Here is a 461,373-nt window from a genome sequence, read left to right as displayed (position 1 = left end):
TGGCGCTGCCGGTCGCGGCGGATAGCCATGGCGGGCCGGCGGAAAATGCGCCGGGTGAGGGGCGACCGTCACCGGCGCCCGCTCCGGCACCCGCCGAGGGCCGACCCGCTCCGGCACCTGCACCCGCTCCAGCACCGGCACCCGCAATATCCGCTGAGGCCGTAGCAGCGCCTGTGGCGGCGGCGGGCGACAGTCTTGCGGCGCGGGCGGCGCGGATCGAGTCCCTGCTGGCCGAGGGCCGTGCGGACGAGGCGATTGCGGCGGCGCGGGGCTTTATGAACAGCGTCACCGCGCAGACCGGTTTCGGCGTGACCAACGCGCAGTTGATCACCGGACCGGCGACCGGTTTCGGCGTCTATGAGCCGCGGCGCAGCAATCTCTATATGCCCGGCGAATCGGTCTATGCCTATGTCGAGGTTTACGGGTTTAGCCTGAGTTCCCAGCCCGAGGGGATCAACCGGCTGCAATTCGACGTCGCGTTTACGCTGGATTCGCTGGACGGGCAGCAGATGACCGAGGCGATGATCCCGATGGGCGGCATTCAACTGGACAGCTATAGCCGCCCGATCGACGGATTTTTCCACCTGACCTACCGTGTCAGCGGCGCGCGCGGGGCGTTTAATCTGCGCACCACGGTGACCGACCGCGAAAGCGGCGAGACCGCGCAATTCGTGCTGCCGGTGGAGTTCGGCAGCTATGAAGAGCGGCGGCGACGGGCGGGGAAAACGCCGTAACGGCGGGCGGAATGGGGTGGCGTCGGGCCTGAATCTGCAACGAAAACTGTGCTTATGGCGGTAGCGTGAGGCTGTAGCCCTGCCGTTGATGCGAAGGGTGTGCCTGCGGATCAACGGTGAGTGCGGCGGAAGTCCGGCGGCTGAGCGCGTTTACCAGCGGGTGAGCGCGGCTTCATCCTCGTCTTTTGCGGCGACCCAATCGGCGCCATCGGCGCTATGCTCTTTCTTCCAGAAGGGCGCGCGGGATTTGAGGTAATCCATCAGGAATTCGGCGGCGGCAAAAGCGTCGGCGCGGTGGCGCGCGGCGGTGGCGACCATCATGATCATATCATTCGGCACCAGCGGCCCGAAACGGTGGATGATCAGCGCGTCGCTGAGCGGCCAGCGGTTGCGCGCCTCGGCCTCGATCCCGGCCAATGCGCGTTCGGTCATGCCGGGATAATGCTCGATATCCATGCCGCGCAGCGTGCCGTCATTGTCGCGCACGATGCCGCAGAAGGTGACCACGGCGCCCGCGCCCTCGGTGCCGGCAGCAAAAGCACTGCATTCGGCCCCGTAGTCAAACGGCGCCTCCTGAACCCTGATTGCCATCGCGTCAGCCTCCGGTCATCGGCGGAAAGAATGCCACCTCGCGGACCCCCGCCAGCGGCGCGTCGAATTCGGAAAGCTCCTGATCCAGCGCCACGCGGATGGAGCCCAGATCCGAGAAGGCCAGCGCATAGCGCTCTTCACGGGTGCGCAGTTCCGCGACAAGATCGGCGACGGTTGCGGCCTCGGTGGTGATGGTGTCGCGTGGCTCGCCGATACGTTCGCGAAGCCATGCGAAATATAGAACGGTCAGTGTCATTCGCGTGCCTCCTTGAGATAAGGTAGGCTCTTTTTCAGATAATCCCAGCCGGTGATCGCGGTGAGCAGCGCGGCGATCCAGATCAGCGCGAGGCCCAAGAGCCAAACCGCCTCTCCGCTGTTGTTGGACAGCCATAACATGTTGAATTCGGCGTCAAATCCGGTGTTGGTCATCTCATGGATCACCTCACGGTTGCGCATCAGGGCCTGCTCGCGGACGTATTCCAGCCCGAGGGCGGCAAACAGCACCGAGATCGCGGTCATCTGCGCGGTGGTCTTCCATTTCGCCAGTTTGGTGACCGCCAGCAGTTTCGAGGTGTTGCCGAGGTATTCGCGCAGGCCCGAGACAAACACCTCGCGGAACAGGATCACCGTCGCGGGCAGGATCAGCCACGGGTCCATGCCGGAATAGCCGGTGATCACCAATAGCGCGATCACCACCATCGCCTTATCGGCAATCGGGTCGAGCATCGCGCCGATGCGGCTTTCCTGTCGCCAGAGCCGCGCCAGATAGCCGTCAAAGAAATCGGTGATCGCCGCGCTTAGAAACAGGATCAGCGCCAGCCAATCCGCCCAAGGACGGGCGAAATAGAGGAACATCACAGCAATGCCGGGGGCTGCTATGAGGCGCAAAATGGTGAGTGTGTTGGGTATCGTGGCGCGCATATCGCCTTGTAGCGGCAAAGAGGTGTCGGGGGGAAGGGGAGATTATCGCCGCGCTCGCCTCTGCCGCGGTTTGCCGCAGGGGCGGGCGGTCAGGGGCAGGGCGGATCGGGGTTAATTAACCATCTCCGGCGTTGAAAAACTCGTAGATCGTGCGCGCCATCCCGTCGGAGATGCCGTTCACCAGTTGCAGATCGGCGAGACCGGCGCGGGTGACCGCTTTGGCCGAGCCGAAATGCGCCAAGAGCGCGCGTTTGCGGGCGGCGCCGACGCCGGGGATCTCGTCCAGCGGCGTGCGGGTGCTGGCCTTGGCGCGGGCGGCGCGGTGGGTGCCGATGGCGAAACGGTGGGCCTCGTCGCGCAGGCGCTGGATGAAATAGAGCACCGGATCATTGTGGCGCAGGGCAAAGGGGCGCTGGCCGGGGCGGTGGAACTCCTCGCGGCCCAGATCGCGGTCCACACCCTTGGCGACGCCGACAAAGGGCACATCGTCGATGCCCAGTTCGGCCAGCGCCTCGGCCACGCTCGAGACCTGACCGACGCCGCCGTCGATCAGCAAGAGGTCGGGCCAGGCCTCGGTCTCGCGGGTCGGGTCGTCCTTGAGCAGGCGCTCGAACCTGCGGGTGATCACCTCGCGCATCATGCCGAAATCATCGCCCTGCGCGCCGGCTTCGCCTTTGATGGTGAACTTGCGGTATTGGTTTTTGATGAACCCGTCAGGGCCGGCGACGATCATCGCGCCGATGGCGTGGGCGCCCTGAATATGGCTGTTGTCATAGACCTCGACGCGGCGCGGCGAGTCCTCAAGATCGAAGGCTTCGGCCAGCCCGGCAAGGAGGCGCGACTGGGCGGCGCTTTCGGACATCTTGCGGCCCAGCGATTCGCGGGCGTTGCGCAGGGCGTTTTCCACCAGTTCGGCCTTTTCGCCCCGCTGCGGCACATGCAGGGTCACATTGCGACCGGCGCGGGCCGAGAGGAGTTCGCGCAGCAGATCCTCGTTCTCCACCGGATGCGAGAGCAGGATCTGTTTCGGCGGCGGTTTGCCATCATAGAATTGCGCCAGAAACGCCTCGAGGATTTCGGGCTCGTCGGCGCCAGCGCCGGTCCGCGGGTAGAAATCGCGGTTGCCCCAGCTTTGATGGCCGCGGATGAAGAACACCTGCACACAGGCCTGACCCTTTTCCAGATGCAGGGCGATGACATCGCCCTCATCGACGCTGCGCGGGTTGATCCCCTGCTGCTGCTGCACGGTGGTCAGCGCGCGGATACGGTCGCGCAGGGCGGCGGCGCGCTCGAATTCCAGCGCGTCCGAGGCCTCTTGCATCTGGTCGGCAAGCTGCGCCTGCACATGGCTGGTTTTGCCCGAAAGAAAGCGTTCGGCATCGGCGACGAGACCGGCGTAATCCTCAGGGCTGATCAGCCCGACGCAGGGCGCGGCGCAGCGTTTGATCTGATACAGCAGGCAGGGCCGCGTGCGATTGGCATAGGCGGTATCGGTGCAAGATCGCAAAAGGAACACTTTTTGCAACTGGTTGAGCGTGCGATTCACCGCACCTGTGCTGGCGAAGGGCCCGAAATAGCTGCCTTTTGTGCTGCGTTTACCACGATGCTTGCGGATCTGTGGAAAGGCATGATTTTTGGCAATCAGGATATTGGGGAAACTTTTGTCGTCGCGCAGCAGCACGTTGTAGACCGGCTTGAGCTGTTTGATCAGATTTTGCTCGAGCAGCAGTGCTTCGGTCTCGGTGCGGGTGGTCAGAAACATCATCGACCGCGTTTCCGAGATCATCCGTGCGATGCGCGCGGTATGGCCGGTCATCCGCGCGTAATTCGACACCCGTGCGCGCAGATCCCGCGCCTTGCCGACATAGAGCACCCGCGCCTCGTCATCGAGCATACGGTAGACCCCGGGCGAGCCGTCGAGCTGGCGCACATAGGAGGCAATCAGCTTTTCACCGGTCAACCGCTCGGGCTGATCGGCTTTGACGCCGGATGCGGCATCGGTTGGGGCGCCGGTTGCGTCATCGGTTGCGGCATCGGGCAGGGGCGCCTCTGGGGTCTGGTCACTGGGGTTTTCGGTCACGGGGCGTCTTTGGGGCTGCTTATTCTGGAGGACTGGCGGGGTTGGAGGACAGGCGAGAGCCGGAAGAGTGGCAGGGGCGCGCGACAACCGCGGCGGGAATCACCTGATTTACAGGCGGGGCGGTGATTCTTAACTGGGGCTGCACCCTAGCGGGAACAAGATCAAGGGCAAAGCTTTCCACGGAACTTGTGGATAACCCTGTGGAGAGGGGATGGGTAAGATCGAAAATCCCATGTAATCGGCCTGTTTCGCTGTTCTGCTCAAAATTTAGGCAGTTTTGTAACGTGTTGATATTGTTGAAGTAAAAAACAGGCGTGACGCAACACATTGATAATCAATGGGATTTTGTAACAGGAATGTGACGCTTTTGCCGCCGGTGGACAAACCCATGTCTGTTGGCAAGGCTGGCTTATTCGACACCCAAGATGTCGGGGGTCTGCCAGGCCAGATGTTGCCCGCCATCGACGCAGAGCAATTGCCCGGTGACCGCGGGCGCATCGAGGAAATAGCCCAGTGCGGCGGTGATATCCTCGGGGTTCGAGCCGCGTCCCAGCACCGTGTGCTGGCGTTGGCGCGCGAAATGATTGTCGCTCTGGCGCGCGCCCTGCAGGGTCGGGCCGGGGCCGATGGCATTGACCCTGATCTGCGGTGCCAGCGCCTGTGCGGTGGTCTGGGTCATCGCCCAGAGTCCCATTTTGGCGATCGTATAGGTCATGAATTCGGGTGTCAGCTTGCGCACCCTCTGGTCGATCATATTGATCACCAGCGATGTGGCGATGGGCTCGCCTGCGGCGTCGGTGCCTGCCTCGGGGGCCTGCGCGGCGAACCCTTGGGTCAGCACGAAGGGCGCGCGCAGGTTCGAGCCGATATGACGGTTCCAACTGTCCAATGTGGCGCTGTGGATCGTGTCATAGTCAAAGATCGAGGCGTTGTTGACCAGCACCGTCAGCGGTCCCAGCGCCTGCGTGGCGGCGGGGATCAGCGCCGCGGTCGCGGCCTCGTCCAGCAGGTCGGCCTGTAGGGTGACGGCGCGCACGCCCAGCGCGCGGGCCTCTTGCGCGGTCTCCTCGGCCTCATCGGCGCTGGCGGCGTAATGCAGCGCCACATCATAGCCGCGCCCGGCCAGATAGAGCGCCATCGCGCGGCCCAAACGCCGCCCCGCGCCGGTGATCAGGGCGGCTTTGTTTGGCACCGCGCCTTGGCTGAGTTCAGAGCCGCTCATCATCCCCTCCGTGGTCAGTTCAATAGAACAACTGGATCACATAGAGCGCATAGAGGAGCAAGAGGCCGAGCCCCGCCCGCCATGTGATGCTGCGGCCGGTATAGACGAAAAAGCCCAAGAGCGCCGAGGCGGCGGCCATCACCCAGAGGTCAAGCTGCAACATCTCGAGCGGCACCGGAATCGGGCCGATCAGCGTGGCGACACCGATGATGCCCAGAAGGTTGAACAGGTTCGAGCCGATGACATTGCCCATCGCCACGCCAGCCTCACGGCGCAGCGCGGCGGCCACGGTGGTGGCGAGTTCCGGCAGCGAGGTGCCGACCGCGACCAGCGTCAACCCGATCACCGCATCGCTGACCCCCCAATAGGTGGCGATATCGACCGAGCCATTGACCAAAAGCCGCGCGCCCACCGGCAGGCCGATAATCCCCGCCAGCAAGAAGAGCGCGATTTTCCAGCCCGAGATATCGGGTTCGACGCCCTCAAGTTCCAGCCCCTCGTCATCGCAGAGCGGGTCACTGGTGGTGCCGTTACCGTTGCAAATCTCGTTCCGATGCGCCCGCGCGCGGCTGTAGCTGTTCCATAGCATCAGCGCGAGACCGGCCAAAAGCGCCAGCCCGTGCATCCAGGTCAGCGGGCCAAGGAAGGCGAGACCGATAAACAGCGCCGTTGCCGCCATCATCATCCAGAAATCCCGCGCCAGCGAGCGCGCCACCGGCACCGCGGTGATCAGCGCCGGAATGCCCAGCACCAGCAGGATATTGGCGGTGTTCGAACCGACCACATTGCCCAGAGCCAGCGCCGGAGCATTGCCCAGAATCGCCTCGATCGAGACCAGAAGTTCCGGCGCCGAGGTGCCAAAGGCGACCACGGTCAGACCGACGATCAGCGCCGGTATCCCCAGCCGTAGGCTCAGGTTGACGGCGCCTTTGACCAGCGCGTCACCGGCAAAGACCAAAAGCACCAATCCGGCGATGATCATCGCAAAGTCGAGTAGCATCAGCGATACCTGCAGTCAGCCCGGTCGCAGCGCGCGGGTGTGTTGGAAAAATTCACCCGTTTGCACGTCGGGCATCGCAGCCGGTCCAGCGCTTTGGGCTTGGCTTTGCCTTTCGGGCGAAAGGCTTTTTGCAGCATGGCCATCACCAGCATGAACAGCAAAAACAGGATAACGGCGCGTAAAATCATATATTTAGACGCCGAGCCGCGCCCAGAGCGCAGCCTCCTCAATGCCGCCGAGCGCCGAATCCGCCAGCGACAGTCCCAGCCGCGAGATCAACCGGCGGCGCGGGCCGAAGACGCGAAACCGCACCTCTTTGCCATATAGGTCCTTGAGCACCGGCACCGGATGGCCGAGCCCGTCCGCCAGCCCCAGCCGCACCGCCTCGGCGCCGAGCCAGAAGCTGCCGTCAAAGAGCTCATCCTCGCTGCTGAGCCTGTCGCCGCGGCGGGTTTTCACATGGTCGATAAACACGCCGTGCATCTGCTCTAACAGCGCATCAAGCCGCGCGACATCCTCGGGGCGCTCAGGCTGGAACGGGTCCATCTGACTTTTCGAGCGTCCGGCGGTATGCACGCGGCGCTCGATGCCGAGTTTGCCGATTGCGTCCTGCAGACCGAACCCCGCCGAGATCACCCCGATCGAGCCGACAATCGACGCCGCATCGACGCGGATATCATCGGCCGCGCTGGCGATCCAATAGCCGCCCGAGGCCGCCGCATCCTCGACAAACGCATGCACCGGCAGCTCGGTCTCGGCGGCCAAGCGGCGGATGCGGGCGCCGATCAGCGCGCTTTGCACCGGCGAGCCGCCCGGCGAATTGATGATCAGCGCCACCGCTTTCGGCTTGCCGGATTTGAACGCGCGTTCCAGCAGCGGGGCGACTGCGGCATCCGAGAGCCGCCCGCGCCCGTCGGCAGCGATCATCCCTTGCAGGCGCACGATATTCACGCGCGGCACACGGCGCAGCAGGCGTTTGACGATAGAGGGCTGTTTTTCCATCCCCCCGATGTATGTGAGCCGAGTGCCGCCAACAAGAGCGCGACCCGAGTTGCGGGCGAAAAATCCCGCGTTTTGAAGCCTGCGCGGTTTTGCCGTTCTGGCTAAGGGGTGGCGGCTATAGCGGCGGCTATGGTGTGGGCGCGCTCGCGCTGGTGGATTGGTCGCGGTGGTCGCGCAGCAATCTATAGACCGCGCGCGCGTCACCGATCCGGCGAAACCCGATCGGTATGCGCGCGGTGCGAGTGCGGCCGCGGCCGGATTTCGAATGGCTGCGGTAGCTGCGCAATTCCTCGGCGAACCAAATCGTGCCCGGCTGCCCGTCATCGAGGCTGAGCTGGGACATCTCGCTATAGGCATAGCGTTTGAGCCGCCGTTTGCCGAGTGGCGCGGTAGCGATATAGGCGGCCTCGGTGGTCAGCGTATACCAGGTGTGGCGGCGCAGATAGACATCCCAGAACAGCCGCCCGCCCAGCATATAGAGGCCGGTGCCGAAAAAGATCACCCCGACAATCGGGAACAGCAGGAACATCAGGCCGAGGGCGCCGGCTTGGTCCATACTCCCGAGGATCGCCCAGACGCCGGTCAGCCAGAAGGCCGAGAAGCCGCAGAAGAACAGGCCCATAAAGGTTTGCGGGCTGATCAGATCGGTCCAGATGATGGCGTCGTCGGGCTGGCCTTGCCAGAGGATCTCTTCGCCCTGATCCAGGATGCCCTCCCAGCCGCTGGGGGATGTGCTCATGCTGCGCTCCGTGATGTCCCTGCCGCATGTTTGCAAGCCGAGCGGTTCGGGACAAGGAAAAACGGTAGGGGCGGGGGGCGGTGGCGTTAAGGGCAACCCTTGAGCCCCCCTTTCCCCAAAGCCCTCCGCAACGCACAAAGGGCCGCGCCCGATCCTGGGTGGGCGCCCCAGCCTCGCCACAAGGCGGTGCACTCGAAAGCACGAATACCGCGCGAGCCTCTCCCGCCATCGCCAATGCGCCCTCCCATGGGGAGGGGCGGGCGCGGCCCGTGGTTCCCACGGGCGTGGCGGGTGGGGAAGTGGCTCTGTTCGGGCAGCGGTAAATGCCCTGCCGGTGGGGAAGGTCGGGCGCGGCTCGGGGTTCCCACGAGCCTGACGGTGGGGATGTGGCTCTGCTAAAGGCTGCGCTTAATGCGCTGCCGTTACGCGGCGGGCGCCTTAGCCCTCACCCGCGCGCGACGCTTTGAGGTTGCGCGCCAGCAGGTCCATCGCCGCCATCCGCACGGCGACACCCATCTCCACCTGCTCTTGGATCACCGAACGGTTGATGTCATCGGCAATCGTGCCGTCAATCTCGACCCCCCGGTTCATCGGCCCGGGATGCATGACAATCGCGTCCGGCTTGGCATGGGCGAGTTTCTCGGCATCAAGCCCGTAGCGGTGGTAATATTCGCGCTCGGAGGGGATGAAGCCGCCGTCCATCCGCTCTTTTTGCAGGCGCAGCATCATCACCACATCGGCGTCCTGCAGCCCCGCCTTCATATCGTCATAGACCTCGCAGCCGAATTCGGCGACACCGGCGGGCATCAGCGTCGGCGGGCCAATCAGCCGCACGCGGTTTTCCATCTTGCCCAAGAGGATCAGGTTCGACCGCGCCACGCGGGAATGGGCGATATCGCCGCAGATCGCCACGATCAACCGGTGCAGACGGCCCTTCTTGCGGCGGATGGTTAAGGCGTCCAAGAGCGCCTGCGTCGGATGCTCATGGCGCCCGTCACCGGCATTCAACACCGCGCAATTTACCTTTTCTGCCAAGAGGTTAACCGCGCCCGAATTCGGGTGCCGCACGACCAGCAGATCGGGGTGCATGGCGTTCAGGGTCAGCGCGGTGTCGATCAGCGTCTCGCCCTTTTTCAGGCTCGAGGATTGCATCGACATATTCATCACATCAGCGCCCAGCCGCTTGCCCGCCAGTTCAAAACTGGCCTGCGTGCGGGTCGAGTTCTCGAAGAACATATTGATCTGGGTCAGCCCCTTGAGCGCGTCGGACTGTTTATGCGCCGAGCGGTTGAGGGCGGCGTATTCCTCGGCCTTGTCGAGAATCGCGGTGATCTCGACGGGGTGAAGCGGCTCGATCCCCAGAAGATGGCGCTGCGTGAAAGTCATCCTTGCCCCCTTTGGCCTGTCGGTGGCGGTATAGAAAGGGGCGCGCGCGGGGGCAAGCATTAAGCCCTGTTGGCGGTGGCCGTCCGGCGGGCGGAATGCATCGCCGCTGCACGCGACTCATTGGCCCCGCCCGCGGCTTGCGCTAGGGTCGGCGCCATGACGATGGTGGTGGATTGGCATCTGGCCCGCGCCTTGCTGGAATGGCAGGTGGAACTGGGCGTGACGGACACGGTTCTGGCAGAACCCGTGGACCGTTTCGCACGCGTGGAGCCGCCCGCCGCCGCTGCTGCTGTCCCGCAGCCGGGGCAGGTGGCAGCGCCGCCGCCGATGCCGCAACCGCAAGAGATCGACACGGTTGCCGAGGCCAGAGCCGCCGCTGCTGCCGCTCAGGATCTGCCGGCGTTGAAACTGGCGCTACAGGGGTTTGCCCATTGCGAATTGCGCCGCGGGGCGCGCAATTGCGTGTTCGCCGATGGCAACCCGCAGGCGCATGTGATGGTGATCGGCGAGGGGCCGGGGGCCGAGGAAGACCGCAAGGGCCGCCCCTTTGTCGGCGCCTCGGGGCAGCTGTTGGACCAGATGTTCGCCGCCATCGGTCTGTCGCGGCGCAGCGAGGATCCGGCGAGCGCGCTCTATATCACCAATACCGTGCCCTGGCGGCCGCCCGCCAACCGTGAGCCGAGCAAACACGAGCTGGCGATGCTGCGGCCGTTTTTGTTGCGCCATATCGAGTTGGTTAAGCCGCGGCTCTTGGTGCTGGTCGGCAATACCGCCTGTGAGGCGCTGCTGAATGCGCGCGGGATCACCAAACTGCGCGGCACTTGGGCCGAGGCGCAGGCATTGCCCGCCATGCCGATCACCCATCCGGCATTCTTGCTGCGCTTTCCCGAGGCCAAACGCGAGGCTTGGGCCGATTTGCTCGAGATCAAGGCACGGCTTAAGTCCTTGGGCTAGGCGGGGCCCGTCGCAGGGTTAACGCAGCGAATTCATGATTAATAACGGGGGCAAATATGTCTCGACTGGATGAAACGAAACCCTTTGTGCCGGTGCGGATTGCCGTGTTGACGGTCTCGGACACGCGGACATTGGCCGAGGACCGCTCGGGCGGGACTTTGGTCGCACGGATCGAGGGCGCGGGGCATATGCTGGCGGCGCGCAAGATCATCCGGGATGAACGCGCCGAGATCGCCGCGCAGCTCCGCGCTTGGGCGCAAGACCCTGAAATTGATGTGATTATTTCCACCGGCGGCACCGGATTGACTGGCCGCGATGTCACCGTCGAGGCGCATCGCGATGTCTATGAGAAGGAGATCGACGCCTTCGGCACGGTCTTCACCATGGTGTCGATGCAGAAAATTGGCACTTCAGCGGTGCAAAGCCGCGCCACCGGCGGGGTTGCGCATGGCACCTATATGTTCGCGCTGCCCGGCTCGACCGGCGCCTGTAAGGATGCCTGGGACGAGATCTTGGTGAAACAGCTCGATTACCGGCATTTGCCGTGTAATTTCGTCGAAATCATGCCGCGTTTGGAGGAGCATATGCGGAGGAAGTAACCCTTTGGTAAGGGGCATGGGCTATCCTTGGTCGAACCGGTTGGCTGCGGTAGTTGAGGGCATTGTAAGCGCTGTTTGATGCGAAGGGACGCGGCTGACCCTGGGTGGGCGCCCGCCGTTTTCACGACGTGCTGTGCTTGAAAGCGGTGATGTCGGTTGCCTTGTGAATGTCATCGCCAATGCCCCCCCCATGGGGAGGGGCGGGCGCGGCCCGTGGTGCCCACGGGCGTGACGGTGGGGATGTTGCTCTGATGAGGGCAGCGGTGGGCTGGGGTGTTGCTCGGGCTTGCCTTTGGGGCGTCAGCATTTGCGGGGTGCGGCTAGCTTCTGGGCGCTGTGGTCTTTGAAGCGCTTTGTTCCGAAGTCTCTGTAAAGCGAGAAGGGACGCGCCTGACCCTGGGTGGGCGCCCCATCCTCGCCACAAGGCGGTGCACTCAAAAGCACGAATGCCGCGCGAGCCTCTCCCGTCATCGCCATGGCGCCCTCCCGGGGGGGAGGGTCGGGCGCGGCCCGGGGTGCCCCCGGGCCAGTAGGTTGAATTGTTGGGAGGAGGGCAGACCCCGTGACGAGGCTGCCGGTTCTTTGTTCGTCCGCCCCAACAGGTTAACCCGCGGTGCAGCCTTGGGCTTCGATCATCTGGCTGCCCGACAGGATGGTGAAGCTGACCGCCGAGCGGTTGATTCCGACGGCGCCGCGTTCGGGGTCGCGGATGCGGGCTTCGGCGACCAGATCCCCGCCCTCGCGCCATGTTCGGCTGTTGGAAATCCAATAGCCCGAGCCGGGCAATTCCATGATGATTTGCTCTTGCGCGCCGACCGGCGGCAGGGTCGCGCGCAGGGTCAGACGGGCGCCGCGCCGGGTTGGCTCCAAACGGCAAGTGGCGCGTTGCAAACCGTGGCGTTCGGCGGGCTGCGCGCCCTGACCCAGCGCACCCGCGATCCGCCCGTCCTCGGCACCGCCCCCGCGCAGGGCGCCGCTGACCTGTAGATCCGCCGGCACGCAGGTGTCGCGGCACACACCGATGTTCAATTCGCCGATGATCGCCATCGGGCGGGCGGCATCACGCGGGGTGATGCGCAGCGGCAGGATCAGTTCTTCGGTAAAGCCGAAACTGCGCAACCCGTTCTGGTCGATGATCTCAGGGCGCGGCCAGATCGCCTCGATGCTCTGGATATTTTGCGATTGCGACCAGTTCAGCCGCGGCGCGATCCCGGCATCCCCCGGCACCCGCCAATAGGTGTGCCAGCCCGGCGCCATGCGCAGCCGCAGCGCCGCCATCCGCGTGCCCTGCGCGGTCTGCCAGCCGGGCAGGATATCGGCCTGCACCACCGCGCCAAGCCCGCCGGATTGCTGCGCCACCACCGGCGCCGCCAATCCCAGCCCCAGCCCCAATCCCAAACCAGAGGCGAGAATAACGGCGGGCAGGGGCGGAGAGGTGCGGCGCTGGCCCATAGGCAGATGGGCCAAAGCGCGGTGGGCCGCAGTGGCCAGATGCTTAACGATGTTCTTCATACCGCCAGCAATACCACCAAGCCTGCCGGGGGAAAGTAAAAACAGCGTTAGCAGCCCCGCCTGCTCTTGGCTTTCGCGCGGCGGCGGGCCAGAGTTGGGGCCAAGGTTAAGAGCAGGGCATAAGAACCGGTTATGGATTTTGATCTGACAGGCGACATCCTGATTTCGACGCCGGCGATGGCCGATCCGCGTTTCGAACATAGTGTGATTTTCCTCTGCGCGCATAGTTCCGAAGGCGCCTTCGGGCTGGTGCTGAACCGGCCGATGACGCAGCCGACGATGGCCAGCGTGCTCGATCAGGTGGGGGTTGAGGATCATGGTAAACTCGCCTCGACGCCGGTGATGCTGGGCGGGCCGGTGGAGACCCAGCGCGGCTTTGTGCTGCATGCGGGCAGCGCCGATGACGACCCCAGCGGGCAAGAGATTGGCGAGGGGCTGGTGCTGAGCGCCTCGACCGAGATCCTGAAGGTGATTGCCGAGGGCAAGGGGCCGAAGGACTGGCTGTTGATGCTGGGCTATTCGGGCTGGGGTCCGGGGCAGTTGGAGGCAGAGATCGCGCAGAACGCCTGGCTCACCTGCAAGGCCCCGCAATCGCTGATTTTCGACCCGAAACCCGGTGAGCATCAATGGCTGGATGCGCTGAAATCTATGGGCGTGGATCCGGTCAGCCTGTCGTCGATCTCGGGCCGCGCCTGAGGCGGGTATGGGGTGCAGGCAGGGTCTTCGGGCAGGGGGCGGCGTGGTTAACGCGCGCCGGAGCGGTCATTCGGGATCGGGCAGATCCTCGGTGATCTCGCGCAACTCATTGAGCAGATCGAGCAAAAGCTGCATCTTTTCCGTGCCGAACGCCTGATCAATCTCGCGGCGGGTTTCCTCGGATTGCACCACCAGATCGTCAAACAGCGCCTTGCCCTTGGGGGTCAGCGTGACCATATGGCGGCGCGCATCCGAACAGGCGACCTGCAGGATCAGCCCGCGTTCGGCCAGCGCGCGCAGGATACGGGTCAGCGAGGGCGGCAGGATCACGCAGCGCTGGCATAGGGTGCCGGCATCCAGAGGCTCGCCATCGGCCAGCGCCCGCAAAACGCGCCATTGCGGCAGGGTCATATCCTCGGCATCGGCATAGCGTTTGAACCGCCGCATCGTCGACTCGCGCGCCCTGAGCAGCGCCACGGTCAGAGAGCGCTCGTAATATTCGCGCCCCGAAGGAATGCCTGCGCTGCCAGCGGTTGGGGTGGCGGCGGTGGGGTGAGTCGGATCGGCGTTTGGCTGTGCTTTCATACGGTAATAATCGCATTGCGCCGGATGATTGCAACATGAAACTGTGAAAACAGGGTTAATTGCGCCGATTTGCCCCCCGGTTTGCCCGCCGTTTAGCCAAGTACGTGGCAATCCGGGCCTGCAACGGCTGCATTTCCTCGCCAGCCGGGCCGCTGGCCCCGTTGCCCCCCGCCGGATCGCGGCGTATAGAACCCTCATGACGTATCGCCATCTGCCGCTTGGCCCGATCATCATACGAATTAGCAGCCCGGCGCTCTGATCCAGAGTGGCCGGGAAAAGGCGTATGGAGCTATACGCCGCGCTTTGCTAATTCACATTCAAATCCCCAGATGACCGGAGCCCACGATATGTGTGCCGATATGCCCGACTATAAAGACACCCTGTTTCTGCCCCAAACCGATTTTCCGATGCGCGCAGGTCTGCCGCAGCGCGAGCCTGACTGGCTGGCGCATTGGGAGAGCATCGGCATCTATGACCGACTGCGCGACAAGGCCAAAGCCGGAGGCCGCACGCCCTTTACCCTGCATGACGGCCCGCCCTATGCGAACGGCCATCTGCACATCGGCCATGCGCTGAACAAAGTGCTGAAAGATATGGTGGTGCGCAGCCACCAGATGATGGGGCATGACGCGCGTTATGTGCCGGGTTGGGATTGCCACGGGCTGCCCATTGAGTGGAAGATCGAAGAGCAATACCGCGCCAAGGGGCTGGATAAGGACGACGTCGATATCGTCGCCTTCCGTCAGGAATGCCGCAAATTCGCCGAGGGCTGGATCGACGTGCAACGCGCCGAGTTCAAGCGGCTGGGCGTCACCGGCAATTGGGACGATCCGTATCTGACGATGAATTACCACGCCGAGGCGGTGATTGCCGAGGAATTCCAGAAGTTCCTGATGAACGGCTCGCTCTATCAAGGCTCGAAGCCCGTCATGTGGTCGCCGGTCGAGAAAACCGCGCTGGCCGAGGCCGAAGTCGAATATCACGACAAGGAAAGCTTTACGATCTGGGTGAAATTCACCGTCGATCAGACCGATGATCCGGCGCTTGAGGGCGCGCAACTGGTGATCTGGACGACGACGCCCTGGACGATCCCGTCGAACAAGGGCGTGGTTTTCGGCAAGGATATTGCCTACGGCATCTATGAGATCACCGATTGCCCCGAGGAGTCGTGGGTGAATGTCGGTGACCGGTATTTGCTGGCCGACAAGCTGGCCGAGGATGTGCTGACCCGCGCGCGACTTGAGGACGGGATGTATCGCCGTGTGGGCGATGTGGATGCGAGCCAGATCAAGGGCTTGCGCCATCCGCTGCACGGTGTTGAGGGCGCGGGCGGCGAATGGGATGATATCCGCGATTTCCGCGCCGCCGACTTCGTCACTGATGACGAGGGCACCGGCTTTGTCCATTGCGCGCCGAGCCACGGGATGGAGGAGTTCGAGCTTTACCGCGATCTCGGCATGCTGGAACAGGTGATCACCTATAACGTGATGGAGGACGGGCGTTTCCGCGACGATCTGCCGTTCTTTGGTGGCAAGGCGATCCTGCGCGAGAGCCTGAACAAAAAGAACAAGGCGAACCCGTGGGAGGGTGACGCGAATTCGGCTGTGATCACAAAACTCGCCGAGGTCGGCGGTTTGTTGGCGCGTGGCAAGATCAAACACTCCTATCCGCATTCGTGGCGCTCGAAAGCGCCGGTGATCTTTCGCAACACGCCGCAGTGGTTTGTCGCCATCGACCGGCCGCTGGGCGACGGGATGGATGAGCACGGCACCACGATCCGTGAGCGGGCGCTGACCTCGATCGACGCGCTGGTGACATGGACGCCGAAGACCGGCCGCAACCGGCTCTATTCGATGATCGAGAACCGCCCTGACTGGGTGCTCTCGCGTCAACGCGCATGGGGCGTGCCGCTGACCTGCTTTGTCAAAAAGGGCGCGAAACCCACCGATGCGGAGTATTTGCTGCGTGACCCGCAGGTGAATGCGCGGATTTGTCAGGCATTCGAGGCCGAAGGCGCGGATGTCTGGTATGTGCAAGGATTCAAAGAGCGGGTGTTGAAAGACCTGCATAATCCCGAAGCCTATGAGCAGGTTTTTGACATTCTCGATGTCTGGTTCGACTCGGGCTCGACCCATGCATTCGTGCTGCGCGACCGTGAAGACGGCACCGCCGACGGGATCGCCGATGTCTACCTTGAGGGCACCGACCAGCACCGCGGCTGGTTTCATTCCTCGATGCTACAAGCCTGTGGCACCAAGGGGCGTGCGCCTTACCGGCAGGTGGTGACGCATGGGTTTACGCTGGATGAGAAGGGCATGAAAATGTCCAAATCCATCGGCAACACCATCGTCCCGGAAGAGATCGTCAAGCAATATGGCGCCGATATCCTGCGGCTCTGGGTGGCGCAGGTCGATTTCACCGCCGACCAGCGGATCGGGCCGGAAATCCTGAAAGGTGTGGCCGATAGCTACCGGCGTTTGCGTAACACCCTGCGGTTCATGCTGGGCGCGCTGAACGGTTATGACGCGGCGCAGCCCGTGGCGCGGGCGGATATGCCCGAGCTTGAGCAGTTGATCCTGCACAAGCTGGCGGAACTGGACGTGGTGGTGCGCAAAGGCTACGCCAGCCATGATTTTCAGGGCGTGTTTCAGGCGCTGTTCAGCTTTGCCACCACGGATCTCTCGGCGTTCTATTTCGACATCCGCAAGGACGCGCTTTATTGCGATCCGATGGGCAGCACTCTGCGGCAATCGGCGCTAACGGTGATCGACGCGGTATTCCACCGGTTGACCACTTGGCTGGCCCCGATCCTGCCCTTCACCACCGAGGATGTCTGGCTGTCGCGTTTCCCCGAAGAGGGCGGCTCGGTGCATCTGCATGACTTTATGGAGACGCCTGCGGACTGGCTCGACCCCGAGCTGGCGGCGCGGTCACTGAAGCTGCGGGCGGTGCGCCGTGTGGTCACCGGCGCGCTGGAAGTCGAGCGCCGCGCCAAGACCATCGGCGCCAGCCTTGAAGCCGCGCCGACGGTCTATCTGTCGCCGGAACTGGCGCAGATCATCACCGACAAGGACCGTTTCGCGACGCTCTGCATCACCTCGGACCTGACGCTCAGCACCGATCCGGCGCCCGAGGAGTCGTTCACCATGGAGGACGTGGAGGGTGTCGCGGTGAGCTTTGCCCATGCCGAGGGCGAGAAATGCCAGCGCTGCTGGAAAATCCTGCCCGATGTTGGCACCCATAAGCACCCCGCGACCTGCAAACGCTGCAGCGACGCGCTGGGTTAACCACGAACTGGGTTAATCAAGAGATGGGTTAACGGTAGATCGGGCGGTCCTAAACGGGCCGCCCTTTTTGCATCGCGCCTGTTTCTGTCCGGCGGCCCTTGGCCGCCGCCGCATTCTATGATCTGTCACATGTGAAGGATTTACTGCAGGGGTGAGCGGTGACGATAGGCGTATTTCTGGCCGTCATGCTGGCCGCAGTGATGCACGCGGGCTGGAACGCGATCATCAAGACCGGCCTCAGCAAACAGACCTCGATGTTCATCCTGACCGTCGGGCAGGCGCTGTTCGGCTTGGCGGTGGCGCTGTTTTTCCCCTTTCCCGCGCCCGAGGTCTGGCCCTGGCTTTTTGCCTCGGGGCTGATCCATATGGCCTATCAATTGTTTCTGGCCTACGCCTATGAGCAGGGCGACCTGAGCCGCGTTTACCCGATTGCGCGCGGCACGGCGCCGATGATTGTGTTGGTGATCAGCTTGTTATTCCTCAGCGACTCGCCCGAGGGGGCCGAGGTCTGGGGGATCTTGGTGCTGGGCGGCGGCATTGCCTTGATGGCGCATGGGGTGCTGCGCAACGGCGAGCCGCGCCGGCTCTTGCCCTTTGCTTTGGGCGCGGCTGTGGCGACGGCGGGCTATACGCTGGCCGATGGGTTGGGCGCCCGGGTCTCGGGTGAGCCGCTGGCCTATGTCGGATGGTTAATGCTGCTGGCGGCGCTGTTCTATACGCCCGCGATCATCGCGCTGAAGGGCAGCGTGGTGCTGCGCGCCGACGCGCGGGCCTGGGGCTTTGGGCTGGTCGCGGCGGCGGCATCCTTTGGCGCCTATGCGATTGCGGTCTGGGCGATGACGCTGGCGCCGATTGCCTTGGTCGGCGCGCTGCGCGAGACCTCGATCCTGTTTGCGGTGCTGATCGGCTGGTGGTTTTTCGGCGAGCGGATGGACCGCGGCAAGGCGGCGGCGGCCCTGTTGATCGTCGCAGGGGTGATCTTAACGCGGTTTTAACCCGAGGCGCGTTAGGCTGCGTTTACAGCTTTTCGCGGAAAATCACTTGTTGCAGCGCGCCTGCGACCATCAGGTAAAACGAGGTCACGATCAGCCCGATGGTGACCAGTTGCGGCTCTTGGAAGTCTAGCCAAGCGGCCCAGATGGCAAAGCCGGTCCAGCCCAGTGCCATTGGCAGGGTGATCACCTGCCAGCGTCTGGTGCGCATCGGATGGACGAATTTGATCGGCAGGAACATCGCCACCGACAGCACGATAGTCAGCGCCAGAATGATCCAGAAATCGGGTTGAACGGCGAAAACCACCACCGCGAACATATTCCAACAGCCGGGAAAGCCGGAAAACGACGCGTCGCTGGTCTTCATCCGCGTGTCCGAGAAATAGAGCACGCTGGCAAAGGTGATCACCACGATTGCCGCCCAGCCGGTCCAGCCGGGCAAGAGCCCCGAGTTGAACAGCGCGAAGGCGGGGATGAAGACATAGGTCAGATAGTCGATGATCAGGTCCAACAGCACGCCGTCGATGATCGGGGCTTTGGATTTGACGTCGTATTTGCGCGCCATCGGGCCATCCACGCCGTCGACGATCAGCGCGACGACCAGCCAGAGGAACATCAGGCTCCATTCGGCATCGGCGGCGGCCAGCATCGCGAGCATCGCGAAAACGGCGCCGGTGGCGGTGAACATATGGACGAAATAGGCGCGAAAGGTCTTTGACATAGGGTCTTGTGTCGAAAAACCGACCAAGGAGCAACCTTCGTTTTGGGAAATCGGGGTCAATTTGATCGGCAGCGCGCCGGTGACGGGCGGTGCGGCTGGGAGCCTGTCGCGTTGAAGTGAGTTTACCTGCCGGTGTGCGTGTATTTGCGCGGCCGAAGTTGCCTGAGGGCTGCGGGCAAAATACGGATCTCACGACGCGCGAGATGTTTTATTCAGTGGATGTGCCTAGTCGGTGGATTTGGCGCGGGGATGGGCCTTGGCATAGACCTCCATCAGCCGTGCGGCATCGACGCTGGTGTAGATCTGCGTGGTGGCGAGTTTGGCGTGGCCCAGAAGCTCCTGAATCACCCGCAGATCACCACCCGCCGCCAGCAGATGCGTGGCGAAGGAATGGCGCAGCGCATGGGGCGTGGCGCTGGCGGGGAGGCCGAGGCGCAGACGGGCGGCTTCCATCGCGCGGGTGATCATCCGCGGATTGAGCGGCCCGCCGCGGACCCCGCGGAAGAGGGCCGTGTCGGGCTCGACCGGATAGGGGCAGAGCTGCAAATAGCGCGCGGTGGCTTCGGCGGCGGCGGGGATCACCGGCACCAGACGTTCCTTGCCGCCCTTGCCGAGAATGCGCAGGCTGGCACCGGCTTTGCAGGCGGTGGCGGCGTCGCGACCGGTCAGGCCCAGAGCCTCGGATATCCGCAGACCGGCACCATAAAGCAGCGTCGCCACCGCCACATCGCGGGCCTGCACCCAAGGTTCGGATTTATCGTCGCTGATCACCGCCATGACCTCGCGCGCGGCGTCTTCATCCAAGGGGCGGGGCAGCGGGCGTTGATGGCGGGGCGCGCGGGTGGATAGGATCGCGGTGGGGTCGAAATCATCCTCGCGGTCGGCAAGCCAGCGACAAAACCCCTTGAGCGCGGAGAGCGCGCGGGCCAGTGAGCGCGAATTGCGCCCCTCGGCGCGGGCCGCAGCCATCCATGCGCGCATGTCGCGGGTCTCGACAGCGCGCAATTGGTCCAGCCCCGCAGCACCACCGTGATGCAGCGCCAGAAACCCCAAAAACCCCGCCACATCGGCGCGGTAGGCGTTGATTGTGTGGTCAGAGGCTTCGTTCAGCGCGCCCAGATGCGCCAGCCATGTGGCCAAAGCGTCGCGCAGGGCAGGGCTGATCGCCAGTCTGCCCGCCGACGCTCCGCCCGTCGCGGTCATGCCAGCCAGCGACGCAGAACCCGTTCAAAAGCACCGGCGAAAAAGCCAATCAAATCGGTGCCTTGACCGGGTTTGAAGTGATGCGGGTCTTCGGCGCCCATCGCCAGCATACCGGGCAGGCGGCCCTTGCCCAGATCAAGGCTGATCAACGCCTCGGAGCGTAGATCATGGGCCTTGTTGCCGTAAGGGTTCTGCGCCGGAGGCTCGCCTTGACGCAGCACAATCGGGCGCGGCGGCGTCGGGCGTCCGGCGCTCATATAGCTGGCGACAAAACCGGCGGGGCGCACCACCAAGACGCGGCTGAGCGGCCCCAGATTGCCACCCGTATCGGCGCTTTCCAGCACCAGCCGCAGATTGTCGACGCGCAGTATCTGGGCGACATCGCCGCCCAGTGCCAGCACGAAATCATCGAATTTCTCGGCGTCCAGCAAGCGCAGAAAGGCGCGGTGCACCTGATTGGTCGCCGAGAGGTTTTCATAGGCCGCGGCAATCACCGCGCGGTGGGTCTCATCGAGCCGTTCCAGCCGCGTTTCCAGACGTTCCATCGCCATCGCGCGCAGATCGACGACATTGCCGCCCATCGCCCGCTCGGAGGTCAGCACCAAGGCGCGCATCAGCTCGGGATCATCGAGGATCAACCCCGGATCCGCGAGCACGCGCCTGCGCCATTCGTCCTGCGTTCCGGGTTCCTGTGCCGGTCCGGTCACTGCCATCTTCGCCCCGATCTTGCTGTCTTTGCGTCGACCCTACACCAGATCAGATGATTTTCTGACCGGTTTTTTCCCAGTCTTTCATAAACTGTGCCAGACCTGCATCGGTCAGCGGATGCGCGGCCAGCTTGCGGATCACCTCGGGCGGGGCGGTGATCACATCCGATCCGGCCAGCGCGCATTGGGTGACATGGTTCACCGAGCGGATCGAGGCGGCGAGGATTTCGGTTTTGAAATCGTAATTGTCATAAATCGCGCGGATATCGTGGATCAGCTCCATCCCGTCGAGGTGGATATCATCAAGACGCCCGATGAAGGGGCTGATGAAGGTCGCACCGGCCTTGGCTGCGAGCAGCGCCTGATTGGGGCTGAAGCAGAGCGTGACATTGACCATTTTGCCTTCGCCCGACAGCACCTTACAGGCTTTCAGCCCGTCCCAAGTCAGCGGCAGTTTGACCGCGATATTGGAGGCGATCTCGGCCAGATGGCGGCCCTCTTTGATCATCGCGTCAGCCTCGAGCGCCACCACTTCGGCGGAGACCGGACCTTCGACAAACGAGCAAATCTCGCGCGTCACTTCGATAATATCGCGTCCCGATTTCATGATCAGCGAGGGGTTGGTGGTGACCCCGTCAACCATGCCAAGGTCATGCAGGTCGCGGATCGCCGGAACATCGGCGGTGTCGATAAAGAATTTCATGGCGCTCTCTTGTGGTTGCGGAAGCCTATGGGTCGCGTCATACCCTATGTCGTTCCCGTCTGGAAGGCCATTACCCGCATGGATGCGCTGTTCGATCAACCGTTCAAATCCGGTCAACCGCTCAGTGTTCTGACCACCCAGCCCCTGGACCGGATGCTGGATTACCGCGCGCCGGAGGGGGGCGCGGTGATCGGTGATTTCGTCGAGGTGCCCTTGGGGCCGCGCAAGGTTCTGGGTGTGGTCTGGGGGCCTGCGACGGGGGATTATCCGGTCAACAAGCTGCGCGCGGTGCTGCGGGTGCTGGATGTGCCGCCGATGCGCGAGGAATTGCGCGTGTTTCTGGGCCGCGCGGCGGATTACACGCTGACGCCGCTGTCGCTGATGCTGTTTCTGGCCACCCGCGCGCCGGGGCTGTTCAAGGGGCCGGCGATGATGCGCGTCTACCGCCCCGGCCCGCCGCCCAAACGGATGACCGAGGCGCGGCAGCGGGTCTATGATGTGTTCGAAGGCTATGCGGGCGCGGCGCTGACCGTGGGCGAGATCACCCGCGCCGCGGGCGTCTCGGGGCCGGTGGTGCATACGATGGCCGCACAGGGCGCGCTGATCGAAGGCGAGGCGCCAAAAGACCAGCCTTATCCGCGACTTGATCCTGCGCGGCCGAGTAAGGAATTATCCGAGGATCAGGCGAAAGCCTCGGCGGAATTGCGCGAGAAAGCGGGTGATTTCAGCGTGACGATGCTGAAGGGCGTGACCGGCTCGGGGAAAACGGAAGTCTATCTTGAGGCGGTGGCGGAATGTCTACGGCAGGGGCGCCAAGCGCTGGTGCTGCTGCCCGAGATTGGCCTCACTGAGGGGTTTCTCGAGCGGGTCGAAGCGCGGTTTGGCGCGCGGCCCGGCGAGTGGCATTCGGGCGTGACGGTGACCGAACGGCGGCGGCTCTGGCGGATGGCGGGCGAGGGGGGCATCGATCTGGTGGTCGGCGCGCGTTCGGCGCTGTTCCTGCCCTACCGCGATCTGGGGTTGATCGTGGTCGATGAGGAACACGACGCGAGCTATAAGCAAGAGGACGGGGTTCTGTATAACGCCCGCGATATGGCGGTGCTGCGCGCCTCGATTGCCGGATCGCAGGTGGTCTTGGCCTCGGCGACGCCCTGTCTGGAAACATGGGTCAACGCGAAGACCGGAAAATACGACCGATTGGATCTATTGGCGCGGTTTGGCGTGGCGGAACTGCCCGAAATGGCCGCGATTGACATGCGCGAGCAGCAGGTGCCGCATGGCCGCTGGATCTCGCCCGCGCTGAAAGAGGCGGTGGATGCGCGGATTGCGGCTGGCGAACAGAGCCTGCTGTTTCTCAACCGCCGTGGCTATGCGCCGATGACGATTTGTCGGGGCTGCGGGCACCAGATGCAGTGCAAGGATTGCGACGCGCGGCTGGTCGAGCATAGGTTTCTCAAGCGGCTGATGTGCCATCAATGCGGGGCGACGGCGCCGGTGCCCGAGAGTTGCCCATCCTGCGAGAAACCCGGCACGATGCATCCCGTCGGGCCGGGGGTCGAGCGGATGGAGGAAGAGGCGCGCGCGCTTTGGCCCGAGGCGCGCGTGGCGGTGCTATCCTCGGATCTGTTCGGCTCGGCGCGGGCGCTGAAAGAGCAGATTTCCGAGATCGCCGACGGGGGCGCCGACATTGTGATTGGCACGCAATTGGTCGCCAAGGGGCATAATTTCCCGTATTTGACTCTTGTTGGCGTGATTGACGCGGATCTCGGGCTGCACGGCGGTGATCTACGCGCCGCCGAACGCACATTTCAACTGATCCGGCAGGTGGCCGGGCGCGCGGGGCGGGCCGAGCGTAAGGGCGTGGCCTTGATGCAGACCCATCAGCCCGAACATCCGGTGATCAAGGCGATATTGTCGGGCGATGACGAGGGGTTTTGGCAGGCTGAAGCGCAGGAACGCCGCGCGCTGGGGATGCCGCCTTTCGGGCGGCTGGCGGGGGTGATCCTGTCCTCGCCGCATCTGGAACACGCCTTCGAGATGGGCAATGCGCTGGCCGATCGTGCCGAGCCCCTGCACCGGATTGGCGCGCAGGTCTTTGGCCCCGCACCGGCGCCGATTGCAAGGGTGCGCGGGCGCCATAGGGTGCGGCTGTTGATCAAATCCGACAAGGGTGCGCCGTTGCAGCAGGCGATACGGGCCTGGTTGAATGGGGTGAAACTGCCCAATGATCTGCGGCTGGCGGTGGATATTGATCCGCAAAGCTTTTGGTAACTTTTCTATGGGAGACTGGCGATGTGGGAAGACCGTTACGGCGCCTCTGAGGCGTATCTTTTCGGCACCGAACCGGCGCAGATGCTGGTGGAAAACCCTTGGCTGACGGCAGATGTCGGTGGGGGCACGGTGCTCTGTGTTGCCGATGGCGAGGGGCGCAATGGCGTTTATCTGGCTGGATGCGGGCTGCAGGTGTGCAGTTTCGAGCAATCGCCCACCGCCGTGGCCCGCGCGCGGGCATTGGCCGAGGCACGCGGTGTGGCACTGGAGGCACATGAGATTGCTTGGGCGGACTGGGACTGGGATCGTCAGTTCGACATGGTGGTGGGGATTTTCATCCAATACGCCACGCCTGCGGAACGCCCCGCGCAATTCGCCGATCTGAGCCGGGCGCTGCGCCCGGGCGGGCGGTTGGTGCTGCACGGCTATACGCCCGAGCAAGTGGGGTTGGGTACCGGCGGGCCGCCCTGCGCCGATCATATGTATACCGAGGACATGTTGCGCGACGCCTTTGACGGCTGGCAGATCGAGCGGCTGGCCGCCTATGAGCGCGACGTGCAAGAGGGGCGCGGCCATGCGGGGCATTCGGCGCTGATTGATGTGGTGGCGCGGAAGGTTTGAGAGGGCGTCTGACGCAGACGTTCAACATCAAGCGATAAGGGACGCGCCCGACCCTGGGTGGGCGCTTGAATGTTTGGAACAAAGCGGCGCATCTGAAAGCATCAACGTCGGATGAGCCGCTAGTGACATCGCCGATGCGCCCTCCCGGGGGGAGGGTCGGGCGCGGCCCGTGGTGCCCACGGGCCAAGGACTAGGGGGCTTTGCCCCCTCTTTGCTGCGCAAATTCACCCCCAGAGTATTTTTCGCAAGATGAAGCGGGGGAGGGCAATTTTAGCTAAATTGTCGGGGTCTTGGGGCGCAGAATGATGCAGGTGGTGGAGCCGGTGGCGTAGATTTTGCCATCTTCAACGCCGGTGATCACCGCCTCGGCCACGGCGGTGGAACGGCCGGAATGCTGCACATGGGCGGTGCAATCGACCCATTGCCCGGCCTTGATCGCGCGGGTGAGATTTACCTTATATTCTAACGTGGTATAAGTGCTGCCCTTGGACAATGTCGTGGCCACGGCGCAGCCCAGAGCGCTGTCGAGAATGGTGCCATACCAGCCGCCATGGGTGCCGCCCATCGGGTTGAAATGGGTGAATTGAGGCGCGCCGCGGAAGGTGACTTTGCCCTTCTCGACATGGTGGAGTTTGAAATTCATCAGCTCCGCAATCGGCGGGCCGGAGACCTCGCCATTAAAGATCGCCTCGATGAATTCCAGCCCGCTCATCGCCAGCAGGGTCTCGGCGCTGGGCAGGTCTTCGGGGGTTTTGGCGGCGAATTGTTTGGACATATTCTTTCTCAAATCTTGGCGCTTGCGGCTTTGAGTGCCCGGGGTAGGGCGGCGGCGAAGGCGTCCAATTCGGCCTCGGGGCCCAGGCTGACGCGGATGCAGCGGTCTTGTGGGGCGCAAAACGGCATGCGGATGAACACACCCTGCGCGATGATCTCGGCGAGGACGCTACGGGCGAAATCCCCGTCGCCGCCGCAATCCACGGCGACGAAATTGGTCGCCGAGGGCATGGCATTGAGGCCGTTGTCGCGGGCGATCTGGGTGATTCGCGCGCGCGCCGTGGTGCAAGCCGCCCGAATTCTCGCCAGATGTGCGCGGTCATTGAACGCCGCCAAGGCGCCGATCTGCGCGGCGCGGTTCATGCCGAAATGGTTGCGCACTTTGTCAAAAGCGGTGATCAGTGTGGGCGCGCCGATCGCATAGCCGACGCGGGCGCCGGCCAGCGCGTAGCCTTTGGAAAAGGTGCGCATGCGGATCACCCGTGGGTCGTCGGCGGCGATCTGTGGCGCGGTGCCATCGGGGGCGAATTCGATATAGGCCTCATCAAGGATCAGGAGCGTGCCCTCGGGGACCTCGTTAACCATGCGTTCGATCACCGCGGCCTCGTGCCAAGTGCCCATCGGATTGTCGGGATTGGCCAGATAGATCAGTTTCGCGCCACTCTCGCGGGCCTTGGCGATCAGCGCAGCGGGGTCTTCGTGGTCGTCTTTATAGGGCACTTTGTGCAAGGTGCCGCCGAAGCCCGCGACATGGTAGTTGAAGGTCGGATAGGCGCCCTCCGAAGTGACCACCGCGTCTCCGGGCGCGACGAGCAAGCGCACGAGGTAGCCCAAGAGCCCGTCGATCCCCTCACCGACCACCAGATGCGCGGGCGTGATGCCCAGCCGTTCGGCAATCGCGGCGCGCAGATCATGGCTTTGGGCGTCGCCGTATTTCCACTGCTCGGCATTGGCGGCATTCATCGCCGCGATGGCCTTGGGCGAGGGGCCGAAACCGTTTTCATTGGCGCCCAGCCGCGCGGTAAAGGGCGCGCCGCGGGCACGTTCGGCGGTTTCAGGCCCGACAAATGGCACGGTTGCGGGCAGCGCGTTAACCAGATCGGTAAAGCGGGGTCCGGTCATTTTTGGGCCTCCTTGAGCCAGGTCCAGATGCGGTGCGGGGTGAAGGGCATGTCGATATGGCGCACGCCGCGATCCCAGAGCGCGTCGAGCACGGCATTGCCAACCGCGGCCAGCGCGCCGACGGTCCCGGCCTCGCCGCAGCCCTTCATGCCGATCGGGTTATTTTTCGACGGTGTCGGCTCGCTGACAAAACCGATCATCGGCAGATCCGCGGCGCGGGGCAGGGCGTAATCCATAAAGCTGCCGGTTAACAACTGCCCGTCACCATCGTAAACCGTGTTTTCAATTACCGCTTGACCGAAGCCCTGTGCGACGCCGCCATGGACCTGTCCCTCGGCCAGCATCGGATGCATCAGCGTGCCCAGATCATCGACGGCGACATAGCGATCCATCACCAGCGCGCCGGTTTCGGGGTCGATTTCAACCTCGCAGATATGCGCGCCATTGGGGAAAGAGCGGGCGGGAAGCTGCGCGCGGTTGTGGTGGCGCAGGAGGTCTTTGCGGTCCCGCTGGCGGGCGAGATCGGCGGCTTCCAGCAGGGTCGGGCGCTGGTTGGAACCGGGGGCGGAGAAGATGCCATCGGCGAATGTATAGGGCGCAGCATCATATTCGGATTCAAGAAATGCGCAGAAGGCGTTAACCATTTTCTCGCTGGTCGCATGGGTGGCGAAACTCTGCACGGTGACCGAACGCGAGCCGCCGGTGCCGCCGCCGCGTTCGATACGGTCGCTGTCGCCTTGTACGACGTCGATGGCCTCATAGGGCACGCCGGTCAGGTCGCTAAGATATTGGGCGTAAACGGTTTCATGGCCTTGGCCGTTGGATTGGGTGCCAACATAGAGGGTTACGCGGCCCTCATCGGTGAATTCTACCGTGGCGTCCTCACGGTCGTCGCCAAGGATCGATTCGATGTAGTAGCACAGGCCCATACCGCGCAGTTTTCCGGCCGCTTCGCTGGCGGCTTTGCGGGCGGGGAAACCGGCCAGATCGCCCTCGATTTTGGCGCGTTCGAGCACGCGGGTGAACTCGCCGACGTCATAGGTGACCTCGGCGGGCGTGGTATAGGGGAAGGCCTCGGGCGCGATGAAATTGCGGGCGCGTAGATCGAAGGGCGAGAGGTCCAATTCGCGCGCGGCCATATCCATAGTGCGCTCAAGCAGGGTGATCGCCTCGGGGCGTCCGGCGCCGCGGTAGGCATCGACCGGGGTGGTGTTGGTGAACAGGCCTTTGACGTTCAACAGCGCGCAGGGAATATGGTAAGTGCCTGTCAGGACTTTGGAAAACAGCATCGACTGGATGTTCTGACCAAAGCCCGAGTTATAGGCGCCGAGGTTCGAGACGGTGTTCACGCGGTAGGCGAGAATGCGGTGGTCGGCATCAAAGGCGAGCTCGGCGGTGCTGGTCAGATCGCGGGCGCCATTGTCGCTTTGCATCGCTTCCGAGCGGTCGGAAATCCACACCACCGGGCGGCCCAATTGCCGCGCGGCTTGCACAATGGCGAAATATTCCGGGTGGTTCATCGCCTTCATCCCGAAGCCGCCGCCGACATCGGGGGTGGTGACGCGCACGCGCTCGGGGTCGAGGTCGAAACAGCGGGCGAGGTCGCGTTTGATGCCCCAGACGCCTTGGCCGCCGTAGGCCAGATGCACGCGCTCGCCTTCCCATTCGGCATAGGCGGCGCGGGGTTCCATGCTGGCGACGGTGACGCGGTTCTGGACGACCGAGAGCGTGGTGACATGGGCGGCGTTTTTGAAGGCCGCGTTAACCGCGTTTTCATCGCCCAATTGCCAGTCATAGGCGAGGTTTTCGGGCGCTTCGGCGTGCAATTGCGCGCCGCCTTCGGCTAGCGCAACATGGGCGGGGTGTTCGCCGTAATCGACGATGATCGCCTCGGCGGCATCTAGGGCGGCGTCGCGTGTCTCGGCGACGATCAGGGCGACGGGTTCGCCGACATGGCGCACGCGGTCCTCGGCCAGAAATGGGCGGCGCGGGGTGGCGCCGGTCTGGTCACGCTGGTCCTTGGCCGGGGTTGTCGCCATGCCGGCGGTGAGACCGGCGGCGTGAAGGTCTTTGGCGGTGAGGATCGCGGCGACGCCGGGCATCTGCGCGGCCTCGCTGGTGTCGATCGCCAGCACATCGGCATGGGCGGTGGGCGCCCGCAGGAAGACCGCGGTCAGCGCAGTTTTTGGTGCGATATCAGATATATAGCGGCCTTCGCCGGTGAGGAAACGAATATCCTCGCGCCGTTTGACGCTTTGCGATTGTCCGAATGCGCGCATGATGCCCCCCTTGCCGGTGAGCGCGCAGGATAGCTGCGGATCAAGCGAGGGCAAGGGGGAAGCGCCGTGCCGCCCTCGGGTCAGGCGGCGCAGCGGGGATTTGGGCGGTTTGGTTAATTGCCGCGGGCAGATTGGTTAATCGCCGAGCTCGATCACCAGTTGCACGGCCAAGGCGCCGAAGCCGTTGAACCGCGTGTTGGTCGGAACCGAATAGGCGCCCATACCCTGGATCAAGAGGAAATCACCCTCTTCGATATCGCCGGGCAGGGGGGTGTCGCCGGGCAGGCGGTCGACGCTGTCGCAGGTCGGGCCAAAGACGGTGCGGCCTCGGATTTCGCCGCGCCGCTGCGCGCCTTCGGGTGACCAAGCGGTGATCCGATCCATCGCGCCCATCAGCGGCAGCTCGGAAAACGCCCCGTAAACCCCGTCATTGAGGAACACATGGGCGTCGTCGCGCAGGGCTTTGATCCGCGCCAACAGTGCGAAACTATCGGCGACCATGGCGCGGCCCGGTTCGCAGACCAATGCGGGTGCGGCATCGCCGAACACCTCATCGGTGACGCGGGCGATGAGGGCGAAAATCGCCTCCAGCTCGGGCGTCTGCGCCTGCACGCGGTGCGAGGGGAAACCGCCGCCGACATTGAGCCGCTCGATGCTCACACCCGCGGCTTGGGCGATGCGTCCGGCGGCGTGGATATAGGCGTCCCAGGCCATCGGATCGGTGCATTGCGTGCCGGGATGAAAGGTCAGCGAGGGCACATATCCACGCTCGGCGACACGCGCGAGGATCTCGGTGGCGACGGCTTCGGTGGCGCCGAATTTGGCCCCGAAATCATAGGCCGCACCGGCCACCGGCAGCTTGAAGCGCGCAGTGACTTCAACGGGTTCGCCATTGGATCGGGTGGTCGGGACCAGCGCGAACAGCTTGTCGAGCTCGGAGAGCGAATCCACCGAATAAGAGGCGACATCGCGGCCCACGGCAAAGATGATCTCATGGCGCGCGCGCACTGGATTGTTGTAATGCAGCGCGGCGTCGGGGACCAAGCGGCTGATCATCGCGATTTCATCGGGCGAGGCGACGTCGAAACCGCGCAGACCGGCGGCGGCGAGGTTTGTGATCACAGCCTCTTCGGGGTTCGATTTGACCGCATAGGTCACCAGCCCCGGAAAGCCACGGGTGAAGCGCTGCGCCTGCGCTTGCAGCGCGGCGGGCGAGAGAAACATAACCGGATCATTGGGCCCGACGGCGCGCAGATAATCGACCGGATCGGACCAGATGGTGTCGGCAAAACCCATGAGTGTGACCTTTCGCCTTGCTGTTCATCGTGTCCGGACCCTCTCCGGCACTATAGAACAGGATGGCGCAACTAGGCGACATTTCCACCAATAGAAAGATATGAAATGACGCAAATTCGCGTTATTATGACGAAAAATATGGCGAAGTGACATGGATGATCTCGATAAGGCTCTGATCGGGCATTTGCGCACCGACGCGCGGCAATCGGTGGCGACTTTGGCGCGCAAATTGCGGGTGGCGCGGACCACGGTGCAATCGCGGCTCGACCGGCTGGAAACCAGCGGTGCGATCGCCGGATACACTGTAAAACTTGGCGCCGAGGCGCTGCGACCCCTGATCCGCGCCTCGGTGCTGGTGGGGATCGAGCCGCGCTCGCAGGCGGCGATTCTGTCGCGGCTGCGGGCGATGCCGGAAATCGAGCGCGCCTTTACCACCTCGGGGCGATTCGATCTGCTGTTGCAGGTCGCCGCCGAGAGCACCACGGCATTGGATGCGGTGCTCGATGCGGTCGGTGGCTTGCCCGGTGTGCGGCTGTCGGAGAGCCTGATCCATCTGACCACGCGGATTGATCGCGCGCAGTAACGGCGGGTTAAGGTTAATGGATAAGGGTTAATGCGAGGGTTAACCCCATCCGCGCCGGTTAACCCTGTGCGATGGCGCTGGTTGCGGCCTCCAGCGCGCCGGAACCATGGGCGATTCCCAGCGCCTTCATCCCCGCATCCATCACCGCCAGCGCGCCCAGCGTCATATGCGCGTTGACATGGCCCATATGGGCGAGGCGGAAGAACGCATCGGCCTGCGGCGATCCCGGCGGTGCCATGCCGAGACCGACGCCAAGGGTGAGCCCGCCGTGATCCTCGCACCAGCGCCGCAGCCGCGTGCCATCGGGGGCGGCGAGGCGCATCGCGGTGACCGCATGGCTGCGCGCCGCAGGGTCCTGGATATTGAGCGCGAAGGCGCCCTCTTGCGACCAAGCTGCGCCCGCTGCCCAGACCGCCTGCGCCAAGATGCGGTGGCGGTGAAAGACCGCCTCCAGCCCTTCCTCCGTGATCATGGTTAAAGCCTCGCGCAGGCCGAACAGGTGGTGGGTGGGGGCGGTGCCGTAGAAATGCATGTAGAAATGCTCGGCATCGGCGCGGTTGTCCCAGTTCCAATAGGGGCTGCGCCGGTCGCTGGTTTTTGCCACCGCGCGGGCCTTCTCGGAGAAGAACACAAAGCCCAATCCCGGCGGCGTCATCACGCCTTTCTGGCTGGCCGCGACCATCACATCGACGCCCCAGTCGTCCATGCGGAATTCGTCGCAGCCCAAGGAGGCGATGCAATCGACCATGAGCAGCGCAGGATGGTTAAGATCATCCATTAACCTTCGTAACATCTTGATATTATTGCGCACTGTTGTTGCGGTATCGACATGGGTGACCAGCACCGCGCGAGCGTTTGGCTGGGCGCGCAGCGCCGCCTCGCAGCGTTCCAGATCAATCGGTGCGGCGGTGCCAAAGTCGGTGAGCGCGATCTCGACGCCCAATTGCTGCGCGTTCTCGGCCCAGCCGTGGCCAAAGCGGCCGGTGGCCAGCACAATCGCCGTATCGCCGCGGCGCAGCGCGTTGGAATTTGCCGCCTCCCATGCCGCGTGGCCGTTGCCGATATAGATCGTCGCATGTTGCCGCGTTCCGGCCAGCGCCTTGAGGTCGGGCCAGAGGCTTTCGGTGAGCTGCAACATCTCGCCCTCATAGATATTGGGCGCCGCGCGGTGCATCGCGTTGAGCACCCGGTCGGGCATCACCGAGGGGCCGGGCGTGGCCAGATAGCGGCGGCCATTGGCGAGTGACATGGGCGGCTCCTTAACATGTGAGGTGATGGAAACTTTAGGAGCGGTCTCGGTGGCCGTCAATTCGCCTTGAGCGCTGGGGTTGGGTTTGTGGGGCGGGGAGTGCGCGGTTTCTTGTGCGGGGGCTGTGCAAGCGGTTCGCGCGGTCCTATATCGGCAGGGAATGGAGGCCAGAATGACCCAAGCCAAGCTATCCCCCACCCTGTCACCCGACGCCCGCTGCGCGCCCGCCAGTGGCCGCGCGATCCTGCAAGTGAGCGGCGAGGACCGTGTGAAATTGCTGCAAGGACTGGTGACGCAGGATCTGGAGCGTGTGGCGCGTGACGGCATCGGCTATTCGGCCTTGCTGACGCCGCAAGGCAAGCTGATTGCCGATTTTATGCTGGTGCATCAAGAGGATGCGCTGTTGATCGACATGGATGAGGCGTTGGCCGAGGATCTGGCGCGGCGGTTAACCATGTTTAAGTTGCGCTCAAAGGCCGAGATTGCGCGTCTGGAGATGCCGGTGACCCGCGGGATCGGGCCGATGCCCGAGGGCGCGCTGGAGGATCCGCGGCATCCCTCCTTGGGTTGGCGGCTCTATGGCGCGGCGTTGGAGCAAGGGGAGCCGGTGGATTGGGACGCGCTGCGGATTGCCGCGCGGGTGCCGAAAATCGGGCTGGAATTGCAATCGGGCGATAGTTTCATTCTGGAACTGGGGTTCGAGCGGCTGCACGGGGTGGATTTCCGCAAAGGGTGTTTTGTCGGGCAGGAGGTGACCGCGCGGATGCATCACCGGACCTCGCTGCGGCGGCGCTTGATGGTGGTCTCGCTGTCGCAGCCGGTGCCCGCGGGGAGCGTAGTGGTCAATGAGAACGACCGCGAGGTCGGGGTGGTTTACACGCAGGCCGAGGGCAGGGGGCTGGCGCATCTGCGCGTGGACCGTGCCGAGGGGGTGCTGCGCGCGGGCGAGGCCGAGGTTCGGGTGTTGGATAGCGGGGAGTGAGGGCTGTAAGGGCAGCGCGGTCACGAAGGGCAAAGCGAAGCGCCGCCCCGTGGGGGCGTGACGGCGCTGCCCGGCATAGTTGCCGGGCGGGGCGGTTGGTTGAAGTGCCGCGTTTAACTGTCTGTTGAAATCCGCTTGTTGCTAACATGTGCTGTCGCTTGGATAGGGCGGCGCCGGACCGAGGGGCAAGCGGAGCGCCGACCCCCCAGTTGACGAAATACGGGGTCGGTTCGGCGCTGCCCGGCGCTGCTGCCGGGCGGGGCATTTGGTTGACGTGCCGCGTTTTATTGTCGGGTGAAAGGCACTAGTTGCCAACCTGTGTTGCCGCCTGAATAGGGTAGCGCGGTCACGCGGGGCAGAGCGGAGCGCCGCCCCGGGGGGGCGTGGCGGCGCTGCCCGGTGGTTCCCACCGGGCGGGAGATTGGAATGAGGCGCGGCGAGAGGCTGGGCGACCATTCCCCTCAATATTGGTGCCGCTACACGTTCATCAGCAGATGCTGGCGCTCCCAGGGGCTGATCACCGCCTGAAACTCGGTGTATTCATGCCGTTTCACCGCTGCATAGAGGGCGGCGAAATCCGCGCCGAGGATCTCGCCCAAAGCGGTATCCTCGGCGAAAATATCCACCGCTTCGCCCAGCGTCATCGGCAGCCCGTCATCGCCCATATAGGCGTTCACCGTGCATTCCGCGCGCGGCTGTTTTTGCTCGCGCAGGCCCAAAAGCCCGCAGGCCAAAGAGGCGGCGAAGCCGAGATAGGGGTTGCAATCCATCCCCGCCAGACGGTTCTCGACACGCCGCGCCTCGGGCGCCGAGATCGGCACCCGCAGCCCGGTGGTGCGGTTGTCGCGGCCCCATTCCAGATTGATAGGGGCAGCAAAATCAGGGACATAGCGCCGGTAGCTATTGACATAGGGCGCCAGCAGAACGGTCGCGGCGGGCAGATGGGTCTGCATCCCGGCAATGAAATGCATGAAGGCGGGGGTCTCTTGCCCCTCGGCATCCGAGAACAGGTTGCGGCCCGTCGCGCGGTCGATCACCGAATGGTGGATATGCATCGCCGAACCCGGCTCGCCCTCGATCGGTTTCGCCATGAAGGTGGCGTAGCAATCATGGCGCAGCGCCGCCTCGCGGATCATCCGCTTGAAGAAAAAGATCTGGTCGGCCAGCGCCACCGGATCGCCATGCGCGAGGTTGATCTCGACCTGTCCGGCGCCGCCCTCTTGCAGGATGCCGTCGATTTCCAGACCCATCGCCTCGGCGAAATCATAGATGTCGTCGATCACCTTGCCGTATTCATCGACCGCCGACATCGAATAGGCCTGTTTCGCCGCCGCCACTCGGCCCGAGCGGCCCATCGGCGGCATAATCGGCATATTCGGATCGGTGTTGCGGGCGACGAAATAGAACTCCATCTCGGGGGCGACCACCGGCGTTAACCCTTGTTCGGCGTAAAGCTCGACCACCCGTTTGAGCACATTGCGCGGCGCCATCGGATAGGGCTCGCCCTTTTGGGTCATCGCATCATGGATCACCTGCAGGGTGATATCCGCGGTCCAGGGCGCGGCGGTGGCGGTGGCGAGATCCGGCACCAGCGTCATATCGGGCTCTTTGTACTCATCCTCACCGGCGGGGGCGTCGGCCCATTCGCCGGTGATGGTCTGCAAAAAGATCGAGGTCGGCAGATAGAAATGCGATTGCGTGTCGAATTTGAACGCGGGCATGGCTTTACCGCGCGCCACACCGGCAATATCGGGCAGGATGCATTCGACCTCATCAAGCCGCCGACCGGCGATGTAATCGCGCGCCGGATCGGGAATTTTGCTTTGCCAATTGCTCATCGGAAACCCCGTTAGGAAGAGGAGGCCGCGACTCGCGCGGCTTTGAAAAATGCGGCGATCTGGTTGGCGATCTGCGCGTTGTCCACCGGTAGATCAAGCCGCGAGGAGGCGCGCGCCAGTAAATCATCAGGCACCACGCCGCGCCCGCGGTGGGTGATCAGCCCCGAGATGAACGCAGCGTCAAATTCAGGATGCGGTTGCACCGAATAGCCCTTGGCGCCGTAAGACAGCGCGGCATGGCGGCAGAAATCCGAATGCCCCACGGTTTGCGCGCCTTCGGGCGGGCGGATCACCTGATCCTGATGCCAGGCATTGAGCCGCACGGTCTGGTCGCCGAAATGATAATCGGTGGCGCCAATCGCCCAGCCCTCCGAGAATTTCTCGACCTGCCCACCGAGGGCCTGCGCCATGATCTGATGGCCAAAACAGACCCCCGCCACCGGCACCTCGGCCTTGAAAGCGTCGCGGATGAAATCCTCGAGCGGGGGGATGAAGGCGTGATCCTCATAGACCCCGTGTTTGGAGCCGGTGATCAGCCAGCCGTCGCAGGCGGTGACCGCAGCGGGGAACTCCATATCGACGACTTTAAAGGTCTCGAACTCGAACCCCTGACCCGCCAAAAGCCGCTCGAACAGTTGCGGGTAATCGCCGGTTTCCAACAGGATATCAGGCGCATAGCCGGTTTGCAGAATGCCGATTTTCATCATTGCCTCACACGGTATCCAGATAAAGCTCAATTGCCTCTTCGGTGGAGAGCTCGGCCATATAGCGGATTTCCTGACGCTTGGTGCGCAACAGATTCTCGATCAATTCCTTGGAGAATATCCGCGCCATATCGGGGCAGTTTTCAAACGCTGCCACCGCGTCGGGCCAGGTGGTCGGCAGTTGCGGCAGGTCCATCGCATAGGCGTTGCCCTTGACCGCGGGCGGCGGGGTCAGCGCGTCCTCGATGCCCAAGAGCGCCGAGCCCAACACACCGGCGATCATCAGATAGGGGTTGATATCGCCGCCCGCCACACGGTGCTCGATGCGCCGCGCCTTATGGCTGCCGGAGGGGATGCGCAGCGCGGCGGTGCGGTTTTCATAGGCCCAAGCGATGCCGCTGGGCGCGTGGTTGCCGGGCACAAACCGCTGGTAGCTATTGGCATGGGGCGCGAGCAGAAGCATCGAGCCGGGCATCGCGCGCAGACAGCCGCCGACAGCGTTGAGAAACACCTCCGAGCCCTTGGCGGTGCCATCGTCAAAGACGTTATTGCCGTCCTTGTCGTTCATCGAGAAATGCATATGCATGCCGCTGCCCGGCCAGTCGTCATAGGGTTTGGCCATGAAACTGGCGGCAAACCCGTGGCGCCGTGCAATCCCGCGCACCAGCAGTTTGAACAGCCAAGTGTCATCGGCGATTTTCAGCACATCGTCGGAATGCAGCAGATTGATCTCGAACTGGCCAATCCCGGCCTCGGAAATCGCGGTTTCGACCTCGATATCCATCGCCTCGCAGGCGTCATAGAGATCGGTGAAGAAGTTATCAAAAGCATCGAGCGCGCGCAGGGCCAGGGTATCGGCACCGGGGCGGCGTTTGCCCGAGCGCGGCGAGGGCGGCACGCGCAACTCGCGCCCCGAATCGTCGATCAGATAGAACTCCAGCTCGGTCGCGCAGACCGGATAGAGCCCGCGGTCATGGAAGCGTTTGACCACATTGGCCAGCGCATGGCGGGGGTCGCCCTCAAACGGGGTGCCGTCTTCGTGGAACATCCACAAGGGCAAGAGTGCGGTCGGCGCATCAAGCCATGGCATCGGCAGAAATCCGCGGTCGGTGGGTTTGAGCACCCCGTCGGCATCGCCCGAGGCAAAGACCAGCGGGCTGTCCTCGATATCCTCGCCCCAGATATCGAGGTTCATCACCGAATAGGGAAACCGCGTGCCCTCTTTGAGCACTTTATCGGCGAAACGCACCGGAACCCGCTTGCCGCGCGCCTGACCGTTGAGGTCGGAGGCGGCAACGCGGATGGTTCTGACAGAGGGGTGATGGCGCAGCCAGTCACGCATGGGTCACCTTAAATATTGCGGCCTGAACCGGAATTTCGCGCGCCTTTCCTGCGGCAGATGACGGTTCAGACGGCGGTTGATGCGACCAAAGATTGCCACGATCGCCAAGGTTAACGCGACAAAGAACGCGGCAACCAGAGGGTAGGCGACGAAGGGGTTGAAGGTTTGGTCGACGAAATAACGCGCGTAGTAGAAAGCCTCGCCAGACTGTTGCCGCGCCGGAAAGGCCGAGAGGAAGACCAGCGTGGTCGAATGGGTCAGAAAGATCGCCTCATTTGTATAGCTGGGCCACGCCAGCCGCAACATATTGGGCCAGACCACGCGGCGGAACTTGGTGAAACCGGACATCCCGTAGGCCTCGGCGGCTTCGAGATCGCCCTTGGGCACCGATTTCAGCGCGCCGTAAAACAGCTCGGCGGAATAGGCGGTGGTGTTGAGGATCAGCACGAACAGCCCGCCGACCTGCGCCGTGGTCAATGCCGAGGTCTGTAGGGTCAGCGTGGTAAAGCCGAGCGGGATCTCGATGCCCGCGCGCGGCAAAAGCACAAAAGCCGAGTAGAAAAAGAAGAACTGGATGAACAGCGGCGAGCCGCGGAAGGTAAAGATAAACGCTGCCGCCGGACGCCAGAGCCACGGGCTGGCAGAGTTGCGCGCCAAGGCGACGGCGGTGGCCATAAAGAACCCCAGCGCGATCGCCACGGCGGCGAAATAGATGTTCCAGATCAAGCCGCTGCCGATCAGCGCGACCTGATCGCAAAAGCTGATGTCGGTGCCGCGGGGCAACAGGCGTTCACCGTAACCGCGGCCCAAGGCGCGCAGGGCGTAGCCGCTGAAACTTTCCCAACAGGTTCTCATGCTGTGGCCCTGCGCAGGCGTTCACCCTCGGCAGTGGCCTGCCCATGCGACAACCGCCGCGTCAGCCATGAAAACCCGCGCTCGGAGGCCCATGTCAGCAGCAGGTAGAACACCAGAAGGATGGAGAAATACCACATCCGCCAATCGGGATGGGGATAGCTGTAGAGCGAGGTTTTCTGCGCCCCCAACTCCCGCGCCCAATAGACAACATCCTGAATTCCCAGCAAAAACAGCAAGGGCGTGGCTTTGATCAGGATTTGCCAGATATTCGACAGGCCGGGCAGGGCGACCAGCCACATCTGCGGCAGGACAATCCGGCGGAAGGCTTGTTTGCGGGTCATGCCATAGCTTTCGGCGGTCTCGATCTGGGCATGGGGCACCGCCTGCATCGCGCCGTGCAGCGTGTTGGCAACAAAGGCGCCAAAGACCAGCGCAAAGGCCAGTATCGCCATCGCAAAGGCGTAGAGATTGCGCACCCAAGCCGGCGCATCCACGGGCGGCATTTTGGCGTCGCGGCAGACCAGAAAATCATTGCCTTGCCGCACCGGCTGGTCCCAATCGGGGCAGTTGACCAGATGCAGCAGGTATTCGATGCCTTGCCCCAAAGCGATGGGCACAAACAGGAAAAACACGATATCAGGGACGCCGCGCACGATATTGACATAGAAGCGCCCGAGCATGGACAGCGGCCGGATTTGCGAGCGCAGCATCATCGCGCCCGCCATCCCCATTGCCAGCGCCGCCGGAGCCGTGACCAGCAATAACGCAATCACCGCGCCAAAGGCACGGTAGAAATCGAGATGCGTGGCGCTGGTGAGGAAACACGAGAACCACCACCAGCCGTCAAGCACGGAAGGATCGGCGCAATAGGAAAACATAATGTCTCGGGGTCGCGAAAAACGGGGGCAGGTCTCCGCCCCCGTCTGGGATTATTCGTAGAGTGCGCCGTCTTCGCCGAACCACTCGGTGATCAGCGCATTGAGCGAACCATCGGCCTTCATCTCGGCAATCGCGGCGTCAAAGATCGCGCGCAATTCGTCGTCGGACTGGCGGATGCCGACACCGATACCGCCACCAAGGCCCAGATCGGAGCCGACAAATTCCAGCTCGCCGTTGGAATCGGTGACATAGGGCACCAAGAACGCTTTGTCGGCGATCACCAGATCGGCCTCTTCGTTGCGCAGCGCCGCGATGGTCTCATCGGGGGTCGGGAATTCCAGCAGATCGGCGCCGGTTTCCGCGACATGGGCCGCCTGAATGGTGCCGGTTTGCGCAGCGACCACACCGCCTTCGATCAGGTCTTCCGAGGCGCCTGCGAGGCCGATATAGGCGGTCGGCTCGGGCAGGAGGTAGTTTTCGGTGAAGGAGATGACCTCCATCCGCGCTTCGGTGATGCTCATCCCGGCCATGATCGCATCATAGTTGCCGGCCACCAGATTGGGGATGATCGTGTCCCAATCATTGATCACCCATTCGCAGGTCAGACCGGCGCGTTCGCAGAGCGCATCGCCCAGATCGCGCTCATAGCCGTCCAACTCGCCGGTGGCGTCATTGATGAAGTTATAGGGCGCATAGGCGCCTTCGGACCCGATGCGGACCACGTCTTGCGCCATCGCGCCAGAGGCGGCAAGGGCCAAAGCGGCGACGGCACTGGTCAGTTTCAGTGAATACATAATCATCTCCTGTTGATGGTGGTTTTTTGGTTGAACCCCAGCCGGTATACCCTAGCCCGATTGGCTGGCGCTGAGGAATTGCTGCAGGCGCTCGGATTTCGGCGCGCCAAAGACAGCCTCGGGCGGGCCTTCTTCTTCGATCAGCCCTTGGTGCAGAAAAATCACATGATCGGATACGTCTGCCGCCAGCCGCATGTCATGGGTGACGATCAGCATCGTGCGCCCCTCATCGGCCAGCGCCTTGATCACCCGCACGACCTCTTGCTCGAGTTCAGGGTCCAGCGCCGAGGTCGGCTCGTCAAACAGCAGCGCGCGCGGCTCCATGCAAAGCGCGCGGGCGATGGCGGCGCGTTGTTGCTGGCCGCCGGACATCTGCGCGGGGTAGACATCGGCCTTATCGCCAATGCCGACCTTATCCAGCAGCGCGCGGGCGCGGGTCTCGACCTCGGCGCGGGGCTGTTTGAGCACCGTCAGCGGGGCTTCCATCACGTTTTGCAGCACCGTCATATGCGACCAGAGATTGAAGTTCTGGAACACCATTGCCAGATTGGTGCGGATACGCGCCACCTGTCCGCGATCGGCGGGCTGGCGTGAGAGGCCGGTGCCTTTCCAGCGCACCGATTCGCCCTCGAAGACGATCTCGCCCTGCTGGCTGTCTTCCAAAAGGTTGCAGCAGCGCAGTAGCGTCGATTTGCCCGAGCCCGAAGAGCCGATCAGCGAGATCACCTCGCCGGGGTGGGCGGTGACATCGACGCCCTTGAGCACTTCGAGCGCGGCATAGGCTTTGTGCAGCCCGCGGATGGCGATGACCGGCACGGTGTCGGCGGCCGTGTCAGAGGTCGGCTGCGTGTCTGAGGTCTGGATTTGGTCGTCGGACAGGGCTGTCACAGAAGGGCCGCCAGTTTTTTGATCAAATTATGGGTTGCAGTAGGGCGTAGTATGACGCGAAATGCAACGGTGTAATAGCAGGTTTGTCAACGCTTCCTTTGCGGCGCCCCCTGTGGCTTCTATTGCGGGATTGCGCAAGGTTTGCCGTGCCAGCGGGCCGGGGCGGGGCTATCGCGGTGGCGCCTTACGCCGGTGGTCATGGGCCAGCGTCGGGGTGGCGATCCGCGCGACCAGCGCGCCGGCCAGATAGCCGCCCAGATGCGCCTGCCACGCCAGCATCCCGCCGACCAGAAAATACAGCAGGACATTCATCACCACCAGCCCCAAGAGCATCCGCAAGACCGGCTGCAGCGGCGCGCGAAAGGCACGGCGGCGCTGGAAATCCCAATACATCGTCGCCCCGAACAGCCCGAAGACCGCGCCCGAGGCCCCCAGCATCGGGGTCTCGCCACTGGCCAGAAGTCCGTAAGCCGCGCCGCCACCAATCGCGGTTAACAGATACATCAGCAGAAACCCGCGCGGGCCCAGCCGGATCACCGTCTCGCGGCCCAGATGCAAAAGGATCAGCATATTGAACAGCATATGCATGAACCCGCCGTGCAGGAACGCATAGCTGACAAACATGGTCACGCGCTGGCCGGGGAACAGCGGGTTCCAGTCGCGCAGCAGCTCGGGCCAGAAGGCGCCGTAGATCATCGCCGTGCCGCGCAACGAGATACTCTCGGGCAGCATCGGGTCGATCAGGGTAAAGAGGGCCTCGAGAATGGCGCAGATCCCGACGATGAGTATCAACACGGGGGCGTGGCGCTGGACAGGGGCGTTGGGCTCGGAAGTCATGGGCAGTGAATGTCAGGCCGGGGGTAGCGGTGCAAGCCCCTTAGCGCATCTGACGTAGCGCGCAGACTGGCTTTGGACGACGGTTTAGGAAGGCTGCGACCTTGAGGGCGGGGCGTTCTTCGGGTGCATCGTCCCGCAGACACCGGCGAGGCGGCGACGGCCTTGTTGGCGCGGCGGGTTGATCCGTTAGGGGGCAACGGCAAGCCCTGCCGCGGCAAATTCTGCAACCCCCTCGGCAGTCCCGTCGGTGAAAGAGGCCACGGTGACCGGATCACAGGCATCGGGAAAATGGTAAACCGCATTCACGCTAAACGGCCCGCCGCCGGAATGCCCCACCGCTGTGCCCGCCTGTTGCACCGCGCCGGACATCAGCCCCAGCGCATACCCACAGGCCACCCAAGGCCGCCCCTCAAGCGCCCCGCCAAGGGGGATCGCCGCCAGCATCTGGCGCAGGGTCGCGGGCTGCAACAGATCCCCCGTCATCAGGCCATGCAAAAGCCGCGCCGCATCCTGTGCCGTGCCGGTCAGGCAGCGGTGATAGACCCAGTTCGGATCATAGCCACGCGCGGCCTCCCAATGCAGGTGATGAAAATCCTCGGGGGTTCGGGCGAGCCTGATACTGTGCAAATCCAAGGGCTTGCAGATCATCGCATTGATGACCTGATGCAGCGGTTGCCGCGTGGTGGCTTCGATCAGATCGACGACAAACATATAGCCGATGTTGGAATAGGACCAACCTTGCGCCGGCTCGAATAGCATCCCCTCGGCCAGCGTCACAGACAGCAGTTTTTCACGTGTCCAAGGGCGTTCCCCTGCCGCAACCGCGCGGTGATACGCGCGGCGCTGCGTATAGTCGGGCAGGCCCGAGCTATGGTTAAGCAGTTGGCGCAGCGTATAGGGCTTGCCACTGAGGTTTTCGTCCAGATCAAGCGCACCGCGTTCAACCAGTTTCAGCGCACAGATCGCAATCACCGTCTTGGTAAAGCTCCAATAGGGGAAACGCGCATCGGGTGAGCCGATGGCGCCTTCGCGGCCAGAATTGGTGATCCAGTAGGAGTGGACGGGGTGAGCGGTCATCTGGCGACTGTCCGGCATCGCCTGTCAGCTGTCAATTTGGGTGCGACGCTGGCGGCGGCCATCATGAGCCCCGATCTGCAGGCGGGGCGCTCCGTAAACACAGCATCGGGGCGCGGGTTGCATTTGCGCGGCGGGGGGTGATTTGGTAGATTTCCGTCGATGAATGACGCGCAACGCGACTATGATATTGCCCGGTTACGGACATTTGTTGCCATCGTCAAAACCGGCGATCTGCAGGCGGCTGCCGAACAGTTGAAAACCTCGCATGCGCAGGTGAGCGTGCGGCTGCGCAGTCTTGAGGACCATTGGGGCGTCGAGTTGTTCAAAAGAACGCCCAGCGGGATGATCCTGACCGCGGCGGGCGCGGCGCTGCTGCCCAAGGCGCGGGCGATATTGGCCGAGAGCAACCCCAACCCGATCCGCAAGCGACATGATCCGGGGGGTTAGGGGGAACAGCGGGTTTGCGCTGCCGAGCCCATCCAGCGGACATGGGAGCAGAGCGACCGGCAGAACAGCGCGCATCGGGCAAAGGTTCTCGCGGATATCGGCGGGGTGATCCGCGCTGAACAGGCCGCGAATCCGTCTTGACGGGCAGGCGAAACTGGTGATGCTCGGCCTTGGTTTCGTGCTACCAGCCGTGCGCATCCTTCGGGAATGGTGAAAGACACTTTGAACAGACCCTCGTTTTCCGGCCAGCGTTCGGTCGGTAGTGCGCACGCCGCTGATGATACGCTGGCATGGAGACAGATATGTTCAGTCCAGATCAGGCCAAATCCATGGCCAAGAGATTGCGCGTCGCCCTCGCCGCCGATGCGGTCGAGGTTTCCCATGCGAGAGCCCTCGAATTGATCGCCGCGAGCTTTGGCTTTGTCGATTGGAACACCGCAGTGGCGTCGCTGACACGGGGCGGACCCGAGACTATCGCCTTCACCGGTTGCAGCCCGATATTGCGCATCTTTGACGAGGCCAAGGCCCGCGAATTCTACTGCGGGTTTCTGGGGTTTACCGTGGCTTTCGAGCATCGGCACACGGCGGATTTGCCGCTTTATATGGCGGTGGAGCGCGCGGGATTACAGCTGCATCTCTCCGAGCATCATAATGATGCCAGCCCCGGTGCGAATGCCTTTATCCCGACCACGAACCTGCGCGCCCTGCATGCTGAGGTCATGGCGCGGAACTACCCGTTCAACCGGCCGGGGCTGGAAAAGCTGCCTTGGGGATTGCAAATGCAGGTCCATGATCCGTTTGGCAATCGCCTGCGGTTTTGCGAACAGGGATCATAGGCCGGATCTGGTCACACGGCCCGATGCGGGTGAAGCTGCGGGCGCCGGGCCTTGCGAGACCCGGCGCTTTGACCAGTCGGGTTAACCACTGACGTGCGAGGATTGGGGCAGGGCGGCTAGGGGCGGAGCGCAGCCAGCGTCCGCGTCAATAACCAGTGGCGTGCCAGATGGCGCCGAAGGTCGCGGCCATGATCCGCACGTCGCGCCAGAAGCCGAGGCGCTGGGCATAGCGCAGATCCAGCACCGCGCGCAGATCGAAGGATTCGGCGTTGCGGGCGGTGACCTGCCAGAGGCCGGTGATCCCCGGACGCACGCCCAGATAGGCCTGCGGATAGCGGTATAGCGGCATCTGGTCGGGCAGCATCGGGCGCGGGCCGACAAGGCTCATATCGCCAGCCAGCACGTTTAAAATCTGCGGCAGCTCATCCATCGAGGTCTTGCGCAGCAAACGGCCCACCGGCGTGATCCGCGGGTCGGATTTGAGTTTCTGGGTCAATTCCCATTCGGCCCGCAGATCGGGGTCGGCGTCGAGATATTCGTCCAGCCGGTCCTCGGCGTCGGGCACCATGGTGCGCAGTTTCCACATCCGGAAACGCTTGCCATGCAGCCCGAGACGCTCTTGGGCGTAGAACGGATTACCGCCCTCGATCCAGAGCGCCGCCGCCAGCATCACCAGCACCGGCAGGGTCAGAAACAGCGCGATCAGCGCCAGCGTGATATCGAACAACCGCTTGCCCAAACGCGCATAGCGGCTCTGGAGTTGCGGCAGTTCATCGGGCGCGAGCGGCACCGGCACCACCACCTCATGCGGCGCGGGCGCGTCAAAATGCGTGTCATAAAGCGTGGGCTGGGGGAGGGCATAGGGCTCACCGGCGGAATAGCTCCACGGCGATTGATCGCCCATCGCGGGCAGCGGCCCAAGATGAACGCCCGAGTAATCGGGATAATTGCGGTAATGCAGGGTCATGGCAGCCCTCTGATGTGTCAAACACCGGCCGCCACTCCCCCAAGCGGATTGCCGATTAACTTATGACATGTTTTAGCCGCTTTTCAGTCAAAAGGAAAACAAATTAGAGCCAAATTGGCGCAAGCCTGTGGTAAACTCTTCGTTGTCAGGTGGTTAGCACAGATGCGCATTGCGGAATGCGTTGCAAAATGCGAAGAATGCCGGATTATAGGCTTATTGTTTCGACGCAAGAAACAATCACCGGCCAATTGCCGCGATGCGCCGAACCCGGTGCATTATGGTTAACGCGATTTCCGGGGAGAATACACCGCAGGCAGGCCGGACTCGAATCACTTTTGCGGCGGCCACGGGGCAACGGGGCGCAGCACGGGGCGCGGATTTTGCCCCGCTGCCGCGAAACCGCCGCAGGTTTTTGGTAATGTCGCCCAAGTTGCCCTATATCACCTGGTGCATTACAGCCGCGCTTGCGCCGTCCGGTTTTCGGCGGGCGCGGGTGTCATCGCGCAATCATCGAAGCAAAGGCAGTCGGAACAGGGCATGTCGCAGGCGTTAAGCTATTATCTGGAACATTTCGGCCTGCGCGAGCGGCCCTTTGCGCTGGCGCCGGATCCTGAATATCTGTTCTGGTCGCCCGCCCATCGCGGCGCCTATGCGATGCTGGATTACGGGTTGAGCACCCGCGCGCCGATCACCCTGCTGACCGGCGAGATCGGGGCGGGCAAAACCACCCTGCTGCATCATTTCATCGACACGCTGGACGAAGAGGTGACGATCGGGATGATCTCGAACGCGCGGATGGGGGTGAATGACATCCTGCGCCGCGTTTGTGCTGCGCTCGGGCTCGAGGTGGCAACGGGGGTGGATAGTTCGGATAAATTCGCGCTGATCCAGAGTTTCCTGCAGGGCCAGCACCGCGAGGGCAAACGCGTGCTTTTGGTCATTGACGAGGCGCAGAACCTGAACCGCGATGCGCTCGAGGATCTGCGGATGCTGACCAATATCAACGCCGGACGTGACGAGGTGCTGCAACTTCTGCTGGTTGGCCAGCCCGAGTTGCGGGCGATGGTGCGCCGCCCCGATCTGGTGCAATTCGCCCAACGTGTCGCCGCCTCTTACCATCTGCCGCGGCTCGATGTAGTGGCGACCGGCGGCTATATCGCCTCGCGCATCCGGCAGGCGGGGGGCAATCCGGGGATTTTCAGCCGTCAGGCCGCGCAATTGATCCATGAGGCGACCGAGGGTGTGCCGCGGTTGATCAACCAGCTGTGCGATCTGTCGCTGACCTACGCCTATGCCAATGAAGCGCAGATGGTGAAGCGTGACACCGTGGCACAGGTGCTCGCTGACGGGGTGTTTTTCGCCGCCGGCGGTGCGGCGGACGCCTGAACCGGCATTTTCCCCATTCCTTGCGGGATGTTTGACGCCGAAGCCGGGCCGCGGGCTTGACTTCGCCGCCTTCAACCTGTGTATCCGGTCAATCCTTAGTCCTACGCACGGAGCCCGTGATGCACGCCTTTCGCAGCCATACCTGCGCCGACCTGACCGCTGAAAATGTGGGCCAGACCATTCGCCTTTCGGGCTGGGTGCACCGTGTGCGCGACCACGGCGGCATTCTGTTCATCGACCTGCGCGACCATTACGGGATGACGCAGGTGCTCTGTGATCCAGACAGCGCCGCCTTCGCGCAGATGGAAAAGGTGCGCGCCGAATATTGCATCCGCATCGACGGCGAGGTGAAGGCCCGCGCGCCGGAACTGGTTAACCCGAAGCTGCCGACCGGCGAGATCGAGGTCTTCGTGCGCGAACTCGAAGTGCTGGGCGCGGCCGATGAACTGCCGCTAATGGTCTTTGGCGAGCAGGAATACCCCGAGGAAACCCGCCTCAAATACCGCTTTCTCGACCTGCGCCGCGAGGCGATGCAGGACAATATGAAACTGCGCGCCGATGTGGTGATGTCGATGCGCAAGCGGATGTGGGACAAGGGCTTTCGCGAGTATCAGACGCCGATCATCACCGCCTCCAGCCCGGAAGGTGCGCGCGATTTTCTGGTGCCCTCGCGCCTGCATCCGGGCAAATTCTATGCCCTGCCGCAAGCGCCGCAGCAGTTCAAACAGCTGATGATGGTCGCCGGTTTCGACAAGTATTTCCAGATCGCGCCCTGTTTTCGCGATGAAGACCCGCGCGCCGACCGTTCACCGACCGACTTTTACCAGTTGGATATGGAGATGTCCTTTGTCACCCAGCAGGATGTGTTCGACACCATCCAGCCGGTGCTGCAGGGCGTGTTCGAAGAGTTCGGCGGTGGCCGCAAGGTCGACACCGACTGGCAGCAGATCTCCTTTGCCGATTCTGCGCTCTGGTATGGCACCGACAAGCCCGACCTGCGCAACCCGATCAAAATGCAGGTGGTCTCCGAGCATTTCCGCGACTCGGGCTTTGCGATCTTTGCCAAGCTCTTGGAGCAGGAGGGCACCGAGATCCGTGCGATCCCCGCACCCAAGGGCGGCAGCCGCAAATTCTGCGACCGGATGAATAAATTCGCGCAAGAACAGGGGCTGCCCGGCATGGGCTATATCTTCTGGCGCGATCAGGGCGAGGGGATGGAAGCGGCGGGACCGCTGGCGAAAAACATCGGGCCCGAGCGCACCGAGGCGATCCGCCAGCAGTTGGGGCTCGGCGTCGGCGATGCGGCCTTCTTCCTCGGCGGCAAACCCAAGGCGTTTGAAGGCGTCGCGGGCCGTGCGCGCACGGTGATCGGCGAGGAATTGGGGCTGACCGACCACAACCGCTTTGCTTTTGCCTGGATCGTCGATTTCCCGATGTATGAAGCCGACGACGAGAGCGGCGCGATCGACTTTTCGCACAACCCTTTCTCGATGCCGCAGGGCGGTATGGCGGCGCTCGAGGGCGATCCCTTGGAGGCGCGCGGCTACCAGTATGATCTGGCGTGCAACGGCTATGAACTCCTGTCCGGCGCGATCCGCAACCACAAGCCCGAGATCATGTTCAAAGCCTTTGAACTGGCGGGCTATGGCGAGGACGAGGTGCGCAAGCGCTTTGGCGGTATGGTCAATGCGTTCAAATACGGCGCCCCGCCGCACGGTGGCTGCGCCGCAGGGATCGACCGGATCGTCATGCTGCTGGCCGATACCGCGAATATCCGCGAGGTGATCATGTTCCCGATGAACCAGCGCGCCGAAGACCTGATGATGAACGCGCCTTCCGAGCCGACCAACGAGCAGCTGCGCGAATTGCGCCTGCGGGTGTTGCCGCCGGAAAGCTGAGCGTTGCGGGCTTTCGGGCCGTGGCCAGCGTAAGACAAGGAAAACCCCGCGTGCCGATTGTGGCGCGCGGGGTTTTTTTGAGTATTTTTGGCAAGATGAAGGGGTGGGGCGCGCGTAACGGGATGCGGTTTTAGGCGCGGCGCATGGCGATCAGCCAGACCAGCATCAGGCCCAAAGAGGCGAGCCCGTTCCAGCTGGCCATCGACAGGCCCAGCATCTCCCATGCGACATCGGTGCAGCGCACCACCGGCGCGGCAAGGATCTGGTCAAGGAGTTGCTCGGGGCTCAGCGAGCCGATATTGCCGCCGCCCGAGCAACTGTCGGGACCGTCCCACCAGAGCCGCTCGACACCGGTGTGATAAAGCCCCAGCGCCGAGGACAGTGCCATCACCGCCGCGCCCAAACCCATCAACCAGCTGGTCGGGATGAACCACGCCACCAGCCCCAGCACGAAGGCCAAGGCATGGGGCCAGCGCTGCCAGATGCAGAGCTCACAGGGCGCGAGGCCGACGACATATTGAAAGAAGAACGCGCCAGCCAGCAGCGCCGCCGAGCCAAGCCCCGCTATGAATGCCAATGACCAATCTCTCACAGGAATTTCACCGCATAGAATCCGCCAGCCAGTAGAACGACGAAGAGGATGGTCATCAAGCCCAGACGCCGCTCGATAAAGTCACGAATCTGTGCGCCGTAGCGGTGCAGCAGCCATGCGACCAGAAAGAAGCGACCGGCGCGGGCGACGATCGAGGTGATGATAAAGGTCGCCAGCGGCAGGCCGGTCCAGCCCGACATGATGGTGATGACTTTATACGGGAACGGCGTCAGACCGGCGATCAGCACCGGCCAGAACTCGAAGGAGTTGAAGCGCTCGCTGAAGGCTTCCATCGAGTCGACCTTGCCCAGCGATTCAAGGATCGGCAGCCCGATCTGCTCATAGGCCAGCGCGCCGATCGCATAGCCCAAGAGCCCGCCCAGCACCGAAGCCACGGTCGCCACGGCGGCGATTCGGAAGGCTTTGGAGGGCGTCGCCACGATCATCGCGATCATCAGCACATCGGGCGGGATCGGGAACACCGAGGCCTCGATAAAGGCGATAAACGCCAGTGCCCAGAGCGCTCGCGGGTGCGCGGCCAGTGAAATCGTCCATTCGTAGAGCGTTCTGATGATGTGCATGTATCGGGTCCCGTTTGTCCGATCACGGCCTTGCCCTATGGCTTTGAAGCCGTCAAGCCGCAGGATGGGGGATTTGACCCATTGACCGTGCCCGACAGGCAGGATAAATCGCCCCTGTGCCCGAGTGGCGGAACGGTAGACGCAGAGGATTCAAAATCCTCCGCCCTAACGGGTGTGTGAGTTCGAATCTCACCTCGGGCACCAATATTCCGGAGTTTTGAGTGGTTTTCGGTCTGGTTTCAGGCCGGATTTGGCGTGTTCAGCCCTTGGCTTTGATATCCGCGATGATCTGCGGCAGGGCGGCGCGCCAATCGGGGCGGGGGATGCCGAAGGTGTCAAACAGGCTGCGGCAATCAAGGCGGGAGTTGAGCGGGCGCGGGGCCGGTGTCGGATAGGCGCTGCTGGGGATATCGGTGATCTGGCAGGGCAGAGCGGCCGCTTGCATAATCGCGCGGGCGAAATCGGCCCATGAGGTGTCGGGCGTGCCGGAAAGATGGTAAACGCCGGACTTCTTGGGCGTCTCGCGCAGTTGTTCGGCGACGCTCAGGCAGGCGGCGGCAATTGCCTCGGCCGGGGTCGGGCCGCCGATCTGGTCGGCGACCACCGAGAGCGTGTCACGGGTGGCGCCTAGGCGGCACATGGTTTTGATGAAATTCGCCCCGTCGCCCGAGACCACCCAACTGGTGCGCAGCACCGCATGGATACCCTGCGCGGCACCCACCCCCTGTTCGCCGAGGAGTTTCGAGCGGCCATAGGCGTTGATCGGGGCGGTGGGGTGATCGGGGGTAAACGGGGTGCTGCCGGTGCCGTCAAACACGTAATCGGTGGAGATATGCACCAGCGGAATGCCCTGCGCGGCGCATGTCTGCGCCATCGCGGCGGGGGCGGCGCCGTTAACCACGCTGGCGGCGGTTTCATCGGCCTCGGCGTCGTCAACGGCGGTATAGGCGGCGGCGTTGATCACCGCCGCGGGGCGCGTGGCGCGGATCGCGCGGGCGCAGGCGGCGGGGTCCATGAGATCGGCATGGGCGCGGGGCAGGAATATGGCCTGATGGGGGCCCTGTGGATTGTGCCCTGTCAGCCGCTTGAGCGCCAAAGCCACCTGTCCCGTTTCGCCGAATACCAACACTCTCATATGCGCTCACATCTCTATTTCGGGCACGCCGCGCGCGCCGTTTGGGGCTTGCCGGATTACGCCTTGGTGCCGAGCCGCTCGCCGACGCCCGCGCGGGCTTGCAAGGGCCGCCACCAGTCCTCATTCTCCAGATACCATTCCACGGTCAGCCGCAGCCCCTGTTCCAATGTCACCGAAGGCCGCCAGCCCAACTCGGTAGAAATCCGTGTCGGATCAATCGCATAGCGCAGATCATGGCCGGGGCGGTCCGTGACATAGGTGATCAGTCGGTCATGCGGTGCGGCATCGGGGCGCATCTCGTCCAGTAGCGCGCAGATCATCCGCACCAGATCAATATTGCGCGCCTCATTCTCGCCGCCGATGTTGTAGCTGCGGCCCAATGCGCCCTGTTGCAGCACCAAGAGCAGCGCCTCGGCGTGATCCTCGACATAGAGCCAATCGCGCACATTCGCACCCTCGCCGTAGATGGGGATCTCCTTGCCCGCCAGCGCGTTCAGGATCACCACCGGGATCAGCTTTTCGGGGAAGTGATAGGGGCCGTAATTGTTCGAGCAATTGCTTAGGACCACCGGCAGCCCGTAGGTCTCATGCCAGGCGCGGACCAGATGGTCGCTGGAGGCTTTGCTGGCCGAATAGGGGCTGCGCGGATCATAGGGCGTATCTTCGGTAAATTTACCATGATCACCGAGGCTGCCATAGACCTCATCGGTGGAGATATGGTGAAAGCGGAAGCCCTCGGGCCGCCCCTGCGCCTGCCAATAGGCACGCGCCGCCTCGAGCAGCACATAGGTGCCCGTGACATTGGTGCGGATGAAATCGCCGGGCCCGTCGATCGAGCGGTCGACATGGCTTTCGGCCGCGAGATGCATCACCGCATCGGGGCGGTGGCTGGCAAAGACGCGGGCAACCTCGGCGGCGTCGCAAATATCGACCTGCTCGAAGGCATAGGCGGGGCTGTCGGCGACGCTGGCGATATTCTCCAGACAGGCGGCATAGGTCAGGCAATCAAGGTTCACAACCTCATGCCCCTGCGCAATCGCCCGGCGCACCACGGCGCTGCCGATGAAACCGGCGCCGCCGGTGATCAGGAGTTTCATACCCCCTCCATGGTAAAGGGCGAGGTCCAATCCGCGAAGGCGGCGGCCGCGGCGTCTTTAGGCGAGACCACGGCGGTGGTGAGGTCCACGCCCCAGTCAATCGCCAGATCGGGATCATTGAAATGCACCGCGCCCTCGACCTCGGGCGCGTAGCGTGCAGTGCATTTATAGGCGATCTCGGTGTCAGGTTCGAGCGTGGCGAAACCGTGCAGAAACCCCGGCGGGATCCACAATTGGCGACCGTTCTCGAAGCTAAGTTCCTCTGCGATCCATTGCCCGTAAGTCGGTGATCCGCGCCGCACATCCACCGCGACATCTATCAACCGCCCGCGCGCGCAACGCACCAGTTTGCCCTGCGCAACTGGGGGTGCCTGATAGTGCAGCCCGCGCACCGTGCCACGCGCGGCGCTGAAGGAGTGGTTGTCCTGTACGAAATGCGGCAGGTGCAATCCGGCCTCGCGTAGGGTCGCTTCGTTCCATGTCTCGGCAAAAAACCCGCGGGCATCGCCAAAGCGGCGCGGGGTAAGGAGGAAGACGCCGTCAAGCTGCGTCGGGTCGATTTGCATATCTGGCCTGTCTATTGTCGGGCGCCTCTGAGGCGGGCAAATGCGCGCCAAGTGTCAAAGGGATAGCCAAAGCGGCCTTATCGCACAAGCGCGCTGCGGGGCAGGGGGCGGCGTGAGGCCCCTGCGGCAAAACACGGGGCGCCGAATCACCTTTGGCATGGATATGTGAACAATCTGCGCGCAAGCGGCCCATTGGCCCGATTTCAGAAACGCAAACCGTGGCAAACCCCGGCAAAGCGCCGGTAAATTGCGCGTGATTTCGCATTTCGCAAATTGCGACAATACTAATCCATAGGTTGTGGGCGCCGCTGGGACTGTGGCGGCAATGGCGCAATTCGGGCGGTCAATTGGCCGAAATATGGCAAAACTGCGATGCGCGGCGTTCTCATTTTGGAAACGCCCGCGGTGGAATTAACCAATTTTGCAAGCCCGCGGGACGGTGGCGCGCGCTGCTCGCCAAGGATTCTTTTTTGTTTTTGTTGAGAATTTGTTATAACTACTCAAGGTCTCTGATTGGAGATCCGGGCCGTGGGGGTGGTCCGAGGGACGGCTGCCAAACCTGTTCCGGGGTGGAGACAATCATTTCAACCATGGCGTTTGCCGTGGCCTGCCCCTGATCCGATTTGGCGCCCATAGTTCGGGTTGGCGGATCGCTCCATTAACCCAGATTTCATCTTGCTGCTCCGCTCGCGCGGCGCCTTTTAACCATGCCAGATCCGCTTTGGCGGAACCTCAGGAGAATGATATATGCCGCCGAGAACCACAGATCCGACCACCACGCCGCCGCCGGTCACCAACGGCATTGTTGACGGTCTCGATACTGGCGAGATCATGGGCTCGGGCTATACCGATGCCGAAGGCGACCAGATGGACAACCACGGCTCGCATGTCAAAGCCAATGGCGGCAATGACACGGTGTATGGCGGGCGTGGCGATGACACCATCGAGGGTGGCGACGGCATTGATATGCTGTTTGGCGGCGACGGGCATGACCAGATCCTTGGCGGCATGGGCAATGACACCGTCTGGGGCGATGCCGGCAATGATACGCTCAAGGGCAATGAGGGTGACGACAAGCTGATCGGCGGCGCGGGCGATGATCTGGTGATCGGCGGCGCCGGCGATGATCTGCTGATCGGCGACCATAACCCGGGTGATGCCGGTGGTCTCGATCCCTCGGATCCGCCAGAGCCGGGGTTTGGCAATGACACGCTGGTCACCGATATCGGCGATGACACCGCCCATGGTGGCTCGGGCGATGATGTGTTTCAGGTCTTCGACGGTTTTGGCAATCACGAGATTGTCGGCGGCGAGACCGGCGAGACCGCGGGCGATACGCTCGATGGCTCGGCGATCACCGAGGATGTGCAGGTCGTCTATACCGGTGACGAAGAAGGCACGATGTCGAATGAGGGCTCGACCGCCAGTTTCGAGGAAATCGAGCGGCTGGATCTGGGTTCGGGCGATGACCGGGTCGAGATTGTCACCACGACCACCGGCACGGTGAATGGCTCTGACGGATTTGATACGCTGGTCTTGCCCGATCCTGCGCCCGGCGATCCGGCACCGGCGGTGACCATCACCAGCACGGTGGATAATGGCGACGGCACCAATACTTTCACCGGCTATGTGAATTTCCCCGATGGCTCGCGGATGGATTTCGAGAATTTCGAGGAAATCATCTGTTTTACCCCGGGCACGATGATCGACACTTTGCGCGGCAAGCGCGCGGTCGAGGATCTGGTGCCGGGCGACAAGGTGCTGACCCGCGACAATGGCTATCAGCCGCTGGCTTGGGTCGGACGGCGTGACTTGAGCGCGGCGGAACTGGCGACCTGTCCGCAGGCGGCGCCGATCCGCATCGCCGCGGGGGCCTTAGGTGCTGGCTTGCCCGAGGAGGATCTCTTGGTTTCACCGCGCCACCGGATGCTGGTCACCGGCGCGCGGGCGGAATTGATGTTCGGTGAGCGTGAGGTTCTGGTGACGGCTGCCGATCTCTTGGCCCTTCCGGGGGTGACGCAAGAGGCTTTGGGCGATGTCAGCTATATCCATGTGATGTGCGAGCGCCATGAGATCATCCGCGCCGAGGGCAGCTGGAGCGAGAGCTTCCAGCCCAGCGAGGCGGTGCTCAATGCGCTGGAAGACAGCACCCGGGCGGAACTGCTGGGGCTGTTCCCGGCGCTGGCCGCAGGTGCGGGATTTGCCGCGGCGCGTCCGGTGCTCAACGGGGCGGAAGCGCGGGAGTTGTTTGTCGCGTAAGCGTAAGTAGCGAGTGTGATGCGTGGTAATGGGTCGCCCTTTGGGGCGGCCCATTGCGTTGAGGGGGGCGGTTTGCGCGGGGCATCGAGCCCCGCGCAAACCGGCGGGGTGGCCCCGCGCGCGGCCAAGGGGGGTTTCCACCCCCTTGGGAACCCCCGAGGATATTTATCGCACAAAGATGAAGGGGTTAGGGCGCGGCGTTGCGGATCAGATCGGCGGCGCGTTCGGCGATCATGATCGTCGGCGCATTGGTATTGCCGCTGACCAGTCTTGGCATCACGCTGGCATCGACCACCCGCAGGCCCTTGATCCCGTGGACCCTCAGATCGGCATCGGTGACCGCGAGATCATCAACCCCCATGCGGCAGGTGCCCACGGGGTGATAGATCGTATCGGCGCGGTTGCGGATATCGGCCTCGAGCGCCGCATCGCTGCCGTCATGCGGATAGAGCGGCGTGGCGCGCCAGGGGGCGAGGGGCGGGCTGGTGAGCACCTGCTCCATCAGCCGCGCACCGGCCATCAGCACCGGCAGATCGCGGGGATCGGAGAGAAACGCGGGGTCGATCCTAGGCGGCGCGGCGGGATTGGCGGAGGTCAGGCCCACGCGCCCGCGCGACTGCGGGTTGAGCGCGCAGACATGGCAGGAAAACCCGTCCTTGAGGTGCAGCTTGCGCAGGTGGTCATCGACCAGACCGATGACGAAATGCAGTTGCAGGTCGGGGCGGGCCAATGCCGGGTCGGATTTGATAAAGGCCCCGGCCTCGGCCATCGGCGAGGCGAAGAGCCCCTCGCCGGATTTGCGCCACTCAAGACCGGCGCGGGCGAGGCGGGCGAGGCCCTTTGGCCCCAGCCCGACCACATCGGCGCGTTTCGAGGTGTAGCTGATGATATAGTCAAGGTGGTCCTGCAGGTTCTGCCCGACGCCCTCGAGCGCATGTTGCAGCGCAATACCATGGGATTTGAGTTCCGCCTCGGGGCCGATGCCCGAGAGCATCAGAAGTTGCGGCGAGCCGAAAGCACCGGCCGAGAGGATCACCTCGCGGCGCGCCTTGAGGAGCTGTTTGCGGCCGAAATGACGCACAGTCAGGCCGGTGGCGCGGCCTTCGGTCAAGTGAATGCGGGTGGCCAGACGGCGGGTGAGCACGGTCAGATTGGGCCGCGCCATCACCGGATGCAGATAGGCCGCCGCCGTCGAACAGCGCTCGCCCTTATGCTTGCCCTTGTGGAACTGGGTCACCTGATAGAGACCGGCGCCCTCCTGCGTATGGCCGTTGAAATCCTCGTTGCGCGGGATCTGACTGTCCTCGCAGGCGTCGATGAAAGCCTCGCTGATTGCCCGCGGCTGGCGCTGGTCGGCGATTTTCAGCGGCCCGCCGATGGCATGCAGGCCGGAGGCGCCGCGCATATTATCTTCGGCGCGCAAGAAATAGGGCAGGCAGCCGGCCCAGTCCCAGCCCTCGGCGCCGAGATCGGCCCAGAGGTCGTAATCGGCGCGCTGGCCGCGCAGATAGAGCATCGCGTTGATCGCCGAGGAGCCGCCCAGCGCCTTGCCCCGCGGCTGGAACCCGCGGCGCCCGTTGAGACCGGGCTGCGGCGTGGTGTGAAAGGCCCAATTGTGGATCTTCGGGCGGCCCGAGACCATCGAGGCGACCAGGGCGGGGGCGCGAATCAACAGGCTGCGCCCGCTGCCGCCGGCCTCGACAAGGCAGACGCTGACACTCGGGTCCTCGGAGAGCCGCGCGGCCAGCACGCAGCCCGCCGAGCCGCCACCGGCGATCACATAGTCGAATTCCATGCCGCGTGTTGTCCCCCGGAGTTTTGGCGCGCCATCGCCGCGTTTGGCCGCTGTTTTGCGGATTCTGCGCGGAGGCGCCCGCTTTGGCAAGCCGGTCAGGGGGCAAATCGGGGGCAATCAGGGGTTAACCCGTTTCAAGGTTAACGGCGCCGCGTCAGGCCCCGGCGAACCCATCCGCTACCCGCATCTGTGCCACCTCGCGGTGGTTGAAGTTGCGCAGCGGACCGCCAAGACGTTTGAGCGCCGCGGGATTGCCCGCATCCAAGACACCGGCGCGGGTCAATAGCGCGGTGATCGCCGCTTCGGCGCCGCGGGTGCCGCCGTCGATCACCTTCAGCGCGATGCCGAGGTTTTGTTCGGGCAGGATCGCCACAAACACCGCCTCGGCGCCGGTCTTCACCGCCACCTGTCCATTCATCGCGCGCATCAATTCGGTGCAGGCGCGGGTTTCGCCCGCCACCAGCTCGGGATATTTGCCCATCGCCTCGCGCAGACGCACCATCGCGCGACCCCGCGAATCGCCCTCGGTGGCGGCGGCAAACCGGGACATCGCGCGGGCCAGCCCCGCCACAGAGGTGGCGAAATTGGGCGCCGAACAGCCGTCGATGCCGTAACCGGGGCTGTCCTCGCCGGTGATTTCCTCGAAGCTCTGGCGGATGCTGCGCTGCACGATATGGTCGGGCTCGATATACTCGGGCCCGCCGCCGAGATGCTGGTTCAGGGTCAGAAAGCCCGCGTGTTTGCCCGAGCAATTGTTGTGCAACTGGCAGGCGGCATCGCCCGAGCAGATCAGCCGGTCGCGCTCAAGGATATCGGCGGGGTCTTGCACGCCGCAGCGCAGATCCGATTCGCCCAGCCCGAGATCGGCGAGCCAGCGTGATACCGCCTCGACATGAAGCGCCGCGCCCTGATGCGAGGCGCAGGCCAGCGCCAGTTGACGCTCGCTCAGCCCTGCACCGGCGCCCGATTCCAGCAGCGGCATCGCTTGCACCATCTTGCAGCTTGAGCGCGGATAGATCATCGCCGCCGGGTTGCCCCAAGCCTCGATCACCTCACCGGCGCCGTTGGAGATCACCGCATGTCCCAGATGCTGGCTTTCCAGCATCTCGCCGCGCCAGAGCTCCACCAGCGGCACCGCGCCCGCACCGACATCAGCTTTGGCACCAGCTTTGGCCCCGGTTTTTGCCCCCGTTTCGACGTCCATCACCGCCCACCTCCATCACAGTTGCGCAATATTCCGCCAACAGGGGTTTCTCTGCCAGCGAAAAACGCGGTAAGAGGCAATCTACCGGGCAAACCCCTGTTGCGCCAGATGAAAGCCTTGATAGACAGGGCCGGGCGTATGGGGAGTGTGAAACAGGCTGGAGGCTTATAGGCAGATGGCAGCATCGTTGAATTTAGGCGCCGCAGGGCTCGCCTTGGCGCTTATCGCAAGCGGGTTTTCGGCAGCGCCGGTGGCGGCGCAGGAATCGACCAACCGCGTGGCCGTGGAAACCGCGTGGAGCGTGTTCGTTGACGGCACCCCGCGCGAGTGCTGGGCGGTCTCGGCACCGGCTGAGACGGTGAACACGCGCGACGGGCGCGCGGTCTCGGTGCGGCGCGGGGATATCCTGATGTTCGCCACCTACCGGCAAGGGCAGGGCGACGCAGCCGAGATTTCCTTCACCGGCGGCTATCCGTTCCGCGAGGGCTCGACCGTCGAGATGACCGTGGGCGACGACACTTATCAGCTGTTCGTTGATGGCGAATGGGCTTGGGCGGCCTCGCCGGAGGAGGATGCGCGCATCCTCGCCGGGTTGCGCCGTGGCCGCGACGCGGTGCTGGTGGCGTTCTCGTCGCGCGGCACGCGGACGCAGGACACGTTCAACCTGTTCGGCCTGACCGCCGCCACCGAAGAGGCCCAGCGGCGCTGCGCCGAGTAAACAGCGCGCATTGTGTTGCAGATCAAACCGCTGGCCCGAGGGCTGGCGGTTTTTGCGTTTCGGGGGTGAGGTGCGTCCTTCACCCACCCGTCAGGCTCGGGGGCACCCCGGGCCGCGCCCGACCCTCCCCCCGGGAGGGCGCATTGGCGATGGCGGGGTGGCGCAACCGATATGGATGCTTTTGAGCGCGATACGTTGTGGAGACCGTGCAGGCGCCCTCCCAGGGTCAGGCGCGTCCCTCCGCGCTTGACTTGGAGTGGGTGCGCATGGGCGATTGGACCTATAATTTTTCCGCGCTGCGTTCGCCACCCGTCCCGCCCGTGGCCCCCACGGGCCGCGCCCGACCCTCCCCATGGGAGGGCGCCTTGGCGATGTCGGGTGTGGCGGGTGCGGCATTGAAGCTTGTGGGCGCAGTGCATTCTGGCGAGGGCAGGGCGCCCGCCCAGGGTCGAGCGCGTCCCTTCGTGCTATGCGTCGAGCGGGTGTTCTGAGATTACCGGCGCTAAGGGGTTCCGCGCAACATCACCCACCGGTCCCGCCCGGGGGCACCCCGGGCCGCGCCCAACCCTCCCCACGGGAGCGAGCCGCGCATTGCCGGACCGCGGGATGGCGGTCCAACGGCGGAACGAAGCGCTTTATGCCACGTTCCACATCCATCATCTGAACGAAGTACCCAGCGGCAACAGATCGCCAGCCCGGGGGGGGCGGTCCCCGCTCTCGGCGATAATTCATTGAATAATCGCCTGCCGCGTCGGTGGGACGATGCGCGGCGGCTTACGCCTTGATTCCGCGCGAGGCGCATTGGCAATGTGGTTCGCCGCCTAACCGACATGGATGCTTTTGAGTGCGATGCTTTGTGGAGGCGAGGGCAGGCGCCCACCCAGGGTCAGGCGCGTCCCTTCGTGCTATGCGTCGAGTGGGGGCTCTTAGGTAACTGGCGCTGATAGCTATCGAGCGACATCACCCACCCGTCCCGCCCTTCGTGCCAAGCGCAGCACCCCCTGATGCGCGGCGCTTCGCCCCCCTAGATCACTTTGCACCGCCTTGCCCTGTTCAGGCCGCGCGAAATGCACTATATGCCTCGGGTATTTTCCTGAACCCACGGCTTTGACATGACCGGCACCGCGCCCATCACCCAAGATGTTCTCACCCTCCCGCGCAAGGCGCCCGAGGGCGGCAAGCCGAATCTGATCGGCATGACCCGCGTGCAACTGCGTGAGGCGCTGATCGCCCAGGGCACGCCCGAGAAACAGGCGAAGATGCGCGAGGGGCAGATCTGGCAGTGGCTCTATCATTGGGGCGTGCGCGATTTCGAGGTGATGACCAACCTGTCGAAAGACTACCGCGCGATGCTCGCCGAGGCCTTCGAGATCCGCCTGCCCGAGATTGTCACCCGTCAGGTCTCGGCCGATGGCACCCGCAAATATCTGCTGCGCATTGACGGCGGCCATGAGGTCGAAACCGTCTATATCCCCGAAGAGGGGCGCGGCACGCTGTGCATTTCCTCGCAAGTCGGTTGCACGCTGACCTGTTCGTTTTGCCACACCGGCACCCAGAAACTGGTGCGCAATCTGACCACCGCCGAGATTGTCGGGCAGATCATGATCGCCCGCGATGACCTTGAGGAATGGAATATCCCCGGCGAGCCGCGGCGCGAGGACCGGATGATCTCGAATGTGGTGCTGATGGGCATGGGCGAGCCGCTTTATAACTTCGAGAATGTGCGCGACGCGATGCGGATTGTGATGGACGGCGAGGGGATTTCCCTCTCGCGCCGCCGCATCACCCTCTCGACCAGCGGCATCGTGCCCGAGATCGCCCGCACCGCCGAGGAAATCGGCTGTCTTCTGGCGGTGAGCTTTCACGCCACCACCGACGAGACCCGCGATAAATTGGTGCCGATCAACAAAAAGTGGAACATCGAGGCGCTGTTGGGCGCGCTGCGCGAGTATCCGCGGCTGTCGAATTCCGAGCGGATCACCTTTGAATATGTGATGCTCAAGGGGATTAATGACACCGACGCCGATGCGCGGCGGCTGGTGAAGCTGATCCGCGGTATTCCCGCCAAGATCAACCTGATCCCGTTCAATGAATGGCCCGGTGCGCCCTATGAGCGCTCGGATTGGGAGCGGATCGAGGCCTTTGCCGACATCATTTTCAAAGCCGGTTACGCCAGCCCGATCCGCACTCCGCGCGGCGAGGATATCATGGCCGCTTGCGGGCAGCTCAAATCCGCCACCGAGCGGGGCCGCAAATCGCGCGCCCAGATCGCGGCGGAAGCGGCGGGTGGGGCTGCCGGGTCGGCGGGTGTTTCTGCCGGTGTTTCTGCCGGTGTTTCCGCCGGGGTCTCTGGCGCCTGATGGTCCCCGGCCTGCTTCTCTTGGTGGTGATCGGGGCGGCAGCGGGTCTGCTGGCGACGCGTTTGATGCGGGTGAATGTCGACCTGCCAAGCGCGATGGGCATCGGGGTGCTGGGCGCGCTGTTCGGCGGCTTGGTGCTGCGGCTGATCCTGACCGCCGGCGGCTGGATGGTGACCTTCGTGCTGGCCGTCGCGGGCGCAATGGCGCTGATCTGGATCTGGCAGTTCCTGCGGAAATAGGGCGGGGCTGTTTGGCGCCGAATAACCGCGACACCGCCGCGCTTCGTCCCACTGCCGCGGCAAGACTTTTGCCGAGGCCAAACTCATCCGTGCCGCAGGCCAATCTGCAAGCGCTGGCAAGTTGCTCTCCCATTGCGCGGAATCAAGGCGTAGCCGCCGCGCATCGCCAGACCGCCCTCACGGGCTGGCGATCTGTTGCCGCAGGCGCTTCGTTCAGATGATGGAAGTAGAACGCGCCATAAAGCTCTTAGCTCAACGTGCGGTCGCCATCCCGCGGTCTGGCGATGCGCGGCTCGTGTTGTGCTCTGTGACGGGCAGGGTGCAGTACGAGGGCTAGCCCTATTCCCACGATGCAGTGTAACAAGGCGCAAATCGCCGTTCATCGTCTCGCCGACGCGGCGGATCTTTTCAACGAATGAGCAAGATCGCCCGCACATTACGCATTTCGCACGGAATCAAGGCGAAGCCGCCGTGCATCGCCAGACCGCCCCCCCGGGCTGGCGATTTGGTTGAACTTGGAGCGTCGCTTTGATGATGGACGGAGTTTGCTGCCATAAAGCGCGCTGCTCAACGGTCGGTCGCCATCCCGCGGTCTGGCGCTGCTCGGCTAACATTGTGCTCAGATTTTAGCTTGAATGGTACAGTGATACAGGCGCTTCGACTCTTCCTCTACGCGCGGAATCAAGGCGTAAGCCGCCGCGCATCGCCAGACCGCCCGCACGGGCTGGCGATATGTTGTCGTAGGCGCTTCGTTCAGATGATGGATGTGGAACGCACCATAAAGCACATCGTTCCAAGGTCGCATCGCCACCCCGCGGTCTGGCGATGCGCTCCGTTGCGAAAGTTGAATCGCGCTGCTGGGAACGGTGAAAGGCGAAGGGGGCGTTGCCCCCGTCTTGGCCTGCGGCCAATTCATCCCTCAGGATATTTGCGGCACAAAGATGGGCGCGCAACCGTGAGGCTCACCCCTCGTTCGGGCGCACCCGTGCGGCGGATTTATCGGCGAAGGCGGCAAGGCGGGCGCGGCTGGCGGGTTGGGTGTTGACGATCCCCGCCACCACCGCCTCGGCATAGGCCGCATCCATTGCCGACATATTCTGCATATGGCTGATCGCCGAGCAGATCGCGAAATTCGATAGGGGCGGGTTCGAGGCAGCAGCGCGGGCCAGCTCATAGGCTTTGGCCTCGCTGTCCTCGACCAGATATTGCGCCAGACCCAGCGCGATTGCCTCCTCGCCCTGATAGACGCGGCCGGTCAGCATCATGTCGATCATCCGGTCCTTGCCGACCAGATCGGCGACGCGGATCGTCGCACCGCCGCCGGTAAAGAGCCCGCGCTGGCCCTCGGGCAGGGCGAAATAGGTCGAATGATCCGCCACCCGGATATGCGCTGACGACGCCAGTTCCAGCCCGCCGCCGACCACCGCCCCTTTGAGCGCGGCAATCACCGGCACGCCGCCGTATTCCATCTTGTTGAACGCCTCATGCCAGCGCAGGCAGACATGCATGAAGTCTTCGGGGCGGCGGTCCTCGGTATGGTGCTCGACCAGATCGAGACCGGCGCAGAAATGCGTGCCCTCGGCGCGCAGCACCACGGCGCGCACACCTGCGCGGGGCACCACGGTGAAGATATCGATCAGCTCGTCAACGGTATCGGCGTTGAGCGCATTGCGCTTGTCGGCGCGGTTCAGCGACAGGGTGGCGATCCCCTCGTCGTCGAGGGTCAGCGTGGTGAAGGTCAGGTTCAGATCGTCGAGATGTTTCATGGCGCGCCCTTTGCTTTGCGCGGCAAATTAGGCGGCGCGGTGCGGTCTTGTCCAGTGAGGACGCCGCGTCGGAGAGGATTTGGCTGCGGGACTTTGCGCGTGGAGTGTCTGCGGTTCAACCGTCAGGCTTTTGGGACCACGGGCCGCGCCCGACCCTCCCCACTGGGCGCAAGCCGCGCATCGCTAGACCGCGGGATGGCGATGCAACGACGGAACAACGCACTTTATGGTGCGTTCCACTCCCATCACCTGAACGAAGCGCCCGCGGCAACAGATCGCCAGCCCGATGGGGCGGTCTGGCGATGCGTGGCGGCTTCGCCTTGATTCCACGCAAGGTGCATTTGCGGTGTCATTCGCTATGCGGCTAGCGTTCTTGCTTTTGCGTGCAGGGCGTTACGGCAAGTGCAGGGCGTCCATCCAGTGTCGGGCGCGACCCTTGCCCTTGGAGGTGCTTCGGTTCAATCGTCAGGCTCGTGGGAACCACGGGCCGCGCCCGACCCTCCCCATGGGAGGGCGCCTTGGAGGTGTCACGCGCCGTGCAACCGACATTCGTGCTTCTGAGCGCAGCGCGTTGTGGCGACGGTGGGGCGCCCACCCAGGGTCGGGCGCGGCCCTGTGCCTTGAGCAATTCCAGTTCCACTGGCGGGCGCAAATCTATTCTCATGGGGGCACTCCGGCTGAGCCTTCGGGCGCCACGTTTCCCAGCAACTTCCCCGCACCGCGCCCCCCGCAAGGCGCTTTATTCCCGCCCCGCCGACCTCCATCGCCCGCCGGTGCTTTTCTCTCGGCTGCAACCTGATATGAAGCAGCGACCCTTTGCGAACCGGAAGCCCCATGTCCCAGACCTTTCGCCTGACCCTTGCCCAGCTCAACCCCACCGTTGGCGCCCTGCGCGCCAATGCCGATCTCGCCCGCGAAGCCTGGCGCGAGGCGCGTGCGGCCAAGGCGGATATGATCGCCTTCCCCGAGATGTTCCTGACCGGCTACCAGACCCAGGATCTGGTGCAGAAACCGGCCTTTGCCCGCGACGCGATGGCGGTGATTGCCGAACTGGCGGCAGACTGCGCCGAGGGGCCGGCGATCGGCATCGGCGCGCCGCATCTCGATGGCGAGCTGCTGTTCAACGCTTACTACGTGCTGCAAGAGGGGCGGATTTCGGCGGTGGTGAAGAAACACACATTGCCCAATTACATGGTGTTTGACGAAAAGCGCCTGTTCACTGCCGCTGATATCTCCGGCCCCTACCGCGTCGGGCCTTTGGTGATCGGCTCGCCGATCTGCGAGGATGCCTGGTTTGACGAGGTGCCCGAGGCGCAGGCGGAATCCGGCGCGCAGATCCTGCTGGTGCCCAATGGCTCGCCCTATTCGCGCGGCCGCCATGACACGCGCATCGACCATATGGTGGCGCGGGTGGTCGAGACCGGATTGCCGCTGGTCTATGTCAATCTCATCGGCGGGCAGGATGATCAGGTGTTTGACGGCTCCAGCTTTGTGCTCAATGCGCGCGGCCATATGACCCATCTACTGCCCGGATTTACCCAAGCCATCGCCCATGTCGATTTCATCGAAGGCGACGACGGCTGGCAGGTGACGCCCGGCGATCTGGCGCCGATGCCCGAGGACTATGAGCGCGACTATCACGCGATGGTCACCGGCACCCGGGATTACCTGCAGAAATCGGGCTTCCAGCGGGTGCTCTTGGGCCTCTCGGGGGGGATCGATTCGGCGCTGGTGGCGGCGATTGCCGCCGATGCGCTGGGGCCCGAAAATGTGCATTGCATCATGCTGCCCTCGGAATACACCTCAGAGCATTCCTTGGAAGACGCCGAGCAGGTGGCGCAGGCGCTGGGCGTCAAACTCGATGAAATCGCGATTTCCGGTCCGCGCGCGGCGGTGACACAGGCGCTGGCACCGCTGTTTGACGGGCTGCCCGAGGATCTGACCGAGGAGAACATCCAGTCGCGGCTGCGCGGCGTCCTGCTGATGGCGGTGTCGAATAAACTCGGCGCGATGGTGCTGACCACCGGCAATAAATCCGAGGTCGCGGTCGGCTATGCGACGATCTACGGCGATATGAACGGCGGGTTCAATCCGATCAAGGATCTTTATAAAACCCGCGTCTTCGAGACCTGCCGCTGGCGCAATGCCAATTACCGCGACTGGATGAAAGCCCCCGAGGGCGAGGTGATCCCCACGCGGGTGATCGACAAACCGCCCTCGGCGGAACTGCGCGCCGATCAAAAGGACGAGGACAGCCTGCCGCCCTATGAGGTGCTGGATGTGATCCTTGAGGGGCTGTTGGACCGCGATCTTTCCGTCGCGGAACTGGTTGCCGAGGGGCTCGACCGCGAGACGGTCAAACGCATCGAGCATCTGATCTACATTTCGGAATGGAAACGCTATCAGGCCGCGCCCGGTGTGCGGCTGAGCACCCGCGCGCTGCATCTCGACCGGCGCTATCCGATGGTCAACCGCTGGCGCGACCCCTCGTAACGCGCACCCCTTATTCAGTCCTGTCGGCAAGTTGATGCTATCGCCCGCGCCGCCTTGCGTCTGCAGGCTTTTCTTGAGGAACGGTTAACGTTATGCTGCGTGGAAAAAGAGCACCCGGGTCATTCGGGGCGCGGATAAGCCATGCGGGCGCGGGATCAGCGGCGCACCGCAGCAGGCACGAGGGCAGAATGGTAAGAGCAGGCAGCAGCGTAAACCCGCGAACCGCCCTGATCCTTGTTGGCGCATTGGCGCTGGCAGGCTGTCAGATGGCAACCGGCGAAGGCCCCTCGGGGGCGCCCTCGGCCAGTGGCTCCGCCGCCACCGCGGGCACGGCAAGCGCCGGCCAGCGGGTGATCGAGCGCGATATCGAAGCGCCGGATGTGTTCCAGATCGAAGAAGCAGGCCTGTGGGACGGACGCCCGTCCTTGGGCGGCGTCTGGGTGGCGCATCCCGGCGTTGGCGATCCTGAGCGCGCGATGATTCGCAACGCCGCCACCGGTGCCAGCGTGATCGGTGCCCTGTTCCGCCGCGAGCGGGAAAATCCGGGGCCGCGGTTCCAGATTTCCTCGGAAGCGGCGAATGCGCTGGGCATCCTGCCCGGGGCGCCCACCGAAATCGCGGTGACCGCATTGCGCCTGCAGCGGGTCGAGATCGAACTCGAGCCGGTCGAAGAGGCGGGCACCGCCGCCGAGGAAACATTGGCGCTGGCTGCGGTCGAGACGGGTGACGCCGCAGCGGATGCCGCAGGCGCCGCCGTCGCGCAGCCGATGGGCGCGCCGCAGGGGCAGGTCGAAATCACCTCGGAAGAGCCTGAGCGCCGCGGCCTCTTTGGTCTCTTCCGGCGCCGCGGGCCCGAGCCGGATACCAGTATTGCCCAGACCACGCTGGCCCCCGCCGCCGGCGCCGCGACCGTGGCCGCCGGTGGCACCGCTGTTGCCGCAAACGCCGCTACCACAACCGCCGCCGAGCCGCCGCGTGAGCGTCGCGGGTTGCGCGGCTTGTTCAGCCGCCGCCCTGCCGAGCCCGAGACCACGCCCGCGCCCGACACCACGATGATCGCGCTGCCCGAGACCGCCGCAACCACCGCGCCAGCCCCCGCGCCGCAGCCGCAAGGCCCGCGTATCGACCGGCCCTTCGTGCAGATCGGCATCTTCAGCGTCGAGCAAAACGCGATCAATTCGCGCAGCCAGATGCAGCGCGCCGGTCTGAGCGCGGAAATCCGTCGCGGACGGGTGGGCGAGAACCTGTTCTGGCGGGTGGTCGTCGGTCCGGCGGGCACCACCTCCGAGCGCGCGGCGATCTTGCAGCAGGTGCGCGGAATGGGATTTGCCGATGCCTATGCGGTATCGCGCTAACCTGTGACCAGCGGCGCCGCTCCCGACAGGCGCCGCCGCTGGCAAGTTGAGACAAGGGCCAGCCGAACCCCGGAGTGCTGAAATCCCGACCGCTGAAATCCGGGCCAGCCGAAATCAAGCCGGTTTGATATCCATGTCATTTGAAAACCCTGCCCGATTGGCGCTAAACTGTCGGGCAGCGGAGCAAGACCAGTAACACCCTCCAAAGACCCGACCGAGACCACACCGAGACACCGTAAAGACCAAGGCACGACGGGCCCGCGCGACCATTCCCCGCGCGCCCGCTGCCGGAACAAAGGAGACGCTCATGCCGTTTGGCTTCCTGCGCGCCATACTCGCCACATCGCTGGTCATTGCACTGGCCGGGACCGCCACGGCCCAATCCCCCTATGGGGGGCGGGCGCCGAATTATTATGTCGTGGATGCGGGCACCGGACAGGTGCTGGCCGAGCAAAACGCCGATATCCCGCTGCCTCCGGCCTCGATGTCGAAACTGATGACCCTCGCCATGCTGTTTGATTCGCTGCGTGACGGGCGGGTGCAGATGTCGACCACATGGACGGTCTCGCGCCGCGCCCATGAGATGGGCGGCTCCAGCATGTTCTTGGAAACCCGCCACCGGCCCACCACCGAAGACCTGATCCGCGGCATTGCCGTGCTGTCGGGCAATGATGCGGCGGTGGCCGTGGCCGAGGGGCTGGGCGGCACCGAAGAGGCCTTTGCGGTGATGGCACAGCGCCGCGCCGAGCAATTGGGCATGACCGACACCTCGATCGCCAATGCCTCGGGCTGGCCCAGTCCGCACCACCGGATGAGCCTGCGCGACCTTGGCATTCTGGCCGAATATCTGATCGAAGAGCACAGCGAATACTATCATTACCTCGGCGAACGCGACTTCACCTGGAACGAGATCACCCAGCCCAACCGCGTGCCGCTGCTGGAGGCGGGGTTGGGGCTTGACGGGTTGAAAACCGGCCATACCGAAGAGGCAGGCTATGCGCTGACCGGTTCCGCGCGCCAAGGCAGTCGCAGGGTGATTTTCGCCTTTTCGGGGCTCAATGACGCCGGTGAACGCAGCACCGAAGCCGAGCGCATCATCAACTGGGCCTTCCGCCAGTTCTCGCAGCTTGATCTGATCGAGGCGGGGCAGCCAGTGGCGGTCGCCGATGTCTGGATGGGCGCGGTCGATACGGTGCCCTTGGTGCCGGTGCAGGATGTCTCGATCCTGATGCCGATGATGGCCGGTGGCGAATTATCGGCGCGGGTTGAATATGACGGGCCGGTGGCGGCGCCGGTGATCGACGGGCAGGAGTTGGGCCGCTTGATCATCGAGGTTGACGGGATGACCCCCTATGTCGCGCCTCTGGTCGCCGGTGCCGATGTGGAACAGGGCGGGTTCATGCCGCGGATCCGCACCGCCGCGATGGTGCTGGGCTCGCAGCTGGGGATCTGGCAGCCGTGAGCGCCGGGCCTCGCGGGACATTCATCAGCTTCGAAGGGATCGACGGCTCGGGCAAATCCACCCAAGCGCGGCTTCTGGCCGAGGCGTTGGGCGCCGAACTGACCCGCGAACCCGGCGGCTCGACCGGCGCCGAGGAAATCCGCCGCCTGTTGGTCGCAGGCGACGCGGGGCGCTGGTCGCCCGAGACCGAAATCCTGCTGTTCACCGCCGCGCGCCGCGATCATCTGGAGAAAACCATCCGCCCCGCGCTGGCGGCCGGACAGGTGATCATCTCGGACCGTTTCGCCGATTCGACGCGGGTCTATCAGGGCGTGGCGCGGGCGACGCTGGGGCAGATGGTCGATATGCTGCACGCCGAGATGATCGGTATTGACCCCGATCTAACCTTTGTCATTGATATGGACCCGCAGACCGCGCTGACCCGTGGCCTCGCACGCGACTCGGGCGAGGATAGGTTTGAATCTCTGGGCCTCGAGTTCCAGCAAAAACTACGCGCGGGGTTTCGCGCCCTGAGCGTGGATTACCCCGCCCGCGTGCAGGTGATCGACGGTGACCGTCCGGTCGAGGTGATCGCCGCCGAGGTCTTGGACCGCGCGGTGGCCTATATCATCGAGCATGAGACCGATTCAGAGCGCGATACCGAGCCAAATCATGACTGACACCGCCCTAGAGCCCGACCGCATCGAGGGTGCCCCGCATCCGCGCGAGACCCAGCGGTTGTTTGGCCAAGACGCCGCCGAGCAGGAGTTTCTGCGCAGCTTTGCGCAGGGCCGGATGCATCACGGCTGGCTGATCACCGGCCCGCGCGGCGTCGGCAAGGCCAGTCTCGCATGGCGTCTGGCGCGGTTCCTTCTGGCCGAGGAAGAGGGCGCGGGCGGCGGCATGTTCGGCCCGCCCGAGACGCTGGATATCTCCCCCGATCACCCCGTCGCGCACCGGATTGCCGCCGGGTCCGACCCCGGATTGCTGCCGATCCGCCGCAGCGTCGATGAGAAAACCGGCAAGCTGCGCAGCCAGATTGTGGTTGATGATGTGCGCAAGCTGCGTGGGTTCTTTGGCCTCAGCGCCACCGATGGCGGGCGCCGCGTGGTGATTGTCGATCCCGCCGACGAGATGAACGCCTCCGCCGCCAATGCGCTGTTGAAACTGCTCGAGGAACCCCCTGCGGGCGCGATGCTCTTGCTGGTCTCGCATCAACCCTCGAAACTCCTGCCAACAATCCGCTCGCGCTGCCGCGAATTGCGCCTGCGGCCGCTGAATGCCGAGGATATGACCCACGCGCTCACGCAGGCGGTGGGGCAGGCCGATGACGGGGTTGCATTGGCGCAGCTTTCGGGGGGCTCGGTCGGTGAGGCGATCCGCATGACCTCGGGCGACGGGCTGGCGCTTTATGCCGAGATCATCGCCATGCTCGGCCATCTGCCGCGCCTGCCACGCCCGCAATTGCGCAAACTCGCCGAAAGCGCGGGCGGACGCGGCGCCGAACAGCGCTTTGACCTGATGGTGCGGCTGTTTGATCTGGCGCTGTCACGGATTGCCCGCGCGGGCGCCACCGGCCAAGCCATGCCCGAGGCCGCGCCCGATGAGGCGCAGGTGATCGCGCGGCTGGCGCCGACCCCGCAGATCGCACGGCTCTGGGCCGAACAGGCGGCGGAATTGGGCGCAAGGGCGCGGGCGGCGCGGGCGGTCAACCTTGACCCCGCTGCTTTGGTGCTTGATATGTTTCTGCGATTGGAAGCCGCCACCGCCAAAGCGCTCGGCTGACCGCAGACCAGCAAGCCGGACACCAGAATGACCCCTCAGATCGTCGACAGCCACACGCATCTCGATTTCCCCGATTTCGACGAGGAGCGCGATGCGATTGTCGCCCGCGCCGTTGAGGCGGGGGTCACGCGGATGGTGACGATCTGCACGCGGCTGAAAAACGAGCCCCGCGTGCGCGCGATTGCCGAGACCTATGCGCCGGTGTTCTATGCCGCGGGCACCCATCCGATGTCCGCCGCCGAAGAGCCGATGGCCACGGTCGAGGAATTGGTGGCGCTGGCACAGCATCCGAAATTCGTCGGCATTGGCGAGACCGGGCTGGATTACCATTACACCGCCGAGAGCGCGGCGGTGCAGCAGGAGAGCCTGCGCATTCATATCGAGGCCGCGCGCCAGACTGGCTTGCCGCTGATCATCCACGCCCGCGCCGCCGATGAGGATATGGCCCGCATTCTGAGTGAGGAGCACCGCGCCGGTGCGTATTCCTGCGTGATGCATTGCTTTTCCTCCAGTGCGGAACTGGCGCAGGCGGCGCTCGATTTGGGGTTTTACCTCTCCGCCTCAGGGATCGCTGCCTTCCCGCGCTCGAAAGAGCTGCGCGAGATTTTCGCCGCCGCGCCGGTAGACCGCATCCTCGTGGAGACCGACGCGCCCTATCTGGCCCCGCCACCGCACCGCGGGCGGCGCAATGAGCCCGCCTATACCGCCCATACCGCCCGCGCCATCGCGCCGCTATGGGAGATGGAATTCCCCGATTTCGCCCGCCAGACCAGCGAAAATTTCGACCGGCTGTTCACCAAAGCTGCAAGCGCCACGATCACAGATCAAGGACAGGCCACGTAATGGCGCTGCTCAGGGCCACGATACTGGGCTGCGGCTCGTCTGGCGGGGTGCCAAGGCTGGGCGGTGAATGGGGCGCCTGTGACCCCGCGAACCCGCGCAATAGGCGGCGGCGCTGCTCGATGTTGCTGGAACGCGACGGGCCCGAGGGCACCACGCGGGTCTTGATCGACACCTCGCCGGATATGCGCGACCAGCTTTTGGGCGCAGGGGTCGGCGAACTTGATGCGGTTGCCTATACCCATAGCCATGCCGATCACGTCCACGGGATTGATGACCTGCGGATGATCGTGTTCAACACCCGCAAACGCCTGCCGGTCTGGGCCGACGGGCCGACGCAGGACGCACTCCTGTCGCGGTTCGGCTATGCTTTTGTGCAGCCCGCAGGCTCGCCCTATCCGCCGATCTTGGACCTGCACACGATTGATGGCGCCTTTACCATTGAGGGCGCCGGCGGGCCGATCACCCTGCATCCGTTCCGCGCCGATCACGGCAGTATGGATGCGCTGGGGTTTCGGGTCGGCGGGTTGGCCTATCTGCCCGATGTGGTGCGTATCCCCGAGGAAAGCTGGCGGATGCTGGACGGGTTGGAATGCTTCGTCGTCGATGCGCTGCGCCGCAAACCGCATCCGACCCATGCCCATCTGGCGCTGACGCTGGAATGGATTGAACGCGCCGCACCAAAACGCGCGGTGCTGACCAATATGCATGTCGATCTCGATTACGCGACGCTGGAGGCCGAGACGCCCGATCATATCACGCCGGCCTATGACGGGCTGGTGATCGAGGTCGGCCTATGAGCCGAGGGGCGCCCTGATATGCAAGCGCTTCTCGATGTCATCCTGCCGGTGTTTCTGGTTGTCGCGGCGGGCTATGCGGCAACCTGGCGCGGGCTGATGGGCGAGACGGCGGTCGAAGCGCTGATGACATTTGCCCAGAGCATTGCGATTCCGGTGATGCTGTTTCTGGCGCTGACCCGGCTTGATCTGGGGCAGGTGTTTGAATGGCGGCTGTTGTTGAGTTTCTACACCGGCGCGCTGGGCGGGTTTCTGGCCGGGCTTCTGGGCACGCGGTTTCTCTTCGGGCGCGATTGGGAGGATGCGGTGGCGGTGGGTTTCCTCTGCCTGTTCTCGAACTCGGTGCTTTTGGGGCTGCCGATTTCGGAGCGCGCCTACGGCGAGCCCTCGCTGGTCTTTAACTATGCGATCATCTCCATGCACGCGCCGTTTTGCTATGCGGTCGGGATCATGGCGATGGAGGGGGTGCGGGCGCGCGGGGCGGGGCTTTTGCGCACCTCGGGGCGGGTGGCCAACGCGCTGATCCGCAACCCTCTGGTGATCGGTATCGGGCTGGGCGCGCTGGTCAATCTGGCCGGGATCACCCTGCCCGGTGCGGTGATGGACGGTGCCGGTCTGCTGGCGCAGGCGGGGCTGCCGGCGGCGCTGTTTGGTCTCGGCGGGGTGCTTTGGCGCTATAAGCCCGAGGGGGATTTTCGCCTGATCGCCTATGCGGTGGCGGTCTCGCTCTTGCTGCATCCGCTGGTCACCTGGAGCATGGGGCATCTGCTGGCGGTCGAGCCCGCCCCCTTCCGCGCCGCCGTGGTCACCGCCGCCATGGCGCCGGGGATCAACGCCTATCTCTTTGCCAATATGTATGGGCGCGCCAAACGGGTGGCGGCCTCGACGGTGCTGGTGGCGACCTGCATGTGTGTGGTTTCGGCTTGGGGGTGGATGGCGGTGCTGGGGTGAAGCGGGGCGGCGCTTGGGGGCATCGAGCCCCCGCGCGCCGCATGGGGCCCGCCCCATACGCGGCCAAGGGGGTTTTCCACCCCCTTGGAGACCCCCGAGGATATTTAGGGCATAAAGTGGGGTTAACGCGTCGCGCTCAATGAGATTAGAGCGTTCGCCGGTTGGCGTGAGGCAGCTATGGCAAAGCCAATGCGTTCACGCCAACCGGTGAATTCAATCGGGCGCGGCATGCCCTAGGCGGTGGGCAATTCGTAGCCGTCGAAATCCTCGCGCAGTTTGTTCTTCTGCATTTTGCCGGTGGCGCCGAGGGGGATATCGCTGACGAAAGCGACATCATCGGGCAGCCACCATTTGGCGACCTTACCGTCGAAATAGCCGAGGATCTCGTCCTTGCTGGCCTCCATACCCGGCTTCAGCATCACCACCAAGAGCGGGCGCTCGTCCCATTTCGGATGCGGGATCGCGATACAGGCGGCCATGGCAATTGCCGGATGGCCCATGGCGATATTCTCGATGTCGATCGAGGAGATCCACTCGCCACCGGATTTGATCACATCCTTGGTGCGGTCGGTGATATGCATGAACCCCTCGGGGCTGATCGTCGCCACATCACCGGTCGGAAACCAGCCCAGCCCGGCGCTGTCAAAGCGCAGCGGCCCGTCGCCCTCGCGGTTGTAATAGCTGTCGAGCACCCACGGCCCGCGGACCAACAGCTCGCCCGAGGCTTTGCCGTCCCATGGCAGTTCCGCCCCCGCCTCGTCGATGATTTTCATATCAACGCCGTAGATCGCCCGGCCTTGGGTGTTTTTCACCGCGAGGATCTCTTCGGGCGAAAGGTCCAGCTGCGTGCCGGTGAGGGTGCTGACCGTGCCCAGAGGGCTCATCTCGGTCATCCCCCAAGCGTGCAGCACGGTGACATCGTAGTCTTCTTCAAAAGCGCGCAGCATCGCCGGCGGGCAGGCCGAGCCGCCGATCACCGTGCGCCGCATGCTGGTGAATTTGCCACCACTGGCCTCGACATGCGCCAAGAGCCCCTGCCAGACCGTGGGCACGCCTGCCGCCACGGTGACGCCCTCGGCCTCGAAGAGATCATGCAGCGATTTACCGTCGAGCGCCGGCCCCGGAAACACCAGTTTCGCGCCAACCAGACAGGCGGAATAGGGGATGCCCCAGGCGTTGACATGGAACATCGGCACCACCGGCAGCACCGCATCGCGCGACGAGAGGTTGAGCGCATCGGGCACCGCCGCGCCGTAGGAATGCAGCACCGTCGAGCGGTGGGAGTAGAGCACGCCCTTGGGATTGCCGGTGGTGCCCGAGGTGTAGCACAGCGACGACGCGGTGTTCTCGTCGAACTGCGGCCAGTCGTAATCCTCCGAGGCACCCTCGAGCAGATCCTCATAGCACAGCAGATTCGGAATACCGGTCTCGGCAGGCATATGATCGCGGTCGGCCATTAGCACGAAATGCTTGATCGTCGAGAACCGCTTGGCCGTCGCCTCGACCAGCGGCAGGAAGGTTAGATCGAAACACAGCACCTGATCGCCCGCGTTATCGGCAATCCAGACCAGTTGATCGGGATGCAGACGCGGGTTCAGCGTGTGCAGCACCAGCCCCGAACCCGAGGCGCCGTAGTAAAGCTCCATATGCCGGTAGCCGTTCCAGGCCAGCGTGCCGACCCGCTGCGAGGCCGAGAGCCCGAGACCGGCCAGCGCATTGGCCAGCCTGCGCGCCCGCGACGCCAGTTCGCGGTAGGTATAGCGGTGGATATCGCCTTCGACACGGCGCGAGACGATCTCGCGGTCGCCGTGGTGGCGTTCGGCATGTACCAACAGGCTGGAAATCAGCAGCGGCTGGCTCATCATTTGACCAAGCATTCGGGCCTCCCTTTTTGCCGACAATGGGTAGGCAATTGCCGCGCGTGGTCAAGGGAGGGTGGCGAAACTGGGCGAATTGTGACTTCGCGTCATCGAAATCCGCAGGGATACGGGGCAGGGCGCGGGGAGAAATTCACTTTCAGGGCTTGAGCGCGGCGGCGCGGCTGCTATGACGGGGCGGGGGCCGCTTGCTGGAATCGGTAGACAGACCGGACTTAAAATCCGTTGCTCGTATGGGCGTGTGGGTTCAAGTCCCACAGCGGCCACCATTTTTACCCAGATATCCGCCATAGGGCGGCGGTTTCGCGGGGCTTTGCGCGCGTTTCACGCTGCGATTTTGGCGCGGATACCGGGCGTAACGATTTGTTAACCCTGCTCAATCACCATGATCCTGCAGATAATGCTTGTAATGTTCTCACTTTGTCCGCATATATGGCTGGAACACATGGCGAACAAACGCCGTATTGCTGCCCGCAGCGGGCTATGAAATAAGAGGTCAACCCTATGGCAACCGCGAGCCTTCTTGACATGACCGATAAACGTGCCGCCGATAAACAAAAGGCGCTGGACTCCGCTCTAGCGCAGATTGAGCGCCAATTTGGCAAAGGCTCGATCATGAAACTGGGCGCCGATAATCCGGTCGCCGAGATCGCCTCCACCTCGACCGGCTCTTTGGGGCTGGATATCGCGCTGGGCATTGGTGGGCTGCCGAAAGGCCGCATCATCGAGATTTACGGGCCGGAAAGCTCGGGTAAAACCACGCTGACCCTGCATGTGCTGGCCGAAGAGCAGAAAAAAGGCGGGATCTGCGCCTTTGTCGACGCCGAACACGCGCTGGATCCGCAATACGCCAAGAAATTGGGCGTGAATCTGGACGAGCTGCTGATTTCGCAGCCCGACACCGGTGAACAGGCGCTCGAAATCGTCGATACATTGGTGCGCTCGGGCGCGGTCAGTGTGATTGTCGTCGATTCGGTCGCCGCCCTGACCCCGAAGTCCGAGCTTGAGGGCGATATGGGTGACAGCAGCGTCGGCGTTCACGCCCGTCTGATGAGCCAGGCAATGCGCAAACTCACCGGCTCGATCTCGCGCTCGAACACGATGGTGATTTTCATCAACCAGATCCGCATGAAGATCGGCGTGATGTTCGGCTCGCCCGAAACCACCACCGGCGGCAATGCGTTGAAATTCTACTCCTCGGTGCGTCTGGACATCCGCCGCATCGGCGCGATCAAGGACCGCGATGAAATCGTCGGCAACGCCACCCGCGTGAAAGTGGTGAAAAACAAGGTCGCGCCGCCGTTCAAACAGGTCGAATTCGACATCATGTATGGCGAAGGCATCTCGAAAACCGGTGAGCTTTTGGATATCGGCGTGAAGGCCGGTGTCGTGGAGAAATCCGGCTCCTGGTATTCCTATGGCGATGAGCGAATCGGTCAGGGGCGTGAAAACGCGAAGAATTACCTGAAAACCAATCCGACCATCGCGCTGGAGATCGAAGACAAGATCCGCGCCGCCAACGGGCTGGATTTCGATCTCGACCGCAGTGATGGTGAAGTGCTGGATGAGTGACGGGTAGACCTGCGTCACCGCGATTAGATAGGCCGCCCGTTGTGCAAACGGGCGGCTTTTTTATTGCAAGACGGTAGGAATTTCGCCCGCGCAATGCGCAAAGGGCCGCGCCCGACCCTTGGGTGGGCGCAGGTGTCGGCGCCACAACGCGGTGCACCTCAAAGCATCCATGTCGGATGAGCCGCCCCGAATTTCGCCAAAGCGCCCTCCCGGGGTGAGGGTCGGGCGCGGCCCGGGGTTCCCCCGTGCGAGCCAGCGGATAGGTGGCATCTCAAAACCCGTCCAACCGCCACCGATCCCCGGAACTGCGCCTGTTTGGTGGACAGCGCAAAGCCAAGCGGATAAACCCTGTGCCGACCGCCCCTTGCGGGCAAAAGCGCCTCAGGAAAGACCCCGCCCAATGGCCAGCCTAAACGATATTCGCTCGACTTTTCTCGATTACTTCCGCCGTCAGGGCCACGCTGTGGTTGACAGCTCGCCCCTGGTGCCGCGGAACGACCCGACCCTGATGTTCGTGAACTCCGGCATGGTGCAGTTCAAAAACGTTTTCACCGGCATCGAGCACCGCGATTACACCCGTGCCACGACCTCGCAAAAATGCGTGCGCGCCGGTGGCAAACACAACGATCTCGACAATGTCGGCTATACCGCGCGCCACCATACCTTCTTTGAAATGCTGGGCAATTTCAGCTTCGGCGATTATTTCAAAGCCGAGGCGATCCCCTTTGCTTGGGAACTCCTGACCAAGGATTTCGACATCCCCAAGGACAAGCTGCTGGTCACCGTCTATCACACCGATGACGAGGCCGCGGAGATGTGGAAAAAGGTCGCCGGTTTCTCCGACGACCGGATCATCCGCATTCCCACCGACGATAATTTCTGGCGCATGGGGCCGACGGGTCCCTGCGGCCCTTGCACCGAGATTTTCTTTGACCACGGCGACCATATCTGGGGCGGCCCTCCGGGCAGTGCCGAGGAAGACGGCGACCGGTTCATCGAGATCTGGAACCTCGTGTTCATGCAAAACGAGCAGCTCGAAAACGGCGATATGATCGACCTGCCGAACCAGTCGATCGACACCGGCATGGGGCTTGAGCGGATCGGCGCACTGCTGCAAGGCAAACACGACAATTACGACACCGATCTGATGCGCGGCCTCATCGAGGCTTCGGCCAATCTGACCGATGGCGCGCCGGATGGTCACGGCAAAATGCACCACCGGGTGATTGCCGACCACCTGCGCTCGACCGCGTTTTTGATCGCCGATGGCGTCATGCCGTCGAATGAAGGGCGCGGCTATGTGCTGCGCCGGATCATGCGCCGCGCCATGCGTCACGCGCATATGCTCGGCGCGCAGGATCCGGTGATGTACCGTCTGGTCAGCGATCTGGTGCGCGCGATGGGCGGCCATTACACCGAGTTGCGTCAGGCCGAAGCGCTGATCACCGAGACGCTGGAGCAGGAAGAAAAACGCTTCCGCACCACGCTGGATCGCGGTTTGAAACTGCTCGACGGTGAGCTGGACCGGCTCGCCGATGGCGCAACCCTGCCCGGCGAGGCGGCGTTCCGGCTCTATGACACCTACGGTTTCCCGCTGGATCTGACGCAGGATGCGCTGCGCGAAAAGGGCCGCGAAGTGGATGTCGCGGGCTTCGAGGCGGCGATGGCCGAGCAAAAAGCCAAGGCCCGCGCCTCGTGGTCGGGCTCGGGCGAGGCGGCCAATTCGGCGGTTTGGTTTGAGTTGGAAGACACCCACGGCGCCACCGAATTCCTCGGCTATGACACCGAGAGCGCCGAGGCGCAGGTGCTGGCTTTGGTCGTCGACGGCAAGACCGCGAATAGCGCCAAGGGCGAGGTGCAGGTGGTGGTGAACCAGACCCCGTTCTACGCCGAATCCGGCGGACAGGTCGGCGATCAGGGCTTTATCCGCTGGGACAATGGCGAGGCCGTGGTCACGGATACCCGCAAGGTTAACGGGATATTCACCCATATCGCCAAGATCACCGAGGGCGAATTGCAGCCCGGCATGCCGGTGAAACTGGAGGTCGCGCATGACCGCCGCACCGCGATCCGCGCCAACCACTCGGCGACGCATCTACTGCATGAGGCGCTGCGCCGCGCACTTGGCGACCATGTCGCGCAGCGCGGCTCGCTGAATGCGCCGGACCGGCTGCGGTTTGATTTTTCCCATGGCAAGGGGCTGAGCGCCGAGGAACTCGCCAATGTCGAGGCCGAGGTCAACGGGTTCATCCGCCAGAATGACAGGGTTGAGACCCGCATCATGACCCCCGATGACGCCCGCGCTTTGGGCGCGCAGGCGCTGTTTGGCGAGAAATACGGCGACGAAGTGCGCGTGGTCTCGATGGGGCGCGCGCGCGGATCCGGCAAGGGCGGCGACGGCAATACCTATTCGCTGGAGCTTTGCGGCGGCACCCATGTCACGCGCACCGGCGACATCGGCGCCTTTGTGCTTCTGGGCGATTCGGCCTCCTCCTCGGGCGTGCGCCGCATTGAGGCGCTGACCGGGGATATCGCGCTGGCCCATCTGCGCCAGCAGGAAGCGCGGCTGATCGATGTTGCCAACACCATCAAAGCGCCGCTCGCCGAGGTTGCCGAGCGGGTCAAAGCGCTGGCCGATGAACGCCGCGCGCTGGCCAATGAGGTGGCGCAGCTCAAGCGCGATCTGGCCATGGGCGGCGGTGGCGGCGCCGGTGTCGAAGCGCGCGAGATCAACGGCGTCAAGCTGATCGCGCAGGTGCTTTCGGGGGTCTCGGGCAAGGATCTGCCGGCGATGGTCGACACGATGAAAGAGAAAATCGGCTCGGGCGTGGTGTTGCTGATCGCTGATACCGGCGCGAAACCTGCCGTTGCGGCGGGGGTCACCGGTGATTTGACCGGCACGATCTCGGCCGTCGATGTGGTTAAAACCGCGGTTACCGAACTCGGTGGCAAAGGCGGAGGCGGCCGTCCCGATATGGCGCAGGGCGGCGGCAAGGATATCGCCACCGCCGACGCCGCGATTGCCGCCGTTGAAACCCTGATCAAAGGATAAATCATGCCCAAAGCCCTGTGGATCGCCCATGTCGAGGTCACCGATGCCGACGCCTACGCCCGTTACGCCGAAGGCGCGGGTCCGGCGATTGCCAAACACGGCGGCAAATTCATCGCCCGTGGCGCGCGCTATGTGACCCTTGAGGGCAGTGAGCGCGCCCGCCATGTGGTCGCGGTCTTCCCCTCGCTCGAGGCCGGCGAGACCTGCTATCATTCGGCGGAATATCAGGCGGCGCTCGATCATGCGCGCGGCGCTTCGGTGCGTGATTTGATGATTGTCGAACTTCTGGATGACGCCGAACTCTGAGCGCGTTAACCATTAACACCCGATCCCCCGCCGCCATTAATCGCTTCGGCGGGGGATCACCACGCGCGCCAAGAGGCCGCTTGACAGGCGCCGCGCGCGGCAACAGCCTGTCGCCATGACGCATAGTGAATTCCTCTCTTCCCTACCGCCCGAGACCCGCAACGCGCTGACTGCGCGCTCAAAATGGCGCGGGATCGCCCATCTGGCGGGGCATACGGGCGCGAATCTGCTGGTCGGCGGGCTGATCTTGCTGAAAGTGCCGCTCTGGTGGGCGCTGTTGCCGGTGCAGGGCGTGCTCTTGGTCGCGCTGTTTACCCTGCAGCATGAATGCACCCATAAGACCCCCTTTGCCTCGGATTGGCTGGCCGATCGCGTCGGGCAGGTCTGCGGCTTTATCCTCGTTAACCCCTTCATCTGGTTTCGCTATTTCCATCTGGCGCATCACCGCTTCACCAATCTCGACGGCAAGGATCCCGAGCTTGAGGGCACCAAACCCGAGACCCGCCGCGCTTGGGCCTGGCATGTCTCGGGCTTCCCCTATTGGGCCTCGGCAGCGCGGTTGATGGCGGCGCTGGTCACCGGCAAATTCCGCGCCGATTACCTGCCCGCACGCGCCCGCCCGCAGGCGATCCGCGAGGCAAGGATCATGGCGCTGCTATATGCCGCATCGGCGCTCTCACTCCTCTGGACGCCGGCGCTCTTCTGGGTCTGGCTCTTGCCGGTGTTCCTCGCGCAGCCGGTGTTGCGGCTCTATCTCTTGGCCGAACACGGTGATTGCCCGCGCGTTGCCGATATGTTCGCCAACACCCGCACCACCTTCACCAGCGCCATCATCCGGTTTCTGGCGTGGAACATGCCCTACCATGTCGAACACCATGTGTTCCCCTCGGTGCCCTTCCATAATCTGCCGGCTTTGCATGATCTGATCCGCAGTGATTTGCAGGTCACCGCCGAAGGCTATATCGCCTTCACACGGGCCTATCTGGCGCGGCGGAGCTAAGCCGAGGCGCAGCCCGCGCGCCAACTTGCCCTTGCGAAACAGCGCCAAGACGGGCAAGACAGGAACAAGTGGGGAACGCGAATGAGTGATGACAAAAGCCAAGCCAGCCTGTCGCAACAGGCGATGGCGCGGGCGGTGGCGCCGCAAACCGCCCGCTATCTGGACGGGCTCAATGAGGCGCAGCGCACCGCCGTTGAGGCGCTGGACGGGCCGGTGCTGATGCTGGCGGGCGCCGGGACGGGGAAAACCCGCGCCCTGACCGCGCGCATCGCCCATCTGATCGCCAGCGGCAAGGCGCGGCCCAATGAAATTTTGGCGGTGACCTTTACCAATAAGGCCGCGCGCGAGATGAAATACCGCATTGGCCAGCAATTGGGCGATGTTGTTGAGGGGATGCCGTGGCTCGGCACCTTTCACGCCATCGGGGTGCGGTTTCTGCGCCGCCACGCGGAATTGGTCGGGTTAAAGTCGAATTTCACCATTCTCGACACCGACGACCAGTTGCGCCTCCTTAAGCAGTTGATTCGCGCCAATAATCTGGATGAGAAACGCTGGCCGCCGCGGGCGCTGGCGGGGCTGATTGACGGTTGGAAGAACCGCGCGTGGCGGCCCGAGGTGGTGCCCGGTTCCGAGGCCAGCGCCTTTGACAACCGCGGCACCGAACTCTACGCCGCCTATCAGGACCGGTTGCGCACGCTCAATGCCTGCGATTTCGGCGATCTGCTGCTGCATGTGGTCACGATCCTGCAGCAGAATCCCGATATTCTGGCGCAATACCAGCGCTGGCTGCGGTTCATTCTGGTGGACGAATATCAAGACACCAACGTCGCGCAATATCTGCTGCTGCGGCTCTTGGCGCAGGCGCATTCGAATATTTGCTGCGTCGGCGATGATGACCAGTCGATCTATGGCTGGCGCGGCGCCGAGGTGGGCAACATCCTGCGATTCGAACGCGATTTCCCCGGTGCCACAGTGGTGCGGCTGGAGCAAAACTACCGCTCGACCCCGCATATTCTGGCCGCCGCCTCCGGTGTGATTGCTGCCAATGAGGGGCGGCTGGGCAAGACGCTCTGGACCGAGGAAACCGAGGGGCAGAAGGTCGTGCTCATCGGTCATTGGGACGGCGAGGATGAGGCGCGCTGGATCGGCGAGGAGATCGAGGCGCTCGAGCGCGGGGGCAGGGGGCTGCCGCCGCAATCGCCCGACGGGATGGCGATTCTGGTGCGCGCCAGCCACCAGATGCGCGCCTTCGAGGACCGGTTTTTGACCATCGGCCTGCCGTATCGCGTTGTCGGCGGCCCGCGATTCTATGAACGGCTCGAGATTCGCGATGCGATGGCTTATTTCCGCCTCGCGATCTCGCCAACCGACGATCTGGCCTTTGAGCGCATCGTCAATATGCCCAAACGCGGCTTGGGCGACAAAGCCCAGCAAACGATCCAGCGGGTAGCGCGCGAGAATGACGTGCCGCTGCTCCTTGGCGCCGCTTTGGTGCTGCGTGACGGGCTGTTGGGCGGGCGCGGCGCGGCGAACCTGCGCGAATTTATCGAGAATATGGCGCGCTGGCATGATGCGGTGCGCAATTCTATCCCCGGCGCGGTCGTCGAGGGTGACGATGATGTGATCGAACACGACGGCCCGACGCAGCGCAAACGCCTCTCGCATATCGAATTGGCCGAGCAGATGCTCGACGAATCGGGCTATACCGCTATGTGGCAGGCGCAGAAAACCCCCGAGGCCGAGGGGCGGCTGGAGAACCTCAAGGAGTTGATCAAAGCGCTGGAAGGCTTTGATAACCTTCAGGGATTCCTTGAGCATGTCGCGCTGATCATGGACAATGAGACCGAGGATCGCACCGAGAAGGTGACGATCATGACGCTGCATGCGGCCAAAGGGCTGGAATTCCCGATGGTGTTCCTGCCGGGGTGGGAGGACGGGCTGTTTCCGAGCCAGCGCTCGATGGACGAATCAGGTCCCAAGGGGCTCGAGGAAGAGCGACGGCTGGCCTATGTCGGCATCACCCGCGCCGAAAAGCTGTGCATGATCTCATTTGCCGCGAATCGCCGCGTGTTCGGCCAGTGGCAAAGCCAGCTTCCCAGCCGTTTTATCGATGAATTGCCCCCTGAGCATGTCGAAATCCGCACCCCGCCGGGCCTCTATGGCGGGGCATTCGGCGCGGCGGCGCGCCAGCCCGAACATTCCACGATGGACGACCGCGCCGCCAAGGCCGATGTCTATAACGCGCCCGGTTGGCGGCGGATGCAGGCGCGCGGGCAAAAAGCGCCGCCGCAGCCCAAAGCCAAGCACCCCCCCGCGCCGGATGTGCATTTCACCGATGGCGAGCGCGTCTTTCACCAGAAATTCGGCACCGGCACGGTGCTGGCGGTGGATGGCGACAAACTGGCGGTGGCCTTTGACCGCGCCGGCGAGAAACATATCGTCGCGCGTTTCGTCACCCCCGCTGACGGGATGGATGACGTGCCCTTCTGAGAAGGGGCGCGTCTTAAACTTCTGATTTCGCAATGAAAAAACGCGGCTACCGGGGAGGATCGGTAGCCGCGCTCTTGGCGCAGGTCAGGGGAGGAGGTCCAACCCGCGCGTCTCGCTGGGCCCGCCAATCCGATCGGGATCGGGGCCCTGATATTTTGGGCGCGACGATCCGGGAGGAGATGATCGTCGCGCCTGAGCGGTGACCCCGTGGGAGGGACGGGGGCCGCGTTCCGGTGGGGCGTTAACCCCGAATTCGGGGCACGGTTGCAAAGGGAGGAGGTGCAACCGTGCCGGAGTGCCTGCGACCCGATCTGCGGATCAGACGCTAGCAACATTGTGGAACAGCCGCAGGGAGGAGGAGGCGGCGGTTCCGGTCACGATCAACGCAGGGAGGGGCGTTGTCGTTCTTTGTGCAGGCCCCAAGGGCCCGCTATCTCAATCAGCTGTCGCGACCGTAAGCGGCCTCATGGGCCAGACGCGAAATCATGCTGCGGTGAATGCCGAGGTCCTGCAAATCGCGGGTGCTCAGGGCGTTCAGCTCGTTATAGGTGCGCGTAAACGTGCGCGAGCGCGACCAGGCGGCGCTCAGCGCGGCAAAGCCGTCGCGCAGGGTGTTCAGGACCAAAAAGCCGCGGTTCTGACGAACGGATGCATAAGCCATGGAACTCTCTCTTTCTTCACAACCGGGGAAAATGTTATGTCTTCCTTCCCGGTGACACAGAGATGGACCTTATGCTGCAGATGCACAATCCCCCTGTGTCGCAATGCCGCTATGCAGAAACCGCATGGCATACGCGGTTGAAGTTTTGGGCGTTTTCAGGGGGTTCCATTTCGTTTTTGACCAGCCGGATAAAAAAACGCAAGCTAATCAACAGGCTTGATCCGATAAACCGGCGTTTGGACCTTGTTTGCCAAGGAATTTTGAACAGGTTACGGCCTGAGCAGTGAACCGACAGGAGAGATTTGCAATGTCCTCGACCCCAACGCCCACGCGCGAGTCAATTTTAGCCACGCTTGACACAGTGGAGGTGCCCGGCGGCGGCTCGCTGGTCAGCCGCGATCTGGTGCGGGCGCTGGTCGTCGATGGCGGCAATGTGCGTTTCGTGATCGAAGTGGAATCTCCGCAGGTCGCACAGGCGATGGAGCCGGTGCGCGCCGCCGCCGAGGCCGCTTTGGGCAAACAGCCGGGGATCGCGCGGGTCTCGGTGGCGATGACCGCCCATGGCCCCGCCGCGAAACCCGCCGTCAAAGCCCCGCCCGCGGGCGAGCCGCCCAGCCTGAAAATCGGCGGCCATCCCAAACCCGGCCCCTCGACGGTGCCCGGTGTGCAACGCATTCTGGCGATCGGCTCGGGCAAGGGCGGGGTCGGTAAATCCACCGTCTCGGCCAATCTGGCCGTCGCGATGGCGCGCGAGGGCTGGAAGGTCGGGCTGGTCGACGCCGATATCTACGGGCCCAGTCAGGGCCGGATGATGGGCGTCACCAAACGCCCCGCCTCGCCGGACGGCAAAACCATCATCCCGCCGGTGGCGCATGGCGTGCGGATGATCTCCTTGGGGTTAATGATGGCCGAGGATGAGGCGGTGATCTGGCGCGGCCCGATGCTGATGGGCGCATTGCAGCAGTTGATGACGCAGGTGGCTTGGGGCGATCTGGATCTGTTGATCGTGGATATGCCGCCGGGCACCGGCGATGTGCAGCTGACGCTCTGCCAGAAATTCGACGTCACCGGCGCGATTGTTGTCTCGACCCCGCAGGATGTGGCGCTCTTGGATGCGCGCAAGGCGCTCAAAGCCTTCGAGACGCTGAAAACGCCGGTGCTCGGGCTGGTCGAGAATATGTCGACCTTCGTCTGCCCCAAATGCGGCCATGAAGAGCATATCTTCGGCGATGGCGGGGTGCAGCGCGAGGCCGAGAAACAGGGCATCCCCTTCCTTGGCTCGCTGCCGCTGAATGTCGAGACGCGGCTCTCGGGCGATGGCGGGGTGCCGGTGGCGGCCACCGATTCCGCCGCCGGTGAGGCGTATCGGGTGATGGCGCGCGGCTTGATCGACGGGTTTCTCGCCTGACCTGATGCCCATAATGCGGGGACGCTACCGCACTGCCCCAGCCTGAATTGGCAAAATAGACCCCGAAGGCCCGCGCCTTCGGGGTTTTTCCTGCGTATACCCCGTGAACGGCCCGATTGAGGGCTTTACACAAGCCTCGCAAGGGCGGATATGGCACCGCGCTGGGATTTCATGGCCCGTATCCGGCTTTCTGGGAAATCATGGCCCGCACATGGCACCGGCTGGCCCCATCGCGAAAATGCGGCGGATTTATCTGTGGATAACCTGTCGCATAGGGTTCAAACACGATTGCGTGTGCTATCTGCGCAACACTATTCAGGGGCTGATCGGGATTTCATGGCCGGGGTTTAAAGCGGCGGTTTCCGCAGGGTGTGGTGTTGGTCGCGGGTAATTTTGTCTATATGTAGTGTTTCACCACGCTGCGAAACTGCGTCTGCCCGTCAATCCGCCGATTCTATCTGCACAAAAATGCCGCCGGTGCCACTCAACGCCATTGCGGGCCATGAAATCCCATGCCATTACTGTTCTCACGGAAGAGCGGGACGACAAAACAAAAAACTTGAGGCAACTCATACAGGCACATAATTCCGCGACGCCGAAGACGACGACCTTGTGAAGAAGGCGAGATCCGACACGCAGACGAGCAGCACCAATCCCCCCCCCCCCAGGTGGTCTGCGTGATTGGACACCCAGAGATGGGTCATGGAAGGCGATTTGGGCCGTGGCAGCAGCCCAAATCGCCACTTCCAATTTTAGGGGCCCGAAAATCACCATGATCGCGGGCATCAAATATGAGGCGCAAAACAGTGGCGCGCAGGTTTCGCAGTGAGAGCGAACAGACGGTAGATAGCAAGGGCAGGGTCTCGGTCCCGGCCCCGTTTCGCCGTGTGATCGAAGCCTGCGACCCGAATTGGTCCGAAGGCCAGCGCCCCAATCTGGTGATCGTCTACGGGTTTGAAAGCCACAACTTCCTTGAATGCTACACGATGGAGGCGATCGAGCTGATCGACCGCCGCATCGAGCGGATGAAAAAAGGCTCGAAAGAGCGCAAGATGCTGGAACGCTGGTATCACGGCCATTCGATGGATGCGCAGGTGGTCGAAGACGGTCGCATCGTTTTGCCTCAAAAGCTGCGCAAAAAGCTGGATCTGGAAAACAAAGCCTTCTTTATCGCGGCGGGCGACCATTTCCAGATCTGGAAGCCGGAAACCTACGCCACCGAGGAATTGGCGCGCGAGGAAGAATGGCTTGCCCAGCAAGACGAGGATTTCGACCCGACCATCCTGCTCCCTGACCTTCCAGAAGACTGAAATCAACCGCCATGACCCAAGCCGCACCCGAAGCCCCCCATGTTCCCGTGCTGCTCACCCCGATTTTACGCGAGGTTGCGCCGGTCTCGGGCGTCTGGCTGGACGGCACTCTGGGCGCGGGCGGCTATGCGCGCGGGCTGCTTGAGGCCGGTGCCGAGCGTGTGATCGGCGTTGACCGCGATCCTTTGGCGCTGGAATTGGCGGCGGAATGGGGCGCGGAGTATGGCACGCGGCTGGCTTTGGTGCAGGGCGTGTTCAGCGAGCTCGATGCCCATGCCGCGGGCGTTCTGGACGGCGGGCTGCTGGACGGGATTGTGCTCGATCTCGGCGTCTCCTCGATGCAGCTTGATCTTGCCGAACGCGGGTTTTCCTTTGCCAAAGACGGCCCCCTCGACATGCGGATGAGCCAGGATGGGCCCTCGGCGGCGGATCTGGTGAATGGCTCAAGCGAGGCAGAACTCGCTGATATCCTTTATCATTACGGCGAAGAACGCGCTTCACGCCGGATCGCCCGCGCGATTGTTGCGGCCCGCGCAGAGGCGCCGATCGAGACCACGCTGCGGCTGACCGAGATCGTCACCTCCTGCCTGCCGCGCCCCAAACCCGGCCAGAGCCATCCCGCCACGCGCAGCTTTCAGGCGCTGAGAATCGCGGTGAACACCGAGTTTCACGAGCTGATCTCGGGCTTGGAGGCCGCCGAACGCGCGCTCAAACCCGGTGGATTGCTGGCCGTGGTCAGTTTCCATTCGCTCGAAGACCGGATCGTCAAACGCTTCATGCAATTGCGCGCCGGTCGCGGCGGGCAGGGCAGTCGCCACGCGCCGCAAATCGAACAAGAGCAACCGCGGTTCACGCTGGTGAACCGCAAAGCCATCGCCGCCGACGCCGAGGAATGCGCCGCCAACCCGCGGGCGCGCTCGGCACTCTTGCGCATCGCACGCCGCACCGCAGAACCCGCCGGCGCCGTCGACCGCGAGGGCGTCGGCCTGCCGAGACTGGCGCTCAAAGGGGATCACTGATGCGCGGCGTGTTCTACGTTCTATCGGCTTTCGCGGTGATGGGGCTGGCGATCTGGGCTTACGGTCAAAACGACCGCACCCAGCGCGCGAAAAACGAGACCCGCGAATTGCGCCGTGAAATCCGCAGCCTGACCGAGGCGATCAATGTGCAGCGCGCCGAATGGGCCTATCTCAACCGCCCCGAACGCCTGCTGGCGCTGGCCGAAATGAACGCCAGCCGCCTTGGCCTGTTGTCACTGGAGGGACGGCAATTCGGTCATATTTCCGAAATCCCCTATCCGATTTCCCTGACCCGTCGGGGGGATGACTGATGGTCCGCACGCCGCTTCGCCCGCTGCCCCGCATTCTGGACGCGCGTGCGCAGGGCGAAAATCCGCAGGCGGTCGAACGCGAGATGTTGCGGGTGCGGCGTGAGCAAGCCCGAGATATAGGGCGCAAACGGGCGGAATGGCGGCTGTTGATCCTCGCGGTGCTGTTTTTTGCCGGCTATGCGGCGATCGGCACGCGGATGGGGCTCTTGGCTGCCGCGCCGGTGATCGAGGCCGAACCCTATGTCGGTGAGCAGATCGCCGATGCCCGCGCCGATATTCTTGACCGCAACGGGCGTATTCTGGCGACCAATCTGGTGACCAATTCGCTCTATGCCGAGTTGCGCTATATGATTGATGGCGACCGCGCGGCGGCGGAACTGGCGCGGATTTTTCCCGATGTTGATGAGGATCGCTTGGCCGCACGGCTGACCGATCCCGACCGCAGTTTCGTCTGGATCCGCGCGCGTCTCTCGCCCGAGCAGGCGCAGGCGGTGCATGATATCGGCGAGCCCGGTCTGTTGCTTGGCCCGCGTCAGATGCGGCTCTATCCCAACGGTCGCCTCGCCGCGCATGTGCTGGGCGGCGCCGGTTACGGGCAGCAGGGCGTGACCGCGGCGGAAATCATCGGCACCGCCGGCATCGAACACCGGATGGATGCGCGTTTGCGTGATCCCGATCTGGCGGATGTGCCGTTAACCCTGTCGCTGGATCTGGCGGTTCAGGGCGTGGTCGAAGAGGTGCTCGGCAGCGGCATCGAGATGCTCAATGCCCGCGCCGGATCGGCGATCATCATGGATGCGGACACCGGCGAATTGGTCGCCATGGCCTCCCTGCCGGACTTTGACCCCAACGACCGCCCGGCGCCACCGGTTGAGGGCGATCCCACCGAACACCCGTTGTTTAACCATGCCGTGCAGGGCGTCTATGAGCTCGGCTCGGTGATGAAATCCTTTGCCGTGGCGCAGGCGCTCGATCTGGGATTGGTCACCCCCGAGACGGTGATCGACACCCGTGGCCCGCTGCGGATGGCCGGTTTCAGCATCCGCGATTACCGCAATTACGGCGCCGAATTGCCGGTCAGCGAGGTCTTCGTGCATTCCTCGAATATCGGCACCGCGCGGCTGGCGCAGATGATCGGTATTGACCGGCAACAGGACTTTCTGCGCCGCTTCGGCTTTCTCGATCCCCTGGATCTGGAGGTCACCGAGGCCCGCCGCGCATTGCCGCAATTCCCCGAGCGTTGGGGGGAATTATCTGCAATGACAATCAGTTACGGCCACGGCCTGTCGACCACGCCGGTGCATCTGGCGGCCGGATATGCGGCTTTGGTCAACGGTGGGCGCCGCGTGGTGCCGACGCTTTTGCGCCGCCCCGAGGTGCAGCCGGTCGAGCAATTGGTCACCCCTGAGACCTCGCGGCAGATGCGCGCGATGATGCATGCGGTGGTCGAACGCGGCACCGCGCGGATGGCGCAGGTCGAAGGCTATGCGGTCGGCGGCAAGACCGGCTCGGCGGACAAGCCGAACCCGCAGGGCCGCTATTACGACGACCGTGTGATCGCGACCTTCGCCGGCGCCTTCCCGATGACCGATCCGCGCTATGTGATCGTGGTGACGCTGGACGAGCCCTCGGAAACCTCGGGCGAACAGGCGCGGCGCACCGCTGGCTGGACGGTGGTGCCGGTGGCCGCCGAGATGGTCCGCCGGATCGCGCCGATGATGGGAATGCGCCCGCAAAGCGATGCAGAGATTGAAGCGGCCTTCTCGCTGCGTTAGGCAACGGCAAGCGAAGCGAGAGGCGATATGAGTAGCAACAAACACCTTGGCGAATTGGGGCTCACCGCGCGCAGCGGCAATCCGCAGGCGCGCGTCAGTGCGATCACATTGGACAGTCGCACGGTCAAACCGGGCACGCTGTTTGCCGCGCTACCGGGCACATTGATGCATGGCGCCTCCTTCATTGATCCGGCGCTGCGCATGGGCGCGAGCGCGATATTGACCGACCGCGAGGGCGCCGCCATGGCCGCCGAGACGCTGGCCCGCCACCCCGAGGCGGCGCTGGTCGTCGCCGAAGACGCGCCCGCCGCGCTGGCGATGGCCGCCGCGCTCTGGTTCGGCGCCCAGCCCGAGACCATGGTCGCGGTGACCGGCACCAACGGCAAAACCTCGGTCGCCAGTTTCGCCCGCCAATTATGGACCCATCTGGGTTACCCTGCGGTTAACATCGGCACCACCGGCGTTGAGGGCGCATGGGAGGCACCATTGGCCCATACCACCCCCGACGCGGTCACCCTGCAGGGCATTTTGGCGCAGGCCGCCGCCGAAGGGGTGACCCATGCGGCGATGGAGGCCAGCTCGCACGGGCTTGACCAGCGGCGGCTCGACGGGGTCGGCATTGTTGCGGCGGGATTCACCAATCTCTCGCAGGACCATCTCGATTATCACCCCACGATGGAGGATTATTACGAGGCCAAAGCGGGGCTCTTTCACCGGCTGTTGCCCGAGGACGGCGTGGCGGTGATCAACACCGATGACGAATGGGGCGCGCGGCTGGCCGCAAGGGTCGATCAGCAGGTGCTGCGCGTGGGCCAAACCGAGGACTGCGATCTGCGCATTCTGGCGCAGCGCTATGACGCGCAGGGGCAGGAGCTGCGGTTTTCGCTGGGCGGGCAGGCGCATCACGTGCATCTGCCGCTGGTCGGCGGGTTTCAGGCGTGGAACGCGCTGGTCGCGCTCGGGCTCTTGGTCGCCAGCGGCGCCGATGCCGGTGAGGCGATTGCCGCGATGCCGAAACTGCAGGGCGTGCGGGGCCGGATGGAACTGGCCGCGACCCGCGAAAACGGCGCGCCGGTGTTTGTCGATTACGCCCATACCCCCGCCGCTGTCGAAACCGCACTCAAGGCGCTGCGCCCGCATGTGATGGGCCGGTTGATCATCGTTCTGGGCGCGGGCGGCGACCGTGACCGCGCCAAACGCCCGCTGATGGGCAAAGCCGCCGCCGAACACGCGGATGTTGTATTTGTGACAGACGACAACCCGAGATCTGAGGATCCTGCGGCTATTCGTGTTGAAATAATGCAAGCCTGCCCCGAGGCCACCGAGGTCGGCGACCGCGCCGAGGCGATCCTGCGGGCCGTCGATGCGCTGCAACCGGGCGATGCGCTACTGATCGCCGGCAAGGGCCATGAGACCGGCCAGACCGTCGGCGACACGGTCTATCCGTTTGACGATCTGGAACAAGCCAGTGTTGCCGTCGCCGCGCTTGACGGGCGGCTTTAAGATGGGCGCGCTCTGGACCCACGCGGACGCGGCGGCGGCCACCGGCGGCACCGCCTCGGCGCCGTTCAACGTCACCGGCCTGTCGATCGACACCCGCAGCCTGCAGGCGGGCGATCTGTTTATCGCCCTCAAAGCCGCCCGCGACGGGCATGATTTCGTGGCCCAAGCCTTTGCCAATGGCGCGGCGGCGGCGCTGGTCGATCATATCCCCGAGGGTGTCACCGGCCCCTGTCTGGTGGTGCCCGATGTCCTAAAGGCACTCGAAGCGCTTGGCGCGGCAGGGCGGGCGCGGGCACAGGCGAAAGTCGTGGCCGTCACCGGCTCGGTGGGCAAAACCTCGACCAAGGAAATGCTCCGCGAGATGCTGGCAGAATTCGGCACGGTGCATGCCGCCGAGGCCAGTTTCAACAACCATTGGGGGGTCCCGATCACCCTTGCGCGGCTGCCGCAGAGCGCCGATTTCGCGGTGATCGAGATCGGCATGAACCACCCCGGCGAGATCGCACCCTTGGCGGCGTTGACCCGCCCCGATGTGGCGCTGATCACCACCGTCGCCGCCGCGCATCTTGAGGCCTTTGCGGATGTCGCCGCCATCGCGCGGGAAAAAGCCGCGATCTTCGGCGCGCTCACACCGCAAGGTGCGGCAATCTATAACGCCGATCTCGACACCACGCCGATCCTGCGCAAAGCCGCGGGCGCGCAGGGCACAGGCTTTGGCGAAAACGGCGATCTACAGCTTGCCAGCCTGCGCCATGCCCGCGGCGCGCTGGTGGTCGAGGCCAAGATCAAGGGCGAAAGCTACTGGATAAGGCTGACGGATTCGGGCGCGCATTTCGGGATGAACGCGCTCGCCTCCATGGCGGTGGCCGAGGCGCTGGGGCTGGATCTGGCGCTGGCCGCGCAGGCTTTGGGCCGCTGGCAGCCTCCGGCGGGGCGCGGCAAACGCGAGATATTGATCCTTGATCCGGTGCAGGACGCCAGTTTCACCCTGATCGACGACGCCTTCAACGCCAATCCCGCCTCCCTCGCGGCGGCGCTGGATGTGCTGGCCAATACCACCCCCGGCGCGGGCGGGCGGCGGATCGCCATTCTCGGCGATATGCTGGAACTCGGCCCGCAAGAACAGGCGCTGCATCTTGCGGTCGCTACCCATCCGGCGATGGCGCAGATTGACCGCGTGCACTGCGTCGGCCCGCGGATGCAAACCCTCTACACTGCGCTGCCCGAGCCACAACGTGGCCACTATGTCCCGCAGGCCGAGGATCTCGGCGCTAAGGCGCACCGGCTGGTGCATCCGGGCGACGTTGTTCTGGTGAAGGGCTCGAAAGGCAGTTATGTCTCGCGTGTGGTGGATGCGTTGCGCAATCTTGGCCACGCCCAACCTGACGATCCGAACGGAGAGTAATGCATGCTGTATTGGCTTGCCGAATTTTCAGAGGCCCATATCGGCTTCAACCTGTTTCGCTATATCACCGTGCGCGCGGGGGCGGCGTTTTTCACTGCCCTGATCTTCGGGTTTGTCTTTGGCACGCCGCTGATCAACCTGCTGCGCCGCCGTCAGGGCCGGGGCCAGCCGATCCGTGAGGACGGGCCGGAATCGCATCTCTTGACCAAGAAGGGCACGCCGACGATGGGCGGGCTGTTGATCCTCTCGGCGCTGACCTTCGCGACACTGATGTGGGCGCGGCTCGACAATCCCTATGTCTGGCTGGTGCTTGGCGTGACGCTGGGCTTTGGCGCGATCGGGTTTGCCGATGACTACGCGAAAGTGTCGAAATCCTCCCATGCCGGCGTCTCGGGGCGCGTGCGTCTGGGGCTGGGGTTCCTGATCGCGCTGATTGCTTCGGTCGCGGCGATGTATCTGCATCCCGAGACCCTCTCGGGCCGGCTCGCCTTTCCGGTGTTCAAGGAATACCTGCTGGATTTAAGCTGGTTTTTCATTCCCTTCGCGATGTTCGTCATCGTTGGCTCGGCGAATTCGGTCAATCTGACCGATGGGCTGGATGGGTTGGCGATCATGCCGGTGATGATCGCCGCGGGCACTTTGGGGGCGATCGCCTATGCCGTCGGGCGGGTCGATTTCACCGCCTATCTCGATGTCCATTATGTGCCCGGCGCCGGTGAGCTGTTGATCTTCACCGCCGCTTTGGCCGGAGGCGGTCTGGGTTTCCTCTGGTATAACGCGCCGCCCGCGGCGGTGTTCATGGGCGACACCGGCTCCTTGGCTCTGGGCGGTGCTCTGGGGGCGATTGCGGTGGTCACCAAGCATGAGATCGTGCTGGGGATTGTCGGCGGGTTGTTCGTTGTCGAGGCGCTGAGCGTGATCATTCAGGTGGTCTATTTCAAACGCACCGGCAAGCGTGTGTTCCTGATGGCGCCGATCCATCACCATTTCGAGAAAAAGGGCTGGGCCGAGCCGCAGATCGTGATCCGCTTCTGGATCATCTCGCTGGTGCTGGCGCTGATCGGGCTGGCGACGCTGAAAATCCGCTGAGGCGATAAGGGCCGCGCCCGACCCTGGGTGGGCGCGCTGCCCGGACTGATGCCCGAGCCGGACGGATGGTCTGCTTATGGGCAAAGCGATAAGGGACGCGCCCGAGCCTGGGTGGGCGCCGATGTCCTTGCCACAACGCGCTGCACTCGAAAGCACTGATGCCGGTTGGGCATTGCGTGACATCGCCAAAGCGCCCTCCCGGGGGGAGGGTCGGGCGCGGCCCGTGGTGTCCACGGGCCAGAGGGTTGCACCGTGGTGCTTCAAGATACAGGGTCCGCGTGTTGCAGGCGCAAAGCCGCCCGTGGTGTCCACGAGCCCGACATATGGCCTGCCTACGAACAAGGCGATTAGGGACGCGCCTGACCCTGGGTGGGCGCACGGCCCTTGCCACGACGCGCTACGCTCCAAAGCACTGATGTCGGGTGAGCATCTCACGCCATCGCCAATGCGCCCTCCCATGGGGAGGGTCGGGCGCGGCCCGGGGTGCCCCCGGGCCAGAGCGTTGCGCAGTGGCGCATAAAGATACAGGGGGCCGCGTGTTTATAGGGGCGAAGCCGCCCGCGACCCAAGGGGCAAACAGAAAGTCTGCGCCGTTAGATAGAGTGCCTCAATCGCGCAACCGCTGCAGCAGATCGCGGTTGCGGCAGTAGGCGGGGGTGTCCTCGGCGCCTGCGCTATGCGCCTCCAGCCAGTCGGGGCAGCGCGCGCCGCCCTCGCAGCCGACGCAGGCAAACACCGCGTTGCGCAATTCCTGCCCGCTCATCCGGCGATCCACCATCGCGGTGGTGAAATCGGCATTCACCGTGCTGGCCATACGGGTGATCAGATCGGTATGGTGGTTCAGGCGTGTCAGCAGTCCCATTGTCGTCCTCCGGCGCAAGCAAATGTGAAACCCACAGTGCAGCTTTGCCAAAGAGACGACATTGATCTAGATCAAATAGTTGCAAATGCAACGAAGGCCCGCCAAGAGCCCCGCAGCCTAGCGCTCGGGATTCTTGTGCTTTTTCAGCTTCGAGGGCTGGGCCTTCTTGCGGTTCTTATAGGGGTTTTCATCGCTGCCACCGCGCAAATACAGGCGGATCGGCGTGCCCGGCATGTCAAAAGCCTCACGCAGACCATTGACCAGATAGCGCTCATAGCTTTTCGGCAGATCCTCGGGATTCGAGCATTTCACCACAAACCCCGGCGGGCGGGTCTTGGCCTGGGTGATATAGCGCAGCTTGATCCGGCGGCCACCGGGGGCGGGGGGCGGATGCGCCTCAGTCATTGCCAGCAGCCAGTTGTTCAACCGCGAGGTCGCCACGCGGCGGTTCCAGATCGTATGCGCGCGGATGATCGCCTCGTGCAGACGCTCCATGCCACGGCCGGTTTTCGCGGAAATGGTGATCAGGGGCGCGCCGCGCAGCTGCGGCAGGTTGCGCTCAAAGGTCTGTAGCAGCTCCTTGAGCTTGTCCTGCTTGTCGTCCTCGATATCCCATTTGTTCACCGCCACGACCACCGCACGGCCCTCGCGCTCGGCGAGATCGGCAATGCGCAGGTCCTGCGTCTCGAAGGGGATCGCGGCATCCAGGAGCACCACCACAACCTCGGCAAATTTCACTGCCCGCAGCCCGTCAGCGACCGAGAGCTTTTCCAGCTTTTCGGTGATCCGTGCCTTGCGCCGCATACCGGCGGTATCAAACAGCCGCACCGGCGTGCCGTTCCAATTGAACGGCAGCGAGATCGAATCGCGGGTGATCCCCGCCTCGGGGCCGGTCAGCAGCCGCTCTTCGCCGATGATCTGGTTGATCAGCGTCGATTTACCGGCATTGGGGCGGCCGATCACCGCGATTTGCAGCGGGCGTTTGATCGTCGGCACCCAAGCGGGGACCTCCTCGGCCTCACCCAGCTCGGTGTTGTCGAATTCGCTGTCCTGATCGACGCTGATATCGGTCTCGGGCGCGGTGGATTGCTCGCGCTGGTCAAAGGTCGCGGCCAAGGGGCGCAGCATGTGATAAAGTTCGTCAATCCCCTCGCCATGTTCGGCGGACAGGCGGATCGGCTCGCCGATGCCCAGCGAATAGGCCTCAAGGAACCCGCCTTCACCGGCATTGCCCTCGGCCTTATTGGCGGCAAGGATCACATGTTTGGCGCGGCGGCGCAGGATATCGGCGAAAATCTCGTCAGCGGGGGTGATCCCCACGCGGGCGTCGATGATGAACAGGCAGACATCGACCATCTCGACCGCGCGTTCGGTCAACCGCCGCATCCGGCCTTGCAGAGAGTCGTCGGTGACATTCTCCAGACCGGCGGTATCGAGCACGGTGAACCGCAGATCGCCCAGTTTCGCCTCGCCTTCACGCAGATCGCGGGTGACGCCGGGCTGGTCATCGACCAAGGCCAGACGCTTGCCAACCAAACGGTTGAACAGCGTGGATTTCCCCACATTCGGGCGGCCCACAAGGGCAAGAGTGAAGCTCATGGCGGCCTCCGGTTTTGCGTGCAATGAAACGCGGTGAAGGCGCCGACATAGGCGCGCCCGCGTCTAAAGTAAAGCCGCGCGTGATCGGGTCAAGCGCGGCAGGTGACGGCAGGCCTCCGCCAGCGGTGGCGCCGTCACTGTGATTGGCCGTGCGCAGCGATCCGCAGGCGATGCTTAGCGGTAAGCGTGCAGCGCGCCGTTGCGGCCCAGCACATAGAGCGTGCCGCCCGCCACAATCGGCCCCGAGGCCGCGCCGCCGGGGATTTCGGTGGCGAAAACCTGCGCGCCCGAGACCGGATCAAAGCCGCGCAAGGCCCCGTCGCCCGAAGCCACCCAGAGGCGGCCACCGGCCAGCACCGGCCCATGCTGCGGGAAAATCGCCAGACGGCGGCGCGCGCGGTCGTCGGTATAAAGCGGCAGATCCTGCGCCCAGATCGTCGTGCCGTCGCGGGCATCCAGCCGCATCAGCCGGTTCTGGTCGCTGATCAGGAACACCGAGCCGCCGACCGGCCAGACCGGTGCCACGGCGCCTTCTTCGGCGGTCCAGATCGTGCTGCCGCTGTCCGCATCCAGCGCAAAGGTGCGCCCGGCCTGGGTGGCGGCATAGATGCGGGAACCGTCAACCACCGGATCGCCGGTGATCGCCGAGATCGAGGCCAGTGCCGAGCCGATCCGCCGCCCTGCCGCGACCGAAGTCCAGGTCAGCGCGCCATTGCCGCGCCGCGCGGCGGTCAATTCGCCCGATTGCGTGGGAAAGACGACCAGCGAATTGGTGATCGCCGGTGCCGCGCCGCGGGCCACCGTGGCCAGAGCGGCGGTGCCGGGCAGGGACCATTGAATGCGGCCGGTGCTGGCATCGAGCGCCCAAAGCGTGGAATCGGTGGCGCTGACATAGATCGACTCGCCGTTGACCGCCGGTGCGCCGGTCAGCGGGCTGTCGAAATCGACCCGCCACAATTCATTGCCGGTCTCGACATCCAGCGCCGCGACAAAGGCAAAGGCCGAGGCGACATAGAGCCGCGAGCCCGAGACCGCCAGCGCCCCGCCCGAGGCCGAGCCCCGCGCCCCGCGCGGCGGCAGCACATCCGAGGACCAGATCACCTGACCGGCCTCCGAGGTCGCCTGCACACGGGTGCCCGCATCCAGCGTAAAGACCCGCCCGCCCGCGGCCACCGGATCGGTGGTCAGACGCGCGCGGCGGCTGTCACTGGCGCCAATCGGGGTCGACCAAGCCAATTGCGGATTGGCCGAGAGTGCCGGATGGCGGGGCCGCGCGCCCGAGGTGCCCTGCCGCTGGCTCCAGCTGCCATTCGCCGCCTGCGAGGGCAGGCTGATCGGCTGGCTGCGGTTTTCCTCGACCTCGCCACCGCCCCAAGGGGCGCGGATATCCACGCGCTCACCCTCAAGGATCTCGTCGCGGTTGCAGGCGGCGGTCAGGCCAATCAGACCAATCAGAGCAACGGTGCGGATCACGCGCATGGGTTATTCCCCCCAAAATGGCAAATATCGAGCAGTATCACCCCAGATCGCTGGGTTGATCACCGCCCAAAACAACAATCAATTGTGCGACGCGGCGGCGCAGCGCGGCGGTCACATCGGCTTCTTGCAACAAGGCTTCGGCACGGGAAAGCGCGGTCTCGCGGTCGCCGCTTTCCAGCGCCAGAAGCGCCAGTTGCTCCAGCGCCAGCGGGCGGAACGCCTGACCCGGTGCGGCGAGGCCGTTCAACACCTGCTCACGCTCGTCCAGCGGGATCTCGGCGCCGCCGATGATCACCCGCTTGAGCGCGGCAATCTGCCGGTAGCTCGAGGGCAGATCGGCGTTATTCTCCACCGCTTCCAGCGCGTCGATCGCGGCGGGGCGCTGGTCGGCGTTCAACTCGGTCGCGGCCAAGAGCAGGTTCAGGATACCGGCGCGGTCGCCACCGACCTCAAGCTCACCCTCAAGCGCGGCCAGAGCGCTGCGCTGCGCCTGCGGGTCTTCGCTGTCCAGCGCGGTGACAATCGCATCGCCAAAGGCCTGCGCCTGACTGGTCGCCTGCGCCTTGCGCCATTCATTCCACGCCGCGCCACCGACCAGCACAATCACCGCCAGAATCGCAATGGGCGCGTATTTGCGCATCGTGGCAAACAAGCGGTCGCGCTTGAGTTCCTCGTTCACCTCGTCGATGAAACTTTCCGGGTTGCTCACCAATGGCCTCCGCGTCGTGAGTTACCGCCACGCATAGGCGCGACATCTTCGCCCCTCTTATCCCGAAGCGCCACGGCTTGCCAAGTGTAGAGCCCTCGCGCGGGCGGCCATTTGCCGTTTTTCCGCCCCATTTCTCGCCTATCCCCCGCGCTGTCGCCCAGCCCGGCGGCACCCGTTTGGGCTTGTGCGGCCCCTGTGCCGCCTGATCCTGCACGGTTTACGCAACGGCAATTTTTTGGGCAGAGATTGCATGTTTTTACGCATCGGCGTAATCCGTGCGGCGTGAGCGGCGTATAGAGACAATATCGCCTGCGCATTGCTTGACGGATGGGCGGACCGTGGCAACATGCTCGGGCAGGTTTACGGCTAGGCCGGCGGGCACGTCTGCGGGCAGGGCGAGGGCAAGATAACGGGCGGCCAGACGGCGGGTGACAAGGACCAACCGGCACCCGCTGGCGCGCAGGACCCACTGCATCGGGCGGGCAGGGTCGCGGCTGACGGAATTGTGACGGTTGGAACGGGTTTGAACACAGCCGCCGGGCGCCGGACGGAAGGTAATTTGATGCGAATTGTGCCGATTTTCACCGCGTTGTTGGTTTTGGTGAGCCTCTACATGCTGGTTATGGAACGCGATCTGCTGCTTAATGCGGCGGGTGTCGAACCGGCGCAGGCGCAATCGGACGATACCGCCGCCTCTGCCAGCACCAATGAGCGCGGCTTGTTCGGCGTCGTGGTGCAGCAAATCACCGAACGCGATCTTGAAAGCGCGGTGGTGCTGCGCGGACGCACTGCCGCCTCGCGCAGTGTCGAAGTGCGCTCGGAAACCACCGGTCCGGTGGTCTCGGCCCCGCGCCCCCGCGGCGCAATGATCCGCGCTGGCGAATTGCTCTGCGCGATTGATCCCGGCACCCGCGCCGCCAGTCTGGCCGAGGCCGAAGCACGGCTCTCGGAGGCCCGCGCGCGGCTCGATGAAGCGCAAACCAATTTCGACACCACCATGCGGCTGACCGAAGAGGGCTATAGCGCGCAGAACCGCGTCGCCACTGCCGAGGCCACCTTGCAGTCCGCCCGCTCGGGCGTCGAGGCCGCGCAGGCCGGTGTCGCCGCGGCGCAGGCCGAAATGGCGCGGCTGACCATTCTCGCCCCCTTTGACGGTGTGCTCGAGGCCAGCTCCGCCGAGACCGGCTCGCTGCTCACCGCTGGCGGGCTCTGCGCGACGGTGATCCAGCTCGATCCGATCCTGCTGGTCGGTTATGCCGCCGAAACCCAGATCGACCGGCTCGCGGTCGGCGCCATGGCCGGTGCGCGGCTGTCCAGCGGCGCCGAGGTCACCGGCAGGGTCAGCTTCCTGTCGCGCGCCTCGGATGTCACCACCCGCACCTTCCGCGTCGAGGTCACCGTGCCGAACCCCGATCTGGCGATTCGCGACGGGATGAGCGCCGATATCATGGTCGCCGCCACCGCCTCACGCGGGCATCTGGTGCCCGGCTCGGCGCTGACCATCGCCGATGACGGCACGCTGGGCATGCGGCTGGTCGATGAGACCAACCACACTTATTTCGTGCCGGTCACCGTGCTGCGCGACGCGCCACAAGGGTTCTGGGTCTCGGGATTGCCCGAGGTCGCCGATGTGATTGTCACCGGTCATGAATATGTCACCGACGGGATCGAGGTCCGCGTCACCCGTCGCGGCGAGGAGTAGGCCGATGCTGGGCATCATCGACTGGGCCGCCAAACGCGCCCGCATGGTCCTCGCCTTTATCGTGCTGACGCTCGCCGCCGGTGCCTTCGCCTATGTCAGCCTGCCCAAAGAGGGCGAGCCCGATATCGAAGTGCCCGCGCTGTTTATCTCGGTGCCCTTCGCGGGGATTTCCGCTAGCGATTCCGAGACGCTGTTGATCCGCCCGATGGAGCAGGAGCTGTCGGGTCTCGATAGCCTCGTCGAGATGACCGGCACCGCCTCGCAGGGCTATGCAGGTGTGGTGCTGGAGTTTGATTTCGACTGGGACAAGACCGCGGTGATCGCCGATGTGCGCGACCGGATGAGCCGCGCGGCGGCGAATTTCCCTGAAGGCGCCGATAGTTACACGGTCAACGAATTCAACTTCTCGCAATTCCCCATCGTGATTATCGCGGTCTCGGGCGATGTGCCCGAACGCACCCTCTTGCGCGCCGCCCGCGATCTGGAACGCGCCATCGAGACGGTGGAATCGGTGCTCTCGGCGGATGTTGCGGGCGTGCGCGACGAGATGGTCGAGGTGATCATCGACCCGCTGCGGCTCGAGGCTTACAACGTCTCGGCAGGGGAGTTGTTGCAGGCGGTGACCAGCAACAACCAACTGGTCGCGGCGGGCGAGATCGAGACCGACAGCGGACGTTTCTCGCTCTCGCTGCCGGGCAATTTTGAAAGCCCGCAAGACATCTACAGCCTGCCGATCAAGGTCAATGGCGACTCGGTGGTGACGCTCGGTGATCTGGCGACGATCCAGATGACCTTCCAGGACCGCGAGGGCACCGCCCGTTTCGAGGGCGCGCCGACGCTGGCCCTGCAGGTGGTCAAACGCAAGGGCTTCAACCTGATCGGCACCGTTGATGCGGTGCGCGCGGTGGTCGATGAGACCGTCGCCGCATGGCCGCAGGAGCTGCGCGATTCGATCATCGTGACACCGGCGCTCGACCGCTCCTATCAGGTCAGTTCGATGATCAGCCAGCTTGAGGGTTCGGTGCTCACCGCCATCGCCTTGGTGATGATCGTGGTGCTGGCCAGCCTCGGCACCCGCTCGGCGCTTTTGGTCGGTTTCGCGATCCCCTCGTCCTTCCTGCTCAGCTTTATCCTGCTGGGTCTGATGGATGTGACGATTTCGAATATCGTGATGTTCGGCCTGATCCTTGCGGTCGGCATGCTGGTCGATGGCGCGGTGGTGGTGGCCGAATACGCCGACCAGCAGATCAAACAGGGCAAAGGCCCGATGGATGCCTATGTCGCCGCCGCCAAACGCATGTTCTGGCCGGTCGTCGCCTCCACCGCGACCACGCTCTGCGCCTTTCTGCCGATGCTGTTCTGGCCCGGGGTTGCCGGCGAATTCATGGGGCTTTTGCCGGTCACGCTGATTTTCGTGCTCTCGGCCTCGCTGATCGTGGCGCTGATTTTCCTGCCGGTGATGGGCGGCGTCACGGGCCGTATCGCGCGCCGGTTTGACCAGATCGCGCAGCGCTTGCGGCGCCTGCCGTGGCTCTTGCGCCTGCCGGTGATGTTTGCCGCGCTGGCGCTGCTGGCGGGCGGGGCGCTGGTGCTGCTCAATCCCGCGCTGGTCTTCGCGCAGTCCCCCGAGGCGGTGGTGCCGGACTCGGCCCTGCGCTTTCTGCCCGGTGCGCTGGCGATGCTGCTTGGCGCGGTCGGCATGTCGATCAGCCTTAACGCGCTCAAACCCGCGGCCAAACCGCAGCGCGTGCGCTCGGGCGAGCAACGCACCCTCTTTGGCCGTTTCACCCGCCTGATCGTCGGCAATTGGTTCATGCCCTTCATCACCATCTCGGTGATTTTCTTCGCGGTTTACCAAGTCTTTATCTTCTACGGCAACAATAACTACGGGGTTGATTTCTTTGCCCCCACCGAGCCCGAGCAGGGCATCGTCTATGTCCGCGCGCGCGGCAATCTCAGCCTTGAGGAAAAGGACCATCTGCTGGGCCTCGTCGAAGAGGTGGTGATTGGCGAGCCGGGCGTTGCCTCCAGCTTTGCCTTTGGCGGCTCGGGCGGGCTCAATGCCAATACCGCCGGTGCGCAGGCGCCGCGCGACGCCATCGGGCAGATCCAGTTCGAACTGGTCAATTGGGATGAGCGCGGCGATGACGACAGCCTGCGCGGGCAAGCGGTGCTTGACCGGATGGAGGCCCAATTCCGCCAGATCCCCGGGATTATCACCGAATTCATGATCATGACCGGCGGCCCGGCCTCGGCAAAACCGGTGCATTTGCGGCTGATCGGCGACGATTTTGAAACGCTGGGCCGCGCGGTGGATCTGGTCAGCGCAAGAATGGCGGACATCGGCGGTGTGGTCGATGTCGAAGACACCCGCCCGCTGCCCGGTATCGATTGGGAAATCCGCGTCGATACCGCCGTCGCGGGCCGCTTCGGCGCCGATGTGCAGACCGTTGGCGGCATGGTGCAGCTGATCACCCGCGGCCTGATGCTGGACACAATGCGCGTCGAAACCTCGGAGGAAGAGGTCGAAATCCGCGTCCGCCTGCCCGAGGGCGACCGGCTTCTTTCCACCCTCGACACGCTGCGGGTGCAGACCGCGCAGGGGTTGATCCCGCTGTCCAATTTCGTCACCCGCGAGCCGGTCGCCCTGCGCGGCACCATCGACCGTTTCGGCGAGCGGCGCTATTTCGACGTCAAGGCCGGGGTTGCGCCCGATCTGATCCATATCCTCGATGCCGAGGGGCAAAGCCTGCGGCTGGCCCCGCGCGGTGAGGTCGATCCCCGCGCCCATCCCGTCGGCTCGGAGGCCGCGCGGATCGCCACCGAAGCCCGCGACGCGATCCTCGAGGCGGGCGGGCGTATGGTGCCGGTGACCGCCTCGGAACGGATCGCCGAATTGACCACTTGGCTGCAAAACGAGGCGCCGCTGCCCGCCGGTATCGACTGGCAATGGACCGGCGAACAGCAGGACCAAGAGGAATCGCAAGCCTTCCTCGCCGGAGCATTCGGCGCGGCTATGGGCTTGATGTTCATCATTCTTTTGGCGCAGTTCAACAGTTTCTATAACTCGGTTCTGGTGCTGGTCGCGGTGGTGCTATCCACTGCGGGCGTGTTGATCGGGATGATCGTGATGGCGCAGCCCTTCTCGGTGATCATGACCGGCACCGGCATTGTCGCGCTGGCCGGGATCGTGGTGAACAACAACATTGTGCTGATCGACACCTATCAGGATTTCGTCCGCTATATGCCGCGGATCGAGGCCATCGTGCGCACCGCCGAACAGCGGTTGCGGCCGGTTCTCTTGACCACGATCACCACCATCGCCGGTCTCGCGCCGATGATGCTGGGCGTGTCGATTGACTTTGTGAACGGCGGCTATTCAATCGACAGCCCGACCTCGATGATGTGGAAACCGCTGGCTTCGGCGGTGGTGTTCGGGCTTGGCACTTCGACGATTCTGACGCTGATTCTGACGCCTGCGCTCTTGGCCGCGCGGGTCTGGGTCTCGCGCCTTGTCACCACGCTCGGCCCGCGTCTGCGCGCGCTTCGGGCGGGTGCAGACCGCGAGGATCGGGCGCTGCTAAGGCGCACCGGCAAGGTCCGCAATGCCGAGATTATCTGGGATCCCGTCGCCGCGCCGCCGCCCGCCAAAGCCAAGCCAAAACCCACCCCCGACACGCACGAGGCCGACCCCGAGCAAAACCCGCTGCACGCCGCCGAATAACGGCGCGCGGGGGGCAGGGGGCGCCTGCGTTTACCGAGGCGCCCGTAGCTGGGCGCGCATCAGGGGCGGCACCTCGGGACGCTTTCGCGCTTGTCGTAAGGCATAAAGCGCCCATTCACCCACGGCGAGGCGTCAGGGGCGGCCATCAGGGGCGCTAAAGCGGCAACCACTGGCCCAGAACCTGCGGCAGGAACAGCCCCAGCACTGCCACCGCCACAAACAACCCCAGCCGGCCGCGGCGCGGCGCATCCGGTGCGACCACCGGCGCCCGCAGTGCCGCGACCACCTCACTATCCGCCCCCTCCAGCCGTGGCAGCACCTTGGGCCGCTGCGGCTGGTGGCTGCCAAACACCCGCCCGCCCGACCGCCCTTCGGCGCGCGCGCTGCGGCTTTGGGGGGGCAGGCGGATCGGCTGTGTGGTCAGGCCGGGACGCGCGGCGCGGGCGCGGTTTGCCCCGGTGATTAGCAGGGGCTGCCCCGGCGGCGCCCCACGGCGCAGGATATCGGGATCGGCGCGGATAAACTCGGTTTTCGACAGCAACAACCCGCCCGGCTGCCAGATCATCAGCAAGGGCGGCGCCGCTTCAATCACCGGCAGCAGACAGAGCCGCCCTTTGCGCACCAGCTCCTGCTCGGCCTCCAGCTCATCCGCCAGCGGTGGCCCGCGACGGCGCAGCAAAAACCCCAGCGCATGGCTGTGTCCGCGCAGATTGCGCAGCAGATGGACTTTCGAGAAATCCGGCCGCTCTTCGTCGCTATACAACGCCGCCGGGCGAAACAATTGCGTCATTGCATGTTCGGGGATCGGCGTGTCGGCGATGGTTAATGCCAGTTCGAACTGATCCGCGCGCAGCCGCATGGACCGCGCACCCAGCCGCAGCCCGGATATGCGGTGTCCATCGGAACGCAAATCGTCGACGAGAAACTGCATCGAGGCCACAAGGTCGGGTGGCGGGTCATTGGGGCCAAACAATAAGGTCGCCCCGACAATGCCCTGACCATTTCGCATGTCGTCCTTCCTGCCCCGAAAACGTCGCGGGGCAGGAGCAGATTACACGTCGCGGGCGCGCGAGGCTTGCGCGAAGTGCTTAAAATCCTAAGGGTTGCGGCTCAAAGCCCGCCTCACAATACCCCGAGGTCATAGAGCGCGCGCATCACCATAAAGCTGATATCGCGGCCAAACGAGGTGTTGCGCAGCACCGCATAGGCGATGACGCCAAAGATGATCAGCGTCGGCAGCCAGCTTTTGCGCGGTTTCTGGATCACCGGCGGCGCCGCGCCGGTGCTGGCGGGCGCTGGCGTCTGCACCGCAGCCGCCTCATTCGATTGCCCCCAGGGCGTCGCCGCTGGCGTGTTCTGGGCCGTGCTGTCAGCCTGGGTTTCTGAACGTTTCCGCTTGCTCGAGACCCGGCGCCGCGCCGCGGGTTCGCTCTGGCTTTGCAGCGGCTGCAACTCATAGGCGGCATGATCCACCGGCGCCAATAGATAGGTATTGCGCTGCCGGTGTTTGTTCGACGGGTGGCGCACGTCAAGGGGATGATATTTGCTCATGCCGGTCTCATACCGCTCTCCTGCCGGGCGCCTGTTGCTCCCTCTGACACCGGTATACCGCAAAAGCCGCGCCGTGGAAGCGCCCTTCGCGCCTGCGCCCTGTTTGGCCCGGGGGCACACCTTTCCGCCCCTTTCCACGCACGGGATAGCTTTCGCCGCCTCACCATCCACCTGTTTGGCCCGTGGGAACCACGGGCCGCGCCCGACCCTCCCCCCGGGAGGGCGCTTGGCGATGTCCTTCCCAGCGCAACCGACACACATGCTTTGAAGCGCCGCGCGTCGTTCCAAGCGCTCATCCGCCCACCCAGGATCGGGCGCGTCCCTTTCCGCTTTACTCACAAGCAGGCTAACACTCAGGCCCGTGCCACCCACGGGCCGCGCCCGACCCTTCCCCTCGGGAGGGCGCTTGGCGATGTCCTTCCCAGCGCAACCAACACCCATGCTTTGAAGTGCCGCGCGCCGTTCAGAGCTCGCGCGCGCCCACCCAGTGTCGGACGCACCCCTCATCGCTGCGCAGCAAAAAGGGCGCCCCGAAGGCGCCCTTTCCGTCATTCTCAACCTGTGATCCGCCGGATTAGCGCCAGATCACCCGCCGATCAGCAGCTATAATACATCTGGAATTCTACCGGATGCGGCGTGTGCTCATAGGCGTAAACCTCGTCCCATTTCAGCGCCATATAGCCGTCCAGCTGGTCCTTGGTGAACACATCTCCGGCCAGCAGGAACTCGTGATCCTTCTCCAGCTCCTCCAGCGCCTCGCGCAGCGAGCCACAAACGGTGGGGATCGCGGCCAGTTCTTCGGGCGGCAGATCATAAAGATCCTTATCCGAGGCGGCGCCCGGGTCGATCTTGTGTTTGATCCCGTCAAGCCCGGCCATCAAGAGCGCGGCAAAGCACAGATAGGGGTTCGCGGCGGGGTCGGGGAAGCGTGCCTCGACGCGCTTGGCCTTGGGCGATTCGGTCCACGGAATGCGCACACAGCCCGAGCGGTTGCGCGCCGAATAGGCCCGCAGAACCGGCGCCTCGAACCCGGGGATCAGCCGCTTGTAGCTGTTGGTCGAGGGGTTGGTGATCGCGTTCAGCGCCTTGGCGTGCTTCAGAATGCCGCCGATGAAATACAGCGCCTCCTGCGACAGATCAGCGTATTTATCGCCTGCAAACAAGGGCTTGCCGTCTTTCCAGATCGACATATTCACATGCATCCCCGAGCCGTTATCACCGGCAATCGGCTTTGGCATGAAGGTCGCGGTCTTGCCGTAGGCATGGGCGACATTATGGATGATGTATTTGTATTTCTGGATCTCGTCGGCCTGTTCGGTCAGCCCGCCAAAGACCAGCCCCAGCTCGTGCTGACAGGTGGCAACCTCGTGGTGGTGCTTGTCCACCTTCATCCCGATCGCCTTCATCGTCGACAGCATTTCCGAGCGGATATCCTGCGCGTCGTCAACCGGGTTGACCGGGAAATACCCGCCCTTGAGCTTCGAGCGATGAGCCAGATTGCCGCCCTCGAATTCGGTGTCGGTGTTCCAGGCGGCGGATTCCGCATCGACCGAAAAGCCGACTTTGCCCGGGGTCACCGCATAGCGCACATCGTCGAACAGGAAGAACTCGGCCTCGGGGCCGAAAAACGCCTGATCGCCGATGCCGGAGGACTTCAGATACGCCTCGGCCTTGATCGCCGTGCCGCGCGGGTCGCGGGCATAGGGCTCGCCGGTGTCGGGCTCGACCACATTGCAGTGGATGGCCAGCGTTTTCTCGGCGTAAAACGGATCCACATAGCTGCTTTCGGTGTCCGGCATCAGCTTCATGTCGGATTGGTCAATCGACTTCCAACCGGCAATCGACGAGCCGTCGAACATAAAGCCTTCTTCCAGAAAATCCTCGTCAATCAGGTCGTTGACGATGGTGACATGCTGCAGCTTGCCGCGCGGATCGGTAAAGCGGACATCGACATATTCGATGCCTTCATCTTTGATTTTCTTCAGAACTTTCTCAACGCTCATTGGTTTCCCCTGAGTTGCAGTTATGCGTGTTTGACTAATTTCCCGGCGTCATGCTGGTTGTGATCACAGCGCGTGATCACACCGCGTCTTCGCCGGTTTCGCCGGTGCGGATACGGATCACCTGCTCGACCGGCGAGACGAAAATCTTGCCGTCGCCGATCTTGTCGGTGCGCGCTGCCGAGATGATCGCCTCGATCGCGTCATCGACCAGATCATCTTGCAGCACGACTTCGATTTTCACTTTCGGCAGGAAATCGACGACATATTCCGCCCCGCGATACAGCTCGGTATGGCCCTTCTGGCGCCCGAACCCTTTGACCTCGATCACCGAGAGCCCCTGAATCCCGATATCCTGCAGCGCCTCCTTCACATCGTCGAGTTTGAACGGCTTGATGATGGCTTCGATTTTTTTCATCTGCAGGCTCCGGTGGTCAGGATCGGGTCGGCGGTTATGCTGTCTTGCGCTGTTCAGACCACGTTCACAGCGCCCTCACAATCGACTAACCTCCTGCCGGGGCGGGAGTTCCCGCCAAATGGGCGAAATTCGAGCGTTTTGCTTAAAATCTAGGCAAATCGCCCGCGAAATATGCAGGATTTGAATGCAATTCACCGGAATTGGCGGATGACAGGGCAGATACCGGATATCGTGACCACCGCGCAGATGCGCGCCCTCGAGCAGAGGGCGATCGCGGCGGGTGAGGTCAGCGGATTAACCTTGATGGAGCGCGCGGGCGAGGGCGTTGTCAAGGCAATCATCGCGCATGCCCCCGAAGCAAACCGCGCCGTGGTGCTCTGCGGCAAGGGCAATAATGGCGGCGACGGGTTCGTCATCGCGCGGCTCTTGGCGGCGCGCGGCTGGCAGGTGCGGGTCTGTGCGCTGACCGCCGAAACCTTGAGCGCTGGCCAGATCCCCGTGGGCGACGCCGGCGAAAACGCCCGCCGCTGGCTCGCCGCAGGGCAGGGGGTGTATCCGCTGACCGCCGAGGCGATCCGCGACGGTCTTTCCGAGGGCGCGGTGCTGATCGACGCGCTCTTGGGCATCGGTCAAAGCCGCAGCCCCGAGGCGCTACTCGCCCCCGTCCATACCGCCAGCGCAGAATTCACGCGCCTCACCCGCGTCGCCGTCGATCTGCCCACCGGCCTGTGTAGCGACAGCGGGCGCTGGCTGTGCGACGCGCCCTTCCGCGCCGATCTCACCGTCACTTTCCACGCCCCCAAACCCTGCCATATGCTGGCCGAAGGCCCCGAGATTTGCGGCGCCCTCGAGATCGCACCCTTGGGCCTGCGGCCCGAGCCGGGCATCCCCCTGATCACCGGGCCGCTCTGTAATCTTGGTAAATCCGGCGGCCATAAATTCTCGCACGGGCATGCTTTGGTGCTCTCGGGCGGCTCGGGCAGGGGCGGTGCCGCCCGTCTGGCGGCGCGCGCGGCTTTGCGCATCGGCGCCGGTCTGGTGACTTTGGGTTGCCCGAGGGCGGCGATCCCTGAGAACGCCGCGCGGCTCGATGCGGTGATGCTGACGCCGGTTGATACTGCTGATGACCTCGCCACCAGCCTCAGCGACCCACGGATCAGCGCGCTTCTCCTCGGTCCCGGACTGGGCCTCGACGCCCGCGCCCATGCGCTTGTCGATGTGGCGCTGCGCGATACACGCCCCTGCGTCCTCGATGCCGATGCGTTAACCTTAATCGCGGGCGACGCCGCCCTGCGCGCGCATCTCCACGCGGGCTGCATCCTCACCCCGCATGGCGGCGAATTCGCCCGTCTCTTCCCCGATTTGAGCGCACGCATGCGCGGATCCGGCGGCCCCTCACGGATCGACGCCGCAACAGAGGCCGCGCAGGAATTGGGGGTCACATTGCTGATGAAAGGGCCGGATACGGTGATCGCCGGTCCGAACGGGCGCTGCGCCCTCCATGCCGCCCTGCGCGAGCGCGCCGTGCCATGGCTCGCCACCGCGGGCGCCGGAGATGTGCTCGCGGGTCTGATCGCCGGACTTCTGGCGCGCGGCATGCCCGGTTTCGAGGCCGCCGCCAGCGCCGCCTATCTCCATGCCAGCGCCGCACAGGTTTTCGGCCCCGGATTGATCGCCGAGGATCTGCACGAGGCGATTCCTCAGGTGCTGCGCGGGCTAATAGCGCACTGACCAATATCTGTGAAATGTCGTACCGGGGTGAGGATACAATGGCCCTGCAAATCCCTCGCGCCGGTCGGTAAATTCAGGTTAACCGGTTAATCCGAACCGCGAACATCCTTAATGCAACAGCCCCGTCGCAAGGATCCCCGGCGCCGGTGTCGGCGCGCTCGCCACTTTCAACCCATCGGCCCAAAGCACCTGCGGATCGTCAAAATGCAGCCGGATCAGCCGCACCGCTTCGCGCCGCTCACGGGTTACATGCAGGTCATCAACCATCGAGGCCGCCGGTGTCAGCATCGAGTCGCGCCCATGTAAAATCTGCGCGCGCCAGTCATGCACCAGCACCTGTTGATGCATCGGCACCACCAAATCCCGCAATCTTCCCAATGCCGAAGGGGCGAAACAGACCACATCGATATCCTGCGCCTCGACCAGCGAGGTGCCGCGCAATTCGACCAATCCATTGCTCACCGTGGCGACCCGGTCCCCGGCCAGCAGATATTCCACCGGCAATTCTCCATCCGCCGTGCGCACCACCGTGCCCGCCAGCAATCCCGTTGGCCGCGCCCGCGCCGAGACCCGGGGCACCGGAACGAGGGAGGGGGTAAATTGTTGAAACATGGTGAATACCTGACAATGACCTATCGTTTCCATATTGGAACCAATGATGGTGAAAATATGTCAGCACTCTCGCGATTTCGGGGCTTTTGCTCTCGCCTTACCGCGGCAAGGTTGCTATCAGAGCGCCGATGCGGGTGTGGCGGAACTGGTAGACGCACCAGATTTAGGTTCTGGCGCCTTTGGCGTGGGGGTTCGAGTCCCTTCACCCGCACCATTTTCAACAAGGTTAACACGATTGCGCTGATGCGCCTCGCGCCTCTCAGTCCTTCCAGCGATTCACCACCTGCGCGTCGATGCCGAACAGATCGAGGATGCGGCCGAGGCTGTGATCGATGATCTGCGCCAGCGTCGTGGGGCGGGTGTAGAAGGCGGGCACCGGCGGGGCGATGATCGCGCCCATCTCGGCGAGCTGCGCCATCGTGCGCAGATGCCCTCGATGCAGCGGTGTTTCGCGCACCATCAGCACCAGTTTTCGCTGCTCTTTCAACGTCACATCCGCCGCGCGGGTCAGCAGCCCCGAGGTCACACCGCTGGCGATTTCGGACATCGAACGCACCGAACAGGGGGCGACGATCATCCCCATGGTGCGAAACGAGCCGCTGGCGATCCCCGCCGCGATGTCGCCCGCCGCGTGCACCTGACTGGCCAGGGCCTGGACCTGCGCCAGTTTCAGCGAGGTCTCATGCGCCAGAGTGATCTCGGCGGCGGCAGAGATCACCAGATGGGATTCGATGCCGAGCTCGCGCAGGATTTCCAACAGGCGCACCCCGTAGATGACCCCCGAGGCGCCCGAAATCCCCACCACCATACGCTGCGGGGCGCTCATTGCTGCGATCCGGTCTGCGGGTGAAATTGTGCTGCGATATCAGTGGTGAACGGGGTGTTGCGCATGGATGAAAGGGCTCCAATCTGAAACGGGGAGGGGGCAGACAGCACCCAACCGGACGCGCCCGAACCGCGCAGCCTCTGTCCCACGCGATATCACCCGCCCGCAATCCCGCATCCTGTCGCAGGGGGCGTTAACCTTCCCGTCGCTCCGCCGCCCGCCGGTTCCAAGACCGGGTGCGATTCGACATATAGATCGCCTGCGCGCGCGCCGCAGCGAGAGGTACCAATACCCGATACCAATGAGGCAGGCCAATCCGCATCATCCGCCGGAATGGTTGCGCAACCGTTAACCGCCCCGTGGCAGCCACTCGCCCACGTCCGAAAACCCCGCAAACAGCGCCCCGGAGCCCGGTTTGACGCCAGATTCAGGGTTGATCCCCCTTCGCGCGCCAACTACTAAGGCGCTGAATTTATCAGGCTGCCGTCCGGGTGGCCTGCCAGCATATGCGAGGAACCAGATGCAAGTCACCGAAACCCTGAACGACGGCCTGAAGCGCGGCTATACGATCACCGTGCCCGCGGCTGATTTGGACGCGAAGGTGGACGAAAAGCTGCGCGAGGCCCAGCCGGAAGTCGAAATCAAGGGCTTTCGCAAGGGCAAGGTCCCGATGGCGATGCTGAAAAAGCAGTTCGGCCAGCGCCTGATGGGCGAAGCCATGCAGGAAGCCGTCGATGGCGCGATGCAGGCGCATTTCGAGGAAACCGGTGACCGTCCGGCGGCGCAACCGGCGGTGGAAATGCAGAACGGCGAAGAGTGGAAAGAGGGCGACGATGTCGTCGTCTCGATGAGCTATGAAGCCCTGCCGACCATCGAAGCCCCTGATTTCTCGGGTATTTCACTGGAGCGTTTGGCGGTCAAAGCCGATGACGCAGCGGTCGATGAGGCGCTGGAAAACCTCGCCAAACAGGCGCAGGCTTTTGACGACAAAGACGGCGCTGCCGAAGACGGCGATCAGGTGGTCTTTGACTTCACCGGCTCGATCGACGGCGAGGAATTCGAGGGCGGCGCGGCCAGCGACTACCCGCTGGTTCTGGGCTCGGGCCAGTTCATCCCCGGCTTTGAAGAGCAGCTGACCGGCGTCAAAGCCGGCGAGGAAAAAGACGTCAAAGTCTCCTTCCCCGAAGAATACGGCGCCGAGCATCTGGCCGGTAAAGAGGCGGTTTTCGCCTGCACGATCAAAGCCGTCAAAGGCCCGGTCGACCCGGAAATTAACGATGAATTGGCCAGCAAATTCGGCGCCGAATCACTCGACGCGCTGAAGGGCCAGATCCGCGAAGGTCTGGAAGGCGAATACGCACAGGCCGCCCGCGCCATCGTCAAACGCGCGCTGCTCGACGAGCTGGACAAAGCGGTGACCTTCGAGCTGCCGCCGAGCCTGGTTGACGCCGAAGCCTCGCAGATCGCGCATTCGATCTGGCATGACGAAAACCCCGATGTCACCGACCACAACCATGACCCGATCGAGCCGACCGACGAGCACCGCACGCTCGCCGAGCGCCGCGTCAAACTGGGACTGTTGCTGGCCGAGGTTGGCAGCAAGGCCGAGGTCGAAGTGACCGACGCCGAGATGTCGCAAGCGGTGATGTCGCAGGCCCGCCAGTATCCGGGTCAAGAGCGTGAGTTCTTTGAATTCGTTCAGAAAAACCCGCAGATGCAGCAGCAGCTGCGCGCCCCGCTGTTCGAGGACAAAGTGGTCGATCTGATCCTGACGCAGGCCAATGTGTCGGAAAAGGAAGTCTCGAAAGACGATCTCAAGGCGGCTCTGGATGCGTTGGAAGACGAATCCTGAGACCCTGATCTCCAACCTTGAGTTGGGGTGAACACAGAAACCCCGTGCCATAAGGTGCGGGGTTTTGCATATGTGGGGCGTATATTTTACGCTCTGCAAAAGTTCTAATGCCGCGCATTATCTGGTTTGAAACCCATTTTTGAGCAGAGTTAATTCTATGGATACGCCGACGATTATTTCCTCGCATCTTGCGACTTATGGCTGGACGCTGACCTATATCGCCATCGCATATCGCGGTTTTCAGGACAAATCTTACGGTATGCCGATTGTCGCGCTCTCGCTTAATCTGCCATGGGAGATCATCTTTGCCTATGTGATCACCCCCCATGGCAGCGCCGACAGTCTACTGGTGCCCTATGGTGCGTTAAAAGCGCAGGGGGCTTTTACCCTTTGGGCGACGCTGGATCTGCTGATCCTCTATACCTATTTCAAATACGGCTATAAGTATTTCGAGACCCAATATAATATCAGCAAAGCGCAATGGATCATCTTCAGCCTTGCTATGCTGACATTCGGCACCGCGATTGTTTATAATGGCGGGATGTTCTTCATGCAGTTTGAGGAATATTTCAACCACGACCAGATTGAGGGCGCCAAGGTGATTGCCTTTGCCCAGAACGCCTTGATGTCGATTGCCTTTATCGCGATGTTCTACGCCCGTGGCGGCAGTGTCGAGGGGCAGAGTTTTACCATCGCTTGGGCGAAATGGATCGGCACATCGATGTCCGGCGGGATCGCCTATATTATCGCGCGGCCCGATGAATGGTATTTTGTCGGCACTTTCATCATCGCGATTTTTATTGCCGATCTTTATTACATGTTCATCATCTACCGCGCCCTGCGCCGCAAAGGGATTAACCCCTGGACGCGGCTGTAGCATTGACCTGTTAAAATGAAACGCAGGGTGCATTTCACCCTGCGTTATTGCTATAAGCGCCTGCGGCGCGGTCTTGGGGCTCTGCCCCAAACCCCGGGATATTTATGGCACTAAGTGGGAGGGCGCCGGGATCAGGTGTTGAGCGCCCGCGCGATGATCAGTTTCTGGATATCCGAGGTGCCCTCATAAATCTGGCAGACGCGGACATCTCGGGCGATGCGTTCGAGGCCGGTTTCGACCATATAGCCCATACCGCCGAAGGTCTGTAGCGCGCCGGAGACTATCCGCTCGGCGGCCTCGGAGGCATAGAGTTTCGCCATCGCCGCCTCGGTCAGGCAGGGGATGCCGGCATCTTTCAGCCGCGCGGCATGTAGGGTTAACTGCCGCGCTGCCTCAAGCTGGGTGGCGAGATCGGCGAGCCGGAATCCCACCGCTTGATGGTTAATGATGGCGCTGCCGAAGGTCTGCCGCTCTTGCGCATACCCCACCGCCGCGTCCAGTGCCGCCTGCGCCATGCCCACCGATTGCGAGGCGATGCCGATCCGGCCGGTTTCGAGGCTGGCGAGTGCGATCTTATAGCCCTGACCCTCGTCACCGATGCGCATCGCGTCGCTGATCTCGACATCGGTATAGCGCAGCGCACAGGTGTCCGAGGCGCGCTGGCCCATCTTCGCCTCAACGCGGGCGACCTCAAAGCCCGCGCTGTCGGTGGGGACCAAAAACGCGGTGATGCCGGATTTTCCCTCCGCCCCCTCCATCCGCGCGAATGTGATCACAAAGCGCCCGATTTTGCCCGAGGTGATGAATTCCTTCGTGCCGTTCAGCACATAGCCGCCCTGCACCCTGCGCGCTGTGCTGCGGATTGCGCTGGCATCCGAGCCCGCCTGGGTTTCGGTCAGCGCAAAGGCGCCGATGAACTCCCCGCGCGCGGCGGGGCGCAGCACCTCGTCTTTGTGCTGCTCCGAACCGAAGCGCTCAATGATCGCGTTGAACGGCGCGTTATGCACGCTCATCACCGTCGAGATCGCGCCATCGCCCGCCGCCACCTCCATCAGCGCCAGCGCGTAGCTGACGTAATCTGCGCCCGCGCCGTCGAAATCAGGGTTAACGGTCATCCCCAGAAACCCCAATTCACCCATTTCGCGCAGGATCTCGGGCTCGATCGTGCCGCTGGCGTCGCGCGCAGCGGCGCCGGGGGCCAGTCGGTCACGGGCGAAAGCGCGGGCGGTGTCGCGGATCAATTTCTGGTCTTCGGTTAACATAGTTGTCTCCGGTCAGGGTCTGGCGGACTATCCCGAGGGGTTTTTGCCGCGTCAATGCTGATCTTGCCCGCGCGCTTGCAAGATGACGGGGTGGCTTGCGTCAGGCGGGAGGGCGGGCGATAACGCCTCATGGCCAAATCACCCGCACAATTCACCTGCACCGCCTGTGGTGGCATCCACCGCAAATGGAGCGGGCGCTGCGACGCCTGTGGCGCGTGGAATTCCATCGTCGAAGAGGCGCCGCTGGGCACCGGTCCCAAGGGCGGCGTCGGGCGCGGCAAGACCATTGAGCTGAGCACCCTGCAAACCAAAGAGGCGCCGCCGCCGCGCACCCTTTCCGGCGTGGCGGAATTTGACCGCGTGTTGGGCGGCGGGTTGGTGCCGGCCTCGGCGATCTTGGTTGGCGGCGATCCGGGGATCGGGAAATCGACGCTCTTGTTACAGGCGGTGGCCGCATTTGCGCGCAAGGGATTGAAATGCCTCTATATCTCCGGCGAAGAAGCCTCGGCGCAGGTGCGTATGCGGGCCTCTCGGCTGGGGCTGGATGATGCGCCGGTGCAATTGGGCGCCGAGACCAATCTGCGCGACATCTTAACCACGTTGGACGCCGAGCGTCCCGATCTGGTGATCATCGATTCGATCCAGACCATGTGGCTGGATTCGGTGGCCAGCGCCCCCGGATCGGTGGCACAATTGCGCGCCGCCTCTCATGAATTGGTGACATTTGCCAAGAAGCGGGGTGTCTCGGTGGTGCTGGTCGGCCATGTCACCAAAGACGGGCAGATCGCGGGCCCGCGGGTGATCGAGCATATGGTCGATTGCGTGCTTTATTTCGAGGGCGAGCGCGGCCATCAATTCCGCATCCTGCGGGCGGTGAAAAACCGCTTTGGCCCCGCCGACGAGATCGGCGTCTTCGAGATGACCGGCGCCGGCTTGGCCGAAGTGCCCAACCCTTCGGCGCTGTTTCTCTCGGAACGCGGCGAACCGGCGGCGGGCTCGGTGGTTTTTGCCGGTATCGAGGGCACGCGCCCAATGTTGACCGAAATTCAGGCGCTGGTCTCGGCCTCGCCGCTGTCGATGCCGCGGCGCACGGTGGTCGGGCTGGATTCGGGGCGGCTTTCGACAATTCTTGCGGTGCTCGAGGCGCGTTGCGGCATCCCCTTTGCCGGGTTGGACGTGTTTTTGAACGTCGCCGGCGGCATGCGGGTGCATGAACCCGCCGCCGATCTGGCCGTCGCCGCCGCGCTTTTGGGCGCGCGCGAAGATGTTGCGCTGCCCGCCGATACGGTGGTATTCGGGGAAATCTCGCTGTCGGGCGCCTTGCGTCCGGTCAGCCAGAGCGAAAACAGGTTGAAAGAGGCGCAAAAACTTGGTTTCACCAGCGCCATGTTACCGGCGGGCGGGAAACCGGGGTCGGGCAACGGGGTCGGTTTGCGGCAAATGGCCGATTTGACCGGTTTCGTTGGCGAGGTTTTTGGCGCAGGTTGACGCCTAAGGAGCGGATTGCATGGAATCCTTCACGTTGATTGATGGCGCCGTCGCCTTGGTGATCGTTGTCTCGGCCATTCTGGCCTATTCGCGCGGTTTGATCCGCGAACTCTTGGCCATCGCCGGCTGGGTGGTGGCCGCGGTGGTCGCCTTTGCGCTGGCGCCGACCGTCGAACCTTGGGTGCGCGAGATCCCCTATGTCGGGGATTTGCTTGGCGATAGCTGCGAATTAACCGTGATTGCGGCTTTCGCGGCGGTTTTCGCCGTCACCTTGATGATCGTGGCGCTGTTCACCCCGCTCTTCTCCAGTCTGATCCGCAATTCCGCGCTCGGCGGGATTGATCAGGGCTTGGGCTTCTTCTTTGGCGTGTTGCGCGGCATCCTGTTAATCGCGGTGGCGCTTTTGGTGTTCCAGCGCGCGGTGCCGGTGGGCAATGTGCCGATGGTCGATAACAGCCAGTCGGTGGCCCTGTTTGCCCGCGTGCAGACGGCGCTGATCGACAATCTGCCCGCCGATGCGCCGAATTGGATCATCGAGCAGTATAACGCTCTGACCGCCAGCTGCCGCGCGCCGCAGTAACCCTATTGCCCCGGTGCGCCGGAGGAGGGGCGCTTGGAGGGGCATATGGCGGTGGACCGGATGGATCCGCAGTTTCTGGCCGAATTGAATGAACGGCTTTTCGTGCACTACACGCAAGGCGCGTGGCGGGCGCCTTTGGGGTATCGGTTGCTTAACCTGCGCCCTGCAGGTGTGGCGCGCTGGGGCGGGATTATTTGCGGCGATGCGCGTGATGCGGCGCGGGCGCTAGCGGGCGTCGCGGCGGGCGGCACAGCGGATACGGCGGCGATGGCGCAGGCTTGGGCGCAGGCTAGCGCCGGTGCCGCAGATATCCGCGCGGTCGAAGGGCTGCGCGAGCGCTTAAGTGCAGCGCCACTCCCTTCTGATGCAGCGCCACGGCCTACGGGCAGCGAGATCGCGTCAAACACGCTCACCTCAAATCCCGACGGCCCCGCGATCCTGCTCAGCGCCGCCGATACGCCTTTGGACGAAATTGTCGCCCTGTTGATCGCCCAAGCCGCGCGCGGTGTGCTGTGGAAACCCGCGCCACGCGCTGCGGCCTCGGCGCATTACGCGATGCGGGCGCTGGCGCCTGCCGCACAGGGGCGTTTGGCCTTGCTGCAGGGCGATCATCAGACCGGCGCCGAGCTGGCGCGCCACGGGCCGGTGATCTGGGCCTCTGATACACCGCCACCAAAGGGCATGGTGCTGCTAGGCACCCATAGGGGCGCCTGAGCGGGCGGCGGCGACGGTAGGCTTCAAGTCAAGCGCACCCGGTCACGGCTGCGGCCATAGTTCTACACCGCCCATGATTGACGCATCGGGCGTGCCGATGGCGTCCACATCCTTGCGGTCATAGTCAAAGGCCAGAAGAATGCGCTGCATGGCGCTGATCCTTGCGCGGTATTTGTCATCTCCTCGTATGATCGTCCAAGGGGCAAAGTCGAAATCCGAGCGCGCGAAAGTTTCGGCGATCGCCTCAGTATAGGCGTCCCATCTGAACAATCCCTTAACGTCGATCTGCGAGAGCTTCCACTGTTTGAGCGGGTGGGATTCGCGGTCGAGCATGCGGCGCAATTGCTCGGCGCGCCCGACATTGAACCAGAGTTTGATCAGATGAATGCCGTCATCGACCATCGCGCGCTCGACGCCGGGAAGTTGCTCGAAGAAATGCGCGCGCTGGGCGTCGGTGCAAAAGCCAAAGACCTTTTCAACCACCCCGCGATTGTACCAACTGCGGTCCATCAGGGTGACCTCACCGGCGCCGGGCAGATGTTTGATGTAGCGCTGGAAATACCATTGGCCGCGCTCATGATCAGTGGGTTTCGGCAGCGCCACCACCTTTGCTCCGCGCGGGTTCATATTTTCCGCGACCCGCTTGATCGCCCCCGATTTCCCCGCCGTATCGCGCCCCTCAAAGACCACCACAATGCGCTGCCCGCTGGCCTCGACCCAGCGCTGGAATTTCACCAGTTCGACCTGCAATTCCTTGAAGCGCTCTTCATAGGCGGATTTCTTCATCCAGCGGTCATAGGGGAAATCATCCTCCAGAATGTCCCGCTTGCGCCCCTCCTTGATGGCCTCACGCAGCGCCTCTGGCGCCCTGTCATTGAAATAGGCCGAGATCGCCCCGTCGAACGGCAAATCCATGATACCCTCCTGTTTCCCACAGGCATAAAACGTCGCCCCCGACCCGCGCAAGAAAATTGGAGCATCTGAATGTCAGACAGTATAATGTCAGATGTTTAGATCGGGCCGGTGCCGCAGAAAATGGCGAATGTCAGATATTTGGGTTGGGGTTGCTTGAGTTCGAAGGTTCAGCAGGAATAGCGCAGATTTACGCAACAACACCGCCTATCTCATTGTTATCAATTAATGTCATACATTTAATATGGGCGGGCATATTGATCGCCACAACCACGCCCAACCGAAATAACCGCCCCGCCGAAAATTCCCCCGCTCCACCATCGTCAGACAGCGGCACCACGCAAGCCCTTCATCTACAGCTTGCTAAACGCCACCGCCAGCGGCACTCTTGAGGCCATGACAAGCCCGATCTCCAGCATCAGAAACCTCGGGCCCGCCGCCGAGGAAAGCTTTGCCCGCGCCGGTATTCACAGCGCCGAAGAGCTGCGCGCGCTCGGCGCCGACGCGGGCTATGCGGCCCTATTGGCCGCCGGTGAGCCGCCGCATTTCATCGGCTATTACGTGCTGGTCATGGGGCTGCAGGGGCGGCCATGGAATGACTGCAAAGGCGCCGAGAAAGACGCGTTGCGCCTGCGTTTCGATGCGCTGAAAGCCGCCCATAAGCGTGGCGGGGGGATTGCGGGGATCGAGGCGATCCTAGATGAGATCGGCGTGATCGATCCCACAGCCAAACGCCGCAGCCGGCGACGGAGAGAATGATGCACATGATAAAAGCCATGGTGGCCGCGCTGATGCTGGCGGCGCTGGCCGGATGCGGGGGCGCGGCACCGGCGCCGCAAGAGGAGATCTCGCGGCTCTATCCCGGCGAGACCCTGCAAATGCGGGTGTTGATCCGGCAGGCGGCGCAGGAGCTGGAGATCCCCGAGGCGCTGTTGCACCGGGTGATCCAGCGCGAGAGCGACTACCGCGCCCATGCCCGCAACGGGCCCTATTGGGGGCTGATGCAGATCCTGCCGCAGACCGCGCGCACCATGGGGTTTCGCGGAGAGCCCGCCGATCTGCTCGATCCCGAGATCAACCTGCGTTACGCGGGCCGCTATCTGCGTGGCGCCTGGCTGCTGTCGGACGGGGATCTGGATGCGGCGGTGATGCATTACGCGCGCGGCTATTACTATGTGGCGCGCGATCGTTGCATGCTGGTGGCGACGGGGCTCTTGGACCGTGAGGTCAACCGCCGCTTCGGTTAGGGTAATGCTGAGGGGGGCGGCGCTTGGGCCCCATCGAGGGGCCCAAGCGCCGGTGGGGCCGCCCCACGCGCGGCCAAAGGGGCGCGAGGCGCCCCCTTGGGATCCCCCTCTGGATATTTATCGACAGATGACATGAAAACGGGCGGCGCCTTGGGGAAGGTGCCGCCCGTTTCATAAGCTATCGGAAGGGGTTAGCCGACCAGTTCGAGACCGGCGAAGAAATAGGCGATCTCTTCGGCAGCGGTTTCCGGCGCGTCCGACCCATGCACCGAGTTCTCGCCTTTCGACAGCGCGAAGTCCTTGCGGATCGTCCCCTCGGCGGCTTCGGCGGGATCGGTGGCGCCCATCACGTCACGGTAGGCGGCAATGGCGTTCTCGCCTTCCAGAACCTGCACGACCACCGGCTCGGAGGCCATGAACTCGCACAGCTCGCCGTAGAACGGGCGCTCGGCATGCACCGCGTAGAACACGCCGGCCTGTGCCTTGGTCAGGTGGATGCGCTTTTGCGCGATGATCCGCAGGCCGGCGGCCTCGATCTTGGCGTTGATTGCGCCGGTCAGGTTGCGCTTGGTGGCATCGGGTTTGATGATGCTGAAGGTGCGTTGAATAGCCATCTGCGTCTCTTTCATATCGGTGCGGTCGCGGCCCCATGCCCTCCCGCTGGTCAATTGCTGGCGGCGTTTACCATGGCGAGCAGGGGTTGAAAAGCAGCGATTGCCGCGAAACCCGATTGGCCGCTGGCGCCCCGCGCAAGGCTCTGTTATGGCGCGACGCATGTTAAGCATTTCCGATCTGTCGTATTCCGTCGATGGCCGCCCCCTCATCGTAGGGGCCTCGGCCCGCATTCCCACCGGCCACAAAGTTGGTCTTGTCGGGCGCAATGGCTCGGGCAAGACCACGCTGTTTCGCCTGATCCGCGGCGAGTTGGCGCTGGAGGGCGGCAGTATCACCCTGCCGTCGCGCGCCCGCATTGGCGGCGTCGCGCAGGAGGTGCCCTCGTCCGCGACCTCGCTTTTGGACACCGTGCTTGAGGCCGATACCGAGCGCGCCGGTCTGATGGCTGAGGCCGAGAGCGCCAGCGATCCGGCGCGGATTGCCGAGATTCAGGCGCGTCTGGCCGATATCGACGCATGGTCCGCCGAGGGGCGGGCGAGCGCGATCCTCAAGGGTCTCGGCTTTACCCATGAGGAAATGCTGCGGCCCTGTTCGGATTTCTCGGGCGGGTGGCGGATGCGGGTGGCGCTGGCCGGTGTGCTCTTTGCCCAACCGGATCTGTTGCTGTTGGATGAGCCGACCAACTATCTGGACCTTGAGGGCGCGCTCTGGCTGGAAAGCTATCTGGCGAAATACCCGCGTACGGTGATCGTGATCAGCCATGACCGCGGGCTGTTGAACCGCGCGGTGGGGGCGATCCTGCATCTCGATGAGCAGAAATTAACCCTCTATCAGGGCGGCTATGACACATTCGCCCGCACCCGCGCCGAGCAGCGCGCGGTATTGGTGGCGGAATCCAAGAAACAGGACGCGCGGCGCGCGCATCTGCAGGCCTTTGTTGACCGGTTCAAAGCCAAAGCCTCGAAGGCGCGTCAGGCGCAGTCGCGGGTGAAAATGCTGGAGAAAATGCAGCCGATCACCGCGCCTGCCGAGGCGGCGAAACATGTGTTTACCTTCCCCGTGCCCGAGGAACTCTCGCCGCCGATCATCGCCATGGAGGGGGTTTCCGTCGGCTATGACCAGACGGTGATCCTGCGGCGGTTGAACCTGCGGATTGACCAAGACGACCGGATCGCGCTCTTGGGCCGCAATGGTGAGGGCAAATCAACCCTGTCGAAATTGCTGGCCGATAAGCTGGCGCCGATGGGCGGCGAAATGGTGCGCTCGAACAAGCTGCGGGTGGGGTATTTTGCTCAGCATCAGGTTGATGAGCTGCATCTTGACGAGACCCCGATCCAGCACATCCGCCGGTTGCGCCCGACCGAGGGCGAGCCACGGTTGCGCGCGCGTCTGGCCGGTTTCGGGCTGATGGCGGATCAGGCGGAGACGGTGGTCGGGCGTCTGTCCGGTGGGCAAAAGGCGCGGCTGTCGCTGCTGCTGGCGACCATCGAGGCGCCGCATCTGCTGATCCTTGACGAGCCGACCAACCACTTGGATATCGAATCGCGCGAGGCTCTGGTCGAGGCGCTGACTGCCTATACCGGCGCGGTGATCTTGGTCAGCCACGATATGCATCTTCTGTCGCTGGTCGCCGACCGGCTCTGGCTGGTCAAGGATGGCGGTGTTGCGCCCTATCAGGATGATCTCGACAGCTACCGCAAACTGCTACTCTCGGATTCGCCCGAGAAAGCCGCCAAGGCCCGCGAGCGTAAACAGCCCGAGAAGAAGAAGGCCACACGCGAGCAATTGCAGGCGCTGCGCTCCGAGGTTCGCAAATGCGAGCAGAGGGTCGAGAAGCTCGAAGAGATGCGCGAGAAACTGTCGAAGAAACTGGCCGATCCGGCGCTCTATGAAGACGCGCGGCGCGGGGAGTTGGAGACATGGAACCGCAAATATGCCGAAGTGATGGATGCGGTGGATAAGGCCGAGGCGCTCTGGATGAAAGCCTCGGAAGCCCATGATAAGGCGAAAGAATAGCGGATTGTCGGTATTGTAAGGCATTTGGGATTTGCGGGCATTTATCTGCCTGACGTTAAATGTCTTACATATAAACCGTAAATGTCATATGTTTGGGTGTGCTGCGGCGTGTCCTTGGCCTGAACGCGGCGGGGTTTCACCCTGTAACCTGCGGCCATTGCCCGACAAATTGTTGACATGGTGCGGCCCGTGCCCCATGCCGGTGGCATGATGGAAACCGCAGCCCTCGTCTCGGCCTTTGTAACCATGTTCGTGATCATTGATCCGATCGGTCTGACGCCGATGTTCATTGCCCTGACCCAAGGCAGCGATGCCGCGCATCGGCGCGCGGTGGCGCGCCGTGCCTGTCTGATCGCGGCGGGGTTGCTGATCGTCTTTGCGCTGGTTGGTGAGGCGGTGCTGACTGCCGTTGGCATCACCATGCCCGCCTTCCAGATCGCCGGTGGTCTGCTGTTGTTCCTGACCGCGCTTGATATGCTGTTCGAGCGCCGCACCCAGCGCCGCAGCACCCATGCCGCCCCCGATGAGGCGCGGCCGGACCCCTCGGTGTTCCCCCTCGCCATGCCCTTGATCGCCGGTCCCGGTGCGATGGCGTCGGTGATCCTTTTGGCCGGACAGACCAACAGCATCGCTGGCACATTGAGCATTCTGGCGGTGACGCTGGCGGTGGTGCTGATCGCCTTCCTGCTGTTCCTCGTCGCCACGCCCGTCGAGCGCCTTTTGGGCACCACCGGCAATATGGTGGTGACGCGGCTTTTGGGCATGCTCCTGGCCGCGCTTTCGGTGCAATTCATCCTCGACGGGATCGAGGGCGCGGGGCTGCTCTGACGCAGGCGTGATGGGCGGCATCTGTCGCCGGCTTGGTGTTTTCTCGGCCAGCGCCTATGTTATCCCCATCCGCCACCAGCCGAGGGGCGCCACCCGCGCCGGACCCGCATGCCGATCTTTGACGCTCTTTCCACCGCGCAGCTTGATCACCTCGTCTATCTGGCGGTGCTGGGCAGCGTGTTGACCGGCTATCTGCTGATCTCGATGCGCGGGCGCGTTCACACGATGCTGCGCCATGCGGTGCTCTGGGCGCTTTTGATCACCGGCGTCGCGGCGGCCTACGGGCTGTGGGACAATCTGCAATATTCCACCGTCGCGGTGCAAAGCGCCGAGGGCGACGGGGTGGTGCTGCGCCGTGGCTATGACGGGCAATACCATCTGACGCTGGAGCTGACCGGCCCCTCGGGCCAGCCGCATCCGGTGCGGTTTATCATCGACACCGGCGCCAGCGATATGGTGCTGACCCGCGAGGACGCCTTTAAACTGGGGTTCGGCCCCACCAGCCTGCAATATCTGGGCACCGCGCGCACCGCCAATGGCGTGACCCGCACCGCGCAGGTGACGCTGGATCAGGTGACGCTACAGGGCCATGTCTCGCAGCGGGTCCGCGCTTTGGTCAATGAGGGCGATCTGCACGCGTCTTTGCTGGGCATGGGCTATCTGGAGCGCTTCGCGCGGATCGAGATCATGCGCGATCGGCTCAGGATCGTGTTCTAAAACCCGTATCCGCCCCTTCAGGCCCGCGCCACCGCGCCGCTCTCGGCGCTGCAGGCCGCCGTTTTCACCATCCGCGCGCTCGGCGCCAGCGCCAGAATCGCATCCAGCTCGGCGTTGCATTCGACCAGTTCCGTCAGCATCACCGGATCAAGCGCCGCATAGAACGCCTCAATCGCGCGGTGCAGCGGGGTGGCGACGCGGCAGACGCCCTTCAGCGGGCAGATCTTGTCATCGGTGAAACACTCCATAAACGGCAATTCCGCCTCGAATTTGCGAAACAACCGCCCGACGCTGATCTCCTCTGCCGGCATGCCTAAGGTAAACCCGCCGTTGCGCCCGCGCAGGGTGGTCAGAAACCCCTCTTGCCCCAATTGGTTGACCACCTGCGCGAGATGGTTCTCCGAGGCGTTGATCGCCTTTGCCACATCGCTTTTGCGCACGATCCGGTCGGGGTTGACCGCGCAGACCATCAAGGTGCGCAGGGCGAGGTTGGTCCGTGTGGTCAGTCGCATTGCAGGCTCCGGATAAGGATGATGAGGCAGAATGATGCAGGGAAAGTTAACAATAACCGCCCGCCGCTACATTGACCGAGATCAATTTCTGCGCCGCGGTTTTGCCCTATAGACAGCCTCAGCACCGCCCGCCGCTCAGCCCAGCACCGCCAGCCTGTCCGCCAGCCGCTCAGCCCAACTCCGCCTGCAGTTTCTTCGGCAGCCCCGCGCGGATCAGCGCATAAGACCGCGCGATCCGGTGCTTGGCCTCCTCTTCGTCGCAGTCCAATGGCAGCAGGATCCATGAGCGGTGGAAATAGGGCGCCTTGGCACCAACCCCCGCATCCTTGAGCATCTGCGCGACCTCGACGCTCTCGGTCTTTACCGAGATCCCCGGCGTCTGCGCACCCATCGCGGCGAAAATCTTGCCGCCGACCTTCCAGATGTCATGCCCCGGCCCGAAGGGGCTGGAGATTTCGGCGCCGGGCATGGCGGCGCAGATCGCATTCATCTCATCACGGGTCATCGCCACAGCATGCGCGCTGTCAAAACACTTGGCAAGCGGGCCGTGACGCGCTAGCAAGGCGCTATGACCAATTTTGCCATCATTATTTGCTGCATTACCCGCTGAGATATCTCGCCGGGCCGGTCTTTTCGTTTTCCAACACAACCGAAAAAGTCTATGCCGCCCGCGAGGTAGGTTGAGGCTGTTCCGCCGCATTTCGGAAGCCGCGTGAAGGACATGAGAATGACGACAATCCATCTGCATAATACGGCGACGCGCAAGAAACAGGTGTTCACGCCGTTGGACCCCGAGAATATCCGCATGTATGTCTGCGGGCCGACGGTCTATGACCGCGCCCATCTGGGCAATGCGCGGCCGGTGGTCGTCTTTGACGTGTTGTTCAGGCTGTTGCGCCATGAGTTTGGCGCCGATCACGTCACCTATGTGCGCAATTTCACCGATGTCGATGACAAGATCAACAACACCGCGCTGGAGCGCCAAAAGGCGGGGGCCGAGGGCACGCTCGAGGAGCTGATCGCCGAGCGCACCGAGGAAACCATCGGCTGGTATCACGCCGATATGGACGCGCTGGGGGCCATGCGCCCGACCAAAGAGCCGCGCGCCACCCAGTATATCGGCGCGATGATTTCGATGATCGAGGGGCTGATCGCCAAGGGCCACGCCTATGCCAAAGATGGGCATGTGCTGTTTCGCGTGCGCTCCTATGCCGAATACGGCGCGCTTAGCGGTCGCTCGGTCGATGACATGATCGCCGGCGCACGGGTCGAAGTTGCCCCGTTCAAAGAAGATCCGATGGATTTCGTGTTGTGGAAACCCTCGGGCGATGACCTGCCGGGCTGGGAGAGCCCATGGGGCCGCGGTCGTCCCGGCTGGCATATCGAATGCTCGGCGATGAGCCATGAGCTCTTGGGCCCGAGTTTCGACATCCATGGCGGCGGGTTGGACTTGCAATTTCCGCACCATGAGAACGAGATCGCGCAGAGCTGCTGCGCCCATCCCGGCGCGGGGTTTGCCTCGGTGTGGATGCACAACGAGATGCTGCTGGTCGAGGGGAAGAAAATGTCCAAATCCTTGGGCAATTTCTTCACCGTGCGGGAGTTGCTGGATCAGGGCTATGCGGGCGAGGTGATCCGCTTTGTGATGCTGTCGACGCATTACCGTAAGACGATGGATTGGACGGAGAAGAAGGCGCAGGAGGCGGAGAAGACGCTATGGGAGTGGCACGCACTGGCGAAGGATGTTCAGCCAAGCGCGCCTTCAGCTGCGCTGGTCGACGCTTTGAGCGACGACCTCAACACACATGCGGCGATCACTGAGCTGCATAGGCAAGCAAATGTGCTTATGGCTTTTGAAGCTGGCGCAGATTTGCCGGACAGCTTTGATGCGGATCAGGCGTATTCACAGTTTGTCGGCTCCGCCCAGTTGGTTGGTTTGATGACACCAGAGGTCAGTGACTGGGCTGAAAACGCCTACGACTTGTCTGGTCTGGAGATGCTTCTTGAAAGCTATCGTTCGCAGGCCATGCAAACCAAGGATTTTAGCGCTGTCGATAGACTGAAAAACTCCCTTATTGAGGCGGGTGTTGAAGTGCGCATGTCTAAGAGTGGCGTAGAGTTGCTGGCGGGCTCGAACTTCAACCCCGAGAAACTCGCAGGACTGGCATGATACCCCGACGCGCAAACCTGAGGGCAGGGCCCGTCCGCGGGAGGGCGCAGAGCGCCCGCCCGGGGGGGCGGACGGGCGCTGCCCGTGTCACACGTGCCACGGGCGGTTTGGCAGAAATGCTGCGCGTGATCTTTAGCGCTGTTGTTTCCCCTGATGCACGTTTTGCCTTTGCGTATCCTCGTCGCACAAACCTAAGGGCAGGGCTCGTCCGCGGGCGGAAGCAAAGCGCCCGCCCTCCGTGCCGGAGGCACGCCTCTGGCGTGACGGGGCGGACGGGCGCTGCCCGTGTCGCAGGCGCCACGGGCATTCGGGTTGAAACGTCGCGCTTAATGTCGCTCAAATCTTCGCACCTTCGCCCCGTTCACAACGCCCAGCCCTCGACCGCGGGTGGGGGTGGAGCCCCCCGCCCATGGGGGCGGTCGGGGGCTGTCCGTGCCGCAGGCACGGACGGGCAGTTTGATCCCCAACCGCTTCATCCAACGCACATCTCTCGGGGCAAATCTCGCATGAGTATTTTTGGCAAGATGAAGCCGGTAAGGTTAACAAAGGGTAAGGGCAGCAAGCCATGTCATTGAACTCAAACGATATGTCCAATGTCCCACCCGCGGGACAGCGCGAGAGGCTCTATCTCTACGACACCACCCTGCGCGACGGGCAACAGACCCAGGGCGTGCAATTTTCCACCGCCGAAAAGCAGCAAATCGCCCGCGCCCTCGATGCGCTGGGCGTCGATTATATCGAAGGCGGCTGGCCCGGCGCGAACCCCACCGACAGCGAGTTTTTCGACCAACGCCCCGAAACACGCGCCACCTTTACCGCCTTCGGCATGACCAAACGCACCGGCCGCTCCGCCGCCAATGATGACGTGCTGGCAGCGGTGATGAACGCCGGAACCCCCGCTGTTTGTCTGGTCGGCAAGACCCATGATTTCCACGTCGCCACCGCGCTCGGGATCAGTGAAGACGAGAACCTCGCCGCGATCAAAGATTCCGTCGCGCATCTGGTCGCGCAGGGCCGCGAAGCCCTGTTCGACGCGGAACATTTCTTTGACGGCTTTAAATCCAACCCGACCTACGCGCTCGCCTGCCTCAAAGCCGCCCATCAAGCCGGCGCCCGCTGGATCGTTCTCTGCGACACCAACGGCGGCACCCTGCCAGCCGAGATCCACCGCATCGTGACGCAGGTCATCGCCGAAGGCATCCCCGGCGCGCAGCTCGGCATCCATTGCCACGATGACACCGGCAACGCCGTCGCTGGCTCGCTCGCCGCCGTCGACGCCGGAGCGCGGCAGATCCAGGGCACGCTCAACGGGCTCGGTGAACGCTGCGGCAATGCCAATCTGACCAGCCTGATCCCGACGCTGCTATTGAAACCCCCCTATGCCGCGCGCTTCGAGACCGGCGTCACCCAAGAGGCGCTGGCCGACCTTCTGCGCGTCTCGCGGCAGCTCGATGATATCCTCAACCGCGTGCCAATCCGCGCCGCCGCCTATGTCGGCGCCAGCGCTTTCACCCATAAGGCCGGGCTGCACGCCAGCGCGATCCTCAAGGATCCCTCAACCTACGAGCATATCGACCCCGCGCTGGTCGGCAATGCGCGGGTGATCCCGATGTCGAACCAGGCCGGGCAATCCAACCTGCGCGCCCGCCTGAAAGCCGCCGGTATCGAGGTCGAGGCCGGAGACCCACGCCTCGCCCGTATCCTCGATGTGGTCAAAGAGCGCGAAGATCAGGGCTACGCCTATGACGCCGCGCAGGCCTCTTTTGAATTGCTGGCGCGCAATGAACTCGGCCTGCTGCCGCAGTTCTTCGAGGTCAAGCGCTACCGCGTCAGCGTCGAGCGGCGCAAGAACCGCTATGACCAGATGATCAGCATGTCCGAGGCAGTCGTGGTGGTGAAGATCGGCGGCGATAAAGTGCTCTCGGTCTCGGAGAGCATGGACGAAAGCGGCACCGACCGCGGGCCGGTCAACGCGCTCTCAAAGGCGCTGACCAAGGATCTCGGCCCCTATCAGGCGGCGATCGATGACATGCATCTGGTCGACTATAAGGTGCGTATCACCCAGGGTGGCACCGATGCGGTCACCCGCGTGATCATCGACAGCGAGGACGGGCAGGGGCGGCGCTGGTCGACGGTCGGGGTCAGTGCCAACCTTGTCGATGCGTCATTCACCGCGCTGCTCGATGCGATCAACTGGAAACTGATCCGCGACGGGCTCGCACCGGTGACACGCTAGATGACGCAGAATACTGGACCGGTTGCCCAAACACGCTTAGGCTCGGCACATCGAAGGTGAAAGTGACACCGTGCCCACAATTGTGAAACTGTTCAGAGATCTGGACCGGTTGAGCCCGGGTAGCGCAGAGAGCCTGCGTTGGGCGCTCGCCGTGGCGGCGACCCCGAAAGACGCGCGCATCCTTGATGCGGGCTGCGGCACGGGGGCGGATCTGGCCACGCTCAATGCCGCCGCACCGCAGGGCGAGATCGTCGCGCTGGATATCGAGCCGGATTTTATCGGGCGGGTGCGGGCGCGCTATCCGAAGATTGCCGCGCATATCGGCGATATGACCGACCCGCCCGCGGGCCCCTATGATTTGATCTGGTCGTCGGGGGCGGTGTATAATGTCGGCATCACAGCGGCGCTGACCGCGTGGCGGCCACATCTTGCCGAAGGCGGGCGCGTGGCCTTCTCGGATCTGCGGGCGCGCAGCGACAATCCGCCCGCCGAAGTGCGCGAATTCTGGGCCGAGGTTGATCTGCAATTGCGCAGCACCGCCGATCTGGAACAAGAGATCGCCGCCGCCGGTTACCGTCTGCTCGATGCCCGCTGGGTCGGGCCTGCGGGCTGGGCGTCTTATTACGGGCCGATTGAGGTCGAACTGGACGGTTTCACCGCCGCGCCGGAATTGATCGCCCACCTGAAAAGCGAAATCGCCTTATGGCGTTCGCATGGGGTCAATTACGGCGCGCGGCTGGTGGTCGTTGCACCGGAGTGAGGCACAGAGGGCAGGGGGTGAGGCACCACGTTTCGCCCCGCCGCCGGTGCCTCGAGCGCTGTTACAGGAGCCGTCATGTCTATCTTGCTAAAACTCGCCCTCTCCGTGCTCATCGGAGGCGCGATCTTTGCGGTGATCGCCCTCACGCTGATTGCCAGCGACGGGCCAACGCCGGACTTGCGCGCCGAAGCGGGTGCGGGGGCTAGGGGGCTGGATTTCACCACACTCCCCGCCGCCAGCACCCCCAGCGAGTTGCATCATTTCACCGCGCGCGACGGGCAGGCGCTGGGCTATCGCCGCTGGGAGGCGACAGAGCCCGATGCGCCTTTGGTGGTGGCCATTCACGGCTCGGGCTGGCACGGGATGCAATTCGAGGCGTTGGGCGCGGCTCTGGCATCGCAGGGGCTTGCCGATGTCGTCGCCCCCGATTTGCGCGGCCATGGCCCGCTGGCCGATCCGCGCGGTGACATCGCCTATATCGGTCAGTTCGAGGATGATCTGGCCGAATTGATCGCCGGTGAGGCGCGCGACGGGCAAGAGGTGATCCTTCTGGGCCATTCCTCGGGCGGCGGTCTGGTGGTGCGTTTCGCCGGTGGTGCTCATGGCGGGCTGATGGACCGCGCGATCTTGCTGGCGCCGTTCTTGCAATATGATGCGCCGACCGCGCGGGCGGGCTCGGGCGGATGGGCGCGGGTGATGACCCGGCGCATCATAGGATTGTCGATGCTCAATATGGTGGGGCTGCGCGCGCTCAACCATCTGCCGGTGATCGAGTTCCGCTTTCCCGATGCGGTGCTTGACGGCCCCTATGGCGAGACTGCGACGCGGGCCTATTCCTACCGGCTCAACACCGGGTTTGCGCCGCGCCGTGACTGGCCCGCGGATGTCCGCGCTTTGCCCGAATTCCTGCTGGTCGCAGGCCGCAGTGACGAGGCCTTTATCGCCGATGCCTATGCGCCGACACTGCGCGAGTATACCGAGCGCGGGCGCTATGCGCTGGTCGATTCCGCGCATCTGGATGTCGTTGACCATCCCGAAACCTTTGACCTGATCGCGGATTTCTTAAGACGGCGGTAACCTGACACTGGCATGATCGGGCGGCGCGCGCTATGTGCGCGCCATGAGCACGCATGATATCATCGCCGCCTGCGCCGCGCAGGTTGAGATCGGCGATCCCGACCGTTTTCTGGCGACCATGGCGGCGCCACCCGCTGCGCGGCCCGCGTTGCTGGCGCTTTATGCGTTCAACCTTGAGGTTGCGCGCGCGCCTTGGGTGACCAAAGAGCCGCTGCTGGCGCAAATGCGGCTGCAATTCTGGCGCGATGTGCTGCAGGGCGAGATCGGCGTGACCCATGACACCGCCGCGGCGCTGCTTTCGGTGATCGAGACGGCGGGGCTGGATTATGCCCTTTTGATGCGGGTGATCGACGCGCGTGAGGTCGAGATCGGCACCAGCGCGGCTTTCGCGGATGAGGCGGCGCTGTGGCGCTATCTTGAGGATTCCGCGGGGGCATTGCTGGCGCTGGCGGTGCAGGCTTTGGGCGGTGAGGCGTCTTTGGCGGCGCAGCAATTGGGCGCGGCGCAGGGCATGGCGAATTACCTGATGGCGGTGCCGGCGCTTGAGGCTGCGGGGCGGTTGCCCTTGCCCGACGGGCGCCCGCAGGCAGTGGCATCGCTGGCCAGACAGGGGTTGGCGCGCTACACCCAAGCACGGCGCGAGTTGCGCGACCTGCCGAAAACTGCGCGTCCGGCCTTGGCCGCGACATGGCGCACCGCGAGGATCCTCAAACTGGCCGCCGCGCAGCCGATGCGGGTCGGAGATGGTGCTTTGGCCCAATCCGAATTTGCCCGCCGTGGCAGTCTGCTCTGGCAAAGCCTGATCGGCTATTAACCGGTTTTGGGCGGATTTGGACGGGGCGCGTTAACCCTCGTCCGGTGCCCCCGGCGCAAGGCTCAACATATGCCCGCCCAAGGCCCGCAGCGCGCGGTTGCGGCAGCTGAATACAAGGATCTGCAGGTCGCCCGATTGCCCGTGCAGCGCGTTGAACATCTGCTCGATCCGGTCGTCATCGGTATAGACCAGCGCATCGTCCAGAATGACCGGCGCGTGATTGCCCTGACCGGCCAGCAGCCGCGCGAAGGCCAGCCGCACCAGAAGCGCGATCTGCTCACGCGTGCCGCCCGACAGCGTGCCAATCGGGTCTTCTTGCCCGTCGCGGATCAGGGCGCTGGGCAGCAGGCTATCGCCATCAAAACGCAGCTCGGCATCGGGCCATAAGAGCCGCAGCATCGGGCGCAATTCAGCCAGCACCGGCGCGAAATAGCGGTCACGTGCGGCGGATTGCGCGGTGACCAGCGCGGCGATAAGGCATCTGAGAACCGCGATCTCTTGTTCGAACAAGGCCACCGTCTCGCGCGCCGAGGTCAATTGCTCATCGACCTCGGCGAGGTCTTCTTCGACCCCGTCTCCGGCCTGCGTCTCGATCGTCGCATCAGACCGGGCAATCGCCACATTCAGCTTGGCAATTTCCGCCTCGGCGTTGCGGACCACATCCGCTGCACGATCCCGCGCCGTGCGCGCCGCATCAAGGTTCGGCGCGTTGTTTGAGAGATTAGCCAGTGCTTGCTGCGCAAGATCCAGTGCATGCTGCGCCGCCTCACAGTTTTCGCGCAGAAGCTGAATGTCAGGCAATTCATCCAGGACGGTTTTGGCTTCCGTCAAGCGCTCCGATAGGTTGTCCCGTGCCAGCGTGGCCCGCAGATGCGCCTGTTCCGAGGCGTCAAGATGAACGCGGGCGGTTTCCAGCTTGATCTGCGCCTTATCATAGGCTTGCGCGGCGATGTTAACGTCGCTCTGCGCCGTGTCCGGGTCGATCTCCGAGGGCTCTGGAATGCCAGACATTAAGGCATCCGCCTCGGATTTCAGCGCCTCGACCCCGTTCGGCGCCACACGTTTGAGATGTGCCAAAACGGACTGCAATTCACTCTCGGCAAGCTGACGGTCGCGCGCGGCGGCGCGGGCGGCGCTGGCCGAGGGCATCTGCGATTCGTTCAGCAGATCGGCGAGCCTGCGCTGTGCCTGTGCCAATTGCTCGGGGGCATCCTGCGCTTCACCAGGCGTCACCACCAGATCGCCGATTCCGGGCAAATGAAGGGTCGTTGCGCGGTGCACCGGCAGTGGCGCATCGGCGTCCATGTCCTTGCCGTCCAGCGTCACACGCGGGGAGTCCTCGCTGGCGTAATGCACCGCAATATGCGGGGCGGCGGCGGCGGCGAGATGCTGTGCCAAGCGCAAATCCTGTTCGGCACTGTCAATCACCTGCGCGGTTTTCGCATCCGGTCCCGCCTGCGCGGCGCGGCGCAGATCGGGCAATCTGGCGATCAAATCCGACGCTTCGGTCACCGCATCTGTCAGCGCTTTGTGCCGTTCCAATTGTGCGGTGCGGGCGGCTGCGCGTAGGGCGGTTTGCAGCCGCTGGTCCGCTGTGCGCCGCGCATCACGCGCGAGTTCGGTCTCATTGCGGGCGTCGGTCAGGGCTGATTTCGCCGCCGTCACGGCAGCTTGCGCGGCATCCGCGCGCGGCTGGGCGGCGGATAGATCCTTTTGCAGTTTTGCCACCGCGGCGGCGGTTTTCTGGTGCCGTGACAACTGTTGTGCGGCGTCACTCTGCGCCGCTTCGGCACGCGAAAACTCAGCCTGTGCGACCCTAAGCGCATCAGCGTGCCGCGTCGCGGCCTCGAATGCGGCAATGGCCTCGGTTAACCTTGTGTTGCGGGCCTCGACTTCGGCGGGATCGGTGAGATCGCGCAGCATTTGGCGCTGCGCGCGGCGGGTTTTGAGCGCCTCTTGCAAGAGCTGCGCGCGGGCGCTCAATGCCTCGTGTTCCCCGAACAATTGCGCGACGTTTTTCAGCGCCGCGTCATAGGCGCCGCCCGCTTTTGCGCCGCGTTGGGTGACCAGAGCGTCGAGGTCCGCCTGCGCCTTGGTCAGCGCGCGGTCCATGCGTTTGCCGCCGGTCAAAGACTCGAATTCGCCGGTCACCGAGGACATCAAATCGCGCCGCGCCTGATAGGCGGCTTTGAGCTCCTTGTTGCTGCCCTCGTCGAGCGCGGTGACCCCTTGGCGCACCCATAATAGCCCCGCAGGACCGCCTTCGTCGGCAGGCAAAGTCAGCCCCGAGATGAAGGCTTCCGCCTCGTCTCCCTTGGCGATCAACCGCCCATCGCGCGCGACCTCGGCCAGCTTTCCACGGCCCCAGATCTTGGTGAGCCGGTGCATGCCGTCGGGCAATTCAATCTCGATGGTGATCTGCGGATTGCCGCCGATATCGGGGCGCAGCGGGGCGATTTTACTCGAGCGATGGGGGATGAAAAACAGCGCGTGAATGGCGTCAAACAGCGTCGATTTTCCCGCCTCATTGGGCGCGGACAAGACGTTGAGACCGTCGCGGATATCACCGACATGCACCTGTCGGCTGAACTGCCGCACATCGGACATTGTGATCGAGCGCAGCTTCATGTTCCGTCTCGCAAATAGCCGTAGAGCCGGTTCAAGGCGCCGGTGGCTATGCGGCGTTCGCCCTCGGGCAGCGCGGCATCATTGGCCTGTGCGCTGAGTGCTTCGGCGGCGATCCGCAACGCGCCGCCATGGTCCAGTAGCTCCAGATCCGCCGCTTCAACTTCGGTCTGTAAAGCGCTGGCTTCTAAGTGGAAATAGGCGAAGTCGGGGGTGATATCCTCGGCGGCGGTGGTCAGGGCCTGATGCTGCGGCAATTGGGTGCGGCCGGTGGCGCGGATGCGCAGCAGATGGTCGCGACGGCTGGCCGGAGTGTCGGGGATCAGGGTGTTCAGAGCGGTCGCCGGATCCTGGCCGGGCAGCAGCGGCAGTTCGGTCTCGGACCAGTGGAGCAGGCCGGTCTCAACGCGGTCAATCTGTGGCTCCATGCCAGCCTGCAGCGTAACAATGAGGCAGCCACCGCGGCCGGAATGGGTGAAGCCGTCAGCCTCGGGCGTGCCGCTATAGGCGGTGCGGTTTCCGACCTTCAGATGTCCGTGCCAATCACCGAGCGCGAGATACGCGAGCCCGGCTTTTTGCGCGCGGTCGGGGGCGATCACCCCGTCATCGGCACTGCTCTCGGCAGAGAAATCGGTGACCGAACCATGCGCCAACCCCAGCCGGATGACCCCCGGTTCGGTGGCTGCGCTATCCATCCATGCGGTGGGGTCGCTGGAGGGGCGGCGGCGCTGCAGGGGGCTGGGCAGAAGCATGACGTCCGCGCGCATGAATAGGGGTTCGGAATTTGTGATCACAGTGACATTTTCCGGCGCCTGGGCGATGAATGCGGACCAGAGGGTCTCGGCCTGCAGACTGTCGTGATTGCCCGGTAAAATCCACCAGCGCAGCGCGGGATCGGCAGCCATCACCGCCAGCGCCTGACGCCAGACCGGGGCTGATGGGGTCTGCGTGTCAAAGGTGTCACCGGCCAGAAGGATATCGGCGGCCCCTTGCGCGCGCGCGGTATCGGCGAGGCGCTGCACGATCTGGTGGCGGGCCTCGATCAACCGTCCGCGAATCGCTTCGGGCATGGTGCCGAACCGGCGGCCCAGATGCAGGTCGGCGCTGTGAAGAAGGCGAAAGGCGTCGGACATAATGGCGCGAGATTGGGCGATATCGGCGGCGGCGGCAAGGGGGATTGCGGCGGCTAAGCCCTTAGCGCGGCGGCAAGAATACCCTTGGCACCGGCCAACCGTTGGGCGGCGGCGTCCAGCGTTAGCCCCAGTGCCAGCATCACCACCGCCAGTTTGATCGTGCCGGCCTCGACAAAGGCGGCTTCGGCGCGCGCCATGGGCTCGCCGGTCAGATCAGCGACCATCTGGATCGCGCGGGCGTGGAGTTTGGCATTGGTCGGGCGCATCTCGACCATGCGGCCTCGGTGGACATAACCCAGCCGCAGCATGATGCCGGTCGAGAGGCAATTCAGCAGGATTTTCTGCGCGGTGCCGGCCTTCATCCGGGTGGAACCGGCGATGATCTCGGCGCCGGTGGCGGCGAGGAGCGCGATATCGGCGTGATCCGCCAGCGGTGCGGTCGGGGCGTTGAAGACGGCTATGGTTAACGCGCCCGCTTTGCGCGCATGCGCCAGACCGGCGCAGGTATAGGGCGTGCGGCCTGAGGCGGCGACGCCGATCACCACGTCTTGGCGGGTGAGGGCGAGGGTATCGAGCGCCGCGGCTGCGGCCTCCGTGTCATCCTCGGCGCCCTCGACCGCGTGCTGGATGGCGCGTTCTCCGCCCGCGATCAGCGCCACCGCGCGCTCAGCTGGCCAGTCGAAAGTGGGCGGCAATTCGGCGGCATCGAGCACCGCCAGTCGCCCCGAGGTGCCCGCGCCGAGATAGATCAACCGCCCGCCCTCGGCCAATCGCGCGGCGGCGGCATCGATCGCTTGCGCCATAGGGGCGGCGGCCTGCATTGCGGCGCTGGCGGCGGCCAATTGGGTTTCCAAAAGCGCCTGCGCGACCTCGCTACTGGGCCATGTCTCAAGCCCCGAAAAACGGGCGGCGGCGTGTTCTGTGCTGCTCATTCTGGCCTCGATCTGAAAGCGGCGCGGGTTCGGCGGGGAGTATAGTGCGCTGCGCGTCGGCGGCAATTCCCGTCTGGTGTTCAGCGCCGCCGCGGCTCATGTTAAGGATAACGCAGGCGATTACAGGAGCAGATATGCGCGACCCCGCGATTGGACATTCGGACATCGGATTGATCGGCTTGGGCACGATGGGTGCGATGCTGGCGCTCAATATCGCCGAAAAGGGCTTTGCGATCTCGGTCTACAACCGCACCGCGTCGGTCACCGATGAATTCGTCACTCAGGCGGGGGATCTTGCGGCGCGGATCACCCCGACCAAGGAGTTTGCGGCGCTGGTGGGGTCGATCGCGCGCCCGCGCAAGATCATCCTGATGGTGCCCGCGGGGCCGGTTGTTGACCAGCAGATCGCGGAGTTAACGCCGTTTCTGGAGGACGGCGATATCATCATCGACGCTGGCAACGCGAATTTCCACGACACTGAACGGCGCGCAGCCGAAGTGCCGGGGTTTATCGGGATCGGCGTCTCTGGCGGGGCCGAGGGCGCGCGGCATGGGCCGTCAATTATGGGCGGCGGCTCTCTGAAGGCCTGGTCCTTGGTGGCGCCGGTGTTGGAAGCGATTGCGGCGCGCTATGACGGGCAGCCCTGCGCGAGTTGGATGGGGCCGGGCGGTGCAGGGCATTTTGTGAAAACTGTCCACAACGGCATCGAATATGCGGATATGCAATTGATTGCAGAGGCTTACGGGGTGATGCGCGATGGGATGGGGATGACCTCCGCAGGCATCGCGCCGGTGTTCGAGGGGTGGAACGCGGGCCGTCTGCGCTCATATCTGATCGAGATTTCGGCGCAGATTGCGGCGGCGCAGGATGCGGAGAGCGGCGCGTCGATGCTGGATGTGATCCTTGACCGCGCGGGCCAGAAGGGCACCGGGCGCTGGACCGCGATTGAGGCGCAGCATCTCGGCGCGCCGATCCCGGTGATCGAAGCGGCGGTGGCGGCGCGCAATATCTCGGCGAAATTGGAAGAGCGCCACGCGGGGCAGGCGCGGTTTGGAGCGTCGCCCAAAGCGCTACCCGAGGGGGCGTTGACGCTGGAAGACCTCGAATCAGCGCTGATCGCGGGCAAGATCATCTGTTACGCGCAGGGCTTCGACTTGCTTAACGCGGCGAGCGGGGCGTTTGACTGGGGATTAACCATGCCCGCCATCGCCGAGGTCTGGCGCGCGGGCTGTATTATCCGATCAGCGATGCTGGATGATATGGCGGCGGCGTTGCGCGAGGCACCGGCGCGCAACCTGATGCAGGCGCCGGTGTTCGCGGGCCTTTTGCGCACCCATGAAGCGGGGCTGCGCAAGACCGCCTCGGTGGCGATGACCCACGGCTTGCCGGTGCCCGCGCTGACCGCGGCGCTGGCATATTTCGATATGATGCGCACGGCGCGTGGCACGGCGAATATGATCCAGGCGCAGCGCGATTTCTTTGGTGAACACGGGTTCGAGCGGTTGGATCGCGCGGGCAGCGGGTTTCACGGCGATTGGGGTTAGAGGCGCGCGATGGTCTATGAATATTGTGTGATCGGCGGCGGGATTGTCGGGCTGGCGACGGCGCGGGCGCTCTTGCAGGCGCGACCCGGCGCCAGTGTCGTGGTGATTGAAAAAGAGCCGGAACTGGGGCGGCACCAGACCGGACACAACTCGGGCGTGATCCATTCGGGGATCTATTATGCGCCCGGAAGCCTGAAGGCGAAGCTGTGCCGTGAGGGGGCGGCGCGGACCAAGGAGTTCTGCCAAGCCCATGATATCCCGTATGAAAACCGCGGTAAGATGATTGTTGCCACGCGGGCGGAGGAGGTGCCGCGGCTGGAGGCGCTGTTCGCGCGGGCGGGCGAGAATGGCATTCGGGCAGAGCTGATTGACGGCGCCGAGGTGACCGTGCGGGAGCCCGAGATCACCGGCCTCACAGGGATCGTGGTGCCGGATGCGGCGATTGTTTCCTACCGACGTGTGCTCGACGCTTTGGCGCAGGAGATCACCGATCAGGGCGCTGAAATCCGCTATAATGCCGAGCCGCGCGCGATCACGGAGACCGGGGATCACGTCGGGGTCGTGCTCGGCGGCGAGAGCCTGCGGGCGCGGCATTTGATTGGCTGCGCGGGGTTGCAATCGGACCGGTTGGCGCGGCTGGCGGGGATGAGAATCAAGCACCGGATCGTGCCGTTTCGCGGGGAATATTACCGGCTGCATGCGCGGCGCAACAGCGTGGTCAACGCGATGATCTATCCGGTGCCGGAGCCAGGATTGCCGTTTCTGGGCGTGCATCTGACGCCGATGATCGACGGCTCGGTGAGTGTCGGGCCGAATGCGATGCTGGGATTTGCGCGCGAGGGTTATCCGAAATTCTCGCTCTCGCCGCGCGATATGGGCGAGATGTTAACCTTTCCGGGATTTTGGTTAAGCATGGCGCGCAACATCAGGCCCGGACTGGCGGAACTGTCGAACTCATTGTTCAAACAGCGCTATTTGGCGGCCTGCCAGCGGTATTGTCCGGCGCTGACGCTGGAGGATCTAACGCCGATGACGCCGGGCATTCGCGCGCAGGCAGTGGGCGCGACGGGCGAGATGTTGCACGACTTTTTGTTCCTGCAAAGCCCGCGCATGCTGCATGTCTGCAACGCGCCGTCCCCCGCCGCGACCTCGGCGCTGCCGATTGGCGATATGATCGCGGCGAAACTGTTGGAAGCGGGGAAGGCGAGAGGGGCCTGAGCGCTGGGCGCTCAGGCTTGGTTAATGGCTCAGGCGCCTGTCTTAAGCGGCCTGCGCGCGGGTGGCCTCAATGGCGGCGCGTAGGGCGGCGCGTTTCGGGGCGACTTCGGCGACATGGCGCTCGCGGATATGTCCGTAGCCGCGAATTTGGTCGGGCAGGGCCAAGAGCGCGGCGATGTCTCCGGCGGCGGCAGGCGAGGCATGCGCCAGTGCGAAGTCGATATCCGCCTCGTAATCGGTGAGGATTTTCCGCGCGAGTTTGGCCTCGGCATCGTTGCGGAACGGATCAATCAAAGTGCCGCGCAGTCCGCGGAATTTGGCCATGATACCAAAGGCTTTGAGCAGCCACGGCCCGACCTCACCCTTGACCGGTTTGCCGGTTTTCTTGTCGGTGCGGCCGAAGGGCCAGGCGCCGACATGGAAGGTCAGCCGCAGGTCGCCGTCGAAGGTCTCGGCCAGCGCTTCTTTGAATGCAGGTTTTGAGTAGAGCCGCGCGACCTCCCAGCCGTCTTTGACCGCCAAGAGCTTGTAATAGCCGCGCGCGAGCGCCAGTTTTGCCGCTTCATCAAGACCGGCGGCCTCGGCGCGCGCCAGCATGTCGGTGTAGCGTTTGGCGAGTTTGGCGTTGGCGTAATCGGTCAGTTCGGCAGAGCGATGCGCGATCACCTCGGCCAGTGTTTTTGGCCGGTGCGCGGCCAGATTGACCGGCACGGCAGGTTTGACCAGCGCCTCGGCGCGGGCGCGGTCGGCGATCACCAAACGGCCCAGATCAAAGGCCTGTTTGTTGCGGTCAATCTGCACGCCGTTGAGTTCAATGCCGCGGTGGATCGCCTCCAGAGGCAACGGGATACCGCCCTGCTGCCAAGAGGCGCCGACCAAGATCATATTGGCAAACACTTGATCGCCCATGACTTTCTCGGCCAGTTCCTGCGCGTCAAAGCCGACCGCGCGGTCGCCCAAGACGCGGGTAAGGCGCGACATCTGCTCGTCACCGCTGAGCTGCCAATCGGGGTTTTTCGAGAATTCGGCGGTCGGCACCACGGTCAGATCGGTGACCGCCACGGCGCTCTCGCGGTCGACTTGGGTCAGCGCCTCGTCGCCCGCCGCGACCACGAGGTCACAGCCGATCAGCGCCTGCGCTTCGCCCGCGGCGATACGGGTGGCGCGGCGGTCTTCGGGGCTGGCGGCGATCTTGATATGCGAGTGCACGGCGCCGTATTTTTGGGCCAATCCGGTGATGTCGAGGTTCGAAGAATAATACCCCGCCGCATGCGCCGCGACCGCCAATGTCTGGCCGACCGTCACCACGCCCGCGCCGCCGATGCCGGAAACGAGGATCGCCCAAGAGGTGGTGACCTCGGGGATCGCGGGCAGGGGCAGGTCGCTGGTGTCAATCGCGCCGCTCGCCTGCACGCCCTTGCGCAATTGCGCACCGGAAATCGTCACGAAAGAGGGGCAGAACCCTTCGACGCAGGAGAAATCCTTGTTGCAGGAAGATTGGTTAATCTGGCGCTTGCGGCCGAACTCGGTTTCCAAGGGCTCAATCGCCATACATTGCGAGACCGTGGAGCAATCGCCGCAGCCTTCGCAGACCGCGGGGTTGATGAACACGCGCTTGTCGGGGTCATCCCATTTGCCACGTTTGCGCATCCGGCGGCGCTCGGTCGCGCAGGGCTGGTCGTAGAGCATCACGGTGACGCCGGGCTCTTCGCGTAGTTCTTGCTGGACCTTCTCGAGTTCGGTGCGGTGGTGCAGGGTGACGCCCGCGCCGAAGGCCGTGTTGTTGAATTTTTCGGGCTCGTCCGAGACCAGCGCGACGCGTTTGACGCCCTCGGCCATCACTTGCCGGATCATCGATTCGGGGGTGATTTCGCCGTCATGGGGCTGCCCGCCGGTCATCGAGACAAAGCCGTTGTGCAGCAGTTTATAGGTCATATGCGCCTTGGCCGCGATCGCCGCGCGGATCGCCAGCAGGCCCGAGTGGAAGTATGTCCCGTCGCCCATATTGGCGAAGATATGTTCCTCGTCGGTGAAATGCATTTGGCCCAGCCAGACCGCGCCTTCGCCGCCCATATGGCTGACCGAATTGGTGGTGGTGGGATCGCGCAAGAGCGCCATTGTGTGACAGCCGATGCCGGCGAGCGCGCGGCTGCCGTCGATCACCTGCGTCGAGCGGCCATGGGGACAACCGGCGCAAAACGAGGGCGGGCGCACCGCGCCGCCGGTGAGCCGCGGCGGCTGGCCCGCGTCATTGGGTAGGGCGATGCCGCAGTTGGGATCGGCCTCATTGGCGGCGCGGGCGATCACCCGTGTGATCATGCCGGGGTCGACTTCGCCAAAGTTCGGGAAGGCGCTATCGCCTTGATCTGGATCGTAAATATGTCCCGCATAGGTTTTGCCGATGATCCGCGGGGCGGCGTCGGCACCGTAGAGATAGGCGCGGATCTGGTCTTCGAGAAGTGGGCGTTTTTCCTCGACAACGATGATCGTCTCCAGCCCCTCGGCAAAGCGTTTCACCGCCTCGCTGTCCAAGGGCCAGACCATGCCGACCTGCAACAGGCGCACTTTGGCGCCGTTGATCTTGCCATCCGCATAGCCCATTCCGGCCAGCGCTTGCTCGAGATCCTGCCACGCCTTGCCCGCCGCGACGATGCCGATTGTGGCCGCGTCATCGCCGGTGATCCGGTTGAGATTATTGGCGCGCGCGTAGTCCAGCACCAGCCCGATCTTGATGTCGTAAAGATCGCGCTCTTGCACCATGGTGGTGGTGTAGGGGGTGATCGCGGGGCGGTTGGCGGCGCGCGGCGGCATCACGATGCGCGGGCTATCGGGCGCGATAAAGACCGAGCCACCGCCCTCGACGACATCGGTGACCAGCTTCAGGCCGACATAGGTCGAGGAATAGCGGCTCATGGCGATGCCGTGGAGGCCGAAATCGAGCACTTCCTGCGCGTTGGCGGGGGCCAAAAGCGGCATCCCGGCGGAGGCGAAATTCATGTCGGAATAACAGGCCACGGTCGAGGATTTCGCGCCGTGGTCATCGCCAACCAAGAGAATCGCGCCACCATTCTCGCTGGTGCCGGCAAAATTGGCGTGGCGCAAAGGGTCCATCGAGCGGTCGAGACCGGGGGCTTTGCCATACCAGATGCCGAAGACACCGTCGACTTTGGCGCCCGGAAACAGCCCGACCTGCTGCGAGCCCCAGACGGCGGTGGCGGCGAGATCTTCGTTAATACCGGGCTGAAAAACCACGTTATGCTCGCGCAAAACCGTCTCGGCCTGCCAGAGATTCACGTCATACATGCCCACCGGCGAGCCGCGGTAGCCCGAGATATAGCCGCCGGTGTTTAGTCCCGCTGCTTTGTCGCGTTTGGCCTGCTGGATCGGCAGCCGCACCAGCGCCTGCATGCCGGTCATATAGACCCAGCCTTCCTCTTTGTTCAGCCGGTCTTCCAGCGTCATTTCCAGACGCGGCGTGCGGATCATTGCGGTCATGGCTGAACCTCCCTCGTGGTTTTGCGTGACGCCTATCTGCCTATATGGCAGTAATGCTGTCCTATTCTGCGCCGAAGCACGCGCTTGACGCAAGAGAATTCTACTCGCGACGTCGCGGCGCATGCATGGTGTGCTGTTGCAAGTGCAGGGCGTGGGGCGGGTGAAAAACCGGCGTCGGCCGCGCGGAAACCGCTGTATTCGCTGTGCGAGAGATGCTGTTCTGCGTTAGACTGCCACGCAATTGCACGCCGCGCTAGCTGTTCCCGATCACTTGCCGCCCATCCCGATCAGTCACCATCCGCCAAGGAGCCCTATGACCGCTGAATTTCTGTTCATTGCTTTCGTGCTGCTTTCTGCGGGGGTGATCGCGGTGCCGATTGCCTCGAAGCTCGGTTTGGGCTCGGTTCTGGGCTATTTGATCGCCGGAATCGCGATCAGCCCGATCCTTTATGGCGCGGGCGTCGATGTGTTGGCGCTGCAGCATTTTACCGAATTTGGCGTGGTGATGATGCTGTTTCTGGTCGGGCTCGAGATGCAGCCAAAGACGCTGTGGGAGATGCGCGCGCGGATCTTTGTGATGGGTGGGTTGCAGGTGGTGTTAACCACGCTGGCGGTGATGGCGATCGCGATGCTGTTGGGGCAGGGCTGGACCGTGGCGCTGGCGATTGGACTGGTGTTCGCGCTGTCCTCGACCGCTATTGTGAACCAGACGCTGAATGAAAAGGGTTTGCTGCGCAGTGACGGTGGGCAGGCGAGTTTCTCGGTGTTGTTGCTGCAGGATATCGCGGTGATCCCGATGCTGGCGCTGATCCCGCTGCTGGCATTGCCGGAACTGGCGGACGCTTTGCACCATGCGCCTGAGGCGGGCGGGCATGGCGCTGAGGGGTTAAACCTGAGCCTTGTCGAGGGGTTAGCCGGTTGGCAGGTGGCGCTGGTCACGCTGGCGGCGATTGCCTTCGTCTGTCTGGCGGGGCTTTATCTGACCGGCCCGATCTTTCGCTTTGTCTCGCGCGCGCGGCTGCGGGAGCTGTTTGTCAGCGCCGCCTTGATGATGGTTCTGGGCATTGCGCTGTTGATGACCATGGTCGGTGTTTCGCCCGCGCTGGGCACTTTTCTGGCCGGTGTGGTGATGGCGAATAGCGAATACCGCCATGAGATCGAAAGCGATATCGCGCCGTTCAAAGGCATCTTTCTGGGCATTTTCTTTATCACCGTCGGGGCGAGCATTAACTTTGCCCTCTTGTGGGATAACCTTTCGTTAATCTTGGCGATGACGCTGGGGTTGATCCTGTTGAAAGCGGCGGTGCTCTTGGTCATCGGGCGGCTTTTCAACCTGCAGGGCGCGCATAAATTCCTCTTTGCACTGGGCTTGGCGCAGGCGGGGGAATTCGGCTTTGTGCTGATCTCCTTCACCGTGGCGTCTGCGGTGATGCCGCCCGAAATCGCGGATCTCTTGCTCTTGGTGGTGGCGCTGTCGATGCTACTGACCCCAGCTTTGTTCATCCTTTATGACAAGGTGATCGCGCCGCGATATTCGCGCGGGCAGGCCGCCGAAGCCGATGAAATCGATTCGGATGCCAAGATCATCATCGCTGGTCACGGGCGTTTTGGCGGGATCATCAACCGCACGCTACAGGCGGCGAATATCGAGACCACGGTGGTTGATTACAGCAGCGAACAGCTTGAAATGCTGCGCAGTTTCGGCCTGCGAGTGCATTTCGGCGATGCGACGCGGGCCGATCTTCTGCATGCGGCGGGGATTGAGGATGCGAAGATTCTGGTAATCGCGATTGACGGCAGAGAGGCGGTGACCGAACTCGCTCGCTATATGCGGCAGAATTATCCGCAGGTGCATGTGGTGGCGCGCGCCTATGACCGAACCCATGTTTATGATCTCTGGGCGGTGGGCTGCCGCGATATCATCCGCGAGACCTATGACAGTTCGATCCGCGCCACCCGCTCGGTGCTGGAGGCGCTGGGCAATTCGCGCGCGGCAGCGACGCGGATGGTCAAGGTATTCGAGGATTTCGACCGGCGGATGATGCTGGAACTGGCCGAGATTTATAACATCCACGACCCGCATGCCGAGAACAGCGAATATGCGCGGCATGTGCGCGAGAATATCGCGAAATGGGAGGATGATCTGCGCGCACGGATGAAAGAGGCGAGCGAGGGCGGTCCCGAGGTGGCGCGTGAGGGCAGCGCCTAAGCGAAGCGAGACGGGACGCGCCCGACCCTGGGTGGGCGCCGATGGGCTTGGAGCATCGCGCTGCGCCCGCAAGCATCAATGTCGATAGAGCGGCGAATGACATCGCCAAAGCGCCCTCCCGGGGGGGAGGGGCGGGCGCGGCCCGTGGTGGCCACGGGCCTGAGGGTTGGCGTTATTCCAGTTCGATGGTGCCCGGCGGTTTCGAGGTGCAATCGTAGAACACGCGGTTGATCCCCGGCACTTCGTTGATGATCCGCGTCGAGGTTTCGCCCAGAAACTCATGGGTGAACGGGTAGTAATCGGCGGTCATCCCGTCGACCGAGGTCACCGCGCGCAGGCCCAGAGCGAAGTCATAGGTGCGCCCGTCGCCCATCACGCCGACCGTGCGCATCGGCAGGATCGCGGCGAAGGCTTGCCAGATTTCGTCATAAAGCCCGTGCTTGCGGATCTGGTCGATATAGACCGCATCGGCCTTACGCAGGATCTCGAGCTTCTCGCGGGTGATCTCGCCGGGGCAGCGGATCGCAAGCCCCGGTCCGGGGAAGGGATGGCGGCCGATGAAACTGGCGGGCAGGCCCAACTCGCGGCCCAGGGCGCGGACCTCGTCTTTGAACAGTTCGCGCAGGGGTTCAACGAGTTTCAGACCCATCTTCTCGGGCAATCCACCGACGTTGTGGTGGGATTTGATCGTCACCGAAGGACCGCCGGAAAACGACACGGATTCAATCACATCGGGGTAAAGCGTGCCTTGGGCGAGGAACTCGGCGCCCTCGATCTCATTGGCGTATTTCTGGAACACGTCGATGAACAACCGGCCGATGATCTTGCGCTTGGTTTCGGGGTCAGAAACGCCCTCAAGCTCGCCCAAGAATAGCTCGGATTCGTCGGCGTGGATCAGCGGGATATTGTAATTGTCGCGGAACATTTTTACGACCTCATCGGCCTCATTCAGCCGCAAAAGCCCGTGATCCACGAAGACGCAAGTGAGCTGGTCGCCAATCGCCTCATGGATCAGCACGGCCGCCACCGAGCTGTCAACGCCGCCCGACAAGCCGCAAATCACCTGTTTGTCGCCGACCTGCTCGCGGATCGCCTTGATCGCCTCGTCGCGGTAGGCGCCCATCGTCCAATCGCCGCTGAACCCGGCGATATGCACGAAATTGGCGAACAGCGAGGCGCCCTTGGGGGTGTGATGCACCTCGGGGTGGAATTGCACCGCGTAGAAATGCCGCGCGGCATCGGCGGTGATCGCAAAGGGCGCACCCGGCGAGGTGCCGTAGACCTCAAACCCCGGCGCGATCTGCGCCACATGGTCGCCGTGGCTCATCCAGACCTGCTCGCGCCCCGCGTCCTTGCCTGCACCCGTGCCGGCGCCGGTAAACCAGCCCTGCATCAGATCGAGCGGCTCTTTCGGGGTGACATAGGCGCGGCCGAATTCGGCGGTGCCATGGCCGCTTTCGACCTTGCCGCCCAGCATCTCCATCATCACCTGCTGGCCATAGCAGATGCCCAGCACTGGCACACCCAGTTCAAAGGTGCGCGCGGGTGGGCGCGGCGAGCCTTCGCGGGTCACACTGTCGGGGCCGCCCGAGAGGATGATCGCTTTCGGCGCGAATGTGGCCAGAAAATCATCGCTGACATTCTGGTAGGGATGGATTTCACAATAGACATTCAACTCCCGCAGGCGGCGCGCAATCAACTGCGTTACCTGGCTGCCGAAGTCGATGATCAAGAGGCGGTCATGGGTCATGCTGGTCATGCCTTTGGCAATATGCGCGGGCGGCTGAACGCGCAAGAGGACAAGCGCGCGCCACGGGCGGATTGCGCCTAAATTTCCCCGTCAGAGGTGCTTTGGCGCGGACAGGGGCGCGGGCGCTCGCTAGACTGGCGCCCCAAGCGCTGTTTGGCGGCGCCATCACAGGAGAGGGCAATGAGCAATAGCGTGTCAACATGGAGAATCGTTCTGGCGGCACTTCTCGACTTTTTAACCGTGTTTTTGCTGGGCGGTTTTGTCATTGCGGCACTGACCGGCAACACCACCGAAGGCGGTTTTAGCCTCAATGGTTGGCCCGCCGTGGTGCTTTTGGTGCTGATCGTCGCTTATTTCGTACTCGGCAAGCGGTTGGGCGGGACGCTGTGGAAGCGGATTTTGGGCGCGGTGCGCTAGGGTAAAACGCGGCTGCAACAGGGTCTGCACAGGCGCGCGACGACGCGATGTCGCCTTTCGCCCGTAACCGGCGCTTCTTGTCCATCCGGTTCTGCGCCAAGCGCCTATCTCTCGGCGCAGAGCTATTTTTGTAAGGGCAAGAGCGATGAGCGAAGTCAGACCAGCACGGCGGACACGGGGCGGCGGTGGCGCGGCGCGGCGCGCAGAGCGCACGGCTGTTTCGATTGAAACCGCAAAGTTCATCACGCGAAACATTCCGAATTTCGAGATCCTCAACGAAGAGGCGTTGCAGATCATCGAATACAACGCCGAAACGGTGTTGGAAGAGATCGGCGTTAATTTTGTCGAGAATCCGGCGGCCTTGGAGCGTTGGCGCGCGGCCGGTGCCGATGTGGTCGGCGAGCGGGTGCGCATTCCGCGCGGTCTGGCGCGTCAACTCTGTTCGACCGCTCCCTCCAGCTTCACCCAGCACGCCCGCAACCCCGAGCGCAACGTCGAGATTGGCGGCAAGAACTTGGTGCTGGCGCCGGTCTATGGCCCGCCCTTCGTGCGCGACAATGAAGGCGGGCGGCGTTATGCCACGATCGAGGATTTCCGTAAATTCGTGAAACTCGGCTATATGTCGAAATGGCTGCACCATTCGGGCGGCACGGTTTGCGAGCCGACCGATATCGCGGTCAACAAGCGCCATCTGGATATGCTGCTGGCGCATATGACGCTGAGCGACAAACCCTATATGGGCTCGGTGACCGAGAAGGTGCGCGCCGAGGATTCGGTGAACATGTCGAAAATCCTGTTTGGCGGTGATTTCGTTGACCAAAACACGGTGATGACCTCGCTGATCAATATCAACTCGCCGCTGACATTCGACAATGTGATGATGGGCGCGCTGGAGGTCTATGCCGAGGCCAATCAGGCGGCGATCATCTCGCCGTTTATCGTCGGCGGGGCGATGGCACCGGTGACCGTGGCGGGGACGCTGACGCAGGTCTTGGCCGAGGCGCTGGCCGGTGTCGCCTATTCGCAGCTGGTGCGCAAAGGCGCGCCGGTGATCATGGGCGCCTTTGTCACCTCGATCGACATGAACTCGGGCGCGCCGACGTTTGGCACGCCGGAAGCGGCGCATATCACCTACGGCGTCGGGCAATTGGCGCGGCGGTTGAACCTGCCCTATCGCTCGGGCGGGTCGTTCAGCGGCTCAAAACTGCCCGATGCGCAGGCGGCCTATGAAACCTCGAACTCGCTGAATATGGCGCTGTTGTCGGGGGTGAACTTCATGCTGCACGCCTGTGGCTGGCTCGAGGGCGGGCTGGTGGCCTCATTCGAGAAATTCGTGCTGGATGCGGATCAGTTGGGCACTTTGCACCATCTGGCGCAGGGCGTGTCGATGGATGAAAACGGGCAGGCGATGAATGCGCTGCGCGAAGTCGGACCGGGCGGGCATTTTCTGGGCTGCGAGCATACGCAGGCGAATTTCAAATCCGCCTTCTGGCGCTCGGATGTGCTGGATTACAAACCCTATGAGCAATGGGAAGAAGAGGGCGCGCGCGACAGTGCCACGCTGGCCGGAGCCCGGGTGCGCAAGATGCTCGGCGACTATCAGGCGCCGCCGATTGATCCGGCGATTGTCGAGGCGCTGGAGGCCTATGTGGCGCAGCGTAAGGCGTCGGAGCCGGACGCCTTTGGCTGAGTAGGGGCGGCGCTTGGGGGCATCGAGCCCCCAAGCGCCGCATGGGGCCAGCCCCATACGCTGCCAAGGGGGTTTTCCACCCCCTTGGGATCCCCGGAGGATATTTATCGACAGATGATGGGGGCTTAGTCTTCCATCGCTTCGAGTTCGTCGATCAGGCTTTCGATCATGCTCAGGCCCTTGTCCCAGAACGACGGATCGGCGGCGTCGAGGCCGAAGGGGGCCAAGAGTTCGGAGTGGTGTTTGGAGCCGCCGGCGGAGAGCATCTCGAAGTATTTCTCTTCAAAGCCCTCGGGCTGTTCGCGGTAGACGGCATAAAGCGCGTTCACCAGCCCGTCGCCGAAGGCATAGGCATAGACGTAGAAGGGCGAATGGACGAAATGCGGGACGTAGGACCAGAAGGTCTCATACCCCGGCATGAAGGTGAAGATCGGCCCCAGTGATTCTGCCTGCACCGACATCCACAGCGCGTTGATATCGTCGGGCGTCAGCTCGCCTTCCATACGCGCGGCGTGGAGTTTGCACTCGAAGTCATAGAACGCGATCTGGCGCACCACGGTGTTGATCATATCCTCGACCTTGCCGGCGAGGAGGGTCTTGCGCTCGGCCTTGGTTTTGGCCTGTGCGAGCAGCCTCTGGAAGGTCAGCATCTCGCCGAACACCGAGGCGGTTTCGGCCAGTGTCAGCGGCGTCGCGGACAGCAGTTCACCCTGCGAGGCGGCGAGGCGCTGGTGGACGCCGTGGCCCAACTCATGTGCCAGCGTCATCACATCGCGCGGTTTGCCCAGATAGTTGAGCATCACATAGGGATGCGCGGTGGTGACGGTGGGATGGGCGAAGGCGCCCGGCGCTTTGCCCGGTTTCACCCCGGCGTCGATCCAGCCTTGGTCAAAGAACGGCTCGGCGAGTTCGGCCATTTTCGGCGCGAAATCGGCGTAGGCGGACATTACTGTCTCGCGGGCGGCGTCCCAGCCGATGGTGGCGGGGGTTTCCACCGGCAGGGGCGCGTTGCGGTCCCAGATTTCCAATTCCTCAAGCCCCAGCCATTTGGCCTTCAGCGCGTAATAGCGGTGGCTGAGCCGCGGGTAGGCGGCGACCACGGCGTTGCGCAGCGCCTCGACGACCTCGGGTTCAACGTGGTTCGACAGGTGGCGGCCATGCTGCGGGGTCGGCATATTGCGCCAGCGGTCGGAGATTTCCTTATCCTTGGCCAGCGTGTTGTGGACCCGTGAGAACAGGCGGATGTTACTCTCGAAGACTGTGGCCAACGCGCGGGCGGCAGCCTCGCGGCGGGTGCGCGACGGGTCGGTCAAGAGGTTAAGCGTGGCTTCCAAGGGGAGGGGGTCTTCCTCGCCTTCGACCTCGAAAGAGAGGCCCGCCATGGTTTCATCGAACAACCGGTTCCATGCCGAGGCGCCGACGGTCGATTGATCGTGGAGGAATTTTTCCAACTCGTCGGAAAGCTGGTGCGGGCGCATGGCGCGCATTCGCTCGATCACCGGACGGTAGCGGGCGAGATCCGTATTGGCGGTGAGCAGCGCCTCCATCGGGGCGTCGTCGATGCGGTTCAATTCAAGGCTGAAGAACACCAAGGGCGTGGTGGCGACCGTCACCCGGTCCTGCGCGTCGGCCATAAATTTGGCGCGGGCGGAGTCCATGGTGTTCTGGTAATAGCGCAGCCCGGCATAGGACATCAGGCGACCAGCGGTGATGTCGATCTCTTCATAGTCTTGAATACAGGTGAGAAGTCCGGCAGCGTCCAGAGCGGCCAGTTTGCCCTCGTATTTGGCGGCGAATTCGGCGCAGGCCGTGTCCAGCCAGTCGAGATCGCGCGCCACTTCAGGGGCGTCGGGCGCGGCGTAAAGATCGGTCAGATCCCACTCGGGCAGATCGCCGAGGGCGGCGGCGCCTTGCAGGTCGGCGTCAAAATGGCGGGGATCACGCAGGGCGGGAAGCTGGAACATGGGGCACCTATGCTGACAAGTTCCAGCGGATGTAGACAAGGCGGGCCGCTGTTACAACCCGTGGCAGTGACAACGGGCTGTGAACAGATGGCGGGCGCGGCTCTGGTGGGGGTCGCGCGGGGTGCAGATTTGGCCGTGAGTTTAGCTGCGGCGGCGCCCGCGGCGTTCGCGTTTGGGCGCATGGGCGCAGCCGCCGTGCACATCGGTGCCGTCGGTTTCCGAGGAAAACGGCCCCATCGCATCGGTGATCTGCTCGAGCGTCGGGCTGGCACCGCGCGGGCGGGTGTCGAGCGCCTCGCGCATGGCGCGCAGATGCTCGGCCATGGTGCCGCAGCAGCCGCCGATGATCGAGGCACCGGCGTCGCGGGCGAGGATCGCATATTCGGCCATCAGTGCGGGGGTGCCGTCGTAATGGATTGCGCCATCGACATATTTCGGGATGCCGGCGTTGCCCTTGGCGACGATCGGGGTCTCGATCCCCTGCGCGGCAAAGCCGAGAATGGTGCGCAAGAGGTCCGAGGCACCGGTGCCGCAATTGGCGCCGAAGCCGACCGGCGCATATTGCATGCGGCTGACCAGTTTCGCCAGATCCGCCGAGGTCACGCCCATCATCGAGCGACCGGCGGTGTCAAAGCTCATCGTGCCGACCCATGGCATACCGGCAAGGCGGCAGGCTTCGGCGGCGGCGCGGTATTCCTCGGCGGCCGAGATCGTCTCGATCCACAGCACATCGGCGCCACCGGATTTCAGCCCCTCGGCCTGCTCGTGGAACATTTCCACCGCCAGCTCATGGGTCAGCGTGCCCATCGGCGCCATGATATCGCCGGTCGGCCCCATCGAGCCCGCGACAATCACCTTGCGTCCGGCCTTATCGGCCACCGCGCGGCCAATCTCGGCGCCAGCGCGGTTGAGTTCCGTGACGCGGTCCTGCCCTTGGTGCAGTTTCAACCGGCTGGCATTGCCGCCGAACGTGTTGGTCAGAAAGATATCCGAACCGGCCTCGACCGCAGAAGAATACAGCGTGGTGATCCGGTCGGTATGATCGACGTTCCAGAATTCCGGCGCATCGCCCGCGCTCAGCCCCATGTTGAACAGATTGGTGCCGGTGGCGCCATCGGCCAGCAAATAGCCGCGCTCAGCGAGCAGGGCGGAGAGGGGATCTTGGGACTGGGTCATCAAATGCGGCCTATGAAAAGCAGAACGCGCCGCTCGGGGCGGCGCGTGTGCTGTTTGGCATATATTGGGGCGCACATCAATTGAGCAGCGCTCATGTCATTGTGAGGCAGATTGCTGCCGCGGTGCCCGCGCTCCCCTCTGAGCGGCCTGTGTGGCTTAGCCTTCGTCCATCAATTGGGCTTTGGCGACTTTGTGCAGTTCGGCGAGTTTGGCGCGAATCGTCGCCTCATCGGCCTTGCCTTCAAGATCGGCGGCCAGTTTGCGCACCACATCATCGTCGCCGTCTTCTTCAAAATCGGATTTGATCACTTCCAACTCATAGGCGGCGACATCATCGCCGGTTTTGCCCAAGAGACCCGCCGCCCAGGTGCCCGCCGCGCGGTTGCGCCGCGAGATGGCCTTGAACGCCATTTCCGCGTCATGGGCGAATTTATTCTCAAATGCGTTGGCGCGCTCGTCAAAGGTGCTCATGGTCAGGGCCTCGTATAAGGGTCAGAATACAGCGTTTCACCCTAAGATATGGGGGGTACGGGCGCGCTCTGCAAGACTTGTTTGCCGTGGTTTGCCCCGACACGGGCGGCGAACCGCAGCAGGGCGCCAAGCAGAACTTGCCCCGATACTTGCGAGGCCGGATCGCATGGCGTATAGGCAGCGCAGACAGCGACCGCCCGCGCAGATCGTGGGCCATATGTGGAAATCAACTGACATGGCACGACGCACCAAGGTCTACGAGGGCAAGGCCAAAATCCTGTATGAAGGCCCCGAACCTGGCACCTACATCCAGTATTTCAAGGACGACGCCACCGCGTTCAACGCTGAAAAGCGCGACGTGATCGACGGCAAGGGCGTGCTCAACAACCGGCTGTCGGAATATTTCATGGTCGGGCTGAACACCATCGGCGTGCCGACCCATTTCATCCGCCGGGTGAATATGCGCGAGCAGCTGGTGCGGGTGGTCGATATGATCCCGCTCGAGGTTGTGGTGCGCAATATCGCCGCCGGGTCGATCTCGAAGCGTTTGGGGATCGAGGAGGGCACGCAGCTGCCGCGTCCTATCATCGAGTTTTATTATAAAGACGATGCGCTGGGCGATCCTCTGGTCTCGGAAGACCATATCTTGGCGTTTGGCTGGGCCACGCACCAAGATCTGGATGATATGGTCGGGCTTGCGGCGCGGGTGAATGATTTCCTCTCGGGCGTGATGACCGGTGTCGGCATCAAGTTGGTGGATTTCAAAATCGAGATCGGACGCATCTATGAAGGCGATTTCCAGCGCCTCGTGGTTGCCGATGAGATCAGCCCCGACAGCTGCCGCCTGTGGGACGCAAAGACCGGCCAGAAGCTGGACAAGGATGTGTTCCGCCGCGATCTGGGCAATCTGTCGGAAGCCTATACCGAAGTGGCGCGGCGTCTGGGCGTGATGCCCGGCAATTCGACGACGATGCCCAAGCCGAAACTGATGAACTGAGGACGTGGCGATGAAAGCACGTGTGCATGTGATGCTGAAAACCGGAGTGCTGGACCCGCAGGGCGAGGCGATTCGCCACGCGCTGGGGACGCTGGGCTTTGACGGTGTCGAAGCGGTGCGCCAGGGTAAGGTGATCGAGCTGGACCTGAGCGAGACGGACCGCGCCAAGGCCGAGGCCAGCGTCACCGAGATGTGCGAGAAACTGCTCGCCAATACGGTGATCGAGCGGTTCGACATCGAGTTGATCGACTGATTGCTCAATTGGCGGATCGACTGGCTCTGGTCCGCTGACACTGAACGCCGACCTTCGGGCCGCTCGCGCGGGCTGCGCGTCGTCATAGCGATTCGCCCCTTCCGCGATCCGCACGCGCCGCTCACAGGCGCGTGAGAAAACCGCGGCTTACCGCCCTTGCGGCCCCGCGCGTCTCAAAAACCTGCAGTTTCCTGAAAATTCCTGCCCGCATTCCGCGGTGCGGGGGTTTTTGCTTGGGGAAATCCGCGTTAGGCTACGGGGTCTTCAGAGCACCGCCACCTGCGCGCCTCTGCCATTCACCACTCCCCCCAAACAATCCCCGAGGAAACCTCATGACCCAAGCCAAGGCGGGTGACACCGTTCAATTCCACTATACCGGCACGCTTGCGGATGGCAGCGTCTTTGACAGTTCGCAGGGCCGCGACCCGCTGAGCTTCACGCTCGGCTCCGGCCAGATCATCCCCGGTCTCGACGCCGCGATCTCCGGCATGGCCGTGGGCGAGCAAAAGACCGTGACGATCCCCGCCGATCAGGCGTATGGCGCGCATAATCCCGACAACGTCCAAACCATCCCGCGTGAGCAAATTCCGGCGGATATCCCCGTCGATCCCGGCACCCAGTTGCAGATGCAGACGCCGGACGGGCAGGCACTGCCGGTGGTGGTTGCCGCATCCGACGCCGAGACGGTAACGATCGACGCCAACCACCCGCTGGCCGGTCGCGACCTGACCTTCGCGGTGGAAATCACCGCCGTCGGCTAATCTGCCTGACAAGACGGCAGCGCGCCTGAATTCTGGCGCCTGCCCACTTGGCCCGCGGCTTCGGGCGCGCTACACCACCGCCATGGCCAAGCTTTACTTCCATTATTCCACGATGAACGCGGGCAAATCGACGATCCTGTTGCAGGCGTCGCATAACTACCGCGAGCGTGGCATGCAGACCTATCTGATCACCGCGCAATTCGACCGCCGCGCGGGCGAGGGGCGGATTGCCTCGCGCATCGGCATTGGTGATGACGCCGATACTTTCGGGCAGGGCGAGGATCTCTTTGCCAAGATCAAGGCGCGGCTCGACCAAGGCCCCTGCGCCTGCATTTTCATCGACGAGGCGCAGTTCCTGACCCGCGAGCAGGTCTGGCAATTGGCCAATGTGGTTGATGATCTCAATATTCCGATCATGTGCTACGGGCTGCGGGTGGATTTCCGCGGCGAGCTCTTTCCCGGCTCCGCTGCGCTTTTGGCGCTGGCCGATGAAATGCGCGAAGTGCGCACCATCTGCCACTGCGGGAAAAAGGCAACGATGGTGGTGCGGATGGGGGCTGACGGGCATGCGCTGCGCGAGGGCGCTCAGGTGCAGATCGGCGGCAATGAGACCTATGTCTCGCTTTGCCGCCGCCACTGGCGCGAGGCCGTCGACACCCAGCCCGCCTAATTCTACCCGCTTCATCTTGCTACAAATACTCTGGGGGTGAATTCGGCACCGCCGAAGAGGGGGCAACGCCCCCTGACCCTTTGGCCCGTGGGCACCACGGGCCGCGCCCGACCCTCCCCCCGGGAGGGCGCCTTGGCGGTGTTGTTCATTGAATGGGCGGCATTCATGCTTTCGGGCGCAGCACTTTGTTCAAGTGAGGCCTGCGCCCACCCAGGGTCGGGCGCGGCCCGTCTCTCAGCGCTTTACAACGCCGCCGCCGAGCGCGCCGCTTGGTCGTAACTCCCCGAGAGCGCCCGCAATAGCCCCGCCAAGCGGCTCATCTCGGCGCCGTCGACGCCAGCGAGGCCCGGCAGCAGCAGCGCCTCGCGGATTTCGCGGTAGCGGGTGCAGAGCGCGGCGCCCTCGGGCGTCACGCGCACGGCTTTTTCCTTGCCGCGCCGCTCGCTTTCTACCAGCCCCTGCGCGGAAAGTTTGCGCAGCGCGTAATTGGCCAGATGGGTGTCCTCGATATTGAGCACAAGGCAGAGATCGGCCAGTGTTTTCGGCCGGTTACGATGTGCAACTTGGTGCAGGATCATCACTTCGAGCGGCGACATCTGCGCTCCCGCCGCTGCCATACAACGCACGATCCAGCGTTGGAAGGCGTGGTTGGCCATGGTCATCGCGAATTCGAGTTCGCTGAGCGCGGGCACCGAGGCCTGCGCCAGATGGGCGGAACTGACCACGGGGCCAAAGCTGCGGCTGGGATCGGACATAGGGGCCTCCTGTGTCGCGCTTCTTGACAGAACGTTGGCAATTTGTCAACAAAACGTCAGCATAGCATTGGAGACCCGCATGGCCCGCCCGCAAACCCGCCCCGAAACCGCCGCCGATACCCCCCAGACATGGGATTTCTGGATCGACCGCGGCGGCACTTTCACCGATGTGGTGGGCCGCGCGCCGGAGGGGGCGTTGGTGCCGCTCAAACTGCTGTCCGACAACCCTGATGTCTATGCCGACGCCGCGATCGAGGGCATCCGCCGCTTGCTCGGTGGCACAATTGATCCGGCGCGGATCGGGGTGGTGAAGATGGGCACCACGGTGGCGACCAATGCTTTGCTCGAACGCAAGGGCGACCGTGTGGCGCTGGTCACCACCAAGGGCTTTCGCGATGCGCTGCGGCTGGCCTATCAGGCGCGCCCCGAGATTTTCGCCAAGAATATCATCCTGCCCGAACAGCTTTATGACCGGGTGATCGAGGTCGAGGAACGCCTGCGCGCCGATGGCAGCGTCGAGACCGCGCTTGATGCCGAGGCATTGCGCCCGATGCTGCAAGAGCTGCGCGAGGATGGCTTCGACGCGCTGGCGATTGTCACCATGCACAGCTGGAAAAACCCTGCCCATGAGGCCGAGATTGCCGCACAGGCCCGCGCGTTGGGCTTTGCGCAGGTCTCGGTCAGCCATGAGGTCAGCCCGCTGATCAAACTGGTCGGGCGCGGCGATACCACGGTGGTTGACGCCTATCTCAGCCCGATCCTGCGCCGCTATGTGGCACAAGTCGCCGAGGCTCTGGGCGCCACGCCTGCGGGCGAGGCGGGGCCGACCTTGCAATTCATGATGTCCTCGGGCGGGATGACCGCGGCGGAAGCGTTTCAGGGCAAGGACGCGATCCTCTCCGGCCCCGCGGGCGGCGTCGTCGGCATGGTGCGCACCGCGGGATTGGCCGGTTTCGACCGTGTGATCGGATTCGATATGGGGGGCACCTCGACCGATGTGGCGCATTGCGCGGGCGATTATGAGCGCGCCTTTGACACCGAAGTGGCGGGGGTGCGCATCCGCGCGCCGATGATGCGCATTCATACGGTGGCGGCGGGCGGCGGCTCGATCCTGCATGCGGTCGACGGCCGGTTTCGCGTCGGCCCCGACAGCGCTGGCGCCGATCCCGGCCCGGCCTGTTACCGGCGCGGCGGTCCGCTGACCGTGACTGATGCCAATGTCATGCTCGGCAAGCTGAACCCCGATTTCTTTCCGCCGATCTTCGGGCCGGATCAGGACCAGCCGCTTGACCGCGCGGTGGTGGCGCAAGCCTTTTCTGAGATCGCCAAGCGCGAGGGCAAGAGTGCCGAGGATGTCGCCGAAGGCTTCCTGAAAATCGCCATCGAGAATATGGCCAATGCGGTGAAGAAAATCAGCGTCCAGCGTGGCTATGATGTGACCAAATACCTGCTCAATTCCTTTGGCGGGGCGGGCGGGCAGCATGCCTGCTTGGTGGCCGATGCTTTGGGCATGGAATCGGTGTTGATCCACCCGCTTTCGGGCCTGCTCAGCGCTTACGGCATTGGTCTTGCCACGGTTTCGGCCAGCCGGCAGCAGGCGCTGTTGGAGCCGCTGAATGAGGCCTCGCGCCCGGCGGTGGATGCGCTGATCGACAGTCTGAAATCCGCGGTCTTTGAGGAATTGGCGGCGCAGGGCGTGCCCGAAGAATCCGCCGATTGGCGCCCGGTGCTAATGCTGCGCTACGCGGGCACCGACACGCCGATGCCGGTGGATTTCAGCGATGGCTCGCTGGCGCAGGCTCAGACGCGGTTTGAAGCGGCGCATAAGGCGCAGTTCGGCTTTGTCTATGACGACAAGGAGATCACCATCGAGGCGATCGACCTGCAGGCCCATGACAACCGCGCGACGGGCAGTGAGGAGGCCGCACTCGAGGTGCATACGCAGCGGGTTGCCCCGCAGGTGACCACGCAGGTCTATGCCTCTGGCGCGTGGCATGATGCGGGCGTGTTCCAGCGCGAAGACCTCTCGCCCGGAGCGGTGATCGACGGGCCGGCCCTGATCATCGAGGCGAACCAGACGATTGTCATCGAGAAAGGCTGGCGCGGCGAGATCACCGCGCGCGATCATGTGTTGATGCGCCGCGCGCAACCGGTGGAGCGCGCGGAAGTGGTCGGCTCGGCGCAGGCGGATCCGATCCTCTTGGAAGTGTTCAACAATCTGTTCATGAATATCGCCGAGCAGATGGGTCTGGCGCTGCAAAACACCGCCCATTCGGTGAACATCAAAGAGCGGCTCGATTTTTCATGCGCGGTGTTTGACGCGACCGGCGCGCTGGTGGCCAATGCGCCGCATATGCCTGTGCATCTGGGCTCGATGGACCGCTCGGTTCAGGCGGTGATCGCGCAAAATCCGGGCATCAAACCGGGCGATACCTATGCGCTCAACGCGCCCTATAACGGCGGCACCCATCTGCCCGATATCACCGTGGTCTCGCCGGTGTTTGATGACGCAGGCGAGCAGGTGCTGTTCTGGGTCGCCTCGCGCGGGCATCACGCCGATGTTGGCGGCACCGCGCCGGGGTCAATGACGCCGCTGGCCAAGACCGTCGATGAAGAGGGCGTGTTGATCGACAATTTCCAATTGGTGGAAAATGGGCGGTTTCGCGATGACGCCCTGCATCAGGTGTTGACCGATCATAAGTATCCTGCGCGCAATCCGGCGCAGAACGCCGCCGATCTGAAAGCGCAGGTCGCCGCCAATGAGCGCGGCGCGGTGGAATTGCGCCGCATGGTCAGCGAGTTCGGGCTGGAGGTGGTGCAAGCCTATATGATGCATGTGCAGGATAACGCCGCCGAAGAGGTGCGCCGCCTGCTCGGGAAGCTGCAGGACTGCGCGTATTCCTACGAGACCGACACCGGACAGGTGATCAATGTCAGGATCACCGTCGACCGCGAGAAGCGCGAGGCGACGGTGGATTTCACCGGCACCTCCGCGGCGATGGAGAATAATTTCAACGCGCCTGAACCGGTGACCCGCGCGGCGGTGCTGTATGTGTTTCGGGTGATGGTGGAATCGCCGATCCCGATGAACGCGGGCTGCCTGCGGCCACTGAATATCATCGTGCCCCAAGGCTCGATGCTGGCGCCGCAATACCCGCGCGCGGTGGTGGCGGGGAATGTGGAAACCTCGCAGCATGTGACCAATTGCCTGTTCGGCGCGCTCGGAGCTTTGGCCAATTCACAGGGCACGATGAACAATCTGACCTACGGCAATGACCGGCACCAGTATTACGAGACCCTGTGCTCGGGCGCACCGGCGGGGGTGATGAACGACGGGCGCGGCTTCCATGGCACCTCGGGCGTGCATATGCATATGACCAACTCGCGGTTGACCGATCCCGAGGTGCTGGAACTGCGGTTTCCGGTGCTGGTCGAAGAATTTTCGCTGCGCCCCGGCACCGGCGGCAAGGGCCAGTTCAACGCCGGCGACGGCACGCGGCGCACGACGCGGTTTTTGGAGCGGATGGACTGCGCGATCCTCTCGTCGCACCGCAACCGCCCGCCGCAGGGGATCATGGGCGGCGGCGACGGGCTGGCCGGGCGCACCGAAGTGCGGCGGCTCGACGGGCGCATCGAGGTGCTGGATGCCTGCGCGCAGACCGTGCTGGAGGCGGGCGAGGCAGTAACGGTGATCACGCCGACCTCGGGCGGTTGGGGCAAGGCATAAGGGTGCAGGGAGGATGCAGGGGCGGGGCAGGGGCCTGACGGCCCCCACCGCGCCCCTGCCGGTTTGCGGCCCTGCGGGCCTGTCGGGGGCGCTGCCCCCGCGCCCGCTCGGGCGCTCCCCCGGAGTATTTTGGGCAAGATGAAGCGGCCAAGATGACGGGGCAGGGACGGCGCGCGGGTGTGTGCCTGCCGCATTAGGCCGATCTGGCGGGGCCGGTTCGATTGGACGCGGTGTCTTTGCGGTCAGGGCCTAGGCAGGGCTTGTGAGGGCGTAAGTTCTGCGAGGTGCGCGGCGTTAGAAGCCGGCGTCGCCGCCGTCTTGTTGCCAGGGTTGCACGAGGTTGCCGAAGCGGGTGAACTGGCCCTCGAAGGAGAGATCCACCGAGCCGATCGGGCCGTGGCGCTGTTTGCCGATGATCACCTCGGCCTTGCCGTGGAGTTTCTCCATCCGCTCTTGCCATTTGGCCATTTCGTCGAGCTTGTCGTCCGAGGGTTTCTCGCGTTCGACGTAATATTCCTCGCGGAACACGAACATCACCACATCGGCGTCCTGCTCGATCGAGCCGGATTCGCGCAGGTCGCTGAGCTGCGGGCGTTTGTCTTCGCGGCTTTCCACCGCGCGGCTGAGCTGCGACAGGGCGATCACCGGAATATTCAGCTCCTTGGCGATGGCCTTGAGGCCCTGAGTAATTTCGGAGACCTCTTGCACACGGCTTTCCTTGGAGGAACCGCGCAGCAGTTGCAGATAGTCGACCATCAGCACATCGAGCCCGTGGGTGCGTTTGAGGCGCCGCGCGCGGGCCGCCACCTGTGAGATCGGCAGCGCCGGCGTGTCGTCGATATAGAGCGGGCAGGCCTCGAGCGATTTGGCGGCCTCAACAAAGCGGCGGAATTCCTGTTCGGTCATATCGCCGCGGCGGATCTGCTCGGAGGGGACTTCGGAGGCCTCGGATAGGATCCGTGCGGCCAGCTGTTCGGCGGACATCTCGAGGCTGTAAAAGCCGACAACGCCGCCGTTCACCGTGCCCTCTTGCCCGTCGGGGCGCATACCCTGTTTATAGGCTTTGGCGATATTGAACGCGATATTGGTGGCCAGCGAGGTTTTCCCCATCGACGGGCGTCCGGCGAGAATGATCAGGTCGGAGGGGTGCAAACCGCCGAGTTTCTTGTCGATATCGACCAGCCCGGTCGAGATGCCGGCCAGCCCGCCGTCGCGCTGATATGCGGCATTGGCGACATTCACCGCCTCGGTGACGGCGCGGAGGAAGGACTGGAAGCCGCGTTCGGCCACGCCCTGTTCGCCGAGTTGATAGAGCCGCTGTTCGGCCTCGACGATCTGTTCCTTGGGTTCCGAGGAAATATCGACCAGCGCCGCTTTGGCCGAGATATCGCGGCCCAGCTGGATCAGGTCGCGGCGCACCGCCAGATCATAGATCATCTGCGCGTAATCGCGCGCCGCATAGGAGGCAATGGCGGCACTGGCGATGCGCACCAGATAGCCCGGCCCGCCGAGTTCCTTGAGCCCGTCGTCGTCCTCCATGAAGGCTTTGAGCGTCACCGGCGAGGCGAGCGCGTTCTTCTGGATGCGGGCGGCGGCGATATCAAAGATGCGCCGGTGCACAGGCTCGTAGAAATGCTCGGCGCGGACCAGCGAGGACACGCGGTCGAAAATATCGTTATTGGTCAGGATCGCGCCCAGAAGCTGTTGTTCTGCCTCGATATTCGAGGGCAGCGGATCAGCCTCGGCCGCGCTGTCTGGGGTGTTGGGGCGAATTACGGTCATTTCGGTCATGGCGATCTCCTGCCCGCATCTTATGTCAAATGCCCGCGGGTCAGGCAATCAACCACCGGTGAAAATACCGGAATTTGGCCGCGATTAGCGGGCGGTGACTGGCAAGGGGTTGAATTGCCAGTCAAAGAATTATGCTGCCGCGCTTGGGGGCTTCAGGCGGCGGGCGGGGTCCAGTCGCGGGGGGAGTTGAGGAAGGCTTCGACCGTGTCGAGGGTCTCGTTGTCGAAATCCTGCGCGCGCCGGGCCTCGGCCAGAACATCCCACCATGTGCACAGATAATGCAGCGCGACGCCGTGTTCGGCCAGTCGCGGCTCGGTCTCGGGGAAGATGTCGTAATAGAACACCACCGCAGTATGCGCGCAGCTGGCGCCGGTCTCGCGAATCGCATCGACAAAGGACAGTTTCGAGCCGCCATCGGTGGTCAAATCCTCGACCAGAAGCACGCGCTGGCCCTCGGACATCTCGCCCTCGATACGGGCATTGCGGCCGTAACCCTTTGGCTTCTTGCGCACATAGGTCATCGGCAGAGCCATCCGCTCGGCGACCAGCGCGGCAAAGGGGATGCCCGCGGTTTCACCACCGGCGATATTGTCGAAGGCCTCGAAACCGGCGCTGCCCATGACTTTGGCGGTGAGAAAATCCATCAAAGTGCTGCGGATGCGCGGGTGCGAGATTAGCTTGCGGCAGTCGATATAGGTGGGCGCCTGGTTGCCGCTGGCATGGGTGAAGGGCTCGCGGGCGTTGAAATGCACCGCGCCGATATCCAGCAGCATGCGGGCGGTCAGTCGGGCCATGGTGGCGGGGTCGATATGGGCGGTGGGGATCATCGCGGGCTCCTGTGGCAGCATGAGATCGGCGGGTGCGGCGGTTGCCGAGTTGATCGCGCATTAGCGGGTTTTGCCCGCCATGACAATCGAGCGCGCGTCAATCTGCGGTGCCGAAGTGGCGCGTGGCCATGGGGCGATGGCTTGACAGGCCGGACGCGGCACCGTTTCCTTGAACCGAGCCATCAGGAGCGCCCCATGCAAGACATTTTCACCCTGTCCGTGCCGGATATGAGTTGTGGCCATTGCCGCGCCAGCATTGAGGGCGCCTTGCAGCCACTGGGTGCGCAGCCCGCTTTTGACATGGAGGCGCGGCGGGTGACCGTCTCGGGTGCGATCAGCCAAGCGGCCGCGATTTCCGCCTTGGAGGATGCGGGATTTGACGCCGCGCCCGTGACCCAAGGCTGATTGATGTTCCGGCTGATCGTCTATCTGCGGCGGCTGTCGCGCAAACTCTGGGTGCGGGTGGCGCTGTTTGCGGTTTTGGCGATTGTTTCGGTCCTGGTCTCGCATCTGGCCGCGCCGCTGATCCCCGAGGCGCTCTCCGGGATCAATGACATGATCGGCCCCGATGCGGTGACGCCGATCCTGTCGATCATCGCCTCGTCGATGCTGGCGGTCTCGACCTTCTCGTTGACCACGATGGTCTCGGCGCATCGCGCGGCAGCCGCCACTGCGACGCCGCGGGTGCTGCGGCTGATGACCTCGGACCCGACGACACATACGGTTCTGGCGACCTTCATCGGCGCCTTTGTCTATGCTTTGACCGCGCTGATCCTGTTTTACGCGGGGTTCGGCGATGGCGCTTTGGTGATGCTGTGCGTGACCTTGCTGGTGACCTTGGGGGTGGTTGTGGCGTTGATCCGCTGGATCGCGCATTTGACCGATCTGGGCACCATGGATGACGCTTTGGCGCGCGCCGAAAACGCCGCAAAATCCGCGCTGACTTCATTTCGCAAACAGCCAACGCTGGGCGCGCGGGCGCTGACCGAGGAGATTATCATTCCGCATGATGCGCAGACCCTGACCGCGCCGGTCTCGGGGGTGTTGCAGATGATTGATGTCGAAGGCTTGGCGGATTGCGCGCAGGACGGTGTCTGGGTGCTGCGGCGTCCGGGGCAGGTGGTGCTCAAGGGCATGCCGCTGGCGCAATTCGCCGGCGCGGCACCGGGCACCGAGGACGCATTGGGCGATTGCTTCGTGATCGGCAACGGGCGCACCTTCGAGCAGGATCCGAGTTTCGCCCTGACCACGCTCTCCGAGATTGCTTCGCGGGCGCTGTCACCGGCGGTCAATGATCCGGGCACGGCGATCGAGGTGATCTCGCGGCTTGAGCGGCTGCTCTGGGATTGGGCGCTGGCCGAGCGGGGCGCGGATGACCGGCAGCCGAGGGTCTATATGCCGATGCTGTCGACGCAGCAGTTGGTCGAGGCCGCTTTTGACGCCATCGGGCGTGACGGGGCGGGGATGATCGAGGTCTGCGGCCATCTACTGGCATCGCTGGATATGCTGGGCAAATCCGCCGATGAGGGGCTGGCCGAGGCGGCGCAGGTGGCGCGGCGGCGGGCGCAAGCGCATGCCGAGCGGGCGCTGACACTCGAGGTCGACCGGCAGCGGTTGCCGCAGGATGGCGAGGCAGGTCCGGCGTAAAGGGGCGGTTAGCGGGTGAGCGCGCCAAGGAGCGGCGGCATCAACTCGCGCAGCAGTTTGCGCTGCATCGCGGCGGCGAAATCCTCGTAGCCATCGGCGATCATCACAAACGCCCCCGGACCCTGCAGCACATATTCGGCATACCACAGGCTGAGCCCGGCGGTGCCCTCATAGTGATCGAGCGGAATATCACCGCCGATGGCCAAGGCGTTCACCGTGATCCCCTCCAGCCGCGCGCTCTCGGGGCCGTCATTCGAGGGGCCATCGCCGGCAACATCCAGCGTCTGCGCGTCGCAGGTGGGGCCGTTGCGGATCAATCGTTCACCGGCGGCCAAAGCAGCGCCGACACCGGTGCGGCCTCCCCAAATCCGCAAAGGATCGGCCAAGGGACGTGGAAAGCTGCCGATGCGGTCGGCAAATTCCGCCAGATCTTCGGGGTGGTGGATCACCGACCAGAAGGCGGCGATAGCCTGCTCGCGGCGTCCGGCCCAGACATAGGCGGCCAAGGCCACCGGAGGACCGGCAAAGATCGCGGCGCGCACCTGCGGGTCGATCAACGCGCTGGCAGTGCCGCGCATCATCAGTTGGTATTCGCGAGCGCTGACCGACGCCGAGACATCAAATGCCAGCAATAGGGCCAGTCGACAGGGTGGAGTGGATTGCGCCGCCGCTGCTGGCGCGAGGCAGTGCGCCGCAGCGGCGATCCACAAAGTGACAAGCAGCCGAGATCCCCGCCCCGCAAGATGCGAGGCGGAGGCCGCGGTATGTCTTACCAATGGCCCGTGTTGGGCATCGAGACCCAAGGTTCGGCGGGCGTCAGTGCCTCGCCCTCTTGCAGCAGTTCGACCGAGATATTATCCGGCGAGCGGATGAAGGCCATGCGCCCGTCGCGCGGCGGACGGTTGATGGTCACGCCATTCTCCATCAGGAACTGGCATTTGGCGTGAATATCCTCGACCTCATAGGCCAGATGGCCGAAATGGCGGCTGTCCGAAGGCAGCGTGTCGTCGCCGTCCCAGTTATAGGTCAGCTCAACCGGGCATTCGGGCTGTCCCGGAGGGGCCATGAAAATCAGACTGAAGCGTCCCTCCTCACTGTCAATGCGCCGCGTTTCTTCCAGCCCTAACAGGCGATAAAACGCCATAGAGGCTTCCAAATCCTTAACGCGGACCATGGTGTGTAGGTATTTCATCTCAACTTTCCTTCAAATGCTGGCAGAATCTCACCGCAGCCGGTAACTCCAACTTAACCCCTTCAAGACATCCTTCAACCAAGGACACTCCGATGCCCCTGACCCAAGAGCAACTGGCCGAAATCGAAGCCCAGCGCGCCAGCCCCCGCCAAACCCTGCGCGCCGTGTCCGAGGGGATGGAGAAACATCTCTACACCGCGCAGCCGGTGCTCGACCACGGCTTCGTGCGCGCCATTGACTATATGGGCGACGACAGCGCCATCGTGCAGGCGGCACGGGTCAGCTACGGCGCCGGCACCAAACATGTGCAAAACGACGAGGGGCTGATCCGCTATCTGATGCGGCATTGGCACTCGACCCCCTTCGAGATGTGCGAGGTCAAGCTGCACATCAAACTTCCGGTCTTTGTCGCGCGCCAGTGGATCCGCCACCGCACCGCCAATGTGAACGAATATTCCGCCCGCTATTCGATCCTCGACCGTGAGTTCTATATCCCCGCGCCCGAGCATCTGGCGGCGCAATCGACGATCAACAACCAGGGCCGCGGCGAGGTGCTACAGGGCGAGGAGGCCGCCCGTGTTCTGGCGCTGCTGAAATCCGACGCGGCGCAGATGTATGACAACTACGAGGCGATGCTCTCGCAGGACGGGCAGCAGGGGCTGGCGCGGGAACTGGCGCGGATGAACCTGCCGATGAACATCTACACGCAGTGGTATTGGAAGACCGATCTGCACAACCTCTTCCATTTCCTGCGGCTGCGCGCCGATAGCCACGCCCAATACGAGATCCGCGTCTATGCCGAGGCGATTGCCGCGATGACCGCCGACTGGGTGCCCCTGGCCTACGCAGCCTTCGAGGACTACCGGATGGGCGGCGCCACACTCTCGTCCAAGGCGATTGACGTGCTGAAACGTATGCTTAAGGGTGAAGAGGTCACCCGCGAGACCTCGGGGATGAGCGTTGGCGAGTGGCGGGAGTTTCAGGCGGTGATTGCAGACCCCGCATAGCGGGGTGTAGATGCTCCTTTGGAGGATTTTAGGGAGATTTTAGGGGAATTAAAGTGCTGGGACAGTAGGGTGAAAAGAAGTGCATTCATTGAAGCGGTAGGGTGAGCTTTCAAAACCAAGCGCCTGCAATTGACTTTCTGTAGGATATCGGATCAGATTTGCTTGGTTTAGTGAGGATCGCGCAATGAAAGCATGTCGTTTCACCCTTTGTGTGTTAGTATTGCTCATTGCTAATGCGGCTAACGCAAATGAATGTTTGGCCATTGACGACGATGCAGAGCGTCTGGTTTGTTTTGATGCATTGTTCGACGAAGAGCAGCCAAATCAACTCGCCGAGGCGCCCCCCGAAAGTGATTGGGTGGTGAGGGTGCAAACGTCTGAGATGACCGACGAAACCAACGTCTATATGACTGTGAGATCTACGGATGTCGTCAGTTGTTCTTGGGCGCGAGGCCAGCCGGTTACCCTTATGTTGCGTTGTCAAGAAGACACGACATCGATTATCTTTCAGACAGGCTGCCACATGACATCTAGTCGTTATAATGATTACGGGGATGTTGTTTACCGTTTAGATTCAGAAAGACCTCGCACGCGTGGATTCGTAGAAAGCACCAACAATCGTTCGCTAGGACTTTGGAGCGGCGGCACAGCAATTCCATTCATTCGCGCGATGCTAGGAAAAGACCGTCTGTTGGCACGCATGACACCCTACGGCGACAATCCGATAGAAATGGAGTTCAACATTTCTGGACTGGATCAGGCCATTGTTCCTTTGCGTGAAGCATGTGGTTGGTAGTGGAAGTTTGGTCGATTTAATAGGCGGACTTGTCGGAGTGGTGTTGTTCCGAAATTCTGCAGTTTTTTAGATTCCCAGCAGGTTGCAACAAAGCCGGGACGCGCCCGACCTGGAGGGCGCTCAAGGGGTTGATCCAACGTAGCGCTTCAAAGCTCCCATGACACACCCAATGCATCCGACATCACCATCGCGCCCTCCGGGGGGAGGTCGGGCGCGGCCCGGCGGGAGGAAGGGGTGATCGAGGGGTTTGCGTGAAACGCGGTGGCGCCAATAGGCCTCGCGTTAGGCTTTCAGCGTGATCTCGGTGCCCCATGGGTCGTGCAGGGTAAGGCCCGTGGGATGCGCGCTGTGGGGCACATTGGCGACCTGCGCGCGGGTTTTGACCTGCGTCAGTTCCGCCGCGTTCAAGGTGATTTCCACCGCTTCCAACCCCGCCATGCCTGAGGGGCGATGCCCGGCGCCGCGAGCGTTCCAGATGTTGCCGGCCAGCTGGTGGTGATAGCCGCCGCTGCCGTAGAAACTAGCACCCGGATAGGTGGCGGGGATATCCAAGCCAATGATATCGCGGTAAAACCTGTCGGCCTTTCCGGTATCTCCGACCTGCAGATGCACATGGCCGATACAGCCGCCCTGCGGGAACCCTGCCCAAGCGGTATCACCCGCCTCGGCAAGCAGCGCCTGCAAGTCCAGAGGCTCGGTGGCCATGCGGATGTTGCCCGTGGCGTCATGCCATTCGGCGAGGGGGCGGTCGGTGTAGATCTCGATGCCATTGCCCTCGGGATCGGCGAGATAGAGCGCCTCGCTGACCAGATGATCCGAGGCGCCCTGTAGCCGCTGACCGCGCTGGATCGTATGGGCCAGCCAGCGCGCCAGATCGGCGCGGGCGGGCAGCAGGAAAGCAGTGTGAAAGAGGCCCGCCTGCTGTGGGTCATTGGGGGTGAGCGCAGGATCGCCGCTGAGCACCAAAAGCGGGGTCTCGCCTATGCCCAGCGTGACCTGCTGCGCGCCCTCGGCGATCACCTGCAGCCCGAGGATGGAGTGGTAGAACCCGCGCATCCGCGCCAGATCGCGCACTTTCAGACGCACGGCAGAGATGCGCAGCGGGGCTTTGGTGATATCGAAATACGCGGTGGGTGCGGAAATTTCAGCGGGCATCGGGGCACTCCTTATGTCGGGATCGCACCGCGCAGCCGGGGCCGCGCGGCGCGTGATGGGTCAGTTCTGCGCGCGGCTCAGGGCGAAGGCGCCATTGCCGAGGAGGGCTTGAACCAGCAGCGCGACGGTCCAGAAAGCGGGAAACTCCCAGCCGCCGCCCTCATTTGAAAAGAAGAAACCTGCGGCGCCATGGGGCACATAGATCGAGCCCAAGAGGATCGGCACCAAGGCCAGCGACACCGCGCGGCTGTAGACCCCGAGAATCAGGGTGATGCCACCAAAGAGTTCGGCAAAGATCACCAGATAGGCGAGCGGCGCGGGCAGGCCGAGGCTGCCGAAAAACGCGGCGGTGCCAGCGGGCGTAAAGACGAAGATTTTCAGCCCGGCGTGGGCGAGAAACAGCACCCCCATGGCGACGCGCAGCAGGGTTGCGGCCAGATCGGCGTTGGAGGTGCCGGCAATCATTGCGTTGCGGGACGGGGTGTGAAGCGTGGTCGAGGTCATATGGGTCTCCGGTGATGGTGACGCGGGGTTGCGTCCTGGACAGCACTATGACGTATTTCGAATTGGGGGATAATTCGGCAAATCGGAAGGTGATTGCTTCCGCCTGGGGTGCAATCACTGCCAGCCAGCCTCCCACGCCGGTTGGCCTTTGTAGCGCGCGACCAGTGCATCAACCAAAAGCCGCACTTTGGCCGAGAGATGCCGCGCATGGGGATAGAGCACAAACACATCATAAGGCGCGGGTTCATAGGCCTGCAGAACCTGCATGACCCGCCCCGCGCGGAGCGAAGCGCCAGCGACAAATGCGGGCACATAGGCCAGCCCGTGACCGGCTTCGGCGGCGATCAGGCAGGCTTCGGCGTTGGAAAACCGCAGCCGCCCCGAGACCCGCGTGCCGGCATCCTGACCCGAGGGCGCGGTGAATTGCCAGCGGTCGGGATCGGCAAGATTGCTGTCAATGATACAGGCGTGATGCGCCAGATCCTTGGGGCTCGCGGGCGTGCCGTTTTCGCCCAGATACTGCGGCGCGGCGACAAGCACCAAACGCACCGAACAGAGCCGCCGCATCACCAGACTGGAATCCCCCGGCCGCCCGACCCGCACCGCCATATCGAACCCCTCATCGACCACATGCGCCAGCCGGTCGCTAAAGCTGACGTCAAGCGCGATATCGGGATAGCTGGCGGCAAATTCGATCAGCGCCTGCGCCAATTCAAGGTTGCCGAAGCTCTGCGGCGCGGTGATCCGCAACCGTCCGCGCGGCGATTGCGAGATGTTGCGGATATCGAGATCAAGCGTGTCCCATTCGTCGATCAGCGGGCGCAGCCGCTCGTAATACGCACGCCCGGCCTCGGTCGGGGCGACCGAGCGGGTGGTGCGGTTGAGGAGTTGCACACCGAGGTCCGCCTCAAGCCGCGCCACCAGTTTCGAGGCCTGACCGGAACTGGTTTTCAACAGCTGGGAGGCGCCGACAAAACTGCCGCTCTCGATCACCGCAATGAACATCCGGTCGCAGTCTAGACGGTCCATGCGCCCTCCGATGGCTGTGATCTGCGGCCCGCGTGCAGGGTCGGGCCGGTGACGGCCTATGGTCGGATGAAGCCCGCGGCATGTCCAGCGAGAAGCGGCGGGCGCGGCGGCGCGGCGCAATGTCGCTGCGAAAGACGCGGATATCTGCGCGCAGCCTCTGGAACTTGCTGCAATGCGGCATTAGCTAGGCCTCGGGAGGCAATTTTGGCATCGGACTCGCTCCGATCCCCCTTAGGAGCCTGTGGCAATGAGCATCCATCCTGACCAATCCGCGCCGGAACTCCGCAAGCTGTGGCGGCGCGATCATATTGAAATCACACGACATTTCCTGCGGCTTGATGCGGATAGCCGGCAGTTGCGCTTTGGCATGCCGGTGAATGATGCATTCATCAAAAGCTATGTAGACGGGCTGAGCGGCGAGGGCACGCTGCTGGTCGGCGGGTTCTTCGACGGTGAACTGCGTGCCGTGGGTGAGTTGCGCGGGCTGAAGCAGGCCAAGACGGTGGGCGCCGAACTCGCGCTCTCGGTCGAGCGTGACTGGCAGGGCAGGGGGCTGGGCAGCGCGGTGTTTGCGCGACTGGTGACGGCGGCACAAAACCGCGGGGTGACCTCGCTCTATGTGCTGTATCTGCACGAAAACCGCCGGATCCAGCGGATTGTCGCCAAGCATAACGCCAAGTTCCGCGCCGAAGGCAGCCAGATCGAGGCGAGTTTTCGCCCCGCATGGGCCACACCCCTGTCACTGGCGCGCGAGATCGGCGGCGATATCGCGGCCTATAGCAAACGCCTGCTGCGCGCGCTGGGCGCAAAAAGCACGCCGCAAAGACGCGCGCCACAGGGTTGATCGGCGCCGCGTGGCGGGTGATGGTTGTGCGCGGCAGTTGACCGCAGTGCAGCAGGGGGGTCCGCACCGCCATGGCCTATCAAAACCGTATCGATCCCTGCGGCGATTTTCACGCCGTGCCGCAGCGCGGCACGCTAATGGGCAATCGCGGCATTCTGCATGATGAGAAGCAGCGCATCCGCCGCAGCCACCGGCATCAAAACTGGGTGACCCTGCCGTCTTGATTTCAAGGACCGCAAGCGCACGGTGATGGCACCGGGCCGCTAAACCGAGCTGTTCTTTCTCGATGAAGCCACCGCCTTCGCCGCCGGTCACCGCCCCTGCGCCGAATGCCGCCGCGCCCGCTATCGCGAGTTCACCGAAGCCTGGCTCCGCGCCCATGGCGTCCCCACCAGCCCGCGCCCGCTGCCGCAACTCATCGACCGGACCCTCCACACCGCCCGCATCACCCGTTCAGGTGAAAAACCGGTCTTTGAAGCCGCGGTCGAGAGCCTCCCCGATGGCACGATCTTTCGCAGCGAGGATGAGATCCTGCTCCTGTGGGACAGGCGCCAATGGCAATGGAGCTTCAACGGCTACCGCGCCCAACCCCAACCCACGACCGGCCCGGTCACCGTTCTGACCCCGCAACCACTGCTCGCTGTTTTTAAGCAAGGTTTCACCCCCAGGGTGCATCCCTCAGCGATGTAAGGACGAATGCCACCAAAGCGGTCACACAACCCGCGATGTATTGTGCAGGCAGGTGGGGGAAATATTTTGGGATAAGTGGCGGAGAGACAGGGATTCGAACCCTGGGAAGGCTTTCACCCTCAACGGTTTTCGAGACCGCCCCGTTCGACCACTCCGGCACCTCTCCGCGCTGGGGATCGTGGCAGGGGATTTAGCTGGGTTCTGGGGTGGGTGCAAGAGGGGTTTTCTGGATTTTTGCCGCAGAAGGCTAGGCGATTGAAGTTCTTGGGCTTTGGTGGGTTTGCGGGGCGGGGTGGGGCGTTCGGTTTGGCCTGCGCTTGTGGCTTGGCGGGGATGCCGGGGCGGGGCGAGGGCGATGATGCGTCGAATTCGGGCAGAACCGATGCATGCGGGCGCCACCCCCGTTGGCAAAAGCAAACGCCCATGCGAGCGGGCGCATGGGTGTCGTAGGGGGAGGCGGGGCCGCGCCACCAATGGGCGCGGCCGTATGTCGGCGCTTAGGGCGCGTCCGAGGCGTTGGCCATCAGGTAGTCCATCACCAGCGCGGCTTCTTCGTCGTTGAAACCGGCGCGCGGGAACATCGAGGGGGTGATACCGCGCCATTGTTGCTGGGTGAAATGGGTGACCTCGCGCGGGGCGTGGCAGACCGTGCAGCGCTCATAGTAAAGCCGCTCGCCGGGGCTCATATCGGCCATCAGATTGTCAGTGATATCATAGACACGGTCGAGATCGAGCAGGTCGATGTCAATCTCGGCAATCTCCATATCATCGATGATCGGCGGCTTTTCATAGGCGCGGTTCGGCCCGTCCGGATCCTCGCATTTGCGCATCCGGCAGAGCACCGTATTGGCGGTGGTCGCCTCGGAGAGCCCCGAGGAGCGCTGCGTCGAGGTCAGGAAGTTGACCAGCCCCGAGTTACAGCGGCCCTTGCTGTCGAGCGACGGCCATGCGCCCTCATAGATCGAGACCACGCCGGGCATGATGTCATCCGAGACCACCGCACCGGCAATCACCGTGCCCCGATCGTTATAGAGTTCGACCAGATCGCCGTCCTCGATCCCACGGCTGGCGGCATCCTGGGCATTGATCCGCACCGGCTCGCGGCCCTGCACCTTATAAAGCGCGCGCAGGGTCTGCGACTGGTCCATCTGGCTGTGCAGGCGGAACCACGGGTGTGGCGAGACGACATGCAATTCATCCTCGGCGGCATTGCCGAGATACTCGTGTTTCTCCATCCACATCGGCATGCCGGGGCAGTCGTCGATCTCCATGCTGGCGATATCCTCGCAGAACATTTCGATCTTGCCCGAGGCGGTGTGCAAGGGGTTGGCATCGGGGTCGGTGTAGAAGTCACCATGGCGTACCCAGCTGCGAGCCTCCTCGGGAACCTCTTGACGGGCATAGCCTTTTTCCCAGAATTCCTCGAACGGCGTATGCTGCGCGGCACCCGAACGGCTATAGGCCTGCTCGATGTGATACATCAGATCCTCGCCCTCAGTGAACTGCATCCACTGGCCCAGCTTGTCGGCCAGACCCTCGAAAATCTCATAGTCCGAGAGGCTCTCGCCGACCGGTTCGATGACCTTTTTCATCGCATAGACACGGTCGTTGGAATAGGTGCCGCCGACGCTGATATCGTCGCGTTCCAGCGTCGAGGAGGCGGGCATGACGATATCGGCCCAACGGGTCGCGGCGGTCCACCAGACATCGACGCTGACGATGGTCTCGACCTTTTCCAGCGCGCGGATCAGCCGGTTGGTGTCCTGCTGGTGCGACATGAAGTTATTGCCGGCGTTGAAGATCATCTTCACGTCCGGATAGGTATTGGTGTTGCCGTTATAGACAAACTCCATGCCGGGGTTTTCCAGCATTTCGGTGATCCGGCTGGCGGGGCAGATCTTGGTGACAAAGTTGCGCCCCTGGCTCAGGCCGGTGGGGGTGGATTTGCCCGATTGCGGCAGACCGCCGTTGCCATAGTGCCACGAGAAACCGACGCCTTCACCCGGCTTGCCGATCTTGCCGGTCAGCGCGGCAAAGTTGATGATCGCCCAATGGGTCATCTCGCCATGCTGGGCGCGCTGCAGCGACCACGCGCCGGCAATCTCGGTTTTCGAGGTCGCCAGAAGCTCGGCCAGCTCAGCGATTTTCTCGGCGGGAATGCCGGTGATCTCTGCGGCCCAAGCGGGGGTTTTCGGGGTGCCGTCATCCTCGCCGTTCAGATAGGCGATCCAGCGGTCCGAACCGACCGTGTAACGCTCCATATAGGCGCGGTCCTCAAGCCCGTTTTCCAGCACGTGATAGGCCATCGCGGTGAACAGCGCGACATCGGTATTGGGCACGATCTGCACCCATTCGGCGTTCAGATATTCATCCGAGGCGGTGCGCTGCGGGTTGATCGAGATGAACTTGGTGCCGCTGTCACGGATATGCGCCCAAGGCCCGTCCATCCCGTGATCGGCGACGGTATATTCGATGCGGTTGTTCTTGATTGGATCGCAGCCGACCAGCACGAAGACCTCCGTGTGGTCGCGGATCACCTCCCATGCGGTCTGGGCGGAATAGACCTCCATATCGCCGATGATACGCGGCAGGCTGATCTGGCTGGCACCCGCCGACCAGTCGCCCGAGGTATTGGTGCAGCCGCCGATCAGGTTCATCAACCGGCCCTGCATCACATTCGGGCGGAAGTTACCGGCATTCGACCAGCCGCCATAGGACGAGCTGAAGATCGCCTCGTTGCCGTGATTGGTCGCGGTATCGAGCAGCGCCTTGGCGGTCAGGCTCCAGACCGTGTCCCAATCGACGCGCACATATTCTTCCTTGCCGCGCAATTCGGGCTTCACATCGCCCGACTGCCAGCCCTCAAGATAGGATTTGCGCACCATCGGATAATTGATCCGCGAGTCGTCATAGGTGCGGTCCAAGACGCCGTAATTCAGCATCTCGGTCGGACGCGAATCCAGCTCGGGCATATTGTTCAGCCCGACCAGCACCCCATCGCGCACCACGCCTTCGAAGGGGCCGAAGTGGGTCGCGTGAAAGATGCGATCGGCAAAGGAGTTGGGGTCAATCGAGGCCAGCGCCGTCGAATTCATAAACGCCGCCGAGCCCAGCGCAGCAGCACCGGTTTGCAAAAAGCGACGGCGCGTGGGTTGGAAAAGGGACATGATATACTCCTGCGAAGTGTCGTCTTGGGTGGGTCTTGGTGCCTCTATACCGGCGGCGGGTCTCTGCTGCCTTGACCTTGATCAAACCCAGGGCGTTGCGGGCGCATAGCTGACCTGTGTCTATCGACTGGCTCAGCGGCGCGCGGGCCGGTGATGGGCGGGCGGTTGGCTCATATGATCTTTACTTTCAGGTCATATGATCTTATATCTGCATCATACAGGAGGCCAAAATGCGCGCCGTTGCCAAAATCCATGACCCGTCCCAGACCAATACCGTCGCGCTCAAAGCCTATGCGCGGATCGCCGAGGCTTGGGCGCTCAGCATCAAGGAGGCCGCCGCGCTGGCGGATATGTCCGAGAGCACGTGGAAACGCGCCAAACGCGCCGCCTTTGCCGGTGAGTTGACCAAGGACCAGCTCTTGCGGCTCAGCGCGGTGATCGGGATCTATAAATCGCTCGAATTGTATTTCTCGACACCGCTCGCGCAGCATTGGATGACGCGGCCCAACACCGGCCCTCTGTTCAACGGCGCGCGGCCAGTGGATATGGCGATCGAGGGCGGCTTGCCGATGATCCTGTCGCTGCGCAGCTACCTTGACGCGCTGCGGGGCGGGGCATGAGGCAAACCGAGATTTCTGACCGTGGGCTGGTGCGCCTACTGCCTGCAACCTACCACCAGCCCGCGGCGCTGCGCGGTCTGGTCGATAGCGATGAAGAGTTTGATATCCTTGCCGAAATCGAGGGCATGACCAGCGCACGGCTTGAGGCCGAGCGGGGCCGTAACCTGCATCTAGACCCGCGCGAACTGGCGTGGCGGCGTCGGCGGCAGGACCTGCGGATTTACGGCGACACCCATGTGAATGCGGCCTTCACCTATACCCGCGCGGGCGGCAATCGGTTCAATTCCGGCGAGCGCGGCGCGTGGTATTGCGCATGGGACGGGATGGTTTCACTGGCCGAAGTGGCCTTTCACCGGACCCGCGAATTGCGCTTTACCGGCTGGTTCGAGGATCGCGCGCGCTATGTCGAATTGCTGGCGGATTTCATCGGTGTCTTCGATGATCTGACCGATGAGCCCAGACATATTGCGCTGCATCCCGACCCCGCGCTGGGCTATCCCGAGGGGCAGATCTTGTCCGAAGGCCTGCGCCGTGAAGGCTCGCGTGGGTTGATTTACCCCTCGGTGCGCGCGCCCGAAGGCGGGCGCTGTCTGGTGTGTTTCGAGCCGAACGCGATCCAGAATGTCCGACCCGGCGCGGCTTGGGATCTGGTCTGGGAAGGCACGCCCGAATATTCGGTGATCGCCGCGGTCTAAACGGTGAAGGGCGCGGTTATGCCTGACATACCCCGTCAACCTCTTGCCAATCACCGGAAAGTTCCGCCAGCCCGAGACGCGCCAACAACAGGTTGGAATAAAGCTCGGGCCGCAGCAGATAGGGGAAATGCCCGCCCCACATAAACCGAAAGCCCTTGGCCGGTGCATTGCGCGCGCGCACCGCGTCGCGCATGGCGGGCGGGATCAGCGGATCGTCGAGCGTCTCGATGGTGGTGGCGCTTGCCGCCGTATTGGCGAGGGCCGGCAGTTCGGGGCCGGTTTTAATCGCATCAAGACGGGCGCGCAATTCGGCTTCGGGGATGCGGCCAGCGGCTTCGGTCAACAGAAAGTCGACCATCTCGGCGTGATCGGGATGCGCCGCTTTCCAGGCGTTCATCCCCATGGCGAAACCGGCGCGTAACTCATCAATCGGCGCCGCCCAGAGGTCCGAGGAATAGGGCGGGCGCTGGTCGGCACCCTCGACGGAATGCAGCGTATTGGCGGCAAACAAATGGGTGACGCGCGCGGGGTCTTTGGCGGCAAAATACTGCGCGAGATAGCCGCCAAGCGACGAGCCGAGCAGCGCAACCTTTGCGATGCCAAGCTGGTCAAGGAGCGTGGTTAATCCTTCCGCCCATTCGCGCACCCCGCCGGACGACGGATAGCTGACCGCAAGCACGCGGCGATGCGGAGCCAGCGCGGCAATCTGGTGAAAAAACACATCCGCGCGACCCAAGGTGCCGGGAAGAAACAGAAAAACCTCTGCGTCTTTGCCTGCGCTCTCGCCGGTGTCGATCAGCCCCCAGTCGCGCCCGTCAAGGTTAACGCGGGTCTCGGGGTGTTGCGCGAGGAAAGCGTCGCGGGCGGTCATCAGGGCGTTGCTCATGCGAAAGGATCCTCGATTTTCGGCCAATAGTTGGGCGCGCGCTTGGTGTAGGGGATGGCTTTGAAATCCGGGGTGATCGCCCCCGGTGTCGCAATCGGAATGATCACGCTGGCAATCGGTGCAAAGCCTGCGCGGTAGTGGTTTGAGGACTTCACGCAGAGATGCCGTTTGCGGCCCAGATCAATGCCCAATTGGGTGAACGCCTCGGGATGAAATGTCTGGGTGCGGGTGTCATTGACCACCAGATCAATGTTGTCATCGGCATTGCCGGTGCCCGCGTCCACCGAGAGCCAGACCATCGTGCCCAGCGCCGCGGGCAGGCTGCCAAAACGCTGGGTCAGGCCAGTGGCGATGCGCTTGATCGTCACCACCAGATCCAGAGGATCGCCTGACATTGGCCCGGATTTCCCGCCCAGACGCACCGGCAATGTCGCGCCTTCGCCGATCTCGGTGCAGAGCTGCACGACCACCGGATCCCAATAGATCCCCGAGGCCACCGAGGTCAGTCCACGGTCAAGGATCGCGCGCAAGAGGAAGGTCGAATCCGAAGGCGCGCCGCCACCGGCATTGTCGGACATATCGGCCAGCACAATCGGCCCGTCGTTATGCCCCGCTGCCGCATCAAGTGCTTCGTCGATGGTCAGGACCTCCTGAAAGATCGCCTCTTTCTCGCGCCAGAGTTTCTCGCCCAACTCGCGGGCCATGGTCTCGGCCAGCGCCGCATCGCCATCGGTGATCGCCAGCGCGCGGGCGCCGGTGCGCTCATGGTCGCCCCAAGGGAAGCCATGCGCCAGAGACAGCGACAACACACCCGCCTCGGCCTCACGCGCGGACATCGCGTCAACGTAGTCGCGCATCGGCCCCTCGGGCGTCGGCATCGCCATGATGATCCGGCAGTCGTAATCGCGCATCACTGGTTGGATCTTGCCCTCGGCGGCGTCGGCGATCAGGGTGAACAATTCCGCGCCGCGTTCAAGCACGTCGATATGCGGATATTCCTTGAAGCAGATCAGCGCGTCGGCCTTAGTCAGCATCGCCTCGGTCAGATGGCAATGCGGGTCCAAAAGCGCGCCGATCTTGGCCTCGGGCGCGATCTCGCGCAGACGGGCAATCAGATCGCCTTCGCAATCGGGGTAGCCATCGGCGATCATCGCGCCGTGCAGTTGCAGCAAGATCATATCCACCGGCATCGCGGCTTGCAGATCCTTGATGATCTCGTCACGAAAATCCTCATAGACCTTGCGCACCGTCAGCCCGCCGGGCTGGGCGAAGGCGGCGAGGCTCTCGGTGACCGGCCAGCCGCGCGCCTCGGCGGCGTCGCGCCAGAGCCGCAGCGCACCGGTCCAATAGACCGGCGGCGATTTGGTGGCGGTGCCGTGGTGGATATGGCCCTCCTCAAACGCGGCGATGCCGGTGGGCAGCGGCGAGAAAGAGTTGGTTTCGGTGGCCAGACAGGCGATGAATGTCTTCATGATTTCGGGTCTTCTGTATCGGCGCCGCTAAGTTGCATGGCCAGCCGCGCGGTCAGATGCAGCACGATTAATGCGAAAGCCAGCGGCACGGCGGCGGTGAAAAAGATCATCGGCAGCGGGATCATCTCGGCGGTGCGCGACAGGCTGCGGCCAAGAAAGCCACGCGCGAGGTTCATATTGGGGCCATAGAGGCTGAACCAGATCACCGGCAGGGCGAACATCAGCACGCCGGTGGCGCGGATCAGCGACAGGATGTTGCCGAGGCGGCCCTTGATCGCCGCCGCTTGCGGAAACAGCGAGGGGTCGGCGCGCGCGTAATAGGCCGCCGAGGCGCCCAGCATCCCCGCCCAGACCATAGCGCGGCGCGCCAGTTCTTCGGTCCAGATCGGCGGGGCGGCAAAGACGTAGCGCGCGATGACCTGCCAGCCGGCGGCAAAGACCATCACCAGCACCGCCAGCACCGCACCCCAAAGGGCGATGGTGTTCAGCGTGGCCGAGAGGCGGTCGAGCCCTGTGGCAATCTTGCGGATCATCGCGCGCGTCCTTTGCCGTCTTAGTTGTCGCGCGCGGCCTGCCACGCGGCAAGCTGCTCTTCGTCGACAATCGCGCCGTAGGTGGTCTCGGATGCCGCTTGGAATTCGGCGCGCGCCTCATCCGACAGTTCGGTGATCTCCACCCCGGCGGCGACCAATTGATCGGTCACGCCGGTTTGCGCCGCGAGCCATGCGCGGTTGGCGGCGTTGCCCGCATCGGCGGCGGCATCGACGGTGGCGCGCTCATCATCGCTGAGCCCGTCATACCAGTCTTCCGAGACGATGGTGATGCGCAAGGAGGGCGAGATTTGCGCGGGCGTGAAATGCTTGATGAACTCGGTGTGGCCAAAGAGCAGCGGCACGAAGGAGGGGTTCAGATAGCCATCCGCCACGCCGGTTTGCAGCGCGTTGGGCACTTCCGCCCAGCTGACGATGGTGCCAGTCGAGCCCCAAGCGGCGTAAAGCTCGATCTGGCTTTCATCGAGGGCCCGCATCCTGAGCCCCTCCATATCCGCCATCGAGGAAATCGCGCGCTGGGTGTTGAAAATGCCGGTCGCCGGTCCGACGGTGTTCACCGCCAGCACCTGCACGCCGGTGCCGTCGAGCCCTTCGTTGATCGCGGCCAGCATACCGTTGTCATAAAGCGCGTGGTCAACCTCGGAGATATCGGCAAAGAAATAGGGCAGGCGCAGCCCGTAGATCAGCGTGTCGAGCGAGGAGACGATGCCCAGGGGCGACATGCCGATTTCCAACAGCCCTTGGCTGACCTGATCGAAGACCTCGTCATCGCCGCCGAGCGCGCCGCGCTGGTATTCCTCGGCCTCCATGCCGTTCTCATTGAGATGCGTGGCAAAGGCATGCGCCCAGACATAGCTGCCCGAGGTGGCCAGATCGGCGGGGCTGTCGAGCGCGATCTTGATCTGCGCCGAGGCCGCCGAGCCGCTGGCTAGTAGCGCCGCAAGTCCGGCGGCTTTCAGGAATGTGGTTGGTGTCATAGTCTTCCTCCCGGTTTATCGTTGGTTGTGGTTAATTTGGTTGGGTCGTGGTTAATTTCGGTCATTGCGCGATCAGACCCATGGTGCGGGGCAGCCAGAGCGTCAGGTCCGGCACTGCGACCAAGAGCGCCAGAACCGCGATCTGGATCAGTAGAAACGGCAGCACCGCCCGCGCCAGCGCCCAGTAATTCGCCCCCGTCACCGTCGAGACCACCAAGAGGCAGGCGCCCAAGGGCGGCGAGATCAGGCCCAGCGACAGGTTGAAACAGACAATTATGCCCAGATGCACCGGATCGGCCCCCTGCGCGATGGCCACCGGCGCCAAGAGCGGCACCAAGAGCGCCAAGGCGACGGGGATATCGAGAAACATGCCCGAGATCAGAAAGATCACATTGAGCAGGATCATATATTCCAGTGGCCCGAGGCCCAATTCGGTGACCGTGCTGGCGATCGCTTCGGGCAGACGCTCGAGCGCACCGAGATAACCAAGTGCGGAGACCGCCGCGATGATCATGAAAATCGAGCCCGAGAGCATCGCCGTGCGGCGCAGCGCGAGGAGCAATTCGCCCATTGCCAGCCGCTCGTAGAACATCCCCGCCAGCGTCGCCGCGACCACCGCGACGGCGGCGGCTTCGGTCGGGGTCATCCAGCCCAAGACGATGCCGCCGACGATGATCATCGGAATGCTCAGCGCCGGAACTGCCCGCAACAGGGTCGGAAAGAACGGCGGCACGTCCTCGCGCGCAAGCCGCGGGTGATCGTCGCGCCATGCGTAGAAACTGTTCACCGCCATCAGCGCCACGGCCAGAATCAGTCCGGGGATCAGCCCCGCGATGAACAGCGCGGTCACCGAGGTGCCCATGAGCGCGCCGTAGAAAATCATGATGATCGAGGGCGGCACAATCGGGCCGATGATCGAGGAGGCGGCGGTGATCGCGCCGGCATAGGGCAGTTTATAGCCCTGTTCGGTCATCGCCGGCACCAGCGTGTTCGACACCGCCGCGCTATCGGCCACCGCCGAGCCGGAGATACCGGCGAAAAACACCGACGTGAGCACATTCACATGCCCGAGCCCGCCGCGCACCCGCCCGACCATCGCCATCGCCAGCCGGATCAACACCCGCGTGACGCCGCCACGGTTCATCACCTCACCGGCGAGGATAAACAGCGGCATCGCCATCAGCGCGAACACATCAATCTTCGAGAAAATCTGCTGCGGCAGGATCGCCAGATAGCGCTCTTGTCCGGCGGCGAAGAACGCCAGCACGGTGGCGCCGCCAACGACATAGGCAATCGCCAGCCCCGAGCCGAGCAAGAGTGCGCCCAGAAGGGGGGCGGCCCAGATCATGCGCGCTGCCCCGCGCGGTTGGGCGCCAGTGCCTCGGCGGTGACGCCTTCGGCCTCGATATCAGCGGGGATCTCGCGGTGCAGTGCGAGCGCGGCGGCGGTGCGGGCCAAGGCAGGCGCGCTCTGGATGCCGTATCCGCCCTGGCCAGCGAGCCAGAAGAACCCCGGCGCATCGGGGGCAAAGCCGACCACCGGCACCTTGTCCGCCACGAACGAGCGCAAACCGGCCCATTTATGGTCAATCCGGCGCACCGGCAGATCAAAGGCGGTCTGGATGCGGTCAATGCAGATCGCCACGTCCATCTCGTCGGGCTGCGCGTCGCAGGCGGGCGAGGGGGTTTCATCGGCGGGCGAGACCAGCAGTTTTCCGGCATCGGGGCGCAGGTAGAATTCCTCATCAACATCGACCACCATCGGCCAACCATCGACCGCATGGCCCTCGGGCGGGGTGAGCAGCAGCGCGGTGCGGCGTTTCGGCACCAGACCGATCTGCGCCACGCCCGCCAGCGCGGCGAGATCATCGGCCCAAGCGCCAGCGGCGTTGATCACGATATCGGCGCTGATTTCCCCCGCGCTGGTCTGCAGGTGCCAGGTCTCTCCCTCGCGCGTTATCGCGGTGACCTCGGTGCGCAGCCGCGTCTCGCCACCATGCGCCGCCAGCCCGCGCAGATACTGCCGGTGCAGCGCGTCGACATCAATATCCGCCGCGCCGCTGTCCAGCAAAGCGCCGCCCAGATAGCCCGCGTGAAACAGCGGCAGCATGGCGCGCGCACCCTCTGGCGTCAGGGGCTGCAGGGCGGGGGCGGCGGCCTGTTCGGCGGCCAGCGACTCGGCTTGATCTTTGCGGGCGACAAACAACACATCGCGGTGACGCAGCAGCGGATGCGGGCGGTCGGCGGTGGCGGGCGCGTTGAACGCGGGCCATGAGGCGCGGGTCAGTGCGCGGATCACCGGCGGGCCGTAGCTGGGCGCATAGATCGCCGCCGAGCGGCCCGTGGTGTGATAGCCGGGCTGGTCCTCGCGCTCGAGCAGCAGCACATCTTGGCCCATCTGCGCCAGTTCCGCCGCCACCGATGCGCCCGCAATCCCCGCGCCGACCACCACAATTCCACGTTTCTCGCCGTTCATAGAGTCCCAAACCCTTTACATCCCCGCCACGCTAGCACGATTTTCGGTATTGGAAAGGCAAATTTTTCCGATAAGAAAAACGATTGCGAAGGGCGGGCGGCAGGCTATGATCGCCGCATGACATATGCCGCCCCGCCGCCAACCGCCGATGACCCCGACAGCGAGCGCGCCCAATTTGGCCGCCGTCTCAGGGCGTTGCGCCGTGATCGTGGCTGGACGCTTAGCGAATTGGCCGAGCGTTCGGGGCTGGCGGTCTCAACGCTTTCCAAAGCCGAGCGCGGGTTGATGTCGCTGACCTATGACCGGATGTTGCAATTGGCGCGCGGCATCGGGGTGGATATGGCCGAACTCTTCACCCCCGATGGCACCAGTTTCGCGCCGGGCAGTTTCGCGGTCGCCGCCAAGGGTGAGTTCAAGCGGCAGGAGACCCCGAATTACGTCTATGAGATGCTGTTCCCCGAAATCCGCAACAAGGCGATGGTGCCGATGATGGGGACATTGAAAGCGCATGATCTCAAGGACTTCGATGACTTCGTGCGCCATCCCGGTCAGGAATTCCTGATCGTGCTCGAAGGCGCGATCACGGTGTTTGCCGAGGGTAAGGCGCCGGTCACTTTGCGCCAAGGCGACAGCCTCTATTTGGACAGCTCGCGCGGGCATCTCTATGCTTCGGCGGGGGCGCAGGACGCGCGCATTCTGGTGGTCTGCACCGAGCCGGACACCACCGAGCCCGCACCTGCCGACGCCTCTGGGTCGAGGGTCTGAGAGGTGGGCGGCGTGGAGAAGGGCACATGTGCAGAGGTCGAGGCGCTGATCGCCGCCGTGCCATTGCCGGCGCTGGTCATTGGTCCGACGCAGAAGGTCGAAGCGATGAACCCGCGCGGCGCGGCGCTCTTGGGGGCGGCCTGCCTCGGGCGGCATTTCACCACCGGATTGCGTCATCCCAAACTGGTCGAGGCGGTGGAGCACTGCTTGCAGGATCAGGTGCCGCGCGATGTCTCTTACCAGATCGTCGATAGCGGCAGCGAGATGCATTACGACGTGCATATTCATGCGATTGCGGGCAGCGATCTGATATTGCTCAGCTTTGAAAACGCCACCGCATTGGCCCAAGCCGAGCAGATGCGCCGCGATTTCGTCGCCAATGTCAGCCATGAATTGCGCACGCCGCTGACCGGATTGATCGGTTTCATCGAGACCCTGCGCGGTCCGGCGCGAGAGGATGCCAAGGCGCGCGAGCGGTTCTTGGGCATTATGGCCAGCGAGGCCGAGCGGATGAACCGGCTGGTCGCGGGGCTGTTGTCGCTCAGCCGTGTCGAGGCCGATGGCAGGCTACGCCCGACCACACGGCTGGATCTGCGCCGCGTGTTGCAAAGCGTGCTGGCCAACCTTGATCCCTTGGCGCGCGAGAACCGCGTTGACCTGCAGTATACGCCGCCTGAGGCGCCGCTCTGGATCACCGGAGATTCCGATCAATTGCTGCAGGTGTTTACCAATCTGGTGGAGAACGCGGTCAAATACGGCGGTGCCGACCAGCGGGTGGAGATTTCGGTGCAAAACCTGCCCCATGATCCGGTGCTGCGCGGCCCTGCCATAGCGGTCACGGTGCGCGATCATGGGCCGGGGATTGATCCGATCCATCTGCCGCGCCTGACCGAGCGATTCTACCGCGCCGACAGCCACCGCAGCCGCGAATTGGGCGGCTCGGGGCTGGGGCTGGCGATTGTGAAACATATCCTCAACCGCCATCGCGGGCGGCTCAGGGTGGCCAGCGAACCGGGGCAGGGGGCGGTGTTCACCGTGGTGCTGCCGCCTGCGCAGGTGCCCGAGAGCGACAAGAATTAGGGCTGACCGGCACTCTGTCACAAAACGATTACACGCCTGTCGCATTTCCGAGACACGCGGCGCGCAATACCGCGTCAGGATCATCAGGGGATGCTCCGGTTTCAGGACGACGACAGCAGCTTTCATGTCTTTTATTCAATCTACCGCCTCGACCTTCGCCAATGCCTCGCCCTCGGCAGATGCCACCGCCGCGCGCAGGGGCGTCAGGACGCTCATTCTCCGCGCCACCTCTGCGGCTGCGACCACACAGGGCGAGAGGTTGATCGACGATCTGCGCCAAAACCACCCTGCCGCGGGTGTCACCCATCTGGCGCCACAGGCCGCGCGGCTGAGCCAGAAAACCGCGTTTTCTTATCGCACTGCTCTGGTAGACTACGGCAAAACGGGGCAGATGTTCACCGCACCCGGCGACAGGCACCCTGTAAGCGACATCACCGGCAGGATTGGATAAACCATGCAAAACGAGCATATCTCATCGGCCTTTGACACCGACCTTGAGGCGGTGCAGGCGCTGATCATGAAAATGGGCGGTCTGGTCGAAAACGCCATCCACCAAGGCATGCAATCGCTGGAGGCCCGCGACGAGGAACTGGCGCAGGTGGTGCGCGCTGCCGACGCCGAGATCGACGCGCTGGAAGAAGAGATCAACGAGGGCGCGGCGCGGATCATTGCCCTGCGCGCGCCGACCGCGGTTGACCTGCGGCTGGTGCTCAGCGTGATCAAAATCAGCGGCAATTTGGAACGTATCGGCGATTACGCGAAGAACATGGCCAAACGCACCGAGGTATTGTCGCAGGCGGCGCCGATCCGCGACAGCACCGGCACGCTGCGTCGGATGACCCGCGCCGTCGAGGGGATGCTGAAAGACGCGCTCGACGCCTATATCCACCGCGATGTGGCACTGGCCGAGGATGTGATCGCCCGCGATGTCGATGTCGACCAGATGTATAACGCGCTGTTTCGCAAGTTGCTGACCTTCATGATGGAGGATCCGCGCAATATCACCTCGAGCCTGCATCTGCATTTCATCGCCAAGAACACCGAGCGGATGGGCGATCATGTGACCTCGATTGCCGAGCAGGTGATCTATCTGGCCACCGGCAAACAACCCGACGAGGGGCGGCCCAAGGCCGATACCACCTCGTCTACCGCGTCAACCACAGGTGAGGGCTAACCGATGGCGGCTCTTCAAGCACAGGTCTTGCTGGTCGAGGATGAACCCGCCCAGCGTGAGGTTCTGGTCTATAATCTCGAAGCCGAGGGCTATGCCGTGCGCTGCGCCGCCAATGGCGAAGCTGCGATGCAGATGATCGCCGAGGCCGCGCCGGATCTGGTGATCCTTGACTGGATGATGCCCTTGATGAGCGGCATCGAAGTCTGCCGCCAGATCAAATCCGACCCCGAGACACGGCGGATTCCGGTGATCATGCTCTCTGCGCGCTCGGAAGAGGTCGATACCGTGCGCGGATTGGAAACCGGCGCCGATGACTATGTGGTCAAACCCTATTCGGTCAATGAATTGATCGCCCGTGTGCGCACGCAATTGCGCCGCGTCTCGGCGGTGGCGGTTGCGGTGCTGAATTACGAGGATATCACGTTGGACCCCGAGAGCCACCGCGCCAGCCGTGGCGGCGAGATGCTCAAACTGGGGCCAACCGAATTCCGCCTGCTCAGCCGCTTGATGGAGCGTCCGGGTCGTGTGTTCAGCCGCGATCAACTGCTTGATCTGGTCTGGGGCCGCGATATCTATGTCGATGAACGCACCGTCGATGTGCATATCGGACGGCTGCGCAAGATCCTCACCCGCTCGGGCGGCAGCGACCCGATCCGCACGGTGCGCGGCGCGGGTTATGCGCTGGGCTGACACCGGTTTTCCACGATTTCGCACACCCGAGTTGCACTCCCTTGTTTTTACTGGCTAACAGGGCGCGGTGAGCGAAAGGATTTGGGGCTATGGAGATCATTCTGGTGTTGGTCGCCGCGTTTGGCGCGGGCGTGTTGAACACAATTGCCGGAGGCGGGACCTTCCTGACCTTTCCGGCGCTGGTGTTCATCGGCGTGCCGCCGGTGGTAGCGAATGCGACCAGCGCGGTGGCAGTATTCCCCGGCTATCTGGGTGGCGCCTTCGGGTTTCGCGAGGAATTGCGCAAATTCGAGCGCGCGGTGTTGGTCAAACTGCTGCTGGTGACCTTTGCCGGCGGGCTGATCGGCTCGCTTTTGCTCTTGGTCTCGTCGAATGAGGCCTTCTCGCTGGTGGTGCCCTTCCTGTTGCTGCTGGCGACTTTGGTGTTCCTGTTCGGCGACCGTATCCGCGCATGGGCGGCGGCGAAAAGCCGCGCGGTGTCGCCCTTCGGGACGCTGGGCCTGTTGCTGGTCAGCATCTACGGCGGCTATTTCAACGGCGGCTTGGGGATCGTGCTGCTGGCGCTGTTTGCGCTTTGGGGGATGGTCAATATCCACGAGATGAACGGGCTGAAAAACGGCCTCTCCTTCGCGCTCTCCTCGATCTCGGTGGCGGTGTTTGCGCTGGGCGGGCTGGTCGAGTGGCACCATGCGGTGATCATGATGGTGGCCTCGACCATCGGCGGCTATGCCGGTGCGCCGATTGCGCGGCGACTGCCGAAATCGGCGGTGCGGGCGTTGATCGCCTTGGTCGGGTTTTCAATGAGCGCGGTGTTTTTCTGGCGGCTGATTGCCTGACGGGGGGGCTTAACTTGCCCCCTCATCAACAACATACCCGTCGCCGTCGCGTTTGAGCAGCGGCGACTGGATAGCACCCTTCACCATCTCGGGCTGCGGCAGGGCGCTGCGCCAGCGCGTGCTCTGCGTCATCGCCACGGAAATCCCCACCGGCGTGATCCCCGCCGTCGCCAGCAAACGCAGCACCGCCGCCAACGAGGTGCCACTGCTGACCACATCATCGACCAAGAGCACGCGGCGGCCCTGCAGCAGCGGCAACATGCGCGGATCGAGATAGAGCCGCTTGCTGATATCGGGCGAGGTGATCGAGGAGATCGGCTCGGACAGCGCCTCCGTATACCAGAATTTGCGCGAGAACCCCAAGGGCACCAGCCGCTCATGCCCCAGCCGCCGCGCCACCGCATGCGCTAGCGGCAGGCCGAGCGTCGGCACGCCGACGACCACCTCGGGCGCGGCGTCGCGCCAATGGAAGGCCATGATATCGGCCAGCGCATCCTCGACCGCGAACCCCGCCTGATTGACGATCAGCGAGGCCACCGCCGCGCCATCCCCGCGCGGCAAATCACGGATCGGCAGCAGCAATTGCCGCCCGTCGGGCAGCGTCGCGGGATAGGCGCCGTGATAGCGCATGCCGGGGCCGGTTGGATGGGTGCCGGGCGCGTCAAGCCGCTGCCAGAACTCATGCGGTTTCATATCCATGGGCGGAGCCTCTTGTCATGTGCGCTGCGATGGGTCACATGCCTTTGACCCAGAACAGCAAGGATTGGCAAGCCATGTCCGCCCCCGTGACCCTCACCGCCGAAGAATTAACCATGCTCACCGCGCTGCGCCATGATCTGCACGCGCATCCCGAGCTGGGCTTTGAAGAAGAGCGCACCGCCGAGATTGTCGCGCAGAAATTGGCCGAAGCAGGGATCACCGTGACCCGCGGCTTGGGCAAGACCGGCGTTGTCGGCACGCTGACCGTAGGCAATGGCACCGGCCGGATTGCGCTGCGAGCGGATATGGATGCGCTGGCGATGCCCGAGCAGGCCGAGCAGGCCGAGCGCCCGTATAAATCCACGCAACCCGGCAAGATGCACGCCTGCGGCCATGACGGTCACACCACGATGTTATTGGGCGCGGCGCGGCATCTGGCGGAAACGCGGGGTTTCTCGGGCACGGTGCATTTCATTTTCCAGCCCGCCGAAGAGGGGCGCGGCGGCGCGGCAGCGATGCTCGACGACAGGTTCTTTGAGCGGTTTCCGGTCGACCGCGTCTATGGGTTGCACAATATGCCGGGGATGGATGTCGACGAGATGGCGGTGGTCAATGGTCCGCAACTGGCGTCCTCGGACTCATGGGCGGTGACATTCACCGGCACCGGCACCCACGGCGCGAAACCGCATCTGGGCCGCGATCCGGTCACCGCCGCGGGGCATTTTCTGGCGGCGATCCATACGATTGTCGCGCGGGTGGTTGATCCTTTGGAACCGGCGGTGGTTAGCGCCTGCGCGGTTGAGGCGGGGGATTTCAAGGCGCTGAATGTGATCCCCGATACGGCGAAAGTCGCTGGCACCGCGCGGGCCTATTCGGCCGAGGTGCGCGACCAGTTGGAGGCGGAGATCGGCCGGATCGCTCAGGGCATCGCGCAGACCTTCGGGATCACAGCCAGCTATACTTTCACCCGCCGCATTCCGCCGGTGATCAATGATCCCGAGGCCACCGCACGGGCGCTGGCGGCGGCGCAATCGGCGCTGGGCGAGACCCGCGTGCGCACCAGCTTCCCGCCCTCCACCGCAGGCGATGATTTCGCGTTCTTCTCGCAAGAGGTGCCGGGGTGCTATGTCTGGCTTGGCAATGGTCCGGCGGTGGACGGCGCGCTGCATCACAACACGCGCTATGATTTCAACGATGATGCCATTGCCCACGGCGTCGCCTTCTGGACGCGGCTGGTCGAGATGGAACTGGTGGATTAACGCTGGATCGACAGCCCGGCCCAAAGTGCATCCAGCGCTTTGGGCGCGTCGATCCGCATCGCCACCTCGATTTGCGCGCCGTCCTCGGCGGGGATCAGCCGCCCCGGATGCGCCTCGCAATCCACGCGCAAGCGCATGGTCTCGGTGCCAAAGAGCACCGGTTCCAGCGCCATCAGCATCACGCAAGGGTCATGGAGCGGCCGCGAGGAGCGTTCGGTATTACCGGTGAAATAGGCGCGGATCAGGTCTGCCGAGAGCGTTGCGGCGGTGGTGCCGGATGCTGCCAGCCGGTCAAGATCATCCGGCGTGGCGCGCAATCTGCGGGTCACGTCAAGCGGGATCAAGGTGATGGGCACTGATCCTGCGAAGACCTCCTGCGCGGCCAGAGGATCGGCGGCCATGTTGAACTCGGCAAAGGGGCCCATATTGCCCCGCTCATGGATCGTGCCACCCATGGCGATGATGCGGTTGATGCGGGCATAGGCCTCGGGCGCTTCACGGGCCAGCAGCGCCAGATTGGTTAACGGGCCGAGCGCGAGGAGGGTCAGAGTGCCCGTAGGGGCCTCCATCAAGCGCGCGGCCAGAAACGTGGTGGCACCAGTGGCTTCGGGCGCGCGCAGGGGGACGGGCAGCGTGACGCCGCCCATGCCGTCGGCGCCGTGGATCGCCTCTTCATTGATCGCCGCGCCCGCCAATGGCCCCGCCGCGCCCGCCGCATAGGCCACATCTCCGCACGCCATTGCCGCCAGCAGGCTGCCGGCGTTGCGGGTGGTGGTGGTGATGCCGATATTGCCAGCGACGGCGGTGATCCCCTCAACGGCAAAGCGCGGTTCGGCCAGCGCATAGAGGATGCCGACCGCGTCATCGAGGCCCGGGTCGGTGTCGATGATCACGCGCATTGCGTTGGTTGCTGTCATCGGTCTAGCCCTTTGCCGCCATGTCCGCGTCGATCACCGCGATTTCGGCGCGGAATTGATCCGCGACCTGATTGGCGTCGGCCAGCACTTTGGCAGGCTCCAGCGTTTCCAGCTTGCGGTCGTGCATCAGCCATTTGCCATCGACCATCACGTCGCGCACATCATCGGGCATGGTGGCAAAGACCAGTACCGAATAGGGATCATAGATCGGCTGCATGCGCGGAGCCGACAGATCAATGCGGATCAGATCGGCCTGTTTGCCGACCTCCAACGAGCCGGTCTCGGCGTCCATCCCCAGTGCCTTGGCGCCCTCGATGGTGGCCATGCGGATCACCTCGCGGGTGGGCAGGGCGCTGCGGGTATGGCCCAGCACTTTGGCGAAGATCGAGACCACGCCGAATTGCGAGAAGAGATCCAGCGTGTTGCCGCTCATCGGCCCGTCGGTGGCGATGCCCACGGGGATGCCCGCCGCGCGCATATCCTCAACCCGCGCCATCCCGCGCCCCGCCTTGCCGTTCGAGCGCGCGTTATGGGCGACGCCAGTGCCGGAGCGGGCCAGCGCGTCGATATCGGCGTCGTCGATCAACAGGCAATGCGCAGCAATCGTGCCGGGGCGCAGCAGGCCGGCGCGGTCACAAACGGCGGTGGTGGAAATGCCGTGGGTGTCCAGCGCCCAAGCGACCTCGGCCTCGGTTTCCGCCAGATGGATCTGGATGCGGGTCTCGGGGTGCGCGTCATGCCACGCGGCCACCCGTTCGAGCACGGCGGCGCCGGTGGAATAGGGCGCATGCGGCGCGATCGAGGCGGTGATACGGCTGTGACCGGCGCAATAGTCGACCAGTTTGTCGCAAAGCGCGAACCCCTCATCGAAGCTGCGGTGATCGGGTGGGTTGAAATCAGCCAAAGTCTGGCCGACGACACCGCGCATGCCGGAGCGGTCGATCACCCCCGCGACCTCGGTCTCGAAATAATACATATCGGCGACGCAGGTGACGCCGCCCATGATCATTTCCATCGCCGACAGCGTCGATCCCGCGCGCACCATCTCGGGCGAGACGAATTTACGCTCGAGCGGCAGCATATAGCGAAACAGCCGGTCGTCGATATCCTCGCCCAAGCCGCGAAACACCGACATCGCCATATGGCAATGCGGATTGACCATGCCAGGCATGACGATATCGCCGCCCATATCGCGGATCTCGGCGCCCTCGATCTGCGGCGCGGTGCCACCGCCCAGAGCGGTGATCTTACCGTCTTCGATCAACAGCCAGCCGTGGCGGTGCTCGGTCATCACCGCATCCACGGTGAGCAACCAAGCGTTCGTCAACAGAGTGGTCATTCCGGCTGCAGGATCGCGCATTGATCGGGGTTCGGGACCAGTGTTACCTGTGCACCGGACTCGAACGGCGTCGCCAGCGAGCCATTGGCGATCAATTGACCGGCGCCGGTCTGGCACTGGTATTGATAGGCGCGGCCCAGATAGGTGCGCATGCCCAGCGTCGCGGGCAGGCCGGTGGCGCTGGCGTCATTGGTGACCACCAGACCATCGGGGCGGGTGGCCAGAACAAAGGCATCGGGGATCGCGCCCAGACGCTCTTGCGACAGGGTGATCTTGCCGCCGTCGTGGGTCTGCGCATGCACCATCTCTCCGTCGCGGGCGGTCACTTGCAGGTCGATCAGGTTCTCGAAGCCGACGAAATGTGCGACGAATTTATTCGCCGGACGTTGATAGAGTGTCTCGGGCGTGTCCAACTGCATAATCCGGCCGCTGTTCATGATCGCGACGCGGTCCGAGATCGAAAACGCCTCTTCCTGATCATGGGTTACATACAAAGCGGTGGTGCCATTCGCGCGCTGGAGTTGGCGGATCTCCACCCGCATATCGACCCGCAGCTTGGCGTCGAGGTTCGACAGGGGCTCATCGAACATCAACAAAGGCGGCTCGATCACCAGCGCCCGCGCCAGTGCCACCCGCTGCTTTTGCCCGCCCGACAACTCACCGGGCAGACGGTCGGCCAGATGCGCCAGCCCCACACGGTCGAGCATCTCGAGCGCGCGTTTGTCGCGCTCACCGCTGGCAAGCTTGCGCTGCTTGAGGCCGAAGGCGACGTTGTTCTTCACGCTCAGATGCGGGAACAGCGCGTAGTTTTGAAACACCAGCCCGATGTCGCGGCCATGGGCAGGCAGGCGGGTCAGGTCTTTGTCACCAAGCCGGATGGCGCCGGAGGTGGGCTGCAAGAAACCGGCCACCAGCCGCAGCGTGGTGGTCTTGCCGCAGCCGGAGGCGCCGAGCAGCGACACCAGCTCGCCGTCACCAACGGTGAGCGAGAGGTCCTCCAGCACTTTGGTGGTGCCGTAATGCGCGGTGATCTGGTCAATCGAAAGGGGCAGGGTCATGGAAGAAAACGCCTTGTTATTTGGTCACCGCTGTCAGGCCAAGCGTGCGCTCGACAATGATCATGACAATGATGGTCAGCATCATGAGCAACACCGATACCGATGCGATGGTCGGGTCGAAGAATTGCTCAACATGGGCAAGAATTTGGATCGGCAGGGTCGAAATACCGGGTCCGGTCAGGAACAGCGACACCGAGACATCGTTGATCGAGGTGATGAACGCCAGAATGAAGGCCGCCAGAATGCCGGAGCGGACATTGGGCAATACGATGGTGAAAAAGGTCTTCACCGGACGGCTGCCCAAGGAAATCGCGGCTTCCTCGATGGAAAAATCAAACGATGCCAATGACGCCGAAATCACCCGGATCACATAGGGCAGCACCAAGAGCGTATGGCCGATCAGCAGCGCGAAGAACACCGGCACGCCGAGGCCGACGTTGATCGAGCGCAGCAAGGAAAAGCCGATCACAATCTCGGGGATGAGGATCGGCAGCACGAACAGCGTCGACAGCCAGCCGGGCAGCTGGATGCGGTGCCGGTTCAGCGCATAGGCCGCCGGAATGCCGATCAGCAGCGCCATCGCCGTGCCCAGCAGCGCGACTTGGAACGAGGTCACGATGGTGCGCCGGAAGGCACTGATTTCCCAGATATTCTCGAACCAATGCAGGGTCAGCCCTTGCGGCGGAAACGCCAGAAATGTGGTGTCCGAGACCGAGGCCCCGAAGATGATGATCAAGGGGCCGATCAGGAAGATATAGACCACAATGGTCATCAGGATCAGCAGGGGGTGAATGCGCGTTGCCATCTTATGAAGCCATCGGGTTAAGGCGACGCGCCAGACGCGTCATGACAAGAACGGTGGTGACAATCACCACCACCATGATCGCCGCGACCGTCGAGGCGCTGACCCAGTCAAAGGAGGTCATCGCGCGCTGGTGCAGGAAGGTGCCCATCATCATCTGGCGGCTGCCGCCCAGCAAATGCGGCGTCGCATAGGAGGTGAAACTGGCGGTAAACACCAGCACCGCGCCGACAATCAGACCGGGAACGGCCAAGGGCAGCACGACTTGGAAAAACGTCGCGGTCGGCGAGGCACCCAGCGAGGACGAGGCTTGCAGCAGGTCGTCGGGAATATTCTCAAGCACGCCGATCAGCACCAGAATCATCAGCGGCACAAAGATATAGATCAATGCGACGATCACCGAGGTCTGGGTGTAGAGCATCGACAGCGGCCGCTCGATAGCGCCGATCCATTGCAGGAAATTGTTCAAAATCCCGTTGCGCCCGAGAATGATCAGCCAGGCGAACGACCGCACCACCACACCGGTGAGCAGCGGGAACACCGCCAGCACAATCAGCACGGATTTCATCCACGGCGGGCAGCGCGAGACCACATAGGCGGTCAGCAGGCCAAAGACCACCGAGACCACGGTGGCAATCGCCGCGACCTCAAAGGTGCGCCAGAGCACGGTGCGCTGGAACGCCGAGTCGAAAAACGCGCTATAGGGGACAAACAGCCCCTCGGGTTCTGAGAATGTGACGCTGATCGTCGCCGCGACCGGTATGATCAGGAACAACGAAATCGCAAGGGTCGCCGGAGTCGATAGCATCCAGCCCGCAAGACGTTTCATATCAGTTCTTTCGGGATAACAGGGGAGGGGGCTCCGGCGCGATCACCCGCGCCGGAACATAGGTGAATAGCGGCTTACATGCCGAAGATTTCGTTCCAGCGGGCAATCCAGCCGTCAAGCGCGGCGTTCATCGGCTCGTAGTTGACGTGCTGCAGGCTCGAGATCATCGCGTCGCCGTAAGTCCAGGGCGCGGCCTGCTCTTCGGTCAGCACGACATTGGTGTTGACCGGCGCGTCGACGCCTTGCTCGGCCAGTTCCTGCTGGATTTCCTGCGACAGCACGAAGTCGAGGAACATATGCGCCAGTTCCGGCTCGGCGGCGTTGACCGGAATGTTGATCGTGTTCAGCGTCGCAATCGAACCTTCCTCAAGGTCAGCCCAGACCACCGAAGGCACCGCGGCTTGAATGCGACCCAGCGCGAAGTCCTGCGCGATCGAGACGGTGATCTCGCCGGTCGAGAACAGATTGATCATTTCCGAGCCGGTGTTGTAGTTGGTCACCACATTCGGCACTAGTTCGGCGACCTGCTCAAAGGCGGTGTCGGTCTCGGCATAGGCGTCAACCCCGACCCGCTGGCCGGCGCGCAGCACCACCATCGGACCGGCGGTGGTGGTGATCCCCGGCAGCGAGACCGAAGAGGCGAGGTCTTCGCGCCACAGGTCATCCCACGAGGTGATCGGGCTCTCGACGGCATCAGCGTCATAAACAATGCCGACGCGGCCAATCGAATAGGCCGGCCCATATTCGCCCTGCGGCGCCTGCGCGAAATCATAGCTCTCGCTGATATTCGGCACCTGCGCACGGTCAACCGGCTGGAACATGCCCAGCTCGATGCCCAGCTGCGAGAAGCGGTCGGTCAGATAGATCACATCGACACCGGCACCGCTGCGCAGTTGCAGGCGGCTCAGACGGTCCGAGTTGTTGCCGGTTTCAAAGATCACATCGCAGTCGCACATCTCTTCGAACGGGTCGACGATGATTTCCTGCAGCTTGTCGCCGTTGAAACCCCACCAGGAAATGGTGAAGGTGCGCGCCTGCGCCATGGTCGGCGCCGCGGTCATCAGCGCGGCCATCGAGGCGGTCGCGAGGCTGAAGGCTTTCAAGGATGTCATGGTCGTTCCCCTGTGATTTTGAGGCTCAAGCCGAGGCTCGGGCAGTGTCTGGTGATGCGCAAAAGCGTATTTGCTGCGCTGCATGGACGCAAGGTTAACGTCGATTGGCAGATGCGTTAATTTAGCTACCAAACGATGGGATGGGTCTGGCCGGTCGCGACATTCACGAATCCGTGTGGGGCGCGCTCGGAGGGCGCCACTAGCACCCAGCGCCACGGCGCGCAAGTCAATGTGGCAAAGGCCAGACGCTCGGGAAAGCCGGGGAACCAGCGCGGGCTGAAGGTTGGCTCATACATCCAGTCGATCTTGTCGCCCTCGGCGTAAAGCGCCTGCATCTCGGCGTCCAACTCCTGCGGCGCGCGGCAGGTCATCAACCCGCCGACCTCATAGCGCACGGTCGCCACCAGCTTGCCCTCACGGACCAGCGCCCAGCCACCCTGAATTTCGCGCAACGCATTGACCGCCTGCGCCATCGCCGCATCCGACGAGCCCACCGCCCAGATATTGTGTTTGTCATGGCCCATCGAGCAGGCCAGCGCAGTGTCCGGCGTTTTCGGTCCGGTGCCAAGCCAGAACATCGCCGAGGTTTTGCCTTCGCCCGAGAACCGGTCGACAATGGCGAATTTGGTGACATTGCGGCTGGCGTCGCGCTGCACATGACCGTCTTTGACCGGCAGCTCCATCTCGATGAAATCATCATGCCAATGGAACGGGCGCAGGAGCGCCGCAGTCATCGTCTCGCGGCCCGCATGCGCAGGGATGGCGAAATCCTCGGCGGTCATCTCGCGCTGGATGTTCACCGTCTGCGTGGCCCAGTCCGGCCAGTCAATGTGTGGCACCGGCTTCAGATATTCGCCATCCTCGGCGACCAGTTCGCCATCGGCCCAGACCTTGCGGATCGACAGCGTGTCGAGATCATCCAGCAACACAATATCGGCAAACCGCCCCGGCGCGATCGACCCGACCCAAGGCGTCAGCCGCATGTGGCGCGCGGGGTTGATGGTGACCATCTGGATGGCGATCTCGGGCGCAAGCCCAGCGTCGATGGCAAGCCGCACATTGTAATCGGTGGCGCCCAGTTTCAGCGTGTCGGAACACGAGCGGTCATCGGTGGTCAGGGCGAACTGGCTCCAGTCGCCCAGCCCCGCGTCCAAGAGTCCCGTGATCATGTCTTTCACCGAATGCGGGCGCAATTCCATGAACAACCCGCGGCGCAGTTTGTCGAGCACCTCCTCGGCGGTCCAAGCTTCGTGATCCGAGGACAGACCAGCGGCGGCAAAGGCGTTGATCGTCGGCTGGTCCTTGATCCCTGCGGCATGCCCTTCGATGACGCCGCGCTGCGCGAAGGTGGCTTCGATCATTCCCCAGAGCCGGTTATACGAGGGGTTTTCGGGGTTCCAGACCGCGGGCCAATCCATCACCTCGTCCAGCCCCGCCACCATCAGATGGTCGGCCATAAACTCGTGTTGCTCATCAAAGCCGAAATACCCGCCGCCCCATTCATAAGCGGTCGGAGGCACAGCCGAGCCGGGCAGGGGGAAGATCTTCTGCGGGCTGCCCGCAAGCCGCGCGGTGAACCAGAATTGCAGGTTGTTCGGCCCGTCGACATTGGAGAACTCGTGGCTCGCTTCGCAGGTCCACGTGTTGCCATGGGGCAGCACCAGCGCCGCCTCCCATTCCGGCGTGACATGCGAGCTTTCAATGTGTTTGTGCACCTCGCCAAAGCCCGGCACCGCCATCAGATCAGGCTCGTTCACCTCCTGCGCAACCTCTCCGGTAAAGCTGCCCGCAGGGCCGACATAGGCGATGCGGCGGCCCGAAATGATGATCTCTTGGTCCGTCAGCCACATCCGCGAATGCACGTCCAGCAGCTTGCCGACCCGCAGCTTCATGTCAGCGGGGATGTGCCCGAGAGCCACGCGCACCAGCCGCTGGCGGATTTTCACCTCATCGGCGGCATTGATCAGATGGTCGGCGGGGTGTGTCTCGCTCATGGCGCTACGGCCTCCGGTGGTTGCAAGTGCAGCGAGGCGTTGAAATGCGCGACCAAGCGGCTCATGTCCACCGCCTCGATAAAGGTGGCCATCGGCGTGCCCAACCGCCCGCTGGGATCGACCACGGTCATGCCGCGGGTGATGCCGGGGGCGAGGGCGACATCAACCGAGGCGCGCAAAGACTGCGTCACAATCGCCGGTTCGATCACCACGGCGGCGGCCAAAGGATCAACAAAGCGAAAGATATCCCCGGCGCCAAACCCCGCGATCACCTTCCGCGCATGGGCGGCGAGGGCGCGCGAGAAATCCTTGGCGGTTGACGCGGGCACCGCGTCGAGCAGCGCATCGAGTTCCGCACCCGTGATCGTATGGGTCATACAGGCTTCCCAAGGCGCCACGGTGATCGCCAACGGCGCGCCAAAGACAATCGCGGCGGCTTCGGGGTCGGCGTAGATGTTGAACTCGGCGGCGGGGGTGACATTGCCGCGCCCGTAGACCGTCGCGCCCATCAGCGTGACCTGCCCGATACCCTCTGCACAATCGGGCGCCACACGCAGCGCCAGCGCCAGATTGGTCAGCGGGCCGATCATCAAGAGGTCAATCTTCTCGCCCCGTGCCGCCGCCCCGCGCAGGCTGTTGACCAGAAAACCCACCGCATCCCGCCCCGCAGGCTCAAGCCTATGCGCAGGCCGCAGCGCCCCGCCGAGACCATCCGCGCCGTGGATCGCCGCCGCGTCAATCACCGGCTGGCACAGCGGGCGGTCGGCGCCCATATGCACCGGCACAGTGTCGCAACCGGCCACCGCCAGCACCGTCAGAATATTGCGCGTCGCCGCTTGCAGATCGACATTGCCGAAAACGGTGGTGATCGCATCCGGCGTCTTGCCCGCCGCAATCAGCATCAGCAGGGCCTGCGCGTCGTCAACGCCGCCATCGGTATCTAGAATGAGCTGTCGCCCCATGAGCCTGCAGCCCCGTGTTTGTTGATGAATCAATTGTGGTGAATCGGCGCCAACAAATAGATTTACGCCGGATAAGTCCATCCCCTATTGGCCCTGTGGCATGCCGCAGGCGGCCCGAAAAAGCGTCTGTGCCACGCGCGCGCCGCCTGCTAGGTGTCGCAGAAATACCGCGCCCGCGCTCTGTCACCTATAAGTTGTTTGCTACGCTTGCCGCGGCGCATTTCCCGACGCATTCTGCCGAAAATTTCAGCAGGGGGCTTTGCTATGAAAGTCGTTGTCATGGGCGCCGGTGTGATCGGCGTCACCACCGCTTATTATCTTGCCAAACAGGGCGCCGAGGTCACCGTCATCGACCGCCAAAGCGGGCCGGGGCTGGAAACCAGCTATGCCAATGCGGGGCAACTCAGCTACGGGATGAGCTCGCCTTGGGCCGCCCCCGGCATCCCGATGAAAGCCGTGCGCTGGATGTTCATGAAGCGCCGCCCGCTGTTCATCTGGCCGTTGATGAGCCCGGTGATGTGGAAATGGTGCGCGCAGATGCTGCGCAACTGCAATGAGGAAAGCTACAAGATCAACAAAAGCCGGATGGTGCGGATTTCCAGCTATTCGCGCGATGTGATGCCCGAGTTGATCGCCGAGACCGGCATTGAGTTTGACGCTCGCGCGCAGGGCACGCTGCAGCTATTTCGCACCGACAAACAGGTGCGCGCCTCCAAGGCGGATCAGGAGGTGCTGGCGGAATATGGCTCACCCTATGAAGTGCTCGACCGCGACGCCTGTATCGGTGCCGAACCGGCGCTGGCCGAAGTCGCGGATAAATTCGTCGGCGGGCTGCGGTTGACCGCGGATCGCACCGGCGATTGCCGCATGTTCACCATCGCCCTGACCGAGAAATGCGTCGAGATGGGGGTGAACTTTCAATACGGCCAGCCGGTCAAGCGGATTGTCGTGGAGAATGGCAAGATCGCCGGTGTCGAGACCGAATTCGGCGGGCGGATCAGTGCCGACGCCTATGTTTGCGCTTTGGGCAGCTATGCGGTGAATGTGCTGAACCCGCTGGGCATCAGGTTGCCGGTCTATCCGGTCAAAGGCTATTCGGTGACGCTGCCGGTGACCGAGGACGCCTTCGCCCCGCAATCGACGATCATGGACGAGACCCATAAGGTCGCGATCACCCGCCTCGGCGACCGCATCAGGGTTGCCGGACAGGCCGAGATCGCGGGTTATTCCGACCGGCTCGGCCCGCATGCCACCGATACGGTAAAATATGTGATCAATGACCTGTTTCCCAAGGGCGGCGATCTGTCCAAGGCCGAGGGCTGGACCGGTCTGCGCCCGATGACGCCGGATGGCACGCCGGTGTTGGGCGAGACTCACTACGACAACCTTTTCGTGAATACCGGCCACGGCACTTTGGGCTGGACCATGGCCTGCGGTTCGGGCCGCGCGGTGGCGGATGTGGTGATGGGCAAGACGCCCGAGATCTCCTTCGACGGGCTGACCGCCGCGCGCTACACGCGCTGAGCGCGCGTCGGTCTTGCGGGATCTGTTGGCAGGGTGCGTGATTGGCGCGCGAGATTGTGGGTTTAAGCACATTTCTCGCGCCATTGCACCTGACGTCGCTCACTTTGCGCGCACATCGCATCGCATCTGCGCTAACCTCTTGCCGAACCCAGACAGGAGAGAGCCCCGATGACCGAGAAGATGCACGTCTATCAAGCCATTGCCCGCGCGGTCAGCGACCACGGCGTTGACACGATGTTCGGCCTGATGGGCGATGCCAATCTGTTCATGGTCGATAGTTTCGTGCGCGATTGCGGTGGCCGTTTCGTCCCCGCCGCGCATGAGGGCAGCTCGGTCTTGATGGCGCTGGCCTATGCCCATGTCGCGGGTAAGGTCGGCGTCGCCTCGGTGACCCATGGGCCGGCATTAACCAACTGTATGACCGCGCTGACCGAGGGCGCGCGCGGTCATATCCCGATGGTGCTGCTGGCCGGTGACACACCGGTGGAAAACCCGCGCCACCTGCAGGGCATCGACCAGCGCGAAGTGGTCAAGGCGACCGGCGCAGGCTTCAAGCAACTGCGCACGCCCGCGACCGTCGCCATGGATGTGGCGCGCGCCTTCTACCGCGCGCAGGTCGAGCGCCGCCCGATTGTGCTCAACATGCCCGCTGATTTCATGTGGCAGGACACCAGCCATAGCAAACATGTGCTTGATGTCTTCACCGCACCCGGCGGCGTGGCGCAGGGCGATATCCTCGATGAAGCGATCGGCATGATTGCCTCGGCGCGGCGCCCGATGATCCTCGCCGGTGGCGGTGCGGTGGCGGCGCGTGCGCAATTGATCAAACTCGCCGACCGGCTCGAGGCGCCCTTGGCGACCACGCTCAAAGCCAAGGGGCTGTTCAACGATCACCCCTATAATATCGACATTTTCGGCACGCTTTCCACGCCGGCCGCCTATGACCTGATCGCGCAATCCGATTGTATCGTCTGTTTCGGCACCGGCCTGCATGATTTCACCACCGACCGCGGCAAGTTGATGAAGGACAAACGCATCATTCAGGTGGATATCGAGCCCACTGCGATTGGCGGCGGCTTGCATCCCGATGCGGCGCTGGTTGCAGATTCGGGGCTGACCGCCGAGACCATCGTCTATTGGCTCGACGAGGCCGAAATCCCGCCCAGCGGCTTCACCCGCGAGTTGGATATCGAGGTGCTGACCGCGCATCCCACCGGCTCGGCGAAAACTGCCGAGGGCTGCGTGAATTACGTCCATACGCTCGAGCGTTTTGAACAGGCGCTGCCCGAGAACCGCGTGCTAATCACCGATGGCGGGCGCTTCATGACCGAGGTCTGGTGCCGGATTTCCGTGCAAGACCCGCAAAGCTTTGTGGTGACGGCGAATTTCGGATCGATCGGGCTGGGGCTGCAAGAGGCGATCGGTGCCGGATTGGCCGCGCCGGATCGGCCAGTGGTGGTGTTCAGCGGTGACGGCGGTTTCATGATGGGCGGGATCAATGAATTCAACACCGCTGTGCGCCTCGGGCTTGATCTGATCGTGATCGTCGCCAATGATTCCGCCTATGGCGCCGAGCATATCCAGTTCATCGACCGGCAAATGGACCCCAGCCTGACCGAGTTCCACTGGCCCTCTTTCGCCGCTATCGCCACCGCGCTGGGCGGGCAGGGGATCGAGGTAAACTCGAACGACAGTCTCGAAGCCGCGCTTGACGCCCTCAAAACCCGCAACGGCCCCATGCTGATCGAACTCCGCCTTGACCCCCATGACGTGCCGCGCATGCGTATCTAATTCACAGGCAATTCACCGAAAATTTGCCTAAAATATCGCCCACTTTATGCCCCTAAATATCCCGGGGGCGCGCTCCGCGCGCGGGGGCTGGCCCCCTCTGACAGCGGCACCAAAGCACGGACATCAAAAAAGGCGCAGGTCTCCCCGCGCCTTTTCCTCAATACATAAGCCGCAACAGACCTCAGTCCAGATCGGCCGCCGAATGGCGTTCGGGCACATTGCCCTCGCTGGTCAGATTGACCCGCCGCCCGCGTTTCACTGCCGGACGTTCGGCGATCTCAGCGGCCCAGCGGATCACATGCTTGTAGTCCTGCACCGAAAGGAACTCGGCCGCATCATAGGCGCCGCCCTCGACCAGCCGCCCATACCACGGGTAGATCGCGATATCGGCGATGGAATATTCGTCTCCGGCGATAAAGCGGCGTTTCGACAAAGCGCGGTCCAGCACATCCAGTTGCCGTTTCACTTCCATCGCGAAACGGTTGATCGGATACTCGAATTTCTCCGGCGCATAGGCGTAGAAATGGCCAAAGCCGCCGCCCAGATAGGGGGCCGCGCCCATCTGCCAGAACAGCCAGTTCATCACTTCGGTGCGCGCGGGGCCGGAGGCGGGCAGCAGGGCGCCGAATTTCTCGGCCAGATGCACCAAGATCGAGCCGGATTCGAACACCGGCAGCGGTTCATCGCCGCTGCGGTCCATCAAGGCGGGGATTTTCGAGTTCGGGTTGATCTCGACAAAGCCCGAGGAAAACTGGTCGCCCTCGCCGATATTGATCAGCCAGGCATCATATTCGGCGCCTGAATGGCCAAGTGCCAGCAGCTCCTCCAGCATGATCGTCACTTTCACCCCGTTCGGCGTGCCCAGTGAATAGAGCTGCAGCGGATGCTCGCCAACCGGCAGCGTCTTGTCATGGGTCGGCCCCGAGATCGGGCGATTGATCGAGGCAAATTGCCCGCCGCTCTCTTGTTCCCAGGTCCAGACTTTGGGCGGCGTATACACATCTTTGGGCATGGATCTCCCTTTCCTTGGCAGAGCGTTTCTCTTCTGATGACCTGATATAAGCCGCAAATGGGCCGAATGCAGGGGGGCGGCAGCAAAAAGGGGGCAGATTGCTCTGCCCCCCTTGGATCATTCGCGCCAGATGCGCTGGTCGATGTGCTTATGGGAAGCCGACGGTGTCAAAGATATCCGTCGCTTGGCGCGCGTTCAGACCGTAGACCGAGACATTGACGCCCGAGCTGTTGAACTCGGTGAAGGGCGCCACCGGACCGGTGATCTCGACACCCGGAACGATCGGGAATTCGTTGTTGCTATCGGCGAGGATTTGCTGCGCTTCATCCGAGACCAGATACTCGAGGAAGCGGATCGCGTTCTCGGGGTTCGGCGCATGGGCGGTCAGACCGGCGCCCGAGATATTCACATGCGCGCCGCGGTCGTCCTGGTTCGGATAGAAGAATTCCACCGCAGCCGCGACTTCGTTATCCGCCGGATCCTGCGAGGAGGCCAAGGCACCCCAGTAATAGGTGTTCGACACCGCCACCGAGCATTCGCCTGCGGCCAGAGCGCGCAGCTGGTCACGGTCGCCACCCTGCGGCGGACGTGCGAGGTTATTGGCCACGCCTGCTGCCCATTCCTGAGCCGCCTCGGCGCCGAGCGCGTCGATCATCTCGGCCATCAGCGAGATGTTGTAGATATTCGACGACGAGCGGATGCAGACTTCGCCCTCAAGCCGCGGATCGGCAAGGTCTTCGTAGTCATTGAGCCACTCGGGACGCTCGCCGCTGCGGGTGAAGATCACGCGCGCGCGGGCGGTCAGGCCGAACCACAGGTTGTCAGGATGCTGCTGCGCCTCGGGCACACGCTCTTCGAGCACGGCGCTTTCGATCGGCTGGAACACACCGGCTTCGACCGCACGGTGCAAACGCCCGCCATCAACGGTGATGTAAAGGTCGGCGGGGCTGTTGACGCCTTCGGTCTGGATGCGCTGGATCAGCTGCTCGCCCGAACCTTCGATCAGATTCACCTGAATGCCGGTGGCCTCGGTGAAATTCTCGTAAAGGTGCAAATCGGTGTCGTAGTGACGGGTCGAATAAAGGTTGACCTCCTGCGCCATGGCAGGGGCGGCAATCAGGGCTGTCAATCCGACAGTGGTGAGGGTGCGTAGCATGTTTGCTCCATCCTATAAGTCTGCCGGCCTGACGCAAAGCGTCTGGGTCGGCGCATGTGAATCGCAGCAGTTGGACTGCCAGCGCGCCTTGGATATCGCGGGTTTTTAATTCTGACAAGAACAATCGGGTATAATATCTGACAAATCCGACAAGAAGGATCGGGTAACTGGACAGCCCCCCGCTGATCGGCTAGGGGAGGGCAGGAACGCAGGACCGCCGCATGGCCATCAATGACATTGCCCCCCAAGTGGCACCCACCACTGTGGCACCCACCACCGCAGCGCCCACCCCCGCGGCGCCCCCCGTGCGCAGTCGCCGCCGGATCATCAGCCTCTGGAGCGTCGGGGCGCTGCTGATTGGCGCGTTGATCGCCCTGCCGATCATCTCGGTACTGGCGCAGGTCTTTGTGCCCTCGGGCGGGGCCTGGTCGCATCTGGCGGCAACGGTGCTGCCACTCTATCTGCGCAACTCCCTGATGCTGGTGCTGCTGACCGTCAGCCTCGCCCTTGCCATAGGTGTCGGCGCGGGCTGGTTGATTGCGGGGTTCGATTTCAAGGGGCGCGGCAGTCTGCAATGGGCGCTGATGCTGCCGATGACCATGCCGGGCTATGTCATCGCCTATGTCTATTTCGACCGCATGTCCTATGCCGGACCGTTCCAGACCACATTGCGCGAGGTCTTCGACTGGTCACGCGGCGACTATTGGTTCCCGCAAGTGGCCTCTTTGCCCGGTGCGGCAGTGCTGCTGGCGCTGGTGCTTTACCCCTATATCTACCTGCTGACCCGCGCCGCCTTTGCCACCCAATCCCTTCATCTGATCGAGGCCGCCCGCGCCTTGGGCCAGACCCCGCGCGGCGCGTTCTTCCGCATTGCCCTGCCGATGGCGCGTCCGGCGATGGTGGCGGGCGCCGCCTTTGTTGCGATGGAGACGCTGGCCGATTACGGCACCGTGCAGCATCTGGGCGTGCAGACCCTGACCACCGGCATTTTCCGCACATGGTTCGCGCGCGGTGAGCCGGTGGCCGCCGCGCAATTGGCGGCGATGCTGATCGGTTTTGTCGCGCTCGCGCTGTTTCTTGAGCGGTTCCTGCGCGGCTCGCGGCGCTATGTCGGCGATCCGGCGGGGCGTTCGGCCAGTGCCGCACGGCATCCGCTGCGCGGCTGGCGGGCGCTCTCGGTGGTGACGCTCTGCGTGGTCCCGATCCTCTTTGGCTTTGCACTGCCGGTGTTTGAACTTCTGCGCCTGACATGGCTGGTCGGCGATCCTATGTGGGGCCAGCGGTTCTTTGCCTTTGCCGCCAACAGCCTGTTTCTGGCGGCGCTGGCGGTCATTGTGCTCTTGGTGTTGGGGTTGTTTCTGGGCTACGCACGGCGCATGGACGGCGGCCGCGTGGTGCGCGCGACGCTGGGCATTGCGGGGATCGGCTATGCGATGCCCGGCGCGGTGATCGCGGTCGGCGTGTTGCTGCCGCTCTCTTGGGCGGATCGCTCGCTCGACGCATGGATGCGCGCCAGTTTCGACTATTCCACCGGATTGCTGCTAACCGGCAGCTATGTCGGCCTGATCTTTGCCTATGCGGTGCGCTTTCTGGCAATCAGCCTGAACACCGTCGAGGCCTCGCTGCAGCGTATTCCACCCAGTCTGGACGACGCCGCGCGCGGGCTTGGCTCGGGTCCGGCGCGGACCCTGATGACGGTGCATTTCCCGCTGTTGCGCGGCGGGCTGTTGTCGGCAGCGATCTTTATCTTTGCCGATGTGATGAAGGAATTGCCCGCGACATTGATCGTGCGGCCGTTCAATCTGGACACGCTGGCCATCCGCACCTACCGGCTGGCCTCGGACGGGCGGCTGGGCGAGGCTTCGACCTCGGCGCTGATGATCGTGGCGCTGGGCATCATTCCGGTGATCTTGCTCAGCCGTGCGATGGACGAGCCGGGCGGACATTAAGCAGCGCCCCCGCGCGGCAGGCCCTTAACGAGGCAAATAGGGGAGGCCCGCGAGCGACGCCACCCGAGCCTCCAGCGTTGAATTTCGGCCACGCTGCACCTATCTTTACAGCCGTGCCATTGACAGAGTGTCAAACGGGCTAGATTACGCATCTGTGATCGGATGTGACCGTGCCACGGTTTACCCTTCGGGCGGTTCGTCGCATTATATTACAAAGTGAACTTGGGTATTTCAGGAACAAATTCCGTGCTGAATAGACGTAACTTCTTGCTGACATCGGGCGCCGCTCTGGCAGCGCCGAATCTTGCCTTGGCCAGTCCGAGCAACTGGGACGAGTGGGATGCGCAGGTCACGCCCGCAGGTTACGATCCGGCGGTGACCAACCCTTGGGGCATCGCGCCGCGGTTCCTGCCGCGTCTGGTGCGCGCCAACCCCGGCCTGCTGCCCGGCGACATCCATGTCGATGCGGTGGCGCGCTATCTCTATCACATCCGCGAGGACGGCTGGGCGATGCGCTACGGCGTCGCCATCGGCAGCGGTGAGCTCTATGAACCGGGCGTCTTCCGCATCGGTCGCAAGGCGCGCTGGCCGCAGTGGACCCCGACCGCCAATATGATCCGCCGCGATCCGCAATATGCCGAATTCGCCGGCGGCGTGCCGGGCGGGCCTGAGAACCCCTTGGGCTCGCGCGCGCTCTATCTCTATGCGGGCAACCGCGATACCTATCTGCGCATCCACGGGACGCCGCAGGCTTGGTCGATCGGCCGCCGCGCCAGCTCGGGCTGCGTGCGGATGGTGATGGCGCATATCATTGATCTTTATGAGCAGGTCGAAGTCGGCGCTACCGCGCATCTCTATCCGGCCTGATCCCGCGCGCCTGTTAGGCGCCACTACAGGATGTGAGTTGAGAACGGGGAGCAGCCAGCGCTGTTCCCCGTTTTTCATCGCGCGGATCGGGTGGCGTGGCTGCACCCTCTCGGCGGCCAGTAGCGTGGCGCGGTATTTGTTTGGTTGGTCGCCGGTTGCACTGCGGCGGCGTTGGCGCAGCAACAGCGCTCACCGCTGCGGGTGCAGTCCAGTCAGCGCCGTTTAGTCGTCCATCTGTCGGGCGAGAAACCACTGCGTTCCATCCGGCGCGCGCACACCGCCGCGGCGGTCCCCGTCGCCCTTTTCCATCATCGGCTGGATCACCTCAGCACCCGCCGCCACCGCGCGGTCAAAAGCCGCATCTGGGTCGTCGAGATAGAGATGCAGCATCGCCGGCGGGCCCTCGGCCTCACCGATCATCACCACGCTGTCGCCGATACGGCACTCCGCATGCATGATGCCGCCGCTGTCTCTGGGGATCACCCGCAGGCGGGTCGCGTCGAACACGCGCTCGCAGAAGGTCAGCACAGCCTCGGCATCCCTGACCAATAGGTAGGGCGAGAGATCGGGGTAGCCTTGGGGTTTCCATGCCATGCGCAAAGCCTAGCACAGCCAATGCCGCGCGCGAGTGTTTTCTGCGCGCTTGGGCGGATAGGGGGGCGGGGCGTAGCACGCCTTTCATGCGGGGCTGATAGCTCAACGCTCCTTGCCCCTCATCGCAGGCAAAAAAGGGGAGCAGCCAGCCCCCCTTCCAACTTGCATCCAGCAAACGCCCGGATCGCTTACGCCGCCGCCTCTTCGCCCTGCGCGCGCGAGCAGATCGGCCGGTTGTCGCGGGTGCGCAGCGGCAGGATGGTGGTTTCCACCGGCCCGACATGCTCATACCAATAACAGCCGTCCTCGGGCAGAATGCGAATCGTCGTCAGGTTCTGCCCCGGTGCGGCCGAGTCAGCCAGCCCCTCGGGCAATTCCGTCAGATAGCCCTCTTCGGTGACACCACCGGTGCCCACGCAGCCCGCAAGCGGTATCAATGTGGCCAGTGCAATCGTGAATAGCCGAGTCATGTTGCGTCCTTCCCCCGATTTTCAAGCGTTACAGCATCATGCTTTTGCCCCGCCGGTCAAGCCGCGATACGCCGCCATTGCCAAATGGCAACACCGGTAAGTCGATCAATTGTCAGGGAAAAGTGGCAGCCCGTAGGGCAGATAAACTACCGTCCGAGGATGTTCGGCAGTATCCTAAAAATACATTATAAACAACGGCTTGCATTGATGGAGGGTCGAGAGGTGTCCGTGGAGGTCCGCCGGAAGCCGTTGACAGCCCCTAAATTTTAGGGGCAGGATTGGGGGCAGGAATTGTAAGAGGGGCCTTGTTCAATGACGATTACCGCCCTGCGAGCGCTGGCAACTGCACACTGTGGCAAAAGCACGCGGGCATGTTTTAAGGACCAGTCGGCGTGCATAAGTTGGCTCGTGCGGAACAGCATTTGCCTGTGCCTCTCGTGCAAGGCCTTTTCGGCTGGCGAAGGGGCATTTCGGTGGTGCTGATAGCGGCGCTGTTGGCAGTGTCAGTGTTTAGGCTTCCACGCGTGGAAGCGGGCAGTTAAGGGGCAAATATGGCAAAAGGAATCCATCGACTTACAGCATTGGCGGTCAAGAACGCCAAGCCCGGCGCGATGCTAAACGATGGCGGTGGCCTAACTCTGCGCGTTACCGCCAATGGAGGCGGGCGGTGGTCCTTGCGCTACAAGATGCGCGGCCAGAAGCAGCGCGAAATGGGTCTTGGCCCTTTCCCTGCCACTAGTCTTGCGTCTGCCCGGCGGGCGGCAGCCGCCGCGCGCGCAGCTATCGCTGATGGGTTGGACCCCATAGCGGAGGCCGAACGCATCGCTAAGGAAAGTCGCTTGCGTGAGCAAGTTGAGGCAAATTCTGTATCATTTGGCCACTATGCGGATCACGTTTTTCTGCCGGGCAAGGTGCAGGAGTTCAGTAGCGCAAAGCAGGCGGCGCAGTGGGAAAGGACATTTACGGAGCAGGCTTCTGCGTTGCGTGAAAAGCCGCTAGGCGACGTAACCCGCGAGGATGTATTGGCCGTACTTCGTCCGATATGGGACACGACGCACGATACGGCACGTCGCGTCCGTGGGCGGCTTGAGGCGTTGTTTTCGTATGCCATCCAGAACGGAGCCTATCAAGGGGATAACCCGGCGGCATGGCGGCAGTTCAACCACACATTATCCCCGCAACGGAAACTGACACACGGCCATCGTCGCGCGCTGCCCTATGATGAGGCCGCGGGCTTCATAGCGGCGCTGCGGACCCGGCAGGAGAGTGCTGTTACGGCGCTTATGGCCGAGTTCATAGCACTTGCCGCCTGCCGGATGGGCGAGGCTCGGTTGGCCGTATGGCGCGAAATGGATATGGATCGTGCAGTTTGGTTGATACCTGCTGCGCGTATGAAGATGAGGCGCGGCCACAACATGCCTCTTACTGCCCGAATGATCGAGATTTTGGAAATAATGCGCGCGCAGCATCGCGCTATGCGTGGACGCGACCCCAGCCCCGCAGACCTGATTTTCCCAAACGAAAAGGGCACCGGGCCGCTTAGTGAGAATGCAGCGATGATGCTGCTTACGCGAATGAATTATCGGGATCGAATGACCGTTCATGGGCTTCGCGCGACCTTTCGGACTTGGGCCGGTGAATGCACTGAGTATCCGCGCGAATTGATTGAGGAACAGCTTGCCCACCAGCTTGACGCGGTTGAGCAGGCTTATGTACGGGGCAGCACAGTTGAGCGCCGCCGGGCATTGATGGAAGATTGGAACACCTATTTGAATGGCGCAACCCCGGCAGGGGGGCAGGCGAGCGACGGCAATACTGTTCGACTGCACGCGGCGGCAGGAGGCAAAGCGTGACGGACAGCGCTATTCCCCCGGTGCCGGAAGAACATCTTCATAGGATGCTTTCCGAACTTCTAGCCAAAGGGAGCAATGGTACAGGCGCACTGAATGAGGGGGGCTTCTGGCATTTCATCGCAGCGGTGGCGCAGGGGCGCGGCATAACAGAAAACCTGCATGCAGCGGGTTTAGAGGCAGTAAATGAAGTACCTCAAAGCCCTGTCTCGACTTTTAATAGCCGCCAGCACCGCGCCTATCATATCCGCTTGCTGGCGCAGCTTATCCTAGGGCTTGGTGCCTCGCCGGATCACGTCTCTGTATTGCCTTCCAACTTCAACCACGGAGCCGTTGTGGCTGACCTCTTGCAAATGCTGGAGGGACCGGGCGGCATGGGCGAGGCTGCGCCCCAAATGCTTTACTCCAACCGGCAGGCAGCAACTGCGCTCATTCGCTACGCGCGGCAAAGGCTTGTGGGAACCGTTCTTTGGCGTATCGGGCATACTGGCAAGACCCAAGACGCTGTCTGGCGCGATTTGATGGGCGACGATGCGGAAAAAACAAGATTGGACCGCTGGCTGAAAGCTCTAGGCGGTAGGAGGGGTGAGTTCGGTCGCTCAGCGCTCGTGGCGGGTCAGGCAGGCGATTTGTCTAGCCCATATGCAGCGTCAAATGAAGAATTGGCGGAAGTCGTCGAACTAGCCAACAGCGGACCCGGCAAGCCGCGCGCCAAAAGCAGCAGAAAGTAGGGTAGTTTCTACCGCCGCGTTGTGTCCGTGAATGGGCGAGGAAGTCCGTGAACATCACGGAGGTTTCACAATGCCAACCAGCCCGAACAGCACCACAGACATAGACATTGATCGTCTGCTGCGTCTTCAAGACGTGAAGTCCCTAACCGGGCTAAGCCGTACTACCCTTTACGAAGCCATGCGGCGCCCTGCTTGGCAGGGTGGTTTTCCGCGCCCGATTAAGGTGCGCCGCATTTCGGCATGGCCGGAAAGCGAAGTCCGCGACTGGATCGAAGCGCGCAAACAAGAGCGCCTCGCCGCTCAAACCCTCATACTGTAATGAAAAAGACCGCCACCCCTGCATGGGTGAGCGGCCCTAGAAAGCATCATCATCGTGCTGGACATCGATACCAAAACAGAACTGCCAAATCAAGCTGACACCACGGTCATGGAGCAGTTGCTACTTCTGGCAAACGCTCGCGACGCTGGCCTCGTGGACGCGAAAAGCGCAGAGAATATTACTGGACGCATTGCAATGGGCATGCTTTCCGGCAAGGCGCTGGTGGATGCGATCTGCACGGAATTGGCGCGTGGCCCCTCTGCGGGCATGGCGCTGGACGCGATTGCGCCGCTGTTCGCAGCCGGAGACGTGGTGGAGTTGCGCGCCCTTGACGCGGCAGGGGGCGGCTCAGTGGCGTTCTGCGGGCGCTTGGACAAAGACCGCACCGCCTTAGCCGAGTTCATTGCGCGGCACATCGGGCGCAAGAATATCTATTTTGGCGCAAACCCTCGCAAGGCGGAAATGGCTGGAACAACGCGGGCGGCAAGCGCTGCGGACGTAGCAGTGCGCCGGGCGGTGGTGCTGGACTTGGACGGGAAGGACGCGCCGGACGCGGACCCGGATTGGATTCGGACGCTGTGCGCGCTGCGGGAGCAGGGTCCGGCATTGGTTCTGGACAGCGGCAACGGGCATCACGTTTGGTTGCGTTGTGATGCTACGGACGCGGCGAGTACCACGCCAGCGGCGGACGCGATGCGGAGCCTCGGCGCAGACGATATGAGCGACCCGCCGCGCATTGCGCGCTTGCCCTACACGGTAAACCTGCCAACCGCGACAAAGCGCAAACGGGGCAGCGTGCCTTGTCTCGCCCTGCCGGAACCTGCCGATGCGACCCGTTCGAACGTATCGCGTCCGTTGGCAGAAGTTTGTCAGGCGATTAAGAGTATCGCCCGGACAAATGGCCTTCCCGGCAGGGGGGCTGCTGACGCCAGAACTTCAGGCAGTGCCAGCCGCTACACCGCCGACGGTGAGCGTAAGACAGGGCAGCCCGCGCCCAGCGCTGACCTCCTTCGGCTGTCGCTTGAGCGTCTGCCGAATGATGGCCCCTTCGACAATCGCGACGATTGGTTGGACGTTTGCCATGCCGTTAAAGGTGCCTGCTTGGCCGCGGGCATCGAGGCAGAAGGGCGGGAAGCATGGCTTGCATGGTGTGAGCAGTGGGGTGGCGATCCCGTTCACGACCAAGCGGCTTGGGACGGTATTGTTGACCCCGGCACGGGTTGGGGAACGCTAATGCAGATGCTTGAAAATACGAACCCAACGGGGCGTATTGAGGTGAAGGCCGCCGAAGCAAGGCATGCGTTTGCGACACAAGCCGCAGAGAACAAGGCGGGGCTTTCTGCGACACCGCTCCGGCCTGTTGGCCCATTTTCGCCTAACCAACTTGCGCCGCGGCAGTGGCTTTATGGTCGTAGTTACATCCGCGGCAATGTCGGGCTTCTGGTTGCGCCGGGTGGCGTCGGGAAGTCCGCGCTGGCGATGGCCGAGGCAGTTGCTATGGCGAGCGGGTGCGAGTTGCTGGATGGAGACAAGCCACATAAGCCGCTGAACGTGCTCTACCATAACGGCGAGGACGGTGAAGATGAGCAGAAACGGCGCTTGGCTGCTGTAATGACGCACCACCGCGTTTCGCACAACGATCTTGACGGTAGGCTTTTTCTCACGTCTGGTCGCAATCTCCCGATCCAGTTGGCGCAGTTAGGAGCTTCGGGCGCGGCTGAAATTGTGCCGGGCGTAGTGGATTGGTTCGTGGAAACGGCAAAGGCATTGAGTCTGGACTTGATCGTTTTGGACCCTATTGGCGCCATGCACGGCCTGCCAGAAAACGCCAACGATGCAATTAACCTGTTGTTGGGGGCGCTCCGCGATATTGCAGAGAAGGCGGGGGTGGCGATCCTATTGGTTCACCACACAAGTAAGGTCGCAGCGATGGATATGACAGGTGCCGGAGCAGCTGCGTCGCGGGGCGCGTCTGCGCTCGTGGATGGTGCGCGTATTGTTCGCCAATTGGGGAACATGAGCGAGAAAGATGCCGTGAAATTTGGCGTCTCGCCGGATGTCCGGCAGCAATACATTCGCGTGGACAACGGCAAGGCCAACCTCGCCCCGGCAGAGGGGGCGCGCTGGATGCGGCTGGTAGGCGTGCCGCTGAACAATCAAACACAGGAATACCCTGACGGCGATCACATCCAGACAGTGGAGCGCTGGACGCCGCCCGTGAAAGGACAGACAGGCATCACGCTGCCGCAGAAGGCGGACATTCAAGCGGCGCTGGCAGGGGCGGCTCCGGACGAACGGCGCGCAAGCCATTTATCTCCCGGATGGGTGGGGCGTTTCATCGCGGACGTGCTTGGCTACGGCCTTGCCGCCCCCGGGACCGCAGCCGACGACAGGTCGTACGAAGAACACATCGCACATAACGAAGTGGCGAGCATTGTCGCACAAGGGCTGCAAGAGGGCTGGCTGCGGCGGGGGGACGAAAAGTGCAGCGACCGCAAGACGCGCGCGTGCATCACCATGGGTGACCCTGTGGACACGGAACAGACGGGAAAGCCACATGAGTAGGCCGCGCCAAAAGCAGTTCTTTGCCCCGGCAAGGGGCATATTAGCGACTGCGCCACTGAACGTTGACTGGCGCACTTACTGGCGCGCACTGTCACAAACCTGCATGGGCGCAGGCTTTCGCCACCTAAGGGCGAAGCCCTGCGCCAGTAGAGTTTTCCCTTAGGGGATTTACTGACTGGCGCAGGCATTTTGCAGGCTTTCTCACACAGCCCCCCTGCCGGGCATAGAGACGACGCGACTGGCGCACTGACTGGCGCAAATGAGCGCAGAAAGAGAGGTTCTAACGGTTTGCCTACCGGGACGACTTATCGCAGTCCCGCTACTATAGGAGAATTTTTTCATGAAACAAAACAGCCAGCACCCATGGTTGAAAAAGGCAGACCGTTGGTTCAACGAGCGGCCAGAGCGGGAATTCCGCCTTGGGCAAGTGCCAATCGCCGCCTTACGCGCTATCGCGAATGCCGGTTCTTTTGTCGGCTGCGCTACCGCGTCTGGCAAGCCGGGGAAGAAAGTCATACCTCACGCGCGGCCCGGCGCTGCGCAGGTTCCCTGCATCATTCGCCGCGCCGACCCTGCTTCGGGGCGTAATAAATTGGGCGTATACTTGATTGATGGCGCTGCACCGCCGCCACGCTCCCCATCCGCTCGGGAAGAAGAGCAATTCTGCGAGGTCATCTGGAGTCTGGCGCAAGTGGCAGACCAGATGAACGTTTCATTGGTGATGCTGATGATGAACCCGGCAACGCTGGTGAGCGCAGCGTCGCTCTCACTGCCTGTGCTTCAGTGCCGCAAGACATAGAAATGGACTTCGGCGGGCTTACCTTTAACGGCGCAAGGGGCATCAAGCAGCTTGCTCTGGGGGCGCGAGTTCATAAACGCTCTTGACGCCGCTATGGGTGTTCACCGCCCCGTCCGGCCATAACCAAGGCTAACCACCGTTGACGCGCCCCAATATCGTCAGGGCGCGTCAACACATCGCGCAACAAGCGCAAGACAGCCAATTGCTTTTCCTCACCACGCATAACTTCCATAATCGGCTCCAGAATAGTTACCTGTTCACGATAAATGCGCATGAGGTCCGCGAACTCGTCCGCGTCCGCAGATTGTGTCCGGGGGCGACCGCGATGCCCGTAGCCTTTACCGCGTTGGACCTTGGGTGCGCGTGGCCTGTCCGGCAGAGCTCGGCGGGGCATCCCCTCTGCGTTTGCGGCACGTCCGGCGTCCACAATCCACGTCCGGGGCGCGCTCATTGGGATTTGCGGATGCGTCGTACCCCCTGCCGGACGCGGCCCTGCTGCGGCTACGCGCCGAGGTAATTCATGCCGCAGCGCCTTGAGCCACGCTCCGCCGTTCTGCCGGTCTATCTGCGTCCGCCGATAGCGCCAGCGCAACCAATCCAGCACTGCCGGGGGCAGAGCATCCACACCCACCCCCGCTGCGTCCCGGAAGGCGCGCTCGTGCTCGGCTAAGTCAATGGTGCTGCCCTGCAGCCAAGGGTCTTTCTTCCATTCGCGTGTCAGGCGGTTTGCTGCACGCCGTGCTTCTGCCCGGTTCCAAGTTTCGGGGCTGATCCGGCCTGCTTCAAATGCTCGGCGTTGAGCAGCACGGTGCGCGTTCGCTGCTTTTGGCCCCGCATGGCTCAAGCACCGCCCATTCCCCTCTCGAATGGGCGGTTGCGCACAGAGCGTACCAGTTCGCGTCCGGGCTCCGCAGTTCGGCGCGCAAGGGCCGCCGCGGCGCACGAGTTCGTTGGCTTCGCGAAACTTTTTTATGTGACTGGCTGTTTGATTTCCCACTCGCACCGCTTCAACCTTCACCGATTGCAGGCCCATCGTGCATGGCTTCGATTATTATATCAGCCTTTTTCCGAGCCGTCAGCTAAGGTGGAGGCAGTCAGCATAGCTTGCGCAAAACAATTCTACGTTGTTCTATGGGCAAAAAGACGCTTTGAAAGGTGTACAGGTTGTACGAGAACGCATTTAACAAAATCGAGAGAGACCTTAGGGCAGAGGAAGGCGTCGGAAATGAGCTTGATTACGTTGAGCAAACTTCTTGGGTGTTGTTCCTAAAGTATCTGCATGACCTAGAGATTGAGCGACAAGACCGAGCCGAACTTGATGGAACAAGCTATTCACCAATTATTCGCGGGGTGTATCGCTGGGATAATTGGGCAGCACCGAAAACGGATGGCGAGTTTGACCACAATTTGGCCCGCATCGGCGACGACCTGATCAAGTTTGTCGATCAGGAGCTGTTTCCCTACCTCGCCTCCTTCCGCCAGTCCGCCACCGGCCCGCAGACGATCCAATACAAGATCGGCGAGGTCTTCACCGAACTGCGCAACAAATTCCGCTCCGGATATATCCTGCGTGACGTGTTGGAAGCGGTGGATAGCCTTTCGTTCAACACACAAGCCGAGCGGCATGAACTGTCGCAACTCTACGAGACCCGCATCCGCCGAATGGGCAATGCAGGCCGCAATGGAGGGGAGTACTACACGCCCCGACCGCTTATCCGCGCGATGGTCAAGGTCACCAACCCCAAGATCGGCGAGACGATCTACGATGGTGCCGTCGGCTCTGCGGGCTTCCTCTGCGAAGCCTATGACTACATGCGTACTGACAATCTGTCGGCCTCCGACTTCGAGACCCTGCAAACCAAGACCTACTATGGACAGGAAAAGAAGGGCCTCGCTTATATCATCGGGATCATGAACATGGTCCTGCACGGGATCGAGGCCCCGAACCTTGTCCACTCCAACACACTCAACGAGAACGTGATGGATATTCAAGAAAAAGACCGCCACGACATCATCCTCGCCAATCCCCCTTTCGGAGGAGGCGAGCGGCGCGAGGTGCAGCAGAACTTCCCGATCCGCACGGGAGAGACCGCCTATCTGTTCCTGCAACACTTCATCCGCAAGCTGAGGGCCGGGGGCCGCGCGGCGGTCGTCATCAAGAACACCTTCCTTAGCAATACCGACAACGCCAGCGTCGCCCTGCGCAAGGAACTGCTGGAGGCGGCGGAACTGCACACCATCCTTGATTGCCCGTCAGGCACGTTTCAGGGCGCGGGGGTCAAGACTGTGGTGCTGTTCTTTGAAAAGGGCGCACCGACGCGGGATATCTGGTTTTACCAGCTCGATCCGGGGCGCAGCATGGGCAAAACCAACCCGCTGAACGACGACGATCTGGCGGAGTTCGTGGAGCTGCAACCCAGCCGCCCCAATGGGCCGAAAAGCTGGGTCGTCAAACGCGCCGATCTGGATGAGGCCACCTACGATCTGTCAGTCAAGAATCCCAACGCACCCGAGGCCGAGGCCCTGCGCAGCCCTGAAGAAATCATTGCCGCCATGCTGGCGCGGGATGCCGAAACGGCGCAAATTCTCGAAGACATTCGGGGGATGCTGTGAGCTCTGCGTGGAAGAAGTTTCCCCTCTCCAAAATTTGCGAGAAAGTAAGTGTAGGCCATGTCGGCACGACCTCCCCATATTATCGCGATACCGGCGTCGCCTTTCTACGAACGCAAAACGTTGGAGCAGATGGCCTTCTGTTGAGGGATCTGAAATACATCACGCCAGAATTCCATTCCTCGCTAAAGAAGTCGCAGCTTAAGGGTGGTGACCTCCTGCTTACACGTGTTGTAACGGATACAATGAAGTGCGGAATTGTGCCGCCCTCACTCGGAGAGGCGAATTGCGCGAATGTAATCCTTATTCGTCCAAAACCGGAGTTATCCTCGCGATTTCTGCACCATCTGATTTCTTCGCCACTCGCACAGACATACCTTTTAGGAAAACGTGTGGGATCAGCACAGCAGGTAGTCAACACTAAGATATTGAAGGATTGGGAAATCCCCCTCCCGCCGCTCGAAGAACAACAGCGGATTGTTGCGGTTCTGGACGAGGCCTTCGAGGGTCTGGCCCGCGCCCGCGCCCACGCCGAAGCCAACGTCCAAAACGCACAAGATTTGTTTGAGAGTTACCTTGGTGCGATCTTTACTCGTCATGCTGCGGATTGGATAAGCGCACCGCTACAAGAGCTTGTCGAACGTGATTGCACGTTATCCTATGGCATCGTTCAGCCGGGCGATGACGTGTCGGGCGGGCTGCCCATTGTGCGTCCGACCGATCTTGGCCGACGGATAATCACCTTAAATGGACTCAAACAGATCGATCCCGCACGGGCAAATGGTTACACCCGCACCAAGCTGAAAGGAACTGAAATTCTGCTTTGTGTCCGAGGTAGCACCGGAGTTCTCGCAATGGCATCCGAGGAACTAAAAGGTGCCAACGTGACAAGAGGTATCGTTCCTGTACGATTTGAACCGGGACGCATGGATCAGAAGCTTGGGTATTACCAATTCCGCTCCAAGCCCGTGCAAGATCAAATCAGAGCAGGGACTTACGGCGCTGCGCTTATGCAAATCAACATACGTGACGTGCGCCAGATCACGTTTGTTGTCCCGCCTCTCGATCAACAAGCGGCTATGGTTGAACGCATCGAAAGTATCGCAAACGACTTTGATACCCTCGTCAAAGACTATTCGCGCAAACTCCAATCCCTCGACGACCTCCGCCAATCCCTGTTGCAAAAAGCCTTTGGAGGCGAATTGACTTGAGAGGACGAGATGGGAAAAGGCGGATACAACGGCGGCTCTACGATTATCAATTCTTGGTCGGATTGGCTTTCTGGTGATAGAAAAAGTAAACTGAAAAAGAAAGCGTCAAGGTCAAAGGGTATTGGTGCATTGACCACCGCGGAAAAAGAAGCGCAGCACCAGCATTTGATAAAAGTTGCCGCCGAGCGACTTGCGCAAACTCAAGCCGAGTTTGACGCGGGCACCCTTCGACCACCAAAAGAACCAAAGCCTATACCTATGAAAATAGGCAAGAAAAAGCGAGAGAAACTTAAGCTGGCAGCAAGGCGAGCGAAGAAAAGAGCCGAGAAATGAGCTTTCACGACGAAACCGAATCCGATACCCGTGCCGAGCGTATAGACCCCGTCCTTGCGGCGGCTGGTTGGGGGCGGAAGGGTTCCAGGGTTCGGCGTGAGGTCATCTGCCCAGGGCGCATCCAGTCGGGCGGCACGCGCGGCAAAGGACTGTCGGCGGACTACGTTTTGGTCCACAAGGGCCAAAAACTGGCGGTGCTGGAGGCCAAGCGCGCCGGGATCAGTCACCGCAACGGGGTCGGCCAGGCCAAAGACTACGCCACACGACTAGGGTCACGCTTCGCCTATGCCTCGAACGGGCTGAATTGGTATCAGATAGATATGTTGACCGGTGCCGAGGCCGACATGGCCTTACCCTTCCCGACGCCCGCCGAACTTTGGGACCGCACCTTTGCCGATCAAAACAAATGGCGCGAACGTTTCGGGGCCGTTGATTTCGAGACAGACGGCGGCAAGTGGGAGCTGCGCTACTACCAACACAAGGCCGTCAATGCAGCACTGGAAGCACTGGCCAAAGGCGACCGCCGCATCCTGCTGACGCTTGCCACCGGCACCGGCAAGACTTCCATCGCGTTCCAGATCGCGTGGAAGCTGTTTCAGGCCAAGTGGAACCTGTCGGGCGAACCGACCCGCCGCCCCCGCATCCTGTTCCTCGCCGACCGCAACATCCTCGCCGATCAAGCTTACAATGCGTTCAGCGCCTTCCCAAGCGATGCCGTCACGCGAATCGACCCCGACACGATCCGCAAGAACCGGGGCAACCCGCCCAAGAACGCCAGCCTGTTCTTCACCATCTTCCAGACCTTCATGACTGGGGAGGGCGAACCGGTTTATACTCAATACCCGCCCGACTTTTTCGACTTTATCGTGATCGACGAATGCCACCGGGGCGGGGCCAAGGACGAAAGCGAGTGGCGGCGGCTGCTGGAGTATTTTGAACCCGCAGCCCAGCTTGGCCTGACCGCCACGCCCAAGCGCAAGCACAACGCCGACACCTACGCCTATTTCGGCGAGCCAGTTTACACTTACGCCCTACGTGACGGGATCGAAGATGGCTTCCTGACCCCATTCAAGGTGCGGCAGATGATCAGCACCATTGACGATTATGTCTATGACGGTATCGACCAAGTGATCGCGGGTGAGGTCGAGCAGGGCGAAAAGTTCACCGAAGGTGATTTTAATTCAAGGATCGTGATCCCCGAGCGCGAGCTGAGCCGCGTGAAAGAGTTCATGGATCAAATCGACCAGCGGCAAAAAACATTGGTTTTCTGTGCAACGCAGGAGCATGCCGCGCTTGTGCGCGACCTGATCAATCAGGTGAAGCAAAGCAACAATCCCGATTATTGCCACCGCGTGACCGCCGATGACGGCGCACTTGGGGAGCAGTATCTGCGGGATTTTCAGGACAACGAGAAAACCATCCCGACGATCCTGACTACTTCGCAGAAGCTCTCCACTGGAGTTGATGCCCGCAACATCCGGCATATCGTGCTCATGCGCCCCATTCGGTCGATGATCGAGTTTAAGCAGATTATTGGCCGTGGAACGCGTCTTTTCGATGGTAAGGAATTCTTTACGGTTTGGGATTTCGTCAAAGCTCACGAAAACTTTAATGATCCGGAATGGGACGGCGAGCCACTGCCGGCCGCACCTGCCAGCAGTCCGGGAACGCCGCCAGCAGGGCCAGAATCGGGTGGTGAGCCCCCTCAGCCTGTTGGCGACGACCCAATCGATCCACCCCGAGAAAAGACGGTGATCAAACTGTCAGATGGAAAAGCAAGGCAGATCGTATATGCTGCAACGACCACTTATTGGAATGCCGATGGCAAGCCAATCACGGCGGCGCAGCTTGTTAATCAACTGTTCGGCCATTTATCAAATCTAGTCGCAGATGAAGAGCAGCTTCGAGATCTTTGGAGTAATCCTGACAATCGAGAAAGGTTTCTCAGTCAGTTGTTGGATCGTGGATTTGATCAAAGCCGCTTAAGGGATATCCGGCGTTTAATCGACGCAACCGACAGCGACATTTATGATGTGCTCGCCTATGTGTTGTTTGCAACGTCGCCGCAGACGCGAACTGCGAGAGCCGACAGGACTCGGAGTACTGCCCTTAATTCTGTTGATGCTCCAATGCGCGATTTTCTCTTGGGTGTTCTCAAATCTTATGAAGAGCATGGATCACCGGAGTTGGCGACAGGCAAGCTCAAGGACTATCTAACCGCGCGCTACGGCACGACAGCCGATGCGAAGGCGAGGCTCGGAGACATTGCGAACATTCGCACCGCGTACTTTGACATCCAAGGCGAATTGTATCGCAGCTGACCCTGCGGTATCCGCTGGCCAATCGTCGCCACATGCTTTGTCTAGTCTGACAGGAAAGTTGGCGAACGACAAATTTTGTGCGTGCGGTGGATAATCGGAACTTTTGTCAAAGCTGGGATAGGCCGGGGGGTGGGGGCTACGCTTCGAGTACGGCAGTCGAGTGTACCGAGTATTGCTCAGATTATCTTGCGACCAAACATTGCGAGATTCGCTCTGCGCAAGCGTTCGCTGTTTAGGGGCACAGTAGGGGCAGATTGGCCCATTTACCAGCAACGCCTTGATATCAATGGAAAAGTGGCAGCCCGTAGGGGAATCGAACCCCTCTTTCCAGGTTGAAAACCTGGCGTCCTAACCGATAGACGAACGGGCCACTCTGTGCTGTCGGGGTGTTCCCCTTGGCGTGAGCCGGTATTTAGGCCAGCGCTGCTGCGGGTGCAAGAGGGTTTTTCCCAATCTTTGAGAACTTTTTGACTTGCCTTACAAAAACACCGGTTTAGGCCAGTGCAGCATCATCCAAACGCAGTTGCACGCTGTTCCGACCACCGTAGGAATTCAGGTCAATGCGCCCGGCGAGGTGCATTTTGGCGCGTCCGGCGCCTTCTACGGCGGGTCCGAGCGCGGTGTCATAGGCGCCAAAGGCGATCCCCTCGAGATTCGGCCCGCCAAGGTCGCCAAAGCGGATTTTCAGGTGGTTGGCGCCAACGCGGCGGGCGTCATGGATGGTCATTGCGGGAAAGGCAAAGCGCGGGGCAGGGGCGGCCTGGCCGAAGGGACCGGCGCTCTCGAGTGATTCGATCAGATCGACGGTGGCGCCGCCCGGCATCAGCAACCCGTCGAGCCGCAGATCGCCCGCGCCGCCGCTGCCCGCACCTTGCCGCGCTAGTAACTCACCGAGCCGCTCCATCGCCGCCTCAAGCTGGTCGCGGGCCACGGTCAGCCCCGCCGCCATCCGGTGCCCGCCACCTTTAAGCAGCAGCCCCTCGCTGGCCAGCCGCTGGATCGCGGCGCCGAGATCGACGCCACCGATGGAGCGGCCCGAGCCTTTGCCCTCATTGCCATCGAGCGCGATGACCACGGCGGGGCGGTTGGTGGCCTCCTTAAGCCGTGCTGCGACGATGCCGATCACACCGGGGTGCCAGTTTTCGGCGGCGGCCCAGACCAGCGGCCCGTCAAGCCCGCGATACTCGGCCTGTGCCAGCGCCTCCTCGCGCACGGCGGCCTCGATGGCGCGACGGTCTTCGTTCAATTGGTCGAGCTGCGCGGCAATGCGGGTGGCCTCGATCGGATCGGTGGTCGACAAGAGCCTTGCGCCGAGATCGGCGGCACCAATGCGCCCGCCCGCGTTGACCCGCGGGCCCAGCACAAAGCCTAGATGATAGGATTTCAGCGCCGTATCGACCCGCGCCACATCCGAGAGGGCGACCAATCCGGGCCGTTTGCGCTGGCTCATCGCGCGCAGCCCTTGGCGCACGAAGGCGCGGTTGACGCCGATCAGCGGTGCCACATCGGCCACCGTGGCCAGCGCCACCAGATCGACCATCGCCATCAGGTCCGGCCCTTTGATCTCGCGCCCGCGCAGCCGGCGGTTCATCTCGACCAGCAGCAGAAACACCACGCCCGCGGCGCAGAGATGGCCCAGATCGCCGCTCTCGTCCTGCCGGTTCGGGTTCACCACGGCCAGCGCGGGCGGCAGGGTCTCGCCGCCCAGATGGTGATCGACGACCACCACATCGGCGCCCTTGGCGGCGGCAATCGGTGCGTGCGAGAGGGTGCCGCAGTCGACACAGACGATCAGCTTGTGATCTTGCGCCAGCGCCTCCATCGCCGCCTCGTTGGGGCCGTAACCCTCATCAATCCGGTCGGGCACATAGAGCGTCGCATCATGGCCCATTTGGCGCAGCCAGACCAGCAACAGCGCCGCCGAAGCGCCGCCATCGACGTCATAATCGGCAAACACCGCGATCTTCTCGCGCGCCTGCAGGGCCTGCAGCAGACGCTCGGCGGCGGGCTCCATATCGCGCAGGACCATCGGGTCTGGCAGCAGATCGCGCAGGGAGGGCGCGAGGAAGCCGGGCACCTCGGCGGCGTCCAGTTTGTTGCGTGCCAGCACCGCGCAGACCGCCGGCGGCAGGCGGGTGGATTGGGCCAGCGCCTCGGCGCGGCGCTCGACATCCTGCGCGGGGCCGACCCAGCGCCGACCGGTCAGCGAAGTTTCAACATTCAGATACGCCATGATGCCTCCAAATTGTAAAAGCGCCGCAGCAATGATCTCGCCGCAAAATGACAAACCCGGCGACGGGCAGGTCGCCGGGTTATAATTGTGGACTGAAATCCAGCGGTTACACCGGCGTGCGGTAGCTCATGCGCCGCACCGAACCGGTTTTCGAGCGCATCAGCAGCGTCTCGGTGGTCACCCAGCCGGGCTCGCGCACGATGCCCTGCAGGATCGAGCCGCTGGTCACGCCGGTGGCCGAAAAGATCACATCGGCGGTGACCAATTCGTCGCGGGTATAGACGCGGTCGAGATCGGTGATCCCTGCCTTGGCGGCGCGGCCCCGCTCATCGTCATTGCGAAACTGCAGGCGGCCGTAGATCTGCCCGCCCATGCATTTCAGCGCAGCGGCGGCCAGCACCCCCTCGGGCGCCCCGCCCGAGCCCATATACATGTCGATGCCGGTGATTTCGGGCTCGGCGCAATGGATCACACCGGCAACATCGCCATCGGTGATCAGCCGGATCGCTGCACCGGTGGAGCGGACCTCGGCGATCAGCTCTTCATGGCGCGGACGCTCGAGAATACAAACGGTGATATCCTTGGCGTCGCAGCCTTTCGCCGCTGCCAGCGCCGCGACGCGCTCGGCGGGGCTCATCTCCAGCGTGACGGTATCGGGCGCGTAATCGGGGCCAATCGCCAGTTTGTCCATATAGACATCGGGCGCGTGCAGTAGCGTGCCGCGCGGCGCCATCGCGATCACGGTCAGCGCATTGGGCATGTCTTTGGCGGTCAGCGTGGTGCCTTCCAGCGGGTCAAGCGCGATATCCACCGCCGGGCCGTCGCCGGTGCCGACCTCTTCGCCGATGAACAGCATCGGCGCTTCGTCCCGCTCGCCCTCGCCAATGACCACGACACCGGCGATTTCCAGCATGTTCAACTGGTTGCGCATGGCGTTAACGGCGGCCTGATCGGCGGCTTTTTCATCGCCGCGGCCGATCCATTCCGCCGAGGCCAGTGCCGCAGCTTCAGAGACGCGGGCGAGGCCCAGCGACAGCAGGCGGTCGTGGAATGTCGGTGAATCGTGCATGGGCTGTCCCTTGTTGGTGGTCTGCGTCAGATTTTCTGCTCAGGATTGCTTCTAGACAATCGCTGCCTTCAGGCCAAGCGCGAAGAGGGCGCAGACGCCGTAAATGCTTGGGATTGGGGTATTTGCACATCGCGCGGCGCCGGTTTCGGGCCGCGCGTTGTCTGGAGGGGGCGTGTGCGGCGGCGTTAGACGGTCTCGATGCGCAGCGCCATCGGATCGCCGACCACCACGCCGCAATCCTCGAACATCTCGAGCGCATGGGTGATATCATCCGAGGAGGCTTTGTGTGTAACGATCAGCACCGGCGCATGAGGCTCGTCATGGTGATATTGCCGCAGCCTGTCGATGGAGACCCCGCAATCGCCCAGAATCGTGGCGATTTTCGCCAGCGCACCGGGTTTGTCCAAAAGCACCATACGCAGATACCAAGGCGCGCCGGTGCTGACCACAGCGGGGGGCGCATCGACCAGCGTTTCGGCGGGCTGGCCAAAGGTCGGCAGTTGCAGCCCGCGGGCGATATCCATCACATCGGCCATCACCGCGCTGGCGGTCGGGCCTTCGCCGGCACCGGCGCCGCGCAACACGATCTGGCCGACCGAATCGCCCTCGATGACCACCATATTGGTGCCGCCTTGCAGCTGCCCCAAGGGGTGCGTCTCGGGCACCAGACAGGGCGACATACGCTGCTCGAGCCCGCGGCCGGTCATCTGCGCGACGCCCAAGAGTTTGATCGAATAGCCCATGTCGCGGGCCAGTTTGATGTCGTCAATCGACACCGCATTGATGCCTTGCAAGACCACCGATTCGAAATCGACCTTGGTGCCAAAGGCAATCGCCGACAGCAGGCTCAGCTTATGGCCCGCGTCGATGCCGCCGACGTCCAGATTGGGATCGGCCTCGAGAAAGCCCAGCTTGCGCGCCTCCTCGAAGACCTCGTCATAGGGCAGTCCGGCGTTTTCCATCCGCGTCAGGATGTAGTTGCAGGTGCCGTTCATCACCCCCATCACGCGGGTGATCTGGTTCGCGGCCAGTCCTTCGACCAGCGATTTGATCACCGGAATACCGCCCGCCACCGCCGCTTCATAACGCAGCGAGCGCCCGTTATCCTCGGCCAGTTGCGCCAGCGCATTGCCGTGATGCGCGAGCAGGGCCTTATTCGCCGTCACCACATGTTTGCCATGCGCCAGCGCGGTTTCGACCAGCGCCTTGGCAACGCCGTTCTCGCCGCCGATCAATTCGACGACGACATCCACATCCTCACGCGAGCCAAGGGCGACGGGATTATCCTCCCATGCGTAGCCCGAGATATCGACGCCGCGATCCTTGGTGCGCGAACTGGCGCTGACGGCGGAAATCGAGATGTCGCGCCCGGTGCGACGGCCAAGCATCTCGCTGTGCATCTGTACGATTTTCACCACACCGATGCCGACGGTGCCAAGACCGGCGATGCCCAGACGAAGGGGGGTAGACATGCAAACACTCCGCATAAAAATGGCCCCGCCAGCGCGGCGGGTGTCCCGCGTGGATTAGCGGTTCACGGGCGTGGGCGCAATGCGTCGATGCGCCTTGCGGGGCGATAGATCGGTTATGGGCAGATGTGGGGCGGTCGGGTTAGCGTTCGGCGCGTTCCAGCAGGCGGCGGCGTTCAGCGTCATCCAGTCCGGCGCGCTGCAGCCGCGCGGCGCGGGCGCGCAGACGGGCACCGCGGGTCGCGAGGTTTGAGGCAGCCTGCACCCCGCGGGTGCTATCGGCGCTGGCGGCACGCTGGGCGGTAATCTCGTCCATGGTCAAAAGCGCGGGCGCATCCGCCGCGACCAGCCCGCCGCAGCCCGCAAGCGAGAGGAGGGAGATCACGGCAATGGAGCGCAGGATATGCATCGTTTTGGGCCTTTGGGCGGTATTTGCGCCACGATACCGCGCGCGCCGGTCGCTGTGAAGGCTTTGCGCACAGCGGTCGCGCGTTTCGGGCTTGAATTGAACGCATGTTCAGTGACAATAGGGCATGGCTCGCAAACCCGGATCCCGCGCCGATATCACCGGCCCCCGTTTGCGCGAGGTCGCGTTGCGGCTTTTCGCGCGTGACGGCTATGCGGCGGTCTCGATGCGCCAGATTGCCGCCGAGGTGGGCGTGCAGGCGGGGGCGCTGTATCTTTATACCGCCGATAAACAAAGCCTGCTGTTTGACCTGATGAAAAGCCATATGGATGCGGTGCTGGCGGCTTGGGCCGAAAGCGCGGCGCCCGAGGGTGACGCCAAGCTGCGGCTCGAGCATTTTGCGCGCTTTCATATCCGCTTTCACGCCGCCCGCGCCGATGCGGTGTTCATCGCCTATATGGAAATGCGCAATCTGACGCCCGAGAATTTTGCCGTGCTCGAGGATCTGCGCAAGCGCTATGAGCGGGAGCTTGAGGCGATCTTGCAGGCAGGGCAGGCGGAGGGCACGCTGAATGTGCCGGATACCAAACTGGCAGCGATGGCACTGATTGCGATGCTGACCGGCGTTAACACATGGTTTCGCGAGGGCGGGCGGCTGAGCCGCGACCGGGTAGAGGATATCTATGTCGATATGGTCCTCAAGGCCGCCGGCGCGCAGGCACCGGCAGGCAGTGGCGAGAACATATCGCGGTGACTTGAGGTCTCCCGCTTGCGGGGGCGCACCGGCGTGGCACATATTTGCTTTGCAAGCACGAGCTAGGCCCCGCAGACGGCTACGCAAAACCTGTTCATCGCAGCACGCTAACCTGTGTCGCGCTCAATGAAATTCGAGCGTTCGCCGGTTGGAGTGAGGCCGCGTTGGCAAAGCCAATGCGTTCACACCAACAGATGAATTCAATTGGGCGCGACCTGCCCTAAACGCTGTTAATAGCGGTAGATATGGACCCGCGACCTGCAGGATCGCCCGTTATAGGTGCCGATCCAGACGGCGTATTCGCCAGATTGGGCATTGCCCAGTCGCAAGGTGGCGTTCCAATCGCTCTGGCCGATCCAGCCATACCTGTTTCTTCTGTCGTCATTGTAGATATACAGCCCGTCCGGACCACGCACGACCAGCACCGTGTCGCAGGTATAGCCGTTGTTGTCGTCATCCATGCGGATCTGCAATTGGCGCGAACTTCCGCTGCGTCCTTGATTGTCATAGCGGATAATAAACTGTGGTTCGGCGCTGATGAATCCGCTTGGATAGCTATGAAACAGATTGCAACGGTTGATCGCCGTCGTGCCGCCCGCGATACGCTCAAAGGTCAGGGCGTTGTTGTAACCATACCCCAGATCGTCGTTATCAATGGTGAACCAAGGCGCCGCGTCATCGGTGACCGGACAGCCCTCATAGCGCGCAAAGCGGGTGTGGGCATCGTGGTCATAGGGCTGCGGGCGGCTGGGCACTGGGGTGAAATTATCTCTCAACGGGGCCGAGCCATAGTCCAGATTGTCGATCCCAAAGCCTTCGTTGCTCACGCTCTCGTCGGTGCCGGCGCTGAGACCGAGGTTGAACGTCTCGGGCGCATTCTCCACCTGGATTTCAACCCGCCAGACCTGATCATGATGCGAGGCGCCGTAAAAGCTGCTGCCAAGCCGCGTCGGCGTCATCCGCATGCGGTAGCGCGCGCTCCCCACTGTGCCACGGGCATAGCGCGCATTCCGGTAAAACCCTGACACTCCGACATCAAATGCGTCCAGCGAGATCGGCTCGCCGTCGATCATGATGGTGAGCGTATCGCCGCGCGCGTCGGACCATTGCGGCTGAAAACCGTCCCAACTGTCGAGGATCAACAGGTCGAAAGCGATGGTCACCGTGCGCCGCGCACCGCCCGCATCAATCAGCAGTTGCACCGGCCGGTCATAGGTCTCATTGCCGAAGGGGCCGAGAAAACGCCCGCCCATCGCCGAGTTACCGGTGGTGGTGTCATGGGTCCAGCCGGTGGTCACACCGTTGTCGAAATCGAAACTGGTCACCGTGTCCGGCTCGGGTTCGGGGTCCGGCTCGGGCTGGGGATCATCGTCGTCATCATCATTGGTCCAGACGACCTCATAGCCGTCTTCGGGATAGACCGTCTCGATACCCTCAAAGTTGACCCAAGGCGCGAAGCGCGGGCGCACCACCACCACTGGATTGAAACGGATCTGCCCGAGGCCGACATTGGCGAAAGGCGTCCAGAGGGCGAAGGTTTCGACCACCAGCAGCGCCTCACCAGGCAGGACCTGGGGGATACGTTCGGCGAAATCGGCCACCGGTAATTGCGTGGTGGCACCGGCGAAGGTAAAGCCGGTTTCCTCGCCGAACAGTGTCGTCAGGGTCTCCAGATCGCCGGCTTGCAGCAGTTCAAAGGTGCTGGCGGGCAGGGCCGACAAATCATGCGTGCCATAGGACCATTGCAGCATATTGCGCTCATTGACGCTGTCCCAGATCACCGACGAGACGCGGATCCGTGTCGGCATGCGCGAATCGACCAGATAATCGAACACATCATTCATCCCGTCGACATAGTCTTCGGTGAAGAGATCGGTCTCGCGTGACATGATATCGGCCACGGTCTGCGCCGCCATCTGGGCATGATAGCGGGTGCTGAACCCGTCATAGAAGACCACGCTCGCGGCCAGCGCCCAGCACAGCAGCGGCACCACGATGATGGTCTCCACCGATACCGACCCTTCGGTGCCGCGCCAGAGGCGGCGCAGGCAGTGCGGTTTATCTGCGGGTTGGGCGGTCATGGTCTTACCTCTTGGATCAAGCCACGAAAGACGGGTGAGAAACCGGCGGGCCATGTCAGGTCGGCTCATTGGCGAAGGCGGCATGCGAGACGATATGATAGGCGCCGGAATCGTCGGTGCTCATGCCCAGCACCATGCCGGTCAGCGAGATGAAAGGATCGGCCAGCGCGCAGACGCGGATCAGCATCAGCTCCTGCCCGCCGGAACCGGGGTTAAAGGCCAGCACCGGCTCGATATCCTCGGCGCGGTTGATACATTGCGCGGGCGAGTCGAGACCGGCGAATGTGGTGGTGTCGATGGGGCGCATCTCGATGGTGATACTGTTGACGCAATTCGCGATCATCAGCGTGCCGTCGCAGATCGACTGGCGGAAATCCTCGTATCCGGCGACCGAAACATTGCCCAGACGCACCTGCCGCACGGCGATATCGACTGAGCGGTCCAGAAACACCTGCCGCAGCATCACAGCGCCGAAATCCACCGCCGAGAACAGGAAGGTCAGCACCAAAGGCACGGCGATGACAAATTCAATGGTCGCCGAACCGTCTTCGTTGCGCCAAAAACGGGGCCAGAATCGGGGCCAAAAACGGGGCCGGAACTGGCGCAACAGGGGTAAGCGCGGGATCACAGGGTCAACCTCAGGGCCTGGGTCTGGATGTTCGAGGCGATGCCCTGAAACACCGCGATCAACTCGCTGGTCGAGGCGTTGAAATAATGGCTCGGCGACGAAGCGCAGCCCTGCATCAGCGTGGCGCCAGCGGTGGGCGCCTGAAAGGCGATGGAATAGACCAGCACGCCGCGCGCCTTGAGCTCGGTGCAGACCGCCAGCGTATTGGCATCCTGCACCAGCGTCGAATAGCGCGAGCCGCAGCAATTCTGCCCGTCGGTCAGGAGCACCAGCGCGCGCACCACATTCGATTCGTTCCAGCCGTAGGGGCGTTCGGCGAACATCGGATCGACATCGCCGCTATCGACCAGGGCGCTGATCGCCGGACGAATTGCCGGATCAAAGAACAGCGCGCCATAGCGGACGCCAAGGTCGATCGAGGTGACCCCGCGCGAGGTCAAGCCGTTGATCGCGCTGGTGGTTGCGGCGACGGTGTTCTGGAAGGGCCGCACCTGCGCCCAGAGCGAATTGTCGCAACTCTGGCGGTGGGTGGCGAGGTTCAAACTGTCGGTGATCACATTCCACACCGCCCAGTCGTTGCAGGCGCCGCTGCCGGTGACATTGGAAAAACTGTTCAGAAATCCGGTGGGCGGCAACACCCAGCTGTCATAGGGAACGATGGTGATCGCAACATCGCCGTCTTCATTGTCGGTCAGCAGAGAGGTCGCCAGATCATTGGCCGCATTGCGCATGGTGCCGATCTTGTTCGAGCTGCCCATCGAGCCCGAGACATCCAGCACCATCACCAGTTCGATCTGCGCCTGTCCGGCCAGCGCCTCGGTGGCGCGGGCAGGGGTGGCCATGTCGAATTCATCAATCCCCAGCATATGCATGAACAAGGTCGGCACGCTGCCCGCAGGCACCACCGTGACGCTGCGCCCGCTTTCCGCATCACCTTCGACAATCACCCGATTGTCGAGTTGCGCGGTCAGCCCTTCGGCGGCAAAATAAGAGTTAACGATTTGCTCGGGCGTGGCCTCCGAGACATTCTCGCGCAGCATGGTGGCGGCGAGAACCGCGCGGTCGGCGGTGTTTTGCATGCGGATACGCTCGTTCTCGTGGCGCATCATATCGACGGCAAGCCCGCCCATCAGCAGCATGGCAAAGAACACAAACACCGCAAAGACCGCCATCGAGCCGCTCTGGTCGGTCTGAAACCGGCGCAAAACGCGGCTAAACCGCGCGGAGCGGCCAAAAAAAACCTGCGTCCCGTTTTTATGCTTTGACGTCTCCGGCCACATCAAACTCACCTTTTCCAACACTACAATTGTCCGCGGGACGAGCGCCCAAAAGACTCGGTCAGCACAGGGTATACGGAGAAAACCTGACCTAATTGCGACTTGTGCGGGTCCAAATGTGGCAAAGTTTAGACAAATGCGGCGCAGAACTCTGGTCCGCGCGGCGCGTCCGGCATGGTTAATGGTGCCGGGGAATTCAGAGCGCCAGCAGCCCCGAGTGGGCGCGTGTCAGGCGAAGTCGCGGGCGATGGTGCAGAATTGCTCCAGCGTCAGCTCCTCGGCCCGTGCGGTGGGTTTGATGCCCAACCGTTCCAGCCGCGCCTCGATCTGCGGGTCCAAGGCGCGCAGGCTGGCGCGCAGCATCTTGCGACGCTGGTTGAAAGCCATCGCCACCACCCGTTCCAGTGTTTTCGCATCCGCCGGAAACCGCGGCTCGGGCAGGGCGGTCAGATGGACCACCGCCGATTCGACCTTGGGCGCTGGCGAGAACGCCTCGGGCGGCAGGGTCAGCACGATTTTCGCATCACAGCGCCATTGCGCCAAGATCGCCAACCGCCCGTAAGCCTTGGAGCCCGGCTGGGCGGTGATCCGCTGCGCGACTTCCTTTTGGAACATCAAGGTCAGCGTGGACCAGAACGGCGGCCAGTCTTGCGGTGTCAGCCAGCGCACCAGCAGCTCGGTGCCGACATTATAGGGCAGATTGGCCACGATCTTGATCGGCGGGGTCAGATGCGCCAGCGGATCCACTTCAAGTGCGTCGCCGTCGATCACCTGCAAGCGACCGGGATAGACCGCGCCGATTTCCTCAAGTGCGGGCAGGCAGCGGCTGTCTTTCTCGATGGCCAGAACCTTGCGCGCGCCCTCGGCCAGCAAGCCACGGGTCAGACCACCGGGACCGGGGCCGACCTCGATGATATCCGAGCCCGCCAGATCACCGGCCCGCCGCGCAATCCGCGCGGTCAGATTGAGATCGAGCAGGAAATTCTGCCCGAGTGCTTTCTTTGCGCGCAGCCCGTGTTTTGTGATCACATCGCGAAGCGGCGGAAGCGGGTCGATCTGGCTCATGCGTTCGTTCCACCCGATGCCCGGCGCTCGGCCATATCCCAAGCCATCACCATCGCCGCCCGCAGCGAGGTCGGATCGGCAATCCCGCGCCCGGCGATATCATAGGCGGTGCCATGGTCGGGCGAGGTGCGCACAAAGGGCAGGCCCAGCGTGACATTGACGCCACCGGCAAAATCAATGGTCTTGATCGGGATCAGCGCCTGATCGTGATACATGCAGATCGCCGCGTCATAGCGCGCGCGGGCGCTGGCATGGAACATCGTATCGGCAGGCAGCGGGCCAGAGAGGGCAAAGCCTTCGGCGCGCAAATCATCCAGCAGCGGGGTGATCAGGGTCAATTCCTCATCGCCCATCGCACCGCCTTCACCCGCATGCGGGTTCAGACCGGCCACCGCGATCTGCGGCTTGCTCAGCCCGAAATCGCGGATCAGCGCGGCATGGGTGGTGCGGATGACGGTCTCGAGCCCCTCTCGGGTCAGCGCCTGCGGCACATCCTTCAGCGGGATATGGATGGTGGCAGGCACCACGCGCAGGGCGGCGCAGGCAAGCATCATCACCACGTCGCAACCACCGGCAAGATCGGCGAGAAATTCGGTATGGCCGGGAAAGGCGAAACCGGCCCCGTCCTTGAGCGCTTTTTTATTGATCGGCGCGGTGACCACGGCGCTGGCCTCACCGGCCTGCACCAGCCGCACGGCGCGCTCGATCGCCGCCACCGTGCCCGCGGCATTCGCCGGATCGGGTTGGCCGGGCGTGGCCTCGGCGGCGAAATCGAGCGTCAGCACCGGTAGCACCCCGCGCGGCACCTGCGCGGTTTCGGCGGGGGCGGTGATTGCCTGCCACGGCGTATCTGCGGGCAGATGGCGCGGGTCGCCGATCCAGAAGAACGGCGCGGGTGCGGATTTCACCACACGCGCGGCGAGTTCAGGGCCGATCCCCGAAGGGTCGCCACAGGTCAGGGCCAAAGGCATATGCGCCGACATCTTAAGGGTAACGGATTTCGGCTTCGGCGCGCAGGCGCTGCAGATGGATCATCCCGTGCCCCTCAAGCGCGCGGTTGCGCAGCCCCATCAGCACCTCTTCGCGGCTGGGCATATTCTCTTCCGAGACCGAGCGGCGGCAAAGCATCAGCACCACCAGATCATTGCCCTCGACCAGATTGGCCGACATCTCGCCCGCGTTCAGCCGCTCCAGCTCGGCGCGGGTCGCGGCGTTGATCTCGGCCTGCGTGCCGGTGATCTCAGTGACCGCAGATTCGGGCAGTGTCGGCACCGCGCGCAGCACTTCGGCGGGGAAACCGGCGCAGAGATCGACCTGACCGCGCAACCGCTCAAAGATCGCCATATTCTGTTCGCTGCGGCCACCGGGCAGGGCGGCACGGTAATAGGTCAGTGCGACATTCGAGGCGGGCACATCGCGCGAATTGCGCCGCGCGCGCAGTTGAAAGAACGCATAGGCGCCGGGCACTTCGATCGGGCCGACCACGGTGCCGATCCCGGCGCTCTCCATCGCCGAGCCGACCTGCGGCGGCAGCGCGGCGATATTCACCCAGCGGTCAACCCGCCCGCCCGAGGCGGCGCTCGGCGAGGCCGAGACCTGCCGCGCGGCATTGGCGAACTCGGTCTCCGAGCGGATCCGCTGGATCTGCGGGATCACCCGCTCGACGGCTTCGGCGAATTGCGGATCGGCGGGCAGGAAAATCTCGGAGATCAGCACTTCGGTCACCGGCTGCACGCCTTCGACCGAGAGCGCCTGATCAATCTGCGCCTCGGTGATATTCAACTGCGGGCCATAGATCGCCTGAATATACTCGCGCCACATCACCCCGGCGCGGATGAAATTGACAAAGGTCTCGCGGTCGATCCCGGCCTCGGCCAGACGCGCCAGCATTTCCTCGGCGGTCAGCTCCGCGCGTGCGGAAAACTCGGCCATGCCTGCGTCCAACTGGTCCGGCGTCAACCGCCCGCCCATCCGGCGCACCTCTTGCAATTGTAGCCGGTCCTCGATCAGCCGCTCGATCGCGCGCTCGCGCGGGTTCGGACCCGAGGCGCCGATGAACTCGAGAAACCGCATTTTCTGGGTCACATCGTAATTCGAGATCGCCGTATCATTGACATAGACCGCCGCCGAAAACGGCGACTGCGCATGGGCCAATGTGGGGGCCAACGTGGCGGCGCTGGCGCTGATCACAAGGCAAAGCGCGCCAAGCATCGCGCGCAGTCCAGAGGCGGCCCGATGGCGGGGCGAGAAGGTCGAGGCGAAGGCAATAGCGGCAAAGTGCATTTGGTGAGGTCCGTGTTGTTCATCACGCATGGTCTTGGCCTAGCGTTTTCGAAGGCGGATGGAAAGAGCGCAGGTCACGTGCGACAGGTTTGGCCGGCGGAGGTTGGCGCGCGTCCGCCGATCCCCAAGAGCTCGACGCTCAACTCATAGCGGGTCGAGGCGGTGGGGTTGGTCGAGGTGACAAAACGGCGCGCGAAAGACAGATCGACCATCAGGCAGGCGTTGCTGAATTCCAGACCGGCGCGGGCGGCGGCGAACTCCCCCGAGGCCATATCATATTCCCAGCCAACGCTGCTGGCCCAACCGCTGTCAAAGCGGCGCGAGACATCGACGCTCCATTCGCTGAGCGTATTCGGGCGGGCTTCGAAGGCGCTGGCGGGCATATAGAGATAGCTGGTCGAGATCGTCGTCGCGCGCCCGCTCCATGCCATATTGGTTTCCGCCCGCGAGATCGTGCTGGCGTCATCGACCAGCAGTTGGAAGGCCAGCGAATAGCCCTCACCATGGCGCAGCCGTCCGGCCAGCAGCCAATCCGAGCGCTGGATGCCCAAAGGCTGCACATGGGGGAAGGCCGCATAGGCATTGCGCCGCCAGACGCGGCCCAGCAAAAACTCGCTCGACCAGCCCGCCGCATCATAGCGCGACCAGTTGATACCGGCATTCACCCGGCTGCCGCTGTCGGGCGCATCGCGGCCAGAATAGCGCGACAGGGCAAAAAGATTGCCGCCGTCCAGCTCGGGCATGCGGTTGTCGTCATTGGGGCCGAGAATCCCGCGATTGCGGCTCTCGATCACCTGCACGATCGGTTCGATCACATGCCGCGCACCGCCCGCCGTAGTCATCGCCAGCGGCCAGCGTAGCTCGATCATCGCCTGCGCCACGCTGCGGTTAAACGGCACGGGATAGGCGCTGTCGTCCTTGACGCGCAGATGGTCAATGCGGGTCTGCAGCGCGCCGGTGGCCAAGACGCCGCCCGGTAACACCTCGCTGCGCCGCCACTCCAGCTGCGCATGCGCCCCCGCCAGATCGCGGCCCTGCACGCCATCGACCCCCGAGCGCCGGAAATGCCCGTCAGCGCCCAGTTGCAAGCGCAATTCGCCGCCAACCGGCGTGTGATCCAGCGCGATCCGCTGGTCCAGCGAGGCCTGCAACGCCCGATTGGGCAATTCGTCATTCACATCCGTGGCGCGCAGCGAGTGGAAGGCCAGCGCACGGGTGCGGATCATCTGGTCACGGCGCACCCGTTCCAGCGTGACATGCCCGCTGATCCGCGAATCATCGGTGATGTCATAGGTCTCGAGATAGGTGCGGTCCGAAGGGTTGATCAGATCGGCGCTGAGCATGAACCCGTTAGACAGGGCAAACAGCGCCCGCATATAGCCGTAGCCGCGCAGACTGTCGGCGGTTAGCTGGTCATGGGTGATCTGGCCGCCGATCTCGAAGCCGCCGTTTTCCCGCGCCGAGCGCCAGCGGAACCCCAGCGAGACCATGCCCGCGGTCGAGGCCGCAGGGGTCAGCGTCAGATCATGCGCATCGCCGAAGGGGATGAAATAGGGCAGGCCGACGGTCAGCCCCAGCGCGTTGCTCAACCGCAGCACCGGTCGCAGGATCCCGCGCGAACGGTCGAGCCCGGGGCCGGGCATGCGCAGCCGCGGCAGGTAGAAAACCGGCACACCGGCAACGCGGAACTGCGCGCGGTCAAAGGTCAGCTGGTCGGTGTTCTGGTCATGGGTGACCCGCTCGGCGCGGATTTCCCACAGCGGATTGGGATTGCTGGCGCAGACCGGACAACTGGAGGCGACAACCTGATCCAACTGGCTGATCCCGCTGGGATCGCGCACCACGCTGGCGGCGGTCAGTTGCAACTGCTGTTGCAGCACAATCCGCGCGCCACTGATCAATCCGGCGCGCATATCGGGCGAGATCTGCGCCGCATCGGCAAGGATCAGCGATTGCGGCCCTTCATCAATGGTGATCGGTCCCGAGATCTCCAACAGATCGCGCCGCTCGTCGAATACCACCTGCGAAGCAGTCATCCGCACCGAGCCTTGCCAAACCTCGACCGCGCCACTGGCGATCAAACGTCCGGCGGCATCGACAAAGACCTGATCGGCCATCAGCGTGGCGGTGTTCTGTGCCGTGGCCTGCACCGGGGTCAGACCCGATGCACAGGCCAGCATCACCGCCAAGGCAACAGCCGGAAGCCGGTTCTTGCCATTGCGTTTAGCGGTGGTCGGGGCAGGTCTCAGCGCGCCGCGCATAGGCAGACCCAAGGTCGCCAAAGCGATCCCCGGCAATCTCTGCACATTCCGCACCCGTCGCGCCACTAGCCATCCTCCAAATGCAGCAATACCCCAAGCGCCAGCAGCATGGAAGCTATCGGTGGTGTCCAAATTGCCAGAGCCAACGGTATCTGCCCGTTTTCACCCAGAACTTGTGCGAAATTGCGCAAAAAGAACAAGGCAAACCCCGCCAGAACCGTGATCAGGATGCGCGTGCCCGCGTTTCCGGCGCGCACATGTTTGAAACAGAGCACCGCACCGACCAGCATCATCGCCGCCATCAACGCAGGCAGCGCCAGTTGCGACAGGAATTGCGCGCGGTGCGAGCGTGACGAGAGCCCCGCCGTATCCAGCGCTTGCACAAAGGCTGGCAGCGCCCAGACCGAGACCACGCCGGTATGGGTGAACCGCTCGCGGATCTGCGCGCCGGTCAGGTCCGAAGGCACCTCAAGCTGGGAGAATTCCTCGGCGTCGCGCTCGGGGTTATCCGCTGCGAGGTCCCAGCGTTTGGCATTGTCGAGCCGCCACAAACCCTCTTCCAGCTCCGCGCTCATCGCCTCGATCCGCACCAAGGGCCTGCCGCTCTCGTGCTCGAACATCAAAAACGACACGCCGCTGAACCGCAGCCCCTCGGGCTCGATGCTTTGGGCGCGGATCACCGTCTGTCCGCTGTCATCGCCCTGCCGCATCCAGACCGCGCTGCCCTCCAGCGAGATCTGCGCCTGTTGGTCGGGGTATTGCAGGCTTTGCAACTCCGCATGATAGGCCCGCGTCGCCGCCGCCACCAACGGGTTGAACAGCGCCACCAGCAGGATGCCAAAGACCAGCGTGGCCAGAAAAGGCTCGCGCAGCATGCGCAGCGCCGAACGCCCCGCCGAGCGGATCACCACCAGTTCGGAACTGCGCGCCATGCCCAGCACAAGGGTCATCGACGACAGGATCGTGAGCAGCGGCATGATCTGGTAGAAGGTCGCCGGCACATGCAGCAGCGCCAGCCAGACGATCTTGGACATCGGCGTGTCCGATCCGCCGAAACGGCGCACCATCTCGACAGTTTCAAACAGCATCAACATGCCGAAAAATACCGCCCCGATCAGCAGAAAACTGAACGCCAGCCGCCGCACCAAATAAAGCCCAAGGGTCATGCCGCACCCCCCGGCACAGGTCGGCGTTTGCGTGCCGCCCACCACAAGAGCGCGGATGAAATCAGCACCCCCAAGACGATCGGCACCACCCCCAGCCATGCCAGCGCGACATTCTGCATTGCCGGGCCGGCCAATGTGTTGGTGAGGATCTGCAAGAACGCCATCAGCACCACCGCCAGCGCAACCTCGCGCCAGAATCCGAGGCGGCTGAACCCGCCCGCGATCAGCGCCGCATAGCCCAAGAGCGCCGCGGCCACCGCGCTGAACCCTTCGACAAAGCGCGAGACCAGCACAAAGCGGAATTCGGCCCGCGAGGCACCGGTTTCCTCAAGCAACTCCTCGGTGGGCGAGACCAACTCGGCGGTGGTCAATTCATCGACACTGCGGCCACGGCCAGCGGGGCCGATCAGAATGCTCAGATCATAGGTGAAATCGCCAAAACCGGTGACCGAAAGCCGCCCGCTGGTCTGATCAAAAAGCTGCGCTTGCCCCTCGATCATCACCAATTTCGGGCCGCTGCGGTCGGGCACGATCAGCGCGGTGCGCGCGGTATAATCAATCCGCTGCATCTGCGAGCGCGCATCCGAGAGGTAAATCCCGCGCAACACCCCCTCGGGGGTGATCTCGGAAATGAAAAACGTCACCCCCTCGGCGGGATGCTGGAACACGCCGGCACGCAGCAAAGATGAGGTGACATTCTGCGCCAGCTCGTTTTGCCGTTTCGAGAGTTCGCTATGCGCCTCGGGGATCAGCAGGTTCATCAACAGCGTCAGAAATGCGGTGACGATCAGGCCAAAGACCACCACCGGACGCGCCAGCCGCACTGGCGAAACGCCCGCCGCCTGCAGCACCGCGATCTCGCTGCTGCGCAACATCGCTAGCGTCACATAGGTGGCGGCAATAAACGCCGCGACCGGCAACACGGTGCGGATCAGCATCGGCAGGCTCAGCGCGGTGAACTCCAGAAACACGATCATCGTCTGGCCGTTGCTGATCAACTGGTCAAACAGCCTCACCGCGCGGTTGACCCAATATACCGAGACCAACACCAGCGAGAAAAAGCCGAAAACCCGCAGGAGTTGCGCCAATATATACCGGTCGAGCCGCGCCACGGAGCACTCCAAATAAATCAATCCCCGCGCGCATGTTACAGCGCTTTGTCGCGCGCGAAAACCGCCAAATGCGGCGCAAATGCACGGCTGGCGGCCACTGGTCAAAAAGCGCCTATCGGGCTAGGGTTCGCGCAAATATCAGATCACGGCGTGGAGACGGCTAGAATGACAATGATCCCTGTGGATTTCGCGACCTCGGAGCTTAACGACCTGACCGGTCACAGCGGCTGCCTGGTGGTGTTTGCCGATGCCGAGCCGGACGGGGACGCGCGCCGCGTGGACCAAAGCTGTCAGGGGGCGATTGCGCGGGCCATGGCCAGCGAGACCTGGACCGACGTCAAACCCGGTGAGGCGCTGGAACTGGCGTTTCCCGCCGGTCTCAGCGCCGAGATGCTCTTGCTGGTGCGTCTGCCGCGTGATGCCGCCGAGGATCTGGCGCGCAAGGCCGGTGCCCGCATCGCGCGCAGCCTCGGCTCACAGGGCGCGGTGATCGCCGCGCGCTCGGTGGCGCATCTGCCGCAACTGCTCGAGGGCTTGGCCCTGCGCGCCTACCGCTGGACGCTGAACACCAGTGAGAAAAAGCCCCTCGGCGCGGTCACTGTCGCGGTCACCGATCCCGAGGCCGCCCGCGCCGGATGTGCCGACAGTCTGACCCGCGCCGAAGCGGTGCATTTCACCCGCGATCTGGTCAATGAACCGGCGAATATCCTGACCACCAGCGAATTTGCCGCGCGGATCGACGCGATGCGGGATCTGGGGCTGGAGGTTGAAATCCTTGAGGAAACCGACCTCGAGGCGCTGGGCATGCGCGCGCTTTTGGCGGTTGGGCAGGGCTCGGAAAGCCCGTCGAAAGTCGCGGTGATGCGCTGGGCGGGGGCCGAAGGCGCGCCCTTGGCATTGATCGGCAAGGGCGTGGTCTTTGACACCGGTGGCATCTCGATCAAACCCGCGGCGGGGATGGAGGAAATGGTCGGCGATATGGGCGGCGCGGGTGTCGTCGCAGGCACAATGCGCGCACTGGCCGCGCGTAAAGCCAAGGCGCATGTCGTTGGCATCGTTGGACTTGTCGAGAATATGCCCGACGGGCGCGCGCAGCGTCCGGGGGATGTGGTGACCTCGATGAAGGGCGACACCATCGAAGTGATCAACACCGATGCCGAGGGGCGTTTGGTGCTCGCCGATATCATGTGGTATGCGCAGACCCGCTTTGAACCGAACGCGATGATCGATCTGGCCACGCTGACCGGCGCGATGCTGATTGCGCTCGGCCATGACAAGGCGGGGGTGTTTTCGAATGACGATGCACTGTGCAATGACCTGCTCGCGGCCTGCGCCAATGAGGACGAGGGCGCATGGCGGATGCCTTTGGCACCTTCCTATGACGCGCTGATCAAAACCCGCGTTGCCGATATGAAAAACACCGGCGGGCGTGCCGCAGGGGCGATCACCGCGGCGCAATTCCTGCAGCGGTTTGTCAAACCCGGTGTGGCTTGGGCGCATATCGACATTGCGGGCGTGTCGCAGCCGGTGGGCGAGACCGAGATGTCACCCAAAGGCCCCAGCGGCTGGGGTGTGCGGGCGCTTGACCGTCTGGTGCGCGACCGGTTCGAAGCCTGAGCCGATGGCAGTCGCGCGATTTTACCATCTGACCAACACGCCGCTTGAGGGGCTCTTGCCGGTGCTGATCGGCAAGTCGCTGGAGATCGGCCTCAAGGTCGCGGTGCGCGGCACCAGCGAGGCGCGGATGCAGGGCGTGGACCGGCAGTTGTGGATGGGCGAGGGGTTTCTGCCGCACGGATTGGCCGGTGGCCCGCATGACGCCGAACAGCCCGCGCTCTTGGTCTGGGATGACGCGCCCGCAACCAATCTGCCCAATGCGCCGGGATGTCTGATCGCCTTGGACGGGGCCGGGGTCAGCGCCGCCGAGGCGCAAGAGATCGAGCGCCTCTGCATCGTATTTGATGGCACCGATACCGATGCGGTGGTGCGCGCGCGGGCGCAATGGCGCGCGTTGACCGGCGCGGGCGTCGCTGCCGAATACTGGAGCCGCGAGAGCGGGAAATGGGAACGCAAGGCCGTGCATCCAAAAGTCTGACGTTTAATGTCTACATCAGATTTCAGTGACTTGCAGCGCTACCTTCAATTCAGATCCGAGAACCTCTTGCCGCGCTGGATCAACTCCTCAAACAGCGCATCCGGCGTCCAGAGTTCCGCATTCCACGCGGCGGCGCGGCGCAATTCATGGCGCAGCACCAGCATCCCGATCATATCGCCCTCGGCCATCGGCCCGCCGCGCCATTGCGGCCAGCCAGCCCCCAGCACCATGGTCAGATCTATATCCGAGGGGCGCAGGCTGACCCCCTCGCGCAGCAGCCGCGCGCCGGTGTTGATCGTGGCCAGCAATGCCATCCGTTCGGGCGGGAGCGGCGGTTCTGCGCCCGCCGTCTGTATCTCCTGCTCGGCACGCGCCGCAGCCGCGCGCAATTGCGCCAAGGCTGATCTCTCGAACATCCGTAGGGGCGTCAGCTTCAACCGCATCGCGAGGCGGCTGGCCCGCTGCACCGATAGCGCCGGCGCTGCCTCTTGCACGATGATCTCGCAAAGCCGCGCACGGCGGGCGGGGGCGGGGCGCAGGCTGACCGCTTGCTGCGGCGCCGCACCATCCTCGAGCCAATGCACCATCTCGACCCCCTCGGGCAGACCCGCGCCCAGCCACGCCAGATGCGCGGTTGAGGCCAGCGCCAGCGCCGGAGGATGCGCCGGATCAAGGCTGAGCCGACCGGATAAACGCTGCCAATCCTGCTCGGAGGCGGCCTGCGTCATCCGCCCGTCGCGCACCATCGCCAGATGCTCCTGCGCCACCGCTTCCAGCGTTTCGGCCAGCGCATCGCGGGATTGGTCAATCAGCGTCACCTCGACCCCGTCGCGCAGCAAACCCGGCACCAATTGCGCGGCCAGCGCGGGCGTCAGCGCGGCCAGCAGCGGCGAATTGCGCGCAGAGAGCATATTGGTGGCCCGCGATTCCGGCGTGACCAGCGCCCGCCGTGTCGCTTGCGACAGATGCGCATAGGCCCGTGCCGAAGGCGTCAGCGCAGCGTCCTGCGTATGGACCAGATCAAAGCCAAGCGCTTGATCCGGCGGCAGTAATTGCGCGGCTTCCAAAACATCCAGTAGCGCGCTTTCATGCTGCCGGTGCGCCGGTAACGCGCGCGGCGTACCGGCCCGCGCCACCCGCAATGCGGCACGGTAGGCGGGCGCATCTTCTAGCCCGGCGTAGGGCGCGGGAATATCCTCGCGATGGCGCGCAAGATGCAGCGCAAATGCCTGCGCCGCGGGCAAGAGCCCCTCGCGCGGGGCGAGGTGGCTGAGTGGCGCGATCGCCGGATCTTCGACCGACAACGGCGCCGGTGCATTAAGCAGATGTAGCGCCGCCTCGGCCCCCAACCGCCACGCCAGCCGCAGCGCACCACCACCCGGCGGCAGGCGGCCAAGGCGCGGTTCGGGGAAATGCATGGTCGCGCGCGCATCGCCGACCAGAGCCTGCGCCGCCAGCGCCAGCGCCAACCCGCCCGACGTCACCCGCCCGTGCAGCGCGCAGACCAAGGGTTTGGGGCTGGCCGCGATCTTTGCGCAGAGATCGGCAAGCGCGGCGATCCCCTCGGGGACCTGCGGCGGGTCGGGGCTGGGCGGCGGCAGATCGGCGAAAGCTCCGGCGCAGAAATCCGGCCCGCGCGCGGTCAAGACCACGGCGCGCACCCCGTCATCCTGCCATGCCGCCGAAAAGGCGCGCGCCAGTGCCGCGATCAACTCCGGTCCCAGCCGGTTGCCATCTGGCCCCGCCATGGTCAGCACCGCAACACCCTCTTGCGTGCGCCGCTGGACGAATTGCGGCGCGGCATCGGCACCGCGCAACGGGCCGGCAGGGGGCGGGGGCGAAAGCGCTGTCACGTCTGTTTCATGCCTAACATCCGCGTATTAGACGCATAGCGCCGCGGTTTTGCAACGCTGCTGTGACACGCAATCGGCTGTGGCTGCCGGCGCCGCCGACCAGCCGCTGGTTGCCATGCCAGGGCGCCTTGAAAAATATCACATTCAAAACTTGCAATATGAATTTGGACGACTATATTCGCCATAACGCAAGAAAGGATACATCAATGAAACCCGAGGTATTTGGCTTTTTTGATGAGGCCACAAACACCATCACCTATGTCGTGCGCGACCCCTCCAGCGCGAAATGCGCGGTGGTCGATTCGGTTCTGGATTTCGACTATGCATCGGGGCGCACGGATACGCGGTCTGCGGATGTGGTGATTGAATTCATTCAGGAAAAAGGCTTTGAGGTCGAATGGCTGCTGGAAAGCCATGTCCATGCCGACCACCTCTCGGCCGCACCCTATATCCAAGAAAAAACCGGCGGCAAAATCGGCATCGGCCAGAAGATCACCGAGGTGCAGGACACCTTCGGCAAGGTCTTCAACGAGGGCACCGAGTTCCAGCGCGACGGCTCGCAGTTTGACCGGCTGTTCGGCGAGGGCGACAGTTTCCACATCGGCCAATTGCGCGGCGATGTGATGCATACGCCGGGCCATACGCCCGCCTGTCTGACCTATGTGATCGGCGATGCGGCCTTTGTTGGCGACACGATGTTTATGCCCGATTTCGGCACCGCGCGCTGCGATTTTCCCGGCGGCTCGGCCGAGATGCTCTATCAGTCGATCCAGCGGATTCTGGCGCTGCCCGACGAGACCCGCGTGTTTGTCGGCCATGACTACAAGGCGCCGGGGCGTGAGGAGTTCGCTTGGGAAACCACCGTGGCCGAGCAAAAAGCCTTCAACGTCCATGTCGGCGCGGGCAAACCGGCGGAGGATTTCATCGCCATGCGCGAGGAACGCGATTCCACGCTGGCAATGCCGCGGCTGATCATCCCCTCGCTGCAGGTGAATATGCGCGGCGGGCAGATGCCTCCGGCCGAGGACAACGGAAAAACCTATCTGAAAGTGCCGGTTGACGGGCTGTAAGCGCGTCAACGGGTGAGGATTTGACCGCGCGATCGGCCAAAGTGCCGCGCGCAATACATAGGATATATCATGCCATTGGATTGGATTTGGGGCCTTATCGGCGGGTTGACGATAGGGAGCGCAGCCGCGTTTTACCTCTTGGTCAACGGGCGCGTGATGGGCGCCTCGGGGATTATTGGCGGGCTGGTGGACCGCAGCGGCTGGTCAACATGGGCCGAGCGCGCGGCGTTTCTGGCCGGTCTCGTGCTGGTGCCCTTGCTGATGCGCCCGTTTCTGAGCGAGGCGCCCGACACCCATATCACCGGCAATATCGCGGCGATCATCGCGGCGGGGCTGTTGGTCGGGGTCGGCACACGTTTGGCCAATGGCTGCACCTCGGGGCACGGGGTCTGCGGGATCTCGCGGCTCTCGCTGCGCGGCATTGGCGCGACGGTCTTCTATCTGATGGCGGGCGGCCTTGCGGTCATCGTCTTCCGGCATTTTCTTGAGGTAATCTAATATGTTGCGCATCTTCACCGCATCCATCGCCGGGGGCCTGTTTGGCGCCGGACTGCTGATCTCGGGCATGACCGACACGGTCAAAGTGCAGGGCTGGCTGGATATTTTCGGCGCTTGGGACCCAACGCTGGCCTTCGTTATGGGCGGCGCGATCCTGCCGATGATCTTCGCCTGGCAGATCGCCAACCGCCGCGCGCGCGCGGTCTTGGGCACGGCTATCCCCGCCAGCCCCGGCTCCGAGATCGACCGTAATCTGGTGATCGGCTCGGTGCTCTTTGGTGCCGGTTGGGGGCTGGTCGGCCTCTGCCCCGGTCCGGCGATGGCCTCGATTACTTGGGGCGGCAGCGGCGGTCTGCTCTTCATGTTGGCGATGTTGACGGGTATGTATGTGGCACCACTGGTGCGGAGCCGTTTGACCCTCATGTCGTCTGCACTCAGCTAAGCGAAACCCGCAGGAGCCCAATATGGACATTCGCCCGCTCACCGAAACCTATGCCGTCTCGCCGCAGATCCAGCCCGAGGATATTCAGGCGATTGCCGATGCCGGCTACGCCATGGTGATTTGCAACCGCCCTGATGGCGAGATCCCGCCGGAACTCGCCGCCGAGACCCTGCGTCCGCTGGTTGAAGCGGCAGGCATGGGGTTTGTGGTCAATCCGGTGGTTGGCGGCGCGCTGACCACCGAGAATGTCGAAGCGCAGCGCGCGGCCATGGATGGCACCGAGCGCAAGGTGCTGGCCTATTGCGCCTCGGGCAACCGCTCGTCGATTGTCTGGGCGCTGGCAATGGCGGGGCGTCTGCCGACCGATGCGCTGATCGAGGCGGGCGCGGCCTATGGCTATCAGATCGGCCAGTTCCGCGATTTGATCGAGGGATTGGCGCAGAAAGCCGAGTGATCGCTTTAGTGTATTATGAATGGGGAAGGGGGCCACTGGCCCCCTTTTTCTGTCTTTTGTCTCATGCGCCAAGGGCCGCGCCCGACCCTGGGTGGGCGCTCGCAAGCTCTCCACAAGGCGCTGCGCTCAAAAGCCGTAATCGTGTTCAAATCGCACCCGACAGCGCCAAGGCGCCCTCCCGGGGGGAGGGTCGGGCGCGGCCCGTGGTGCCCACGGGCCAGACGGTTTTAACATTACTTACCGCCCGCGAATGCGTGGATCGAGCGCGTCGCGCAACCCGTCTCCGATGTAGTTCACGCTGAGCACGGTCAGCGAGATGAAGATGCCCGGTAGCATCGCCCGCGAGGGGTATTGCTGCATATAGTCGATCCCGTCAGCCACCAGCCGCCCCCATGTCGGGAAGTCCGGCGGAAAGCCCATACCGAGGAAGGACAGCGCGCTTTCGGTAATGATTGCCGTGGCCAACATTAATGTGGCCGAAACCATCACCGGCGACAGCACATTGGGCAGGATATGGCGCAGGATCAGCCGCCGTGGCGGCGTGCCGATCGAGCGCGCGGCCAGCACATATTCACGCTCTTTCAAGGCCAGCACATCCCCGCGCACCACCCGTGCGGTGCGCATCCAAGAGGTCACGGCAATCGCGGTGACGATCAGCAGGAAAATCCCCGTCTCGACCCCGAAAATCGAGGCCAAAGGCTGGCGAAACAGCATCGACATCACCAAGAGCAAAGGCAGCAAGGGCAGCGCCAGAAACAGATCGGTCAGCCGCATGAGCAGCCCGTCCACGCGGCGGAAATACCCCGCCAAAACCCCGATCATCGTGCCCAGAAACACCGAGAGCACCATCGCCACGATACCCACCGCCAGCGACACCTGACCGCCCTTCATCATCCGCGCAAAGATATCGCGGCCCAGTTGATCGGTGCCCATCGGATGGGCAAAGCTGAACCCCTGATTGCGCGAGCGGATGTCGATATAGGTGGCGCTATAGGGCCAGATATAGGGGCCGACAAAGCAGAAAAACACGATGAACAGGAACACGATCATCCCGACCAGCGCGCCTTTATGGGTCTTGAACTGGTCCCAGACATCCCACCATTGATTGCGCGGCGGGCGGGCGGTGGCGATATCAGTCATAGCGGATCCTCGGATCAAGCAGGGCATACATCAGATCGGCGATCAGGTTGAAACCGACGATCAGAATGGCAAACACCATCGACAGGGTCAGCACCATCGGCAGGTCCGAGGCGTAGATCGCGATGATCAACAGCTGCCCGAGGCCGTTGACGCGGAAAATCTGCTCGGTGATGATCGCGCCGGTGAAGATCGTCGGAATGCCAAGCGCGATCACCGTCACCACCGGAATCATCGAGTTGCGCAGCACATGCACCAGCACCACGACGCGCTCGGTCATGCCCTTGGCGCGGGCGGTGCGCACATAGTCTTGGGTGAAATTGTCCAGCATCGAGGCGCGCATAAAGCGGTTGATCTGCGCCGCGTTATAAAGCGTCAGCACAAACACCGGCATCGCCATCTGGCGGATTTGCAGGCCCAGATTGTGCCAACTGTCGACCACCAGCGTGGTGTCATAGATGATCGGGAACCAGCCAAGCCAGATCGAGAAGATCAGGATCAGCAGCGGGCCGGTGAAGAAGGTCGGCAGCGAGAAGCCAACCATCGAGACAAAGGCGCCCAATTGGTCGAACCAGCTATATTGCCTATAGGCCGAATAAACCCCGATCGGCACCGCGATCAGGATGCCGAGGATATAGGACAGCCCGACCACCCAGAGTGTCTGCGGCAGGCGCTGCGCGATGATATCCGCCACCGGCGAGCGTGACTGAAAGGAAATAATCCGCTGCCCCTCAACCGCGAGGCTTTCAATGCCGGTCATATTGGCCAGCACATGGCTGGGTTCCACCACCGAGAACATATAGAGCCATTTGCCAAAGCGGATATACCACGCCTCGCCAAGCCCCAGCGCAAGGCGCATCTGCTCGCGCACTTCGGGCGGAATGGTTAGCGGCATATCGGCCATCGGATCGCCGGGTGAAAGCTCGAGCAACAGAAAAATAGCCAGAGCGATGAACAAAAGCGTCGGGATCGCCAGCAGCAATCGTCTCAGCGTGTAAGTGAACATGAAAGGCGCCTTTGTTCAGCGTTCGAAGCGGGAGGCCTTGCCCCGCGCGACGGCGGGGCAAGGAGGGGATCACAGGATCAGTTCGAGGCGCGGCGCCATTCGGCGATGCCCGAGGTTTCGCTGTCCCAGACGTTCAGATCAACGCCCTCAAGCGTGACAGAGCGCGCCGAGACGCGACCGCGCGAGACCAGCGGGATGATCGTGTAGCTGCGCACCAGCATGTCGTTGAGTTCGCGCGCGATACGGGCGCGGTCCTCGGTATTGGCGGTGCGGCCCAACTCGTCGTGCAGGGCGTCATAGGCGGGGTCACAGTAGCGGTTGATATTCTCGCCCTGCCACTGGGTATCGGGGCGGGGCTCATTGCCGCAGAGATACTGACCCAGATAGGCCGCCGGATCGGTGCCCGAGAAGTTGTTGGCATACATCTCGACGTCGGCATAGAACTTCTGGAAGGTGTCGGGCGACCCCGGATCACCGCCAAAGAACACCGAAGCGTTGATATTGCGCAGATTGGCTTCAACGCCGATCTCGCGCCACCACTGCTGGATCAGCGCCTGGAAATCCTGACGCACAGCATTGGTTGAGGTCTGGTAATCCAGCACCAGACGCTGGCCATCCTTGACGCGGATACCGTCGCCGCCGACTTCCCAACCGGCCTCATCCAACAACTCGCGCGCACGGTCCATATCCTGCGTCACGCAATCGGCGTTGGTGTCCGACGCGAAGGCGGGCGGCGATGGCACGAGGTTACAGCCGGGCAGACCGGCGACACCGTAACCGATTTCGACCAGCAATTCGCGGTCGATGGCGCGGCTCAGCGCCTCGCGCACGCGGATATCCGAGAGGATCGGATGCGGTGCCTCGCGGGTCGAGCGCGTCTCGGGCGGCAGATCGGGCGAGGGGTCGGTCAAGTTGACTTCGATCCGCTCAACCAAAGTGCCAAAGGCCGAAATCGGCACGCCCTGACCACCCTGCGCCATCGTCGCGATGACATCGGGCGCAAGCTGCAGGTTCCAAGCGTAATCCATCTCGCCGGTTTCCATCACCGCACGACCGGCCGAGGCCGCGTCGCCGCCGCCCTTCAGGGTCAGCGTGGCGAAATGCGGCAATGCCGGATCGCGGTAGTTCGGGTTGGCCTCGAACTGGATTACGTCATTGGGCCGGAAATCGGTGACGCGAAAGGCGCCAGTGCCGATCGGATAGAAGTTGGCCTCGGTGCATTCAGGTGCGCGGGCGCCAAGGCAATCGGCGAATTGCGCGGCCTGAATGATCGGCGCGAAACCGGTCACAAAGGGGCCGTAAGGCACCGGCGTGGCCTCGTCAAAATGCACCGTCACGGTCAGATCATCGACCACTTCGACGCTTTCCACACCGTTGAACTGGCGCAACTGGGCGCAGCCGCCTTCGGGGTGCATGCAGTATTCCGCGGTGAACGCCACATCGGTCGAGGTCACCGGCGTGCCATCGGACCACAACAGCCCCTCGCGCAGACGCCAGGTGATCGACATCAGGTCTTCGGCCACGCCGCCGTTTTCCACTGTCGGGATCTCTTCGGCCAGCCAAGCGACCAACTCACCGCGCGGATTATAGCGTGCCAGCGGCTCGATCACGATGTTGGACGCGTCCACATCCTTGGTGCCGCCTGACAGATAGGGGTTCATGATCGACGGCGCCTGCCAGTAGATCACATTCAGATGGCCGCTGTCGCCACGCTCGGCCATTGCCGAAACCGGCAAGAGCGCCAGCGCTGTCGCGGCCCCGATCAAAGTAAACCTTTGTTTCATATATCCTCTCCATGTTGGTCGTGGGTTGGTTATCATGCGTCGTTCGCCGTGGTTTAGCCCGCGGTCTGGTCGTGGGTATGCAAGTGACAGGCAGCGAAATGGCCGGGGCGGACCTCCAGCGTCTCTGGTGCGATCTCGCGGCAAATGTCCATCACCTTGGGGCAACGGGTGCAGAAGTTGCAGCCTTTGGGCGGGTTCGAGGGCGAGGGCACGTCACCCCTCAGCACAATCCGGTCCTTGCGCACCTCCGCCGAAGGATCGGGTTCGGGCACGGCGGACAAGAGCGCCTCGGTATAGGGGTGCTGCGGATGGTCGTAGAGGTCCTGCACCGGCGCCAGTTCGACAATCACGCCCAGATACATCACCGCCACCCGGTCGGCGATATGGCGCACCATGCTCAGGTCGTGGCTGATGAACATATAGGTCAGGCCGAATTGCTCTTGCAGCTCCTCCAGCAGGTTCACCACCTGCGCTTGGATCGACACATCGAGCGCCGCAATCGGCTCGTCGCAGACGATGAACTTGGGGTTCAACGCGAGCGCGCGGGCAATCCCGATACGCTGCCGCTGCCCGCCCGAGAAGGCATGCGGGTAGCGATTGGCAAAATCGCGGTTAAGCCCGACCGCATCCATCAACTCATAGATCCGCTCCAGCTTTTTGGCGCGGTTCCAGTTGGTGTGTTCATCGAGCGGCTCGCCAATGATCCCCGCCACGGTCATCCGCGGATTGAGGCTGGCTTGCGGGTCTTGAAACACCATCTGCATCGCAGGCCGCCGCTTGCGCAAAGCCTCTTGCGAGAGCGTGGCGATATCGGTGCCGTCAATGGTGATCGAGCCCGCCGTCGCCTCATAGAGCCGTAGCACCGCCCGCCCGCAGGTGGATTTCCCGCAACCGGATTCGCCCACAATGCCAAGGGTTTCGCCCTCAAAGATGTCAAAGGACACCCCGTCGACCGCCTTCACCGCGCCGATCTGGCGACGCAGGATGCCGCCGTAGATCGGGAAATGCATTTTTAGGTCGCGCACTTCGACCAGTTTACGGGCGGTATCTGGCGCCGGATTAGGGGCCGAGCTGGGGGCAGGAATATCCTTCATAGCGCGGCCTCCCGATGGTCCCAGTGGCAGGCGACATCATGGTTACCCCCCAAGGGGCGGCGCTGCGGGTTTTCACGCGCGCAGATTTCCATCGCATGCGGGCAACGGTCGCGAAACGGGCAGGCGGTGGGATGCGCGCCCAGCATCGGCGGCTGGCCCTCAATCACCCGCAGCTTGTCGTCGCGGGTGCCGTGCAGCTTGGGCATGGTTTGCAGCAAAGCGCGGGTATAGGGATGCGCCGGATTGGCGAATAACTCGCGCACCGGCCCCTGTTCGGCCACCTGTCCGCCATACATCACCAGCACACGGTCGGCGATGCCCGCAATCACCCCCAGATCATGGGTGATCCAGATGATCGCCATGCCGAGTTTCTGCCGCAGGTCCTTCACCAACTCCAGTATCTGCGCCTGAATGGTCACATCCAGCGCTGTGGTTGGCTCGTCGGCGATCAACACCTTCGGATCACAGGCCAGCGCAATCGCGATCATCACCCGTTGCCGCATACCGCCGGAAAACTGGTGCGGATAATCCTTGAGCCGCCGCCGCGCATCGGGAATGCCCACGATTTCAAGGAGTTCCACCGCACGGTCCCGCGCCTTGCGCCGCGTCAGCCCCATATGGACGCGCAGCGGCTCCATGATCTGGAAACCGACGTTGAACACCGGATTGAGCGAGGTCATCGGGTCTTGAAACACAAACCCCACTTCGCCGCCGCGCACATTGCGCATGTCCTCGGCGCCCATGGTCAATAGGTTGCGATCACCCAGCATCACCGTGCCCTCACGCACCTCGGCAGGGGGTGAGGGCAGGAGGCCCAGAAGCGACATCATCGTCACCGATTTGCCCGAACCGGACTCGCCGACGACGCCCAGCAACTCACCGGGCCGAAGGTCGAAACTGACCGAGTTCACGGCATGGACTTCGCCACCGCGCACGCGAAAAACCGTCTTGAGGTTTTGGACATCAAGAACCGGTGCGGCCCCGTCGGGCATGTAGACCTCCCACGTTATTCTTCCCGATTTCTTTTTTGAATCGGGTGTTAACACTCAGACTGGCAAGGATTGTCTCACCAAGCAAGACAAATATAGGCGGCTAGAAAGCTGAATTAGTGTAATAAAATAAGACGCGCCCGGCTAGGATGCGCTGCCTGACGCCCGGCTCGGGGGGTAACTGAAGCGCATCTCGGGCCTTGACGCAGACAGGGTCGCGCGCAGAGGATGGCGCCAGAAAACCACAGGAAAAACCACAGGGCCGGAGCGCTAACCGGCGGGAATAATAAGGGATTACCATGACGGTGGATACTCACGGGCCGGAGCTTGCGCCGCGCGCCATACTTGAAAGGTTGATCGCCTTTCCCACGGTCAGCAGCGACACCAATCTGCCGCTTGTCGATTGGGTCGAGGGCTATCTGGCCACGCATGGCATCACCGTGCAGCGGGTGCCCTCGGTGTGCGGCACCAAAGCGCATCTTTATGCCCATGTCGGGCCGCAGATCGCCGGTGCGGTGGTGCTCTCGGGGCATACCGATGTGGTGCCGGTCGAGGGGCAGGCATGGACCACCGATCCCTGGGCGTTAACCGAGAAAGACGGCAAACTGTTCGGTCGCGGCACCTGCGATATGAAGGGGTTTGACGCGCTGGCGATCTGGGCGCTGGTCAAGGCCAAACACGCACCGCTCAAACGGCCTTTGCAACTGGCGCTGTCCTTTGACGAAGAGGTTGGCTGTATGGCCGTCGCCGATCTGATCGAAGCGATGATCGCCTCGGATATGCCGCGCGGCGATACGGTGATTGTCGGCGAGCCTTCGATGATGAAAGTGGTCACCGGCCATAAGGGTGGGCTCGGTTTTGCTGTGCATATTCATGGGTTTGAGGTGCATTCCTCACTGCAGCCCTACGGCGTCAGCGCGATCATGGAGGCGGGCCGGTTGATCCAATGGGCCAATGAGCAAAACGCCGCCAATGCCGCCGCCACGCCCTCGGAACTGGCCGCGCCCTTCGATCCGCCGTTCTCGACCCTGCATATCGGTAAAATCTCCGGCGGAACCGCGCATAATATCACCGCCAAGGACTGCGAATTCGTCCTCTCCACCCGCGCGGTGCCCGGCGACACCCAGTGGCGCGACAAGATCACCGCGAAAATCCGCGAGATCGAGGCCGGCATGCAGGCGATCCGCCCCGAGACCCGCATTGACGCGGTTGAGGTCTTCGGCGTCCCCCCGCTCAGCCCCGAGAGTGACGGCGCCGCCGAGGCTTTGACCCGGCGGTTGACCGGAGACAACGCCTCGCATGTGGTCAGCTATGGCACCGAGGGTGGGCAATTTCAGGTGCGCGGCTATTCCGCCGTGGTCTGCGGCCCCGGCGATATCGCGCAGGCGCATCAGCCCGATGAGTTCCTCACCCTCGAGCAATTCGCCGCGGGGCAGGCGTTTATGGAGCGGCTGATCGACGAGTTGTGCGCGCCGCAACCGGCCTAGCGCGGGTCTCGGACATGGCAATGGGCATCACAATCGGCAGGGCAATTACCATCCGCGATTGCCCTTGCCCGAGCCCGATTTCCGCGCCACTTTAGCGCCACCCAACCCCAAGGAGGCCTTGATGCCTGTTCGCAACCGTCTCGCCGAAATGCACCCGGAAATCACCGCATGGCGTCGGGATCTGCATGAAAACCCCGAGTTGATGTATGACCTGCCGCGCACCAGCAAGATTGTCGCCGACAAGCTCACCGCCTTTGGCTGCGATGAGGTGGTGCCGGGCATCGGGATTTCCGGCGTTGTCGGGGTGATCCACGGGCGCAAGACCGGCTCGGGCAAGGTTTTGGCCTTCCGCGCCGATTTGGATGCGCTGCCGATCCATGAGGCGTCGGGCGTTGACTATGCCTCGAAAACCCCGGGTAAGATGCACGCCTGCGGCCATGACGGGCACACCGCAATCTTGCTGGGTGCGGCGCAATATCTGGCCGAAACGCGCAATTTTGACGGCACCGTGGTGCTCGCCTTCCAGCCCGCCGAAGAGGGCGGCGCCGGTGGCAAGGCGATGGTTGACGACGGGTTGATGGACCGCTGGGGCGTGCAAGAGGTCTACGGGCTGCACAATATGCCCGGCTTCGAGGTCGGCCAATTCGCCATCCGCGAAGGCGCGCTTTTGGCTTCGGCGGATGAATTCGAGATCACCGTCACCGGCAAGGGCGGCCATGCCGCGATGCCGCATGAAACCGTCGACACCACGTTGGTGGCCAGCCATATCGTCGTCGCGCTGCAGTCCATCGTCGCCCGCAATATCGACCCGTTGGGCAATGTCGTGGTCACCGTCGGCGCCTTCCACACCGATTCCGTGGCCTCGAATGTCATCGCCCATGAGGTGGTGATGAAGGGCACGGTGCGCACGCTGGACCCCGATCTGCGCAATCTGGCGCAAGAGCGGATCGAGGCGCTGGTGCCCTTGACCGCGCAGGCCTACGGCGGCACCGCCGTGGTCGATTACCAACGCGGCTATCCGGTGACCGTCAACCACCCCGAGCAAACCGCTTTTGCCGCCGATTGCGCCGAAGAGGTCGCCGGTTCGGTGATCCGCGACGTCAAACCGGTGATGCCCGCCGAAGATTTCGCCTTTATGCTCGAAGCGCGGCCCGGCGCCTATATCTTCATGGGCAATGGCGACACCCCGATGTGCCACCATCCGGCCTATGAATTCGACGATAACGCCATTCCCGCAGGCTGCAGCTGGTTCGTGACGCTGGCCGAACGCCGCATGCCGCTGACCGCCTGATCACATCATTCCTCAAAGGGGGACCGACCGATGCCAATCAAGAACCGTTTTTCCGAAATGCTGCCCGAAATCACCGCTTGGCGGCGCGATTTCCATGAGAACCCCGAACTGCTGTTCGACACCCATCGCACGGCGGGCATTGTGGCCGAGAGGCTGCGTGAGTTCGGCGTCGACGAGATCACCGAGGGCATTGGCCGCACCGGTGTGGTCGGCGTGATCAAGGGGCGCTCTACCACCTCGGGCAAAGTGATCGGGCTGCGTGCCGATATGGATGCGCTGCCGATCTATGAGGCCACCGGCGCCGCCCATGCCTCGAAAACCCCCGGCAAGATGCACGCCTGCGGCCATGACGGGCATACCGCGATGCTCTTGGGGGCGGCGAAATATCTCTCCGAGACGCGCAATTTCGACGGCACCGTGGTGGTGATCTTCCAACCCGCCGAAGAGGGCGGCGGCGGCGGCAAGGAAATGTGCGACGACGGGCTGATGGAGCGTTGGGGCATCCAAGAGGTCTACGGCATGCACAATATGCCGGGCATCCCGCTGGGCCAATTCGCCATCCGCGACGGCGCGTTCTTCGCCGCCACCGACCAATTCGAGATCACCGTGGTTGGGCTTGGTGGCCATGCCGCGAAACCGCATGAGGCGATCGACACCACCGTAGTTGCCGCACAAATGGTCACCGCCCTGCAAACCGTGGCCAGCCGCAACCATGATCCGGTGAAAAATCTGGTGGTCTCGGTGACGTCATTTCGCACCGAATCCGAGGCGTTCAACGTGATCCCGCAGAATGTCACCCTGCGCGGCACCGTGCGCACAATGGACAAAGAGACCCGCGAGATGGCCGAGGTGCGGATCAAAGGCATCGCGGCCGGCATCGCGGAGGCTTTCGGCGCCAAGGCCGATGTCAGCTACCGCAAGGGCTATCCGGTGATGGTGAATTCCACCGAGCAGACCGAATTTGCCGCGCAAGTGGCGACGAAAATCTCCGGCGATTGCGCCACCGCGCCCTTGATTATGGGCGGTGAGGATTTCGCCTTTATGCTCGAGGAACGCCCCGGCGCCTATATTCTGGTCGGCAATGGCGACACCGCAATGGTCCATCACCCCGAGTATGATTTCGACGATAACGCGATCCCGGCGGGCTGTAGCTGGTGGGCGGGGATCGCCGAGATGCGTATGCCGGCCTGACGTCCAGTCGCTGCGATCACAGAGGCCGCGCCGCGATTGGCGCGGCACTCATTTGCGGCCCCGACGGCGCAGGTCTTCGGCCTGCCGTTCGACCAATTGCTCAAGCACCGTGGCGCGACCAAAGGCGCGCGCGGCGGTGGGTTTCTGGCGCAGGTAATCGGCGGTCACCATGGCGAGTTTCTGGTTCAACAGCCGCTGCTGCGCCTCGACCCAACGCAGATGCGCCAGCCGCGCGCCGACCATCGCCGGATCAACCGGCTGCCCGCCGCTCTCGCTGCCGTCCAACGGCGCTTCGGTCCGGCGCAGGGCGTCCAGCGACGCCTTGAGCCGGTTGCGCGACTGCGCCACCTCGGCCAGCCGCGCCAGTTCCGCGTCTTTCTTCAACGCCGCAATCGCCTGCAACCGCGCCAATGCCATGGGGTCCTTCATCGCGGGGCCCCCGGTCCGCCCGGCATCGGCCCATTATTCCCCGACCCGCCATTCCCAGACCCGCCGTGCCGCTTGCGTGCGCGCTGGCGCATCGCCTCGGCAAAGCGGATCGCGGCGGCGACGGCCTGATAGTGATCCGGCGAAATCTCGGCGCCGATCTCGGTGGTGGCAAACAGCGCCCGCGCGGTCGGCGGGTCCGAGTGGATCGGCACCGTCGCCTCTTGCGCCACCTCGCGGATGCGCGCGGCGATCTCATCGGCGCCTTTGGCCACACAGACCGGCGCCTGCGCGCTGCCCGGCGCCCATTTCAGCGCCACCGCGTAATGGGTCGGGTTGACGATCACCACCGCGGCCTGCGGGACATCGGTTAACATCTTGTTGGTGGCGATTTCCTGCGCCCGCGCGCGGCGTTGCTGCTTCATATGCGGATCGCCCTCGGCCTGTTTATGATCCTCGCGCAGCTCCTGATGGCTCATCCTTTGGCGCCGGTTATGGTCATAGACCTGCCAAAAATGATCCAGCGTGCCGATGACAATCATCACCAGCACCACAATCGCCAGAAACTCGGCCATCATCCGCAGCAACAGCGCCGCCACCGGGCCTGAGCTTTGCGCCTGCGCGGCCAGAAGTTCAGGCATGCGCGCGGCCAGAAATGCCCAGAGGATCATCCCGTAAATGATTAATTTGACGGTGCTTTTGGCGAATTCCATCAATCCGGTGGGGCCGAATTTATTCTTGGCATTCGACAGCGGCGAGATCCGCGACAGTTTCGGCTCCAGCTTTTGCGGCGCAAAAACCAGACCGCGCAGCGCGAACAGCAAGATCAGCGCCAAAGCCCCCGGCAGCAGCGCGATCGGCGCCATCGCCAGACCGATCTGCGCCAATATCGTGCCGCCGGTGCTGGTGCCGCCGCCCAAGAGCGCCGGTCCGACCATATCGGCGCGGGCCAGCAATCCCTGACCGATTTCGCCCAGTTTCACCGGTGTCCAGCCACCGGGCAATAAGGTTAACGCCAACAGCCCCACCGCCGCCGCGGCCGCCGTCAAATCCGAGGTTTTCGGGATTTCACCGCGTTTGCGCGCCTCGTCCAGCTTGCGCGGGGTGGCCTCATACGGGCGTTCTGTATCGTCGTCCTGTCCGCTCATGGCACGATCATCAGCGCAGGGTCGGCCGACATTGCGGCAAAGGTCGACAGCCAGATCGAGATCATCAAGGGTGCTGAAATCAGCATCAGGAACAGCCCGCCAAAGGTCAGCGCCGGCGCCCCGACAAAGGCGACCATCAGCTGTGGCATGGCACGGTTGATTGCCCCGAGCGCGAGGTTATATAGCCCCGATCCGATGACAAAAGGCGCCGCCAGCGTGAAGGCCAGACCGAAGGCATGGGCCACCCGCGACACCCCCCATTGCGCCAGCGACGAGGCGTCAAGCCATTGACCCGATGGGAAAATCTCATAGGACAGCACCAAAAGCGCCGCCAATCGTTCGGGCAGGCCCGAGACCACAATCACCGCCAGCCCTGCCATCACCAGAACCTGCGAGAACGCCGGTTGCGGGTCAATGCCCGCGCCGCCAAAGGCCTGCGACAAAGACGTCGCCTGCGCCGCCATCGTGCCCGCCATCTGCAAGACCATCACCAAGAGGCGCAAGCCAATTGCAAGGGTCAACCCGACCAGCGTTTCCGCGCCGATAAACAGCGCCGCACGGATCAGAGTGTCGGGCACCGGCGGCACCTGACCGGCCAGCGCGGGCGCGACAATCACCGTCATCGCCAGCGCCGATATCAGCCGCACACGCGCCGGCACCACCCGCTCGCCAAACACCGGCAGCAGGGTGAAAAACGCCCCGATCCGCGCGAAAACCAGCCCGTAATGCACCATCCACGCCTGACCCTCGGCCAGCAATTGCGACAGATCGGCGGTGAGACTGGGGGTCATGCCGCGACCTGTCCGACCAAGGCGGGCCGCGCCTCCATGCCGATTTCCTCGAACGCCAGCACTGGCGCCGCGACATTGCGCGCGGCCATCACCGTGCGCAGAAACCGCCGCCGCCGCGTCGATGTGACCAGCGCCGCATGGGTGCCTTCTTCCGAGAGACCCGAGAAAGTTTCGGCCAGAGTGTTAGCCAATTTACCAAAATCCTCGGGCGGCAGGGCGATGTCACTGCTGCCGCGCTCGCCCTCGATCTGGTAGCGGGTGAACACATCCTCCCATTCCGGCGCCAATTGCACCAAGGGCAGCGAGCCATCGGGGCGTTTTAGTCCGGCCACCAGTTGGAACCCGAGCCTTTGCCGCACATGCTCACAGACAAATTCGGGCGGCAGTTGTTGCACGCGCAATTCGGCAATGGATTCAAGGATCAAGGGCATATTGCGCACCGACACCCGCTCATCCAGCAGCAGCCTGAGCACCGCCAGCAGCGTGTCGATTGGCACTTTGTCGGGGATCAATTCGTCGATCAACCGGCGGTTGGCCTCCGAGCGGCGCTCATCCGACAGGTTGCCCATCTCGTCCAGCATCCGCCGCAGACCGCGCAGCGACAAAAGCCGCGCGAAATTCGATTTGAGCACCTCGAGAAGATGCGTCGCCAGCACTTCGGCGGGGCCAACCACGGTCAATCCGCCGAGCGCGGCCTGTTCCTCATCAGCGGCGGTGATCCAGCGCGCCGGCGCCGCATAGACCGGTTCTTTCACATCGATCCCCGCGGGCGCCAGCGCGCGGTCATCGGGCAATAGCGCCAGCCTCCGGTCGGGGATCAGCTTGTCTCGCCCCTGTTCGACGCCCTGGATCAGGATCTGATACTCGCCGGGGGCCAGTGACGGGTCATCGGTAAGCCGGATTTCCGGCAGGATCAGCCCGAAATTGCGCGCCACATGGTTGCGCATATTCATGATCCGCGCGTCCAATCCGGTGGCGGGATCCAGCACCATCGGCACCAGATCGGGGGCGAAAGTGACATGGATTTCGTCAAGATCGAGCACATCACCCAGCGAGGTGCGCGGCAGATCGGCGACGGGGATATCCTCAACCGGCGCGCGGTCCTGCATGCGTTTGGCATACCATGCGGCCGTGCCCAACAGCCCCGCGCCCAAGACGAAGGGGATAAAGGGCAGGCCGGGCACCAGCGCGAACAGCCCCATCAAAAGCGCCACGGTTAACAGCGCGGTAGGGTGTTTACCCAGCTGCGCGAAAAGCGTGGAATCCGTCGCCCCCTGTGCGCCGCCCCGTGCCAGCAACAAGGCCGCGGCAATCGAGATCACCACCGCGGGGATCTGGCTGACCAACCCGTCGCCGACGGTGAGAATGGCATAGGTTTCAAAGGCTTCACCGATCGCCATGCCATGCACCAAAGTGCCCATCAGCAGGCCGACCACGATGTTGAGCACGGTGATCAACAGCCCCGCGACCGCATCGCCCTTGACGAATTTCGACGCCCCGTCGAGCGAGCCGAAAAACGTGGTCTCCGCCTGCTCGCGCTCGCGGCGTTCGCGCGCTTCGATATGGTTAATCGCGCCCGCCGACATATCGCTGTCGATCGCCATCTGCTTGCCCGGCATACCGTCGAGGGCAAAGCGCGCGCCGACCTCGGCCATCCGTCCGGCGCCCTTGGTGATGACGATGAAATTCACAATCAACAGCACGCAGAACACCACGATGCCCAGAAAGACATTGCCGCCCATGATGAAACTGGCGAAGCCTTGGATCACCGTGCCGGCGGCCTGCGGGCCGGTGTGGCCTTCGCCGATGATCAATCTTGTGCTCGAGACGTTCAGCGATAGCCGCAGCATCAGCGAGGCCAGCAAGACCGTTGGAAAGATTGAGAAATCCAAGGGCCTCTCGATGAAGAGGGTCAGTGTGAACATCAGAATCGCCAGCGCGAAAGAGGCGGCAAGCCCGATGTCGAGTGCCCAAGGCGGCACCGGCAGGATCATCATCACGATCACCGCCATCAGCGCCAGCGCCAGCAGAATTGTCGGTTGAAAGATGCGCTCGAGCGAAAAACTCATGGGGAGACCTAAAATAAAGGGGCAGCGGTGGGCAGGGTCGCGGGCACCAAAGAGGCGCCTTGCGCGACGCCGGAAAACAGCGGGTAGGGGCGTGACTGGGAGGCGGCACGCGCGGATTGCGCGGGGCGTGAGGTTTGCACGTGCCGAGAAGTGTGTGCAGGGCGCGGTGTTTGCGCGGCGGCTAGAGCCGGACGCGAAGAGGGGGCGAGCCGCGCCAGCATCTGCCGAAAGCGCGAGCGGTAGCGATGGGCCAGATGCGGGGTGCGCGAGTGATAAGCGCCTGCCGCCCCCTCCCAACTGCCAAATTCTATCCTTAGATCAGATAGATAGGCGGCGGCATAGCGGGCGGCAGTCAGCGGATCGAGCAGGGATTCGGGCGCGGCAAAATTCTCGCCATGCCAGCGCCAGTTGATCTGGAAACAACCCAGATCAATGCTGCTTTGACCCCGCGCCAATGTCTCGCGGGCATAGCGCGCCACCTCCTCGCGGCTGGCAAACCAATGACCGCGGCCTTCGGTATTCGCCGCCCAGGGCCAGGGCCGCAGCCGCCCACCCGCATTGCGGCCGGTCTCGGTGAGCGCAATCGCCTGCAAAACATCGACTGGCACACCGGATTCGCGCGCCGCCTGCGCCGCGGCGGCTTCGCAAAGTTCGGGCCGCGCCAAAACCGGCGTTGCCAATGAGCACAGGCACAGTGCCAGCATAAATGCCGGATGCCGGAGCCTGCGCGCGCGAGAGTTCTTCATCGCATCCGTTCCCCATTCCAGCGCCATCCTAGGCGCAAGAAGGTTGACGAAGCGTTGACGCCGCCGCGCATTAACCCTGCAAAGCGATGTTTTTTAACGCGAACTGATGCATATTCCATCAAACCTCGGGCGGGGCAGGGCGGCAGCGGGGCGCGCCCGCCAAAGATACCTGCAACTGTCCGGCCATAGGCGCAAAATCACCGGTTTCCCTTATCAACGAGCGCTGCTAAATAGTGCCACGTCGCGCGGACGCCTGCGTTCGCGCCGGGATGGATAACGGCGCCCCACCGGGCCGCCCTCAGACAATGGAACCCCTATGTCCCTTGCCTTGATCGCGGCGCTACCATTTTTGGGCGCGCTTTTGCCTGGTTTGATGATCCGTTCGGGCCGCAATGCCTGTGCCATGGTCACCCTGTCGATCACCGGATTGGCGCTGGCCGGATTGCTGCTTAACGCCCCCGCGGTGATGGCTGGCGAGACGCTGACCGAACATTACGCATGGCTGCCCGCGCTGGGGCTGAACGTCAATTTCATGCTCGACGGGCTGGGGTTTCTCTTCGCGCTGATGATCCTCGGCATTGGCCTGTTGATCATCATCTACGCGCGGTTCTACCTGTCCAAAGACGACCCGATGGGCAATTTCTACACCTATCTGCTGCTCTTCCAGGGCGCGATGGTGGGCATTGTTCTGTCGGATAACATCCTGCTTTTGCTGGTGTTTTGGGAGCTGACCTCGCTCTCGTCCTTCCTGCTGATCGGCTATTGGAAGCATCTGCCCGAAGGCCGCCAAGGCGCGCGTATGGCGCTGGCGGTGACCGGCATGGGCGGCTTGGCGATGATCGGGGGGATGCTGATCCTTGGCCAGATCGCGGGCAGCTATGATATCAGCGTGATCCTGACCCAAGGCGAGGCGATCCGCGCGCATGATCTCTATGTGCCGGCGCTGGTGTTGATCCTGCTCGGTGCCTTCACCAAATCCGCGCAATTCCCGTTCCACTTCTGGTTGCCCCACGCGATGGCCGCGCCGACGCCGGTCTCGGCCTATCTGCACTCGGCGACCATGGTTAAGGCGGGGCTCTTCCTGATGGCGCGGCTCTGGCCGGTGCTCTCGGGCACGCCCGAGTGGTTCTGGCTGGTCGCAGGCGCCGGTCTGATCACCATGGTGCTGGGCGCGGTGATTGCGCTGTTCAAGGACGACCTCAAGGCGCTTTTGGCGTTTTCTACGGTCAGCCATCTGGGCCTGATCACCATGCTTTTGGGCATGGGCACGGAATACGCGGCGAAGGCGGCGGTGTTCCACATCATTAACCATGCCACCTTCAAAGCGGCGCTGTTCATGATCGCAGGGATCGTCGATCATGAGGCGGGCACCCGCAATATCCGCTTGCTCGGCGGTTTGCGCAAATTGATGCCGGTGACCTTCACCATTGGCACAATCGGCGCGCTGTCGATGGCGGGGATACCCTTCTTTAACGGCTTCCTGTCAAAAGAGATGATGCTTGAGGCCGCGTGGGATACCAGCACGCTGTTTGCTGTCGTCGCCACCCTGGGCGCGGTGTTCTCGGTGGCCTATTCGTTCCGCTTTGTGGTGCATACCTTCATGGGGCCGGTGCGCAACGACTACCCGATGAAGCCGCATGATCCGGGCTTTGGCATGTGGGCGGCACCGGCGTTTCTGGCGGTATTGGTGGTGCTGATCGGCCTGTTCCCGCAGCAGATGGTCGGCCCCTTTGTCGAGGTGGTCGCGGGCGCGGTCACCGGCGGGCATCCGCATGTGCATCTGGCGCTCTGGCACGGGCTGACGCCGGCGCTCTATATGTCGGCGATCGCGGTGGCGGGGGGCCTCGTGTTCCTTGCGCTGCAACGCAGTCTGGCGCCGCTTTGGGACAATGCCCCACGGCCCGAGGCGAAGGCGATTTTCGACGCGATTGTCGAGGCTGCGGCCCGCGCCGCCAACCGGATCACCGATTCACTGCATGACGGGAAAATCTCGCGCTATCTGGCGGTGTTCACCGTGGTGGTCGTGGCTTACGGCGCTTGGGCCTTCACCGGCGGCACCCATAGCGCGGGCACCCGCGAATTGCTGCCGATCACCTTGGTCGAGTTGATCTTTTTCGTGCTGCTGGTGGTTGCCTGCATCGGCTTGATCCTTGTCCACCGCAAGCGCTTTGTCTCGCTGATCGTGATCTCGATCGTCGGGTTGGTGGTCTCGATGAGCTTTGTGCAGTTCTCCGCCGCCGATCTGGCGCTGACGCAGTTGACCGTCGAGGTGGTAACGGTGATCCTGCTGCTTTTGGCGCTGAACTATATGCCCAAGGAAACGCCGATTGAATCGGGCGGTCTGGCGCGGCTGCGGGACGGGGTGATCGCTCTGGCGGCGGGGGGCGGCGTCGCCGCGCTGGCCTATGCGATCCTCACCCGCGACATGAGCCTGCCGTCGATCTCGGAATACCATGTCGCCAACTCCTATATCGGCGGTGGCGGCAACAATGTGGTCAATGTGATTCTTGTCGATTTCCGCGGCTTTGACACGATGGGCGAGATCATCGTGCTGGGGATCGCCGCTTTGGTGATCTATGCGCTGGTCGAGGTGATCCTGAACGGCGCGGCCTCGCGGCGGTTGATGAACTGGGTGCCCGATATGCCGCAAGCCTATGACCGGCACCCCTTGATGATGGTCGTTGCCACCCGCGTGGCGCTGCCGATTGCGCTGACCGTGGGCGTCTATATCTTCCTGCGCGGGCATAATCTGCCGGGCGGCGGCTTCATCGCCGGTCTGGTGGTGGCGATTGCGCTGCTCACGCAATATATGGCCTCGGGCTTTGCCTGGACGCAGGCGCGGCAGCGGTTTGACTATCATGAGATCATCGCCTCGGGCATCATGATCGCGGTGATGACCGGCGTCGCCAGCCTTGTGCTGGGCTGGAACTTCCTGAGTTCGACCGGCACCTATATCACCATCTGGCCGCTGGAGGAGATCCATCTGACCAGCGCCGTGGCCTTCGATCTGGGCGTGTTCCTGACCGTGGTCGGTGCGGTGCTGCTGGCGCTGGCCAGCCTAAGCCGGATTGGCCGCCGCGCCGGACAAGGGGTCAATCTGACCGCGATGGATGTCGATCCCTCGGCGGAAACTCTCAACACAGAAGGGGAGCGCTGACATGGAGCTGCTTGTCGCTCTTGCCATCGGCATTTTGACCGCAACCGGCGTCTATCTGCTGCTCAGACTGCGCACCTTTCCGGTGGTTCTGGGCCTGTCGCTGCTGACCTATGCGGTGAATGTGTTCATCTTTGCCTCGGGCCGTTTGATGAGCGGCGCGCAGCCGGTTCTGGGCGCCGCCGAGGCGATCACCGATCCGCTGCCGCAGGCGCTGGTGCTGACTGCGATTGTGATTTCCTTCGGGATGACCTCGCTGGTGGTGATCCTTGCGCTGGGATCATTCCTCAACGCGGGCACCGACCGGATCGACATTCAAAAACCGGGCGAAATGCCCGACGCCGGACGCTAAGGGGGCGATGATGGAACATTGGATTGTTGCTCCGGTCGTCATTCCGGCTGTGATCGGCGCGTTGATCGTGATGACCATGCGCTATGACGTGATCTCGCAGCGCGTGGCGGGGCTGGCCTCAAGTATCGCGCTGGTCGCGGTGACCGTGGCGCTGTTGGTGTCGGCGGCCTCGGGCAATGTCGAGTCCTATGAGCTGGGCAGCTGGCAGGCACCCTTCGGCATCGTCTTGGTGCTCGACCGGCTGTCGGCGCTGATGGTCACGGTGACGGCAGTGCTGGGGCTGGCGGTGCTGGCCTATGCGGTGGCCACCGGCTGGGACCAGCGCGGGCGCAATTTCCACGCGCTCTACCAGTTCCAGTTGATGGGGCTGTTCGGCGCGATGCTGACTGGCGATATCTTCAACCTGTTTGTGTTCTTCGAGATCCTGCTGATCGCCTCTTACGGGTTGATGACCCATGGCGGCGGGCGCATGCGGCTGCGCGGCGGCGTGCAATATGTGATGTATAACCTCGCCGGATCGACGCTGTTTCTCTTTGCCCTCGGCACGCTTTATGCGGTTTTTGGCTCGCTGAATATGGCCGATTTGGCCGAGCGCGCGCAGCAATTGCCCGAGGGTGATATGGCGCTGATGCGGGTGACGGCGGCGCTGCTTTTACTGGTCTTCGTGCTCAAGGGCGCGCTTTTGCCGATGCATTTCTGGCTGCCCAACACCTACGCTTTGGCGCCCGCACCGGTCTCGGCGCTGTTCGCGGTGATGACCAAGGTTGGCGCCTATTCGGTGATCCGCGTCTACACGCTGATCTTTCCCGACACGCTGCCGGGGATCGACGGGCTGATCCGCGATGTCTTGCTGCCGGCCTCGCTGATCACCGTCGCGGTGGGCATCATCGGCATTCTCGGCGGGCGAACGCTGGCGCGGGTGGTGTCCTTCTCGGTGATCGGCTCGATGGGCACGCTGTTTCTGGCGGTCTCGACCTTCTCCGAGGCAGGGGTAGCCGCGGCGCTCTATTACCTGATCCATTCCACCTTGGCCGCAGCGGCGCTGTTCCTCATTGTTGACCAGTTGCGCGCTCGGCGCGGGCATTCGGCGCTGCGCGATCAAGCCCCGATGCCGGGGGCAGGGCTGTTGGCGGCGATGTTCTTTGTCGCGGCGATTGCCATGGCCGGTCTGCCGCCGCTCTCGGGGTTTGTTGGCAAGCTCTTGATGCTCAAGGCCTTCTTGGCCGAGGATTGGTGGGTCTGGGGCTTTGCCGTGGTGCTTGGCACCTCGCTGATCGCGCTGGTCGGCTTCTCGCGCGCCGGTTCCACCCTGTTCTGGAAGCCCGAAGATGCCAGCGCCCCCGCGCCCGAACCCTATGAAGCCGAGGCCGGAGCCGCCTCGCCATGGGGCAGGGCGGTTTTGGGCATGGTTTTGGCGCTGATTGTGGCGCTGACCGTTCTGTCGGGGCCGGTGACGCGCTATACTATGGCGACCTCGGCGCAATTGTTCGCGCCGCAGAGCTATATTCTCGCGGTCCTCGGCACGCCGGAAGCGCGCGCCGCACGACTGGCCGCCGATGCCGAGGCCATGGCCGGACATGCCGCAGACCATGGTGATGACACAGAGCATGGCGACGATGCAGGCCATGAGGCCGAGGATCACGGCCCGGATCACGACGCCGAAACGCCAGCCACCACGCAGGAGGGTCACTGACATGCGCGCGCGCTTTTTACCCCATCCGCTGCTCAGCTTTACGCTGTTCATCGTCTGGCTGCTGCTGGCCAATTCCCTGTCGATCAACTCGATAGTCTTTGCCGCGATCCTCGGCATCCTGATCCCGGTGTTCACCCAGCCCTATTGGCCGGATATGCCCACGCTCTCGCGGCCCGGCGGGATGCTCGCCTATGCGGGGATCGTGATTTATGACATCGTGGTGGCCAATATTCAGGTGGCGCTGATCGTGTTGTTCAAACCGCGCGCGCAATTGCAACCGGCTTGGGTCACCGTGCCTCTGGACATCCGCAGCCCCGAGGCGATCACCATGCTGGCGGGCACTATCACATTGACGCCGGGCACCGTGTCTTGCGACCTGACCGAAGACGGCCGCGCGATCCTCGTCCATTGCCTGCATGCGCCCGACCCCGAGGGCGTCAGCGCCGAGATCAAATCCCGCTACGAGCGCCGCCTCAAGGAGATTTTCGAATGATCGCCTATGCTTTGACCTTCGCGATATCCGCCTTTGGCCTTGGCCTTTTGCTGAACCTCTGGCGGGTGATTTCCGGCCCCGATCACAGCGACCGGATACTGGCGCTCGACACGATGGTGATCAACGCCATCGCCCTGTTGATCCTGCTTGGCATCACTCTGGGCACGACGATCTTCTTCGAGGTCTCGATGCTCTTTGCCCTCGTCGGCTTTGTCTCCACGGTCTCCTATTGCCGCTTTTTGCTGCGCGGCGATATCATCGAATGAAAGGGGCGCGCCATGCCATTCTGGGTTGAACTGACGGTGACGGTATTCTTGGTGATTGCGGGGGTGTTCGGCTTTGTCGGCTCTTACGGGTTGATCAAATTGCCCGATCCGATGAGCCGTTTGCACGCGCCGACCAAGGCGACGACTCTGGGCGTCGGCGGGGTGTTGATTGCCTCGATGGTCTATTTCTACGCCACTACTGGACGGATCTCGGCGCATGAGCTGATGGTCACGCTGTTCTTGCTGCTGACCGCGCCGATCACCGCGCTGTTCATCGCCAAGGTGCATCTGCATCTGCGCAAAACCCCCAAGGACCTGCCCTCGGCCGGCGAAGGCAGCGGTTGGGCCAGCTATACCGCCGCAGGCCCGGCGCGCGGGGTGCGCGATTTCCCGCGCCAGCCCGAAGAGCCTGCGCCCGCCCCCGCGACACCGCGTTGAGATCCGGCGCGAAATGGTTTTCGCGAGCTAAGTTTTCGTGTAACACTGTCGCGGTCGCCCGGGTTGGGGGCGGCGACAGGGTAAAGCTTTGTGTGGGATGCGGATCAGATTGATGCTCTGACCGAAGTCGTTGTGCGGCGGCTTTTGGTCGAGGGCGGCACAGCGCGGGCGCTTGCCGCCGAGATCGCTGGGCAATTGGCGGCCGAGACCCCTGAATTGCCCGGATTGGCGCTGGCCCTGCCGTTCACCCTTGCGGCTGGCGGGATCGAGGACATGCTCGGCGCCGGCCATCAAGCCTATGCCGCCGCGGTGGACGCCTGGCGCGTCTCGGCCTTGCTCGGGGCCGAGGTTCTGGGCCTGCAAGCGATGACGCAGGCGCCGGTATCGGTGGCTGACCTCAACGCGCATTGGCGGTCCTGCGGGGTGTTTGCGGCCTGAAGCGGGCTTTTGAACCGTGGGTGGCTGACAAGTCTCGTAGAAGCTATCGGCTGAAACCTTTGCGCAAAATTAGGCACGAAGGGACGCGCCCGACCCTGGGTGGGCGCATGCTCCCGATCCACAACGCGCAGCGCTACAAAGCTGTTTTGTCAGGCGAGCCGCGACTGGCATCGCCATGCGCCCTCCCGGGGGGAGGGCGCCTTGGCGATGTCGTCCATCGCTCAATCGACCCCGAGGCTTGTGAGCGCGCGCATTGCCCAGCCGGACCCGGCGCCCACCCAGGATCGGGCGCGTCCCTCTGCGCTTTACACCAACCTCACGCCGTCGGCGCGTCGCGGGTTTTCAGCAGGTCGCGGATTTCGGCCAGCAGCTCTTCCTGCGTCGGGCCCGCGGGTTCTGCCGGAGCCTCGGGCGCCGCCTCTTCTTCACGCTGTGCCGCGTCCTTAACCTTGTTCACGCCGCGCACCAGCATGAATACCACCCATGCGATGATCAGGAAGTTGATCACCGCCATGATGAACGACCCATAGGCAAAGATCGCGGCCCCGGATTCGCGCGCCACCTCAAGGCTGGTGTTGACCGGCACCGCACCCGAAAGCACGATGAAACGGTCGGTAAAATCCACCCCGCCGGTAAACAGCCCGATGATCGGATTGATCAAATCGGCGACCATGGATTTAACAATCGCGGTGAAAGCGGCGCCGACGATAATCCCGACCGCCATATCCATGACATTGCCGCGCGCGATGAAGTCTCTGAAATCTTTGAGCATAGTGCCTGTCCTTATGTCCCGTTTACCCGTGCCAGTGCGGCGAAACGCCATGCCGACTGGCGGTTTTTACATGTAACGCCAGAGCCGGAGCCCGCGGTGCACCTTATTTTCTTGCCCTGTGTGCAGCGGGTTAATCAAGATGAAACTCGTAATCGCAGGCTTTATCACCGGCTTTCGCGCGCAGGTGTCGTAAGGGAATGCAGCGAATCCTCGTCTCGTCAGCGATTGCCGCCTATACTCCGCGCCGCACGACCGGGGCCTTCCGTAGGGCAGGGGCAGCTCAGAGAGCCCAGCTTGCCGGTTTTTCACCCTGTTTTGCTCAGTTTGCGGGCAGCTATCCGGGCCCGACTGCCCAAAGCGTGACCGGAAAGCCCGCGCACCGCTTCACCTGCTGCTGCGACCTCGGGCAGCATTGCAAATCGCCCCGCGCCTGTGGCAAGAGGGGGAGATAAATCCAGACGGAGCCTCTTTGATGCCTGATTTCGCCGCTCGCCGCACCATGATGGTTGACACGCAAGTGCGTCCTTCGGATGTCACCAAACTGCCGATCATCGAGGCTATGTTGACCATCCCGCGTGAGCGTTTCGTGCCCGGTTCGCTGACCGAGGCCGCCTATGTCGGCGAGAACCTGCAACTGGGCGGCGGACGTGTGCTGCTGGAACCGCGCACCCTCGCCAAGATGTTGGATATGCTGGACATTCGCCTTGACGACATGGTGCTCGATGTGGCGGCAGCAACCGGCTATTCCAGCGCTGTGATCGCCCGTATGGCCGAGGCGGTGGTGGCGGTCGAACCCGTCGCCGCGCTGGCCGATGACGCCGAATCCGCGCTTGACGCCGAGAGCATCAGCAATGTGATCCTCGAGCGTTCGGCCGCCAATGAAGGCGCCGCCGCGCATGGCCCATATGACGCGATCATCGTGCAGGGCGGTGTCGAGGTCTTCCCCGAGGCGCTCGCCGGTCAACTCAAGGACGGGGGCCGCGCCGCGGTCATGTTCCTCGAGGGCAATCTGGGCGTCGTGCGTCTGGGTATCAAAACCAAGGGCACGATCCATTGGCGCGATATGTTCAACGCCAATGCGCCGCTGCTCGACGGGTTTGCGGCAACCCGAGAATTCGCATTGTGAGCGGTTGGCCGTCAGCACCCAAAGACGCTTTCGGCATGCCACGGGGCTGGCTGGCCAAAACTAGATATATGGAGACGATATGGGCTTTCTGATTCGGATGCGAACAGTCGCCCGCGCGGCGGTTCTTGGCGTTGGTCTGTCGGGGCTGGCGGCTTTCTCGGCGCAGGCCGAGACGCTGGCTGACGCGCTGGTTGCGGCCTACCAGAACTCCAATCTGCTGGACCAGAACCGCGCGCTCTTGCGGGCCAGCGATGAGGATGTGCAGCAGGCGATCGCGGCGCTCGGACCGGTGGTTGAATTCGTCTCTACGGCGATGGCGAACCGGGGCACTTCGACCGGCTATTCCACCACCTATTCGATGAATTTCGCGCTTTCCGTCAGCGCAACCCTGTTTGATTTCGGCCGGAGCCGGATGGCAGTCGAGGCCACCCGCGAGCAGGTGCTCTCGGCCCGTGCCGGTCTGGTCGCGGTCGAGCAAAACGTGCTGTTTGACGCGGCGCAGGCCTATATGTCGCTGTTTTCCGAGATGCAGACCGTCGAGTTGCAACGTAACAGCGTGTCGGTGATCGAAGAGCAATTGCGCGCCGCCCGCGAGCGGTTCGAGCTGGGCGATTCGACCCGCACCGATGTGGCGATTGCGCAGGCCCGTCTGGCCGCGGCGCGCTCGGGACTGGCGGCGGCACAGGGCAATGTTGCAGTCGCGCGCGAGCAGTTCAACCTTGTCGTCGGGCGCTATCCGGGCAGCCTGCGGCAACCGCCGCGCCTGCCGACCCTGCCGTCCTCATTGGCGGCGGCACAGGATATCGCGCGGCGCTTTCACCCCGCGATCACTCAGGCTCAGCATCAGGTGACCGCCGCGGATCTCGCCACCGAGATTGCCGGAACCCAGCGTATGGGCACGGTGACCGGCGGGCTGACGGCGCAATCCACGATCATTGGCAGCTCCTCTGACACCGACAGCCTGTCGGCGAATATGCGCTATGCGGTGCCGATCTATAACGGCGGGCGGCTTAATTCGGCCGAGCGGCAGGCGGTGGCCCGCGGCGAGGCGCAGCGCGCCGCGCTCCATCAGATGGTGGCCACTGTGCAACAGGCGGTGGCAGCGAATTGGTCGCAATTGCAGGTGGCGCGGGCAACTCTGGCGGCGGGTGACCTGCAGATCGAAGCCTCGCAATCGGCCTATGATGCGGTGCGCGCCGAGGTGGAACTCGGTTCACGCACCACGCTCGACCTGCTCAACGCCGAGCAAGAGCTTCTTGATGCCCGTTCGGCGCGGATACAGGCTTCGACCACGGTGCAGGTCGCCGCCTATGCGCTGCTCAATTCGATGGGGCAAATGACCGTCGAGGCGCTGCGTCTGGGCATCCCGACCTATGATGTCGAGGCTTACGGCGCCGGCCTGCGCGGTGGCTCGCCGCGCGCGACCCCCTCCGAGCAAAGCATCCGGCTTGACCGCATTATGGGGCGCCATACCACGAGCCCTTGATCGGGAGTTGTTTCGTAACCTTTCAGCGGGTATCCTAGACGGCAAAACACAGGTAATTCGAGCGAGACTTCGGGCATGTCGGACGCAATGACCAATCGAGAAATCGAAGATGTGCTGACGTCGATCCGTCGGCTTGTCGCACAAGAGGGCAGCGAACCGCCCGCGACCGGTCGCCTGATCCTGACCGAAGCGCAGCGGATCAACGCCGCCACGGCAGCGAATACCGACAGCATTGAGCCGCGTGACGTGGCAGCACCGCAAGCGCCGGACCACCCCGTGCGCCCCGCGGCGCCCGAGGCACCGTCAGCCCAGTCTACACCGGCGACACCGGCAACCGAGTTCACCGCCGCAATGCTCAGAGGCGCGCCGTCCGCTAGTTCTGAACCCGCGCTGCAATTGGGCGACGCAGCACCCGCGCCTGACTTTGTGGCCGGGGCCGCAGCTGCCGATGAGGCGGGGGAAGTCTCTGACACAACCAGTGAGGACAGCGCCTCGGGCCTCCCCGTGCCCGATTTCGGCATGCTCGAAGCGACGATTGCCGAATTGGAAGCCGCCGTCTCCGCCAGTGGCGAGACATGGGAGCCGGACACCGAAACCGGCGAGGCGCCGCGCCCCTCGAATGTCACCGACCTCTATGGCCGCCTGACCTTCGCGCGCGGCAATAACGCGCCGATCTCTCTGGCCGAGGATCAAACCCCCGCACCTCAAAAAGCACCTGAAGACGCGCCCACTGGTGACGCCAGCACCACGACAGACGGGGCAGCGGCAAGTTTCACCCATCACAGCGCCGAGGCTGCCGCTCCGCAGGCGCGCGGGCCCGAGAATGCGCCGGAACTAGACCACCCGTCTGAGCCCGAAGTCGCGCCCGAAGCCCCGATGGAGACCGACGCAACCGCCGCCGACCCAACCGCAACTGCAGGGGCGCAAGCCTCGACTGCAGAGTCTGAATTCTCCGCCGCGGATGACGATACCTTTGTGGATGACCCCGGAGACACGATCATCGACGAAGACACCCTGCGCGTTGTCGTGGCACAGATCGTGCGCGAGGAATTGCACGGGCAATTGGGCGAACGCGTCACCCAGCAAATTCGCAAACTGGTGCGCGCCGAGATCGCCAAGGCCCTGGAGGGCCGCGATTTTCTCTAAGCCCTGCGCCGGTTGATCGGGCGAAAGCAAGGGGGTTTTCCACCCCCTTGGACCCCCGGAAGATATTTAAGGCACAAAGATGGGCAGGGAAGGCCAGCGCTCAATGCGTGGCTCCGTGAGCATTTGCCGGATTCGGTGCGGCAGACAGTGCGGCGCAAATGCTGTCGCGCCGGTTGATGGCTGCAATTCAACCCAACCTGCCCAATGCAAAACGCCGCCCGATGAGGGGCGGCGTTTGCTGTTTTGGGGGCGGTGATCAGAGCAGGGTTTTGGCTTGCTCAACCACGTTCTCGGCGGTGATGCCGAATTCCTCATAGAGCCGCTCGGCAGGGGCCGAGGCGCCAAAGCTGGACATGCCGACGAAGGCCGATTTGCGCGCGCGCTCACCGAGCAGATACTGGTCCCAGCCACCGGCGCGAACACCGGCCTCAATGCCCACCCGTACCGGACCGGCGGGCAGCACGCGCTTGCGGTAGCTCTCGGGCTGGGCGTTGAACAACTCCATCGAGGGCAGCGAAACCACGCGGGTGCCAATGCCCTCGGCCTGCAGCAACTCGCGGGCTTTGAGCGCGATCTCCACCTCGGAACCGGTAGCAATCAGGATCACCCGACGCTTGCCCTCGGCATCGGCCAGCACATAGCCGCCCTGCGCCGAGAGGTTCTTCGAGGTATGGGTGCCGCGCACCGGCGCCAGACCCTGACGGCTGAGCGAGATCACCGACGGCGTGGTTTTCTGCTGCAGCGCCAGCTCCCAGACCTCGGCGGTTTCGACCAGATCGGCGGGGCGGAAAACCAGCGTGTTCGGCGTCGCGCGCGAGATCGCCAGATGTTCGACCGGCTGGTGGGTCGGTCCGTCTTCGCCCAGACCAATCGAGTCGTGGGTCATCACATAGACCACCGGCACACCCATCAGCGCGCTCAGGCGCATCGCGGGGCGGGCGTAATCGGTGAAGGCCATGAAGGTGCCGCTATAGGGGCGGATGCCGCCATGCAGCGCCAGACCGTTCATCGCCGAGGCCATGCCGTGCTCGCGAATGCCCCAATAGACATAACGCCCGCCACGGTTGTCGGTCTCGAACATGCCCAGATCATCGGTCTTGGTGTTGTTCGAGCCGGTCAGATCCGCCGAGCCGCCCATGGTGTCGCTGACAATCGGGTTGATCGCCTTGAGCACGACTTCCGAGGCCGCGCGGCTGGCCATTTTCTTGGGCGCATCGACGGCGGTCTTTTTGACCTTGCGGATCGCGGCGGGCAGGCGGGCGGGCAGATCGCGGGCGAAGATACGGGCGAACTCGGCCTGTTTGGTGGCCGAAAGCGCCGAGAGACGCTCTTGCCAAGCGGCACGGGCTTCTGCACCGCGGCTGCCGATGGCTTCCCAGGCGGATTTGATATCGGCGGGGATCACGAAGGGCCCATGCTCCCAGCCGTAAACCGCGCGGGTGTCGGCGATCAATTGCGCATCGGTCAGCGCGCCGTGGCCCTTGGAGGTGTCCTGCGCCGAAGAGCCCAAGGCGATATGGGTTTTACAGGCGATCATCGCCGGACGCTTGCTGGCCTTGGCGGCAGTGATCGCGCGGTCGATATCCGCCGGATCATGGCCGTCGCAGTCAAACACATCCCAGCCCGAAGCGGCAAAACGCGCGCGCTGGTCGGTGATATCCGAGAGCTCGACCTTGCCGTCAATGGTGATGCCATTGTCATCCCAAAGCACGATCAGTTTCGACAACTGATGACGTCCGGCAATGCCGATCGCCTCTTGGCTGACGCCCTCCATCAGGCAGCCGTCCCCGGCGATCACATAGGTGTGGTGATCCTGGATCTTGGCGCCCCAACGCGCCCGCAGATGCTCTTCGGCCATGGCGAAACCGACCGCATTGGCGATCCCCTGACCCAAGGGGCCGGTGGTGGTCTCGAGACCTTTGGCATGGCCGTATTCCGGATGACCGGCGGTGATCGCGCCCCACTGGCGGAAGTTCTTGATCTGCTCGAGGGTCATATCCTCATAGCCGGTCAGATGCAGCAGCGCATAGATCAGCATCGAGCCGTGACCCGCCGACAGAATGAACCGGTCGCGGTCTTCCCAATCGGGGGCGGCGGCGTCGAATTTCAGGTGATTTTGAAACAGCACCGTGGCGACATCGGCCATGCCCATCGGCATGCCCGAGTGGCCCGAGTTGGCGGCGGCAACGGCGTCGAGCGCCAAAACGCGGATTGCGCAGGCAAGGCGCCAGTGTTCGGGGTGCTGGGCTTGAAGAGAAGCGATATCCATGGCTGCGGTCCTTCATAGATGCTGGGTTAGCGCGGTCATATCAGGCTATGATGCGAGTTCAAGCGCGGCACGGGTGTGATCGGTTGGAATGCTGGGGTTTTCGCCCTATTCTTACCAAAAATGGCCATCTTTGCGCGAATCAGTGATTCGGGGCAGGGACAGGGCCACGTTTGAGGAGAGAAGCATGAGCGATCTGGCCCCGGTTGAACGTCGGCTATCGGACGCGTTGGAAAGGATTGCCTACCAGCTTGAGAAAGGCCCGGCAGTGGGCGGTGCCGCGCGCGGTGCGGTTTTCGGCTTGGGTGCAAAGCCAGAGGCGGCACCGGACCCCGAGCAGGCGGCGACGATTGCCAGTCTGCGCGAGGCGCTGGAAAAGGAACGCTCGGCCAATGCGCAACTCAGCGAGCGGGTGCATCAGGTCAAACAGCGGCAGGAAACCACCATCGCCCAGCTTGAGCGGCGTCTGGCGCGGCTGACCGAACAGCTGGACCTGCAAAGCCTCGAGATGCTGCGGCTCAAAAAGGCCAATGCCAAGCTGATGACGGCAAACTCGGGGCTGCGCGAGGCGCAGATCGAGGCGTTTCCGGATGCGACATTGATCAACAAGTCGATCTCGGCGGAACTTGAGGCGCTGCAGGCCGAACGCCGCGCCGAGATGGCCGAGATGGAAGAAATCCTTGCCGAATTGAAGCCGCTGCTTGCGGCCGAAGCGCAGTAACACAGGGGGCACGGATGCACGAAGAAACCATTGAAATCGGCGGCAAGAGCTTTGAGGTCGCCTGTCAGGCGGGCGAAGAGGATTACCTGCGCGCCGCCGCCGCCATGCTCGACACCGAAGCGCGGACCCTGATCGGGCAGATCGGGCGCCTGCCGGAATCGCGGATGCTGTTGATGGCGGGGCTGATGCTGGCGGATAAAACCGCCGGTGCCGAGGACCGCGTGCGGGCGCTGGAAACCGAACTGGCCGCCGCGCAGGGCGAAATCGAGCGGCTCAAGTCCAGCCCGCGCGAAAGGGTCGAAGTGCCGGCGGTGCCGAAAGCGGCGATCGAGAGCCTCTCGGAACTTGCCGCACGGGCGGAATCGCTGGCGGATCAGTTGGAAGAGCACGGCTGAGGCGTCGCTAATCCGTTAGGCCCGTGGGAACCACGGGCCGCGCCCGACCCTCCCCCCGGGAGGGCGCATTGGCGATGCCATTCGCCGCGCAACCGGTATCGATGCTTTTGAGGGCACCGCGCTGTTTACAACATGTCTGCGCCCACCCAGGGTCGGGCGCGACCCTTTACGCTCTGCACAGAAGGCGAGTACTGGCTTTTGAGCATTCGCGATTGAGGGGTGTATCACCAAACGCAAAAGGCCGCCCGAAGGCGGCCTTTGTCATCTCGCGAACCCGCGCTCAGGCGTTGGCTTCGCGGATTTTCTCGGCGGCTTCCTTGTCATAGGTCACGCCGCTGGTCTCGAACAACTGGTCCAACTCGCCCGAAAGCGTCATCTCGGTGATGATATCGCAGCCGCCGACGAATTCGCCTTTGACATAGAGCTGCGGGATCGTCGGCCAGTCCGAGAAATCCTTGATCCCCTGCCGCACCGCTTCGTCGGCCAGCACATTGACGTCCATATACTCGACGCCCATGAAGTTCAGCACTCCGGCCACGCGGCTGGAAAACCCGCACTGCGGCATGGTTTTGGTGCCTTTCATGAACAATACGACCGAATTTGCGTCGACGGTATCTTTGATCTGCTGTTCAGCGCTCATGAATTCTCTTTCAGTTTGAGCGGCGACCGGCTTGGTGCGCCTGGGTTCCGAAGGGCCAGACCAATGTCTGGGAAGGGGGGCGGCAAGGGCTGACAGCGGGCTTGCCGGAGTTTGTGACTTGCGAGGTAATCCTCGCGGTGCCGCAAGACAAGGTTGGATCGCGCAATCCGTTAGCAGACAGGCGGGTTGATCCCTTGCGCCGCCTATGGCTTGCGCATCCGGTTTAGTCGGGCGCCGCGGTGGTCAGCGCCAAAGCGTGCAATTCGCCTTGTGAGCCGTCCATTTTGCCCTTCAGGGCGGCATAGACCGCGCGTTGCTGTTGCACGCGGTTCTTGCCGCGGAAGCTTTCGTCTATGACCTCCGCCGCATAGTGGTTTCCGTCTCCGGCAAGATCAGTAATTGTGACCTTTGCCTGCGGAAACGCATCCTTCAGCAGCGTTTCAAGTTCAGTCAGGGTGATGGCCATGCAGGGTCTCCGTATAAAGTTAACACAGATGTAGAACCCGCGCCGCTTGCGTGCAAGTGGCTGGCGGCTAAACATAGGCGCGCAACGCCTGCAGGAAGGCTTTGGTGCGCTGCATATGATCACTGTCCTGGAACGCCGCCAGAAGCTCTGGCGTCCAGCCCGCGGGCGGGTGATAGGCGGTGATCAGCGCCTCGCATTCTTGCGCCAGCGCCTCGGGAAGCGGCAGGCGCCGCGCGACCAGCAGTAGCTCCAGATCGCGGTGGATCTGCCGCATGATCCTGAAGGCCGTGGCCATCGGGGCCAGCAACTCGGGCTGCTCACGCCAGTTGCGCCCGGCGAATACCTCTTGCGTCACCCGCTGTCCGGCACCGAGGCAATCGTAGCGGGCACAGCCGCCAAAGCCTTTGTTCTCAAGGGTCTCGTGGATCGTGCAAGCGAATTGACGGTCCAGATTGGGGCAGGGGGTCTGCGCCGCTTTGTCGAGCGCAAAGTCCTCGCCCCGATCAAATGCCAGCGCCATACAGCAAAGGGCGGCGCAGGCGGAGCAATCGGATTTGAACTCGGGAATCGCTGTCATCCGCGCCGTTGTGCACAGAGATACAGCGCCCTGCAAGTGGGGAATCCCCGCGATCCGCCGCGCTCAAAGGCCTGCGGATCGCGGGGGTTTTCCCCGTCGCGCGCGGGCTCAGTCGAAGGCGGCGCCAAAGCTGCTGCGGTAGGCCTGCGACAAACCGTCCAGCGGCGCAGAGCTGCTGCCCATCGAGACCGTGGTGCCGCCAAAACGGCCCACCGATTGCAGTGGCACACCGGCTTTCGAGGCGGCGACCATCAGCGCCTCGGCAGCATCGAACCGGCAGGCGATCAGATAGCGGCCCTGATCCTCGCCGAACAGAAAGGCGGTGTCTGCGGAATCGAGGGTGATCCCCAGCCCCGCCGCCTCGGCCATTTCAAACGCCGCCAGCGCCAGACCGCCGTCCGAGAGATCGCTCGCTGCGGCGATCCATTCACGGTTGTCGCGCAGGAATTCCCCATGCCGGCGCTCGGCCTGCAGATCGACATGGGGCGCGTCGCCGTCTTCGCGGTTGAACACCTCGGCGAGCAGGGCGCTTTGGCCCAGATGGCTGCCGTCGCCGCCAATCATCAGGGCGAAATCACCCTCGGCGGGATGGCCGGCGATCAGTTCGTCCAGATTTTCAATCAGCCCCACGGCGCCAATCGTCGGCGTCGGCAGAATACCCTCGCCATCGGTCTCGTTATAAAGGCTGACATTGCCCGAAACGATCGGCATATCCAGCGCCGCACAGGCTTCGCCGATGCCTTTGATCGCGCCGACCAATTGGCCCATGATCTCGGGTTTCTCGGGGTTGCCGAAGTTCAAATTGTCGGTGGTGGCCAAGGGGCGCGCGCCCACTGCCGAGAGGTTGCGGTAGGCTTCGGCGACCGCCTGCTTGCCACCCTCAACCGGATTTGCCTTGACATAACGGGGGGTTACATCGCTGGTGAAGGCAATCGCCTTATCGGTGCCATGGATCCGCACCACACCGGCGCCCAGACCCGGTGCGCGCACCGTGTCGCCCATCACCATATGGTCGTATTGCTCATAGACCCAGGCTTTATGCGCGTAATTCGGGCTCGAGACCAGCGCCGTCAGCGCATCCACCGGATCAACCTGCGGCACCGCGTCCATCTCTTCGGCGGGCGGGGTTTCAATCCACGGGCGGTCGTATTCCGGTGCGCTCGACGAGAGTTCCGAGAGCGGCAGATCGGCCATCACCTGTTCGCCGTGCAGGATCAGGAAGCGGTCCTCCGGGATGGTCTCGCCGACAATGGCGAAATCCAGATCCCATTTTTCAAACACCGCGCGGGCCTCGGCCTCTTTATGCGGGTGCAGCACCATCAACATGCGCTCTTGGCTCTCCGAGAGCATCATCTCATAGGCGGTCATCGCCTCTTCGCGCTGCGGCACATCGTTAAGCTGCAGCTTGATGCCCAAACCGCCCTTATCGCCCATTTCCACCGCCGAACAGGTCAGACCCGCCGCGCCCATATCCTGAATCGAGATCACCGCGCCGGTCTGCATCAGCTCCAGCGTCGCCTCCATCAGGCGCTTTTCGGTGAACGGATCGCCGACCTGCACTGTCGGGCGCTTGTCCTCGATGGTGTCGTCGAATTCCGCCGAGGCCATGGTCGCGCCGCCAACCCCGTCGCGGCCGGTTTTGGCACCAAGATACACCACCGGCATGCCGACACCCGAGGCCGCCGAATAGAAAATCTGGTCCGCTTCGGCCAATCCGGCAGCAAAGGCGTTGACCAAGCAATTGCCGTTATAGGCGGGGTGAAACCGCACTTCGCCGCCGACATTGGGCACGCCAAAGCAGTTGCCATAGCTGCCGATGCCCTCGACCACACCCTTGACCAGATGCGCGGTTTTCGGGTGGCTGGTCTCGCCAAACGACAGCGCATTCATCGCCGCTATCGGCCGCGCGCCCATGGTGAAAACATCGCGCAGAATACCGCCGACGCCGGTCGCAGCCCCCTGATGCGGCTCGATATAGGAGGGGTGGTTGTGGCTCTCCATCTTGAAGATCAGCGCCAGCTTCTTGCCGTCCGGCCCCTCGCCAATATCGATCACACCGGCATTCTCACCGGGGCCGCAAATCACCTGCGGGCCCTCGGTCGGCAGGGTGCGCAGCCATTTCTTCGAGGATTTATACGAGCAATGCTCGTTCCACATCGCCGAGAAGATACCAAGTTCGGTAAAGCTCGGCTCGCGACCGATGATTTCAAGAATACGCTCGTATTCATCGGGCTTGAGCCCATGTGCAGCGATCAGGTCGGGGGTGATAGCGGGGTCTGTCATGTCGATTTTCCCAAGGGCAGCAAGGTTGCGGCGGTCATATAGGCTGAAGCGCCGAAGGGAAAGACCCACTGTCACCTCGAGCCCTGACTTAGGGGAAAGCAGCGGGCAGCAAGGCCACGCGCGCGCGCGGCAGGTAGATCACGCGTTGATTTTGGACGTATGCGGGCGGTTTTGACGCAGGTGGACCGCCGCGCGGAAATCCGGCGCAGACCGGCACTATCGCATAATGCGAAAAAAAGGCCGAGCAGATGCTCGGCCATAAGTCCAACAGGGAGGTTAAGATACAGGCAATTGCCGTGTATCTTAGGCTTCTAGATAGATCAGCCACTTCGATCTTTCAAGAAAATCTTGGCTGCGCAGGTGACATACCCGAGATGCGTTGCGCGCATAACTCACTATTGGCGCGTTTCGGCAAGGTTTCGCCTATTGTAGCGCGTTCGCGCTGCGGTTGCGGCGATAGGCGATAATCCCCTCCATGACAAAATCGCGAAATGCCATGATCCGCTTGGATTGGCGCAATTCCTCGGGGTAGGCCAGATAGACCGGCACTTCGGCGCTTTCGACATCTGGTAGCACACGCACAAGATTCGGGAAGTCCTCGGTCAGGTAATCGGGCAGCAAACCGATGCCGAGATTGTTCACCACCGCCTGCAGCACGCCAAAGTAATTGTTGATCGTAAACGACGACGAGGGCGAGAGACTGTTGAGTTCGCGCACCAGCGCCGCGCCCGCCGAGACCTGCGGCGCATTCGCCGCCTGAGAGATCAGGCGGAAATTCGCGATATCGGCCAGCGAGGAGGGGGTGCCATTTTCCTTCAGGTATTCCGGCGCCGCATAAAGCCGCATACGCACGCCCATCAGCCGCTTGCGGATCAGATCGGCCTGACTCGGCTCTTTCATCCGGATCGCGATATCGGCCTCGCGCATCGGCAGGTCCAGCACCCGCTCTTCGAGCATCAGGTCGATTTTCAGATCGGGATATCGCTCATAAAGCGCGGGCAGTCGCGGCGCCAGCCAAAGGGTGCCGAAACCGGTGGTGGTGGTCACGCGCAATTCGCCAAACACCTCTTCTTCGCTGTCCCGGATCCGCGCCGAGGCGGTTTCCAGGTTTTTCGACATTTTGCGCGTCGCCTCGAACAGCAACTCGCCCTGTTCGGTCAGGATCAACCCGCGCGCATGGCGGTGAAATAGCGTCGTTCCCAGCGATTCCTCAAGGCCGCGGATCTGGCGGCTGACCGCAGACTGGCTCAAGGCCAAGACATCACCGGCATGTGTCAGACTGCCCGCATCCGCCACCGCGTGAAATATTCTAAGCTTGTCCCAATCGGTCACGGTGTCTGTTCGATCCTCGCATCATCAATCTGCATATTATATCTGGGGTCTTGTAAGGCACCCGCGCCCGTCCTCCAAGCAAAGTTTAGTGAACTCTTGCAGCTTTCAAGGGGCAGAATCGGAATGGATTTCCCTCGGCGCAGGATTTATGTGACAACAAAGCCGCGCAGCTAAGGCGCGGGCAGCAAGCGGATCAGAGGCAAAACATGGCGGTTGGCGTTTTCGATTCAGGATTGGGGGGGCTGACGGTGCTTGACGCCTTGCTGCGCAAGCTGCCCGAGGTGCCTTTCGTGTATTTGGGCGATAATGCCCATGCGCCCTACGGTGTGCGCGATGCCGAGGATATCTATGCGCTGACCTGCGCCGGTGTCGAGCGGCTGTTTGACGCGGGCTGCGATCTGGTCATTCTGGCCTGTAACACCGCCTCGGCGGCAGCTTTGCGTCGAATGCAGGAAAGCGGCTGGATCCCCGAGGGCAAGCGCGTGCTCGGCGTGTTCGTGCCGCTGATCGAGGCCCTGACCGAGCGTCAGTGGGGCGACAACAGCCCGCCGCGCGAGGTCGCGATCAAACATGTGGCGCTATTTGCCACCCCCGCCACCGTCGCCAGCCGCGCCTTCCAGCGCGAATTGGCCTTTCGCGCGATTGGCGTCGATGTCGAGGCGCAGCCCTGCGGCGGTGTCGTCGATGCGATCGAGGACGGCGATATGATCCTTGCCGAGGCGCTGGTCCACAGCCATGTGCAGGCGCTGCACCGGCGGATGCCGAAACCCGAGGCGGCGGTTCTGGGCTGCACCCATTACCCCTTGATGGAAGAGGCGTTTCGCGCCGCGCTTGGCGCAGATGTCGAGGTCTACTCTCAGCCCGATCTCGTTGCCGACAGTCTTGCCGATTACCTCACGCGCCATCCCCATATGCTGGGCGAGGGCACCGAGGGCGGCTATCTGACCACCGGCGATCCCAATGCCGTGGGCCATAAAGCCACCACGTTTTTGCGACGACGCATTCCGTTCCAAGCCGCCTGATTTGCAGGCGAAACCGGCCCCCATACCGGCACAGATATTTCGCGCGCCGCCAGCTGCGGCAATTACACCCGTTGTCCGGCGCGCGTAGTCCACTTATGTCACCCCCAATGGGAGTATCTCATGACACATAACGTCGCTATTCTGGGCGCGAGCGGCTATACCGGCGCCGAGCTCGTGCGGATCATCGCCACCCACCCGAACCTGCGGATTGCCGCGCTGTCCGCCGACCGCAAGGCCGGTCAGGCGATGGGCGCGGTCTTCCCGCATCTGCGCCATCTCGACCTGCCGATGCTGACCAAGATCGAAGACATTGATTTCGGCGATATCGAACTGGTGTTCTGCGCGCTGCCGCATGGGCTCAGCCAAGCGATTGTGCGCGATCTGCCGCGGTCGGTGAAAGTCGTCGATCTGGGCGCTGATTTCCGGCTGCGCAGCACCGAGGATTACAAGCGCTGGTATGGGCTTGATCACGCGGCGCCCGAGATGCAGCCCGAAGCGGTCTACGGTCTAACCGAATTCTACCGCGAGCCGATCCGGCAGGCGCGCCTCGTCGCCGGCACCGGCTGCAACGCCGCCACCGTGCAATTCGCCCTGCGCCCCTTGATCAAAGCCGGGGTCATCGACTTTGACGACATCATCTGCGACCTGAAAAACGGCATCTCCGGTGCTGGCCGCTCGCTCAAGGAAAACATGTTGTTTGCCGAGCGTTCCACCGACGTGATGGGCTATAGCATTGGCGGCAAGCACCGGCATCTGGGCGAGCTGGATCAGGAATTCACCATGATCGCGGGCCGCAAACTCGAGATCATGTTCACCCCGCATCTGGTGCCGATCAACCGCGGCATCCTCGCCACCTGCTACGTCAAAGGCGAGGCCGAGGGCATTCACGCCGCCCTTGCCAAACGCTACGCCGATGAGCCCTTCCTGAATGTTCTACCCTTTGGCGAGGCCCCCTCGATGGGCAATGTCACCGGCTCGAACTTTTGCCATATCGGCGTGATCGGCGACCGTAAGGCAGGCCGCGCGACGGTGATTGCGACGCTCGACAACCTCAACAAAGGCTCCTCGGGACAGGCGGTGCAAAACGCCAATCTGATGCTGGGCCTTGACGAGACCGAGGGCCTGATGCTGGCGCCGGTCTTCCCTTAACCAAACACCACAGCGGCGGGGGATCCCCCCGCTGCAACACCCTCGGAGAGGTCACATGGCCGGACTGAAAAGCCTCAAGAAACGTCGTCGCATCCAGATCATCGTGGTCGCTGCACTGGCCTTGTCGCTGTCCACCGGTCTGATCGGCTATGCGATGCGCGACGGGATCAACTTCTTCCGCTCGCCCAGTCAGGTCGCCGCCGAACCACCGACCGAAGCCGAGGTGTTCCGCCTTGGCGGCATGGTCGAAGAGGGCAGCTTGCGACGCGGTCAGGGTGAGGAAATTGCCTTTCGTGTCACCGACTTCTGCCATTCTGTTGATGTGACCTACGCGGGGATTCTGCCCGATCTCTTTGGCGAGAACGAGGGCACCGTGGCCACCGGTCGGTTGGTTAACGGGGTGTTTGTTGCCTCTGAAATCCTCGCCAAACACGACGAGACCTATATGCCCCGCGAGGTCTCGGATTCGATTGATGCCAGCGGCAATGCGGCGGGCGACACCCCCGATGATTGCGTCTATCACGGCGGCTACGCAACGTCCGGCAGCGACACCTGATCTGAACCAACCACCGCCACTCTGCGCCTAAGGTTCCAAGGGCGGAGGGCGGAATGCAAAATGTGCGGCAATTGGCCGATGAGATCGTGGCGCGCGAGGGCGGGTTTGTCGACGATCCGCATGACCCCGGCGGCGCGACCAACTTTGGTGTCACCATCCACACCATGCGGCGGCTGGGGCTGGACCTGACCGGCGATGGCACGGTGACCGCGGCGGATGTGCGCGCGCTGACCCGCGTGCAAGCCATTGATATCTTTATCGAACATTACCACAAGCGGCCCGGGATCGGCGGTCTGCCCGAGGTGCTTCAACCCTCTGTGTTCGATATGTATGTCAACGCCGGATCAAATGCGGTGCGCATCCTGCAGCGGCTGTTGATCGCCATGGGCTATGATCTCGATGTCGACGGGGTGATCGGCCCACAAACCTGCCGCGCGGCCTCGGCAGCGGTGCGGGTCGCGCCTGATCACATCGCCGACGCCTACGGCATTGCGCGGCGCGAATACTACTACGCGCTCGCCGACCGCCGCCCCGCCAGCCGCCGCTATGCCAAGCGCCGCGATGGCGGCAAAGGCGGCTGGATTACCCGCGCCGAGGAGTTCATCAGCGCGCGCTACCGGCTCAGCGAGGCCGAACACCGTGAAAGGACCGCAGCATGGGTGTGATCACATCGTTTTTCCGCGCGCTTTTCCTGCGCGGCGGGGTGGAGCAATTGGGCACAGCCACCACGCAGGTGATCGGCGCACTGCGCCCCCATGCGACGCGGCAACTCGAGTTGGGCCATGACGCCTTCACCGCCGTTCAATCCGCCCATGCCGCCGAATTCCAATACGCGCGGGCAGGGCGGTTTGACGCTTTTGTCAATGCATTGAACCGCTTACCGCGCCCGATGCTGGCGCTCGGCACTTTGGCGCTGTTCATCTATGCAATGGCCGATCCCTCAGGCTTCGGCCACCGTATGCAGGGCCTCGCAGAAATCCCCGAGCCCTTATGGTGGCTGTTGGGCGCGGTGGTGGCGTTCTATTTCGGTGCCCGCGAGACCCATCATCTGCGTATGCATCGGGGTGTCACGCCACCCCCCGCGCCGCGCCCCACGCCAGCTCCCGCAACACCCGCTCCGACGTCCAACCCCGCCCTTGCCGACTGGCGCGCGACACAACCGCCCGCCATGCGCACCCCCGATGGGCCTTAACCAAAGGCGGGCAAAGAACGCAGTCTCACCACCTGAACCATGCTCTCAGCCGCCCAACTCCGGCATTAACCGGTTAACCAACTCGGCCGCGAACGCCTGATCCTCGGGCGCGGTCTGCATCACCGCGCCCCACTCCCGGCCCGTCTCGCTGCCGATATTGGTCGTCGCATCGATCCCCATTTTCCCCGCCAACCCCTCCAGCGGCGAGGCGAAATCAAGGTAATCCATCGGCGTGTTCTCCAGCACCATCACATCGCGCGCAGGGTCCATACGCGTGGCCAGCGCCCAAGCGATATCATCCCAATTGCGCGGGTCGATATCGCGGTCCACCACGACAATCATCTTGGTATAGCTGAACTGCGGCAGCATCCCCCAAAGCGCCATCATCACCCGCCGCGCCTGACCCGGATAGCGTTTGTCGATGCTGATCACCGCCATCCGATACGAGCAGGCGGCGGGCGGCAGCCAGAGGTCATGGACCTCGGGGATCTGCGCGCGGATCGTCGGCAGGGCCAGCCGATTGAACACCTCGCCAATGATCGCTGGTTCATCGGGTGGGCGTCCGGTATAGGTCGAAAGATAAAGCGGGTTTTCGCGGTGGGTCACGGCGGTGATCTGCATCACCGGAAACGGCTCGGCGCGGTTGTAATAGCCGGTGTGATCACCAAACGGCCCCTCGGGCGCGGTCTCGGTCGGCGAGACCCAACCCTCGAGCACAATTTCCGCATCCGCAGGCACCATCAGCGGCACGGTTTTGGCGGCAACCATGCGCGGGCGTGCGCCGCCCAAAGCCCCGGCAAAGGTTAATTCCGACACCGTTTCCGGCAGTGGCAATGCCGCAGACAATAGCGTCGCGGGATCGGCCCCCAAGACCACCGCCACCGGCGTTTTCTGCCCCTGCGCCGCCCATGTCCGGTGATGCGCCGCCCCGCCACGATGCGGCAACCAGCGCATGATCAACCGCGATTTCCCCAACACCTGCGCACGGTAAACCCCTGCATTATATGCATTAACCGCGCTCGCCTCACTTTGATATGGCCGTGTGATTACAACCGGCCAGGTGATCAGCGGCGCCGCATCCCCCGGCCAATGGGTCTGCACCGGCAGAGTATGTAAATCCACCTGATCGCCCGCATGTACCACCTGCTGCACCGGCGCGGAATTGACCAATTTCACCCGCGTGGCCAGCGCCGCTTTCAGCATCGGCCAGCGCGACAAAGCATCGCGCAAACCGTCCGGCGGGGCAGGGGATCTGAGCGCCGCCAGAAACGCGCCGAGATCATCAAGCCCCGCTTCCTCTACCCCCAACCCCGCCGCGACCCTTGCTGTGGTGCCGAATAGATTAACCACGACCGGCAGTTTCGACAGCGCGCCCGAGGCCAGAACCGGCGCGTCGAATTGCAACACCGGCCCCGCTGCCTCCAGCACCTTCCGGTGCACCGCCGTCATCTGGTGACGCAGCGCGACAGGATCTGCAATGCGTTGAAATTGCTGGGTTTCCGCGCTCCAGCTAAGAAAGTGGCGCAGACTGGGAAAGGGGGGCAGGGTGCGGATGGGACTGGCTCCGAAATAGCGTTTGCCGCCCATAGCATGAAGATTTCCGGCGAAAATTGACCATGGTCAATTTCTTACCGCCCCCCACGTCCTAAGAGGGGCAGGAATGTGGACCTTTCATTGAAAGGAGTTTTGCGTGTCCCAGCCCTCCACCCCAATTCCGACCTGCCCGCGCGCGCTGGCCCAGCTTCTGCGCGTCCTGCCGCTGGCGCCGCTCTCGCTCTCGCTCACCGCCTATTCCCGCCGCATCGCCAAGCATCACCCCGGGTTGTTCCGACGGCTTGGGGTCTATGGTGACCGGCGGTTTATCCTCGATCCGACCGACCTGCCGATCGTGCTCTGTCTTGATCCCAAGGGCGGGCGCCCCCGCGTGCAAGTGCTGCGCCAAACCACGCCCCATGACGCGCGGATTTCCGGCCCGCTGGCGGCATTATTGGGCTTGGTGCACGGCGCATACGACGGTGACGCGCTGTTTTTCTCCCGCGATCTGGTCATTGCGGGCGACACCGGCGCGGCCTTGGCGCTGCGCAACGCGGTCGATGATGCCGAACTCAATCTAGCGCAGGAAATCGCCGCGATCTCCGGCCCTTTCGCGCGCCCCCTGCGCAAAATTATCGCGCGGATTGAACAGCATAGCGGCGTGTTCCTGACCCGCCCCGATGATGCTCCGGCATGGTGAGGGCCCGCGCATGGTGATGGAAATCGTCTGCCCCGCAGGCACCCCCGCCGCCCTGCGCGCCGCCGTCAAAGCGGGTGCGCATACGGTTTATTGCGGCTTTAACGATGAAACCAATGCGCGCAATTTCCCGGGGCTGAACTTCGACCGCTCCGAGATGCGCGCGGGCATCGCTTTTGCCCATGCACATGGCGCGAAAGTGCTGGTCGCGATCAACACATTCCCGCGCGCGGGCGAGCAAACGCTCTGGCACCGCGCGATTGCCGACGCACATCACGCGGGCGCCGATGCGGTGATCCTCGCTGACGCCGGATTGCTGGCCCACGCCGCCCGCATGCATCCGGATTTGCGCCTGCATCTCTCGGTGCAGGCCGCCGCTGCGAACGCCGATATCATTAACTATTACGCCGAAGTTTTCGGTGTGAAACGCGTGGTTCTGCCGCGCGTGCTCTCGGTCCCCGAGATCGCCGCGATCAATGCCGAAACCGGGGTCGAAACCGAGGTTTTCGTCTTTGGCGGGCTTTGTGTGATGGCCGAAGGCCGCTGTTCATTGTCCTCTTATGCGACCGGATTATCCCCCAATATGAACGGCGTCTGCTCGCCCGCCAGCCATGTCGATTACCATGACGATGGCGGCGTTTTAGACGCGCGATTGGGCGGCTACACCATCCACCGCACCGCCAAAAACGCCCCCGCCCCCTATCCCACACTCTGCAAAGGCTGCTTTTCTGCGGGCGAGAAAACCGGCCATTTGTTCGAGGATCCGGTCAGCCTGAACGCCGAAGCGCTGATCCCGCAACTGCTTAAAGCCGGTGTTACAGCGCTCAAGATCGAAGGGCGACAACGCTCGAAATCCTATGTCGCTCAAGTGGTTGGCAATTTTCGCGCCGCTGTTGACGCGCTCGCCGAGGGCCGCCCGATGCCAAAGGGCATGCTGACACGGCTGTCCGAGGGGCAAGCGATGACCACCGGCGCCTATCGGAAAACCTGGAGATAATGATGGAGCTGACGATTGGGCCGAACCAGTTCTTTTGGTCCGCCGAAAAATGGAGCGCATTTTACCAAGATTTGGCCAGCGCACCCGTTGAGCGTGTGGTCTTGGGCGAGTTGATCTGCTCCAAACGCTTGCCGTTTTTCCAAGACCGCATTCCCGATGCCGTCACCATGTTGCTGGAGGCGGGCAAAGAGGTCGCGCTGACCTCTCTGGCCTTGGTGACGCTGAAGCGTGAGCGCAAACAGACCGCGGCGCTGGCGGAAATGGGCCTGTGCATCGAGGTTAACGACCTGAGCGTTTTGCCGCATCTCCCCAAAGGCGCGCCCTTCTGGGTCGGCCCGCTGATCAACGTCTATAATGAGGGCACTCTGGCGTGGTTGGCTGGGCTGGGCGCGACCCGTGTCTGCCTGCCGCCGGAACTGCCGCTCGCCTCGGTCGCCACCTTGGCCCGCGCCGCTGCCGATCTGGGCGTCGCCATAGAGGTTTGGGGCCATGGCCGCCTGCCGTTGGCGATCTCGGGCCGCTGCTATCACGCGCGACTGCACAACCGCAGCAAGGACAATTGCCAATTCGCCTGCGAGGATGATCCCGACGGGCTGGAGGTGCGCACGATTAACCATCAGCCCTTCATGGCGATGAACGGCGTTCAAACCCTATCCGACAGCTATGCCTGCACCGATCACCAGATTGAACTGCTCGCCGAGGCCGGTGTTTCGGCGCTGCGCCTCTCGCCGCAATCACAGGGGTTCTTAACCATTTGCCAAGCCTATCGCGACCGTTTGGACGGACGTCTACCCGAAGGGGGAATCGCGGCGGCTGCGCGCGACTTGGCCCCTGAAGTGCGGCTGAGCGACGGGTTTCTGACCGGCGAAAGCGGGGTCGCATGGTCGGGGTCTGCACCGGCCAAAACCACGGTTTGAGGGTGCGCATTAACGGTAATTTAGAAGGGAGCCGAGATGAAAATCGCCTATATAAAAACGCAGAAAAGCGGCGCAAGCGATGATCTGCTGGCCGCATTGGTTGCGCAGTTACAGGCCGCAGGGCGGCAGGTTGCGGGCGTCATTAAGGATCATAATTACGCCCCGAGTCACGCCAATGGCTGCGACATGAAGCTGCGGGTGCTGCCGCAGGGGCCGGTGATCAAGATCACCCAAGATCTGGGCACGGGCTCGGATGCTTGCCGTCTGGATGCTGACGCTTTGACGCAGGTCGTCGCTTTGGTGGAAGCCGGTGCGATCGCCGGTAGCGAATTGTTTGTGCTTAATAAATTCGGACCCGAAGAACGCCTCGGGCGCGGGTTCTGCGCCGCCATCGCCACCGCGATCGAATACGGCGTGCCGGTGCTGGTTGGGGTCAGCAGCGCCAGTGAGGCGGGTTTGATCAGCTTCGCAGGCGGGCAGGCGGAGGCGCTTGACGCCGATCTCGTGCATCTCCACAGATGGTGGTCAAATGCGAGATCCGAACACCAGCCCCTCCAAACCTAGCCCTTCCGCCGCGGCGGCGCATGCGCCCGGCCGCTCCACCTCTCGCGTGCGGGCATGGGCGGGGCCGGGACTGCTGACTTACGGCTACCGACCGTTCTTTCTGTTCGGCGCGATCTGGTCGGCATTAACCATGGTGCTCTGGATCTTCAGCCTCGCCGGAGGGATCACCCTGCCCACCCCGATGGACCCCGTCTCGTGGCACGCGCATGAAATGCTGTTCGGGGCATTGGGCGCGTTTCTCGGCGGGTTTCTGTTAACCGCGATTCCCAATTGGACCGGCCGTTTCCCGATCCTCGGCTGGCCGGTCGCCGTGCTGGCCGCGACTTGGGCGCTGGGACGCGTGGCGCTGCTCAGCCCCGCGCCGCCTCTGACGATAGTTGCCGCCGATCTGCTGTTTCCGCTCTTGCTAGCGCTGGCCATGCTGCGCGAGATTGTGGCGGGGAAAAACTGGCGCAACCTGCCGGTTCTGGCGCTGTTTCTCGGCTTTCTCACCGCGAATGGGCTGTTTCATTGGCAGGTGCTGCACGGTGACTACGCGGCGGGGGGCGCCGGATTCCGGCTTGGGCTGGCGGTGGCGGTGGGGTTTGTCACGCTGATCGGCGGGCGCGTGGTGCCCAGTTTCACCCGCAACTATCTGGTCAAGCAAAAGCGCAGCGGCTTGCCGCACCCCTTCGGCCCGCTCGACCGGCTGGCCCTGAGCCTCGGCGCGCTGGCGCTCTTCGCCTATGTCGCGCGGCCCGAGCATGCGGTGACCGCCGCGCTCTGCCTCGCAGCGGGGGCCGCACATCTGATCCGGCTGGCGCGCTGGTCCGGCCAAAAGACCGCGGCCGAGCCCTTGGTTTGGATCTTGCACATCGGCTATCTCTTTATCCCGCTTGGGTTTTTGCTGACCGGCGGTGCAAGTCTCGCGCCCGGTTTGATCCCCGAAATCGCCGCGCAGCATATCTGGATGATTGGCGCGGTCGGCGTGATGCCACTGGCGGTGATGTCGCGCGCGAGCCTTGCCCATGCGGGGCGACCGCAGGTGGCGAGCGGTGCGCTGCGGGTGATTTACCTGATGATCCTGAGCGCCGCCGCCATGCGATTCACCGCGGGCTATAGCGCCGCACCCCTCTGGTTCACGCATCTCTCTGGCGCGCTGTGGATCGCCGCTTTCGCCGGTTTCGCGCTGCATTACTGGCCGATCCTCACCCACAAACGCAAACGCCGCAGCTAGCGCCCGCGCCGCTGTTACCATTGGCCGCAGTCGACCGCGCTGCGCCGCTGCTCTATCCTCTGCGCAACCGAACCCAGCGCCCAAACCTGCGAACCCCGAGATGTCACAGAGCAAACCGACGCCACACCCCTGCGGCAGTTGCGCCCATTACGCGGGCAGCATCTGGCAGCCGGTCACTGCCAGAGCCACCGATGCGCTGACCCGCGGCTTTACCCGGCGCAATTTGCAACGCGGGCAGGTGTTGTTCCTGCAAGGCGATGAAAACCGCGCGGTTTACTGCGTGTCCAGCGGCTTGATCGCCCTACGCGCGCATCACGAGGACGGGCGCTCGACGCTGCTGCGACTGGCCTATCCGGGCGATATCATCGGCTACCGGTCGTTTCTTGAGGGGCGCCGCCATAGGACCGAGGCGCGCGCGCTCTTGCCCTCGCGGATCTGCACCGTGGGCCAGCGCGACGCGCAGCGGGTGATCGGCAGCACGCCTGCGGTGATGGCGCGGCTCACCTCGCGCTGCATTGCAGAAATCGACCGCAATCACGCGCGGATTATCGCCAGTGCCACCGCCTCGGGGCAGGACCGGCTGGCGGATATTCTGACACGTCTGATGCGGGCGCATGGCACGGATACGGGCGCGGAATTTACCATGCGGCTGCCGGTCTCGCGCCGCGATCTGGCCGATCTACTGGGGGTGCAGCCCGAGACCATCTCGCGGCTGATCAAACGGCTGCAAGAGGGCGGGCAGATGCTTGCCTCGGGCCGCCAGATCACTATGGCGCGCAGAATGCTGGATGTGCAGGCTGCGACGGATCACGCGGCCGCCTAGAGGTGACGCGCGGGCAGGGCGCTGCGTGATGCGGGCAAATATACCCCTGAAATGACGGTTTTTCATTCAAATGCAACGGGTTCCCGGCCTGAAACCCATGTTTCGCGCGCGCATGAGGCAGCCTGAAACGCCCCATAGCGATGCGCCGAAAACCCGCCAAGCCCTTATCATCAATCACCAAACCCCAATCGCACCGCGCGCCGTGCCAGCGCCTGTCGGCCCATCCCCGCGCCAGATCACCGCCCGCGCTGCGCATAGAGCCCTGTGTCTCTAAAACTTGACGCAGGTCAAAGCCGGAGCCTGCGCGGCGCTCTATCCATAGGGATATGAGCAATCGAATCGGATCATTTCTTGTCGCCCTGTGCACCAGCCTCTCGCTGATCGCGAGTTCGGCGGTGATCGGCGTTGCGCAGGGCCGGTCCGATCCGCGGCACGACCAGTTGACCGAAATGGTGATCTGCGACCGTCAGGGCGGCACCTCGACGATCTATGTCGATGACGCCGGCAACCGCGCCGATCCCGATCAGCACTGCGATCTCTTGCCCTGCCGCGACTGCCTGAGCGCCGTCGCCTTTTTCACGCCGCCGCTGGTCAGCGCGCCGGCTGCACTCCGCTTTGCCGCACCCGCACATGACGCGTTGCAGCATGACAGTATTCCCGTTCGGGCACCGGTGTTCCATCCGGCCCGCGCGCCCCCGACCGAGGTCTGATCTCTATGTTTGCCCCGCTTCTCAGCCGCTTCATTGTCTTCTTGGCAGCCCTGCTATTCCCGCTGGCCGCCGCCGCGCAAACGCCCCATTTGCAGCGCTTCCTGGTGGACACAGACCCCGCGTCGCTGGTGGCAGAGGCCGATGGTTTCGGCGCCATCCGCGAGGATCTGCCGGTCGCCCCCTTGCTGCGCGGCTCCGAGCGCATCGGCTGGGCCTTCATCACCTCGGATTTCGTCGGCACCACCGGCTATTCGGGCAAACCGATCCATGTGATGGTGGCGATTGGGGATGATTCCACCATTCTCGGCCTGAATATGGTCGATCACTCCGAGCCGATTGTGCTGATCGGCATCCCCGACAGCCGCATCCGCGAGAGTATTGCCGGTCAAATCGGCATCAATCTGGCCGATCTGGCGAATGGCGGCGAGGCGCCGGAACTCAACATCATCTCGGGCGCCACCGTGACGATCATGGTGATCGACGACTCGATCCAGCGGTCGGGCATTCGGGTGGCGCGGATGATGGGGCTGGGCGGGTTGACCGCGCAGAGCCCTGACAGCGGGCCGCAGTTCGATCTGAACGCCGAAGCCGAGGCCGCCGACAATTGGTTCGATCTGGTTGGCGATGGCACGGTGCGGCGGATGACGCTGGATGTCGGGCAGGTCAACGCCGCGTTCGAGCAACTCGAAGACCCGCGCGCTGCGCGCCGTGCGCTCACCGATCCGGCGGAAGACACCTATATCGACCTCTATACCGCGCTGGTCAGCGTGCCGGGCATTGGCCGCGAGATCATGGGCGAGGCCGAATACGGCAACCTGACCGAATGGCTGGAAGAGGGCGATCATGCGATCTTTGTCGGCGGCCGTGGCCCCTATTCCTTTAAAGGCTCGGGCTATGTGCGCGGCGGGATTTTTGACCGTATCGTGTTGATCCAGGGCGATATCTCGGTGCGCTTTCGCGACCGCGACCACCGCCGCCTTGGCGATGTCGCCGCGCAGGGCACGCCGGCCTTGAACGAGACGGATATCTTCCGCATCAGCGCCGACACCGGCTTTGATCCGGCGGAACCATGGCGCTTGCAGCTTCTGGTGCAGCGCGATGTTGCGGCGCTGGAGCGGGCCTTCACCACCTTCGATCTGGGCTACCAACTGCCGCGCGCCTTTGTCACCGAGCGCGCCCGTCCGGTGGCCGCGATGGCCACGGATATTCACGACGATCAGGCCGAACGCGAGGCGCAGATGGCCCTGATCGAGCGTATCTGGAACGACCAGAAGCTGGAGATCGGCGTGTTGATCGCGATGTTGGTGATCCTCACGGGTGCCTTCTTCTTCCAAAGCTTCCTGACCCGCTCCGAGCGCGTCACCTATTGGTTCCGCATGTCCTTCCTGACCGTGACGCTGTTTTTCCTCGGCTGGTATGCCAATGCACAGCTCTCGGTGGTCAATATCCTCGCCCTGTTCCAATCGCTGATCGGCGGCTTCTCGTGGCAGGCGTTCCTTCTCGACCCGCTGACCTTCATCCTGTGGTTCTCGGTGGCGGCGGCGATGATCTTCTGGGGCCGCGGCGCCTTCTGCGGCTGGCTCTGCCCCTTCGGCGCGCTGCAGGAGCTGACCAACCAGATCGCCCGCAAACTGCGTGTGCCGCAGATCACCCTGCCGTGGGGCCTGCACGAGCGTCTCTGGCCGATCAAATACATGATCTTTCTGGCTCTCTTCGGCGCCTCTCTGGTGTCGCTGGAATGGGGCGAGCGTCTGGCCGAAGTCGAGCCGTTTAAAACCGCCATCGTGCTGCGTTTCGACCGCGCTTGGCCCTTCGTTCTCTTTGCGCTGGCCCTGCTGTTCGCCGGTCTGTTCATCGAGCGCTTCTACTGCCGCTATCTCTGCCCCCTGGGCGCGGCACTGGCGATCCCGGCGCGGATGCGAATGTTCGACTGGCTCAAGCGCTACAAGGAATGCGGCAACCCCTGCCAGACCTGCGCCAACGAATGCTTTGTTCAGGCGATCCACCCCACCGGCGAGATCAACCCGAACGAATGCCTGAACTGCCTGCACTGCCAGGTTCTGTATCAATCCGAGCAGAAATGCCCGGTTGTCATCAAGCAACTCAAACGCCGCCAAACGGTGTCGGCCAGCGTCAAAAGCGCCGGTGAGAAGCTCGATCAAATCACCAAGTCCAATACTCTCAGAAAGGAGACTTGAAATGTCTGACCACAAAGAACACAGCGGCATCAGCCGTCGGGGCCTGCTGGGGGCCACGGCCACCGGCACCGCATTGGGCGCCATCGGTCTGCCCCGTGCCGCGATGCTGGCCGGCACCGCCGCCACGCTGACCGCCGCCAGCACCCGCTCGGCCTCGGCCTCGGCGGTTGAGGATGCGCATGTTGCACCGGGTCAGCTGGACGAATACTATGGCTTCTGGTCCTCGGGTCAGGCCGGCGAGATGCGCATTCTGGGCATTCCGTCGATGCGCGAATTGATGCGCGTGCCGGTGTTCAACCGTTGCTCGGCGACCGGCTGGGGCTCGACCAACGAGTCGATCGCCATCCATAAGGAAAACATGCTGCCTGCGACCGCGGAATACCTCGCCGCCAATGGCAAGGAAATCCACGACAACGGCGACCTGCACCACGTCCATATGTCCTTCACCGAAGGCCGCTATGACGGGCGCTTCCTTTATATGAATGACAAGGCCAACACCCGCGTTGCCCGTGTGCGCTGCGACATCATGAAATGCGACAAGATCCTCGAGATCCCCAACGCCAAGGCGATCCACGGTCTGCGTCCGCAAAAATGGCCACGGACCAACTATGTGTTCGCCAATGGCGAAGACGAAACGCCGATGGTCAATGACGGCACCATTCTCGACGATCCGTCGCAGTATGTGAACTTCTACACCGCTGTCGATGCCGACGAGATGCAGGTCGCGTGGCAGGTGATGGTCTCGGGCAACCTCGACAACACCGACTGCGACTATGACGGCAAATACGCCTTCTCGACCTCCTATAACTCGGAAATGGGCATGGATCTGCCCGATATGACCGCCGCCGACATGGACCATGTTGTGGTGTTCAACATCGCCGAGATCGAGGCCGGTATCGCGGCGGGCGACTATATCGAGTTGAACGGCGTCAAAGTGATCGACGGGCGTAAAGGGAACAACAAGAAATACACCCGCTACATCCCCGTGCCGAACAACCCGCACGGCTGCAACATGGCGCCCGACAAGATCCACCTCTGCATTGCTGGCAAACTCTCGCCAACGGTGACGGTGATCGACGTGCGGCTCTTGGACAACCTGTTCGAAGACGACAGCCTTGTCGACAACTCCGAGGACATGCGCGCCTGCGTCGTGGCCGAGCCGGAACTGGGTCTCGGGCCGCTCCACACCGCCTTTGACGGGCAGGGCAACGCCTATACCACCCTGTTCCTCGACAGCCAGATCGCGTTCTGGAACATCGAGCGCGCGATCGAGGCGCATAACGGGGCCGATGTCGATTATCTGATCTCGAAAACCGATGTGCACTACCAGCCGGGTCACAACTCGACGACCATGGGTGAGACGCTGGACGCTGACGGGAAATACTTCATCTCGATGAATAAATTCTCGAAAGACCGGTTCCTCAATGTCGGTCCCCTCAAGCCCGAGAACGAGCAACTCTTTGCCATCGACGGGGACAATCTGCATCTCGTGCACGACGGCCCGACCTTCGCCGAGCCGCACGACTCGATCCTTGTGCACCGCTCGCTGATCAACCCGCGCAACGCCTATGACCGCGCCGATCCGTCGTTTGACGCGGTGCGCGCACAGGCCGAGGCCGACGGGGTGGACATCGACGACTGGATGGACACGGTGATCCGCGATGGCGACAAGGTGCGGGTCTATATGACCTCGATTGCTCCGGCCTTCTCGCTGGACAAATTCACCGTGCGTCAGGGCGACGAAGTCACGATCATCATCACCAATCTGGATGATATCGACGACCTCAGCCACGGCTTCACCATGGGTGACCACGGTGTCGCCATGGAGATCAGCCCGCAGCAGACCGCCTCGATCACCTTCAAGGCCACCAAACCCGGTGTCTACTGGTATTACTGCCAGTGGTTCTGCCACGCCCTCCACATGGAGATGCGCGGCCGGATGCTGGTTGAACCGGCGTAAGGAGCCATCATGCAACGCCTCCGTGTTCTTCTTTCGACCCTAGCGGTCATGATCCTCGTCTCGGCTGCGGGCCTCGCCCATGCCGTCGAGCGGATCGTGCCCGCTGAACCGGGGGCGTTGGCTATGGCCGTCGCCGGGGCCAGCCCCGGCGATACCCTGATACTTGCCCCGGGCCGTCACGACGGCCCGGTGGTTCTGGAATTTGCCATCACCATCGACGGCGCCGGTCAGGCGCTGGTTGAGGGCTCTGGCCTTGGTTCGGTGATCACCGTCACCGGCGAAGACGTCACCCTGCGCGGCCTAGAGATCCGCGGCTCGGGCGATGCACACGCCGAGGTGGACTCCGGTATCAAACTGGGCCGCACCGCCCGCCGCGCCTTGGTTGAAGACAACGTGCTGGTCGAAAACCATGTGGGAATTCATGTATTTGGCGCGCGTGATTCCATTGTCCGCGGCAATGAGGTCATCGGGCGGCGCCTGCACCGGATGAACTCGCGCGGGAACGGGATTTACGTGTGGAACGCCCCCGGCACCGTGGTAGAGGGCAACCATATCCGCTATGGTCGCGACGGGATTTTCGCTAATGCCTCGCGCGACAATATCTTTCGCGACAACATCATGCGGGATCTGCGCTTTGCGGTGCATTTCATGTATACCAACAACAGCGAAGTCACCGGAAACGCCTCAATCGGCAACCATCTGGGCTTTGCGATCATGTTCTCGAACCGCGTGCGGGTGGTCGGCAATCTGTCGCTCTCGGACCGCGATCACGGGATCATGCTGAATTACGCCAATAACGCCGATGTCAGCGGCAATCTGGTGCGCGGCGGCACCACCGAGAAATGCACCTTTGTCTATAACGCGCACCGCAATCTGATTGTCGGCAACCGCTTTGAGGGCTGCGGGATCGGCATCCACTTCACCGCTGGGTCCGAGCGCAATGTGATCACCAGCAACGCCTTTATCGGCAACCAGACGCAGGTCAAATACGTCGGCACCACAGATGTCGAATGGAGCCATGACCAGCGCGGCAACTTCTGGTCCGACCATCCGGCGTTTGACCTGAACGGCGACGGCATCGCGGATTCGCGCTTTCGCCCCAATGACTTGATGGATCATATCCTGTGGTCGCAACCCGCCGCCGGGCTGCTTTTGGGCTCGCCCGCCGTGCAATTGATCCGCTGGAGCCAAGCCAGTTTCCCCGCGACCCTGCCCGGCGGCGTGCTTGACAGTTACCCGCTGACGCGGCCGGTTTTGATCCCTGTGCCCGCCGAGATCCTTCAAATCGAGACAACAAACCGGCCCGCGTGGCTAGATGGAAGTGATGAAGATGACGACTCTTTCCCTGACCAAGGTTAACAAGACCTTCGGCGCGACCCATGCGCTGCGCGATGTCAGCTTTGACGTCGCCCCCGGTGAGCGTGTGGCGCTCTTGGGCCATAACGGCGCCGGTAAATCGACGCTGATGAAAATCATCCTCGGTCTGTTCGATGCCGATGCCGACACCGGCGGCGTGCAGGTTGTCGGCGCCGCACCCGGCAGTGCGCAGGCACGGCGGCAGGTGGCCTATCTGCCTGAAAACGTGGCCTTTCACCCCGCGCTCACCGCCCGCGAACAGATCCGCTATTACCTGCGGCTGCGCGGTGAACCTGTGGCGCAGGCCGATGAACTGCTCGAACGCGTCGGCCTCGGCCATGCCGCGCGCCGCCGCATCGGCACCTATTCCAAAGGCATGCGCCAGCGCGTCGGTCTGGCGCAGGCGCTGATCGGCAAACCGCGGCTTTTGGTGCTCGACGAGCCGACCTCGGGGCTTGATCCGGTCTCGCGCCGCGAATTCTACGCGATGCTCGACGGGCTGGCCGCCGATGGCGCCTCGGTGCTTCTGTCGAGCCATGCTTTGACCGAGGTCGAGGCGCGCACCGACCGCATCGTGATCCTCTCGGGCGGCACGCTGGTCGCCAATGACTCGCTGGCCAATCTGCGCCGCAGCGCCGCGCTGCCGATTGCCATTCAGGTCACCGCCCATCGCGATAGTATCGATGCCGTCGCCGCCGAGCTTGGCGGCACCCGTCACAACGGCAAGATGGTCTCGCTGAGCTGCTCGCATGACGACAAACTCGCCCGTCTGGGGCAGGTGGCAGCACTGGGCGAGGTGATCGAGGATGTCGAAGTCCTGCCACCCAGCCTTGAAGATCTTTACAGCCATTTCAGCCAGAGGAGCCCCTCATGACCGGGCTATTCACACCGATCCTCGCCGGCGCGGGCGCCGAATTCCGCATCGCGCTGCGCAACCGCTGGGTGGTGATCGCGGTGGGGGTGATGGCGCTCTTCGCCACCGTGCTCTCCGCCACCGGCAGCGCGCCAACCGGCGAGTTGGGCGCCGACCGTCTCTCGGTCACCGTCGCCAGCCTGACCAGCCTCGCGGTTTACCTCGTGCCTTTGGTGGCGCTTTTGATGAGTTTCGACGCCGTCGCCGGTGAACTCGAGCGCGGCACCCTCTCCTTGGTGCTGACCTACCCGCTGGCACGCGTCGAACTGCTGCTCGGCAAATTCCTCGCCCATCTTTTGATCCTCGCGCTGGCGCTCGCCGTTGGCTATGCGATTGCCGCCGGTGCCGCGCTCTGGGCCGATCCGCGCGCTGCCGCCGGTCTGCCCGCGCTCTGGCGGTTGTTCTGGACCTCGGAACTCTTGGGCGCCACCTTCATCGCCATCGGCTATGCGCTCTCGGCCCTCGCGCGCCGTCCCGGCGCCGCCGCCGGTCTGGTGATCGGCCTCTGGCTGGCGCTGATCGTGCTCTATGATCTGGGGCTTCTCGCCGCCGTGGTCGCCGATAGCGGCGGGCGGTTTACCACGCAGGTCTTCCCGTGGATGCTGATCGGCAACCCCGCCGACGCTTTCCGCCTCTACAACCTCGCCGCCTCCGAGGCGACCGCCGCTGCGGCCGGTATCGGCGGTGCCGCCAATGCCATCCCGATGTCCCATGCGCTGATCTCGATCCTGCTCTGGCCACTGGCCGCGCTGGGCTTCGCAACGCTGGCTTTTCGCAAGGTGATCCCATGATCAAACCCGCCCTTTTGACCCTCGCCATTCTGGCGCTTGCCGCCTGCGAAGACGAACTCGCCACGCTGCCCGCAGCGGTGACAATGGACGCCGAAGCGGTCGGCCATTACTGTCAGATGAACCTCCTCGAGCATCCCGGCCCGAAGGCACAGGTGCATCTGTCGGGCATGGAACATCCGTTGTTTTTCAGTCAGGTGCGCGATGCCGTCGCCTACCAGCGCATGCCCGAGCAAAGCCACGCGATCACGGTGATCTATGTCTCGGATATGAGCCACGGCGCCGATTGGGCCGAGCCCGGCGCCGACAACTGGATCCCCGCCGACACCGCGCATTACGTCATCGGCGCTGATATCGCCGGGGGCATGGGCGCGCCCGAACTGGTGCCGTTTTCCAGCGCCGAGGACGCGGCTGCCTTCACCCGTGAGCATGGCGGCGAGGTCACCCGGCTGGCCGATATCCCCGACACGCTGGTCTTGGCGCCGGTCGAATTCGAAGACCATTCAAGCGCCGGTGACGATGATGATTTCCGCCAACGCCTGCTCGATTTATCCCGCGATCTGGAGGGTTAACCATGACAATATCCCGTCGCCGCTTTCTGGCAATCTCCGCCGCCGCTCTGGCCGCCAGCACGCCCGCGCAGGCCGCTCCAATGCACCAATGGCGCGGCGTGGCGCTGGGCGCGGACGCCTCGATCACCCTGATGCACGCCGATGCTGAAGCCATCGTCACCCGCGCTTTGGCCGAAATCTCGAGGCTCGAACGGGTCTTCTCGCTGCATAATCCCGCCTCGGCGCTGGTGCAGCTCAACGAGAACGGCCGCCTCGCGCATCCGCCCTTTGAACTCTTGGAATGCCTGAGCATCGCGGGCGCGGTCCATGCCGCCTCAGGCGGGCGGTTCGACCCCACAATCCAGCCGCTCTGGGCCTTCTACGCCGAGACCATCGCCGCCGGACGCCCCATCGACGCCGCGGCGCGCGCGCAGGTCTTGGCCCGCGTCGGCTGGCACAATGTCCAGATCAGCCCCGCCGAAATCACCCTGCAAGAGGGCATGGCACTCAGCCTCAACGGCATCGCACAAGGCTATATCGCGGATAAGGTCGCCGACCTCTTGCGCGCCGAGGGGCTGCAGGATGTCTTGGTCAACACCGGCGAATTGGTCGCCATCGGCGGTGATCCGCGCGGCGGCGATTGGCCGGTGGCGCTGGATGACGGGCAGGCGGTGCGCCCCGAGGCGGTCTCGCTGCGCGATCGCGCGCTGGCCAGTTCCTCACCGCGCGGGATCAGCTTTGATCAGGCGGGGCAGGTGGGTCATATCCTTGATCCACTCACCGGCGAACCCGCCGAGGCGCCGTGGCGTCTGGTCTCGCTCACCGCTCCGCGCGCCGCATTGGCCGATGCGCTCAGCACCGCCTGCTGTCTGATGCAGCGCGATGAGATCACCGCGCTGCTCGCTGCCTTTCCGGAGGTGCGCCTCGCCCATCTGGGTTAGACCGGCTTAGCCGGCTGGGCGCTGCAAATCCTTCAGCACCGCCCCCGCCAGTTCAAACGAGCGGATGCGCGCGGCGGGATCATGGATCATGCCGGTGACCATCAATTCATCCGGCTGGTAGCGGGCGATGATCGCCTGCAACTGCTCACGCGCCATCTCCGGTGTGCCGACAGCCGAGACCGAAAGCGCGTGATCGACGCCCGCGCGCACCTGCGGCGGGATATGCTGTTCGATATCATGCACCGGCGCGGGCAGTTTCCCGGGCATGCCGGTGCGCAGCCGCGCAAAGGCCAGTTGCTGCGACGAACGGTGATAGTTCGCCTCTTCCTCGGTATCCGCCACACAAACCCCGGCGGCGACCATCGCATAGGGTTTGGCCAGATATTGCGACGGGCGAAAAGTCTCGCGATAGGTCGCCAGCGCCTGATCCAGCATCGCCGGGGCGAAATGCGAGGCGAACGCATAGGGCAGGCCCAGATAGGCCGAAAGCTGCGCGCCAAACAGGCTGGAGCCCAAGATCCACACCGGCACATTGGTGCCCTCACCGGGGATCGCGCGGACGCGGGCCGGGGTGTCGCTCTCGCCCAGATAGTCCAGCAATTCCTGCACATCTTGCGGGAAACTGTCCTCGGGCGCCATATGGCGGCGCAGCGCCCGCGCGGTCGCCATATCGGTGCCCGGCGCGCGGCCCAGCCCCAGATCAATCCGGTCAGGGTATAGCGTCGCCAGCGTGCCGAACTGCTCGGCGACCACCAAAGGCGCGTGGTTGGGCAGCATGATGCCACCGGCGCCGACGCGGATGCTCTGGGTCTTACCGGCGACATGGCCGATCACCACCACCGTCGCGGCGCTGGCAATGCCCGGCATATTATGGTGCTCGGCCAGCCAGAAGCGGTGATAGCCCGCAGCCTCGGCGGCCTGCGCCAGCGCCACGGTGTTTTCCAGCGCTTGCGCCGTGCTGCTGCCTTCGGCGACCGGCGCCAGATCGAGTAGGGAATAATGATACATGGGAACTCCGTTTTCCCTGATCTAGGTATGCGGGCGCGCAGGGCCAAGGGCGGCAGGCCAAGAGTTTCCCGCACCCTGCGTCAACTTGGCGGCCAGCGGCGGGGCTTGATCGGCCCTGAAACCACCCGCGGCCCGAACAGCTTCTGACGCAAGCGTTAACCACCCGCGCCATCCGCCCCCTTTCCCTGCCGCGCCGAGGGGTTACACTCGTCCCATCCGTGACCCTGCAAAGGAGCCGAAACCATGAGCTGGACCCCATGCCCCGACCCCGTTCTGGGCGATGCCGAAAGCGTCAATGCCGTGGAAACGCTGATTGTGCCGCGCGCCGTGGATCTGGGCGGGATGGAGGTGCGCCGCGCCTTGCCCTCGCTCAAACGCCAGATGGTCGGGCCGTTTATCTTCTTTGACCAGATGGGACCGGCGGAGTTTCTGACCAACGAGGGCATCGACGTGCGCCCGCATCCGCATATCAACCTCGCGACGTTGACCTATCTGTTCGAGGGCGAAATCCAGCACCGCGACAGTCTGGGCACCAACCAGACAATCCGCCCCGGCGCCGTCAACTGGATGAAGGCGGGCACCGGCATCGTGCATTCCGAACGCACCTCGGAGGATAAGCGCCAGAACGGCCAACGGTTGTTCGGCTTGCAAACCTGGGTCGCGTTGCCCGAGGCGCAGGAAGAAACCGCACCCGCATTCATCCACCACGGCGCCGAGGATCTGCCGGAACTTGACGCCGAGGGGATCACCGCGCGGATTATCGCCGGTTCGGCCTTCGGCGAAACCTCGGCGCTGCAAACCGCCTCCGAGACGCTCTATGCCGATGTGACGCTGCAAGCGGGGCGGCAGATGCCGATTGACGCCGCCTATGAAGAGCGCGCGCTCTATACGATCTCGGGCGAGATCGAGATTGCCGGTGATTGCTTTGAACAGGGCCAGTTGCTGATCCTGCGTCCCGGCGATGCGATCACCGTCAAGGCACGAGCGACTGCGCGCTTCATGGTGTTTGGCGGCGCGCCAATGGGCGGGCCGCGCTATATCTGGTGGAATTTCGTCTCGTCGCGGCCCGAGCGGATCGAGATCGCCAAGGAGGAATGGGCCAAGGGACGCTTTGACACGGTGCCGGGCGACGAAGCGGATTTCATCCCGCTGCCCGAGACCAAGGGCAAACCCCGCCGCGCCACCGGCCGCGATACCTACCGCTAGCGCGTCACCTGCACGCGCTATTTATCCCGCGCGCCCATAGGCTTAGGCGTCGATGCGCTCCCCATGTGCGGGCGCCAGCTGGCCACGGCATCAAGCACCGCGTCGGTATCATCGGCGGTTCCGGTGGTGATGCGCAGACCCTCGCCGTCAAAACAGCGGGCGGCGATATCCATCTGCGCAAGATGGGCGTTCAAAGCGGCGGATCTCTCGCCCAGCGGCAGCCAGACGAAATTCGCCTGCGAAGGCGCGACCGGCACGCCTTTGGCGCGCAACCCCTCAGAGAGGCGGCGGCGCTCGGTGGCGTTGCGGGCGATCCGCGCGGTGACCGCGGGCTCATGATCGAGCGCGGCCAGAGCGGCAGCCAGCGCCACACCGGGCAGCGGGAAGGGGGGCTGCACGGCATGGATGTTCCTGATGATCTCGGGCGCGGCCATCGCATAGCCGACGCGCAGCCCCGCCAGACCCCAAGCCTTTGAAAAGGTGCGCAGGATCACCAGATTGGGATGACGGGAAAGCCGCGCGGCAGGGGACTTCGCCACCGCCTCGGCCTCGCCTGCAAAATCGCAATAGGCTTCATCCAGCACCACCAGAATATGCGCAGGGATCGCCGCGATCAGCGCATCCAGCGCTTGCGGTTCCAGCGCGGTGCCGGTCGGGTTATTCGGGTTGCAAATCAACGCGATACGGCTGCGCGGCGTGAGCGCGGCCAGAAGTGCTGCCGCATCAACGCCGTGCTCTGTGTTCAGCGGCACTTGCACCAGTTCCGCGCCCGACAGACCCGCGATGATCGGATAGGCCTCATAGGACCGCCAAGGCGCCACGATCTCATCGCCACTGTCGCACCAGCCGCGCAGGATCTGGTCGAGTAGCACAATCGAGCCCGCCGAGACCGCGATCTGTGCCGCCGCCAATCCGTGCCGCGCCGCCAGCGCTGCCGCCAGTGTCTCGCCGCGTAGATCGGGATAGCGGTTCGCGCCGCTCAGTGCAGCCGTCACCGCCCGCGCAATCGCCGGATGCACTGTGTCGGGCGCCTCATTCGAGCCCAGCCGGTGCGCCGCAACCCGCGCCCCCGCGGCGCGCCCCTTGCCGTAACCGGGCAGACCGTCAAGCCTTGCGCTGGGCGCGGGGGGTGTTGCGCGATCGGGTCTCATATCTCACCTCAAAACAGCAGGTCCGGCAGCCAAGTGGTCATCGCCGGCACGAAATAGATGATCACCACCGCCAGCAATTGCAGGCCGATGAAGGGCACCGCGCCGAGCCAGATCGCTTGCGTCGTCACCGAAGGCGGCGCGACCGAGCGCAGATAGGCCAAAGTATAGCCCACCGGCGGCGTCAGGAACGAGGTCTGCAGCACCATCGCGATCATCACCCCGAACCAGATCGGGTCGATGCCGCTGGCAAGGATCGGCGGGCCCATCACCGGAATCGCGATGATGGTGATCTCGACGTAATCCAGAAACATGCCCAGAAAGAACATGATCACCAAGACCATCAGCATCGCGCCATGGGGACCACCGGGAGCCGCCTCAAGCAGCTCTTTGATCCGCAGATCACCGCCCAGCCCGCGAAACACCAGCGAGAACAGCAAGGCGCCGATGACGATGGTGAAAATCATGCTGGTGGTGCGCGCCGTCGACCCCATCGCCGGCCCCAACACCTTGCCGCGCCAGATTTCGCGCCAGACAAAGAACAGCGCCAGCGCCCCGATGGCGGCGATCACCAGCGCGGCGCTCAGCATCATACCCTCCAGCTCGGTGGCATTCGAGCGCCCTGAGCGCAGGTCGAAATTCACCGCCATGAAGATCAGCACCGCAAGGCTGCCCACGGCGGTCCAGACCGCCCATTGCTTGCGCCCGCTGCGCAGACCGGCCAGCAGTGTCGCGCCCACGGCACCGACCGAGGCGGCCTCGGTCGCGGTGGCAATCCCGCCAAGGATCGAGCCCAGAACCGCGACAATCAGCGCCAGCGGCGGCACCAAGACGCGCAGCAGATCGGTCAGGCTCGGGGCATGGCCGTCGACCTCCAATGCCTCACGCGGCAGGGCAGGCGAGATATCGGGCCGCGCCCATGACACGATCAGTTGATAGAGAATATAGATACCCACCAGCATGAACCCCGGCAGCAGCGATCCGGCAAACAACTGCCCGACGCTCAGCGCTTCGGCGGCGAAATTGCCTTGGCTTTGCTGGGCTTGCTGATAGGCCGAGGACAGCACCTCGCCCATGATGATCAACACCGTCGAGGGCGGGATGATCTGCCCCAAAGTGCCCGCCGAACAGATGATGCCGCTCGAATAGGCCGGCCCGTAGCCGTAGCGCAGCATCACCGGCAGCGCCATCATCCCCATCGTCACCGTGGTCGCGCCGACGATGCCGGTCGAGGCCGCCAAAAGCGCGCCGACCAGCGTCACCGAGACCCCCAGCCCGCCACGCATCCGCCCGAACAGCGCACCCATCGTGCGCAGCAAATCCTCGGCGATCCGCGCGCGCTCCAAAATCATGCCCATGAACACAAACAGCGGGATCGCGATCAATGTCTCGGCGTTCATCGTGTTGAACACCCGCATCGGAAACGCCCCGATCAGGTTGAAGTTCAACACATCCAGCCACCAGCCGATCACCGCAAATAGCGCCGCGGTTCCGGCCAGAACAAAGGCGATGGGCGCGCCGCTGAGCACAAAAAGGCACAGGCCCGCAAACATCAGCAGGTCTAGGGGCAGGATCGTCATGCGGCTATTTTCCTTCGGAACTGTCGGGAAGCTGGCGGTCAAAGACCGCGACATCATGGCCGCCGATCACGGCAATACAGCGCAGCGCAATCGCCAGAGCCTGCACCAGCAGCAGGGCCACAAAGGCAAGGATCACGGATTTCAACAGATAGGTATAGGGCAGGCCGCCAAAGAACAGCGCGCCTTCAAAAATCTGCCAGGCGGCGCTGACATAGCGCCATGAGAACCAGCCAAGGATCATGCACAGCGGGATCACCCCGAACAGCACCGAGGCCAGATCGACCACCGCGCGGCCACGGGCGGACATGCGCGCATAGAACATATCCACGCGCACATGATCGTCTCTCAGCCATGCATATCCCGCCATCAGCATGAACAGGGTGGCGTGGCTGTAAATCACGCTGTCCTGCAATTTGATGCTGGTGGTCGAGAACAGATAGCGCATGGCCACCGTCGAGAATTTCAACAGAACCGTTGCCGCCACCAGCCAGAACAGGCTCGCCCCGATCACGCGCGAGGGGCGGTCCAGAAAACGGCTGATGGCGACAATCCGGTCCATAGTTGCGCCCTCAGCCTTCGGGGAACATCATCGTGCGGGCGGCATATTGCCCGCCGGTGGCATAGGGCGCGTATTCCGCCATCAGGTTGCGGAACCCCGCATAGCTGGCCATCACTTCGCGAACCTTGGGATCATCATCCTCCAGCAGTTCTGCGGCCATCTCGTTGGCGGCGACCGCCAGACCTTCGACAATCTCCTGCGGCAGTTGCCGGATATTGACCTCATGCTCGTCGCGCAGGGTGCGCACGGTGCGGGCATTGTTGATCTCATAGTCCATCATCGTCTCATCGGCCGCCGACATCGCCACCGTCTTGATGATCAGCTTCAAATCATCGGGCAGCTCGTTATAGGCGCTGGCGTTGATCGCGATTTCCTCGGTCGAGCAGGGCTCGCCGACACCGGGACCATAGTAGTTCTTGGCGACCTGATGGAAGCCAAAGGCAAAATCATTCCACGGCCCGACGAATTCGCCCGCGTCAATGGTGCCCGATTGCAGCGCCTGAAACACATCGCCGCCGGGCAGGGTGACCACCGCAACGCCAACGCGGCGCAGCATCTCGCCCGAGAAACCGGTGGTGCGGATACGCATGCCGTTCAGATCATCCAGCGTGTGGATTTCATTGTGGAACCAGCCGAACCACTGCGGACCGGTGCCACCAGCGAGGAAACCCTTGAGGCCGAATTCATCGTAAATCCCGTCGTATAGCTCCTGACCGCCGCCCCAATACATCCAGCCCAGTTTCTCCTGCATATTCATGCCGAAGGGGAAGGAGCCGAACATGCCGATCGCCTTGTTCTTCGAGATCCAATAGGCGGGCACCGAGTGATACATCTGGGCGACGCCCTGCGAGACCGCATCAAACACGCCAAACGAGGGCACGATCTCACCGGCGCCGTGCACGGTGATATGCAGACGGCCATTCGACAGATCGCTGATCCGCTGGGCAATGCGCCGCGCGCTGTCATCAAGCCCGGGTGCGCCCGTGGGCCAGGACGTGACCATGTCCCATTCGATACGGCTTTGGGTCAAAGCCGGTGTGGCCAGGGTCGCGCCGGTCGCGGCGAGAGCTGTGCCCGTCAGGAATTTACGTCTTTGCATTGTGAACCTCCCAGTTGCATCAATTGGTATATGCAACTTCAGCATGGTTCGGGACAAAGCGATGTGTCAAGAGATTTTTGACCTGCCAATGTCGCAATAGCTGCGCTGTCACAATGCGAGTGTGCGTCAGGAAAGATGCGCCTTCAAGTTGTCATTCGCCCTGCGAGGCTGAATCTTGCGCCGGGATGCGACAGGCGTGCGCTGCTGGCGATCATATCGCGTGACCATGTGCGGCGGCGCAGCAAAAGCACCGGCTCGCCGATGTTCAGTTCAAGCAATCTGGCAATCGATTCCTCCGCCGGAATCGCCTGGATCACATGCTCGACCTCCTGTAGCGCACCGGCAGCCATCAAATGCTCGTAGGGCGTGATCTTGGTGTAATCCTGATCCAGGAAATCCGGCGCATACCGCATATTCACATAGCGGTCCTCAACCTGCACCGGCCGGTCGTTCTCACGGTGCACCAGGATCGCGTGGAACACCGGACTGCCCGCCGGGATGTTCATTTCGGTCGCAACACTCATGCTGCAATCCAGCGTTTCCATCAATATTATATCGGTTGTATGCTGGTTTCCACGGCCTTCGATCTCGGTGTGGATGTTGCGCAACTCCAGAAATGTCGACTGGTTGCGGCGCGGCGCGACAAAGGTTCCGGCGCCCTGTTTGCGCAGCAAAACGCCCTCTGCGGAGAGGTCGCGCAGCGCAATATGAATGGTCATCCGCGAGATGCCCAGCTGCTCGACCAGCTTCGCTTCCGAGGGGATTCGGCTGCCCTCGGGCCATTCGCCGCTGTCGATTCGCGACAGCACGTGATTGCGCACCTGCTGCCCTAAAGACAGGGCGACTTCGCCATTGGCGCGCTGCTCCGAGGTCGGTGTGGGGCGTCTGCTCATGGGAAATTTGCCTGTAGCGTGCCGCGCGCCGACACCTGCTTCTTATAGCCCGCGCGGTGATTTGTCGCAATACGCAGGCGGCGATTCAGGCGGGCGGGGCGGGTCAAAAACTGTCTTGACAGAATCAAATCCTCAAGTTGTATTAAGTGGTATATACCAATTTGCACAACGCCACAGAAAATGCCAGTCACATTTTAGGAGGACACCATGGGGAAGCACGACCAGATCGAGACGCCGGAAATCCTGTATGAGGTTCGCGCCATGGGCGGGAACAACCTGCGCTGCAAAGGCTGGAAGCAGGAAAGCATTCTGCGCATGCTCGAGAACAACATGGAAAACGCCGAGCACCCCGAGGAACTGGTGATCTATGGCGGCATTGGCAAATGCGCGCGCAATTGGGAAAGCTATCACGCCATCGTCAAATCCTTGCAAGAATTGGAGAATGACGAAACGCTGGTCGTGCAATCGGGCATGCCGGTGGCGATTTTCCGCACCAATACCCTCGCGCCGCGGGTGGTGATGGCGACCACCAATATCATGAAAGCCACTTGGCCGATCTTCTATGACCTGCAGGACAAGAACCTGACAATCTACGCCCAGTACACCGCCGCGCCCTGGGAATATATCGGTACGCAGGGGGTGATTCAGGGCACCTTCCAGACCCTCGTGGCGATCGGCGATCAGGCCTTTGGCGGCAGCCTCACGGGCCGCATCCTGCTGACCGCAGGCATGGGCGGCATGGGCGGCAACCAGCCGCGCGCGATGACCATGTTGGGCGGCGTTTGCATCTGTGCCGATGTCGACGAGAAAGTGGTGAACCACCGGCTCGAGGTCGGCTACTGCGATGTAATCGTGCATGATTTCGATGAGGCAGTGGCAATGGCCAAAGAGGCCGCCGCCGAGGGCCGTCCCTTGGGCATCGCCCTGATGGGCAACGCCGTCGATGTGCTCAAGAAGGCGCGCGACACCGGATTCTTGCCCGATATCATCACCGATATGACCCCCGCCCATGACCCGCTGTCCTATGTGCCGGAGGGTGTCACCGTCGAGGAGGCGCGCGAGCTGCGCAAATCCGACCGCGACGGCTATATGAAACAGGCCGGCGCCTCGATGATCGAGCAACTCGAGATCATGAACGAGTTTCTCGATAAGGGCGTGCAGGTCTTTGAATATGGCAACTCGCTGCGCAAGGAAGCCCGCGACGCTGGCATGCCGGTCGACGCCGCGATGAAAATCCCCGGTTTCGTCGCCGCCTATATCCGCCCGCTGTTCTGCGAAGGTCGTGGCCCGTTCCGCTGGACCTGCATGTCGCGCGAGGCCGAGGATCTGGCGAAACTCGATGATCTGGTCGAGGAGATGTTCGCCGAGGATGATCTGGTGCGCAACTGGATCCAACTGGCGCGCAAACATATCCCGATCGAGGGTCTGCCCGCCCGCATCTGCTATCTCGGCTTTGGCCAGCGCAAGGCCTTTGGCATGCGGGTCAATGAGATGGTGCGCTCGGGCGAACTCAAGGGGCCGGTGGCCTTCTCGCGTGACAATCTCGACTCGGGTTCGATCGTCAACCCGACCTTCGAGAGCGAGCGGATGAAAGACGGCTCGGACCTGATCTCCGACTGGCCCTATCTGAACGCGCTGCTCAATGTGGCGGCGGGCGCCGATCTGGTCGCCATTCAGGAAAACTACTCGATGGGCGAGGCGGTGCATACCGGCGTCACCATGATCGCCGATGGCTCTGCCGAGGCCGATGTGCGGCTCGCCGCTTGTCTGACCACCGATAGCGGCATCGGCGTCGTGCGACATGCGCAGGCGGGCTATGACATCGCCCGCAAAACCGCCGCCGAGCGGTTCGAGAAAGACGGCGTGCAGGTGCCGCTCTGGTGGACCCCGACCGCGACCTTCGGCCCCGACGATTCGGCTGCGCCGAAAAAGAAGAACGCTTAAGACCCGACGTGAAAGGCCCCGATATGGACAAAATCACCCTCTTGATCGAGAACGCAGGCCAGATCCTGACCTGTGCGGCCGGTGCAGATGACCTTGTCGGGGCAAAAACCGGCTGCCTCGTGGCGGTGGCCGGGGACCGCATCGCCGCCATTGGCACACGCGCTGAAATCGCCGCCGCCCATGATCTGGGCGGCGCGCAGGTCATTGATGCGCAAGGCGGGCTGGTCATGCCCGGCTTCGTCGATTGCCATACGCATCTGGTGTTCCACAAATCGCGCGTCGAGGAATACGCGCAAAAGGTGCAGGGCCGCACGCCCGCCGAGATCAAGGCGATGGGCATCCCCACCGGCATCACCGCCACCGCGAAAATGATGCGCGAGGCCAGCCACGATGATTTGGCCGACAGCGCCGCCGAGCGGCTGGCGCAGATGCTCAGCTTCGGCACCACCACGGTGGAAAGCAAAAGCGGCTACGGGCTCAACACCGCGACCGAGATCAAGATGCTCGAGGTCAACCAGATGCTCGGGGAACGCCAGCCGATCGAGATCGTCTCGACCTTCCTTGGCGCCCATGAATTCCCCAACGACAAATCCCGCGACGCCTATATCGCCGAAATCCTTGACGAGATGATCCCCGAGGTTGCGCGCCGAGGGTTGGCCGAATTCAACGATGTCTATTGTGATGACGGCTATTACACCGTTGAAGAGTCTCGCAAAATTCTGCAAGCCGGGCTGGATCACGGCCTCAAGGTGAAAATCCACACCGACGCCTATTCCCATATCGGCGGCTCGACATTGGCCGCCGAAATGAAGGCCATCTCGGCCGATCACATGAACTACACCGACCCCGCCGAATACCCTTTGTTGCGTGACGCGGGCGTGGTCTGCGTGGTGATGCCGGCGCTCGATTTCGCCGTCGGCCATGCCCGCCCCTTTGATGCGCGCGGCCTGATGGACGCCGGTGTGACCGTGGCGCTGGCCACCGATATGTGCCCCGGCTGCTGGCTGGAATCGATGCCATTTGTCGTGCAACTCGCCTGCCGCCTTTACCAATTCTCTCCCGCCGAGGCGATCCTCGCGGGCACCCGCCACGCCGCCATGTCCGTTGACCGCGCCGACCGCATTGGCTCGCTCGAGGCGGGCAAACAGGCCGATATCGCGATCTTCCCATACGCGCGTTTTGAGGACATGGCCTATCAATTGGGCCGTGGTCGCGCGCGGATGGTGCTCAAGGCGGGCGCGGTTGTTTTCGACGCGGGCGACAGCCTCTAGCCGCCTATTTCGAGAAACTGCAAAGGAGCCCCCGCCATGCCCACGCTCTATGAAGTCGAGCATTTGCACCAGCCGGACGGCTGGCTGTCGCCCGGATTTCTCGAGGTTGGCGATGATGGGCAAATCCTTTCGGTCTCGGCCAGATGCCCCGCGGGCCGTCGCGCCGAGAAACTCGCGGGCTACGGCGTGCCGGGCCTCTCGAACCTGCATTCCCACGCCTTCCAACGCGCCTTGGCCGGGCGCACCGAATTTGTCACCGGCGCCTTAGCCGAGGACAATCTCTGGACCTGGCGCAAGGAAATGTACCGTATGGTCGACCGGCTGACGCCCGAGGCCTATGAGGCCATCGCCGCGCTGGTTTACCTTGAAATGCTTAAATTCGGCATGACCGCGGTCTGTGAATTCCACTATGTCCATCACCAGTCGGGCGGCGCGCATTTCGCCAATCCCGCCGAGATGTCCGACCGTCTGATCGCCGCCGCCGCTGACACCGGCCTCGGGCTGACCCTTTTGCCGGTGCTTTACGCCCATGGCGGCATCGGCAAACCCGCCGAACCGACGCAACAGCGCTTCGTGCATGATGTTGACGCCTATTTAGCCCTGATCGACACGCTACGCAGCCGCCGCACAGATCACCCCGATCTGCACATCGGGCTGGCGCTTCATTCCCTGCGCGCGGTCACGCCGGAGGAGGCCAAAGCGGCGCTTGCAGGGATGAACGCCCTCGACCCGCAGGCGCGGCTCCATATCCATGTCTCGGAAACCACCCATGAGGTCGCCGAGGTTGAGGCCGGTCTCGGTGCGCGCCCGGTGCAATGGCTGTTGGACAATACCGGTCTCGATGACCGCTGGTGCCTCGTGCATGCCACCCATCTTGATGCCTCGGAAATCGCCGGTGCTGCCGCCAGTGGCGCCGTCGCGGGGCTCTGCCCTTTGACCGAGGCGACGATGGGCGACGGGTTCTTTCCGCTGGTCGAATACCATCAGGCGGGCGGCGCGTGGGGGATCGGCACCGACAGCCATTATGCCACCTCGATCGCCGAGGAATTGCGCATGCTGGAATGCGGCAAACGGCTGGAACTGCGCCGCCGCAATGTCATCGCGCAGCCCTCTGCCACTGGCCCCGTGCACTCGGGCCCCGTTCACTCGGGCCGTGTGCATTTCGACATGGCGCTTAGAGGCGGCGAGCAAGCCTCGGGGCAGGGCGGCGGCGCGCTGATCATCGGACGCCGCGCCGATCTGTTGATGCTCGATGCGGATCGCAATGTGCTCTTGGGGCATGGCCCGCAGACCGCGCTGGATGCATGGATGCTTGGCGGCACAGAAAATCCGGTGCGCGACGTGATGATTGGCGGAAAATGGGTTGTGCGCGGCGGATATCACCCGCAAGAAGCGCGTATCAAAGCCAATTACCGCGCCGCAATGGCCCAGCTGACCACGTGAAACCATGCAAGTGATCCCCTATGAGTCGCTGACCGCAATCCCTTGGGTGAACGGCGGCGGCATCACCCGTGAAATCGCCGCCGAGCGTGACGCGAGCGGGATTCTCTGGCGCATCAGCCTTGCCGATGTCAGCCGCGAAGGCCCGTTCTCGAATTTCGCCGGTTTGCAGCGCATTCTGACCGTGTTTCACGGCGACGGTTTGCTGCTCGAGACCGATGACGGCCCGCTGACTGCGGTGCCGATGATGCCCTTGCCCTTTGCCGGTGATCTGGCCGCCTTCGGGCGGCTGCAATTCGGCCCGATCCGCGATCTCAATGTGATCTATCGCCCCTCGCGGATTGTCGCCTCGGTGCACCCCGTCAGCGGCCCCGCGATCCTGACCCCCGCAAGCCAGTCGCAGTTTGTGTTCCTTGTCTCAGGTGAGGCGGTTTGCGCCGGTCGCGCCTTGGCGCCGTTAACCACGGTGATCGACCCCGAGGCGCCGATTGAACTGGCGGCGGGCGCCAAAGCCCTGCAGATTATCCTCGCAAAAACGGGCGGTTGAACACCGGCACCGGCCCATAAACCGGCGCGTTTGTCAGGCGTGCAGCCCGTGGCCCATCGCGGCCAAAGCCGCCTCTTGCAGGGCCTCGCCCAGCGTCGGATGCGCGTGCACCGTCGCCGCGATATCCTCGAGCCGCGCCTGCATTTCCAGCGCCAAGGCAAACCCCGCCGACAGTTCGGACACGCCCGCGCCCACCGCCTGCAACCCCAGCACCTGATGCGTATCCGCCCGCGCCAGCACCCGCACAAAGCCTGCATCCGCCTGCATGGTCATCGCGCGGCCATTGGCGCTGAACGGGAACACGCCGGTCTTGATCTCGCGCCCCGTAGCGCGCGCTTCATCGGGCGAGAGCCCGACGCTGACCACCTCGGGATCGGTGAAACAGACCTCGGGGATCGCCTGTTTATCCCATGCCAGACGCTCGCCCGCCACGATCTGCGCGACCATGTCACCCTGCGCCATCGCGCGGTGCGCCAGCATCGGCGCGCCGGTGACATCGCCAATCGCGTAAATCCCGCGCATCGCGGTCTGGCACTGCGCATCGACGCGCAGAAATGGCCCGTCCATCTCGAGCGCCAGTTCTTCGCGGCCCCAACCTTCGGTCACCGGCCTGCGCCCCACGGTCACCAGCACCTTCTCCGCCTTGATCCGCGCGTCACCCGACGGACCGTCAACCTGCAGCGCGCCTTTCTCGGTCAGCCCCACTGCCTTACTCTCCAGCATCACCTTGATGCCCAGCTCTTTGAGCCGCCGCATCACCGGCCGCGTCAGTTCCGCGTCATACTGCGGCAGGATGCGCGGCGCGGCCTCCACCACCGTGACCTTCGCGCCCAGTTTCGCAAACGCCGTGCCCAATTCCAGCCCGATATAGCCGCCGCCGACCACTGCCAAACTGGCCGGCACCGCCTCCAGCGCCAGCGCCTCGGTTGAGGAAATCACCCGCCCGCCAAAGGTCAGCGCCGATAGTTCCACCGGCGCCGAACCCGTCGCGATCACCACATTTTGCGCGTGGATCACCTGCACGCCGGTGTCGGTCTCTACCGCCACCGTGCGCCCGTCACGAAACCTTGCCGGGCCGGTGACGCGTTTGACGCCGGATTTCTTCAACAAGCCGCTGACGCCTGAGGTCAGCCGCGTCACAATCCCGTCCTTCCATTCCATCGTCTGCGCCAGATCGATCGACGGCGCCCCCGCGCTGATCCCCAAGGCATCGCCCAACGCGCGCGCGCTGGCCTGCGCGAATGCATCACCGGCATGGATCAGCGCCTTGGACGGAATACAGCCCACGTTCAGACAGGTGCCCCCGGGGCGCGCGCGGTCGACGATCACCGTATCGACGCCCGCCTGCGCCGCGCGGATCGCGCAGACATAGCCACCGGGGCCGGCGCCGATCACCAACAGCTTGCAGGAGATATCCTTCATCCGCTTACCCCTCGATAAAGATCAGCGCTGGTGTTTCCAGTAAGCTCTTGATCTTTTGCACAAATACCGCCGCATCCCAGCCGTCCACCACGCGGTGGTCAAAGCTCGACGACAGGTTCATCATCTTGCGCGGCACGAAGGCGGAGCCGTCCCAGACCGGCCTCACCGCCATTTTATTGACCCCGATGATCGCCACCTCGGGGCGGTTGATGATCGGCGTGCTGACGATCCCGCCCAAGGCACCCAGCGAGGTGATGGTGATCGTCGAGCCGCTGAGTTCCTCGCGCGCCGCATGACCGGCTTTGGCCGCAGCACTCACGCGGTTGAGTTCCGCCGCACAGCCCCAGAGATCGCGTGCCTCGGCGTGGCGCACGACCGGCACCATCAGCCCGGCGCCCGTTTGCGCGGCAATCCCGATATGCACCCCGCCGCTTTGCAAGATCACCCCCGCCTCATCGTCGTAATGCGCGTTCAGCCGCGGCTGCTCGGCAATCGCCCGCACCATCGCCCGCATCAAGAACGGCAGCAGGGTCAGCTTCGGCTGCTCCTCGCGGCGCGTCTTGTTGAGCCGCTCGCGCAACTCTTCCAGCGCACTCATATCGACCTCTTCGACATAGGTGATCGGGGCGATCCTGGCATGCGCTTCGGCCATACGCTCGGCGATCTTGCGGCGCAGACCGATAACCTTGATCTCTTCCTGCGCGGTGTTGCGCTGGTAACCCGCCGCGGGGGCAAGCGTATCGGGCGCGACCTCAAGCCGGTCAAGGTCTTCATGGGTGATCCGTCCCGCCGGACCGCTGCCCGCGACGCGGCGCAGATCAACACCGGCCTCCCGCGCCCGCGCCCGCACCGACGGCGCGGCCATCGGTTTTTCGCCCTCAGGCCTTGGCAAGAAGGCGCCGGTTTTGGGCGGTGCCGCGTCCTCACGGGGCGTGGCGCGCGCCGGTTTCGGCACCTCCTCCGCTTGAGGCGTTTCCGCGCGCGCCTCGGGTTTAGTTACCGGCCCAGATTCAGACACCGGCTCTGGCGCCAGTTCCGCCGCCGCCTCGGTGTTGCCCCCGCCCGCGACTTCCAGCCGGATCAGCGCAGCGCCGACCGCCATCTTGTCGCCTTCCTCAGCGCCCAGCCACAGCACTTTGCCATCCGAGGGCGAGGGGATCTCCACCGTCGCCTTATCGGTCATCACCGCCGCCAGCACCTGATCCTCGCGCACCAGATCGCCGACCGCGACATGCCATTCCGCCAGTTCCACCTCGGCAATCCCCTCGCCGACATCTGGCACTTTGATCGTATGCTGGCCCATACCTCAGGCCTCCATCGTCTGTTTGAGCGCCTCGCCGACGCGCACAGGACCGGGGAAATAATCCCACTCCTGCGCATGCGGATAGGGGGTGTCCCAACCGGCCACGCGGCGGATCGGCGCCTCAAGGTGATAGAAACAATGCTCGGCGACCAAGGCCGCGAGTTCCGCGCCGAACCCCGAGGTCAGCGTCGCCTCATGCAGGATCACGCAGCGGCCAGTCTTGCGCACCGAGGCGGTGATCGCCTCCAGATCATAGGGCAGGAGGGTGCGCAGATCGATCACCTCGGCGTCTATGCCGGTGTCCTCGGCCGCCGCCAGCGCCACATGCACCATCGTCCCATAAGCCAGTATCGTCACCTCGCGCCCCTCGCGGCGCACTGCGGCCTGTCCCAGAGGCACCGTGTAATACCCCTCGGGCACCTCACCGTCAGGATGTTTGCCCCAGCCCGTCACCGGCCGCTCATAATGCCCGTCGAAGGGCCCGTTATAAAGCCGCTTCGGCTCCAGAAAGATCACCGGATCAGGGTCTTCGATCGCGGCAATCAACAGCCCTTTGGCGTCATAGGGCGTGCAAGGCACCACCACTTTCTGTCCCGCCACATGGGTGAACAGCGCTTCGGGGCTCTGGCTATGGGTCTGGCCGCCGAAAATCCCGCCGCCGGTGGGCATGCGGATCACCATCGGACAGGTGAAATCCGCGTTCGACCGATAGCGGATCCGCGCCGCCTCTTGGGTGATCTGGTCATAGGCGGGATACATGTAATCGGCGAACTGGATCTCGACACAGGGCCGCATCCCGTTCGCCGCCATGCCAATCGCGGTGCCGACAATGCCGCTCTCGCTGATCGGCGCATCAAAGCACCGGTGCCGGCCGTATTTTTCTTGCAACCCCTGCGTGGCGCGGAACACACCGCCGAAATAGCCCACATCCTCGCCGTAAACCACCACCCGTTCGTCGCGGCCCATGGCCACATCCATCGCGTCGCGCACCGCTTGGATCATTGTCATCCGTGGCATCTCAGACCCCCGATTCCTGCCGCTGGCGGCGCAGATGTGGCGGCATTTCGGCGTAAACCCCTTCGAACATATCGCGTGCCGAGGGGCGGTTATCCGAATGCATCGTGCCGTTGGCCTCCGCCGCCTTTTGCGCCGCGATCACCGTATCGCGCATCTCCGCTTCCAGCTGCGCATGGCGGTCCTCGCTCCAGACCCCGCGCACAATCAGATGCGCCTTCAGCCGGATCACCGGATCGCCCAAAGGCCATGCGGCGCTCTCCTCCTTGGGCCGGTAAGCGCTCGGATCATCCGAGGTCGAATGCGCCCCCGCGCGGTAGGTCACATACTCGATCAGCGTCGGCCCCAGATTGCGCCGCGCGCGCTCCGCCGCCCATTGGCCGACCGCATAGACCGCCAGATAATCATTGCCATCCACCCGCAAGGACGGGATGCCGTAGCCTAGGCCCCGCGCCGCAAACGTGCCAACCCCGCCGCGCGCGATCCCTTGGAAGGTCGAGATCGCCCATTGGTTATTAACCACATTCAGGATCACCGGCGCCTTGAACGTCGAGGCAAACACCAGCCCCGCGTGAAAGTCGCTTTCCGCCGTCGAGCCATCCCCGATCCAGCCCGCCGCGATATTGGTCTCGCCCTTGATCGCCGAGGCCATCGCCCAGCCCACCGCCTGCGGAAACTGGGTCGCCAGATTGCCCGAGAGGGTGAAAAACCCCTTTTCGCGGACCGAATAAAGCGTCGGCAGTTGCCGCCCCTTCAGCGGGTCTTCGGAATTGGCGTAGATCTGGTTAATCATCACCTCCAGCGGGTAATCATCGGCAATCAACAGCCCCGCCTGCCGGTAAGTGGCGAAATTCATATCGCCCTGCCGCAGCACTTTGCGAAACGCGGTGCTCACCGCCTCCTCGCCCAGATGCTGGATGTAAAATGAGGTCTTGCCCTGCCGCTGCGCAATCACCATCCGTGCATCAAGCGCGCGCAACAGCATCATATGGCGCAGCCCTTCGACCAGATCCTCGTCGCTGAGTAGTCCCGCCCAAGGCCCCACCGCCTCGCCACCGCGGTTGAGCACGCGGATGATCGAAAACGCCTTATCGCGGATTTCGGCAGGGTCCACATCCACCGGCGGGCGATCGACCTCTCCGGCAGGGGCGATCTTGACGCCCGAGAAATCCGGCTCGCCACCGGGGCGCACCTCGGGCTCGGGAACATGCAGGCTGAGCGGCTCGGTCATAGCGGTCTTCCTTTGGTTCTGCGGACAAAAGGATCACGGATGCAGCTTAATCTAAGCTAGTTGGTTTTGGCAAAAGGGGAAGGGGGCAGGCATCTGCAGCCCCCGTGGCCGCAGATTTTCCGCGCGGCTGATTCTGGCAGGTATCGCGAAGTATGTCGGACATACCTTGGGCGCGGAACGGCTGCCTGCGCTGCCAAAACGCCCCGAACCGCAGGTTCAGCGCAGAAATCACTTGCTTTGGCTGCGAAAATTTGGGCTTATGTAGGTCAAACATAGTATGATGACCGACAAAGAGCATGCGCGACGGCATGCGCAAAGGGGGCGAAATGACGGATCTTACGGGGCAGGTCGCCATTGTTACCGGCGCCTCGGGCGGATTGGGCGCCCGCTTTGCCAAGGTGCTGGGCCGCCACGGCGCCAGCGTCGCTTTGGCCGCGCGGCGCCAAGACCGTCTCGCCGATTTGCAAGCTGAACTGACCCGCGAGGGCATCACCTGCGCCGCCTTCTCCTATGACGCCGAAGACCCCGACGCCGCGGAAACCTTGATCACACAGGTCTCCGACGCACTCGGCCCGCCGACGCTCCTGATCAACAACGCCGGCATCAGCCTGCCGGGCCGCGCGCAGGACAGTTCGCTGATGGATTTTGAGCGCACAATGGCGGTCAACCTGCGCGCCCCGTGGCAACTCTCGCAGCTTTGCGTGCAGCGCTGGATCGCCGCAGAAACCGGCGGCGCGGTGGTCAATATCGCCTCGATGCTCGCCGAGCGCGTCGGGCCCGGCGTTTCGCTTTACTGCATGTCCAAGGCCGCGCTCGCCCATATGACCGCCTGTCACGCCGTCGAATGGGCGCGCTATGGCATCCGGGTGAACGCGCTCTGTCCGGGCTATATCCGCACCGAAATTAACGATGATTTCTGGGACACTGACCGTGGCCGCGCCGAACTCACCCGCCTGCCACGCCGCCGCGTCGGCGCGCCGCAGGATCTGGATTCGGCGCTCCTGTTCCTCTGCGATCCCGCCAGCGGTTTCGTCAATGGCGCCTCGCTCACCGTCGATGACGCGCAAAGCTGGGCGTTGTGATATGAGTATTCTGGCCCCTCCCGTCGCCCCCGGTTTGCTGCGCGATCCCGCCGATGTCATCCCCTTTGACCAGAGCGCATTAACCACGTTTCTCAGCAAGCGCGGCCAGCGGTTAAGCGACGGGCCGATCCTTCAATTCGCCGGTGGCTACGGCAACCTCAACTATCTGATCCATGTCGATGACGGCTGGGCGGTGCTGCGCCGCCCGCCTTTGGGCGAGATCCCCAAAGGCGCCAATGATATGGCGCGCGAGCATCGTTCGCTCTCGGTGCTCTCGCCGGTCTGGTCACTGGCCCCGCGCCCCTTGGCCTTTTGCGATGACACCAGCGTCTTGGGCGCGCCCTTCCTGATTTCCGAATTCCGCGCCGGTCTGCCCTTGCACGGCGCCGAGCCCTTGGGCCGCCCCCTGAGCCCATCGCAAGCGCGCTGCCTCTCGCTCTTGCAAATCCAGATCCTCACCCAGTTGCACGGGTTCAGCATTGCCGCGATTGGTGCGCAGGGGCTGGGCCGCGCCGAAGGCTTTGCCGCCCGCACGCTCAAGGGCTGGGGTGCGCGGCTTGAGGGCAGCACCGCCACCCCGCCCGCCGAGGCGCTGACGCTGTTTAAACGCCTCAATGCCGCGCCTCCCGCCGACCAGCGGGTCAGCGTCATTCATAATGATTTCAAACTCGATAACGTGGTCGTTGACCCCGAAACCCTCGCCCCCAATGCGGTGCTCGATTGGGATATGTCGACCCTCGGCGCGCCGCTTTTCGACCTCTCGACGCTGCTCACCTATTGGTGCGAAGCCAGCGACCCCGCAGGATTGCGCGCCACCAATCTCACCCATTCCGAGGCCGCAGGCGCCCTCACGCGCCGCGAATTAACCCAAGCCTATATCCGCGCCTCGGGCTTTGACAGCGCGCAGGACGAAGCCGATCTGCGCCATTTCCTCGCTCTCGCTTTCGCCAAACTGGGCGTCGTCTACCTACAGCTTTACGACCGCTACCTCTCGGACCCCGAGGGCTACGCCAGAAACCAGAAATTCGGCGCCGCCGCACCCGGCGCTTTCGCCTTGGGCAATGATGTGCTCGACGGCAATGTGATCTAAGGAGAGCCAGATGGCCAAGCAGTACAGTGACATAACCATCCGCGACAGCGCCGATAAGACCGACGAACTGGCCGAGAAAACCCGCGAATTTGTCATCCGCGACTGTCTCCCGCTTGAGGAGGCATGGCGTAAAACCGGCGCATCCGTCAGCGAAGACCTACGCCACGAATTGATGGATCTGGCCCGCGCCGCAGGCGTCTACGGGCTGCATCTACCGGCGGAATTTGGCGGCGCCGGGATGGACCACCGCGGCAAGGCGAAAATCCTCGAGGCCGCGGGCTATTCGATGCTCGGCCCCCTCGCGCTGCATTGCGCCGCACCCGATGAGGGCAACCAGCATATGCTCGATGTGGTCGCCGAAGGCGCGCACCGCGAGGAATATCTGCGGCCTCTCTGCGAAGGCGAGCGCTCGTGCTTTCTGATGACCGAACCGGGCGGCGCGGGCTCCGATCCGGCGCGGCTGAAAACCGTCGCGGTCAAGGATGGCGACGACTATGTGATTAACGGCCGCAAATGGTTCATCACCGGTGCGGTTGGCGCGAAATTCGCGATCATCATGGCCCGCGATGGCGAGGCCGCCGATGCCCCGCCGACGATGTTCCTCGCCCCGATGTCCACCCCCGGCATCAATATCGTGCGGCCCTTGGATGTGATCGCCCATGACAGCACCGGCGGCCATTGCATCGTCGATCTGGACAATCTGCGGGTGCATAAATCGCAAATCCTCGGCGAGCCGGGCCTCGCCTTCCGCTACGCCCAAGTCCGCCTCGCGCCCGCGCGGCTGACCCATTGCATGCGCTGGCTCGGCGCCGCCGAACGCTGCCATGATATCGCCCGCTCCCATGCCGCGCAGCGTGAACTCTTTGGCGACAGGCTCGGCAACCACCAAGGCGCCAGCTTCATGCTCGCCGATAATGAGATCGACATCTACGCCTCGCGGCAGGTCATTGCCCATGCCTGCGCGGTGCTCGACAGCGGCTCGAAGGGCCGCCACGAGAGCAGCATGGCCAAGGTCTTCGTCTCCGAGGCCACCAGCCGCATTGTCGACCGCTCGGTGCAACTCCTCGGCGGCATCGGTGTCACCGGCCTGACGCAGGTCGAGCATATCTACCGTTCAATCCGCGCCTTCCGCATCTACGACGGCCCCTCCGAGGCGCACCGGATGGCGATTGGCCGCCGTGTGCTGCCGCGCGGCAATGACATGCTGCCCAGCCTCACCGACTTCTGATCCATTGGCCCCCTAAGGAACGCCGCAATGCTGCTGCCCCCGCTCAATGATTACGCCCGTGACGCCGCCGCCTACACACGGCCCGCACCGCCCGAGACGTTCAATTTCTGTGACGTGATCGACGGTTACGCCGAGGATCCGACGCGCGAGGCGCTGATCTGGCTGAACGCGGCGGGGGACGAGCGGCGGCTGACCTTCGCCGAAATCCGCGATCAGTCGAAACGCATCGCGGCGGTGCTGCACGCGCAGGGCATCACCCGCGGCGACCGCGTGTTGATCATGCTGCCGCGCATCCCCGAGTGGCAATTGGTGATGATCGCCGCCTTCCGCCTCGGCGCCATCGCGATCCCCTGTATCACCATGCTCACGCCCAAGGATCTGCGCTACCGGATCGAGGCGACGCAGCCGAAAGCTATCATCACCATCCCTTCGGAGGTGGCGAAATTCGACGATCTGACCGAGGGCCGCGCGAAACTGATCGTGCCCTATGGCGGCGGGCAGGCACAGGCGCAGGGCTGGGAGAACCTCGTGAGCCTTGCCGCAGGGCAGGGGCTCGACGTCGCGACCGAACGCATGCGCCCCGACGAAGGCGCGCTCATCTATTTCACCTCGGGCTCCACCGGCCAGCCCAAGGGCGTGCTCCTCTCGGCCTATTTCCCGCGCGCTTATTATGAATGCTCGGCCTATTGGTTCGACCTCAATGAACAAAGCCGCGGTGACACCATGTGGGGCACCTCCGACACCGGCTGGTCGTTCTCATTGACCGCGACCATGGTCGGCCCGTGGCTCGCAGGGGTGCGCGCGCTGACCTATGACGGGCCGTTCGATCCCGAAAAACGGCTCGAGATCATAGCGCGCTACGGGGTCACCGTCTTCGCCGCCGCCGCCAGCGAATTCCGCCACATCCTCGGCCAAGATATCGAGGCGCATGACCTGACGAGATTGCGGCTTTGCGCCACCGCCGGCGAGTCCCTTGACGGGCCGACCGCGCGCGACTGGATGCGCCGCGCCGGTTGCCGCATCCATGAGGCCTACGGCCAGACCGAAGCGCTGATGGTGATCGCCAATTATCCGGTCACCGAGATCAAACCCGGCGCCATGGGCCTGCCGCTGCCGGGCCTGCCGATTGACGTGATTTCCGAGGATCAATTCACCGCTCTACCCGCGAATGAAATCGGGCATGTCGCCATCCGCATGCCGATGGAGGGGATGATGCTGGGCTATTGGCAGGCGCCCGAGAAAACCGAAGATTGCTTTGTCACCAATGCCTTGGGCGAGCGCTGGTATATCACCGGCGATCTGGCCCACAAAGACGCCGACGGGTATTTCTGGTATGAGGGCCGCTCGGATGATGTGATCAACACCGCCGGTTACCGCGTCGGCCCCGCCGAGGTTGAGGGCGCGCTGATGGCCCATCCGGCGATCAAGGAATGCGCCGCCGTCGCCGCCCCCGATGCCGAGCGCGGCGAGGTGATCAAAGCCTTTGTGGTGTTGCATGCGGGCCATGACGCCAGCGCCGAATTGGCCAAAGACATCCAGAATTTTGCCAAACGCGAAACCGCCCCCTACAAATATCCGCGCCGGATTGCGTTTCTGGACGAATTGCCGAAAACCGTCACCGGCAAGATCCGCCGCAAAGAGCTGCGCGACCGCGAATACGCAGCCGCCAAGGGCAAATGATGCGGCCTGATCCGGTCACCGGAGCCGCAAATCACGCATAACGAGGGACGCTGTATGAACACCCAAGACCCCGTCGATCCACTGCCCGCCTACCGGCAGTTGGCCGACCAGATCGCCGACCAGATCCTTGCCGGCGAGATCTTACCGGGCAATCAACTGCCCTCGGAAACCGTCTTGGCACAGACCTACGGCGTCCATCGCTCGACCGTGCGCGAGGGCATCCGGCTGCTGGAAGAAACCGGCATGCTGCGGCGCAAGTCGCAAAAGCGGCTGGTGGTCAGCATCCCTGACGGCTCGCATCTGGCCGGACGCACGGCGCAGGCGCTGGTCATGCAACAGGTCACCGTGCGCGATCTCTATCAGGCCAATGTCGCCTTTGATCCGGTGCTGGCGGGGCAGGCGGCGGCGAATGCCAGCGGCACCCAGATCACCCGTTTGCACCGCAATCTGCGCGAGACCCGAATGGCCTCGGATCATGACGAACTGGCCGCGCTCGACGCCGAATTCCACCTGCTGGTCTGTGAGGCGACCAACAACCCGATCTTCCAGACCATGCGCCAGCCGCTGCACGATCTGTTCCTGCCGATGGTCTCGGATCTGGTGCATCAGATCGACACCTCGGCGCGGATGATCACCGCCCATGAAAAGATCGTTGCCGCCATCGAAGTGCGCGACGAGGCCGAGGCCGCCACTTGGGCGCGCCGCCATATCGAGGATTTCAAACGCGGCTATCTGAAGGCCGCGCTGGATTTTGACAAGCCGGTGAAAATGGCACGGATGAGGCATCTATGACGGCGAACACCCCTTTGGCGGGCCTGAAAATCGTCTCCATGGCCGAGCAATATCCCGGTCCGCTGGCGACGATGATCCTTTCGGATATGGGCGCCGATGTGATCCAGGTCGAACGCCCCGGCATTGGCGACCCTTCGCGGTTTTTGACCGGGTTTTTCGAGGCGATGAACCGTGGTAAACGCTCGGTTGCCTTGGACATTCGCAAAGCTGACGACAAAGCCGAACTGCTGGCGCTGATCGCACAGGCGGATGTGTTCATGGAAGGCTTCCGCCCCGGTAAACTCGCCAAACAGGGGTTGGGGTATGACGATATTTCCCCGCAATTCCCGCAGCTTATCTACTGTTCGATCACCGGCTACGGCCAGACCGGTCCCTACCGCAACCGCCCTGGCCATGACCTGACCCTGCAAGGCATCGGCGGCGCCCTCGAGGAACGTTTGACCGGTGATGTGCGCGGTCTGCCGCCCGCATTGCTGCTCGGTGACAACGCCTCGGGCCTGTTTGCCGTCATCGGTATTCTCGCCGCCCTGCAAGCCCGCGACCGCAACGGGCAGGGCACATTTGTCGACATTTCGATGTCGGATTCCGTCACCGCGCTGTTCTCTGCCGCCATCGGCATGGAGGGGCAGGCGGGCGATCCGCCGCCGCAGGCCGAGCCCGCTTATGATGTCTTCACCTGCGCCGATGGTGCGTGGATCACCCTGTCGATCGCCCATGAAGACGCCTATTGGGACCGGCTTTGCACCGACCTCGGGCTTGATGATCTGATCGGCATGAAACGCCCCGCGCGGGTCGCTGCGCGCGCCGCATTGCGCGGTCGGATCGCCGCGGTGATCATCACCCGCAACCGCGATGAGTGGGAGGCGGTGATGGAGGCCGCAGGCCAGATGTGGGGGCCGGTCAACCGCCTCGCGGACCTGCCGCAAGACCCGCATATCCAGCACCGCGAGTTGCTGGCGCAACTCACCCGCGCCGATGGCGTTAACCAATATGTGGTGCGCCAGCCGGTCAAATTCTCGGCCTATGGCAATGCGCCGCTACGCCGCGCGCCCGCGCTGGATGAACACCGCGGCGCGCAGTTCGACGCCAAGATCCGCCTGACCACCGCATGATTTCGGGGCGCGCCTGCTGCATGGGCCACGCCCGACCCGCCACAATAGGAGAGCATGATGGACGAATTTCTGGTTGAGCCCCAATGGCTTGAGGCACAACTCGGGCAGGCGGATCTGGTCTGCCTCGACTGCTCTTGGTATATCCCCGAGGCCGGAAAATCCGCCCGCGCCGAGTTTGAGACCGCCCATATCCCCGGCGCGCAGTTCTTCGATCTCGACGCCGCCTCGGACGCCACATCCAATTACGTCAACATGCTGCCCTCGGCGGAGGCGTTTACCAAGGTTGCGCAGGCGCTCGGCATCAACGCCGACAGCCGCGTGGTGATCTACGATTCCAGCTATGTCTCCGCCCGCGTCTGGTGGATGTTCCGCCACTTTGGCCACAAAAACGTGGCGGTGCTCAACGGCGGCTGGAAACGCTGGCAAGCCGAGGGCCGCGGGGTCGAAAGCGGCGCCGCCACACCGGTGGTGCGTGGCAATTTCACCGCCAGAGCCGCCGACGAAGGCGTCGCCACATGGCAGGACGTGCAAGCCGCGCTGAGCGACAGGTCCGCCGGCGTGGTCGACGCCCGCACCCGCGAGCGCTTCACCGGCGAACTGCCCTCGGGCTACCCCGGCGTTGCTGGCGGCCACATGCCCGGCGCGGTGAACGTGCCGTGGTCCGGCCTTTTGCCGCAAACGGGCGATTTCACCTTCGCCCCACCCGAAGACGCGCGCGCGGTCCTGACGGGCGCCGGTGTTAACCTTGATCAACCGGTGATCGCCACCTGCGGCTCGGGCGTCACCGCGGCGATCCTTTACTTCCAGATGGCGCGGCTCGGCAAATCCGATGTCACGCTTTACGACGGCTCTTGGCACGAATGGGGCCAGCGCGCTGATCTACCCAAGGAGTCCCTGACATGACCCGCCGCATCGCCAGCACTCTGGCCCAAACCGGCCGCCCCCATGGCAGCGGTATCACCTCGGTCAACCCGCCCTTGGTGCGCGCCTCGACCTTTGTGTTCGACAAGCTCGAAGACTTTGAGATCGCAAGCAAAACCCCTTTCGATGTGCCCTTCTATGGCCGCGTCGGCACGCCCACGACCTTCGCCTTTGAAGAGGCGATGGCCGAGTTGGAAGGCGCGCATCGTTCCATCGCCACCTCATCCGGCGTGTCGGCAATCTCGGCGGTTTTGCTGGCCTTCTTGCAGCAGGGCGATCACCTTCTGGTGGTCGATACCGTCTATGAACCGGTGCGCCGTTTTTGCAGCCGGATGCTCACCCGCATGGACGTCGAGACGACCTTTTATGACCCGGCCATCGGCGCCGGTATCGCCGATCTGATCCGCCCCGAGACCAAGCTTATTTACCTTGAATCGCCGGGTTCGGGCACCTTTGACGTGCAGGATATCCCCGCGATTGTCGCCGCCGCGAAAGCCGCGGGCATCCACACCGCGATCGACAACACCTGGGCGACGCCGCTTCTTTACCGGCCCTTAGAGCACGGCGTCGATGTCTCGATTCACGCGGCGACGAAATATATCGTCGGCCATTCCGATGCGATGCTCGGCGTGATCAGCACCAACGCCGAGACTTACGACGCGGTGCGCCGCGCCAGTCAGGATCTGGGCGCCTGCGCGGGGATTGAAGAGTGCAATCTGGGTCTGCGGGGCTTGCGCACCCTGCAGGTCCGGCTCGAGCGTCACGCGGCCACGGGGTTGGTGCTGGCCGAATGGCTGGCCGCGCAGCCGCAGATCGCGCGGGTGCTGCATCCGGCGCTGCCATCCTGCCCCGGGCATGCGCATTGGAAACGTGATTTCGACGGCGCGGCGGGGCTGTTTTCCGTTGAGTTGACCTCACGCGATCCGCAGGCCAAACGCGCCTTTATCGACGCACTCGAAATGTTCAAGATCGGCTTTAGCTGGGGCGGCTATGAGAGCCTCGTGCTGCCGATGAACCCCGCCGCGCGGGAGTTGTCGCGCTGGCAGGAATTGGGGCCGGTGGTGCGCCTGCAGGTCGGCTTGGAGGACCCGCAGGATTTGCTGGAGGATCTGCAACAGGCGCTGGCGAAACTGCCGGGGTAGGGCGCAAGCCGCACATCGCCAGACCGCGGGATGGCGACCTGCCGCAGGAACGACGCGCTTTATGGTGCACTGCCTCGCACGGAATCAAGGCGAAGCCGCCGTGCATCGTCCCACTGACGCGGCATGTGACTATTGAAAGAACAATCGCCGAGACCGTGGGCCGCCCCGACGGGCTGGCGCTACGCTCCGTTGTGTTGGATGTTGCGGCGTGCGGATGGTTGGTTGCCCCCGCGCGGAATCAAGGCGTTAGCCGCCGCGCATCGTCCCGTCGACGCGGCAGGTGATTATTTAAAGAATAATCACCGAGAGCGGGGACCGCCCGCAGGGCTGGCGATTTGGCTGCCCGAGACGCGCCGCTCAACCCTCGACCGGATTTTGCAACCATAAACCGCGCTGCTTTGCGTTCGGATCGCCACCCCGCGGTCTGGCGATGCGCTCTGTCCCCCACAGAGCCACGCAAGCAAAAGGGAGGCAGAAGCCCCCCTCTCCTTGTCGCCACCCAACCACACAACTCAAAACCCGATCGGCCAATGCACGATCTCGGACCCGTCAATAAACCGGCTGTGCCGGAACGGCGCCGGATCGACATGCGGCGTCTCGCCGGTCACCAGTTCCGCCATCAACTGCCCCGCCGAGGGCGCAATCCCGAACCCGTGCCCCGAGAACCCCGTCGACACATAAAACCCCGGCGTCGCATCAATCGCCGAGATCGCCGGGATCGCATCCGGCGTCACATCAATCCACGCGCTCATCCGCTCGTTCACCACCATATCGCGAAACTGCGGGAACAGTTTCTTGATGTTGATCGTCGCCTGATCGAGGATCTTATGCCCCGGCACCGGCCGCATGATCCGGTATTTCTCGAAGGGCGTGCGCTCGTCCAGCTGCCAGCCGCCCAGCATCATCGTCTCTTCCCATGTGCGCTTGCCGACGCGGAATTTCATCGCCCGCCATTCGTTCTTCATCGCCGGCAGGTAATCGCGGAAATAGCGAAAACTGTCGGGCACAATATCCACCGCATGGGCCGAGCGCATGCCGACATTATAGCCGCCGTCATTGCGCTTGCGGTAACCAAATCCGTTGCCCGAGCCACAGCCCTCGGGGCCACCCTCGATGGGCCGCGTGCGCATGGTCTGGCTGAGCATTTTCAGCTGCGGGATCTTGGCGTTCTGGTTGCGCGCAAACAGGCTCGACCAGATGCCACCGGCCAGAACCACCGAATTACACTTGATCCGGCCCTTCTCGGTCACCGCCTCCGAGACCCGCCCGCCTGACGTCTCGAACCCGCGCACCGCGCAGCCCTCGACGATCACCGCACCGAGTTTGCGCGCGCCTTCAATGATCATCCGCGTCGCCAGATGCGGCTCGGCATAGCCATCGGACGGCGTGTGCAACCCGCCGGCAAAATTACGCGTGTTGCCCGTGGCCAACTCATTGGCGCGCTCGCGGCCGACAAAATGCGTGTCGAGATCATAAGGCTCCATCGCCTTTAACCACGCCTCATATTTCGCCATATGCTGCTCTTCGTCGCAATAATAGGTGATCCCGCGGCGCCGGAAACCGGGGTCGGCGCCGATCACACCGGGCAATTCATCCCAGAGTTTCATCGCGTGGATCATCATCGGCATTTCGCGCACATCGCGGCCCATCTTGCGCACCCAGCCCCAGTTGCGGCTTGATTGCTCCTCACCGACCGAGCCCTTTTCACAGAGCACCACCGGAATGCCGCGTTTGGCCAGTTCCAGCGCCGTGCAGGCGCCGATGATGCCGCCGCCGACAATCACCACCTCGGTTTGCGGCGGCACGACATCGAAACTCTGGGTCGGTTGAGGGGTGATATTCATGTTCAATCCTGATCGTTTGCGGCGCCGCACAGGCGCCCTGAATGTATCAATCGCCGCGCGTCGGCACCGGTTTCGCGGCCTCGACCTCGTCAAGGACAAATTGATGGAAGGCCTGCGCCGCGACCGAGAGGCTGGCCTCATCGGCAATCATCCCGATGGTGATCGGGATCGCGGGCAAGAAGGGGCGAAAAACCAGCGCCGGATCACGGCGCAGATGCGGAGAGAAGGGGCTGACAATCGACACACCAAGACCGGCAGCAACCAGATTGCACACCGCCTCATGGGTGGTGGCCTCGGTCAGCATCTGGCGCTCGATCCCGGCCTTGTCGAACAGCGTATCGACCTCAAAACGAAACGGCGTGCCGCGCGGAAAACTGACAAAGGGCTGCTCGGCCAGATCCTGCGCGTGGATCTCCTTGCGTTCGGCAAAGGCATGATCCGCGGGAAACACACACAGCGCCGGACGGGTGATCAGGGCGCGCACATCGACCGTCGCAGTGGCAAGCGGCAGCGTCACCACCCCGATATCCGCGCGGCGCGAGGTCACCCATTCCAGGATCCGGTCCTGCGACCGCCCGTCGAGAGAGATCGCGATATCGGGATAGCGCTGGCGGAACCGCGCGATGATATCGGGCAGCACGCCATTCGCGTAAAGCCCCATCGCGGCAATCGAAATCGAGCCGCTGGTGACGCTGCGGATCGCCTGCACCTCTTGGTTCAATTCCTCCAGCCCGACAAACAGCCTGTCGACCTGTTCAAACAGCCGCCGCGCATCCTCGGTCGGCTCGGCGCCACCCTTTTGACGGCGAAACAGTTTGAACCCGACCGCGTCCTGAAAATCTGCCATCAACCGGCTGACCGCGGGTTGCGAGACCCCCAAAAGCTCGGCGGCCTTGGTCATATTGCCCAGCGTGATCACCGCGCGGAAGGCTTCTATCTGTCTGATATTAAACCGTTTCATTACCGATACCTTTTGCCGCTACTGATCTGGCCACCACGATAAGTCGAGCGGCGCCCACTGCCCGACAGGGAGGGGAGACAAGACAGCGGCGCGCTCTCCTTACTGCTACTAACATAACATATGTGCCGTCAATAACTATCTTGACGCATCAAATGTTATGATCTAGCGTTCCTGTCAATCGGCCTCTGCAATCGGGGAATGCCAGTATGAAACTACCGCTCAATGCGTCTCATTGGGGTGCCTTCCGCGCCGAAATCGAGGGCGGCGCGTTGAAGCGGATCACCCCCTTCGAGCATGATCCAAGGCCCAGCCCGTTGAATGACGCATGGCCGGAAATGATCGCCTCGGACCTACGGGTGGCGCGGCCATCAGTGCGCAAAGGCTGGCTTGAGGGCGACAAGGGCGCAGGCCGCGGGCAGGACAGTTATGTCGAGGTCGACTGGCCCGAGGCGCTCCATCTTGTCGCCGTTGAAATCTCCCGCATCCGCGAGACTTACGGCAATCAGGCTTTGTTTGCAGGCTCTTACGGCTGGTCCAGCGCCGGTCGCCTGCATCACGCGCGCACCTTGGTGCGGCGGTTCTTTGCCTCCATCGGCGGCTTTACCGATCAGGAAACCAATTACAGCTACGGCGCCGCGATGGCCTTCCTGCCGCGCGTCTTGGGCGTCAATGACGCCATCGGCGCCACCGTCACCAGCCTTGAGACCGTGCGCAAGCATTGCGATGTGTTTCTGGCTTTCGGCGGCATTCCGGCCAAGAATTTCGAGATCCAAGCAGGCGGCGTCGGCGAGCACAAGTTCGACAGCTTCATGGCGGGGATCACCGAGCGCGTCCATACGATCAACGTCTCGCCCTGGCGCAAGGATATCGAGGATCACTTCGGCGTCGACTGGCTGCCGATCCGCCCCGGCACCGACACCGCGCTCATGCTTGCGCTGACCCAAGTGATCGTCGAGACGGGGCAGGCGGATCAGGCGTTTCTCGATCGCTATACCCACGGCGCCGACCGCTATTTCGACTATCTGATGGGCCGCAGCGACGGCACTCCGAAAACACCGGACTGGGCCGAGGGTATCACCGGCATCCCCGCCGCGCAGATCCGCGAATTGGCCGCAAGCCTGCCCGGCAAACGCGTCATGCTCAGCCTGAACTGGAGCCTGCAACGCGCCCGCCACGGTGAGCAACCCTATTGGGCGGCCATCGGCCTAGCGGCAGCGCTCGGTCAGATCGGCCTGCCCGGCGGTGGCTTTACCTTCGGCTATGGCTCGTCCAACGGCATGGGCAACCCCAATTTCCGGACGCCACTTTTTGGCCTGCCGACTCTGAGCAACCGGACCGGCGCTGCGATCCCCGTGGCGCGGATTGCCGATATGCTGCTCAACCCCGGTGCGCCCTACCGCTATGCCGGAGAGGACCGGATCTATCCCGATATCAAGCTGGTCTATTGGGCGGGCGGCAATCCGTTCCACCACCACCAAGACCTCAACCGCCTGCGCGACGCCTTCCGCCAGCCGCAGACCGTTGTGGTCAATGAGTGCTTCTGGACCGCCACCGCCCGCCACGCCGATATCGTGCTGCCCGCCACCGTCTCGCTCGAGCGTGACGACATCGGCGGCGCCTCGCGCGACCGCTTTCTTCTGGCGATGCGCAAACTTGTCGAACCCGCGGGCGAGGCGCGCAACGATTACACAATTTTCGCCGATCTCGCCGAACGCCTCGGCGGTCGCGACGCCTTCACCGAAGGCCGCTCCGAGGCTGATTGGCTGCAATTCGCATGGCAGGAGATCAGCGGCAAACTCGCCGCGCGCGGCATCAACCCGCCGGAATTCAGAGACTTCTGGGACGACGGCTATTTCAAAATGCCCACGCCCTCGGAAGACTTCGTGCTCTTTGCTGACTACCGCGCCGACCCCGAGGGCAAGGCACTGACCACCGCTTCGGGAAAGATCGAACTTTTCAACCACGGTATCGCCGATGAGCCGGGGCAGGCGGGGCATCCCGTGTGGCTTGACCCCGAGGAATGGCTCGGCGCGCCCGAGACCCAGACCTATCCGCTGCATCTCCTCACCCCGCAGCCCGAGCGCAAGTTGCACGGCCAGATGGACAGTTCCGCCTATGTCCGCGCGGCGAAAATCCATGACCGTGAGCGCCTGACCCTGCACCCCGATGACGCCGCCGCGCGCGGTATCAAAGACGGCGACACCCTGCGTGTATTCAACGCCCGCGGCGCCTGTTTTGCCGTCGCCAAAATCGACGACGCGGTGTTGCAAGGCGTGGTGCTTCTGCCCACCGGTTCGACCTATGACCCCGACGGTTTGATCGACCGCGGCAGCAACCCGAATGTGCTGACCCGCGATATCGGCACCTCGGAACTGGGCCAAGGCTGTGCCGCGCAATCCTGCCTCGTAGAGATCGCGCGCTATGACGCGCCGCTCCCCGATCTGCGGGTCAACCACCCGCCCGAATTCACGACCAATTCAACCTGAAGGACGTCACCCATGAGCATTATTTTCGATCATTTCGTCCTATTGGTGAATGACCTTGACGCCGCCGCCCGCGATTATCAGGCGCTGGGGTTCACCGTGCTCGACCGCGCCGACACCAGCCATGGATCGACCAAGTTCAAATTCGTCTCTTTCCATGACGGCAGCTACATCCTGCTCACCGCTTTCACCAGCGCCGAGGGCCAGAGCGGCCACCGTCTGGGCGAGGTGCTCGACGCGGGCGAGGGCTGGGCGGATTACTCCTTTACCGTGGCGGACGCGGGCGCGGTCGGGCAGGCGCTCAGCGCCAAAGGCTTCCCCGTGCGCGGGCCGGTGCCGGTGTCGAATGTGGTGGCCAGCGGCGAAAAATGGGCGCTTGATTTGTTGATGACCGGTCGCGGCGCGGGCGGCGATGTGGCACTGCCGTTTCTGGTCTCGGATGTGACAGGCCGCAGCCACCGCATCCCTGGCCCCTCGGATCACGGCAATGGCGCCAGTGGCATCGAAAGCGTGACCCTCACCACTGCCGATCCGCGCCGCGTCGCCGATACGCTGGTCGCCATCGGCGGCAAGGACGTCGCCACCTCCAAGGGCATCCACGTGCATTTCGACGATTGCCACGTTGAAATCCTCCCCCTCGACGCCCCCAACTCCCGCCCCGGTGGCGGTATTGCCAGCGTCACGCTCAAAGGCGGCACCGCCGGGCAGGTGCTCGACCTGACACTCGCGCATAACGCGCCAATGACATTCGCCGGGGCCGCGCAATGATCCCCACCGACAAAACCGCGAAACAGATTTACCATGAATGGCAGGCCGCCCCCCGCGTGCCACCGCGCGGCATGGGGCAGCGGGTGGCACTGCTGAATGTCGATGTGCAGCGCCGCTACACCGATACCGAGGCCTTCGCCTCCGCTTATACCGGCCATCCCCGCCAGTTCGAGGCGATCAACACGCTGGCCGAGACGGTCCGCGCGCTCAATATGCCGGTGATCTGGACCTATGTCGCCTATCTGCCCTCGGGCGTCGATGCCGGTTGGTGGAGCAAACTCTCCGACAACGAAATGTCGATCCATAAGGTCGGCCACGACAGCCCGCAGGCCGAAATCGACCCCCGCGTCACCGTCGATGACAGCGACCTCAAGCTGCACAAACGCATGGCTTCGGCGTTCTTCGAGACCCACCTTCTGAGCTATCTCAACTGGCACCATATCGACACCGTGATCGTCACCGGCGGCGCCACTTCGGGCTGCGTGCGCGGCACGATTGTCGACGCAATGTCCTACGGCTACCGCGTGATTGTCCCCGAAGAATGCGTCACTGACCGCGAGGAATCGGCACATTACGCCAGCCTCTACGATATCGCCTTCAAATACGGGGACGTGAAACCCGTGGATGAAGTGCTTGCCGATCTCTCCGAAAGGAAGCCCGCATGACCCGTCTCTCCGATCCCAAAAGCTACGATTACGCGCCCTATCAAAATCGCCCAAAGATCACTTGGCCCGGTGGCGCCCGCGTTGCATTCTGGGTGGCGCCGAACATCGAGTTCTACGAACTTGCGCCTCCGCCCAGCCCGACCCGCGAAGTCTGGTATCGCCCCGAGCCCGACATCATCAACTATTCCATGCGTGACTACGGCAACCGCGTCGGCTTTCACCGCATGGCCGATGTGATGGCGAAATACGGCGTGCGCGGCTCGGTGTCGCTGAACGTCGCGGTCTGCGACCATTTCCCCGAGATCATCGAGCGCTGTTGCGAGCTGGAATGGGAGCTGTTCAGCCACGGCGTCTACAACACCCGCTACCTCTACAACATGACCGAGGACCAACAGCGCGAGATCATCCGCGATTGCCGCGACACCATCCTGCGCGCCTCGGGGCAGCGCCTCGACGGCTGGCTCTCGCCAGCGATCTCGAACGGCGAGACCACGCAGGATCTGCTGGCCGAAGAGGGGATCAAATACACCCTTGATCTGTTCCATGACGACCAGCCGATGCCGGTGCGCACCCGCTCGGAAAACCGTCTGGTCTCGGTGCCCTATATGATGGAATGCAACGATGTGCCGGTGTTGAATTTCAAGAACATCTCGCCGCGTAACTACTTGCAAATCATCAAGGATCACTTCGATCAGCTCTATGAGGAAGGCGCCGACAGCGGCACCGTCATGTGCATCCCACTGCACCCCTATTTGATCGGCCAGCCGCACCGCCTCTCGATCCTTGACGAGGCACTGGCCTATGTCACCAAACATGACGATGTCTGGCTGGCCACGGGCCGCGAGATTGCCGCGCATTTCGAGGCCCATCACTACGATCAGTTCACCGATTGGATGAAACCCTTCAACGCGGAGGTCGGGGCATGACTGTGATCACAAAAGAATATTTCGACTATCCGCACCGCAAAAAGGGGCTGGATCACGACCGGTTCGAGCGACGCTATCTGCGTGATTTGCCGCAGGTGGATTGGCGTGATGGGTCTAAGCTCAAACTCTGGGTGACGGTGAAATTCGAGCAGTTCCCGATGGATATGCCCGCCAAACCCTTTGTCGCACCCGGTGGTATGGACCGCCCCTATCCCAGCGTCTGGGACTATTCGACCCGCGACTACGGCAACCGCGTCGGCGCGTTCCGGCTGTTTAAGGTGCTCGATAAATACAACATCCGCGCGACCGCCGCGATGAATTCCGCAGTTGCCGCGCGCTACCCCTATCTGCTGCAGGAAATCCTGCGCCGCAATTGGGACGTGGCGGCCTCGGGCGTCGATATGGGCAAACTGCACCACGGCGATCTGGACCCCGCGAGTGAGGCCGCGCTGGTGGCCGAGGCGTTCGGCACCCTGCGCAAACTCACCGGCCAAAGCGTCACCGGCTGGCACTCGCCTGCGCATTCGCAATCGACCCAGACCCCCGATCTGGTGGCGGCGCAGGGCGGCAAATATATAGCCGACTGGATCAACGACGATATGCCCTATGCGTTCCGCACCTCGGCGGGTGAACTCACCCAGATGCCGCTGTCGTGGGACCTGTCGGATCATAAAATCCTCTTCACCCAGAATATGCCGATTGCCGATTACGAATGGCAGATCAACGCCGCCTTCGACGCGCTGCTCGCCGAGGCGAAAACCCGTGGCGCACGGGTGCTGTCGCTCTCGCTCTCGCCATGGATCATCGCGCAACCGAGCCGCATCCGTGCGCTCGACCGTTTGCTCGCACGCATCACCGCCACCGAAGGCGTCACCGCGGCGACCGGCGAGGAGCTCCGCAACGACTGGTTGGAGATGCAAGCGCCATGACCATCGCAGGGGCAGGGCAGGGGCTGAACTGGCTGAGCGCCAGCGACGCGGCGGCACAGATCGCCTCGGGGCAGATCACCGCGCGCGACCTGATGGAGGCCATCATCGACCGGATCAGCGCCCGCGACGCCACGGTGCGCGCATGGTCATGGTTCGATGCCGCGCGGGCGCTCAAAATGGCCGAGGAGGCCGACAAAATCCCCACAAATCAACGCGGTCCGCTGCACGGGGTGCCGGTGGGGATCAAGGATATCCTCTACACCAAGGACATGCCGACCCAGTTCAACTCGCCGCATTTCCAAGGGCATTTCCCCAATATCGACGCCTCTTGCGTGGCCCTCCTGCGCGGCGCAGGCGCTTTGATCATCGGCAAGAACGACACCGTGGAATTCGCGGTTAACGGGCGTCGCGCCGCCACCACCAACCCGCATGATCCCGCCCGCACGCCGGGCGGATCCTCCAGCGGATCGGGGGCGGCGGTGGCCGACGGGCAGGTGCCCTTGTCGATCGGCACCCAGACCGGCGGCTCGGTGATCCGGCCCGCGTCTTACTGCGGGGTCTGGGCGCTCAAACCAACTTGGAACGCGGTCTCGCATGAAGGTTTCAAAACCTGCGCCGCCAGTTTCGACACGCTCGGCTGGTATGGCCGCTCCGCCGCCGATCTCGACCTGCTGGCCGAGGTCTTCGGCATTTTCGACGACCAGACCCCCGATATTCCCGCGCTCAACGGGTTGCGCATCGCCGTCTGCCGCACCCCCGCCTGGCCGCAGATCGAGGATGCCGGACGCGCGGCACTCAAAGCCGCGACCGCCGCGCTGAAAGCGGCAGGCGTGACCGTCGAAACCCTTGACCTGCCGCCCGCATTTGACGGGCTTCCCGACGCGCATAAGGTGATCATGCAAAGCGAAATGCGCAGCGCCTTTCTGGCCGAACACCGCAAATTCGGCGCCGCACTCTACCCCGAAATGCACGCGATCCTGCGCAATGAGGCGGGCCAGACCCGCAAAGACCTGATCGCGGCGCAAGACCTCGCCGCCCGCTGCCGTGCCGAATTCGAGACCCTTGCCGAACCTTTTGACGCCGTCCTGACCCCCAGCACCGCCGGGGTCGCACCGCTTGGCCCCGACAACACCGGCGCCGCCACTTTCAACCGGATCTGGACGCTGTTGCATATGCCCTGCGTCAATATCCCCGGTCTGACCGGCGACGCGGGCTTGCCCATCGGCGTCACATTGACCGGCCCGCGCTTTAGCGACCGCAAGATCATCGCCCTGGCCGCCCGAATCGGCAGCCTCTTGGATGGCGCTCCGGTCGCCTAATTGCCGGCGCGCCATACCGCTGAAAGTGTCCGACATAATAAAATGCACGCTCTGGCGCGCATGAGGCAGGTTGATGAATATTTGTGCAGTAAATAAAGGGTTTTTTGCACGTTTGGCAGGAAAAATTATTGACCGGACCCGATGTCCTGTGCCTACAATGTCCGACATAGAAGAGTGGGAGGAGCAAGGCCCATCGCATGGTTAACAAGCCCCGGACGTCAGACGTCGCCGGTATTGCCAAACCTCCGTTGCGCCCTCGCACCGCCAAGACCCGCCAAAGTCGAGACCTAGTCCATCCCATCAGCGCCCTGCGCGCGATCCAACTCGGAGGTCGATCATGACCCAGAAATTCCCCACTGTCGGACGACGCTCATTCCTCGCCGGTCTGGCTGCCAGCACCGCACTGCCGCTGATCGCCATGCCCGGCAAACTCTGGGCGCAAGAGCCCCGCGCCGGTGGCACCCTGCGCACACCCGCATGGCCCGCGCCCAGCGTGTTGAACTCGGCGATCTCCACCGCTGGCCCCGAAACCTTCCTCGGTCCGAAAATGTTCGACGGGCTCTTGGCCTATGACTTCGGCATGGTCGCCAAACCGCAGCTCGCCACCGACTGGCAAATGTCCGACGACGGTTTGCGCATCACCTTCAACCTGCGCGAGGGCGTGACCTGGCATGACGGCGAGCCCTTCACCGCGCATGACGTCGCCTTCACCTTCATGGAGGTGCTCAAGGTCCACCACGGACGCGGGCGCACCACCTTCGGTGATCTGCTGGCGGTGGAAACCCCCGATGATCTGACCGCGATTTTCGTGCTGGAAACCCCAAATCCGGCAATGATGCGCGCCCTCGATAGCCGCGAAAGCCCGATCCTGCCCGCGCATATCTATGAGGGCACGGATATTCTGGACAATCCGGCGAATACCGCGCCCATCGGCACCGGCCCGTTCAAACTGGCGGAATACGAGATCGGCTCTTATGTCGTGCTGGTCAAAAACCCCGATTACTGGGAAGAGGGCTATCCGCTCCTTGACCGCATGGTGATCCAATATGTCCCCGATAGCGCCACCCGCGCGGCGATGCTGGAAAGCGGGCAGGCGGATGCGGTGTTCCTCAATATGATCCCCGCGCAGGACATCGTGCGGCTGGATGAACAGCCCGATTTCACCATGGACACCCGCGGTTTTGAGGGCATGCCAAGCGCCCAGCAGATGGATTTCAACCTCGACAATCCGATCCTTGCCAATGTCATGGTGCGCCACGCCATCGCCCATGCGATCGACCCCGAGTGGATCACCCAGAACGTCTGGTATGGGCTGGGCACGGCGGGCAAAACCCCGCTGCATGTCGATCAGGTGGAATATTACACCACCGAGGGCGTGCCGGAATATCCCTATGATCTCGACCGCGCCAATGAACTCTTGGACGAGGCGGGTTATCCGCGCGGCGACAATGGCACGCGGTTCGAATTGATGCTCGATCCCTCGCCTTGGGGCACGGAATCGATCACCGCCTCGGCCTATGTCCGCGAGCAATTGCGTCAGGTCGGCATTGATGTGACCGTGCGCACGCAGGACTTCGGTGTGTTTGTCACCACCGTCTGGACCGACCGCGCCCATGATCTGGTGCTCTATACGGTCAACCTCGGGGTTGATCCGACCATCGGCACCCAGCGTTTCTACTGGTCCGAAAGCTACCGCCCCGGCTCGGCCTTCACCAATGGCGCGCATTACATGAACCCCGAGGTCGACGCGCTCTTGGAGGCCGCGCAGGTCGAGACCGACCCGCAGGCGCGCCGCGATCAATACGCCGAGTTCCAGCGCATCGTCATGCGCGACCTGCCGGTGATGCCGATCACCAATATCCACGGCGCCAATATCGCCAGCACGCGGGTGCATGACCATACTGTCGATGCGCTTGGCGTCTTGGGCGGGTTCACCCGGCTATGGATCGAAGAATGACCACCCCGGCACCCTCTTTGCCGGAGCAAACACCGCAGACGGGGCCTCGCAAGGTCCCGTCTCGCGCCATGCTACGCTATATTCTACGCCGCTTGAGCCAAGCCATTCTGGTGATGCTGCTGGTGGTGATCGGCAGTTTCTTCCTGATCAAAATGGCCCCCGGTGACTTTGTCGACACGCTGGCCGGCACCTCTGATCTGACCGCCGAGCAAATGGCCAATCTGCGCGCGCGCTACGGGCTCGACCAGCCGGTGCCGGTGCAACTGATGTATTATATCGCCCGTCTGGCCACGCTGGATCTGGGCTATTCGCCGTTCAACAACGCGCCGGTGCTGGATATTCTGGTCAAACGCTGGCCAGTGACGGCGATCCTCGTGGTCACCTCGGTGTCGATCTCGATGGTCGTGGGCACGCTTTTGGGCGTGATGGCGGCGCGGTTTTCCGGCAAGCCCGTCGATTTGGGCATCTCGATCCTGATGCTGCTGTTCTACGCCACGCCGAATTTCATCATCGCAGTGATCCTGATCCTGATCTTCTCGATCAAGATGAATGTCTTTCCGATTGCCGGTTTCGCAACCATCGCCTCGGGCTATACGGGCTGGGAGTATATCCGCGATGTCGCATGGCATCTGGCAATGCCGGTGACCGCGCTTTGCACCTTCTTTATCGCGATCTATGGCCGCATCGGCCGCGCCGCGATGCTCGAAGTGCTGACCCTCGATTACATCCGCACCGCCCGCGGCAAAGGCCTGACCGAGCGACGGGTGATCTATGTCCATGCGCTGCGCAACGCGCTTTTGCCGCTGGTCACCATGGCCGGTCTGCAAGTCAGCGCGCTGGTCGGCGGCGCGGTGCTGATCGAGACGATCTTTGGCCTCAACGGTATGGGCCGCACCGCCTTTGACGCGGTGTTCCAGCGCGACACCAACCTGCTCTTGGGCGTGCTCTTTGTCTCTTCGCTCAGTGTGGTGGTGGTCAATTTCATCATCGACCTGCTTTACATGGTCCTCGACCCGAGGGTGGAAATCAAATGAGCACCTCAGGACATTCCGTCTTTCGCCGCCTGTTGCGCCATCCCAGCGGGCTGGTCGGGCTCTTGATCATCGCTTTGGTGGTGCTGATGTCGGCCAGCGCGGGGTTCATTTTCCCCGAGGGGCCATGGGTGCTCGGCGGACGTCCGCGCACATGGCCGGGGGTCGATCCGGCGTTTCCATTGGGCACCGATGCTCTGGGCCGCGACATGGTGGCGGCGTTGTTTTACGGCGCGCGGGTGTCGCTGGCGGTGGGGGCGGCGGCGGCGCTGGTCTCCTTGGTCATCGGCACGCTGGTCGGCGCTATCGCCGGCTATTACGGCGGCTGGCTCGATGATGTGCTGATGCGCCTGACCGATGCGATGCAGACCATCCCCTCGTTTCTGGCCGCCATCGCCATTGTCGGCGTCGTCGGCGCCTCGCTCTCAACGATCATCATTGCCATTGCCGTGGTCTCATGGCCGATGATCGCGCGGCTGGTGCGCGCCGATTTCCTGCGCCTGCGGACCTATGATTTCGTGCAAAGCTGCAAGATCATCGGCATGTCGGACCTGCGCATCATCTTTGGCCAGATCCTGCCCAATTGCCTTGCGCCGATCATCGTGTCGTCGTCGGTTCTGGTCGCCACCGCGATCATCACCGAGGCCTCGCTGGCCTTCCTCGGCCTTGGCGATCCGAATGTGATGAGCTGGGGCACGATCCTCAGCACCGGCCGGCCTGAGCTGCGCTCGGGCTGGTATATGACCGCTTTTCCCGCCGTGGCGCTGGTGCTGACCGTGCTGGCGCTGAACCTGATCGGCGATGCGCTCAACGATGTGCTCAACCCCCGTCTCAAGGAGCGCAAATCATGACCACGAACGCCCCCGCGCCCCTCTTGGAGGTCGATCGCCTCAAGGTCTCGGTCTCGCGCACCGTGCCAATTGTCGAGGACCTCAGCTTTGCCATCGCCGCCGGTGAGACCGTCGGTCTGGTCGGCGAATCCGGTTGCGGCAAATCGCTGACCGCGCTGGCAATCATGCGGCTCTTGGCGGGCAACCTCTCGGTCACCTCGGGCAGTATCCAATTGGACGGCGAGGAACTCACCAAACTGCCGGAAGAGCGTATCCGTTCCCTGCGTGGCGATAAAATGGCGATGATCTACCAAGAGCCGCTGACCGCGCTCAATCCGGTGATGACCGTCGGCGCGCAGCTTGTCGAAGTCCTGCGCACCCACCGCAAAATGAGCAAACGCGAGGCCGCCGCCCGCGCCGTTGAACTTCTGGCCCTCGTGCGCATCCCCGATCCCGCCGCACGTTTCAACGAATACCCGCACCGCATGTCCGGCGGCATGCGCCAGCGGGTGGTGATCGCCATGGCGCTGGCCTGCGATCCGAAACTGCTGATCGCTGATGAGCCGACCACCGCGCTCGATGTCACCGTGCAAGCGCAGGTCTTGCGGCTGATCAAACAGTTGCAGCGCGAGGCCAATCTCGGCCTGTTGCTGATCACCCATGACCTCGGCGTGGTCCGCCAGGTCGCCGACCGTATCGTGGTGATGTATGCGGGCTCGGTGGTCGAAACCGGCACCGTTGCCGAGGTGCTCGGCTCGCCCCGTCACCCCTATACCGTCGGCTTGATCGCCGCGCGCCCCTCGGGCAGCTTTGCGGTGGACGCACAAAAGCTGGTCGAAATCTCCGGCTCCGTGCCATCCCCCGAGGCGCGCCCCAAAGGCTGCGTCTTCGCCCCGCGCTGCCCGAATGCGCAAGACGACTGCCGCGCCTCGCGCCCGCATCTCTTGCCGACCACCGGCAGCCATGAATTGCGCTGTCTGCACCCGATGCCCGCCTCGACACCCCTTTCTGCCCCCGTTGGAATGCCGTCATGACCCAAGTTCTGCGCACCGAAGATCTGCGGCTTTACCACAACACCGCCCGCGGCCAGTTGCGCGCCGTTGACGGCGTCAGCCTGAGCATCGCGCGGGGCGAGACCCTCGGTCTGGTCGGCGAATCCGGCTGCGGTAAATCCAGCCTCGCCAAATGCGTCGTCGGGCTGGATGCGCCAACCAGCGGCACGCTTGAGGTCGCGGGCGTCACCCCCGGCAAATCGCGCGCCATGCGCATCGCGCGGGCGCAGGCGGTGCAGATGGTGTTCCAAGACCCCAGCGGCGCGCTCAACCCACGCTTAAGCGTCGCGCGGATCATCGAGGAACCGCTGCGCGTCCATGGCACCGGCACGGCAGCCGAGCGCCGCGCGCAGGTGGCCGAACTGGCGCAGAAGGTCGGCCTCTCGGACTATCACCTGCCACGGTTCCCGCATGAACTCTCCGGCGGCCAGCGCCAGCGGGTCAGCATCGCGCGGGCCTTAGCGCTCAACCCCGCGCTTCTGGTCTGTGACGAGGCGGTCTCGGCACTCGATGTCTCGGTGCAGGCGCAGGTTCTTAACCTCTTCATATCGCTGCAAAAAGAGCTGGATCTCACCTATCTCTTCATCAGCCATGACCTCTCGGTGGTGCGCTATGTCTCGCACCGTATCGCGGTGATGTATCTCGGGCGGATCGTCGAAATCGGCCCCGCCGAGGAGGTGTTTCACCGTCATCTGCACCCCTATACGCGCGCGCTGGTCGCGGCGATCCCGGGGGATGAGGCGCTCGGCGAAGAGGCAGCGCTTTTGGAAGGCGATGTGCCCTCACCGGTCAACCCGCCCTCGGGCTGCGCCTTCCGCACCCGCTGCCCGCATACGCGCGAGCGCTGCGCCGCGGACGTCCCGCACCTGCGCGATCTCGGTAACGGATTGCAGGTCGCCTGCCATTTCGCCGAAGAGTTCATCCGCCCCGAGGATATGCCCCAAGCGGCAGGCTGAGCGCGCCCCACACGGGCCGCTCACACCCCCAAATACCGGCTTTCCAGATCCTCGGTGATCGCATCCGGCACGCCGGTCCAGACGCTGCGCCCGCGCTCCAGTATCACGCAAGCATCGGCGATCTGCTTCAACTCGGCCAGCGTCTTATCGACAATCAATATCGACAGCCCCTGCGCCTTCAGCTTGGCAATCGTCTCCCAGATTTCCTTGCGGATCACCGGCGCCAGCCCCTCGGTCGCCTCATCCAGCACCAACAGCCGCGGGTTGGTCATCAAGGCGCGGCCAATCGCCAGCATCTGCTGCTCACCACCCGACAGCGTCGAGGCCTGCTGGTCCGCCCGCTCGGCCAGCCGCGGAAAGAAATCGCGCACCGTCTCCAGCGTCCAATAGCCCGGGCGCGCGGCGGCAATCAGGTTCTCGTCCACGCTCAGCGTGGCAAAACACCGCCGCCCCTCGGGCACCAGCCCGATCCCCAGCCGTGCGGCGCGAAACGAGGGCAGACCGGTGATATCGGTGCCGTCAAACACCACCTTGCCCGAGGCCACCGGCTGCACGCGGCACAGGGCGCGGATGCTGGTGCTTTTGCCCATCCCGTTGCGCCCCATCAGCGCCACCGCCTGACCGGCCTCAATGCTCAGATCGACGCCAAACAGTGCTTGCGAGGCACCGTAGAACACTTCAAGCCCGCTCAATTCCACCAAAGCCGTCATGCGCTATCCCCCAGATAGGCTTCGCGCACCTGCGGATCGTTGCGGATCTCCTCGACGCTGCCCGAGGCGATGATCCGTCCGTAAACCAGCACGCTCAGCCGGTCGGCCAGCGCAAACACCGCGTCCATATCATGTTCAACCAGCAGGATCGGCGCCTGTGTTTTCAACTCGCGCAGGAAACTCACCAATTGCCCCGCGCCCTCGGCCCCCATCCCGGCCATCGGCTCGTCAAGCAGGAAGCATTTCGGCTCCAGCGCCAGCGCCACCGCGATCTCCAGCAGGCGCCGCTCACCGTGGCTAAGTTCCGCCGAGGGCACGCTCGCCCGCCCGCGCAGCCCGACCCGCTCGAGGATATCATCGGCGCCCTCGATCAGCACCCGATCCCAAAGCGTCGGCTTGAAAAACCGGAAGGAATGCGATTGCCGCGCCTGCAGCGCCAGCATCACATTGCGCCGCGCCGAATACTCGGGGATCAGCGATGAAATCTGGAAACTCCGCCCCAGTCCCAGTTGCGCCCGCCGCACCTCATTCAGCCGCGTAATCTCGCGCCCCTGAAAACGGATGCGCCCCGCATCGGGCAGGGTCCGCCCCGAGATCTGCGCCATCAGCGTCGATTTCCCCGCGCCATTCGGCCCGATCAGCGCATGCACCTCACCGGCCCGCAGGGTCAGCGAGACATCATCCGTCGCCTTCAGCGCGCCAAAACTTTTGCGCAGGTTGTTGAGTTCCAGAACCGGAGTTTCGCGATCAGCCAAAGCGTTCCCTCCCGGCAATCAGCCCGACAATCCCGCCGCGCCCGAACAGCACCGCGGCCAGCAACACAACGCCGAGCCAGAGCTTCCAATGCTCGGTGAGCCCGCCGAAAAACACCTCGAAGCCGACCAGAAACGCCGCGCCCACGACGGGGCCGAACAACCGTCCGGTGCCGCCCAGAATGATGATCACGATCAACTCGCCCGACATCGTCCAGGCCATCCCCGCGGGGCTGGCAAAGCGCGACAGATCGGCCATCAACGCCCCCGCGAGGCCGGTCACCATGCCCGAAATCACAAACGCCGCCAGCTTGATCCCGAAGGGGTTGATGCCCAGCGAGGCCACGCGGTCGGGGTTCTGCCGTATCGCCATTAGCGCCGCGCCAAAGCGCGAAGCGCGCAGCGTCGCAAACAGCGCCAGCCCCGCCATCAACACGCCCCAGCAGATCAGGAATAGCTCCAGCGGGCGCATGGTGTTGAGCCCGGGAAACTGGTTGCGCACATAGATCGGCAAGCCGTCCTCGCCGCCATATGCGGGCCATGAGATCGCGAAATAATAGAACATCTGCGCGAAGGCGAGGGTGATCATGATGAAAAAGATCCCCGAGGTGCGCAGGCTGAACGCCCCGATCACCGCCGCCAAGAGCCCCGAAACCGCCATCGCCACCAGCCAGATCACCAGCATCTGGTTCGACCCCGACAGCCCCAGCAAAGGCGCGCCATTGAACGCATGCTGCGCCAAGATCCCCGCCGCATAACCGCCGGCGCCGAAATAGACCGCATGGCCGAATGACACCATGCCACCCAGCCCCAGCGCGATATTCAGCCCGACACCGGCCAGCGCCAGAATGGTGATCCGCGTGAACAGGGTGATGGTGAAAATCTCGCCGGCAAAATAGGCCCAGAGCGGCACCACCAGCAGGCCGAGCGCGATAACCGCATTAAGCGCGTGTTCTTTGGTAAAATCAGGCATGAGGGGGGAATAGTCCCTTGGGCCGCAGCACCAGAACCACGGCCATCAGCAGGTAAATCAGGATCGAGGCCAGTGCCGAGCCGATGCTGCTGGCTTGGCTGGCGCCCATGAAAGTGGCAAAGATATTCGGCAAGAGAAACCGCCCCATCGTGTCGATCACGCCGACCAAAAGCGCGCCGACCATCGCGCCCTTGATCGAGCCGATGCCGCCGATCACGATCACCACGAAGGCCAGGATCAGCACCGGCTCGCCCATGCCGACCTGCACCGCTTGCACCGCGCCGACCAATGCGCCCGCCATCCCCGCAAGCGCCGCCCCCAGTGCAAACACCACCGTGTAAAGCGCGCGGATATTGACGCCCAAGGCGGCAATCATCTCGCGGTCATTCTCACCGGCGCGGATCCGAACGCCCAGACGGGTGCGGGAGATCAGGAACCACAGGCCCACCGCCACCGCCAGTCCGAAACCGATCAACGCCAGTCGGTAGAGGGGATAAAGCGTCAGCCCCAGATCGACGGTGCCGCTCAATGACGCGGGCACATCGAGATACAGCGGGAACGGCCCAAAGATGATCCGCGTGCCCTCGCTCAGGATCAGGATCAGCGCATAGGTTGCCAGCACCTGATCAAGATGGTCGGCGGTATACAGGCGGCGCAACACGGTGACTTCGATCAGCGCTCCCGCCGCCGCAGCAGCAGCTGTGCCCGCCACCAAACCCAACCAGAAATTCCCGCTGGCCGCGGCCACGGCGGCGCAGAAGAACGCGCCGATCATGAACAGCGAGCCATGCGCCAGATTGATCAGCCCCATCACGCCAAACACCAGCGTCAGACCGGCGGACATCAGAAACAGCATCAAGCCCAGTTGCAGGCCGTTGAGAAGTTGCTCGAAGAGCAGCGCAAGCGTCATCACTCGGTCCCTTGGGTCGAGGCGTATTTCAATCGGGCAGAGAGCCGGTTCCTAGGTCAGAAACGGGCGGGGCGCAATCTGCAGCCCCACCCGCTATCTGCTTCAGTTCATTGCGCAATCTGCGGCATAAACATCGACATAGTCCTCGATTGCCAGACCGACCAACTGATTGGTGATCTCGCCGTCAACCTCGACCACCTGACGGATATAGACGTCCTGTATCGGGTGCTGGTTGTTGGCAAAGGCAAAGTCGCCGCGCACCGAGGTGAAATCCGCCGCGCGCAGCGCCGCACGGAATGCATCGCGGTCTTCGATATCCGCCGCTGCCACCGCCGAGAGGATCAGATTGGCCGAGTCGAACCCTTGGCTGGCATAGATCGACGGGGTGCGCCCGTAAGCCTCGCGGAAGGCGGCGACAAAGGCGGTGTTGGCCGCATTGTCGAGATCGGGCGACCATTGACCGGCGTTATAGACGCCAAGCGCGGCTTCGCCGGTGGCGGGCAGCATGTCTTGGCTGAAGGAAAACGCCGCCGAGATGATCGGCAGATCGACACCCGACTGCGCGTATTGGCGCATAAAGCTGATGCCCATGCCACCGGGCAGGAACATGAAGATACTGTCGGCACCCGAGGCGCGGATCTGCGCGATCTCGCCCGCGTAATCGGTCTGGCCGAGCTGGGTATAGATCTCGCCGGCCAGTTCACCGTCAAAGCGGCGCTTGAAGCCGGTCAGCGCATCGGTGCCCGCCGGATAGTTCGGCGCCATGATGAAGGTGTCATTATAGCCCAGCGTGTTGGCATAGGCGCCCGCGGCCTCATGCAGCATGTCGTTTTGCCATGCGGCGTTGAAATAATTCTCGTTGCACATCGCACCGGCCAGCGGCGAGGGGCCGGCGTTGGGCGAGACATAGACGATATCCTGCGCGGTCACCGAGGGCACCACCGCCATCGCCAGATTGGACCAGACAATGCCGGTCAGGATCTGCGCGCCTTCGGACTGGATCATCCGGTCGGCGATCTGCACCGCCTGTTCGGGGCGCTGCGCGTCATCCTCGACCACCAGATGGATCGCATCCGAGCCGTCCATTTCCAGCGCCAGCATAAACCCGTCGCGGATATCGACACCCAGACCGGCACCGCCGCCCGAAAGCGTGGTGATCATGCCCACGGTGACCGGATCGGCCAAGGCGGCGCCCGATGACAATGCCAACGCCGAAGCGCAGGCCAGCAAAGTGTTATGGAGTTTCATCATGCATTCCCCGTTGTCTCATGGCCGTTCTATGCAGCCACATATATCAAGATTAACAGTAAAGATGTATCGCGCAAGAATTATTTTAAGTCCAAAATGATTTTGCCCCTACATCCCTCCACCAGCCCCGCGCGCACCTCCTGCGGGGGCGCCCTCAGGTCTCCTGCGCGTTCGCTTTCAGCAGGATCGCCCGCAATTGCTCGAGATCCTGCGCATCCAGATTGCCCAGCAGCCGGTTGACCTCGCTCTCGTGATCCATCGCCATACTGTCAAACATCTGCTTGCCCTGCGCCGTCAGCTTGACCTGCACCGTGCGCCGGTCGCTCTCCATCGGGGTGCGCCGCACCAGCCCCTCACGCTCGAGCCGGTCGACAATTACCGTCGCATTGCCGTTCGACACCAAGAGCGCGCGGCTGAGTTCCGACATCGTCAGCCCGTCATGAAACCGCCAGAGCGCCGCCATCACGTCAAACCGGGGCAGGGTGGTGCCATGTTCCACCCGCAACCGCTCGCGCAACCGGCTCTCGGTTTGCCGCGTGACGCTGAGCAACCGGATCCAGGCTTTCAGACGGCGCTTGCTCAGCGGGTCGAGGGGGGCTGCGGTCATCTGGCGGCTCTCCTGTTGGATACGGGCCTGCGTTCACAGGCGCGGCCCTTTTGGGCCGGAACATTAACCAAGCGCAAGGGCGAAAGCCGCCCCGAACCCAAGCGCCCCGATCACCAGCCAGTGAATGCGGGTGGCGGCAGCGCAAGGGTCTTGCCACCTATCATGCCCTGAAAACGGGAATAGTTTCAAGCTTGAAACTTTAGTGTTGAAATAAATTCCGTTCGGTGTTTTCCTAAGCCTCACGCGCCGCCGATCCCGGTTGATCCGGGCCAGCGGCCATGTTGGGGAGAGAGACTATGCGCGTAGCCTGCCTTGGCGGCGGTCCAGCCGGCCTGTATTTCGCGATTTCGATGAAACTGCGCGATCCGTCGCATGAGATCACCGTGATCGAGCGCAACCGCGCCAATGACACCTTTGGCTGGGGCGTGGTGCTCTCGGATGATGCGCTCGACAATCTGGCGCAGAACGACCCGCAAAGCGCCGAGGCGATTCGCGGCCAATTCGCCTATTGGGACGATATCGCGGTGGTCCATGACGGCGTGCGCACGGTCTCGGGCGGCCACGGGTTTGCCGGTGTCGGGCGCAAAGCGATGCTCTCCTTGCTGCAAGAACGCGCCCGCGAATTGGGCGTCGATCTGCGGTTTGAAACCGTGTTCCAAAGCGCCGAGGACTACCGCAAAGAGTATGATCTGGTGGTCGCCGCCGATGGTATCAACTCGCCGGTGCGGCAGGAATATGCGCAAGTCTTCCAGCCCGAGGTCGATCTGCGCGCGCTGAAATTCGTCTGGCTCGGCACCCGTCAGAAATTTGACGACGCGTTTACCTTCATTTTCGAGAAAACCGAGCACGGCTGGATCTGGGCGCATGTCTACCAGTTCGATGGTGACACCGCGACATTCATCGTCGAATGCGCCCAAGACACCTATGACAATTTCGGCTTCGAGGGGATGAGCAAGGAGGAGATCGTCGAGACCTGCCGCGCGGTCTTTGCCGACCATCTCGGCGGCCACGAGCTGATGTCCAACGCCGCCCATCTGCGCGGCGCCGCGGTCTGGATCAACTTCCCCCGCGTGCTCTGCGAACGCTGGTATCACGAGAATGTCGTGCTCTTGGGCGACAGTTCCGCCACCGCGCATTTCTCCATCGGCTCGGGCACGCGGCTGGCCTTCGACAGCGCCATCGCGCTGGCCGATTACCTGCATTCAGAACCCGATATGCAGGCCGCCTTTGAACGCTATCAAGAGGAGCGCCGCCTTGAGGTGCTGCGCCTGCAATCGGCGGCGCGCAACTCGATGGAGTGGTTCGAAGAGGTCGAGCGTTATCTTGATCTCGATCCGGTGCAATTCAACTATTCCCTGCTCACCCGCTCGCAACGCATCAGCCATGAAAACCTGCGCCTGCGCGATAAATCATGGCTTGAGGGCGCCGAGCGCTGGTTCATGGATCAAGCCGGTGCCGATGCCGCCGCCCCCCTGCGCGCGCCGATGTTCACGCCCTTCAAGCTGCGTGATCTGACGCTGAAAAACCGCATCGTGGTCTCGCCGATGGCGCAGTATAAAGCCGTCGACGGCTGCCCCACCGACTGGCATCTGGTGCATTACGGCGAGCGCGCCAAGGGCGGCGCCGGTCTGGTCTATACCGAGATGACCTGCGTCTCGCCCGAAGGCCGCATCACGCCCGGTTGCCCCGGTCTTTATGCCCCCGAGCATGAGGCTGCATGGGCGCGGCTCGCCAGTTTCGTGCACGCCGAAACCGATGCCAAACTCTGCTGCCAGATCGGCCATTCCGGCCGCAAAGGCTCGACCAATCTGGGCTGGGAGGGCATGGACCTGCCGCTCAATGACGGCAACTGGGACCTCGTCTCCGCCTCCGCGATCCCGTGGTCCGACCAAAACGCCACCCCGCGCGAAATCACCCGCGCCGAGATGGACGCGGTCAAGGCCGAGTTCGTCGCCGCCACCGAAATGGCCCTGCGCGCGGGCTTTGATATGATCGAACTCCACGCCGCCCACGGTTATCTGATCTCCTCCTTCATCTCGCCCCTGTCGAACCAGCGCAGCGACGACTATGGCGGTTCGCTGGAAAACCGTATGCGCTACCCGCTCGAGGTCTTCACCGCCATGCGCGAAGTGATGCCCGATGGCATGCCGCTTTCGGTGCGTATTTCGGCCAATGACTGGGTCGGAGATCACGGTGTCACCCCCGACGAAGCCGTTGAAATCGCCCGTATGTTCACCAAAGCCGGTGCCGATCTGATCGACGTCTCCGCGGGCCAAACCTCGGTCGAGGGGCAGCCGGTTTACGGGCGCATGTTCCAGACGCCCTTCTCCGACCGCATCCGCAACGAGGCCGGGATCACCACCATGGCGGTCGGCAATATCTACGAGGCCGATCACGCCAATTCGATCCTGATGGCTGGCCGCGCCGATCTCGTCGCCGTCGGTCGCCCGCATCTCGCCGATCCCTATTGGTCGCTGCATGAGGCCGCCCGTATCGGCGACCGCATGGCCCCCGATTGGCCGGTGCCCTATCTTGCGGGCCGCGACCAGACATGGCGTCTGGCCGACCGCGAAGCCGAGGCGATCCGGGCATGACCAAGGCTCCCCAGCGCCGCGTTCTGGTCACCGGCGGCGGCACCGGCATCGGCCGCGCCATCGCGCAGGCTTTCGCGCAAATGGGCGATGCGGTCACCATCTGCGGCCGCCGGATCGCACCCTTGCAAGAGACCGCGCAGGGCTTCGATATGGAGTTGCGCCAATGCGACATCACACAGGAAGCGGAAGTCGAGGCGCTTTTTGACCACCCCTTCGATGTGGTCGTCGCCAACGCCGGTGGCGGCGCCGCCGCGCGCCTGCAGAAAACCTCGCTCGAGGCTTGGAATGACACGCTGTCTGTCACCCTGACCGGCGTTTTCCTGACCTTTCGTGCGGCACTGGGCCAGATGCCCGAGGGCGGACGCCTGATCGCCATCGCCTCCACCGCCAGCCTCAAGGGCGGCGCCACCATCCCCGCCTATGCCGCGGCCAAACACGGGGTTCTGGGCCTCGTGCGCTCCATCGCGCTGGATGTCGCCACCCGCGGGATCACCTGCAATGCCATCTGCCCCGGTTTTGTCGACACGCCCCTCGCCGAACAGGCGATCACCGGCTTGATGGAGCGCTTCAATCTCGACCGCGCCGCCGCCAGTGCCAAAGTCGCCAGCGGCAACCCGATTGGCGAATTAATAACCCCCGCCGAGGTCGCATCCTCGGCGCTCTATCTGGCCTCACCCGAGGCCCGCATGATCAACGGCCACGCCCTCAGCCTGTCTGGCGGCGAGGTTTGAACGGAGAGTAAAATGAGCAATCCTGAACACTTCCTGCTGAGCGTCGAAAACGGCATCGCGACGGTGTCTTTGGACCGGCCCGAGCGCAAGAACCCGCTGACCTTTGACAGCTACGCCGAGCTGCGCGACTGGTTTCGCGGGCTGGTCTATGACGACGATATCAAGGTCGTGGTGTTTGGCCCCAATGGCGGCAATTTCAGCTCGGGCGGCGATGTCCATGACATCATCGGGCCGCTCACCAAGATGAATATGAAGGAGCTTCTCGCCTTCACCCGCATGACCGGCGATCTGGTCAAGGCGATGCTGCATTGCGGCAAGCCGATTATCGCCGCTGTTGACGGCATCTGCGCCGGTGCCGGCGCGATCATCGCCATGGCCTCGGACCTGCGGATCGCCACGCCCGAGGCGAAAACCGCCTTCCTGTTCAACCGCGTCGGTCTGGCGGGATGCGACATGGGCGCCTGCGCGATCCTGCCGCGTCTGATCGGGCAGGGACGGGCGGCGGAACTGCTCTATCTGGGCCGTTCGATGAGCGCCGAGGAAGGGCACGCTTGGGGCTTTTTCAACCGCGTGGTTTCCGCTGACGCGTTGATGAGCGAGGCGCAGGACATGGCCGCGCGCATCGCCTCGGGGCCGGGTTTTGCCAATATGATGACCAAGACGATGCTGGCGCAGGAATGGTCGATGACACTGGATCAGGCAATCGAGGCCGAGGCGCAAGCACAGGCGATTTGCATGCAGGGCCAAGACTTTACCCGCGCCTACAACGCCTTCGTGAAAAAAGAACGCCCGGTTTTCGAGGGCGATTAATCCCTGTCCAGAAGCGCTCGGGAGGAGCATTCAACATGGCAGACCAGACATTTCTCAACTGGCCGTTTTTCGACGACCGCCACCGCGCGCTGGCCGCTGAGGTGGAGGCGTTTGCCGCCGGTCTCACGATCGACCACAGCGATACCGACGCCGCCTGCCGCGCCTTGGTCACCGCCTTGGGCGAGGCCGGAATTGCCGCGCATTCCGGCGCGCTCGACGGCAAGCTGGATGTGCGCAGCCTCTGCCTGATCCGCGAAACGCTGGCCCGCCATGACGGGCTGGCGGATTTCGCCTTTGCCATGCAGGGGCTGGGCACCGGCGCGATTTCACTCTTCGGCAGTGAGGCGCAGCGCGGTGAATGGCTGTCGCAAACCCGCCGCGGTGCAGCAATCTCGGCCTTCGCCCTGACCGAGCCGCAATCAGGCTCGGATGTGGCCAATTCCACCATGACAGCCACCCGCGACGGCGAGGATTATATCCTTAACGGCGAGAAAACATGGATCTCGAATGGCGGTATTGCCGATGTCTACACGCTGTTTGCGCGCACCGGCGAAGCGCCGGGCGCCAAAGGGTTGTCCTGTTTCATCGTCACCCCCGATCTGCAAGGCTTCAGCGTCGAGGAACGTCTTGAAACCATCGCCCCGCACCCTCTCGCACGGCTCAAGTTCACCGATTGCCGTGTGCCCGCCAGCGCGATGATCGGCAGACCGGGGCAGGGGTTCGCGATCGCCATGTCGGTGCTCGACGTTTTCCGCTCCTCGGTCGCCGCTGCGGCCTTGGGCTTTGCACGGCGCGCGCTCGACGAGTCGCTCAAACGCGTCACCACCCGTCAGGTGCAGGGCGCGCCGCTCAGCGATCTGCAAATGGTGCAGGGTCATATCGCCGATATGGCGCTCGATATCGACGCCGCCGCGCTGCTGATCTACCGCGCCGCATGGACCAAGGACAGCGGCGCCCCCCGCGTCACCCGCGAGGCGGCAATGGCGAAACTCTTTGCCACCGACCAAGCGCAAAAGGTGATCGACGCGGCGGTGCAACTCCACGGCGGCGACGGGGTGCGCTCGGGCGAGACGGTCGAGAAACTCTACCGCGAAATCCGCGCCCTGCGCATCTACGAGGGCGCCTCGGACGTGCAACGCGTCGTCATTGCCCGCCAGACGCTGGCCGCACAACAGGAGAGCTGAGATGCCAATAATCCAACTCGGGCGCTCGGCCCATGTCGATACCTTCACCCGCGACAACCTGCCCGCGCCGGACCTCTGGCCCGATCTGCGGCTTGACGGATACGACTATCCCGACCGGCTGAATGCGGGCGTCGAACTCACCGACGCGATGGTCGAACGCGGCTTTGGCGATCATGTCGCGCTGATCGGCAACGGGCGCCAGCGCACCTATAAGGAACTCGCCGATTGGACCAACCGCCTCGCCCATGCGCTGGTCGAGGATCTCAAGGTCAAACCGGGCAACCGCGTGTTGATCCGCTCGGCCAACAATCCGGCGATGGTCGCCTGCTGGCTGGCGGCGACCAAGGTCGGCGCGGTGGTGGTCAACACCATGCCGATGCTGCGCGCCGGTGAATTGGCGAAATATGTCGATGAAGCCGAGATCAGCCATGCGCTTTGCGACACGCGGCTGATGGATGACCTGACCCGCTGCGCGCTTGACAGCAAGTTCCTCAAAACCGTGGTCGGCTTTGACGGCAGCTCCAACCACGACGCCGAGCTTGACCGTCTGGCGCTGGAGAAATCCGTGCATTTTGACGCCGTTCAGACCTCGCAAGACGATGTGGCGCTGATCGGTTTCACCTCGGGCTCCACTGGCAAACCCAAGGCGACGCTGCATTTCCACCGCGACCTGCTGATCATCGCCGATGGCTACGCGCGCGAGGTGCTTGACGTGCATCCGGGTGATATTTTCGTCGGCTCGCCGCCTCTGGCCTTCACCTTCGGGCTCGGCGGATTGGCGATTTTCCCGCTGCGTTTCGGCGCCACCGCGACCCTGCTGGAAAACGCCTCACCGCCGAATATGATTGAAATCATTCAAAAATACAAAGCCACCGTCTGTTTCACCGCACCCACCGCCTACCGCGCCATGTTACGCGCGATGGAGGAGGGGGCGGATCTGACCTCGCTGCGGGCCGCCGTTTCCGCGGGTGAAACCCTGCCGGCGCCGGTCTTTGAGGACTGGAAGGCGAAAACCGGCAAACCGATGCTCGACGGGATCGGCTCGACGGAAATGCTGCATATCTTCATCACCAACCGCTTCGACGATCACCGCCCCGCCTGCACCGGCAAACCCGTGGGCGGCTATGAGGCGCGGATCATCGGGCCGGACGGCGAAACCCTGCCCGCGGGCGAGACCGGCCGCCTTGCCGTGCGCGGCCCCACCGGCTGCCGCTATCTGCGCAGCAACCGGCAGGAAGAATACGTGCAGGACGGCTGGAATGTCACCGGCGACACCTTCCGCATGGATGAAGACGGGTTCTTCCATTTCGCCGCGCGCAGCGACGAGATGATCCTCTCGGCGGGCTATAATATCGCCGGACCCGAGGTCGAGGCGGCGCTGCTGGCGCATCCTGCGGTGGCCGAATGCGCGGTGATCGGCGCCCCCGATGAAGACCGCGGCATGATCGTGCAGGCGCATGTGGTGCTGGCGGCGGGCGAGACCCCTTCGGACTATCTGACCAAGCTGTTGCAGGACCACGTCAAGGCCACCATCGCCCCCTATAAATACCCGCGCCAGATCCTCTTTACCGAGGCGCTGCCGAAAACCCAAACCGGAAAAATCCAGCGGTTTCGCCTGCGCGATAGCGGCTGAACCCGCCAAATCACCCTCTTGCCCCGCAGAGACCCTGTCGGGGGTTTGAAAGGAAACCCTATGTCACATCAGATCATCCAACCCGAGGGCTGGGCCCCCGCCAAAGGCTATGCCAACGGTGTTTTGACCCGCGGCAATGTGCTGCATATCGGCGGGCAGATCGGCTGGAATTCGCAAAAAGAATTCGAGACCGATGATTTCGTCGCGCAGCTCAAACAGACGCTGGAGAATGTGCGCGCGATTGTTGAAGCCGCCGGTGGGCAGGTCGAGGATATCGTGCGGATGACATGGTTTGTCACCGACAAGCAGGATTACCTCAGCCGCCAGCGCGAGGTCGGCGGCGCCTATCAGCAGGTCTTGGGCAAGCATTTCCCCGCGCTTTCAATGCTGGTGGTTGCCGATCTGATCGAAGACCGCGCCAAGATCGAGATCGAGGCCACCGCCGAACTCGCCCCGCGCTGATCCGCGACACATGCCCTGCACGCCCCGCCGATCACCGGCGGGGCGTTGCGTTTCGGGGCTGTTGCGTCGCGCGCGCTGGCGTCATGGCGCGCCGCCTATAGCCATTGCGCCATATCTTTGAAACTGTGGCGCGGAGCATCTGACCACAGGAGCCGATATGCCCGCCGAAACGCCCCAATTCGCCTCGCTGCAGACCCCCGTTTTGCTGCTGGATGAAGCCAAGATGATGCGCAATATCCACCGGCTCGAGGCCCATGCCAAAGCCCTCGGCGTCACCCTGCGTCCGCATCTGAAAACCGCGAAATCCGTCGAGGTGGCAAAGCGGCTGGGTGGCGGGCTGGAGGGGCCGATCACCGTCTCGACCCTTGCCGAAGCCGAAGAATTTCACCGCGCGCGAATCAGTTGCATACTCTATGCCGTTGGAATCGCACCACAAAAATTGTCCCACGCGTGGGACATGCGCCAACAGGGCTGCGATCTGATCCTATTGCTCGACAGTATTGAGCAGGCCAAAGCCGTCGCCGCGGCGGAAATTCCCGCCTTGATCGAGATTGACAGCGATGGCCACCGCGGCGGCCGCGCGCCGGATGATCCCGTCCTGATCGAGATCGGCCGCATCCTCCACGCCGCCGGTTGCCTGCGCGGGGTGATGACCCACGCGGGTGAAAGCTACACCGTCAGCGGCGCCGCGGCCCACGCCGCCTTCGCCGAGCAAGAACGCGCCGCCGCCGTGCAAGCCGCCCAAGCCCTCCGCGCCGCCGGTCTGCCCTGCGAGGTGGTCAGCGTCGGCTCCACCCCCACCGCCCATGCCGCCCGCGATCTGACCGGCGTCACCGAACTCCGCGCCGGAGTCTATATGTTCTTTGATCTGGTGATGGAGGGGATCGGTGTCTGCTCCATAGACGACATCGCGCTGAGCGTCCTCACCACCGTCATCGGCCACCAGCGCGACAAAGGCTGGATCATGGTCGACGCCGGCTGGATGGCCATGTCCCGCGACCGCGGCACCCAATCGCTGGCCGTCGATCAAGGCTACGGCGTGGTCTGCGATACCGACGGGCGCGTGCTCGACGATCTGATCATCTCCAGCGCCAACCAAGAACACGGAATCGTAACGCTGCGCGAAGGCTCCACTGCCACGCTCCCCGATCTGCCGGTCGGCACCCGACTTCGCATCCTCCCCAACCACGCCTGCGCCACCGCCGCGCAATTCCAGCGATATCATGTGCTCCCCGCAGACGGCGGCGCATTGCAAACCTGGCCCCGTTTCGGCGGCTGGTAACGCCCATCCGGCAGACACCGCCCCGACATCTCACCGCAGCCCCTGTCTATCCGGCAGGTAATCGCCGTCCTGCAGGCGATCCCGCGCCGCGTCACCATGTGACCCGAGGTTTCCTTTGCACCGGCGCGCTCTACCGGCCAAGATGCCCGCGAAACCGTCACAAGAAGTTGTGATCTTGCGCAAACAACGCGCTGGAAGCCGCCGCCGAGGTGTGAGACATAAGGCGCTTGCGCGGTCACGCGCTGCCTGCGCCGGTGACGGTAGCCCCGCCTGCGGTCCCATCTGTGGCGCCGTATGGCTCCGCCAGCCTCACAGACGCGCAACCTCTCACGCCTGTGCCGGAGTGTCCGGCCACCACGGCACTTTGAAAGCATGACGCTATGCACAGCGAGATTTCGGCTCAAGAGCCCCCGATGCACCCGCAGACCGCCACAGAAGACCACAGCAAGCGCAACCGTTTGGTGATCTTTCTGCTGCTGATCTCGACCTTCATCATGATCCTCAACGAGACGATCATGAATGTCGCGCTGCCACGGCTGATGACCGAACTCGATGTCACTGCCAATGCCGCGCAATGGCTGACCACGGCGTTCCTCTTGACTATGGCGGTGGTGATTCCGGTCACCGGCTGGCTGCTGCAGCGCCTGCACACGCGCACCGTGTTTCTGATGGCGATGTCGTTTTTCAGCCTCGGCACTTTGGTTTGTGCCTTGGCACCGGGGCTGGGGCTGCTGGTCGTCGGGCGGGTGGTGCAAGCCTGCGGCACGGCGATGATGATGCCTTTGCTGATGACCACCGTGATCACCCTCGTGCCGCCGCATTCGCGCGGCAAGACCATGGGCAATATCTCGATTGTGATCTCGGTGGCACCGGCGATCGGGCCGACGATTTCGGGGATTATCCTCAACCTGCTGGACTGGCGCTGGATGTTCTGGCTGATCCTGCCGATTGCCCTGACCGCGCTGATCACCGGTTTTGCCAAGCTGCAAAATGTCACCGAGCCGCGCAAAGTGCCGCTGGATATCCTCTCGATTCCGCTGGCGGCGATCGGCTTTGGCGGTGTGGTTTACGGGCTTTCAACGATTGGCGAAGGCGGTGGCGAAGCAGCGATGCCGGTCTGGGTGCCGCTGGCCGTGGGCGCGGTGGTTTTGGCGCTGTTCATCTGGCGCCAGATCGTGCTGGGGCCAAAAGACCGCGCGCTTTTGGATCTGCGCACCTTCCGCGTCAAAATCTTCACCGTGGCAGTGATCATGATGGGGCTGTCGATGATGGCGCTCTTTGGTATGATCATCCTGCTGCCGATCTATATGCAGAATGTGCTGGGGATGGAGCCCCTGCAGACCGGTCTGATGCTCTTGCCCGGCGGTCTGACCATGGGTCTTCTGGCGCCGATTGTTGGGCGGTTGTTTGATGCTTTCGGCGCGCGCAAGCTGGTGATCCCGGGCGCGATGGCGGTTTGTGCGGCGATGTGGATCATGGCGTCGTTTGGCACCGAGACCGCTTTGGCGATGGTGCTGACCGGTCATATTCTGCTCAGCGCAGGGCTGGCGTTCCTGTTCACGCCGCTATTCTCCTCAAGCCTCGGGTCGCTGCCGAAAGAGCTCTATTCCCATGGTTCGGCGATCATCGGCACCGTGCAGCAGGTCGCGGGCGCGGCGGGGATCGCGCTGTTCGTGTCGATCATGTCGCTGCGGATGTTCGACGCGATGGAAGACGGGATGGAATTGGTTCCGGCCACTGCCGAGGGGCTGCAACTGGCGTTCTCGGTGGGCGCGAGCATCTCGATCCTGCTGATCGTCGCAGGGTTCTTCGTGCGCCGCCCGCCGGACCAGCGGTAAGCCACGCCAGTCACGAAAGGGCGCGCACCAATCTGCCCTCCGGCCCGGGTGACACCCGGGCCGCGCCCGACCCTCTCCCCGGGAGGGAGCTTCGGCGTTGTCCTCCATCGCTCACCCGAGAGCAATGCTTTCAAGCGCAACGCATCGTGGAAAGGTCACGGGCACCCTCCCAGGGCCGGGCGCACCCCTTTGTGCTTCATTGCCTCAATTCCCCCTTGGCGCGGGCTTCAGCCCGGGCCGCGCCCGACCCTCCCCCCGGGAGGGCGCATTGGCGATGCCATACGCTGCTCACGCGACATTACCGCTATTGAGCGCTGCGCGTTGTGGCAAAGCCTGGGCGCCCACCCAGGGTCGGGCGCGGCCCTCCGTTCTTAAGCCCCGCCATGTCGCATCCGGACACCCCGATGTCCGATCCGCCGCTTATCAACCGCAGCCCCCCTGACGTATTCATGTCGCAAACGGATAGGGGCGTGTATGCGGTACTCGGGTTTCAGAGTGATCAAAGAGGCATTGACCGGCCACAAGGGCTGGGGCCCTGCATGGCGCGATCCCGAGCCGCAACCGGCTTATGATTATGTGATCATCGGCGGCGGCGGCCACGGGCTGGCGACCGCCTATTATCTGGCCAAACACTACGGCAAAGCGCGCATCGCGGTGCTGGAAAAGGGCTGGATCGGCGGCGGCAATGTCGGGCGCAATACCACGATTATCCGCTCGAACTACCTGCTCGACGGCAATGAACCGTTCTACGAGATGTCGCTGCAAATGTGGGAGCGGCTCGAGCAAGAGCTGAACTATAACGCGATGGTCAGCCAGCGCGGGATTTTGAACCTGATCCACTCGGACGCGCAGCGCGATGCCTTTGTGCGTCGTGGCAACGCGATGATCCTCAATGGGGCGGGAGCCGAGATGCTCAGCGTCGCGCAGATCCGCAAGCGCTATCCGTTTCTTAACTTTGATGACGCGCGCTTTCCGATCAAAGGCGGCTTGGCCCAACACCGCGGCGGCACTGTGAGGCATGACGCGGTGGCATGGGGCTATGCACGCGCCGCCGACAGCTACGGCGTTGATATCATTCAAAACTGCGAAGTCACCGGATTTCGCATTGAAAACGGCACCTGCAAGGGCGTCGAGACCTCGCGTGGTTTCATCGCCGCGAGGAAGGTCGCCAGTTGCGTCGCCGGATCGTCTTCAAGGTTAATGTCCAAGGCGGGGATGCGCCTGCCGATTGAAAGCACCGTATTGCAGGCCTTCGTGACCGAGGGGCTCAAGCCGGTGCTGCCCGGGGTGATCACCTTTGGCGCCGGGCATTTCTATGCCAGCCAATCCGACAAGGGCGGCTTGGTCTTTGGCGGCGATCCCGACAAATACAACTCCTATGCACAGCGCGGCAATCTGCCGGTGATCGAGGATGTGATCGAAAGCGGGATGGCGCTGATCCCCGCCTTGGGGCGCGCGCGGCTGCTGCGAATCTGGGGCGGGATCATGGATATGAGCATGGACGGCTCGCCGATCATCGACCGCACCCATATTGACGGGCTCTATTTCAACGGCGGCTGGTGCTACGGCGGCTTCAAGGCGACCCCCGCCTCGGGCCTGTGCTACGCGCATCTTCTGGCCACCGATACGCCGCATGACACCGCCAAAGCCTACCGGTTCGACCGCTTCCGGCGCGGCTATATGATCGACGAAAAGGGCATGGGCGCCCAGCCAAACCTGCATTGAGCCGGTGATGAGAGCCGCCCGCCAAAATGCCGAGACAGGACCACTGATATGATCATCAATCACCCGCTTTTGGGCCCGCGCGACGCGCAGGAATTCACCTATCTGGGAGACGCCGCACTGATCCACCGCCCCGATTGGCAGGCCGAGGATGCACAGGATCAATTTCACGATTATCTCTATCTGCGCGACAATCCGGCGGGCGAGCACCGCGAGCTGTGGTTCCATGAAAGCGGCGACCGCAGTTGGCTGGTGGTGACCCGCAACACTGTCACCCATGAGATCTCCAAGGTAGAACTGGCCCGCGATGTGGCCCGCAGCGAGGGGCGCAGCAGATGAGTGACGCGCAAATCAACCGGCTCACAGGCGGCGCGATTGACCGCAGCCAGAGCCTCAAGTTCAGTTTTGACGGCAAGACCTACACCGGCCATCCCGGCGACACGCTGGCCTCGGCGCTCTTGGCGAATGGTGTGCGGCTGATGGGGCGCTCATTCAAATACCACCGCCCGCGCGGGGTGCTCAGCGCGGGCTCTGAGGAGCCCAACGCGCTGGTCGAATTGCGCAGCGGCGCGCGGCAAGAACCCAACACCCGCGCCACCACCGCCGAGCTGTTTGACGGGCTCGAGGCGCAAAGCCAGAACCGCTTTCCGTCGCTGAAGTTCGATTTGATGGCGATCAACGACCGCTTCAGCAACTTCCTAACCGCGGGATTTTATTACAAAACCTTCATGTGGCCCGCGGCGTTCTGGGAAAAGCTCTATGAGCCGGTGATCCGCAAGGCCGCTGGTTTGGGGTCACTGTCTCTAGAGGAAGACCCTGACGTTTACGACAAGGGCTTTCTGCACTGCGATCTCCTGATCATCGGTAGCGGGCCTGCAGGACTGGCGGCGGCGCTGACCGCGGGGCGGGCGGGCGCAAGGGTGATCCTCGCCGATGAGGATTTCGCCTTGGGCGGGCGGTTGAACGCCGAGCGCTTTGCTTTGGGCGACCAGTCCGGCGCGGAGTGGGCGGCGCAGGTGCGCGCGGAACTCGGCAGCCTGCCAAATGCGCGCATCCTCACCCGCACCACGGTCTTGGGCGCCTTCGACCACGGGATTTACAGCGCGGTCGAGCGGGTCTCGGACCATCTGCCGGTGCCGCCCGAGGGCAAACCACGCCAGATCCTTTGGCGGATTTACACCAAGCGCAGCCTTCTGTGCGCCGGCGCCATCGAGCGCCCGATTGCCTTCGAGAATAACGACCGCCCCGGCATCATGCTGGCCGGCGCCATGCGCGCCTATGCCAACCGCTGGGCGGTGACCCCCGCGCAACGGGTCGCGGTGTTTACCAATAATGACGACGGCCACCGCAGCGCGCAGGACCTGCTGGCCAAGGGCGTCGAAGTCGCCGCTGTGATCGACACCCGCACCGATGCGCCGCGTCTCGCCGATTGCGACGTGCTGGCGGGGGCGCAGGTGATCAACTCCAAGGGGCGGCTGGGGCTGACCTCCATCCGCGTGCGGCTGGCTGACGGCTCCGAGCGGCGGATCGATTGCGGCGCGCTGGGGGTCTCGGGCGGCTGGAACCCGAATGTGCATCTGACCTGCCACCAGCGCGGGCGGCCGCAATGGGACGCCTCGTTCTCGGCTTTCGTGCCGGGTGCTGACGGGCCGAAGGGGCTGGGTGTCGCCGGAGCGGCCAATGGCGATTTCTCCACCGCCGCGGCGCTGCGAACCGGCCATGCGCAGGCGGCGGTTTTGCTGGGTGAATTGGGCCTCAAAGCGCCCGAAATCGCGCTGCCACAAGCCGAGGATGCACAGGTTAATCTGTCGCCCTTCTGGCACGTCAAACACGGCAAGGGCCGCGCGTGGCTCGACCAGCAAAACGATGTGACGGTCAAGGATGTGACGCTGGCGCATCAGGAAAACTTCCGCTCTGTTGAACATCTCAAGCGCTACACGACGCTGGGCATGGCAACCGATCAGGGCAAAACCTCGAATGTCGGCGGCCTCGCGATCATGGCCGAACTGGCGGGCAAGAGCATCCCCGAGGTCGGCACCACGATCTTCCGCCCGCCCTATACGCCGGTCGCTCTGGGTGCTTTTGGCGGCCGCGCGCGGGGTAAGAACTTCCATCCGGTCCGTGAAACCCCCAGCCACAAATGGGCGGTCGAACAGGGCGCGGTCTTCGTCGAGACCGGCAACTGGCTGCGCGCCCAGTGGTTTCTGCGCGCGGGTGAGAGCCATTGGCGCGAAAGCGTCGACCGCGAGGTGTTGGCCGTGCGCTCTTCGGTGGGCGTCTGCGACGTCACCACGCTGGGCAAGATCGACATTCAGGGCAGCGATGCCGCCACATTCCTCAACCGCGTTTACGCCAATGCTTTTGCCAAATTGGCGGTCGGCAAAACCCGCTACGGGCTGATGCTGCGCGAGGACGGGATTGCGATGGACGACGGCACCACCGCGCGCCTCTCCGAGCATCATTTCGTGATGACCACCACCACCGCCAATGCGGTCGGCGTTTACCAGCATCTTGAATTTGTGCGCCAATGTCTGTTCCCCGATCTCGATGTGCAGCTAATCTCGACCACCGAAGCATGGGCGCAATATGCCGTTGCGGGGCCGAATTCGCGGGCGCTGTTGCAAAAGATTGTTGACCCAGAGTTCGACATTTCCAACGAGGGTTTCGAGTTCATGGCCTGCCGCGAGATTACCATTTGCGGCGGCCTGCGGGCGCGGTTGTTCCGGATTTCCTTCTCCGGCGAGTTGGCCTTCGAGATCGCCGTGCCGACGCGTTACGGCGATGCGCTGATCCGGCGGATCATGGAGGCGGGCGCGGAGTTTGGTGTCACCCCATACGGCACCGAAGCGCTGGGTGTGATGCGGATCGAAAAGGGCCATGCGGCAGGGAACGAGTTGAACGGCACCACCACCGCGCTGAACCTTGGCATGGGGCGGATGGTGTCGAAAAAGAAGGACAGCATCGGCTCCACGCTCTCCGAGCGTGAAGGGCTGAACACGCCGGATGCACTGATGCTGGTCGGGCTGAAACCCCTCGATAGCGCGGCGCCAATCACGGCGGGCGCGCATCTGATGAGCAAGGGCACGCCCAAGGATGCCGCGCATGATCAGGGCTATGTCACTTCGGCGGCTTATTCGCCGATCCTGAACAGCTCCATCGGTCTGGCGCTGCTCAAACGCGGCGGCGAGCGGATGGGCGAGACCCTGACCCTGACCACGCCGCTGACCGGTGCGGATGTCGATGTCGAAGTCGTCGCGCCGCAGTTTGTTGACCCGAAGGGAGACCGTCTCCGTGCATGATTTGACCCCGATCACCGCGCTTGGCGGCACTGCCCCGCGCATCGACAGTTTCGACGGGCTGGAGATCCGCGAATGCCCTGATTGGGCGCTGGCCTCCGTTGCCGCGCGCTTGGGGCGGGGCGAGGCGCTTGTGGCTGCGGCGCAAGCGGGCTTCGGGCTGGACCTACCGCAAGTCGGAAAAAGCGCGGCAAGTGGCGCGCTCACTGCCTTCTGGACCGGCCCCGAGCAGTGGTTCATCGAGGCCCCGTTTGCGAGTCACGAGGATCTGGCGGCGCAACTGGTTTCTGCACTGGGGCAGACCGCCTCGGTCACCGAGCAAAGCGACGGTTGGGTGCGGTTTGACCTTGAGGGCAGCGGCTGTCACCGCGTGCTTGAGCGGCTGTGCAATGCCGATGTCGAGCGCATGGCGGGCGGCGATGTGACCCGCACGCGGCTTGAGCATCTGGGCTGTTTCCTGATCTGCCGCGCTTCGGGCGCGCATTTCAGCGTCCTCGGCCCCAGATCGGCGGCTGGCTCGCTGCATCACGCGCTGGTCACGATGGCGGTCAGCGCGCTTTAATCGTCAGGTCGAGGGGATCGACCGGTTGTTCTCGACGCGGAACAGATTGATCCGCTTGCGATCCTGCTCGGGGCTTTGGCCAAAAGTCTCGCGGTAATGGCGCATCATCGGGCGCGCGTTGGCATAGCCCACCGCCTGCGCGATCTGGGTCATCGTATCGCCGGAATAGAGCACCAACTGCCGCGCCGCGTTCATCCGCAGGGTGCGGTAGTAATGCGAGGGGCTCTGGCCGGTGGCGCTTTTGAAACTGCGCTCAAGCTGGCGCGGAGACAGACCGACAATCTGCGCCACATCCGCCACATTCAACGGATCGCCGATATGCTCGGCGAAAACCTTCACCGCCTCGGCGATGGCGGGGGGTAACATGTCCGAGGTGCTTTCGCTGCTCACCGTGGGGATTTTTTGCCGCACGCCTTGCCCGCGCACCAAAGGATGCTGGAACCAGCAGGCGACCTCGGTGGTGACCTCATGCCCGAGTTTCTGCTCGATCAGATGCAGCATCAAATCAAACGCAGCAGCGGCGCCCGAGGCGGTGTAGCGGTCGCGGTCGATGGTAATCACATCGCTGGTCATGCGGTGATCGGGGAATTCGGCGGCAAAGGCGGCTTCATAGCACCAATGCACGCTGCTCTCGTGTTCGACCAAGAGGCCCGAGCGCGCCAGCGGGAACACGCCGCCGCTGACGCCGCCCATTTTCAACCCGTGCCGCGACAGGCGGCGCAACTGGCCGTTGGCGGCTTTCGGCGCCTCGAATGTGGCCAGAGGGCCGCTGAGGAGGAACAGATAGTCCAGCCCCTGCGCCTCGCTTAATGGCGCGTCGGGGTCGAACCAGACCTCGGCGCTTGAGCGCACCCGCGCGCCGGTTTCGGAATAGAGCGTCCATGCGAAGGCCTGCTGTCCGGCGATCTCATTGGCCGCGCGCAGGGGCTCGATGGCCGAGGTCAGACAGGCCATTGGAAAGCCCGGAAACAGCAAAAACCCCAGATGGGTCGGGCGCGTCGGGTCAGGCATCAGGCAGGCAGACAGGTTTGATCATAGGGCCATTTATGGCGGCGCGGGCGGGGAATGTCACGCGCTGTGGCGCCGGTTAGTCCGCATCATCCAGCCGCAAGAGCGCCGCGCCGTAATCACTTTTCTCGAACCGCCGCGCCCGTTCCTGCAGCGCCGCGCGGTCGAGCCAGCCGTTTTCAAAGGCGATCTCGTCGGGGCTGCCGACCAAAGTGCTCTGGCGGGTTTGCAGGGTGCGCACAAAGTTGCCCGCATCCAACAGGCTCGCGTGGGTGCCGGTGTCGAACCAGGCAAAGCCGCGGCCCATTTTCTGCACGTTCAGCTTACCCTCCAGAAGATAGCTCTCAAGTAACGTGGTGATCTCGAGTTCCCCGCGCGCCGAGGGCGTGACTGAACGGGCCCGCTGCGGGGCGCTGGCATCCATGAAGTAAAGCCCGCTGACTGCGTATTGCGACTGCGGTTTTTCAGGCTTTTCGACGATGCCGGTGACATTGCCTGCGCCGTCAAAGGACACCACACCGTAACGCTCGGGATCGGCGACGCGGTAGCCGAACACGGTGGCGCCCTCGCGTTGGGCTTCGGCCTCGGTCAGCAGATCGGTGAGCCCATGGCCGAAAAAGATGTTGTCGCCCAAAACCATAGTTGAAGGCGCGCCGTCGAGAAACTTCTCGGCGAGAATATATGCCTGCGCCAGCCCCTCGGGCGCGGGCTGCTCGATCCATGTCAGCACAATCCCCCATTGGCTGCCATCACCCAAAGCGCGCTGGAACTGGGCCTGATCCTCGGGCGTGGTGATGATCGCAATCTCGCGGATGCCGGTCAGCATCAACACGCTGAGCGGGAAATAGATCATCGGCTTGTCGTAGACCGGCATCAACTGTTTGGAGACGCCGATGGTCAGCGGATAGAGCCGCGAGCCGGTGCCGCCGGCAAGGATTATGCCTTTGCGCGGCGAGGATTTCGGGGTGGTCACATGCAGTCTCCTAAGTCTTGCAGCGCAGGGGCGGGCTGCGCGGCCTTGGGGTGCGAGCAGAAACGTGCAGGGCCGGACAGTCAAGCGGTGAGTTGTGGTAACGGCCTGCAGGTGCGGGGTGTTGGGCGCCGGATCGGCGGAACGTGCGGTAAAAGCCGCTGCAATCACAGGATTAATTATAGAAACCATACTTGCGCCAAAGGAAAGCGCATCGTTATGTGGGTGAAAGGGAGTTCACATGGTTTTATCGCTTGAGCCGGAGCGCGGCACCGGAGGGCCTTATGTGGCGGGAATACCTGCCTTGGTGGTCCGGTTGTGTGCCGGGCGGGGGAGAGCGTTGTGCCGAGTATCAGCGGGGGGGCTATGAGGACTCTGGTCACCGGCGGCGCCGGATATATTGGCAGTCATACCTTGCTGCAGCTTCTGGCCGCGGGTCAGGAGGTGATGGTCTATGATAATTTCTCCAACTCCTCGCCCGAGGCTTTGCGGCGGGTCAGGGCGCTGTCGGGTGCGGATATCGCGCTTTGTGAGGGGGATGTGCGGGACGGGGCGCGGCTGGATCAGGCGTTTGCGGACTTCCGGCCCGATGCGGTGATCCATTTTGCCGGGCTCAAGGCGGTGGGGGAATCTGCCGAGATCCCGTTGGAGTATTACGCGCAGAATGTGAGCGGGTCGATTGAGCTGTTGAAAGCGATGCAGCGGCAGGACTGTCATCGGCTGGTGTTTTCCTCTTCGGCGACGGTTTACGGGCGGGCGAGCTATCTGCCCTATGATGAGGGGCATCCGAAACACCCGGCCAATCCCTATGGGCGCACCAAGCATTTCATCGAGGAGATCATCCACGACTGGGCGGCCGCCTGGCCCGAGGCGAGCGTGGTGGCGCTGCGGTATTTCAATCCGGTGGGGGCGGATGGCTCGGGGATGATCGGCGAGGATCCGCACGGGATACCGGCCAATCTGATGCCCTATATGGCGCAGGTGGCGGTCGGGCGGCTGGAGTATTTGAACGTCTTCGGCGCGGATTACGAGACCCGCGACGGGACCGGTGAGCGCGATTATATCCATGTCGAGGATCTGGCGCGGGCGCATCTGGATGCGATCGGATATACCGCGCAAAACCGGGGCTGCGAGGTGATCAATGTCGGCACCGGAGAGAGCGCTTCGGTGCTGGAAATGGTGGCGGCGTTCGAGACGGCCTCGGGACGGAAAGTGCCCTATAAGATCGCGCCGCGACGGGACGGGGATGTCGGGCGGATGGTGGCGGCGGTGGAAAAGGCCGAGCGGTTGCTGGGCTGGAAAGCGCGCCACGGGATCGAGAGTATGTGCCGCACGACATGGAACTGGCAGTCGAAAAACCCCAATGGTTACGCCGAGTGAATTTCCGCTTGTCCCACGTGTGGGACATATGGCGATTCGTTTCAAATCAATGACTTGGCCGGTTGCGTTTACTGTGGGTTAACTGTGATTCCGGCCAGCGCGGTGCAGGTCGGCATATGGTTTTCGCGGGGCGCGAGGCGCGGAAATGTGCGCGTGGCTTTGGAGAGGTTGCACGCTTTGAAAGCTCCTTGGTAACTAAGCGCTGCGGTTCAGCCGTCTGGCACGAGGGGCACCCTCGGGCCGCGCCCGACCCTCCCCCCGGGAGGGCGCCTTGGCGGTGTCGTGTATGGCTCGGACGGCATCCCTGCTTTTGTGCGCTGCGCGTTGTGGAAAGGGTGGGGCGCCCACCCAGGGTCGGGCGCGGCCCTTTGCGCCTTGTGGGGAGACTGTGTGAGCCGGTGGCTTTCAAGCAATGGCTTTGTATGGTTGCGCTGCGGTTCAGCCATTTGGCACGGGGGAACCCACGGGCCGCGCCCGACCCTCCCCATGGGAGGGCGCATGGCGGTGTCATTCGCTGCTCACGCGACATCTCTGCTTTTGAGCGCTGCACGCTGTGGAAAGGCTGGAGCGCCCACCCAGGGTCCGGCGCGTCCCTTTGTGCGTTGTGGGGTGGCTGTGTGAGCCGGTGGGTTTCAAGAAATGGCTTTGTATGGATGCGCTGCGGTTCAGCCGTTTGGCACGGGGGGAACCCTCGGGCCGCGCCCGACCCTCCCCACGGGAGGGCGCATGGCGATGGTGCTCGCTGCTCGTCCGACATGGTTGCTTTTGAGCGCTGCGCGTTGTGGAAAGGGTGCGGCGCGCACCCAGGGTCGGGCGCGGCCCTTTGCGCTTTGGGCGCTGCAGTTCAGCTGTCTGACCACTCGGCACCACGGGCCGCCAGCGCGCCTCAGGTCAGCACGTGGTTTTCGGGCAGCAGCGCCGGCGGTGGCGTGCGGTCGAGCGCCTCGCAGACGGAAATCTCGATCACCCGACACATCGCATCCAAGGGCAGCCCGTTTTGCACATTGCGGAACGGCAGTTCCAATTCGTTGGTCACCGCTTGCAGGCCGAAAAACACATAGGCGACGATGGCGGAGAGGAGCGGCGCGAACCAGCCGGTGGCCTCGATCAGCGCGAAGGGCAGGAGCCAGCAATAGAGATAGGTCGTGCGCCGCACCAGAAGCGAATAGACAAAGGGCAGGGGCGTGGTCATGATCCGCTCGCAGCCCGCCTGCGCCTCGGCCAGCGCCGCAAGGGTGCGGGCGAAGGTCATCTGGCCATAGCCGCTGATCTTCTCTTGAGCGGTCAGATCCGCCAGCTCATCGGCGATCTGGCGCAGGGCGGCATCGGCGGCATTGCGGTTGGCGATCAGGGCCTCGGATTCGGCCTCATCAAGCCAGTCGCGGAGCGCGGGCTTCACGTCAACGCCGCGCAGAAACCCGCGGTGCAGATGGGCGAAAGCCACCGCCAGCGCAAGGATGCGGGCGCGGGAAGGGCCATTGGCGAGGAAGATGCTGCCGTGGCGGCCAAGGCTGCGGATATCGGCGATCATCGCGCCCCAGAGTTTGCGCGCCTCCCACCAGCGGTCATAGGCGGCGTTGTTGCGAAACCCGAGGAAGAGCGAGAGGGCGATGCCGAAGATGCTCATCGCGGCGATGGAGATCTGCGGCAGCGGGGTGATATGGTGATCGACCAGCAGGACCAGCACTGAAAGCAGCGCCACGCCGACCATGCGGGCGAAGATCCGCGGCACCACCGAGCCTTGCATGACAAAGAAGAGGGTGAGCGAGGAGGGCTGGTCGCGGACGATCATTTCGGGTTCCTTTCGGCCGTCTCGGGTGCCTTTTGGGGCTGGTTTGGCTGGCGGGCGGGGCTGTGGTGCGTCTGGCGGCGGGTCTGGCTGGTGGGGCGGATGAAGCGCCCAGATACAATGATCTGGCGCGCGGTCGCGGTTCAAAACCGACACCAAGCTGCCCGTTTGCAGCGCGGGATCAAGATAGCGGGTGTGCCCGGTCCCAGCCGTTTAAGCGCCGTGACGGCCTGCGTCCAGCTTCTGTGGTGCGGGTGATGCGGATATGTCGCGGAGAGAGTGGCTTTGGGGCAGCGCCTAGAGCATCTGTCTGGCACGAGGGAACCCTCGGGCCGCGCCCGACCCTCCCCATGGGAGGGCGCCTTGGCGATGTGGTGCGTCACTCGAGCGGCGTTGCTGCTTTTGAGCGCAGTTTGTTGTGGATAGGGCGGGGCGCCCACCCAGGGTCGGGCGCTTCCCTTTGTGCTTGGTGGTGAGGTTTCGTGAGCTAGCGCGTTTCAAGCAACGGCTATGTACTGATGCGCTGCGGTTCAGCCGTTTGGCACGGGGGAACCCCGGGCCGCGCCCGACCCTCTCCATGGGCGCAAGCCGCGTAGCGCGAGACCGCGGGGTGGCGATCCTGCGATGAAGCGAAGCGCTTTATTGTGCGTTCCACATCCATCATCGAAACGGCGCGCTTGCGGTAACAGATCGCCAGCCCGATGGGGCGGCCCCCGCTCTCGGCGATTATTCTTGAATAATCGCCTGCCGCGTCAGTGGGACAATGCGTGGCGGCTTCGCCTTGATTCCACGCAAGGCGCTTTGGTGATGGCATTCACCGCGCAACCGACATGAGTGCTTCGAGCGCTGCGCGTTGCGGAAAGGGCGGGGCGCCCACCCAGGGTCAGGCGCGTCCCTTTGTGCTTGGTGGGGAGGCTGTTTGAGCGGGCGGGTTTCAAGCGATGGCTTTGAATTGATGCGCTGCGGTTTAGCCGTTTGGCACGGGGGAACCCTCGGGCCGCGCCCGACCCTCCCCCCGGGAGGGCGCACTGGCGATGGCAGAGGCAGCGCGACCGACAGTTCAGTTTTCGAGCGTCCGCATAATAGCAAGGAGGTATGCGCCCACCCAGGATCGGGCGCGTCCCTTTGAGCGACGAAGCGGCTCTTTGTGTGTAGTGTGGGGCGCTCGCGCTGTTCTGTCTGGCTCGAATGGCATCCATGTGTTTGACCCGCGCATAGAAAACCCCGCCCGAGGGGTGCTCGGGCGGGGCGGAACTGTGGAGACGGTCAGGGCTTACTGCTCGGCGCAGGCGGCCAGAACGTCCATATCCGGGCCAACCGGGGTGCGGCCAAGGTTGAACGGGGCCGAGGCGTCACGCCAGTTGGCATAGTCGTTCAGATAGGCGACCTGGCTCAGATAGACGCGGGCCGAGTTCGGGTTCTCGCAGGCGACTTCTTCAATCGTGGCATTGGCCATTTCCTGAATCGTGGCCAGCGTGGCGTCGTCGAGACGGGTGATCTCGACACCGGCTTCCTGGAACTGGGCGTAGGCCTCATTCGAGCGGCGCTCGGTGAAGGCCAGCGACCACAGCATGGTGGCGTCGGCGGCCACGCGCAGCTGGGCTTGGGTTTCTTCGCTCAGCGCATCCCAGGAGGCTTTGTTGATCATCACCCCGAAGATCGACGACGACTGGTGCCAGCCCGGGGTCGACCAATGGGTGGTGACCTGCTGGAAGCCCGCCGACCAGTCGACGTTGGGGGTCGAGAACTCGGAGCCGTCGATCACGCCGCGCTCGAGCGCTTGATAGATCTCGCCACCGGCCATCGACACCTGGCTGCCGCCGAGTTGGGTCAACAGGCGGCCCTGCTCGAGGCCCGAGAGGCGCAGGCGCATGCCCTGCAGATCGTCGGTGGTCTCGATCGGGGTGTTGGTGCGGAAGCCGGATTCGTTGTTGGTCACGCCGTAGGGCAGATAGACCATGCCATACTGGCCGTAGATCTCGTTATAGATCTCGAAACCGCCCCACTGCTGGATCCAGTTCACATAGTCGACGGCGTTGAACAGGCTGGCATGGGTGGCCAAGGGCGAGAAGGCGGTGTCGCGACCGGCCCAATAGCCCGGCCAGTCGGCGCCGGCCTGAACCGTGCCCGATTCCACCGCGCCAAAGACTTCGCCCGCGGGCACCAGCGTGCCGCCGTCAAACAGCTCGATCGCCAGCGCGTCGCCGGTCAACAGGTTCGCCAGTTCGACGAATTTGCGGTCCATCTCGATCAGCTCGAGCGAGGCCGGCCAGACCGTGGTCATGGTCCAGTTTTCCTGCGCGAAGGCCGGTGCGGCGATGCTTGCCGCGAGCGCCCCGATTGCGGCAACTGCCGTTGTTTTCATAGACATTTTGGTCTCCTCCTAGTCGATGAACTTTTCTTAGTTGGTGTAGAGTAGCCCCGGCAGCCAAGTCACAAGCTGCGGGAAGATCGCGATGGCAATCGCCATCAACACGATCAATCCGATGAACGGCAGCACGCCGATGATGATGTCGGAAATCTTCACCCCGTCGGGGGCAATGGCGCGCATATAGAACAGCGCATAGCCAAAGGGCGGGGTCAGGAACGAGGTCTGCAAAACCACCGCCATCAGCACGATGAACCACAGCGGATCAATGCCCATTTCCTGAATCACCGGCAGGAAGATCGGGAAGCTGAGGAGCACGATACCGGTCCAGTCAAGGAACATGCCGAGCACAAAGACGATCAGCATCATCACGGTGATCAGCATCCACGGCTCCATCTCGAGCCCGCGCAACAGCGCCTGCGTGGCGCGCAGACCGCCGGTGATGTTGAACACGCCGGTAAAGGCGGTGGCGCCGACGACGATGAACAGGATCATCGCGGAGGTGCGCGCGGTTTCCTTGAGCGCGCCGGTGAAGGTGCGCCATTCAAACCGCCCGCGGGTGATCACGATCAACAGCGCCAGCAGCGCACCGACGGCGGACGCCTCGGTGGCGGTGGCAATGCCCATCAACATGGTGCCGAGGATACCGAAAATCAGCACGAGCGGCGGCAGCGCCTCAATGATCAGCATCTTGATCAGGGCGCCGCGACCGATTTTCTCCTCGAGCTTCACCGCCGGGGCCAGATCAGGGCGAAAAAAGGCCACCGCCGCGACATAGAGCGCGTAGAGGAGGCCCAGAACCATGCCCGGCATCATCGCACCGGCGAATAACACGCCGACCGAGAGCGAGGAGTTCGAGGCCATCAGGATCAGCATGATCGAGGGCGGGATCAGGATGCCAAGGCAGCCCGAGGCGGCGATCAGACCGGTGCTGAGGCGTTTGGAATAGCCGTATTGCAGCATCGGTTTCAGCGCCATCACCCCGATGACGGTGATCGAGGCGCCGATAATGCCGGTGGTCGCGGCCAGCAGGATCGAGATCAGCACCACCGCAAGCCCCAGCCCGCCGGTGACCCGCGCCATCAACAGGCGCAGCGCTTCGAACATTTTATCGGTGACGCCGGAATCCGATAAGAACCTTGCCATCAGCACGAATAGGGGGATCGCGATCAACACGTAATTGTCGAGCACATCGCCGTAAATGCGGTTGACCACGATGCCGAGGATTTGCGTGCGTCCGGCAATCACCGCGCCGAGAATGGCGGTGCCGCCGAGCACAAAGGCCAGCGGGTGGCCCATAAACAGGCCAAGCACCAGAATGCCGGCCATGATGATGGCAATTGTTTCACCCGACATCTTTGCTCTCCTCACGCGGGCCAATTGCCAGTTTCAAAAACTCGGAGATGCCTTGCAGGAGCAGCAAAGCCGCCGCCACCGCCATGGCGATCTTGACCGGATAGACCGGCAGCTGGATCGAGCCATAGGTGGTCTCGCCCTGCATCCACGAGCGCTGGGCAAAGAGATAGCTGTGGTAGGTAAATACCCATGCGAACGGGAAAAAGAACAGCGGGTAGCCCAGCATCTCGACAATCCGGCGCGGCATCGAGGGCAGGTTTTCGGTGACCAGATCAACCCGCACATGCGCCTGATGGCGCAGCGCATAACCGCCGAGCAGGATGAAATAGAACCCGTAAAGATGTTTGGTGAGATCAAAGGCCCAGAGCGTGGGCGCATTGAATACGTAGCGCAGGACCACATCATAGATGATCAGCCCCGCGAAAATAATGGCGACCCATGAGACGGCCCGTCCGACAATCTCATTAATGCCGTCAATCAGACGGATGAGTGGCATTCTTCCTCCCCGGATCCGGGTCTTTGCCCGGTGGATGCTGTTGAGCGTTGGGCGCCCTGTTATTGGCTACTGTTCACGATGAATCCGGCGCGGGTGAGGCACCGGAAAAACACTCCATATGGTTAATGGTCCAAAACATGACGCTTGGTTCACCTTAGGGAGAAACCGAAAGGCAATGCAAGCATTATTCGCAAAATTATTTTGGTGTATCTGATATGAATATTACCGGCCCGCTGTCGGGCGGGTGGTCGGGGTGGCCTATGTGCTGTGGTGATAGGCGATGACGCGCGACAGCCATGGGCTGCGCGGGATCACAGGCAGAGAGGGGGCGTCTTAGGTGAGGCGCAACTGGTTGGCGATGTCCTGCATCTCGGCGGCAGGCAGTTGTTTGGGCAGCGCGTAGCCCTCAAGCCCCTCGGCCATATAGGCCTGCGAGGTCACATCATGCGGGTGGTGCATCGGCACCACATGGGCATGCGCATGGGCGACATGGATGCCGGTGTAAAACAGCGCCACCCGTTCGACCTGATAGAGCGTCTTCATCCGCCGTGCGAGCCGCTGCGCGCAGCTGGTGATCTGGGTGGCCAGTGCTTCGGGGAGATCCTCGAACCACGGGTAATGCGACTTGGGGATGACCAGCGCGTGACCGGCGCGAATCGGGTGCAGGTCGAGGAAGGCGAGGATATGGTCGTCCTCATAGAGTTTATGCGCGGGCAGGGCGCCGGAGGCGATGCGGCAGAACAGGCAGCTGTCGGTCATAGGCGGGCTTTCGGCGGCTAGCGTGGTGTGGGCAGCTTCCACAACGGTGGCGCAAAGCGCAATTGGAATTACTGGCGCGGGATGAGATTGACGCTGGGTCAGGTGAAGATTTTAGTGGACAGATCTATCGTGGTATGACAGAAGGGCTTGGCTACGTTACCCAAGTCGATCCTCTGCTTTCCCTTTTCGGACCTCAGCGAACTCGATACTGGCCTACCGCGCCACGCTGTTGCAATTCCGCGAACAGGTTGAAAACACTAGGAGATCCACGATGGCCAATGGCACCGTGAAATGGTTCAATTCCACTAAAGGCTTCGGCTTTATCGCCCCCGAGACCGGCGGCAAAGACGTGTTCGTTCACATCTCTGCCGTTGAGCGCGCAGGGCTGACCACGCTGAACGACGACCAGAAGGTTACCTTCGACGTCGAAGCCGGCCGTGACGGCCGCGAATCGGCAACCAATCTGCAGCTTGCTTAAGATTGATTTGCTGAGCGCTTGAATGCGATCAGAACTGATTTGGAACGGGGCGCCTTGGGCGCCCTTTTTCGTGTTTAAAGCCTAAGGGGTGCGCCCGACACCGGGTGGTTTTCGCGCCTCATCGATCCACCGTCCCGCCCGTGCGACCCACGGGCCGCGCCCGACCCTCCCCCCGGGAGGGCGCCTTGGTGATGTCGGGTGGGGCTCGGATGACATGAGTGCTTTTGAGCATGATCTGCTGTGGCGAGGGGGCTGGCGCCCACCCAGCGTCGGGCGCGTCCCTTTGCGCAGAACCGTGCCAGAGGGTGGATCAAAGGCATTACAACAAGCCCGCTGTCTCGCGACAATCCTCACCGCCAGGCGTAAAGGGTCGCGCCTGACCCTGGGTGGGCGCCGTAGCCATGCTAAGATGCGGTGCACTCCAAAGCAGGAATGCCGCTCGAGCAGTGAATGACACCGCCAGTGCGCCCTCCCGGGGGGAGGGTCGGGCGCGGCCCGAGGGTTCCCCTCGTGCCAAAGGGTGGATCAACGGCATTTACAACAAGCCGGCTGTCTCGCTGACAAACTTTAACGCCACGCAGAAAGGGACGCGCATGACCCTGGGTGGGCGCCGTGGCCTTGCTAAGATGCGGTGAACTCCAAAGCACGAATGTTGGTCGGGCTGTGGATGTCATTGCCGATGCGCCCTCCCATGGGGTGCCCCCGGGCCAGACAAGTGTCTGCGAGGGGTGACGCGGCGGCGTTTGCCGCCGCGTCGCGCGTTTTATCGGTAGTTCTGATAGAGATAGCCGATCCCGACAAGGACGGTCATCACCACCACCAGCGAGACCCAGGACGCAATGATATGCGCCCGAGAGTTTTCTTTCATCATCAAGCCTTTGATTTGCTTACACAAAGAGGCCCGGGGCGCGGCGCGCCCGGACCGCGAATGGGTCAAGCAAAAGAAGGCGGGGCGCGGATGGTATAGGGACCGGGCGCCGGGTGCGGATCGGGCAGGGGCGCGGCGGCGAAGGCGCTGCGGCGGCCCGAGAGGGGTGGCCGCGTGGTGAGGGCAGCGCCGGGGTGCAGCGCGCCGGAGGTGTCATCGCTGGAGGCGGGGGGCTCGGGGGCGGCGGCGCGTAGGGTGTCTTCGACAAGCCAGAGGCTTTGCGCCACCCGCTCGGAGAGGGCTCCCTCGGGCCGTGGGTCCGGCACCGCGGCGCCGATCAGCGCGACGACAACCGCGCAGGCCAAAACGAGCGGCGAGAGGAGCCGCAGGCGTGTCTGGAGTGGCGGGCGGGGGCGATGCATGGAGGATATATTCGCGCCGCCGCGCCGGTAATCAAGGGGGTTTGCGGCGGGCTGGTGAATATAGCGGGGGATATCGCGCCGCCACTGGTTCCATGTCGGTTTAGCGCGGGGTCAGAGCCGCAATTGCGCCGGCCCCATGCCCCCGCCCCTCTGCGCGTGTCATGCGCCGCCAAGCTGACCTCGCGGCGGGCTTGCCCGGGGGGATCCGCGCTCCTATCCTTTTGCCCAAAGCCCCCTCATCCCGCCAACCGGAGACCGCCATGCCGACGCTCAAAGACAAGACCCTGTTTATCACCGGCGCCAGCCGCGGGATCGGGCGCGAGATTGCCCTGCGCGCGGCGCGCGACGGGGCCAATCTGGTGATCGCGGCGAAATCCGACGCGCCGCATCCGAAACTGCCGGGCACGATCCATTCGGTGGCCGAGGAGGTGGAGGCAGCCGGCGGCAAGGCGCTGGCGATCAAGCTGGATGTGCGCGACGACGGGAATGTCGCCGAGGCGATGGCGCAGGCGGCCGAGCGCTTCGGCGGGATTGATATTCTGGTCAATAACGCCAGCGCGATCTTTCTGGGCACCGCGCAACAGACGGATATCAAACGCTTTGATCTGATCCAGTCGATCAACACCCGCGGCACGCTGCTGTGCTCGAAAACCGCGATTCCCTATCTGAAACAGGCCGAGAATCCGCATATCCTGACCCTCTCGCCGCCGATCAATCTGGGGAAGAACTGGCTGGGCGGCTATATCCCTTATACGGTGACCAAATACGGAATGACGCTGCTGGCGCTGGGGCTGGCGGAGGAGTTGCGCGACTGCGGGATTGCCTCGAACGCGCTCTGGCCGCAGACGACAATTGCCACCGCGGCGATTGAATTCGCGCTGGATAAGGCGCTGCTGCAACGCTCGCGGACACCGGCGATCATGGCGGATGCGGCGCATGGGATATTGACCAGCGATGCCAAGGCGTTGAGCGGCGAATGCCTGATTGACGAGAGTTTTCTGAGGGCGCGCGGGGTGACGGATTTCGAGCATTACAAGAATGATCCCGCCTGTGAGGATCTGATGATTGACCTCTATATCGACCCGTGATGCCTGCGGCTCGCGGTAAACGCGCCGTTATGCCCGCGCCCCGTGAACGCCCCTTATAGACCCGAGCGGGCCGCGCGTTACACGCGGTCCCGCATATCCTTGAGCGCCACCAGCATCGCCAGCACCACCACCACCCCGACCATGCCGAAGCCGACGCTGATCGCCGTCGCCCAATTCGACACCGCCAGTGTCGAGAAAGTGGCGGCGGTGATAAAGGCGATGCCGATCGCGGTGCCGATCCGCTGGCCGGTCTGCAGGATCGCGCCCGAGCTACCGGCATAGGCCAGCGGCACTTCGGCGAGGGTCAGCGTCTGGTTCGGGCTGATCACCAACCCCTGCGCCACGCCGATAAAGGAGAGCGAGACGATCAGCCACCAGATGCTCTGGTCGTAGATCTCATGCAGGGCGATGGCGGCGACGCTGAGCAGCAACCCGATCAGCGCCAACGCCAATCCGGCGACGATCAGCTTGCGGCCCAGCGTCAACACCCGACTGCCCGCCCAATGTGCCGCATAGGCCGAGAGCAGCGCCGCCGGTATCCCGAAATAGGCCGATTCCAGCGCGGATCTGCCGTCTCCCTCTTGGATATAGAGCGCCACCAGCACCCAGATGCTGGAAACCCCCATGAAATAGAGCGCCATGATGGTGATGCCGTTGGAATAGCTTTTGGTGGTGAAAATCTTCAGGTCAACCATCGGGCTATGGCCGAGGCGCAGATAGTGTTGCTCCCATTTCACCCAGAGCCACAAGAGCAGTAGCCCCAGCGGCAAGAGCAGCCAGATCCAGGGATTGCCGCCGCTTTCGACAAAGGGAAACAGCACCGCCAGCACCGCCAGACCCAGCAGCGCCGCGCCGATGGGATCAAGCGAGCGCAAGCCGCTGCCGATCCGAGGCAGGCGGATGATCAGGGGCCGTGGAAACCACATAAGCCCCAGAATAATCGCCAGAATTCCAATCGGCACATTGACCAGAAAGGTCAGCCGCCAGCCGATATCGGCGCCGCCCAATTCGATCAGCACGCCGCCCAGCACCGGCCCGACGGCGACCGAAAACCCGATCGCGGTGCCGAAATAGCCGAACGCCTTGCCGCGTTCCTTGCCGCGAAAATAATGCTGGATCATGCCCAGCCCCTGCGGGTTCAAGATCCCCGAGCCGACGCCCTGCACAAACCGCGCGGCATTGAGCGAATGCGCGTCCGGCGCCAGACCGGCGGCGATGGAGGCCAGTGTGAAGATCGTCACGCCGATCAAAAACAACCCGCCGCGGCCCATGATATCGCCGGCGCGCCCGGCCATCACCAGCACCACGCCAAAGGTCAGCGCATAGCCCGAGAGCACCCATTGCAGGTCTGACGCGGTGGCGCCGAGCCCGACGCGGATCGCCGGAAGTGCAACATTCACGATGCTGACGCTGATCAGGGTCATCACAATGGTGACCAGCAGCACAAAGAGGATGCGCCATCTTTCGGGGCTCACTGTCGGATCGTCTTGCGACGCGGGGGACGTCTCGGTCTCCGAAGGAGCCATAAGTGATACCTTTGATTTGCGAACAGGTATTGTTTAACCTGTTCAGCGACGGGGTTCAATTCCGCTCTCGGCGCTATGCTGCGCAGGATCGGGGGATTTGGCAAGCGTGCGGCGACGGTGACGGCAGGGCGTTGGGCCACGGTCGGTGCGGGCAGGCTGCAGGAGAATTAGTGCGGCTTGGGGTGGTTTCAACCCGGTTTCATGTGCGCGCGCGCACAGGGGCTTTGCGGTTGTGCGCGGTGCAATCCTCCGCGTCCCTGCCTATCTGTGGGGTATCAAACACAGGAGTCTCTGATGACCAAACTTGCCGTTATTTTCTATTCGACCTATGGCACCAACCACGAGATCGCCGAGATCGCTGCCGAAGCCGCCCGCGGCACCGGCGCCGAGGTGCGTCTGCTGCGGGTGGCCGAAACCGCACCGCAAGCCGTGGTTGACGGGCAGGAGGCGTGGAAAGCGCAGGCCGAGAAAACCCGCGATATCCCCGAGGTCAGCCATGCCGATATGGAATGGGCCGACGGGTATTTGTTTGTTGCGCCAACGCGTTACGGATCGGCTCCGTCGCAGTTGCGGGCCTTCATCGACACGCTGGGCGGGTTATGGAGCGACGGTAAGCTGGCCAATAAAGCGGTGAGCGCGATGACCAGCGCCTCGACCGCGCATGGCGGGCAGGAGGCAACGATTCTGGGGCTCTACACCAGTTTCATGCATTGGGGCGCGGTTGTGGTGGCGCCGGGTTATACCGATCCGGCGATCTTCCAGACCGGCAATCCTTATGGCTATAGCCACACCGCCGGCACCCCGTTTGACGAGACCGCGCGCGGGGTGATCGGGCATCAGGCGAAGCGTCTGGTCGAGATGGCGGGCAAAGTTGCGGGCAAAGAGCTGGCGACGGCAGCCTGAGGCTGCGGAGAGAAGAGTGAGCGCGCAGGGCTGCGCTTGACCCCGGGTGCGCGCGCGGCCCTGGAGCGGCGCGCGGCGCTTGACAGCATCAATGTCATTCGAGCTGTGAGTGACATCGCCGATGCGCCCTCCACTGGGGAGGGTCGGGCGCAAGAGTGTAAGTGTAAACGGTATGGGGGCGCTGCGGCGCTCCCTTTTTCACTGGGGCGATGTGCCCGCTTTGCGCTATGCCACTGATCTTCTGTCTGGCACGAGGGGAACCCTCGGGCCGCGCCCGACCCTCCCGATGGGAGGGCGCCTTGGCGGTGTGCTGTGTGGCTCGAACGCCATGAGTGCTTTTGAGTGAAATACCTTGTGGATAGGGAGCAGCGCCCACCCAGGGTCGGGCGCGTCCCTTTGAGCGTTGTGGTGAGGATTGTTAGAGAGGCAGCGCGCTTGCCATTGGTTTTGGTAATGCCGTTGATCCACCCTTTGACACGAGGGGCACCCCGGGCCGCGCCCGACCCTCCCAGCGGGAGGGCGCTTTGGCGATGTCGTGTATGGCTCGAACGGCATGCGTGCTTTTGAGCGCTGCGCGTTGTGGCGAGGGCAGGGCGCCCACCCGGGGTCGGGCGCGGCCCTTTGCGTCTGGGTGCAACGGGAGGCTGCGGGTGTTTTCTCGGGGTGGCGGCTTGACTCTCGGCCCTCGCGCGCGGCCAATCGGCGCAACAGGAGGCCCTATGACCATTCAATCCGCCGCTCAATCCTATCTTCCCGATCCGCGCAATGACCAAGTGCTGGTCTCGGTCAACGGCGCGTTGATCCCGCGCAATCAGGCGACGGTGTCGATTTTCGACGCCGGTTTCGGCTTTGGCGACGGGGTCTGGGAGGGGCTGCGGCTGGTGCGGGGCGAGATCCTGCAACTCGAGGCGCATCTCGACCGGCTGTTCGAGGGGGCGGGCTCGATTGCGCTGGAGATCCCGCAGGGCCGAGAGGGGATCAAAGCCGCGCTGGACGAGGTGCTGGCGGCGAATGAGATGGTCGATGGGGCGCATATCCGGCTGATGGTGACGCGCGGGGTGAAATCAACGCCGAACCAGGACCCGCGGTTTATCATCTCGGGGCCGACGGTGGTGATTGTCGCCGAGTTCAAGACCCCGCGGCCCGAGACCAAGGCCAAGGGGATGACGCTATTCACCTCGACCTTCCGCACCTCGACGCCGGATGTTTTTGACCTGCGGCTCAATTCGCACAGCCGGTTGAACCTGATCCAGGCGCTGATCCAGGCGATCAACGCGGGTGCCGATGAGGCGCTGATGCTCGATCCGCGCGGCTTTGTGGCGTCCTGCAACTCGACGAATTTCTTCATCGTGCGGCGGGGCGAGATCTGGACTTCGACCGGCAGCTATTCGTTCAAAGGCATCACCCAGCAGGCGGTGATCGACGCTTGCCGCGACGCGGGCGTCACCGTGCGCGAATGCGATTTCACGCTGGCGCAGGTCTATGCGGCGGATGAGGCCTTCGTCACCGGAACCTTGGGCGGGGTGACGCCGGTCACCAAGATCGACGGGCGGGTGATTGGCTCGGGCGCGCCGGGTCCGGTGGCGGCACAGGCGCAGGCGCTTTATGAAGCGGCGGTCTATCCGGCCTAGATTATAATGTCTGACAATTGCGCGATGACGGTGCGGCGAGGCGGCGGGGCGGCTGCGCGTCGGTCATGCCGATCCGGCGAGGGCGGTGAGTTATACACGGATTTATCCACAGGCAGGGATTCGTCAGACCTTTGACGGGGATAAATTTCGGCATCGAAGAAATTCGCGTCTGGGTTGAGGTTGCGCCGCTGGAGATGTGAGCTTTGAGGTGTAAGATATTGGCAATACTTGATTAAATCTGACTTGTGTAGGGCGGGGCAGTGACACTTCCGGCAAAAAAGACACCAATTGGTCGAAAAATGACAATTTCCCCAGCCCGCAAAGCCTGTAACTTATGCACAGCGCGCAAACCCGTTATTCCATTGCCTTAACACCGGCAAAACGCGGGGTTATCCACAGAATCAGCGCAGCTTAACGCCCAAGCCGCACTCGCTCATACGGCGCTTTGATAGGGGCGCAACGGGCATCGCCGCGCCCTGAAATCAATCGGGGCGCGGGGGAAACTTGGCTAAAACTCCGCCTCAATCGAGGGGGAAACTTAGGGAATAATGCGCTGGTAGCGGACGCCTGCAAGCGAGGCACCGGCGATCAGACCGGCTTGGCCAAAGACCACCGCGATGACCGGCGAGAACATTGTCGTGGTCTGCACGCCTGCGGCGCCGCCCTCATGCGGGGTCGCATAGCGCAGATCAGCGCTTGCCGCCCAGCCTTCGCCGGCGCGGAAATCGGCCAGCGCCTGCGGGGTCATGAAGAACAGCACATGCGCGTATTGCTGCGCGCCGATCTGCAGCCCGATGCTGGCCCGCGTCGCCGAGTAATAATCGACCGTCGCGTCGTTGATCCGCAGCGCGCCTTGTCCGTAGGCGCCGCCGACAAAGAAGCCGGCCTCGGAAACCAGCGGCATATAGAGGATGCCCTGCGCGTTCTGGAACAGCGAGTCGAGCTCGCGGTGGTTCTGGCGCAGGAAATCGCGCGTCGCATCGACCCGCCCGTCCAGCCGTTCACCGTTGAAATTGCCCACCGGATTGCCGCAACCGGCGAGAACCGCCATTGCGGCACCGCCGGTCAAAAGACCACGGCGCGAAAGTCGCGTGTATTGAGTCATGCTGTGCCTCGTCATTGCGGTGCGCGATCTATGCCGGTCACCGTGAAAACCTGTATGTCATACTTATACGGGCGCTGGGGCCTCTTGTCACGCGCAACACGCCGGTCTGGGCAGATCACCGCTCAGGCTTTTGCGTTAACCTTGTCTTCTGGTTTATGCCCTAGGATTTGAGCGCGCGCGCCGCATCGGGGGCGAAATAGGTCAGAATGCCGTCGCAACCCGCGCGCTTAAACGCCAGCAGGCTTTCCAGCATGACATGCTCGCCAAGCCAGCCGTTTTCCATCGCGCCCTTGAGCATCGCGTATTCGCCGCTCACCTGATAGGCGAAGGTGGGCACGCCGAACTGGTCTTTGACCTCGCGGCAGATGTCGAGATAGGGCATGCCGGGTTTGACCATCACCATATCCGCGCCCTCATCAAGATCGCGCGCCACGCAGCGCAGCGCCTCCAGCCGGTTGGCGGGGTTGACCTGATAGGTTTTTTTGTCACCGACCAGACGGCCAGAGGCGCCAACCGCATCGCGGAACGGACCGTAGAAGCCGCTCGCAAATTTCGCCGCATAGGACAGGATCGCCACGTCTTTATAGCCCGCGGATTCCACCGCGCGGCGCATCGCGGCAATGCGCCCGTCCATCATATCCGAGGGGCCGAGGATATCGGCACCGGCCTCGCATTGCGCCAACGCCATTTTGACCAGCGCCTTGACGGTGGGGTCATTGACGATCTCTTCGCCGACCACCAGCCCGTCATGGCCGTTGATATTATAGGGATCGAGCGCGATATCGGTCATCACCGCCATCTCGGGGAGTTCCGCCTTGAGCATGCGGATCGCGCGGTTGGTGAGGTTGTCGGGCGACCAGGCCTCGGCGCAATCCTCGGTGCGAAGTGCTTGATCGGTATAGGGAAACAGGCAGATCGTGCGGATGCCCAGCTCCAGCGCCTCACCGGCTTTGATCAGCAGTAGGTCCAGCGAGAGCCGCGAAACGCCGGGCATGGAGGGCACCGGCTCTTCGATGCCTTCGCCCTCGCGGATGAATACCGGCCAGATCAGATCTTGCACGCGCAGGGCGCTTTCGGCGACCAGATCGCGCAGCGCGGAGGTGCGGCGCAGACGGCGCAGGCGCGCGGCGGGAAAGGCGGCAGGGGTATGGACGGGCATCAGAAATCCTCCGGTCAGGCGGGGACTTGGTGCCATGGGGGCGCGTGAAGCTCAAGCCGAATAGGCGGGGCTTTTGGCCGCAGGTCCGGCGGCTGGCGTGGAGGCGGGCGTGGCGGCGGCGAGGGGTCTTGCGTTTTCCGTGCTTGGCCCCGGCGCCCATCAAGGGTAATCAGGGGGTCGGTTTGCAAGGGTGCGCGCGCGTGGATTTCTACTCGACGGTGTTTTCGACTATCGACCTGCGGTCGTTCTCGAATATCTGGTTCTGGATCGCGATCGCGGTGGCCTGGTCGAATATGACCCATTTCATCATCGGTGTGCCCTTCGATATGGTGCTGCGCGCGCGGCGTCGGGGCGGGCAGGCGATGGCGGATCTGGAGGATCTGGCGCTGATCCAGGCGCGGCGTCGGGGCGAGATCATGCGCAGCTCGGGCGTCTGGATCGTCGGCATCTGGACGGCGATATTAACCACGCTGGCGGTGCTGGGCTTCGGCTTTGGCGAGGAATTGGCGCAGGCGATGACCTTTTTGCTGGTGCCGATGAGCGTGGCGACAGGGCTGGGGCTGGGCTTTGCCGCCAAACTGGAGCGCGCGCCGCTGAGGGGCAGCGCATTGACCCGCAAACTGACGTTGCACCGGGTGATGATACAAGGACTGGGGTTGGTGGCGATATTGATCACCACCATGTGGGGCACGTTGCACAATCTGTCGATCCCCGTATTTGGCCTATAAACGCGACCGAGAAAGACATCGAGGACAATATGGCACCTGAACGTCTGCTGCTGGGTGGCGCGCCTGAAGGGTATGACGCCGAGTTGATTCGCCGCGAGGTCGCCAAACGCGGCGCGCCGGTGATCCATGTCGCGCGCGACGACAAACGCCGCGAGGCGATGCGCCGCGCGTTGGCGTTTTTTGCCCCTGATCTGACTGTGATCACATTGCCGGCCTGGGATTGTCTGCCCTATGACCGGGTCTCGCCGAACCCCGATATTCTGGCGCAGCGGATGGCGACATTGGCCGGTCTGGCGCAGGGCATTCCCGGCCCCTTCGTGCTGCTGACCACGCTGAGTGCCGCAATGCAGCGGCTGCCCTCGCGCGCCACTGTCGAGGCGTCGCATTTCACCGCCGAAGTGGGCCGCCAGATCAATGAGGATGCGCTGCGCGCGTTTCTCGGGCGGATGGGGTTTTCACCCAGCCCGACGGTGCGCGAACCCGGCGATTTCGCGGTGCGCGGCGGCATCATTGATATCTTTCCGCCGGGCGACGCCGAGCCGGTGCGGCTGGATCTGTTTGGCGATGTGCTCGACGGGCTGCGCCGCTTTGATCCGGTGACCCAGCGCACCACCGGCACGTTGGACCGTCTGGAACTGGCGCCGGCCTCGGAGGTGATCCTTGACGAGGCGGCGATCACCCGGTTCCGCCAGTCCTACCGCATCGAATTTGGCGCCGCGGGCAGCGATGATCCCCTCTATGAGGCGGTGAGCGCGGGGCGCAAACATCAGGGGATGGAGCATTGGCTGGGGTTCTTCCACGATGATCTGGAGAACGTCTTTGCCTATCTGCCCGAGGCCTCGGTGATGCTTGATGACCAGATCGACGCGGTGCGCGCGACCCGCTGGGAGAGCATCGCCGATCAATACGACAACCGCCGCGAGGCGATGGTGGCCAAGGGGCGTGTCGATACCGTCTATAAACCCGCGCCGCCCGCCTCGATGTATCTCGATGATGCGGGCTGGGCGGCGGCTTTGAGCGGCCAAAGGGTGATCCAGCTTTCGCCCTTGCCGCAGCCGCCCGGACCCGGGGTGCTGGACGCAGGCGCACGTGCGGGGCGTAGTTTCTCGCTCGAGCGTCAGCAGGAAAACGTCAATATTTTCAGCGCCCTGCGCGACTATGTTCAAGTTGAACGTAAAGCCCGCGCGGTGGTGATCGCCACATGGTCCGAGGGCGCGATGGAGCGCCTTGCGGGGCTCTTGGCGGAGCATGATCTGGAGGGCGTGGGGAGCGTCAAGGACGCGCGCGGGATCGGCAAACAGGGCTCGGTGCAGCTGACCGTCTGGCCCTTGGAAAGCGGGTTTGCGACGCAAGATCTGATGGTGATTTCAGAGCAGGATGTGCTCGGCGAGCGCCTTGTGCGGGTGCAGAAAAAGCGCCGCGCCGAGAATTTCCTCACCGAGGCACAGGGGCTCTCCACCGGCGATCTGGTGGTCCATGTGGATCACGGCGTCGGGCGCTATACCGGCCTTGAGATGATCACCGCGATGGGCGCGCCGCATGAATGTATCGCGCTGGAATACGCGGGCGGGGACCGGCTGTTTTTGCCGGTCGAGAATATCGAATTGCTGTCGCGGTATGGCCATGAAACCGGCCTGTTGGACAAATTGGGCGGCGGCGCATGGCAGGCGAAGAAGGCCAAGCTCAAGGAACGCATCCGCGAGATGGCCGACAAGCTGATCCGCATCGCCGCCGAGCGCGAACTGCGCAAAGCGCCGGTGTTGAACCCGCCCGAGGGGCTCTGGGAGGCCTTTGCCGCGCGCTTTCCCTATGCGGAAACCGAGGACCAATTAACCGCGATTGAGGCGGTGATCGACGACTTTGACCGCGGCCGCCCGATGGACCGTTTGATCGTCGGCGACGTGGGATTTGGCAAAACCGAAGTGGCCATGCGCGCCGCTTTCATCGCCGCCATGTCCGGCCTGCAGGTCGCGGTGGTCTGCCCGACGACCCTGCTCGCGCGCCAGCATTATCACAGTTTTGCTGAACGATTCCGCGGCTTTCCGCTTATTGTCAGACAATTGTCGCGATTCGTGCCGGCCAAGGAGGCCAGCGCCACCCGCGCCGGTATCGCCGATGGCACCGTCGATATCGTCATCGGCACTCATGCGGTGCTGGCCAAGGCGGTGAAGTTCCGCAACCTCGGGCTGATGGTGATCGACGAAGAGCAGCATTTCGGCGTGCAGCATAAGGAACGGCTCAAAGAAATGCGCTCGGATGTGCATGTGTTAACCCTGACCGCGACGCCGATCCCGCGCACCCTGCAACTCTCGCTGACCGGCGTGCGCGACCTCAGCCTGATCGCCACGCCGCCGGTCGACCGTCTGTCCATTCGCACCTATGTCAGCGAATTTGACACGGTGACGATCCGCGAGGCGCTGCTGCGCGAACGCTACCGCGGCGGGCAGTCGTTTTTCGTCGTGCCACGGGTCGCCGATCTGCCCGAAATCGAGGAATTCCTGCGCGATCAGGTCCCCGAAGTCTCGGTTCTGGTCGCCCATGGCCAACTGGCGGCGGGCGAGTTGGATGCACGGATGAACGCCTTTTATGACGGTAAATATGACGTGCTGCTGGCCACCACGATTGTGGAAAGCGGGCTCGATATTCCGCAGGCCAACACGATGATCGTCCACCGCGCGGATATGTTCGGGCTGAGCCAGCTCTATCAAATTCGCGGGCGGGTCGGGCGCTCGAAAACCCGCGCCTATTGCTATCTGACCACCAAACCGCGCAAACCGCTGACCCCACAGGCGCTGCGGCGGCTCAAGACGCTGGGCTCGATTGACAGCCTCGGCGCGGGCTTCAATATCGCCAGTCAGGACATGGATCTGCGCGGCGCGGGCAATATCCTTGGCGAGGAACAATCGGGCCATATCAATGAGGTAGGGTTCGAGCTTTACCAGCAGATGCTCGAAGATACGATCACCCGCCTGCGCTCGGGCGAGTTGACCGACCTGTCCGAGGGACAATGGGCGCCGCAGATCAATCTGGGCGTGCCGGTGCTGATCCCCGAGACCTATGTGCCCGATCTTGACGTGCGTCTGGGGCTTTACCGGCGGTTGTCGACACTGGACAAGAAGGTGGAATTCGAGGGGTTCGCCGCCGAACTCATCGACCGCTTTGGCGAATTGCCCAAGGAGGTCAATACCTTGCTGGTCGTTGTTCGGATCAAGGCGATGTGCAAACGCGCCCATATCGCGCGGCTTGACGCGGGGCCTAAGGGGGCGACGGTGCAGTTCCATCAGGATAAATTCCCCAATCCCAAGGGGTTGGTCGAGTTTCTTCATGACCAGAAGGCCGGCGCCAAGATCCGCGACAATAAGGTCATTCTGACCCGTAACTGGGCGACAGATAAGGAAAAATTGCGCGGCGCCTTCTCGATCGCGCGGGATCTGGCGGTAAAGGCGCAGGAGTAGCCGTCGCCGGAATAACCGCTTGCGCCTAGGGCACCTTCATGGGAACTCTGGTCGTCACCATCCGGGGTGCGCCCCGCCTTACGATCAGAGGACTGCCATGGCCCGCCCCGATGTTCCCTTGCTTGCCGTTCTTGTCGATGCCGACAATTCCTCGCCCCGCTGGGCCGAACCGATTTTCGACGAGATCACCAGCCTCGGCGAAGCCTCGGTGCGGCGGATTTACGGGGATTTCTCGCGCGGGCAAATGGCTGGCTGGAATGAGAAAATGCCCTCTATGGCGCTGGTGCCGCACCATCAACCGGCGAATACCGTGGGCAAGAATTCCTCGGATATCGCGCTGGTGATCGACGCGATGGACCTGCTGCATTCGGGGCGGTTTGACGGGTTTGTGCTGGTCTCGAGCGACAGTGATTTCACCCGTCTGGCCAGCCGCATCCGCGAACAGGGGCTCGATGTTTACGGTATTGGCGAGCGCAAGACGCCAGAAGCCTTTAGAAAGGCGTGTAAGCGGTTCATTTTCATCGAGAATTTGATCTCGCAGGTTGAGGCCAAAGACCCCGAGAAATTCGACCCGCCGTCAAAGGCCATACCTTTGATTAACAACGCCATGCAAGCCATTGATCCGGATCAGGAATGGTTCCATCTGGGCACGCTGGGACAGACCATTTCGGCCAATCATCCCGATTTCGACAGCCGCAACTATGGCAGCGCCAAACTCAGCGATCTGATCACCCGCGCCGGGCGCTATGAGACGCGGCGCACGGGCAATGTGGTCGAAGTCCGGCGCAAGGATTAACTCGCGGGATCAACGGTTTGGCGGGATCGCATAGGTCAGGCTGGCGCGCGCCAGCACGTCGTCCGAGCCTTCCGAGCGGATCAGCACATCGCCGACCGCCAGCGTCTTGCCCAGCTTGTGCAGCCGCGCAGAGCCGATCAGATCGCGGCCAGCCTCGGGTTTGCGCATGAAATCAATCGAACAATTGGTGGTGACGGCCAAAGCCACCGGCCCGATCATGCCCAGCGTCACCGCATAGATCGCCAGATCGGCCAGCGCGAACATCGACGGGCCGCTGACCGTGCCGCCGGGGCGCAGATGCATGTCATCCACCAATAGGCGCACTTCGGCCGCCATCGGCGTGACGCTTTCGACACGGAACTGCGCGGCGACCTGCGGGAATTCATCCTGCATAAAGCGGTTTAATTCCGCCGCGTCCATTTTCACTTGCATGCTTTCCTCCGCGATCTGCGCCCCGTAGACTGTGGCCAAACATCTCAGGAGAGCAAGATGGCCGAGGCACTGGTGCTTTGTGACGTCACGGAAAATATCGCGGTGGTGACGCTGAACCGCCCGCAGGCGCTCAATGCGCTCTCGGATGGGGTGCTGGCGGCGCTCAAGGAGGTGCTGGGCGGGATCGCGGTGGACGCGCAGATCAAAGTGGTGGTGATCCGCGGCGCCGGTAAGGTGTTTTGTGCGGGCCATGATCTGAAGGAAATGCAGGCGGGGCGGGCGGCAGAGGACAAGGGTGCCGCCTATTTCGCCGATCTGTTCAGCCGCTGCGGCGAGATCATGCAGATGATCCCGCAAATGCCGCAGGTGGTGATCGCGCAGGTCCACGGGATCGCCACCGCGGCGGGCTGCCAGTTGGTGGCGAGTTGCGATATGGCGGTCGCGGCGGCGGATACCAAATTCGGGGTGAACGGGGTGAATATCGGGCTGTTTTGCTCAACCCCGATGGTCGCGCTGACCCGCAATCTGCCGCGAAAACAAGCCTTTGAGATGCTCACCACCGGTGAATTCATCGATGCCGCCCGTGCCCGCAACCTCGGCTTGATCAACCGCATCGCCAGTGAGGATCTCGAGCGCGAGACGCTGGACCTGGCGCAAACCGTGGCGGGCAAACTCGGCGCCGCGCTGCGCATTGGCAAACGCGCGTTTTATGAGCAGATCGACATGCCGCTGGCGCAGGCCTATGCCCATACCGGCGCGGTGATGGTGGAGAATATGCTGTTGCGTGACACCGATGAGGGGATCGCGGCCTTCATTGAAAAACGCCGCCCCGACTGGGCCTGAGCCGCCCCACTTTATGCCTTATATATCCTGCGGGGGTGCGGGGGTGCAAAACCCCCGCTTGCGCGCCGTCAGGCGCCAAAGACACGATTGAAAATCGTGTCCACATGTTTGGTGTGATAGGCGAGATCGAATTTCTCGTTGATCTCCGCTTCCGAGAGCGCCGCCAGAACCTCGGCATCGCCCAGAAGTTCCTCGCGGAAATCCTTGCCTTCTTCCCAGACCTTCATCGCGTTGCGCTGCACCAGACGGTAGCTGTCTTCGCGGCTGACACCGGCTTGGGTCAGCGCCAGAAGCACCCGCTGCGACATCACGAGGCCGCGGAATTTGTTCATATTGGCCAGCATCGTCTCGGGGTAGAGGACGAGGTTCTCGATCACGCCCGCGAGCCGGTGCAGGGCGAAATCCAGCGTCACGGTAGTATCGGGGCCGATCGCGCGCTCAACCGAGGAATGCGAGATATCGCGCTCGTGCCAGAGGGCCACATTCTCCAGCGCCGGGATCACCGACATGCGCACCAACCGCGCCAGACCGGTGAGGTTTTCGGTCAGCACCGGATTGCGCTTATGCGGCATCGCCGAGGAGCCCTTTTGGCCTTTCGAGAAAAACTCTTCGGCTTCAAGCACTTCGGTGCGTTGCATATGGCGGATCTCGGTGGCGATATTCTCGATCGAGGAGGCGATCACGCCGAGGGTGGCAAAGAACATCGCATGGCGGTCGCGGGGGATCACTTGCGTCGAGATCGGCTCGGGCGTCAGACCGAGTTTGGCGCAGACATGTTCCTCGACCGCGGGGTCGATATTGGCGAAGGTGCCGACCGCGCCCGAGATGGCGCCGGTGGCGATTTCCGCGCGGGCGGCCTGCAGGCGGGCCTTGTTGCGGTCCATTTCGGCGTAGAACCGCGCGAAGGTCAGGCCCATGGTGGTGGGTTCGGCGTGGATACCGTGCGAGCGGCCGATGCGGACCGAGAACTTATGCTCATGGGCGCGGGTCTTCAGCGCTGCCAGCACCCGGTCAACGCCCAAAAGCAGGATGTCGGCGGCGCGCACCAGTTGCACGTTGAACGTGGTATCCAGCACATCCGAAGAGGTCATCCCCTGATGCACAAACCGCGCTTCGTCATTGCCGATGATCTCGGCGAGATGGGTCAGAAAGGCGATGACGTCATGTTTGGTGACCGCCTCGATCTCGTCGATCCGCGCCACGTCGAACTCCACGTCCTTGGCCTTCCACACCGCGGCGGCGTTTTCGCGCGGGATCACGCCCAGATCGGCTTGCGCGTCGCAGGCATGGGCTTCGATCTCATACCAGATGCGGAATTTCGTTTCCGGCGACCAAATGGCAACCATTTCAGGGCGGGAGTAGCGGGGGATCATGGGCAGTCCTCGGGTCAGGCTAAAGCTGCCTGCCTGATATGCCAGAGTGGCGCGGGTGGCAAGATAAGCTGCGAATTTGCCTGTAAATGCGGGAATTTAAATATCAGACATTTTATTGTCTGACAAATAGCGCCAAATCGGATTATGCCGCGAAGTGAGGGGCTTGGGCGGTGGTCTTGGGGCCCGCTGCGGGGTTACTCGACATAGACCCGCAAAGTCGCCAAGGACCCCAGCGAGATGCCCAGCGACTGCATGGCGCTGAGCGAAATCTGGCTGCCCGCGCTTGGCAACCCGCCCGAGGGGCGCAGTTCCAGCCGCAGGCTGCTGCCGCTTTCGCTTTCGACGCGGCCTTGACGGGGCTCGGTCACCAGACCGGTCGAGAGCCAGACACCGGCCTCACCCGGGGCACCGAGACCGGCCAAAGTCTCACCCAGAAACCCGTCGCTGGCAGGTTCGGGGGCCTGCGTCGGCAGGGCATCATCGCCGCCGCCGCCGCGCGCGAGGGGGCGCGTCACGTCATCGCCCGGCGCCTCATCCACCGCGATATCGGGGCGCGGCATGTCGTCACCCCCGCGCCCCTCAAAGGGCAGCGAACAGGCGGAAATCAGCAGCGAAACCCCGGCCAGAAGGGCATAGGTGCGGTTTATTGTGTTCATAGGATGATCTTACCGTTTCACCGTGATCACGGCAATGGCGCAGGCGCCTTGTCAGCGGTTGCCCGCAAGATTACTTTGCCCCTCAAGGAGAGACTTATGACCGCTTTTGCCCCGCTGATCGACCCTTTTGCCCGCCCGATCCAATATCTGCGGGTATCGGTTACCGACCGTTGCGATTTCCGCTGCACCTATTGCATGTCGGAGCATATGACCTTTCTGCCGAAGAAAGAGCTCTTGTCGCTGGAAGAACTCGACCGGATGTGCAGCGCGTTCATCGGTTTGGGCGTCGAAAAACTGCGGATCACCGGTGGCGAGCCTTTGGTGCGCAAGGGGATCATGACGTTTTTCGAGGCGATGTCGCGCCATCTCGAGAGCGGCGCGCTGCGCGAATTGACCCTGACCACCAACGGCTCGCAATTGGTGAAATATTCCAAAGACTTGGCCACTCTGGGCGTCAAGCGGATCAATGTCTCAATGGACACGCTGGATGAGGCGAAATTCGCCGAGATCACCCGTTGGGGGCGTCTGCCGCAGGTGCTCAGGGGGATTGATGCCGCCAAAGAGGCGGGGCTGCGGGTCAAGATCAATGTGGTGGCGATCAAAGGGTTCAATGAGGATGAGCTCTTTAACATCGTCGATTGGTGCGCGCGTGAGGATCATGATCTGACCTTCATCGAGGTGATGCCGATGGGCGAGATGGGCGAGGAGACGCGGCTCGATCAATATTGGCCGCTCAAGGATCTGCGCGCCACGTTGGCCGAGCGGTTTACCCTGACCGAACTGGCTGAGAACACCGGCGGACCGGCGCGTTATGTGCGGCTCGAGGAGAGCGGGCAGAAGATCGGTTTCATCACCCCGCTGACGCATAATTTCTGCGAAAGCTGCAACCGTGTGCGGCTGACCTGCACCGGCGAATTGTTCATGTGTCTGGGTCAAGAGGATAACGCCGATCTGCGCGCGCCGCTGCGTGCCAGCGAGAGCGATGATCTGCTGATCGCGGCGATCCGCGAGGCGATCACCCATAAGCCCAAGGGCCATGATTTCGATTATTCGCGCCAGAAGGTCAAAGGCCAGATGACCCGCCATATGAGCCATACCGGCGGTTAGGCGCGGGCGCTGCTTTTGGGCTTTTTCGTGCGAATGATTCGCAATAGGGTCGCTGCGAGATAACTCGGAGGGGCCGCGTGGCACAATTGCACGAACCGCATATCGCCTGTCATGTCGAGGACTTGACGGTCAGCTACCGCGAGCGTCCGGTGCTATGGGATATTGATCTGGATATTCCGCCCGGGGTGATGGCGGCGATTGTCGGGCCGAATGGTGCGGGGAAATCGACGCTGATCAAGGCGGTCCTCGGGCTGGTGACGCCGGTGGCCGGGCATGTGCGGGTGTTCGGCCTGCCGGTGGCCAAACTGCGCCGCAAGATCGCCTATGTGCCGCAGCGCCAATCGGTGGATTGGGACTTTCCCGCCACTGTCGGCAATGTCGTATTGATGGGGCTTTACGGGCAGTTGGGCTGGCTGCGCCGTCCGAGGCGCAAGCACCGCGCGCGGGCGATGGCGGCGCTGGAACAGGTGGGCATGCAGGATTACGCCAGCCGCCCGATCAGCCAGCTTTCGGGCGGGCAGCAGCAGCGCACCTTTATCGCGCGGGCCTTGGTGCAAGAGGCGGATCTACTGTTTCTGGATGAGCCGATGGCCGGGGTCGATGCGGTGACCGAGGCGGCGATTGTGACGCTCTTGAAGGCGCAGCGCGACGCCGGGCGCACGGTGGTGGTGGTGCATCACGATCTGCAAACCGTCTCGCGGTATTTCGACTGGCTGGTAATGCTGAACCAGCGGATCATCGCGCAGGGGCCGGTGACGGAGGTTTATACCGAGGAGAACCTGCGTGCGGCTTATGGCGGGCAATTGGCGCTGATCGGCAGTCTGGCGGCCAGTGACGCGCAGAGCGAGGCGCCCGCCGCTGCGGGCAGTGAAACGAGGTCCGCCGATGCTTAACCCGACCTTGATCACGGTGATCATGGCGGCCACGGTGATCGGCGCTTTGGCGGGGGCTTTGGGCACATTTCTGGTGCTGCGCGGCCAGAGCCTGTTGGGCGAGGTGATCTCGCATGCAGCACTTCCCGGCGTGGTCGGCGGGTTTCTGGCCAGCGGCGGGCGCGATATGAGCGCGATCCTTGGCGGCGCGCTGATTTCGGGCGCGCTGGCGGGGCTGGTGGTGCAGGTCTTGCGGCGCGGCGCAGGGGTCAAGGCGGATGCGGCTTTGGGCACCGTGTTGAGCCTGTTTTTCGCCGCCGGTGTGGTGCTGTTGTCGATTGCGCAATTGCAACCGGGGGCGGCGGGGCTGACGGTGTTCCTGTTCGGGCAAGCGGCCTCGGTCCTGCGTGCGGACCTGCTGCCGATGGTGCTGGTGGCGCTGGGGGTTGTCAGCGTATTGACGCTGTTCTGGAAGGAATTTCAACTGATTACCTTTGACCGCGAGGCGGCGGAGGTGCAGGGCTTGCCGGTGGTCGCCTTGGAGACCCTGCTGACCGTGTTGATCGCGATCACCATTGTTTTGGGCCTCGCGCTGGCCGGTGTGGTGCTGATGGTGGCGATGCTGATCGCGCCTGCGGTGGCGGCGCGGCAATGGGTGCGCAGCCTTGGTGCGATGGTCGCTTTGGCGGGGCTCTTCGGGGTGATCTCGGGGGCCAGCGGCGCGTTACTCTCGGCGATGGGCGATGGGGTCGCCACGGGGCCGGTGATGGTGCTGATGGCGATGGCGGTGACCAGTTTGTCGCTGCTTTTGGCGCCCGAGCGCGGCGTGTTGGCGCGCTGGCGGCGGCAAATGGGCGCGCGGCGGGCGCTGCGCGGGCGGCAGGTGCTGGCGGCGCTGGACGGGCTGAGCCGGGACCACCGCGACCCCGAATATACCAGCGATGAGGCGATGCTTGACGCCTATCTGGGCACCAATGCGGGGCCGGTGCTGAGCCGCTTGCAAAAGGGCGGATTTATCCGCGCCGCGGCGCCGGTGGCGCCCGAGATACAGGGCCGCCGCTGGGAGTTGACCGGCGCCGGGCTCGAGCGGCTGCACGGCAGAGACAGCGGTGATGGCGCGCAGGGCGGAGATCGCGGCGATGATGCTTGAATCGATTGACCTGATGATCCTTGGCACCGGCGCTTTGGTGGCGCTGTCGGGGGCGATGCTGGGCACGTTATTGGTGCTGCGTGGGCAGGCGATGTCGGGCGATGCGATCAGCCATGCGATTGTGCTGGGGATCGTCGTGGCATGGATGCTGACCGGCGCGCGCGCAGGCCCGATTGTGGTCGGCGGCGCGGCTTTGGCGGGGCTTGTGGCGGTGATCGGCGCGCAGGCGCTCAGCCGCAGCGGGCTGATGGGCCATGACGCGGCGATCGGTCTGGTGTTTCCGGCGATGTTCGCGCTGGGGGTGCTGCTGATCAACCTGAATGCGCGCAATCTGCATCTGGATATCGACACCGTGCTTCTGGGCGAGATCGGCTTTGTCTGGCTGCATACCGTGCCGGTATTGGGCGTGGAATTGCCGGTGGCGGGGGTGACTTTGGCGGTGGTCGGCGCGGTGAATGCGGTGTTTTTGCTGATGTTCTGGAAGGAACAGAAACTCGCCGCCTTTGATCCCGGATTGGCCGCCGCCTTGGGGTTTCGCCCGCAAGCCATGGGCATGGCGCTGCTGGCACTGACCTCGGCGACGGCGGTGGCGTCCTTTGATGCGGTCGGCGTGGTGCTGTTTCTGGCGTTTCTGATCGTGCCCGCGGTGACCGGACGGTTGATCGCGGGATCGGTCTTGGGGATCATGGCGATTGCCGTGGTATCGGGTGTGGTCTCGGTGGGCGTCGGCTACGGCGCAGCGGTGCGCTGGGATGTCTCGATCGGCGGCAGTATGGCGCTGGCGACGGGGCTGGGGCTGGCCTTGGCGCTGGCGCTTTCGCCGCGGTCGGGCGTCGTTGCGGCGCTGATCCGCGCGCGGGCGATTGAACTCGAGGGGTTGGTGGCGACGCTATTGACCCATCTGGCGGCGCATGAGGGCACCGAAGCGCAGGCCGAGGAATGCACGCCCGAGGCGCTGGTCGATCATCTGGGCTGGAGCGAGACGCGCGCGGGCAAAGTGGTGCTGGAGGCGCTGGACCGCGGGGTGATCCACCGCGCGGGGGCGGAACTGGAGCTGACCGAGGCGGGCTGGGCGCTGGCCCGCGCCGCCGCCGAGCGGATCGACCGCAGGCTGGCGCTGACCATGGCGGCGAAAGAGGCGGCCCGCGATATGGCTCAGGACGTTGCCCGGGATACTGGCCGCGATACTGGCCGAGATACCGCAAGAGGGCCGCACGGGTGATTGCTGAATGGACCGTCTTTGCCACCCCGGCGATGCTCTGGGTGACGATGCTTTCGGTGGCGCTGGTCGGCCTGTCCAAAGGCGGTTTGGGCGGCGCTTTCGCGATGATGGGCGTGCCGGTGATGTCGCTGGTGATGCCGCCCTTGCTGGCCGCGGCGGTGCTGCTGCCGATCCTGTTGATGATGGACGCGCTAAGCCTATGGTATTGGCGCGGCTGGGCAAATTGGCGCCTGCTGCGCAGGATGCTGCCGGCGGCGGTGGTCGGGATCACGCTGGGCTGGGCCACTGCCGAACTGACCTCGGAGGCGATGGTGCGGCTGATCATCGGCGCGGTGGCGCTGGGGTTTGCCGCCCGCGCCGCACTCGGGCCGCTGATCGGCATGGCGATGCGACACCGGCCGGGGTCGGGCTGGTTCTGGGGCGGTTTCGCGGGGTTCACCTCATTCGTTGCCCATGCCGGAGGGCCGCCGTTTCAGGTGCATGTGCTGCCCGCGAAAATGGCGCCGAAGCTCTACACCGGCACCTCGGTGAAGTTTTTCGCCATCGTCAATGCGATCAAACTGCTGCCCTATGGGATGCTGGGGATGTTCGAGGGCGAGGTGGTGGTCTCGGCGCTGGTGATGCTGCCGCTGGCCATCGTCGCGGTCTCGGCTGGCGCGGCGATCATCAAGCGGATGCCGGCGCGCATTTTCTATCCGTTCAGCTATGCGATGATCGCGGTGGTCGGGGTGAAACTGATCTATGACGGGATCGGCGGGCTGTAAGCGGGTGCTTGGTTAACGCGCGCGACTGTTAACGCGCGCGACTGTTAACGCGCGCGACTGTTAACGAGCGCGACTGGCGGCGCGGCGGATTGCGGCGATGACCGCCTCGGGGTGGGTATGGTGGAGCATATGGCCCGCATCCTCGATCACCGTCAGCCGCGCGCCGCTTGCCTCTGCGATCAGCCGGTCGCCGTGGGTTTCTTGCGCGATTACCGGATCGCGGGCGCCCTGCAGGATTTCAATCGGCAGGGTGAGCTGGGCGTATTGCGGCGCCATCTCGGTGATATACCCCAGCAGATCATTGACCTGCCGCACGTTATTCGCCTGCGACGAGCGCCGCATCGACAGACCGGCACCGAAATGCGCAACATAGCCCTCGGGCAGCGGGTCGGGCGCAAAGAGATCGGCTATCGCGCGGTGGGCGGCAGGCTCGGGCGCGAAAGCGGCCAGCGCGGCGCGCACCGTTGGCGCGAGGGCGGTGCGGTTGAACCGATACCAGGCCGAGAGGTCCTCATCCCAGGGATGCGTCGCGCCCGAGATCAGCACCAGCGCGCCGGTCTCTGAAGGTGCATTGAGCGCCCAGCCCATCGCCACCGCGCCGCCGTAGGAATGGCCGACGACGATGGGGCGAGTAACCCCGATCTGCGCCAATGCCATTTGCAGGATGCGGGCCTGTTCGCGCGGGTCACTGTCAATCGCGCCCCAAGTGTCGGAATAGCCCAGACCGGGGCGATCCACGGCGATGACGCGAAACCCGGACTGCAGGCGGGGCACCAGATCAAAAGTGAAATCGCGCAGATTGCCGTTGGAGCCGTGGATCAGCACCACATCGCGGGCGCTGCCGCGCGGACGGCCAGTGACCAGCACATGCACCTGTCGCCCCTCGACCTCGATCAAATCGCCCAGCGGCGGGATCTCTTGCAGCCAGCGGGCCTCGCGGCGGCTGGCGGCAGGGTCAAACAGCGCCTCGCAGCCGGTCAGGGTGAGGATGGCGAAAGCGGCGAGAAGAAGGGCGCGAAGGGGCGGCATCGGCTCCGTTGATTTGGGCTGCGGATGGGGCAGGTTAACGTCGATTTCGGGCTCTGCCTAGCGTGACAAAGCGGCGCGCTCATCGGGGGCCAGATCGGTGTCCGTATTGGTCGGCGTCTCGGCTTGCTCGGCGGCCCGCGTTCGGGCGCGGGCGATGGCTGCGACCACCGCCTCGGGGTGGCTGTGCTGCGGCATATGACCGGCGCCCGCCAGCACCTCAAGCCGCGCGCTGGCAACTTCGGCCTCCATCCGGCGGCTGTGGATCTCCAGCCCGACAATCGTATCGGCGTCACCATGGAGGATCTCGATCGGCAGGGTGAGCCGGGCATAGGCGGGCTGCATCTCGGTGGCATTGGCCAGCAGCGCGTTGACCTGCCGCGTGTTATTCGCCTGCGAGGCGCGGCGCAGCGAGAGATTGGGGCCGAAATGGGCCATATAGCCTTCGGGCACCGGCGTCGGCTCGAAGACCTCGGCGAGGACCGTGGCGACCATATCCTGCGGGGCGAAGGCTGCGACCAGCGCGCGGGCAGGGCGACCCAGCGGGCTGGCGTTGAGCCGATACCAGCGCCCCAAGGCGGTGTCCCAAGGGTGGGTGGCACCGGCGAGCAACACCACCGCGGTGGTCTCGGATTCGTATTGCAGCGCCCAGCCCATCGCCACCGCGCCGCCGTAAGAATGGCCGAGGACAATCGGGCGGGTGACACCGAGTTGCGCCACGGCGTCATGGAGGATGCGGGCCTGTGCGCGCGGATCGCTATCGGCGGCGCCCCAGCTATCGGAATGGCCCAGACCGGGGCGATCCACGGCAATCACGCGGTAGTCCGATTGCAGGCGGGAAACGAGATCAAAGGTGAAACCGCGTAGATTGCCATTGGCGCCGTGGATCAGCAGCAGATCGGGGGCGTCGGGGGAGGGCGCGCCTGTGTCGATCAGATGGATGCGGCGGCCCTCGAGTTCGACGAATTGCCCCGAGGGCGGGGTTTGCGCGACCCATTCGGCCTCACGCTGGCTGGCTTTGCTGTCAACAAAGACCGCGCAACCGGCCAGCAGGGCCACGGCGAGGACGGCGATCACGGCGGCGGAACTCAGGGACATGGGCGCTCACATTTGGGGCTCAGATTTGGCCAGAGGTCACCAAATAGGGCGCGGCGGTGGCTTGTCCAGTTCTGGTCTCAAGCGCCGGTATCGGTGGAGCTGGCCGGGTTGCTGGTCTCTTCGGCGGTCTCTTCGGCCATGGTGGCGAATTTCCCCGCGCGCCCGCCACGGCGTTTGGCGTCGCCGCTGCGCACCGCGGCGGCTTCGGCCAGAAGCGCGGTCATCGGATGGGCGATCTGCGCGCGCGCCGCATGCAACCGTTTGGCGGCGGCGGGCTGGTCGGCATCCAGCGGCAGGCTGAGCGCCCAATCAACAAGGATCGAGCGGCATTCCGCGGCAGTAATCCCCTCGATATTATAGGATTCGCGGATCAGCGCCTTGGGGTCATCAGGATCGCGGGTCATGCGGGCGATATGGTCGGTCATTTGGCCTCCAATGCTTGCACACCGGGCAGGGGTTTGCCCTCCATCCACTCAAGGAACGCGCCGCCGGCGGTCGAGATATAGCTGAAATCCTGCGCCGCACCGGCCCGGTTGAGCGCCGCCACCGTGTCGCCGCCCCCGGCCACCGAGACCAGCGCACCGGCTTTGGTCAGATCGGCGGCGGCACTCGCTGCGGCATTGGTCGCGGCGTCAAAGGGCTCGAGTTCAAAGGCGCCGAGCGGGCCGTTCCAGATCAGCGTCTTGCAGGCTTTGAAGACTTCGGTGAGCGCGGCAACGGTTTTTGGACCGGCGTCAAGGATCATCGCGTCATCGGGGCAGGTATCCACCACCTCATGGGGGGCGTTGGCCTTGAATTCGCGGGCGACCACGAGGTCGACGGGCAGGTGGATTTTGCAGCCCGCGGCCTCGGCTTTTCCAAGGATTTCGCGGGCGGTTTCGGCCAGATCATGCTCACAGAGCGAGGTGCCAACCGGCTTGCCCTGCGCGGCGAGGAAGGTATTGGCCATGCCACCGCCGATCACCAGATGATCGACCTGTCGCACCAGATTACCCAGCAATTCCAGCTTGCTAGACACTTTCGCGCCGCCAACCACCGCGACCACGGGGCGTTTGGGAGTGCCCAAGGCGGCCTCCAGCGCGGTGAGTTCGGCCGCCATCAGGCGACCGGCGCAATTGGGCAAAAGATGCGCGATGCCCTCGGTCGAGGCATGGGCGCGGTGGGCGGCGGAGAAGGCGTCATTGACGTAGATATCGCCCAGCGAGGCGAGGAATTTGGCCATCTGCGGGTCGTTGGCGGGTTCCATCGGCGAAAAGCGGGTGTTTTCCACCAAGATCACCGCGTCAGCGGGCAGCGCGTCGATCGCCTCACGCGCGGGGCGCTCGATGAACGTAACTTCACGGCCCAGAGCCTCTTGCAGCGCGGGCACCACATGGCGCAGCGACATCTCCGGCACCACCTTGCCCTTGGGACGGCCGAAATGCGCCAGCAGCACCACTTTGCCCCCCGCCGCGGAAATGTCGTGGATCGTCGGCAGGACGGCGTTGATGCGGGTGGCGTCGCTGACCTCGCCATCTTCCATCGGCACGTTGATATCCACGCGCACCAAGGCGGTTTTGCCCGCAAACGCCATATCGTCGAGAGTTTTCCAGTTCATCGCCGTCTCCTGTGGTGGTCTGCCCGGGTTTGTCTGCTTACTGCCTTCACCAGCGTAAGCCGTCAACCGCCAGCGCGATTGGCGTCTGTGTTCAAGGTGTTAGCCCCAGCCCGCGATGCCTTTGATCTCGCAGAAATCATGAATCGCCCAATCGGCGTATTCGCGGCCATTGCCGGATTGCTTATAACCGCCAAAGGGGGCGAAGAGGTCCCAATCCGGGCTGTTGATATTAACCATACCGGCGCGCAGATGCCGCGCGATCTCCTGCGCCTGATCCTGCGGGCCCGAGACATAGGCGGCAAGCCCGTAGGGTGTGTCATTGGCGATGCGAATGGCGTCTGCGGTGTCGTCAAAGGGGATGATCGAGAGCACCGGCCCGAAGATTTCCTCTTGCGCGATACGCATGGAATTCTCGACATTGGCGAAAACCGTGGGGCGCACGAACCAGCCGTTCTTTTGCCCCTCGGGGCGCCCGAGACCACCGGCAACACAGGCCGCGCCCTCTTCGATCCCGGCGGTGATCAGCCCCTGCACCTTGGCCCAATGCACGCCCGAGACCAGCGGCCCCATGGTGGTGGCAGCGTCGCGCGGATCGCCGGTGATCACCGCGGCGGCGACCTCGGCGGCCAGCGTGGCGGCGCGGTCGTGGAGCGCGCGCGGCACCAGCATGCGGGTGGGCGCGTCGCAGCTCTGGCCGGTGTTGTCAAAGACCGCCTGCGCACCGGCCTTGACCGCCGCGTCGAACCCGTCGTGATCAAGGATGATATTGGGGGATTTGCCGCCCAATTCCTGCGCCACCCGTTTGACCGTTGGCGCGGCGGCGGCGGCCACGGCGGTGCCCGCGCGGGTGGAGCCGGTGAAGCTGATCATATCGACCTGCGGGTGCTCGGACAGCCGCGCGCCGACCACGGGGCCGGTGCCGTTGACAAGGTTAAACACGCCCTTGGGCAGCTCTGCCGCGTCACAGATCTCGGCGAACAAGAGGCCGGAAAGCGGTGCGATTTCAGAGGGTTTGAGCACCATCGTGCAGCCCGCCGCCAGCGCCGGAGCGACCTTGCAGATGATCTGGTTCATCGGCCAGTTCCACGGCGTGATCAGCCCGCAAACACCGATGCCTTCACGGATGATACGGGTAGTGCCGCGCATCTCTTCCCATGTCATCGCTTCGGCGGCCGTGATCGTCGCCTCAAGATGCGCGCGACCGGCCCAGGCCTGCGCGTCGCGCGCCCAGGTGATCGGCGCGCCCATCTCGGCGCTGATCGCCTGCGCCATCTCTTCGAACCGCGCGTTATAGGCATCCAGCAGGCGGCGCAGCGCCTCTATACGCTCGGCGACCGGCGTCTGTGTCCAGCCGTCAAAGGCGGCGCGGGCGGCGGCAATGGCGCGGTCGGTGTCGGCCAGATTGCCAAGCGCCAACTGCCCGAGGATCGCACCGGTGGCGGGGTTTTCAATCGCCATGGTTTCCGAGGAGAGCGGCGCCCGCCAAGCGCCGTCGATATAGAACTGGCCGGTGTTCATCCTGCGTGCCTCCTCAAGCGATCCCGAGCTGGTTTACCTGATCCTAGGGGCGCGGGGCGGCCGCGCGCAAGCATGGATCGGTGCGGTGGCGGGGGAACTGGGCAAACCACGCACAAGGCTGCGTGAGTGATTGCGGATGCGGGGCGGTTGCGGCACTCTGGGCGCGTGGTCGGGCGGGATGCGTTGCTATTCGATGTGTGAAGGTTAAAATGCAATCATAGGTTGAGCTTGCGCCATATTAACGACGATTTTTGCCCGCAGAACTGAGATATTAACCCTATGTCTGTAAATTAACCCTGTGCGAGAGTGCCCCATGTTGACCCAAACCGCCCCGCTGCCGCCCTCAGGTGCCCGATGATCACGCCGGTGTTGCTTTGTGGCGGATCGGGGACGCGGCTTTGGCCCCTGTCGCGCAAATCATACCCCAAGCAATTCTCCAAACTGACCGGCGAGGAGAGCCTGTTTCAAGCCTCGGCGCTTCGGTTGACCGGCGCGGGATTTGCGCCGCCGGTGGTGGTGACCGGCGCGGATTTCCGCTTTATCGTCACCGAGCAACTGGCGCAGGTGGAATTGGCGCCCGCCGCGATCTTGATCGAACCGGCGCCGCGCAACACCGCGCCGGCGATCCTTGCGGCGGCGTTATCAGTGCAGGCGCGCGACCCCGAGGCGCTGCTGTTGATCGCGCCCTCGGACCATGTGATCCCCGACGCCGAGAGGTTTTGCGATGCGGTGCGCGCCGCCGAGGAGAGCGCGCGCGGCGGGCAATTGGTCACCTTTGGCATCTGCCCCGACCGCGCGGAAACCGGCTATGGCTGGCTGGAACTCACCACCCCGCCGGACGCGGAATTCGCCGCCATCGCCCAGCCCTTGGCGCGGTTTGTCGAAAAGCCCGATTTGGCCACGGCGCAGGCGATGCTGGAGGACGGCCTGCATCTGTGGAACGCAGGCATATTTTTGGTGTCGGTCGACGCGCTGATTGCCGCCTTTGAGACCTATCAACCCGAGATGCTGGCCCAGACCCGTCGCGCGGTCGCGGCGGCGGAATGTGACCTTGGGTTTACGCGGCTCGACCCCGAGGCTTGGGCACCCCTAGAGAGCATTTCCATCGACTATGCGGTGATGGAGAAAGCGCCGAACCTGAGCGTGATGCCCTACGGCGGCACATGGTCCGATCTGGGCGGCTGGGAGGCGGTCTGGCGCGACTCCGGTCCCGATGCGCAGGGCGTGGTGACCAGCGGGCCGGCGACGGCTTTGGAATGCAGCAACAGCCTGTTGCGGGCCGAGGACGGGCAGCAGCAACTGGTCGGTATCGGGCTGAGCGATATCATCGCCATCGCCATGCCCGACGCGGTGCTGGTGGCCCATAAGGACCGCGCGCAGGATGTGAAACAAGCGGTGGAAATCTTGAAATCCCAAGGGGTTGAACAGGCCGAGACGCTGCCGCGCGATTACCGGCCATGGGGCTGGTTTGAAAGCCTCGCGGTCGGCAGCCGGTTTCAGGTCAAGCGCATTCATGTCAAACCCGGCGGCGCTTTGTCGCTGCAAAGCCATCACCACCGCTCGGAGCATTGGATCGTGGTTGAGGGCACTGCCAAGGTCACAATTGACGGGGTGGAACGGCTGGTGAGCGAGGATCAATCGGTCTATATTCCCATCGGATCGGTGCACCGGATGGTGAACCCCGGCAAGCTGCCGATGGTGCTGATCGAGGTGCAAACCGGCCCCTATCTTGGTGAAGACGATATCATCCGCTACGAGGATATCTACGCGCGCGGGCAGGGGGCCAAGGGCTGATTGAAGGACCAAATCAACGTGCTAACTTGCTTTAAAGCTTATGATATTCGCGGCCAATTGGGCGTCGATCTGGATGCGGGGATTGCCTACCGGATCGGGCGCGGATTTGCGCGGGCTTTGGGCGCGCGGCGGATCGTTTTGGGGCGCGACATCAGGGCGTCCTCGGTGGAATTATCCGAGGCCTTGACGCGGGCGTTGATGGATGAGGGCTGCGAGGTTTTGGACCTTGGGCTGTCGGGCACCGAAGAGATGTATTTCGCCACCAGCCATTTCGATGCGGACGGCGGGATTTGCGTGACCGCCTCGCATAACCCGATGGATTATAACGGCTTTAAAATGGTCCGCGCAGGCTCGGCGCCTTTGGATGCGGCGACGGGGCTGGCGCGTATCAAGGCACTGGCCGAGGCGGATGATTTTGGTCCGGCTCGCACAGGCGGCGGAGTGGTCGATTGCAGCGTAGAGGCGCGTGCGGGTTATGTGGCGCGGGTGCTGGAATTTGTCGATGTGGCGGCGTTAACCCCGCTGAAGGTCGTGGTTAACGCAGGCAACGGCGCGGCGGGGCCGACGTTTGACGCGATTGCCGAGGGGCTCAAGGCGCAGGGCGCGCCGCTGGAGTTCATCCGCATCCATCATGAGCCTGACGGCAGTTTCCCGCATGGCATCCCCAATCCGCTGCTGGTGGAAAACCGCGCGCCGACGGCAGAGGCGGTGCGCGCGCATGACGCCGATCTGGGCGTGGCGTGGGACGGGGATTTTGATCGCTGTTTCTTTTTCGACGCCGAGGGCGGGTTTGTCGACGGCGAATATATCGTCGGGCTGCTGGCCGAGGTGTTTTTGCTGCGCGAAAATGGCGCAAAGATCATCCATGATCCGCGGGTGATCTGGAACACCCGCGATGTGGTGGCAAAGGCGGGTGGCGAGGCGATTCAGGCGCGCACCGGCCACGCCTTTATCAAACAGTCGATGCGCGATCACGGCGCGGTTTACGGTGGCGAGATGTCGGCGCATCATTATTTCCGCGATTTCGTGCATTGCGACAGCGGCATGGTGCCGATGGTGATGATGCTGGAACTGGTCAGCCGCAAGGGGGCCTTGGGCGATCTGGTGGCGGCGCGGCGCGCGGCGTTTCCCTCCTCGGGAGAGATTAATTTCACCATTGAGGACCCGAAAGCGGCGATTGCGCGGGTGCGTGCGGCCTATGAGCCCGCCGCGCGCGGGGTCGATGAGACGGACGGGATCAGCCTTGATATGGGCGATTGGCGGTTCAACCTGCGGTCGTCGAATACCGAGCCGGTGGTGCGGTTGAATATGGAAAGCCGCGGGCTGGATCTGGCGCCGCATGTGGCGAAGATCAGTGCGTTACTGACCGGCTGAACGCGCCAGTTCCGGGTGGTTATAGGCCTCGGGATATGGCATCGGTTGGAACGGGCCGCGCGGGATCACGCGGTTCCATGAGCGGCCGAAATACCCCTGTCGGCAATGGGTTAACGCGCTGATTTCGGCGACTCCTTGCAGCGCGTGCACGCGGCAGAGCCAGCGCCAGAGGTGCGGGTAATCGAGGATCTTTGCGCCGTTGAGTTTCATCCGCAGGTAATAGACCGGATCATGGCGGTAGAGCGTCGGGAAGAGGCGTAGATCGGCCTCGGTGAACTGCGCGCCGGTGAGGAAATCGCGCCCGTCTGATAGGCGCTGATCTAATTCGTTGAGGGTTTGAAAATACAGATCAAAGGCCGCGTCATAGGTGCTTTGATCCGAGGAAAACCCTGCCTTATAGGCGCCGTTGTTGATCGCCGCATAGATTTGCGCGTTGAGCGTGTCGATCGCGGTTTGCAGGGCGGGATCATCGGGGTAGAGGCGCGGGCGCTGATGCTCCGGTAGGGTGCTGCCAAGCGCCTCGGCCTGCGCATCCAGCATGCGGATGATCTCGGCGCTTTCATTGTTAACGATGCGCTGCGTTTTCTTGTCATAGAGGATCGGGACCGAGCGTTCCTCGGCGCCCTCGGCCGCGTAGATATCTCGGATCAGCCGGTGGTTCTGGCCGGTGGCGCGCTCGAATGTGCATTCGGGCAGCGGTGCGCCGGTGAGCGGCGAGATACGCTCGGGGGCGAATTGCCAGAGGTTGGGACCCTCGGGATCATCCCCGTCGGTGCGGGTGGGATAGGCCACATCCATGGTGATCGCGCCCTGCAAACCAAGGAGTGTGCGGGCGAGGGTGACGCGGTGGCACCACGGGCAGTTGAGCGCGACAAAGAGGTGGTAGCGACCGGTTTCGGCGGGGTGGTCGGCGTCGCCAAGCGTGGCGCGAAAGCCGCTGACGCCGCGGACGAATTCGCCCTTTTGGCGGCGGTTTTCGGCGTTGGTTTGAGGTTCTTCCACCGCTTTATTGGTCATGCCGCCCCCTTGCGCCGTCACCCCAGATGCTGCACCAGATCGCGCACCTGGGCGGCGTTATCCACCGCCGGTTTGCCGTCAGCGCCGGTCAGATTGTTCTCGAAACCGATGCGCATTTTTCCGCCCTGCGCATGGGCGGCGAGCAGGCAATCGCGCTCATTCTCGCCAAAGGCGCAGGCGGCCCAATCGCTGCCCGCAGGCAGTTGCGCGAAGGCTTGCAAGAACCCGTGCAGCATGGCGGGGGTGCCGCGGGTCGGCGGCGTATAGCTGCCGAGCACAAACAGGCATTGCACGGGCGCCGGAATATCGCCCTGCGCGACCTTGCGGGCGAGGCGTTCGACGTCTTGCGGGGAATAGAGGATATGCTGCACCGCAATCCCCGCCTCCTGCGCCCAATGGTAAAACCGGCTTGCCTGCGCATCGGCGCCGGGCACTGGCCACATCTCGCGCAGGGCCACCGAGACGCCTTCGGGCATCACCTGTTCGACCAGTGCGCGCTGCGCTGCCGCGTCGTAAAGTCCGGCGGTTTCGGTGGTGATCTGCACCGGCATATCGGGCAGCATCCGCGCCATTTCGGCGATCAGCTCGCGGTATTGACCGGCGTCGAGCACATGCATCTGTTTGGCGTCGCGGACATGGGCATGAAGCGCATGGGCGCCGGCGTCAAAGGCGTATTTGGCGGCCGAGATCACCTCGAGAATGGTCACCGGCAGCGCCGCGTGGTCGTCTTTGGTGCGGCGCGCGCCATTCGGGGCGAGCATGATCTGCGGCAGGGTTAACAGGCGGCTCATTGTTGGTTAACCCGGTCAATCGCGCGGTCCAAAGCGGTGGCGAAGCGGTCGACCAGCGTGTCGATCTGCGCCTCGCTGATAATGAAGGGCGGGGCGATCAGCACATGGTCGCCTTCGCGCCCGTCGACGGTGCCACCGGCGGGGTAGACCATCAGCCCCTCGGCCATCGCCTGCGCCTTGATGCGCTGGTGGAGTTTGAGCGCCGGATCAAAGGGACGTTTGCTGGCGCGATCGGCGACCAGCTCGATGCCGCGAAACAGCCCGCGCCCGCGCAGATCGCCAACATGCGCGTGTTGGCCAAGCCGGTCTTGCAGCGCGGCGGCAAGGTAGTCTCCGCGCGCTTGCACCTGCGCGATCAACCCCTGCGACGCCATGCTCTCGAGCACCGCGCGGGCGGCGGCGGCGGCGAGCGGGTGGCCGTGATAGGTGTGCCCGTGCTGGAAACTGCCCGAGCCCTGCGCGATCACATCATAGATCCGGCCGGTGCAGAGCATCGCCCCGATCGAGGCGTAGCCAGCGCCTAAGCCCTTGGCGATGGTGACAATATCGGGGGTGATCCCCTCGGCCTCACTGGCGAACATATAGCCGGTGCGCCCCATGCCGCACATCACCTCATCGAGGATCAACAAGACGCCGTATTGGTCGCAAATCTCGCGGATGCGCCGGAAATAGCCGGGGGCGGCGGTGACCGCGCCGGCGGTGGCACCGACGACGGGTTCGGCGATAAAGGCCATGACCGTCTCGGGGCCAAGGCGCAGGAGTTCGGCCTCAAGCGCATTGGCGGCGCGATGGCCGTAAGCCTCAAGGCTCTCGTCTTCCGCGCGGTGGCGGTATTCGAAACAGGGGTCGATATGATAGGTCTCGACCAAGAGCGGCTGGTATTTCTCGCGCCGCCATGCGTTGCCGCCTGCGGCCAGCGCGCCCAGCGTGTTGCCGTGATAGCTCTGGCGCCGTGCGATTAGCCGGTGGCGCTGCGGTTCGCCGTTCTCGATGTGGAACTGCCGCGCGAGTTTGATCGCCGCTTCGACCGCCTCGGAGCCGCCGGAAAGTTGGTAAACGCGGTCGATCCCTGCGGGCGCGTGCTGGATCAGCAGATCGGCCAGATCCTCGGCGGCCTCGGAAGTGAAAAATCCGGTGTGGGCGTAGGGCAGGGCGTCCAATTGGCGGGTGATCGCGGCTTTCACATGGGCGTCGGAATGGCCCAGACACGAGACTGCCGCGCCGCCGCAAGCGTCGAGATATTCGCGACCTTCGGCATCATAAAGGTAGCAGCCGTCACCGCGCAGCGCGGTGGGCAGTTGGGCGGCAGAGCGCCCGAAAACATGCGATGACATGGTTTATTCTCCGCGAACCACAAACACCGATTGCGTGGCGTGGCGGACCACCCGCGCAGCATTCGGCCCGAGCAAATAGTCTTTCAATTCAGGCCGGTGCGAGCCCATGACAATGGCGTCGGCGCCCAGCCGGTTGGCGGCCTCGATCACCTGTTCATAGACGCGGCCATGCAGCACATGCGGCTGCACATCGACGTTTTGCGGCACCTGCGCCTCGACCCATTCGTTCATCTTGTGACCGATGTCGCGGATCGCGCGTTCCTCGAACCCCTTGTCGAAATAGCTGCCGACAATCGACATGCCGAAATCGGGCACCACGGTGACCACATGCAGTCGGGCGTCATTGGCCTTGGCCAGATTGATCGCCGCCGGCAGCGCCTTTTTCCAGGTCGCGTCGTCGGCCAGATCAATCGGTAGCAGGATGGAGTTAAACATGGTTAAGGCTCCTTAAAAAGCCGGCTGGGTCTGGCGGCGGCGTTGCAACATGATCACGCCGAACAGCAGCAGAAGCGCCGGAATGTAGAAGATTTCTTGCGGCATCCGCGCTTGCGGAGCCTGCACCGAGGCCAGCCGCACCGGCGTATCGGCGTAGAAATCGAACTCGCCCAACGTCTCGGCGATATCAGTGCCGAACATCGGTTCGTCCAGCCGCATGACATCGCCCTCGGGGATCAGCATCAGGCCCGAGGCGCCGATCCGCGCGGCGGCGTCGCCTTCGCCCTCGATCTGCATGACCAGCGTGGTCGAGGTGCTCTCGCCCGAGTTGAAATCCGGGCCTTCGATCAGCAGCCGCAGGGTGTCACCGTCGCTGGCTTCGGCCACCGCGGTCTCGAATTGTGCGGGTTCGATGCTGCGGAACGGGCTCTGCACCATATCTAGCCAGACATTCGGCACAAACAAGGTGAAGGCGACCAGCAGCAGCGCGGCACTTTCGTAAATCCTTGACTTGGCAAAGAAATACCCCTGTGTCGCGGCGGCAAACAGCAGCATGGCGAAGGTCGCGGTGATGAAGACGATGACCGCCTGCAGGAGGCCGGTCCATGTGCCCAGATCGACGCCGTAGAGGATCAACGTCGGGTTAAAGATGAACAGGAAGGGCAGGGCGACGGTGCGCAGGCTGTAGAAAAACGCGGTGAAACCGGTTTTGATCGGATCGCCGCCCGAGACCGCGGCGGCGGCGAAACTGGCCAGCCCGACCGGCGGCGTCACATCGGCCATGATCCCGAAATAGAACACGAAGAGATGCGCCGCGATCAGCGGAATGATCAGCCCTTCTTGCGCGCCCAAGGAGACCACAACCGAGGCCATCAAGGACGACACCACAATATAGTTGGCGGTGGTCGGCAGGCCCATGCCGAGGATCAGCGAGAAGATCCCGACGAAGATCAGCATCAACAGCAGGTTGCCCATCGAGAGGAGTTCAACGAGGCCCGCAAGCTCGGTGCCGATCGGGGTTTTGGTGACAATCGCCACGATAATCCCCGCCGCGGCGGTGGCGACACCGATGCCGATCATATTGCGCGCACCGGCAATCAGACCGGCGATCAGATCGTCGATCCCGCCTTTGAATTCGGCAAACAACTGGCCCATCTGGCCGCGGAACATCGCCTTGAGCGGGCGCTGGGTGAGGATGATCAGCAGCATCAAGGAGGTGGCGTAGAAGGCCGATTTCGCCGGGCTCTGGCGCTCGACCATCAGGAACCAGACCAGCACCACAATCGGCAGGATGTAATGCAGACCGGTGGCATAGACTTCGCCGACGGTGGGCAGTTTGATTTCCTCGGCGTTGGGATCGTCAACCTCAAGATCGGGGCGCCGCGCCGAGATCGCCACCAGCAGCAGATAGACCGCCGCCAAGAGCACCATCATCACCGGCGCCGCCAGATTGGGGGCGGCGGCTTGCAGCGCGCCGACGCCGTAGATGAGCACGGTGAAGGCCGCGCCCGCGATGAAGAAACCAAGCAGGAATTTGCCGATCATCGCCGGAAAGCTTTTCGCTTCGCCGAGCGCGGGCATGCCCTTTTTCAGGGCTTCGAGATGCACGATATAGACCAGCGCGATATAGGAGATCACCGCCGGAATGAAAGCGTGTTTGATCACCTCGATATAGGAAATGCCGATAAATTCGACCATCAGGAAGGCGGCAGCGCCCATCACCGGCGGCATGATCTGGCCGTTGACCGAAGAGGCGACCTCGACCGAACCGGCCTGCTCATTGGTGAAGCCGACGCGTTTCATCAAGGGGATGGTGAAGGTGCCGGTGGTGACCACATTGGCAATCGACGAGCCCGAGATCAGGCCGGTCATCGCCGAGCCGACGACGGCGGCTTTGGCAGGGCCGCCGCGCAGATGGCCCAGCCCCGCAAAGGCCAGTTTGATGAAGTAATTGCCCGCGCCTGCCTTATCCAACAGCGAGCCGAACAGCACGAAGAGGAACACGAAAGCGGTGGAGACGCCAAGCGGGATACCGAACACACCAGCGGTGTCGAGCCAGAGCGCATTCATCAAGGAATTGAAGGAGATACCGTTATGCTCGATCAATTCGGGGATCAGCCAGCCCTGGCCCATATAGCCATAAAGCGCGAAGAGGGAGCCGACCACGGTCAGCGCCGGACCCAGCGCGCGGCGGCTGGCTTCGAGCAGGCAGATCATGCCAACAGCGGCGACAATGACTTGCGTCTGTGTCGGCAGGCCCGAACGCGCAGTCAGCGCCAATTCGCGCGAGAACCAGAAGATATAGAACGCGCAACCACCTGCAGCGACGGCAAAGATCCAGTCGGTGACGGGGATGCGGTTGCGCGGTGAGGATTTCAGCGCCGGATAGGCGAGGAACGCCAGCAAGAGCGCGAAGGTCAGGTGGATCGGGCGGGTTTGCGAGGAGTTGAGCACCGGCAGATAGGCGCCGAACCAGAGCTGCGGCTGTGCGATCCAGAGTTGAAACAGCGACCACGCCAGCGCCAGTCCGGAAATCAAGAGAGCCACGGCGCGATTGTCGGGCGCGCGGGCTCCACTGTCAGTGCTGGCAACCAGATCTTGAAGTTCGTCGTCGGAAAACTGGCGGCCCTCATGGCCGGTGTTTTTGTCGGTCATAGAGCCACTCTCTCGCTTGTCGGTCGTTCTGTTAAGGGACGGTGGTTTATCGGGGCGGTCGGTAATTACGGACGGTCAATAACGGGGCAGGAATAGGGTCGTCTCGGGGTCGAAAATAGGGGGGTCGAAATAGGGAGCCGGAAATAGCGGGCCGGAAACAGCGGGTAGTTGAAAAGGCCGGGGCAGCATTTGCCCCGGCCTGATGTCTGGCTTGATCAGTCGATCAACCCGGCCTCGCGGTAATAGCGGGCCGCACCATCGTGCAGCGGCGCCGAGAGACCGTCATTGGCCATTTCCGCCGGGTCCAGATTGGCGAAGGCGGGGTGCAGGCTGCGGAACTGGTCGATATTCTCGATCACCGCTTTGACCACCTCATAGACCACATCGTCCGAGACATCGGCCGAGGTGATGAAGGTCGCGCCGACACCAAAGGTGGTGACGTCTTCGTCATTGCCGCGGTACATGCCGCCGGGAATGGTGGCGACGCGGTAGAAGGGGTTCGCCTCGACCAGCGCGTCCACGGCGGGGCCGGTGACATTGACCAGCACCGAATCACAGGCGGTGGTGGCTTCCTGGATCGAGCCCGAGGGGTGGCCGACGGTGTAGATCATCGCGTCGATGTTGTTGTCGCAAAGCGCTTGCGACTGTTCGGCGGCCTGCAGTTCGGAGGCGATGGCGAAATCGTCCATCGTCCAGCCCATCTCGGCCATCAGCACTTCCATCGTGCCGCGCTGGCCCGAACCGGGGTTGCCGACGTTGACGCGCTTGCCGCGCAGGTCTTCAAACGAGGTGATCCCGGCATCGGCGCGGGCAACCAGCGTGAAGGGCTCGGGGTGCACCGAGAACACGGCGCGCAGGCCCTCAAAAGCGCCCTGCTCTTCAAAGCGCGAGGTGCCGTTATAGGCGTGGAACTGCCAGTCGGACTGGGCAACGCCGAATTCCAGCTCGCCACCGCGGACGGCGTTGATGTTGAACACCGAGCCGCCGGTCGATTCGACGCCGCAGCGGATGCCATGCTCGGAGCGGCCACGGTTGACCACGCGGCAGATCGCGCCGCCGGTCGGGTAATAGACGCCGGTGACGCCGCCGGTGCCGATGGTGACAAAGGTCTGCTCTTGGGCCGAAGCGGCACCACCAGCAAATGCGGTTGCGGACGCGACCAGCGCGCCGAGCACATGTTTCTTCATATTCAATCTCCCTGTGAAGGTCTTCAGACAGCGTAGCGCATAAGAGAAACAAATGATTGATTATAGTCAAGAGAGGTATTCATATGTTTCCATGAAGAATGACAAAAACCTATGAAACCCGCTAGAGCCATCAGCAAAAATATCGCCAAAAACCCCGAAGTTAGCCCCGACAAGAGCCCCGAGACCATGCCCGAGACCCCGCCTGTGCCCGAAACGCTGGACGATCTGCTCAAGGCGCTGGCGGAGCTGGTGCATACCGCGCCGCCGGCGATTGGCAAGCTGGCCGCTTGGGCGCTGGAGAACCCGCAGGATATGGCGTTTCACTCGGTGCGCACGCTGGCTGCCAAGGCCGAGGTCAACGCGAATACTGTGTTTCGCCTCTCGGTGGCCTTGGGGTTTTCGGGGTTCGAGCCCTGCCGCGAGGCGTTTCAGGCGGCCTTCCGCAAGGATGACGCGACCTATGGGCTGCGCGCCCAACGGTTGCATGCCGGAGATGGCGCGCAACTGCCCGAACAAATCAAGGATGCCGCGCATCGCAATCTCGACGCTTTGTTCAGCACCCAACATCTGGGGCAGATCGCGCAGGCGGTTGATCTGATGCTCTCGGCGCGGACGATCTATTGCGTCGGTGTGCGCAGTTGTTTCGCGCTGGCCCATTATCTGGCCTATAGCGGGCATATGGCGCTGGAGAATTTCGCCCCGCCCTTGACCCAATCGGGCAGTATCGCCGATGCGATTATCGGTTGCGGCGCCGAGGATCTGGTGGTGGTGATCAGCTTTGCGCATTACTCGCTGGAGGTGGTGCGCGCCCATGAGATCGCCACCGCCCGCGGCGCCAGATTGATCGCGATCACCGACAGCTACACCGCGCCGATCGCCCGCGGCGCCGATGTGGTGTTTGATGTGCCGATGGAGGGGCCGCAATCCTTGCCCTCGCTGGGTGCGGCCTTTGCGCTGACCGAGGCGCTGGTCGGCGAGATGATCATCCGCAGCGACTCAGCCGCCGCAAGGATCGCCGATTACGAGCGGCAGTTGCTCGACTTCGGGGTGTATATATAGGTTTTGCGACCCTTCAGTGCGGATTGCGCCATGGTTAACCCGTGCCCGCGCATCCATGCTTGACCCGCTGTGCAGATGCGCTAAGGGTGACGCATTCCGGTTCCGGCGCTGTTTCAATGCCGGACGCAAGAAGGGAATTTCGGTGCGCGCCCCTCGGGCCAACTCCGAAGCTGCCCCCGCAACTGTAAGCGGTGAGCGCGGTTGGACATGCCACTGGGGCTTTGGCTCTGGGAAGGCCCATCCGCGCGTTGACCCGTAAGTCAGGAGACCTGCCGGAGTGATCACCCTGTTTGGGCGCGGAGGGCGTCCGGGCAACGGCATCTGCCGTCGCGGTGACTATCAACCGCGGCGGGAATTCTCCCCCGCTTATTGCCATTTCTGACACGGATGCGTGTCGATACAGCTTTCGGGGTAGCCATGCGCTATTATCTCTCCACCGTTTCCGCCCTCACCCTGACCCTTTTTGCCGCCAGCGCGCAGGCCGATGAGGTGGTGATCCTTGACGACGAGACCGTCGATCTGGGCGAGGTGTTTTTCTTGGGCGGTCTGACGCCGGTCGAGGCCGAGAACCTTGGCCGTGCGGTCAGCGTGGTCACTGCCGACGAGATCGAGGCGCGCGGGCTGAGCACCGTGCGCGAGGTGCTGCGCGCGCTGCCCGGCGTGTCGCTCAATGGCGCCAATCCGGGGATGACGCAGGTGCGCATGCGCGGCGGCGAGGGCAACCATACGCTGGTCTTGATCGACGGGGTGCGCGCGGCAGGCGGCGACGGTGAATATTATTTCAGCGGGCTGGAAGCCTCGAATATCGAGCGCGTCGAAGTGCTGCGCGGCCCGCAATCGGTGGTCTTTGGCTCGAATGCCTCTTCGGGGGTGATCAATATCGTGACCCGTCGCGGCGAGCTTGGCCGGACGATGGATTTCAGCGTCGAGACCGGCTCGGCCCATAGCGCCACCGCGTTTTTCGCCCAGCGTGGCGAGCGGGGCGGGCTGTCGCTGTCGCTGTCGCATCTGGACGACGAGGGGTATGATCTCTCGGGCTCGGGCGGCGAACGCGACGGCATCCGCCGCCGCAGCGCAGTGATCTCGGGCGATTTCGCGCTGACCGAGGATCTCACGCTTGATTTCACCCTGCGCCGCGCGCGCGAGCACTATGAGTATGACAGCGAGAGCTGGACCCCGACCGGCGTCGATGATTACGTCATGGATGATGCCACGCTGTCCACGGATCGTGACGAATTGACCGGATCGCTGGGGCTCAATTACCAGATGCTGGATGGCCGGCTGACCCACCGTCTGGCCTATGAAGCGACGCGCACCGGCCTGAGCGATCCCGGTGGCTCGCAGATCGACACCACCGCCGATGTCTGGCGTTACCGGCTGAGCTTTGGCCTTGACGGAGCGCCGGTCGAGAGCGCGGCGCATTTGCTCAACCTGATGGTCGAAAACCAGCAGGACAGCAGCAGCATGGATCCGTCATTCTCGCGGCAGAACACCTCTTATGCGCTGGAATACCGAGGCAATCTGGGCGGGTTTTCGGTGCAGGCGGGCGCGCGCCATGACGTCAACACCATGTTCCCCAATGCCACCACTTGGACCCTCGCCATGGCCTATACATTCGCCGATAGCGGTGTGCGCCTGCATACCTCGGCAGGCACCGGCGTGGTGAACCCGACTTATGGCGAGTTGTATGGCGATATCTGGGGCACCATCGGCAACCCGAACCTGCGTCCCGAGCAGAACCAGAGCTTTGATATCGGCGTCGAAATCCCCGTGTTTCAGGGCCGTGGCTATGTCGATATCACCCTGTTCAACGAGCGTTTGACCGATGAGATCAAATGGGTGCCTCTTGGTGGCGGGACCAGCACCAATAACAACCAGCCCGGCGTCAGCACGCGGCGCGGGCTCGAGCTGTCGGGCCGTGTCGATATCAGTGACGCGCTGTCGATGCGGATGAGCTATACCTATCTCGATGCGCATGAACCAAGTGGCAGTATCGAAATCCGCCGCCCTCGGCATGAGGCCGCTTTGGGGCTGACCTATGGTTTCATGCAGCACCGCGCCAGCGTCAGCGTCGATCTGCGCCATGTCTCGGGCAATTTCGACACACAGTTCTGGGGCGCCTATCAGACGCTGGAACTGCCCGCCTATACCACCGTCGATATCTCGGGGCGTTATGACCTGACCGACCGTGTGCAACTGGTCGGGCGGGTGACCAATCTGTTTGATGTGGCGACGTCGGAAAGCTGGGGCTATGCCGGACGCGGGCGGGCGGCCTATGTCGGCCTTCGTGCGCGGTTCTGATCGCCTGAAATCTCTGCTGCTGGCCCTGTTCACCGGGCTGGCAGCGCCCGCTGTGGCGCAAGACAGCCCGCCTGCGCGGGTGGTGTCGATGAACCTCTGCACTGATCAACTGGCGCTGATGGTGGCCGCACCCGGGCAGCTGGTCTCGGTCAGCTATCTGGCGGTCGAGCAAGCCGTGCCGCCCTTGGCCGAGGCTGCCCGTGCGCTGCATGGCAATCGCGGGCTGGCCGAGGAAATCTACCGGTTGCGCCCCGATCTGATCCTCACCGGCCCCTATACCGCGATGACCACCGTGGCGATGCTCGAGCGGCTGGGCCTGCAGGTCGAGCGCTTTCCGCTGCTGCCCAGTTTTGACGCGATTGTGGAGGATCTGCGGCGGATGGGCAGGCTTTTGCACCGCGAAGAGCGCGCCGCCGAGCTGATCGCGCAGTTCACCCGCGACCGCGAGACGCTGGCGGCGCGGATTGCCGGACAGCCGCAGTTGCGCGCGGCGGTCTATTCGGCGCAGGGCTGGACGGCGGGGGCGCAGACGCTGGAGGGCGAGATCTTGGCCGCCGCCGGATTGGTGAATATCGCCGGTGAGTTGGGGTTGGGCTGGGGCGGGTTTCTGCCGCTCGAGGCGCTCTTGTTGGCCGATCCCGACCGGCTGATCTTGGGCCGCGCCGATGGTGGCGGGGGTGGACGCGAGGGGCATTCGCAGGCCCGCGCGCTCTTGGCGCATCCGGCGCTGCGCGGCAGCCGCGCGTTTCGCGCCGGAGCAGCGAGCAATGACAGCGGCTGGATCTGCGGCACGCCCTATGTGTTAGAGGCTGCGGCCCGCTTGATTGAGGAGCTGGGGCGATGAATGAGACCACGAGCCAGACCATCCGCCAGCGTGGCGCGCGCGGCCTCAGGTTAACCTTGATTGCGCTGTCGCTCCTCGTCGCGGTGCTCTTTGTGACCTCGCTGCTGATCGGCCCGATCTCGATGCCGGTGGGCGAGAGCCTGCGCGCGTTATTCCAAGGCGGCGAGGATCCCTTGGTCTTGGTGATGCGCGAATTGCGCCTGCCGCGGGCGGTGCTGGCGGCGCTGATCGGTGCCGGATTGGGCCTCTCGGGCGCGGCGATGCAGGGCTATCTGCGCAACCCTCTGGCCGAGCCCGGGCTCTTGGGCGTCTCCGGCGCGGCGGCGGTCGGCGCGGTCTTGTCGCTGCAATCGGGGATCGCGGCAACGGCGGCCTTGGCGCTGCCTTTCGCCGGTCTCGGCGGCGCGCTGGTGGCGGTGTTCCTGCTGGCGCTTTTGGCCGGTCCTCGGGGGGGCTCGTTAACCTTGATCCTTGCCGGTATCGGGGTTTCGGCGCTGGCCGGCGCGATGGTGGCGCTGACCCTCAACCTCTCGCCCGATCCTTTCGCCGCCAATGAGATCGTGTTCTGGATGCTGGGCTCCTTGACTGACCGCTCATGGGATCATGTGCTGCTGGCGCTGCCCTTCATCGTGTTGGGATCGGCGATGCTGCTCAGCCAAGGCCGCGCCTTCTCGGCGCTGACGCTGGGCGAGGATGTGGCGGCGACGCTGGGGGTGAACCTGACGCGGTTGCGCTGGACGGTGCTACTGGGCGTCGCGGCAATTGTCGGCGCCTCGACCGCGGTGGCCGGAGCGATCGGTTTTGTCGGGCTGGTGGTGCCGCATATCCTGCGCCGCAGCGTCGGCGCGCGACCGGCGCATTTGCTGCCGGTCTCGGCGCTGGGCGGCGCGGCGCTGCTCTTGGCGGCGGATATCGCGGTGCGGGTGATCCTGCCGGGGCGCGACCTGAAGCTGGGCGTATTGCTGGCGATCCTCGGCGCGCCCTTCTTCCTGCATTTGATCCTGCGCACCAGACTGGCGCAGCAGCGATGACGGGGGCGGGGATGGACCAAGAGTTGTTAACCATTGACGCGCTGACCGTGCGCGAAGGGTCGCGGGATTTGGTCGCTGAGGCCTCTTTTAGCCTCGCGCGGGGAGAGTGCGTGGGGCTTATCGGGCCGAATGGCGCGGGAAAGACCACATTGATGCGCGCCGCACTAGGGTTGCAGCGGGCGCAGGGTCTGTCGTCGTTAACCTTGCTGCCGCCCGAAGAGCGCGCCCGACAGGTGGCATTCCTGCCGCAAAACCGCGATGTCGCATGGCCGGTCAGCGTGCGCGATCTGGTCTCGCTGGGCTTGCTGCCGGCGCGCGGGATCGGGCTGCATGTGCCGCAAACCGTGGCCGAAAGGGTCGAGGCGATCCTCGCGGAGATGGAGCTAACCGCGCTGGCTGACCGCGCCGCCACCTCGCTGTCGGGCGGCGAATTGGCACGGGTGATGATGGCGCGGCTACTGGTGCAGGACACGCCTTTGGTGATCGCCGATGAACCCGCTGCCAGCCTTGATCCCGCCCAGCAAATCGCCCTGATGGACCGGCTGCGCAGCGTCGCGGATGCGGGGCGCGGGGTACTGGTGTCGCTGCATGATCTGGGGCTGGCGGCGCGCTATTGCACGCGGCTGCTGGCGATGAAAGCGGGGCGGATTGTCGCCGACGGGGCGCCCATGGATGTCTTGACGCCCGAGGTTCTGGCGGATGTATTCCAGATACGCGCGCAGATGATTGACACCAGCGACGGGCTGATTTTGCACCCTGTCGCGCTGACCGGGAGGGGCGGATGACCGCACGCTATGACGTAATCGAGGCGCTATTTGCGCGCGGTGGCCCGATCCTGATGCTGCTGGCGGGGCTGTCGGTGTTAACCATGGCGGTGATCCTGTGGAAGGCGCTGGCGCTGGCTGCCTCGGGGGCGTTTTCGCGCCGCCCGGTGGCGCGCGCGGCGGCGGCCTATGCGCAGGGCGACCGCGCCGCCGCGATTGCCGTGGCGCAGGGCGCGGCGGTGGGCAAAACCGTGCTGCGCGCCGCCATTGATCTGCGCGAACGCCTGCCACAAGGCAAAGCCCGCGAGGAGGTCGAGCGGATCGCCCGCGAGGCGCTTGACGCACAGCGCGGCGGCCTGCGGTTGCTGGAATTGATCGGCACGCTGGCGCCCCTTCTGGGGCTATTGGGCACGGTTCTGGGGATGATCGCCGCCTTTCAGGGCCTTGAGGACGCGGGCAGCCGCGCTGATCCGGCGCTTTTGGCGGGCGGCATTTGGGAGGCTTTGTTAACCACGGCGGCAGGCATGGGCGTGGCAATTCCGGCGCTCGCCGCGCATAGCTGGTTTGAAAGCGTGCTCGACCGGCTGACCGCCAGCATCGAGAGCGCGGCAACCCGCGTGTTCACCGCGCCATGATCCGCCTGTCGCGCCCGCGGCCTGCCAGACGCCCCGGATTGGTGGCGATGATCGACGTGATCTTCCTGTTGATCGTGTTCTTCATGGTGGCCGCGCGGCTCGACCAGCAAGAGGCGCTGCCGCTGTCGATCGCAGGCGCGGGCGCGGGCGGCGCATGGGAGGGGCCGCCGCGTTTGGTCGAGATCGGCGCGCAGGCAATATGGTTAAACGGGGTGTCGATTTCGCTGGCCGAGCTGCCGGAAGCGCTGGCTGCGCTGATGACCGATGAGGGCGCGCCGGTGATCGCCCTGCCGCGCGCCGAGGCCACGGTCGCGGACCTCGCGCAGGTGATTGGCGCGCTGCGCGGCGAGGGGATCGCGCGGGTGATCCTGGCACCGGGGGGCGGGCCGTGAACCTCAGACGCCGCCCGATCAAAACCCCATCCGAGCCGATGTTGCCGATGATCAACGTCGCGGTTTTGCTGCTGGTGCTCTTGGCCGCCGGTGCGCGGTTGGAGCCGCCCGATCCACTGCCGATCCGTTTGCCCGACGCGCAGGGAGAGGCCAGCGAAGGCGGCGCGGCGCGGTTGTTTTTGGGCGTCGACGGGGCGCTGGCATATGGTGATTTGCGCGGGGCCGACGCGCTGGGCGCGGCAGCGGAAGCAGCGGGATCGGGCGTTTTGCGGCTGCATGCGGATCAGGATGTGACGGGCGAAACGCTGGTCACGACCTTGCAAAATCTGGGCGCCTCGGGGCTGGAAAGCGTTGAGCTGATGGTGGTGCGGCCATGAGCGAAGCGCTGCGATTTACCCTCTGTTTGGCGGCGGCGGGAGCCGTGCATTTGGCAATGCTTCCGAGTGGTGAGCGGGGTGCGGCAGGGTCGGCGGGGGCAGGGGGCGATGCGATGGTATCGCTCTTGGCCTCGGGGGGGGCGCTTGGTGAATTGATCGAGGATTGGCAGCGCGCACCTGCGGTTAACGCGCCGGAATCCCCTGCGGAACCTGTTGAAATAACGGATGTTTTGCCACCTGTCCCGCGGCCAAACCAGCCGGTCGCGCTGGCCGTGCCGCGCGTTCCCACTGCGTCCGTGGGCCAGCCCGAGACGGCCTTCGTGGCGCCAGTCTCTCCCGAAAACCTCGTGGTTAACACCACGCCGCCGACCGCCGCGCACCGCGCGCCATCCCTGCCTGACGCGCTCGCCCCTTCCGCGCCCGCGCCTGTCGCGCCGCCGCCGCTTGCGCTCGCTATGCCGATGCCGACCCCTGCAACCGAAACCGCAGAGACTCGCTTCACCGCGCCGCCGCCACCCCCTGCGCCAGAGCCGCCAGCGGAACCCGCCGCCGCGCCGCGCCCCTTTGTGCCCGCACCGCCCGAACGGCCCGCGGATTTGATGCGCGACGTGAGGCCTGCCGCTGCACCTACCGCCGCAGTTGCAAGCCCGCCGCCTGCCGCCGCGCCAGCGACCGCCGCCCGCCGCGCGCAGGGCAGTGGCGGGGGCGAGAGCGCGGGCGTGCAGGGGCAATCCGCCGACCCCGGCGGCGCCGCACGGCAGGCGGATGCGCTGGCCACTTGGGGCGCCCGTATCCGCGCGCAGATCGAGCGTCATCGGGGCCGCACCGCCGGGCGTGGCCGTGTCACCCTGCGGCTGCGCATCCAGCCGAATGGCGCGCTGGTCTCGGCCAGCGTGGTGCAGGGGTCGGGCAATGCGCGGCTGGATACCGCCGCGCTTGCCGCCGCCCAAAGCGCCCGCTTCCCCGCCGCCGATCCGGTGCTGGGGACTGCCGCGCGGACCTTTCAGATCAGTCTCAGGTTCGGAAGTTAACAGGGCCTTACCGCGCATCCGCGCAGGCCCGCCGTGGCCGCCTCTCGTCGCGGGGATTGCAAGAGGCGCTTGTTTCGGCCGATAACGCGGTAACGTGACGCTGGCGCTGGAAAGGTTAACGCCCTTTCGGCGCTCAGGTTAAGCATAATTGCAAGGATTGTGATCAAGATGAACCCGCTTTTTGACACTTTGGTGGCCCCGCTTGCCGCGCGTGACAGCGTCTTCTTGACCGATGCCAATGGGGTGGAGGTCTCGGGGGCGGGGTTTTACCAATTAACCATGTCACTGGCGGGGGCACTGCAAGGGTTGGGGTTGAAACCCGGCGACCGGATGGCGGTGCAACTGGCGAAATCCCCCGAGGCCTTGGCGCTCTACGGCGCCGCGCTGGCCACCGGCGTGGTGTTCTTGCCGCTCAACACCGCCTATACCGCCGAGGAAGTCGCCTATTTCGTCGCGGATTCCGGGGCGGCGCTCTTGATCGGTGATCCCGAAAAAGCCGAGGCATTAGAAGGTATTGCCAGCGCAAACGGCGCGCGGTTCGAGACGTTGGATGCGCAGGGAGAGGGCAGTTTGCGCGATTTAGCGCGCGCCAGCGAAGGGGGCAAAGCGGTGCCGCGCGGGGCGCAGGATCTGGCGGCGATCCTCTATACCTCGGGCACCACCGGGCGCTCGAAAGGGGCGATGTTGAGCCATGACAACCTGCTGTCGAACGCCGAGACTTTGGTTAAGGAATGGCGGTTCGAGGCCTCGGATGTGCTGCTGCATGCGCTGCCGATCTTTCATACCCACGGGCTGTTTGTTGCCTGCAATGTGGTGATGCGTGCGGGCGGATCGATGATTTTCCTGCCCGCTTTCAACGCCGCTGAGGTGGTGAAATGGTTGCCCAAAGCGACCACGATGATGGGGGTGCCGACCTTCTACACGCGGCTCTTGGATACACCCGCGTTTACCAAGAAATTGGTCGAACATATGCGGCTATTCACCTCGGGCTCGGCGCCGTTGTTAACCGAGACCCATCAGCAATTCGAGGCGCGCAGCGGGCATAGAATTCTCGAGCGTTACGGGATGACCGAGACCAATATGACCACCTCGAACCCCTATGAGGGCGCGCGCAAAGCGGGCACCGTTGGTCCCGCGCTGCCGGGAGTTGAGGTGAAAATCACCGATCCCGAGAGTGGCGCGGAGCTGCCTACGGGTGAGGCCGGAATGATCGAAGTGCGCGGCGCGAATGTGTTTCAAGGCTATTGGCGCATGCCCGAGAAAACGCGCGAAGAGCTGCGCGCGGACGGGTTTTTCATCACCGGCGATATCGGGGTGATCGACGGCGACGGCTATGTCAGCATTGTCGGACGGCAGAAGGATCTGATCATCACCGGCGGCTATAATGTCTATCCCAAAGAGATCGAATTGCTGTTGGATGAACAGGCGGGCGTGCTGGAAAGCGCGGTGATCGGGGTGCCGCATCGCGATTTCGGCGAGGCGGTGGTGGCAGTGCTGGTCGCGCGCGTGGGGGAGCAGATCGACACGGCTGCAATCGCGGCTGATCTGGGCTTGCATCTGGCGAAGTTCAAACAGCCCAAACATATCGAAGTGATCGCGGAACTGCCGCGTAACACCATGGGCAAGGTGCAGAAAAACCTGCTGCGCGCGCAGTTCAAAGACTTATTCGCCTGAGCGACTGCGCCGCGCCGCTGCGGGATTGGTGATTGCGGATTGACAGGGGAGGGGGCGTGAATTTATTGTTTGTATGCAAACATAAATGAGGGCCGGATGACCTATATTGTCACTGACAGTTGCATTAACTGTAAATACACCGATTGCGTCGAGGTTTGTCCGGTAGATTGCTTCTACGAGGGCGAGAATTTCCTCGTGATCCACCCTGATGAATGTATCGATTGCGGGGTCTGCGAGCCGGAATGTCCGGTCGAGGCAATCCTGCCCGACACCGAGGCGGAGATGGAAAACTGGGTCGCGCTGAACGGCAAATACGCCGAACTCTGGCCCAATATCGCCGAGCGGAAAGATCCGATGCCAGACGCCGATGCTTGGGCCGAAAAGACCGGTAAACTGCCGCATCTATCCGAAGCGCCCGCCGCCTGAGGCGCGTCGTTCCGGGATAGATGAAATTTTCCCCTATGTTTTCGAGTTATCAGTTGACGGAGTGAGATTAGGTCTCAATACTTAGCGCACAAAGTATAGGTGAGGGAGATGGGGAGACATCATGACGACACTCGTACGCAACGCATGGTATGTGGCCGCTTGGTCGACCGAAATCGATCAGGAACTGCGCCGTTTCGTGCTGCTGGGCGATCCGGTGCTGCTGTTTCGGCGCAGTGACGGGCGGGTGGCGGCGCTGGAGGATGTTTGCCCGCACCGGCAGTTGCCGCTGAGCCATGGCAAGCGGATCGGGGACACGGTGCAATGCGGCTATCATGGGTTAACCTTTGATACCGAAGGAAAATGCGTGCGGGTGCCGGGGCAGGACCGGATTCCGCTCTCGGCGATGGTTGATGCCTATCCGATCGAGGAGCGCCACGGCATTGTCTGGATCTGGATGGGTGATCCCCAGCGCGCCGATCCTGACGAGATTTTCGACCTGCCGCAGTTTCATGATGCAGGCTGGCACGCGCATCACGGCGGTGCTTTGCATCTGAAATCGAACTATCTGAATGTTGCTGAAAACCTTGTGGATCCGGCGCATGTGAGCTTTGTTCATGAGACCACTTTGGGCAATGCGGCGTCGGAAAACGTGCCGGTGCATGTCTCGACCGAAGGGGCGGAGATTGTTGCCTGGCGCTGGATCCGGGATGCCGAGCCGATTGGATTTTTCAAGGCATTTGGCGGGTTTAGCGGCAATGTTGACCGTTGGCACTATTACCATCTACGGCTGCCTTGCACCGCTTATATCGACTTTGGTTCGGCGGATACCGCCGATGAAATTGCCGAGGATGACCGCGACAGTGGCACCCGTGTGTTTGCCCTGCATTTCATCACGCCGGTGAGCGAGAATTACACCATCGACCGCTGGATGCATCTGCGCAACAAGGCGGTGGGAACCGAGGAGGCCTCGGCGAAAATGGACGCGATGTTCGAGACCGCGTTCAGCGAGGATAAGGCGATCCTTGAGGCGGTGCATCAAGAGGAGCAGCGTCCGCGCAAACGGCGCCCGATCCGGCTGGCGATTGATAAAGGTCCGATGGTTTATCGTAAACGCATCGCCGAATTGCTGGAGCGCGAGCGCACCGAGGATGCCTCGGGGCCGGGCAACGGGTCTTACGTGTTTCACGACTAGCCACGGCGGATTCGGGGGCGGTCATCGGGCGATACGCGGTGCTGTGGAGGGTGCGGCGGATCGTCGGGTGACATTTGCGCCGCGGCGTGGTGGATTTGGACTGGCAAGGGAGAATGATATGCAGCGCTACCAATTGGAGCCGGAGTTCGAGCCGCGGCACGCCTGGACGCGGGGGGAATTTCACCTGCTGGAAGCGGCCGATCCGGCGACCACCGCGCATCTGGTGATCGACATGCAAAACGGGTTTCTGCGCGAGGGGGCGCTGTTGGAAACCCCGCCGGCGCGGGCGGTGGTGCCGCAGATCAACGCGATCTCGCAGGCGGTGCGCGGGGCGGGGGGCATGGTGGCCTTTACCCGCTTTGCCTATGATCCCAATGAGCGGGCCTGGGATGCGTTTTACCGGAATTTCCTCAACCCCGACCGCTCGGCGCGGCAGCGTGAAGCGTTCGGGCCAGAGGCGCATGATTTGCAGCTTTGGGACGGGCTGGATGTGGCGGCGGAGGATCTGGTGGTTGATAAGACCCGGTTCAGCGCCTTCATCATGGGCACCTGCGATTTGCATGAGATCTTGCAGGAACGGGGCATTCGGACGCTGATTATCTCGGGGACGATGACCAATTGCTGCTGCGATTCCACCGCGCGCGATGCGATGCAATATGGCTATGATGTTGTTTTTGCTGCGGATGCGACGGGGACGGTCTCGGAGATCGAACAGCAATCGACGCTGTTGAATATGGCGCTTTTGTTTGCCGAAGTGGCCACAGCCGAGGATATCGTGGCGGCGTTTCAAGGTTAACGCGCGGTAGTCTTAAACCTAACGCCCCGCCCGAAAGAGCGGGGCGTTGTTTTGTTTGCACACTTACGATTTTCGGTGCGGCGAAAGATCCAGTATCCGGCCAAACAAGCCGCGTGGCGCGATGACCACGATGACGATGAACAACAGCCCCGTCGCCAAGAGCCAATATTGGCCGATCTGGTCCGAGAGTTGATCCTCGCCCCAGCGCACCAAGAGCGCGCCCGCGACCGCCGCCAGCAAGACGCCGCGCCCGCCAACCGCGACCCAGATCAACACCTCGGTGGAAAGTGCGAAGCCGATCAGCTGGGGCGAGACAAAGCCGAATTGCGCGGCAAAGAGCCCGCCCGCCAGCCCCGCGACCATACCCGAGAGGAAGAAGGCGAAGAGTTTCGCCATGGTCACGTCAAAGCCGAGAAACCGCGTGCGCTCTTCATTCGAGCGGATCGCGGCGAGCAGGGTGCCGAAGGGCGTGCGGGTGAGCCACAAGAGCAGGAAATACACCGCCGCCAGCACCGCGAAGATCAGGAAATAGGTCTCGAGCCCGCTCAGATAGATGTCGTCGCGCGGCCATGGCGTGGTCAGGGGCGGCACGCCGCGCAACCCGTTGTAGCCGCCGACAAACCCCCAGCGTCCGGTGGCAATCTCGATCACCACCGCGGCGCAGAGCGTGACCACCGCCAGATGCGCGCCGGTGATCCCGCGCCCGCCGAACAGAAAGAGGCCAAGGATAAAGGCCACGCCGCCCGCCGCCAAAGTGGCCAGCAAGAGGCCGAGGATCTGGCTCTCGCCGAGCCATGGCAGTTTGCCCAGCGTGACCAGCGCCATCACATAGGCGCCAGTGCCGAAAAAGATCGCCTGCCCGAAGCAAAGTATGCCCACTTGCCCCCAGATAAACGACAGGCTGAGCGCGAAAATCCCGTAGGTGAGAAGCTGCGCCAATTGGCTCAGGCGCCAGTCGTCCAGCGCAAGGGGGGCCAGCAAGAGCAGCAGTCCGAAGGCCAGCGACAAAAGGATTGGAAGGCGGAGAAGCATATTAGCGGAACCCTTTCCACAGGCCTTGCGGCACGAACCGGATGATCATGATGGCGAGCAGGAAGACGATGATCTGGGCATCGGCCTGCGCCATATTCGCCGAGAGAATACTGGTGGTGCCGCCGATGGTGCCGGCGCCGATCACCGCTCCGATCAGCGAGTTCAGCCCGCCGACCAGCACCGACAGAAACGCGGGGATCAAAAAGCCGACGCCCATCTGCGGATCGACGCTGATCATCGGCGACATGATCGCCCCCGCGACACCGGCCAGCGCCGAGCCGACGGCAAAGGTGGCGCGGTCCATACGGCGGGTGTTGACGCCTAGCGATCCCGCCATCGCGCGGTTCGAGATCACCGCGCGGATCTGCAGCCCGGTGGTGCTGCGGTAGATCACCAGATAGGTGGCCAGCGCCAAAGCGGCGGCCAGCGCCATGATCACCAGCCGGTAAGCGGGGTAATCGACGCCCATCAGGTTGACCGATCCCGGCACCGGATTGGCGATGCTGACCGCGGCGGGGCCAAAGACGATGATGATCATCTGTTTGATCGCGATCGACAGGCCCCATGTGGCGAGGATCGTGTCGATCGGGCGCCCGTAAACATGGCGGATGACAAATTCTTCGACCAAGAGCCCCGCCAGCCCGACCACTATGGGCGCGGCCAGCAGGCAGATCCAGAAGGGCACCCCCGAGGCCAGCAGCGTCGCCACCGTATAGGCGCCCAGCATGAACAGCTCGCCATGGGCCATATTGATCACATTCATCATCCCGTAGATGATCACCAGCCCCAGCGTGACCAGAAGCAGCGTCAACACGTAGCTGAAGGCGTCGAGACCGATCAAGACAACAATATCCATGGGTTTTTCCTTGTCAGACCGAGAGGTAGCGGGCGATGAGCGCGGCGTCGTTCTGCAGCCGGTCCATATCGTCGACCCGCTCGACAATACTGCCGTTCTCCATGAACAGCGCGTGATGGCCAAGCAGGCTGACCAGATCGAGATTTTGCTCGACCAGAAGGATCGTCAGCCCGTGTTCCTTGGCGTAATCGCGCAGGGCGATGCCGATATCATGGACAATCGAGGGCTGGATGCCCTCGGAGGGCTCATCAAGGATCAACAGCTCGGGCTGGCCCAGAAGCGCGCGCATGATCGCCAGTTGCTGTTGCTGCCCGCCCGACATGGTGCCCGCGCGCTGGTGGCGGCGTTCCTTGAGGATCGGGAAAATCTCATAGGGCCAATCGGGCACCAGAGCGCCCAATCCGGGCTTGCCCAACAGCCCCATGCGCAGGTTTTCCTCGACGGTGAAATCGGCGAAAATCTCGCGGCCCTGCGGCACATAGCCGATGCCAGCGCGGGCCGCCTTATAGGGGGCGGCGCCAGTGATATCATTGCCGGCAAAGCGGATTTTCCCAGCGCTGGGTTTCAACTGCCCGACAATGGCACGCATCAGGGTGGTTTTGCCCATGCCGTTGCGGCCCAAAAGGGCGATGAACTCGCCTTTGGCGACGCTCAGGTCCAGCCCGTCGAGCACCTGACTGCCCTTGATGTAACCGGCGGAGAGTTGGTCGATCTGTAGAATCATGCGGCACGCCCCAGATAGCATTCGATCACCTGCGGATTGCTACGCACCTCGTCATATGTGCCGCCGGCGATCACCGCGCCGCGAGCCATGACGGTGATCGGACAGTCCAGCGCGCGGACAAATTGCATGTCATGTTCGATCACCAGCACGGTTTTGCCGAAATCGCTGGTCAATTTGCGGATCAACGCGGCGATACTGGCGGTCTCGCCCTTGGACATCCCCGCGGTCGGCTCATCAAGGAGCAGAAGATCGGCGTCAACCGCCAAGAGCATCGCCACCTCGAGCCGCTGCTTCTCGCCATGGGCCAGATCGCTGGCCAGCATATCGGCTTTGTCACTGAGCCCGGCGAAATCCAAAAGCTCGGCCAGCCGCGCGGGATCGGGCGCGCGGCGCACCAGTGTGCGGACAGTGGGTTTGCGTGAGGCCGCGGCCATCGGCAGGGCGATATTTTGCTGCGCGGTCAGGTCCGGGAAAATCCCCGGCACCTGAAATTTACGCGAAATCCCGCGCCGCGAGATCGCCACCGGACCTTTGCCGCTGATCACCTCGCCGCGAAACCGCACCCGACCCGAGGTCGGTTTGAACGCGCCAGTCAGCACATTGAACAGGGTGGTTTTGCCGCAGCCATTGGGGCCGAGGATGCAGCGCAATTCCCCCGGCTTCAGGGTCAGGTTCAGCCCGTCGAGGGCGACGATACCACCAAAACGCTTGGTGATATCCTCGACTTCGAGCAGCGCGGAGGACACGGTCACTGCCGCCCCTCCTAGCTGCATTGGCTCGGCGCTTCGATACGTCCGAGATCGCGCTCGACAACCATCTGCCCGTCCTGCGCCGAGACAATCAGCCCGTTCAACTCGGCGTGGCGGTCCGAGCGACGGAACTCGACCTCGCCATTACCCGACATCACCGGCAGTTCCAGCATCGCCTCGCTGAACGCCTCGGTGTCGATGCTCTCGGCGCGTTTGATCCCCTCGATCAACAGGCGGGTGGCGGTGTAATGCGCGTCCACCGTGTTCGAGATAATCGCCTCCTCCCCGTAGCGCGCGCGGATGCGGGCGACGAGGTCGCGGGCCTCGGGCTTGTCGAGACTGGCGACAAAATTGGCGGGGCCGATGATGCCCTGCGATTCTGCATTGGTCAGCCCCGAGAGGTAGTTCTCGCTAAAGCCGAAACAGATGATCTCGACCTGACCCTTGAGCGGCGAGGCGGCGAATTGCTTGAGGAAGGTGATCGCATCGGCGCCGACAATCGTCAGCACCACGGTATCCGCGCCCGAACGCTCGATCTTGCGCAGCGTCGGCGCGTAATCCTGCGCCCCCCAAGCGCCGTATTCCTCATCAACCACGGTGGCGCCGCGTTCGGTGGCGGTGGCGCGGAACTGGGCGTTCATCAATTGCGGCCAGTTGTAATCACTGCCCAGCAAAAAGAACGAGTTGAGGTCATTTTCCAGCGCGTAATCGACCAGCGGGCTGACCTGATGGGCGGGCAGGGCGCTGTAGCAGGTCAGATAGGGCGAGCAGACCCCACCCTCGTAATCGGTGGCGTAGATCAGCGGCGTGCGGAAGCGTTCATAGATGCTCTGGATCGCGTCGCGGGCGGCACTGGTCACCGGGCCGACCACCGCTTTGGCGCCGCGTGCGCGGATCAGTTCATTCGAGCGTTCGACGGTTTTGGTGGGGTCGGTTTCGGTATCGGCGCGGATGATTTCAAACATCCGCCCGCCCAGCACACCGCCGGCTTCATTGGCCTCTAGAAGCGCCATTTCGGTGCCCTGCGCGCCTTGGTGACCCAAAAGCTCGAGCCCGCCCGAGAGCGGCTGGAGAATGCCGATCGGGATCACCTCTTGGGCGCGCAGAATGCTGGGCGCGCCAAGCGTGGCCAGCGCCATGCCGCCAGCGCTGTATTTCAGGATGTCGCGTCGGGTGGGGCTGGCTAGGGGTTTGAGTCTGCTGGCCATTGTCGTGATCTCCCTGTGGTTCAATCGGTGTTGATATCGGCCGTTCCGCCCGTCTTATGCCCGGTGCCGATCAAGGCTCCGGTGACGGATTCTTGTTGCTTTTTGGCGCGCCGCAGCTGCGGCGTCACCCCTCATGCAAAGGCGGAAATCCCTTGCATGAGGCCATCACTTCGGGTGCCGGGAACACCCCGCATTGGGCGCGTTCCGACCGGCTTGTTGCTAGTCCCTCAGTTATGATCTATCTGGTTTTCAGGTTATAGTTAGCGAACGAACTGTCAACTGTTTTGTCACCGATCGGGCGCGGTTTTGATCGCGCGATAGGTGGGGGCTTTGATGTTGCCTATGACGGGGCCTTTGACGGGGCAGGCGCATCCGCATAAGTGTGATGCAAAGAGAGGTTGAGCGCTATGGACGACGCAACTGGCAAAACGGGATCGCGCAGCAGCATCCGTGAGGCGGCGGAAAACGTCGCCCTGCGCACCCCCGAAGAGCGCCGGGAGCTGGCGCGCGACTATCACCTGCAATCGCAGATCGGCTTTCGCCTGCGCGTGGCCAGCCAGATCGCCGTCGAGCGGTTTACCGAGCTTTTCGCGCTGGACCCCGAGACCGCGAAAATCACCACCAGCCAGTTCGCCGTTCTGGCGGTGCTCTGGGATGCCTCGGATCTGTCGCATAAAGAGGTCGCCCAGCGCACCTCGATGGATATGCCGACGCTCAACGGCCTGCTCAAACGCCTGCTGGCGCGGGGTCTGGTGACGGTGAATGTCGCCGAGAAGGACAAGCGGTATCGGGTGATCAACCTCACCGAGGCGGGGCGCGCGCTGGCCGAACATCTGCGCGCCCGCGGGCATATCGTCTCGCAACAGGTGCTCGAACCCCTGCCCGAAGCCGACCGCGAATTGCTCCTCAACCTGCTCAGCCGCTTGGTTCAAGGGCATCGCGGGTGAGGGGGAGTTTGTGATCGCTGTGTTGAAACACAGTTAAACGTCACCGACTCGCGCCTGTCTCCAGACGCAAGATCAATAGAAGCCGAGCTGCAGCCATTTGTGTGGCCGATATCCTATTGAGATGTGTGTTTGCGTTTTGCAAATCGATCACTGCTCAGGTGATTAGGGATTCTGTTTAATCACTCAGGAATTCGGTGTTATTGGCGATGGTTAATGACATGTATTACTACCGGAAAAGAAGTGTCTTTATTCATGCTGCAACTTGGGATTGCATTCCGCTGACTGACTCATATTTGACCAATTGACAAAATTAATGCCGCTGGTAACTAACTGTTAACAAATGGTTAATGAGGAGGGCCAGATGGATCCGTATCGAGTATTCAGCTGTAAGTTTTGCGATCATAAATTGAGATTCGGCGCCTCGCGGTGTGGTTATTGTTGGCGGCCAACGCCACTCAAAAACCGGAGGGGGACGTTTTTAATGGCAAGCACCGCTGTGGTCGTCGCCGCAGTCGCATTGGTGATTCCGATCGCGATGTCCTGACACGGCCATTGAGCGCCGATCAGTAATACCCAAAGGCACCGTATTTGAGAATCTTCTGCTATTGAAGAGAGCGGTCAGCATCCATCATTCAACTTCACATAAAGGCCGTTCCGCTGCATCATCGCGCCTGTCTACAACCGGTGCGAGGGGGCGGTGATGCCGTCGATTGATGTGCTGATCGCGTTTTTCATGGCCACGGCGGTCTTTGCCTATATGCCGGGACCGTCGACGCTTTATGCCGCGGCGCAGACGCTGGCGCGGGGGCGGCGGGCGGGGTGGGCGGCGGCGCTGGGCATTCATCTGGGCGGATATCTGCATGTCTTCGCTGCCGCGCTTGGGCTCGCGGTGGTGTTCAAGGCCGTGCCGGTCCTCTTTGTCGCGCTGAAATTCGGCGGCGCGGCCTATTTGATCTATCTGGGCTATAAGATGTTTACCGCGCGCGCCTCGCTCGATTTCGCCGATTTAAGGGTCAGCGCCAAAACCCCGCGCAAGGCCTTTTGGGAGAGCGTCACCGTCGAGATGCTTAATCCCAAAACCGCGATCTTCTATCTCGCGTTTCTGCCGCAATTCACCGATCCCGCCGCCAGCGCGGGGATATGGCTGCAATTGCTGGTGCTCGGGACCGTGGTCAATCTTATGTTCTCCAGCGCGGATGTGATCTGTGTGGTTCTGGCCGATAGAATTGCCAGCTATTTCAAACGCTCTGGCACGGGTGGCGGCGCTGGTTGCGGGATCGCGCAGCGGTTGGGCGGCGGTATTCTGGTTGCGCTAGGTGTGAGACTGGCACTCAGCCAGCCGTAACCAAGGCGAACCCCCGCACCAAGGCAGGTGCCAGACCGGCAATTCACCGCGTAGTCTATCGCAAGGGCGCCTTCTCCCGAAGAAATCGCCGGTTGCCGGGGATTTTAGCGCGGTGGCTCTGGCGGATTTGGTGCAGTTCACTAAAGCTATGGCAAAATCGAACCAAGGGCCGATCAATCCATGCTCTCTATGCTCCGCGCGTTTACCTTTCCTGCCTTTTCCATGGGGCTGTTGGCCGCATTTGTCGGCTATTCCGCCTCGTTCGCGATTGTGCTGGCGGGGTTGACGGCGATGGGGGCGAGCAGCGCGGAGGCGACCACGGGGCTGTTCTTTGCCACCATCGGCATGGGGATCTGCAGCATCTGGCTGCCGGCGGTGACGCGCATTCCCGCCGCGGTGGCATGGTCAACGCCGGGGGCGGCGTTTCTGGCGGCGACAGCGAGCCTGCCGGGCGGGTTTGCCGAGGCGGTGGGGGCGTTGATCTATTGCGCGGGTTTGATCGTGCTGACCGGTTTCATCCCCGCGCTTGGCCGGATTGTCGCGGCGATCCCCAAGCCCATCGCCAACGGGCTGCTGGCGGGGGTTCTGCTGAAACTCTGTCTGGCACCGGCGCTGGCGCTGGGCAGCATTCCGGCGCTGGTGGTGCCGGTGTTGCTGGCATGGCTGGCGGGGCTGATGTGGAACCGGCTGGCGGCGATGCCCTTTGCGGTGCTGGCGTTCATCGTGGTGCTGGTCTTCGCGGTCGATACCTCGGGCGCGGCGGAGCAGACCCAGATCGTCTGGCTGCCTGCGTTCACCCCGACCCTGCCGGTATTCACCCTGTCCTCGTTTTTCTCGATCGCGCTGCCGCTTTATCTGGTGACCATGGCGGGGCAGAATATCCCCGGTTTCGCGGTGCTGGAGCTGAACGGCTACCGGGTGGATCGCCAGCCGCTGATCCGCAACACCGGATTGGTCAGCCTGATCTGCGCGCCCTTCGGGTCGATACCGGTCAATATGTCGGCGATCACCGCGGCGATGATGGCGGGCGAGGATGCGGGCCGCGATCCGGCGGGTCGCTATTGGGCGGCGATCACCTCGGGGGTGGTCTATGTCGGGCTGGCGTTTGCCGCGGGGCTGGTCACCACGCTGGCCGCGCTTGCGCCGCTGGCGCTGATCACTGCGGTGGCGGGGCTGGCGCTGGTGCCGGCTCTGGTCGGGGCGATCTCGTCGGCGTTCAGTGACCGCGATCAATTGGAGGCGCCGGCGCTGACTTTCCTGATCGCCGCCAGCGGGATGACGCTTTGGGGCATCAGCGGCGCGTTCTGGGGCGTTGTCGTCGGCGCGGTGGTGTTTCTGTGCAAATCCCGGGCAAATGGGTCCAGCGCGGGCTGACCCGATCGGATAGCGAGATCCGCGGTTGCTGGGAGCCTAGCTGGCGGTGCGGTAGCCCTGTGCGTCGCGAAACTGGCGCACGATGAAATCGACAAACACGCGGGTTTTCGGGGCGAGATTGCGCCGGTCGGCGAACATCACCACGATATCGGTGCTGGGCGGCGCGTATTCGGGCAGGATATGGACCAAAGCGCCCGAGCGTAGATCCTTGGCGACCATATAAGAGGGCAGGCGGGCAATGCCGATCCCCGCCAGCGTCGCCTGATAGAGCACATCGGTGCTGTTGCCCTCGAAATCGCCCTGCGCCTCGAAAGCCTGTGCCTCGATGGTCCGCGCGTCACCGGCCCGCGCCGCAACTGACTGCGCGGCCAGCGTATCGGTGCTGCTCCAGTGGTTGCGGCGGCTGTCTCCGGCGACGCGCAGGCAATTATGCCCGAGCAGATCGGCAAAGGCGGCAGGGGTGCCGCGGCGCTCGACATAGGAGGGGGCGGCGCAGAGCACCCTTTGGCTTGGCATGATCCGCCGCAGCACGACATCGGGGTTTTTATGCTGCTCGGCAAAGCAGATCGCGACATCGAAACTCTCGCCCTGCAGATCGACTTCGCGGTCGGTGAGATCAAGCGAGACCTGCACCCCTTTATGTTCGGCAAGGAATTGCGGCAGCACCGGAATCAGCTGGGATTTACCGAAAGCCACGGTCGAGGCCACGCGCAGCTTGCCGCGCGGGGTACCGTCGAGATTGTGGATCATCGCCTCGGCCTCTTTGTATTTCTCGGCCATGGCGCGGCATTTCTCGTAGAAATCCTTGCCCTCTTGCGTTGGCGACACCCCGGTGCGGGTGCGGTTGAGCAGACGGTAGTGCACGTGATCCTCAAGCAGGCTGATCTGCTTGCTGACCGCCGAGGGGGTCTGGCCCATTGAGCGTGCGGCGGCAGAAATGCTGCCCTGTTCGACCACCGTCGCGAAGATCAACATCTGCGTGGATATATCCATGTTACCTGTCCTCTGTGCCAATTCGGAACGGCACCTATGCCAATTTGCCCAGTTGTGAGCGCCATCATAGTTTCGTATCTCTGCAGTGCAGCACAAATACTGCACCGCAGCAAGAGCCGAGGTAAAATCATGACGGCAACACGATCACACAGCAGACTGGACGTCTTTCTGGAGGCCGGTCGCAGATTTCTTCAACAAAAGCGGGCCGATGCGCAGGAAGCAATCGCGCGGTACAAGGTCTATAGCGCGACCAAAGCCGAGCTCTCGTCGCTCAGCGATCGCAGCCTTCGGGATCTGGGAATTCCGCGCAGCAGCATCAGACGACTGGCATTGGAGGCAGCTTATGGCCTTTAACACCCATACCGTGAAACCCGCTGGCAGCCCCGCTGTCTCGGCCGCTATCGCCGCGCTCTCGCGGTTCGGTGGCAAGATCAAGACCCAGGCCCAGCATCTGTCGAAAGCCATTCAACTGGCGCGGATGATGTCGGTGCTGGCCAATATGAGCGACGATCACCTTGAATTGATCGGTGTCACCCGCTCCGAGATCCCCGCCTATGCCGAAAAGCTGCTGGCCGGAGAATAAGCCCTCGGGCCGATGGCCCGACCTAGAGACTGCGTGACACACGCGACAAGAATACGAAAAGTGCCGGCTCTCGCTCCTCCCAGAGTAAGCCCGCACTCGCGGCGGCGACATAACCCCAACAGGGAGCGCCGACGCCCCCCGGGCCAGCATCTCTCCTCCTCCTCATTGGATGCTGGCCCAAACCATTCTAGGCGACAGGAGTGCCGGATGACTGGTCCCAAGCCGCGATCCCTTGATATGAGAATCCGCCGCCTTCACGCCTGCGATCAGGCGCATATCTGCGCGCATTTTCTCAGCCTTGATGCCGAATCGCGCCGGGCGCGGTTCTGCGCCGCGATCAGCGAGGATTGGGTGCTGAGATACGCCAAGCAAAGCCTCTGCGAGGGGGATATCACCTGCGGCGCCTTCATCGACGGGCGGTTGCGCGGCGTGGTGGAGTTGCGCGATATCCGGCAGGTTGATCCCTGCTGCGCCGAGGCCGCGTTTTCCGTCGATCCGCAATGGCAGAATATCGGCATCGGCGACGCGTTGTTCCAGCGCATGCTCGCGGTCGCCGGTCATCGCGGCATTGGCACCATCCAGATGACATTTCTCAAGGAAAACAGCCGCATGCGGCATCTGGCCCTGCGCTATGACGCGACGTTGGCGCAGGATCAGGACGATGTGGCCGCCACCCTGCACCCCGATCCGCCGGTCCTGATGACCCTTGCCAAAGGGCTGATGGGCGGGGCCAAGGATCACCCGTGGCAGCGGTTTTGACACCGCGCCGCGGATGAGTGCTTCGCCTTGGGCCTCAGGGGCGTTAGCGGTTGGGCGGCGGCGGCACGAGGCTGCGCAGCCGGTCTTCGCTGACCCCGAGGGTCGCGGCGGCGGCGGCAAAATCGGGTTGCTGCCCCGGGCCGCCAAGCGCCTCGATCAACACCTGCGGCGTGATCCCCAGCGTTTCGGCGGCTTCGGTGAACTCGGGCGGCATCCCACCCGGACCGCCACCATCAGGGCCACCATCAGGGCCGCCACCTTCGGGGCGCGGCGCCTCATTGCGGCCATCCTCGCCCGCGCGCTGCGCACCGACACCGGCGGTGGCGGTGGTGGTGAAATTCCCCTGCGCCTGCACCCCGACCAGACAGGGCGGCAGGTTCGGGAAATCCTCGCTGGCGTGATAGTGATAGCTGGTCGAGCCATCGGCGAGGGTGCCGATATGGCCGTTGCATTGATCCAGTCCCTCGGGCGCCGAGCCATCGGCCTCGCGGCTGCCAAACATCGCAAACCCGTCAAACGCATAGCCGAATTGGGCGCTGGCACTCTGCGGCAGGGCGCAGGTCGCCGCCACATCCTCGGTGTCGAACACGGTTTCGACATCGGTCGAGGTCGCATGCCAGTGATACCAGCCGCCGGGATCGACATGGCCGCCGCAGGTGTCGAGCGCGGGCATATGGCCGGTCACCTGAATCTCCGGCGCATCGGAAAAGATCGGCACCCCGTCGAGCGCCACACCAACCTTGCCGACCGTGCCCAATTGCGTGGGCGTATCGGCGACAACCGGATGCAGCGGCAAGAGCATGGTGATCTCGACGCTCTCATCGACCGAGACATTGATACAGGCGTGATCGACGCTCGGGCGCTCGGTGGCGTTATCGACCGAAAAGACATTGCCGTCATCGTCAAAGAACCGGTAGCCCAGCCCGTCGAGCATCTGCAGGAATTCGCCGTCAATGCGGTAGAGCCCCGCGTTTTCGCCGGTCCAGTCCCAGATCCCGCCCGCATCTTCCAGCGTGGCGGGGCAGAAGGGGCCGATCTCCAGCCCCTCGGGCAGATAGCCGACGGTGATCTGGTGGCACTGCGTCTCGCTGCCGTCCTCCAGCGTGCAATCGACGATCTCGGGCGCGGTCAGAAAGGCCGATTGCGCGAAATGCTCGGTCTCGGGATGGGCGAAAGCAGCGCCCGCAGGAAACGCCACAGCCAGCGCGGTGAGGGCGGCGAATGGCGGCGAGCCGGAGGCTTTGATCATGAGAACTCCTTATGTGAATCAAATGTTTGAGGGGTGCTTGTGCCGGGGGCATGGCCGCCGAGACTGTCGCGTAAATCGCGGGTGATACGGGTCAGCTCGGCTGCGTCTTGCACCCCGAGCTGTGCGGCGATCAGCGCGTCAATCTCGCGCCAGACCGTATGGATATCGCCGAGCAATCCGCGCCCGCGCGGGGTCAGCCGCAACAGGTTGCTGCGCGCCTCTGCAGGGTCCGCCTCACGCGAGACAAACCCCGCCTCGATCAGCCGCACGGTCATTGTGCTCATGCTTGCGGGGGTGATGCCGAAGGCACGCGCGAGGCTGACCTGCGAGGCCGGTTCCATCTTTGAGAGCGCATCAATGATCCGCGCCTGACGGGGGCGAATGCCGATGGTGGCGAGGCTGTCACGCAGGTGGTCCTCGATCAGCGAGGCCGCGTGCAGGAGGAAATGGAGGGAGAATGAATCGGTTGTCATGCTAACAGTTAATATGCTAACAGTTACCCGAGCGCAACCCGTTTGAAGGGCTGCCGGGACCGGAAAGCTGCGATGCCCCTGATGAGTGATGTTTTGAAACGCCCGAGACTTGCCTCGAAATTTGGCGAAAAAGCCCCCGCGCGGGGCGGATCGCTGGCGGCATTCCGTGCCATGCTGCCGACGCTGGCCTTGGTCGGCGCGCTCTGGTCGCTGTCGAGTTGGGGCTATTACGCGCTGGTCAGTGCGATGGGGCTGGACAGCGGCTATGACGAGGCGTCGGTGCTCTTTGCCGCGTATTACGTCCTCTGGGCCAGTGTCGTTTTGCTGATATTCCGTCCGGTCTTCAAGGGCTTACTGTCGCGACCGGTGTTCTTTGGCCATGCGCTGGCGCTGGCGCCGATCCTGATTGGATATGGCGCCTTCGTCTCGCTGGCGCTGCCGCTATTGCCGGATGTGTCGGTGTTCAGGGCGCCGTCCAACCCGCCGGAATTCATGTTCGCTTCGGCGTGGTATTACCTGCCGAAATCCGCCGATATCCTGTTTCAACAGGTGCTGGTCGCGGCGATCGTGGTGCGCGCGCATCGTGCGGGCATGGCGCTGGGCGGCATCTCGGTGATGCTGGCGCTGCTCTTTGGCGGCTTCCATCTGACGCTGGCCTTCAGCGGGTTTTCCCCCCTTTATGTGGCGCGCTTCACCCTTGCGGCGACGATCTTCGGGCTGGTGATCCCGTGGCTCTATCTGCGCAGCCGCCACGGGTTTCGCTGGGCCTATGCATTGCACTGGGGGTTCTATGCGCTGGACGCGGTGATCACCCATCTGCTGCTGGCGGTGCCGGCATGGATGATGGAATGATCTGACGGGCGGCGACTGGGGCAGGGGCGGGCCCGGCAGGCTTGGTGGCACGGTGGCGGAGGTGATTTGCGGGAATGGCATTTAGTGACTTGCCAAATTGGCAAATCATCGCGCAAATGATCTCAGCAAATCACCCAAGCCGAAGAGAGTGGCGCGATGAGCCAATTGACCAATCATATCAAACAACTGCGTGAGTTTCGCGGGCTCAGCCAAGCGGAACTGGCGCGGCGGCTCGGCACCACCTCCTCGACGGTCTCGCGGCTTGAGGCCGGAGAGCGCAGGCTATCGCAGAGCTATATCAGCTCGATTTCGCAGGCTTTGGGCGTGGAACCGGCCGAGATTATCGGCGCCAGTGCGAATAGTGGCGCGAAGGCCGGTGCCAGTGCTGGTGCGGCGGGGGACCACCGGCTGATCCCCGTGGTCGGCGCGGTCTCCGACACCGCTTGGGCGATCCCGGCAACAGCGGCCACCCCGCCGCGCATCCCGGTGCTGCCCTCGCCGCAGGTCGCGCGGCTATCGCATAGCGGTTACAAGGTCTTGGACGGCGCGGGCCTCGCGCTGACCGGCGCCGGTGGCTATGTGATCGCCGTGCCCTTTGGCGCCATGCGGAAAACCCCGCTCGAGGGCGACTGGATCGTGCTGCGTTCCCGCGAGGGGCGGATGGAGCGCCACGCGCTGGTCACCGGACATACCGATGCGGCGGGCGCCTATGCGATGATCGACGGCGCGCGGCTGGATCTGGGTCCGATCCACGAGCCGGTGGGGCTTGTCGTGGCGATCTATCGCGAGCTGTAGGCGCGGCCAATCGCAGCCTTGCCGTCACAAATCATCCACGGTGATGAAGTTGAACGTCCCCGACTCGGCATTGTCGACGATATTGGTGGTGGTGATCACGGCCTTGTCAAAACGGGTGATATCCACCGGAAAGGTGCTCCGTATCGTCGCCACCGGCGCCCCGCGCACGATCTCGACGCTCTGCCATTCCACGCCCAGCAAATACCCGTCGCGAAACCCGCGCAGCAGCTCCTGTTTCTCCATCGCCTCGACCGCCCAATCGGCGGTGGTGTGGCGGATATCCTTGCCCAGCAGTGCCGTCGCGCTTTGCCCGAAATGCGCCTGATGCCCCTCGGTCAGCTTGAGATAGCGCTGGTCATGCAGCCCCCAGGCGACGGCGACACGCTCGGGCCGCAGGATCGCGCGGATCACCGGGTGATTGTCGACACCGCGGGCGAATTGCAGCCGTGCCAAGGTGCGCTGGACCGAGGGCGAGGGCACCACCAGCCCGCGCTCCCACCGCGAGACGGTGGTGATATCGACGCCCAAGAGGCTGGCGTATTCCCCCTGCGTTAACCCTTTGGCCTTGCGCGAGGTTCTGATTTTGATCGCCCAATCGTCCACGCGCGCCTCGCTGCCTCCCTGCTGCCCGCTCCCTGCCGCTGGCCCCCGCACGCACCATTTTTCGGGCGTGACGCAGGATGCCTATTTCGTGCCGTATACAGACCAAGAGGTCTTTTGATACCCACGCCCAGAGCCATATTTCAAGCACAAAGGGGATGCGCATGATGAACCTGTTGGAGCTTATCGGTGATGCGGTGATGGAGCGCGAGGAACTCCTCGAGGATATCGCGCGGATCGACGCCGAGATCGCGGCCCGTTCGGCGGCGTTCTTTGCCCAGTTCGGCAAGGGCAGCGCGGCCAATGCCAGCGACCCGCAGGACGCCACCGCTCAGATCATCCCCCTGCCGACTGCCGCCGGGCGCCCCTGACGCTTGGGGCCGAGAGATACGCGCGCTGCCTCTCGGGATGAGATTTTCGGCAATGCGCAAGGGGCGCGGCAACTCGCGAATGCAGCACCAACTTGGCCCGAGAAGATCAACCAGCAGCCGCCCGTTTCCGTGCGTTAGACGATGCCTGAACCGGTATCATTCTGGCCATCTGCGCCGCGCCCGGCTGATGTGACCCCGCGCACCCGACCTCATCCTTTGGCCCGATGTTTCCACCCGATCCCCTGCGTTTCCACCCGATCCCCCGCGGTTTAGCGGAGTTGGCCCGCCGCCGCCTCGATGATGCCCTGCGCATGACGCGCCCGCGCCGATAGGTGACGGCCACGGCGCATCACCAGCCACAGGTCATGCCAGCGGCGCTTGGGCAGCGGGGTGACGCAGAGTCTGGCGCGGTCGGCGAAAACCTCAACGCCGCTGCGGGGCAGGAGGGTATAGCCGATGCCTTCGGCCACGGCAGCGGGGATCTGGCCGATCTGGTTCACCGATCCGCGCAGGCGCAACCGGTCGGCGCCGGGATAGTCCTGAGGAAAATTGAGCCGCAGCAGATCATCGGCATAGGCATAGCCATCGGGATGGGCGATGAAACCGCGGGTTTGCAGATCGGCGAATGTGACCGGCGTCTCGGCGGCAGCCGCTGGCAGTATCAGACAAAGCTCCTCGCGGCCAAGGTATCTTGCCTCCAGACGTGGGTGATCGGGGTCGGCCCCCAGCACGCCCAAATCGAAATCCCCGCGCAGCACCCCGGCGAGGATCTCGGCCTGCGGCGCCGCCTCAAGATGAACGCTTAGCTCGGGCGCGGCGCGCATCCATGGCAGCAGCTGCGGGTAGAGCAGCATCGCGAAACTGCCCGAACAGGCGATGTGGAGCGGCCCCGCGTCGCGGTCGTCCGCGGTGATCGCATGGCGCAGGCGCTTTTCCTCGGCGCGGCGCGACAGGCCAAGGTTAAACATCGCCTCGCCCGCCGGGGTGAGGGTGAAACCCTTGCCATGGCGGCTGATCAGCGCCTGTCCGACCTGCTGCTCAAGCTTCTTAAGATGCTGGCTGACGCCCGGTTGGGTCATGTTCAGACGCGCTGCGGCCTGGGTGAAATGCCCGGTTTCGCACAGCGTGGTGAAGCTCTCGAGGAAGGTGGCGTTAAGCATGGTGTGATAACGTTTCGTTTGGATTTTTGTGCATATTGATAATTTCACAAAGCGATAGGCGCAGTCCATATCACTGTCAACGCAACATACTTTGGAGATATGAGATGACCGCGACGCCACGAAGCTTTTCCCACATCGGCCTGTCTGTTCCGGACCTTGAGGCCGCGGTGACCTTCTATTCCGAAGTGCTGGGGTTCTATGTCGTGATGTCGCCCTCGGTGGCGGTCGAGGACGACAGCGCGATCGGCGCCATGTGCACCGATGTTTTCGGGCCCGGCTGGGGCTCGCTCAGGATTGCGCATCTGGCGACGGCGGATGGTATCGGCATCGAGATCTTTGAATTCCCTGGCAATTACGCGCCCGAGGACAATCTCGAGCATAGACGCCACGGCACCTTCCACTTCGCGGTGCAGGACCCTGACGTCGAGGGTCTGGCGCAGCGCATCGTCGAGGCTGGCGGGCGGCAGCGGATGCCGGTGCGAAACTACTTTCCCGGCACAAAACCCTACCGGATGGTCTATGTCGAAGACCCGTTCGGCATCGTCTTCGAGATCTATAGCCACAGCTACGAGCTGACCTATTCCGCCGGTGCCTATGCTTAGTTGATCTTCGCCCCCGACCAGCGGCACCCAGCCAGCGATCTCGGACTCGCGACAAGGCACGCCATAGTTTTGACGGGTTCGTTAACCATAGTTAACGCGATTCGCAGAACCCCAATTCATCTTGTTTTGGGGGCGATCCGGGACGGTATGACCTATGGCCAGCTTTGACGGAACCCACCCAGCCGATTGGCAAGCAGAGGCGGGCATGGACAGCAACGAGATACCGGCTACAAGCCTGCCGGACGGACAGCGCAACGCGCGGATCGCGGAATTCGATCTGCTGAGCTATGCGATTTCGGCCTCGGATATCGCGGTTTTCTGCCTCGACGTCGCCTCGGGCGAGGCGCGGGTGGCCGGTGCCTGGTCAAAAGTGATGGGCGTGCGGCTGGATGATGAGGTCAAGAAACAGCAAGAATGGAGCCGCCGCATTCACCCCGAGGACGCGCCCGGCGTGTTCGAACTGCAAGGTGATTGCATCAGCGGGCGGCGGGCGCAGGTGCGATTGGAGTATCGCCTGCGCACGCGCGACGGCAGCGAATGGCGCTGGATGCAATCCGATGTCGCGGCTTTTGAGCGGGACGAGACCGGCAAGGCGGTCACCCTCATCGGCACCCAGAGGGATATCACCGACAGCAAGCTATCGGAATTAAAACTCACCGCCGCCAATATTCACTATGAAACATTGATGGCCCATAGCCCGACCGGCGTGGTGTTGGTGTCGCTTGATGGCATGGCGATTGCCACAAATACCGCGCTGCAGAATTTCCTTGGATATACCGAGGAGGAATTATTCGGTACGCAGGTCGAGAAATTCGTTCATCCCGAAGACAGGCAGGCAAGATCAGACAATCTCGAAGCGCTTAAAGAGGGGCGCGTGGGGTTTTTCGAGATGGACCTGCGGTATATTCGGGCGGATAATAAGGTTGTCTGGGGGCGTCTCTATGCCACTATGGCGCGTAATTTCGAAGACAAGCCGAAAAGATTCGTCATGCATGTGGCGGATATTACCCAAAAACGCAAACTTGTCGAACTCAGGAAAGAATTGATCGCACTCGCCGCGCATGAATTGCGCACGCCGGTGACGATTATCACCGGCGCGCTGGACTTGATTGACGTGCTTTATCCCGGCGGGCCGGAAGACAAGATCAGAACCCTGATTGATGCCGCAAAACATGGCGGAAGCAGATTGCGCAAGATGATCGACGATATGTTCGATTTTGACAGGCTATCGGTGGTCATGACGCCTCTGGCTTTGACCAAATCCGATGTTGTCGCGGTGATCCATGACGCCATTTCCGAGACGGTTAAAATACGCGGTGACAAAGAGATATCGGTGACAGTTGTTTCGGACGATCCGGTAATAGACTGGCCCTGCAATAGCGAAAACCTGCGGAAAGTCTTCGTTAGTCTGATTTCGAATTCGACCAAATTCTCGCCCATAGGCAGTGAGATTACCATTGCCGCGCGACACGTGCAGGGCGGGCTGGAAATCCTCGTCAAAGATCGTGGCAAGGGTATTCCAACCGAGCATCACAGCGAGGTATTCTCGCCCTTCTGGCAATTGGACCCCGCCGACACCCGCGAACACCAAGGCTTGGGGCTCGGGCTCTGCATCTCTCAAAACGCGGTCCGCCAGATGAACGGCGAACTGTCAATTGAGGCTGTTGATGGGCCGGGGGCGGTGTTCAAGGTGTTCTTGCGCGACGCGGATACAGCGCAGCGGGACCAAATTTCATAAACGCCTCGCAAAATGCCCGTTTGCGATCTGCGCCTCGATATATGGGTGCCGAGGATGCCAGAACTGAGTCCCGCAGTCCTCCCGCAAAGGTTGCGCCATGGGGCAACAGGCCGCTGAAGATTGCTTTTTGGCGCGTTTTGCGGCATTATAGCCACCTGAAAAATGCTTCCTGACTGACGGTTCAACCGATTCAAGGATGTCCATTATGCTTCGGCCCAGACCCACGATCCGACAGGTGGCGGCGTGGTTGGCGCCGTGTTTTCTGAGTGTCACGCTGGCCAATGAGGTCTCGGCGCAAACCACCGCCAGCGCCTTTGAGGCTTTGGGCGCGCATGAGTGTGAAACCTCGGAATTGCTCTGCGTTACCGTGGATGTGCCGCTCGATCATTTCGCGCCGCAACCCGGCGAAACCCTGCCGATCACCTATGCATTGAACCCAGCCAGCGAGGAATCGCGGGGCATATTGGTCTATGTGGTCGGCGGACCCGGCAGCGTCGGCGTTGATGACGCCGAATATTACCTCTCGGACATCAGCGACGAGATCATCGAAGCCTATGACATCGTCTTCTTTGATCTGCGCGGTGTCGGCCCCGATCACGGGATCAGTTGCCCCGATGCGATGGATGCGATGCTGCGCAGTGACGGGCTGAATTATGACGGCACGCCCGATGAGGACCTGCGCGATATCTCGGCCACCGTCGACAGCTATATTGCGCAATGCGCCGGTGAGGCCGAACATGCGGCGATCCTGGGGTTTCTGGGCACCGATCAGGCGGTGCGCGATCTCGAGGTCTTGCGCCAAGCCATCGGCGCGCCGCAACTCCATCTGTATGGGCACAGCTACGGCACTGAATTCGTGCAAGAATTTGCCAGCGTCTTTCCCGAGGCCGTGGCGGCTGTAATCCTCGACAGTGTGGTTGATCCCGAGTTGACCCTGACCCAGTTCCAGCAAAGCGCGCTGACCGGCGCCGAAGCGATGCTGACGCGGGTGCTCTCCAGTTGCGACGCAGATGCGGCATGTGCAGCCGATATGGGCGGGCCCGCCGCCGCGGTCTTTGCAGCGTTTCAAGAGCGACTGGCCGAGGCACCGATCACCATCCAGTATCCGCTGGCCGAGGGCGGCTTTGCCCCGCGCGAGATCACCTCGACGCTGCTGCTGACCTCGGCGTTCAACAATCTCTATTCCGCCGGTGGCCGCGCGTGGTTCCTGCGCGTTCTTGCCGCCGCCAGCCAAGGCGATCTGGTGCCCCTGCTGCGCGACAGTTATTACGAGCTGTCGATTGATGTCGAAACCGATGAGCGCATACCGGGCGAGGATGAGGGCTATTATCTCGACGCCTATTATGCGATTGTCTGCGAGGATTGGACCGAGGGCAGCGATGCCGATGCGCAGATGGCGCGGATATTGGCCGCGACGCAAGCGCTGGCCGGTGACTTGCCGCGGTTTCAGGGGTTTTTCTTTCAGGAATTGAGCATCTGCGCACGTATGGCGCTGGCCGCCAGCGAGCCGCGCGCGCCATTTGTCGGCGGCGACTATCCGACGCTGGTGATGAATTCCTCCACCGATCCGATCACCCCGATTGATCAAGCCTATGCGGTGTTCGCGCGCAGCCAGAATGCGGCGCTGATCGTGCTTGAGGGCGGCCCGCATGTGGTCTGGCGTCTGGAGCATCCCTGCGCCGAACGCGCGATGCTGCGGCTGTTGATCGACGGCGAGCTGCCCGCGGCGCCGGTGCAAATCTGCCAGACCGATTTTATCGACGGGTATATTCCGCTCAGCCTGCCGCCAACGCCTCTGGATCCGCTCTGGCTGGCGCGGTCGGTGTTGCTGGAAATGGATATGGATCTGGCGCTCTCGGGCTACGCGATGGACGATGATATCACCTCGGGTTGCACCCGTGGCGGCACCGTCAGCGTCACCGAGACCGACAGCGGGGCGGATATGCGCTTTGAGCGGTGCAGTTATTGGGAGGGTATCGAGGTCAGCGGGTCTGGCGCCATGACCGGCACGGACTATGAGGCCGAGAGCCTCAGGATCATGCTTTCCGCGTATCAAGGCGATGTCGAGACCGGCACCTTCGAATATCATCAGGATTTGCTGGCCGAGACCGACTGGATCAGCGGCAAATGGAACGGCGACACCATAACCACCACCTGGCGGCGCGAATAGCCGGCTGGGGGGGGAGACTATGGCGGGAAGTTGCCGCACACTCCGAGATTATGCGGTGTTTTCAGGGGTATGTGGCGGATGGGGTGGGATTCGAACCCACGGTAGAGTTTCCCCTACGCTGGTTTTCAAGACCAGAGCCTTAAACCACTCGGCCACCCATCCGTTGCCTCGCTTCTAGCCGCGCGCGTTTGCGGGTGCAAGAAGTGTGGGGCACTATATTTTCTGCGGTTGTTGGCGGGGCGACTTGGGGGCCAATTCACGGCGCGCTTCGGGGAGGCGTTCGGGCATTGGCGCGGGGGCGGGGTCGGTGGAGCTGGCGATGCGGGGGCGGCCGGAGGCGGTGGCGCTGAGGCCGATTTCGACGGTCATACGGCGGCCCTCGATTTCGGCGGCGGCGTCATTGCGGGTGATGCTGACGCGGGCGGATTCGACACCGGCGCGGATCGCGCGCTCGGTGGCGCGGCGCTCAAGATCGGCGCTGAGCGCGGCGACGGCGGCGTCGGGGTCGGAAAATTGCGCCGGTCCTTCCTCGAGATGGGCGATGAACGCGTCGAAACCGGCGCAGGTGATCAGCCCCTCGACCCGCATCGAGACCTGTCCGACCACCGCGCCCACGGCATTGGCGACGCCGGCGTGTTCGGGCACCAGCATTGGGCAATCGAGCCGCGCACCGACCGGCCCGTAGTAGCAATGCGCCGAGGCGCCGAGGCCGATCACCGGCAGATCGAGCCGCGCATCCAGCCGCACCAGACCGCCGCCGCGCTGCAGCGCCGCGATCAGCAGCGGGTGACGGGCCAAATCATCGGGCGCATCCGCCCAGTCGCGCGGATCCTCGGCAAAGGCGGATTCCAACAGGCAGGTGACGGTCTGCTGGGTCATCTGGTCGATGATCATCTGCGCCATCGCCTGTGCATCCGCGGCCAGCCGGTTGCCGTCACCGGCGCGGCGGCGGGCCAGAAGGGTCAGGGCTTTCTCGGCGGCGGCGCGGTCCCAGCCGTCCTGCAGGTCCAGCACATGTGCCGCGTCCGAGGGGGTCGGGCCGCAAAGGAGCACCAAACCGCGCTGCACAAGGCGGGTCAGGGCAGGGGCCTCGATACGGCTGAACAGGGTTTCAGAGAGGCGCAGGGGTCCGGCTTGCAGACGCTCGGCCACCGCCAGTTCGCGCCCGCCCAAGTCATCGGGCAGATCCGTGAACAGGGGCAGGGCAAAGCTCCAGCTTTCATCGGCGGCGGCGGGCATATCGAGGGCGCGGTCAAGGGCGCCATGGACCAGCGCCGGATATTGCACGGCGGCCAGCGCCATCGGCAGCATCCGCCGCGGGCCGAGGATCACACCGCCGGTCAGCGCCTCGGACATGCGCACTTCGCTGTCGCCGCCGAGGCCGCTGGTGCGCATTGCCACCGCCTCGACCATGGTGCGAAAGCGGCCGACGCGCGCGCCCTGTGGGTCAATCGCGGGTTTGCCGTCGCGCAACAGGCAGATGTCGGTGGTGGTGCCGCCGATATCCGAGACCAGCGCGGTTTTCTCGCCGGTCAGCCATGAGGCGCCGGCAATCGAGGCGGCGGGGCCCGAGAGGATGGTTTCAATCGGGCGTTCGCGGACCAAAGCCGCCGAGACCAGCGCGCCGTCGCCGCGCACCACCATCAGCGGGGCGGCAATCTCGCGGCGTGCCAGATGGGTCTCGCAGGCGCGGATCAGCCGGTCGATCATCGCCACCAGCCGCGCGTTCAAGAGCGCAGTCAGGGCGCGTTTCGGCCCGTTCAGCCCTGCGGATAATTCATGCGAGCAGGTCACCGGCAGGCCGGTGCGGGCGCGGATCAGGGCGCGGGCCTCGACCTCATGGGCGGGGTTGCGGGTGGCGAATTGGGCGGTCACCGCGACCGCGCTGATGCCCTTGGGCAGCGCATCGAGCGCGGCATTGAGGGCTGTGATATCAAGAGGTTGCGCCTCAACACCTGAGTGCTGGTGGCCGCCGCCGATCTCGATCAACGGGTCATCGCCGAGAGCCTCGAGCAGTTCGGCGCGGCCGCGTGGGCTGCGGTCAAAGCCGATCATCACCAGCGCCGCGCGTCCGCCTTGCCCCTCGACCAGCGCATTGGTCGCCAAAGTGGTGGATAGCGCCACCATGGTGATCTCTTCGGCGGCGACCGGCGTCTGGCCTTCCGCGCGGGGCTGGGCGAGCACCGCGTCGATCGCCTCGCCGATACCCTTGGAGAGATCGGGCCGCGAGGTCAGCGCTTTGGCGCTGGACAGCAGGTGCTGCGCCGCGTCATCCAGCAAGATCGCGTCGGTATAGGTCCCGCCGGTGTCCACGCCCAAAAATATCGACATGCCGCTCTCCAATTGCGCCTTGATCCAGTGCTAGGACGAAGCCGCGGGTTTGGAAAGGGGACTTACGCCGTTTGGCGCATCAGTCGCGACATGGTCTCGGCGAGCAGCGCTTTGCGGAAGGGTTTGGCGATATGACCGGCGAATCCGGCGGCGAGATATTCCTCGACCTGATGCTGCATCGCATTGGCGGTGACCGCCACCGCCGGCACCGGCGTCAGCTCCTCGATTTCTTCGCGGGCGCGGATTTCCTTGAGCGCGCCGATCCCGTCCAGACCGGGCATCGAGATGTCGAGCAGCAGCATGCTGAAATGATCGGGCCGGTATTTGCGGAAGGCGTCGAACCCGTCAACCGCAAGCGTGACCTCAAGCCCCAGAGCGGTGAGCATGGTTTCAAGGATCTTGCGGTTGGTGGCATTGTCATCGGCAACCAGCACATGTTTGCCCGAGAGATCCAGATCATCCTTGCGGGCGTCGGGCGTAGCGCTTTCCTGCATGCCCTTGGCCGAGGCCACCGGCAGCCGCACGGTAACTTTGGTGCCCGCGCCGACATCGCTTTTGAGCACGATATCACCGCCCATGAGATGCACCAGATGGCGGGTGATCGACAGGCCCAAACCGGTGCCGCCAAAACGCCGCGCGGTCGAGCCTTCGGCCTGTTCGAATTCATCGAACACTTTCGCCACTTGATCGGGGGTCATGCCGATGCCGGTGTCGGTGATGCTGAGCACCAATGTGGTGGGAAATTCCGCCGGCGCATTGGGCGGCGCGACGCTGGCGGATTGCGCCTCTTCGATACGGGCCGAGACGGTGACGCCGCCGCGCTGAGTGAATTTCACCGCATTGCCGATCAGATTGTTGAGGATTTGTTGCAGGCGGCTGGCATCGCCCAGCCAGCGCTGGCGACAGAGCGCATCATGGCGCACCTTGAACGCCAGCCCCGCGGTCTGGGTGCGCGGCGCAAACAGCGCATTCACCAGTTGCAGCAGATCGGCGGGGACAAAGGCGCTGCGCTCGATGGTCATCTTGCCGGCCTCGATCTTGGCCAGATCCAGCACATCATTGAGGATCGTCAGCAGCCCCTCGCCAGAGTCGCGGATGGTGTCAATCATCCCGCGCTGTTTCGGCGTCACCTGCGTTTCGCCCAGCAGTTCCGCCATCCCCAGAACGCCGGTCAGCGGGGTGCGCAATTCATGGCTCATATTGGCCAGAAACTGCGATTTCGCCTGATTTGCCGCCTCGGCGCGTTCGGTCGAGGCGATCAATTCGCTGACGCAAGAGCCGATCCCGCGATAGCCCAGATATTTGCCCTTGGCGTCGGTATAGGGGGCGCCGTTGACGCGAATCCAGATCGGCGCGCTATCCGCCGCATTGGTGATCCGAAACAGCATATCGGCCAGCGGCGCGCCCTCGCGGATGGCACGCATCAGGGCGCCCCAATCGCCATGCACCAGCGACGAGCCGGGGGCAAAGCCGATCTCGTCCAGTGTATGGCCGAGCAGCTTGTCCACCGGCCAGCCGGTCAGACGTTCGAACCCCGAGGTCAGATTGACCACTTTGCGGCCCGGCCCGATCTCCCAGAACCATTCATCCGAGACCGCCGCGATATCCGAAAACCGCTGTTCCGAGTCCTTTTGCGCAGCGAGGGCGCGTTCCATCGCCTCGGTCGCCTCGGTCAGCGCCGCCTCGCGTTTCTTGCGCTCGGAGATGTCGATATGGACACCGGATTCCTCGGCCGGGATACCCGGCGCCAGCCAGCGTTCGACCCGCGCCTGCGACAGCACCCAGACCCAATGCCCGTCGCGGTGGCGCAGGCGGAATTCATGCTCGATGGTGCCCTGCGTATGCGGGTCGGAACTGGCGATGCGTTTGCGCGCCTCTTGCAGGTCATCGGGATGGATGCGCGCCTCGGCCTGCGCGGTGGTATAGGGGGTCAATTCATCCAGCGTATAGCCCAGCATCGCGGCATAGGCGTCATCAATGATCATCCGCCCGGTTTCATGCTGGAATTGCCAGGTGCCGATCGAAGAGGCCTCAAGGATCGCGCCCAGCCGTTCCTCGGCGTGGCGACGCTCGGTCATATCGAGGCCGACGCCGCTGATCTTGATCACCTTGCCATCCGCATCGCGCCCGGTGACCCGGCCACGGCAGAGCACATGCACCCAATGGCCGCGCGCATGTTGCAGGCGGAACTCACGCTCGAACTGCCGGGTCTCGCCGGTGAGCACCGCACGCATCGCGGCGCGGGCCTCCTCGATATCATGGGGGTGGATATAGCGCCGCCATGATTTGGTGTTGAGCTTCAGCGGTCCCTCACCCTCGCGGCCCAGCATCGCGATCCAATGGGTGTTGAGCGTGGTCGCCATATCATTGGCGTCAAATTCCCAAGTGCCGATACGGGCGCCGTTGATGATATCTTGCAGCCGCCGCTCGGCGTGTTTGAGTTGCGTGACCTCGATCCGCATGCCGACGCGCCCGCCCTCGGGGGTCAGACGCTCATAGCAATGCAGCCAGCGGCCATCCTTGAGCCTGATATCGACCGAGCCCTGCGCGCTGTCGTGCAGCGCCCGCCGGTTCTCGCGCCAAGCGTCCTCATGGCCCTTTTCGACGCTGAACGCCCCGCGCGCGACCGCGGCATCGACGATCTCGTTGAAATCCGCGCCCACTTTGATCAAATCGGAGATTTCGGGCACCAGCGAGCGATATTTCTCATTGAACATCAACAGCTTGTCATTGGCGTCGAAATACGAGAATCCATCCGGGATCGCCGCAATCGCATCCTGCAAGCGCTGGCGGCTGGCCGAGGCTTCGGCGGCCAGCGCCTCGAGTTCGACCTCATGGTTCTTGCGCTGGGTGATATCGGTTTCAATGACCAGAAACCCGTCAAAGGCGCCATCGTTGCGGTGCACCGGCTGCAGGTCCAGATCGACCCAATATTCCGTGCCCCTGCGGTCGAATTTGCGCATTTCGACGCGCGCGCTGCTGCGCGTGTCCAGCGCGTGCCGCAGCAGCCGCACCGGCGCCGAGTCGCCTTGGAAATTGGGGAAATACCCGACCGGTTTGCCGCGCACCTCCTCCAGCGTATAGCCGCTGCGCGCCTCCAGCGCGGGGTTGATCCAGCGCACCTTGAGATCGGCGTCGAGCACCGTCGCCAGATTGGTCATCCGCCTGGTGATCTGCACCAGCATGGCGTTTTCGGTGTCGCGCGCATGTTCTTGGGTGACATCGCGGATGCGGAACACAAAGCCTTCGGAGCCGTCAAGATCGGCGCGCCGCGCGATGGTCAGCCGATACCAGCGCTGCGCCGCGCCCTCGCCCAGCGGATAGGCCGGCACCCGTGCCGAGCCCTCGCGGCGGGCGCGGGCCATCCCCTCGCGTTGCAGCGCGGCAATCTCGGGGGGCAACGTGTCTTCGATGGTGCGGCCGAGGATCTGTTCCGGCGGCGCCACCAGAAGTTCCGGCGCCGAGCAATGGTAACCGGTGCAGCGCCCGTTGTCGTCCACCTCAAGCAGCAGTTCCGGCATTGCCGCCAGCGTCGCGCGCATCTGCTCAAGCGTGCGGGTTTGCTGCTCGCTGACCTCGGCGAGACTGTGTTCTGCCTGCCGCCGCGCCAGCGATGAGGTCAGCCCCTCAGAGAGCGTGTTAAGCAGCCAGCGGTCCTGTTCGGTAAAGCCGCGCGCCTTATGCGCCCGCTCCAGCCCGACCATCCCGTGCACCTCGCCATCGCGGATCAGCGGCGTTTCGAGGATCGATTTGATCCGTTGCTCCTGCAGCATGTCATGGGTCGGCCCCGCCGGCATCGCATCGACATCGGCGATATCCAGCGGCATCGGCGCGCCGGGGTTGAAGGCGGCGGGAAACAGCTCTTCGGCGGTCATATTCTGGAACTGGCTGTTCACCGAGTCCACGTCGGGCGCGCAATATTCATGGCTGTTCGACCAGAGGTCACCGGTTTTGAGGAACAGATAGGCGCGGTCCGCCCCCGCATGCACCGCAAGCCGTTCCAGCACCGCGAGGATCGCAGTGTCCAGATCCTCGGGCGCGGCACGCAGCAATTGGCCGAGCGCCGCAATCGCGACCTCTGATGCTGTATCCCCTGCAGACGCCCTGTCGCCTGCTTGATAGCTCGCGTCTTCCATTCAACCGATCCGCGATTTGGAACCTCAGCCTACATCTATCAGGTAGTGAAACCCAATCCAGCTTGAAAATTCGTTAATGAATGAAGTATCAAGGTTAACTCCGGCTTGCGCCCGCCGGTTTCGCTGCGCAACCTGCGTGAAAACCCGTTGCAGGAGTGCCGTTGATGTCCCCGATCCCTCGCTCGCCCGGTAGCCCGGGCCCCTTATCCGCCCTTGAAACGACGCCCGCAGACGCCGATACGCGGCGCGCGGTGGCGCCGGTGATCTGCTATCCCAATGACAGCCTGCCACCGCCCGAGCTTGCCCGCTATCACGCCGCACGTGCAAATATGACCCTACGTCACCGCCTGATGATTGCGCCGCGCAGTGCCGGCGTGTTCGAGGTTCCGGCGGGCGGGATCTTTCGCATTTCCTGTCCCGAGGGCTCGCAGGTCGGTGATCTCAACCTGTTTCACGCCGCCAATCCTGACGAGCGGTTTTATTCCGGCAAGACCCGCGCCCTGCATGGCACGCATCTGGGGGTTGGTGACCGGATGTGGTCGGGGTTTCCCTATCTGCGGCCGATGGCGACGATGATCGCCGACACGCTGGCGTGGTATGGGTGCGACGCTTACGGCGGGCGGGTGCATGATGTGATCGGCACCCGCTGCGATCCCTATACGCATGCGCTACTGTCGGGCGGGGCGCAGTACCACCAGTGCTGCCATTCGAACCTGACCCGCGCCTTGATCGGTGACGGGTTCGGGGCGCAGCGGGCCGAGGCTTTGGTGCATGATGTGCTCAATGTCTTCATGTGCACCGGGTTTACCCAAGACAGCGGCCAGTATTTCATGAAGGCCAGTCCCGCACGGCAGGGGGATTATGTCGAGTTCATTGCCGAGATCGCGCTGAAAGGGGTGCTCTCGGCCTGTCCCGGCGGGGATTGCGGCACGGTGCATTCGTCGGATCAGGCGCAATGCCATCCGCTGCTGGTCGAGGTGTTCGAGGCTGATCCCGAGGTGATGGCAGGCTGGCGCTCGCCGGAGGTGAATGGCTATGACCGGAGCCACGGGATGTGAGGCGGGCAGGGGATGTGAGGGGAAATGCCGCGCGGCGCACCTGTGTTGTCGTTTGCGCTGGCATTGATCAAACACCCCGCCCGGCGGCATCGCCGGGCAGCGCCGACCCGACCCCACGGGGCGGCGCTGCCCTTAGGGCGCTATCGGGTCAGTATAGTTGCAGGCGGCGGGTAAACTGATGTCCCGCCCGACATGGCAGAACTGACGTCTGTGCGTTGTGGGGGCGTAATCGTGCACAGGCTTTGATCCAACGCCCCGCCCGGTGGACACACCGGGCAGCGCCGACCCGACCTCACGGGGCGGCGCTCCGCTTGCCCCTCGGTTCGGCGCTGCCCTTGGTGCGTTGTGGCGAGTGTAGTTGCTTGAAGTTCATTGCAGTTCTGGTGCTGGCCTTAATCCGATGTCCCGCCCGGTGGACACACCGGGCAGCGCCGCCACGCCCCCCCGGGGCGGCGCTTCGCTTTGCCCCGCGTGACCGCGCTGCCCTTGGAGCGTTAGACAGGCCGGTCATGCCAGCACCCTTACCTCACATCACGGAAACAGCGGAAGCCGAGGTGGTAGTTCCGGTGGCTCGACCCCGAGAGCACCCGTGAGCCGTGCCAGAATGGCGCCCGCCAGCGCGCCCAATGTTCATGCGCGCGCACCTGATCCCAGATGAACCACGAGCCCTTCATCTCGGTCACCCCCAGCGTCGTCGAACCACGGCTCGCCATCTGGCTCTCGTTCAGCGGCAGGTTCATATGCTCGGCGGCATTGCCGTCGATATCATAAACTCCCAGCGGGCTGTGACACTGCGGGAAAGACCCAGCCGGATAGGTGTTCGAGCCGCAGCCGGTGAAACTGCCACCATTGCAGGACGCGGTTTTCGAACTGCCGGTGGCGCAGACGCCGCTGCGCCATTGGCCGATCGAATAGACCCCGCGCTCACCGGCATGGCGCTGGTTGTGCCAGGACCGCATCGCCTGCGGCGAGCCGAGATGGAACGCATAATCAGGCTCCAACAGCGCCCCCGCCGCCGCGCCCTCCCACTCATGGGCATCGCCGATCCGCGCACCCTCGGCGGCGCAAAGCGCGGCGGCCTCATTGGCGCGCACCCAGACCACCGGATAGGCCAGCGGCACATTGGGGTATTCGAACATGAAGGCGCAGACCGTGGCATCCTCGGGCCGCTGGGTGGCGGGATCATAAAGCGGCACCTCATAGGGATGGCCGCAAATCCGCTCGAAGCGCGCGTTGCGATACTGGCGCCGCACGCTGTCGACACTGCCGCCGATCCGCTGTGCGGCCTGTTCCGGCGTCAGCGGGTGGCGGGTGACCGCAGGGTTGCCCTGTCCGATCCAAGACGAGGCAGCGAAAATCTCGCGCACCCGTGCCATTGCGCGGCTGGACACCCCGCGCACGGATTGCATCTCGCTGAGCATCTGCTCGTTAAGCTGGCCCAGCGATTGCGCCGCCACGGGGGCTGGCGCGATCAAAGGCGCCAGCGCCAATCCCATGGCCAAAGCCACGCCACTCAGGGTTTTTCCTTGGGCCGTCAGTTTTTTCGGAGCCGTCATAGCATCCTCCCTCAACGCCGCAGCAAATAGAAGAAATCACGATTGTCGGAAAACTCGACGAAACGCCCCATCGGACGCCCGTCACGATGCCGCGAATCCGATTGCGCCATCCGCCGGTCCAGATGCACGATGTCGAAATCCTCGGCCTCGGGCTCGCGGGTGTAGATCGCCGAATAGGTCAGATCGAGCGAATTCATATCCAAGAGCATGGCAAATTCGCAGCCGTAGGCCTGAAAGACCCGCGCCATGCCCGAGGGGGTGGCGGAGCTGAACACCGCATAGATCAGCATCTGGCGGCCATCGACCACCCGCTGGCAGAGACCCGAGCGCAGGGTGCGCAATTGCGCCTCGGCCGAGCCCGACCAATTGCCGCCCATCCAGCTGCGCACCTGCGAGCCGGGCACACCGACGCCGGTGGCGGGATCAGGCTCGATGACCGGCGTGCCGTTCTGGCGGGCAAAGCGGATATGCGGCAGCAGCGGGTTCAGGTCATCGCCCCATGTCGCCATATGCACCGAGCCGTCCTGCAACACGAAGATCGTTGCCAGACCGGGCTGCAAACGGCTCAGCATCACCCCGTTGACCAGAAACCCGTAGTGATGCCCGTGGTTGGTATAGGCGAAATCGGTCAACCGCCACGCGCCGTGATCGCGTTTGAAGCCACCGGCAAAGATCGCCGCCACGCGGTCGGTGAACACCGGATTGAGCATGCCGGTCATCTGCAAGGGATTGACCGTGCCAAAGCCGTCAGGGCCGGGCAGGTTGTAATCGCGGCCTTGGCCCGAGGGACGCGGTGACCAGTCAACCTCGGGGTGGCCGGTGCCGATCTCGTAGCGCAGATCAAAGCGGCTCATGTCAAAGGCGAACATATAGACATCGGCGCGGTTCTCGACCCCGTCGAGCCAGTTCGCCCCCGGCACATCAAGAACCTCTTGGGCAACCATTCCGGGCTGCACCACGCTGGCATAAATCCCCGGCGCGTTTTGCACCGCATACCAGCTGCCGGCCTCCATCTGGTTGCTTTCGGCGCCGACCAGATCCATCCGCATCTGCGAGCGCATCACCCGGTGGCTGCTCAGATTGGCGCGGCCCAGAGCATCGACCACCGAGCCCGCCTCGGCCTCATCCATGGTCTGCGCGGTGGTCAGATAGGCGTCCTCATAAAGCGTATCCTTGATGATATTGATCAGGTCTTCGCCAAAGGGGACATAGGAGCGCAGGAATTCCGCCACGGATTCGCGCATCGTGCGGCTGCCCGAGCCACGGCTGCGCAGGAACAACCGTCCCTCGCAGATCGGCGCAAACGGCAGCCCCTGACGGCGCGCCTCTTCCAGCTCGCCCTCCCATGGTGCGCAGGTGATGGTCGCCGCCTCAGAGGAAATCACCAACTCATTGCGGCCTTCGCCCAGCGAGACAGTGAACAACTCGGGTGCGATATTCTCCAGATGGTATTGCCGCACCGCGCGCCCCGAGCCGGTTTCCAGTAGAAACCAAGCATTCACAAAGGGGTTGAGCGAGGTCAGCCGCAGATTGGTGCCATCGTCGCCGGTGCCGGTCAACTCCACCCGAAACGGCTGGAATTCAATCACCGAGCGGCGATGATCCTCGCGGTGATCGGCAAATTGCGCGGCCCGCTCGGCGGCGGGCATATACCACGGCTCCAATGTATCGGCAAAAGCGGGGGCGGTCGCGGTCCCCAGTCCCAGCGTGGCCAATACAGCGGCAACACGCCAACGGGGGTCAAATCCTGCGATCGTCAATGTCGAAACTCCCTGAATATCAAATACTTGCACCGCTCTTGCAGCAAAAATCCTTGCGCATTCGGCGGTTTATAGGGCGAAGATTGCAACAATCAGCCGATTCAGGCAACAGCCGAACCGGCGCAAATCCGCCAATCAAGCAAGTGTTAACCTGAATTGATCGCGGCTCTGTGCGGCTGTGCAATTGCATACCAGCGCATACCGATTGATTTTCCCCCGCGCGCTGTCTAAGAGAGCGCAAATCATCATGCCCGCGCGCTGTCATATTAGGGCGCCTATCATCAGGAGAGTGCCATGAGTGCGACAACCCCGAAGATCCGTATTGAAACCGATAGTTTCGGCCCGCTCGAGGTGCCATCCGATAAATATTGGGGCGCGCAGACCCAGCGCTCGATCATCAACTTCCCGATCGGGTGGGAGCGCCAGCCGGTGCCGATCATCCGCGCGCTGGGTGTGGTCAAACAGGCCTGCGCGCAGGCCAATAAGGAGTTGGGCACGCTGGCGCCCGAACTGGCCGATGCGATCATTGCCGCCGCCGATGAGGTGATTGCGGGCAAGTTCGACGACAACTTCCCGCTGGTGGTCTGGCAGACCGGCTCGGGCACGCAGTCGAATATGAACGCCAATGAGGTGATCTCGAACCGCGCGATTGAAATGATGGGCGGCGAGATGGGCTCGAAATCGCCGGTCCACCCCAACGACCATTGCAACATGGGCCAGTCGTCGAACGACACCTTCCCGACCGCGATGCATGTTGGCATTGCAATGCAGGCCCGCGATGTGCTGCTGCCCGGTTTGCGCAAGCTCCACGCCGCGCTCTCCGCGAAATCCGATGAGTTCAAGGACATCATCAAGATCGGCCGCACCCACACGCAAGACGCGACGCCCCTGACACTGGGACAGGAATTCGGCGGCTATGCCCATCAGGTCAAAAAGGGCATCGAGCGGGTCGAGGCCTGTCTGCCCGATATCTACGAGCTGGCGCAGGGCGGCACCGCTGTTGGCACCGGTCTGAACACGCAAAAAGGCTGGGCCGAGATGGTCGCTGCCAATATGGCCGAGATCACCGGCCTGCCGTTTGTCACCGCGCCGAATAAATTCGAGGCGCTGGCCGCTCATGATGCGATGGTGATGTTCTCGGGCGCGCTGCGCACCGTCGCCGGATCGCTCTATAAGATCGCCAATGACATCCGCTTTCTCGGCTCCGGCCCGCGCTCGGGTCTCGGTGAGTTGATCCTGCCGGAAAACGAGCCCGGCTCGTCGATCATGCCGGGCAAGGTCAACCCGACGCAGGCCGAGGCGCTGACCATGGTCTGTGCGCATGTGATGGGCAATGACGCGGCGGTCGGTTTCGCCGGCTCGCAGGGGCATTTCGAGCTCAACGTCTACAACCCGATGATGTCCTATAACGTGTTGCAATCGATGCAACTTCTGGGCGATAGCGCCAGCGCGTTTACCGACAACATGGTCTCGGGCATCGAGGCGAATACCGCGCGCATCGACCGGCTGATGAAGGAATCGCTGATGCTGGTGACCGCGCTGGCGCCGACTATCGGTTATGACAACGCCACCAAGGTTGCCAAAACCGCACATAAGAACGGCACCACCCTGCGCGAAGAGGCGATTGCGCTGGGCTTTGTCGATGGCGAGACCTTCGACCGCATCGTGCGGCCCGAGGATATGGTCGGCCCCAAGGGTTGAGATCCGTAGGGTGCGTGCTCTGCACGCACCTTAACTCAGGCAAACCATGAGGGCCGCGCCCTCCCGGGGGGAGGGTCGGGCGCGGCCCGGGCTGGCGCCCGTGCCAAACAGAGGCTCAGAGATTTGCCAGAACCTGTCGCGGCGCCCCAAACGGGCGCCGTTTTTCATCGCCTAATGCCGCGCGCTGCATTGGGTCTGACGCGCCGCCGGTTTCGGTGTATCTTGCCGTATACCGCGCGAAACCGAGCTTTGAGGACACAGAATGGCGAAAGTGATCAACCTGCGCACCCGCCGCAAACAAAACGCCCGTGACGCGGCGCGCAAAACCGGCGATGACAACGCCGCGCGCCACGGGATCAGCAAATTCGAACGTCAGACAATTGTGGCCGAAGTGGAAAAGTCCAAGCGACACATAGACTTGCACAAGATTGTTAAGAAAGAGGATGAAGCGGAATAGCCCCCGCATCAGCCATTTACAGACAGCCAACGCCTCGTTCGGACGCCCTCAAACCCCCTCGGCCACATCAATCAGCGCGGCGCCAATCCGGTCGTTGCTCTCGCAGGCTTCATGCGCGCGCCAGCCCTCCGCCAAGGGCACCTGCAGCGCCACCGGATGGCGCAAGGCCCCCGCCGCCAGCCAGCCGTTGAGCGCGGTGATCCCCTGCGCCCGCGCTTCAGGCGGCAGCAAATAGACCAGCACCATGCGCAGGGTCTGGGCGGCAAACATCATCGGGTAAAACGGCAATTGCGGCTCGGGGTCACCCATCGAGCCATACGCGGCGATGATCCCGTTTTGCTTGAGCACCTTGCGAGTCACCTCCAGATTGCCGCCGAATTCCACCTCGACAATCCGGTCAACCCCGCGCCCCTCGGTTGCCGCCAGTATCGCCTGCGCCGCATCGCCTTTGCGGTAATTGACCACCGCATCGGCACCCATGTCCAGCGCGTGCTCGGCCTTCGCACCGCCCGATGTGGTGGCGATCACCCGCCGCGCGCCGCTCAATTTTGCCATCTGGATCGCATAAGCGCCCACCGCCCCCGCGCCGCCAGTGACCAGCACGTCAAGCCCGGTCACCGGCCCGTCGGCTAAGAGGCACCGATGCGCGGTCAGCGCCGGAATGCCCAAACAGGCGCCCTCGGCATATGTCGCCGCGTCGGGCAGCGGCGCGGCTTGCTCGCTGGGTAGGGCGATATAGTCGGCGGCGGTGCCAAAGGGGCGCCCGAAGGCCGCGTTCCATAGCCAGACCCGCTCGCCAATCCGCGCCGGATCGACGCCTTTGCCCACCGCCTCGATGCGCCCCGCGCCGTCGGAATTGGGGATGATCAGCGGGAAGGGCGCCGGTCCGCGGGTGCCCTGACGGGTTTTCGCGTCCGAAGGATTGGCGCCCGAGACCGCCACACGCACCAGCACCTCACCGGCTTGCGGCTGCGGTTTCGGGCGGTCGCGCAGGTTCAAAACCTCTTGCGCGGGGCCGGTGTGATCATAGCAGAGGGCTTGCATGCTCATGGGTTTTCCTTGGATCGTCAGGGGATTAGCGGTCGAATATAAAGCGCTGGGATAGGCCCGAGTCCGCCGAGCCGCTGCCACGGCATTCGACCATCGCGGTCAGGTCATGCCCGGGGATCAGCCGTGCCAGCAGCGCATGGCCCGCCTCGGCGCGCGGCGACATTCCGGGGCGCGGCAGGGTTAATGAGGGGTCAGCGCCCTCGAACTCCATTTGCAGGGGCACGAAACCGGCGCCTGCAATGCGCGGCGCGCGCGGGCCGGGGCAGACCTCGAGCCAGGCCAGCAGCGAGGTGGCGCGCTCCAACGGCGGCTGCGCGGCGACGAAGTTGCCGGTGGAATAGATCACCGGCACCGTGCCCTGCGCGCCGGTCAGCATTTCCCACGGCTGCGGCACATGCGGATGCGTGCCGACGACGGCCATGGCGCCTGCCGCGACCAATTCGCGGGCAAGGCGCCGCTGTTGGGCGTCGGGTGTGAGCACATATTCCGGCCCCCAATGCGGCAAGACCAGCACGCCTGCGCCGCTCTCGGCCTCCTCGGCAACCAGCCGCAACAATTGCGCGCGGTCGTCATAACAGCGCAGCACCTGTCCGCGCGGATCGGCAATTCCATTGGTGCCGAAGGTGCAGGCGATCAGCGAGAGCGGCCCGGCGGCGGTGCGGATACGCTGCGCGGCAAACCGCGAGGCCCCGCCGGTCACCGCCCCGACTTGGGTCAACCCCGCACGGTCGATTGCCGCCAGCGTCGCGTCCAGCCCCGCCGCGCCGCGATCGAGCGCGTGATTGTTGGCGGTGGTGACGATATCGACACCCGCCGCGCGCAACTCGCGCAGCACGACGGGGTGATAATTGAACCGCGGATAGCCGGTATAGACCTCGTCATCGAGCGTGGGCCCGGGGTCGGCCACGCGGCGCCCGTTTTGGGTGAAACCGGCGGCAGTCGGGCCTTCGAGATTGGCAATGGTCAGATCGGCGGCCTGCAACAGCGGGGTGGCGGCGCCCCAGATCGTATCGAAGCCGCGCGCATAACCGCGCCATTGCAGCGCGCGGTGCAATAGCACATCGCCGACAATCGCCAGCGAGACCCTTGTGTCACCGCTGCAGCTATTGACCGGCGGCAGGGCACGCGGCGCGCAGACCTGCGCGGCGGCGGGGCTGGCGAGGAGCAGGAGAAGGAGGGCGAGGATGCGCATGGGGGCAGGCAAGCACGCGGGTGGCATGGGGTCAATGGATAGTGTTGAGGGCCGCGCCCGAGCCTGGGTGGGCGCTCGCACCCGCTCCACAACGTGCGGAGCTTGAAAGCATTGATCTCGGTCGAACGGCGAAGATCATCGCCAAGGCGCCCTCCCGGGGGGAGGGTCGGGCGCGGCCCGGCGTGTCCGACGGGCGGGAGGGGTGGTTAGGTGGGTCTCAAGCTGCGAAGGGTGTGAATGACGTGACTTTTGGCAAGGATGGCGGGCGTGGTGCGAATGGCATCGCTAGAGCATGTTGCAGGGAAGGCGGATGAGGCGCGGGTTCAAGCCGACGCCTTGCGGGAGCGAAATGCTCGGCTGAGAGGTGTCCAGTGCGATTGCGCGAGAGTTTCTCTTCAGCCCCACACTCAAAGCAAAGCGCGAAGGGCCGCGCCTGACCCTGGGTGGGCGCTCGTGTACTTGAAGCAGAGCGGACCGCTCAAAATTACTGATCTCGGTCGCGCGGAGAAGGTCATCGCCAAGGCGCCCTCCCGTGGGGAGGGTCGGGCGCGGCCCGTGGTTCCCACGGGCCTGAGGGGATTTGGTGGGGCTTGATGCGAGAAAGGGCGCGGTTGCGATGAGGCAAGGGCAGGGCTGCAGTGGGCGATAAGGGGCAGTAGGTGCGGATATGCAAAGGCCCGCCAGAGGGTTACTCCGGCGGGCCTATCGCGCATCAACCAGCGCTAATCTTACTGCAGTGCGGCGAGCAGCTGGCGGTTGGCGATCGTGCCTTCGGAACTCACCAGCGCCGCCAGACGGCTGTCGGACAAGAGATCCCGCAGGTCCACCGCGCGGCCGTTCACATAGGCGCGGCGGCTGATCAACCGGATGCCGTGGCTGTAATCGGCGTATTGCGCGCCATGCACCGTCGACAGGGGCTGGATCGGCGACCCGCTGCGCCGGTGCCAGCCATAGATCGCCACCCGCCCCGGATTGCGGTTGAGCCGGTTGGTCAGCACCAGATCCTTCTTGTGACCGGCGACCAATTGCCCGAGCCGCCCGTTGGCCTGACGCAACTGCCCCTCGACGGTCGCGTTATGGCGCAGGAAGTAATTGGTCGAGGCCATCTGGTTGTTGGGGGCCATCGGCGAGGGCGAGAGGCGCAGATTGGCCTGCGCATAGATCGCGTCAACCATACGGGTGGTCGGCAGCACCATGTCAAACCGCTCGGCAACGCGGGTGGCGGCGGGCAGGCCCAGCGGCACGCGCACGAAATCGCGGTCGGAGCCCACGGCCAGATAATCCGGCATCACGCAGATGGTTACGCGGGTCGGCTGGCCGTTGGGGCCGCTGCCCTCGAAACTCACCGGCACCAGATTGCGCAGATGGTCGGGGATATTGCCGGCCATGACCTCCGAGATCACCGCGCCGTCGCGACTGCTGCCCGAGACCGAGGTCAACTGCCCGATCACCTGCGAGCCGCCAGAGGCCGAGCGGCCCCGGCGGGGGATCGAACGGGTGAGGGCGGAATCGCAGGTATCGGCGCGGGCCAGCGCTTGCCGCATCGGCGGCACCTGAATGGCGGGTGCTGCGGGGGCAGGGGCCGCGGCTTCGACGGGGCGCTCGATCACCAAGGAGGCGAGGCGGGTGACCACCTCGGGGCGCGGCTGCGGCGTGCGCGAGCGGATCACAGCAAAACGCGACTCGGGGGCGGTTTCGGCCTCGAGCGCGGCCAGTGCCTGTGTCTCCGCTTCGGCTTGCAGGGCGGCGACCAACGCTTGCGGGCGCGCCACGGGCAGCAGCGAGCGGCGCGGGGCACGCAGGGCGGCGAGGCGCTCTGCGCTGTCGTCCTGCGGCGCGGCGCGGGTCAGGGTGAGTGGCGAGACAGGGGTGGCGGAGCCGCTGGCGATATCCGCGTCCAAAGCGGCGGTGACGGTGATCTCTTCGGTGATCTCTGGGGTGATCTCTGCGGTGGTTTCTGCGGGCGTGGTGGTGCCCGAGGGGCGCGGGGCGGCACCCTCGCGCTCAGCCGTAAAGGGTTCGACCCGCACCATCCGCGAGATGATCGGGGCGGGGGCGTAATCCGGCGCGGCAAAGGGCGCATCGGGAATGCCAACCAGCGAGGACATCCAGATCCGCGGCGGCGGCGCCTGGAAATCCGCCTCAACGCTGCGCGTCGCCATGTCGCCACCGGTGAGCGCGGCAATCGCCGCCATCGGGCCGCGTGTGCCTTGCGCGGGCAGCAGATAGGTCGCGCCAACCGCGAGGACCGAGACCAGACCAACACCGGCCGCAACCTGCGGGAGGCGGTTGCCAAATGCCAAATGCCGAAGCGCGACCCGCAGGGCGTGATGAGAAGAAGATGTGAATGCCATAGGACTCACATACCTGTGAAACCTTAACCCAGCAATAATTCTCTGCACTGCAGCATTGTGGATCGGCGGGCGCCCGCCGATCAAAGGTTAACGCCCCTGACGGGGCTTATCCTCAAAACCGCGTCCTTTTGAACGCAAACTCGGGCAGGTGGCAGATGATCGCCATGACTAACCCCCAGACCGGCTTGACATAAATCACGTTGCGGCGCCTCGCCTGCGCCCGCCAGATCGCCTGCGCGACCGCCTCGGGCTGGGCGGTCAGACGCGGGTTCAGATCCATGCCTTCGGTCATCCGCGTGGCGACAAATCCGGGCTTGACGGTAATCACCTGCAGGTCACTGCGCGAAAACCGGTTGCGCAGCCCCGAGAGAAAGGCGGTAAACCCGGCTTTGGCGGCGCCGTAGACGTAATTCGACGCCCGCCCGCGATCCCCCGCCACCGAGGAAATGCCGATGATCACCCCGTGGCCGCGGCTCTCGAATCGCTCGGCCAGCAGCCCGAGGATCAGCGCCGGCCCTTCGAAATTCGAGCGGATCACTTCGGCGGCGGCCTGTGGGTCGCTCTGGCTTTCCTCTTGCTCGCCCATATAGCCGACCGCGCTGAGCACCACATCGGGGAGTTCCGGCAGCGCATCGACAAACCCTGCGAAACTCTCACTCTCGAGCGCATCAAACCCATGCACCGTGGCCTGCACGTTATAGCGCAGGGCAATGTCGGTCGCCTCGGCCTCAAGGCTATCAGGATCACGCGCCGCCAGCCGCACATGATAGCCCTCACGCGCATAGCGATGGGCGCAGGCGCGGGCGATATCGGACCGCGCCCCCAGTATCAGAACAGAAGCACTCACAGGCCCAGCCTTTCACTTTGTGCCGAGGCAAACCGCCCGGCGAGGCCGCTGTCGCGGCGCATGGTGGTAAATTCCGCCCAGCGCGGATCGGTCTCGCGCAGGGTCTGCGCCGACATCCG

General features: G+C 63.5%; 403 protein-coding genes, 6 tRNA genes, 1 pseudogene and 1 riboswitch (2 of these 411 cut by a window edge). Of the genes and pseudogenes, 220 read left to right on the top strand and 190 right to left on the bottom strand.

Features of this window, described 5'->3' with window-relative positions; genetic code table 11:
* A protein-coding gene (locus tag DDE20_RS19095; RefSeq protein ID WP_205961603.1) for a hypothetical protein crosses the window boundary here: on the top strand, positions 1 to 734 show its 3' portion. The gene continues 76 nt to the left of window position 1, outside the view; only the last 734 of its 810 coding nucleotides appear in the window; its start codon lies off the left edge, out of view; it ends in the stop codon at positions 732 to 734.
* A 150-nt stretch (positions 735 to 884) separates the two neighbouring features.
* Here the strand turns inward: DDE20_RS19095 and DDE20_RS02785 are convergent, their stop codons facing one another.
* The 10 genes from DDE20_RS02785 to DDE20_RS02740 form a co-directional block, all read right to left on the bottom strand.
* Positions 885 to 1,325 carry a molybdenum cofactor biosynthesis protein MoaE gene (locus DDE20_RS02785; RefSeq protein ID WP_116556901.1) on the bottom strand — a complete coding sequence of 147 codons (441 nt, stop codon included), beginning with the start codon at positions 1,323 to 1,325 and terminating at the stop codon, positions 885 to 887.
* A gap of 4 nt (positions 1,326 to 1,329) precedes the next feature.
* Positions 1,330 to 1,581 (bottom strand): molybdopterin converting factor subunit 1, encoded by a 252-nt coding sequence (gene moaD / locus DDE20_RS02780; protein ID WP_116556900.1) that lies wholly within the window; start codon positions 1,579 to 1,581, stop codon positions 1,330 to 1,332.
* Complete coding sequence (gene pgsA / locus DDE20_RS02775) at positions 1,578 to 2,246, bottom strand: CDP-diacylglycerol--glycerol-3-phosphate 3-phosphatidyltransferase (RefSeq protein ID WP_116556899.1); 669 nt, start codon at positions 2,244 to 2,246, stop codon at positions 1,578 to 1,580. The genes moaD and pgsA overlap by 4 nt, the downstream gene beginning before the upstream one ends.
* A 115-nt stretch (positions 2,247 to 2,361) precedes the next feature.
* Positions 2,362 to 4,206, bottom strand: a complete 1,845-nt coding sequence (gene uvrC / locus DDE20_RS02770; protein WP_276308522.1) for an excinuclease ABC subunit UvrC — start codon at positions 4,204 to 4,206, stop codon at positions 2,362 to 2,364.
* Between the two features lie 529 nt (positions 4,207 to 4,735).
* Positions 4,736 to 5,548: an SDR family oxidoreductase gene (locus DDE20_RS02765; protein WP_116556898.1), complete on the bottom strand. Its 813-nt coding sequence runs from the start codon at positions 5,546 to 5,548 to the stop codon at positions 4,736 to 4,738.
* Positions 5,549 to 5,567: 19 nt separating this feature from the next.
* Positions 5,568 to 6,548 carry a calcium/sodium antiporter gene (locus DDE20_RS02760; RefSeq protein ID WP_116556897.1) on the bottom strand — a complete coding sequence of 327 codons (981 nt, stop codon included), beginning with the start codon at positions 6,546 to 6,548 and terminating at the stop codon, positions 5,568 to 5,570.
* Entirely contained in the window at positions 6,548 to 6,736 is a 189-nt protein-coding gene (locus tag DDE20_RS02755) for a hypothetical protein (protein WP_116556896.1), read from the bottom strand. The genes DDE20_RS02760 and DDE20_RS02755 overlap by 1 nt, the downstream gene beginning before the upstream one ends.
* Positions 6,737 to 6,740: 4 nt before the next feature.
* Complete coding sequence (locus DDE20_RS02750) at positions 6,741 to 7,550, bottom strand: S49 family peptidase (RefSeq protein WP_116556895.1); 810 nt, start codon at positions 7,548 to 7,550, stop codon at positions 6,741 to 6,743.
* Between the two features lie 127 nt (positions 7,551 to 7,677).
* Positions 7,678 to 8,289, bottom strand: coding sequence for a hypothetical protein (locus DDE20_RS02745; RefSeq protein ID WP_116556894.1), 612 nt, complete (start codon positions 8,287 to 8,289; stop codon positions 7,678 to 7,680).
* 438 nt (positions 8,290 to 8,727) lie between these two features.
* On the bottom strand, positions 8,728 to 9,675 hold the full coding sequence (locus DDE20_RS02740; protein ID WP_116556893.1) for an aspartate carbamoyltransferase catalytic subunit: 948 nt from the start codon (positions 9,673 to 9,675) through the stop codon (positions 8,728 to 8,730).
* A gap of 156 nt (positions 9,676 to 9,831) precedes the next feature.
* Here DDE20_RS02740 and DDE20_RS02735 point away from each other — a divergent pair, with 156 nt between their 5' ends.
* Both DDE20_RS02735 and moaB read left to right on the top strand, forming a co-directional pair.
* Positions 9,832 to 10,629: a uracil-DNA glycosylase gene (locus DDE20_RS02735; protein WP_116556892.1), complete on the top strand. Its 798-nt coding sequence runs from the start codon at positions 9,832 to 9,834 to the stop codon at positions 10,627 to 10,629.
* 56 nt (positions 10,630 to 10,685) lie between these two features.
* Positions 10,686 to 11,228, top strand: a complete 543-nt coding sequence (gene moaB / locus DDE20_RS02730; RefSeq protein ID WP_116556891.1) for a molybdenum cofactor biosynthesis protein B — start codon at positions 10,686 to 10,688, stop codon at positions 11,226 to 11,228.
* A gap of 603 nt (positions 11,229 to 11,831) precedes the next feature.
* Here moaB and DDE20_RS02725 read toward each other — a convergent pair.
* Complete coding sequence (locus DDE20_RS02725) at positions 11,832 to 12,740, bottom strand: protein-disulfide reductase DsbD domain-containing protein (RefSeq protein ID WP_165814401.1); 909 nt, start codon at positions 12,738 to 12,740, stop codon at positions 11,832 to 11,834.
* A gap of 132 nt (positions 12,741 to 12,872) precedes the next feature.
* Between DDE20_RS02725 and DDE20_RS02720 the strand changes: the two genes are divergently transcribed.
* A complete protein-coding gene (locus DDE20_RS02720) occupies positions 12,873 to 13,436 on the top strand; it encodes a YqgE/AlgH family protein (protein WP_116556889.1) in 564 nt (187 codons plus the stop codon).
* Positions 13,437 to 13,502: 66 nt separating this feature from the next.
* Here DDE20_RS02720 and hpaR read toward each other — a convergent pair whose 3' ends face one another.
* Positions 13,503 to 14,021: a homoprotocatechuate degradation operon regulator HpaR gene (hpaR, locus tag DDE20_RS02715; RefSeq protein ID WP_165814400.1), complete on the bottom strand. Its 519-nt coding sequence runs from the start codon at positions 14,019 to 14,021 to the stop codon at positions 13,503 to 13,505.
* Positions 14,022 to 14,368: 347 nt separating this feature from the next.
* Here hpaR and ileS point away from each other — a divergent pair, with 347 nt between their 5' ends.
* The 3 genes and pseudogenes from ileS (at position 14,369) to DDE20_RS02705 (ending at position 18,303) form a co-directional block, all read left to right on the top strand.
* Entirely contained in the window at positions 14,369 to 17,308 is a 2,940-nt protein-coding gene (gene ileS, locus DDE20_RS02710) for an isoleucine--tRNA ligase (protein WP_116556887.1), read from the top strand.
* Between the two features lie 68 nt (positions 17,309 to 17,376).
* Positions 17,377 to 17,463: pseudogene (locus DDE20_RS19375) on the top strand (hypothetical protein); the annotation flags it as partial.
* A gap of 3 nt (positions 17,464 to 17,466) precedes the next feature.
* Positions 17,467 to 18,303 (top strand): EamA family transporter, encoded by an 837-nt coding sequence (locus DDE20_RS02705; protein ID WP_116556886.1) that lies wholly within the window; start codon positions 17,467 to 17,469, stop codon positions 18,301 to 18,303.
* Between the two features lie 22 nt (positions 18,304 to 18,325).
* On the opposite strand, the gene DDE20_RS02700 is transcribed toward DDE20_RS02705, so the two are convergent.
* From DDE20_RS02700 to fsa, 4 genes are all read right to left on the bottom strand, one after another.
* Positions 18,326 to 19,021, bottom strand: a complete 696-nt coding sequence (locus tag DDE20_RS02700) for a CDP-alcohol phosphatidyltransferase family protein (protein ID WP_116556885.1) — start codon at positions 19,019 to 19,021, stop codon at positions 18,326 to 18,328.
* Positions 19,022 to 19,246: 225 nt separating this feature from the next.
* Positions 19,247 to 20,224, bottom strand: coding sequence for a tyrosine recombinase XerC (locus DDE20_RS02695; protein WP_116556884.1), 978 nt, complete (start codon positions 20,222 to 20,224; stop codon positions 19,247 to 19,249).
* Positions 20,221 to 20,937 (bottom strand): DUF484 family protein, encoded by a 717-nt coding sequence (locus tag DDE20_RS02690; protein WP_116556883.1) that lies wholly within the window; start codon positions 20,935 to 20,937, stop codon positions 20,221 to 20,223. Before DDE20_RS02690 ends, DDE20_RS02695 begins: the two co-directional genes overlap by 4 nt.
* Positions 20,938 to 20,980: 43 nt before the next feature.
* Positions 20,981 to 21,634, bottom strand: coding sequence for a fructose-6-phosphate aldolase (fsa, locus tag DDE20_RS02685; protein ID WP_116556882.1), 654 nt, complete (start codon positions 21,632 to 21,634; stop codon positions 20,981 to 20,983).
* Positions 21,635 to 21,712: 78 nt separating this feature from the next.
* Between fsa and DDE20_RS02680 the strand changes: the two genes are divergently transcribed.
* Both DDE20_RS02680 and DDE20_RS02675 read left to right on the top strand, forming a co-directional pair.
* Positions 21,713 to 23,905, top strand: coding sequence for a primosomal protein N' (locus DDE20_RS02680; protein ID WP_116556881.1), 2,193 nt, complete (start codon positions 21,713 to 21,715; stop codon positions 23,903 to 23,905).
* A 21-nt stretch (positions 23,906 to 23,926) separates the two neighbouring features.
* Positions 23,927 to 24,526, top strand: a complete 600-nt coding sequence (locus DDE20_RS02675) for an SAM-dependent methyltransferase (protein WP_116556880.1) — start codon at positions 23,927 to 23,929, stop codon at positions 24,524 to 24,526.
* Between the two features lie 274 nt (positions 24,527 to 24,800).
* Here DDE20_RS02675 and DDE20_RS02670 read toward each other — a convergent pair whose 3' ends face one another.
* The 4 genes from DDE20_RS02670 to DDE20_RS02655 all read right to left on the bottom strand — a co-directional run bounded on the left by DDE20_RS02670 (position 24,801) and on the right by DDE20_RS02655 (position 29,997).
* The gene (locus tag DDE20_RS02670; RefSeq protein ID WP_116556879.1) at positions 24,801 to 25,301 is read right to left on the bottom strand and encodes a PaaI family thioesterase; all 501 of its coding nucleotides are present in this window, start codon (positions 25,299 to 25,301) and stop codon (positions 24,801 to 24,803) included.
* An 8-nt stretch (positions 25,302 to 25,309) separates the two neighbouring features.
* A complete protein-coding gene (locus DDE20_RS02665) occupies positions 25,310 to 26,422 on the bottom strand; it encodes a pyridoxal phosphate-dependent aminotransferase (RefSeq protein ID WP_116556878.1) in 1,113 nt (370 codons plus the stop codon).
* The gene (locus DDE20_RS02660; RefSeq protein WP_116557233.1) at positions 26,419 to 28,701 is read right to left on the bottom strand and encodes a xanthine dehydrogenase family protein molybdopterin-binding subunit; all 2,283 of its coding nucleotides are present in this window, start codon (positions 28,699 to 28,701) and stop codon (positions 26,419 to 26,421) included. The genes DDE20_RS02665 and DDE20_RS02660 overlap by 4 nt, the downstream gene beginning before the upstream one ends.
* A gap of 135 nt (positions 28,702 to 28,836) precedes the next feature.
* Entirely contained in the window at positions 28,837 to 29,997 is a 1,161-nt protein-coding gene (locus DDE20_RS02655; protein ID WP_116556877.1) for a type III PLP-dependent enzyme, read from the bottom strand.
* Positions 29,998 to 30,148: 151 nt separating this feature from the next.
* Between DDE20_RS02655 and DDE20_RS02650 the strand changes: the two genes are divergently transcribed.
* Positions 30,149 to 30,580, top strand: coding sequence for an Lrp/AsnC family transcriptional regulator (locus DDE20_RS02650; protein ID WP_116556876.1), 432 nt, complete (start codon positions 30,149 to 30,151; stop codon positions 30,578 to 30,580).
* A gap of 58 nt (positions 30,581 to 30,638) precedes the next feature.
* On the opposite strand, the gene DDE20_RS02645 is transcribed toward DDE20_RS02650, so the two are convergent.
* Complete coding sequence (locus DDE20_RS02645) at positions 30,639 to 31,829, bottom strand: pyridoxal-phosphate-dependent aminotransferase family protein (protein WP_116556875.1); 1,191 nt, start codon at positions 31,827 to 31,829, stop codon at positions 30,639 to 30,641.
* A gap of 172 nt (positions 31,830 to 32,001) precedes the next feature.
* On the opposite strand from DDE20_RS02645, the gene ygfZ reads away from it, so the two are divergent.
* Positions 32,002 to 32,811, top strand: coding sequence for a CAF17-like 4Fe-4S cluster assembly/insertion protein YgfZ (ygfZ, locus tag DDE20_RS02640; RefSeq protein WP_116556874.1), 810 nt, complete (start codon positions 32,002 to 32,004; stop codon positions 32,809 to 32,811).
* Positions 32,812 to 33,287: 476 nt separating this feature from the next.
* On the opposite strand, the gene DDE20_RS02635 is transcribed toward ygfZ, so the two are convergent.
* The 9 genes from DDE20_RS02635 to DDE20_RS02595 all read right to left on the bottom strand — a co-directional run bounded on the left by DDE20_RS02635 (position 33,288) and on the right by DDE20_RS02595 (position 42,025).
* Positions 33,288 to 34,649, bottom strand: a complete 1,362-nt coding sequence (locus tag DDE20_RS02635; RefSeq protein ID WP_116556873.1) for a glutamine synthetase family protein — start codon at positions 34,647 to 34,649, stop codon at positions 33,288 to 33,290.
* 11 nt (positions 34,650 to 34,660) lie between these two features.
* A complete protein-coding gene (locus DDE20_RS02630) occupies positions 34,661 to 35,353 on the bottom strand; it encodes a type 1 glutamine amidotransferase (protein WP_116557232.1) in 693 nt (230 codons plus the stop codon).
* Between the two features lie 7 nt (positions 35,354 to 35,360).
* On the bottom strand, positions 35,361 to 36,695 hold the full coding sequence (locus DDE20_RS02625; RefSeq protein WP_116556872.1) for a glutamine synthetase family protein: 1,335 nt from the start codon (positions 36,693 to 36,695) through the stop codon (positions 35,361 to 35,363).
* Between the two features lie 3 nt (positions 36,696 to 36,698).
* Complete coding sequence (locus tag DDE20_RS02620) at positions 36,699 to 37,550, bottom strand: ABC transporter permease (protein WP_116556871.1); 852 nt, start codon at positions 37,548 to 37,550, stop codon at positions 36,699 to 36,701.
* Positions 37,547 to 38,428, bottom strand: a complete 882-nt coding sequence (locus DDE20_RS02615) for an ABC transporter permease (protein ID WP_116556870.1) — start codon at positions 38,426 to 38,428, stop codon at positions 37,547 to 37,549. The genes DDE20_RS02620 and DDE20_RS02615 overlap by 4 nt, the downstream gene beginning before the upstream one ends.
* Before the next feature lie 51 nt (positions 38,429 to 38,479).
* Positions 38,480 to 39,223, bottom strand: a complete 744-nt coding sequence (locus tag DDE20_RS02610) for a transporter substrate-binding domain-containing protein (protein WP_116556869.1) — start codon at positions 39,221 to 39,223, stop codon at positions 38,480 to 38,482.
* A gap of 51 nt (positions 39,224 to 39,274) precedes the next feature.
* Positions 39,275 to 40,087 (bottom strand): ABC transporter ATP-binding protein, encoded by an 813-nt coding sequence (locus DDE20_RS02605; protein ID WP_276308521.1) that lies wholly within the window; start codon positions 40,085 to 40,087, stop codon positions 39,275 to 39,277.
* Positions 40,088 to 40,279: 192 nt separating this feature from the next.
* The gene (locus tag DDE20_RS02600) at positions 40,280 to 40,948 is read right to left on the bottom strand and encodes a rhomboid family intramembrane serine protease (protein WP_116556868.1); all 669 of its coding nucleotides are present in this window, start codon (positions 40,946 to 40,948) and stop codon (positions 40,280 to 40,282) included.
* Between the two features lie 186 nt (positions 40,949 to 41,134).
* On the bottom strand, positions 41,135 to 42,025 hold the full coding sequence (locus DDE20_RS02595) for a serine hydrolase domain-containing protein (RefSeq protein ID WP_116556867.1): 891 nt from the start codon (positions 42,023 to 42,025) through the stop codon (positions 41,135 to 41,137).
* Between the two features lie 159 nt (positions 42,026 to 42,184).
* Between DDE20_RS02595 and DDE20_RS02590 the strand changes: the two genes are divergently transcribed.
* A complete protein-coding gene (locus tag DDE20_RS02590) occupies positions 42,185 to 42,472 on the top strand; it encodes a LysR family transcriptional regulator (RefSeq protein ID WP_116556866.1) in 288 nt (95 codons plus the stop codon).
* Positions 42,473 to 42,774: 302 nt separating this feature from the next.
* Complete coding sequence (locus DDE20_RS02585; RefSeq protein WP_116556865.1) at positions 42,775 to 43,308, top strand: glyoxalase superfamily protein; 534 nt, start codon at positions 42,775 to 42,777, stop codon at positions 43,306 to 43,308.
* A 145-nt stretch (positions 43,309 to 43,453) separates the two neighbouring features.
* Here the strand turns inward: DDE20_RS02585 and DDE20_RS02580 are convergent, their stop codons facing one another.
* Complete coding sequence (locus tag DDE20_RS02580) at positions 43,454 to 44,275, bottom strand: sugar transferase (protein WP_240607815.1); 822 nt, start codon at positions 44,273 to 44,275, stop codon at positions 43,454 to 43,456.
* 537 nt (positions 44,276 to 44,812) lie between these two features.
* Here DDE20_RS02580 and DDE20_RS02575 point away from each other — a divergent pair.
* Both DDE20_RS02575 and aspS read left to right on the top strand, forming a co-directional pair.
* Positions 44,813 to 45,661, top strand: a complete 849-nt coding sequence (locus tag DDE20_RS02575; protein ID WP_116556864.1) for an ExeA family protein — start codon at positions 44,813 to 44,815, stop codon at positions 45,659 to 45,661.
* Positions 45,662 to 45,780: 119 nt separating this feature from the next.
* A complete protein-coding gene (gene aspS / locus DDE20_RS02570; protein ID WP_116556863.1) occupies positions 45,781 to 47,559 on the top strand; it encodes an aspartate--tRNA ligase in 1,779 nt (592 codons plus the stop codon).
* 130 nt (positions 47,560 to 47,689) lie between these two features.
* Here aspS and DDE20_RS02565 read toward each other — a convergent pair whose 3' ends face one another.
* The gene (locus DDE20_RS02565) at positions 47,690 to 48,136 is read right to left on the bottom strand and encodes a disulfide bond formation protein B (RefSeq protein WP_240607814.1); all 447 of its coding nucleotides are present in this window, start codon (positions 48,134 to 48,136) and stop codon (positions 47,690 to 47,692) included.
* An 11-nt stretch (positions 48,137 to 48,147) separates the two neighbouring features.
* Positions 48,148 to 48,726: a YqaA family protein gene (locus DDE20_RS02560; protein ID WP_116557229.1), complete on the bottom strand. Its 579-nt coding sequence runs from the start codon at positions 48,724 to 48,726 to the stop codon at positions 48,148 to 48,150.
* A gap of 124 nt (positions 48,727 to 48,850) precedes the next feature.
* Between DDE20_RS02560 and DDE20_RS02555 the strand changes: the two genes are divergently transcribed.
* A tRNA-Leu gene (locus DDE20_RS02555) sits at positions 48,851 to 48,936 on the top strand.
* A 55-nt stretch (positions 48,937 to 48,991) separates the two neighbouring features.
* Here DDE20_RS02555 and rfbD read toward each other — a convergent pair.
* The 3 genes from rfbD to rfbC are packed head-to-tail and all read right to left on the bottom strand — an operon-like array spanning position 48,992 to position 51,530.
* Positions 48,992 to 49,867 (bottom strand): dTDP-4-dehydrorhamnose reductase, encoded by an 876-nt coding sequence (gene rfbD / locus DDE20_RS02550; protein ID WP_116556861.1) that lies wholly within the window; start codon positions 49,865 to 49,867, stop codon positions 48,992 to 48,994.
* 56 nt (positions 49,868 to 49,923) lie between these two features.
* Complete coding sequence (gene rfbB, locus DDE20_RS02545) at positions 49,924 to 50,964, bottom strand: dTDP-glucose 4,6-dehydratase (RefSeq protein WP_116556860.1); 1,041 nt, start codon at positions 50,962 to 50,964, stop codon at positions 49,924 to 49,926.
* Entirely contained in the window at positions 50,961 to 51,530 is a 570-nt protein-coding gene (gene rfbC / locus DDE20_RS02540) for a dTDP-4-dehydrorhamnose 3,5-epimerase (protein ID WP_116556859.1), read from the bottom strand. The genes rfbB and rfbC overlap by 4 nt, the downstream gene beginning before the upstream one ends.
* Positions 51,531 to 52,277: 747 nt before the next feature.
* Here rfbC and DDE20_RS02535 point away from each other — a divergent pair.
* A complete protein-coding gene (locus DDE20_RS02535; protein ID WP_116556858.1) occupies positions 52,278 to 53,789 on the top strand; it encodes a Hint domain-containing protein in 1,512 nt (503 codons plus the stop codon).
* A gap of 187 nt (positions 53,790 to 53,976) precedes the next feature.
* Here DDE20_RS02535 and DDE20_RS02530 read toward each other — a convergent pair whose 3' ends face one another.
* On the bottom strand, positions 53,977 to 55,584 hold the full coding sequence (locus tag DDE20_RS02530; protein WP_116556857.1) for a GMC family oxidoreductase: 1,608 nt from the start codon (positions 55,582 to 55,584) through the stop codon (positions 53,977 to 53,979).
* A gap of 154 nt (positions 55,585 to 55,738) precedes the next feature.
* Entirely contained in the window at positions 55,739 to 56,788 is a 1,050-nt protein-coding gene (locus tag DDE20_RS02525; RefSeq protein ID WP_116556856.1) for an asparaginase, read from the bottom strand.
* A gap of 175 nt (positions 56,789 to 56,963) precedes the next feature.
* Between DDE20_RS02525 and DDE20_RS02520 the strand changes: the two genes are divergently transcribed.
* The 3 genes from DDE20_RS02520 (at position 56,964) to DDE20_RS02510 (ending at position 60,105) form a co-directional block, all read left to right on the top strand.
* Positions 56,964 to 57,506 (top strand): invasion associated locus B family protein, encoded by a 543-nt coding sequence (locus DDE20_RS02520; RefSeq protein ID WP_116556855.1) that lies wholly within the window; start codon positions 56,964 to 56,966, stop codon positions 57,504 to 57,506.
* A gap of 1,112 nt (positions 57,507 to 58,618) precedes the next feature.
* Positions 58,619 to 59,866 carry a dual-specificity RNA methyltransferase RlmN gene (rlmN, locus tag DDE20_RS02515; protein ID WP_116556854.1) on the top strand — a complete coding sequence of 416 codons (1,248 nt, stop codon included), beginning with the start codon at positions 58,619 to 58,621 and terminating at the stop codon, positions 59,864 to 59,866.
* Positions 59,866 to 60,105: a GlsB/YeaQ/YmgE family stress response membrane protein gene (locus DDE20_RS02510; protein WP_116556853.1), complete on the top strand. Its 240-nt coding sequence runs from the start codon at positions 59,866 to 59,868 to the stop codon at positions 60,103 to 60,105. Before rlmN ends, DDE20_RS02510 begins: the two co-directional genes overlap by 1 nt.
* A 962-nt stretch (positions 60,106 to 61,067) precedes the next feature.
* Here DDE20_RS02510 and DDE20_RS02505 read toward each other — a convergent pair.
* Positions 61,068 to 61,871: a crotonase/enoyl-CoA hydratase family protein gene (locus DDE20_RS02505; protein ID WP_116556852.1), complete on the bottom strand. Its 804-nt coding sequence runs from the start codon at positions 61,869 to 61,871 to the stop codon at positions 61,068 to 61,070.
* 834 nt (positions 61,872 to 62,705) lie between these two features.
* On the opposite strand from DDE20_RS02505, the gene DDE20_RS02500 reads away from it, so the two are divergent.
* The 8 genes from DDE20_RS02500 to DDE20_RS02465 all read left to right on the top strand — a co-directional run bounded on the left by DDE20_RS02500 (position 62,706) and on the right by DDE20_RS02465 (position 71,533).
* Positions 62,706 to 64,364, top strand: a complete 1,659-nt coding sequence (locus DDE20_RS02500; protein WP_116556851.1) for an NAD+ synthase — start codon at positions 62,706 to 62,708, stop codon at positions 64,362 to 64,364.
* A gap of 188 nt (positions 64,365 to 64,552) precedes the next feature.
* On the top strand, positions 64,553 to 65,719 hold the full coding sequence (locus DDE20_RS02495) for an SPOR domain-containing protein (protein ID WP_133240316.1): 1,167 nt from the start codon (positions 64,553 to 64,555) through the stop codon (positions 65,717 to 65,719).
* 307 nt (positions 65,720 to 66,026) lie between these two features.
* Positions 66,027 to 67,181 (top strand): D-alanyl-D-alanine carboxypeptidase family protein, encoded by a 1,155-nt coding sequence (locus tag DDE20_RS02490; RefSeq protein WP_116556849.1) that lies wholly within the window; start codon positions 66,027 to 66,029, stop codon positions 67,179 to 67,181.
* The gene (gene tmk, locus DDE20_RS02485) at positions 67,178 to 67,840 is read left to right on the top strand and encodes a dTMP kinase (protein ID WP_116556848.1); all 663 of its coding nucleotides are present in this window, start codon (positions 67,178 to 67,180) and stop codon (positions 67,838 to 67,840) included. The genes DDE20_RS02490 and tmk overlap by 4 nt, the downstream gene beginning before the upstream one ends.
* Positions 67,833 to 68,945, top strand: a complete 1,113-nt coding sequence (locus DDE20_RS02480; RefSeq protein WP_116556847.1) for a DNA polymerase III subunit delta' — start codon at positions 67,833 to 67,835, stop codon at positions 68,943 to 68,945. Before tmk ends, DDE20_RS02480 begins: the two co-directional genes overlap by 8 nt.
* A gap of 27 nt (positions 68,946 to 68,972) precedes the next feature.
* Positions 68,973 to 69,788 carry a TatD family hydrolase gene (locus DDE20_RS02475; protein ID WP_116556846.1) on the top strand — a complete coding sequence of 272 codons (816 nt, stop codon included), beginning with the start codon at positions 68,973 to 68,975 and terminating at the stop codon, positions 69,786 to 69,788.
* Positions 69,788 to 70,585: an MBL fold metallo-hydrolase gene (locus DDE20_RS02470; RefSeq protein ID WP_116556845.1), complete on the top strand. Its 798-nt coding sequence runs from the start codon at positions 69,788 to 69,790 to the stop codon at positions 70,583 to 70,585. Before DDE20_RS02475 ends, DDE20_RS02470 begins: the two co-directional genes overlap by 1 nt.
* An 18-nt stretch (positions 70,586 to 70,603) precedes the next feature.
* Positions 70,604 to 71,533, top strand: a complete 930-nt coding sequence (locus DDE20_RS02465; RefSeq protein WP_116556844.1) for an AEC family transporter — start codon at positions 70,604 to 70,606, stop codon at positions 71,531 to 71,533.
* A 233-nt stretch (positions 71,534 to 71,766) separates the two neighbouring features.
* Here DDE20_RS02465 and DDE20_RS02460 read toward each other — a convergent pair whose 3' ends face one another.
* Positions 71,767 to 73,410, bottom strand: coding sequence for a 3-(methylthio)propionyl-CoA ligase (locus tag DDE20_RS02460; RefSeq protein WP_116556843.1), 1,644 nt, complete (start codon positions 73,408 to 73,410; stop codon positions 71,767 to 71,769).
* Positions 73,411 to 73,592: 182 nt separating this feature from the next.
* Between DDE20_RS02460 and DDE20_RS02455 the strand changes: the two genes are divergently transcribed.
* The 6 genes from DDE20_RS02455 (at position 73,593) to DDE20_RS02430 (ending at position 81,830) form a co-directional block, all read left to right on the top strand.
* A tRNA-Leu gene (locus DDE20_RS02455) sits at positions 73,593 to 73,679 on the top strand.
* Positions 73,680 to 73,914: 235 nt separating this feature from the next.
* Positions 73,915 to 74,982: a recombinase RecA gene (gene recA / locus DDE20_RS02450; RefSeq protein WP_116556842.1), complete on the top strand. Its 1,068-nt coding sequence runs from the start codon at positions 73,915 to 73,917 to the stop codon at positions 74,980 to 74,982.
* Between the two features lie 400 nt (positions 74,983 to 75,382).
* Entirely contained in the window at positions 75,383 to 78,034 is a 2,652-nt protein-coding gene (gene alaS, locus DDE20_RS02445; RefSeq protein WP_116556841.1) for an alanine--tRNA ligase, read from the top strand.
* A 3-nt stretch (positions 78,035 to 78,037) separates the two neighbouring features.
* The gene (locus DDE20_RS02440) at positions 78,038 to 78,340 is read left to right on the top strand and encodes a DUF1330 domain-containing protein (protein WP_116556840.1); all 303 of its coding nucleotides are present in this window, start codon (positions 78,038 to 78,040) and stop codon (positions 78,338 to 78,340) included.
* A 115-nt stretch (positions 78,341 to 78,455) separates the two neighbouring features.
* On the top strand, positions 78,456 to 79,340 hold the full coding sequence (locus DDE20_RS02435) for a fatty acid desaturase (RefSeq protein ID WP_116556839.1): 885 nt from the start codon (positions 78,456 to 78,458) through the stop codon (positions 79,338 to 79,340).
* Between the two features lie 81 nt (positions 79,341 to 79,421).
* A complete protein-coding gene (locus DDE20_RS02430; RefSeq protein WP_116556838.1) occupies positions 79,422 to 81,830 on the top strand; it encodes an ATP-dependent helicase in 2,409 nt (802 codons plus the stop codon).
* Between the two features lie 439 nt (positions 81,831 to 82,269).
* On the opposite strand, the gene DDE20_RS02425 is transcribed toward DDE20_RS02430, so the two are convergent.
* A complete protein-coding gene (locus DDE20_RS02425; protein ID WP_116556837.1) occupies positions 82,270 to 82,491 on the bottom strand; it encodes a YjiS-like domain-containing protein in 222 nt (73 codons plus the stop codon).
* Positions 82,492 to 82,798: 307 nt separating this feature from the next.
* Between DDE20_RS02425 and DDE20_RS02420 the strand changes: the two genes are divergently transcribed.
* The 8 genes from DDE20_RS02420 (at position 82,799) to mraY (ending at position 92,311) form a co-directional block, all read left to right on the top strand.
* On the top strand, positions 82,799 to 83,899 hold the full coding sequence (locus DDE20_RS02420; protein WP_116556836.1) for an Mrp/NBP35 family ATP-binding protein: 1,101 nt from the start codon (positions 82,799 to 82,801) through the stop codon (positions 83,897 to 83,899).
* A 791-nt stretch (positions 83,900 to 84,690) separates the two neighbouring features.
* Complete coding sequence (mraZ, locus tag DDE20_RS02415) at positions 84,691 to 85,209, top strand: division/cell wall cluster transcriptional repressor MraZ (RefSeq protein WP_116556835.1); 519 nt, start codon at positions 84,691 to 84,693, stop codon at positions 85,207 to 85,209.
* Positions 85,210 to 85,220: 11 nt separating this feature from the next.
* Positions 85,221 to 86,228, top strand: coding sequence for a 16S rRNA (cytosine(1402)-N(4))-methyltransferase RsmH (gene rsmH / locus DDE20_RS02410; protein ID WP_116556834.1), 1,008 nt, complete (start codon positions 85,221 to 85,223; stop codon positions 86,226 to 86,228).
* Entirely contained in the window at positions 86,228 to 86,539 is a 312-nt protein-coding gene (ftsL, locus tag DDE20_RS02405; protein WP_116556833.1) for a cell division protein FtsL, read from the top strand. Before rsmH ends, ftsL begins: the two co-directional genes overlap by 1 nt.
* Positions 86,539 to 88,314 carry a peptidoglycan D,D-transpeptidase FtsI family protein gene (locus DDE20_RS02400; RefSeq protein WP_116556832.1) on the top strand — a complete coding sequence of 592 codons (1,776 nt, stop codon included), beginning with the start codon at positions 86,539 to 86,541 and terminating at the stop codon, positions 88,312 to 88,314. The genes ftsL and DDE20_RS02400 overlap by 1 nt, the downstream gene beginning before the upstream one ends.
* 27 nt (positions 88,315 to 88,341) lie before the next feature.
* The gene (locus DDE20_RS02395) at positions 88,342 to 89,817 is read left to right on the top strand and encodes a UDP-N-acetylmuramoyl-L-alanyl-D-glutamate--2,6-diaminopimelate ligase (protein WP_116556831.1); all 1,476 of its coding nucleotides are present in this window, start codon (positions 88,342 to 88,344) and stop codon (positions 89,815 to 89,817) included.
* Between the two features lies 1 nt (position 89,818).
* The gene (locus DDE20_RS02390) at positions 89,819 to 91,222 is read left to right on the top strand and encodes a UDP-N-acetylmuramoyl-tripeptide--D-alanyl-D-alanine ligase (RefSeq protein ID WP_116557228.1); all 1,404 of its coding nucleotides are present in this window, start codon (positions 89,819 to 89,821) and stop codon (positions 91,220 to 91,222) included.
* A 3-nt stretch (positions 91,223 to 91,225) separates the two neighbouring features.
* Complete coding sequence (gene mraY / locus DDE20_RS02385) at positions 91,226 to 92,311, top strand: phospho-N-acetylmuramoyl-pentapeptide-transferase (RefSeq protein WP_116556830.1); 1,086 nt, start codon at positions 91,226 to 91,228, stop codon at positions 92,309 to 92,311.
* Between the two features lie 607 nt (positions 92,312 to 92,918).
* Here mraY and DDE20_RS02380 read toward each other — a convergent pair.
* From DDE20_RS02380 to DDE20_RS02365, 4 genes are all read right to left on the bottom strand, one after another.
* Positions 92,919 to 93,173: a DUF6455 family protein gene (locus DDE20_RS02380; RefSeq protein ID WP_116556829.1), complete on the bottom strand. Its 255-nt coding sequence runs from the start codon at positions 93,171 to 93,173 to the stop codon at positions 92,919 to 92,921.
* Between the two features lie 117 nt (positions 93,174 to 93,290).
* Complete coding sequence (gene der, locus DDE20_RS02375) at positions 93,291 to 94,772, bottom strand: ribosome biogenesis GTPase Der (protein ID WP_116556828.1); 1,482 nt, start codon at positions 94,770 to 94,772, stop codon at positions 93,291 to 93,293.
* 174 nt (positions 94,773 to 94,946) lie between these two features.
* A complete protein-coding gene (locus tag DDE20_RS02370; protein ID WP_116556827.1) occupies positions 94,947 to 96,251 on the bottom strand; it encodes an outer membrane protein assembly factor BamB family protein in 1,305 nt (434 codons plus the stop codon).
* 37 nt (positions 96,252 to 96,288) lie between these two features.
* Positions 96,289 to 96,960 carry a tetratricopeptide repeat protein gene (locus DDE20_RS02365; protein ID WP_116556826.1) on the bottom strand — a complete coding sequence of 224 codons (672 nt, stop codon included), beginning with the start codon at positions 96,958 to 96,960 and terminating at the stop codon, positions 96,289 to 96,291.
* A gap of 562 nt (positions 96,961 to 97,522) precedes the next feature.
* Here DDE20_RS02365 and DDE20_RS02360 point away from each other — a divergent pair.
* Positions 97,523 to 98,662 carry an efflux RND transporter periplasmic adaptor subunit gene (locus tag DDE20_RS02360; protein ID WP_116556825.1) on the top strand — a complete coding sequence of 380 codons (1,140 nt, stop codon included), beginning with the start codon at positions 97,523 to 97,525 and terminating at the stop codon, positions 98,660 to 98,662.
* A gap of 4 nt (positions 98,663 to 98,666) precedes the next feature.
* Complete coding sequence (locus tag DDE20_RS02355) at positions 98,667 to 102,386, top strand: efflux RND transporter permease subunit (protein WP_116556824.1); 3,720 nt, start codon at positions 98,667 to 98,669, stop codon at positions 102,384 to 102,386.
* Positions 102,387 to 102,540: 154 nt separating this feature from the next.
* Here the strand turns inward: DDE20_RS02355 and DDE20_RS02350 are convergent, their stop codons facing one another.
* The 4 genes from DDE20_RS02350 to DDE20_RS02335 form a co-directional block, all read right to left on the bottom strand.
* Positions 102,541 to 103,395 (bottom strand): hypothetical protein, encoded by an 855-nt coding sequence (locus DDE20_RS02350; RefSeq protein ID WP_116556823.1) that lies wholly within the window; start codon positions 103,393 to 103,395, stop codon positions 102,541 to 102,543.
* 113 nt (positions 103,396 to 103,508) lie between these two features.
* Positions 103,509 to 103,937, bottom strand: a complete 429-nt coding sequence (locus tag DDE20_RS02345; protein WP_116556822.1) for a hypothetical protein — start codon at positions 103,935 to 103,937, stop codon at positions 103,509 to 103,511.
* Positions 103,938 to 104,533: 596 nt separating this feature from the next.
* Positions 104,534 to 105,940, bottom strand: a complete 1,407-nt coding sequence (gene glnA / locus DDE20_RS02340; protein ID WP_116556821.1) for a type I glutamate--ammonia ligase — start codon at positions 105,938 to 105,940, stop codon at positions 104,534 to 104,536.
* A gap of 76 nt (positions 105,941 to 106,016) precedes the next feature.
* The gene (locus DDE20_RS02335) at positions 106,017 to 106,355 is read right to left on the bottom strand and encodes a P-II family nitrogen regulator (RefSeq protein ID WP_116556820.1); all 339 of its coding nucleotides are present in this window, start codon (positions 106,353 to 106,355) and stop codon (positions 106,017 to 106,019) included.
* 207 nt (positions 106,356 to 106,562) lie between these two features.
* On the opposite strand from DDE20_RS02335, the gene DDE20_RS02330 reads away from it, so the two are divergent.
* Entirely contained in the window at positions 106,563 to 108,086 is a 1,524-nt protein-coding gene (locus tag DDE20_RS02330) for an NAD(P)H-hydrate dehydratase (protein WP_116556819.1), read from the top strand.
* 108 nt (positions 108,087 to 108,194) lie between these two features.
* Here DDE20_RS02330 and DDE20_RS02325 read toward each other — a convergent pair whose 3' ends face one another.
* Entirely contained in the window at positions 108,195 to 108,698 is a 504-nt protein-coding gene (locus tag DDE20_RS02325; RefSeq protein ID WP_165814399.1) for a Hint domain-containing protein, read from the bottom strand.
* 130 nt (positions 108,699 to 108,828) lie between these two features.
* Between DDE20_RS02325 and DDE20_RS02320 the strand changes: the two genes are divergently transcribed.
* A tRNA-Leu gene (locus DDE20_RS02320) sits at positions 108,829 to 108,912 on the top strand.
* A gap of 45 nt (positions 108,913 to 108,957) precedes the next feature.
* Here the strand turns inward: DDE20_RS02320 and DDE20_RS02315 are convergent.
* Entirely contained in the window at positions 108,958 to 109,524 is a 567-nt protein-coding gene (locus DDE20_RS02315) for a UbiX family flavin prenyltransferase (RefSeq protein ID WP_116556817.1), read from the bottom strand.
* Between the two features lie 520 nt (positions 109,525 to 110,044).
* Here DDE20_RS02315 and tig point away from each other — a divergent pair.
* Positions 110,045 to 111,376: a trigger factor gene (gene tig / locus DDE20_RS02310; RefSeq protein ID WP_116556816.1), complete on the top strand. Its 1,332-nt coding sequence runs from the start codon at positions 110,045 to 110,047 to the stop codon at positions 111,374 to 111,376.
* A 157-nt stretch (positions 111,377 to 111,533) separates the two neighbouring features.
* Complete coding sequence (locus DDE20_RS02305; protein ID WP_116556815.1) at positions 111,534 to 112,253, top strand: transmembrane-type terpene cyclase; 720 nt, start codon at positions 111,534 to 111,536, stop codon at positions 112,251 to 112,253.
* A 131-nt stretch (positions 112,254 to 112,384) separates the two neighbouring features.
* Here DDE20_RS02305 and DDE20_RS02300 read toward each other — a convergent pair whose 3' ends face one another.
* A complete protein-coding gene (locus DDE20_RS02300) occupies positions 112,385 to 113,515 on the bottom strand; it encodes an acyl-CoA dehydrogenase family protein (RefSeq protein ID WP_116556814.1) in 1,131 nt (376 codons plus the stop codon).
* Positions 113,516 to 113,644: 129 nt separating this feature from the next.
* On the opposite strand from DDE20_RS02300, the gene radA reads away from it, so the two are divergent.
* The 3 genes from radA to DDE20_RS02285 are packed head-to-tail and all read left to right on the top strand — an operon-like array spanning position 113,645 to position 116,297.
* The gene (gene radA, locus DDE20_RS02295; protein ID WP_116556813.1) at positions 113,645 to 115,003 is read left to right on the top strand and encodes a DNA repair protein RadA; all 1,359 of its coding nucleotides are present in this window, start codon (positions 113,645 to 113,647) and stop codon (positions 115,001 to 115,003) included.
* 19 nt (positions 115,004 to 115,022) lie between these two features.
* Complete coding sequence (locus DDE20_RS02290; RefSeq protein WP_116556812.1) at positions 115,023 to 115,583, top strand: CvpA family protein; 561 nt, start codon at positions 115,023 to 115,025, stop codon at positions 115,581 to 115,583.
* 33 nt (positions 115,584 to 115,616) lie between these two features.
* A complete protein-coding gene (locus tag DDE20_RS02285) occupies positions 115,617 to 116,297 on the top strand; it encodes a hypothetical protein (protein ID WP_133240315.1) in 681 nt (226 codons plus the stop codon).
* A gap of 42 nt (positions 116,298 to 116,339) precedes the next feature.
* On the opposite strand, the gene ppk2 is transcribed toward DDE20_RS02285, so the two are convergent.
* On the bottom strand, positions 116,340 to 117,212 hold the full coding sequence (gene ppk2, locus DDE20_RS02280) for a polyphosphate kinase 2 (RefSeq protein WP_116556810.1): 873 nt from the start codon (positions 117,210 to 117,212) through the stop codon (positions 116,340 to 116,342).
* 393 nt (positions 117,213 to 117,605) lie between these two features.
* Between ppk2 and DDE20_RS02275 the strand changes: the two genes are divergently transcribed.
* The gene (locus DDE20_RS02275) at positions 117,606 to 117,968 is read left to right on the top strand and encodes a TfoX/Sxy family DNA transformation protein (protein WP_116556809.1); all 363 of its coding nucleotides are present in this window, start codon (positions 117,606 to 117,608) and stop codon (positions 117,966 to 117,968) included.
* A 5-nt stretch (positions 117,969 to 117,973) separates the two neighbouring features.
* A complete protein-coding gene (locus DDE20_RS02270) occupies positions 117,974 to 118,456 on the top strand; it encodes a lytic transglycosylase domain-containing protein (RefSeq protein ID WP_116557227.1) in 483 nt (160 codons plus the stop codon).
* Between the two features lie 191 nt (positions 118,457 to 118,647).
* Here the strand turns inward: DDE20_RS02270 and ndk are convergent, their stop codons facing one another.
* Positions 118,648 to 119,070, bottom strand: coding sequence for a nucleoside-diphosphate kinase (ndk, locus tag DDE20_RS02265; RefSeq protein WP_116556808.1), 423 nt, complete (start codon positions 119,068 to 119,070; stop codon positions 118,648 to 118,650).
* Positions 119,071 to 119,230: 160 nt separating this feature from the next.
* Here ndk and DDE20_RS02260 point away from each other — a divergent pair, with 160 nt between their 5' ends.
* The 3 genes from DDE20_RS02260 (at position 119,231) to DDE20_RS02250 (ending at position 122,632) form a co-directional block, all read left to right on the top strand.
* On the top strand, positions 119,231 to 121,087 hold the full coding sequence (locus DDE20_RS02260; RefSeq protein WP_116556807.1) for an ABC-F family ATP-binding cassette domain-containing protein: 1,857 nt from the start codon (positions 119,231 to 119,233) through the stop codon (positions 121,085 to 121,087).
* Between the two features lie 207 nt (positions 121,088 to 121,294).
* A complete protein-coding gene (locus tag DDE20_RS02255; protein WP_116557226.1) occupies positions 121,295 to 121,915 on the top strand; it encodes a MarC family protein in 621 nt (206 codons plus the stop codon).
* Between the two features lie 108 nt (positions 121,916 to 122,023).
* A complete protein-coding gene (locus tag DDE20_RS02250; RefSeq protein WP_116556806.1) occupies positions 122,024 to 122,632 on the top strand; it encodes a retropepsin-like aspartic protease family protein in 609 nt (202 codons plus the stop codon).
* 17 nt (positions 122,633 to 122,649) lie between these two features.
* Here DDE20_RS02250 and DDE20_RS02245 read toward each other — a convergent pair whose 3' ends face one another.
* Together DDE20_RS02245 and DDE20_RS02240 are read right to left on the bottom strand one after the other, a co-directional pair.
* Positions 122,650 to 123,144: an RrF2 family transcriptional regulator gene (locus DDE20_RS02245; RefSeq protein ID WP_116556805.1), complete on the bottom strand. Its 495-nt coding sequence runs from the start codon at positions 123,142 to 123,144 to the stop codon at positions 122,650 to 122,652.
* Between the two features lie 169 nt (positions 123,145 to 123,313).
* Positions 123,314 to 123,649 (bottom strand): MmcQ/YjbR family DNA-binding protein, encoded by a 336-nt coding sequence (locus DDE20_RS02240; protein ID WP_116556804.1) that lies wholly within the window; start codon positions 123,647 to 123,649, stop codon positions 123,314 to 123,316.
* A gap of 222 nt (positions 123,650 to 123,871) precedes the next feature.
* Between DDE20_RS02240 and cysS the strand changes: the two genes are divergently transcribed.
* The 5 genes from cysS (at position 123,872) to DDE20_RS02215 (ending at position 130,201) form a co-directional block, all read left to right on the top strand.
* Positions 123,872 to 125,314, top strand: coding sequence for a cysteine--tRNA ligase (cysS, locus tag DDE20_RS02235; protein WP_116556803.1), 1,443 nt, complete (start codon positions 123,872 to 123,874; stop codon positions 125,312 to 125,314).
* A gap of 565 nt (positions 125,315 to 125,879) precedes the next feature.
* Positions 125,880 to 127,550: a citramalate synthase gene (gene cimA, locus DDE20_RS02230; protein WP_240607812.1), complete on the top strand. Its 1,671-nt coding sequence runs from the start codon at positions 125,880 to 125,882 to the stop codon at positions 127,548 to 127,550.
* A 70-nt stretch (positions 127,551 to 127,620) separates the two neighbouring features.
* Positions 127,621 to 128,310: a class I SAM-dependent methyltransferase gene (locus DDE20_RS02225; protein ID WP_165814398.1), complete on the top strand. Its 690-nt coding sequence runs from the start codon at positions 127,621 to 127,623 to the stop codon at positions 128,308 to 128,310.
* A 75-nt stretch (positions 128,311 to 128,385) separates the two neighbouring features.
* The gene (locus tag DDE20_RS02220) at positions 128,386 to 129,387 is read left to right on the top strand and encodes an alpha/beta hydrolase (protein WP_116556800.1); all 1,002 of its coding nucleotides are present in this window, start codon (positions 128,386 to 128,388) and stop codon (positions 129,385 to 129,387) included.
* 43 nt (positions 129,388 to 129,430) lie between these two features.
* Positions 129,431 to 130,201: a squalene/phytoene synthase family protein gene (locus tag DDE20_RS02215; protein WP_116556799.1), complete on the top strand. Its 771-nt coding sequence runs from the start codon at positions 129,431 to 129,433 to the stop codon at positions 130,199 to 130,201.
* 30 nt (positions 130,202 to 130,231) lie between these two features.
* Here the strand turns inward: DDE20_RS02215 and DDE20_RS02210 are convergent, their stop codons facing one another.
* The 3 genes from DDE20_RS02210 to DDE20_RS02200 are packed head-to-tail and all read right to left on the bottom strand — an operon-like array spanning position 130,232 to position 134,891.
* On the bottom strand, positions 130,232 to 132,829 hold the full coding sequence (locus DDE20_RS02210; RefSeq protein WP_116556798.1) for an AAA family ATPase: 2,598 nt from the start codon (positions 132,827 to 132,829) through the stop codon (positions 130,232 to 130,234).
* Entirely contained in the window at positions 132,826 to 133,959 is a 1,134-nt protein-coding gene (locus DDE20_RS02205) for a metallophosphoesterase family protein (RefSeq protein ID WP_116556797.1), read from the bottom strand. The genes DDE20_RS02210 and DDE20_RS02205 overlap by 4 nt, the downstream gene beginning before the upstream one ends.
* 53 nt (positions 133,960 to 134,012) lie before the next feature.
* Positions 134,013 to 134,891: an N-acetylmuramic acid 6-phosphate etherase gene (locus tag DDE20_RS02200; protein WP_116556796.1), complete on the bottom strand. Its 879-nt coding sequence runs from the start codon at positions 134,889 to 134,891 to the stop codon at positions 134,013 to 134,015.
* A gap of 134 nt (positions 134,892 to 135,025) precedes the next feature.
* Here DDE20_RS02200 and gndA point away from each other — a divergent pair, with 134 nt between their 5' ends.
* On the top strand, positions 135,026 to 136,435 hold the full coding sequence (gene gndA, locus DDE20_RS02195) for an NADP-dependent phosphogluconate dehydrogenase (protein WP_116556795.1): 1,410 nt from the start codon (positions 135,026 to 135,028) through the stop codon (positions 136,433 to 136,435).
* A 9-nt stretch (positions 136,436 to 136,444) separates the two neighbouring features.
* Entirely contained in the window at positions 136,445 to 137,653 is a 1,209-nt protein-coding gene (gene lhgO / locus DDE20_RS02190) for an L-2-hydroxyglutarate oxidase (RefSeq protein ID WP_116556794.1), read from the top strand.
* 42 nt (positions 137,654 to 137,695) lie between these two features.
* Here the strand turns inward: lhgO and DDE20_RS02185 are convergent, their stop codons facing one another.
* Positions 137,696 to 141,148 carry an indolepyruvate ferredoxin oxidoreductase family protein gene (locus tag DDE20_RS02185; RefSeq protein WP_205961602.1) on the bottom strand — a complete coding sequence of 1,151 codons (3,453 nt, stop codon included), beginning with the start codon at positions 141,146 to 141,148 and terminating at the stop codon, positions 137,696 to 137,698.
* 313 nt (positions 141,149 to 141,461) lie between these two features.
* Here DDE20_RS02185 and DDE20_RS02180 point away from each other — a divergent pair, with 313 nt between their 5' ends.
* Positions 141,462 to 143,357, top strand: coding sequence for a cation:proton antiporter domain-containing protein (locus DDE20_RS02180; protein WP_116556793.1), 1,896 nt, complete (start codon positions 141,462 to 141,464; stop codon positions 143,355 to 143,357).
* A gap of 172 nt (positions 143,358 to 143,529) precedes the next feature.
* On the opposite strand, the gene guaA is transcribed toward DDE20_RS02180, so the two are convergent.
* Positions 143,530 to 145,116 (bottom strand): glutamine-hydrolyzing GMP synthase, encoded by a 1,587-nt coding sequence (gene guaA / locus DDE20_RS02175; protein ID WP_116557224.1) that lies wholly within the window; start codon positions 145,114 to 145,116, stop codon positions 143,530 to 143,532.
* 171 nt (positions 145,117 to 145,287) lie between these two features.
* Here guaA and DDE20_RS02170 point away from each other — a divergent pair, with 171 nt between their 5' ends.
* Positions 145,288 to 145,524 carry a hypothetical protein gene (locus DDE20_RS02170; protein WP_116556792.1) on the top strand — a complete coding sequence of 79 codons (237 nt, stop codon included), beginning with the start codon at positions 145,288 to 145,290 and terminating at the stop codon, positions 145,522 to 145,524.
* Between the two features lie 145 nt (positions 145,525 to 145,669).
* Entirely contained in the window at positions 145,670 to 147,214 is a 1,545-nt protein-coding gene (locus DDE20_RS02165) for a trimethylamine methyltransferase family protein (RefSeq protein ID WP_116556791.1), read from the top strand.
* 125 nt (positions 147,215 to 147,339) lie between these two features.
* Here DDE20_RS02165 and DDE20_RS02160 read toward each other — a convergent pair whose 3' ends face one another.
* The 3 genes from DDE20_RS02160 to DDE20_RS02150 form a co-directional block, all read right to left on the bottom strand.
* The gene (locus tag DDE20_RS02160) at positions 147,340 to 149,178 is read right to left on the bottom strand and encodes a M3 family oligoendopeptidase (RefSeq protein ID WP_116556790.1); all 1,839 of its coding nucleotides are present in this window, start codon (positions 149,176 to 149,178) and stop codon (positions 147,340 to 147,342) included.
* Between the two features lie 141 nt (positions 149,179 to 149,319).
* A complete protein-coding gene (gene bmt / locus DDE20_RS02155; protein WP_116556789.1) occupies positions 149,320 to 150,354 on the bottom strand; it encodes a betaine--homocysteine S-methyltransferase in 1,035 nt (344 codons plus the stop codon).
* A 156-nt stretch (positions 150,355 to 150,510) separates the two neighbouring features.
* Entirely contained in the window at positions 150,511 to 150,825 is a 315-nt protein-coding gene (locus DDE20_RS02150; RefSeq protein WP_116556788.1) for a DUF1476 domain-containing protein, read from the bottom strand.
* A 235-nt stretch (positions 150,826 to 151,060) separates the two neighbouring features.
* On the opposite strand from DDE20_RS02150, the gene purC reads away from it, so the two are divergent.
* From purC to DDE20_RS02130, 4 genes are all read left to right on the top strand, one after another.
* On the top strand, positions 151,061 to 151,822 hold the full coding sequence (gene purC, locus DDE20_RS02145) for a phosphoribosylaminoimidazolesuccinocarboxamide synthase (RefSeq protein WP_116556787.1): 762 nt from the start codon (positions 151,061 to 151,063) through the stop codon (positions 151,820 to 151,822).
* 10 nt (positions 151,823 to 151,832) lie between these two features.
* Entirely contained in the window at positions 151,833 to 152,075 is a 243-nt protein-coding gene (gene purS, locus DDE20_RS02140) for a phosphoribosylformylglycinamidine synthase subunit PurS (RefSeq protein ID WP_116556786.1), read from the top strand.
* Positions 152,076 to 152,407: 332 nt separating this feature from the next.
* Complete coding sequence (locus DDE20_RS02135; RefSeq protein ID WP_116556785.1) at positions 152,408 to 152,836, top strand: FKBP-type peptidyl-prolyl cis-trans isomerase; 429 nt, start codon at positions 152,408 to 152,410, stop codon at positions 152,834 to 152,836.
* Positions 152,837 to 152,918: 82 nt separating this feature from the next.
* Positions 152,919 to 153,506, top strand: a complete 588-nt coding sequence (locus DDE20_RS02130; RefSeq protein ID WP_116556784.1) for a thymidine kinase — start codon at positions 152,919 to 152,921, stop codon at positions 153,504 to 153,506.
* A 242-nt stretch (positions 153,507 to 153,748) separates the two neighbouring features.
* On the opposite strand, the gene DDE20_RS02125 is transcribed toward DDE20_RS02130, so the two are convergent.
* Complete coding sequence (locus tag DDE20_RS02125; RefSeq protein ID WP_116556783.1) at positions 153,749 to 154,261, bottom strand: winged helix DNA-binding protein; 513 nt, start codon at positions 154,259 to 154,261, stop codon at positions 153,749 to 153,751.
* A gap of 79 nt (positions 154,262 to 154,340) precedes the next feature.
* Here DDE20_RS02125 and DDE20_RS02120 point away from each other — a divergent pair, with 79 nt between their 5' ends.
* A complete protein-coding gene (locus DDE20_RS02120; protein ID WP_116556782.1) occupies positions 154,341 to 157,988 on the top strand; it encodes a hydantoinase B/oxoprolinase family protein in 3,648 nt (1,215 codons plus the stop codon).
* 294 nt (positions 157,989 to 158,282) lie between these two features.
* Here DDE20_RS02120 and DDE20_RS02115 read toward each other — a convergent pair whose 3' ends face one another.
* The 3 genes from DDE20_RS02115 to DDE20_RS19305 form a co-directional block, all read right to left on the bottom strand.
* The gene (locus DDE20_RS02115) at positions 158,283 to 159,770 is read right to left on the bottom strand and encodes a replicative DNA helicase (RefSeq protein WP_116557223.1); all 1,488 of its coding nucleotides are present in this window, start codon (positions 159,768 to 159,770) and stop codon (positions 158,283 to 158,285) included.
* A 161-nt stretch (positions 159,771 to 159,931) separates the two neighbouring features.
* Entirely contained in the window at positions 159,932 to 160,606 is a 675-nt protein-coding gene (locus DDE20_RS02110; RefSeq protein WP_116556781.1) for an orotate phosphoribosyltransferase, read from the bottom strand.
* Between the two features lie 60 nt (positions 160,607 to 160,666).
* A complete protein-coding gene (locus tag DDE20_RS19305; protein ID WP_276308516.1) occupies positions 160,667 to 160,789 on the bottom strand; it encodes a hypothetical protein in 123 nt (40 codons plus the stop codon).
* A 12-nt stretch (positions 160,790 to 160,801) separates the two neighbouring features.
* Here DDE20_RS19305 and DDE20_RS02105 point away from each other — a divergent pair, with 12 nt between their 5' ends.
* Both DDE20_RS02105 and DDE20_RS02100 read left to right on the top strand, forming a co-directional pair.
* Positions 160,802 to 161,011 carry a heavy-metal-associated domain-containing protein gene (locus DDE20_RS02105; RefSeq protein ID WP_116556780.1) on the top strand — a complete coding sequence of 70 codons (210 nt, stop codon included), beginning with the start codon at positions 160,802 to 160,804 and terminating at the stop codon, positions 161,009 to 161,011.
* A 3-nt stretch (positions 161,012 to 161,014) separates the two neighbouring features.
* Positions 161,015 to 162,253 carry a DUF2254 domain-containing protein gene (locus tag DDE20_RS02100; RefSeq protein WP_116556779.1) on the top strand — a complete coding sequence of 413 codons (1,239 nt, stop codon included), beginning with the start codon at positions 161,015 to 161,017 and terminating at the stop codon, positions 162,251 to 162,253.
* 8 nt (positions 162,254 to 162,261) lie between these two features.
* Here DDE20_RS02100 and DDE20_RS02095 read toward each other — a convergent pair whose 3' ends face one another.
* Together DDE20_RS02095 and DDE20_RS02090 are read right to left on the bottom strand one after the other, a co-directional pair.
* Positions 162,262 to 162,963, bottom strand: coding sequence for a DUF1194 domain-containing protein (locus tag DDE20_RS02095; protein ID WP_276308515.1), 702 nt, complete (start codon positions 162,961 to 162,963; stop codon positions 162,262 to 162,264).
* 59 nt (positions 162,964 to 163,022) lie between these two features.
* A complete protein-coding gene (locus DDE20_RS02090; RefSeq protein WP_116556777.1) occupies positions 163,023 to 163,445 on the bottom strand; it encodes a VOC family protein in 423 nt (140 codons plus the stop codon).
* A 92-nt stretch (positions 163,446 to 163,537) separates the two neighbouring features.
* On the opposite strand from DDE20_RS02090, the gene thyX reads away from it, so the two are divergent.
* Together thyX and DDE20_RS02080 are read left to right on the top strand one after the other, a co-directional pair.
* Complete coding sequence (gene thyX / locus DDE20_RS02085) at positions 163,538 to 164,452, top strand: FAD-dependent thymidylate synthase (protein ID WP_116556776.1); 915 nt, start codon at positions 163,538 to 163,540, stop codon at positions 164,450 to 164,452.
* 184 nt (positions 164,453 to 164,636) lie between these two features.
* The gene (locus DDE20_RS02080) at positions 164,637 to 165,248 is read left to right on the top strand and encodes a type VI secretion system-associated protein TagO (protein WP_116556775.1); all 612 of its coding nucleotides are present in this window, start codon (positions 164,637 to 164,639) and stop codon (positions 165,246 to 165,248) included.
* A 282-nt stretch (positions 165,249 to 165,530) separates the two neighbouring features.
* Here DDE20_RS02080 and DDE20_RS02075 read toward each other — a convergent pair whose 3' ends face one another.
* The 3 genes from DDE20_RS02075 to DDE20_RS02065 all read right to left on the bottom strand — a co-directional run bounded on the left by DDE20_RS02075 (position 165,531) and on the right by DDE20_RS02065 (position 167,936).
* Entirely contained in the window at positions 165,531 to 166,403 is an 873-nt protein-coding gene (locus DDE20_RS02075; RefSeq protein WP_116556774.1) for a VOC family protein, read from the bottom strand.
* Between the two features lie 60 nt (positions 166,404 to 166,463).
* Positions 166,464 to 166,907 (bottom strand): DoxX family protein, encoded by a 444-nt coding sequence (locus tag DDE20_RS02070; RefSeq protein ID WP_240607811.1) that lies wholly within the window; start codon positions 166,905 to 166,907, stop codon positions 166,464 to 166,466.
* Positions 166,908 to 167,021: 114 nt separating this feature from the next.
* A complete protein-coding gene (locus tag DDE20_RS02065) occupies positions 167,022 to 167,936 on the bottom strand; it encodes a LysR family transcriptional regulator (RefSeq protein WP_116556773.1) in 915 nt (304 codons plus the stop codon).
* A gap of 247 nt (positions 167,937 to 168,183) precedes the next feature.
* Between DDE20_RS02065 and DDE20_RS02060 the strand changes: the two genes are divergently transcribed.
* Positions 168,184 to 168,780, top strand: a complete 597-nt coding sequence (locus DDE20_RS02060; protein WP_116556772.1) for a GNAT family N-acetyltransferase — start codon at positions 168,184 to 168,186, stop codon at positions 168,778 to 168,780.
* A 71-nt stretch (positions 168,781 to 168,851) separates the two neighbouring features.
* Positions 168,852 to 169,004: a hypothetical protein gene (locus DDE20_RS18950; RefSeq protein WP_165814396.1), complete on the top strand. Its 153-nt coding sequence runs from the start codon at positions 168,852 to 168,854 to the stop codon at positions 169,002 to 169,004.
* A 542-nt stretch (positions 169,005 to 169,546) separates the two neighbouring features.
* Here the strand turns inward: DDE20_RS18950 and DDE20_RS02050 are convergent.
* Both DDE20_RS02050 and DDE20_RS02045 read right to left on the bottom strand, forming a co-directional pair.
* Positions 169,547 to 169,636 (bottom strand) — tRNA-Ser (locus tag DDE20_RS02050).
* A gap of 331 nt (positions 169,637 to 169,967) precedes the next feature.
* Positions 169,968 to 172,637 carry a molybdopterin-dependent oxidoreductase gene (locus DDE20_RS02045; protein ID WP_116556770.1) on the bottom strand — a complete coding sequence of 890 codons (2,670 nt, stop codon included), beginning with the start codon at positions 172,635 to 172,637 and terminating at the stop codon, positions 169,968 to 169,970.
* Positions 172,638 to 172,867: 230 nt separating this feature from the next.
* Here DDE20_RS02045 and DDE20_RS02040 point away from each other — a divergent pair, with 230 nt between their 5' ends.
* Positions 172,868 to 173,257, top strand: coding sequence for an antitoxin Xre-like helix-turn-helix domain-containing protein (locus DDE20_RS02040; RefSeq protein WP_116556769.1), 390 nt, complete (start codon positions 172,868 to 172,870; stop codon positions 173,255 to 173,257).
* Entirely contained in the window at positions 173,254 to 173,952 is a 699-nt protein-coding gene (locus DDE20_RS02035; RefSeq protein WP_116556768.1) for an RES family NAD+ phosphorylase, read from the top strand. Before DDE20_RS02040 ends, DDE20_RS02035 begins: the two co-directional genes overlap by 4 nt.
* A gap of 16 nt (positions 173,953 to 173,968) precedes the next feature.
* Here DDE20_RS02035 and DDE20_RS02030 read toward each other — a convergent pair whose 3' ends face one another.
* The 6 genes from DDE20_RS02030 to DDE20_RS02005 all read right to left on the bottom strand — a co-directional run bounded on the left by DDE20_RS02030 (position 173,969) and on the right by DDE20_RS02005 (position 180,313).
* Complete coding sequence (locus DDE20_RS02030) at positions 173,969 to 174,838, bottom strand: alpha/beta fold hydrolase (RefSeq protein WP_116556767.1); 870 nt, start codon at positions 174,836 to 174,838, stop codon at positions 173,969 to 173,971.
* Positions 174,835 to 176,310 (bottom strand): M81 family metallopeptidase, encoded by a 1,476-nt coding sequence (locus tag DDE20_RS02025; protein WP_116556766.1) that lies wholly within the window; start codon positions 176,308 to 176,310, stop codon positions 174,835 to 174,837. Before DDE20_RS02025 ends, DDE20_RS02030 begins: the two co-directional genes overlap by 4 nt.
* Complete coding sequence (locus DDE20_RS02020; RefSeq protein ID WP_240607810.1) at positions 176,307 to 176,843, bottom strand: TRAP transporter small permease; 537 nt, start codon at positions 176,841 to 176,843, stop codon at positions 176,307 to 176,309. The genes DDE20_RS02025 and DDE20_RS02020 overlap by 4 nt, the downstream gene beginning before the upstream one ends.
* A gap of 20 nt (positions 176,844 to 176,863) precedes the next feature.
* Positions 176,864 to 177,838 (bottom strand): TRAP transporter substrate-binding protein, encoded by a 975-nt coding sequence (locus tag DDE20_RS02015; protein ID WP_116556765.1) that lies wholly within the window; start codon positions 177,836 to 177,838, stop codon positions 176,864 to 176,866.
* A gap of 61 nt (positions 177,839 to 177,899) precedes the next feature.
* Positions 177,900 to 179,186 carry a TRAP transporter large permease gene (locus DDE20_RS02010; protein WP_116556764.1) on the bottom strand — a complete coding sequence of 429 codons (1,287 nt, stop codon included), beginning with the start codon at positions 179,184 to 179,186 and terminating at the stop codon, positions 177,900 to 177,902.
* Complete coding sequence (locus DDE20_RS02005) at positions 179,183 to 180,313, bottom strand: NAD(P)/FAD-dependent oxidoreductase (RefSeq protein WP_116556763.1); 1,131 nt, start codon at positions 180,311 to 180,313, stop codon at positions 179,183 to 179,185. The genes DDE20_RS02010 and DDE20_RS02005 overlap by 4 nt, the downstream gene beginning before the upstream one ends.
* A 117-nt stretch (positions 180,314 to 180,430) precedes the next feature.
* Here DDE20_RS02005 and DDE20_RS02000 point away from each other — a divergent pair, with 117 nt between their 5' ends.
* The 6 genes from DDE20_RS02000 (at position 180,431) to DDE20_RS01975 (ending at position 184,858) form a co-directional block, all read left to right on the top strand.
* Positions 180,431 to 181,078, top strand: coding sequence for a helix-turn-helix domain-containing protein (locus tag DDE20_RS02000; protein ID WP_116556762.1), 648 nt, complete (start codon positions 180,431 to 180,433; stop codon positions 181,076 to 181,078).
* Positions 181,079 to 181,090: 12 nt separating this feature from the next.
* Positions 181,091 to 182,158, top strand: a complete 1,068-nt coding sequence (locus DDE20_RS01995; RefSeq protein ID WP_240607809.1) for a sensor histidine kinase — start codon at positions 181,091 to 181,093, stop codon at positions 182,156 to 182,158.
* A gap of 124 nt (positions 182,159 to 182,282) precedes the next feature.
* A complete protein-coding gene (locus DDE20_RS01990) occupies positions 182,283 to 182,609 on the top strand; it encodes an ATP-binding cassette domain-containing protein (protein WP_116556761.1) in 327 nt (108 codons plus the stop codon).
* A gap of 3 nt (positions 182,610 to 182,612) precedes the next feature.
* Positions 182,613 to 183,332, top strand: a complete 720-nt coding sequence (phoU, locus tag DDE20_RS01985; protein ID WP_116556760.1) for a phosphate signaling complex protein PhoU — start codon at positions 182,613 to 182,615, stop codon at positions 183,330 to 183,332.
* Positions 183,333 to 183,335: 3 nt separating this feature from the next.
* A complete protein-coding gene (gene phoB / locus DDE20_RS01980; protein WP_116556759.1) occupies positions 183,336 to 184,022 on the top strand; it encodes a phosphate regulon transcriptional regulator PhoB in 687 nt (228 codons plus the stop codon).
* Positions 184,023 to 184,111: 89 nt separating this feature from the next.
* Positions 184,112 to 184,858 carry a sulfite exporter TauE/SafE family protein gene (locus DDE20_RS01975; protein ID WP_116556758.1) on the top strand — a complete coding sequence of 249 codons (747 nt, stop codon included), beginning with the start codon at positions 184,112 to 184,114 and terminating at the stop codon, positions 184,856 to 184,858.
* A gap of 9 nt (positions 184,859 to 184,867) precedes the next feature.
* Here DDE20_RS01975 and DDE20_RS01970 read toward each other — a convergent pair whose 3' ends face one another.
* Complete coding sequence (locus DDE20_RS01970; protein WP_116556757.1) at positions 184,868 to 185,557, bottom strand: phosphoribosyltransferase; 690 nt, start codon at positions 185,555 to 185,557, stop codon at positions 184,868 to 184,870.
* A 74-nt stretch (positions 185,558 to 185,631) separates the two neighbouring features.
* Between DDE20_RS01970 and DDE20_RS01965 the strand changes: the two genes are divergently transcribed.
* Positions 185,632 to 186,816 carry a M20 aminoacylase family protein gene (locus tag DDE20_RS01965; RefSeq protein WP_116556756.1) on the top strand — a complete coding sequence of 395 codons (1,185 nt, stop codon included), beginning with the start codon at positions 185,632 to 185,634 and terminating at the stop codon, positions 186,814 to 186,816.
* On the opposite strand, the gene DDE20_RS01960 is transcribed toward DDE20_RS01965, so the two are convergent.
* The 8 genes from DDE20_RS01960 to DDE20_RS01925 form a co-directional block, all read right to left on the bottom strand.
* Complete coding sequence (locus DDE20_RS01960) at positions 186,813 to 187,733, bottom strand: nucleoside hydrolase (RefSeq protein WP_240607808.1); 921 nt, start codon at positions 187,731 to 187,733, stop codon at positions 186,813 to 186,815. The two genes, DDE20_RS01965 and DDE20_RS01960, sit on opposite strands and share 4 nt — an antisense overlap.
* A gap of 4 nt (positions 187,734 to 187,737) precedes the next feature.
* Positions 187,738 to 189,072: an amidohydrolase family protein gene (locus DDE20_RS01955; protein ID WP_116556755.1), complete on the bottom strand. Its 1,335-nt coding sequence runs from the start codon at positions 189,070 to 189,072 to the stop codon at positions 187,738 to 187,740.
* Positions 189,069 to 190,130, bottom strand: a complete 1,062-nt coding sequence (locus DDE20_RS01950) for an ABC transporter ATP-binding protein (protein WP_116556754.1) — start codon at positions 190,128 to 190,130, stop codon at positions 189,069 to 189,071. The genes DDE20_RS01955 and DDE20_RS01950 overlap by 4 nt, the downstream gene beginning before the upstream one ends.
* Before the next feature lie 16 nt (positions 190,131 to 190,146).
* A complete protein-coding gene (locus DDE20_RS01945) occupies positions 190,147 to 190,935 on the bottom strand; it encodes an ABC transporter permease (protein WP_116556753.1) in 789 nt (262 codons plus the stop codon).
* Between the two features lies 1 nt (position 190,936).
* The gene (locus DDE20_RS01940; protein WP_116556752.1) at positions 190,937 to 191,761 is read right to left on the bottom strand and encodes an ABC transporter permease; all 825 of its coding nucleotides are present in this window, start codon (positions 191,759 to 191,761) and stop codon (positions 190,937 to 190,939) included.
* 74 nt (positions 191,762 to 191,835) lie between these two features.
* Positions 191,836 to 192,873 (bottom strand): ABC transporter substrate-binding protein, encoded by a 1,038-nt coding sequence (locus DDE20_RS01935; protein ID WP_116556751.1) that lies wholly within the window; start codon positions 192,871 to 192,873, stop codon positions 191,836 to 191,838.
* A gap of 125 nt (positions 192,874 to 192,998) precedes the next feature.
* Positions 192,999 to 194,867, bottom strand: coding sequence for an adenine deaminase (locus DDE20_RS01930; RefSeq protein ID WP_116556750.1), 1,869 nt, complete (start codon positions 194,865 to 194,867; stop codon positions 192,999 to 193,001).
* Positions 194,864 to 195,829 carry a nucleoside hydrolase gene (locus tag DDE20_RS01925; RefSeq protein WP_116556749.1) on the bottom strand — a complete coding sequence of 322 codons (966 nt, stop codon included), beginning with the start codon at positions 195,827 to 195,829 and terminating at the stop codon, positions 194,864 to 194,866. The genes DDE20_RS01930 and DDE20_RS01925 overlap by 4 nt, the downstream gene beginning before the upstream one ends.
* 264 nt (positions 195,830 to 196,093) lie before the next feature.
* On the opposite strand from DDE20_RS01925, the gene DDE20_RS01920 reads away from it, so the two are divergent.
* Both DDE20_RS01920 and DDE20_RS01915 read left to right on the top strand, forming a co-directional pair.
* Positions 196,094 to 197,353, top strand: coding sequence for a D-amino acid dehydrogenase (locus DDE20_RS01920; RefSeq protein WP_116556748.1), 1,260 nt, complete (start codon positions 196,094 to 196,096; stop codon positions 197,351 to 197,353).
* Positions 197,354 to 197,521: 168 nt separating this feature from the next.
* Complete coding sequence (locus tag DDE20_RS01915; protein WP_116556747.1) at positions 197,522 to 199,144, top strand: thiamine pyrophosphate-binding protein; 1,623 nt, start codon at positions 197,522 to 197,524, stop codon at positions 199,142 to 199,144.
* Between the two features lie 181 nt (positions 199,145 to 199,325).
* Here the strand turns inward: DDE20_RS01915 and yghU are convergent, their stop codons facing one another.
* Entirely contained in the window at positions 199,326 to 200,156 is an 831-nt protein-coding gene (gene yghU, locus DDE20_RS01910; RefSeq protein WP_116556746.1) for a glutathione-dependent disulfide-bond oxidoreductase, read from the bottom strand.
* Between the two features lie 148 nt (positions 200,157 to 200,304).
* The gene (locus tag DDE20_RS01905) at positions 200,305 to 201,312 is read right to left on the bottom strand and encodes a Fe(3+) ABC transporter substrate-binding protein (protein ID WP_116556745.1); all 1,008 of its coding nucleotides are present in this window, start codon (positions 201,310 to 201,312) and stop codon (positions 200,305 to 200,307) included.
* 221 nt (positions 201,313 to 201,533) lie between these two features.
* On the opposite strand from DDE20_RS01905, the gene DDE20_RS01900 reads away from it, so the two are divergent.
* Together DDE20_RS01900 and DDE20_RS01895 are read left to right on the top strand one after the other, a co-directional pair.
* Positions 201,534 to 203,261 (top strand): ABC transporter permease, encoded by a 1,728-nt coding sequence (locus DDE20_RS01900; protein ID WP_116556744.1) that lies wholly within the window; start codon positions 201,534 to 201,536, stop codon positions 203,259 to 203,261.
* A 246-nt stretch (positions 203,262 to 203,507) separates the two neighbouring features.
* Positions 203,508 to 204,128, top strand: a complete 621-nt coding sequence (locus DDE20_RS01895; RefSeq protein ID WP_116556743.1) for a L,D-transpeptidase — start codon at positions 203,508 to 203,510, stop codon at positions 204,126 to 204,128.
* 222 nt (positions 204,129 to 204,350) lie between these two features.
* Here the strand turns inward: DDE20_RS01895 and DDE20_RS01890 are convergent, their stop codons facing one another.
* Both DDE20_RS01890 and DDE20_RS01885 read right to left on the bottom strand, forming a co-directional pair.
* Positions 204,351 to 204,722, bottom strand: coding sequence for a VOC family protein (locus DDE20_RS01890; RefSeq protein ID WP_205961600.1), 372 nt, complete (start codon positions 204,720 to 204,722; stop codon positions 204,351 to 204,353).
* Positions 204,723 to 204,910: 188 nt separating this feature from the next.
* Complete coding sequence (locus DDE20_RS01885; RefSeq protein WP_240607807.1) at positions 204,911 to 205,192, bottom strand: hypothetical protein; 282 nt, start codon at positions 205,190 to 205,192, stop codon at positions 204,911 to 204,913.
* A 551-nt stretch (positions 205,193 to 205,743) separates the two neighbouring features.
* On the opposite strand from DDE20_RS01885, the gene DDE20_RS01880 reads away from it, so the two are divergent.
* The 9 genes from DDE20_RS01880 (at position 205,744) to hsdR (ending at position 217,931) form a co-directional block, all read left to right on the top strand.
* Positions 205,744 to 207,045 carry a tyrosine-type recombinase/integrase gene (locus tag DDE20_RS01880; RefSeq protein ID WP_116556741.1) on the top strand — a complete coding sequence of 434 codons (1,302 nt, stop codon included), beginning with the start codon at positions 205,744 to 205,746 and terminating at the stop codon, positions 207,043 to 207,045.
* Positions 207,042 to 207,773 carry a hypothetical protein gene (locus DDE20_RS01875; protein ID WP_116556740.1) on the top strand — a complete coding sequence of 244 codons (732 nt, stop codon included), beginning with the start codon at positions 207,042 to 207,044 and terminating at the stop codon, positions 207,771 to 207,773. The genes DDE20_RS01880 and DDE20_RS01875 overlap by 4 nt, the downstream gene beginning before the upstream one ends.
* 70 nt (positions 207,774 to 207,843) lie before the next feature.
* The gene (locus DDE20_RS01870) at positions 207,844 to 208,092 is read left to right on the top strand and encodes a helix-turn-helix transcriptional regulator (RefSeq protein ID WP_116556739.1); all 249 of its coding nucleotides are present in this window, start codon (positions 207,844 to 207,846) and stop codon (positions 208,090 to 208,092) included.
* Between the two features lie 54 nt (positions 208,093 to 208,146).
* Positions 208,147 to 210,657, top strand: a complete 2,511-nt coding sequence (locus DDE20_RS01865; protein ID WP_116556738.1) for an AAA family ATPase — start codon at positions 208,147 to 208,149, stop codon at positions 210,655 to 210,657.
* A gap of 340 nt (positions 210,658 to 210,997) precedes the next feature.
* Positions 210,998 to 211,456 (top strand): hypothetical protein, encoded by a 459-nt coding sequence (locus tag DDE20_RS01860; RefSeq protein ID WP_116556737.1) that lies wholly within the window; start codon positions 210,998 to 211,000, stop codon positions 211,454 to 211,456.
* Between the two features lie 1,164 nt (positions 211,457 to 212,620).
* Positions 212,621 to 214,069, top strand: coding sequence for a class I SAM-dependent DNA methyltransferase (locus DDE20_RS01850; protein ID WP_116556735.1), 1,449 nt, complete (start codon positions 212,621 to 212,623; stop codon positions 214,067 to 214,069).
* Complete coding sequence (locus DDE20_RS01845; protein WP_116556734.1) at positions 214,066 to 215,277, top strand: restriction endonuclease subunit S; 1,212 nt, start codon at positions 214,066 to 214,068, stop codon at positions 215,275 to 215,277. The genes DDE20_RS01850 and DDE20_RS01845 overlap by 4 nt, the downstream gene beginning before the upstream one ends.
* A 9-nt stretch (positions 215,278 to 215,286) precedes the next feature.
* Entirely contained in the window at positions 215,287 to 215,610 is a 324-nt protein-coding gene (locus tag DDE20_RS18880; RefSeq protein ID WP_133240314.1) for a hypothetical protein, read from the top strand.
* A complete protein-coding gene (gene hsdR, locus DDE20_RS01840) occupies positions 215,607 to 217,931 on the top strand; it encodes an EcoAI/FtnUII family type I restriction enzme subunit R (RefSeq protein WP_116556733.1) in 2,325 nt (774 codons plus the stop codon). Before DDE20_RS18880 ends, hsdR begins: the two co-directional genes overlap by 4 nt.
* A gap of 295 nt (positions 217,932 to 218,226) precedes the next feature.
* Here hsdR and DDE20_RS01835 read toward each other — a convergent pair.
* From DDE20_RS01835 to DDE20_RS01815, 5 genes are all read right to left on the bottom strand, one after another.
* A tRNA-Glu gene (locus DDE20_RS01835) sits at positions 218,227 to 218,301 on the bottom strand.
* Between the two features lie 123 nt (positions 218,302 to 218,424).
* Positions 218,425 to 220,164 (bottom strand): single-stranded-DNA-specific exonuclease RecJ, encoded by a 1,740-nt coding sequence (gene recJ / locus DDE20_RS01830; protein ID WP_116556732.1) that lies wholly within the window; start codon positions 220,162 to 220,164, stop codon positions 218,425 to 218,427.
* Between the two features lie 106 nt (positions 220,165 to 220,270).
* Positions 220,271 to 221,233: a class II fructose-bisphosphatase gene (glpX, locus tag DDE20_RS01825; RefSeq protein ID WP_116556731.1), complete on the bottom strand. Its 963-nt coding sequence runs from the start codon at positions 221,231 to 221,233 to the stop codon at positions 220,271 to 220,273.
* A gap of 185 nt (positions 221,234 to 221,418) precedes the next feature.
* Complete coding sequence (locus DDE20_RS01820; RefSeq protein WP_116556730.1) at positions 221,419 to 222,705, bottom strand: homoserine dehydrogenase; 1,287 nt, start codon at positions 222,703 to 222,705, stop codon at positions 221,419 to 221,421.
* A 139-nt stretch (positions 222,706 to 222,844) separates the two neighbouring features.
* Positions 222,845 to 223,111 (bottom strand): hypothetical protein, encoded by a 267-nt coding sequence (locus DDE20_RS01815; protein WP_116556729.1) that lies wholly within the window; start codon positions 223,109 to 223,111, stop codon positions 222,845 to 222,847.
* A 124-nt stretch (positions 223,112 to 223,235) separates the two neighbouring features.
* On the opposite strand from DDE20_RS01815, the gene DDE20_RS01810 reads away from it, so the two are divergent.
* A complete protein-coding gene (locus DDE20_RS01810; protein WP_116556728.1) occupies positions 223,236 to 223,862 on the top strand; it encodes a TetR/AcrR family transcriptional regulator in 627 nt (208 codons plus the stop codon).
* Between the two features lie 230 nt (positions 223,863 to 224,092).
* Here DDE20_RS01810 and DDE20_RS01805 read toward each other — a convergent pair whose 3' ends face one another.
* The 9 genes from DDE20_RS01805 to DDE20_RS01765 all read right to left on the bottom strand — a co-directional run bounded on the left by DDE20_RS01805 (position 224,093) and on the right by DDE20_RS01765 (position 235,735).
* Positions 224,093 to 225,943 (bottom strand): TadE/TadG family type IV pilus assembly protein, encoded by a 1,851-nt coding sequence (locus tag DDE20_RS01805; RefSeq protein ID WP_116556727.1) that lies wholly within the window; start codon positions 225,941 to 225,943, stop codon positions 224,093 to 224,095.
* Between the two features lie 55 nt (positions 225,944 to 225,998).
* Entirely contained in the window at positions 225,999 to 226,571 is a 573-nt protein-coding gene (locus tag DDE20_RS01800) for a TadE/TadG family type IV pilus assembly protein (protein ID WP_165814395.1), read from the bottom strand.
* On the bottom strand, positions 226,568 to 227,851 hold the full coding sequence (locus DDE20_RS01795) for a Tad domain-containing protein (RefSeq protein ID WP_116556725.1): 1,284 nt from the start codon (positions 227,849 to 227,851) through the stop codon (positions 226,568 to 226,570). Before DDE20_RS01795 ends, DDE20_RS01800 begins: the two co-directional genes overlap by 4 nt.
* A 225-nt stretch (positions 227,852 to 228,076) precedes the next feature.
* The gene (gene rsmA / locus DDE20_RS01790; protein ID WP_116556724.1) at positions 228,077 to 228,913 is read right to left on the bottom strand and encodes a 16S rRNA (adenine(1518)-N(6)/adenine(1519)-N(6))-dimethyltransferase RsmA; all 837 of its coding nucleotides are present in this window, start codon (positions 228,911 to 228,913) and stop codon (positions 228,077 to 228,079) included.
* Positions 228,910 to 229,884, bottom strand: coding sequence for a 4-hydroxythreonine-4-phosphate dehydrogenase PdxA (gene pdxA, locus DDE20_RS01785; protein ID WP_240607806.1), 975 nt, complete (start codon positions 229,882 to 229,884; stop codon positions 228,910 to 228,912). Before pdxA ends, rsmA begins: the two co-directional genes overlap by 4 nt.
* 13 nt (positions 229,885 to 229,897) lie before the next feature.
* Positions 229,898 to 231,196 (bottom strand): peptidylprolyl isomerase, encoded by a 1,299-nt coding sequence (locus DDE20_RS01780; protein ID WP_165814394.1) that lies wholly within the window; start codon positions 231,194 to 231,196, stop codon positions 229,898 to 229,900.
* A 74-nt stretch (positions 231,197 to 231,270) separates the two neighbouring features.
* A complete protein-coding gene (locus DDE20_RS01775) occupies positions 231,271 to 233,523 on the bottom strand; it encodes an LPS-assembly protein LptD (protein ID WP_116556721.1) in 2,253 nt (750 codons plus the stop codon).
* Positions 233,523 to 234,623 (bottom strand): LPS export ABC transporter permease LptG, encoded by a 1,101-nt coding sequence (gene lptG / locus DDE20_RS01770; protein WP_165814393.1) that lies wholly within the window; start codon positions 234,621 to 234,623, stop codon positions 233,523 to 233,525. The genes DDE20_RS01775 and lptG overlap by 1 nt, the downstream gene beginning before the upstream one ends.
* On the bottom strand, positions 234,620 to 235,735 hold the full coding sequence (locus DDE20_RS01765; protein WP_165814392.1) for an LptF/LptG family permease: 1,116 nt from the start codon (positions 235,733 to 235,735) through the stop codon (positions 234,620 to 234,622). The genes lptG and DDE20_RS01765 overlap by 4 nt, the downstream gene beginning before the upstream one ends.
* A gap of 165 nt (positions 235,736 to 235,900) precedes the next feature.
* On the opposite strand from DDE20_RS01765, the gene DDE20_RS01760 reads away from it, so the two are divergent.
* A complete protein-coding gene (locus tag DDE20_RS01760) occupies positions 235,901 to 237,352 on the top strand; it encodes a leucyl aminopeptidase (protein ID WP_116556718.1) in 1,452 nt (483 codons plus the stop codon).
* A gap of 4 nt (positions 237,353 to 237,356) precedes the next feature.
* On the top strand, positions 237,357 to 237,830 hold the full coding sequence (locus DDE20_RS01755) for a DNA polymerase III subunit chi (protein ID WP_116556717.1): 474 nt from the start codon (positions 237,357 to 237,359) through the stop codon (positions 237,828 to 237,830).
* Between the two features lie 44 nt (positions 237,831 to 237,874).
* On the opposite strand, the gene DDE20_RS01750 is transcribed toward DDE20_RS01755, so the two are convergent.
* On the bottom strand, positions 237,875 to 239,683 hold the full coding sequence (locus tag DDE20_RS01750; RefSeq protein ID WP_116556716.1) for an enoyl-CoA hydratase-related protein: 1,809 nt from the start codon (positions 239,681 to 239,683) through the stop codon (positions 237,875 to 237,877).
* A 206-nt stretch (positions 239,684 to 239,889) separates the two neighbouring features.
* On the opposite strand from DDE20_RS01750, the gene DDE20_RS01745 reads away from it, so the two are divergent.
* The 4 genes from DDE20_RS01745 (at position 239,890) to DDE20_RS01730 (ending at position 242,147) form a co-directional block, all read left to right on the top strand.
* Positions 239,890 to 240,753 carry an MBL fold metallo-hydrolase gene (locus DDE20_RS01745; RefSeq protein WP_116556715.1) on the top strand — a complete coding sequence of 288 codons (864 nt, stop codon included), beginning with the start codon at positions 239,890 to 239,892 and terminating at the stop codon, positions 240,751 to 240,753.
* Positions 240,754 to 240,822: 69 nt separating this feature from the next.
* A complete protein-coding gene (locus tag DDE20_RS01740) occupies positions 240,823 to 241,251 on the top strand; it encodes a YeeE/YedE family protein (protein ID WP_116556714.1) in 429 nt (142 codons plus the stop codon).
* A 1-nt stretch (position 241,252) separates the two neighbouring features.
* On the top strand, positions 241,253 to 241,693 hold the full coding sequence (locus tag DDE20_RS01735; protein WP_205961599.1) for a DUF6691 family protein: 441 nt from the start codon (positions 241,253 to 241,255) through the stop codon (positions 241,691 to 241,693).
* A 22-nt stretch (positions 241,694 to 241,715) separates the two neighbouring features.
* A complete protein-coding gene (locus DDE20_RS01730; RefSeq protein ID WP_116556713.1) occupies positions 241,716 to 242,147 on the top strand; it encodes a protein tyrosine phosphatase family protein in 432 nt (143 codons plus the stop codon).
* A 237-nt stretch (positions 242,148 to 242,384) separates the two neighbouring features.
* Here the strand turns inward: DDE20_RS01730 and DDE20_RS01725 are convergent, their stop codons facing one another.
* The 5 genes from DDE20_RS01725 to DDE20_RS01705 all read right to left on the bottom strand — a co-directional run bounded on the left by DDE20_RS01725 (position 242,385) and on the right by DDE20_RS01705 (position 248,160).
* The gene (locus DDE20_RS01725; protein WP_116556712.1) at positions 242,385 to 243,287 is read right to left on the bottom strand and encodes an ABC transporter permease; all 903 of its coding nucleotides are present in this window, start codon (positions 243,285 to 243,287) and stop codon (positions 242,385 to 242,387) included.
* Positions 243,280 to 244,290, bottom strand: coding sequence for an ABC transporter permease (locus DDE20_RS01720; RefSeq protein ID WP_116556711.1), 1,011 nt, complete (start codon positions 244,288 to 244,290; stop codon positions 243,280 to 243,282). Before DDE20_RS01720 ends, DDE20_RS01725 begins: the two co-directional genes overlap by 8 nt.
* A 77-nt stretch (positions 244,291 to 244,367) precedes the next feature.
* A complete protein-coding gene (locus tag DDE20_RS01715; protein WP_116556710.1) occupies positions 244,368 to 246,074 on the bottom strand; it encodes a peptide ABC transporter substrate-binding protein in 1,707 nt (568 codons plus the stop codon).
* A gap of 53 nt (positions 246,075 to 246,127) precedes the next feature.
* Positions 246,128 to 247,168, bottom strand: a complete 1,041-nt coding sequence (locus DDE20_RS01710; RefSeq protein WP_116556709.1) for an ABC transporter ATP-binding protein — start codon at positions 247,166 to 247,168, stop codon at positions 246,128 to 246,130.
* Positions 247,165 to 248,160: an ABC transporter ATP-binding protein gene (locus DDE20_RS01705; protein ID WP_116556708.1), complete on the bottom strand. Its 996-nt coding sequence runs from the start codon at positions 248,158 to 248,160 to the stop codon at positions 247,165 to 247,167. Before DDE20_RS01705 ends, DDE20_RS01710 begins: the two co-directional genes overlap by 4 nt.
* Before the next feature lie 296 nt (positions 248,161 to 248,456).
* Here DDE20_RS01705 and argE point away from each other — a divergent pair, with 296 nt between their 5' ends.
* The 3 genes from argE (at position 248,457) to DDE20_RS01690 (ending at position 252,126) form a co-directional block, all read left to right on the top strand.
* Positions 248,457 to 249,644, top strand: a complete 1,188-nt coding sequence (argE, locus tag DDE20_RS01700) for an acetylornithine deacetylase (protein ID WP_116556707.1) — start codon at positions 248,457 to 248,459, stop codon at positions 249,642 to 249,644.
* 121 nt (positions 249,645 to 249,765) lie between these two features.
* The gene (locus DDE20_RS01695) at positions 249,766 to 250,935 is read left to right on the top strand and encodes a M20 aminoacylase family protein (protein ID WP_116556706.1); all 1,170 of its coding nucleotides are present in this window, start codon (positions 249,766 to 249,768) and stop codon (positions 250,933 to 250,935) included.
* A gap of 30 nt (positions 250,936 to 250,965) precedes the next feature.
* A complete protein-coding gene (locus DDE20_RS01690; protein ID WP_116556705.1) occupies positions 250,966 to 252,126 on the top strand; it encodes a M20 aminoacylase family protein in 1,161 nt (386 codons plus the stop codon).
* A 48-nt stretch (positions 252,127 to 252,174) separates the two neighbouring features.
* Here the strand turns inward: DDE20_RS01690 and DDE20_RS01685 are convergent, their stop codons facing one another.
* Genes DDE20_RS01685 through DDE20_RS01665 form a run of 5 tightly spaced genes read right to left on the bottom strand, consistent with a single transcriptional unit; the run spans position 252,175 to position 257,306 of the window.
* Positions 252,175 to 252,555 (bottom strand): hypothetical protein, encoded by a 381-nt coding sequence (locus DDE20_RS01685; RefSeq protein ID WP_133240313.1) that lies wholly within the window; start codon positions 252,553 to 252,555, stop codon positions 252,175 to 252,177.
* Complete coding sequence (locus tag DDE20_RS01680; RefSeq protein WP_116556703.1) at positions 252,552 to 253,700, bottom strand: EscU/YscU/HrcU family type III secretion system export apparatus switch protein; 1,149 nt, start codon at positions 253,698 to 253,700, stop codon at positions 252,552 to 252,554. The genes DDE20_RS01685 and DDE20_RS01680 overlap by 4 nt, the downstream gene beginning before the upstream one ends.
* On the bottom strand, positions 253,697 to 254,491 hold the full coding sequence (locus tag DDE20_RS01675; RefSeq protein ID WP_240607805.1) for a flagellar biosynthetic protein FliR: 795 nt from the start codon (positions 254,489 to 254,491) through the stop codon (positions 253,697 to 253,699). Before DDE20_RS01675 ends, DDE20_RS01680 begins: the two co-directional genes overlap by 4 nt.
* The gene (flhA, locus tag DDE20_RS01670; RefSeq protein WP_116556702.1) at positions 254,488 to 256,560 is read right to left on the bottom strand and encodes a flagellar biosynthesis protein FlhA; all 2,073 of its coding nucleotides are present in this window, start codon (positions 256,558 to 256,560) and stop codon (positions 254,488 to 254,490) included. The genes DDE20_RS01675 and flhA overlap by 4 nt, the downstream gene beginning before the upstream one ends.
* An 8-nt stretch (positions 256,561 to 256,568) precedes the next feature.
* Positions 256,569 to 257,306 (bottom strand): lytic transglycosylase domain-containing protein, encoded by a 738-nt coding sequence (locus DDE20_RS01665; protein WP_165814391.1) that lies wholly within the window; start codon positions 257,304 to 257,306, stop codon positions 256,569 to 256,571.
* A 316-nt stretch (positions 257,307 to 257,622) separates the two neighbouring features.
* Here DDE20_RS01665 and DDE20_RS01660 point away from each other — a divergent pair, with 316 nt between their 5' ends.
* The 7 genes from DDE20_RS01660 to DDE20_RS01630 all read left to right on the top strand — a co-directional run bounded on the left by DDE20_RS01660 (position 257,623) and on the right by DDE20_RS01630 (position 264,140).
* Complete coding sequence (locus DDE20_RS01660) at positions 257,623 to 260,463, top strand: monovalent cation/H+ antiporter subunit A (protein WP_116556700.1); 2,841 nt, start codon at positions 257,623 to 257,625, stop codon at positions 260,461 to 260,463.
* A 1-nt stretch (position 260,464) separates the two neighbouring features.
* Positions 260,465 to 260,812, top strand: coding sequence for a Na+/H+ antiporter subunit C (locus tag DDE20_RS01655; RefSeq protein WP_116556699.1), 348 nt, complete (start codon positions 260,465 to 260,467; stop codon positions 260,810 to 260,812).
* Positions 260,813 to 260,822: 10 nt separating this feature from the next.
* Positions 260,823 to 262,505, top strand: a complete 1,683-nt coding sequence (locus DDE20_RS01650; RefSeq protein WP_116556698.1) for a monovalent cation/H+ antiporter subunit D — start codon at positions 260,823 to 260,825, stop codon at positions 262,503 to 262,505.
* A gap of 1 nt (position 262,506) precedes the next feature.
* Positions 262,507 to 262,998 carry a Na+/H+ antiporter subunit E gene (locus DDE20_RS01645; RefSeq protein WP_116556697.1) on the top strand — a complete coding sequence of 164 codons (492 nt, stop codon included), beginning with the start codon at positions 262,507 to 262,509 and terminating at the stop codon, positions 262,996 to 262,998.
* Positions 262,995 to 263,264, top strand: a complete 270-nt coding sequence (locus DDE20_RS01640; RefSeq protein ID WP_116556696.1) for a K+/H+ antiporter subunit F — start codon at positions 262,995 to 262,997, stop codon at positions 263,262 to 263,264. Before DDE20_RS01645 ends, DDE20_RS01640 begins: the two co-directional genes overlap by 4 nt.
* Positions 263,265 to 263,276: 12 nt before the next feature.
* Entirely contained in the window at positions 263,277 to 263,702 is a 426-nt protein-coding gene (locus tag DDE20_RS01635) for a Na+/H+ antiporter subunit G (RefSeq protein WP_116556695.1), read from the top strand.
* A gap of 90 nt (positions 263,703 to 263,792) precedes the next feature.
* Positions 263,793 to 264,140 (top strand): hypothetical protein, encoded by a 348-nt coding sequence (locus DDE20_RS01630; RefSeq protein WP_116556694.1) that lies wholly within the window; start codon positions 263,793 to 263,795, stop codon positions 264,138 to 264,140.
* Between the two features lie 316 nt (positions 264,141 to 264,456).
* Here DDE20_RS01630 and mscL read toward each other — a convergent pair whose 3' ends face one another.
* The gene (mscL, locus tag DDE20_RS01625; protein WP_116556693.1) at positions 264,457 to 264,912 is read right to left on the bottom strand and encodes a large conductance mechanosensitive channel protein MscL; all 456 of its coding nucleotides are present in this window, start codon (positions 264,910 to 264,912) and stop codon (positions 264,457 to 264,459) included.
* 472 nt (positions 264,913 to 265,384) lie between these two features.
* On the opposite strand from mscL, the gene DDE20_RS01620 reads away from it, so the two are divergent.
* The 3 genes from DDE20_RS01620 to DDE20_RS01610 all read left to right on the top strand — a co-directional run bounded on the left by DDE20_RS01620 (position 265,385) and on the right by DDE20_RS01610 (position 268,670).
* Positions 265,385 to 266,038, top strand: coding sequence for a protein-L-isoaspartate O-methyltransferase family protein (locus DDE20_RS01620; RefSeq protein ID WP_116556692.1), 654 nt, complete (start codon positions 265,385 to 265,387; stop codon positions 266,036 to 266,038).
* A 79-nt stretch (positions 266,039 to 266,117) separates the two neighbouring features.
* Positions 266,118 to 267,524 carry a TolC family outer membrane protein gene (locus tag DDE20_RS01615; protein WP_116556691.1) on the top strand — a complete coding sequence of 469 codons (1,407 nt, stop codon included), beginning with the start codon at positions 266,118 to 266,120 and terminating at the stop codon, positions 267,522 to 267,524.
* Positions 267,525 to 267,599: 75 nt separating this feature from the next.
* Entirely contained in the window at positions 267,600 to 268,670 is a 1,071-nt protein-coding gene (locus tag DDE20_RS01610) for a hypothetical protein (protein ID WP_116556690.1), read from the top strand.
* A gap of 256 nt (positions 268,671 to 268,926) precedes the next feature.
* Here DDE20_RS01610 and tkt read toward each other — a convergent pair whose 3' ends face one another.
* The gene (gene tkt / locus DDE20_RS01605) at positions 268,927 to 270,939 is read right to left on the bottom strand and encodes a transketolase (protein WP_116556689.1); all 2,013 of its coding nucleotides are present in this window, start codon (positions 270,937 to 270,939) and stop codon (positions 268,927 to 268,929) included.
* A 184-nt stretch (positions 270,940 to 271,123) separates the two neighbouring features.
* Here tkt and DDE20_RS01600 point away from each other — a divergent pair, with 184 nt between their 5' ends.
* Both DDE20_RS01600 and DDE20_RS01595 read left to right on the top strand, forming a co-directional pair.
* Complete coding sequence (locus DDE20_RS01600) at positions 271,124 to 271,657, top strand: hypothetical protein (protein WP_116556688.1); 534 nt, start codon at positions 271,124 to 271,126, stop codon at positions 271,655 to 271,657.
* A gap of 14 nt (positions 271,658 to 271,671) precedes the next feature.
* The gene (locus DDE20_RS01595) at positions 271,672 to 272,052 is read left to right on the top strand and encodes a cell division protein ZapA (RefSeq protein WP_116556687.1); all 381 of its coding nucleotides are present in this window, start codon (positions 271,672 to 271,674) and stop codon (positions 272,050 to 272,052) included.
* Between the two features lie 280 nt (positions 272,053 to 272,332).
* Here the strand turns inward: DDE20_RS01595 and grxD are convergent, their stop codons facing one another.
* The 5 genes from grxD to DDE20_RS01570 form a co-directional block, all read right to left on the bottom strand.
* On the bottom strand, positions 272,333 to 272,692 hold the full coding sequence (gene grxD, locus DDE20_RS01590; protein ID WP_116556686.1) for a Grx4 family monothiol glutaredoxin: 360 nt from the start codon (positions 272,690 to 272,692) through the stop codon (positions 272,333 to 272,335).
* A gap of 223 nt (positions 272,693 to 272,915) precedes the next feature.
* The gene (locus tag DDE20_RS01585) at positions 272,916 to 273,158 is read right to left on the bottom strand and encodes a BolA/IbaG family iron-sulfur metabolism protein (protein ID WP_116556685.1); all 243 of its coding nucleotides are present in this window, start codon (positions 273,156 to 273,158) and stop codon (positions 272,916 to 272,918) included.
* 67 nt (positions 273,159 to 273,225) lie between these two features.
* A complete protein-coding gene (locus DDE20_RS01580; RefSeq protein WP_116556684.1) occupies positions 273,226 to 273,735 on the bottom strand; it encodes a hypothetical protein in 510 nt (169 codons plus the stop codon).
* Between the two features lie 108 nt (positions 273,736 to 273,843).
* Entirely contained in the window at positions 273,844 to 276,018 is a 2,175-nt protein-coding gene (purL, locus tag DDE20_RS01575; RefSeq protein WP_116556683.1) for a phosphoribosylformylglycinamidine synthase subunit PurL, read from the bottom strand.
* 423 nt (positions 276,019 to 276,441) lie between these two features.
* Positions 276,442 to 277,350: a LysR family transcriptional regulator gene (locus DDE20_RS01570; RefSeq protein ID WP_116556682.1), complete on the bottom strand. Its 909-nt coding sequence runs from the start codon at positions 277,348 to 277,350 to the stop codon at positions 276,442 to 276,444.
* A 206-nt stretch (positions 277,351 to 277,556) separates the two neighbouring features.
* Between DDE20_RS01570 and DDE20_RS01565 the strand changes: the two genes are divergently transcribed.
* The 5 genes from DDE20_RS01565 to DDE20_RS01545 all read left to right on the top strand — a co-directional run bounded on the left by DDE20_RS01565 (position 277,557) and on the right by DDE20_RS01545 (position 281,269).
* Entirely contained in the window at positions 277,557 to 278,372 is an 816-nt protein-coding gene (locus DDE20_RS01565) for a glutamate racemase (protein ID WP_116556681.1), read from the top strand.
* Between the two features lie 120 nt (positions 278,373 to 278,492).
* Positions 278,493 to 279,521 (top strand): N-acetyl-gamma-glutamyl-phosphate reductase, encoded by a 1,029-nt coding sequence (gene argC, locus DDE20_RS01560; RefSeq protein WP_116556680.1) that lies wholly within the window; start codon positions 278,493 to 278,495, stop codon positions 279,519 to 279,521.
* A 64-nt stretch (positions 279,522 to 279,585) separates the two neighbouring features.
* A complete protein-coding gene (gene ccmE, locus DDE20_RS01555) occupies positions 279,586 to 280,077 on the top strand; it encodes a cytochrome c maturation protein CcmE (RefSeq protein WP_116557215.1) in 492 nt (163 codons plus the stop codon).
* Between the two features lie 53 nt (positions 280,078 to 280,130).
* A complete protein-coding gene (locus DDE20_RS01550) occupies positions 280,131 to 280,742 on the top strand; it encodes a holin-associated N-acetylmuramidase (RefSeq protein WP_116556679.1) in 612 nt (203 codons plus the stop codon).
* Complete coding sequence (locus DDE20_RS01545) at positions 280,733 to 281,269, top strand: holin family protein (RefSeq protein WP_116556678.1); 537 nt, start codon at positions 280,733 to 280,735, stop codon at positions 281,267 to 281,269. The genes DDE20_RS01550 and DDE20_RS01545 overlap by 10 nt, the downstream gene beginning before the upstream one ends.
* Before the next feature lie 45 nt (positions 281,270 to 281,314).
* Here DDE20_RS01545 and DDE20_RS01540 read toward each other — a convergent pair whose 3' ends face one another.
* Positions 281,315 to 282,823: a UbiD family decarboxylase gene (locus DDE20_RS01540; RefSeq protein ID WP_116557214.1), complete on the bottom strand. Its 1,509-nt coding sequence runs from the start codon at positions 282,821 to 282,823 to the stop codon at positions 281,315 to 281,317.
* Positions 282,824 to 282,959: 136 nt separating this feature from the next.
* Between DDE20_RS01540 and ubiT the strand changes: the two genes are divergently transcribed.
* The 14 genes from ubiT (at position 282,960) to DDE20_RS01470 (ending at position 297,433) form a co-directional block, all read left to right on the top strand.
* Positions 282,960 to 283,502 carry a ubiquinone anaerobic biosynthesis accessory factor UbiT gene (ubiT, locus tag DDE20_RS01535; RefSeq protein WP_240607804.1) on the top strand — a complete coding sequence of 181 codons (543 nt, stop codon included), beginning with the start codon at positions 282,960 to 282,962 and terminating at the stop codon, positions 283,500 to 283,502.
* A 16-nt stretch (positions 283,503 to 283,518) separates the two neighbouring features.
* Complete coding sequence (gene ubiU, locus DDE20_RS01530; protein WP_116557212.1) at positions 283,519 to 284,496, top strand: ubiquinone anaerobic biosynthesis protein UbiU; 978 nt, start codon at positions 283,519 to 283,521, stop codon at positions 284,494 to 284,496.
* Between the two features lie 2 nt (positions 284,497 to 284,498).
* Positions 284,499 to 285,413, top strand: a complete 915-nt coding sequence (gene ubiV, locus DDE20_RS01525) for a ubiquinone anaerobic biosynthesis protein UbiV (RefSeq protein ID WP_116556677.1) — start codon at positions 284,499 to 284,501, stop codon at positions 285,411 to 285,413.
* A 36-nt stretch (positions 285,414 to 285,449) separates the two neighbouring features.
* Positions 285,450 to 285,977 (top strand): DUF2478 domain-containing protein, encoded by a 528-nt coding sequence (locus DDE20_RS01520; RefSeq protein WP_116556676.1) that lies wholly within the window; start codon positions 285,450 to 285,452, stop codon positions 285,975 to 285,977.
* Positions 285,943 to 287,193: an NnrS family protein gene (locus DDE20_RS01515; RefSeq protein ID WP_116556675.1), complete on the top strand. Its 1,251-nt coding sequence runs from the start codon at positions 285,943 to 285,945 to the stop codon at positions 287,191 to 287,193. Before DDE20_RS01520 ends, DDE20_RS01515 begins: the two co-directional genes overlap by 35 nt.
* Before the next feature lie 100 nt (positions 287,194 to 287,293).
* Positions 287,294 to 288,016: a Crp/Fnr family transcriptional regulator gene (locus tag DDE20_RS01510; protein ID WP_116556674.1), complete on the top strand. Its 723-nt coding sequence runs from the start codon at positions 287,294 to 287,296 to the stop codon at positions 288,014 to 288,016.
* A 326-nt stretch (positions 288,017 to 288,342) separates the two neighbouring features.
* Positions 288,343 to 288,726 carry a DUF2946 family protein gene (locus tag DDE20_RS01505; protein ID WP_116556673.1) on the top strand — a complete coding sequence of 128 codons (384 nt, stop codon included), beginning with the start codon at positions 288,343 to 288,345 and terminating at the stop codon, positions 288,724 to 288,726.
* A 5-nt stretch (positions 288,727 to 288,731) separates the two neighbouring features.
* Complete coding sequence (locus tag DDE20_RS01500; RefSeq protein WP_116556672.1) at positions 288,732 to 290,924, top strand: NosR/NirI family protein; 2,193 nt, start codon at positions 288,732 to 288,734, stop codon at positions 290,922 to 290,924.
* A gap of 1 nt (position 290,925) precedes the next feature.
* Complete coding sequence (gene nosZ / locus DDE20_RS01495) at positions 290,926 to 292,884, top strand: TAT-dependent nitrous-oxide reductase (RefSeq protein ID WP_116556671.1); 1,959 nt, start codon at positions 290,926 to 290,928, stop codon at positions 292,882 to 292,884.
* Positions 292,885 to 292,893: 9 nt separating this feature from the next.
* The gene (locus tag DDE20_RS01490; RefSeq protein WP_240607803.1) at positions 292,894 to 294,243 is read left to right on the top strand and encodes a nitrous oxide reductase family maturation protein NosD; all 1,350 of its coding nucleotides are present in this window, start codon (positions 292,894 to 292,896) and stop codon (positions 294,241 to 294,243) included.
* A complete protein-coding gene (locus DDE20_RS01485) occupies positions 294,215 to 295,114 on the top strand; it encodes an ABC transporter ATP-binding protein (protein WP_116556670.1) in 900 nt (299 codons plus the stop codon). The genes DDE20_RS01490 and DDE20_RS01485 overlap by 29 nt, the downstream gene beginning before the upstream one ends.
* Positions 295,111 to 295,944, top strand: a complete 834-nt coding sequence (locus DDE20_RS01480) for an ABC transporter permease (protein WP_116556669.1) — start codon at positions 295,111 to 295,113, stop codon at positions 295,942 to 295,944. Before DDE20_RS01485 ends, DDE20_RS01480 begins: the two co-directional genes overlap by 4 nt.
* On the top strand, positions 295,941 to 296,513 hold the full coding sequence (locus DDE20_RS01475; RefSeq protein ID WP_116556668.1) for a nitrous oxide reductase accessory protein NosL: 573 nt from the start codon (positions 295,941 to 295,943) through the stop codon (positions 296,511 to 296,513). Before DDE20_RS01480 ends, DDE20_RS01475 begins: the two co-directional genes overlap by 4 nt.
* A 2-nt stretch (positions 296,514 to 296,515) precedes the next feature.
* Positions 296,516 to 297,433, top strand: coding sequence for an FAD:protein FMN transferase (locus DDE20_RS01470; RefSeq protein ID WP_205961598.1), 918 nt, complete (start codon positions 296,516 to 296,518; stop codon positions 297,431 to 297,433).
* A 6-nt stretch (positions 297,434 to 297,439) separates the two neighbouring features.
* Here the strand turns inward: DDE20_RS01470 and DDE20_RS01465 are convergent, their stop codons facing one another.
* The gene (locus tag DDE20_RS01465; RefSeq protein WP_116556667.1) at positions 297,440 to 298,441 is read right to left on the bottom strand and encodes an LLM class flavin-dependent oxidoreductase; all 1,002 of its coding nucleotides are present in this window, start codon (positions 298,439 to 298,441) and stop codon (positions 297,440 to 297,442) included.
* Between the two features lie 243 nt (positions 298,442 to 298,684).
* Here DDE20_RS01465 and DDE20_RS01460 point away from each other — a divergent pair, with 243 nt between their 5' ends.
* A complete protein-coding gene (locus tag DDE20_RS01460; protein ID WP_116556666.1) occupies positions 298,685 to 299,647 on the top strand; it encodes a pirin family protein in 963 nt (320 codons plus the stop codon).
* 17 nt (positions 299,648 to 299,664) lie between these two features.
* Here the strand turns inward: DDE20_RS01460 and DDE20_RS01455 are convergent, their stop codons facing one another.
* From DDE20_RS01455 to hutC, 5 genes are all read right to left on the bottom strand, one after another.
* Complete coding sequence (locus DDE20_RS01455) at positions 299,665 to 300,798, bottom strand: histidinol-phosphate transaminase (protein WP_116556665.1); 1,134 nt, start codon at positions 300,796 to 300,798, stop codon at positions 299,665 to 299,667.
* 8 nt (positions 300,799 to 300,806) lie between these two features.
* Positions 300,807 to 302,375 (bottom strand): TRAP transporter large permease, encoded by a 1,569-nt coding sequence (locus DDE20_RS01450; RefSeq protein ID WP_205961597.1) that lies wholly within the window; start codon positions 302,373 to 302,375, stop codon positions 300,807 to 300,809.
* Between the two features lie 4 nt (positions 302,376 to 302,379).
* The gene (locus tag DDE20_RS01445) at positions 302,380 to 302,934 is read right to left on the bottom strand and encodes a TRAP transporter small permease subunit (protein WP_116556664.1); all 555 of its coding nucleotides are present in this window, start codon (positions 302,932 to 302,934) and stop codon (positions 302,380 to 302,382) included.
* A 10-nt stretch (positions 302,935 to 302,944) separates the two neighbouring features.
* Positions 302,945 to 304,033, bottom strand: a complete 1,089-nt coding sequence (locus tag DDE20_RS01440) for a TRAP transporter substrate-binding protein (RefSeq protein WP_116556663.1) — start codon at positions 304,031 to 304,033, stop codon at positions 302,945 to 302,947.
* Between the two features lie 143 nt (positions 304,034 to 304,176).
* A complete protein-coding gene (gene hutC, locus DDE20_RS01435; RefSeq protein ID WP_116556662.1) occupies positions 304,177 to 304,926 on the bottom strand; it encodes a histidine utilization repressor in 750 nt (249 codons plus the stop codon).
* A gap of 207 nt (positions 304,927 to 305,133) precedes the next feature.
* On the opposite strand from hutC, the gene DDE20_RS01430 reads away from it, so the two are divergent.
* From DDE20_RS01430 to DDE20_RS01415, 4 genes are read left to right on the top strand one after another with little or no spacing between them, the layout of a single operon-like run.
* Positions 305,134 to 306,870 (top strand): urocanate hydratase, encoded by a 1,737-nt coding sequence (locus DDE20_RS01430; RefSeq protein ID WP_116556661.1) that lies wholly within the window; start codon positions 305,134 to 305,136, stop codon positions 306,868 to 306,870.
* A 23-nt stretch (positions 306,871 to 306,893) separates the two neighbouring features.
* Complete coding sequence (gene hutI / locus DDE20_RS01425; RefSeq protein WP_116556660.1) at positions 306,894 to 308,141, top strand: imidazolonepropionase; 1,248 nt, start codon at positions 306,894 to 306,896, stop codon at positions 308,139 to 308,141.
* Between the two features lie 36 nt (positions 308,142 to 308,177).
* Complete coding sequence (locus tag DDE20_RS01420; RefSeq protein WP_116556659.1) at positions 308,178 to 309,584, top strand: formimidoylglutamate deiminase; 1,407 nt, start codon at positions 308,178 to 308,180, stop codon at positions 309,582 to 309,584.
* 4 nt (positions 309,585 to 309,588) lie between these two features.
* A complete protein-coding gene (locus DDE20_RS01415; RefSeq protein ID WP_116556658.1) occupies positions 309,589 to 310,128 on the top strand; it encodes a HutD/Ves family protein in 540 nt (179 codons plus the stop codon).
* Between the two features lie 33 nt (positions 310,129 to 310,161).
* Here DDE20_RS01415 and lpdA read toward each other — a convergent pair whose 3' ends face one another.
* The 4 genes from lpdA to DDE20_RS01395 are packed head-to-tail and all read right to left on the bottom strand — an operon-like array spanning position 310,162 to position 315,098.
* Positions 310,162 to 311,550: a dihydrolipoyl dehydrogenase gene (lpdA, locus tag DDE20_RS01410; RefSeq protein WP_116556657.1), complete on the bottom strand. Its 1,389-nt coding sequence runs from the start codon at positions 311,548 to 311,550 to the stop codon at positions 310,162 to 310,164.
* A gap of 4 nt (positions 311,551 to 311,554) precedes the next feature.
* Positions 311,555 to 312,853, bottom strand: a complete 1,299-nt coding sequence (locus DDE20_RS01405; RefSeq protein WP_116556656.1) for a dihydrolipoamide acetyltransferase family protein — start codon at positions 312,851 to 312,853, stop codon at positions 311,555 to 311,557.
* Positions 312,854 to 312,856: 3 nt separating this feature from the next.
* Entirely contained in the window at positions 312,857 to 313,870 is a 1,014-nt protein-coding gene (locus DDE20_RS01400; protein ID WP_116556655.1) for an alpha-ketoacid dehydrogenase subunit beta, read from the bottom strand.
* A gap of 1 nt (position 313,871) precedes the next feature.
* Positions 313,872 to 315,098 carry a 3-methyl-2-oxobutanoate dehydrogenase (2-methylpropanoyl-transferring) subunit alpha gene (locus DDE20_RS01395; protein WP_116556654.1) on the bottom strand — a complete coding sequence of 409 codons (1,227 nt, stop codon included), beginning with the start codon at positions 315,096 to 315,098 and terminating at the stop codon, positions 313,872 to 313,874.
* 326 nt (positions 315,099 to 315,424) lie between these two features.
* Here DDE20_RS01395 and DDE20_RS01390 point away from each other — a divergent pair, with 326 nt between their 5' ends.
* Genes DDE20_RS01390 through metC form a run of 8 tightly spaced genes read left to right on the top strand, consistent with a single transcriptional unit; the run spans position 315,425 to position 324,145 of the window.
* Positions 315,425 to 316,180, top strand: coding sequence for an SDR family oxidoreductase (locus tag DDE20_RS01390; protein ID WP_165814390.1), 756 nt, complete (start codon positions 315,425 to 315,427; stop codon positions 316,178 to 316,180).
* A gap of 1 nt (position 316,181) precedes the next feature.
* The gene (locus DDE20_RS01385; RefSeq protein WP_165814389.1) at positions 316,182 to 317,270 is read left to right on the top strand and encodes a phosphotransferase family protein; all 1,089 of its coding nucleotides are present in this window, start codon (positions 316,182 to 316,184) and stop codon (positions 317,268 to 317,270) included.
* A gap of 10 nt (positions 317,271 to 317,280) precedes the next feature.
* Positions 317,281 to 318,498, top strand: a complete 1,218-nt coding sequence (locus DDE20_RS01380) for an acyl-CoA dehydrogenase family protein (protein WP_116556651.1) — start codon at positions 317,281 to 317,283, stop codon at positions 318,496 to 318,498.
* 27 nt (positions 318,499 to 318,525) lie between these two features.
* On the top strand, positions 318,526 to 320,178 hold the full coding sequence (locus DDE20_RS01375) for an acetate--CoA ligase (protein WP_116556650.1): 1,653 nt from the start codon (positions 318,526 to 318,528) through the stop codon (positions 320,176 to 320,178).
* Between the two features lie 54 nt (positions 320,179 to 320,232).
* The gene (locus DDE20_RS01370; protein ID WP_116556649.1) at positions 320,233 to 320,970 is read left to right on the top strand and encodes a FadR/GntR family transcriptional regulator; all 738 of its coding nucleotides are present in this window, start codon (positions 320,233 to 320,235) and stop codon (positions 320,968 to 320,970) included.
* The gene (locus tag DDE20_RS01365; RefSeq protein WP_116556648.1) at positions 320,967 to 322,082 is read left to right on the top strand and encodes a CaiB/BaiF CoA transferase family protein; all 1,116 of its coding nucleotides are present in this window, start codon (positions 320,967 to 320,969) and stop codon (positions 322,080 to 322,082) included. Before DDE20_RS01370 ends, DDE20_RS01365 begins: the two co-directional genes overlap by 4 nt.
* Positions 322,083 to 322,139: 57 nt before the next feature.
* A complete protein-coding gene (locus tag DDE20_RS01360) occupies positions 322,140 to 322,985 on the top strand; it encodes a sulfurtransferase (protein WP_205961596.1) in 846 nt (281 codons plus the stop codon).
* Positions 322,982 to 324,145: a cystathionine beta-lyase gene (gene metC / locus DDE20_RS01355; RefSeq protein WP_116556646.1), complete on the top strand. Its 1,164-nt coding sequence runs from the start codon at positions 322,982 to 322,984 to the stop codon at positions 324,143 to 324,145. Before DDE20_RS01360 ends, metC begins: the two co-directional genes overlap by 4 nt.
* 512 nt (positions 324,146 to 324,657) lie before the next feature.
* Here metC and DDE20_RS01350 read toward each other — a convergent pair.
* Together DDE20_RS01350 and DDE20_RS01345 are read right to left on the bottom strand one after the other, a co-directional pair.
* Positions 324,658 to 325,989, bottom strand: coding sequence for an NAD(P)/FAD-dependent oxidoreductase (locus DDE20_RS01350; RefSeq protein ID WP_116556645.1), 1,332 nt, complete (start codon positions 325,987 to 325,989; stop codon positions 324,658 to 324,660).
* Positions 325,990 to 326,035: 46 nt separating this feature from the next.
* Positions 326,036 to 326,950, bottom strand: coding sequence for a LysR substrate-binding domain-containing protein (locus DDE20_RS01345; RefSeq protein WP_116556644.1), 915 nt, complete (start codon positions 326,948 to 326,950; stop codon positions 326,036 to 326,038).
* A gap of 206 nt (positions 326,951 to 327,156) precedes the next feature.
* On the opposite strand from DDE20_RS01345, the gene DDE20_RS01340 reads away from it, so the two are divergent.
* The 11 genes from DDE20_RS01340 to DDE20_RS01290 all read left to right on the top strand — a co-directional run bounded on the left by DDE20_RS01340 (position 327,157) and on the right by DDE20_RS01290 (position 339,866).
* Positions 327,157 to 329,436 carry a molybdopterin-dependent oxidoreductase gene (locus DDE20_RS01340; RefSeq protein ID WP_116556643.1) on the top strand — a complete coding sequence of 760 codons (2,280 nt, stop codon included), beginning with the start codon at positions 327,157 to 327,159 and terminating at the stop codon, positions 329,434 to 329,436.
* Between the two features lie 12 nt (positions 329,437 to 329,448).
* Positions 329,449 to 330,201, top strand: a complete 753-nt coding sequence (locus tag DDE20_RS01335) for a VOC family protein (protein ID WP_116556642.1) — start codon at positions 329,449 to 329,451, stop codon at positions 330,199 to 330,201.
* The gene (locus tag DDE20_RS01330) at positions 330,198 to 330,866 is read left to right on the top strand and encodes an isochorismatase family protein (RefSeq protein ID WP_116556641.1); all 669 of its coding nucleotides are present in this window, start codon (positions 330,198 to 330,200) and stop codon (positions 330,864 to 330,866) included. The genes DDE20_RS01335 and DDE20_RS01330 overlap by 4 nt, the downstream gene beginning before the upstream one ends.
* Positions 330,863 to 331,792, top strand: a complete 930-nt coding sequence (locus DDE20_RS01325; RefSeq protein WP_116556640.1) for a polysaccharide deacetylase family protein — start codon at positions 330,863 to 330,865, stop codon at positions 331,790 to 331,792. The genes DDE20_RS01330 and DDE20_RS01325 overlap by 4 nt, the downstream gene beginning before the upstream one ends.
* A complete protein-coding gene (locus tag DDE20_RS01320) occupies positions 331,789 to 332,721 on the top strand; it encodes a polysaccharide deacetylase family protein (protein WP_116556639.1) in 933 nt (310 codons plus the stop codon). Before DDE20_RS01325 ends, DDE20_RS01320 begins: the two co-directional genes overlap by 4 nt.
* Positions 332,718 to 334,040, top strand: coding sequence for an amidase (locus tag DDE20_RS01315; RefSeq protein WP_116556638.1), 1,323 nt, complete (start codon positions 332,718 to 332,720; stop codon positions 334,038 to 334,040). The genes DDE20_RS01320 and DDE20_RS01315 overlap by 4 nt, the downstream gene beginning before the upstream one ends.
* Positions 334,041 to 334,377: 337 nt before the next feature.
* Entirely contained in the window at positions 334,378 to 335,997 is a 1,620-nt protein-coding gene (locus DDE20_RS01310; RefSeq protein ID WP_116556637.1) for an ABC transporter substrate-binding protein, read from the top strand.
* 68 nt (positions 335,998 to 336,065) lie between these two features.
* Positions 336,066 to 337,031 carry an ABC transporter permease gene (locus DDE20_RS01305; protein ID WP_116556636.1) on the top strand — a complete coding sequence of 322 codons (966 nt, stop codon included), beginning with the start codon at positions 336,066 to 336,068 and terminating at the stop codon, positions 337,029 to 337,031.
* The gene (locus tag DDE20_RS01300) at positions 337,028 to 337,879 is read left to right on the top strand and encodes an ABC transporter permease (RefSeq protein ID WP_116556635.1); all 852 of its coding nucleotides are present in this window, start codon (positions 337,028 to 337,030) and stop codon (positions 337,877 to 337,879) included. Before DDE20_RS01305 ends, DDE20_RS01300 begins: the two co-directional genes overlap by 4 nt.
* Entirely contained in the window at positions 337,876 to 338,892 is a 1,017-nt protein-coding gene (locus tag DDE20_RS01295; RefSeq protein ID WP_116556634.1) for an ABC transporter ATP-binding protein, read from the top strand. The genes DDE20_RS01300 and DDE20_RS01295 overlap by 4 nt, the downstream gene beginning before the upstream one ends.
* Complete coding sequence (locus DDE20_RS01290) at positions 338,889 to 339,866, top strand: ABC transporter ATP-binding protein (RefSeq protein ID WP_116556633.1); 978 nt, start codon at positions 338,889 to 338,891, stop codon at positions 339,864 to 339,866. The genes DDE20_RS01295 and DDE20_RS01290 overlap by 4 nt, the downstream gene beginning before the upstream one ends.
* Positions 339,867 to 339,886: 20 nt before the next feature.
* Here DDE20_RS01290 and DDE20_RS01285 read toward each other — a convergent pair whose 3' ends face one another.
* The 6 genes from DDE20_RS01285 to DDE20_RS01260 form a co-directional block, all read right to left on the bottom strand.
* Positions 339,887 to 340,576 (bottom strand): ABC transporter ATP-binding protein, encoded by a 690-nt coding sequence (locus DDE20_RS01285; RefSeq protein WP_116556632.1) that lies wholly within the window; start codon positions 340,574 to 340,576, stop codon positions 339,887 to 339,889.
* Positions 340,573 to 341,331 (bottom strand): ABC transporter ATP-binding protein, encoded by a 759-nt coding sequence (locus tag DDE20_RS01280; protein ID WP_116556631.1) that lies wholly within the window; start codon positions 341,329 to 341,331, stop codon positions 340,573 to 340,575. The genes DDE20_RS01285 and DDE20_RS01280 overlap by 4 nt, the downstream gene beginning before the upstream one ends.
* Positions 341,324 to 342,301 carry a branched-chain amino acid ABC transporter permease gene (locus tag DDE20_RS01275; protein ID WP_116556630.1) on the bottom strand — a complete coding sequence of 326 codons (978 nt, stop codon included), beginning with the start codon at positions 342,299 to 342,301 and terminating at the stop codon, positions 341,324 to 341,326. Before DDE20_RS01275 ends, DDE20_RS01280 begins: the two co-directional genes overlap by 8 nt.
* Positions 342,294 to 343,211 carry a branched-chain amino acid ABC transporter permease gene (locus tag DDE20_RS01270; protein WP_116556629.1) on the bottom strand — a complete coding sequence of 306 codons (918 nt, stop codon included), beginning with the start codon at positions 343,209 to 343,211 and terminating at the stop codon, positions 342,294 to 342,296. The genes DDE20_RS01275 and DDE20_RS01270 overlap by 8 nt, the downstream gene beginning before the upstream one ends.
* A 102-nt stretch (positions 343,212 to 343,313) precedes the next feature.
* Positions 343,314 to 344,459, bottom strand: coding sequence for an ABC transporter substrate-binding protein (locus DDE20_RS01265; RefSeq protein ID WP_116557208.1), 1,146 nt, complete (start codon positions 344,457 to 344,459; stop codon positions 343,314 to 343,316).
* 154 nt (positions 344,460 to 344,613) lie between these two features.
* Positions 344,614 to 345,066 carry a MarR family winged helix-turn-helix transcriptional regulator gene (locus DDE20_RS01260; protein WP_116556628.1) on the bottom strand — a complete coding sequence of 151 codons (453 nt, stop codon included), beginning with the start codon at positions 345,064 to 345,066 and terminating at the stop codon, positions 344,614 to 344,616.
* A gap of 296 nt (positions 345,067 to 345,362) precedes the next feature.
* On the opposite strand from DDE20_RS01260, the gene DDE20_RS01255 reads away from it, so the two are divergent.
* The 12 genes from DDE20_RS01255 to DDE20_RS01200 all read left to right on the top strand — a co-directional run bounded on the left by DDE20_RS01255 (position 345,363) and on the right by DDE20_RS01200 (position 361,180).
* Positions 345,363 to 347,660: a bifunctional salicylyl-CoA 5-hydroxylase/oxidoreductase gene (locus DDE20_RS01255; protein WP_116556627.1), complete on the top strand. Its 2,298-nt coding sequence runs from the start codon at positions 345,363 to 345,365 to the stop codon at positions 347,658 to 347,660.
* Positions 347,657 to 348,391 (top strand): SDR family NAD(P)-dependent oxidoreductase, encoded by a 735-nt coding sequence (locus DDE20_RS01250; RefSeq protein WP_116556626.1) that lies wholly within the window; start codon positions 347,657 to 347,659, stop codon positions 348,389 to 348,391. The genes DDE20_RS01255 and DDE20_RS01250 overlap by 4 nt, the downstream gene beginning before the upstream one ends.
* A 12-nt stretch (positions 348,392 to 348,403) precedes the next feature.
* Positions 348,404 to 349,201 carry an enoyl-CoA hydratase family protein gene (locus DDE20_RS01245; RefSeq protein WP_116556625.1) on the top strand — a complete coding sequence of 266 codons (798 nt, stop codon included), beginning with the start codon at positions 348,404 to 348,406 and terminating at the stop codon, positions 349,199 to 349,201.
* A gap of 35 nt (positions 349,202 to 349,236) precedes the next feature.
* Entirely contained in the window at positions 349,237 to 350,385 is a 1,149-nt protein-coding gene (locus DDE20_RS01240) for an acyl-CoA dehydrogenase family protein (protein WP_116556624.1), read from the top strand.
* Position 350,386: 1 nt separating this feature from the next.
* Entirely contained in the window at positions 350,387 to 352,018 is a 1,632-nt protein-coding gene (locus DDE20_RS01235) for an AMP-binding protein (protein WP_116556623.1), read from the top strand.
* A 60-nt stretch (positions 352,019 to 352,078) separates the two neighbouring features.
* Positions 352,079 to 352,480, top strand: a complete 402-nt coding sequence (locus DDE20_RS01230; RefSeq protein WP_116556622.1) for a RidA family protein — start codon at positions 352,079 to 352,081, stop codon at positions 352,478 to 352,480.
* Between the two features lie 157 nt (positions 352,481 to 352,637).
* Positions 352,638 to 353,762 (top strand): alanine racemase, encoded by a 1,125-nt coding sequence (locus tag DDE20_RS01225; RefSeq protein ID WP_116556621.1) that lies wholly within the window; start codon positions 352,638 to 352,640, stop codon positions 353,760 to 353,762.
* Between the two features lie 413 nt (positions 353,763 to 354,175).
* Entirely contained in the window at positions 354,176 to 355,600 is a 1,425-nt protein-coding gene (locus tag DDE20_RS01220; protein WP_240607802.1) for a DHA2 family efflux MFS transporter permease subunit, read from the top strand.
* A 474-nt stretch (positions 355,601 to 356,074) separates the two neighbouring features.
* A complete protein-coding gene (locus DDE20_RS01215; protein ID WP_116556619.1) occupies positions 356,075 to 357,325 on the top strand; it encodes a sarcosine oxidase subunit beta family protein in 1,251 nt (416 codons plus the stop codon).
* 48 nt (positions 357,326 to 357,373) lie between these two features.
* The gene (locus DDE20_RS01210) at positions 357,374 to 357,661 is read left to right on the top strand and encodes a sarcosine oxidase subunit delta (RefSeq protein ID WP_116556618.1); all 288 of its coding nucleotides are present in this window, start codon (positions 357,374 to 357,376) and stop codon (positions 357,659 to 357,661) included.
* On the top strand, positions 357,658 to 360,621 hold the full coding sequence (locus DDE20_RS01205; RefSeq protein ID WP_116556617.1) for a sarcosine oxidase subunit alpha family protein: 2,964 nt from the start codon (positions 357,658 to 357,660) through the stop codon (positions 360,619 to 360,621). Before DDE20_RS01210 ends, DDE20_RS01205 begins: the two co-directional genes overlap by 4 nt.
* A complete protein-coding gene (locus DDE20_RS01200) occupies positions 360,614 to 361,180 on the top strand; it encodes a sarcosine oxidase subunit gamma (RefSeq protein ID WP_116556616.1) in 567 nt (188 codons plus the stop codon). Before DDE20_RS01205 ends, DDE20_RS01200 begins: the two co-directional genes overlap by 8 nt.
* A gap of 3 nt (positions 361,181 to 361,183) precedes the next feature.
* Here DDE20_RS01200 and DDE20_RS01195 read toward each other — a convergent pair whose 3' ends face one another.
* Positions 361,184 to 362,191, bottom strand: a complete 1,008-nt coding sequence (locus DDE20_RS01195) for a GlxA family transcriptional regulator (protein WP_240607801.1) — start codon at positions 362,189 to 362,191, stop codon at positions 361,184 to 361,186.
* A gap of 76 nt (positions 362,192 to 362,267) precedes the next feature.
* Positions 362,268 to 363,161 (bottom strand): glucose-1-phosphate thymidylyltransferase RfbA, encoded by an 894-nt coding sequence (gene rfbA / locus DDE20_RS01190; protein ID WP_240607800.1) that lies wholly within the window; start codon positions 363,159 to 363,161, stop codon positions 362,268 to 362,270.
* A gap of 363 nt (positions 363,162 to 363,524) precedes the next feature.
* On the opposite strand from rfbA, the gene galE reads away from it, so the two are divergent.
* Positions 363,525 to 364,538, top strand: coding sequence for a UDP-glucose 4-epimerase GalE (gene galE / locus DDE20_RS01185; protein WP_116556614.1), 1,014 nt, complete (start codon positions 363,525 to 363,527; stop codon positions 364,536 to 364,538).
* 886 nt (positions 364,539 to 365,424) lie between these two features.
* Here galE and DDE20_RS01180 read toward each other — a convergent pair.
* The 5 genes from DDE20_RS01180 to DDE20_RS01160 all read right to left on the bottom strand — a co-directional run bounded on the left by DDE20_RS01180 (position 365,425) and on the right by DDE20_RS01160 (position 371,306).
* Entirely contained in the window at positions 365,425 to 366,330 is a 906-nt protein-coding gene (locus DDE20_RS01180; protein ID WP_116556613.1) for a bestrophin family protein, read from the bottom strand.
* 1,270 nt (positions 366,331 to 367,600) lie between these two features.
* Positions 367,601 to 368,698 (bottom strand): TRAP transporter substrate-binding protein DctP, encoded by a 1,098-nt coding sequence (dctP, locus tag DDE20_RS01175; RefSeq protein WP_116556612.1) that lies wholly within the window; start codon positions 368,696 to 368,698, stop codon positions 367,601 to 367,603.
* Positions 368,699 to 368,728: 30 nt separating this feature from the next.
* Positions 368,729 to 370,051, bottom strand: coding sequence for a TRAP transporter large permease (locus DDE20_RS01170; protein ID WP_116556611.1), 1,323 nt, complete (start codon positions 370,049 to 370,051; stop codon positions 368,729 to 368,731).
* Entirely contained in the window at positions 370,041 to 370,547 is a 507-nt protein-coding gene (locus tag DDE20_RS01165; RefSeq protein ID WP_116556610.1) for a TRAP transporter small permease subunit, read from the bottom strand. Before DDE20_RS01165 ends, DDE20_RS01170 begins: the two co-directional genes overlap by 11 nt.
* A 333-nt stretch (positions 370,548 to 370,880) precedes the next feature.
* A complete protein-coding gene (locus tag DDE20_RS01160) occupies positions 370,881 to 371,306 on the bottom strand; it encodes an HIT family protein (protein WP_116556609.1) in 426 nt (141 codons plus the stop codon).
* A 271-nt stretch (positions 371,307 to 371,577) separates the two neighbouring features.
* On the opposite strand from DDE20_RS01160, the gene DDE20_RS01155 reads away from it, so the two are divergent.
* The gene (locus DDE20_RS01155; protein ID WP_116556608.1) at positions 371,578 to 371,784 is read left to right on the top strand and encodes a cold-shock protein; all 207 of its coding nucleotides are present in this window, start codon (positions 371,578 to 371,580) and stop codon (positions 371,782 to 371,784) included.
* Positions 371,785 to 372,717: 933 nt separating this feature from the next.
* Here the strand turns inward: DDE20_RS01155 and DDE20_RS01150 are convergent.
* Positions 372,718 to 373,074 carry a hypothetical protein gene (locus DDE20_RS01150; RefSeq protein WP_116556607.1) on the bottom strand — a complete coding sequence of 119 codons (357 nt, stop codon included), beginning with the start codon at positions 373,072 to 373,074 and terminating at the stop codon, positions 372,718 to 372,720.
* A gap of 260 nt (positions 373,075 to 373,334) precedes the next feature.
* On the opposite strand from DDE20_RS01150, the gene DDE20_RS01145 reads away from it, so the two are divergent.
* Positions 373,335 to 374,162, top strand: coding sequence for an SDR family oxidoreductase (locus tag DDE20_RS01145; protein ID WP_116556606.1), 828 nt, complete (start codon positions 373,335 to 373,337; stop codon positions 374,160 to 374,162).
* Positions 374,163 to 374,239: 77 nt separating this feature from the next.
* On the opposite strand, the gene DDE20_RS01140 is transcribed toward DDE20_RS01145, so the two are convergent.
* Positions 374,240 to 375,637, bottom strand: coding sequence for an MFS transporter (locus DDE20_RS01140; RefSeq protein WP_205961595.1), 1,398 nt, complete (start codon positions 375,635 to 375,637; stop codon positions 374,240 to 374,242).
* A 342-nt stretch (positions 375,638 to 375,979) separates the two neighbouring features.
* On the opposite strand from DDE20_RS01140, the gene DDE20_RS01135 reads away from it, so the two are divergent.
* On the top strand, positions 375,980 to 376,591 hold the full coding sequence (locus tag DDE20_RS01135; protein ID WP_116557206.1) for an NAD(P)H-dependent oxidoreductase: 612 nt from the start codon (positions 375,980 to 375,982) through the stop codon (positions 376,589 to 376,591).
* A gap of 719 nt (positions 376,592 to 377,310) precedes the next feature.
* On the top strand, positions 377,311 to 378,222 hold the full coding sequence (locus DDE20_RS01130; protein ID WP_116556604.1) for an aminotransferase class IV: 912 nt from the start codon (positions 377,311 to 377,313) through the stop codon (positions 378,220 to 378,222).
* Positions 378,223 to 378,760: 538 nt separating this feature from the next.
* Here the strand turns inward: DDE20_RS01130 and DDE20_RS01125 are convergent.
* Complete coding sequence (locus tag DDE20_RS01125) at positions 378,761 to 379,327, bottom strand: lipid-binding SYLF domain-containing protein (RefSeq protein WP_116556603.1); 567 nt, start codon at positions 379,325 to 379,327, stop codon at positions 378,761 to 378,763.
* A gap of 160 nt (positions 379,328 to 379,487) precedes the next feature.
* Positions 379,488 to 380,486: a porphobilinogen synthase gene (gene hemB / locus DDE20_RS01120; RefSeq protein ID WP_116556602.1), complete on the bottom strand. Its 999-nt coding sequence runs from the start codon at positions 380,484 to 380,486 to the stop codon at positions 379,488 to 379,490.
* A 200-nt stretch (positions 380,487 to 380,686) separates the two neighbouring features.
* Here hemB and DDE20_RS01115 point away from each other — a divergent pair, with 200 nt between their 5' ends.
* The 3 genes from DDE20_RS01115 (at position 380,687) to DDE20_RS01105 (ending at position 385,465) form a co-directional block, all read left to right on the top strand.
* Positions 380,687 to 381,214: a component of SufBCD complex gene (locus tag DDE20_RS01115; protein WP_116556601.1), complete on the top strand. Its 528-nt coding sequence runs from the start codon at positions 380,687 to 380,689 to the stop codon at positions 381,212 to 381,214.
* Positions 381,215 to 381,243: 29 nt separating this feature from the next.
* Positions 381,244 to 384,669: a transcription-repair coupling factor gene (gene mfd, locus DDE20_RS01110; RefSeq protein WP_116556600.1), complete on the top strand. Its 3,426-nt coding sequence runs from the start codon at positions 381,244 to 381,246 to the stop codon at positions 384,667 to 384,669.
* A 97-nt stretch (positions 384,670 to 384,766) separates the two neighbouring features.
* Positions 384,767 to 385,465 (top strand): NYN domain-containing protein, encoded by a 699-nt coding sequence (locus DDE20_RS01105; RefSeq protein WP_116556599.1) that lies wholly within the window; start codon positions 384,767 to 384,769, stop codon positions 385,463 to 385,465.
* 9 nt (positions 385,466 to 385,474) lie between these two features.
* Here the strand turns inward: DDE20_RS01105 and DDE20_RS01100 are convergent, their stop codons facing one another.
* A complete protein-coding gene (locus DDE20_RS01100; protein WP_116556598.1) occupies positions 385,475 to 385,897 on the bottom strand; it encodes a PaaI family thioesterase in 423 nt (140 codons plus the stop codon).
* A 57-nt stretch (positions 385,898 to 385,954) separates the two neighbouring features.
* Here DDE20_RS01100 and DDE20_RS01095 point away from each other — a divergent pair, with 57 nt between their 5' ends.
* Complete coding sequence (locus DDE20_RS01095) at positions 385,955 to 386,740, top strand: enoyl-CoA hydratase (RefSeq protein ID WP_116556597.1); 786 nt, start codon at positions 385,955 to 385,957, stop codon at positions 386,738 to 386,740.
* Between the two features lie 68 nt (positions 386,741 to 386,808).
* Here DDE20_RS01095 and purB read toward each other — a convergent pair whose 3' ends face one another.
* Positions 386,809 to 388,113: an adenylosuccinate lyase gene (gene purB / locus DDE20_RS01090; RefSeq protein WP_116556596.1), complete on the bottom strand. Its 1,305-nt coding sequence runs from the start codon at positions 388,111 to 388,113 to the stop codon at positions 386,809 to 386,811.
* A gap of 194 nt (positions 388,114 to 388,307) precedes the next feature.
* On the bottom strand, positions 388,308 to 388,769 hold the full coding sequence (locus DDE20_RS01085; RefSeq protein WP_116556595.1) for a D-galactarate dehydratase: 462 nt from the start codon (positions 388,767 to 388,769) through the stop codon (positions 388,308 to 388,310).
* Between the two features lie 96 nt (positions 388,770 to 388,865).
* On the opposite strand from DDE20_RS01085, the gene moaA reads away from it, so the two are divergent.
* The 5 genes from moaA to DDE20_RS01060 all read left to right on the top strand — a co-directional run bounded on the left by moaA (position 388,866) and on the right by DDE20_RS01060 (position 393,884).
* Positions 388,866 to 389,876, top strand: a complete 1,011-nt coding sequence (moaA, locus tag DDE20_RS01080; RefSeq protein ID WP_116556594.1) for a GTP 3',8-cyclase MoaA — start codon at positions 388,866 to 388,868, stop codon at positions 389,874 to 389,876.
* Between the two features lie 77 nt (positions 389,877 to 389,953).
* The gene (locus tag DDE20_RS01075; protein ID WP_116556593.1) at positions 389,954 to 390,769 is read left to right on the top strand and encodes a metal ABC transporter ATP-binding protein; all 816 of its coding nucleotides are present in this window, start codon (positions 389,954 to 389,956) and stop codon (positions 390,767 to 390,769) included.
* Complete coding sequence (locus DDE20_RS01070) at positions 390,762 to 391,898, top strand: metal ABC transporter permease (RefSeq protein WP_116556592.1); 1,137 nt, start codon at positions 390,762 to 390,764, stop codon at positions 391,896 to 391,898. Before DDE20_RS01075 ends, DDE20_RS01070 begins: the two co-directional genes overlap by 8 nt.
* The gene (locus tag DDE20_RS01065) at positions 391,888 to 393,120 is read left to right on the top strand and encodes a metal ABC transporter permease (protein ID WP_116557205.1); all 1,233 of its coding nucleotides are present in this window, start codon (positions 391,888 to 391,890) and stop codon (positions 393,118 to 393,120) included. The genes DDE20_RS01070 and DDE20_RS01065 overlap by 11 nt, the downstream gene beginning before the upstream one ends.
* On the top strand, positions 393,117 to 393,884 hold the full coding sequence (locus DDE20_RS01060) for a sulfite exporter TauE/SafE family protein (protein ID WP_240607799.1): 768 nt from the start codon (positions 393,117 to 393,119) through the stop codon (positions 393,882 to 393,884). Before DDE20_RS01065 ends, DDE20_RS01060 begins: the two co-directional genes overlap by 4 nt.
* Before the next feature lie 60 nt (positions 393,885 to 393,944).
* On the opposite strand, the gene DDE20_RS01055 is transcribed toward DDE20_RS01060, so the two are convergent.
* From DDE20_RS01055 to DDE20_RS01035, 5 genes are all read right to left on the bottom strand, one after another.
* The gene (locus DDE20_RS01055; protein ID WP_116556591.1) at positions 393,945 to 394,913 is read right to left on the bottom strand and encodes an alpha/beta fold hydrolase; all 969 of its coding nucleotides are present in this window, start codon (positions 394,911 to 394,913) and stop codon (positions 393,945 to 393,947) included.
* Between the two features lie 57 nt (positions 394,914 to 394,970).
* A complete protein-coding gene (locus tag DDE20_RS01050) occupies positions 394,971 to 396,008 on the bottom strand; it encodes an alpha/beta fold hydrolase (protein WP_116556590.1) in 1,038 nt (345 codons plus the stop codon).
* Between the two features lie 77 nt (positions 396,009 to 396,085).
* Positions 396,086 to 396,433 carry a hypothetical protein gene (locus tag DDE20_RS01045; RefSeq protein WP_116556589.1) on the bottom strand — a complete coding sequence of 116 codons (348 nt, stop codon included), beginning with the start codon at positions 396,431 to 396,433 and terminating at the stop codon, positions 396,086 to 396,088.
* A complete protein-coding gene (locus DDE20_RS01040; RefSeq protein WP_116556588.1) occupies positions 396,430 to 397,605 on the bottom strand; it encodes a phosphoglycerate kinase in 1,176 nt (391 codons plus the stop codon). Before DDE20_RS01040 ends, DDE20_RS01045 begins: the two co-directional genes overlap by 4 nt.
* A 99-nt stretch (positions 397,606 to 397,704) precedes the next feature.
* Positions 397,705 to 399,123 (bottom strand): aldehyde dehydrogenase family protein, encoded by a 1,419-nt coding sequence (locus DDE20_RS01035; protein ID WP_116556587.1) that lies wholly within the window; start codon positions 399,121 to 399,123, stop codon positions 397,705 to 397,707.
* Positions 399,124 to 399,477: 354 nt separating this feature from the next.
* On the opposite strand from DDE20_RS01035, the gene DDE20_RS01030 reads away from it, so the two are divergent.
* Complete coding sequence (locus DDE20_RS01030) at positions 399,478 to 400,917, top strand: mannose-1-phosphate guanylyltransferase/mannose-6-phosphate isomerase (RefSeq protein WP_116556586.1); 1,440 nt, start codon at positions 399,478 to 399,480, stop codon at positions 400,915 to 400,917.
* A 12-nt stretch (positions 400,918 to 400,929) separates the two neighbouring features.
* Positions 400,930 to 402,291, top strand: coding sequence for a phosphohexomutase domain-containing protein (locus DDE20_RS01025; protein ID WP_116557203.1), 1,362 nt, complete (start codon positions 400,930 to 400,932; stop codon positions 402,289 to 402,291).
* Here DDE20_RS01025 and DDE20_RS01020 read toward each other — a convergent pair.
* From DDE20_RS01020 to DDE20_RS00995, 6 genes are all read right to left on the bottom strand, one after another.
* The gene (locus DDE20_RS01020; RefSeq protein WP_116556585.1) at positions 402,277 to 403,308 is read right to left on the bottom strand and encodes a glutathione S-transferase C-terminal domain-containing protein; all 1,032 of its coding nucleotides are present in this window, start codon (positions 403,306 to 403,308) and stop codon (positions 402,277 to 402,279) included. The two genes, DDE20_RS01025 and DDE20_RS01020, sit on opposite strands and share 15 nt — an antisense overlap.
* Positions 403,309 to 403,325: 17 nt before the next feature.
* Positions 403,326 to 404,099 (bottom strand): beta-keto acid cleavage family enzyme, encoded by a 774-nt coding sequence (locus tag DDE20_RS01015; RefSeq protein ID WP_338066500.1) that lies wholly within the window; start codon positions 404,097 to 404,099, stop codon positions 403,326 to 403,328.
* Complete coding sequence (locus tag DDE20_RS01010) at positions 404,096 to 405,433, bottom strand: aspartate aminotransferase family protein (RefSeq protein ID WP_116556584.1); 1,338 nt, start codon at positions 405,431 to 405,433, stop codon at positions 404,096 to 404,098. The genes DDE20_RS01015 and DDE20_RS01010 overlap by 4 nt, the downstream gene beginning before the upstream one ends.
* 3 nt (positions 405,434 to 405,436) lie before the next feature.
* Positions 405,437 to 405,868, bottom strand: a complete 432-nt coding sequence (locus tag DDE20_RS01005; protein ID WP_116556583.1) for a universal stress protein — start codon at positions 405,866 to 405,868, stop codon at positions 405,437 to 405,439.
* Positions 405,869 to 405,880: 12 nt separating this feature from the next.
* Entirely contained in the window at positions 405,881 to 408,523 is a 2,643-nt protein-coding gene (locus tag DDE20_RS01000) for a TRAP transporter permease (protein ID WP_116556582.1), read from the bottom strand.
* 215 nt (positions 408,524 to 408,738) lie between these two features.
* Positions 408,739 to 409,710 (bottom strand): TAXI family TRAP transporter solute-binding subunit, encoded by a 972-nt coding sequence (locus tag DDE20_RS00995; RefSeq protein WP_116556581.1) that lies wholly within the window; start codon positions 409,708 to 409,710, stop codon positions 408,739 to 408,741.
* A 111-nt stretch (positions 409,711 to 409,821) separates the two neighbouring features.
* On the opposite strand from DDE20_RS00995, the gene DDE20_RS00990 reads away from it, so the two are divergent.
* From DDE20_RS00990 to DDE20_RS00930, 13 genes are all read left to right on the top strand, one after another.
* Positions 409,822 to 410,769, top strand: coding sequence for a MurR/RpiR family transcriptional regulator (locus tag DDE20_RS00990; protein ID WP_116556580.1), 948 nt, complete (start codon positions 409,822 to 409,824; stop codon positions 410,767 to 410,769).
* Positions 410,770 to 410,849: 80 nt separating this feature from the next.
* Positions 410,850 to 411,060, top strand: a riboswitch (cobalamin riboswitch).
* Positions 411,061 to 411,186: 126 nt separating this feature from the next.
* Positions 411,187 to 413,070 (top strand): TonB-dependent receptor plug domain-containing protein, encoded by a 1,884-nt coding sequence (locus tag DDE20_RS00985; protein ID WP_165814388.1) that lies wholly within the window; start codon positions 411,187 to 411,189, stop codon positions 413,068 to 413,070.
* Positions 413,045 to 413,914, top strand: coding sequence for an ABC transporter substrate-binding protein (locus DDE20_RS00980; protein ID WP_240607798.1), 870 nt, complete (start codon positions 413,045 to 413,047; stop codon positions 413,912 to 413,914). The genes DDE20_RS00985 and DDE20_RS00980 overlap by 26 nt, the downstream gene beginning before the upstream one ends.
* Positions 413,911 to 414,945, top strand: a complete 1,035-nt coding sequence (locus DDE20_RS00975) for a FecCD family ABC transporter permease (RefSeq protein ID WP_116556577.1) — start codon at positions 413,911 to 413,913, stop codon at positions 414,943 to 414,945. The genes DDE20_RS00980 and DDE20_RS00975 overlap by 4 nt, the downstream gene beginning before the upstream one ends.
* A gap of 11 nt (positions 414,946 to 414,956) precedes the next feature.
* Positions 414,957 to 415,730 carry an ABC transporter ATP-binding protein gene (locus DDE20_RS00970; protein ID WP_116556576.1) on the top strand — a complete coding sequence of 258 codons (774 nt, stop codon included), beginning with the start codon at positions 414,957 to 414,959 and terminating at the stop codon, positions 415,728 to 415,730.
* On the top strand, positions 415,727 to 416,344 hold the full coding sequence (locus DDE20_RS00965; protein WP_116556575.1) for a MotA/TolQ/ExbB proton channel family protein: 618 nt from the start codon (positions 415,727 to 415,729) through the stop codon (positions 416,342 to 416,344). The genes DDE20_RS00970 and DDE20_RS00965 overlap by 4 nt, the downstream gene beginning before the upstream one ends.
* On the top strand, positions 416,341 to 416,736 hold the full coding sequence (locus tag DDE20_RS00960) for an ExbD/TolR family protein (protein WP_116556574.1): 396 nt from the start codon (positions 416,341 to 416,343) through the stop codon (positions 416,734 to 416,736). Before DDE20_RS00965 ends, DDE20_RS00960 begins: the two co-directional genes overlap by 4 nt.
* Positions 416,733 to 417,113 (top strand): biopolymer transporter ExbD, encoded by a 381-nt coding sequence (locus DDE20_RS00955; protein ID WP_116556573.1) that lies wholly within the window; start codon positions 416,733 to 416,735, stop codon positions 417,111 to 417,113. The genes DDE20_RS00960 and DDE20_RS00955 overlap by 4 nt, the downstream gene beginning before the upstream one ends.
* A gap of 599 nt (positions 417,114 to 417,712) precedes the next feature.
* On the top strand, positions 417,713 to 418,144 hold the full coding sequence (locus DDE20_RS18875) for a TonB family protein (RefSeq protein ID WP_165814386.1): 432 nt from the start codon (positions 417,713 to 417,715) through the stop codon (positions 418,142 to 418,144).
* 168 nt (positions 418,145 to 418,312) lie between these two features.
* The gene (locus DDE20_RS00945) at positions 418,313 to 419,818 is read left to right on the top strand and encodes a malonate--CoA ligase (RefSeq protein WP_116556571.1); all 1,506 of its coding nucleotides are present in this window, start codon (positions 418,313 to 418,315) and stop codon (positions 419,816 to 419,818) included.
* Positions 419,819 to 419,914: 96 nt separating this feature from the next.
* The gene (gene fdxA, locus DDE20_RS00940) at positions 419,915 to 420,244 is read left to right on the top strand and encodes a ferredoxin FdxA (RefSeq protein WP_116556570.1); all 330 of its coding nucleotides are present in this window, start codon (positions 419,915 to 419,917) and stop codon (positions 420,242 to 420,244) included.
* Positions 420,245 to 420,365: 121 nt separating this feature from the next.
* Complete coding sequence (locus DDE20_RS00935) at positions 420,366 to 421,436, top strand: aromatic ring-hydroxylating dioxygenase subunit alpha (RefSeq protein WP_116556569.1); 1,071 nt, start codon at positions 420,366 to 420,368, stop codon at positions 421,434 to 421,436.
* Between the two features lie 118 nt (positions 421,437 to 421,554).
* Complete coding sequence (locus tag DDE20_RS00930) at positions 421,555 to 422,232, top strand: cysteine hydrolase family protein (RefSeq protein ID WP_165814385.1); 678 nt, start codon at positions 421,555 to 421,557, stop codon at positions 422,230 to 422,232.
* A 63-nt stretch (positions 422,233 to 422,295) separates the two neighbouring features.
* Here the strand turns inward: DDE20_RS00930 and DDE20_RS00925 are convergent, their stop codons facing one another.
* From DDE20_RS00925 to DDE20_RS00905, 5 genes are read right to left on the bottom strand one after another with little or no spacing between them, the layout of a single operon-like run.
* Entirely contained in the window at positions 422,296 to 423,264 is a 969-nt protein-coding gene (locus DDE20_RS00925; RefSeq protein ID WP_116556567.1) for a branched-chain amino acid ABC transporter permease, read from the bottom strand.
* A 1-nt stretch (position 423,265) separates the two neighbouring features.
* The gene (gene urtB / locus DDE20_RS00920) at positions 423,266 to 424,120 is read right to left on the bottom strand and encodes an urea ABC transporter permease subunit UrtB (protein WP_116556566.1); all 855 of its coding nucleotides are present in this window, start codon (positions 424,118 to 424,120) and stop codon (positions 423,266 to 423,268) included.
* Between the two features lie 13 nt (positions 424,121 to 424,133).
* Entirely contained in the window at positions 424,134 to 424,844 is a 711-nt protein-coding gene (locus DDE20_RS00915; RefSeq protein ID WP_205961594.1) for an ABC transporter ATP-binding protein, read from the bottom strand.
* Positions 424,841 to 425,596, bottom strand: a complete 756-nt coding sequence (locus DDE20_RS00910) for an ABC transporter ATP-binding protein (protein ID WP_240607797.1) — start codon at positions 425,594 to 425,596, stop codon at positions 424,841 to 424,843. The genes DDE20_RS00915 and DDE20_RS00910 overlap by 4 nt, the downstream gene beginning before the upstream one ends.
* A gap of 11 nt (positions 425,597 to 425,607) precedes the next feature.
* Positions 425,608 to 426,801, bottom strand: coding sequence for a substrate-binding protein (locus DDE20_RS00905; protein ID WP_116556564.1), 1,194 nt, complete (start codon positions 426,799 to 426,801; stop codon positions 425,608 to 425,610).
* 407 nt (positions 426,802 to 427,208) lie between these two features.
* On the opposite strand from DDE20_RS00905, the gene DDE20_RS00900 reads away from it, so the two are divergent.
* From DDE20_RS00900 to DDE20_RS00890, 3 genes are all read left to right on the top strand, one after another.
* A complete protein-coding gene (locus DDE20_RS00900; protein ID WP_116556563.1) occupies positions 427,209 to 427,748 on the top strand; it encodes a MarR family winged helix-turn-helix transcriptional regulator in 540 nt (179 codons plus the stop codon).
* A gap of 700 nt (positions 427,749 to 428,448) precedes the next feature.
* Positions 428,449 to 429,093: a LysE family translocator gene (locus DDE20_RS00895; protein WP_116556562.1), complete on the top strand. Its 645-nt coding sequence runs from the start codon at positions 428,449 to 428,451 to the stop codon at positions 429,091 to 429,093.
* A gap of 180 nt (positions 429,094 to 429,273) precedes the next feature.
* Positions 429,274 to 430,467 (top strand): benzoate/H(+) symporter BenE family transporter, encoded by a 1,194-nt coding sequence (locus tag DDE20_RS00890; protein ID WP_240607796.1) that lies wholly within the window; start codon positions 429,274 to 429,276, stop codon positions 430,465 to 430,467.
* A gap of 36 nt (positions 430,468 to 430,503) precedes the next feature.
* Here the strand turns inward: DDE20_RS00890 and DDE20_RS00885 are convergent, their stop codons facing one another.
* On the bottom strand, positions 430,504 to 431,460 hold the full coding sequence (locus DDE20_RS00885) for a LysR family transcriptional regulator (protein ID WP_116556560.1): 957 nt from the start codon (positions 431,458 to 431,460) through the stop codon (positions 430,504 to 430,506).
* A 36-nt stretch (positions 431,461 to 431,496) separates the two neighbouring features.
* Between DDE20_RS00885 and DDE20_RS00880 the strand changes: the two genes are divergently transcribed.
* The 3 genes from DDE20_RS00880 to DDE20_RS00870 all read left to right on the top strand — a co-directional run bounded on the left by DDE20_RS00880 (position 431,497) and on the right by DDE20_RS00870 (position 432,802).
* Positions 431,497 to 431,814 (top strand): DUF1127 domain-containing protein, encoded by a 318-nt coding sequence (locus tag DDE20_RS00880; RefSeq protein WP_338066499.1) that lies wholly within the window; start codon positions 431,497 to 431,499, stop codon positions 431,812 to 431,814.
* On the top strand, positions 431,804 to 432,043 hold the full coding sequence (locus tag DDE20_RS00875) for a DUF1127 domain-containing protein (RefSeq protein ID WP_116556558.1): 240 nt from the start codon (positions 431,804 to 431,806) through the stop codon (positions 432,041 to 432,043). The genes DDE20_RS00880 and DDE20_RS00875 overlap by 11 nt, the downstream gene beginning before the upstream one ends.
* Positions 432,044 to 432,280: 237 nt before the next feature.
* A complete protein-coding gene (locus DDE20_RS00870; protein ID WP_165814384.1) occupies positions 432,281 to 432,802 on the top strand; it encodes a GNAT family N-acetyltransferase in 522 nt (173 codons plus the stop codon).
* A gap of 43 nt (positions 432,803 to 432,845) precedes the next feature.
* On the opposite strand, the gene DDE20_RS00865 is transcribed toward DDE20_RS00870, so the two are convergent.
* Together DDE20_RS00865 and DDE20_RS19090 are read right to left on the bottom strand one after the other, a co-directional pair.
* A complete protein-coding gene (locus DDE20_RS00865; RefSeq protein ID WP_205961593.1) occupies positions 432,846 to 434,051 on the bottom strand; it encodes a YHYH protein in 1,206 nt (401 codons plus the stop codon).
* Entirely contained in the window at positions 434,048 to 434,524 is a 477-nt protein-coding gene (locus DDE20_RS19090) for a MarR family winged helix-turn-helix transcriptional regulator (protein ID WP_205961592.1), read from the bottom strand. The genes DDE20_RS00865 and DDE20_RS19090 overlap by 4 nt, the downstream gene beginning before the upstream one ends.
* Positions 434,525 to 434,605: 81 nt before the next feature.
* Here DDE20_RS19090 and DDE20_RS00860 point away from each other — a divergent pair, with 81 nt between their 5' ends.
* Positions 434,606 to 435,376: a hypothetical protein gene (locus DDE20_RS00860; RefSeq protein ID WP_133240311.1), complete on the top strand. Its 771-nt coding sequence runs from the start codon at positions 434,606 to 434,608 to the stop codon at positions 435,374 to 435,376.
* Between the two features lie 156 nt (positions 435,377 to 435,532).
* Positions 435,533 to 436,171 carry a helix-turn-helix domain-containing protein gene (locus DDE20_RS00855; protein ID WP_116556555.1) on the top strand — a complete coding sequence of 213 codons (639 nt, stop codon included), beginning with the start codon at positions 435,533 to 435,535 and terminating at the stop codon, positions 436,169 to 436,171.
* 24 nt (positions 436,172 to 436,195) lie between these two features.
* Here the strand turns inward: DDE20_RS00855 and DDE20_RS00850 are convergent, their stop codons facing one another.
* Positions 436,196 to 436,774: a helix-turn-helix domain-containing protein gene (locus tag DDE20_RS00850; protein ID WP_165814383.1), complete on the bottom strand. Its 579-nt coding sequence runs from the start codon at positions 436,772 to 436,774 to the stop codon at positions 436,196 to 436,198.
* A 161-nt stretch (positions 436,775 to 436,935) separates the two neighbouring features.
* On the opposite strand from DDE20_RS00850, the gene DDE20_RS00845 reads away from it, so the two are divergent.
* Positions 436,936 to 437,142 carry a hypothetical protein gene (locus tag DDE20_RS00845; protein ID WP_116556553.1) on the top strand — a complete coding sequence of 69 codons (207 nt, stop codon included), beginning with the start codon at positions 436,936 to 436,938 and terminating at the stop codon, positions 437,140 to 437,142.
* A 269-nt stretch (positions 437,143 to 437,411) separates the two neighbouring features.
* Here DDE20_RS00845 and DDE20_RS00840 read toward each other — a convergent pair whose 3' ends face one another.
* Positions 437,412 to 438,302, bottom strand: a complete 891-nt coding sequence (locus DDE20_RS00840; protein ID WP_116557200.1) for a LysR family transcriptional regulator — start codon at positions 438,300 to 438,302, stop codon at positions 437,412 to 437,414.
* 104 nt (positions 438,303 to 438,406) lie between these two features.
* On the opposite strand from DDE20_RS00840, the gene DDE20_RS00835 reads away from it, so the two are divergent.
* From DDE20_RS00835 to DDE20_RS00825, 3 genes are all read left to right on the top strand, one after another.
* The gene (locus DDE20_RS00835; protein ID WP_116556552.1) at positions 438,407 to 438,904 is read left to right on the top strand and encodes a lactoylglutathione lyase family protein; all 498 of its coding nucleotides are present in this window, start codon (positions 438,407 to 438,409) and stop codon (positions 438,902 to 438,904) included.
* 205 nt (positions 438,905 to 439,109) lie between these two features.
* On the top strand, positions 439,110 to 440,642 hold the full coding sequence (locus DDE20_RS00830) for a sensor histidine kinase (RefSeq protein WP_165814382.1): 1,533 nt from the start codon (positions 439,110 to 439,112) through the stop codon (positions 440,640 to 440,642).
* A gap of 205 nt (positions 440,643 to 440,847) precedes the next feature.
* The gene (locus DDE20_RS00825) at positions 440,848 to 442,812 is read left to right on the top strand and encodes an alpha/beta fold hydrolase (RefSeq protein WP_165814381.1); all 1,965 of its coding nucleotides are present in this window, start codon (positions 440,848 to 440,850) and stop codon (positions 442,810 to 442,812) included.
* A 72-nt stretch (positions 442,813 to 442,884) separates the two neighbouring features.
* Here DDE20_RS00825 and DDE20_RS00820 read toward each other — a convergent pair.
* From DDE20_RS00820 to DDE20_RS00810, 3 genes are all read right to left on the bottom strand, one after another.
* Positions 442,885 to 442,974 (bottom strand) — tRNA-Ser (locus tag DDE20_RS00820).
* A gap of 51 nt (positions 442,975 to 443,025) precedes the next feature.
* Positions 443,026 to 445,143, bottom strand: coding sequence for a hydantoinase/oxoprolinase N-terminal domain-containing protein (locus tag DDE20_RS00815; RefSeq protein WP_116556549.1), 2,118 nt, complete (start codon positions 445,141 to 445,143; stop codon positions 443,026 to 443,028).
* 62 nt (positions 445,144 to 445,205) lie between these two features.
* Positions 445,206 to 449,279 carry a PAS domain S-box protein gene (locus tag DDE20_RS00810; RefSeq protein ID WP_116556548.1) on the bottom strand — a complete coding sequence of 1,358 codons (4,074 nt, stop codon included), beginning with the start codon at positions 449,277 to 449,279 and terminating at the stop codon, positions 445,206 to 445,208.
* Positions 449,280 to 449,443: 164 nt separating this feature from the next.
* On the opposite strand from DDE20_RS00810, the gene DDE20_RS00805 reads away from it, so the two are divergent.
* On the top strand, positions 449,444 to 450,337 hold the full coding sequence (locus tag DDE20_RS00805) for an urea carboxylase-associated family protein (RefSeq protein WP_116556547.1): 894 nt from the start codon (positions 449,444 to 449,446) through the stop codon (positions 450,335 to 450,337).
* A gap of 521 nt (positions 450,338 to 450,858) precedes the next feature.
* On the opposite strand, the gene DDE20_RS00800 is transcribed toward DDE20_RS00805, so the two are convergent.
* Entirely contained in the window at positions 450,859 to 451,893 is a 1,035-nt protein-coding gene (locus tag DDE20_RS00800; protein WP_240607795.1) for an SUMF1/EgtB/PvdO family nonheme iron enzyme, read from the bottom strand.
* An 11-nt stretch (positions 451,894 to 451,904) separates the two neighbouring features.
* The gene (locus tag DDE20_RS00795; RefSeq protein ID WP_133240310.1) at positions 451,905 to 453,653 is read right to left on the bottom strand and encodes a hypothetical protein; all 1,749 of its coding nucleotides are present in this window, start codon (positions 453,651 to 453,653) and stop codon (positions 451,905 to 451,907) included.
* A 294-nt stretch (positions 453,654 to 453,947) separates the two neighbouring features.
* Between DDE20_RS00795 and fumC the strand changes: the two genes are divergently transcribed.
* Both fumC and DDE20_RS00785 read left to right on the top strand, forming a co-directional pair.
* Positions 453,948 to 455,354, top strand: a complete 1,407-nt coding sequence (gene fumC / locus DDE20_RS00790; RefSeq protein ID WP_116556544.1) for a class II fumarate hydratase — start codon at positions 453,948 to 453,950, stop codon at positions 455,352 to 455,354.
* 262 nt (positions 455,355 to 455,616) lie between these two features.
* Positions 455,617 to 455,811, top strand: coding sequence for a DUF4169 family protein (locus DDE20_RS00785; RefSeq protein WP_116556543.1), 195 nt, complete (start codon positions 455,617 to 455,619; stop codon positions 455,809 to 455,811).
* Between the two features lie 48 nt (positions 455,812 to 455,859).
* Here the strand turns inward: DDE20_RS00785 and DDE20_RS00780 are convergent, their stop codons facing one another.
* The 5 genes from DDE20_RS00780 to DDE20_RS00755 form a co-directional block, all read right to left on the bottom strand.
* On the bottom strand, positions 455,860 to 456,861 hold the full coding sequence (locus DDE20_RS00780) for an NADPH:quinone reductase (protein WP_338066498.1): 1,002 nt from the start codon (positions 456,859 to 456,861) through the stop codon (positions 455,860 to 455,862).
* A 25-nt stretch (positions 456,862 to 456,886) separates the two neighbouring features.
* Positions 456,887 to 458,053, bottom strand: coding sequence for a CapA family protein (locus DDE20_RS00775; RefSeq protein ID WP_165814380.1), 1,167 nt, complete (start codon positions 458,051 to 458,053; stop codon positions 456,887 to 456,889).
* 728 nt (positions 458,054 to 458,781) lie between these two features.
* Positions 458,782 to 460,407 carry a hypothetical protein gene (locus DDE20_RS00765; protein WP_116556540.1) on the bottom strand — a complete coding sequence of 542 codons (1,626 nt, stop codon included), beginning with the start codon at positions 460,405 to 460,407 and terminating at the stop codon, positions 458,782 to 458,784.
* A gap of 112 nt (positions 460,408 to 460,519) precedes the next feature.
* Positions 460,520 to 461,254, bottom strand: coding sequence for an SDR family oxidoreductase (locus DDE20_RS00760; protein ID WP_116556539.1), 735 nt, complete (start codon positions 461,252 to 461,254; stop codon positions 460,520 to 460,522).
* Positions 461,251 to 461,373, bottom strand: the 3' end of a protein-coding gene (locus DDE20_RS00755) for an FAD-binding oxidoreductase (RefSeq protein ID WP_116556538.1). 1,197 nt of this gene lie beyond the right edge of the window; the window shows 123 of its 1,320 coding nt (coding positions 1,198-1,320); its start codon lies beyond the right edge, outside the window; its stop codon occupies positions 461,251 to 461,253. The genes DDE20_RS00760 and DDE20_RS00755 overlap by 4 nt, the downstream gene beginning before the upstream one ends.

This window comes from Pararhodobacter oceanensis (genome assembly GCF_003076755.1).
GTDB classification, from domain to species: Bacteria; Pseudomonadota; Alphaproteobacteria; order Rhodobacterales; family Rhodobacteraceae; genus Pararhodobacter; species Pararhodobacter oceanensis.
The sequence above is the reverse complement of the archived record's forward strand: the minus strand, read 5'-3'. Positions and strand labels throughout refer to the sequence as shown.

Coding starts and splice junctions, on each gene's coding strand:
- DDE20_RS02785 (WP_116556901.1), bottom strand. CDS start 1,325: ATGGCAATCAGGGTTCAGGAGGCGCCGTTTGACTACGGGGCCGAATGC.
- moaD (WP_116556900.1), bottom strand. CDS start 1,581: ATGACACTGACCGTTCTATATTTCGCATGGCTTCGCGAACGTATCGGC.
- pgsA (WP_116556899.1), bottom strand. CDS start 2,246: ATGCGCGCCACGATACCCAACACACTCACCATTTTGCGCCTCATAGCA.
- DDE20_RS02765 (WP_116556898.1), bottom strand. CDS start 5,548: ATGAGCGGCTCTGAACTCAGCCAAGGCGCGGTGCCAAACAAAGCCGCC.
- DDE20_RS02760 (WP_116556897.1), bottom strand. CDS start 6,548: ATGCTACTCGACTTTGCGATGATCATCGCCGGATTGGTGCTTTTGGTC.
- DDE20_RS02755 (WP_116556896.1), bottom strand. CDS start 6,736: ATGATTTTACGCGCCGTTATCCTGTTTTTGCTGTTCATGCTGGTGATG.
- DDE20_RS02750 (WP_116556895.1), bottom strand. CDS start 7,550: ATGGAAAAACAGCCCTCTATCGTCAAACGCCTGCTGCGCCGTGTGCCG.
- DDE20_RS02745 (WP_116556894.1), bottom strand. CDS start 8,289: ATGAGCACATCCCCCAGCGGCTGGGAGGGCATCCTGGATCAGGGCGAA.
- DDE20_RS02740 (WP_116556893.1), bottom strand. CDS start 9,675: ATGACTTTCACGCAGCGCCATCTTCTGGGGATCGAGCCGCTTCACCCC.
- DDE20_RS02735 (WP_116556892.1), top strand. CDS start 9,832: ATGACGATGGTGGTGGATTGGCATCTGGCCCGCGCCTTGCTGGAATGG.
- moaB (WP_116556891.1), top strand. CDS start 10,686: ATGTCTCGACTGGATGAAACGAAACCCTTTGTGCCGGTGCGGATTGCC.
- DDE20_RS02725 (WP_165814401.1), bottom strand. CDS start 12,740: ATGAAGAACATCGTTAAGCATCTGGCCACTGCGGCCCACCGCGCTTTG.
- DDE20_RS02720 (WP_116556889.1), top strand. CDS start 12,873: ATGGATTTTGATCTGACAGGCGACATCCTGATTTCGACGCCGGCGATG.
- hpaR (WP_165814400.1), bottom strand. CDS start 14,021: ATGAAAGCACAGCCAAACGCCGATCCGACTCACCCCACCGCCGCCACC.
- ileS (WP_116556887.1), top strand. CDS start 14,369: ATGTGTGCCGATATGCCCGACTATAAAGACACCCTGTTTCTGCCCCAA.
- DDE20_RS02700 (WP_116556885.1), bottom strand. CDS start 19,021: ATGTCAAAGACCTTTCGCGCCTATTTCGTCCATATGTTCACCGCCACC.
- DDE20_RS02695 (WP_116556884.1), bottom strand. CDS start 20,224: ATGACCGCGACGGGCGGAGCGTCGGCGGGCAGACTGGCGATCAGCCCT.
- DDE20_RS02690 (WP_116556883.1), bottom strand. CDS start 20,937: ATGGCAGTGACCGGACCGGCACAGGAACCCGGAACGCAGGACGAATGG.
- fsa (WP_116556882.1), bottom strand. CDS start 21,634: ATGAAATTCTTTATCGACACCGCCGATGTTCCGGCGATCCGCGACCTG.
- DDE20_RS02680 (WP_116556881.1), top strand. CDS start 21,713: ATGGATGCGCTGTTCGATCAACCGTTCAAATCCGGTCAACCGCTCAGT.
- DDE20_RS02675 (WP_116556880.1), top strand. CDS start 23,927: ATGTGGGAAGACCGTTACGGCGCCTCTGAGGCGTATCTTTTCGGCACC.
- DDE20_RS02670 (WP_116556879.1), bottom strand. CDS start 25,301: ATGTCCAAACAATTCGCCGCCAAAACCCCCGAAGACCTGCCCAGCGCC.
- DDE20_RS02665 (WP_116556878.1), bottom strand. CDS start 26,422: ATGACCGGACCCCGCTTTACCGATCTGGTTAACGCGCTGCCCGCAACC.
- DDE20_RS02660 (WP_116557233.1), bottom strand. CDS start 28,701: ATGCGCGCATTCGGACAATCGCAAAGCGTCAAACGGCGCGAGGATATT.
- DDE20_RS02655 (WP_116556877.1), bottom strand. CDS start 29,997: ATGGGTTTTGCCGACACCATCTGGTCCGATCCGGTCGATTATCTGCGC.
- DDE20_RS02650 (WP_116556876.1), top strand. CDS start 30,149: ATGGATGATCTCGATAAGGCTCTGATCGGGCATTTGCGCACCGACGCG.
- DDE20_RS02645 (WP_116556875.1), bottom strand. CDS start 31,829: ATGTCACTCGCCAATGGCCGCCGCTATCTGGCCACGCCCGGCCCCTCG.
- ygfZ (WP_116556874.1), top strand. CDS start 32,002: ATGACCCAAGCCAAGCTATCCCCCACCCTGTCACCCGACGCCCGCTGC.
- DDE20_RS02635 (WP_116556873.1), bottom strand. CDS start 34,649: ATGAGCAATTGGCAAAGCAAAATTCCCGATCCGGCGCGCGATTACATC.
- DDE20_RS02630 (WP_116557232.1), bottom strand. CDS start 35,353: ATGAAAATCGGCATTCTGCAAACCGGCTATGCGCCTGATATCCTGTTG.
- DDE20_RS02625 (WP_116556872.1), bottom strand. CDS start 36,695: ATGCGTGACTGGCTGCGCCATCACCCCTCTGTCAGAACCATCCGCGTT.
- DDE20_RS02620 (WP_116556871.1), bottom strand. CDS start 37,550: ATGAGAACCTGTTGGGAAAGTTTCAGCGGCTACGCCCTGCGCGCCTTG.
- DDE20_RS02615 (WP_116556870.1), bottom strand. CDS start 38,428: ATGTTTTCCTATTGCGCCGATCCTTCCGTGCTTGACGGCTGGTGGTGG.
- DDE20_RS02610 (WP_116556869.1), bottom strand. CDS start 39,223: ATGTATTCACTGAAACTGACCAGTGCCGTCGCCGCTTTGGCCCTTGCC.
- DDE20_RS02600 (WP_116556868.1), bottom strand. CDS start 40,948: ATGACTTCCGAGCCCAACGCCCCTGTCCAGCGCCACGCCCCCGTGTTG.
- DDE20_RS02595 (WP_116556867.1), bottom strand. CDS start 42,025: ATGACCGCTCACCCCGTCCACTCCTACTGGATCACCAATTCTGGCCGC.
- DDE20_RS02590 (WP_116556866.1), top strand. CDS start 42,185: ATGAATGACGCGCAACGCGACTATGATATTGCCCGGTTACGGACATTT.
- DDE20_RS02585 (WP_116556865.1), top strand. CDS start 42,775: ATGTTCAGTCCAGATCAGGCCAAATCCATGGCCAAGAGATTGCGCGTC.
- DDE20_RS02580 (WP_240607815.1), bottom strand. CDS start 44,275: ATGACCCTGCATTACCGCAATTATCCCGATTACTCGGGCGTTCATCTT.
- DDE20_RS02575 (WP_116556864.1), top strand. CDS start 44,813: ATGTCGCAGGCGTTAAGCTATTATCTGGAACATTTCGGCCTGCGCGAG.
- aspS (WP_116556863.1), top strand. CDS start 45,781: ATGCACGCCTTTCGCAGCCATACCTGCGCCGACCTGACCGCTGAAAAT.
- rfbD (WP_116556861.1), bottom strand. CDS start 49,867: ATGAGAGTGTTGGTATTCGGCGAAACGGGACAGGTGGCTTTGGCGCTC.
- rfbB (WP_116556860.1), bottom strand. CDS start 50,964: ATGAAACTCCTGATCACCGGCGGCGCCGGTTTCATCGGCAGCGCCGTG.
- rfbC (WP_116556859.1), bottom strand. CDS start 51,530: ATGCAAATCGACCCGACGCAGCTTGACGGCGTCTTCCTCCTTACCCCG.
- DDE20_RS02535 (WP_116556858.1), top strand. CDS start 52,278: ATGCCGCCGAGAACCACAGATCCGACCACCACGCCGCCGCCGGTCACC.
- DDE20_RS02530 (WP_116556857.1), bottom strand. CDS start 55,584: ATGGAATTCGACTATGTGATCGCCGGTGGCGGCTCGGCGGGCTGCGTG.
- DDE20_RS02525 (WP_116556856.1), bottom strand. CDS start 56,788: ATGGACGTCGAAACGGGGGCAAAAACCGGGGCCAAAGCTGGTGCCAAA.
- DDE20_RS02520 (WP_116556855.1), top strand. CDS start 56,964: ATGGCAGCATCGTTGAATTTAGGCGCCGCAGGGCTCGCCTTGGCGCTT.
- rlmN (WP_116556854.1), top strand. CDS start 58,619: ATGACCGGCACCGCGCCCATCACCCAAGATGTTCTCACCCTCCCGCGC.
- DDE20_RS02510 (WP_116556853.1), top strand. CDS start 59,866: ATGGTCCCCGGCCTGCTTCTCTTGGTGGTGATCGGGGCGGCAGCGGGT.
- DDE20_RS02505 (WP_116556852.1), bottom strand. CDS start 61,871: ATGAAACATCTCGACGATCTGAACCTGACCTTCACCACGCTGACCCTC.
- DDE20_RS02500 (WP_116556851.1), top strand. CDS start 62,706: ATGTCCCAGACCTTTCGCCTGACCCTTGCCCAGCTCAACCCCACCGTT.
- DDE20_RS02495 (WP_133240316.1), top strand. CDS start 64,553: ATGGTAAGAGCAGGCAGCAGCGTAAACCCGCGAACCGCCCTGATCCTT.
- DDE20_RS02490 (WP_116556849.1), top strand. CDS start 66,027: ATGCCGTTTGGCTTCCTGCGCGCCATACTCGCCACATCGCTGGTCATT.
- DDE20_RS02480 (WP_116556847.1), top strand. CDS start 67,833: ATGACTGACACCGCCCTAGAGCCCGACCGCATCGAGGGTGCCCCGCAT.
- DDE20_RS02475 (WP_116556846.1), top strand. CDS start 68,973: ATGACCCCTCAGATCGTCGACAGCCACACGCATCTCGATTTCCCCGAT.
- DDE20_RS02470 (WP_116556845.1), top strand. CDS start 69,788: ATGGCGCTGCTCAGGGCCACGATACTGGGCTGCGGCTCGTCTGGCGGG.
- DDE20_RS02465 (WP_116556844.1), top strand. CDS start 70,604: ATGCAAGCGCTTCTCGATGTCATCCTGCCGGTGTTTCTGGTTGTCGCG.
- DDE20_RS02460 (WP_116556843.1), bottom strand. CDS start 73,410: ATGCTTGGTCAAATGATGAGCCAGCCGCTGCTGATTTCCAGCCTGTTG.
- recA (WP_116556842.1), top strand. CDS start 73,915: ATGGCAACCGCGAGCCTTCTTGACATGACCGATAAACGTGCCGCCGAT.
- alaS (WP_116556841.1), top strand. CDS start 75,383: ATGGCCAGCCTAAACGATATTCGCTCGACTTTTCTCGATTACTTCCGC.
- DDE20_RS02440 (WP_116556840.1), top strand. CDS start 78,038: ATGCCCAAAGCCCTGTGGATCGCCCATGTCGAGGTCACCGATGCCGAC.
- DDE20_RS02435 (WP_116556839.1), top strand. CDS start 78,456: ATGACGCATAGTGAATTCCTCTCTTCCCTACCGCCCGAGACCCGCAAC.
- DDE20_RS02430 (WP_116556838.1), top strand. CDS start 79,422: ATGAGTGATGACAAAAGCCAAGCCAGCCTGTCGCAACAGGCGATGGCG.
- DDE20_RS02425 (WP_116556837.1), bottom strand. CDS start 82,491: ATGGCTTATGCATCCGTTCGTCAGAACCGCGGCTTTTTGGTCCTGAAC.
- DDE20_RS02420 (WP_116556836.1), top strand. CDS start 82,799: ATGTCCTCGACCCCAACGCCCACGCGCGAGTCAATTTTAGCCACGCTT.
- mraZ (WP_116556835.1), top strand. CDS start 84,691: ATGAGGCGCAAAACAGTGGCGCGCAGGTTTCGCAGTGAGAGCGAACAG.
- rsmH (WP_116556834.1), top strand. CDS start 85,221: ATGACCCAAGCCGCACCCGAAGCCCCCCATGTTCCCGTGCTGCTCACC.
- ftsL (WP_116556833.1), top strand. CDS start 86,228: ATGCGCGGCGTGTTCTACGTTCTATCGGCTTTCGCGGTGATGGGGCTG.
- DDE20_RS02400 (WP_116556832.1), top strand. CDS start 86,539: ATGGTCCGCACGCCGCTTCGCCCGCTGCCCCGCATTCTGGACGCGCGT.
- DDE20_RS02395 (WP_116556831.1), top strand. CDS start 88,342: ATGAGTAGCAACAAACACCTTGGCGAATTGGGGCTCACCGCGCGCAGC.
- DDE20_RS02390 (WP_116557228.1), top strand. CDS start 89,819: ATGGGCGCGCTCTGGACCCACGCGGACGCGGCGGCGGCCACCGGCGGC.
- mraY (WP_116556830.1), top strand. CDS start 91,226: ATGCTGTATTGGCTTGCCGAATTTTCAGAGGCCCATATCGGCTTCAAC.
- DDE20_RS02380 (WP_116556829.1), bottom strand. CDS start 93,173: ATGGGACTGCTGACACGCCTGAACCACCATACCGATCTGATCACCCGT.
- der (WP_116556828.1), bottom strand. CDS start 94,772: ATGAGCTTCACTCTTGCCCTTGTGGGCCGCCCGAATGTGGGGAAATCC.
- DDE20_RS02370 (WP_116556827.1), bottom strand. CDS start 96,251: ATGCGCGTGATCCGCACCGTTGCTCTGATTGGTCTGATTGGCCTGACC.
- DDE20_RS02360 (WP_116556825.1), top strand. CDS start 97,523: ATGCGAATTGTGCCGATTTTCACCGCGTTGTTGGTTTTGGTGAGCCTC.
- DDE20_RS02355 (WP_116556824.1), top strand. CDS start 98,667: ATGCTGGGCATCATCGACTGGGCCGCCAAACGCGCCCGCATGGTCCTC.
- DDE20_RS02350 (WP_116556823.1), bottom strand. CDS start 103,395: ATGCGAAATGGTCAGGGCATTGTCGGGGCGACCTTATTGTTTGGCCCC.
- DDE20_RS02345 (WP_116556822.1), bottom strand. CDS start 103,937: ATGAGCAAATATCATCCCCTTGACGTGCGCCACCCGTCGAACAAACAC.
- glnA (WP_116556821.1), bottom strand. CDS start 105,940: ATGAGCGTTGAGAAAGTTCTGAAGAAAATCAAAGATGAAGGCATCGAA.
- DDE20_RS02335 (WP_116556820.1), bottom strand. CDS start 106,355: ATGAAAAAAATCGAAGCCATCATCAAGCCGTTCAAACTCGACGATGTG.
- DDE20_RS02330 (WP_116556819.1), top strand. CDS start 106,563: ATGACAGGGCAGATACCGGATATCGTGACCACCGCGCAGATGCGCGCC.
- DDE20_RS02325 (WP_165814399.1), bottom strand. CDS start 108,698: ATGTTTCAACAATTTACCCCCTCCCTCGTTCCGGTGCCCCGGGTCTCG.
- DDE20_RS02315 (WP_116556817.1), bottom strand. CDS start 109,524: ATGAGCGCCCCGCAGCGTATGGTGGTGGGGATTTCGGGCGCCTCGGGG.
- tig (WP_116556816.1), top strand. CDS start 110,045: ATGCAAGTCACCGAAACCCTGAACGACGGCCTGAAGCGCGGCTATACG.
- DDE20_RS02305 (WP_116556815.1), top strand. CDS start 111,534: ATGGATACGCCGACGATTATTTCCTCGCATCTTGCGACTTATGGCTGG.
- DDE20_RS02300 (WP_116556814.1), bottom strand. CDS start 113,515: ATGTTAACCGAAGACCAGAAATTGATCCGCGACACCGCCCGCGCTTTC.
- radA (WP_116556813.1), top strand. CDS start 113,645: ATGGCCAAATCACCCGCACAATTCACCTGCACCGCCTGTGGTGGCATC.
- DDE20_RS02290 (WP_116556812.1), top strand. CDS start 115,023: ATGGAATCCTTCACGTTGATTGATGGCGCCGTCGCCTTGGTGATCGTT.
- ppk2 (WP_116556810.1), bottom strand. CDS start 117,212: ATGGATTTGCCGTTCGACGGGGCGATCTCGGCCTATTTCAATGACAGG.
- DDE20_RS02275 (WP_116556809.1), top strand. CDS start 117,606: ATGACAAGCCCGATCTCCAGCATCAGAAACCTCGGGCCCGCCGCCGAG.
- DDE20_RS02270 (WP_116557227.1), top strand. CDS start 117,974: ATGATAAAAGCCATGGTGGCCGCGCTGATGCTGGCGGCGCTGGCCGGA.
- ndk (WP_116556808.1), bottom strand. CDS start 119,070: ATGGCTATTCAACGCACCTTCAGCATCATCAAACCCGATGCCACCAAG.
- DDE20_RS02260 (WP_116556807.1), top strand. CDS start 119,231: ATGTTAAGCATTTCCGATCTGTCGTATTCCGTCGATGGCCGCCCCCTC.
- DDE20_RS02255 (WP_116557226.1), top strand. CDS start 121,295: ATGATGGAAACCGCAGCCCTCGTCTCGGCCTTTGTAACCATGTTCGTG.
- DDE20_RS02250 (WP_116556806.1), top strand. CDS start 122,024: ATGCCGATCTTTGACGCTCTTTCCACCGCGCAGCTTGATCACCTCGTC.
- DDE20_RS02245 (WP_116556805.1), bottom strand. CDS start 123,144: ATGCGACTGACCACACGGACCAACCTCGCCCTGCGCACCTTGATGGTC.
- DDE20_RS02240 (WP_116556804.1), bottom strand. CDS start 123,649: ATGACCCGTGATGAGATGAATGCGATCTGCGCCGCCATGCCCGGCGCC.
- cysS (WP_116556803.1), top strand. CDS start 123,872: ATGACGACAATCCATCTGCATAATACGGCGACGCGCAAGAAACAGGTG.
- cimA (WP_240607812.1), top strand. CDS start 125,880: ATGTCATTGAACTCAAACGATATGTCCAATGTCCCACCCGCGGGACAG.
- DDE20_RS02220 (WP_116556800.1), top strand. CDS start 128,386: ATGTCTATCTTGCTAAAACTCGCCCTCTCCGTGCTCATCGGAGGCGCG.
- DDE20_RS02215 (WP_116556799.1), top strand. CDS start 129,431: ATGAGCACGCATGATATCATCGCCGCCTGCGCCGCGCAGGTTGAGATC.
- DDE20_RS02210 (WP_116556798.1), bottom strand. CDS start 132,829: ATGAAGCTGCGCTCGATCACAATGTCCGATGTGCGGCAGTTCAGCCGA.
- DDE20_RS02205 (WP_116556797.1), bottom strand. CDS start 133,959: ATGTCCGACGCCTTTCGCCTTCTTCACAGCGCCGACCTGCATCTGGGC.
- DDE20_RS02200 (WP_116556796.1), bottom strand. CDS start 134,891: ATGAGCAGCACAGAACACGCCGCCGCCCGTTTTTCGGGGCTTGAGACA.
- gndA (WP_116556795.1), top strand. CDS start 135,026: ATGCGCGACCCCGCGATTGGACATTCGGACATCGGATTGATCGGCTTG.
- lhgO (WP_116556794.1), top strand. CDS start 136,445: ATGGTCTATGAATATTGTGTGATCGGCGGCGGGATTGTCGGGCTGGCG.
- DDE20_RS02185 (WP_205961602.1), bottom strand. CDS start 141,148: ATGACCGCAATGATCCGCACGCCGCGTCTGGAAATGACGCTGGAAGAC.
- DDE20_RS02180 (WP_116556793.1), top strand. CDS start 141,462: ATGACCGCTGAATTTCTGTTCATTGCTTTCGTGCTGCTTTCTGCGGGG.
- guaA (WP_116557224.1), bottom strand. CDS start 145,116: ATGACCAGCATGACCCATGACCGCCTCTTGATCATCGACTTCGGCAGC.
- DDE20_RS02170 (WP_116556792.1), top strand. CDS start 145,288: ATGAGCAATAGCGTGTCAACATGGAGAATCGTTCTGGCGGCACTTCTC.
- DDE20_RS02165 (WP_116556791.1), top strand. CDS start 145,670: ATGAGCGAAGTCAGACCAGCACGGCGGACACGGGGCGGCGGTGGCGCG.
- DDE20_RS02160 (WP_116556790.1), bottom strand. CDS start 149,178: ATGTTCCAGCTTCCCGCCCTGCGTGATCCCCGCCATTTTGACGCCGAC.
- bmt (WP_116556789.1), bottom strand. CDS start 150,354: ATGACCCAGTCCCAAGATCCCCTCTCCGCCCTGCTCGCTGAGCGCGGC.
- DDE20_RS02150 (WP_116556788.1), bottom strand. CDS start 150,825: ATGAGCACCTTTGACGAGCGCGCCAACGCATTTGAGAATAAATTCGCC.
- purC (WP_116556787.1), top strand. CDS start 151,061: ATGGCACGACGCACCAAGGTCTACGAGGGCAAGGCCAAAATCCTGTAT.
- purS (WP_116556786.1), top strand. CDS start 151,833: ATGAAAGCACGTGTGCATGTGATGCTGAAAACCGGAGTGCTGGACCCG.
- DDE20_RS02135 (WP_116556785.1), top strand. CDS start 152,408: ATGACCCAAGCCAAGGCGGGTGACACCGTTCAATTCCACTATACCGGC.
- DDE20_RS02130 (WP_116556784.1), top strand. CDS start 152,919: ATGGCCAAGCTTTACTTCCATTATTCCACGATGAACGCGGGCAAATCG.
- DDE20_RS02125 (WP_116556783.1), bottom strand. CDS start 154,261: ATGTCCGATCCCAGCCGCAGCTTTGGCCCCGTGGTCAGTTCCGCCCAT.
- DDE20_RS02120 (WP_116556782.1), top strand. CDS start 154,341: ATGGCCCGCCCGCAAACCCGCCCCGAAACCGCCGCCGATACCCCCCAG.
- DDE20_RS02115 (WP_116557223.1), bottom strand. CDS start 159,770: ATGACCGTAATTCGCCCCAACACCCCAGACAGCGCGGCCGAGGCTGAT.
- DDE20_RS02110 (WP_116556781.1), bottom strand. CDS start 160,606: ATGATCCCCACCGCCCATATCGACCCCGCCACCATGGCCCGACTGACC.
- DDE20_RS19305 (WP_276308516.1), bottom strand. CDS start 160,789: ATGGCTCGGTTCAAGGAAACGGTGCCGCGTCCGGCCTGTCAAGCCATC.
- DDE20_RS02105 (WP_116556780.1), top strand. CDS start 160,802: ATGCAAGACATTTTCACCCTGTCCGTGCCGGATATGAGTTGTGGCCAT.
- DDE20_RS02100 (WP_116556779.1), top strand. CDS start 161,015: ATGTTCCGGCTGATCGTCTATCTGCGGCGGCTGTCGCGCAAACTCTGG.
- DDE20_RS02090 (WP_116556777.1), bottom strand. CDS start 163,445: ATGAAATACCTACACACCATGGTCCGCGTTAAGGATTTGGAAGCCTCT.
- thyX (WP_116556776.1), top strand. CDS start 163,538: ATGCCCCTGACCCAAGAGCAACTGGCCGAAATCGAAGCCCAGCGCGCC.
- DDE20_RS02080 (WP_116556775.1), top strand. CDS start 164,637: ATGAAAGCATGTCGTTTCACCCTTTGTGTGTTAGTATTGCTCATTGCT.
- DDE20_RS02075 (WP_116556774.1), bottom strand. CDS start 166,403: ATGCCCGCTGAAATTTCCGCACCCACCGCGTATTTCGATATCACCAAA.
- DDE20_RS02070 (WP_240607811.1), bottom strand. CDS start 166,907: ATGACCTCGACCACGCTTCACACCCCGTCCCGCAACGCAATGATTGCC.
- DDE20_RS02065 (WP_116556773.1), bottom strand. CDS start 167,936: ATGGACCGTCTAGACTGCGACCGGATGTTCATTGCGGTGATCGAGAGC.
- DDE20_RS02060 (WP_116556772.1), top strand. CDS start 168,184: ATGAGCATCCATCCTGACCAATCCGCGCCGGAACTCCGCAAGCTGTGG.
- DDE20_RS18950 (WP_165814396.1), top strand. CDS start 168,852: ATGGCCTATCAAAACCGTATCGATCCCTGCGGCGATTTTCACGCCGTG.
- DDE20_RS02045 (WP_116556770.1), bottom strand. CDS start 172,637: ATGTCCCTTTTCCAACCCACGCGCCGTCGCTTTTTGCAAACCGGTGCT.
- DDE20_RS02040 (WP_116556769.1), top strand. CDS start 172,868: ATGCGCGCCGTTGCCAAAATCCATGACCCGTCCCAGACCAATACCGTC.
- DDE20_RS02035 (WP_116556768.1), top strand. CDS start 173,254: ATGAGGCAAACCGAGATTTCTGACCGTGGGCTGGTGCGCCTACTGCCT.
- DDE20_RS02030 (WP_116556767.1), bottom strand. CDS start 174,838: ATGAGCAACGCCCTGATGACCGCCCGCGACGCTTTCCTCGCGCAACAC.
- DDE20_RS02025 (WP_116556766.1), bottom strand. CDS start 176,310: ATGAAGACATTCATCGCCTGTCTGGCCACCGAAACCAACTCTTTCTCG.
- DDE20_RS02020 (WP_240607810.1), bottom strand. CDS start 176,843: ATGATCCGCAAGATTGCCACAGGGCTCGACCGCCTCTCGGCCACGCTG.
- DDE20_RS02015 (WP_116556765.1), bottom strand. CDS start 177,838: ATGACACCAACCACATTCCTGAAAGCCGCCGGACTTGCGGCGCTACTA.
- DDE20_RS02010 (WP_116556764.1), bottom strand. CDS start 179,186: ATGATCTGGGCCGCCCCCCTTCTGGGCGCACTCTTGCTCGGCTCGGGG.
- DDE20_RS02005 (WP_116556763.1), bottom strand. CDS start 180,313: ATGAACGGCGAGAAACGTGGAATTGTGGTGGTCGGCGCGGGGATTGCG.
- DDE20_RS02000 (WP_116556762.1), top strand. CDS start 180,431: ATGACATATGCCGCCCCGCCGCCAACCGCCGATGACCCCGACAGCGAG.
- DDE20_RS01990 (WP_116556761.1), top strand. CDS start 182,283: ATGTCTTTTATTCAATCTACCGCCTCGACCTTCGCCAATGCCTCGCCC.
- phoU (WP_116556760.1), top strand. CDS start 182,613: ATGCAAAACGAGCATATCTCATCGGCCTTTGACACCGACCTTGAGGCG.
- phoB (WP_116556759.1), top strand. CDS start 183,336: ATGGCGGCTCTTCAAGCACAGGTCTTGCTGGTCGAGGATGAACCCGCC.
- DDE20_RS01975 (WP_116556758.1), top strand. CDS start 184,112: ATGGAGATCATTCTGGTGTTGGTCGCCGCGTTTGGCGCGGGCGTGTTG.
- DDE20_RS01970 (WP_116556757.1), bottom strand. CDS start 185,557: ATGGATATGAAACCGCATGAGTTCTGGCAGCGGCTTGACGCGCCCGGC.
- DDE20_RS01965 (WP_116556756.1), top strand. CDS start 185,632: ATGTCCGCCCCCGTGACCCTCACCGCCGAAGAATTAACCATGCTCACC.
- DDE20_RS01960 (WP_240607808.1), bottom strand. CDS start 187,733: ATGACAGCAACCAACGCAATGCGCGTGATCATCGACACCGACCCGGGC.
- DDE20_RS01955 (WP_116556755.1), bottom strand. CDS start 189,072: ATGACCACTCTGTTGACGAACGCTTGGTTGCTCACCGTGGATGCGGTG.
- DDE20_RS01950 (WP_116556754.1), bottom strand. CDS start 190,130: ATGACCCTGCCCCTTTCGATTGACCAGATCACCGCGCATTACGGCACC.
- DDE20_RS01945 (WP_116556753.1), bottom strand. CDS start 190,935: ATGGCAACGCGCATTCACCCCCTGCTGATCCTGATGACCATTGTGGTC.
- DDE20_RS01940 (WP_116556752.1), bottom strand. CDS start 191,761: ATGAAACGTCTTGCGGGCTGGATGCTATCGACTCCGGCGACCCTTGCG.
- DDE20_RS01935 (WP_116556751.1), bottom strand. CDS start 192,873: ATGACATCCTTGAAAGCCTTCAGCCTCGCGACCGCCTCGATGGCCGCG.
- DDE20_RS01930 (WP_116556750.1), bottom strand. CDS start 194,867: ATGAGCGAGACACACCCCGCCGACCATCTGATCAATGCCGCCGATGAG.
- DDE20_RS01925 (WP_116556749.1), bottom strand. CDS start 195,829: ATGGGGCGACAGCTCATTCTAGATACCGATGGCGGCGTTGACGACGCG.
- DDE20_RS01920 (WP_116556748.1), top strand. CDS start 196,094: ATGAAAGTCGTTGTCATGGGCGCCGGTGTGATCGGCGTCACCACCGCT.
- DDE20_RS01915 (WP_116556747.1), top strand. CDS start 197,522: ATGACCGAGAAGATGCACGTCTATCAAGCCATTGCCCGCGCGGTCAGC.
- yghU (WP_116556746.1), bottom strand. CDS start 200,156: ATGCCCAAAGATGTGTATACGCCGCCCAAAGTCTGGACCTGGGAACAA.
- DDE20_RS01905 (WP_116556745.1), bottom strand. CDS start 201,312: ATGCTACGCACCCTCACCACTGTCGGATTGACAGCCCTGATTGCCGCC.
- DDE20_RS01900 (WP_116556744.1), top strand. CDS start 201,534: ATGGCCATCAATGACATTGCCCCCCAAGTGGCACCCACCACTGTGGCA.
- DDE20_RS01890 (WP_205961600.1), bottom strand. CDS start 204,722: ATGGCATGGAAACCCCAAGGCTACCCCGATCTCTCGCCCTACCTATTG.
- DDE20_RS01885 (WP_240607807.1), bottom strand. CDS start 205,192: ATGACTCGGCTATTCACGATTGCACTGGCCACATTGATACCGCTTGCG.
- DDE20_RS01880 (WP_116556741.1), top strand. CDS start 205,744: ATGGCAAAAGGAATCCATCGACTTACAGCATTGGCGGTCAAGAACGCC.
- DDE20_RS01870 (WP_116556739.1), top strand. CDS start 207,844: ATGCCAACCAGCCCGAACAGCACCACAGACATAGACATTGATCGTCTG.
- DDE20_RS01860 (WP_116556737.1), top strand. CDS start 210,998: ATGAAACAAAACAGCCAGCACCCATGGTTGAAAAAGGCAGACCGTTGG.
- DDE20_RS18880 (WP_133240314.1), top strand. CDS start 215,287: ATGGGAAAAGGCGGATACAACGGCGGCTCTACGATTATCAATTCTTGG.
- hsdR (WP_116556733.1), top strand. CDS start 215,607: ATGAGCTTTCACGACGAAACCGAATCCGATACCCGTGCCGAGCGTATA.
- recJ (WP_116556732.1), bottom strand. CDS start 220,164: ATGGCGTATCTGAATGTTGAAACTTCGCTGACCGGTCGGCGCTGGGTC.
- glpX (WP_116556731.1), bottom strand. CDS start 221,233: ATGCACGATTCACCGACATTCCACGACCGCCTGCTGTCGCTGGGCCTC.
- DDE20_RS01820 (WP_116556730.1), bottom strand. CDS start 222,705: ATGTCTACCCCCCTTCGTCTGGGCATCGCCGGTCTTGGCACCGTCGGC.
- DDE20_RS01815 (WP_116556729.1), bottom strand. CDS start 223,111: ATGCATATCCTGCGCTCCATTGCCGTGATCTCCCTCCTCTCGCTTGCG.
- DDE20_RS01810 (WP_116556728.1), top strand. CDS start 223,236: ATGGCTCGCAAACCCGGATCCCGCGCCGATATCACCGGCCCCCGTTTG.
- DDE20_RS01805 (WP_116556727.1), bottom strand. CDS start 225,943: ATGACCGCCCAACCCGCAGATAAACCGCACTGCCTGCGCCGCCTCTGG.
- DDE20_RS01795 (WP_116556725.1), bottom strand. CDS start 227,851: ATGTGGCCGGAGACGTCAAAGCATAAAAACGGGACGCAGGTTTTTTTT.
- rsmA (WP_116556724.1), bottom strand. CDS start 228,913: ATGAGCCAGATCGACCCGCTTCCGCCGCTTCGCGATGTGATCACAAAA.
- pdxA (WP_240607806.1), bottom strand. CDS start 229,884: ATGCCTTTGGCCCTGACCTGTGGCGACCCTTCGGGGATCGGCCCTGAA.
- DDE20_RS01780 (WP_165814394.1), bottom strand. CDS start 231,196: ATGCACTTTGCCGCTATTGCCTTCGCCTCGACCTTCTCGCCCCGCCAT.
- lptG (WP_165814393.1), bottom strand. CDS start 234,623: ATGACCCTTGGGCTTTATTTGGTGCGGCGGCTGGCGTTCAGTTTTCTG.
- DDE20_RS01760 (WP_116556718.1), top strand. CDS start 235,901: ATGACAATGATCCCTGTGGATTTCGCGACCTCGGAGCTTAACGACCTG.
- DDE20_RS01755 (WP_116556717.1), top strand. CDS start 237,357: ATGGCAGTCGCGCGATTTTACCATCTGACCAACACGCCGCTTGAGGGG.
- DDE20_RS01745 (WP_116556715.1), top strand. CDS start 239,890: ATGAAACCCGAGGTATTTGGCTTTTTTGATGAGGCCACAAACACCATC.
- DDE20_RS01740 (WP_116556714.1), top strand. CDS start 240,823: ATGCCATTGGATTGGATTTGGGGCCTTATCGGCGGGTTGACGATAGGG.
- DDE20_RS01735 (WP_205961599.1), top strand. CDS start 241,253: ATGTTGCGCATCTTCACCGCATCCATCGCCGGGGGCCTGTTTGGCGCC.
- DDE20_RS01730 (WP_116556713.1), top strand. CDS start 241,716: ATGGACATTCGCCCGCTCACCGAAACCTATGCCGTCTCGCCGCAGATC.
- DDE20_RS01725 (WP_116556712.1), bottom strand. CDS start 243,287: ATGACTGATATCGCCACCGCCCGCCCGCCGCGCAATCAATGGTGGGAT.
- DDE20_RS01720 (WP_116556711.1), bottom strand. CDS start 244,290: ATGTTCACTTACACGCTGAGACGATTGCTGCTGGCGATCCCGACGCTT.
- DDE20_RS01715 (WP_116556710.1), bottom strand. CDS start 246,074: ATGAAACAAAGGTTTACTTTGATCGGGGCCGCGACAGCGCTGGCGCTC.
- DDE20_RS01710 (WP_116556709.1), bottom strand. CDS start 247,168: ATGAAGGATATTCCTGCCCCCAGCTCGGCCCCTAATCCGGCGCCAGAT.
- DDE20_RS01705 (WP_116556708.1), bottom strand. CDS start 248,160: ATGCCCGACGGGGCCGCACCGGTTCTTGATGTCCAAAACCTCAAGACG.
- argE (WP_116556707.1), top strand. CDS start 248,457: ATGACGGTGGATACTCACGGGCCGGAGCTTGCGCCGCGCGCCATACTT.
- DDE20_RS01695 (WP_116556706.1), top strand. CDS start 249,766: ATGCCTGTTCGCAACCGTCTCGCCGAAATGCACCCGGAAATCACCGCA.
- DDE20_RS01690 (WP_116556705.1), top strand. CDS start 250,966: ATGCCAATCAAGAACCGTTTTTCCGAAATGCTGCCCGAAATCACCGCT.
- DDE20_RS01685 (WP_133240313.1), bottom strand. CDS start 252,555: ATGAAGGACCCCATGGCATTGGCGCGGTTGCAGGCGATTGCGGCGTTG.
- DDE20_RS01680 (WP_116556703.1), bottom strand. CDS start 253,700: ATGAGCGGACAGGACGACGATACAGAACGCCCGTATGAGGCCACCCCG.
- DDE20_RS01675 (WP_240607805.1), bottom strand. CDS start 254,491: ATGACCCCCAGTCTCACCGCCGATCTGTCGCAATTGCTGGCCGAGGGT.
- flhA (WP_116556702.1), bottom strand. CDS start 256,560: ATGAGTTTTTCGCTCGAGCGCATCTTTCAACCGACAATTCTGCTGGCG.
- DDE20_RS01665 (WP_165814391.1), bottom strand. CDS start 257,306: ATGAAGAACTCTCGCGCGCGCAGGCTCCGGCATCCGGCATTTATGCTG.
- DDE20_RS01660 (WP_116556700.1), top strand. CDS start 257,623: ATGTCCCTTGCCTTGATCGCGGCGCTACCATTTTTGGGCGCGCTTTTG.
- DDE20_RS01655 (WP_116556699.1), top strand. CDS start 260,465: ATGGAGCTGCTTGTCGCTCTTGCCATCGGCATTTTGACCGCAACCGGC.
- DDE20_RS01650 (WP_116556698.1), top strand. CDS start 260,823: ATGGAACATTGGATTGTTGCTCCGGTCGTCATTCCGGCTGTGATCGGC.
- DDE20_RS01645 (WP_116556697.1), top strand. CDS start 262,507: ATGCGCGCGCGCTTTTTACCCCATCCGCTGCTCAGCTTTACGCTGTTC.
- DDE20_RS01640 (WP_116556696.1), top strand. CDS start 262,995: ATGATCGCCTATGCTTTGACCTTCGCGATATCCGCCTTTGGCCTTGGC.
- DDE20_RS01635 (WP_116556695.1), top strand. CDS start 263,277: ATGCCATTCTGGGTTGAACTGACGGTGACGGTATTCTTGGTGATTGCG.
- mscL (WP_116556693.1), bottom strand. CDS start 264,912: ATGCTCAAAGATTTCAGAGACTTCATCGCGCGCGGCAATGTCATGGAT.
- DDE20_RS01620 (WP_116556692.1), top strand. CDS start 265,385: ATGCCTGATTTCGCCGCTCGCCGCACCATGATGGTTGACACGCAAGTG.
- DDE20_RS01615 (WP_116556691.1), top strand. CDS start 266,118: ATGGGCTTTCTGATTCGGATGCGAACAGTCGCCCGCGCGGCGGTTCTT.
- DDE20_RS01610 (WP_116556690.1), top strand. CDS start 267,600: ATGTCGGACGCAATGACCAATCGAGAAATCGAAGATGTGCTGACGTCG.
- tkt (WP_116556689.1), bottom strand. CDS start 270,939: ATGGATATCGCTTCTCTTCAAGCCCAGCACCCCGAACACTGGCGCCTT.
- DDE20_RS01600 (WP_116556688.1), top strand. CDS start 271,124: ATGAGCGATCTGGCCCCGGTTGAACGTCGGCTATCGGACGCGTTGGAA.
- DDE20_RS01595 (WP_116556687.1), top strand. CDS start 271,672: ATGCACGAAGAAACCATTGAAATCGGCGGCAAGAGCTTTGAGGTCGCC.
- grxD (WP_116556686.1), bottom strand. CDS start 272,692: ATGAGCGCTGAACAGCAGATCAAAGATACCGTCGACGCAAATTCGGTC.
- DDE20_RS01585 (WP_116556685.1), bottom strand. CDS start 273,158: ATGGCCATCACCCTGACTGAACTTGAAACGCTGCTGAAGGATGCGTTT.
- DDE20_RS01580 (WP_116556684.1), bottom strand. CDS start 273,735: ATGACAGCGATTCCCGAGTTCAAATCCGATTGCTCCGCCTGCGCCGCC.
- purL (WP_116556683.1), bottom strand. CDS start 276,018: ATGACAGACCCCGCTATCACCCCCGACCTGATCGCTGCACATGGGCTC.
- DDE20_RS01565 (WP_116556681.1), top strand. CDS start 277,557: ATGGCGGTTGGCGTTTTCGATTCAGGATTGGGGGGGCTGACGGTGCTT.
- argC (WP_116556680.1), top strand. CDS start 278,493: ATGACACATAACGTCGCTATTCTGGGCGCGAGCGGCTATACCGGCGCC.
- DDE20_RS01550 (WP_116556679.1), top strand. CDS start 280,131: ATGCAAAATGTGCGGCAATTGGCCGATGAGATCGTGGCGCGCGAGGGC.
- DDE20_RS01545 (WP_116556678.1), top strand. CDS start 280,733: ATGGGTGTGATCACATCGTTTTTCCGCGCGCTTTTCCTGCGCGGCGGG.
- ubiU (WP_116557212.1), top strand. CDS start 283,519: ATGGAAATCGTCTGCCCCGCAGGCACCCCCGCCGCCCTGCGCGCCGCC.
- ubiV (WP_116556677.1), top strand. CDS start 284,499: ATGGAGCTGACGATTGGGCCGAACCAGTTCTTTTGGTCCGCCGAAAAA.
- DDE20_RS01520 (WP_116556676.1), top strand. CDS start 285,450: ATGAAAATCGCCTATATAAAAACGCAGAAAAGCGGCGCAAGCGATGAT.
- DDE20_RS01515 (WP_116556675.1), top strand. CDS start 285,943: ATGCGAGATCCGAACACCAGCCCCTCCAAACCTAGCCCTTCCGCCGCG.
- DDE20_RS01510 (WP_116556674.1), top strand. CDS start 287,294: ATGTCACAGAGCAAACCGACGCCACACCCCTGCGGCAGTTGCGCCCAT.
- DDE20_RS01505 (WP_116556673.1), top strand. CDS start 288,343: ATGAGCAATCGAATCGGATCATTTCTTGTCGCCCTGTGCACCAGCCTC.
- DDE20_RS01500 (WP_116556672.1), top strand. CDS start 288,732: ATGTTTGCCCCGCTTCTCAGCCGCTTCATTGTCTTCTTGGCAGCCCTG.
- nosZ (WP_116556671.1), top strand. CDS start 290,926: ATGTCTGACCACAAAGAACACAGCGGCATCAGCCGTCGGGGCCTGCTG.
- DDE20_RS01490 (WP_240607803.1), top strand. CDS start 292,894: ATGCAACGCCTCCGTGTTCTTCTTTCGACCCTAGCGGTCATGATCCTC.
- DDE20_RS01485 (WP_116556670.1), top strand. CDS start 294,215: ATGACGACTCTTTCCCTGACCAAGGTTAACAAGACCTTCGGCGCGACC.
- DDE20_RS01480 (WP_116556669.1), top strand. CDS start 295,111: ATGACCGGGCTATTCACACCGATCCTCGCCGGCGCGGGCGCCGAATTC.
- DDE20_RS01475 (WP_116556668.1), top strand. CDS start 295,941: ATGATCAAACCCGCCCTTTTGACCCTCGCCATTCTGGCGCTTGCCGCC.
- DDE20_RS01470 (WP_205961598.1), top strand. CDS start 296,516: ATGACAATATCCCGTCGCCGCTTTCTGGCAATCTCCGCCGCCGCTCTG.
- DDE20_RS01465 (WP_116556667.1), bottom strand. CDS start 298,441: ATGTATCATTATTCCCTACTCGATCTGGCGCCGGTCGCCGAAGGCAGC.
- DDE20_RS01460 (WP_116556666.1), top strand. CDS start 298,685: ATGAGCTGGACCCCATGCCCCGACCCCGTTCTGGGCGATGCCGAAAGC.
- DDE20_RS01455 (WP_116556665.1), bottom strand. CDS start 300,798: ATGAGACCCGATCGCGCAACACCCCCCGCGCCCAGCGCAAGGCTTGAC.
- DDE20_RS01450 (WP_205961597.1), bottom strand. CDS start 302,375: ATGACGATCCTGCCCCTAGACCTGCTGATGTTTGCGGGCCTGTGCCTT.
- DDE20_RS01445 (WP_116556664.1), bottom strand. CDS start 302,934: ATGGACCGGATTGTCGCCATCAGCCGTTTTCTGGACCGCCCCTCGCGC.
- DDE20_RS01440 (WP_116556663.1), bottom strand. CDS start 304,033: ATGCAAAGACGTAAATTCCTGACGGGCACAGCTCTCGCCGCGACCGGC.
- hutC (WP_116556662.1), bottom strand. CDS start 304,926: ATGAGCAGACGCCCCACACCGACCTCGGAGCAGCGCGCCAATGGCGAA.
- DDE20_RS01430 (WP_116556661.1), top strand. CDS start 305,134: ATGGGGAAGCACGACCAGATCGAGACGCCGGAAATCCTGTATGAGGTT.
- hutI (WP_116556660.1), top strand. CDS start 306,894: ATGGACAAAATCACCCTCTTGATCGAGAACGCAGGCCAGATCCTGACC.
- DDE20_RS01420 (WP_116556659.1), top strand. CDS start 308,178: ATGCCCACGCTCTATGAAGTCGAGCATTTGCACCAGCCGGACGGCTGG.
- DDE20_RS01415 (WP_116556658.1), top strand. CDS start 309,589: ATGCAAGTGATCCCCTATGAGTCGCTGACCGCAATCCCTTGGGTGAAC.
- lpdA (WP_116556657.1), bottom strand. CDS start 311,550: ATGAAGGATATCTCCTGCAAGCTGTTGGTGATCGGCGCCGGCCCCGGT.
- DDE20_RS01405 (WP_116556656.1), bottom strand. CDS start 312,853: ATGGGCCAGCATACGATCAAAGTGCCAGATGTCGGCGAGGGGATTGCC.
- DDE20_RS01400 (WP_116556655.1), bottom strand. CDS start 313,870: ATGCCACGGATGACAATGATCCAAGCGGTGCGCGACGCGATGGATGTG.
- DDE20_RS01395 (WP_116556654.1), bottom strand. CDS start 315,098: ATGACCGAGCCGCTCAGCCTGCATGTTCCCGAGCCCGAGGTGCGCCCC.
- DDE20_RS01390 (WP_165814390.1), top strand. CDS start 315,425: ATGACGGATCTTACGGGGCAGGTCGCCATTGTTACCGGCGCCTCGGGC.
- DDE20_RS01385 (WP_165814389.1), top strand. CDS start 316,182: ATGAGTATTCTGGCCCCTCCCGTCGCCCCCGGTTTGCTGCGCGATCCC.
- DDE20_RS01380 (WP_116556651.1), top strand. CDS start 317,281: ATGGCCAAGCAGTACAGTGACATAACCATCCGCGACAGCGCCGATAAG.
- DDE20_RS01375 (WP_116556650.1), top strand. CDS start 318,526: ATGCTGCTGCCCCCGCTCAATGATTACGCCCGTGACGCCGCCGCCTAC.
- DDE20_RS01370 (WP_116556649.1), top strand. CDS start 320,233: ATGAACACCCAAGACCCCGTCGATCCACTGCCCGCCTACCGGCAGTTG.
- DDE20_RS01365 (WP_116556648.1), top strand. CDS start 320,967: ATGACGGCGAACACCCCTTTGGCGGGCCTGAAAATCGTCTCCATGGCC.
- DDE20_RS01360 (WP_205961596.1), top strand. CDS start 322,140: ATGGACGAATTTCTGGTTGAGCCCCAATGGCTTGAGGCACAACTCGGG.
- metC (WP_116556646.1), top strand. CDS start 322,982: ATGACCCGCCGCATCGCCAGCACTCTGGCCCAAACCGGCCGCCCCCAT.
- DDE20_RS01350 (WP_116556645.1), bottom strand. CDS start 325,989: ATGAATATCACCCCTCAACCGACCCAGAGTTTCGATGTCGTGCCGCCG.
- DDE20_RS01345 (WP_116556644.1), bottom strand. CDS start 326,950: ATGAAACGGTTTAATATCAGACAGATAGAAGCCTTCCGCGCGGTGATC.
- DDE20_RS01340 (WP_116556643.1), top strand. CDS start 327,157: ATGAAACTACCGCTCAATGCGTCTCATTGGGGTGCCTTCCGCGCCGAA.
- DDE20_RS01335 (WP_116556642.1), top strand. CDS start 329,449: ATGAGCATTATTTTCGATCATTTCGTCCTATTGGTGAATGACCTTGAC.
- DDE20_RS01330 (WP_116556641.1), top strand. CDS start 330,198: ATGATCCCCACCGACAAAACCGCGAAACAGATTTACCATGAATGGCAG.
- DDE20_RS01325 (WP_116556640.1), top strand. CDS start 330,863: ATGACCCGTCTCTCCGATCCCAAAAGCTACGATTACGCGCCCTATCAA.
- DDE20_RS01320 (WP_116556639.1), top strand. CDS start 331,789: ATGACTGTGATCACAAAAGAATATTTCGACTATCCGCACCGCAAAAAG.
- DDE20_RS01315 (WP_116556638.1), top strand. CDS start 332,718: ATGACCATCGCAGGGGCAGGGCAGGGGCTGAACTGGCTGAGCGCCAGC.
- DDE20_RS01310 (WP_116556637.1), top strand. CDS start 334,378: ATGACCCAGAAATTCCCCACTGTCGGACGACGCTCATTCCTCGCCGGT.
- DDE20_RS01305 (WP_116556636.1), top strand. CDS start 336,066: ATGCTACGCTATATTCTACGCCGCTTGAGCCAAGCCATTCTGGTGATG.
- DDE20_RS01300 (WP_116556635.1), top strand. CDS start 337,028: ATGAGCACCTCAGGACATTCCGTCTTTCGCCGCCTGTTGCGCCATCCC.
- DDE20_RS01295 (WP_116556634.1), top strand. CDS start 337,876: ATGACCACGAACGCCCCCGCGCCCCTCTTGGAGGTCGATCGCCTCAAG.
- DDE20_RS01290 (WP_116556633.1), top strand. CDS start 338,889: ATGACCCAAGTTCTGCGCACCGAAGATCTGCGGCTTTACCACAACACC.
- DDE20_RS01285 (WP_116556632.1), bottom strand. CDS start 340,576: ATGACGGCTTTGGTGGAATTGAGCGGGCTTGAAGTGTTCTACGGTGCC.
- DDE20_RS01275 (WP_116556630.1), bottom strand. CDS start 342,301: ATGCCTGATTTTACCAAAGAACACGCGCTTAATGCGGTTATCGCGCTC.
- DDE20_RS01270 (WP_116556629.1), bottom strand. CDS start 343,211: ATGACGCTTGCGCTGCTCTTCGAGCAACTTCTCAACGGCCTGCAACTG.
- DDE20_RS01265 (WP_116557208.1), bottom strand. CDS start 344,459: ATGAAACTCCATAACACTTTGCTGGCCTGCGCTTCGGCGTTGGCATTG.
- DDE20_RS01260 (WP_116556628.1), bottom strand. CDS start 345,066: ATGACCGCAGCCCCCCTCGACCCGCTGAGCAAGCGCCGTCTGAAAGCC.
- DDE20_RS01255 (WP_116556627.1), top strand. CDS start 345,363: ATGCGCGTAGCCTGCCTTGGCGGCGGTCCAGCCGGCCTGTATTTCGCG.
- DDE20_RS01250 (WP_116556626.1), top strand. CDS start 347,657: ATGACCAAGGCTCCCCAGCGCCGCGTTCTGGTCACCGGCGGCGGCACC.
- DDE20_RS01245 (WP_116556625.1), top strand. CDS start 348,404: ATGAGCAATCCTGAACACTTCCTGCTGAGCGTCGAAAACGGCATCGCG.
- DDE20_RS01240 (WP_116556624.1), top strand. CDS start 349,237: ATGGCAGACCAGACATTTCTCAACTGGCCGTTTTTCGACGACCGCCAC.
- DDE20_RS01235 (WP_116556623.1), top strand. CDS start 350,387: ATGCCAATAATCCAACTCGGGCGCTCGGCCCATGTCGATACCTTCACC.
- DDE20_RS01230 (WP_116556622.1), top strand. CDS start 352,079: ATGTCACATCAGATCATCCAACCCGAGGGCTGGGCCCCCGCCAAAGGC.
- DDE20_RS01225 (WP_116556621.1), top strand. CDS start 352,638: ATGCCCGCCGAAACGCCCCAATTCGCCTCGCTGCAGACCCCCGTTTTG.
- DDE20_RS01220 (WP_240607802.1), top strand. CDS start 354,176: ATGCACCCGCAGACCGCCACAGAAGACCACAGCAAGCGCAACCGTTTG.
- DDE20_RS01215 (WP_116556619.1), top strand. CDS start 356,075: ATGCGGTACTCGGGTTTCAGAGTGATCAAAGAGGCATTGACCGGCCAC.
- DDE20_RS01210 (WP_116556618.1), top strand. CDS start 357,374: ATGATCATCAATCACCCGCTTTTGGGCCCGCGCGACGCGCAGGAATTC.
- DDE20_RS01205 (WP_116556617.1), top strand. CDS start 357,658: ATGAGTGACGCGCAAATCAACCGGCTCACAGGCGGCGCGATTGACCGC.
- DDE20_RS01195 (WP_240607801.1), bottom strand. CDS start 362,191: ATGCCTGACCCGACGCGCCCGACCCATCTGGGGTTTTTGCTGTTTCCG.
- galE (WP_116556614.1), top strand. CDS start 363,525: ATGAGGACTCTGGTCACCGGCGGCGCCGGATATATTGGCAGTCATACC.
- DDE20_RS01180 (WP_116556613.1), bottom strand. CDS start 366,330: ATGATCGTCCGCGACCAGCCCTCCTCGCTCACCCTCTTCTTTGTCATG.
- dctP (WP_116556612.1), bottom strand. CDS start 368,698: ATGTCTATGAAAACAACGGCAGTTGCCGCAATCGGGGCGCTCGCGGCA.
- DDE20_RS01170 (WP_116556611.1), bottom strand. CDS start 370,051: ATGTCGGGTGAAACAATTGCCATCATCATGGCCGGCATTCTGGTGCTT.
- DDE20_RS01165 (WP_116556610.1), bottom strand. CDS start 370,547: ATGCCACTCATCCGTCTGATTGACGGCATTAATGAGATTGTCGGACGG.
- DDE20_RS01160 (WP_116556609.1), bottom strand. CDS start 371,306: ATGACCGACAGCTGCCTGTTCTGCCGCATCGCCTCCGGCGCCCTGCCC.
- DDE20_RS01155 (WP_116556608.1), top strand. CDS start 371,578: ATGGCCAATGGCACCGTGAAATGGTTCAATTCCACTAAAGGCTTCGGC.
- DDE20_RS01150 (WP_116556607.1), bottom strand. CDS start 373,074: ATGCATCGCCCCCGCCCGCCACTCCAGACACGCCTGCGGCTCCTCTCG.
- DDE20_RS01145 (WP_116556606.1), top strand. CDS start 373,335: ATGCCGACGCTCAAAGACAAGACCCTGTTTATCACCGGCGCCAGCCGC.
- DDE20_RS01130 (WP_116556604.1), top strand. CDS start 377,311: ATGACCATTCAATCCGCCGCTCAATCCTATCTTCCCGATCCGCGCAAT.
- DDE20_RS01125 (WP_116556603.1), bottom strand. CDS start 379,327: ATGACTCAATACACGCGACTTTCGCGCCGTGGTCTTTTGACCGGCGGT.
- hemB (WP_116556602.1), bottom strand. CDS start 380,486: ATGCCCGTCCATACCCCTGCCGCCTTTCCCGCCGCGCGCCTGCGCCGT.
- mfd (WP_116556600.1), top strand. CDS start 381,244: ATGGCACCTGAACGTCTGCTGCTGGGTGGCGCGCCTGAAGGGTATGAC.
- DDE20_RS01105 (WP_116556599.1), top strand. CDS start 384,767: ATGGCCCGCCCCGATGTTCCCTTGCTTGCCGTTCTTGTCGATGCCGAC.
- DDE20_RS01100 (WP_116556598.1), bottom strand. CDS start 385,897: ATGCAAGTGAAAATGGACGCGGCGGAATTAAACCGCTTTATGCAGGAT.
- DDE20_RS01095 (WP_116556597.1), top strand. CDS start 385,955: ATGGCCGAGGCACTGGTGCTTTGTGACGTCACGGAAAATATCGCGGTG.
- purB (WP_116556596.1), bottom strand. CDS start 388,113: ATGATCCCCCGCTACTCCCGCCCTGAAATGGTTGCCATTTGGTCGCCG.
- DDE20_RS01085 (WP_116556595.1), bottom strand. CDS start 388,769: ATGAACACAATAAACCGCACCTATGCCCTTCTGGCCGGGGTTTCGCTG.
- moaA (WP_116556594.1), top strand. CDS start 388,866: ATGACCGCTTTTGCCCCGCTGATCGACCCTTTTGCCCGCCCGATCCAA.
- DDE20_RS01070 (WP_116556592.1), top strand. CDS start 390,762: ATGCTTAACCCGACCTTGATCACGGTGATCATGGCGGCCACGGTGATC.
- DDE20_RS01065 (WP_116557205.1), top strand. CDS start 391,888: ATGATGCTTGAATCGATTGACCTGATGATCCTTGGCACCGGCGCTTTG.
- DDE20_RS01055 (WP_116556591.1), bottom strand. CDS start 394,913: ATGCCGCCCCTTCGCGCCCTTCTTCTCGCCGCTTTCGCCATCCTCACC.
- DDE20_RS01050 (WP_116556590.1), bottom strand. CDS start 396,008: ATGTCCCTGAGTTCCGCCGCCGTGATCGCCGTCCTCGCCGTGGCCCTG.
- DDE20_RS01045 (WP_116556589.1), bottom strand. CDS start 396,433: ATGACCGACCATATCGCCCGCATGACCCGCGATCCTGATGACCCCAAG.
- DDE20_RS01040 (WP_116556588.1), bottom strand. CDS start 397,605: ATGAACTGGAAAACTCTCGACGATATGGCGTTTGCGGGCAAAACCGCC.
- DDE20_RS01035 (WP_116556587.1), bottom strand. CDS start 399,123: ATGAACACCGGCCAGTTCTATATCGACGGCGCTTGGCGGGCGCCGCTC.
- DDE20_RS01030 (WP_116556586.1), top strand. CDS start 399,478: ATGATCACGCCGGTGTTGCTTTGTGGCGGATCGGGGACGCGGCTTTGG.
- DDE20_RS01020 (WP_116556585.1), bottom strand. CDS start 403,308: ATGACCAATAAAGCGGTGGAAGAACCTCAAACCAACGCCGAAAACCGC.
- DDE20_RS01015 (WP_338066500.1), bottom strand. CDS start 404,099: ATGAGCCGCCTGTTAACCCTGCCGCAGATCATGCTCGCCCCGAATGGC.
- DDE20_RS01010 (WP_116556584.1), bottom strand. CDS start 405,433: ATGTCATCGCATGTTTTCGGGCGCTCTGCCGCCCAACTGCCCACCGCG.
- DDE20_RS01005 (WP_116556583.1), bottom strand. CDS start 405,868: ATGTTTAACTCCATCCTGCTACCGATTGATCTGGCCGACGACGCGACC.
- DDE20_RS01000 (WP_116556582.1), bottom strand. CDS start 408,523: ATGACCGACAAAAACACCGGCCATGAGGGCCGCCAGTTTTCCGACGAC.
- DDE20_RS00995 (WP_116556581.1), bottom strand. CDS start 409,710: ATGAAGAAACATGTGCTCGGCGCGCTGGTCGCGTCCGCAACCGCATTT.
- DDE20_RS00990 (WP_116556580.1), top strand. CDS start 409,822: ATGAAACCCGCTAGAGCCATCAGCAAAAATATCGCCAAAAACCCCGAA.
- DDE20_RS00985 (WP_165814388.1), top strand. CDS start 411,187: ATGCGCTATTATCTCTCCACCGTTTCCGCCCTCACCCTGACCCTTTTT.
- DDE20_RS00980 (WP_240607798.1), top strand. CDS start 413,045: ATGTCGGCCTTCGTGCGCGGTTCTGATCGCCTGAAATCTCTGCTGCTG.
- DDE20_RS00975 (WP_116556577.1), top strand. CDS start 413,911: ATGAATGAGACCACGAGCCAGACCATCCGCCAGCGTGGCGCGCGCGGC.
- DDE20_RS00970 (WP_116556576.1), top strand. CDS start 414,957: ATGGACCAAGAGTTGTTAACCATTGACGCGCTGACCGTGCGCGAAGGG.
- DDE20_RS00965 (WP_116556575.1), top strand. CDS start 415,727: ATGACCGCACGCTATGACGTAATCGAGGCGCTATTTGCGCGCGGTGGC.
- DDE20_RS00960 (WP_116556574.1), top strand. CDS start 416,341: ATGATCCGCCTGTCGCGCCCGCGGCCTGCCAGACGCCCCGGATTGGTG.
- DDE20_RS18875 (WP_165814386.1), top strand. CDS start 417,713: ATGCGCGACGTGAGGCCTGCCGCTGCACCTACCGCCGCAGTTGCAAGC.
- DDE20_RS00945 (WP_116556571.1), top strand. CDS start 418,313: ATGAACCCGCTTTTTGACACTTTGGTGGCCCCGCTTGCCGCGCGTGAC.
- fdxA (WP_116556570.1), top strand. CDS start 419,915: ATGACCTATATTGTCACTGACAGTTGCATTAACTGTAAATACACCGAT.
- DDE20_RS00935 (WP_116556569.1), top strand. CDS start 420,366: ATGACGACACTCGTACGCAACGCATGGTATGTGGCCGCTTGGTCGACC.
- DDE20_RS00930 (WP_165814385.1), top strand. CDS start 421,555: ATGCAGCGCTACCAATTGGAGCCGGAGTTCGAGCCGCGGCACGCCTGG.
- DDE20_RS00925 (WP_116556567.1), bottom strand. CDS start 423,264: ATGCTTCTCCGCCTTCCAATCCTTTTGTCGCTGGCCTTCGGACTGCTG.
- urtB (WP_116556566.1), bottom strand. CDS start 424,120: ATGGATATTGTTGTCTTGATCGGTCTCGACGCCTTCAGCTACGTGTTG.
- DDE20_RS00915 (WP_205961594.1), bottom strand. CDS start 424,844: ATGATTCTACAGATCGACCAACTCTCCGCCGGTTACATCAAGGGCAGT.
- DDE20_RS00905 (WP_116556564.1), bottom strand. CDS start 426,801: ATGGCCAGCAGACTCAAACCCCTAGCCAGCCCCACCCGACGCGACATC.
- DDE20_RS00900 (WP_116556563.1), top strand. CDS start 427,209: ATGGACGACGCAACTGGCAAAACGGGATCGCGCAGCAGCATCCGTGAG.
- DDE20_RS00895 (WP_116556562.1), top strand. CDS start 428,449: ATGCCGTCGATTGATGTGCTGATCGCGTTTTTCATGGCCACGGCGGTC.
- DDE20_RS00890 (WP_240607796.1), top strand. CDS start 429,274: ATGCTCTCTATGCTCCGCGCGTTTACCTTTCCTGCCTTTTCCATGGGG.
- DDE20_RS00885 (WP_116556560.1), bottom strand. CDS start 431,460: ATGGATATATCCACGCAGATGTTGATCTTCGCGACGGTGGTCGAACAG.
- DDE20_RS00880 (WP_338066499.1), top strand. CDS start 431,497: ATGCCAATTTGCCCAGTTGTGAGCGCCATCATAGTTTCGTATCTCTGC.
- DDE20_RS00875 (WP_116556558.1), top strand. CDS start 431,804: ATGGCCTTTAACACCCATACCGTGAAACCCGCTGGCAGCCCCGCTGTC.
- DDE20_RS00870 (WP_165814384.1), top strand. CDS start 432,281: ATGAGAATCCGCCGCCTTCACGCCTGCGATCAGGCGCATATCTGCGCG.
- DDE20_RS00865 (WP_205961593.1), bottom strand. CDS start 434,051: ATGATCAAAGCCTCCGGCTCGCCGCCATTCGCCGCCCTCACCGCGCTG.
- DDE20_RS19090 (WP_205961592.1), bottom strand. CDS start 434,524: ATGACAACCGATTCATTCTCCCTCCATTTCCTCCTGCACGCGGCCTCG.
- DDE20_RS00860 (WP_133240311.1), top strand. CDS start 434,606: ATGAGTGATGTTTTGAAACGCCCGAGACTTGCCTCGAAATTTGGCGAA.
- DDE20_RS00855 (WP_116556555.1), top strand. CDS start 435,533: ATGAGCCAATTGACCAATCATATCAAACAACTGCGTGAGTTTCGCGGG.
- DDE20_RS00845 (WP_116556553.1), top strand. CDS start 436,936: ATGATGAACCTGTTGGAGCTTATCGGTGATGCGGTGATGGAGCGCGAG.
- DDE20_RS00840 (WP_116557200.1), bottom strand. CDS start 438,302: ATGCTTAACGCCACCTTCCTCGAGAGCTTCACCACGCTGTGCGAAACC.
- DDE20_RS00835 (WP_116556552.1), top strand. CDS start 438,407: ATGACCGCGACGCCACGAAGCTTTTCCCACATCGGCCTGTCTGTTCCG.
- DDE20_RS00830 (WP_165814382.1), top strand. CDS start 439,110: ATGGACAGCAACGAGATACCGGCTACAAGCCTGCCGGACGGACAGCGC.
- DDE20_RS00825 (WP_165814381.1), top strand. CDS start 440,848: ATGCTTCGGCCCAGACCCACGATCCGACAGGTGGCGGCGTGGTTGGCG.
- DDE20_RS00815 (WP_116556549.1), bottom strand. CDS start 445,143: ATGTCGATATTTTTGGGCGTGGACACCGGCGGGACCTATACCGACGCG.
- DDE20_RS00810 (WP_116556548.1), bottom strand. CDS start 449,279: ATGGAAGACGCGAGCTATCAAGCAGGCGACAGGGCGTCTGCAGGGGAT.
- DDE20_RS00805 (WP_116556547.1), top strand. CDS start 449,444: ATGTCCCCGATCCCTCGCTCGCCCGGTAGCCCGGGCCCCTTATCCGCC.
- DDE20_RS00800 (WP_240607795.1), bottom strand. CDS start 451,893: ATGACGGCTCCGAAAAAACTGACGGCCCAAGGAAAAACCCTGAGTGGC.
- fumC (WP_116556544.1), top strand. CDS start 453,948: ATGAGTGCGACAACCCCGAAGATCCGTATTGAAACCGATAGTTTCGGC.
- DDE20_RS00785 (WP_116556543.1), top strand. CDS start 455,617: ATGGCGAAAGTGATCAACCTGCGCACCCGCCGCAAACAAAACGCCCGT.
- DDE20_RS00780 (WP_338066498.1), bottom strand. CDS start 456,861: ATGAGCATGCAAGCCCTCTGCTATGATCACACCGGCCCCGCGCAAGAG.
- DDE20_RS00775 (WP_165814380.1), bottom strand. CDS start 458,053: ATGCGCATCCTCGCCCTCCTTCTCCTGCTCCTCGCCAGCCCCGCCGCC.
- DDE20_RS00765 (WP_116556540.1), bottom strand. CDS start 460,407: ATGGCATTCACATCTTCTTCTCATCACGCCCTGCGGGTCGCGCTTCGG.